The following is a 370,000-nucleotide window of genomic DNA, read 5'->3' on the forward strand; positions in this document are numbered from 1 at the left end:
GAACCAGTACCGTGAGGGAAAGGTGAAAAGCACCCCGGGAGGGGAGTGAAACAGTACCTGAAACCGTGTGCTTACAAATAGTCGGAGCCCGTTAAAAGGGTGACGGCGTGCCTTTTGTAGAATGAACCGGCGAGTTACGGTAGCGTGCGAGGTTAAGTCGAAGAGACGGAGCCGCAGCGAAAGCGAGTCTGAAAAGGGCGCAAGTACGTTGCCGTAGACCCGAAACCGTGTGATCTAGCCATGTCCAGGGTGAAGGTAGGGTAACACCTACTGGAGGCCCGAACCCACGCACGTTGAAAAGTGCGGGGATGAGGTGTGGCTAGCGGTGAAATTCCAATCGAACTCGGAGATAGCTGGTTCTCCCCGAAATAGCTTTAGGGCTAGCCTCGGAATGGGACCCCGCCGGACGCGAGCGTAAGCTTGTGTTCGGTGGGACCCTTGAGAGTCTTGGAGGTAGAGCACTGATTGGGCTAGGGGCCCTCATCGGGTTACCGAACTCAGTCAAACTCCGAATGCCAATGACTTATGTCCGGGAGTCAGACGGTGAGTGCTAAGATCCATCGTCAAAAGGGAAACAGCCCAGACCATCAGCTAAGGTCCCCAAGTATACGTTAAGTGGGAAACGATGTGGAGTTGCCCAGACAACCAGGATGTTGGCTTAGAAGCAGCCACCATTTAAAGAGTGCGTAATAGCTCACTGGTCGAGTGACTCTGCGCGGAAAATGTAACGGGGCTAAACGTATCACCGAAGCTATGGCAGTCCTTATGGACTGGGTAGGGGAGCGTTCCAAGCAGCGGTGAAGCCGTACTGGAAAGAGCGGTGGAGCGCTTGGAAGTGAGAATGCCGGTGTAAGTAGCGAAAAGACAAGTGAGAATCTTGTCCACCGAAAGCCTAAGGGTTCCTGGGGAAGGCTCGTCCTCCCAGGGTTAGTCGGGACCTAAGCTGAGGCCGAAAGGCGTAGGCGATGGACAACAGGTTGATATTCCTGTACCACCTCTGTTCCGATTGAGTGAGTGGCGTGACGCAGGAGGATAGGGTGAGCGGCCTACTGGATGGCCGTCCAAGCAGTAAGCCTGGTGTGTAGGCAAATCCGCACACCGCTAAGGGCAAGCTGTGATGGCGAGGGAAATTTTAGTACCGAAGTCCCTGATTTCACACTGCCAAGAAAAGCGTCTAGCGAGGAACAAGGTGCCCGTACCGCAAACCGACACAGGTAGGCGAGGAGAGAATCCTAAGGTGCGCGGGATAACTCTTGCTAAGGAACTCGGCAAAATGGCCCCGTAACTTCGGGAGAAGGGGCGCCCCGGTAGGGTGAGGGTCCCCGCCCAACATGAGCGTAAGCTTGCGTTGGGTGGGCTGAGCCCGAGGGGGCCGCAGTGAAAAGGCCCAAGCGACTGTTTAGCAAAAACACAGGTCTCTGCGAAGCCGCAAGGCGAAGTATAGGGGCTGACGCCTGCCCGGTGCTGGAAGGTTAAGGGGATGAGTTAGCGCAAGCGAAGCTTTGAACCGAAGCCCCAGTAAACGGCGGCCGTAACTATAACGGTCCTAAGGTAGCGAAATTCCTTGTCGGGTAAGTTCCGACCCGCACGAAAGGCGTAACGACTTGGGCGCTGTCTCGGCAAGAGACCCGGTGAAATCATAATACCTGTGAAGATGCAGGTTACCCGCGACAAGACGGAAAGACCCCATGGAGCTTTACTGTAGCATGGTATTGGAACTTTGTGCATCATGTACAGGATAGGTGGGAAGCTGAGAAGCAGGGGCGCCAGCCTCTGTGGAGCTGTCGGTGGGATACCACCCTTGATGTACGGAGTTTCTAACTCGTCGCCCTCATCGGGCGAGAGGACCATGCCAGGTGGGCAGTTTGACTGGGGCGGTCGCCTCCTAAAAGGTAACGGAGGCGCCCAAAGGTTCCCTCAGAATGGTCGGAAATCATTCGTAGAGTGTAAAGGCAGAAGGGAGCTTGACTGCGAGACCTACAAGTCGAGCAGGGACGAAAGTCGGGCTTAGTGATCCGGTGGTTCCGCATGGAAGGGCCATCGCTCAACGGATAAAAGCTACCCTGGGGATAACAGGCTTATCTCCCCCAAGAGTCCACATCGACGGGGAGGTTTGGCACCTCGATGTCGGCTCATCGCATCCTGGGGCTGAAGTAGGTCCCAAGGGTTGGGCTGTTCGCCCATTAAAGCGGTACGCGAGCTGGGTTCAGAACGTCGTGAGACAGTTCGGTCCCTATCTGTCGCGGGCGTAGGAAATTTGAAAGGAGCTGCCCTTAGTACGAGAGGACCGGGGTGGACATACCGCTGGTGCACCAGTTGTTTCGCCAGAAGCACGGCTGGGAAGCTATGTATGGAAGGGATAAGCGCTGAAAGCATCTAAGCGTGAAGCCCCCCTTAAGATGAGATTTCCCACAGCGTTAAGCTGGTAAGACCCCTCATAGACGATGAGGTTGATAGGTTCGGTGTGGAAGCGCGGCAACGCGTGGAGCTGACGAATACTAATCGGTCGAGGACTTATCCACACATCTCTTAGCAAGCATGCAGATCCAGTTTTCAGGGAATGAACGAAATAATTGCGTAAAAAGCCGTGCAGATACTATTGCGTGGCTTTTTTTGCATATAGCCGCCCAAACTCGTCTGGATTTATAGCTATGCTAGATGAAGAACAAAACAGTCGCGAAAAAGGAGAAGCCCATGAAGCAAAAGCCGGTCAAACGATATGAAGCAGACATGTACGCGCCCATTCGCGACTATTTTGTCGGGCAGGGTTATGAGGTCTTTGGAGAGGTCAATCATTGCGATTTGACAGCGATCAAGGAAGACGAGCTGATTATCGTCGAGTTCAAGCGCAACTTGAGTGTAGAGCTGCTCATCCAGGCCGCCAAGCGGCAGCGCTTTACCGACCATGTGTACGTCGCCATTCCGAAGCCCAAATACAAATTGTTTTCGAAAAAGTGGCAAGACGTCGTTTATCTCATCAGAAGACTGGAGCTTGGCTTGATCCTCGTCTCTTTTCCCAAAAAAGGCGCTGTCATGGAGCTGAGCATTGCTCCTGCGCCGTTTGATCGGGAAAGAAGCAAGCAGTTCAACAAAAGAAAACGGGCACGCATTATTCAGGAGATGCGGGGGAGATACGGCGATTACAATGTGGGGGGCAGCAACCAGACAAAGATCATGACGGCGTACAAACAAGGCTGCATTCAGATCGCCGCGCTGCTTCAGCACTATGGCCCACTTGCGCCCAAGGCGTTGAAAGAAAAAGGAGCGACAGACAAAGCGTCATCCATCCTCAGCAAAAATTATTACGGCTGGTTCACGCGGATCAAGCGAGGCGTGTACGCTCTCACCCCTACAGGAGAGAAGGAGCTGGCAGCTTATCCAGAGCTTGTCGACCATTACATAAGCATGGCAGAAGACACCATTTCCCCTTCCGATGGGGAAATGGGCCAGTCCAACCCTGCTGCAGCACAATGAGCAGCAAAAAAGAGCAGACCCATCCGCAACGGTAAGCGAATGGGCTGCTCTTTTCGTTTCGGCACCGAGGCATGATGCCAAAACCCTTACCGCCCAGCCCACGCAGCGGCCATTTTCCCGACCTGCGCGCGTCCAGCCGCAATATCCGGGTGGAACTGGATCGTGGCGTTTTTGCGCACATGGTTGACATGGTGGAGCGCCTGGGTGAGCAAAGAATCGTCGGCGAGCAGCCCGGCCGCTTTCGCCATCGCCAGGCCTGCGACGGTTCCCTGGCTCATGGCGACTTTGGCGCTCTCGATTCCGGTAATATTGCCTGCGACGTACAGTCCGGGCAAAGGCGATTGCATGCATTCGTTGTGCAACGGAACGTGCCCGCCCAATGCCGGGATGTAAGCGAACGGGCACCCGGCAATCGCGGCCAGCTCCGCCAGCGGGCTTAACCCGCCTGCGATGCAGACGAAATCGGCAGAAAGGAATCGCTCGCTGCCAGGAACGGGCGTGCCGTCTGGCGAGATGCGCGCAGCCCGGACCCCTTCGACCTGTGAGGTGCCCACGATCTCCAAGGCAGCCGTCCGCAGATGAATCGGTATATCCCACATGGGCACGCCCTGTGCAGGATAGAGCGAAACGGCCAGCCGCTGCATCCACGCGCTGCCCATCAGCTTGCTGCCCCAGCGAATCAACGGCGAGGGGGCGAGATGGGCAACGCGCAGCAAAGACCGCATGATTTCGTGCGGGTGACCGGCATTGCCGCTTACAGCAGACTGGAGAGGCAGAATCATTTGCTCGACGTGTACGCCAGCGAGCTGCAGCTCTCGCGCGATGGCGACGGACAAAATGTTGACGCCGATCACGACGCCTTTTTTGCCTACGCGAACGCGCTGCACGTTCGTCATCACCTGGGCCGCTCCGATCGACATCACGCCGGGCAGCGTCCAGCCGGGGACGGGAACGGCAGTCTCTGACGCCCCGGTAGCGATCAGAAGCAGGGGAGCTTCCCATTCGCCTTCTGTCGTAGAAATACGCCAGCGATCTTCACAGCGGGCAATGTCGTAGACGGAGACCCCACAGCACATTTGGACGCCAAGCTCTTTTGCCTCCTGATCGAGACGTGCGGCTTCGGCCAGCCCGTTCCACCACACTCCGTCCGGTTCCTCGTGCAACTGTCCCAGCAGCCTGCCGCCAGGCCGATAAAATTCGTCTACGACTCGAACAGAAAGTCCTTGCCGGGCGCTGGCGATTGCAGCGGCCAAGCCAGCGGGACCTGCGCCGATGATGAGAGCGTCGATCAATTCGCATGCCCTCCTTTTTTCAACGGGGTCGGCAAAACGGAACCTGCTGTCACCCGCATGCCTTCCTGCACGAGCGTCATGCACGCCCGCACCGTGGGAACTCCGTCCACGTGCACGCGACATTCGTAGCAGTGGCCGATGTTGCAGTAAATTCCGCGCGGGCTGCCCGTTTCTTCATGCACTCGAAGCGTGCGCACGCCAGCGGCCAAAAGCGCTCCGGCAATCGTTTCCCCTTCGTAAGCCGTGTAGACAGAACCGTTAAATTCAAACTGGACGGAATGCCTCTCTTCCAAGGAACCAAGCACAGGGTGATGGAGGATGCGCTGGCTCATGAGCTTCTCCCTCCAAGCGCTTGAAACGAGATCGGCCGCACAGGCGGCTGGTAGCCAAGCGGGATTGTATGAGTAGGCACTTGGCCTGTGGCTTGCGCGACAATTTGGTCGACGAGAATCCGGCACGTTCTTCCGCCGCAGCAGCCCATGCCGGCTCTGGTCCGCAATTTCAACTCGCGCGCCGTGCATTGGTACTCACGGGCAGTCGTGAGCAGTTCTTCCAGAGATACTTCCTCGCAGCGGCAAACGATCAACTGCTGTGTGTCCATGCTGAAAGCCTCCTTTTCGTTGGTACGGTTAGCAAAATGCAAGTGTCGTGCCATATTTGCCCGCAGAATGCTAAAATAAAGACGAGGCACAGAAGCAAACAGAGGGTGGCCTGCGCGCTTGGCACGAGGATTGCTTGCATAAAAGAACGAAAATGACACAGAGGCTGAAAGGGATGACCAGAATGGACAAATTGACGCGACTGCGCGCACAATTCGATGCATGGGGAATAGACGGAATACTCATAACAAACGGGCAAAATCGCCGCTATTTGACCAACTTTACCGGAACGTACGGCGTCGTACTCATTTCCCGGGATGAGGCCAAGCTGTTTACGGATTTTCGCTATACCGAGCAGGCAAAAGCCCAGGCAACGGACTTCGAGATCGTGTTTTTGCCGACGAAAGACGCTGTTTACGGAGAAATCGCCCGCCAGGCCCAGGAGCTGGGCATCCACACATTGGGCTTTGAAGAGGAGAACATGACGTTTGCCCTGCACCGCAAATACGCCGACGTCGTCAAGGCACGCCTGCTGCCTACCGCGGGGGTGATCGAGGGCATTCGCATGAGAAAGACCCCGGACGAGCTGGGAAAAATCAAGACGGCGGCGCAGATTGCGGACGCCGCTTTCGCACATATTTTAACTGTTTTGCGTCCAGGCATCACCGAGCTCGATGTGTCTAATGAGCTGGAAATGTTCATGCGCAAGGAAGGAGCGACAGGCTCTGCTTTTGACATCATTATCGCCTCCGGTCATCGTTCCGCTCTGCCTCACGGGGTAGCAAGCGACAAAAAGATCGAAGCTGGCGACATGGTAACGATGGATTTCGGCGCGCTGTATCAAGGGTATCGTTCGGACATTACCCGTACAGTGGCGGTCGGAGAGCCGAATGAACAGCTCAAAGAAATTTACGCCATCGTCCTGGAGGCGCGCAACCGCGCAGTGGCGGGCATTCGCCCCGGAATCTCGGGAAAAGCAGCAGACGCCCTCGCCCGGGACTATATTGCGCAGCACGGATATGGCGAGCGTTTCGGCCACGGGATGGGGCATGGCGTCGGACTGGACATTCATGAGGAGCCATTCATGTCTGTACGCTGCGAGGCAATTCTCGCACCAGGCATGGTCCTGACCGTCGAGCCGGGCATTTACATCCCGGGGCTGGGCGGCGTCCGCATCGAGGACGATCTCGTTGTGACCGAAACAGGCAACGATGTGCTGACCCATTCGCCGCGCGAACTCATCATTTTGTAGAAAAGAACCAGGACCCTTGACTGCGGCAAAAAGTCGAGGGTCTTTTTGTATGCGCGAACGCTGCCAGTTCCAGCGTGTGTGTCTAATAGCTGAAACAGTCTTTTTATCAGGTGTATAAAAATATGTACAGTCAGTTGGCGCGTGTCGAAGTTTTCCGCTTTTTCCTGTTGGCACACATTTTGCAAATTCAGTATTTTGTGAAATGTTAATCATTTTCGAGACAAGGGGTTGATCGCGTGAAAAAAAGTATGTTCGCATTAATCAGCAGTATCGCGGTACTAGGGACGGCGCTGGCAGGATGTGGAGGGGGACAGCAGGCAGCACAGACAACGAGCGAGCCAGCGGCTTCTGGACAAGCACAAGGAAACGCTCAGCCAGCCCCGGCGGAAAAATCTTCAGGGTCACAAGTGTTGCGCTGGAACCTGCACTCTGAGCCGCCGACAGGCGATCCGGGACTGGCGGAGGACACGACTTCTGCGGCAATCGTGAAGGCTCTTTTTGACGGGCTGACACGGATTGGGCCTTCCGGGAAGCCGGAGGAGGCAGTTGCGGAAAAAATCGAGGTGTCTCCCGATCTGAAAACGTACACCTTCAAGCTGCGCGACTCGCACTGGAGCAACGGCGATCCGGTCACCGCCCACGATTTTGAATACGCCTGGAAGCGTGCCCTGGACCCTAAGACCGCTTCCAACTACGCCTACCAGCTCTACTACATCAAAAACGCCGAGAAAGCGAACAAAGGAAACGGCAGCCTGGACGAAGTCGGAGTCAAAGCGCTTGACGACAAAACTTTGCAAGTAGAGCTGGCCAATCCGACTCCGTTCTTTTTGGAGCTGACAGCTTTCCAGACTTATTTCCCGGTAAATAAAAAAGTGGTCGAGTCAGCGGACAACTGGGCTGGCGACGCCAAGACGCATATCGGAAACGGTCCGTTCAAAATGGAGAGCTGGGAGCACAAGAACAAGATGGTATTGGTCAAAAACGACCACTACTGGGACAAAGACAGCGTCAAGCTGGACAAAATCGAATTTTCCATGGTAGAGGACGAAAATACAGAGCTGTCGATGTTTGAAAATGGCGAGATCGACTGGGCTGGTGCGCCGCTCAGTTCGCTGCCGATTGATGCCATGCCTGTTTTGAAAGACAGCGGGAAACTGCAAGTAAAGCCAGTCGGTGCGACCTACTGGTACAAGTTCAACACAGAAAAACCCCCGTTTAACAATGTAAAAATCCGCAAAGCTTTTGCCTACTCGATCAACCGCCAAACGCTGATTGACAACGTTCTCCAAGCCAATCAGCAGCCTGCCATGGGCGCTGTTCCTCCCACGATGGCATTGAACCCGGATGGTTACTTCAAGGACAACGATCAGGAAGCCGCCAAAAAGCTGCTGGAAGAAGGCATGAAAGAGCTCGGCCTCTCCAAGCTGCCGCCGATTACGCTCGTGTACAACACGTCGGAAGGACATAAAAAAATTGCCGAGGCGATTCAGGACCAGTGGCGCAAATATCTCGGCGTCGAAGTGAAGCTGGAAAATCAGGAGTGGAAAGTTTACCTGGAAACGATGCACGAAGGGAATTACCAGGTGGGACGTCTCGGCTGGTCCGGCGACTTCAACGACCCGATCAACTTCCTGGAGCTGTTCAAGGAAAAGGACGGCGGAAACAACGACACGCGCTGGGAAAATCCGAAGTTCAAGGAGCTTTTGAACCAGTCCGCGACAGAGAAAGATCCGGAAAAGCGCAAGGCGATCTTGCGGGAAGCCGAGCAAATCCTGATGGATGAAATGCCGATCGTGCCGATTTACTTTTACACGCATACGTGGGTGAAAAACGACAAAGTAAAAGGCGTCTTCCAGGACGGCTTGGGCGCCATCGACTGGAAATGGACGTCTGTCGAGTAACGGGCGAACGGGGCGAGATCGTGCAGATCGGGGGGAAGATCGGGAAGATTGTCGTAGCCGCACAGGTGTGATGGATGCTTTTTGCGGATAGAGGGAGGCAGCGTGGTCGGGGGCTTTTTTTGCGAGTAGCGGCAATCGTATGCAGTCGCGGCGACGGGTACGGGTAGCAAGCGCGCGCCTGTGATCTGCCGCACGCAGGCGCTGGCGCGTCCCGAAGCTGCGGACAAAGCTGTGCCACAACGACAAAGGAGGAATCAACTATGGAATTGATTCGCATTTTGCCTGAGGTGTTGCCGCCCAAAAAGGGGCGAAGCTGCCGGGAGCTGCGCCTGCGCTTTTGCAGCTTTTTTCTCCGGAAAAACACGAGCAGGCGCCGCCGTTAGGGGACAGCAGCTTCGAGTGAACAGAGGCGAGGCTGGCATGACGGCGCTGCTGCCGAGCCAAAACGTCCCGTTTCGCGGTCCGAGGGTGAGACGGGATATTTCATGCTTGCACAGCGTTGGTGTATAAGGAGGCTGGAGAGGCCGAGCTGCTTGGCAGTTGATACGTGCTTGTTCCCTGCTTGGTGCCGCTTCAGCAGAGTCAGCATACAGACTGCGTTCAGCTTCGTGAGCGTAATCGAGTGAAAGAGGCCCCCTGGCTCCCCTTGCGCGTTGCTTTTGTATCCAAGCCAGGCTCAAGACTGCTTATTCAACTTGTTATACAAAGTCGCCCTTGAGATCCCGAGCCGTTTGGCTGCCGCCTGCTTGTTGCCGTTTTCCAGCTCGATGGCCCGCTGGATGACGCGGCGTTCGTGGGCTTCCAGCTCCTCCTGCAAAGAGAAGAGATCGTCCGGGAGTTGGACGGGCGACTGTTTGGCCTTCGTTTGCAGCGAGTACGGCAAATCCTCTTCCTTGATGATCCCGTCCGTCGCGAAGACCACCAGCCGTTCGATGGCGTTGCGCAGCTCGCGAATGTTGCCCGGCCAGTCGTATTGCAAAAGGTTTTGCATGACGTTTTGCGAGATCGCGTGGATGGGCCGATTGTAGCGCAAGGAAAACTCGTAGAGGAAAAAATGGGCAAGCTCGACCGTGTCCTCGATCCGGTGGCGGAGAGGCGGGATGGCGAGAGTGACGACGTTGAGCCGATAATACAAGTCCTCGCGAAACTTCCCTTCGCGGATCATTTCTTCCAGGTTTTTGTTCGTGGCCGCGACCACGCGAAAATCGGCTTCGATCTGCTTCGTGCCGCCGACCGGATAATACTTTTTCTCTTGCAGCACGCGCAGCAGCTTCACCTGCATCTCGAGCGGCATTTCGCCTACTTCGTCGAGAAACAGCGTCCCACCCCGGGCCAGCTCGATCATTCCTTTTTTCCCTTTTTGATCGGCGCCGGAAAAGGCTCCTTTTTCGTAGCCGAACAGCTCGCTCTCAAACAGAGTGGGAGAGATCGCGCCGCAGTTGATGGCGATAAACGGGGCGTTTGCGCCTTCCCGCACGTCGTGCACCGCCTTGGCGAACAGCTCCTTGCCGACGCCGCTTTCCCCGATAATCAGGACGGTCGCCTGGGTGGCGCCGAGCTTTTGAATCATTGCTTTGATCTGGCGAATGGCGAGGCTCGTGCCTTTGATTTGCCGGAACGGATCGGGCGCGGAGCTGAGCTTGGCCACTTCCTGCTGCAAATGGTTCACTTTTTTGTTCGCGTTCAACAGCTCCTGGTTCAGCCGAACCTGGCTGGTGATATCGGTTTCGGCTGCGACGGCGCCGATGATTTTCTCATGCAGGTAGATCGGCTTGGTGTTGATGAGCACGACGAGGTCCTCGCGCGGCTGGTGCTGGTGACGGTACAGCGACTGGCCGTTTTGCAGCGACCGGAGCGTCTCCAGCATGTCGCGCGGGAAAAAGTCGGTGATCGGGCGGCCGAGGATGTCTTTTGCCTTCAACGAAAAAATGCGCTCGGCCCCCTCGGTCCAGACCATGACCCGCGCCTGTTCGTCGATGACGGATATCGAGGCGTCCATCGTCTGGATCATCGTATCGAAGTACGCCTCCAGCACTTCGTAAGCGGTGAAAACCGCTTGCAGGACAGAAGCGCGTTCAAGATAGCCGACAGGCTCGCCCGCTGCATCGGCAACGAGAAGGTAGCTGTATGTGTCGAGCAGGCGGATGGCTTGGGGGAGCGTGCTGTCGCAGGCGACCACGACCGTCTTTGCCCAATGGAGCGGCGTGCTGTCGCCGGGTGAGCCGGCAGCATCATCCGCGTTTGCGTGCGCGGGACAGGCGACGTGCCAGCCTGCAGGCAACAGAGCAAACACGGGAATGTCTTTTGCTGCTTGCCGAAAACGAAAGGCTTGGTTGTGCTCGCGGCAAATCTGCATATTCGTCTGCATCAGCTCTGTCAAGGCTGGCAGCTTGTGGTTCATTCCGATCAGTCCTTTGCAGGGAGTGTATAAAAATGTAAACACATTCTCAGTAATTATACAGTTGCTCATCAGGTTGTAAAACAATTTAGACAGAAATTTTGCGAATCTTCGCTATACGGGTTTGGCACGGCATTTGCAAAAAGGAACAGGTGAAACGATTTGATGAGAAGCTGTTGAGCAAAAAGCTGTTGAGGAGAATCAGCCATGACACGACAAACCCATGCGCAGATTGCGGTAATCGGCGGCGGCATCATCGGCGCGGCGATTGCCTACTACACGGCCAAGGCCGGACTGGATGTGGTCGTTCTCGAAAAAGGCGAGCTGGCGTCAGGTACGTCCTCGCGTTGTGACGGGAACATTTTGGCGATTGACAAGGACCCCGGCTTTGACAGCCAGATGTCCCTGCAAAGCCAGATGCTCGTCGCCCAACTGACCCGGGAGCTGGAGCATTCGTTTGAATACCGGGCTTTGGGCAGTATTCTCGTGTGCGAGTCGGAGGCGGAGATGGAGGCGGCGAACGAATGGGTGCGGCGGCAAAAGGAAGCGGGCCTGCCGTTTCGGATGCTCGACCGCGCAGACATCAGGCAGGAGTCGCCCTACTTCGCCGACGATTTGCTCGGCGGATTGGAGTGCGCCACAGACTCTACGGTTAATCCGTACATGCTGACCTTTGCCCTGTTTGATGGGGCGAAAAAGCACGGGGCCAAAATTATGCGGCGCACCGAGGTCAAAGCGCTTCGCCGCGACGAGGCGACGGGAGCGTTTCAGCTTGAACTGAGCACTGGCAGCATGACGGCGCGGCAGGTGGTAAATGCGGCGGGCGTGTGGGCGCCTGTCATCGGGCAGATGGTCGGCGTCGATATTCCGATCGTGCCGCGAAAAGGACATCTGCTCGTCGCCTCCCGCCAGCTTCCGGTCGGGCTTCGCAAGGTGATGGAGTTTGGCTATTTGATTTCCAAGTTCGGCGGGGTGCGGCAGGTCGACGCCGAGACGGAAAAGTACGGGGTGGCGCTGGTGTTTGAACCGACGGAAAGCCAAAACTTTTTGATTGGCTCCAGCCGCCAGTTCGTCGGCTTCGACACGCGCATTGATCTGAATGTCGTGCGGTGCATGGCGAGAAGGGCGCTCCGCTTTTATCCGAAGATCGCCGACTTTGCGCTGATTCGCACCTATTGCGGCTTGCGTCCGTGGACAGAGGACCATTTGCCGATCATCTCCCGCGTCGAGGAAGTTCCCGGCTTTTTCATTGCGGCGGGGCATGAAGGGGACGGCATCAGCCTGGCGGCGGTCACGGGCAAGCTGATGTCCGAGCTGCTTCAGGAGCAGACGGACACGATTATCCCCACCGAGCCGCTGCGCTACGACCGATTCACGAGAAAAGAGGTGCTGCAGCGATGAAAGCAGCGAGAGTGTTTACGACGGTGGACACGCACACCGGGGGCAACCCGACCCGCACCGTCATCAGCGGCCTGCCGAAGCTCCAAGGGGAGACGATGGCAGAGAAGATGCTGCACATGCAAAAGGAATACGACTGGATTCGCACCCTGCTGATGTACGAGCCGCGCGGCCATGACGTCATGTCAGGCGCTCTCGTGGTGGAGCCGTGCCATCCCGAGGCCGACGTAGGCGTGATCTACATCGAAACCGGCGGCTATTTGCCGATGTGCGGCCACGACACGATCGGGCTGTGCACAGCCTTGGTGGAGACCGGGATGATCCCCGTGAGCGAGCCGCTGACGAGGCTCAAGCTCGATACCCCGGCAGGGTTGGTCGAGGTGGATATCGAGGTCGAGCAGGGCAAGGCGAAAGAAGTTTCGTTTACGAACATCCCCGCTTTTCTGTACAAGCAGGACGTGACCGTCACAGTGGAGGGCATCGGTCCGGTTACGTGCGATCTCGCCTACGGTGGAAATTTTTACGCCATCACGGACGCGCGGGCGCTCGGGCTTGAGCTGGTGCCAGCCAATGCCGCTACGATTGTCGACACGGCTGTACGCATCCGCAAAGCGATCAATCAGGCGGTAGAAGTCGTCCATCCGGCGAAGCCGTTTATCCGCGGGCTGACCCATGTGGAGTTTTACACAGACCCGAGCACGCCAGGGGCGGATGTGAAAAATACGGTCGTCGTGCCGCCGGGCGGAATCGACCGTTCGCCGTGCGGCACAGGCACGTCCGCCAAGCTGGCGACGCTGTTTGCCAAGGGGCAGATCGGCATAGGCGAGCCGTTTGTCCACGAGAGCATTGTCGGCTCGCTGTTTATCGGGACTGTACTCGCGACTGCCGAGGAAGGCTGCCTGCAAGCTGTCGTGACGCGGATTGCGGGCAGCGCCTGGCTGACGGGCAAGCACACGATTTTTTACCATCCTGAAGACGAGCTGGCACACGGCTTTTTGCTGATTCCGGCCGCGACGGACCATTGAAACCGAGAGTTGAGAGGAGAATGAACGATGGGCAGATTTGAAGGGGTATATGTAGCGATCGTCACGCCGTTTACGCACGATTACGAGGTAGATTACAAGCGACTGACAGAGCTGTGCGACTGGTTGATCCAGGAAGGCGTAAACGGCCTCGTGCCATCCGGTTCCTTGGGCGAATACGCCACGATGACAGGCGAAGAGCGGGCGAAAGTCATCCATACAGTCATCGCCGCCGCAAAAGGCCGCGTCCCGGTCGTAGTCGGCTCGGCGGCGCCTTCGACCCGCCAGGCGGTGGAGTGGGTGCAATTTTCCAAAGATGCGGGAGCAGAGGGCGTCATGGCGCTGCCGCCGATCAACTACAAGCCGCTGGAAAACGAAGTGTTTGCCCACTACGAGGCGCTGAACACCGTCGGCTTGCCGATCATCGCCTACAACAACCCGCACGACTACAAGATCGACCTGACCCCGGATATATTGGCCCGGCTCGCGAAGCTGGAAAACATCGTGGCCGTCAAAGAGTTTTCCGGGGACGTGCGCCGCATGCAGGACATTCTCGCCCAGACGGACCTGGAAGTGATGGTCGGCGTGGACGATCTGGTCATGGAAGGCGGGCTGATCGGGGCGACAGGCTGGATCGCGGGCGTGCCGAATGCCTTGCCAAAAGAAGGCGTGGAGCTGTTCCGCCTGGCGCGGGCAGGCAAGCTCGCGGAGGCGCAAGCGCTGTACCGCAGGCTGCTGCCGCTGTTCCACTACGATGCGAGCCCGCAGCTCGTCCAGTCGATCAAGTACATGATGGAGCTGGCCGGATTCCCTGTCGGACCGACTCGTCCGCCGCGCCTCCCGCTCGCAGACGACTACTATGCGGGCATCAAAAAGGCGTTTGACTACGCAGTCGGCGCAGCCAGCGGACGATAAGGAGGCAGGTCAGGCATGCATAGCAAAAACTGGATCGGCGGCGAATGGATGACGCCGAAAGGAGCAGAGGCGACGGTGAAAAACCCGTCGCGTTTCGCAGAAGAAGTGGGAGTCTTGCACTTGTCCGACCGCTCGCATGCGTTCGCGGCGGCTGACGCAGCCCGCGCGGCGCAAGGCAAGTGGGCACGGCAAACAGGCGCTTTTCGCGGGGAAGTGCTGTATCAGATGGCTAGCGCCCTGGAGGCTCACGCAGACAGCCTGGCGCGACTCGCCAGCCGGGAGATGGGCAAGCAGCTTGGCGAAATGCGCGGAGAGGTGGCGCGCGGCATCAGTCTGCTGCGCTACTACGCCGGGGAAGGCATGCGCGCTCATGGCAGCCTGATTCCGTCTGCGGATACGGATGTTTTGCAGTACAGCCGCCGCGTACCGCTCGGTGTCGTGGCTGTCATTACGCCATGGAATTTTCCCGTCGCGATCCCGCTCTGGAAAATCGCTCCGGCGCTGATCTGCGGCAACGCCGTGATCTGGAAGCCGGCTGAAAACGGCTCTTTGACCGCGACGCGGCTGGCGGAGATTTTTGCCGAGACGAAGCTGCCAGCAGGGGTGCTCAATCTGGTGATCGGCAAAGGCAGGGAAATCGGGGCGGCTCTGACGGAGGAAGCGGCGGTGGACGCTGTCAGCTTCACAGGCTCGTCTGCGACAGGCAGACAGATCGCCATCGCCTGCGCGGGCCGCAACATCAAATACCAGACCGAGATGGGCGGAAAAAATGCGGCGGTCGTGCTGGCCGACGCCGATCTGGACAAAACCGTGCCGATTCTGCTCAGCGGCGCCTTTCGCTCGGCCGGGCAAAAATGCACGGCGACGAGCCGGATCATTGTAGAAAAAGCAATCTACGAGCCGCTGGTCGAGCGCTTGCAGGCTGCGATCTCGCTTTGCAAGGTCGGGGATGCCTCCGATCTGGACGCCTACCTGGGACCTGTATCTTCCGCGGCCCAGTACGAGACAGTCGGGCGGTACGTGTCTCTCGCGGCAGCCGAAGCGAGGCTGGTGGCAGAAAGTCCGGCCTATGCAGAGGCGGAGCGGGGCTACTACATTCGCCCGCAGATCGTCGAGGGAGTGGCCGCCGATCATCCGCTGGTTCAGGAGGAAGTGTTCGGGCCTTTGGCCGTGCTTTTGACCGCAGATGGCTTTGACGAGGCCATCGAGCTGTGCAACCAGTCGGTGTACGGGCTGAGCGCATCGCTGTTCACCCGCGATCTGGCGAGTGCCCACCGCTTTTTGGACGTGGCGCAGGCAGGCATGGTTCGCGTCAATCAGGAGACGGCTGGCGTGGAATACCAGGCCCCGTTTGGCGGGATGAAGCAGTCCAGTTCGCATACGCGCGAGCAGGGGCAGGCGGCGCTCGACTTCTACAGCGCGACGAAAACGTGCGCGATCAAATACGCGTGGTAAACAGCGAAAACGAGCAGACAAAGGGGGGAGGACGATGAACATCCAGCAGTTGTTTACGACCATCGACGCCCACACCGGAGGGGAGCCGCTGCGGATCATCACGGGCGGCATCCCGCCGCTCAAGGGCGAGACGATTTTGGAGCAGCGTCGTTATTTTCGCGAGGAGCTGGATCACATCCGCCGCGTGCTGATGTACGAGCCGCGCGGCCACCACGGCATGTACGGCTGCGTCATGACGGCCCCGGTCAGCCCGGATGCGGCCTTTGGCGTGCTGTTCATGCACAACGAAGGCTACAGCACGATGTGCGGCCACGGAATTATCGCGGTGGTGACGGCGGCGATCGAGACCGGGCTGCTGCGGCTGGCTGACCCGGCGGAGCGCATCGTGATCGACAGCCCCGCAGGCCAGATCGTCGCACGCGCCCAGACAGAAGGGACGCGCGTCAAGTCAGTCGCATTTGAAAACGTCCCGTCCTTCGTCTTCGCAAAGGACGTGCCGATCGAGTGGGAGGGGCGTACGTTCCACGTCGATATCGCCTTTGGCGGCGCTTTTTACGCGGTCGTGCAGGCAAAAGACATCGGCGTCCAGGTCGAAATCGAGCAACTGGCGGCGCTGCAAGAGTGGGGCAGCCGGATCAAGGAGCAGATCGAGGCGCAGCTTGCGGTCGTTCATCCGCTTGAACCTGAGCTGGCGGGCATATACGGGGTAATTATTTCCGACGATCCGCGCGTGGAAGGCTCCGAACTGCGCAACGTGACCGTTTTCGCCGACAAGCAGATCGACCGCTCTCCGTGCGGCACAGGTACGGCGGCGCGGGTAGCGACGCTCTATGCCAGAGGGAAGCTCGTGGTCGGGGAACGGTTTGTGCACGAAGGGATCGTCGGCAGCCAGTTCGTCGGCACTGTGCTGGAAACGACGCAGGTTGGCGACTACCCGGCGGTCATTCCGTCCATCGCAGGCCGGGCTTTCATTACCGGCTTGCACCAGTTTGTCGTGGACCCGAGCGATCCGCTGAAAGACGGCTTCCTGCTGCGGTGACGAGAGGCGAAGATAGATAAAGATAGGCAGAGGCAAAGAGGCTGCACGCTGTGGCGGCCTCTTTTGCACGCGGTTTGTTTATGTGGGGGCTACACTACACGTGTTCCAGCGGCGCGACGGTTTCCAGTCAGCCCGGCATATAACCGTGTCACAATACTGCCACGCATCGGGGCATCTGCTTTTTACCGACACTTCTGTTATAATGGCTGGGACAAGTATAAATGAGGGAAAAAGGGGTTGAATGCTGTGCCGTATAAAGCGTTGCTCGAGTCCCACGTAGGTGGCTGGGAAGTCGCGATTGTGCTGTTGATCGTAGCCTACTTCCTGTACCGCGCGGGCAAGGAAAAGGCCGGAAAAATCGTACATATGCTGCTCAGACTCATGATGGTCATCATTCTCGTATCCGGCGCGTGGATGCTGTTCACCGTCCATGCCAGCGAAGTTTATTTTTACGTGAAAGGCTTGCTCGCGATCATCGCCTTCGGCTTGATCGAAATGTCGCTCGGCCGGGCGAAGAGACAGGAAGGCAGCATTGGCTTTTTCATCGGCTGTTTGGTCGTGCTGGTAGTCGTCATCATGCTTGGCTACCGCGTGTTCTCGTAAAAAACGGATGTTCGACAAAGCTTTCTCTTGCAGGCGGCGCTTGCGGGGGAAAGCTTTTTTGTTGGCAATGGAAGCTTTAGCAATATCGCAGCTTCAGGAGGCGAACGGCGTTTTTTGTGGAGAACAGTATGTTTTCAGGGGGAGCGAACTGCTGTCTGTTGACAAAAACATTACAACATTATTGCAACTTTACTTTAACGCCCGGTTTATGGCAACAACTTAAGAAAATATACTCTTGTTGTTTAATACTGGATTAGATAAGACCAAGGGTATAGATTTTACCTGTCCTCACAATTATTTGGGATCCCAAAGTCCTATCTGTAAGTGCACAGGTAATTTCATTCAATTCAAATGAACTTCAGCTCATGAAATGTTGTTTTCATGAACTGAAGTTTATAGGATTAATACGAAACCTTCGCGCATATCCGACTAAGGATCTCCTCAGACTTCAATTCTTACAGAAACGATACCTGTCGAAAAGCCAAGATATCTGTTAATTTTGAATCCGATCTCGGAGACATCCCTGTTCTCTTTCTGATCGATTCTCCATTGACGTGCGATTCTATTCAAGGAGTTATTGTAGGATATATTTCTATCACTTGCTGAAAGTTGGTCGATACATTTTTAAATTTACTATTAACGGCTAAATAATCTGATAACATTTCTTCATTTCTATTGTTCAGCACTAAAACGAAATGCCTAGAGTTTTTCTTTAAGAGCTTTTTAATCTTATCATTTTTGAATTCGATAATTTTCTTTGTATTTGGTTGTAAAGTTATGTTTTCAGCTAATAATTCTGTTTCTCCTTGATCATTAATGTACATTAGGTCAATTTTTGTTTCATAAGAAATTGCGCTTATTTCTAACTTTTGATAATCATCGGTAGTATATGCCATTCCATCTTCAGTCATATTGATTTTGATTTTTGAATTATTAGAGTTCAACCATTCTAATACAGGCACATATTTTGTATTTTTGTTTTCAACTATTTTGTGTTTCATTATATCTGCGGTTGTAAAGTTATATTCTTTATCTTGTGCAATAAATAGCCGAACAATTCCGGCACTTACCCCTGAGTAGTAAGTTCCAATTTTATCTATTATAGGGAATAAAATCAGTTCTTCTTCTCCATTTCTATCCCAATTAACATAAAATTCTAATACACCCTTTGATTTGTTTGGTATTGGTAATACTGCTGCTGAATACCAAGTATCTCCATCAACACTTACATTTAATCGTTTATTTCCTTGTAAAGCTATAATGCTTACATTCGTATCAGTAATATCATTTGCCAAAAAAAGTTGTACCTTAATTTTTGTCTTGTTGCCGTTAAGCTTGTAATAAGGATATTTAATCTCGTTCAGTTTAATTACATCGTTATCATCTAATTCAAATCTAAACATAAAGTTGTAATTCTCAGTGAGTTTATTAGGTATATTTTGTATTTCCTTTAATGCACTTTTTTCTAAATGCAATACTTGATCTGTTTTTTGGTTACAGGAAATACACAAAACACACATAAGAACAATCAACATGGCTAGTCTAGTTTTTACATTAGTAATCATTATTCTCTCCCTTGTTTATTGAATGTTTTCTTAAACACTTATAAGTCGATCGTAGTATGTAAAATAATGCCCATCCAGTGTTAAAAAATAAAACGTCAGATTTCAACCGCAATTTGCGTTGAGTTGACGCACTATCGACATTCAATAAATATATCAGAGAGAGGAATTTCTCTCTGATATATTTTTCCTAGCTATTAGTTATGTTATAGTTGGTCATCCATGGTGTATACAAGAAAAACTTCACCTGCATATGCAACAGAGTGCTGAGAAACGCCACGATATGTTTGAGCTAATCCATCAAAGGCATCTGCGTTAGATTTAGCAGTTTGCCCAATTCTAAAATCTTTCTTTCCAGCATCCTTTTCTACCCATTTCCCCCCTTCGTATTTGAAAATTGATGTAAGTGCTGTCACTGAATACAGTACACTGTCTGGATCTGTAGTTCCCTCCGAGTAATAGTTGTAAATTAAATTGTCAACCTTTACAGATCCATAGTTAGTTGCTGCAGTGGCCATTGTATCGAAGCTTAGCGTAGAAACTGCCCCATCATTCTCAGAAGGTGCTCGTCCAAACTCAACTTGACTAGGAAGTTCATCAACATTGATTGTTTCAACAGCTTCAGCAATACTGATGTCGACAATGTCCTTGTTTGATTCCGTCGCAAACGAAACCGGGACTCCTAGGGATGCTACTAATGCGAGGCAGGGGATAAATCCAAGAATTTGCTTTTTCATTTGTTTCTCTCCCTTTTCTTGTAATAACTTACATATGTAAAATATATCAACCTAAATTGGATGTAAACGGAAAATTTCGGTTTAAATTGGAAATAAGTATATAGACCCACATATTTATGGATTAACTAAAACTTCTAAATCGATAGTTCAATTATTATTTTCCTATTTCCATAAATGGTATATTATGCCATGATTCGACCTCCGATACTAAATTATTCTTGGCGCACAGGCAACTGATAATTCTACTGATCACACTTTTAACCTATAACAATCTGAGAAATATTTTAACCGTGTAGATAACTCTCGATAATAAAAACCAGCCCCAAAACACTGAAAGTGTTAGGACTGGTCTATGATTATTTTGACAATATTGAGCGAGTAGAAATAGTTTATAGGTTGTGTCTTAAGCAAGATTATTCTTGTTTATTAATTTGGGTTTCTAATTCTAATAACTTTTCTTTTATATGCCTGTCATAGCTGTTTAAAACATTTATGAAAGCACTTAAACTAGCATTTATTGCAGCAACGGCTATTATCATATCGTTATCCGCGATTGGAAATTCAGGGTTTTTTTCATTTTTTGCTCTTTTAATAAGTTCCGGTAATGATGAAATGACTTTCTGATGCTGAACAGATAATTCCTTTTCGAATGCAAAAGTTTTCATTTGTTAATACCTCCTAACGATTCTTCTATTTTTCTGTATACGTTCCCTTATGGTGAGAGTTTCATTTGTAAGTACGTTATTCACTTCCTCCCCCCTGACCATCTTCGGTGAGACATCGTTTTACCAGCCGCCAGATCTGCGTTCTTTCTATACCAGTTAAAGCCTCAATCTGTTGCATATCTTTTCATTACTCATTCATGTATAGTTCGACGGCTGTCTTCCTCTTTAGAAGCAGTTCTTTTGCTTCACCTTGTAATGCATCTGGGTTTACGGTGGGCCAATTACACAGATTTTTGTTGGAAGAAGCGATGAGGTCACTTTCAGTGATTTTCCTTCTGGACATACGGCCACACTTCCGTATCCAAATCAAAAGGAGTAGAACTTAGATCAGCGTGTATTTGGTTTTCATAAATCAACCGAAACAAGGTCTCATTGATTCTTGATTTTCCTAAATGCTGAAGACAACGATAGATATCCTGAACTGAGATACGGTTCGCTCCAATAATACTAAACAAGTAGAGATCATCGATTTCTGTCAGGTTTCTCTTTGGTTGTAGATAGGAAACCATTTGTTTCATATTGGAGAGAAACACAGCATTACCACGGACAGTACGATCTGTTATCACTTTGTGATGATATCCATTCAATTCGCACCACAATTTTTGTGCCTCGATCTGACGTTTCGTTCGAAGGTACTTGGAGCTTGTCCCATAGAGTTACTTCTCATACTTAACCTCAAAAAATGACTCGTTTGTAAATTGCATAGTAAAAGTGCTTAATTTTGCAGCAATTACTTATGCATGTTAAAGTAACTGGGTTTGACATGGAGAGGTGGGTATGATAGGCTTGTCAGCCGTTACGAATCCTTTGGTAGCGCCCTTCGTAACAAATCATACCCATAGAGGCTCCATGTCAAACCCATGCATAAAAGCTACTTATTGCTGCATATTGATAAAAATTATCGCAGCAAAATTCGGCACTTTTCGATTGCCGAACACACTCGTTGCCATTCTTGTAGCGAACCCACATATCCGGAACAGATTTGACATGTGAACCATCTACCAGTACAGAAGTTTCTAGTGGTTGCTCACAAAAGTCCACAATATCGGAGTTTGTTTCTACAAGAATCCAGTGGTCGTGTTCAAGATCACTAAAAAGCCGGACGTTTCGTCCTATTTTCGGGCCGAATTGCTCCCAATAATTACTTCCATACTTCATGCTCCTCTTCATTAGAACAGGAGTATACAATACGATCACTTTTTTCTTACCAAATTGTTCCTATCGTCATTTAATTACAAATGTTTTCCTATTTCAAGTAATTCTGTTACAAAAGCACTTTCACTGACTAAGAATTCAAGATAGATGGTTATGTAGGAATGTTTTTGTCAACAGGCAACTGCTCTTTTTGGTCAGAATAGCCGGTGTTAGAAAAGAGGACTGTTTTGGTTTTGGAGAAATACTCCACTTTTAGAAAATACAATGGCGGATAACTCCATTTTTGATATAATGGCGGTAGAAAGCAAGCTTCGATCCGAAAAATTCGGCAATCATACGAACGAGACCGGGCTTATGACCCAAGGGGGGAGCGACATGGCAGGACACACCGAGGAGCTGTCCAATCCGGGGCTGAAAAACAATACGCTTTTGCATATCCAAAGTCTTCTGCCTTCCTTTACGAAATCGGAGCAAAAAGTCGCGAGCATCGTCTTGCAGCAGACAGACAGCGTCATCTACTCATCCGTGATCGACCTCGCGGAAAAGGCGGGCGTGGGCGAGACGACCGTGCTGCGCTTTTGCCGGAAGATCGGTTTTCGCGGCTATCAGGAGTTCAAGCTGGCGCTGGCGCAGGAGCTGGTTGCGCCGGTGAAAAACTTGCACGGCGAAGTAGGCGAGGACGATTCGCTGGAGACGATGGCGCAAAAAGTAACGGCGACGAATCAGCAGGCGATTGCCGATACGGCGGCCTTGTTTGATCCGGAGCAGGTGGAGCGCTGCGTGGAGCTGTTGCAACAGGCGGGCACGATTCACTTTTACGGAGTGGGAACATCCGCTGTGACGGCACAGGACGCCAAGTACGCGTTTTTGCGGATCGGACTGCGGGTCGATGCGATGAGCGAGTCGCACCTGCAGGCGATGGCGGCGGCGACATTGGGACCGGGAGACGTGGCGGTCGGGCTGTCCGTGTCAGGCAGCACCAAGGACACGATCGACTCGCTGAAAGTCGCCAAGGAAGCCGGCGCGACGATCATTTGCATCACGCATTACCGCCGCTCGCCGATTACGAACGTGGCCGATATTACGCTTTTGACCGCCGCACAGGAAGGCCCGCTGCAAGGCGGCTCGCTGGCGGCGAAAATCGCCCAGTTGCACGTGCTGGACGTCATCTGCACGACGATTGCCTTGCGCAACAAGGAAAAAGCGCTCACGTACAAGGAACGGACGGCCAAGGCCGTGCTGGAGAGAAAATATTGACTGAGGTGAGATGAGTTGAAGCTCGTAATTGTCAAAGACTATCAGGAGATGAGCCGCAAAGCGGCGGAACTGCTCGCTCGGGAAGTGAAAAACCACCCGCAGACCGTCCTGGGGCTGGCGACGGGCGGCACTCCCGTAGGCATGTACCGGGAGCTGGTGAAGCTGCATCAGGAGGAGGGGATTGATTTTTCCCAGGCGAGCAGCTTTAACCTGGATGAATACGTCGGCCTGTCCTCTGCCCATCCGCAAAGCTATCGCGCCTACATGCAGGAAAACTTGTTCCGCCATATCAATCTGCCGCAGGAAAAAACGCACGTTCCGGCAGGCGATGCGAAAGATTTGGCGAAAGAATGCGCGCGCTACGAGGAAGCGATTCGCGAAGCGGGCGGAATCGACATTCAGGTGCTCGGGATCGGCAACAACGGGCACATCGGCTTTAATGAGCCAGGCTCATCCGCCGAGTCGACGACGCGCGTGGTCCAACTGACGCAGAGCACGATCGAAGCGAATGCCCGTTATTTTGCAAGCGTCGAGGAAGTGCCTACGCAAGCTGTCTCAATGGGGATCAAGACGATTCTCGGCGCGAAAAAAGTCGTGCTTTTGGCGAGCGGCGAGGCGAAGGCAGAAGCTGTGCGGCTGATGCTGGAAGGCGAGCCGACAGCGGATGTGCCCGCTTCCTTGCTCCAGCTTCACCCGGATGTGACAGTGATCGTAGACGAGGCTGCGGCGAGCCAGCTTGGCGTGGCCGCAGCGAGCAGCGAAGACAAGCGGTAGCCGCCGGGCGCCGCTTGTTTCTTTGTTGTTCACCAATCTGTTCCGAATATATGCTCGTCCCTTATGCTATACTGGGAGTGTTGCCATGAGGTTGACCAGATTTTTCTAGAGGAGCTGATTTTCGATGAGCGCAAACGAAGCGTTGCTTACATTAGAAGGTTGGTACACGTATCATAATTTCCGCACCATCAATTGGGAAAAGTGGAGAGCGGCTTCGGCTGAAGAGCGTCAAGCAGCGCTGGACGAGCTGAACGGCCTGATCCGCACATGGGAAGCCAACGAAGCCGAGAACCAGGGCAGCACCGCTTTTTACTCCATCCTCGGACACAAGGCAGACCTCGTGTTCATGTTCCTGCGTCCGACCATGCAAGAACTCGACGAGATCAAGACTGCTTTCAATAAAACCCGCTTTGCTTCCTATACAGAAGCTCCTTACTCGTATGTATCTGTCGTCGAGCTGAGCAACTACGTACATAACCCGGGAGAAGATCCAAAAGCGAACCCGCATGTCCGCGACCGCCTGTATCCGATCCTGCCAAAATGGGAGCACATCTGCTTCTATCCGATGAACAAAAAGCGCGACCTGCAAGACAACTGGTACATGCTGAGCATGCAGGAGCGCCAGGAAATGATGCGCTCCCACGGCATGATCGGCCGCTCCTACGCTGGCCGCGTGAAGCAAATTATCGGCGGCTCCATCGGCTTCGACGATTGGGAGTGGGGCGTCACCTTGTTCGCCAACGATCCGCTGGAGTTCAAGCATATCGTCTACGAAATGCGCTTTGACGAAGTGAGTGCGCGCTTTGGCGAATTCGGCAACTTCCTGGTTGGAAACGTGCTGAACAAAGAGACGCTCGCGAAAAAACTGGAAGTCTAGCAATCCATCCAAAAGACCTGCTGTGCGGCCTGTCGCATCGGCGGGTCTTTTTTTACTGCATTTTCCAGATAGGATGGTAGAATAAGGAGGGACGTCCAAAGAAAGAGAGGAGAGGGTAGTTTTGCTACGAGGCACAAAATCGTGGGGGCTGGCAATGGCCATGTCGTCGTCTTTGCTGCTGACCACGCTGTTTGCAAATGCGGGGACAATCGGGGGAGCGCCGTTGGTTTACGCGGCCGAGCAGCCGACAGCGAAGACGTTGACGCAGGAAGAAGCGCTCAAGCAGGCGCAAAAATGGGTGGCGGTTCCGGCGGACTACAGGCTTTTGCGGGTGCGCTATGTCGGCGCAAACGAAGCGTATTCAACCGAGCCGATCTGGCGGGTGGTCTGGGAAAAAGCAAACGAAGCAAGTCTTTCCGTAACAATTGATGCGGTATCGGGAAAATTGTTGGACTATTCCAAGTATGGAGAAAACGAGAGCGGCGGAGGCTCAGCGCAAATTTCCAGAGAGCAAGCGGAAAAAGCGGCCACCGCATTTCTCGAGCGGGTAACGACAGCAGACGAGCGGGCACGCCTGTCCAAAGCAAATGAGTATGTGCCCCCTAATCAGCCTATGTTCCGCGGCGAACAGCGGGAATTTGTCACCTTTACCCGCGTGGAAAACGAGATTCCTTTTTTGGAAAACGGTTTTCGGTTCATCGTGGACCACAACGGGGAAGTGATGAGCTTCAGCCGGGAGTGGTACGAAGGCAAGCTGCCTGATGCCGCAAAGGTGATCGACAGCGCCGAAGCCGCGAAAAAGTGGGACGAGCAGGCTGCTCCTACTTTGCTGTTCAGCGACATGTCCATGTTCGGACGATCGCAGCGTCTGGCTCCCTTCCAGCTTGCGTACAAATACGAAGCGGACGATCCGCAATTCGTGGATGCAGCAACCGGACAACTGCTCAATGCGCTTGGCAAAGAGGCAAGCGCGAAAAACATCGAGCCGTTGGGAAATACGCATGCCAAAGCAGAGGAAAAACCGCTGATTTCAAAAGAAGAGGCGCAGCGAATTGCCGAGCAATACATCAAAAAGCTGCCAGGGTCATACCGCTCTGAGGGCAGCAACGGGGGCGGCACCAGCTCCGGCGTGGATGGGGTCGAGGTGCGCAGGTGGAGTTTCAGCTTCACGCCGCTTCAAGGAAACGGTTCGGGTGAGGAGCAGACAGAACTCAGTATCAACGACCGCGGCGAGCTGGTGGAATACAGTGTCAACGAGAATGCGCGATTCCAGAGATCAGGACAAAAATGGGAAAAGGCAGTCACCTGGGAGCAAGCAGAGGCATCCGCGCTCAAGCTGGTGCGTACCTTGTATGCGGACAGGCTCGGCGACATTTACCTGGTCAAACAATCCCCGTCAAAGGAGACGCTCCAGAGCATGCAGGAGAAGGGTCTGCCGTACGAGATTACGTTTGGCTGGCTGCAAGACGGCATCCCGATTGAATATGCGCAGTTCGCGGTAGAGGTCAATCCCGAGACCGGGGTAGCCGAGACACTGGACAACCGCAGCCGTTGGGACGGGACGCCGTTTGTCGGGGCAGTGGGCAAGGACATCGTGGACCGCGCTGCTGCGAAAAAGGCCGAGCAGAAGCAAAAAACGCTACAGTTGACCTATTATTTGCCGCAGGAAGAACCATTTCCGGTGCCGCCGCAGCCGCGCGAGCCGATTCTCGTGTATCGCTACGTAGGCGATGCGGGAGTTGTCCTGGCAGAGACGGGCGAATGGCTCAGCTTTGCCGAGGCGAAAAAACAGCAGAAGCCGAGCGACATCGAAGGCCATCCGCAGCAGGCGGCACTGGAACTGGCGCTGCGCATGAATTGGCTGAGCGCTGAAGACGGAAAATTGGAGCCGGATAAAGCCGTGACGCGCGGCGAGCTGATCCAGATGATCGGCCGTTTGACGAACCGGATCGAGTTCAACTACCTCCGGCCGCGTTTCTCCAGCGACGAACAACAGAAGCCTTACCCGTTTGCCGACGTGGATGTCAAACACCCGAATTACGCCGCGATCCAGAAAGGGCTGCAATACGGACTGATTCCGAAAACGGGCCAGACGTTTGCGCCAGACCGGACGGCGACGCGCGCCGATGCAGCAGATATCGTCGCCCGCCTGCTCGGCTACGGGGATGTGCTGGACAAGCCGGAGTTTTTTACAGTGCCGTATCAGGACGTGCCGAAAAAGCAGGTGCCGGCAGTGGCGTTGGCGACGGCTCACGGCCTGTTGAAAGGAAAGTCGGCAGCCTCGTTCGCGCCTGAGGGAACCGTATCGCGGGGAGACGTTGCGGAGGTAATGCAAGCCCTTTACGAGCTGAAAAAGACAAAGCAGTAGCCGCCCGAGCAATCGCCCGGTAGGCAGGACAAGCGGACACCATCATGGAGACGATGGTGTCTTTTTTCTTGGAAACCGATTTGTCATCAAAACGTACTTGTAATAGGATGGGAGAAATGCGTGGAACAAGAGAAACGCTTCCGGCAAAAACGTCCGGGAGGCGAGGGAGAGGGTGCGGATGAAAAGTATCAAGCCAGGAAGAGGGCCGTCGGCAATGGGGGCGGCCGGAAGCATCGCAGCCGTTGTTTTCGGCATTTTTTGGACGATCATGGCGTTTGTGATTACACAAGATTCGCCGTTTCCTGTGGTCGGGACCATTTTTCCGCTGTTTGGCGTCGTGTTCGTCATTATAGGCATTGCGCAAGGTGTCTATCACTATAAAAACGCCACCGGAAAAGAACGGATGTCGCTCTACGATATTACCGATGCGAGCGAAGAAGGCGATCCGCTGAACCGCAAGTACGGCGGCGAGCGCGCAGCAGGGAAGCCGACAAGGACAGAAGCAGCGGGCGAAAAAGCGTTTTGCCCGTACTGCGGACAGCGCGTGCAGGCCGACTACCAATACTGTCCAGGCTGCGGGAAAAAAGTGTGACGGCGACAGCCTTTTGCCGACTGTGCACTACGCTTGCAAGCCGCTTCGCTTCATGCAACGTTTACTTTTTTTAACAAAGTCTTGTCTTTGGTTCGCGGGCGCTTTTTGGTACAGTAAAGGAAAAGGGAAGCGACATCAGAGCGGAGGGGAACAAGACTGAGCTTTCTCAAACTGAAAATCGGCTATCGTACATTAAAAACGGCGATTGGGACGGCGATCTCGATCTTTTTGGCCCAGCAGCTTGATCTGATGTATCCGGCATCGGCGGGAATCATTACGATTCTTTGCATCCAGGTGACGGTCAAGCAGTCGTTTCGCACGGCGTGGAACCGGATCATGGCCAGCTTTCTCGGGCTGGGGATCGGGATGGCGCTGTTTTATTTTTTGGGCTACTCGCCGCTGGCTATCTTGCTTGCGATTCTTTTGTTTTTGCCGCTGGCCGTGCGCTTCGGGATTCAGGAAGGCTTCGTCAGCAGCATGGTCGTGCTCATGCATCTGTACTCGTCCGAGCGAATGGATCTCCCGCTGCTTTTGAACGAAGCGGGGCTGTTGGTGATCGGCGTGGGCGTCGCGCTGCTCGTGAACTTGTACATGCCGAGCCTGGACAAAGATTTGCGCGCGATGCAAAAGCAGGTGGAGCAGTTGTTCCGGCAAATTTTGCGGGAGTTCAGCTACTATTTGCGACACGGCGAGAGCGAGTGGGACGGAAAAGAGATGATCGAGGCGCCCGGTCTGCTGGAAAAAGCGATTCGGCTGGCGTCGCGCGACATCGACAACCGGCTGGGACGCCGGGATGATTCGTACTACCAGTATTTTGTCATGCGCGAAAAGCAGTTTGAGCTGCTGGAGCGGATGATGCCGATCGTGTCGTCGCTGGACACGCAGGTGCCGCAGAGCCACCGCATCGCGGACTTTCTCGAACAAATCAGCGCATCGGTGCATCCGGGCAATACGGCGTACCGCTTTATCGACCAACTTCGCCAGATGCGCGAGGAGATCAAAGAGTCGGAGCTGCCGCGCACGCGCGAGGAGTTCGAGACGCGGGCGTCGCTGTTTTACTTGTTGCGCGAGATCGAAAACTATTTATTCATCAAGCATGAGCTGGGCAAGAACAGTGACGACAAGAAGACAGCAGCCGTAAACAAGGAGAAGCCAGGCGCGTAAAGCCTGGCACAGCGACAGTGGCTTCCTCTGGTTGAAGAGCCGGAGGAAGCCGCTTTTTTTTGGCGTTCATGCATATTTATTCAGCAAATTAAATTTTTCTTGAATGTCTGAAAATATACAATTATAATTTAAATCAGAAATCATTTCCGATATTCGGAAAAAGTATAAGAGGCAATCCATCCGGCAGCAGATAGATAGGGGGATAGCAGGATGATTGAGGTTAAGCAGCTTGTCAAATCTTTCGGCTCGCTCACGGTACTGAAAGGGGTAACGCTCAAGGTCGAGGAGAAAGAAGTCGTCGTCTTGCTCGGGGCCAGCGGTTCAGGCAAAAGTACGTTGCTGCGTTGCCTGAATTTTCTGGAGTTTCACGATGGCGGCGAAATCTGGATCAGCGGGCAGAAGATTGACCCGCACAAGACCAACCTGAACCATTTTCGCGAGAATGTGGGCATGGTCTTCCAGCACTTCAACCTGTTCCCGCACAAGACGGTACTGGAAAACGTGATCGAAGCGCCGGTGCACGTCAAAGGAATGAAGGCGGCGGAAGCGAAAGAGCTGGCGTACGAACTGCTGAAAAAAGTAAACATGCAGGATAAGGCGGATGTCTACCCGGACATGCTCTCGGGCGGACAGAAGCAGCGCGTGGCGATTGCGCGGGCGCTTGCGATGAAGCCGAAAATCATGCTTTTCGATGAACCTACCTCCGCACTTGACCCTGAGCTGGTCGGCGAAGTGTTGCAGGTAATGAAGCAGTTGGCAAAAGAAGGAATGACCATGATCGTCGTGACCCATGAGATGGGCTTCGCCCGCGAGGTTGCCGACCGGGCGGTGTTCATGCACGATGGTCAAATTTTGGAGCAAGGGCCGCCTAGTGCGTTCTTTGAAAACCCGCAGCATGAGAGAACAAAACAGTTTTTGGGCAGTATCCGCTAAAAAAGAGAAACAGGGGGAATTTCAGATGAAAAAACGTGCAAAATGGTCAGGAGTTTTGTTGTCGACCGTACTGTTGGGCTCGCTTTTGCTCGCGGCATGCGGCTCGCAGGAGAGCAGCGCGCCAGCAGGCGGCGGACAGGCAGCGGGCGGCGAAGGCAAAAAAGATTTTACGTACGCGATGAGCGGAGTGTACAAGCCGTTCAGCTTTAAAGAAAACGGAGAACTGACAGGCTTTGACGTGGAAATCGGCAAGGCTTTGGCGGAAAAAATGGGCATGAATCCGGTGCCGATCACAAACCCGTTTGAGACGATCATCCCTGGTCTGGAAGCGAAAAAATACGATACGATCATCGGCAGCTTGACGGTGACGCCAGAGCGGCAAAAGGTAGTTTCCTTCACGAACCCGTACTATCGCTCCGGCTCGCAAATTTTCGTCCAGGAGGGCAATACGACGATCAAGAGCAAGGAAGACCTGAAAGGCAAAAAGATCGGCGTCGTGAAGGCTTCCAACTACCTCGACTGGGCGAGAAAGCTGACGGATGAAGACAAGATCACGCAGTACGACAGCGATATTACGGCGTTGCTCGACTTGCCGACAGGACGCCTCGATGCGGTCATTACCGACCAGGTAGTAGGCTTGCGCTTTATTAAAGAGGGCGGCGGCAAAGTGATCGACGTCGGCGAACCGCTCAGCTACGATGAACAGGCGATTGCCGTGCGACTGGGCGACCAGGAGGCAGTCGACCGGATCAACAAGGCACTGGACGAAATCATTAAAGACGGCACCTATGAAACAATCAGCCAAAAATGGTTTGGCCGCAATATCCTGCAAAAACAATAAAGTGGGCAACGGGGTGTCCGGTCTGGGCGCCCCCCTTTTTCCGCTTCATGTGAGGAGGATCTCCAATGATTATTGATATTTTCCTATCCAGTTATCCCCTTTTCCTTAAAGCGACATGGCTGACCGTGCAGCTTACGGCAGTCGCCCTCTTGCTCGGGTGCATCGTCGGTCTGGTCATTGCCTTTTTCCGCATATCCGATTCCAAGCCGCTCAACTACTTCGCGCACGTGTACATTACCGTCATTCGCGGCACGCCGCTGATCGTGCAAATTTGTATTTTGTACTTCGGGCTGGCGAACATGGTGACGCTCTCCCAGTTCTGGGCGGGGGCTATCGCGCTTGCGGTCCACAACGGCGCGTACATCGCCGAAATTTTCCGCGGCTCGATCCAGTCGATTGACCGCGGACAGATGGAAGCGTCGCGCTCGCTCGGGATGTCGTATCCGCTGGCGATGCGCCGGATTATTTTGCCGCAGGCGTTCCGCAGGGCGATTCCGGCGCTAGGCAACCAGTTCATCATCGGGCTGAAAGACTCGTCGCTGGTCGCGTACGTAGGAATGCAAGATTTGTGGGGGACCGGTCTCGGCGAGGCGGCTTCCAACTACAAGCAGTTGGAAACGTACATGGTTGTCGGCTTGTACTATCTCGTGCTGATTATGCTGTTCACTTATTTTGTCAACCGATTGGAAGCCAGGCTGGCCCGGGGAAGGGCGCCGAAAAAGCAAGACAAAGGGACGAGTGTTGCAGCGTAACGCACTTTTACGGAGGACGAAGCAATTATGGTTCAATCTATCGAGCGGACGATGAAAATTATCAGAGTGCTGATATCTGACGAAAAACCTGCCTGGCCGATTTCGGAGCTAGCTGACGCAACTGGCCTGCCCATCAGCACGCTCCATCGTTTTCTCGACTCGATGATCCAGTTCGGCCTGGTTGAGCAGGAGCCTGCGACCAAGCATTACAAGCCGGGATATACCTGGATGGAAATCGGCTTTATCCTGCATGAAAAGCTGAATTTGCGTGCCGTGGCGCGGCCGTTCATGGAGGAACTGGCAAACGAGGTCGAGGAGAGCATTTTCCTCAACGTGCCGGCGGGGACAGATTCGATGCCGATCGAAAAGGTCGAAAGCCCGCTGAAAATCCGCATCGACGAGAATTTGGGGGAGCGCATTCCTCTCACGATTGGCGCTCCCAGCAAAATGATTCTCGCTCATGCCAAGGCGGCTGAAATCGCCAAGGTCGTCTCCGCGCAACTGCCCGAGCAGCGGCAGCAGGCATTTGTGGAGCAACTGGCAGCAGCGAAGCAGAGCGGCTATGCCATCAGCTACGGGGAGAAAACGGAAGGGACGATGGCAGTCGCAGCCCCGGTCTTCGGCTACGGCAACCAGCTCGTGGCAGCCTTGTCGATCAATGCGCCGATCTTCCGGGTCCCGGAGGAAAGGCTGCCGCAGCTCATTGAAAAAGTAAAAGAGAAGGCCACCGCGATTTCGGCAAGAATCGGCGGAGCCTAGATCAAACCTCCATTTCCGGATGAACGGATGGAGGTTTTATTTCTTCTAATGCTTACTATTGGAACTTTCAATTTTTTTGCCTCAAAAAGTTGTGGTAGTGTGAAGGGAATCGAGAGGAGGCACACAAGACATGTTTCCATTTCGCGTCATCAATCAGGAAACCACGGAAGACTTACTGGATATGGCCAGCGTGATCGAAGTGGTCGAGCAAGCCTACCAGATGAAGTCGGCGCAGCAAGCGACGCTGTTTCCGATGATCTTTCACGAATTTGTACCGGGGAAAGCAGACATGGACATCAAATCCGGTCATTTGCCCCAGGCGGACGTGTTTGGACTGAAGCTCGTCTCCTGGTTTGGGGACAACGATCAGAAAGGCTTGCCGCAACTGCTCGGGACTGTGATGGTGCTGGACAGCCGCACAGGCGTCCCGCAGGGGATTTTGAGCGGCGAACACATCACCTGCATGCGGACAGGCGCGGCAGGGGGGATCGGAGCGAAGTATTTGGCCCGCCCGGAATCGGAGCATTTGCTGATGATCGGGACGGGGCACCAGGCGCCTTTTCAGATCATGGCAACATTGATGGCGATGCCAAACATCAAGCGCGTCTCCATCAGCAACCCGCGTTCCCAGGCAAAAGCAGAGAAGTTCGCAGCAGAGATCAAAGACAAGCTGCTCGCCAAGTTCGTCTCGAAGTACAAGGGCGACGAATACGAGCGGTACGCACAAAAATGCGAAGTAGAATTTGTGGCGGTAGACGACCTCGAAGCGGCAACAGGACAAGCGGACGTCATCATTACCGCGACACCAGCGCGGGAGCCGCTCATCCGCCGCGAATGGGTCCGGCCTGGCACGCACATTACGTGCATCGGCGCCGACATGGAAGGCAAGCAGGAAATTGACGAGCGCCTTTTCGCTGTCGGACGCGTCTTTACCGACGATATCGGGCAGGCTGTACGCGTGGGCGAAACCGAGATTCCGCTGAAAAAAGGACTGATAACAGAAGCAGACATCGCGGCGGAGATCGGGAGTGTTATTTCCGGGCATGCCGCCGGGCGACAGTCTGCGGAAGAAATCACGATTTTTGACAGCACAGGGATTGCCATTCAAGATTTGCTGACGGCGCAACATATTTTGCGGATGGCCGAAAGCCGCGGCGCAGGAGCCATCGTCGACCTGTAGAGAGGCAGAAGCGGTACTGGACTTGGACTGGATGAACAAAGGAGAGGAACAGCCATGAGAATTGCCCCTTTTAAAGTGGAAGAATGGATGAACGCCTACGAGCTGGAGGCCGTGTACAATATCGCGGAAACGTGCGTCGATTCGCTCACCGTGGAAGAACTGATCCGGCTCTCTGCGGAACCGGAAGACTTTTTTCGCGAGATGGCGCAAAAGAAGCTGACGTACGGCCACATCGAAGGCTCGCCGGAGTTCCGCAGCCTTGTTGCGGGGATGTACGAGACGATGAAGCCGGAAAACATTTTGGCGATGAACGGAGCGATCGGCGCCAACTTTTTGACCTTGTTTTCGCTCGTAAACCCCGGCGATGAGGTCGTTGCCGTCCACCCGACCTACCAGCAAATTTACGAGGTGCCTGCGGCTTTCGGAGCAGAGGTGAAGCATTTGCGCCTGGTGCCGGAAAAGCAGTTTTTGCCTGACCTGGACGAGCTGCGCGCGCTGGTCACCGACAAGACCAAGCTGATCTGCATCAACAACCCGAACAATCCGTCCGGGGCCTTGATGGACGAAGCTTTGCTGCGGGAGATTGTGGAGATTGCCCGTTCGGTTGACGCCTATTTGCTGTGTGACGAGGTGTACCGCCACTTGCACCAGGACCCGGAGATCGTCGTGCCGTCCATTGTGGATTTGTATGAAAAAGGGATCGCGACGAGCAGCATGTCCAAAGTGTTTTCGCTCGCCGGGCTGCGTCTGGGCTGGATCGCAGCGCCGCTCGACGTCATCAAAAACTGCATCTCGCACCGCGACTACACGACGATCAGTTGCGGGATGCTCGACGACATGCTGGCTGTGCACGCGTTGAAAAACCGGGACAAGATCATGGAGCGCAACCTGAAAATCGTGCGGGACAACCTGCAAATTCTCGACGACTGGGTGGCGAGCGAGCCGCTCATCTCCTACGTCAAGCCGCAGGCAGGCACGACTGCGATGCTGAAATACGAGCTGGATATGCCATCGGAAACGTTTTGCATCGACTTGTTCAAATCGACGGGAGCCTTTTTGACGCCAGGAAGCTGCTTCGACATGGAAGGCTGGGTGCGGATCGGGTACGCTTGCGATACAGAGGTGCTCAAGGCTGGTCTGGCGCAGGTTTCGAAGTTTTTGCAGGCGCAAAAGTAAGCGGCGGGAAAAAGCGGGGAGAGTCTCTTTTGCCAGCGGAGCGAGGGAGACTCGCCTGCCTCGCGCTTGCGCTTCTGGGGTTACAGGACTTGGATTTGATATCGAACAGGGGGGATATCATGAGTCAGCCACATGCAGAAGCGCAGCCGAAAAAACCGAAAAAGCTGCGGGAAATCAACGTGTTTGCCCTGCTTTTTGCCGTCATTGCCGTGGCGGTCGTTTTGACGTATGTGTAGCCTGCCGGAGAGTACGGGCGGGTGGAAGTGAACGGGCGGAGCGTCATTGATCCTCAGTCGTTTCAATGGCTGGAATCCGCGCCAGTCAAGCCGCTTGGGCTTGTGAACAGCGTGCATACAGGCTTGGTGGAAGCTTCGGGGGATTATCTTTTTTGTACTGATAATTAGCGGAACATTCGGTATTTTGACGGCGACAGGGGCGATTGAAGCGCTGATCGTCACGCTTTCCAGGCTGCTTCGGAACCAGGAAAAATGGCTGATTCCGATCATGATGCTGTTTTTTGCCGCGGGAGGCTCCCTCATGGGGATGGCGGAGGAGACGATCCCTATATTGCAGTTCGGGGACGGCATCTCCAACATTTTTATTCCGACCTCGGGGTATTTCATGGCAGGGCTTGCTCTTGCAGGCATTCCGTGGATTCGCTGGATGAAGTGGATTTTGCCGCTGATTTTGCTGCAGTATGCAATCGCGGCGGTAGCGGTCATCGGCGCTCATCTGATCGGGTACGGACCGTTTTGATCGAGGGGAGGAAACGACATGACAGCAGACACAAAAACGCTCGCCGAGTGGGCCGTCCATGAACGCCGCTATTTGCACCAGTACCCGGAATTGTCGGGGCAGGAATACCAGACGGCTGCCCATATCCGAAGCCGGTTGCAGGAGTGGCAGCTCGAGCTGCTTACTTGTCCGGCTCCCAGCGTCGTCGGACTGCTGCGCGGGACCGACGGGAAAAAGACGATTGCCTTGCGCGCAGACATAGACGCGTTGCCCGTCAACGAAGAGGGGGACAAGCCGTATTTGTCGAAGCATCCCGGCATCGCGCACGTCTGCGGTCCGGCATGGCGTGCTGGAACAGGTGGACGCGGTATTCGGCCTGCACCTCTGGCAACCTTTGGAAAAGGGCAAAATCGGGATCAGCAACGGGGCGATGATGGCTTCATCCGACGATGTGCGAATCGTCATCACGGGCCGGGGCCGGCACGGCTCGATGCCGCACGAGACGATTGATCCGATCTATGTCGCGGGCCAGGTGATCGCGGCTGTGCAAGGGATCGTCTCCCGGCGGATCAATCCGGTCGAGCCTGCCGTCATCTCCATTTGTCGGCTGGAGGCGGGCACGACCTACAACATCATTCCGAACCAGGCTGTGCTCTACGGGACGCTGCGTGCCCAGTCCGAGCAGACCAGACAGTTGCTGGCCCGTGAGCTGAAGCAGACGGTCGAGGCATTGTGCGCGGCGTGGGGAGCGAACGGAGAAGTCGTCGTGGACTGGGGGACGCCGCCCGTGGTCAACGATGAGCGGATGAGCCGCTACGCCGCAGAAGTCGCCGTCCGGCAGTTTGGCAGGGAAAGCGTTGCCTATGTCCAACCTGTCATGGGGGGCGAAGATTTTTCCTATTACTTGCAGGAAAAGCCCGGTGCCTTCCTGTTCGTAGGGATGGGAGGCGAAAACAGCAAGTATCCGCACCATCACCCCCGCTTTGATCTCGACGAAGAGGCCATTCCGGTGGGCATCGAGCTGTTTGTTCAATTGGTGAAGCATTTTTCCTGAGGAGGGAATGAAGTTGTTAACTGTATCGTTTCTGGATATTGTCAAAGCACACAAAAAGTTGCAGGGGCAGGTGCTCCACACGCCGTTGATTTCATCCGCGGCCCTGTCCGCCCTGGCTGGGGCTGACGTTTGGCTGAAGCTGGAGTGCCAGCAAAAGACAGGTTCGTTCAAGGTGCGCGGCGCCTTGAACAAGATCGCTTCGCTTACAGCGGAGGAGCTGGCGCGAGGCGTCATTACGGCGTCTGCGGGCAATCACGCGCAAGGGGTGGCCTATGCGGCGGCACTGCGGGGAGTGTCCGCCCTGATTGTTGTACCAAGCACAGCGCCGGAGACGAAAAAAGCGGGAATCAGACGCTACGGCGCAGAGCTGGTCGAGCATGGCAACAGCTATGACGAGGCGGAGAGCTACGCCTACGAGCTGGCAAAAGCAACGGGCCGTACATTCGTGCACGCTTTTGAAGACGACCACATCATTGCGGGACAAGGAACCGCAGGGTTGGAGGCCATGCTTGCGGAGCCGGACTTTGACGCGATTCTCGTGCCTGCGGGCGGAGGCGGGCTGATTTGCGGAGTGGCACTGGCGGCAAAGGCGATCAACCCGCAGGTGCAGGTGATCGGAGTCCAGACGCACGCTTCGCCGCCGTGGTACTACTCGTTTCGGGAAAAGCGGCTGGCAGACGTCGTGTACAGCGACTCGCTGGCAGACGGTCTGCACGGCGGCATTTCCCAGGGCAATCTCGACCTGGCGCTTGAGATCGTCGACGACTTCGTGCTCGTCGAGGAGGAGCATGTCGCCCAGGCGATGTACTGGCTGGCAAAAGAGCACCATCTGATGGTCGAAGGCTCAGGAGCTGTCGGAGTCGCTGCGCTGATGCAAGGCGTCGTGGGCGAGCTGGCCGGAAAAAAGGTGCTGACCATCGTGAGCGGCAGCAATGTGGACGCCGCCAAGCTGGCGGGGATCGTGGCCCGCTACTCCTAGCACGCAGCGTGCAGCCCGCAGGTTGAACTTCATGTCCACTCTCGGCTACACTTTTCCCTAGAGAGGCAGAAACGGCGGGAGGGTGATAGCGAACATGGAGTTGCGCAATTTGAAAACGTTTCAGGTCGTAGCCGAGCATCTGAACTTGACGAAGGCGGCCGAGTTGCTCGGCTACAGCCAGCCGACGATTACGCTGCAGATTCAGGCGCTGGAGCGGGAGCTGGGCCATCCGCTGTTGAACCGGGTGGGCAAGCGCACGTTTTTGACCCCGGCAGGGAAAACGGTGAAGCAGCATACCGACCAGCTTTTCTCTGTGCTGCAGCATATGGAGGAAGGGCTGAACCACCTGGATTTGCCTGTGGGGCCGCTCGTCGTGGCCGCTCCCGAATTTTACTGTACCCAGTACATGCCGCAAATGCTCAAGGCGTACGTCGAGACACATCCGCAGGTGAATTTGCAGGTCATCTCGTGCACGAGCCAGGAAGCGCTGAAAAAAATTCAGGCGCACGAGGCGGATATCGGGATCATTGCCGGAGTCAGTTCGCAGCCGGGGATTTATTCGATGGTGGTCGATTTGGAGGAATTCGCCCTGGTTGCCGCGCCGGAAATGGTAAAAGGACGCTCGATGGCAGAAGCGCTGGCCGTATTTCCGTTTTTGTCCTACCAGGAGGGCTGCAATCTGGACGGGTTTATTACCCAATGCTTGCTGGAGATCGGCTACGTTCCGCCCTCCGTCATCAAGTGCAGCAGCGAGGAAACGATCAAGCGCTCCGTGCTCAATCAGACGGGGATCGCCCTGCTCAGCACGGCATTGGTGGAAAAAGAGCTGCGCACGGGCGAGCTGGTCCAGTTGTACCGTTTTTCCAAAAAGGCGGAAACATCGCTCGTCTGCCTGGAGCGCCGCCGGGACGAGCCGGCGATTGAAACTTTCATGGAACTGGTGAAGGACGTGTGGCTGTCGGTGCGAGAAGAGTAGCGGGAGCGCGTTTTGATACGGGAAAGGAAAGCGAAATGGGAATAAGCCGTGCGCAACGAGACACTTCATGAGGCAGAAGTGTCTTTTTTTAATGGGCATCATTTTGGATGGACAGTTTTACCCGTGGAGCGGGGAAGCGGCAGGCGAGATTGGCAGCATGATGATCGGCCCGGTACATAACTGCCCGAATGGCGTGTCAGAGTTTGGCAGCAGGGCCAGGTCAAGTCAAGGGATTTCTCTCTGACCTTCAGGAAGGGGCGAGTGTCATAGAAGAGCTCATTTTAGTAGCTTTATTTTTTACTTTAATTGAAAATACATACACAAAAGTAAAAGTAATAAGCAAACATCCAGAAAATATCTGAAAGACAAGAGCAAATTATTTGACTATTCCGAAGGGTGTAGGTATAATTTGCTTATCTTTGTTAGTAAACTTAACTAACTGCTGTGGTGGTGATTGTATAGGCGTGCGAGCTCCGAGAAAAACAGGCAACAGTAAACTCGTCAAGAAACTGAACAAGGAAGAAGTTTTACAGCAGGTCATTCAGCACGGTCAGATTTCCCGCGCCGATATTGCCAAGCAGACCATGCTCAGCCGCCCGTGTGTCTCTGCCTTGGTCGATGAAATGATCCAGGAAGGACTGCTGCAGGAAGTGGGCATGGGCGATTCCAAAGGCGGCCGCAAGCCGATTTTGCTGGAGTACAACTACCAGGCTTACGCCATTGCCGGAGCGATCTTCGAAGGCTCGACGCTGGACATGGCGATTGCGGACATGAAGGGGGAGTTTCTCGCCCGGCATCGCAAGCGGCTGGCGCAGCCGGCGAATGGCGAGACCGTCATTGAGGATTTGGCAGCGGGTCTGGAGCGGCTGCTCGCCGAGAGCGGGATCCCGCGAGAGCGACTGCTCGGGATGGGTGTCGGCTTGCAGGGGGTTACACAGCGGGGAAGCGGTACGGTCAGCTTTTCGCCGAGCACCGGATGGATGGGGTCGCCGATTTTGCAAACCATCGAGGCGCGTCTGGGCGTGCCTGTCATTATCGACAACGATGTCAACATGATGACGCTGGGCGAATACGTTCGCGGGGCAGGCGTCGGCCACTCCAACGTCGTCTACATGTACGTCGGTACAGGCATCGGTGCGGGCATCATTTTGGATGGACAGTTTTACCGGGGGAGCCGGGAAGCGGCAGGCGAGATCGGCTTCATGATAATCGGCCCGGTACATAACCGCCCGAATGGCGCGTCAGGGGTGTTCGAGACGCATTATTCCATACCGGGCATTTGGCAGCAGGGCCAGGCCAAGGGATTTCTCTCTGACCTTCAGGAAGGGTCGAGTGTCATAGAAGAGCTCATTTTCCACGCCAAACAAAACAGCGAAGCCAGGCAGCTTCTTCTGGATGTGTACCGGCATTGGGCGTACGGGATGGCGAATATCATCAGCATCTTGAACCCGGAAATTTTGATCCTGAGCGGAGAGATGGTCCACGTCGATGATGAAGGGGTGAAGCAGATTCACGAGTGGCTGACCGAGTGGGTGCCGGAAGTGCCTTGCCTCGAAAAAGCCAGTCTGGGGGAGAGAGCAGGTCTGATTGGCGCCGTCCACAGTGTCTTGGAAGCGTTTCCGTTCACACGACTGCTTGACAAAGAGTGAGAAAACAAAAGGGGGAGTCAGTTTTGAAAAAGGTCAATCACAAGCTGAAAACTTGGATGAAAGGTGTATTCGTCAGCTCCTTGGCGCTGACGGTGGCCGCGTGCTCAGGTGGAGGACAGGAAGCAAAGCCTGCCGACAACGGCGCAGGCGGCCAAGCGGGCACACAGCCAGCGGCCGAAACGCCGGCTCCATCCGGCGAGCCGCAAAAGCTGGTCATTTACACCGGACGGGATAAAAACATTTTCGAAATCGTGTTGCCGAAGTTCAAGGAAAAGTACCCGAACATCGAAGTGGAGACGCTGGAGATGGGCGCGCAGCAAATTTTGGAGCGCGTTCGCGCCGAAAAAGCCAATCCGCAAGCAGACTTCTGGTGGGGCGGCACGCAATCCGCTCTGAGCACGGCCGCTGACGAAGGATTGCTTGCGCCGTACAAGCCGACGTTTGCCGACAAGATTCCGGACTTGTACAAAGACCCGCAAGATCGCTGGTACGGCGAGATGCTGCTGCCAGAGGTCATCATGTACAACTCGCAGGCGCTCAAGCCAGAGGAAGCGCCCCAAGATTGGGATGAGCTGCTCGATCCGAAGTTCAAGGACAAAATCGTCATCCGCAACGTCCTGCCGTCCGGCACGATGCGCACGATCTACTCCGCGATGATCTACCGCCAAGGCCCAGACACGCCGGAAAAAGGCTACGACTGGCTACTGAAGCTGGACGCCAACACAAAAGAGTACACGCAAGACCCGACAAACCTCTACCTGAAGCTTGACCGTCAAGAGGGCGTCATCTCCTTGTGGAACTTGCAAGACGTCCTGATTCAGAGCAAAAAGAACAACCATCCGTACGACTTCATCTATCCGAAGAGCGGAGCACCGATTCTCGTAGACGGAATCGCGCTTGTCAAAGGCGCGAAAAACCTGGATGCAGCGAAAAACTTTATGGAATTTTTGATGAGTCCTGAGATTGCTTCCCAGTTGGCGAAGGAGCGCTTCCAGTTCCCTGCCCGCACTGATATCAGCAAGGACGATCTGCCAGACTTCATGAAAAACCTGGAGCTGAAGCCGCTGGAGCTCGATTGGGGCGTCATGGCCGCCAAAGAGAAAGAGTGGATGCAGCACTGGGACGAAAACATCAAGGGCAAAGGCAAGAAGTAAGCGGCAGTCGGCTAGACGGGAAGGAGCGTTCCTTTCCGTCTAGCTGCTTATGCCAAGCAAGAATGATTTGCCACGAAGGAGGAAACAAAACCTGATGAGCAGCGTAACACTCGATCACGTCCACAAAAGGTTTGGCAATGCAAAAGGAGTAGAAGACGTCCACATTCACATCGAGTCAGGTGAATTTTTTACGTTCCTCGGTCCGAGTGGTTGCGGCAAAACGACGACCTTGCGGATGATTGCCGGCTTTTACTACCCGACAGAAGGACAAATTCGCTTCGGGTCCCAGGAGGTTACGTCCGTTCCTCCGCACAAGCGCAACACAGGCATGGTTTTTCAAAACTATGCGCTGTTCCCGCACATGACCGTGTTCGAAAATATCGCGTTCGGCTTGCAGGTGAGATCCGTCAGCAAGACAGAGACAAAAGAGCGCGTAGAGCGAATCATGAAGCTCGTTCGACTGGAGGGCTATGGCGAGCGGCGTATCGACCAGCTTTCCGGCGGACAGCAGCAACGGGTGGCACTGGCGCGGGCGCTGGTCATCGAGCCGCAGATTCTGCTGTTGGATGAGCCGCTGTCCAATCTGGATGCCAAGCTGAGGGAAGAGACGCGCTTTGAGATCAAACGGCTTCAGTTGGAGCTGGGAATTACGACGATCTACGTCACGCACGACCAGGCCGAAGCGATGTCGATGTCCGACCGGATCATGGTCATGCAAGGCGGGGAAGTGCAGCAAGTCGGCACTCCGCACGAAATCTACCACCGCCCTGTGAACCGCTTTGTCGCTTCGTTTATCGGGGAGACGAATCTGTGGGAAGGAACCGTGGTCGGCCTCGACCAGGAGGAAGTGCACGTGCGAATTTCCTCGGGCCAAGTGCTCAGCGGGCTTGTAAAAAATGCTTCGCCGCGCGCCAAGCTGGCTGTCGGGGAGCAGGTCACGCTATCCATCCGCCCCGAATCGGTTCAGGAGAGCAGCGAGCGGGAAGGGACGAACATCGTCGCAGGCACTGTCGTCCTGTCTGAGTTTACCGGGGCGTGCGTCAATTACGTCACGGCAGTCGGGCAGGAGCAGTTGCGCAGCATGTCCATCAACCTGGGACGCCCCATCAAGCAGCGCGGCGATACCATCGGACTGCACATACCGAAGGAGAGCATCTACTTCGCGGGATAAGGGGGAAAAAGCTTTTGAGAGCACAATTGCAGCAAGCGCCGGCATCGGTCAGACGAAAGTCGATCACCGCTTCACCCGCCTTCGTCTATGTGCTGGTCTCGCCACTCTTTTTGATTTTGCTGGCTTATGTCATCTATCCGTTGTTTGAAACGTTCGTCGCCAGCATCCATGTCGACGAGCAGATTACGTGGAAAAACTACACGCGCTTCTTCAGCCTGGAGCATACCGCCAATCTGGAGGCGCTGTGGACGAGTGTGTACATCTCCGTGCTCAGCGTCATCACTTGCGGAATCGTCGGCGTGACGATGGCGTTTTTGCTGGAGCGCTACGAGTTTCCGGGACGAAAAATTCTTTCGGTGCTGGCGCTCGTCCCGATGGCTTTGCCTCCGTTGATCGGCGTTCTGTCTTTTACTTTTTTGTACGGCGAGAGCGGCATCTTCCCGCGCGCGATCAAGGAGCTGTTCGGGCTGGCCCAGGTGCCGTTTTCGCTCAAAGGCATCTGGGGCGTCGTCGTCGTTCATACGTTCACGATGTACACGTACTTTTTCATGACCGCGACCGCCGCGATCAAAGGGCTTGACCCGTCTTTGGAGGAAGCGGCCGCGAGTCTGGGCGCCAACCGCTTTACCGTATGGCGCCGCATCATTTTGCCGATGCTCACGCCGGCGATGGTTGCCTCTTCGCTACTCGTGTTCATGATTTCCATGGCTTCGTACACCGCACCGCTCATCTTCGGCATCGACCGGACGATGACGATGCAAATCTATTTGTCCCGCACCAATGGCGACCTCGACATGGCTGCGGCGCAGTCGACGATTTTGTCGATCGTCTCGATCGCGTTTCTGTTAATCATGCGCTGGTATCAGGGCGCGCGCAACTATCAAAACTTGAGCAAAGGCGTCAGCGTGCACCGGACGGAAATCAAGAGCAAAGCCGGGCGTTACGCCACGATTGTGCTGTCCTTCATCGGCACGGTCATTTTGATGCTGCCGATTCTCGTGCTGGTGCTCATCTCCTTTTCGGTGGATGGAACCTGGACGGTGCAAATATTGCCTCCGCAGTACACGCTGGAGCATTACGTAGACTTGTTTACCGACAGCAAGACGTGGCGTCCGATTGTCAACAGCTTGCAGTTGTCGGCGATTGCGTCGATCGGGATTGTCCTGTTCGGCGTGGCGGCGGCTTACGCCATGGTGCGCCTGAAGTTCCGCGGAAAGACGCTGCTGGATGTGCTGATTATGCTGCCGTGGGCTTTGCCGGGCACAGTTGTCGCGGTGAACCTGATCGCGGCGTTCAGCGAGCCGACCGTGTTCAGCTTTGGGCAAGTCTTGATCGGAACATTCTGGATTATTCCGCTCGCCTATTTTGTCCGCCACCTGCCGCTCGTCTTCCGGTCCACCTCGGCGACCTTGATGCAGATGGACCCGTCCGTCGAGGAAGCGGCGCGCAACCTGGGCGCATCGTGGTGGTACAGCTTCAGGCGGGTCGTGTTTCCGATGGCGTTGGGCGGAATCCTCGCCGGAACGCTGCTGGCGTTCGTGCAGTGTATCGGGGAATTTGTCGCCTCGATCCTGATCTTTACCCCGCGGACGACGCCGCTATCCGTCGCCATTTTCCAGCGCATGTACAGCTTCGAATTCGGCACTGCCTGCGCCTATGGCGTTTTGCAAATCGTCGTCATCATCCTCGTGCTGTTCATCTCTAGCAAGCTGACCAAAGACAAGGCCGGTACAGCGATCTAGCGAAAAGCGCTGTGCGCAAACGGCTTTTGTGGCAAGTCTCGTGGCATCACACGCTACCTGGCGAAAAAGGAGGCGCTTCACGTGGAGTGCAGCGAATCAAGGCCCGACCTACAATTACCGTGCTCCCGCCTATTCCTTGACGCTGACTCCTTCAGCCGTCGTGCGCAACACGCTGCATACGGAGCAGCCTATTCCGGTAAAAGTAACATTGAAGCAGTATCGGCCAGGTAGCACGACGGCAAAAGTCTCGCTTGTCGTACCGGAAGGCTGGATGGCAGAACCGGAGTGTATCGACGTGCCGTTTGCTTTTCGCGGCGAAACGAGGACGATTGCGTTTACGGTGCAGACGGGACCACAGGTCGAAAACGGCAAGTACGAAGTTTTCGCGCAAGTAACCCGGCCGGACGGCGCGGCAGAGAGTGCCCGGGACGTCCAGGTGATCGAGTATCCGCATGTCGGCCGGACGTATTTTATCCGCCCGACGAAGCTTACCGTCCAGGCTTTCAACTTGGCGATCCCCGAAAATCGGCGGATTGGCTACGTCGCAAGCGGCTTTGACAGCATGGACAAATATTTGCGCGCAGTCGGCGTGCATTGTCTCAACCTCGACGCAGACGAGATCCAGTCGGGCGATTTGTCCCGCTACGACACGATTGTGCTCGGCATTCGCGCTTACGGCTTCCGCAGGGAGCTGATCGAGAACAATCATCGTCTCTTGCAATATGTAGAAAACGGCGGCAATCTCGTCGTGCAGTACCACAAGCCCGAGGACAAGTGGAAGCCCAGCCTCGCGCCGTACCCGATCTTCATCGGCGAATCGCTGATCGACTGGCGGGTCACCAATGAACAGTCAGACGTCCGCATGCTCGCGCCCGAACACCCGATGTTTTGCGAGCCGAATCGGATCACCCAGGCAGACTGGGACGGCTGGGTGCATACAATCCTTCGCGCTGGGGCAGCGAATACACGGAGCTGATCGCCACCAGCGATCCGGGCGAGCCGGAGTTTCGCGGCATTTTTTTGACCGCCCGCTATGGTAAAGGCATCTACACCTACAGCTCTCTCGCCTGGTTCCGCGAGATTCTGCAGCTTGTGCCAGGGGCGTTCCGCCTGTTCGCAACATGATTAGCCAGAAGCAGTAAGCCCAAAAGGCCATTCGTCTGAACAGCTCCAATCTATCGGGGGTCGATCCATGGCAGCAGCAACGAAGCACTCGCGTACAGACCGCCATGATTGATATAGACATCAATCGTAAAAGGGAATGGAGGAGAGTTCATTGAGGAAGGGGAAACTTGCCAAGCTTTACACGATTGCGGCCGCGGCCGCGCTTGCCACCAGTCTGGTCATCCCGCTGGCGCCGCAGACTGCGCACGCCGATCGGGGAGTCGTCGACCTGTGGAAAGCGATCAAGCCGCTCACCACGATTGCCAGCGCGATGAATACCGGAGCCCATCCGGACGACGAGCACAGTGCCATGCTCGCCTATTTGTCGCTCGGCAAAGGGGTAGACACATCCAGTGTCATCGCCAACCGTGGTGAAGGAGGACAAAACGAGATTGGCAGCGAGCTGGGCAACGCGCTGGGGATCATTCGTACCCGCGAATTGCAGGAAGCTTCCAAAATCACGAACATCCATCTGGAGAACCTCAGCGAGAAGATTGACGACCCCATTTTCGACTTCGGCTTTTCCAAAAGCCCTGACGAAACGTTGGAAAAGTGGGGCGAGGATGTCGCTTACGAAAGGCTGATCCGCAAAATCCGCACCCTGAGACCCGATGTCGTGATTCCCGCATTTTTGAACGAACCTTCGACTCACGGCCATCATCGCGCGATTAACGTCATGACCGTTCGGGCATTCAAGGATGCCGCAGATCCAAACGTTTTCCCCGAGCAGTTGAAAGAAGGTCTGTCCCCGTGGCAGGTGAAAAAGCTGTATGTGCCCGCCCAGGAAAAAGACTACTCCGTGAGTGTCCCTGTCGGAGCCTACGACGAGATTTACGGCGCTTCCTACGTACAACTGGGCGAAGAGTCCCGCTTCATGCACAAGAGCCAGGGCATGGGCCGCCACTATGACGAAGGGCCGAGCTTCAGCTACTACAAGCTGGATCAGTCCATCGTCGAGACGAAGGCCAAGGAAGCCGACTTTTTCGCAGGCATCGCCTACACCTTCGACGATTTGGCCAAAGAAACGGCCAGTCAGTCCGGCGGCGAAAAAGTCGCCAATGAATTGAAAAAGCTGCAAAAAGACGCAGAAGAAGTCATTGCCGCCTACCCGAGCTTTGCCGCGGTAGCCAAGGAAGCGCACGAAATGCTCGCTGACGTGCAAAAAGCGCTGCGCGATGTCGAGTCGTCCTCGCTTCCCGCCGCTGCCAAAACGGATTTGCTCCACCGTCTGGGCGTAAAGCAGGCGCAACTGAACAAGGCGAGTGCAGAAGCGCTCTCGCTCGTGACAAAAGTGAAGCCGGAGACGAATGAGCTGGTCGCAGGCCAAACGACAAAAGTCACAGTGAGCGCGTACAACGGCGGCCAGGCCAAGGTGAACAACGTGAAGTTGGCGCTGAACGTACCGAAAGGCTGGCAGGCGAGGGCGCTTTCCGCCACCAGCTTCCCGTCGCTCGGCTACAACCAGACGGTGAAAACGACCTATGAAGTAACGGTGCCTGGCCATGCGGAGTTGTTCCAGCCGTACGCAGCTCCGGCCATCACGGCGGATGTCAGCTACAGCTTTGCAGGCTCGACAGCAAACAGCCATGTGCTGCCAGCCGATGCGGTCGCGGTGCTCCCGGCATTCGCCATGACGCTCGATCCGAACGCAACCGTGCTGAACACGCTGAAGCCGCAAGATCCGATTCCGGTGAAAGTGACAGTGAAAAACTACAATCCGGGTGCGGCCCAGACGAGCATTTCGCTGGAAGCGCCGGAAGGGTGGAGCGTTGAGCCGAAAGCGGCGCCGCTCGCCTTTGACGCCAAAGGAGAAACGAAGTCGGTAGCCTTTACAATCAAAGCGTCCGCTTCCGTCAAGCCGGCTCCTTACACGATTACGGCGGTGGCAGCAGGCGGCGGAAAAGAAAGCCGTCACGGGGCGCAAGTCATCCGTTACCCGCACATCGGCACGACGTATTTCGTACAGCCAGCGACACTCAACGTTCAGGCGTTTGACCTGAAAGTTCCAGCGGGACTCAAGGTCGGGTATGTTTCCAGCGGCTTTGACAACATCGATCAGTATTTGTCCCAGTTGGGCGTCGATGTGACGAACCTGACGGCCAAAGACATCGAATCCGGCGACCTCGGCCAGTACGACACGATTGTGCTGGGCATCCGCGCCTACGGCTTCCGGCCAGAGCTGATTCCGAGCAACGCCCGTTTGCTGAAATACGTAGAAAACGGCGGCAACCTCGTCGTGCAATACCACAAGCCGGAAGACAAGTGGAAGCCGGAGCTGGCGCCGTATCCGATCAAGATCGGCACGCCGCTGATCCAGTGGCGCGTCACGGACGAAAATTCGCCGGTGACGATGCTCGCACCGGATCACGCCTTGTTCAACACGCCGAATAAAATAACCGAAGAAGACTGGAACAACTGGATTCAGGACCGCTCGGCCTACAACCCGTCCGAGTGGGGCAAGGAATACACCGAGCTGATCGCAAACGGCGATCCGGGAGAAAAAGAGTTTACGGGCACATTCCTCACCGCCAAGTACGGAAAAGGAACGTACACGTACAGCTCGCTGGTCTGGTACCGCGAAATTCCTTCGCTCGTGCCGGGAGCGATCCGCATGTTCGTCAACATGGTCAGCTTGCAGCAGTAGCTGCGCGCCGCTTTGCCAAAATAATAGCGCTTTGCCTGGGAAGAGCGAGACGACCGGGAGCGGTCGTCTCCTAGGCCCGAGGTGAAAAATGGGCTCTGCCGAGGGCGAGAGGCACACGAAATCAAGCAGAGAGACACGAATCCGTCGCAGAAAAATGAGTAGCTGAACAATCGGCAGGGAAGGAGATGCGAGTAGGATGGATTACAGAGAACGCATATTTTTGCAGGAGGGAGCCAGTTTCCCCGGGAAGACGTACGTAGAGGCGGTTTTGGAGCCGGCATTCAACGAGGCCAAACACCACCTGTTGCAGCCGATGATGGCGATCAACAAGGCGCATCTAATCATGCTGCGCGAGACGGAATTGATTACAGACGACGAGGCCAAGCAGATTGCCCGCGCGCTCTGCGGGATTGAGCCGGAAGAGTTGCGTCGCTCGGCCTATACCGGGCAGTTTGAAGATTTGTTCTTTCAGGTAGAGAGCCGTTTGCTGGAGCTGGCCCCTGATGTGGCTGGCAACCTGCACCTGGCCCGCAGCCGCAATGACATGGGGATCACGATCTACCGCATGGTGCTGCGCGAAAAATTGCTGGTGACGATCGCATCTGCCCTCTATCTGAAAGAGCATTTGCTCCTCTTTGCGCAAGAACACGCCGAGACGGTCATGATCGGTTATACGCATACCCAGCAGGCGCAGCCAACGACCATGGCGCATTACATCATGGCGGCGACAGACCTGCTTGGCCGCGATATCAAGCGGCTGATCCAGGCGTATCAGACAGTCAACCGTTCCCCGATGGGGGCCGCCGCCCTGACGACCTCCGGCTTTGCCATCAGCCGCGAGCGGATGCGCGAACTGCTCGGCTTTGACGAACTGGTGGAAAATTCGTATGACGCCGTCTGCGGCGCGGATTACTTGGGCGAGGTGGCGACGGCGGTACAACTGGCTGCGATCAACCTGGGGCGCACAGTCCAGGATATGCTGCTCTGGTGCACGCAGGAGTTTGGCGCGCTGAAAGTCGCAAGCCCGTACGTGCAGATCAGCTCGATCATGCCGCAAAAACGCAATCCGGTTTCGTTTGAACATATGCGCTCGCTGTTGTCCAGCAGCGCCGGAAATGCAACGACTGTGTTGACGATGATGCACAACACGCCGTTTGGCGACATCGTCGACACCGAAGACGACATGCAGCCGTACGCCTGGAAAAGCATGGCCGTGCTGGAGCAGATGTACCGCCTGATGGCGTGCGTCGTCGGGACGATGGAAGTCAACAAGGACGTTTTGCTGGAACGAGCCAAAGGCAGCTTCGCAACCGTGACGGAGCTTGCGGATACACTGGTGCGCACAGATCGCCTCTCGTTCCGCAAGGCGCATCACATCGTGAGCCGCGTGGTCAAGGAAGCGACCAGCGCCAACCTTTTGGCCAACCAGATCAGCCTTGCGCTGGTCAACCGTGCGGCGGTGGACGTGATTGGACGAGAGCTGTCGATTACGGCAGAAGAGTTGCGACTGGCACTCGATCCGGTGCACTTTGTCATGATCCGCAAGCTGCCGGGCGGCCCGAATCCGGAAGAAATCAAGCGGCAAATCGCTGAGCGCAGAGCCGTTCTCCAGCAGGAAAACGCATGGCTTGTCGCGAAAAAACAAGCCTGCACAGATGTAATGAACAGGCTCGACCAGATGACAGCCGAATGGAGTGTGGGGTAATGGCAGTGGTGCGAATACCTCTTCTGGCAGTGGACGGAGGGGGCACCAAATGCTTGGCGGTGCTCGCGGACCGAGCGGCAAGAGAAGTCGGCCAAGGCCGTTCTGGCTCTTGCAATTATCAAGGAATCGGAGAAGAAGCGGCTGCTCGCGAGCTGGTCGCAGCGATTCGCCAGGCGATGGAGGATGCGGCAGGGCGCGGCACCTTGCCCCCGTTTGTCTCGGAACAGGGCGCAGGCGAGCTGGAATGGGAAGTGGACTGCGCCGTTTTCGGGATCGCAGGTCTGGACACGGAGCACGATCGGCGGGTGATCTCGCAAATGGTGAGTAAAGTGCTCGATCAGCTCGGCATTCGCGTCCACCAACTCATCGTGGAAAACGACGGGTTTGCCGCCTTGCTCGGCGCAACTGGCGGCAAGCCGGGCATCCTCGTCATCGCCGGGACAGGTTCCATCGCCTTTGGCGTCAACGAGGCGCAGGAAACGGCACGCGCCGGAGGCTGGGGCCATCGGGTCGGCGACGAGGGAAGCGGCTACTGGATCGGCAAGCAGGCGATCATGGCTGTGCTGCGGGCAGCAGACGGCCGCGGCGAGCCGACGCTTTTGAAGGAGCTGCTACTCCCGCACGTAGGGCTTGCGCGCGTCGACGAGCTGTTCAATTGGACCTACAGCGAGCACTATTCCGTAGAAAAAGTAGGCGAGCTGTCTCCTTTGGTCAGCCAGGCGGCGCTCGCGGGAGATCAGGTGGCAGCGCACATTTTGCAGGTGGCGGGCGAAGAGTTGTTTGCTGCGGCTCGCGCTGTCATTGAGGCGCTGGACATGAAGACGAAGCCGTTTCAGATGATTATGCAGGGCGGCGTCCTGCAAAACGACGATCGCGTCCGCAAAATCGTCGTGGAGCACGTCCAGCGCTACGCTGCCCAGGTCGTCATCGAAAACGCGCAAAACGAACCGATCTACGGTGTCATAGCAAAAGGATTGGCGTATTTGGAGCGTCAATCCGGCAGCAAGTGAGGTGCCTGAAATGAAAAAAGTGATGGTCGTTTTTCCCCACCCGGATGACGAATCGTTCGCCTGCGGGGGAACACTGGCCAAATGCAAGGCAAAAGGCCAGGAGACGCGCCTATTGTGCATTACGTCCGGCTGCAAGGGGCGCTCCGGACCGTTTGCGATTGAATGCAGGGAAAAGCTGGCCCGTCACCGGGAGCAGGAGCTGGCAAAGGCGGCGGAAGTGCTCGGCATCAAGCGCCTTGATTTGCTCCGCTATGCAGACGGCTCCCTGCAACATGCCGATCTGCACGAGCTGACCGCCAAAATTCGCGACGCAATCGTGGAGTGGAAGCCTAACGTCGTCATCACGTTTCCGCCAGACGGCGTGACAGGCCACCCCGATCACATTGTCACCTGCAAAGCGACGACGCTGGCTGTCGCGCAGGCAGAGGAGCAGCTTGCTTGCGGGGAATATCCGGATTTGTACTACGTCTCGATCCCGCATTACTACGACCATTGCCCGGATCGCGGCCCCGAGCCTGCTGTTCCCATCACCGGCAAAGTAGACATCACCGACTACCGGACGCAAAAAGGGGAAGCGCTGCGCGCCCACCAAAGCCAGGTCTATTCCGTCAACCGCGCCTATCCGGGCGTCATCGACGGCGATTTTTCGGTCATCGGCTGCTACGAGTATTACACGCTCGTCCGCTCGGCGGGCCAGCGAATCGAGCCAGTCCGGGGGACGAATGGCATTCCGGTAATGGAGCTGTAGAGCGGCTTTGCCCGCTCGTCCCGCAATCCGCAAGAACATGTCTGTTTATCCAGCGGCTGTTTTCCGTCATTGGGCGGAAGCAGCCGCTTTTTTCAACCGTACATGTGACGGCGAATCTAGCTCAGCCATTTGATAGACTGCTTTCATCGGGCATATAATGAGGAGAGAAAAGGTTATTTTGCTTGAGCGCCTGATGAAGAGAAGAGGTGGCTTCTTATCGCGAATCCGACAAAAGGGCAAAAAGACAAAAAAGTTCTGAGATATATCAAGGCGTACAGGGAAATTTTGAACATGATCGAAAACGGCCTTTATCCTGAAAACAGCAAACTTCCGTCCGAATCAGAATTGTCCCACATGCGTGGCATCAGCCGGATGACTTTGCGGCAGGCGCTTTTGCTGCTTCAGGAAGACAGGTATATCGTCATGCGTCTCGGCTCCGGCAGCTATGTCAGCAAGGTGCCCAGCGAAAAACGTGCAGGACTGGAAAAAAAAGACAAACCCGGTCTATACAAGCTCGCAGTATGGCAGCAACGGGCTTGAAAGCAGGGAACTTGCATGCAAAGGGCTTGACCCAAGAAAGGAGCGGCAGCGATGAATTTTTTCCTCACTCTCTTTTCCAAATACAAATGCCTGATCTATACGGCGTTTGGCCACGAGCAATATTTGCAAATCGTGCACAAGCTGTCTGCCCACGGAGTGCGGTTTCGGACCCGTTCGCATTCATATGGAAGCAATTATTTCGGTGACAGTGCGGGCATGCTTCCCCGCGACAATCGGACGCAGTACGATATTTACGTCAAAAAAGAAGACGTGGCCAAGGCTCATCAGGCGATTCATGCAAGGTGAGGCGTCCGTTCTGATGGCTCCCCAGCCGCGCTCGCTAGACGAGTTCGAAGCTAAGGCCGAGCGGGCAATCCATGCAAGGTGAGGCGCCCAGGTCTTCCGGCGCAACTCGCCCCGCTTTCTATACGAATCGGCGAGCCATTATATATAATGAAATGGGAAATTTGTGCAAGCGAAAGAGAGCGAGGAGGAAACAGACGTGTCCGTAGTAGAAGCACTCAAAGAGAGAAGAGCCGTCCGCAACTATATTCCAAAAGAAGTCGAGACTGAAAAAATCAAGGCCTTGCTGGATTGCGCCGTATTGGCGCCGAATGACCGCTTGCGTCAGCCGTGGCATTTTTACGTCATCCGCGGAGAGGCGAAGCAACGGTTTGAGGCGATCGCCAAGGAGTTTTTGCTGGAGCGCTTTCCAACCAAGCCGAATCTCGTTCAGGATTCTTTGGCCGTTTTGGAAAAAACGCCGCTCGTTATCGTCGTGACAGCCGATGTGATTCCGGGCGACGAAGCTTCGTCGGAAGACAACGAGTACGCGGTGTGCTGCGCGATTCATTCCATGTGGCTCGCTGCCCGGGAGCTCGGGCTGGGCATGGTGTGGCGCACGCGAGGCGTAGGACTGGTGCGTGACGAGCGCCTGATGCAATTCCTCGGCTCGCCAGAAAACAAAAAGGTCGTAGGCACGCTGTTCATCGGCTATCCGGAAGCGGATGCGCCTGTGACAAGCCGCGTCGCTGCGGAAGACAAGACGACCTGGCTGTAAAAGATGTAAAATACACCGGAAAACATGCGGCAACAGAAACGATCCATGCATAAGGCCACAGGCAGCTACAGGCTTCCTTTTGCTTGCGACAGGCACTGTGCTCGCCTGGGCATTCGGCCTGCAAGATCGGGCCGCGATTGCTGCTTCCATGCAGTCGTTTGGCTTCAATCCGCCGACGGTGCACATTGACAGCCTGATTCAAGGGATTCCGCACGCGCTGCCGTACTTGGCTTCTGCTGTACCGCTCGGGCTGGCCAACTATATTTTTGACCTGGAAAACATCGAGAGTGCGCATGCCGCAGGGGACGAGTACAAGACGAGACAGATCATGCTCGCCAACGGCATTTCCTCGATCATCGGCTGCTTCTGCGGCAACCCGTACCCGGTCACGGTCTACGTCGGACATGCCGGCTGGAAGTCGCTCGGCGCAGGAATCGGCTACACGGTCGCGACAGGCTTGTCGATGTTCCTTATTTCCCTGTTCGGGATCGGCGCCTTTTTGCTCGCGGTCATCCCGGTGGCGGCGATCGTGCCGATTCTCGTCTACATCGGAATCGTCACGGCGAATCAGGTCGTGCGCGAGACGCCGAAGCTGGAAGTTCCGGTCATTTTCACTTGCATGTTCCCGTGGATCGCAAACTGGGCGCTGACCTTGACCAACAACGTGCTGTCTGCCGCCGGAACGACAGGCGCACAGGTCGGGGCTGCCGTCATGGCGAACAAAGGCGTGTACTACAACGGCCTGGTTCACCTCGGCAACGGCGCGCCGATCAGCAGCATGGTCTGGGGTTGCATCGCGATTTTTGCGATTACGGACAAGCCGTTGCGCGGCGCTGTCGCTGGTGCTGCGGGGGCGATTTTGTCCGTGTTCGGCATCATCCACTCCCCGACTGTCGGCTTCGCGCTGGAGCCGTCCATGCAGTTCGTCTACTCGTACCTGATGGTCGCCGCTATTTTCGTCGGCAAGTACATGATGGACAAAAACGCGCCGCACGCCCAACTGCAACAAACAGACGCAAAAGCTTGACCGTCCCGTCCGAAAAGCGAAGAAAGCCATGATCTGAAACAACTAGATCATGGCTTTCTTTTTTGCAGTGGATCAGTCGTCGCGGCCGCCGCGAACCGTTACAATCAGTCGGTCGCCGGGACGAAGCGTGAGCCGGAAAGTCCGCCTGCGGCGTTGTCTGGCGTTGTGCCGTCTTTTGCTGCTCATTGGAAATCCCCCCTTGCTCTTTCGTTACCATACTTTATGCGAGCGACAGCGAGGTGCTTGGACAAGTGGCGTAGGGAGCTTGACCATTTTTGCGGACGAGGGGGCGATTTGGCGTGTGCTATGGTACGCAACGCGGCTGGCTTTTTTTGTTCACGCGGCCAGCAAAAGTATAGTAGACTTGGATCATACTGGAAAAGGAAGAGAGGGGCGCTGGCATGAACAAGCACCGCGTCTTGCTGCTGGGGGCAAGCGGTTATTTGGGGGCGCAGATTTGGCAGGAGCTGCGGCGGATTGGCACGTACGAGATCGTCGGGACGTACTGTTCCTCGCCAGCTTCAGATGCTGGCCTGGTGCAGATGGATGTGACCGATTCCGCGGCGTTTGCGGCATTGCTCGATGAGTTTGCGCCGGATGTCGCCATCTGGGCGCTGATGAGTACCGCCGATGAGCAGGCCATGATCGCAGCAGGCATGGAGACCTTGCTCGGCCGTTTGCCGGCAAAGAGCAGGCTGATTTACCTATCCACAGACGGCGTTTTCGGGCAAGGGACAGGCTCTTTTGCGGAGGACGATCAGCCTGTGCTATTGGACGAGCGAAATCCGCTGGCAGGCTATTCGCATGCAAAATGGTTCGGAGAGACGCTCATCCGCGAGCGGCACGATCAGCACGTCATCGCCCGCATTGGGCCGATCTACGGCTGCAATTCCCGTGGCAGGTGGGACAAAAGAATCGCGGCGATTCGCCAGGAGCTGGAGGCTGGCCGTGAAGTCGTGCGCACGGGCAATTTGTACAAGACGTTTCTCCACGTGCAGGACGCGGGCCGAGCGATTGCGGAATTGGCGGGCAACCCGTACGTCGGGACATTGCATCTCGGCCCTGCGCAAAAAGAAAGCTATTATTCGTTTGCGCGTAAAATGGCTGCCGCGCTGGGGCTTGATGCCGCTGCCGTAAAAGAAGATCGCCTGGACGATACAGAAGCAAGGGCAAAAGGCATTCCGCTGGACACTTCGCTGGATACGAGCAGGGCGCGGGAGATTTTGCACACGCGTTTTCGGCAGGTGGGCGCAGAAGGGACGGCGAGCGGGATGCCGCTGCGGGGAGAAGGGGCTGTTCGTTGAACCTCGGTTTTCTTATGGGCAGTCGTCCGGAAAAATAACTCGCTACGGAATTTCCTCAAAATGAACGCCGCCAAACCGATGCTCGCTATTCGTCAATTCCTTTTGCAACATAACCAGATGATAGCAGTAGTCGGTTTTGCTCGAGCGCAACCAATCGGTATGCGTAGCTGTTTCCGTAATTCGCGAAACCAGTATAAACCAAGCCCACAAGGAGGTAGCGCTATGAAAACTATCGGACTGATCGGCGGCATGAGTTGGGAGTCGTCGCTCGTTTACTACCGTCTGCTGAACGAAACGGTCAAGGAAAAGCTGGGCGGGCTGCACTCCGCCAAAACGATCCTCTACTCCGTCGATTTTGCCGAGATCGAGGAAATGCAGCGCGAAGGACGCTGGGCAGAAGCGGGCGAGCGCATGGCGCAGGCGGCGCAGGGTCTGGAGGCGGCGGGGGCTGAACGGCCTGCTCAGCGCAGAGGTCTACTTTTTGGGCGGCAGGGTGAACGCCAAACATTACCGCGTTGGCGGTCCGTTTGCCGAGAAGATGATGAAGTCGTTTTACGTCGACAAAGCGTTTCTTTCCATGGATGGCGTGCTGCTGCACAAGGGCCTGACCTGCTATGACCCGGAGCGGGCTGAGCTGGCCAAGCATTTTATCGAAAATGCCAATGAGAGCATCGTGCTGGCCGACCATTCCAAAGTCGGGATCAGCACTTTGTGCAAAGTGGCGGACCTCAAGGAAATTGACATGGTCATTAGCGATGCGGCCGCCCCGGAGGAATGGAACGAAGAGTTGCAGGCGAAGGGTGTCACTTGGCTGGTGGCAAAAGAGCTGTAGGCGGGCACCAGCGAAAAAACGAATGAAACACGAACAGGCCGGATTGCTCCGTGGGGGAATCCGGCTTTTTGCGTTTTGTCCAAAAAGAGGCGCGAAAGCCGGGGCGCTGTCGCGAGTTTGGACAAAAAATAGTGGAGAACGTGCATTGTTTGTCCTCATGGAAGCACATAAGATGATGAAAAAGCTTGTGAGAATGATAATCATCATAAGCTCATCAGCAGCAAAAGAAGAGAGGGTAAAACATGGGGAGAAATCGTCGGAAAATCGTATTCGCGTGGCTGGCAGTTTTGCTGATCGCAATGGCAGGACTCGCCGCGTGCGGGGAAAAAGCGCCGGAACAGCAGGCTGCAGGCACAGACAGCGGGCAGCAGCCAGCCGAGCAACAGCCAGCGGCCAGCAAGGAAGCATCGGCAGAAACGAGAGTCGTCCAAGATGCGTACGGTGACGTCACGATTCCGGCTCATCCGCAGCGAGTGGCGGCCATTTATCAGGAAGACTTTTTGCTGGCCCTGGGCGTGACGCCGATCGTCCAATGGTACCACCCGGCATGGGGCAAACAAGATTACCTTGGCCTGGATGTGCCGCCGTTTGACATTACAGGCAGCATGGAGGCGCTGATTGCCGCCAACCCTGACCTGATTATCGTCGACGGAGGAGCGGATAAAGAGAAATACGAGCAGTACAGCAAGGGAGCGCCTACCTATAAACTGCGGACGAGCTGCGCAACGACACGATTGGCCGCCTGAAAAAGATCGCCGACCTGTTGGGCATCCCGGAAAAAGGATTCCCCGGAAAACAAAGAGGCGCTGAAAATTCTCCAGGACCCGCTCTGGCAATCCGTCCCGGCGGTGAAAAAAGGGCATGTGTACCAGATGAACCGGACGCACTGGCAATCTGGCGCGATCATTGCCAATATGATGAAAGCAGACGATCTTATCAACACGTTCGTCAAGTAAAGCCAGCCGTTGTCTAGGCGAGCTGGGAGCCAGGCAGAAAGAGGGTGGCCCGGGGCAGATGAAACTGCGTCTCGGGCCGCCTTCTTCGCTTTTTTCCATTTTCCACAAGCGGCATTCGCCGTAGCCGAACCTGCTCTTTTGCTTGGCAAATCCCGTTTGTCCCCGTATAATATATAATGATAATCATTCTCATGTTATGGGTGAGGATATGCACACTAACGGGACGAAGAAACAACTGTACCCATCAGCGATTTGCGTGCTGACGGGCATGGAACGAGGGGTTCTTGCATCGCATTCTTGCCAGGACAGCACGGAATCGAATGATTTTACCATGATCGTGACCACGGATGGACTAGGCGTCCTGCAAGTCGACCAATCCCGCTTTCGTCTTGGAAAAGAAAGCTGCTGGATCGCCGCGCCGGGCCAGCGTGTGCAAATTTGCGCCGCTGAGCGGGAACTCGAATACTATCGTTTGCCGCCCAAAACAAGCTGTCCCGCAGTCTGAAAGGACAGACGGTGGCGTTTTTGCGCATTTTGCCAGACAAGATCATCGTGGAGAAGACGTACACGGCTCCCGTGATGTTTGAGGATTTGCGCATGCAGCCGCACCCGCTGGTCAAAGCGCTTTCAATCGCCGAAGCAAGGGCAGGGGTGTCGCGGGAGTGGCTCGCCTCGCTTGACGCCGACCACATTTTTTACTCGTTCGACAAGTGGCACGAAGCGGACGAAGGCGCGGAAAAGCGGCTGATCGACCAACCTGTCTGGCAGTCTCTGCGAGCCGTACGCAACAACTGTGCGTACGAGGTCGATTTCATCACCTGGATGAATCACGGAATCATTGCCAACGGGAAAAAAATTGACGAGATTCTCAGCGTGTTGGCCTAGAGAGTTGGGAAATGTTTCAATCGTACAAAAAAGACCTCTCTTTTGTCCATTGACACCTTTTTCGTCAATCGCCTAAAATCCTACTATGATAATAAGAATCAATTTCAGATTTTTGCCGGAAGGGAAGGAGAAAGCGTCGTTCAGTGCATTTACATAATGAATGGAAAAGGTGGCTAGCATGGGTCAACAGGTACAATCTCTGAAACAAGGAGCCCAATCGAAAGCGGAACAGTTTCGTTCGCGTCCGTGGGCAGCAACGCTGATCCTGACGGGCGGGGTCTTTGCATTGATATTCGGCATGTTTCTGTCCGTATCATTCGGGGCAGCAGACATCCGGTTTTCTGTCGTTTGGGATGCCATTTTTCATTTTAATCCAGATATTACTCAGCACCAGATTATTCAGGAGATACGTCTTCCCCGCTTACTCGGGGGCGCGATGGTCGGAGCCAGCTTCGCTGTTGCTGGCGCGATCATGCAAGGGATGACGCGCAACCCGCTGGCAGACTCCGGCTTGCTCGGGCTAAATGCCGGGGCGGGCTTCGTGATTGCGCTCTGCTTCGCGTTTTTTCCGGGATTGCCGTTCATGTACTTGATTTTGTACGGCTTTTTGGGCGCAGGCGTCGGCGCAGGATTGGTTTACGGGATCGGCTCGATGGCCAAAGGCGGGCTGACCCCTGTGCGGCTCGTGCTTGCCGGGGCGGCGCTCAGCGCGCTTTTGTCCGCGCTCAGCGAAGGGATTGCGCTGTACTTTAAAATCGGCCAAGACCTGGCTTTCTGGTACGCAGGCGGGGTAGCCGGAACGAAATGGTTCCAGTTGAAAGTGATGTTCCCCTGGATTGCGGCTGCCATCCTGGGGGCGATTGTTTTGTCCCGTTCGATTACGATGCTCAGTCTCGGCGAGGAGATCGCCAAAGGGCTGGGGCAGCGAACGGCGCTTGTCAAGCTGGCGGGTACCGTCATCGTTTTGATTTTGGCAGGCTCGGCCGTTGCGGTTGTAGGCGCGGTTGGCTTTGTCGGCCTGATTATTCCTCACTTGACCCGCTATCTCGTCGGGGTCGACTATCGCTGGATTATTCCATGCTCGGCCGTTTTGGGCGCCTTGCTCGTCGTCTTTGCCGACCTGGCCGCGCGAATGGTGAATCCGCCGTACGAAACACCTCTGGGAGCACTTATTGCGCTGATTGGCGTTCCGTTCTTCCTTTACCTCGCACGTAAAGAAAGAAGGGAGATGTAGATATGCAACCAGCTACGGCTCATTTCGATGCCCGCAAGCGCAGCAGGGGCATCCTCGTCATGACCATTTTGTCCGTGCTCATCCTGATCGCTTTCATCATCAGTATGAACACGGGATACATCCGTCTGTCGCCTATGGATCTGCTCATGACCTTGTTCGGGGCGGGTACAGAGAAGCAAAACCTGATTTTGTTTGATTTCCGTTTGCCGCGCATCGTCATTTCGATTTTGATCGGCGCTGGTCTGGCGGTTTCCGGCTGCATCATTCAAGGGATTTCCCGCAACGCTTTGGCCGACCCGGGGATTTTGGGGATCAACTCCGGCGCGGGCTTGATGGTCATGCTGTTCATTTCGTTCTATCCGTCGACGGCTGCCGCGCCTGTATTTTTGCTGCCGGTATTGGCTTTGGTGGGCGCGAGCCTGACGGCGGCACTGATTTTCGTTCTTTCCTATCAGCGGCACAAAGGCTTGTCGCCGATTCGCATCTTGCTGACCGGGATCGCGGTCGCTGCGGGCATGAGCGCGGCGATGATCGTGCTGACGCTCAAGCTGAGCCCGGACAAATACCAGTTCGTAGCCACCTGGCTTGCCGGAAGCATCTGGGGGACCAACTGGAAGTTCGTCCTGTCGCTCTTGCCGTGGATCGTCGTCCTGCTGCCTTTCGTCTTTTACAAGGCGCGGGTGATGAACGTCCTCAATCTGGGAGAGGAGCTGTCGATCGGCCTTGGCGCTCCGGTGGCGAGAGAGCAGCTCAAGCTGTTGGCCGCTTCGGTCGGACTTGCCGCATCGTGCGTAGCGGTCAGCGGCGGTATCGGCTTCGTCGGCCTGATTGGCCCGCACCTCGCCCGCAGGCTTGTCGGGCCGAAGCACGAGATGCTGCTGCCTACTTCTGCGTTGACAGGGGCGCTTCTGGTCATCGTCGCCGACACGATCGGACGCTGGATTTTGCAGCCGTCCGAGATTCCGACCGGGATCGTGGTCGCTGTCATCGGGGCTCCGTACTTCTTGTACTTGCTTGCCCGTTCGAAGGCGTAGAGAAAAGAGAGAGTCTGTCACTGCGGGGGGAGAGATATGAGGAACTGTGGGAGGTGGCCAGACGAGCGCAGTTGGAAGAGATGATCCGTTCCATGCCGGACGGGCTGGACACGCTGATCGGGGAGCGGGGAGTCAAGCTGTCCGGCGGTCAAAAGCAGCGTCTGTCCATCGCGCGGATGTTTTTGAAAAACCCTCCGATACTCATTCTCGATGAAGCGACCTCCGCTCTCGACACCGAGACGGAAGCGGCGATTCAGCAGGCTTTGGCGGAGCTTTCCCAAGGGCGTACAACGCTCGTGATCGCTCACCGCCTGGCGACGATCAAAAACGCAGACCGGATCATTGTCGTCGCCGACCAGGGAATTGTCGAGCAAGGGCATCACGACGAGCTTTTGCAGACGAAAGGCGTGTACAGCAGGCTGCACCAGGCGCAGTTCGGCTCGTAAGCGGGCAACTGCGTACACCTGGGCGCGGCAGCTTCGCTCTCCAGCGAAAACGAGCGAAAACGAATAAGGCCAAAAAAAGTGGCGAGCGTATCTTTCGAACCAGTGGTTTCGGGAGGTGCGCTCGCTTTTTTGATGGGCGACTGCGCTGTGTCCAGTCGGTCGGCCCCGCCTGGTAGGACAAGCGTTTCGGCCAGTTACGCCGGGCTGTTCTGTGCAAAAGAAACCGCCAGTCTCTCCTTTCGCGGTTGGTAATGCGCAGTTTGGTTGTATAATGGTGGTAGCAGAAAGGGTTTTCAGACAGCTTGGCTAACGGCAAGAAGAGGGGAGCCAGCAATCGTTCAGGGACGGGACAGGAAGGAGTGATGAGCGTGATCGACCGACTGGACCATCTGGTTTTGACTGTCCGTGATCTGGAAGCAACCTGCCAGTTTTACGAGCGCGTGCTTGGTATGCAGGTTGTAACTTTTGACAATGGCAGGCGGGCATTGCACTTTGGACAGCAAAAAATCAACCTTCATCTGGCAGGACGCGAATTTGAGCCGAAAGCGCGGCACCCGCAACCTGGCTCTGCCGACATATGCCTGATCGCAGCAGTGCCACTGGAACAAGTCATCGAGAAAATAACCGCATGTGGAGTCGAGATCGAGGCGGGGCCTGTACAGCGGACGGGGGCTACCGGACCGATTCGCTCTGTCTACGTGCGCGACCCGGATCAAAACCTCATTGAAGTGGCGGAGTATGCGCAAGCTGCTGATCTGTTGGCGAAGGAAGCGGCCGTCCAGGCAATTTCCGACGTGCTCAAGCAGCGCGAGCCGGGGATCATGGGCGCACAGCAAGCAGGGGTGTTTGGCATTTTGCTCCCGTTGGTGAAAATGGACGACGGCAAGCTCGGGGTCTTGTTTGAAAAGCGGGCCAGCACGATGCGCAGACAGGCGAACGAAATTTGTTTTCCCGGCGGCCGCGCAGAGGAAGGCGACGCGTCGAGGTGGGCGACGGCGCGCCGGGAGACGAGCGAGGAGCTGGGCGTGCCGTTAGAGAAGATTCACTACGTCGGCGAGCTGGATCGGCTGATCGGGCCGGGACATGCCGCTATTTACCCGTTTGTAGGCTACGTGGAGGGGATCGCGGACATGAAGCCGAATCCCGACGAGGTCGGCGAGGTGTTCGTCATCGCGCTTGAGCGGCTGGCTGCCGCCGAGCCTTCCACGTACACCTCAGCGCTTGTCACCGAGCCGGAGGAAGACTTTCCTTACCATCTGATTCCCGGCGGCAAACGGTATCCGTGGCGCACAGGCACGGTCGAGCATCTGTTTTACGAGCTGGACGGACGAGTCATCTGGGGACTGACTGCCCGTGTGCTGGCGCATTTTCTCGAACGGCTGCAAAGCGAGGGCTGGTCTCGCAAGTAAAAAAGCAACAGACAAAGGGAGTGGATGAAGCATGTGGAAAGGAAATCCGGTTACGTCACGTCTGCAAATCAAATGGCCGATCATCCAGGCGCCGATGGCGGGGGGAGCAACTACGCCGGCACTGGTCGCAGCCGTCTCGGAAGCAGGCGGACTGGGCACGCTCGGAGCGGCCTACATGAGTCCGCAGCAAATCCGCGAAGCGATACACGCCATTCGCGAGCGGACAGACAAGCCTTTTGGCGTCAATCTGTTCATCCCGGAAGACTTCGACCAGGAGCAGCCGATCGCGGCGAATGTGGCTGCGGCGCTCAACGAGGTGCGGCGCGAGCTGGACATCCCGGAAAATCCTGAGGTCACGAGCTTCGCCGAAAATTTTGCCGAGCAGTTGGCCGTCGTGCTGGAAGAAGTGCCTGCGGTCTTCAGCTTTACGTTTGGCATGCTCGATGCGCGCTCGCTCCAGGCGTTGAAGCAAAAAGGGGTGACGGTCATCGGGACGGCTACGACGGTGCGCGAGGCAGTAGCTCTCGAAGCTTGCGGAGTGGACATGATTGCAGCGCAGGGCAGTGAAGCGGGCGGGCATCGCGGCTCGTTTTTGCCGGACGCTCCCAACAATCTGATCGGCACGATGGCATTGGTGCCGCAGATTGTGGATCGGGTGAAAATTCCTGTCATCGCGGCAGGCGGGATCATGGACGGACGGGGCATCGCCGCCGCTTTCGCGCTGGGAGCGCAGGCGGCACAGCTCGGAACGGCGTTTTTGACGTGTGCGGAAAGCGGAGCGCATCCTTTGCACAAGCAAGCCATCCGGGAGACGAGCGACGAGAGCCTCGTGTTGACGCGTGCCTTTTCCGGAAAATGGGCGAGAGGCATCCAGAACGACTTCATGCGAAAAATGGCGCCGCTGGAGCACGAACTGCCGACCTATCCGGTGCAAAATGCGCTGACCAAGGACATTCGCGCCGCTTCCGGCAAACAGCAGCAAACAGCGTACATGTCGATGTGGGCCGGGCAGGCAGCGCCACTTGGTAGAGAGCTGGGAGCGGGCGAGCTCGTCTTGCAGTTGGTGGAGGAAACGAAGCGGGTATGCGGCAGCCTCGTGTAGAGCAGCCCGATCAACAGACTACGGCAGTGCCGTGACGGAGGAAAGCAACATGAAACAGGAGTACGCTCTCAAAGGGAAAATCATCGCAGAGGGGCAAGCAATCGCAGACGGCTTGGTCGTAGTGGCGGACGGAACGATTGTGTATGCCGGGGACGCAGCGGGCTACGCCAAGCCGTTGCCGACAGAGGTGGTGGCAACAGGGACAGGCTGGATTTGCCCTGGCTTCGTAGATATGCACATGCACGGCATTGACGGACACGATACGATGGACGGCACGCCTGAATCTTTGCAGGCAATTTCCACGACGCTGGCGCGGTATGGCGTGACCTCGTTTTTGGCGACGACGATGACAGCGCCTTACGAGGAACTGGAGCCTGTGCTGGAAAACATCGCGCAGGTCAGCAGGCAGGGGCTTTTGGGGGCGCAGGTGATCGGCATTCATCTGGAAGGGCCGTGGATCAACCCGCGCTACAAAGGGGCACAAAAGGAAGAAAACATCGCGCTGCCCAAGCTGGAAGCCGTACAGCGGCTGTACGAACTGGCGCAAGGTCTGATGAAGGTCGTGACGATCGCGCCGGAGCAGCCGGAGGCGCTCGAAGCGATTGCCTGGCTGAAGGAACAGGGCGTGATCGTCTCGGCAGGGCATACCGGAGCGACGTTTGCCCAGGCGGCTGAAGCGGTCGACGCAGGCGTGCGCCATTTCACGCACTGCTTCAACGCCATGACCGGACTGCATCACCGGGAGCCGGGCGTCGTCGGAGCGGCGATGTATCACGAGCATCTGAGCACCGAGCTGATTGCAGACGGCATTCACGTTCATCCGGCGGTGATGCGCATTTTGTACCGGGTGAAAACGGCAAAGCGGCTCGCGCTGGTCAGCGACTCCATGCGGGCGGCGGCGCTGGGCGAAGGAACGTACGATCTCGGCGGGCAAGAGGTGCGCGTCCGTGAAAATCAGGCCAAGCTGGCCGACGGGACGCTCGCTGGAAGCATCCTGACGTTGAACAGGGCAGTCGGCAACATGGTGACGCTCAGCGGCGTGCCGCTGCCGGAAGCGGTAGAGATGGCCTCCCATACGCCTGCCTCGATTCTCGGCTACGGCGAGCGAAAAGGCCGCCTGGCAGCCGGCTACGATGCGGACATTGCGGTGCTGGATGAAAATTTTGACGTGGCGATGACATTCGTTGCCGGAAAGAACGTGTACGCGCGCTCCAATTGAAAAGGCAAGGGTGAAAAAAAGCAGTTCGAGCTGTCAGCTTCACAGCTCGGACTGCTTTTTGCTTGGGGGACGACGCTTACGCTTTTGTTGGCTGCAAGGCATTGGGGCCAAACCAGATTTTTTGAAAGTCGAGCCAGCCGGACGGATGGATGGAGACGCCGCGAACCGATTTGTGATAGGAGGTTTGCGTTTTTTTCTGCACGAGATACAGCACGGCATGGTGTTCCTTGATGAGCGCTTCCACTCGTGCGAGCTGTTGCCGCCGCACAGACTCGTCAGCCTCCCGGAAGAGGGCAGACAGCTCTTTGTCGATCGTCTCGGCCAGGGCGGCATCGAAGGCGGGCAGGAAGTAGTTTTTTTGCATGTACATTTCTAGTTCACTGATTTCATCCTGGCTTAAAGCATTTCCGAAAAGCAGGCAGTCATGCGCGGGCAGAGTCCCGTGGTCCGCAAATCGAACGGTTCGCGGATGGCGACTTCGACCGGGATGCCGCAGGACTGGCAGCGCGCCTGAATCCAGCGGGCGTCCGGCTCATGGTAGGATGTCGTCACGAGCCGCAAAGTCTCTCCCTGATAACCGCTTTCTGCCAGCAATGCGGCAATGTCCGCGCGATTTTGACGGGGAGCGCTGTCCGCAGCCAAAGTCGCCAGAGCGGGGGAGTACGGGCGAAAGCCTTTGGCCGGATAGATGCGATCTCCGCCCAATTCCGCCACTATCAGCTCGCGATCGATCAACAGATCGAGCGCCTGGCGAAACTTCGGGTGGTTTTGCGGGCCTGTCTGCCACTGGTTGAAGATGAGCAGGTTGCAGCAGGAAAACAGCGTCTCCAGATCACACCAGTCGCTGCTGGCGCGAACGGCTGCCTCCCGCAATGCCTCCGCCTTCGCCGCCGCTTCGTGCGACATCATGACAGCGGTCCAGTCCGGCTCCCGCAGGCTGCCTGTTTCCAGGTCGGGGAACAGCAGAATTTCCACGCGGTCGAGCTGCGGTCTGCCCTGAAAATGAGCCGGGAACGCCTCCAAAATACAAATCCCTTCGTCGAGGCGGACCAGTTGGAACGGGCCGGTGCCAACCGGATTTTTCCCAAACGTCTCCGCCGCCTCCTGGACGATCTCCTCTGGAACGATGCTGGCAGGAGGGGCCGCAAGCAGGCGCAAAAACAAGTAATTCGGCTCCTGCAGCACGATCCGCACCGTTCTGGCATCGACCGCCCCGATCTGTTCGATTCCCCGGAACATCCAGCTCGCTTCGTACAAGTCCGGGTTTGCGCGCAGCCGTTCCAGGGAAAACACGACATCGCGCGCGGACAGCTCCCGGCCGTGATGAAAAAGGATGTTTTTCTTCAAGTGAAACGTCCATTCCCGGTGGTCGGCGCTGTGCTCCCAGGAATGGGCGAGTGCTCGGATGAATCGCACGGCTGTCCGCGTCGTACTGAACGAGCGTATTGAACAACTGTCCGACCAAATGCGCGTCGAAGTGGTAATACAGCTTTCCGGGGTCCAGCGTGACAATCGTGCGGTAGACGGGGAAGCGCAACACGTCCTGATAGCGGTTCGCCTCGTTCAACGTGCAATACCCGAGTCCTGCTGACAGCCATTCCATGAACTGTTCTTTGACGGCAGGCTTGCCGAAGCGGTTCAATAGTTCCATCGCTTCCTTGACGTCGCCTTGCTCCATGCGCTGCTTCCCTTCCTGCAGCAAAATCGCATCGGCATCGGCGACAAACGTCAGGACGGAGGCATGGCCACGGCCGCGGCCGGACTGCCACTCGATCCAGTTTAATTCAGCCAGCTTGCGCACGATCAGCTTGGCGTTGCGAGGCGTGCAGTGCCAAAGCCCGCTCAGCTTTTCAATCGTGACGGGGAACGGCTTTGCCGTTGCTTCTTGTTGAAAAAACTGGCGCAGCTTTAAAAAATAAAGAACGGTAACGTACAAAGCCCCCCTTCCTGTGCAAAAAGGTGACAGAACTCACGCAAAGCTTACCCTTTTTACCCTCTGTCGGATCAATATACTGAAGATAACACGACAGACCAAAAACAGGAATGGGGAAGCGGTGTACGCGGCCGTCCTGGTCGTGTTCATGCTCCTGTTCAAGCAAGAGCTGCGCGAGCGTTCGACCTCTGTAACGATGCGCGAAATGGCGCGGATCGTCTTCACCGACAAAGTGTTCCTCAACTTGCTGCTCGGCAACCTGTTTGTAGCCGGAGCCTACTCGCACCTGGATACGACGCTTGCGCAGTACATCGGCCACGACCGGATCGAGGAGATGCTCGTCACCTATTTGGACGGCATCCCGGAAGTGTGCCTGTCCAGCTTGCGTCTGGCGCTGCTCTCCGGCGACTGGATTCCGCTGACGCTGCCCGATCAGATGGCAAAACGTCTGCCGTTTGCCCAGACGGTCAGCATGGGCGGTGCCACGGAAGCGGCGATCTGGTCTATTTACCATCTGTACAAAGGACTTTTGCCAAACTGGCGCAGCATCCCGTACGGACGTCCTCTCGCCAACCAGGGCTTCCGGGTGCTCGACTCGCAACTGCGCGATTGCCCCGTGTGGGTAACGGGCGAGCTGTACATTACCGGACACGGCCTGGCCCAAGGGTACGTGGGCGACGAGAAGCTGTCGGCAGAGCGCTTTTTCCTGCATCCGGCAGATGGACAGCGGCTCTATCGCACAGGAGATTTGGGCCGCTATACGCCGGGCGGCGAAATCGAGTTTTTGGGCCGCGAAGACAACCAGGTCAAAATTCGCGGCCACCGCATCGAGCTGGGGGAAATCGAATCAGCGCTACTCAAGCATCCGGCAGTAGCCGCAGCAGGCGTCGTGCTGGATGAGGCGAGCGACGAGCCGGCTTTGCTCGGAATCGTGGAGACGGCCCGCAAAAAGGACCGTGACCGCACAGCCGAAGCGGCCGAATTTGCGCAACTGACGAGCGGTATCGGCGAGGCGGCAGGGGAGATCGCGGCGCACATCAGCGCCCGGCAAATCGAAGAAGCGATGGCCAGCCTGGATCGGGCCGTGCTCCATTCGATGCTGCGCGCGCTGCAAACGCTCGGATTTTTTGCAAAAGGCCAGGCGCAATCGCTGGAAGAAGTGCTGCAAGCGGGGAGCATCCTGCCGAAATACCACTGGCTGGCGCGGCGCTGGGTGGCGAAGCTCGCCGAAGCGGGCATGCTGACCGAGCAGGCGAAAGGGCAGTACCGCAGCGAGCTTGCCGTAGATGACGAGCTTGTCCGCGAGAACTGGACAGAGGCAGAGGCGATCTGGACGAACATGCTGGGGACGGCAGGATTTACCGCCTACGTCCGCAAAAACGCCGAGAAGCTGCCGGAGCTGCTCGGCGGCCAGGAGGACCCGGTAGCGCTCCTGTTCCCGGAGGGCAAATTCGACCACGTCCATACGCTGTATATCGAGCACATCATGGCGAACTACCTGAACAAATGCATGTGCCTGCTTTTACAGCGCATCGCCGAAAAGCAAGGGAGCAAGCCGCTGCGGATTTTGGAGGTCGGAGCCGGAACCGGAGCGACGACAGGACATGTCCTCAAGGCGCTCGAAGGCTACCCGATCGAATACGTCTTTACCGATGTGGCCACGTTTTTCATTCCGGGCGCCAAACAGCGCTTTGCCCAGTATCCGCACGTAAGCTTCGGCGTCTTTGACGTCGACCAGGACTACCGCGCCCAAGGCTTTGCGCCGAACAGCTTCGACGTCGTGCTGGCAGCCGGGGTACTGGAAAATGCCCGCGACATCCCGGCGAGCATGCGCAGGCTGCGGGAGCTGATTCGCCCGGGCGGCTGGTTCGTCTTCACCGAGCCGACTATCGAGCATTTGTGGATTTTGGCCTCGCAGGCGTTCATGATGATGGAGCCGGGAGACGAGCTGCGCCTGGAGACGTCCTACCTCGATCGTCACGACTGGCTGCGCCAGCTTCAGGAAGAGGAAAACGAGCCGCTGCTGCTGCTGCCGCAAGAGGACGACAAGCTGACCGCGCTCGGGTTCCACCTGTTTGCCAAACGGATGAAGCAGGAGCGCCTGGCAGTGGAGGCGACGGAGCTGGAAGCGTTTTTGGCCGGACAGGTGCCTGCCTACATGCTGCCTCAGCACTTGCAAGTAGTCGATGCGCTGCCGTTGACCGGAAACGGCAAGGTAGACCGGCGCACCTTGGCAAAATGGCGTCCTGCTGCCAACGGGACACAGGTGGCGGCGGCTTTCGTCGAGGAAGGACTGGACGCGCTGGAAACAGAGCTTGCCCGGCTGTGGGCGGAAGCGCTCGGCCTGGCTGGCATCGGCAAGTCGCAAAGCTTTTACGAACATGGCGCCGACTCGCTCATCATGGCGCAGGTGGCAGGAAAGTTGCGCGACAAGCTGGCGGAGGACCCGGAGCACGAAGCGATTCCGTTCGACGCCCTGCTGCGGCAAATGCTGAACTACCCGACCGTCGCCGATCTGGCCGAGTTCATCCGCTCGCGCAGACAAGTTACGGAGCGCGAGAGCGTAGCTGTGTGGCCCGGCAAGCAGGACGGCTCCAGCAATGCCGTACTGATTCCGTACGGCAGCGCGCAGGAAGGGCCGCTCCGCGTCGTGTTCCACGCCGTTTTGGGCACGATGGACATTTTCCGGCCTCTGCTTTTGCACCTCCAAGCGCAAAAAACGGGCAGCATCGTAGGGGTGGCAATTGCCGATATGGAAAAATACTGCTCACTGGAGCCGTCCGAGCTGATCGAGACTGTGGCTGACGACTACGCCGAATGCCTGCTGGCAGGCGGCCACAGCGAAATGCAGTTGATCGGCTACTCCCTCGGCGGCCTGATTGCCGTCGAGGTCGCCAGACGACTGATGGAGCGAGGGATTCAGGTCGTCGATCTCGTGCTGATCGACATTCCGCCGATCTTCACCGAAGTGGATGACGATCTGCTCGTCGAAACGCTGTTTGTGCCCAACCTGAACATCACGCTGGCGCAGGCAGGCTTTGGGCAGGTCGATGAAAATGACCTGGCGCGCGGCGTCATGAAGCTGGTTGAACAGCATGGGGACTGCATCCCGCAAGGCGCCGCCGTGACCATCGGCGGAGACGCGGGGCTGGATCGGGTCGGAGAGCTGTTCCGCAACATGGCGGCTGTCAGCAAACGGGAGCGCTTCGCGGCTTACGTCTGCGCGAAAGCCAAGGCAACCGGGGAAGAGATGCCGATCGAGATGGCGGAAGGCTTGTGCCAGGTGTTCCGCCAAAGCTTCAAGGCCGCCCGTTATACGCCGCTGCCGTACATGGGCGACATCCGCTTCCTGTTGGCGAGCGAGCCGTTCTTGTTCCTGCCGCGCACGGATGATACGACTCTCGCATTCTGGCAAGATGTGTGCCTGGGCGAGCTGGAAGTGACGACGATCGCAGGAAACCACTTCAGTTGCATGGTCGAGCCGAATGCAAGCAAGCTGGCGCAACTGCTGGCAGCGCCGTTCACGCAAAAATAAACGCCCGCAACCTCGGGAAATGAAGAGCGACAATGCGTCTTGAGAGGGATGGCTCCGCTGTGCGTGCTAAAAAAAGCAGGACAGCAGGAAGCATCCCTCTTCTTTTTTTCGGAAGGCAGACGCTACCGGGCAGCTTTTTTCCTGCTTTGGTCCCAGGGGGAAAAGGCTGCGCTGCCTGGGCATTCGTGGTACCCTATTGCCAACGAGTCAACCAATTCCGCTCCAGCAACGATTTTGTCGGCCCAAGCGGGCGAATGAGAAAGGATGGTACCGATGAGCCATAGCGACTCCCCGATCAAAGAGCAGTCGCCCCTCTGTCAACGCACCAAACAGATCGGCAACAGAACCTTCGTCGTGACCTGCCGGGAGTTTCTGGCAAAGCAGGCCGATTTTTTGCTCGATCTGTTTGCGGATGTGGAAAACGAGAGCGGGCCGCTGCGAAACGGCGCGAAAATTCAAGTAGGCTGGACAATTTTAATTGTCAATGAACGAGAGGGACACGAAGGACAAATGGAAATTGTCGCACCGGACTACGACACGAATCCGTTTACAGAAACAAACCGCGACTTGTCCGTGTCCCTCTACGTCCAGATGGCGCAAAACCACTGTCTGCAAACGTTGCAGCTCGCAGGAGAAACCGCGCTGTTCCAGGACAAGATCGTGGTGGCAAAAGGGGCGCTAGAAGAGGAGCACGTCTATTTGCAGCGCGCCGAACAAGCAGAAGCAGGCGACTCCGGCTGGTATCTCGGGCCTGTACAGGGCGAGGTGGACAGCGACGGGCTGGAATCGTACTACATTTTCCAACTGCTAAAACGCCGTCCCTCTCTTTTGCAGGCGTTGGCGCTGCCGTGCGGCTACATCGCCGTGCTCAAGGGTGACCAGATTGAGGCGGTGCTGGACGAACATGACGAAAACGTGTGGCCGACGCTGCACTAGAAGCGGCCAGGATACCGACAACGTTTGCAACGACGCACCAGCGCGTAAATGGGCTACTGGCGGTCTTTATTGAAGCCAGCAAATGGTGATGTTATCATGGGTGGGGAAAAAGCGAGCACGAAGAGACAGGGGAGGTAGCACGTTGTGAAAATCGCAGTAGTAGGAAGCATCAATATGGATCTCGTCTCCCACGTCCACCATCTGCCCAAGGCAGGAGAAACGATTTCCAGTCATGACTTCCGGCTGATTCCAGGCGGCAAAGGGGCCAATCAGGCAGTGGCCGCCGCGCGTCTCGGCGCACACGTTTCCATGATCGGGATGGTGGGCGAAGACGAGAACGGGAGCAAGATGCTGAACAGCTTGACAGAGGCGCGCGTTCACGTGGAAGGAATCAAACGCTCGGGGACGACGGGCATGGCTTTTATCAATGTGAGCGATGACGGGGAAAACAACATTGTGCTCGTCCCGGGAGCCAATGCGCAAATGAGCGTGGAGCACATCGAGCAGAACCTGTCCATTCTTGTGGAGAGCGACGTCGTGCTGCTGCAACTGGAAATTCCGCTTCCCGTAGTGGAGTACGTCGTGAAAAAGGGGTCCGGACTCGGCAAGCTGGTTATTTTGAATCCGGCTCCGGCGCAGGCGCTGTCACCTGAGCTGCTGCAGTACGTCCACACGTTGACGCCAAACGAGACAGAGCTTGCGAGCTTGAGCGGCATGCCGACTGCTACGCTTTCAGAAGTCGAGGCGGCGGCGAAAAAGCTCTTGGCAAGCGGGCCCAAGCGGGTTATCGTGACGCTGGGCGAAAAAGGCGCTCTGCTGGTGACCCCAGACGGGGCGACGCACGTCCCTGCTTGCCGGGTAGAGCCTGTGGACACGACGGCGGCTGGCGATTCGTTTACCGCGGCTTTTGCCGTCGGGATCGCCAAAGGGATGCCGGAAGCAGAAGCGGCGGCATTCGCCAGCAGAGTGGCGGCGATCGTCGTGACCAGACGCGGGGCGCAGCCGTCCCTCCCGACGCTTGCGGAAGTAGAGGCGCACGCGTTTTAAGGAAACCACAATTCATGCAGACCAAACGAAAAAGCAAACGGTTTTTGGAGCGAACAGTTCCAAAGGCTCGTTTGCTTTTTGCTTTTCCTTGTTCGTTATCCGCGCTTTTGCAACAGCTCCAGAACCCATTCGCACCAGGCGATGTCTTCTTTCATCCGCCGCGCTCCCCACGAGAGCAAAATGTACTCGCCAAACGCCGGATGGTCCGGGTGGTCGGGCGGGTGGGGATGGTCGACAGCATCAGCCTGGTACTCCTGAATGTAGTGCTCGTACATGTCCAGATGCTCGCGGCATTGCTGGATGCGCTCGACAAACATCGTCGCAGCGGCATTTTCATCAGCGAGCCCGAGGCAGTACGTTTTCAGGACCAGCTCGTCCCGGACGACAGGCTCTGCTGCCGGCTCACTGAGCCAGACTTGCAGCGCGATCTGCCCTTTTTCTGTAATCGAATACACTTTTTTATCAGGACGATCCGTCTGGTGGATGCGAGTGAACTCCAGGTAGCCCTCCTGTTCCAGCTTGGCCAGCAGCGGGTAAATCTGGCTGTGCTTGGCCTGCCAAAATGGTTGAAGCTGGAGCATCAAATCGTAGCCAGAACTGGGCGTGCGGGCGACCAGCCCCAGGAGTCCATACGCGAGTGTGTTCAAGTGAAAAGCCTCCTGACTTTTACGAATCTCAAGATCATTATAGGAAGGGTTTTTCGGCGAGGCAATAGCGAACCTGCGTCCTGCTTAGCTTTTCCCAAGCTTATGTGCAAAATCCAAAGAAACCCTCTTGAAAGTCAAAGAAGGTCAAACTATAATAAAGTCATCGAAGGTCAGAGAAGGTCAAACGACACTGAACCTTCCGGGAATCAAAACGTGCACGTCAACATTCCAAAATAAACATTTTGGGGGTATGAAAACATGCAATGCGAAATCTGCAAACAACGACAAGCAACTGTTTCCGTTCATATACAAGTGCAAAACAACCGGCAAGCCTACCAGCTTTGCAAGGAATGCCACGCCAAGCTGGGCAGCAAAATGGGAATCGGCATGGGCATGGGCTTCACTCCGTTTTCCTCCTTCTCCGCTCTGGACGAGTTCCTGCAAGGCTTCGCCCAGGCGCAAGCGAAGGGCGGCAAGCCTAAAGCGCAAGAGCCGCAAGCACCGGACCGCGGCGGCATTCTCGACGAGCTGGGCCGCAATTTGAACGATGCGGCGCGCGCCGGGCTGATCGATCCGGTGATCGGACGCGACCAGGAAATCGAGCGCGTCATCGAGATTTTGAACCGCCGCAACAAAAACAACCCGGTTCTGATCGGGGAGCCAGGGGTAGGGAAGACGGCGATTGCGGAAGGACTGGCGCTGCGCATTACCGAAGGGCAAGTGCCTGCCAAGCTGAAAAACAAGCAGGTGTACGTGCTGGACGTTGCTTCGCTGGTAGCGGGCACAGGGATTCGCGGGCAGTTCGAGGAAAAGATGAAGCAAGTCATCGCCGAGCTGCAAGCGCGTAAAAACGTCATTTTGTTCGTCGATGAAATTCACCTGCTGGTAGGCGCTGGCTCTGCGGAAGGCTCCATGGACGCAGGCAACATCCTCAAGCCTGCCCTGGCGCGCGGCGAGTTGCAGTTGATCGGGGCTACCACATTGAAAGAGTACCGCATCATCGAAAAAGACGCTGCGCTGGAGCGCCGCCTGCAGCCAGTGATGGTCAAAGAGCCAACAGTGGAAGCCGCCATCGAAATTTTGCAAGGGCTGCGTCCGAAGTACGAGGCGTTCCACCAAGTCTCCTACTCCGACGAAGTGATCCGGGCTTGCGTGGAATACTCGCACCGCTACATTCAGGACCGTTTCCTGCCTGACAAGGCGATTGACCTGATGGATGAAGCGGGCTCGCGCCTGAACCTGCGTTCGTCCGGGGCAGACACCGCCCACCTGCATGAGCGGCTGGCGCAAATCAACCAGGAGAAAAAAGCCGCGACCGAGCAAGAAAACTACGAGCAAGCAGCCCGCCTGCGCGACGAGGAAGCAGAAATTCTCGCCAAGCTCGATCAACTGGATGGAGCGGCCAATCGCGTGCAGGTCGAAGTGGCAGACATTCAGGAGATGATCGAGCAAAAGACAGGCATTCCGGTCCGCAAGCTGCAAAGCGACGAGCAAGAGCGGATGAAAAATTTGGCGGCGCATCTCGAAGCCAAAGTGATCGGCCAGTCCGAAGCCGTCAAACAGGTCGCCAAGGCGATTCGCCGCAGCCGCGCCGGACTGAAGCCGAAAAACAGACCGATTGCCTCCTTCCTGTTCGTCGGGCCGACTGGCGTAGGGAAAACCGAGCTGTCCAAGGCGCTCGCCGAGGAGCTGTTCGGTACGCGCGATTCGATGATCCGTCTCGACATGAGCGAGTACATGGAGAAGCATTCCGTCTCCAAGCTGATCGGTTCGCCACCAGGGTATGTGGGCCACGAGGAAGCAGGGCAGTTGACCGAGCGCGTGCGCCGCAACCCGTACAGCATCATTTTGCTCGATGAGATTGAAAAGGCACACCCTGACGTCATGCACATGTTCCTGCAAATTTTGGAGGACGGCCGCTTGACAGACAGCCAGGGCCGCACCGTGAACTTCAAGGAAACCGTCATTATCGCGACGAGCAACGCGGGTGTGACCGAGCGCAAAATCTCCGTCGGCTTCGGAGCAGAGTCGCCTAAGCCTGGCACCGTGCTCGACTCGCTGGGCGCGTACTTCAAGCCGGAATTTTTGAACCGCTTCGACTCGATCATTTCTTTCGCTCATCTGGAAAAACACGATCTGGTCAAAATCGTCGAGCTGCTGCTGCAAGATGTCATGGCAAATCTGAAAGAGCAAGGCATGGAGCTTGCCGTTACAGACGCCGCCAAGGAAAAGCTGGCAGAGCTGGGCTACAACCCCGCATTCGGGGCGCGTCCGCTGCGCCGTGTCATTTCGCAGTACGTAGAGGACGGCATCGCCGACCTGGTGATGGAGGAAGCGGATGTGCGCTCGATCGTAGTCGATGTTGAGGAAGACCGCATTCGCGTGAAAAAAGCATAAAGACCCGCCAGACGGCAGGTCCCGAAACGAGAAGAACCCCTTTTGCCGAGGCCACTGAAGAACTTAGGTTTTGCCGGTGACTTGAGATTTTTGTAAAAAAATAAGCGACACCTGTTCCGTTTTTCCTGGCAGGTGTCGCTTTTTTGTTACTGCATTTCCCTTTTATTCGTCATATATAAAGGAGAAATCCACAAGTTCATTGATTTGGCGCAACATGTTATCTTTAGGGACAACAAGGTCATAGAGTGCGGTGTAGGGACTAAACGCAAATGAGATCTGTGGCTGGAACATGGGGCTTCAACCCTTTCGCCGTGATGCTTTAAGTATACATAGAAAAAGGTACAGCCGCCTCAAAAATGAGGGGACTGTACCTTCTTTGTAAGTAAAGACTTTTTCAGTGGCCTCTTTTGCCGGGGGGTTCTTTTTTGCTTGCGGACGATTCAGTCATTTCCCGCTTGCTTGTTCACCGTATGCAGCAGTTGTCTTTTTGCCCGAATTTTTCGCACCAGGAGTCCTATCAACAAAATCGGGATCATCAGCAAAAACACGTACAAGGAGACATGACCGACCATGTTTTCCGCCATCCGCCCATAATAATAAAACAGGAAGCCGACGACGTAAAATTTGACAGCCCTTCCGATGGCCGCGTAGCCAATCAGCTTCCAGAGCGGGTAGTTCAGACAGCCGGACAAGATCGTAAACACTTTGAACGGGATCGGCGTAAACGAGCCGACAAAAATGGCGACTTCGCCCCGTTTTTGAAACATCTCCGTCGCCGAGTCAATCCATTCTTTTTTGAGCAGTTTGTACAGGACAGAGTGACCCAAGAGTTTGCCGAGATAGTAACCGACTGGTGTTCCAAGCAGACAGGCGATATATCCTGCCGTAGCAATCCATAAAGCCGAGGATGGATCGATCAGGCTTAATGAAACCTGCAGAAAGAACACGGGAACGGGGAAGATGATGGCGTCTGCAAAAGAATGGATGACGACTCCCCAAATGCCGTATTCCATCAAAAAATCTAAAACGTTCTGAACCATTTCATTCTCCTTTGTCCATCTCTCAAAATCCGCCTGCTGCGGCGGAAAAAATGGGTAGAGTCATGTTGCGAACCGCCAATCAAGCTCGCGCCGGATTTTTACCTTTCTTCATTATAACCGCATCGCATGCAATACCGCCATCAACTGATTGATTCCTTTTTCAACCGCTTCTTCCTTGACGTTGGATACGTCTAGCTTCAATATATTTTCTCTGGGAATCTTGGAATAGCTTTTCAAATAAATCGTGCGGCCGAAGCGGTCGTAGGCGAACAGCGGGTCTGCCTTGCTGTCGTGCTCCAGATCCGCCATATGGTCGTCTTCCACGATGTAGACGTCGTATTGCTGCGCCAGCTCGGCAATCCGCTGTTTTTCTTTGCGGCTGTACGTCGTTCCGAGCGGGCTGTGGAAGCGCGGCATCGTGTAAAAAAATTTGATCTTTTCTGTACGAAACAGTCGTTCCAACTCGTCCAGATCAATCCCTTGCGCCGTTCGCCGGATGCCTTTTACCGGAAGCTTGTGCAACTGCACATATTCGATAAACAGGTGGTAGCTCGGCTGCTCGATCAGCACGGTTTCCCGGCCGTTCGGAAACGGGATCGTACACAAGATGGACAGCGCCTGCTGAACGCCTGCCGTGATGAACATGTTCGCAGGCTTGGCAAACACCTGATGGTTCGCGAGGTGCCTGGCGATCACGGGGATCAGCGTCGGCAAGCCTTTGGGAGTGCCGTACAGAAACAGATCGTTGCGGTACGTCTCAATCGCTTTATTGATACAGTGCTGGAAGTCGAGATAGGGAAACACGTCCGGATCAGGGGCAGAGGTGGCAAAGTCGATGATGTCTGTATCCTTTTGCTCGGCTTCCCGCTCTTTTTTCACGACGTAAAAGCCGCTGCGGTCTACCGAGTAGATGAGGTGACGCTTTTCCAGTTCGTTCAAAGCCGAAATGACAGTGCTTTTGCTGCATTGATACCGGGCAGACAGCTCGCGGATGGAGGGCAGCTTGTCTCCGTCCTGGTAGGCGAGGCTTGCGAGATTGTGTATCGGTACAGATCGGCTTTTTTTGCATTGTAGCACGATTGGCGCCACATTACTATGAAAGCAAGAAGAACAGTTGCATATGCAACGATTGAGGAGAGATTTGTTTGAAAGATCAACCAAAAGCGATACTGGCTGCCCTGCTGAATGCCCTGATCGTCGGCCTGTCTTTTCTATTCGTCAAAATGGCGCTCACGGCAGCAAGTCCGCTTGATACGATGGCGCACCGCTTTACCGTGGCGCTTGTCGCAGCTTCGATTCCGCTTGTGTGCGGCTGGATTCGGCTGTCGATCAAGCCGCGGGATATGTTGTCCATTCTGCCGCTTGCCTTGCTCTATCCGGCGCTCTTTTTCGGGCTGCAGACGTTCGGGCTGGTCTACACGACATCGTCGGAGGCGGGCATTATTACGGCGACAGTGCCGATCTTCACGATGATAATGGCCGCCTTGTTTCTGAAAGAGACGTCGACCTGGCTGCAAAAGCTGTCCACGCTCCTGTCTGTCGCGGGCGTCGTGTTCATTTTCGCGATGAAAGGAGCGGGGGTGGGGATGGGCGACAGCATCGGGACGGTTTTGATCCTGCTGTCGGCTCTTTCGCTGGCCGGGTATAGCGTGCTCGCCAAGAAGATGACAAAAGCCTTCCATTATATAGACGTAACGTATATGGTTTCGGTTATCGGTTTTGTGTCATTTAATGCGCTGGCTTTGATCCGGCACGGCTCGGAAGGAACGCTGTCCGCCTTTTTCGTGCCGTTCAGCCATTCGCCGTTCGTCATCGCAATCTTGTACTTGGGGGTGCTGTCTTCGTTGGTGACGTCGTTCATGACGAATTTTGCCCTCTCGAAAATGGAAGCGTCAAAAATGAGTGTATTCAACAACCTGTCTACGATCGTGACGATTGCGGCTGGCGCGCTTTTCCTGCAAGAACAGCTCGCCTACTACCACCTGCTCGGCGCTCTCATGATTATTTTGGGCGTAGTCGGGACCAATTTCCTAGGGAACAAACAGCGCGCAGCACAGGTTGGGCGCACGCCAAAATCGCCTTCGCTGTAGCGGGCAGCGGGCAATCCGAACAGGCGACGGAGCAGAGAACATTGGTGCTGCTCCGTCTTGTTTTTGTTCGGTTTTGTCTGGAAGACGATCTGCAAAAAAAATCAGGGGCCAATGCGGGTGAAACTGTTTACAAAAACCAGCTAACACGATATAGTTACCTAGATTGCTATGAGTATAATGACATATGGTGAGATGACAGAATGAAAACGATTATTCATCTGGATTCAATTGAAAAAAGCTTTCACGGTTCCATCGTCGTCCCCTCTTTTTCTCTCTCCATTGAAGAAGGGGAGTTTTTGACGTTGCTCGGCCCGAGCGGCTGTGGCAAGACGACGCTTTTGCGGATGATTGCTGGATTTGAGGAGCCGACCTCCGGGGAGATTTTTCTCGACGAGAAGCCGCTCACCCATGTGCCTCCTTACCAACGGGACATGAACATGGTGTTCCAGCAATACGCCTTGTTTCCGCACATGACTGTCGAGCAAAACATTTTGTTCGGATTGAAAATGAAAAAGGTAAGTGCCAGTGAGCAAAAGAAGCGCCTGGAGGAAGTGTTGCAGTACGTGCAACTGACCGAGCTGAGAAAGCGCACGCCGAAGCAGCTCTCTGGCGGACAGCAGCAGCGGGTAGCGATCGCCCGGGCGATTATCAACAATCCGCGCGTCCTGTTGTTGGACGAGCCACTTGGCGCCTTGGACTACCAGTTGCGCAAAAGCTTGCAGTTGGAGCTGAAAAACCTGCAAAAAAACCTCGGGATCACGTTCATCTACGTCACCCATGACCAGGAAGAAGCGATGGCGATGTCAGACCGGATCGCGGTCATGAACAAGGGACGGATCGAGCAGATTGCTTCCCCGGCAGAGATTTACAACCATCCGCAAACGCTGTTTGTCGCTACGTTTATCGGCGAGAACAACATTTTCCGCGAAAACGGCACGAACACAGCGGTCCGTCCGGAAAAGATCAAGCTGTATCAGCCGCATACGGAGCCTGAGAAGCACAAGAAGCAGGGGACGATTACCGACGCGGTATTCCTCGGCAACCTGCGCAAAGTGTTTATCCGCCTGGACAGCCAGGACATGACGGTAATGGCGCATCAGTATGCGGGCGACGGTCTGGACTGGAAGGTGGGAGATCGGGTAGCTCTTGGTTGGGCGCAGACGGACGAGGTGATCCTGACTTGTTGAACAAAAAGCCGGTAAAACTGCTCGCGGCACCCGCCCTTTTGTGGATGGGTGTGCTTTTCGTCCTGCCCATGCTCCTGATTGCGCTGTTATCGTTTTTAAAAAGAGGCACATACGGGCAAGTTGTCTATGAGTTTACGCTGAACAATTACATTCGCATCCTGGACCCTTTGTACGGGCAAATTTTCGCGGACACGCTGGTGGTCGCCATCCTGACGACGTTTTTGTCGATCGTCTGCGGCTATCCGCTCGCGTACTACATCTCCCGGCTGGAAAAGTCTTCGCAGCAAATTTGGCTGCTCTTGGTGATGATTCCGTTCTGGATCAACTTCCTCGTCCGGTCCTACGCCTGGGTCATCATCCTGCGCTCGCAAGGCGTCGTCAATACGATTTTGCAGTCGCTGGGGCTTATCACGGAACCGTTGCCGCTGTTGTACAATTCCGGCTCGGTGCTGCTCGGCATGGTGTACACGCTTTTGCCGTTCATGGTGCTGCCGATTTACGTGTCGCTGGAGCAGATGGACCGCCGCAAGCTGGAAGCCGCTTACGACCTCGGGGCGACTCCGTGGAAAGCGTTCTGGCATGTGACGTTGCCGATGACCAAAACAGGCGTCGTCACCGGATCAATTCTCGTGTTCGTCTCCTCCATCGGGATGTTCGTCGTCCCGGATGTGATGGGCGGAGCGAAGTCAGCCCTGATCGGAAACGTCATCCAGAACCAGTTTCTCTCGGCGCGTGACTGGCCGTTTGGCTCGGCGCTGTCCATCGTGCTGATGCTTCTGTCGATGCTTCTCATTCTTCTCTACTTCCGCGCGGCCAAAGCGGGCGAAGCGAAGGAGGGAGCAGCATGAAAACATGGCGCAGACATACGCTGACCGGCTACTCCTGGCTGATGCTCGTCTTTTTGTACTTGCCGATTGCCATTCTCGTGCTCTACTCGTTCAACGATTCGCGCATCAATGCGACGTGGAACGGATTCACCTGGAAGTGGTATGTATCGTTGTTTGACAACCGGCAGGTGATGCAGGCCTTGACGAACAGCCTGTCGATCGGCGTCATCAGCAGCGTGCTGGCGACTGTTCTCGGCACGGCCGCATCGCTTGCGATCAAGCATTATTCCTTGCGCTGGCGCAACATCGTCAACGGGCTGATTTACTTGCCGATCGTCATTCCCGAGATCATGATGGGACTGGCCCTATTGGTTTTGTTCAGCCAAGCGCACATCGAGCTTGGCAAATGGACCCTGATTATGGCGCACGTGACGTTTTCCATGCCGTACGTGATGGTCATCATCTCCGCCCGCCTCGCCGATATGGGCAAGGAGCTGGAGGAGGCCGCACAAGATTTGGGCGCGACCCCGTGGGAGACGCTGCGCCATGTGACGCTGCCCTTGATTATGCCTGGGATCGTCGCCGGCTTTTTAATGTCGTTTACGCTATCGCTGGATGATTTCATTATTTCGTTCTTCGTGGCTGGTCCGAATTCGACCACCTTGCCGCTATACATTTACGGTTTGGTGAAGCGAGGCGTGTCGCCGGAAGTCAATGCGCTTTCGACGCTGCTGATCGTAAGCACAGTGCTTTTGGTCATCATCGCCGAGCTGTTCCGCCGCAAGGATTCCAAAAACGGTCAGATTCATTTTTAGTCGACCGAAAAAAACATCCCATACCGATTTGGAGGTTGAGAAGAAAAAATGAAACGTTTCAAGTCCATGATGATCGGCGCCCTGACCGCCGTCCTCGCGGTGACAGCAGTCGGCTGCTCATCGTCCGAGCAAGAACAGCAAGTATTGAACATCTACTCCTGGGCCGACAACTTCGACCTCGACGTCATTAAAGATTTTGAGCAGAAGTACAACGTCAAGGTCAACTACGACATCTACGGCAGCAACGAGGAAATGCTGGCGAAAATCCAGGCGGGCGCCTCGGGCTACGACCTGATCCAGCCGTCCGATTACATGGTCGCGACCATGATTCAGCTCGGCCTGTTGGAAGAGCTGAACAAAGAGAACATCCCGAACATGAAAAACATCGTGTCCACGTTCAAGACGCCTCCTTTTGACAAGGAGAACAAGTACTCGCTCGTCTACACGTGGGGCATTACCGGGATTGCCTACAACAAGAAGTACGTCAAAGAAACCCCGACAAGCTGGAGCGATCTGTGGAACGAAGCGTACAAAGGCCGCGTCATCATGCTGAACGACCCGCGTGAAGTCATGGGGATGGCTTTGATTAAAAACGGCTTTTCCAACAGCACAACAAACAAGGACGAGTTGGAAAAATCGTTCGCGGACCTGAAAAAAATGTTGCCGGGCGTCATGGCTTTTGATACGGACAACATCAAGCAAAAAATGATCGCGGAGGAAGCGTGGATCGGTACGGTCTGGTCTGGCGACGCTGCGATCATCAACGGCCAAAACCCGGATGTGGAGTACGTCATTCCAAAAGAGGGCGCAACGATCTGGGCGGACACGCTGGCGATTCCAAAAGGAGCCAAGCACAAAGACTTGGCCGAGAAGTTCATCAACTACCTGATGGACCCTGAGGTCAGCGTGAAAAACTACGAATCCATCGGCTACAGCAACCCGAACGAGCAAGCATACCCGCTGCACAGCGAAGAATACCGTTCCAACAAGATGATCTTCCTGGACAAAGCGGACATCGACCGCGCCGAGTGGCTGGTCGACGTCGGCGATACGCTGCAAGAATACGACCGCTACTGGACAGAGATGAAGAGCGGCAGGTAACAACGAAGACCGAGGCTGGGAGAAATCCCGTCTCGGTTTTTTTGTTTCTACTGTAAAGCAGCAAGCGGTTGCTTGCGAAAGCTCTGCTTGTGCAGCGTTGGTTGGACAAACAAGAAGCAGAGATGAGATAGTATACGGAAGGAGAGGTGAAAAATATGGAAACTGGACAAGCAGTCGATTCAGGCTTTCTGGAAGCGAATGGAACGCGGTTTTACTACGAAATGGCTGGGGAAGGCGAGCCGCTTCTGTTGATTCACGGGTTCAATCTGGACAACAGGATGTGGGATGAGCAGGTAGCGGCTTTGGCGGAATCGTACAAGGTGATTCGTTTTGACCTCCGCGGCTTTGGCAAAACACCTGCGACGAATTTGCCTTTTACGCTATACGATGATGTACGTGCTGTATTGGCGGGATTGGGCATCGAAAAAGCACACGTGGCGGGTCTTTCCTTTGGGGGAATGGTAGCCCAGGAGTTTGCGCTTGTGTACCCGCAAATGGTGAAAAGTCTGGTTTTGATCTCGTCGGGGCTGTTTGGCCATTCGAGAAGCGAGCAGAGATTGCGGGATATGGAACAGTTTCATCAACTGCTGGAAGCCAAAAAGACAGAGGAAGCGCTGGAGCAGAATACCCGGATGTGGTTTGACGGACCTGGCTGTGCGGCGAATACCAAGCGGGCAAAAGCGCGTGAGCTGTTTGCAAGCATGAGTCGAAACGCCTTTTCTTTGCCTGCTTTTGGAGAAGGACTCGTGGGACTCACTCCCCCTCCAAAAGAGCGTCTGGAGGAAATCAAGGCCCCCACGCTGGTCATTGCGGGAGCACGCGATTACATCGACTTTTTGCAAATCGCTGACGAGCTGGCTGAGCGGATCGAGCGGGCTGAAAAGGTCATTTTGACAGATTCGGCCCACATCCCGCCGATGGACCAGCCAGAAGTGGTAAACGAGCTCATTCTGCGCTTCCTCAAGCAGCAAAGCGACGAGTAATGCATAGACGTGCAGCAAAAGAAGACACCACGCGGGAAAAACTACTCGTAGGTGTCTTTTTTTGCTGGTATATTCGGCTGCTTCAAAAAATCGTCACAGCAGATAGCCCGATGTAGCCATACAGATTCACAGACGATTTTGATAGGATTAGTGACGAAAAGGCGAAGGAAGTAGGTGATTGGCTGATGCACAGCATGAAGCGACTATGGACCGTGCTTTCGCTGGCCTTTTTTCTTGTGCTTGCGATTGGAACCAATTCGGCCTATGCCCATGCAGGCATGATGGGCAGCACTCCGAAAGACGGCGAGGTGCTGCAGGCGAATCCGGGACAAATTTCCATGCGCTTTACCGAGACGCTGGAGCCGGATCTCGTCACCGTACGCCTGTTTGACTGGGACGGCAAGGAAATACAAATGCAGCGACCGACCTTGCAGCCGGGAGATGCTTCGCAGGTGAATGCGCAGTTGCCGGCGGATTTGGCGGAAGGGACGTACTCGGTGATCGTGGCGGTCGTATCCGAAGACGGCCATCCGGTTGAGGAGCGCCTGACCTTTTCCATCGGGCAAAAAAGCGCGGTCGTGGTGCCGCCCGGGGCAAAGCAGACGGATACGAATTATTTGATCGTCTATCGTTACCTTGCGCAAGGGATTATTTTGCTCGGCGGCGGTTTGTATCTGATTGCCGATCGAGGACAGCGCTACGGTTTGCCGACGCTTCGGGCGCTGATCGGGATTGGCAGGCAGATCGGCTGGGCGCTTGCGCTCGTGGGACTTGTTTTTCTCTGGTTTTTGTACGACGAATCGTTGACGGCCGTTTCCTTGACGCAAGCCCTGTGGCAGTTTGACAGCCATTTGCTCGCGCAGTCTCCGTTTGCCGTCATGCTGATCGTCTCCTTTCTGCTCCTGCTGCTATTGGCTATTCCGAACATGGTATCTGGCTGGTACGCGGGAATTTGGGTACTGCTGATTGGCGCGCAAGCTTTTGGCGGCCATGCCTGGGGGATTGCTCCTGTCTGGCTGTCGATCGTGCTGCGGCTGTTGCACGTCCTGACAGTGGCGCTATGGCTTGGCGCGCTCGTCTACCTGCTGCTGGTGGCAAAAGAAACAGAGCGGGGCAATGCGCCGTTCAAGGCCTTCTTCTTGCGCCTGGTTGCCGCGGCGGCCGTACTTGCCGTCGTGACGGGAGTGCTCATGCTGATCGTGCAGACCGATGTGGCGCTCATTTGGCAAAGCTCGCTTGCCTGGAGCTATTTGCTCTACGCCAAAATCGTCAGCGTCTGCATCATGCTCGCGCTCGCCTATCGGCAAACGAAGCGCTGGCGGGCGAACGGCAGTCTGCGCATGAAATGGCTGCGCTGGGAAATCATTTTCGGTATCGTCGCTGTGCTGGCAGGGCTTTGGATGAGCCAGACCAACTATCCGACTGACATGAATGATACGACAAACACACAAGCCGCAAAACAAACGGCGACAAACTAGGAGGGTTTTTTTGCATGAAGATGAAAAAATGGCTGAGCAGTGTATTGGTGGCAGGAGCAGTTTTGACGCTCGCGACTGCGGCGCAAGCGCACGTCAACGTCTATCCGAAAGAAACCACTACCGGCTCTTATGAAAAATATACCGTTCGCGTACCTGTGGAAAAGGACGTCAACACAGTAAAAGTGAAGCTGGAATTTCCGGCTGGAGTGAAAGTGAACACCGTACAGCCAGTTCCGGGCTGGAGCTACGAGTTTGAAAAAGACAAGGACGGCGTGAACACAGCACTCGTCTGGACCGCGACAGACGGCGGCATCAAGGCGCATGAGTTCATGGAGTTCGCTTTCGTGGGCGCGAACCCGAAAGAGGAAGGTGCACTCGCATGGAAAGCGTATCAGACTTACGCGGATGGCGAAGTAGTGGAGTGGACCGGAGACAAGGATTCCAAGACGCCTGCGTCCGTGACTACAGTGAAAGCGGGCGTTGGGGAAGCCGGACACGATCACGGGCACGACGCTGCTGCACCGGCGGCAAGCCCAGCCCAAGATCAGGCGGCGGCAAGTGCAGGCGGCAGCAACACATTGCCACTGGTGCTCTCCGGACTGGCGCTTCTGCTCTCCATTGTGAGCCTGTTTAGAAAAAAAGCGTAAAACCAAACGGCGGAAATGCCGTGCAGCTAGTCGATATGCTGCACGGCATTTTTCATTTTTTCTCTACCTATTTTTCCGGAATCACTTTATAATGAAGGCTAATTACTTTCGGAGGTGTTAAATAATGTCAATCACAATCAAATTGGCGCAAGCGAACACAAGAGTAGGAAAACAATACGAGTGGCAGTGTGGCACGTGCGGATTTTCTCCGCGATAACGAGCAGTAATCTAGCGGCATCACGGCTGGAAAGACGGAACGTGTCATCTGCCCAAAGAGGTGGAGACTGTTTCCATGGTTATGAATGCAACGCATGTATATATGACGAAACGATTTGCGACGTCGCTCGCCAACGCGACGATGTTTACGACCTACGCGCTCTACTACATTGCGGCGCTGGGACTGAATCCGTTTGAGCTTTTGCTGGTCGGCATGGTGCTGGAGCTGTCCGTGCTCTTGTTCGAGGGCGTGACGGGCGTGGTGGCGGATACGTACAGCCGCCGTCTGTCTGTCATTATCGGGATGTTTTTGCTGGGGACGGCTTTTGTTCTGCAAGGTATTTTGCCTGCCATTGATGGTGTTTTGCCGTTTGTCTCCGCGTTTATGTGGGTGTTGGTTGCCCAAGTGTTTTTCGGCGTGGGAGACACGTTCGTCAGCGGGGCCGATACGGCCTGGATTGCGGACGAGGTGGGGGAAGAAAAGCTCGGGAGCATCTTCATGCGGGCGAAGCGCTACTCTTTGCTGGCGAATATGCTCGGAATCGGGCTGAGCGTTTGGCTGTCCACGCTGGCTCCAAACTTGCCCTATCTGGTCGGGGGCTTGATCTATTTGGGGCTTGGCGTGTTTTTGATCCTGTTCATGCAGGAGACGGGCTTTACGCCCAGGGAGCGCGAGCGAGGCGCTTCCCACTGGCGGGAAATGGCCCAGACGTGGCTGTCTGGCGCACACGTCATTCGCAGGCAGCCGATCTTGCTGTTGATTTTGCTTGTGACGCTGTTTACGGGCGCAGCTTCCGAGGGATACGACCGCCTGCGGGAAGCGCACTTGATTTCCGAGATTGGCTTCCCGCAGCTTGCGGACATTTCGATGGCGATGTGGTTCGGCATCATTGCCGCCCTGTCGAGCCTGCTCGGGCTGTTCGCGGTCAGCTTTGCCGAGAAGCGGCTGGATGTCAACAACGGGCGTGTCGTCATTGTCGGCATGTTCGTTTTGACCGCGCTGAAAATTGCGGCGTTGATCTCCTTCGCCATGGCTCCTGATTTTGGCTGGGCGCTGGCCACCTTGCTGCTGATCGGAGCCATCGAGTCACTTATCAACCCGCTGTACGACACGTGGCTGAACCTGAACATCGAAAGCAGCGTGCGGGCGACCGTCCTGTCGATGATGAGCCAGTCCAACGCGTTTGGACAGACGGCAGGAGGACCAGCAGTCGGCTGGATCGGAAACCGCCTGTCGATCCGCGCATCCTTGCTGACGGCGGCGCTGCTACTGCTGCCAATCCTGGCGGTGTTCGGGCGGGTGCTGCGCAGGCGTTAACTGGCGCAAAGAGTTTCAGAGTAGTTCGCGCGATGTATATAAGCTTACGGTTCAAGGTTTAATATCCTTGGAGCCAAACGAACTGTGGGTAGATGTATATGTGGCAGAAAGCGCCCTATGGAACATAGGTAGCGCAAAAAAAGAGTTTGTTGGTGTTGGCCCTCATCTTTTTGCCATTGCGTGCAAAAAAAGTTTTGATTTAGGATTCGGTGGCTGGGTAGCATTTTTTGCAAAGACGAATCTCATTGAACATTACAGATTTTCCGAACGAGAAAGCCCGCTACGGTGCGATAGCACCCCCTTTAGGGGCGGGATGAGAGTGAGGTCAAATACGGAGTACCACGAATAAATCGAAGGTTTGTGGTACTTCAAGTATTTGAAAATTCCACTCTTTTTTGTTGTTCATATGTTGTAGTATATAAAGAAAACTGATACAATAGGTGTATGAACGAATACAGAAGAACAAGCACAACCCTTTCATTATTAAACTACCATTTTGTGTTCTGCCCTCGGTACAGAACAAAGATTTTTCTGCAAGCAGATCTAGAACAACGCTTGGCGCTGCTGACGCGGCTTCGGCTGCTGGGCTGCCATACTGCCTATGTGGCTACGCCCATCTGCCACGGATACGGGCTGGCGATCTTGCTCTTGTTCCTTGCGCTGGGCAAAAAAGTCGTGATAACGCCCGGCTTCGACGCCGCCAACGCCTGTGCGCTGATCGAAAAGCACAAGGTCGACGCCGTGACGGTCGTTCCGCTCATGCTGAGAAAAATGCTGCGGCACAACGCGAGCGCCTTGCAGTCTCTCGCTTGCATCGCTTCTGGCGGCGCGCCGCTAACGCCCGCACTTGCCGCCGAAGTGTCCGGCCAATTGGGAGCGGTCTTGTTCAACCTGTACGGAACTTCCGAAGCGGGCCTTTGTGCCGTCGCAACTCCGCAAGACCTGGCGTCCGCACCGCACACCATCGGCAAAAAAATCGGCGGTGTCGGCTTGCACGTCCGGGGAAGGGACAGGCAAAAGCTCGCGGCAGGCGAGATCGGGCAGCTTTGCGTGCGAAGGCGGGGAGCGCTTTTTTCCACCCGGACCGGATGGGTCGAGACAGGGGATCTGGGCTATCGGGATGAGCGCGGGTATTATTTTTTATGCGGAAGGACAGACGACATGGTCGTATCCGGCGGAGAAAATGTGTATCCGATCGAGCTGGAGCGCATTTTGGCCGAGCATCCGGGCGTAGAGGACGCGGCTGTGGTGGGCATTCCCGACGAAGCGTTTGGGCAAAGGCTGAAAGCGTTCGTGCAGCCTGCGAGCTATGCCGGGCTGACCGAGGAAGCTGTGCTGGACTGGCTGCGCCCGCGAGTCGCCAGGTATCAGTTGCCAAAAGAGATTGTGTTCGTTGACAGCATCGCCTACACCGACCTGGGCAAGCCCGACCGGAAGCAGCTTGTATAAAGACAACGACACATCCGCATGCAGAGAGAAATACGGACTTGTCCGCGGCAAAAAGGTCGGCTTTCTATGCCAAAACCACATGGCGCTGGTGAAAGCGATTTTCGCCGCTTCCGGCCATTCACCCCTATCAAAAGATGGCAAGAACAAGCCGTAAAAACGAAAAGAATCTGCATACTTGGTCATTTTATCGCCTGTGTCAGTTCATTGAATATAAAGCGAATTTAGTTGGTATTAGAGTTGAGCATGTGAATCCTGCATACACAAGTCAGACATGCCCTAAATGCTCTGAGAAGAATAAGGCACAAGACCGTAAGTATAAATGCAAATGTGGATTCGAAAAACATCGTGATTTAGTCGGTGCTATGAACATTCGATATGCACCTGTGATTGATGGTAACAGTCAATCAGCCTAAGATGCTATATGCACTGTCTTAGGAGGGGCAATGAGATGTCCTCATCTTGAAGGCTGTTCAAAACAGAAATGGACTGCGAACGTTTAGTCATTCAAGAATCCCACCCGTACACCGCAAGGTGGAAGGCTTGCGGCTTTAGCCGTGGGAGTCTCAAGTTCAATCTTTACGTGCACAGAGTATCGGTCACAGAATTGTAATACCGCCGCCGTCAGCTTTTGAATTGGTTCAGGCTTTGGATAGGAGGATGGCAATATGGGAAACAAGTTTTTAATCGATCTTCGAATGGAGAAGCTTGAAGATGTCGCAAAAGGTATCCTTGCCATACCGTCTGTAACCGAGGCTGAACGTAAAGAAAGCGATGCGTTGTTAAAAAAGTTGATTCTAAATTCGAAGGAAAAAGTGAAATAGCAGCCTGGCCACTAAAGGTGGCCGGGCTTTTTTGTGCAATACCGCACCGTCTCTTTTGAAAAGAGGCTCATCCAATTGTCGCGAGCCGAAGAGGACGCAGCCATAACGATCCCGGTAGCAAGCAGGGAAAAAAACCAATTTGCGAACATGCGTTCTCTTGTGTTAGGATGTTTTCAACAGCAGCTAGGCATGGGGCGACGGCTGCGCGTCCAATCAATCATGTCTTTTCATGAGGCGGTGACAGCTTTGGTGTTGGCGGATTTGAAAAAGTACAGAGACAGACAGCAAGCGGTTGAGATCATTTATTTGAACAAGCGGGGCCAGACGAGCAGGCGAATCATCCGGATTCTTTTGCTGGATGAGGATAAGGGGCAGCTCAAGGCGTATTGCTATACGAGAAAGGCTTGTCGGGTGTTCGCGATTGCCGGCATTTTGGCGCTCGCGCCAGTTGCCGGGCAGTTTGTGGGGTGAGGTGGCAGGTCACGGGAGGTCGCGAGGGTCAGGAAGGGCAGGGAAGTCAGCCAAATGGTTAGATGGCTGGACAGTCAGGAAGTCGGAAAGTCGGGCGGCCGGAAGCGGAAGCCATAACGGCCGGGGAGTCGGAAAGCCGTGCAGTTGGACAGTCGGAAAGTCGTGCAGCCGGACAGTTGGAAAGCCGTGAAGCCGGAAAGCCGGAAAGCCGTGCAACCGAACAGCCAGACAGCCAGAAAACCTGCCCCTCTGACACCCCGACCCCGAGGCAGTCAGCTCCCCTCCCCACCAACGCTATCCTTTTCACCCATCCTGTTCCAAAAGTGTTAGCCAGCTTGTGGTATAATGAAAGTGAACACAGTATTCCCCTTAGGGGCGGAGAGGGCGTGGACGCTGATGGAGTACGTTATTCTCATCGTCGTTTTTCTCGTAATCGCAGTGACTCTCTTTTCGATCAGAGCCGTCGCAAAGAGCGGAAGGAGACGCTCGTATTCGTCGTCCTCAGACAGTGGCGGAGCCTTTTATGTGGACAGCGGCCATCATCACCATCATCGCCACCACGACTCGGATGGATATGGATGCAGCCACGACAGTGGCGGTGGAGACAGCGGAGGCGGAGGCGGCGGTGGAGGTGGAGACTGAGGCTTTTTCCATGCCTCCTGATGTGTTACAATGATTGGGAAAAAGTTGATTCCAAACCATGAATGGTGCGGGCTTGAAAAAGGAGAGATGTATTATGGCAAACATCAAATTCGTACAGAGTGTAGGAACGTCCGTCGCAGGAATCCTCCTTTCAAGCGAACAGTAGCACCGTTCAAAAAAATGAGGATTCGACTGCGACTGGTTTTGGCGTAGGGCCAATCATACAACCATTTGCAGGGGGAATCCGTTTTGAATCACACAACCAATCAATCTGTTTTGCAAACTTTGGGCTGGAATGAGCATTTTGCCAATCTGTTCGCCCCTTATGCCGAGCAAGGCTACAGCGTGGGCAGAATCACGCTGGAACATAAACGCATTTATCGTCTGTTGAGCGAGCACGGCGAGCTTTTGGGCGAAGTCACGGGCAAGTTGCGCTATGAGGCGACTGGCCGCGAGGATTATCCGGCGGTAGGAGACTGGGTCGTCATCACGGCGCGTCCCGAGGAAAAGAAAGCCTCGATTCATGCAGTGCTGCCGCGCAAGAGCAAGTTTTCCCGCAAAGCTGCGGGAGACAGCGTCGAAGAGCAGATCGTGGCTGCCAACGTCGATACCGTATTTTTAGTGAATGCCTTAAACAACGATTTTAATATACGCAGGATGGAGCGCTATCTCATCCTCGCCTGGGAAAGCGGAGCCAATCCGGTGATCGTGCTTTCAAAAGCCGACTTGTGCGACGATCTGGAGCAGCGCATCGCGGACGTAGAAAGCGTCGCGATTGGCGTGCCTGTGCACGTAGTCAGCGCAGAGCGGGGAGAAGGGCTGGAACAGCTTGCCCCGTACCTGGGGTGTGGCCAGACAGTGGCGCTCATGGGGTCCTCTGGTGTCGGCAAGTCTACCTTAATCAACAAGCTGAGCGGAGCAGAGCAGCAAAAAGTAAACAAAGTGCGCGAGGGAGACGATCGCGGCCGCCATACGACTACTCACCGCGAGCTGTTCCAGCTTCCGGACGGCGCTCTCATGATCGACACACCGGGCATGCGCGAGCTGCAGCTATGGGAAGCGGATGAGGGGTTCCGCGGAGCATTTGACGATATCGAGCAACTGGCGGAAACGTGTCGATTCAACGATTGCCAGCACGGGCGGGAGCCAGGGTGCGCCGTTCGGGCGGCGATTGAGGACGGTTCGCTGGAAAAAGCTCGCTTCGACAGCTATTTGAAGCTTCAGCGCGAACTGGCCCATCTGGCTCGCAAGGAAGATGCAAGGCTGGCAGCAGCAGAGAAGGACAAGTGGAAAAAAATCACCATGCAAGCGCGAAGCAAAAAGCCGAAGCGATAAAACGCAAGAGTCCTCGGACAACCGGGGGCTCTTTTCGTTTGGAGACAGGGCAAGCGCGCGGCTCGACTTTCAGAAATTTACGCTTGATTCCAGCAAGCCAGTTGTGATAGATTGGGGCAAGACCCAGCAATCGTGCTGGATAAACCGCATACGAAGTGCTCGTATAATTTTGGGAATAAGGCCCAACAGTTTCTACCGGGTGACCGTAAATCACCTGACTACGAGTGAAATCGCGTTCCATCGACTGCGCTTATCGCTGTTTCCTGTTCCATGTGACAGGAGAAAGTGGGTCGTCTGGTCGAAAGGACGCTGACACGCTTTTTTTGTGGCGTGTTATACCTGAGGGAGAAAAGCCCCGAGGGACAGTTTCACTTGGCGTTGGTTTTATCACCTGAGCCTGCCTGTGACCTGTCCGTTCGGGGCTTTATTTTTTTTCGTCGATGGAATCCAGAAAAATGGATATCGACAAAAAGGACAAGCGCCGTTCGCCCGAACAACTCGGCGAAGCGAAGTGTTCTCATTTGGTTGGACTAGCGTCGTTTGCTGGCACGCTAGAGTTGATGGAGGAGGAAGAAAACATGAAAGAATTGCAAGAACGCATCGTACAAGACGGCAAGGTGCTGTCCGCATCCGTGTTGAAGGTGGATGCGTTTTTGAACCATCAGGTAGACCCCCAATTGACGATGAAGATCGGCGAGCGTTTCGCCCAGCTTTTTGCCGACGAGAAAATTACGAAAGTCTTGACGATCGAGGCGAGCGGCATTCATTTTGCGCTGGCGACGTCGTTCGCTTTGGGTGTGCCTTTTGTGTACGCGAAAAAGAAAAAGGCAGTGACGCTGACAGAAGAGGTGTACTCGGCTCCTGTCCACTCCTTCACCCGCCAGGAAACGTATCAGATCAGCGTGTCCAAGCAGTATTTGTCGCCGGATGACCGCGTGCTGATCGTGGACGATTTTCTCGCGACCGGGGCTGCGCTGATCGGGTTGACCCAGATTATTAAAGACGCCAACGCTCACCTGGTCGGCATCGGAGCCGTGATCGAGAAAAGCTTCCAGGAAGGCCGTGGATTGCTGGAGCAAGCGGGGGTCCGCATTGAGTCTTTGGCGCGCATCGCGTCCATGTCTCCAGAGGGCATTCAGTTCATTCAAGCGGAAACTGTCCGTGTCTAAATCCTATTACTAGAGGAGAGTAGAATACCTCATGCTATCCAAACAGAAGATAGTTACCTTAGGTCTGCAGCACGTACTTGCGATGTATGCGGGTGCTGTCGTCGTACCGCTTATCATTGGCGGGGCCCTGAACCTGACTCCTGCGCAGATTGCTTACTTGATCGCCGCCGATTTGTTCACGTGCGGGATCGCTACGTTGCTGCAAGTCATCGGGACGCGCTACACAGGGATTCGTCTCCCGGTTGTGCTTGGCTGTACGTTTACTGCCGTAGGTCCGATTATCGCGATTGCCTCCACGAGCAATCTGGCCACGGCTTACGGAGCGATAATCGTCTCCGGTCTGTTCGTCGTCTTGGCTGCTCCGTTATTTGGCAAGCTGCTGCGGTTTTTCCCGACCGTGGTGCAAGGCTCTGTCGTGACCATTATCGGTCTGTCGCTCATTCCTGTGGCGATGAACAACGCCGCCGGTGGACAAGGCATGCCGGACTTCGGCTCTCCGCGCAACCTGCTGCTCGCGCTCGGAACATTGGCTATTATTTTGTTTATTAATCGCTTCTTTACCGGATTTATTCGCGCGATTTCCGTCTTGCTCGGCCTTGTCGTCGGGACAGTCGTCGCGTACATGATGGGCATGGTCAGCTTCGCCAGCGTGGCGGAAGCGTCCTGGTTCAGCGTAGTCGAGCCGTTTTACTTCGGCGCGCCGCAATTTTCGATTGTGGCGATTGTGACGATGATCTTGGTCAACATCATTAGTATGGCAGAGTCGACTGGCGTTTATTTTGCGCTCGGAAAAGTAACCGAGACGAAAGTAACGGACAAGGACGTCGTCAAAGGCTTGCGCGGCGAAGGAATCGCGATTGTTCTGGGCGGCATTTTCAACGCGTTCCCATACACTGCCTTCTCGCAAAACGTAGGGCTCGTTTCCTTGACAGGGATCAAAACCCGCGACGTCATGATCGGGGCTGGCGGATTGCTGGTTGTGCTGGGGCTTTTGCCAAAGCTGGCTGCGCTGACGACGGTCGTCCCCAATGCCGTATTGGGCGGCGCGATGATCGCGATGTTCGGGATGGTAGTCGCATCCGGAATCAACATTTTGTCGCACGTAGATCTTCGCCAAAATGAAAATCTGCTGATCGCCGCTTGCAGTATCGCGGTCGGCCTCGGCTCCGCCGCTGTGCCGAGCATGTTTGACCAACTGCCGACCATGGTGAAAATGATGCTGCAAAACGGTATCGTGACAGGCTCGCTGACAGCGGTTGTGTTGAACATTTTGCTGGTGCATACGAATAAAAAAGTCAACCAGGCTGCCGTGCCAAGCACGATCTCGGAAGCGTCCTGATCGGCTTAACCAAAGCTTCACTCATACATGAACCGCCATTCTCTCGCTTGCGTGCAGAGGATGGCGGTTTTTTCGCTTCTACAAAGTGACGATGGCATCCGAAAAATTGCAACCGAACGAGAAGGGGCAGGTCGCATGGGACATGTTTGTCGGGGAAGTGAGGTTTTGTGGAAATGGGAGGCGGGGAAAGCAGGATAGCAAGGCAGCAGCAAGGCAGCAGCAAGGCAGCAGCAAGGCAGCAACGCATCCACTAGCCAGCTCATAAAAAAGGCTCTCGCGAGGTTGGCAAGCGTCCAACGGTCTTGGCCAAGTCGGACATAGGATGGCTATGTACGAAATCACTTGGGAAGGACAGATGAGTGTATGGCTACCTTTCGAGAAGCGTTGAGAGCCAAGAATCACCTGGTGAAGAGGTGGAAGCGGATGCCTGGTGTCATGGGGATCGGCGTCGGATATGTAAACGGCAAGAACAGCAAAAAAGGAGCTTGCGTCGTACTGTACACGCTGGACGCGAGCGCGGCGGTGAAAAAAGGCTGCCCGAGCTGTGTCGCCGTCAAACGGAAAAAGGGCGGGAAAAGTCCGAGAATTACGTCGCACATCGCGGTTCCCGTGCGGACGGTTACCTCCGGCAGATGCACTAGCCATCAAAAGCTGCGCTCGACTGCCAACTATCGCCGGAGAATCCGTCCGGTGATAGCGGGCGCAAGCGTCGGATATCCCGGGGCTTCGGGGACTGCGGGCTTGATCGTGACAGGAGCGATCCGCCGCGCCCAGCGTTTTTTGCTGAGCAACAACCACGTTTTGAACCGGAACAACTCGGGCGGCTATTCCGAGACGATCCAGCCGGGAGGGGCGGATGGCGGGCGTTCCGGGCGCGATCGGATTGGACAACTGTACCGCTTCGTCCGGCTGCGGAAAAATGCAGTGAATGAGATGGATGCGGCACTGAGCATTCCCACTTCGAACGACCTGCTCGCTCCGCGCTATGCGAAAATCGGCACCGTTCCGGGCTACGTCCACTCTTACGCTATCGGGAGCCGCTTGAAAAAGGTCGGCCGCTCGACAGGCTTTGTCAGTGGCATCGTGGAATCCACCCACACGGACATCAACGTCGATTACGGCGACTACGGCGGTCTGGGAACGATCCGCTTCCGCAACCAGACGGTCATCAGAAGCGCGGCGCCGATTTCGTTGCCGGGAGACTCCGGTTCGGTCTGGCTGACGGCAAACAATTACGCGGCCGCGGTCAACTTCGCAGGCTCCGCCGATGGCAGACTGTCGATCACGTTTCCGATCCACAGGGCGATGCGCGCCTTTGGGGTGCGTGTAGCGCAGCCAACGACGGCTCCGTCCAGAAAACGGGGCAAGCGCCGCAGACGGCGAAACGTCAGGAAGTGACCTGCAGCTCGGAAGCGAGATCATCCAGACAGGCGAGCACTTCGTCCGAACGCGCTTCGAGGACGGCAAAGGCCATCTCCGCTTCCTTTTGCTTGCCGGAGGAAGCGAGCGTGTAAATGTGGCGGATAGCTTCGTGAAACCGTTTGTGTGGCTCTGCCAGTCGGCGGAAGGAAGCAAGCGAGCTGATCGCCTGGTTTTGTTTCGCTTCGTCGTACCAGACGCCCAGGCGGCAGCGGTGATGGTCGACGAGATCCTTTTCCTCGATCGTATGATAGCCGAGCAGGAAGTTGTACACCCACCATTTCCACAGGAGATGATCGGTCTTGACGATGCGCAGGCTGTGCTTCGTTTTTAGACGGGCCACCTGGCTGATGCTGCCTTTGTGCAGGCTGTTGATGCCTGCCCCGATTTCGTAGATGTTTTTTCCGGCGTGGGAGACGTGGTTGAAAATCTGCTCCATATTGCTCTCCACCTGGGATATGCGCATGTAAATATCTTCGGTAGAGGCCGACTGTTCTTCTGTCAAAGAAGCGATATGTCCGGTCGCATGCCCCACTTGCTCGACATTTTGCACAATCTCTCCCAACAGCTCGATAGCTTCGCGTGTTTGCGTCGCTTTGTCGGTGAAGTGGACGCCGAGCAGCGCGGCTGTTTCCTTCACCTGATTGGCATCTTGCCGGACGGCTTCCATCGTGCCGGAGATGCTTTGCACGGATTGCTTGGTTTGTTCGGCGAGCTTGCGCACTTCTTCTGCGACGATGGAAAAACCTCGCCCGTGCTCGCCTGCCCGAGCGGCTTCAATCGACGCGTTTAAGGCGAGCAGATTCGTCTGATCGGCGACGCTGCGGATCACCTGCACCACCTGGGAGACGGCTTCGATGGAACTCATCAGGGAGGAGATTTTTGTCTGCATCTCCGCAAATTCCTCCGCCATGGACAGGAAGCTTGTCAGCGACGTCTGAATGATTTGTTGGCCCGCAGTAGCCTGCTCCATGGTCGTAGAGGCATTTTCTGCTACCTGGACAGCGGATTGGGCCACTTTTTGCACCGATTCTGACAATTGCTCGGCCGCCTGTCTGACATTACCCGCCTCCATCGTGGTTGTGTCGAGAGTATCCAGCACATGCTTGATTTTGTCGATTTGCATGACCAGCTCCAGGACATTCCCCAGCCGGTCAATGACTTTATAATCGTTATCCTCCTGGTACGCTTCCAGAACGATCTGGGAATCGAGAGTGAGCAGCTTGATTAAAGCCAGCAAAGTCGAGGACAACTCGTCCGGCTTTCTGGCATACGTGTCTACGATGGCGGGAATCAAAAATTCGTACAGCCGCATGTAAGAGCCGGTGTACCATTCCGGGGCAAGTCCGATTTTGCTGTGGACTTCCCCGATTTTTTCCCGTCCTGCTACATAGGCTTCGTTCAGTTGGGCGTCGGGAAGCGATTGCAGGTAATGGCGAAAAGAACCTGCAAGACGGCCCACTGTCGTATTCGCTTCAATGATTTTCATCAAATTCGCATAGTGGCCGAGCATCTGGTAATGACGCTCAGTAATGGCATCGAGATGCTCGGTAATGAGCGGTTCGATTTGTGCGAGTCGTTTGAGATCCTCGCTGTTCATTTGCAAAAAGTTCACCTTTGCTCGCAACTGCTCGGTCATCTGAATATCGCTTTCCTGAACCTGTGGAACTACTGGGAATTTGTGAAATGTTTATGTAAGTCATGAAAAAGATCGAAAGCGTTATCAATCGAAAAACGTCATATGCGGCTTTGCTTTCCGGTAATAGGCGAGACGATCCTGCAAGCTGCCTGTGTGCAGCTCGAACTTGTGCCCGTCGGGGTCTGTGAAATAGAGGGAGCGCTTGTCCCGCTCATCGCGCTCTCTGCCGGGGAGAATGTGGACACCGTGCTGCTCCAGATGGCGCTTCCAGTCTGCAAAGGCTTCTTCGGCAACGGAGAAGGCGATATGGGTGTAGGACAGGGCAATTTCGTTGCGGGGGATGTCGCGCTCTTCGTTCAACGCCAGCCAATAGCCGTTCCAGTCGAAGTAGGCCAGCTTTCTGCCTCGAACGAGCGGCTTGGCGCCGAGTACATCGCGGTAAAAACAAAAAGAACGCTCCAGGTCGGAAACAGAAAACAGGAAATGGTTGATTCCGGTCAATGGCTGCATGACATCGCCTCTTTCGCTTTTTTGAATGTACCTTCTTGATCGTGATGAGATCATTGTACGTCAGCGAGACGACTGTTTGCCATGGCAGAACAGCAGGGCCGACGAGCAATAGGCAGCCCTTGATTGGCAGCAAAACAGGCAGCCCGATAGCATCCGGTCTGCCTGTTTTGCCTTTTTGCGAAGCAGTATGCTTACGACTGGGATTGGCCTTGCTGCGCTTGCCCCTGTGTTTGCAGCGTGGACTGAACCTGCGACACCATTGTTTGCGCCTGGGCAATTTCCTGCGAAGCCTGTTTCAGCGCTTCCTCGGCGAGCTGCGGATTGGCAGCGGATTGCTCGATGGCTTGCGTAATCATATTTTTCGCGAGAGTGGTCGCCACTTCGGCTTTTTTCAGCGAATCAGTGTTGATTTGCGTTGGCATGTCAGTTCCTCCTTGGGCAGAAGATTGGTTTGGCACACCGTCATAATTTCTCCCGTTTGGCCGCGATTATGTATGAAAAGGCACGTGCCCAACCGTTTGCAGCGCAGGCTGCATACCTTTGTAGGAGGGGAGGAATGGGTGATGAAGAAAAAGTGGGTAGGGGTTGTCCGGCAGGCGGAGCAGGCTTTTTGGACCATTGTGTTTTCGGCACAGCGGCGAGTCGGGGAACGGGGCAGAATTTTGCCCAAGCGGTTTAATTCGAAAAACAAAATTCGCCGGTTTTTGACCCGGTTCATGACGCCTTGCCTCGCGAATCGCGTGATCGGCAACCTCGATCTGAGACGGATCAAGGGACGGCTGGCCGTTCCGGTAGGAGATGGAATCGGTGCGGCGCCGATTGTCAAATCACAAATTTTGAAGAAAAGCGAGAGGTGCGTGACGCTCGCTGTCTGGTTTCAATTTGACCCGAGCGACCGCTTTTTTCTTGTCTACCAGTTGAAAAAGCAGCCGGATGGGCGCTGGATCGTGGTAGGCCGCCATCCGCTGGACTATCCGTTCAATCGGCCTGGACAGCTTTTCCGGATAGTGCCTGGCTGTTGCAAGCCTTGTGTGCGGGGATGCAAGCGGGTGAGAAGGAGGGTTCGGCGAAGGTGAGCGTGGGGGAGGGAAAACAAATTTTTGGAGAGAAGTGGTAACATTTTGCGCCTGACTTCGTTTGTATGAAAGGGAGGTGGGAGATGAAGGCACAACTATGGAGCGAATGGTTCGCCGAATACCAGCAGCCGCTGTACCGCTATTTGTACCGGATGTGCGGTTCGCGCGAGGTGGCCGAGGAGCTGTTGCAGGAGACGTTTTACCGTGCCATGCTCTCCCTCTCGATTCAGGATGCCCGACAGGCGCGGGCGTGGCTCTACAAAGTGGCGCGGCATTTGTACATCGACTGGCTGCGCAAACAAACGTCGGAAAAAAGCATGCTGGAAAACATCCGCCGTCTGTTCAGCGCGTCCTCGCGCACGTATGAGCCGGAAACGATGTATCGCCAAAAAGAGGACAAGCAGCGGGCAGAGTGGATTTTGCAGCAACTGCCCGAGCGGATGAGGACGATCCTCTACCTGCGCGAGATCGAGGAATTTTCCTATCAGGAGCTGGCGGATACGCTTGCGATGAGCCTCGATCAGGTAAAAGTCACGCTGCACCGGGCGCGAAAAAAATTTCGCGAGTGGGAGAAGCGAGTGGAAGGAGGAATGGACGATGGAGGATGACAAGCTGCGCGAAAGGCTTGATGTGTCCGAGATAGTCTGGGACGAAAAAAGGGCGCGACGCCTGATCTGGCGGTCGCGGTTTGCGCTGTGGAGAAATATGGCGCAAGTATTGCTCGCCATATGGTTTTTGTACATGCTCTACATGCTGGTGATTCAGATCGGCTATGCGAAGCTGGGCAAGGAGGACGACCTGGTCCGCTACGCCGCGACCTTGGTCGAGACGCATTACCCGGGCTTGAAGGTGAACAAGTCGGGGCACACGCCGGTGTCGCTGTCTCCCTGGCTGACGCAAGAGACGACGCTTCTCCTGTACAAGCAGCTTGGCAAGTGGGAGGAGGTCGTCGGCACGGTGACGGTCAAAAAGCCGCTCTGGGGCAAGCTTGCGTACGACATCCACTATCAGCAAAAGCAGCTCGACGACCGGGACGGAACGTTTCGTTTTGCCCTGCCGCTGTCGCTGCTCGGCAAAAAGCCTCTGGAAGTGCGCGAGGAGCAGAACGAGCTGTGGGAGCAGCTCGCCCATATGGAGGACGGCTACGTAGCGGAGATGGCGTTTTCCACGCTGCAGCCGTACGAGCCGCTGCAACTCTTCAAGCTGCTGGAAAAGTACGATCTGTCTGTGCTGCAGATGGCCGTGTACGGAGGCGAGCTGAAAACCTTTCAGCCGACGCATACGCGAAGCGGCAGTACCATCCGCGTCCCGCACCTGGTGCTGAGGCCGGCAGTTCACTACAGCGAGGGAGGAAGCATGAGCTACGAGACGACGATGGATTTGCCCGAATCGGTGGAGGAGGCGACCAATCAGCTCATTCCTGATTTGGAATGGATGCAGTCCTATGCGCCTGATGAGTTCGATGTGTATGACGACAAGCGTCTCGCCTATTTGCGCGAAAACGGAATCGCCGTCTATGGCGCCGTCGTCACAGGACCGATTCGCGAGTTGGAGAAGCTGCGTGCCGAGCCTGAGCTGCACCGCTTTCAGTTGGGCAGGATTGCCGTATGGAACTGGTAGCCACATTTTTTTAAAATCCGGTCTTGATTTTGGGACGACTTGCCTGTAAAATACGTAAGTGTTGCGGCACTTTGCAGATTTTGTCGAACAAAGTGGAGCAACGTCGTGTGAGCAAATCGGGAAGTAGCTCAGCTTGGTAGAGTACTTGGCTTGGGACCAAGGGGTCGCAGGTTCGAATCCTGTCTTCCCGACCATGATGCACACGAACGGGCCGGTATGGCGGAATTGGCAGACGCGCGCGACTCAAAATCGTGAGGGAAACCGTGGGGGTTCAAGTCCCTCTACCGGCACCAGCAATCCATACATATGGTTTTTGTTATAAGGTGGGGAACAGCGAGCAAATCCTGTTTCTCACTTTTTTCATTTTCGGGCGCCGCTTTGAGATACAAATTAGTGAAAATGGACAAAGAAAAAGTCAACGATGAGAGTTGACTTTAGGAACCATATATCTTCTACTGAAGTGTCATATAGATAAAAGCTATTGTAACCAGCAGGAAGAGGACAAACAAAACCCCAAACACTATAGAGGTGTTTGCTGCTTTATTAAATCGAGCAATATTAGAGTTCTTTAATGACTCAATAGAACTAAAAAAACTTTTCATTGCCCCCACAAAAAACAACAGTGTAAAAAAAGCAAAAAATATAGCAAGATCATCCCTCCCTCAATACATTAATGTTTTCTTCGTTTTTCTCGCTCTTTCGCATGTTTTCATCTTTGACGCACGAAGCGCTTGAGGATAATATTTGACGGAGAGTGAATATATGGAATGGACCTGTTGGCGGGAATGTAATAGACATTCTTTTGCAGGAAAAAGGGGATTGCGACTGACTAAGTACGACTTTGCGCACTTGAAATAGTCTTTGCTTAACCATGTCACTGCTGTTCTTTATTATGAATTTGAGACAAGCTTCTTCTATGCAAAGAGAAAAAGGAGGCGGATATCGTGAGACTTGCGGGAAAACGTGTAGTCTGCTTTGTAGAAAGCGAATTTGAAGATTTGGAGCTGTGGTACCCGGTGCTGAGGCTGCGCGAGGAAGGGGCGACTGTCCATTTTGCGGGGCCGCAGGCGGGACACGCCTACATCGGAAAATACGGCGTGCCGTGCGAGGTGGACAAGGCATTGAGCGAGCTTGATCCGGCGCAGTACGACGGCGTGCTCGTGCCGGGTGGCTGGGCGCCGGACAAGCTTCGCCGCTATCCGGAGGTGCTTTCGTTTGTCCGTGCCATGCACGAGGCGAAAAAGCCGATCGGCCACATTTGCCACGCGGGCTGGGTGCTCGCCTCGGCAAAAATTTTGGCCGGAGTGAAGACGACCTCTACGCCTGGCATCAAGGATGACATGGAGAACGCAGGGGCAGTGTGGGTCGACGAAGAGGTGGTCGTCGATGGGCACATCGTCGGTTCCCGCCGTCCGCCTGATTTGCCGGCGTACGCGAAGGCTTTCGCGGATTTGTTGGCTGAAAACTAAGGACAAGCAGCGCAGTTGCAACAAAAAAAGGCACGCTCGTTGACAAAACGCCAGGCGTGCCTTTTTTTTATGAGCTTGGCCTCTTGGTGTTCTTCCAGGGCGGGTCCCCCCACTCGTGGATTTTGTTGCTGGCCGTGTAAAACAAAAACGGGATCAAAAAAGCGAGCAGCGCGCCGCCAAAGGTGAGAAACGGGGGCAGCGAGCCCAAATATTTCATCATGCTGGTCACCTTCCTTCTACTTTTTCCGAACGGTTGATGGAGCCGACATTTCGCAAGTACACCTTGGCTTCAACGTGGATTTCGCTCTTTTCGTACAGGCGCTGCCCTTTTTCCCAATCGTGCTGGATCTGCTTCCAGAGCGAGTAGTCTTTTTGGCGGATATTGCTGCCCAGCTTGATGACATCGGCTTTCATTTCCTTGTGCACTTTCTGGATCGTATCCCGGCACATCCGCTCGATTTCTTTTGCGAACGCTTGCTCCAGCTTCTTCGTCTCTTCCTTGCTGAGAAAATCCATCAGCGCGTAGGCTTCTGCCAAAATGCCCTCGCACTCGATTTGGATCGTGAAAATAAAGTGCTGCTTGTCGCGCAAATCTTGTACGATAGAATGCCTCGTCCCCTGGATGTTCAGGGCGACCAAATCGTTTTTGACCTTGGCTTTTAACAGTCCCCCGTTAATATTCCCCGTCAAGAAATTCAAGCCCTCGGTTTCTTCTTCGCCAAGAAAGCCGACCATTTGGTTGCGATTGGAAAACACAGCGCTGCCCGCCATTTTGATTTCGTTTTTTTCCGCCCGCACTCTCGGAATGACGAAGCTGAACGGGTTGAGCAGCTCCTCGTGAACATCTCCCACTCTGACCTCGGGAAGCATGCGCGCATTACGATCGATGTTTTCACCAATCGAGTTGATGTAGAGCGCGGGCAGCTTTTCCGTTTTCGGCTTGACCTCGATAATGCTTTTGGCCGGGCCATTGGAGATAAAGACTTTGCTGCTTCGCCTGGAATCGGGATCGCGCAGCAAAAAATCCATGGCGTTGGCAAAGCCGTTTTCGGAGCGGGCCACTTCTTCCGAGATGACGAGAATCTTGAGGTGCTGGTAAAACGGAGCGCGACTGGTTCGGGTAGCCAGCTCGCGGGAAACCTCGAAAAGCGAATCCCCCTCCGAGGAGAGGTTGAGAAACGCTTCGTTCGTCGTGTTTTGTCCGCCACCGCCGCCCTGGTTGCCTGCGATCAGTCCGCCAGGGATGACGAGCTGGTGGGTGACGAGGAAGCGCTGCTTGACCCGTGGTTTTCCCGGCGATTCTTTCGCAGCCCGTTTTTCGGCCTCGTTGGAGCGGGGGGCATCAATGGCGACACCGACGACAAAGCCGCGTTCCTCGATCTGCACCTGGTCCCAGCAGCCCGTGACCAGCGTGCACAGGAGAACGACCATGCAGGCCAGAGTAAGACGCCTATTCATGGCCCCTCACCCCGCGGATGATGGCGAGCAGCAGTAGCAGGATGGGGCACACGTAGACGATAATCATTCCGAAATACGTCACATAGTCGGCAAACGTAAAGAAGTCGACCAGATTTTGCGGGAGCATCGCGACGAAGTAAATAATCGGCGACAAGAGCAGGATCCAGACCATTTTTTTTACGTTGCGGAACATCGACGCTAAATTGAGGATCGTGATATCGAGCCACATCATGCACGTATCGAAAATCGTCATGATCCAGATCGCAAAAAAGATCGATTCGACCCGCTCGAAAAAACCGCCGGGAATTTCCACTTCTTTCGCAAGATCAATCGTCGGGTACGTCAAGTTTTTGGCGACCTCGGCCGAAAAGACGCCGATGACGAAAATGTAGATCGTCAAGTAGAGGGCCACCGGGATGAACAGCCCGAGCGCCATGGCCTTTGTTCCGTCTTTTGGCCGTTTCATCAGCATCGTATAGAAGAGAATGATTTCGAACCCGGAGTAGGAAAGCCCCACCGCTTGCGAGCCGTCCAGCAAGGAGCGCCAGTCGGATGAGAAAAAGGGGCGAACGTTTTCGACTTCGATCAATTGCGAGGTGAACAGCAAGACGAAAAACATCACGACCAGGACGACTGGCAAAAACAACAGGTTGAGCCGCAGCATGGAGATGCGCGATCCCGCCACGGCATACTGGACGATCAACAGAAAGCTCAACGTAATCATTTCGACTGGGGTGTTGTAAAACAAATACTGCTTGGCGATGTTGCCGATCGCGCGAATCTCGAAGGACACGAACAGCATCGTGTACAGACAGACGAGCAAGGTCAGGACGTAGCCGACCGGCTTGCTTGCGATCATCGAGGTGTACTCGAAAAAAGTTTGCCTGGGGAAGCGGGCGGCGAGCTTGGCGAGCAGCCAGCCGATCAGAAAGGCGATCAGGCCGCTGATGACGACGGAAATCCAGCCGTCGAATCCGCTGGTCGCTTTGGCGAGCCCGCGCGGGAAGGTCAGGATGCCGACACCGATCGTAACCGCGGCGATGTTGATACCCATATGATTTTTGGTGAGCATTTTATCTGACAAGGTTTGTGCACTCATTTGGAGTCCCCTGTTCTCATTCGGATTTCATCTTCTGGGTGCAGGACTTCGGGACGGTCTTTTAAAAAGGTGACAGGCGCGCGCAAAATCAAGTCTTTCCAGTCTCTGGGCATTTGCGGGGCAAACGGAGCCAGGTACGGATGGCCGATGCTCGTCAGATTGGACAGGTGGATGATGATCGTAATCAGGCTTAGCACGACGCCGTACACCCCGAAGATGGCGGCGGCAAACATGGCGAAAAACCGGATCATGCGAAACGCGATCGCCAGGTGGTACGACGGAATGGCAAAGGACGAAATCGCTGTCAGCGCTACGACGATGACCATGACCGGGCTGACGATCCCGGCTGATACCGCGGCGTCGCCGATGACGAGACCGCCGACGATGCCGACCGTCTGGCCAATCGGTTTGGGCAGACGCAGCCCCGCCTCCTGCAACAGCTCCATCGTCGTAATCATCATGATCGACTCCACGAAAGCCGGAAATGGAACGCCGTCCCGTGTGGCGGCAATGGAGAAGGCGAGATCGGACGGAATCAGGCCAGGGTGAAACGTGACCAGGGCGATGTAGAGCGACGGCGAAAATACAGCGAAAAAAGCGGCTAAATAACGCAAGAGCCGGGTCAGTGTGCCAACGATCCAACGCTCGTAGTAGTCCTCGGGAGAGTGCATGAGCAGACCGAGCGTGACGGGGAGAATCAGTACCATCGGCGTGCCGTCCAGCATGATCGCGACCCGCCCTTGAAACAGGGCGGCACTCACCTTGTCCGGGCGCTCCGTATTGTGCACCTGGGGGAAGGGCGAGAGAAAATCGTCCTCGATCCACTGCTCGATAAACCCTGACTCTTCTACTTCATCAATGTCGATGGTGGCGATTCTGCGGTGAACTTCCTTGACCAAATTGTGATCCACAATATTGTCGATGTAGGCGACGATCAGCTCGGTTTTGCTGCGCGTTCCTACCAGGGTGCTATCAAAGCGCAGGCTCGGGTCCTTTACTCTTCTGCGGATCAGCACCGTGTTGTCCCGGATGCTTTCAGTGAAGCCGTCGCGTGGACCGCGCACAAGCCCTTCGGAGACGGGCTCCTCGATGGCCCGGGACTTCCAGCCTTTGCTGTCAATGAGGATGATCTCGCTCGTGCCGTCGACAAAAATGGCGGTATCTCCGGACAAAATACAGTCGATGGTGGCTGCGAGAGACGTTTCTTTTTTTATTTCGACAACGGACAAGACCTCATCAAAAAGCAGGTTGAGGATCGCATCTGGTTCAGTAGGAACGGTTTTTTCCGCGGTAGAGATCATCAACTGGATATGGCCCAGCACTTGCGCATGGAGCATATCCGCATTGGCCAGACCATCAATCGCAATGACGGCGCACGGATGGTTGCTGTTGCCGATGAGAAAGCTGCGGATCAGCAGATCGTGAGGGTTGCCAAGCAAGGAGCGAAACAGGTCCATGTTTTCCTGCAGGCTGCTGGACAGCTTTTTGCCGGCAAGCTGTGGCTGTGACTGCTGCATGTGCTGCATGAGGGGAGAGGTTTTCTTTTTGCGTCGCTGGGCGAAAAATTTTCGCATCATGGAAGTCCCTCCCGTTCAAAATGCGAATAGCATGTTAGTGCGATTTTTTCCAGAACAAAGGGAATTTATGCGGATGAAAGTTCCACGACAAACTTTCGCACAAAGAATTGAACAACCCTATGAGGTATGATACATTCGGCATGGTAGAATAGAGAGTAGTAGAGAGAGTAGGAAAGACGGAGAAGGGTGGAATCGTAGTGCTTGACAGTCAAGTTTTGGTTCGGGAGACAGACTTTGCGAAACTCGCGCATACATGGGAAGAGCTGGCGCAAGCGATGGCCGGGCAGGGAGATCAAGCGACTCCTGCCAAGCTGAAGCAGCTTGCAAAAAAAACGCGGAAAGCCGAGCTGAACATCGCTTTCTGTGGACACTTTTCCGCAGGGAAGTCCACGATGATTAATACGCTGCTGGGGGTCAGCCTGCTGCCCTCCAATCCGATTCCGACCAGCGCCAATGTCGTGAAGATCCGCGGTGGCGAAAAAGCTGCTCGCGTCTATACAATGAACGGCGACGTCGTGACGTTTGATCCGGATACGGAGATGGAGAAGCTCAAGCAGTTTGCCGTTGATGGAGATACCGTGGAGTCTGTAGAAGTCTCCTATCCGGGAACGCTTCTCGACGAGCATTCCAGCCTGCTCGACACGCCAGGGATCGACTCGACCGACGCCGCGCACAAAATCGCGACGGAATCCGCGCTGCACCTGGCTGACGTCGTCATTTACATGATGGATTACAACCACGTCCAGGCAGAGGAAAACTTCAACTTTACGAAAACCTTGAAAGATCGCGGCAAGCCAGTCTATCTGGTTGTGAACATGATTGACAAGCACATTGACTTTGAGCTTGATTTTGAGAGCTACAAGGAAAGTGTGGAGGAAGCGTTCGCGACCTGGAACATTCATCCCGATGGCATTTTTTACACCTCGCTCGCGGAGCCGGACCATCCGGAAAACCAGTACGCGGAGTTTCGGCAAAAGCTGCTGGCGCTGATCGCTGGACGCGAGGAGCTGGTAGGCAAAAGCGTTCGCAGCGCTGCCGAGCATTTGATCGAGGAACACGTCCAGGCGGTAAAGGCCAGCCATGCCTCCAAGCGTCAGGAGCTGGAAAGCAAGCTGGACAGCCTGGAGCTGGCAGACGTAGATAGCCGCGATGCCCAAGGGGTGTCCGCCGCGCTTGCCCAGGCAGAGGCGCTCATGGCGTCGCTGAAAAACCGCACAGCAGAAGCGCGCGCCCAGATGGAAAAAGACTTGGGCTCGCTGCTCGACAACGCCCGGTTGACGTACTACAGCACGAACGAAGCGGCGCAAAGCTACCTGGAGAGCCGCAAGCCTGGCTTCAAGGTGGGCTTTTTGTTTGCGGGGAAAAAGACCGAGGAAGAGCGCCAGCGCCGCGAGGAAGCGCTGTTGGCCGAGTTCCGCGAAAAAGTGGCGGGCAATCTCGACTTCCATTTCAAGGAACTGATGAGCAAGCAGCTTCAAGCGCATGACATCCGCGACGAGGAGTACCACGCGCGTGTCCATGCGACCGAGATCGCAATTACGGGCGAGTTCCTGGCCAAGCACATCAAGGATGGGGCGGCTTCCCGCGAGTATGTGATGAACTACTGTACAGACGTCGCGAACGCGATCAAGCTGGAGTACAGACGCGCGGGTCTTCTGTTCATCGAGGAAGTCGTCGGACGCCTGGAGAGCCAAAGCGAGCAGGAGAGCGCGGCACAGCTCGAACGCCTTGGCGTCCTGCGCGAGATGGCTTCGCTGCATGAACAGCTTGCAAGCCTCACCGCGAGCGAAGAAAACACGAGAGAAAGATTGCAGGCAATCATGCGTGAAGGAGAATAGGAATCATGAATCAGCTTCGAGACAAACTTGTGGCGGCCGCAGAACGGCTGCGCCGCGCAAGCCATGAAATCGTTTCCGTACCAGGGATGCAACAACAGGCGCAGGCGATGCAGGAGCGGGCAGAGCGCCTGACCGCCAACCGCTTCACGGTCGCCTTGTTCGGCGCATTCAGCGCCGGAAAATCTTCTTTTGCCAATGCGTTGATGGGCGATCTCGTCCTGCCTGTATCGCCGAACCCGACGACGGCGGCGATCAACAAAATCATGCCGCCAAGCGCGGAGCACCCGCACGGCACGGTGCGCGTGGTGCTGAAACAAAGAGACGCGGTGGAGCAGGACGTGCTGCGCTCGCTCGCCGTTTTTGGACTGCATGCCGCAAGCCTGGAAGGCGCGCTGTCCGAACTGAACAAAATTGACGTGGCGCAAATTCCGCCGACAGCGAAGCCGCACTACACGTTTTTGAAAGCCGTCACGAAAGGTCTTCCCGAGATGGACACGCATCTGGGCGGAGAGCTGATCGTGGACATGCAAGCATTTAAAAGCTTCGTCGCCAAAGAAGAAAAGGCTTGCTTTGCCGAATACATCGAGCTTTTCTACTCTTGCCCGCTCACCGATCAGGGCATCGTGCTGGTCGACACGCCAGGGGCGGATTCCATCAATGCCCGCCATACGGGTGTGGCGTTTGAATACATGAAAAACGCGGACGCTGTCCTGTTCGTCACGTATTACAATCACGCGTTTTCCCAGGCTGACCGCGAGTTTTTGCTGCAAATGGGCCGGGTCAAGGACACGTTCGAGATGGACAAGATGTTTTTCATCGTCAATGCGGCTGACCTCGCCGCTTCGGAAGAGGAGCTGCAGGGTGTCATTGCGCACGTAGAGAAAAACTTGCTCACCTGCGGCATCCGCCTGCCGCGCATTTATCCGGTATCCAGCCAGACGGCGCTTTTGGCGCGCATGCATGAAAAAGGCAAGCTGGCGGCTTCGGCGGAAAAAGTGTACCGTCAGCGCACGCAAACGGCAGAAGGCGCTCCGCTCATGCCGGCAGAGGAAGCGTTCAAGCTGTCAGGCATGGCCGCTTTTGAAACAGCGTTTCTCCGGTTCACGATCGACGAGCTGACACAGATTGCCGTGAACGCAGCGATGGGCGAAATTCGCCGCGCTTACGACACGTTGACCGAGTTCATGCGCATGGCCCAGTCCGGTGAAGACGAGCGGCTCGCCCGCAAGGAAGCGGCGAGCAAGGCCCAGTCGGATGCGTTGGCTGCCGTAGCGGCTCTGTCTACCGCTTCGTACGAGCGCGACCTGACAAAAGAGCGCGAGGAACTGCTCTACTACGTCAAGCAGCGGCTGTTTTTCCGCTTCAACGAGCTGTTCAACTTCGCCTTTAACCCGGCGGTTCTCAAGGAAGACGGGCGCAGCATGAAGCAGGCGCTCCAGGGCTGCCTGACCGATCTGCTGCGCTCGATCAGCTACGATCTGGCACAGGAGCTGCGCGCCACCACACTGCGCCTGGAAAAGTTCCTGAGCAAGCAGGGAGCCGCGCTCGTTTCCGCGTGGCAAAAAGACGTGCACGCCTACGCAGCAGGTTTGACGCTGGCGCCGTACCAGCAGCGCCAGGTCGAGACGCTCGCCTTTGCCGAGGAGCTGCCGGTGTCTGTTGAGGCATTCCAGCCAGCGCTTGGGCTGTTCAAAAACACGAAAGACTTTTTTGAGCAGGACGGCAAGCTGAAGCTGCGCGAAGAGCTGGAAAAGCGCATGCAAGAGCCGGTAGCGGCTTACGTCGCGACCGGAAGCGAGCAGCTTGGCGAGCAGTTCAGCGCGCTGTTCAGCGAGATGGTCGCGACAGAGCGGAACCGGGTTGTCGAGCAGATTAACGAATACTTCACAGGGCTGTTTGCCGCGCTGGATATGACCGTGGATCTCGAAGAGCTGGGAGCGAAGGTAAACCGCGTGGCCGCGGAACTGGAGTAACCGCTTGTGAAGCGATAGAAAAAAGAAGGCAGCGCACGCTTTTCGTCAGGCAAGGGACGGGCGTGGCTGCCTTTTTTTACGTGCAGCTAAGACGGCGCCAGCGGCTTGGCGCAGCCAAATTTTGTCATGCGGTCCGAATCTGTCGGAACAAGAACCGCTGCGGGCGGGTAAGCAAGCTTGGCGCACAGCAACGGTTGCTCGTGCGAGGGCCTGACAAATAGCGGCCAAAGCTTTAACCGCAACGAAAAAAACGCCCAAGCATTTGCACGGGAGGCAAAGCGTGGGCGTTTTTTGCTTGGGCCAGTTTTATTCGCTTGCTTTTTTGTACTGGTCAAACTGGGCAGCCACTTCCTTGGACGGTTCGCTGGTCAGCTTGCTGACGATAAGGATGGCGAGCAAGCTTGCGGCGAAGCCCGGAACCATTTCGTACAGGAAGTCTTTCAGCACATCGAAGCGCGTCCAGACGATGACGGTGACGGCTCCGGCGATCATGCCAGCGAGCGCGCCCCATTTGTTCATCCGCTTCCAGTAGAGGGACAGCAGGATGACAGGACCGAACGAAGCGCCGAATCCGGCCCAGGCGTAGCCGACGAGGTCGAGGATCGTATCGTTTTTGTTCAGCGCCAGCAAAAAGGCGATGACGGCGACGATCAGGACGGAGAGGCGGCCGACGGCGACCAGCTCTTTATCCGAAGCCGAGCGCTTGAGAAACGTTTTGAAAATGTCTTCCGTCAGCGAGCTGGAGGTTACGAGCAACTGGGAAGAAATCGTGCTCATGATCGCAGCCAAAATCGCAGCGAGCAAAAAGCCGGTGATGAGCGGATGGAACAACACAGTACCGAGCTGGATAAAGATCGTTTCCGGGTCGGCAATCGTCCAGCCTTGCTTCGCGAACAGCGCAATCCCGATCAGTCCGGTAAACATGGCGCCAGCTACGGAGAAAATCATCCAGCCCATTCCGATTGAACGCGCTTTCTTAATTTCTTTTGTAGAAGTAATCGCCATAAAGCGGACGATGATGTGCGGCTGTCCGAAGTAGCCGAGCCCCCAGGCGAACAAGGAAATAATTCCGAGCAGACTTGTATCTTTGAAAATATCGAGCAGGGACGGATCGACCGAGCGAATGGTCGTAAACGTTTCGCCCACGCCGCCAACGGTCAAGATCGTGACGAGCGGCACCATGATGAGGGCAATGACCATAATCAGCCCTTGCACGGCATCGGTCCAGCTTACGGCGAGGAAGCCGCCAAACAGCGTGTACGCGATGGTAACCAGGCCAACTACCCACAAGCCTGTACGGTAGTCCATGTCAAACGTGTTTTCAAACAGGACACCGCCGGATACAAGGCCAGACGAGACGTAAAACGTGAAGAAGATCATGATAACGAGTGCCGAGACAAGGCGCAGCATCCGGGAGCCATCACCGAAGCGGTTTTCCAGGTAAGCCGGGATCGTAATGGAGTTGTTGGCTACCTCCGTGTACGTGCGCAGACGCGGAGCCACGTACAGCCAGTTGGCATACGCACCGAGTGTCAGACCGATGGCGATCCAGGAGGCGCTAAGGCCTGTGGCGTACATCGCACCGGGCAATCCCATCATCAGCCAGCCGCTCATGTCGGATGCGCCAGCGCTGAGAGCGGTTACAGTTGGTCCGAGTGACCTGCCGCCGAGCATGTAGTCACTCAAGTTGGAGGTACGCTTGTAGGCATAATAGCCGATGAGCAGCATGCCTACCATGTACACAATGATGGACGTGAGCAGCATATTCATGGATAGCACCTCTTGTTCAGTTCAATATTGCTAAAAGTAATAGTGACGTCTTACACAATATCATGCCCAGATATGAAAATCTACAAAAAAACACAGAAAATTTAGTAGAAAAACAATAAAAAGTTTTTAATCGAATTAAAAAAACCCGCGATTTTACCATCGCAGGTTCAATTTTCTATTTTATCCTTTTTTTACTGCACTTGAATCTGTCCATTGCCGTCAAGAGTCACCTTGAACTCCTTCACGACAGTAGGCTCTGCACCCGGGTTGTTCAAATCGTGTTTCAGCACTTGAAAAGACCCGTCGCCAGCGAGCTTGCCTGTGTATTCCACTCCGAACAGTTCGGACTTGTAAAAACTGAAGTTGGCCAGCTCAGTCTGCTGCAACTGGTCGACGAGCAACTGTCCGTCACCGCTGAACATGGCGTTGCGCAGAGGCTCAGAGGATTCGTATTTTTGCTGGAGATAAGTCTTCAATTGCTGGGCGATTTCCGATTCTGCGAGCTGCTTGCCCGCTTCCACCGCCTGCTTGCCTACCTCGATGGCCTGTTTGCCCGTTTCTACTGCCTGTTGCGCTGTCTGTACGCCTTCGGAAATTTCCGAGCAGGCTGTCAAGAGCAGCGCGCAGCCGAGAATCCATGCTTTTTTCATGTTCGTGCTCCACCCCTTCCTTGCACTCTTGAATCGTACTTTATTTATTTTACTGTATATCCACTTTCGGCGCATCCGCATATGATGAGGTAAGCGTAAGAGCTGCACTGATTACAGGGAGGAAGCGCAATGATTCAAGGGAAAGTAAAATGGTTCAGCAAGGAAAAAGGATATGGATTCATCGAGCGGGATGGAGGCCCTGACGTGTTCGTGCACTATTCGGCGATCACGGGCACAGGCTACCGGAATTTGGAGGAAGGCGAGCAGGTCGTGTTTGAGATTGTGAATGGACAGCGGGGATTGCAAGCGGCAAATGTCGCGCGCAAAATCGTCTAGGCAAGAACAGAGCTTATACTGTAGCCTGTAAAAACAGCAGATGACCGATCCGTCATCTTTTGATTCCAGACGCCGTCACACCCGTAAGGGCAGACGGCGTCTTATTGTTGGCAGACCGTTCTTCCAGGGGGGGTTTCCCCCGCAGGGAGTGCAAGTCCTACAGGTTGTAGAGAAAGACGGCCAAGGCGATGACGAGCATCGACGTAATACACCCGTATATGAGCAGCAGGTTGCGCGAACGCTGCTTGAAGCTGCGCTGCTTGGCTTCCACAGGCTTCAGACCGATGAGAAACGTCCCGACGAACGCAAAGACAACGAGGATGATGACGGCAACAATAAAGGGAAAAATAGTCATGACGGACCAATCGTCCTTTCTGTATCACACAGTCATCCTGTGAGGCACACACAAGGATGCAGATGGTTGGTAAGGTATCTGCTTCGATCATATACCGTCCTATGCAAAAAGTGGCCATCCACTTTGCGGTTTTTTTGCTCATCCACTTGCGGTAAATGCTTCTGCAAAACGCTCGACTGCGGCAGGAATTTGTCCGAGAGAGGCTCTTCCGAACGTAAAGCGCACATGCCCCGGCGCTGCTCCGAACAGATGGCCGGGCACGAAGACGACGCCCCGCTTGACGGCTTCGGTCAGGAGCTGCTGCTCGCTCCATGTTCCGGCAAAGCGGCACCAGAGATGGATGCCGCCTTGTGCTCCCGCCATGTCGACCTGTTCGCCGAATGTTTCTTGCAGCGAAAAAAATAGCTGGTCGTGACGGAGGGCAAGCTGCGTGCGCAGCCGATCGACGTGCCGGGCAAACTCGGCGGAAGCCAAAAAGCGGTCGGCCAGCCATTGCGGGAAAATGCTGTGCCCGAAGTCAAACTGCTGCTTCGCGTCCGCCAGCCGCTCGATGACGGTCTGCGGGCCGACAATCCAGCCGATGCGCAGGCCGGACGCGACGATTTTGGTCAGCGAGCTGATGTACAGGACTGTGCCGTGCTTGTCCAATGATTTGAGCGTAGGGATCGGTTCTTTGGAAAAAGCGGTCAGGCTGTAAGGATCGTCCTCGATGATCGGAATGCCGTTTTCAGCGGAAAAAGCGAGCAGTTGCTTCCGGCGGGCAAGCGACAGGAGCGTCCCGGTCGGATTTTGGAAGTTCGGGTTGAGAAACACCATTTTGATCCGATGCTTGCGGTGCAGTTCGGCGAGTTGGTTCGGGTCGATGCCATGCCGCTCGACGGGAAGCGAAAAGGTGCGCAAGCCAGCCGAGTGAAACAGCGGCAAGGAATGGCAGTACGAAGGCGTCTCGATCGCTACGGCGTCGCCTGGTTTGAGCAGGCATTGCACGACGAGGTGCAAGGCTTGCTGCGCCCCGGAAGTAATCATGATCGAGGTGGCGGGCGCTTCGATGCTGCGCCATTCTTGCATATGGCGGCCCAGCGTCTCGCGCAGCGACCAGTTGCCTTGCGGATGCTCGTAGCCGAGGTGAGCGGGAAAGTCATCCGGGCTTATCAACTGTCGCAGCGTATCGCGGGGAACGAGATCAGGCGAAAGCTCGCCGCTCGCCAGGTCGATCAGTTCGTTTTCCTGCGTTTCTCTGCGGATTTTCCGGATGAGCGGCAGATTGGGGCGAAACGATCCGGTCTCGGTCAAATGCCGCCAGTTCGGGACCCGCGTGCGAGCCAAGCCCCAAATGTCCTGGCTGACGAGCGTTCCGCTCCCTTGCCTGCGCTCCACGATCCCGGCCGCCTGCAGCTCGTCGTAGGCGGCGACAATCGTCGAACGGTTGACGCCCAGCTCTTTTGCCAGCGAGCGCTCCGAGGGCAGGCTGCTGCCCGGGCCGAACTCGCCGCTGCTGATGCGCTGCTCGATCTGCTCGGCAATTTGCTTGTATAACGGCTTTGTTTTTGTCCCTGTCGTCTTGTCGTCCATGTCCATCCTGCTTTCTGTGCGTGTTCAAATTCCGTGGCAGAAGTTAAAATCATCCAGCTCATTATACCATTGATCGAATCTTGGCTTTCAATTTTGACACGGTTTGTTTAGTATAGAGGACGAAGGAGTTGATGGGGTTGAAACAATATTTAGACTTGTGCCGACGCATTTTGGCTGAAGGCGTCACGAAAGAAGACCGGACAGGCACAGGTACGATGAGCGTTTTCGGGCATCAGATGCGTTTTGATTTGAGCGAGGGCTTTCCGTTGGTCACGACGAAAAAGCTGCATATGAAATCAATCATTCACGAGCTGTTGTGGTTTTTGTCTGGAGACACCAACATTCGCTACCTCCAGGAAAACGGGGTGCGAATCTGGAATGAGTGGGCAGACGAGAACGGCGATTTAGGCCCGGTGTACGGCAAGCAGTGGCGTTCCTTTACCGGGCGCGACGGCAAGACCGTGGACCAAATTCAATGGGTGGTGGAGGAAATCAAAAAAAATCCGGACTCCCGCCGTCTGGTCGTGAGCGCGTGGAATCCGGCGGACTTGGACGAGATGGCGCTGCCGCCGTGCCATTTGCTGTTCCAGTTTTACGTGGCGGACGGCAAGCTGTCGTGCCAACTGTATCAGCGCAGTGCCGACACGTTTTTGGGCGTGCCGTTCAACATTGCTTCCTACGCGCTGTTGACGCACATGGTGGCACACGTCACCGGGCTCAAGGTCGGCGATTTTGTCCACACGCTGGGCGACGCGCACCTGTATGTGAACCATATCGAGCAGGTGAAGCTCCAGCTCACGCGCGAGCCGAAGCCGCTGCCCAAGCTGAAGCTCAATCCGGCGGTCACGTCCATTTTTGACTTCACGTATGACGATATCGAAATTGTCGATTACGAGGCGCATCCGCACATCAAGGGCGAGGTGGCGGTATGATTAGCCTGATTGTGGCCTACGCGAAAAATCAGGTGATCGGCAAAGACGGCGACATGCCGTGGAGCCTGCCAGCCGACTTGAAAAACGTCAAGGAGATCACGACCGGCAAAACGATTGTCATGGGCAGGAAGACGTTCGAGTCGATCGGCAAGCCGCTTCCGAACAGGCGAAACGTCGTGTTGACCCGCAGCCGGGCCTTTCACCCGGAGGGCGTCGACGTCGTGCACACAAAAGAAGAGGTGCTCGCGCTGGGCGACGTCATCATTTTTGGCGGTGCCGAGATTTACCGCCAGTTTCTGGATGTCGTGGATCGGCTGTACATTACGGAAATTGATCTGGAGACGGAAGGCGACACGTTTTTTCCGGCCTGGGACCGCGACGCGTTTGTGCTGGTGGACAAGCGCGAGGGCGTAGTGGACGAGAAAAACGCGCATCCGCATACATTTTACGTGTACGAGCGCAAAAAATAGATGATCGGCGATCATATAGAAAAAATGCCTCCTGTCAGTCAGGAGGCATTTTTGGTTTGGCGGCGCGTTCAGATAGCTCCAGATAGGCGTCACGCAGCCACGGATGCACGACGCGGAGCTTGTCGCGCCGCTCCCACAAATACGCCAGATAGACGAGCGCGGCGCACTCCAGCGAATCGTCCAGCGCCGCGAGCAACGGCTGGAGATAGGGGGGGGTGCCCGGCTGATCCCACTTGATTTTGTCGGCCACAAAAAGGACGAGGTCCAACGGCTTTGCGCCGGCCTTCAATGTCGTGTGGCAGCCGATAGCAGATAAAATGTCTGCATCCGAAACCGCAAAAAGCTCGCGGGCTATGACGACGGACAGCTTTTGGTGCACGATCATCGGAAATTGTTCTTCCTCTGGCAGCACGTCCACCCCTGCCAGCCTCGCTACCTCGATCCTCTGGCTGTTCGGAAAAATCGCGCTGCTGTCGTGCAAAAGCCCTGCCGTGACGGCGGCTTGCCGATCCACGCCGAAGCGGATCGCCAGCCGTTCTGCCTCCTGGGCAACCAGTACGGAGTGCCGCGCTGTTTCGGTGCATCCGTGCAAGCGAAAGAGGCTGCAAATATCGCGAGCCAGGCTATCTGTACGTTCCCATTCTTTTGTCCACGCTGCCAAAAGCGTCATGGGCATTCTCCTTTTGCCGAACAGGCTGGACTCCCAAAAGGGGCAAGACTTTTCGCGCGAAAAATCAGTATATTCCTATTGTACAAACAAAAGACGGCGCGTGTCGAGCTTTCCCTCTCCCCAAGACATATCGCAGCCGCCTTTCGCATACAAACAGTAGAAAACGGGTGGACAAACCGCGGGAGGAATAGGATGAAGGTCGACTTTCACGTGCATCTGGAAGAAGGGCCATACTCGCTGGACTGGCTGGTCGGGCAGGCTTGCGCGCTCCGGCCGTTTTTGGACGAAAAGGAGGAGAGCGAAAGCCGAGGCTGGGCCAACGAACTGGTCAAAGGGCTTGCCCAAAGGCTCCAAAACGGCCCGTACTCCAGAGAGTGGCTGGACTTGTATCGGGCGCGGGCCAAGCAGGCAGGAATCGTGCAAGTGTGTGTAGCGGAGCATCTGTACCGTTTTGCGGAGTACCGCCCCTACTACGAGCGGTATGTTCGCGTAGGCGACGACCGCCTGGGCAGGGCGCAGCGGCGCTGGCTTGCGCAGATGGCCAACGATTCGCTTCCGGCCTACGTCGCGTTTCTGGCGGAAGAGCGCGAGCGATGGGCGGAGGACGGCCTTGCGCTGCGCATCGGGATTGAGCTAGATTATTTTCCGGGCGGGGAAGACGTGCTGCGTGAAGTGAGCGGGCAGTATCCGTGGGACGTGTGCATGGGAGCGGTCCATTTTCCCGGGGGATGGGGCTTTCCGGTTCGGGACGTCCAGGAGCATTGGGAAAGGGTGGCGCCAGCGGGCTTGTACAGCAGCTATTTCGATGTGCTGGAACAGGCGATCGAAAGCGGCCTGTTCGATGTCATGGTGCACCTCGACGGGATCAAAGCATTCGGGCCGAAGCCGGACGAGACGGCGCTCTTGCCTTATTACCAGCGGATCGCCCGGGCGCTGCGGCGCAAAGACATGGCCGCCGAGCTGAACGCCGGGTACGTGCGCGGCCAGTCGCTGCGCGAGTTTTCCCCGAGCTTTCGCTTTTTGCAAATTCTCGCGCAGCACGAGGTGCCGATCACGCTGTCTTCGCATGCGACCGCTCCCGATCAGGTGGGGCAGCATCTGGCCGAGGCGCGGGCGCAGTTGAAGCGGGCAGGCTTTGCCGCTGTCGCCGTTTTTGCCGACAGAAAAAGGAGCGAGCTTGCGATTAGCTGAGGGAGCTTCCCCATTGTGGGCGCATTTTTGCTATGATAAAGACAGGCATAAAAAAAGTGCACCCAGTGGGAGGAGAAAAACAGATGTCCTTGCAGGAACAACTGAAATCGTTACTCAAAGAGGTGGAGCCGCAAATCATTTCGTGGCGCCGCCATCTTCACCAATATCCGGAGCTTTCCTTTCAGGAGGAAAAGACGCCGGCGATGATTGCGGAAATCTTGAGAAATCTGAATTTTGACGAAGTGCGGACAGGAGTAGGCGGCCGCGGAGTGATCGGAGTGCTCAAGGGCAGCCGTCCGGGCAAGGTCGTCGCGTTGCGCGCCGATTTTGACGCGTTGCCGATTCAGGATCAAAAAGACGTTCCGTACAAGTCAACTGTTCCTGGGGTCATGCACGCATGCGGCCACGACGCCCATACCTCCCAGTTGCTGGGGCTGGCAAGCGTACTCGCTTCGCACCGCGACCAGTTCGCCGGAGAGATTCGCTTTTTGTTCCAGCATGCGGAGGAAGAATCTCCGGGCGGCGCGATTCAAATGACGGAGGACGGGGCAGTCGACGGCGTCGATGCAGTGTTTGGCGTCCATCTCTGGTCCATGCTGCCAGTAGGCAAAGTGTTCATCAGCGGCGGCCCGATCATGGCGAACACGGATGACTTCGTGATCGAGATCAAAGGGCGGGGCGGCCACGGCGCTGTTCCGGAGGAAACGGTCGACTCCATCGTGATCGGCTCGCAAATCGTCGGGAATTTGCAGACGATCGCCAGCCGCAACGTCAGCCCGCTGGAGAGCGTCGTCGTGACGGTCGGTACGTTCAATGGCGGCGACAACAACAACATTATTGCAGATGGCTGTCGCCTGACGGGAACCGTGCGTACGTTTTTGCCGGACGTGCGGGATCGCGCGGAGCAGCGCCTCGGCGAAATCGCCATCGGCACGGCGAAGATGATGGGCGGCGAGGCGAAAGTATCGTACGAGCGCGGCTACCCGGCTGTCATCAATCACGAAGAGGAAGCGCAGCTCGCCCGCGAGGCGGCAGTGGCGGCGTTTGGCCCTGAGCGCGTGGAGCCGATGAAGCCGCTGATGGGCGGAGAAGATTTCTCATACTACCTGGAAAAGGTTCCTGGCGCCTACCTGTTTGTCGGGGCGGGCAATCCGGAAAAGCTGGCGAACTACCCGCACCACCATCCGCGCTTTGACATCGACGAGGATTCGATGCTCATTGCCGGAGAGCTGTTGGGACGAACAGCCCTGCTCTACTTGGAAAAGCATCAGGCGTAAACAAGAAGACTTGCAAAGATGCGCTTTTGCCTAGCGGTGGCAAAGGCGCTTTTTTTTGCCTGCTACCATAAACTGATGAAATGAGGCGTCACACACCGCACACGGCATACGGGTGAACAAAGGAGGGACGGCCTCAGTGAGAAAACGGATCGGCATACTGACCTACCGGGGAGAAGCCGGATTTGTCGAACCAGGATTTTTGCGCCGTCTGGTCAAAGAAGGCAACGGCATGGGGGCGGATGTTTTTGTATTCGGGCCGCAGGATGTCCAGTTTTCCAAGCGCAGGATCAAAGGCTTCATCCCCGCCGAAAAAGGCTGGAAGAGTGAATGGTTCGACTGGCCGGACATTGTCATCGACCGCTATCGGTATTACCCGTTGGCGAAGCACAGCCGCTACCTGCCGTTTCGCAAGCAAAACTGGTTCCGCTATGCCAACAGCCGTTTCACGAATAAATTTAATCTGCATCAAATTTTGCAGGTAGATCCGCTTTTGACGAGGTGGCTGCCGGAAACGTTCGCCTACTCCAGAAGCACGCTCGTTTCCATGCTGGCACGCCATCGCCTGGTCTATCTCAAGCCGACAAACGGCTCAGGCGGGCGGAGCATCCTGCGCGTGGAAAAAACCGAAGAGGGCTACTTGCTGCACGGCCGAACCAAGCAACAGGCGAAAAGCAGCGAAAAGCTCCCGTCCATCGCCAAAGTATGCGAGCGGCTGGAGGCGTGGATGGAGCGCGAGAAAAACGGCAGAGAAGACTTTTTTCTGCAACAAGGGCTACAGTTGTCGCTGGTGCCGGGGCGAACCGTCGATGCGCGAGTGCTGGTGCAAAAAGACGGAAAAGGCATCTGGGGGCTGACGGGCATGGGAATCCGCATCGGCTCGACGCGATCCTCGACCTCGAATTTGCACGGCGGAGGCACGGCGATGGCGGCGATCCCTTTTTTGGTCAATCGCTTCGGGCAAGAAGAAGCGAGGCGCATCGTGCTGGAATGCAAAGAGCTCGTCGTGCAAACGGTGGCGCGCATCGAGCAGCACTTCGGGCAGATGATGGAGTTTGGCTTTGATCTCGGCATTGATGTGCACGGCAGGGTGTGGATTATCGAAATCAATCCGAAGCCGGGCCGGGAAATATTCAGGCAGTTGGGAGAGCTTCGCCGCTACCTTCAGGCGGTGCGCCGCCCTTTGGAATACGCTTTGTACCTGATCGAACAGGACGCGCAGCGAAAAGACCAGTCATTCGGTTGAAAAGGCCCTTCTGCAGCTGGAAGGGTCTTTTTTAAACCCTGAGACGCTGTTTGACCGTCGTAAGCCACTTTCGAACATATTTCAAAAAGAAGAAACTGTAAAAAAGGTCTGGAGGAAGGAATGCATTTCAGTGCTATTGCTATATTAACGTGATGGCGGGAGCAGATATGTCGAACAATCGTGAATCTCTCATTTACTAGATTGTCTATTCATGATGATTTGAAATTGCACAATATATTCGTCCAGACATTGGCTTAACACTATAACTTCGCTGTCGGAAATCCCCTTTTCTTGGACCAGTTTCACTAATTGTTCTCGCATTTCCTCTATGATTTCTGATATGTTCTCTTTTTTTCGATTATTCTCTGTCAGATCAGTAGAGGGAACGCTTATTTTTTTCCCCGTATCTACAATCATCAGCTCCCTATTTTTTCAATATAAGGGTACATATAACTATATGTTATTCTGCCAAAAACAAGCAGTTGGGGAATATTGCATAGATATGAAGATTAACATAACCAACGATAGGGGGGAGGGGAAAATATGGATTTTTTTGTCGCGACAAGATATAATTTGTAATAAAATGTAAAAACATGGTCCGAAAGCAGAAATGCAGTCTCTGATTACCTGGAATATATGCTTGTTGTAATAGAAGATGGGGTGCCGTTTCCTGTGGATGATGTCGGAAGAATGAAACCGAGAAGATATTATTTTGAAATCGGTCTCTGGTATTTGACAGGAAAAATTGTATAGGAGTTTGGAAATGGACAATTTAATCATCGAATCTGGGGAGGGCATCGGTTTAATAAAATTTGGCATGAGCAAAGATGAAGTTGAAAAATGCATTCAAAGTTATACTGAAAAGTATCAGAAAGAATATCATATTCAGGACTATTTCAAGGGCTCTTCATGTTGGAATATGATTCTGAAGGTAAGGTTGATTTTATAGAAATTCCTGAGGTTTTAAAGGAAACATTTAACTGCTTATTGATGGGCATTGATGTATTCAACACGAAAGCTGAAGATCTTGTAGAGAAAATTGATGAAATTGCAGAATATGATCGAAATCAATCTGATGGCTATACGTATTTTTTTCCGTCATTAGGGCTCTCTTTATGGAGATCAAAGAGGAATGCTAGAAGATTCGTTTAAAAAGCTAAGTTCAGAAAATCAAGAGGATAAAATAAGACACTTATATTTTGAATCCGTCAGGGAATGTAAATTTTTTGGGGGTAAATGGGTTTTTAACAGATGGAGGGTTCCGTCAACGGCTTTACATGGAGGGGCGGGCATGATAGGCTCGTTTGCCAACGGATAGTGAAGGTCAACTCGACTGCTTGAGTAGCACCTACCTCTCCATCTCACTATGTTGTTTGACTCTGCTATAATGGAACAAAGATCAGTAAGGATTGGCTAATTGAATTTGGAGAGTCGAAAAGTTACCCAGAGACTGACAGGTTCGTGAACATCATACGGCGTTTTCTGGAGTTTATACACGCTACGATTCTTGATGTAGACTCGGTGATCTTTCAAACGGAGGATTCACAAAACGTTTTGCATATCTACCCCAAACCTAATTTTAAGCAACTAAGCGTTCCTCATCGGGAAGAAATTTTTCGTTTACTGGCTCCACATCTTCAGGGAGAGGCTGAGAACGATTTGAAAATTCGTACAGCTTTGGGGGTCTGGACGAGTTTCTTTCTAAAGAATCCACAACATGCTTTTCTTGAAAGTATGGAAAAAGTAATGCGACCATATGAACATAAGGCGAAGAATGATATCATATCGGATCGAGTGGACTTCTTAGCTGGAATGAAAAAGATTGTACACCCTGACCAGGCAAAATTCCCCAATGGAGACGAGAAAAATACTGGCAGATTGCTAAGGGATCAACTTAAGGCTCTACTTAAAGGACCGAGGAAAGCTACTGAACTTAAGTATAATTATATGAGTGATAAAATTGAGAGATGTAAAAATGTCAGGAACTTAGTGATCCATAAGTTACAAGACAGCGATAAAAAGATCGATGTTAATCAAGTCGATTATGATATTTTTAGCACGTTTTTCTTCGAGAGTTTTGCTCACTTAATGTTACTGTCTCTGGAGTCATCTGTTGCGGATAGAACATCAAACCAAGCTTAGTGTGAGAAGCGGTCAATTGGGGTCTCATTGATTAATGTTATATGATTGTGACTAACAGCGGCAACCTAAATTATTCAGGTTGCCGCTGTTAGTTTTCTGATGAAGTTCGCATGGTTATTTCAGATAAAATTGATGGAAAGCTATCAACTCGAAGTAAGGTGAACTATGAACCCGTACACATTAGATGATTCATTACTACAGCAATTCAAACAAGCTGTCTTCGACCATGATGATTTTTTGATTAACGCCTACTGTGACTTCAACGGAGAAAACCGCTGGAACCTGATCTGTTCTGCAAAAGATTGGCTTAGCGTCAGCGTTAATGGTTTACCGTACATCGACTTGAACCATGAAATTGATGACGTTCGTTCACTAAATGTCGCACAGTTAATAATGACTTACGACATAGTTGTCGAGTCAGTAAAGAAGCTGCTTCAGGTATTCGATCTTGAGCATCTGTTAAAAGGTGACAACTCCATCTTTAACAAGCCTGTACCAGATGACAGGTATTTTAAGCAGATACGAGCTTGTTTCGCAGCACATCCGGTAGATTTTGATAGCACTGATGGGGTAAAAGTCAAGGTAAAGGGCAGTAACCAAAAGCCAGAGAGGTATCTCGCTTCTTGGTCTAGCGATGTTGGGGGTAATGCCGATTATTCGGTTTATCTCTACAGCAATAAGCCAGGGTCAGATCCTATCCCCTTCTTGATGAACTTTGCTCAGATCCACGCTTATACAGCTTACAGCACCACAAGAGTTCAATGAACAAGAGCAGGAAGCCATAGCACCGTACCTGCGATTATTGAAACCTCTGGTCGAAGAAATATACCAACGTTGCAAACCATGCGGTATGTGTCAACGCCGACTTTATTTTGACCCACCATCGCTGGTTTAGAACTGACCCACCCGGCGATTTTTTGTTGGTTAGGTAGTAGATTCGGAGAATTTATCAGCCGCCCACACCATGATCGTATTGAATGATTGGAGGTTTTATTGTGATTACTTTTCCATCTGCAATATGGACGTTAATACCGAATCCTAAACCCAATACCAAGCATAATGATAATACAAACCCTTTTACAAATTTCTTCATGTTTTCTCGCTCCTTTCGTCTACAACACTTTGAAAGATCTTTTTCTGTTCATCCGATGCATGTTGAAGATGTGACCAAAACATACCAATACAGCTTTTGAAATAATCAAAGTCCTTGGATGCAGTAGTTAAAATAAGGCACCGTAAAGTTTCATCCAAGCCCTCTGAATACTTCCCTTTTTTAAACAAGTATACCGCTAAATGGTATCTGAAGTGAAGATGATGAATTTTATCAATAACCCCCTTAGCATTTCTAAATCCTTCTATATCTTCTGAAAATCGCTCTAATACTGATTCAACTGGAAAACCAAACTCATTGGCAGACTTGATTATCGTTACCAGACCGGGAAGTATCTCCTTTGGATTTTCGGAAAGGAACTCAAGGTAATCTGACAGAACCTCCGTGTTTCCCATAGACATAGACAAAGTGTATGAGTTAGCTAAAGCCCATAATCGAAGCTTATCAACTTCTGCTTCGCTTTCTTGATCGCGAATTTCAAACCAGCTTAAATCAGCATAGCCATTCGTGTAAATCTTTGATTCTTCATACTTGCCCATATTTTTCAGTGCTACAGCTTTTAAAAGATAACCCTGTCCATAGTACAGAATCAAAGGACGCTCTGTTTTTGGTAATTCACTAGGCTTGTTGTTTTTTCGTCTACGAAGCTCATCTTCATAGACAATTGTTGCTAATTCCCTTAATTCATCAGCGTATTTCCCGACGTCTTCCCACCTGCGCAGGGTGTAACAAATCTTTGCCAGGTGCAATAGCGCATCAAGCTGATGGTTTTCAGGCAACCGCCTTCTATATGGTTCAAAGCGGATAACAGCCTTAAACTTTTCTTCAGAGTTCATCCCTTCGACAGCTCGGAACAGTCGATACTGGCTCATCACAAAGTGATTAGCATAGCTATCCTTTTCGTTATCGATTACGAGCAGATAAAAAGGGATTGACTCCTTCAGTTTCCCTTTTTCAGAAAGCTGCTCGGCTACTGAAAAAAGGATTCTGATATTTTTAGGATTCTCCAGCAGCTTTGAGGCAGTCTCGCTAATACAATCCTGTCGGCCGAGTTCAGCACAGCGAGCCAGATACGGGATAACACGTGGACGGGAAAATTTGTCCTCTGTTATACATTCTTCCGGATACAGTTCGTATAACCATCCTGGCTCGTGCCCAAACGCAATGGCCAGTTGATCCAGTTGGCATATCGTCATGGGACGAGGAGGATTACCATTGAGAATCGTGCTGAGCGTCCCTGAATTAATGCCGGTTAATTCGCTGAGCTTACTAATTGTAAACCCTGTCAGTTTCAAATTCCTTTCGATCTCTGATCGCAATGACGGCTGGACCATTACCCCCATAAGTAACACTCCTCAAATACATGAATTACTGATTTCCTTCTGCCAATTTCTTTGCTCGATAGAAAACGTTATGTACTTAAACTATATATTATATTACTGCGATATCCAGTAAAAGTAAATAAAAGGTTATTTATGGTAAATAAGAAGAGAAGTTATGATGCAGGAAATAAAGGAACCTCTGAAAGTTTCGGAGATCCTGGGCACTACTCGAGCCACGATTGTATACATGTATTGCAAAAAACCCCCCATTTGCCCAAGGGATGCGGCATAATAAAAGTAGCTGTCGCCGCGGGCGGGCAGCGAGCACCATTTCAGCCCCGAGAGCGGCGATCATCACGTAACGAGGAAGGAGAACGAGCATGAGACAGGAAGCGTTTTCCATTGATCTGGGAGAAGGATTGACACTGCGAGGAAACATACATACGGAGGAAGCAGCCGGGTCTGCGCAGCCGCTGCTTTTATTTTGCCACGGCTTCAAAGGCTTCAAGGACTGGGGCAGCTTTCCGTACGTAGCGGATGAGCTGGCGAAACGAGGCATTGCGACGATTCGCTTCAATTTCAGTTGCAACGGCGTCGGGGAGAGCCTGACCGAGTTTGATGAGCTGGAAAAATTCGGGCGCAACACGTATGCCCGCGAGCTTGCCGACCTGCACGCACTGGTCGAGCGGATCGTGTCTGGCGAGCTTTCTTTGCCCGCCTGCGTGGACAAAACGAAGCTGTACGTGCTTGGACACAGCAAAGGCGGCGGAGATGCCATCCTGTTTGGCGCGAACAATCCGCATGTGACAGGCATCGTGACGTGGAACGGCATCGGCGACGTCAACCTGTTCGACGCAGCGCTGCGCAAACAAATCGAGGAAAATGGCGTCGGGTACATAGCGAATGCGCGCACCGGACAAAACATGCCGATTACGCGCGTCGTCATTGACGATGTCGACCAGAACCGGGACGAGTATGACATTTTGGCCAAAGTAGCGACTATGGAAAAGCCGCTGTGCATCATTAGCGGAGAAAAAGATTTTGTCCGTCTGGTAGAGGCTGCCAAAAGAATCCACCAGGCTGCGAAAAACAGCGAGCTGCACTGGATCGAAGGCGGCGACCATACATTTAACGCGCGTCATCCATTTGCGGGCACTTCGGCTCCGTTAGAGGAAGCGATCAAGCAGACGGCAGCTTTTGTCCTCGCCCCGCGGACATAGAAAAAGCCGCGATTTTCCTGCGTTTTCAATCCATTTAGGCTATGATATACTGGGTAAAGTCTAAAGATTAAAATGATGTGATTATTCAGAAAAATATCAGGAATAGGTGGAGAAGAAACATGAACAGCAAGGTGTATCTGTATGATACAACCCTGCGAGATGGGACGCAGGGAGAGGGGATCAGCCTGTCGGTGGAAGACAAGATAAAGATCGCACTGCGGCTGGATCAGTTCGGCATTGATTTTATCGAAGGCGGCTGGCCGGGGAGCAATCCAAAGGACATGGCGTTTTTTGAACGCATCCGCGAGGTTCCGCTCCAGCATGCCAAGGTGACCGCTTTCGGCAGCACCTGTAGACCGAATGTGGCGGCATCCGCGGACGACAACCTGCAAGCCCTGATCGCAAGCGGCGTGCAGGCGGCGGCGATCTTCGGGAAGTCCTGGGACTTGCACGTCACAGACGCTTTGAAAACGACACTGGAAGAAAACTTGCGCATGGTCGCCGATTCGGTGGCTTTTCTGAAACATAAAGGCTTGACGACGCTGTTTTTGGCGGAGCATTTTTTCGACGGCTACAAAGCAAACCCGCGCTATGCCCTGCGCGTGCTGGAAGCCGCCGAGGAAGCCGGAGCGGACTGGATCGTCCTCTGCGATACAAATGGCGGAAGCCTGCCGCATGAAGTGTACGAGATCGTCAAGGCGGCTGTCGGTCATCTGCACACGCCGCTCGGCATCCACCCGCACAACGACAGCGGCGTAGCGGTAGCGAACGCGCTGGCGGCGGTGCAAGCCGGAGCCAAGCAAGTACAAGGGACGATCAACGGCATCGGGGAACGCTGTGGAAACGTCAACCTGATTTCTGTCGTGCCCAATCTGCAGCTCAAGCTCGGGTACGAATGCGTGAGCAGCGAGCAGCTTCAGGAGCTGACGCAACTGTCGCGCTACGTGGCGGAGATCGCCAACATGACGCTGCCTAACAATCAGCCGTTTGTCGGGCACAGCGCCTTTGCGCACAAGGGCGGCATCCACGTCAGCGCGGTTCTGCGCGATCCGAAGACGTATGAGCACATCGAGCCGGAAAACATCGGCAACAAGCGCCGCGTGCTCGTCTCCGAGCTGGCCGGCCAAAGCAATCTGCTCGCCAAAATGGAAGAGCTGGAGATTGATTTGTCGCTGGATCGGGAAAAGACCCGCGAGATCATCACGCGCATCAAAGAGCGCGAGTTCCAGGGCTACCAGTACGAGGGCGCGGAGGCTTCGCTCACGCTCATGCTGCTTGCGGCGGCGGGCAAGCTGAAAAATTTGTTCACGCTCGATTCTTTCAAAATTTTGATGGAAAAGGCAGCCGTCCAGTCGATCACGTCCGAGGCGACCGTCAAGCTGCGCGTAAATGGCGAGAGCGTCCATACGGCAGCGGACGGAAACGGCCCTGTCAATGCGCTGGACAACGCCATGCGCAAAGCGCTGGAGAGCTACTACCCCTGTATCGCCAACATGCACCTCGCCGATTACAAGGTGCGTGTCCTGGATGAAAACGGGGCGACGGCAGCCAAGGTCCGCGTCCTGATCGAATCGGCGAGCAACGGCGAAAAGTGGAGCACGGTCGGCGTCTCGACCAACGTGATCGAAGCGAGCTGGGAGGCACTTGCGGACAGTATTCGCTACTTCTTGTGGAAGGAAGGCTGCGAGGAAGCGGGCCATCTGGCTTCTGCGGAAGCGCGGGTTGGGATCGTCAATCATTGACCGTCCTACGGGATGGAAAGCCTTGTTGACCGCGCGCGAGCGGTAGCACGTTAAGCGCGTTTAACGCGTTCCCCCCGTTTACTCGTTAAAAAAAGACCAGCAAAGCTCCGGGGAGCTGCTCTCTTTTTGTCAGCTACATCTGACAGGGGGAGAGCGGCTCGGGTGAGAGCGAGCTGGTCTTTTTGTTTGGCGTTTGCCTGCTCAGTCGGCTGTCTCCGAAGCAGGCCGATCAATCAGTTGGCGCAGCTTCGTTTCCGTCGAGGACTGGGGATCTGGCGTGTAGATGCTGCAACGCAGGTCAGCGCTGCCCTGCACTTGCAGGGAGGTCAGATGGAACTGCATTTTTCCGGCCTTGGCGTGGCGAAATTCAAGCAACACCTCGGGGGCGGAGCTGACGTGGCTCTGCTCCCAGAGCGTTTGGAAATCGGGGTGAACTTTTTTCATTTCAGTCAAAAAATGCGCGTACCATTCGTCCTCGACGTACTGCCCGTAGTACGCCCGGAAAATCGCGAGAAAACCGCTGACGAAATGCTCCCAGTTGACGGCGAGCCGCCGCAGCTCTTTTCGCGTGAACAGCAGCCGGATCAGGTTGCGCTCTTCAAAAGGAATTTGCTCGAAGTCGAGAAAGACGTGCGCCGCGGCGTTGTTCCAGCCGACGATGTGCAGTCGCCTGTCGGAGATGATCGTCGGACAGGAGCGCAGCTCGTGCAAAATTCTTTCCAGCGCGGGGCTGATCTGCGGCGGTTCTTCTTTTTGCAGGCTCGTGCCAATGCCCGTCCCGCTTTCCAGCGCCAGCGCGTACAAATATTTGCGCTCGTCGACCGTCAGTTGCAGCGCTTTGGATACGGCGTCCAGCACAGAAGGAGAGACTTTGATGTCCCTGCCTTGCTCCAGCCACGTGTACCAGGTGGAGCTGACGCCCGCCAACTGCGCCACTTCCTCGCGGCGCAACCCGGGTGTCCGGCGGCGGGTGCCAGGGGCGAGGCCGACTGATTGCGGGAGAATTTTGGCGCGCTGCGCTTTTAAAAACGACGAGAGAGCCTGCAGGCGTGTCTGATTGTTCATAGCCGCCTCCTATCCTGGTCTTTTAGCCCAAGCTGTTACTTGTTATACTAGGATAAACAAAAACTTGTAATAGGATAACACGTGCGACAAGATGGTTTCCATAAGGACTTGCAAAGGAGGATAACCATGGAAAAAGTAGTGGTTACAGGGATGGGCGTCATTTCGCCTGTCGGCAGCGACGTACAGCAGTTTTGGAGCAGCTTGACGCAAGGAAAATCAGGCATTTCGCAAATTGATAGATTCGATACATCGCGGTTCAAAACGAAAATCGCCGGACTCGTCCGCGACTTCGATCCGGAGGCTCGCTTCGGGCGCAAAGAGGCGCGGCGCATGGACCGCTTTTGCCAGTTCGCCATCGCGGCTACGGATGAAGCGCTGGAAGACGCGGGGCTTAGGCTGGAAGAGTGCGACCGCGAGCGGGTGGGCGTCTACGTCGGCTCCGGCATCGGCGGCGTGCAGACGCTTCTGGAGCAGCACGACATGCTGCGCAACCGAGGACCGGAGCGGATCAGCCCGACGCTCGTGCCGATGCTGATTTCCAACATTGCGCCAGCCATGATTAGCATCAAGTACGGCATCTACGGCCCGACCATGTCGCCTGTCACAGCCTGCTCGATCGGCAACACGGCGATTGGCGAAGCGTTTCGCCTCATTCGCTCCGGCCGGGCAGATGTCGTCATTGCCGGAGGAACCGAGGCCGCGATCAACGAGGTGTCGCTGGCAAGCTTCAGCAACGCCACGGCCTTGTCCACGCGAAACGACGATCCGACAGCCGCGAGCCGGCCGTTCGACGCGAAGCGGGATGGCTTCGTCATGGCAGAAGGCGCAGGCATCCTCATTCTGGAATCGCTTTCGCATGCGCTGAGACGCGACGCTCGCATTTACGCAGAGGTCATCGGCTACGGCGCCAGCTCGGACGCCTACCACATGGTCGCGACCCATCCGGAAGGCATCGGGCCGTACCGGGCGATGAAGTGGGCGCTGGAAGAAGCAGGCATCCAGCCGGGCGAGGTAGACGTCATCAGCGCCCACGCCACCAGCACCGAAATCGGGGACCGCTCGGAGACGTTGGCGATCAAGCGTTTGTTCGGCGAGCACGCAAAGCGCATCCCGATCACGGCAAACAAGTCGATGACGGGGCATATGTTTGGCGCAGCCGGAGGCGCAGAAGCCATCGCCCTGGTCAAAAGCCTCCAGGAGGGAATCGTGCCGCCGACGATCAACCAAGAGGAGCGCGACCCGGTCTGCGATCTCGACTACGTACCGAACACAGCCCGCCAGATGCCGCTGAACATCGGGATGTCCAACTCCTTTGGCTTTGGCGGCCATAATGCGGTGATTGTTTTGCGGAAGTACGAGGGGTAAGATGGAGTTTTTCGGAACCTTTCCAATTTGTTTGGGGAGGTTCTTTTTTGTGTCGTGGCAAATTTAAACAAAGAAATCATAATCCGGTTTCAAAATAGCAAGGAACCGATTGCCCCGTTTTTTGAACTTCAAGGAGTGATTCGTATCGACTTGCGAATTGGTTTAGTGATTGGCAGGAATCTTGATGTGCGGAAAATGAGAGAAAGATTATACGCTCACGAAAATGAGGCGGAAGCGACAAGCAAGGTCGTATTAAACTTTATGGAGCTTGACCCAGCTATCTTCTTAGATCAGCAAATTTCTTCTACAGAAGAAGTGTTGATAAAAGACGTAACGCTACTAGAAGAAGACCTCTTGCAAATCACGGACTTTGTATGGTGCGAAGTTTTAGGCGGGATAGAAAAGCACGGCCACCCTACTGTTGTAATTGACGACATAGAATACGAGGGAATGCTCATCCATGCTTTAGACAATCACATGTATTTATTTTTAAGAGAAATTAGCGGAGGAACAGAGGCGGCGCAGCTTCTTGCGAAAATAAAAAATGTGCCAAAAGAATTACAGTGGCTGAAAATCGCTAAAGAAGACGGGAAGACTCCGCCCGCCCCATTTATTCTGGAGCAGATACGGAACTGGATAGCGGCATTAAAAGCATACAGCATAGAATGACTTGATTTGGGCTTGATAGCCAAAAGCTGGGGCAATGACAAGCATTGCTTTGCCTGGCTACTCAAAAAAACATCCCCGTATGCGACAAGTCGACTGTTGGGGAGTAAAACTGTATGGAGCATGTTTTGCCAAGATTTTTGAGTAGCCACCGCATTTGGGAAGGCTAGCTTTTAAAGTTTTTCTTTCACCCCCGATAAACTCGCCAAGCCGCTGCCGAGGAAAGAGGAGAAATCCGCGAAAGCTCTTTGGGATCCCAACCGAGGTGGAGGGGAAAAAGCGAAACACGCCTTTAAGCGTCCACTCTGAGAAACCTCTTTTGAACCCGCCACTTTGGACGCGGTTTCGCTTTTTCCCCGGAGCCGGGCAGTAGAGCTTCCCCGCAGGGAGCCCAAGAAGCGACAGCGATTTCTCCTCTTTCCTCGCTCCGCAAAAGCGACGACTAAGCGGCTTTTCAAAACAAAAAAGTCGCGGTACCCCAAAGTCGCTGACTGACGCAACCGCAACGACAGAACCGATCGCACTTGCAAAAAAGCGAACAGAACCGAGCCAGCCTGCTAATCGGGAAAGCCCCAAAACCGAGCACACACCCGAAAGCTGCCGATGTACATGCCGATGCACAAAGAGTGACTGCTTCCATCCCCTCACCCGGAATGCCATCTGGAAAAAGTCTGCAGATTAACGAAGAAACCCAATCAACGAAAACGTAGACGATCAAACCAGAACCGAAAAAGGGGAATCATGCATGGCAAGCGAGCAGCGAGTCAAAGAAACAAACATCCACCGGGCACCGATTCTCGGTGTCATCATTGCTGGCGCGATTGCGGCCCTGCTCAACCAGACGCTTCTCAACGTCGCTCTGCCCAAGCTGATGGAGCAGTTCCACATCACCACCTCGACCGCGCAATGGGTCATCACCATCTACATGCTGGTCAACGGCGTCCTGATCCCTACCACCGCTTTTTTGATGGAAAAATACACGACCAGGCAGTTGTTCATTTCCGCGATGAGCCTCTTTGCCGCCGGAACCCTCGTCTGCGGCATCGCGCCCAGCTTCGCCATCATGCTGCTCGGACGAGTCGTGCAGGCAGCGGGGGCAGGCATCCTCATGCCGCTCATGACCAACGTCATTTTCAACCTGTTCCCCGCAGAGCGCCGCGGCTCGGCTATGGGGATCGTCGGCATTGCCATGGTATTTGCCCCGGCGATTGGCCCGACCTTATCCGGCTGGATCGTCGAGCATTACTTCTGGCGCCTGCTGTTTTTCGTCGTGTTGCCGATCGCCCTGATCGTTTTGCTCGTTTCGTTTTTCATCCTGAAAAACGTGACCGCGACAGCCAATCCGAAGCTGGACTTCTGGGGAGTCGTGCTGTCGACAGTCGGCTTCGGCGGGCTGCTGTACGGCTTCAGCACGGCTGGCGGAGCGGGGTGGAGAAGTACCGAGGTCATCCTCATGCTGCTCATCGGCTGTATCAGCCTGGCCGCCTTTGTCTGGCGGCAGTTGTCCATCGACCATGCCATGCTCGAGTTTCGCATTTTCCAGACCCCGGCCTATACGCTGGCCGTGCTCATCAGCCTATTGGTCAACATGTCGCTCTACTCGGGCATGATCTTGCTTCCGGTCTACGTGCAAAACATCCTGCACTTTACTCCTGTGCAGTCAGGTCTGCTGCTTTTGCCGGGGAGCATTCTTATGGGCATCATGTCGCCGATTACGGGCAAGCTGTTTGACAAGTATGGCGCCAAATGGCTCGCCTGGATCGGGCTTTTCATCACCATCGTCACGACCTACGGCTTTACGAAGCTGAGCCTGTCTACGAGCTACAGCTACCTGGTCACGTTGTACACGGTGCGCATGTTCGGGCTGTCCATGCTGATGATGCCGGTAATGACGTCCGGACTGAATGCGCTGCCGCTGCGGCTGAACCCGCACGGGACCGCCATGTCCAACACGGTCAACGCCATCGGGGGAGCGCTTGGCACGGCGCTGTTTGTCACGATCATGACGACGAAAAGCGCCGCCCACACGGCAGACATTGTACGAAGCCAGCACCTCAATCCGGCCGATCTGGCACAGATGGAGCTGGCGACGAAGCAAGGAATCGCCATGGGGACGAACGACGCCTTCTGGATCGCCACGCTGTTTACCGTCATCGCCCTGATTTTGGCGCTGTTTTTGCGCAACAACACGCCACGTCCGGAAAAGGTAACCGCGAAAAAGCGAGTGCCCCAGCTCTCGTAACTACGCGATTCTCCCGTTGAAAGGCTGCGACGACAGTTTTGGCTAGAGGGGAAGGGGCGAGAGTGAGCGAGTGAGCGAGTGAGTGAGCCAGTGAGCACGAGTAAGATTAAGCGCGAGTGCCCAAGAGCAAACGAATACAACAGTACAATCCCCCCAAAACAATCAACTACGAAGTCGCGAACCGGACACCCCCAGCAAAAAAAGCGCCGCTTCCCAAACGGGAGGCGACGCTTCAACCTACTTCATCCGATATGTTCGCTAGGACTGCTTTCGCATTGCACCCAATTCTTCCACGATCGCCGTCATCTCATTGATGCCGAACGCCGTTTTTTTCTGCACCATGTTGTACAAGTACAACAGGTCCTCGTAATGAACAAGGTCAAAATCTTCCGCGCGCATGACGGCCGTGTTCGCCATGTTCAGCTTCGCTTTGATGCCTTCGATCAGCACCGCCAAATTTTCCTGGGTCGCCTCTTTCAAATCTGCCATGGTTGGTCTCCTCTCCAAAAACGCTGCTAGTTATTTGGTAAGCTGCCCACGCGTGACGCCAAGCTGGTTGGTTGCCTTCAGCGTGCGCCATACGTGTGTGCCGCTAACTTCTCCGCGCAGAGCCTGACGGTACAGGCTGATGACTTCGCGCACACGCTCCGGTTCTTCCTCCAAAAACTCGATGCGGTAGCTGCCGACGTGCAGGGAGCGAAACTCGTTCAAATACTCTGCGCCCGACTGGTCGATGGCGTTGTACACCGTGTTGCGGCAGCCGGTGTCCACCCGCACCGGGTGCGAGAAGCCGACGCGATCCTTGAGCGAGATGCGAGAGGTTTCGCACGGGGTTCCGCAGTTGGTGTGGTCGGTTCCCTCACTCATGAACGTGCAGTACACGCAATGCTCGGTATGGAACATCGGCATGTGCTGATGGATGACCAGCTCCATTTTGGCGGCGTTGGAGCGACCGAGCAGGTCCACCATCTGCTGGATGTTCAAATCGTACGAAGGCGTGACCCGTGTCAGGCCCGCTTCGAGAAACAGCTCGACAGCTTTATGGTTGGCCACGTTCAGGGAGAAATCGCCGATCAGCGGGATGTCGATTTCGTCCTTGCGGGACAGGTAGTAGTAGAGTGCCCCGGTGTTGCGCACGAGAATCGCGTCCGGCTTGCTTTTGGCGATCAGGGCGAGCACGCCGTTTTCGTCCGGCATGTGAATGCGCATCGTCGCGATCCCGATTTTTTTCCCGTACTTGTGCGCCAGCTTGACGCCTTCCGGGTACTGCTTGACGAATTCGAAGTCCGCGTAAAGGAAATCGACGTCCGTCTGCGCCGCCGCCTCCAGTTGCTCAAGCGAGCGGCACAGCGCTGTCAGCATCGGCTTTTCCACTGGCTGTGTGCGAGGCACGTCCGCGTACACGTCTACGTCGCGATGGCGGTAGACAGGCGGCTTGGAGCGCAAATAGACGAGCTGCTCCACGGCCTCCCGGCGCATCCGGTTCAGCTCGCTGACAGGCACGATCAAGTCTCCGTCCAGATCGACAGTCAGGTCGCGAGCGTCCAGATGGAAAATCGTTCCGCCCAGACGGCTTAACTGGTCGTGCAGCAGCTCATGCGTCAACGGGCGCTTCACGGCAGCCTCAAGCGGCTTTTCCGACGGTACGGTCACAGCGTGATTCGCCTGTTTGTCCACCCAGGTGATGCTGAGCATCTCGCCCAGTTTGCCGCTGACGTGCACGGCGAGCGGGAAAGTGCGGTACGGTTTTTCCGTTTCAAACGTTTTGCGCAGGCGGCGATCCAGCTCAGGGTCGCTCGTTTTCCATACGCGGTCGCCCACGTGGAGCCGCTTCAGGTTGACGTCGTTGCGGCCCATGACGATCTCGTACAAGCCTTTTTCGACTTCGCCCTCGACCTTTTTGCCGCGGGAGAGAATATCGTAGACGCGTCCGCCTTCTTCCTTTTGCGTCGGATCGCCCGCGTCGAACACGATGCCGTCACCGCGCTTGACGGGAGCGGCAATTTCAACGAGCACGCTTGTGCCGAGCAGCTTTTTCACTGTGCCCAAAAACACGCCGCGGCTTTTCGGGAACGAGCCGTCCACGAGTTGCTTGTTGTTCGTTCCTTCCAAAAATCCATGGGTAAAGCCGCGGGAAAAGCTTTGCTGCAGCTCGCGAACCTCGACCTCGGTCGGACCCGTATCCTCTCCGGCAAAGTAGCGCTCGATGGCCGCGTTGTACTTGCTGACCACGTTGGCGACGTACTCCGGCGATTTCAGGCGGCCTTCGATTTTGAACGAAGTCACGCCCGCCTCGATCAGCTCAGGAACGAGGTCAATGGCAGCCAGGTCTTTTGGCGAGAGGACGTACGCGATGTTGCCCATGTCCTTTTGCACGCCGTCGACCATCAGATCGTACGGCAGGCGGCAAGCCTGGGCGCATTCGCCGCGGTTGGCCGAGCGTCCGCCCCACATTTCCGAAGTCAGGCATTGGCCGGAGTAGGACACGCACAGCGCGCCGTGGACGAATACTTCCATCGGCAGCTTCGCTTTTTCCCCGATCTTCTTGATTTCCTTGAGCGAGTTTTCCCGTCCCAGTACGACGCGCTCGATGTTGAATGGCTTCGTAAATTCGACCGCTTCCGGCGAAGTGATCGTCATCTGCGTGGAGCCGTGAATCGGGAAGTCAGGGGAGATTTCGCGAATCAGCTTCACCAGACCGAGGTCCTGGACGATGACCGCGTCCACCCCGGCGTGAATACAGGCGTCAATCAGCTCGCGCGCATCCTCCAGCTCGTTCTCGAACACAAGAATATTAAAGGTAAGAAACCCTTTTACACCGTACATATGCAAATAAGCCATAATCTCAGGCAGTTCAGCCATGTGGAAGTTCTCCGCGCGTGCGCGGGCGTTGAACTTTTCCACCCCGAAAAAGACGGCGTTGGCACCATTCGCGACAGCGGCCTTCAAACAGTCCCAGTTGCCGGCAGGAGCCAACAGCTCAATATCTTCTCGCTTTATTCCATTTCGCATGTGAATGTCATTACCTCCAAGGTCTATAAAACAAGCTCTTCTTCATCATAGGGAAATGTCTTTGCTCCCGCAACAAAAACCTCCACTTCTCCAAATGTTGAAAATTGTCGCTTCCAGAAAGTGTGAATATGATGGTGTTATGTAAGAACTTCAGCGGCAAAGCGAAGCCGGAGGAGATCGGCGTGAAGGCGACGGATGACAAGACGCTGGTTGTCCAATTGGAAAATCCGACTCCCTTTTTCCTGGAGTTGACGGCTTTCTACAGCTATTTCCCGGTCAACGCGAAGGTCGCGGCCGCGCACCCCGACTGGGCCAAGGATGCGGGGCCGAACTACACCTCGAACGGGCCGTTCAAGCTCGCTGCCTGGGAGCATAAAAACAAGCTCGTGCTGGAAAAAAACGAGCATTACTGGGATGCGGACACAGTCAAGCTGACGAAAATCGAAATGAACATCATCAACGACGCCAACACGGAGCTGTCGATGCTGGAAAACGGCGATCTGGACTGGGCGGGCGCCCCGACCGGAAATTTGCCGCTCGACGCGATGCAGACGCTGAAAGAAAAGGGCCTGCTGGAAATTACCCCGAAAGCCGGAACGTACTGGTACGAATTTAACACAGAGCAAAAACCGTTCAATAATAAGCAAATTCGCCAAGCGTTCGCGTATGCGATCAGCCGCCAGGACATCGTGGACAACGTGACACAGGGCGGAGAGCTGGTGGCGACGGCGGTCGTGCCGCCGACCATGTTTGGGGAGAACGGACAAGGCTTGTTCAAGGACAACGATGTGGAAAAAGCGAAGCAGCTTCTGGCAGAAGGCATGAAGGAAGAAGGCTATGCCAGCGTCGACAAGCTGCCGCCGATCACGCTTTCCTGCAATACAGAGGAAGCGCAGGCGAAGATCGCGCAAGCCGTGCAGGACATGTGGCAAAAAAATCTCGGGGTACAGGTGAAGCTGGAAAACCAGGAGTGGAACGTGTACTACGAAAACGTGAAAAACGGCAAGTTCCAGGTAGCGCGCATGGGCTGGACGGGCGACTTCAACGACCCGATCAACTTCCTGGAAATTTTCCGCACGAAAGAAGGCAACAACCATACGAGATGGGAGAGCAAGGCATACGCCGACCTGCTCGCCCAGTCCTCCAAGGAAAAGGACGCCGCCAAGCGCAAGGCGATCTTGCAAGAGGCTGAAAAGCTGTTGGTCGACGAAATGCCGGTGATCCCGTTCTACTTCAAATCGACGGTGTACGCCAAAAATCCGCGCCTGAAGGACGTCGTCATTTCCGGCCTGGGCCATGCCCAATACAAATGGGCGTACTTTGAATAGGCGGGAAAACAAACTCGAAGGGCTGGTCGCTTGGATTAATCCACGACCAGCCCTTCGAATACGATCGAAACCTTCTCTTCCATAATCTCTTCCAACGCCCATGCGCCTTCGCTGCGCACCCAGTCGTACAGAGCGTTGTAGTAAATGTTTTCCAGCATGTTCGCCGCTACGAGCGGATTGAACTTGGTCTTGAGCTGCTGTTTTTCCTGCGCTTCCTCGATCAGATCGGCGAACAGTTGCCGCAGCTCGAAGTACATGTTCTTTTCGTTTTCCAGCACTTTGCGATGCTTCATTGACGATTCCACGACGACCTTGATGAAGTCGAAGTTCGTGATCGTCACCTCGTTCATGATCTTGTAAATTCGCAAGACCTTGGACTTGCAATCGTCCCCGTAATCCCATTCCTGGCGGCGCTCTTCGATTTCATGAAGCCGCTCGTATCCCCAGTTCGCGAGGATCGCTTCCTTTGACGTGAAATGCAGAAAAATGGTGCCGCGCGCGACGTCTGCTTCTTCCGAGATCATGTCGATGGTCGTGGCTTCAAAGCCGTGCAGCTTGAACAGCTTGATCGCGGCATTGAATATTTTTTCGCGAGTTTCCCGCTTTTTTCGCTCCCGTCTCGTCGTCAAAAAGGTAGTACCTCCTCTGCTTCGTTTGCTTGATTATAACATAACAGTTACTTACAAAAGAATTTTCCGTACATTTCCCGTGAAAAAGGGCAAAAAAAGGGATAGACTTCTCGGGACGTCGAATGTATATTTATATACTATAATGAATAAATATTTAATCATACCGAGCCGTAAGAGCATGGGGTGGAGGAGTGTAAAATGAGCGTTGTAAAAGCGCTGACAGTACGTCAGGCAATGATGAAGGACGTCGATGCCATGTTGGAGATCATTAATGAATATGCACAACAGGGATTGATGCTGCCGCGTACGAAACTTTCTGTCTGTGAAAATTTGCAGTCATTTATCGTCGCTCATGATGGAGATACAGTGGTGGGAGTTGCCGGACTGCATATTTTGTGGGAGGATTTGGCCGAAATTCGCTCGCTGGCGATTGCGGAAAAAGCAAAGGGCATGGGCGTGGGCAAGCATCTCGTTCTCCATCTGGTAGAGCAGTGCCGCAACCTGGGAATCAAGCGGGTGCTTGCGTTGACTTATCAAAAAGCTTTTTTTGAAAAATGCGGATTCTGGATCGTCGCGAAGGAAACGTTGCCGCAAAAGGTGTGGAAAGACTGCATCAACTGTTCCAAACTGCCGATGTGCGACGAGATCGCGATGATTTTTGAGACAGCCTGATATTTTGATACATTTGGTATAGCCTTCCTTTTTTCATTTCTGGTACTATATTCGTAACAATAATAAAAATATAGAGAATATTGAATCAGAAATGAACGTTCAAAATTGGGGGGCTTTCCATGAAGCTGGGCGCGCGCGTATTGATTGTGCTCTTAGTCGCGAGTATTGTACCGTTAACGGCGGCAGGTGTGTTTGCTTATCAGGAGACTAAACAGGAATTGCTGGACGGCAGTGCGGCCAAGCTGGAGGCATTGCGGCTCAGCAACAAGGAGCAGGTGGAGAATTACTTTCGCGAGCGCACCAGAAACGTCGATACGCTGGCCGCCTCGGGAACAGTGATCTCTGCCCTTTCTGTCTTTCAGGAACTGTGGCAGGAGGGAAGGGAATCCGCTGCCTACAAAGAGGCAGAGATGACCTACGCCAAGGAACTGAAGATGGAGGCCGCGCGCTACGGCTTTTCCAACGCCTACTTGCTCAATGAAACAGGCGAAATCGTCTACGAGACGAAGCCGCAGTCTGACTTCGGCACCAATTTGCTGACGGGGCCGCACGCCAACTCTGTGCTGGGGCAAACCGTCCAGCAGGTCGTGAAGGGCCAGAGTGCGGAAGTGTCTGACCTCGGCAGGTACGAGCCGTCAGGAAATGTGCCGGGTGTGTACATTGCGGCTCCGATTTATGAAAAAGGCTTCATGATGGGGCAACTCGCCGTCGAAGTGCCGCTCGATTACATTTCCCGCCTGCTGAATCAGCGCGAGGGGCTGGGCGAGACGGGAAAAATATATCTCGTCGGGCCGGACAAGCTGATGCGTTCGCAACTGGGCAGCGGCCAGGAGACGATTTTGCAGCAAGCAGTCGACACGCCGATCATCGAGCGAGTTTTCCAGGCCGAAGGGTTTGCAGGGACAGAGCAGAGCGTCGATTTTCGCGGGCAGCCTGTGCTCGTCTCGTTTGACCAGATAAAAGTCGCGAAGCATACGTGGGCGATCCTGGCCGAGATCGACATGACGGAAATTTTGGCCGGGCCCAACCGGATTCAAACCGCGATGATCGTCTTTAACGGCGTCGTCCTGCTTCTGATCGTTGCGATCTCGCTCTACACCGCGGGGTGGCTGCGGCGCTCCTTTAGCGGGATGCTGCACGTGGCGGAACGGATCGGACATGGCGACTTCACCACCGCCGTTCCCGACAAGCTGCTGAAGCGCAAGGACGAGCTGGGCGAGCTGGCCCGCTCGCTGTCCACGATGCAAAAGCAACTGCACGGCATTCTCGTGCAGGTCGGGCAAGCCGCCGCTTCCGTGGCGCATGCGGTGCGGGAAATTCACGGCAACACGAATGAAATCGCCGCGTCCAGCCAGCAAATTGTCCAGGTCGTCGATCAGGTGGCGGCGTCGAGCGAAAGCCAGATGGAAAAAATGGGCCAGACGCTCAATCTGGCGGTAGATCTGACGAACGATGTCGCTGGCGTCACCGAAAATGTGCGGCAGGTCAGCCTGTCCTCAACCGAGATGAAGCAGCACGCAGAGGAAGGCAGGGAGGCCGTGACGGCGGTCATAATCAGCATGGAGGAAATCAATCGCTCCGTAGCGGCTGCCACTGAGGTGATTCACGTGCTGGAGCAGCGGTCGCAAGATATTTCGCGGATTATTTCCGTCATTACCGAGATTGCCAGACAGACCAATCTGCTCGCGCTGAATGCGGCGATCGAGGCGGCGCGCGCCGGGGAGCATGGAAAAGGCTTCGCGGTCGTGGCCGGGGAGGTGCGCAAGCTGTCAGAAGGCACGAATGAAGCGGCGCAGCAAATTGTGCGGATGATTAACGACGTGCAAAACGACACGATGATCGTCGTAGCGAAAATGGCAGAGGGGGCCGAGACGACCGCTCACGGGATGAAAACGGCCCGCCAATCGGGGGAAATGTTCCAGCGGATCGAGCAAAATATTTTGCGCGTCTCGGCCGAGATCAACCGGGTCAGCGAAGCTTTTGCACGGATGGCGCCAGATGCCCAGCAGGTCGTAGTCGTGGCCAAGGAAGTTTCGGCAGCGTCTGTTCAGGCGACGGCTGGCGTGCAGAGCATTTCCGCAGCGGTAGAAGAGCAGAGCGCAGCCATGGAGCTGATCGCCCAATCCGCCGATCAACTGGCGAAGCTGGCTGACGAGTTGCGCGGGTCGCTCGCCGCCTTTGTGCTCAAGTAAGAGGGTCAGACATAGCGAGTGGGAGGGGCCGGGAAATGTTCGTTTTCCCGGCTCTTTTTGCATTTTGGAAGGATATCTCACACAAAATGTTGAATGATAAGGACGATGGAGAGTTTCGGGCCGGAGGGACGTAAGCGTGCACAAACTAGATTGGGAACTTTATTTGCTGCCGTTCGAGCAAGCTGTAGAAGAGATCAAAGTCAAAATCAAAAATATCCGCAACGAGCTGCGCAAGCGCAAGGAGCATTCTCCCATTGAGTTTGCCGTCGGACGGGTGAAATCAATACCGAGCATCTACAACAAGGCGAACCGCCTGCAATTTCCGATTGATGAAAATATATGCTGGGAGATCAGAGACATCGCGGGTGTTCGCGTCATCTGCCAGTTTATTGACGATATACCCGCCGTAGTGGAGATGATCCGTAAGCGCGGCGACATGCGCGTCTATTTGGAAAAAGACTACGTTTCCACGCCAAAAGAGAGCGGCTACCGCGGCTATCACCTGGCTGTCGAATACCCGATCATGATGGCGGGCGGTCAGGTGACGATTCCGGTGGAAATCCAGATTCGTACACTCGGCATGAACTTTTGGGCGACGATTGAACACTCGCTGAATTACAAATACGAAGGAATCATTCCGTCGAACATTCGCCAGCGCCTGTTCGAAGCCGCCAAGGCATCGTACAAGCTGGACAGCGAAATGAACAACATCCGCGACGAGATCAAGGAAGCACAGGCCGAGTTCACGAAAAAAGAAGTGCCGATGGAATCGCTGCTTTCCCTGGTAGAGCTGGATTTGGACGTCGACGCAGGACTGATGGACGGCAGCCATAACGAAAGGAACGAAAACGAAGATGACGACCATTAATTGGCTAGAGGAAACAAACAAGCTCAAGGACGAGCTGATTGCCACCACCCAGGAGTTTTTGCGGATCAAAAGCGTGCTCGATCCGGCTACCGCTCGCGAGGGAGCGCCGTTTGGCGAAGGCATCCGCGCCGCGCTGGATTTTGCCTTGAACGTCTGCGAAAAGGCCGGGATGACGACAAAAGATGTGCGCGGCTATGCCGCTCATGCCGAGTTCGGGCAAGGAAAAGAGCTGGTCGGCATTTTGAGCCACGTCGACGTCGTGCCGGAGGGAGACGGCTGGAGCACGCCGCCGTACGCGGCCGAGATCGTGGACGGCAAGCTGGTGGCGCGCGGAGCGATTGACGACAAAGGGCCGACGATGGCGGCGATTTTTGCAGCCAAAGTGGTCATGAACCTGGGACTGCCGCTCTCCAAGCGCGTGCGCTTTATTTTCGGAACGGACGAAGAGTCGAGCTGGCAATGCGTCAAGACGTACTTTGAAACCGAGGAAATGCCGACGATGGGCTTTACGCCTGACGCCGATTTTCCGCTGATTTATGCGGAAAAAGGTCTGACCGACCTGACCTTGCGCCAGACGTACGCCGCGTTCCAACAGCTCGGCAAGCCTGTAGCGGAGCAGGCGGAAGCCAAGCTTGTGTCATTGCAGGCGGGCTTGCGGATGAACATGGTGCCGGACAAAGCGGTGGCGATACTCGCGCCGCTTTCCGTGGACAGCCAGACGATCATCGACCGCTACCGCAAGCACCTGGAGCAGACAGGCTTGAAGGGACAGGCAGAAGCAAAGGACGGTTCGGTCGTCTTGCACATGGAGGGCGTCTCCGTACACGGAATGGACCCGAAAAAAGGCGTCAACGCGGGCACGGAGCTGATTCACTTCCTGCGGACGCTCGCTCTCGACGCGCGCGCAGCCGTGTACGCAGAGGCGGCAGACCGCTACCTGCACAAGCAGCACGGCGGGGAAGCGCTCGGAATCGCGCATGACGACGAGGAGATGGGCGCGCTTACGCTGAACACGGGCGTACTGGAATACGCAGCGGAAGGGGACGCGCTGTTCCGCCTGAACATTCGCTACCCGCACTCCATTTCGTTTGCAAAATGGTCGGCGATCCTCGCTGAGCGCTTTGGCGAGGCCGCGTTCGAACTGGAAGTCGTGGAGCATCTGACGCCGCATCGCGTCGATCCGAACCATCCGCTGGTGACTACGCTGCAACGGGTGTACACCGAGCAGACAGGCGAAGAGGCAGGCATCATCGCCATCGGCGGCGCCACCTACGGCCGTTCGCTGGATGTGGGCGTGGCGTTCGGGCCGCTGTTCCCGGGGCGTCCGGACAGTGCCCATCAGCGGGACGAGTACATTTTGGTCGACGATCTCGTCAAGGCGACCGCGATTTACGCGCAGGCGATTTACGAGTTGGCCAAATAAACAGCACAGGTAGGCAGAGGATGCGGCGTAAGGCTTGTGTCCTCTGCTTTTTTTGTGCGGATCGGAATGGACAAGGTTCTGCTCAGTATGACGGCAGCGAAGGCTTCGCCAATGGCTTGGCGCAGCCTGTTTTTCTCATTTTGCAAAACAAAACGCTTTACAATTTGTGGGAGCAGACGCTATAATCCGAATAACGATTGATCGGTTAATCATTCATGGAAAAAGGAGCTTTGCTACATGCCGCTTTCTGATGCACAGGTGCAAAAAATGAAGCAAAAGCGGGAAACGATTCTGGAACAAGCGATCCAGATGTTTGCCGAGCACGGCTACAATGACACGACGATCGCCAAAGTCGCAAAGGCGTCCGGTGTCAGCTTTGGCAGCGTGTTTACGTATTTTGAAAACAAAGACCAGCTTTTTTACGCGGCGGTCGTGGAGCCGCTCCGAGTGTATGCAAAAGAGCTGCTCGACTTTGACTCGAATGCGGAGGACCCTGTCGCGGAGCTGCGAAAGATGGTGACGGCGCACATCAAAATCTTTTCCAGCTTCGAGACGTATTTGCGGCTCGTCGTGCAAGTCATCGGCTACCATAACCGCTTTGCCGAGCCGTTTGCGGAGCTGGATGCGTTTCACAACACGTTTCGGGGAAAAATCGGCGAGCTGGTGAAAAAGGGCCAGGAGCAGGGCCAACTGCAAGTCCGGGACGCCAATTACGCGGCGACTGCCTACACCAGCTTGCTGATCGGTTTGCGGGTCAATCTCACCGATTCGCCGGACAGCCAGATGTGGGAAAAGTTCGTGCCGTTTGCGATGCAGCTTTTTGGACCGAAAGGCGAGTAAAGCTGCGTTCTTTTTGTTCAAAAAACGATTGATTAATCAATCATAAATGCAAAGGGGAGCTTTCCGTGAAGATATTGGCGTTTGATCGAACGATCCAAATCCGGATGGTCTTGCAGTTTTTGACGAATCTGGCGGTCATGTCTGTTACGCCGTACTTGATTATCTTTTTTTCCGGCCAACTGGGAACGGTCGTAACCGGACTGATGTTCGTCGCAGTCATGACAGCGAGCATCATCGGCTCGTTTGTCGGCGGGTACGTGGCGGACAGGATCGGGCGAAAAAAGGTGATTGTCGTCTGCGAAGCGCTCATTATGGTCGGCTTCAGCGCAGTCGCGCTCGTGAACTCGCCGTGGCTCCAGCTTCCGTATGCGACGTTTGCCCTGTTTGTGCTCATTCAGCTTTGTACGGGTGCGGCAGGGCCGGTTTATCAGGCGCTTATTATCGACGTCAGCGAGCCTGCGAGCCGGCGCTCGATTTTTACCGCGATGTACTGGATCAATAACTTGGCCGGGGCTGCTGGCGGCATGATCGGAGCCTTTTTGTTCAAGGAGCATCATTTTTGGCTATTCGTCGGTGTGGCGGGCAGCACGGCCATCGCGTTGGCGATCACGATGTTGTTCATCCAGGAAACGTACATCCCGGCAACGCACGGAGGCAAAGAGCAAGCGGCAGCCCCGTCAGGCAAAAAGCAACGGTTCGGCCAGATGCTCGGGGCGTACCGAAGCGTTTTCCGGCAAAAGTGGTTTATGCGCTTCGCCCTCGCCAGCCTGCTCATTTTGTCCATCGAGGAACAATTGACGAATGTCATCGGCATTCGCCTGGTGGCGGAAATACCAAAGCCGGTTCCGCTCCTGCCGTTTCTGTCGCTGCAAGTAGACGGCCTGAACATTCTCGGAATGCTGCGGTCGGAAAATACTTTGCTTGTTGTTTGCCTGACCGGGCTTGTCGCCAGCGTGATGAAAAAATACAGCGATCGCTTTGCCCTGCTGTGGGGCCTGGCGCTTTTTTTCGCGGGCTATCTCGTCATCAGCTACAGCGCTTCTCCGGGCCTGCTGCTCTTCGCGATGCTTGTCGCAACGGTCGGGGAGCTGGTGCACATGCCAGCCAAGCAGACGATGCTCGCGAACATGGTGCCAGATCACGCTCGCAGCACGTACATGGCGGTGTACTCGCTGCTCAACATCGTTGGAATCGGCAGCGCCGGCGTGTTTATTTTCGCAAGCTCCTGGGTGCCGTTCGCGTTCTTCCCAGTCGCATTTGCCTGCATGGGCGCGGTCAGCCTTTACCTGTTTGCGGGGGTTACGAAGCAACTCGCGAAGGAAACGGGTTCTCCGGCGGCTCCGATTCAGACCGGAGCTTAGAGCGAGCTGGTGGCGGTCAGGAAAGGGCCGCCGCCCGCTTTTTCCCCGGATGGCTCACCGTGTCAGTTGCCTGATCCCGGGAAAAATAGAAACAGGATCAAACGGTTTGGTTGTATTTTTGATTCGACTCCTTTAGTATAGGTAGGATAGGATTTCGCAAGGGCTGCAACCTGACCGGGTTGATACCGCAAGTGACGGTGCCCGATTTTTTCCACCCGCTGTCCATGCAGGCCAGGGTGCGCGAAAACGGAAGACCGCGTGTGAAAGGAAGTGGATATGATGGCAAAATCGTTTGCGTCTTTTGGCTTTCGACCGGAGCTGATGCAAGGGATTCAAGACCTGTACTATAAAGAACCGACCCCGATCCAGGAGGAAGCGATTCCGCTGATTCTGGAAGGGAAAGACGTGATTGGACAAGCGCAGACCGGAACGGGGAAAACAGCGGCGTTCATGCTGCCGATCCTGAACCGTCTGGATGCGGGCAAACGCGACATTCAAGCGCTGATTCTCACCCCGACGCGCGAGCTGTCCATTCAGATCGCCAAAGAAGTGGAAAAGCTGGGCAAGCACCTCGATGTGAACGTGCTGTCTCTGCACGGCGGAACGGATATCGACAGACAGTTGAGCAAGCTGAAATCGACTGTACACATCGTCGTGGGAACACCGGGACGCGTGCTGGATCACATGAAGCGCGGCTCGCTGCACTTCGGGCGGATTTCCACGCTCGTGCTGGACGAGGCGGACAAGATGATGGAGATGGGCTTTTTGGAGGACGTGGAGCAAGTGATCGTCCATACGCCTTCCCAGCGTCAAGTGCTGCTGTTTTCTGCGACCATGCCGGATTTGGTAAAGCGGCTGGCGCATCGCTTCATGAAGCAGCCGCCGCACATCAAGATCGAGGGCAAGCAAAAGACTGTGGAGAAAATCGAGCAGTTTTACTACGTGGTCAACCAAAGCGACAAGACGGATGCGCTCGTGGACGTATTGGAGCAGGAGCAGCCGTTTTTGACCATCGTTTTCGCCAATACGCAAGTGCGCGTGCAGCAGCTCACGGCTCGCCTGCAGGAAAACGGACTTACGGCGCAAGCGCTGTACGGGGACTTGTCGCAGAGCAAGCGCGAGCAACTGATGCGACAGTTCCGCGAAATGCGCTTCCAGTACCTGGTGGCGACGGATATCGCGGCGCGCGGGCTGGACGTCGAGGGCGTCACGCACGTCATCAACTACGATTTGCCGAATGACGTGGAGAGCTACATTCACCGCGTGGGCCGGACAGGGCGCGCCGGACAGAGCGGAAAAGCGATCTCGCTCATTTCCCCGCGCCAGAAAAACTTGATGGGCCGCTTCGCCAAAGCGACGAAGGCGTCGATTGAAGAGCGGATTCTGGAGCCTGGCCGCCACCTGGATGCAGGCCGTCGCCAGCGCGCCCAGGAGCGCGAGGCGCACTTCATCGAGCTGCGCGCCCAACAGGCAAAAGAGCAGCAAAAAGAAAAAGACAAAGAGTTCGCTCCTGTTCGCGAAGCATTGAAGAAAAAAGCCAAGGTGAAGCCGGGCTACAAAAAGAAGCTGGCGCGCGAGCTGGATGAGCTTCAGGCGCGATACGAGAAAAACCGCAAAAAGGCGGAAGCGATCGCGGCCCGCAAAGCAGGCAAAACCGTGAAGCCCGCCGACGCCAAAAAAGCGGGCAGAGGCGGAGCAAGCCGCTCTGCCAAAGGGGCAAGGCCGTTCCGCCAAGATTCGGGCAAGTCGCGCGGATAATCAACAGAAGAGAAAACGAAAAAGAGGTCCAGATTCGCTTCGTGCGGTCTGGACCTTTTTGCGTTTAGGGGAAGGTGGGTGTTATGAGAATTATTTGAATCATAAAGGAAAGTGAAGAAAAATTAATTCTGATAAAACATATCGGAATTATGTTGATTATATATTTCTCATCCAGTAGACTCAAACCTAAGTTTGGAATAAATCATAGTATTCTCATCTGATTAGTATGTAACAAGGAGGAAGCGATGATGGGGAAATACTTGCTCAAGCGGTCGCTGTCGATGGTGATTACGCTCTGGCTCATCGCCACGTTGACGTTCGTCATCATGCATTTGATCCCGGGCGATCCGTTTGCGACAGAGGCCCGCATGCTGCCGGAAGAGGTGGTGCAAAACATGCGGGAGCGGTACCACCTCGATAAACCGTTGATGGAGCAGTATGTCCGGTATATGAACGGCCTGATCCACCTCGACCTGGGGCCTTCGATCCAGCAAAAGTCGCAGGATGTGGCGACGCTGATCCAACAGGGCTTTCCCGCCTCGGCCGTGCTCGGCTTGCAGTCGCTGGTCATGGCTTTGGTCGGAGGCATTGCGCTCGGAGTGGTCGCCGCCCTGTTTCACAACCGTTTGCCGGACTACGCCGCGATGTTTTTTGCGATTCTCGGCATTTCGGTTCCGAGTTTCATTTTGGCTCCTTTGCTCATCAAGTATTTTGCCGTGAAGTGGGAGCTGCTCCCGGTCGCTTCCTGGGACGGCTGGGAGTATTCGCTGCTTCCGTCCGTGGCGCTGGCGATCGGGCCGCTGGCGATTATTGCCCGCTTCGTCCGCACCAGCATGATCGAGGTGTTCGACCAGGACTACATGAGCACGGCGGAGGCGAAGGGGCTGTCCACTTTTCACATCGCGGTCCGGCACGGCATCCGCAACGCGATTTTGCCGGTGATTACGTTTATCGGCCCGCTCTTTGCCAACCTGATTACGGGCACGTTTGTGATCGAAAAAATTTTCGCCATACCGGGCATCGGCAAGTATTTCGTGGAGAGCATCTTCAATCGGGACTATCCGGTCATTCTCGGCACTTCCGTATTTTACAGTGCCGTCCTCATTTTGACACTGTTTTTCACCGACATTTTATACCGATTCGTCGATCCGCGAATCAAGTTAGCCAACGGGGGGGAATGAGGCGATGGCAGAAGTGTCACAAGTGCGTGACGAGCTGTTCCGGCCGCTTGATCGCAGCCGCTTCGACCAGCACAGCGCGATGCGGCCGAGTGCGAGCTACGGATGGGAGAGCGTGCGGAAAATGTTTCGCAACAAGCTGGCGGTATTCGGCTTTTGCTTGCTGGGAGCGATCGTCTTCCTGTCGGCTTTTGGCCCGAGCATGGTCCCGTATTCAGCCAGCGAGCAATCTCTCGTCTCGGGAAATTTGCCGCTGTCGTCGGAGCACTGGTTTGGAACGGACGATCTGGGCCGCGACATGTGGGTGCGCACCTGGGAAGGCGGACGCATCTCCTTGTTTATCGGAGTGGTCGCTGCGCTGATTGACCTCGTGCTGGGCGTGGTGGTCGGCGGGCTGGCGGGCTATATGGCCGGGCGCGGCAAGTGGGGCGACCGCATCGACAATGTGCTGATGAGGCTGGTGGAGATTTTGTACGGGATTCCGTACTTGCTCGTCGTGATTTTGTTGATGGTCATTATGGAGCCGGGGCTGACCACGATCATTACGGCTTTGTCGATTACCGGCTGGGTAGGAATGGCTAGGCTCGTGCGCGGGCAAATTTTGCAGGTAAAAGGCCAGGAGTACGTGCTCGCGGCCGAAAAGCTGGGGACACCGCACGCGAAAATCATTTGGCGGCACTTGCTTCCGAACGTGGCGGGAATCATCATCGTCAACCTGACTTTTACCATCCCCCAGGCGATCTTTGCCGAGTCGTTTCTGAGCTTTCTCGGGCTGGGCGTACAGGCTCCGACGGCGAGCTGGGGCACGATGGCGAACGATGCGCTGGCCGTCATTTTGAGCGGGCAATGGTGGAGGCTGTTTTTCCCGGGCGTGATGATCTCGCTTGTCATGTTTGCCTTTAACGCGATCGGAGACGGCTTGCAGGACGCTTTCCATCCGCGAAGCAGCAAAGCTTGAAGGAGGAATGACAAATGACCAATGTGCTGGAAGTGGAAGATTTGCACGTCTCCTTCCGGGCCTATGGCGGGGAAGTCCAGGCGGTGCGCGGCGTGAGCTTTTCCGTGCGGCCAGGGGAGACGCTGGCGATTGTCGGCGAGAGCGGCTGCGGAAAAAGCGTGACGGCCCGGGCGATCATGGGCATGGTGAAAGCGCCGCGGGGCCGCGTGAAAAAGGGGAGCGTCCGCTTGCACGGCAGAGAGCTTTCCTGTCTCGGAAAAAAAGAGTGGCAGCAAATTCGCGGCGCGCAGATCGGGATGATTTTTCAAGACCCGATGACGTCGCTCAATCCGACGATGAAGCTCGGGACGCAAATCGCCGAGGTGCTCGTCAAACATCAGAAGCTGTCCGCCAAAAAAGCGCGGGAAAAGGCGATTGAGCTGTTGGCGGCAGTCGGCATACCAGAGCCGGAAAGAAGGTGCGACCAGTATCCGCACGAATGCAGCGGCGGGATGAGGCAGCGGATCGTCATCGCCATTGCGCTCGCCTGCGACCCGCAGTTGATTATCGCCGACGAGCCGACGACGGCGCTCGATGTGACGATTCAGGCGCAAATTTTGGCGTTGCTCCAAGATTTGCAGCAGGCAAAAGGGACGTCGATCATCATGATTACCCACGATTTGGGCGTCGTGGCGGAGGTGGCCGATCAGATGGCGGTGATGTACGCAGGCGTCATCGTCGAGCAAGGTCCGGTGGCAGAAGTTTTCGACAACCCGCAGCATCCGTACACGCGCGGACTGCTGCAATCCGTTCCCCGTCTGGATCAGCCGAGCGAGGAGCGGCTCATCCCGATTCAGGGCGCTCCGCCGGATTTGTTTGCGCCGCCCGCAGGCTGCCCTTTTGCCGCGAGGTGCGACTACGCCATGGAGGTGTGCGCGGAACACATGCCGCAGAGCACGGCCTTTTCCTTGCAGCATCAGGCGAAATGCTGGCTGCACGATTCGCGCGCGCGGCGTGTGGAGGAACTGGTGAGTGCAGGGAGGGAGCGGCATGTCTGACATTTTGCTAGAAGTAAAAGAGTTGCGCAAATATTACCCGATCGGCAACGGCAAACAGGTCAAATCAGTCGATGACATCTCCTTTTCAATCCGCAAAGGGGAGACGCTCGGACTGGTCGGCGAGAGCGGCAGCGGCAAATCGACGCTCGGCAGAACGATTGTCGGGCTGTATCCTCCGACGAGCGGCTCGGTCGTTTTTGATGGAACCGATCTGGCCGAGGCAAAAGGCGGGAAAAGGCGCGAGATCAATCGGCGGATGCAGCTCATTTTCCAAGACCCGCAATCTTCGCTCAACCCGCGCATGAGAGTAGGGGACATTATCGCGGAAGGAATCGAGGCGCACGGCTTGGCAAAAGGGCGCGAGAAAACAGAGCAGGTGCGGCAGCTTTTGGAAAAAGTCGGTCTGCACCCCGATCATGCACGGCGTTATCCGCATGAATTTAGCGGCGGACAGCGGCAGCGGATCGGGATTGCCCGGGCGTTGGCGGTACAGCCAAGCTTTATCGTGGCCGATGAGCCGATTTCGGCGCTGGACGTGTCGATTCAGGCGCAGGTGGTCAATCTGCTGGCTGACTTGCAGCAGGAAAGCCAGTTGACGTATTTGTTCATCGCGCACGATCTGGCTATGGTCAAATACATCAGCGACCGCATCGGCGTCATGTACCTCGGCCGGATGATGGAGCTGGCCGACAGCGACGCGCTGTTTGCCAGTCCGCTGCATCCGTACACGCAGGTGCTGCTGTCGACCATGCCCGTGTCCCACCCGAAGCACCGCGCCGCTCGCGAGCGAATTGTCATCGGCGAGCCGCCGAGCCCGATCCATCCGCCGCCAGGCTGCCCGTTCCAGACGAGATGCCCGAAAGCGATGAGCATTTGCAGGCAAATGGCCCCGTCCTGGAAGGAGGTGGAAGCTAAGCACTGGGTAGCCTGCTTTTTATACGAATAAATCGGGGAGAAACATACGGAGGAAAGAGACATGAAGAAAAAACTGATTACGGCTGCTGCCCTGCTGCTGCTGGTTGTTCCGGGATTGGCCGCGTGCAGCAAGGATACGCCGGCAGCTTCGGATACGAATCAAGGACAGGCTGCTTCTGCAGCCGCCATCAAGCAAGAGGTGACGGCGAACCTGAAGGGCGAGCCGTACACGCTCGATCCGGCATTCGCCTCGGACTCGACTTCGTACTGGGTCATCGACCACCTGTACGAAGGGCTGTACCGCTATGACCAAAACGGCGAGCTGGTCGAGGGCGCAGCGGAAAAAATCGAGATTTCCCCGGACGGGAAGACGTACACTTATCACATCCGCAAAGGGCTGAAATGGTCTAACGGCGATGCGTTGACCGCCAAAGACTTCGAATTTGCCTGGAAGCGGGTGCTGGACCCGAAAACGGCCGCCTATGAACCGTCTGCCCTGTACTACATCGAGGGAGCGGAGGAGTACAACACAGGCAAAGGCCCGCTGGAAAACGTGAAAATCGCCACGCCAGACGACTACACGCTCGTCGTCGGGCTGAAAAACCCGACCAGCTTCTTCCCGAAAGTCGCGATCGGCCGTCCGTACTTGCCTGTGAATCCGAAAGTGGTGCAGGCGGACAAAAACTGGGCAGCGGAAGCGAAAAGCATCGTGACGAACGGCGCTTACAAAGTCAGCGGCTGGGAGCACAACAACGAGCTGACGCTGACCAAAAACGACCAGTACTGGGACAAAGACGCCGTGACGATGGAAACGGTTCATTTCAAAATGGTCAACGACGCCACTACCTCCTACCAGATGTACAAGACAGGCAAGCTCGACCTGATCGACTCGTTGCCGACCGATGTTATCGAGCAGGAAAAAGGCAAGGAAGAGTACAAGACAACGGCTGACTTCGGCGTGTACACCTACACGTTCAACACAGAGGCAGAGCCGTTCAACAACGCGAAAATCCGGCGAGCTTTTGCGCTGGCGATCGACCGGGAAGCGATCACGCAAAACATTACGAAGGGCGATCAAAAAGCGGCCTACGGCTACGTCGCCTACGGCGTGACCACACCGTCCGGCAAAGACTTCCGCGACGAGGCGGCACCGTACTACAGCTACGATCCGGCCGCAGCGAAAAAGCTGCTGGAAGAAGGCATGCAGGAACAAGGCTGGTCGACGCTGCCTGCCGTCACCTTGAAGTACAGCACAGGCGAGTCGCATAAAAAAGTAGCGGAAGCGCTGCAAGAGATGTTCCGCAAAAACTTGGGCGTAGAAATCAAGCTGGAGCATCAGGAGTGGAAAACGTACATCGACACGTACAAGCAAATGAACTTCCAGATCGCGCGCATGGGCTGGACCGGAGCGTACCTGGACCCGCTGGCCGTCCTGGAGCTGTACACGAGCAAGTCGTCGAGCAACTTCACCAAGTGGGAAAATGCGAAGTTCGACGAGCTGATCGAGCAAGCGCGGGTGGAGCAAGATCAGGAAAAACGGACCAAGCTCTTGCATGAAGCGGAGGATGTGTTGATGGCGGAAATGCCGATTATTCCGGTCTACTTTTACACACAAAACTACTTGAACAACAAAAAGATCGAAGGCATTCGCTACAGCGTGACGACAGAGCCGGACTTCCGCTGGGCGAAAAAGGTGGCGGAATAAGCGCGCCCGCCGCGCCTGCAAGACAAGATTGATTAAAGGAGCCTCCTGCTTGCTTGCGGGAGGCTCCTTGCTGTCTGGGCGATTTTGCGGCGAAAAACGACGATGTTGTGAAATAGTGTTTTCCTCCTGGAAAAATGCGGGTAATATATAGGTAGATAGAACCCTATGCGAGAACGTTGCATGAGAGTACAGGGTGTGAGGAGAACGAATGATGATGGATACGTGTTTCAAATGCGGAAGCAAAATGAAGCCGAATGAATACAGTTGCCACGTCTGCGGCGAAAACGAAATGGAAGACTACCGGATGATTCGCAACTACGTGCGAAGCTACCCGAATTCGAATGCGATGCAAATTGCCAATGCGACAGGTATCTCCGTGTCCAAAATATTGCGCTACATCAAAAACGGCTCCTTGACCGTGGTCGACAACCAATCCCGCAGAGGACGGCGTTTTGAATGACGAGGAAATGGACGAACAGCCCGCAAGCTGCAACATGCGCCAAGCATGTGAGCGTGCGGGCTTTGTTGCGATTGAAAAAGTGGAGCTTCATCTAAAATTGTAAGAACATGCTACAAGTAGTGAGCAGCTTAAAATATGTCACCGTGTTTGACCTAAATGTGCCCCCGAAAATGGGCTGTTTTTATTTTACAAGCATATTCAGGAAATGTACCAAAAGCCCGTACATCGCAAAGGGACATTAGCGAAGGCAGATCGACAGAAAATTGTTCTCGGGAATGAGTATGATGTGCAGCGCATGCTTTATTCGTTAATCCGTCCTATTTTCCCTGAAGCAAGAGTTGAAATTTATGAGGACGGGGGATATAAAAGCTATCGCTATGATATTTTTTTTGATGATTATGAAACGGTTATCGAAGTCAAATGCTCCCGTCCATCCATGCAGGAACGTGAACTCCACCGAGCAAATCGGATCTGATGCTTTTCACTATCAAGAAAAGTACATTTACTTCTTTATCTACGATAAGCATAGAGTAATAGCAAACGTCGATGCTTTCTCCAAAGCATATAGTAAATCGCTGGATACACACGAAAAGCAGATCGAAACAATTATTATCCAGCCCATTTCTTTTTAGAACACGATCCAAGTTCGTAAAAAATAGCAAAGCTCCATATTATGAATAAAGGCACCCAGGATTTTATTTTCAGATTTAAGGGTAACGTTTGCCCAACGTCAAGTAGACAGTGGAAGAAGAAAAGATCTGACACCAATCATTTGGTTATGATTGGTGTCATTTTTATGCGCAGATTGTTGAAGAGAGTGCCGGTATGAGCAAGCCCCCATTTCGTTGAACACTAAAAAGCTTTGGACTGCAAGCTGACGTCCGGTACTCATTGGCTTCAGCTATTGGCCTAACGGACGGATGAGTTTTTCCAGTTGATTAGTAGGATTGGGGCCTGACCGCATACATGTGAGCGAGCTTTTTTATGCTTTTTACACCCAGCGCAACCCTTTCGGATAGTGATTTTTCAACAGGCCCTCCGATTGCTTTCCCCAGCCGATGGAAAAGCCGTCTACGGCGACGAGTGTCCAGCCGTTCGCTCCGTCCCGGGCGAGCGCTTCGCCTTTCAAATAGCGCAGCAGGTCGGGATCGTCCGCGCTGTAAGCGGCGACGCGGGCAGCCTCAGCGGGCGTGATGGCGAGCGCGAGCGCATGGGCAGGCTCCAGCCGATTTTTTTTCACCGTACCGAGATGCAGGCCGACGCGCGCGACCTTGAGCTTGTCCCAGTCCATTTCCGGGATGGGCGAGTAGTACAGTTGCTCGCCAAACAGGACAAAGGCGGATTCGTCGGCAAATGCGTCTGCGAGCTGCGGCATCGCTTCCTTGGCAAAAGCGCGCCAGGCAGCCAGCGCTTCCTTGCGTCCGGCGGGAGCGGCGGTTTTGGCGGCCCGCTTGTCCTTGCGCTTGCCAGACGCTGCGATTGGGGCTGCGTTTGCATCGGCGCTTTTTTGCAGCTTGGCGAGGTAGTGGCCTTCGCCTTGCAAGCGATGCGGCCACAGGCGCGCAGTATCGCTGAGCGCTTCGCAGGCGGGATTGGCCCAGCTTGGCTGACCGGGAGCGAACCATTCCGGCTGCGGCAGCGGGACGATTGTAAATTCCGGATGGCGGGCGAGAAAATCGACGAGAGACTGCTCGTTTTCCAGCGGAGCGAACGTGCAAGTGGAGTAGACGAGCGTTCCGCCCGGCTTGAGCATGGCGCTGGCGGCGTCGAGAATGTCTTGCTGCATAAGGTGGCATTCCGTCACTTTGTCCGGCGACCAGTCTTCCACCGCTTCCGGCAGCTTGCGGAACATCCCTTCGCCGGAGCACGGGGCATCGACGAGAATTTTGTCAAAAAACTGCGGAAAACGCTCCTGCAGCCGCTCCGGCGTCTCGTTGGTCACGACGGCGTTTTTGACGCCGCAGCGCTCCAGGTTTTCCGCCAACGCTTTCACGCGAACCGGGTGAATTTCGTTGGCAACGAGCAAGCCTTCGCCGTTCAGTCCCGCAGCGAGCTGAGTAGACTTGCCGCCGGGAGCCGCGCACAGGTCGAGGATGCGCTCGCCCGGCTGTGCGTCGAGCGCCTCGGCGGCGGACATGGCGCTTGGCTCTTGCAGGTAGTACAAGCCCGCCGCGTGAAACGGATGCTTGCCGGGGCGGGCTTGCTCGCGGTAGCGAAACCCGTTTGCGCACCAGGCAACCGGCTCCAGCGCAAACGGGGAGAGCGAGAGAAAACGCTCGCGCGCGACCTTGAGCGGATTGACTCGCAAGCCGTGCGTGACGGGCTGGTCGTAGGAAGCGATGAACGCTTCGTATTCCTGTTCGAGCAGGTTTTTCATTCGTTCGGTGAAAAGTCCGGGTAGATTTTGTGTCATAAACGCCTCCGTTGTCAGATTTTGGCCGCATGTAAAAGGAAAAGCTAGAATCATGGCGAATCATAGAAAATGAGGTGAGAGCTTGTTATGAAGGGATCCCGTGCAGAACGCTACCGTTCCCGGCGGAGGAACGACTCGGAAGTCAGCCGATTTTGGATCATGGGGTTGCTTTTCTCACTGCTGGTGCTCGCTTTTGAATTCTTCATCGAAATTCCCGCCGATGCAGAGTGGCTTGTCGATATGGAGATGGCCTTGTTCTCGGCCAGCTTTACGTTGCTCGCTTTTTACCTGCTCGGGCTTACCTTTGCCTTTTCCCGCCACCAACAGGCAGGGAAGATCAATCACCAGATCATCATCTATGTATGGTTGGGAGCGATCTTGTTTCACCTTTTCCTGCTCATCAGCAATTTGTCCAATCAACATGTGTACAAAGCAGGGATCATTTTATTTTTAGGGCCTTTGTTTTTAACTGTCTACCATTTTATCACGTACTTGTCCGCTTTGCGCGAGGAGCGTGAGGAGCAGGAAGCGGCCACGGCTGCTTCGCTGGAGCGCACGGCTTACCAGATGATTCTGGAGGGCGGCAAGGTGTACAGCGAAATCAACCGGTTAAAAACAGAGTATCCGGAAGTGGACCAGATGCTTCGCGCCAACGACTTTCACGATAGATTGGAGCGCTACGCCCTGGAGATGCAGCAGTATTTGCAGGTGAAAAACTTCGAGCGCAAGGACGTGGAGCTGTTGGAGGGGCACTACTATTTCTTGGAAAATTTGCTGAGTCTCGCGAAGCAGCACCCGGGGATCATCGAATCTCGCGCGTATTCGCACCGCGCAGACAAGTAAAGCAAAAAGGAGAGGGAAGCAAATGTTTTGGAAAAAGGACAAAGGACTTGCGGAAAAAGAGACAGCAGCGGCAGCAGTGACACCCTTGGCAACAGAGAGCGAAGCACAGCAGCAAGACGCGTGGAAAAAGGAACTGCGCGGACTGTACGAACAGATAGGGGCGATCATTTCCCAGCACAATGAGGTAAATGCTCAACACGACGGGCTTGCCCGTCTGGCCACCCAAATGAAAAACGTCGTGGAGAAAATCCAGGCCATCAACGAAAAAGACGACGAGTCTGCCAACCAGCTCTCCGTGCGCGGAGAGCGGCTGACCGTCATCTGCAAAGATTCGGTCGAGCGCTCGGAGGCGGGCAAAAAGGCGATGACCGAAGTGGTCGATGTGATGAGCCAGCTAGAAAAAGAATCGACGAACACGTCCCGCTCGATGAGCCGGCTGGAAGAACGCTCCTCGGAGATCACGAGCATCGTCAAGGTCATTAGCGATATCGCCAACCAGACGAATTTGCTCGCGCTGAATGCCGCGATTGAGGCGGCGCGCGCAGGCGAGCAGGGACGAGGCTTCGCAGTCGTGGCGGACGAGGTGCGCAAGCTGGCAGAAATGACGGCGAACTCGACGAAAACGATTGCCGAGCTGATCGGCAAAATCCAGGAGGAAACAAAAGAAGCGCTCGCCAACAGCGAGAAGAGCGGCAACGCGATCAAAAACGGACTGGCGATCAGCAAGGAAGCGTCCGAAAAAATGGACGGAATCGTGCGCGCTTTCCACGAAGTCAACGAAGAAGTGGCAGGCGTCATGCAGATTATCCAGCAGCAAAAGCGCTTTGCCGACGAGGTGTCCAGCCAGGTCAATGCAGCGCGCGGCCTGTTGGACGACCTGAACGAAGATTTGATCGGCCACGTAAAAGAAGCGGGCGTCGTCGACCAGCTTTTGCAGAGCAGCCTGAAAGAAGTCAAAAAAGTATTGTCCTAATAAAATTATTCCTCGACAAAGTGAAACGGAAAGTCCCTCCCCGCAGTCTTAATGGGTGAGGGACTTTTTTGTGCAGCTAAGGCTAGGTTAATCGCTTGGCACAGCCGAGTTTTTTAGCCGAGGCGAGAGCTTCGCCGGGAGAGAGCGGCTAGCCCACCCGTTCTAGTACGGGTCTACTACAGGCAATGGCTGCTCCAGCATGTAGCGATACACAGGCACCTCATCTCCGGCTTCGACCGGAATGAAGTTGAAGGTGACATAGCTGTCGACCGATTCCGGTTCCAGGGCGAGTGCAATGAAGTTGGCGTTTGGCTGGGCCATGCTGAATACATAGCTGCCGGCCGGGAAAGTCTTGGTCGTCTTGGTCACATTGGTCGTGACTTCGTTTGTAAAATGCCCGTTTTCGTACGTCGTGTTTACTTTGTTTTCGCTGACGGTGTAGCGCTCGACAGGCACGGTTGTCTCTTCGGACAGCTTGCTTACCTCCACGCCGAGCTTTTTCAGCTTGGCTGCCACGTCGTGATAGGCAGCAGGCATGATGTAGGCGGTAGGGCGTTCGCGCTCCAGCACGGGGTAGGCGTCAGTCGAGCTGACCCAGTCGATGGGGACCGACACTTTTTTGGCCTGTGCCACGTCGACGACGACCAGCGACTGATTCGGGATGAGTTTGTTTTCGCTCGTGATGACGAGTTTGTCGTCGTCGTTTGCTTTTCTGCCTTTTTCGGTGACTTCCTCGCGGGCGCGGGCGACGGCTGCCTTGATCGCATCGGCATGGGCGGCGGTGGACTGGATGATGGCGGCGTGCGTGACGGCCTGGCTGTAGACGCGACGCTCAAAATCGGCCCGTCCGATGCCGATGCCGCGCGTTTCCACGAGGAAGGTCAACGTATTTTTCAAACCGAGCGCATTGCGCCCGATGCGCGTCTCCGTGCTGCCTTCCGTGGCGGTCACCTTGCCGTCCTTGCCTTTGGCGAGCGTGAAGTAGGCGTGGTGGAAAAGCTGCTCCTTGTCCAGCGCTTTTTGCGCATCGGCCAACAGGAGCGAGTCGGACAGCTTGCGCAGCGACTCGGGAATATTCAAGTTTTTGGCGGACGAGATCAGGACGTCATAGGAGGAGATTGCGCCCTTTTCCCCGACGTGGGCAAACTGGCTGTAGTTGACGCCGTATTCGTGCGCGTCGAGGATCACGTCTGGCTGAAACTCATTGATCGCCTGATGTACGGCTTGCACCTCGGGATACTCGACCTTCATGTAGTCGCGGTTGGCATCCAGATCGGTAGCGATGTAGCGCTTGAACTGGTAGGAGCCGTCCGGGTTGAGCCGGGGGACGATGGCGACGTTGACCTTGTCGAGCAAATCGGCGCCGAGCGCGTCTTCAGCCAGCCATTTGGCGATGACGAGGGCGGATTCTCCGGCGGCAGGCTCGTTTCCGTGAATTTGCGCTTGCAGCCAGACGAGCGGCTTTGTCTGGTTTTGCTTGACGGTCGTCATGTCTTTGCTGAACAAAAGGAGCGGGATGTCCCGTCCCTCCAGCGAGGTTCCGATCGAAACCAGCTTGGCGTGCTTGCTGGTTTCTGCCAACTTGCTTATGTATGCCAGCATTTCTTCCTGGGTAGTGAAGGCGACCTTTCCTTTGGCAAAGCCAGGGGTGCCGAAATCGAGCTGCGGGTCGGGGAACAGACTTTTGACCTCTGCAGGCTGTACATAGCTTGGGCCGAGGCCATAGTACGGAACAGGAGCGTCCGTCTGGGCAGCGTGGGCGGTCGGCGGCGCCCAGGGGAGTGCAAAACCGCTTGACAAAAGCGACACGGCAAGGGCAGCAGATGTGATGCAACGTACCTTCTTGGTCATAGGTTCCCTCCACGGATCAACAGAGAATGGTTGTACATTCTTAAAATATCAGATAATTTAAAAAATAATAATCGCCCTCTTTATTCATTTTCACAGGAGAGAAAGCGGGACTTCCGTGTGATTCGCCATGAATAATATGGTATCATTTTCATATTGATACAAAAGTTTACTGTATTCAAACAAGTGAAATGGAGGAATTTTTCTTCAGGACAGGGGGATGACATGGTCAGAAAAATCAGCGTTTTGCTCCTTTTGATGACGGCCATCGCCGTATGCACCTTTATTCCCGGCCCGGCTTCTGTCTCAGCTTCCGCTACTGTGCCGCTCTGGCAAAAGCCCGCCGAAAAAGAAACGACCAGCAAGCCAAACGGCGCCACGCACAAAAAGCGAGAGTTTGTGTTTGGCGACGGAGATGTGTACTGGAGCCAGCAAATTAGCGGCAAGAAAAATGCGAAGCCATACGTTATCACCGTACCGATTCAGGGCAACAGCCAAAACATGATGTTCCGCTACCGGGCGTACAACGAATCGAAGCAGCCATTTTGGCAAGCCGTGACGCTGGATCAGGTCAAGACGCTCCCGCTTGCTGCCGGGTTCGTCGAAACAGAGGGACGATACATTTGGCTCGGCATGCCGATCGTCTACGTCGACAAGGGCCGAGGCACGATTGAAGAGCATCCCGAGCTGGCGCTGCCGATCCAGGTCAAACAAAGCGCAAACGGCGTCGTGCTGGAAATCAGGCTGCCGATCAAGGCGGGCTATATGAGCGAGATGTGGGCGCTGGAATCGAGGGAACCGCTCGTGCCGTGGGGCGAGCAAGCGATTGACCAAATCTGGCTTGCGCTCGATGTCACGCAAAACGCAAAGTGGCTGTATGACGGCTACTACTACAAAAGTCCTTCGACCTACGAGCCTACTTCCGCGAACGCCTATTGGCGGATTCCCGAAAATTACGTCTTGCGCTCCTTTTTGTACACGGGAGGCAGCAGGGCAGCGCGCAACATGGGATATGTGATGTTGAAAACAAGCTTGCTCCAGCAGGAGCCGGAGGGGTACTGGAAGACGCTTCCCCGTTCGCTGTGGCTGAGCGAGGACTACGGGATTCCGGACGGCTTTTACGATACGCGCTTTAACACGGGAGCAGCGGACTTGATGCTGCGCGGATGCGTCCAGTACGCGGAAGAGTCGTTTTGCCAGGCGGCGCAAAAATACGGGGCGTATTTTCAAAGGCATGCGGCGAGCAACCATTATGTCGTGAATGGGATTCAGTCGGGCTGGCTCGTTGCCGATTACGCTTCTGCGAAAAATCCCGCCGCCCAGACGCATGTCTCGCTCAACCACCAGTTGGCTGAAATCAATTTTCTGTACAGCAGCTACCTGCAATTTGGCGATCCGACCGACAAAGACCTGGCAGACCTGATGCTCGCGGGAGTTGTCAATCTGGGCACCCGCTGGCTGTTGGCAAACGGCGATTTGCACTACGCCTATTTTCCCGACGGCACATTCGGGAGAGCGGACTACCCGTACCTGACCTACAACGATCTGGTCGAAACCCAGCGGCTGTACCGTCTGCTCCACGGAACAGAGGAGCAGACGATTGCCCGGCTTACAGCGAGCAAGCTGGCCTGGATGCAAAAAAACAACGTCGCTTACAGATAAAAAGAAAAGGCTGCTGGATCGCTCGGTCTGATATTATCCCCTTTGAGTAGACAGTGAAAAAAGCCCAAGCATATTGGCTTGGATGGTACACTGATACGTGGAGGGGATCAGTCGCTTTGCTTTGACTTTTGCAGGGCGAACAAGGTCAAAAAGCTGACCGCCTCCCGCAGCTCCACGCTCAAGCGCCCCGCGATATCCGGTGTGATGCCTTCCTTGTACACCGGCTCCTCCGCGAGCAGCGCGAAGCCGTTTTCTGCGGCAAGCTGCTTCGCCTCCCAAGGCATCATCGTGTTTTGAATCGTGTTTTCCTCGTACAGCCGCCGATAGCTGTGGGCGCGAGGTCCTGCTGTCGGACCCAAAATGCCGATGACGAGAATGCCTCCCGGCGCGAGTACGCGGCGCAGCTCCAGCAAAGCTTTCAAGGGGGCGGGCGTAAATTCCACCACGTTAATGGACATCACACCTGCAAACGTACCATCTGCAAACGGCAGCTTGCTGATATCTGCTGTCTGAAACTGAACATTTTCCGGGAAATGCTTTTTCCGTTCCTCGGCGAGACGAATCATTTCCCCGGCAATGTCGACCCCCTCCACTGTATAGCCGTGCCCGGCCAGCTTGCAGCTTGCATAGCCATCCCCGCAGCCAGCGTCCAGAATCGGTCCCCGTCCGGGGGCGACGTGCCGCATGAAAAACGGGAGGATCGTGCTGCGGCTGCCTTTTTCCCACATCTGCTCACTGCGTTTGTGCCAGTCGGCGGCAAACGAATCCCACTGCCTGGCTGCTTCTTGACTCCATTGACTTGACAACCTTCCCACCTCCTGCTCGGATTTGCGCTGCCTTTATTGTACCAAGCGGGCGCTCGAATGCGTACTTTAATCGGTGAAAGCGTTTGAGCGTTTTCGCGTTATTCCGTGTTCTTGCGCGAGGAAGCGCTTCCAATGTAATCTCAAAATAACGACAAAATAATCCCAATAAACCAAAAAGTAATAATAATTGAAAAAGAAGGAAAGCGGAGGGGTAGGCAAATGAGCAACACCGATTTTTTTCCGATTCAGGACTGGGACTATCTGGAGTTTTACGTAGGAAACGCCAAGCAGGCGATGCATTACTTCACCAAGGCGTTCGGCTTTGAGCCAGTCGCGTATGCCGGGCTGGAAACAGGCTCGCGCGAAAAAGTGTCCTACGTGTTGAAGCAAAAGCACATGACTTTTGTCATCAGCGGCGCTCTGACGCCTGACCACCCTATCGCCGAATTTGTGAAAAAGCACGGCGATGGAGTGAAAGACGTCGCCCTGCGCGTGGACGACTGTGAGCAAGCGTACCGCGAGGCTGTATCCCGCGGCGCGATTCCGATCATGGAGCCGACCGAATACACGGACGAATTTGGTACCGTGAAAAAAGCGGTGATCGGCACATACGGCGAAAACATTCATTCCTTCATCGAACGGAAAAACTACAACGGCCCGTTCCTGCCCGGCTATACCGCCTTCGAGTCTTCGGTAAAAGCCGAGAGCACCGGACTGATCGGAATCGACCACGTCGTCGGAAACGTGGAAGTCATGGACGAATGGGTAGGTTATTACCAGCGGGTCATGGGCTTCACGGCGGTGCAAAACTTCAGCGAGGACGACATTTCCACCGAGTATTCGGCGCTCATGTCCAAAGTGATGCAAAACTGTACAGGCCGCATCAAGTTCCCGATCAACGAGCCGGCGGAAGGCCGCCGCAAGTCGCAAATCCAGGAGTTTCTGGAGTTTTACAAAGGTCCAGGCGTGCAGCACATCGCGATCTTGACCAACGACATCATCGAAACCGTCTCGAAGCTGCGTGAAAACGGCGTAGACTTCCTCACCGTGCCGGACACGTACTACGAAGACTTGAAGGAGCGCGTAGGCGAAATCGACGAGGATATCGAAGCGCTGAAAAAGTTGGGCGTGCTGGTCGACCGCGACGATGAAGGCTACCTGCTGCAACTGTTCAGCAAGCCGATTGTGGACCGTCCGACGCTGTTTATCGAAATCATCCAGCGCAAAGGGGCACGCGGCTTCGGCAACGGCAACTTCAAGGCGCTGTTCGAGGCGCTGGAGCGCGAGCAGGAGCGCCGCGGCAACCTGTAACGCTTCGTTTACACGCATCATCTGGAAACTGGAAAAGCCGTCTGTTGTGCGCCGAACGTGCAACAGGCGGCTTTTTTGCGTGCGGGAGGGCGAACAAGCAGAAGCAAGCGTGCATGCCGCCGGAAAATCTGTGCGTTTGCGCCCGCGATGCTCGGCTTTTGGGACGGTTGCTTTTCGCTACAGGGGGGCTTGAGTGTACCCTCAGACAAATTTTCCTGTTCTGCTTACTCTGACAATTCGCTTGACCGCTTCTTCGCCCGCTGGAGATAATGGAGCAAAGGGCAGCCGCTTGCCGGATTTTCGAGCGGGCCTGGAAGTGTGCGAAGAGGGTGAGCCGATGAACATGTCTTTGATGATACCACTGGCGGAGCGGACGGCTGTTTTGATCGTAGCCGCTTTGCTGTTTACGCGGGTGCGGGCTTTCCGCAGCATCTTGAACCAGCAGGCGACCTGGCGGGAAAAGGCCGTGATGGTGTTCATCTTTTCCGCGATTTCGATTCTCGGGACGTACAACGGCATCTGGTACCAGGACGCGATCGCCAATTCCCGCGTCATCGGCACGGTAGTAGCCGGATTGCTCGCAGGCCCATGGGTCGGGCTGATGACGGGCCTTGTCGCTGGCATACACCGCTATTCGCTTGGCGGCTTCACCGACCTGGCCTGCACGATCTCCACGATCAGCGAAGGGGTCATGGCCGGACTGATTTACCAGTTTCGCCGCAACCGCAATCAGGAGATCGGCTGGACTACCGCGCTGGTCGTAGGCTTTTTGGCGGAATGGATGCAGATGGGGATTATTTTGCTCGTGGCCCGGCCGTACGAGGACGCGCTTGCACTCGTGCAATCGATCAGCATCCCGATGTCTGTCGTCAACTCGCTCGGCATCGCCATCCTGATTATCATTATTGACCTGGTGAAAAAAGAAGAAGACCGGATCGGCGCACTCCAGGCGCAGCGGACTATGCAGGTCGCGGATAAAACGCTGTCCTATTTGCGCGAAGGCTTGACCTATGAATCGGCGAAAAAGGTGGCGGAGGAAATTTTGCGCACGACGCGGGTAGCCGCCGTCGCGATTACCGATACGCGCTGCGTGCTTGCCCATGTCGGCGCAGGCTCGTCGCACCACGTGGTGGGAGAAGGCATCTCTACCAAGGCGACCAAGGAAGTGCTGGAAAGCAAAAAGCTGATGATCGCCCGGACAAAAGAGGAGATCGGTTGCATGGAGACGAGTTGCTCCTTGCGCTATGCGATTATCGTCCCGCTGATGCGCAGGCGGGAGGTCGCGGGCGTGCTCAAACTGTACCAGGATCGCTCGCGCATGCTCTCGGCCGTCGATCTGGAGCTGGTGCGCGGCTTGGGCAACCTGATTTCTACCCAACTGGAGCTGGCCGAGCTGGAAAAGCAGTCGCGGCTGCTCGCGGACGCGGAGATCAAAGCGCTGCACGCGCAGATCAACCCGCATTTTTTGTTCAATGCGCTCAATACGATTGTGTCTTTCATCCGCTTCCGGCCGGAGCAGGCGCGCGAGCTGCTGATTCATCTCGGCGAGTATTTTCGCCGCAACTTACACGACTCCAGCGGCTATGTCAGCCTGGCCGGAGAGCTGGAGCACATCGAGGCGTATTTGGCGATCGAACGGGCGCGCTTTGGCGAAAAGCTGCACGTGGAATACGACATTGAGGCCGGGGTGGAACGGTACACGGTACCTGGTCTGATTCTTCAGCCGCTTGTGGAAAACGCGGTCAAGCACGGGCTGCTCCCTAAGCGCGCGGGAGGCACGGTCAAGATTCGGGCGAGAAGAGTCCAGCACGATACGCTCGAACTGACCGTGGCGGACGACGGGGTCGGGATGGACACAGACCCGTTTTTGCTCGCCCAGACGCAAAAAAGCGATCGGCGCCGTCTGTCGGGAATCGGCCTGTCCAACGTGAAAAACAGGCTCGCCTCGATCTACGGCGAGCCTTATGGAATCGTCATCGAAAGCAGCGCGGGGAAAGGGACGACGTGTACGATACAATTGCCAATAGGAGTGAGTAGCAGTGCTAAAAGTGTTCATCGTGGATGACGAGGCACCGGCGCGGGAGGAACTGCGCTATTTGCTTGCGCAGTTTCCCGATGTGTCGGTAATCGGGGAAGCGGCCAGCGGGGAAGAGGCGATCGAAGCCGTCATGCAGTTGGAGCCGGATGCGGTCTTCTTGGACATCCACCTGCAAGATCGGGATGGCGTCGACGTGGGTCAGGAGCTTCTGGAGTCGATGGTGCGTCCGCCGGTCATCATTTTCGCGAGCGCCTATGAAATCCACGCGGTTCGCGCTTTTGAAACAGAAGCGGTCGATTACATCGTCAAGCCGTTTAGCGAGACGCGGCTGGAAAAGACGATGAATCGCGTCCGTAAGATGCTGCACGCGCAAAAAACGCGGGCCGAGCCAGCGCGCTTTTCCGAGGAACAACTGCAAAGCCTGCTGCAAACCGTCCTGGCCGATCAGCAGCCGCGGCGTGTACCTGTGGAAAAAAACGGAAAAATCATACTGATCGACCCGAACGAAATCGTCTTCGCCACCTTGGAAGGACGTTACGCAAGCATTTACACCGACTGCGAGCAGTACGCCACCAGCTTTACGCTGCAGGAGCTGGAGAGCCGCCTGTCGCGCCAGCAGTTTTTCCGGACGCACCGGGCGTTTATCGTCAATTTGGCAAAAACGGCTGAGCTGGTTCCGTGGTTCAAAGGCTCGATTCACCTGGTCATGCAGGACAGCCGCAAGACAGAGGTGCCCGTCAGCCGCAACGTGGTGAAGGAGTTGAAAAAGCGGCTGGGCTTTTAGCCGGGGCGGATATTTTCCCGTTTGCGCCGAGCATGCGTTGCCACAGTCCCAGCCGGAAGCTTTTTGCCGATGCCAAAAACCCGTCTCCCGCACTAGGATACGTGCTGGTTGACGGGCTTTTGGCTTTGGGAGCGGTTACAGGAGTGGTGGTCCGCAACTGCCTCTCTTCGCAAAAATGGAAGAGAGGCAGTTGAAAAGCAATCACGCTACCCGATAAAGTATTTCAAGGCGAACAGACCAATCACCACGAACACAGTGCAGATGGAAAAAACTTTGATGCTTTTGACCGTTCTCTCGATCATTTCGATTTCTTTTTGGCTGTATTTCATAGCGTCGCGAATCTCCCTTCAGGTTCATCATTCTTGTGGAAACTTTGGTTTAATACTGTAGTCTATTGAGGAGGCCGTAAAGATCGAAGATTATACACTTTGCCAAAGAATCCTTAAGGCTGCTATTGCTGATCTGGACAGAGCATTCCTTGACTAGAGTTTTCTCGTTTTCTCAACGAAAACAATTGAACCCCAGGACGAGGATGACACAGAATGGTCCGATAACGATGCAAATAATTATCTGAACAGCGTTGATTGTGAACCGCATGAATTTTTCTCGCTTATTGAAAAATACAATGAGTTAGCCGCAATTCTTCAACAGAACAAAAACATCTGGACAATAACAAAGCCCCGATTGACTCGGGGCTTTATTATATCTATATTGTTACATAATGCACATTATCGGGACCTATTTAGATGTTGTATCCGCTTCAAATTCCTTAAGACTCTTATACTGTACTTTTTCAGCTTTCTTGCCCTTTTGGTTGTCCTCTTTTACCAGTGTCCATTGATCCTTATCTCGTTTATACACGTAAAGGTGGTTAGTTCCACTGTCTAGTGATTTATAAAGAACAATAGCCTCAGACAAGTCTTTTTTCAGGAATAGCCCCGGCTCAAAGTCTCCCTGTTTTTGTTTCTTTAAGACGTCATTAAATATTATCATAAAAAGTGTAGTGGATTCATCTTTTCCTAATCCATAGTCTGTTTCATGAAGGCTGTAGTATGTGTAGTCGGATTGGTTGATTTTAAATGTTTTAATTGCATCATCATATGTTTCTGATAATTTTTTTTGTACTTCATTTTTGGCATAAATTTCATATTCCTGCTCTATTTTTAACGAGTCTTTTGCGTAAATGTTTGTGTATCCATAAAAGAGTGAAGCGGCACACATTGTTACAGCAAGGGTAACCATTACTTTTTTCATTTCAAGATTCCTCCTTAAATTTACATTCCAGGATGGGTTTTAGAGTGGCTGTCTCTATCTTTGATGCCACTAGGAGCCCCACCTATGAATATTTCACCAGCATTGCTTACTCCCCAAGTAGCTGGATCTCCTTCTTTACCACTTGTCCATTTTAGTTCAGAAGGACTTTTTGCTTCATATGCATCATCAGTGAGGTAACTTCCTCCATCTAACGTTACCCACATTTGATGATAAATGGCTTCATCACTGGCTCTTGAACCAGAAGCGGTTATCTTTGAGGTTATATTAACTTTGTAGTAATTGGCACTAGCGTTGCATAAAAAATGCGTTCGTAATTTGTCGAAGTATTCTGAATGACATTTTCAGCTACACAACCAAAAACGGCAGCAACCAAGCAAAAGGTAGCCACTGTCCATTTGGTAGTTTTATACATTTATTACAATCGTGATAACAGCAACCAATACCTAATTCCTTTTCTGTCGCCCTCTGGATGTTCGTTTGGACTGGTAATTCATTCTACCTATCCATTGTTCGAACGTTTGCCAAAGAAACACTTTTAGCCATCTCCTGATCTGCAACAAGCTGTGCTGACTGTTTTGTTCCAGTTTGACAAGGAGCAACAGGCAGTAGGCAATGAGTGCGAGTAATACTTGGTTTCGTACCGCATTTTCACTCGTTCCATAGAAGTTCTTGATCTTTACATGCTGCTTTATCCACTTGAAAAACAGCTCAATTTGCCAACGCCAACGATAGATGTCGCTGAGTTCTTCTGCTTCCAGGTCGAACCGATTCGTAATGATTCGAATGAGATTTCCCTTCGAATCAAGCGTTTCAATGAGTCGCAGCACGTTATCTACCCGCTTTTGAGGCGTTCCAAGAAGGATCATGGAATCCGATAAAACGGAGCTTTCCAAGGGGATTTTGAATTCATAAAGATGACGGATTTCGGCGTTATCTTTTAGACGAGAAGCGAAAAAGATGCCTTTGTCCGTGTATTCATCAAATTTTTCATAATCCACATACCCTCGATCAAAGACGTACATCATACCGATCTCATCAATCAACGATTCCATTTGAGTGCGGTCATTGGACTTGGCACCCGTGATGGTTATTTTTTCAGGATACACATCCCCCTGGTCGGCAAAGACGAGACGAAGATGAAGTTTGATGCCAGCCTTGGTTTTACGGAAAGTTGCCCATTTGTACTTCTGCAAACACAGCCCAATCGTTGTAGAATCAATGATTTTCATGTCTTTTCGAAGGGAATACGTGTTGCCCGAGTGTCTCTGAATTTGCCCTACAAGGTCAACAAATATTTCTTCAAGCAAAGCTGGATCTACTCGATTGTTTTTGCGACTAAGCTGAGCGGGACTAATCGACGACAGTCCTAACTCTCGCTGGAATTTCTTTGATAAAACATCATCTGCAATGGCTCGGAGTCCTTCTCGTTGCTGAAGTTGAGCATGCAAAAACAGGAGTAGATATGCTTTGGTCGTTAACTTTTTCACGTACTTGTCCTGATCCGTTTCGTCTATCCGTTGTTGAAATTTCACAATATTAATGGGTGAAATGTATTTACCAAATGAAGAAAATAGGGTATTCTTGTCCATGGTCTATCCTTTGCGTTGGATTTGGACAGGAACTACCTGACCTTTCCAGTGTAAAGGATTTTTTTATGCCTGAGAACACTTGAACGCTGAAAGTTATGATGATTTTGAATGGTATGAAAAGATTAATGCAACGCTAGTGAGTAATTGGAGAAGTTTGAAAAGCTAACTAGTGCATCTGCAGTGACACTTGACCAAGCTGCATAAACTGGAACTGCAAGTATTGTGACAGTTGTAAATGCAGTAGCCAAAATAGTTATCGTTTTTTTGTTAATAACCATTTTACTACCTCTATTGCAATATATTTACTGTTGATTTTAGCAAAAATTGTAAAAAATTCAACAAAATTCCGCGATAAATTGGATAATTGTTCTTTTTAAACAAGGATTTTGTAGAAAATTAGTCCCGATATAGCCAACGCGAATAGCCCGATCAACGTCTCGATCCGGCTAAATCTCTTTCCTACCTTTATTACGAATCAGAGGGAGAAAGGTTTCCGTAATTGTATGCGTTTTCACTCAAGCAGTTATGTTGCATCTCGTGCTTGTTTTTGTACCGTTCAGCCATTTTTTGTTTAGGCCATGCCCTCCTTCGTGATACCTTGTGGTAAGATGAATTGCCTGAATTTTTAATTATTAAAAGAAAGAGAAAAGGAGGCGGATCGAATGAAAAAATGGCTTCTCTCCCTCCTGATTTGGGGCGGGATTGCCGCTTTGGGTGCGGTTGGCTTTGGGATCATCGCGCTCAGTCGCGGAGAGTCAGTCAACTCGTTCTGGTTGCTGACTGCTGCATTTTGCACTTATGCCGTTGCTTACCGTTTTTACAGCCGTTTTATTGCCAGAAAAATTATGGGGCTTGATGACAATCGGGCCACACCTGCAGAAGTAAACAACGACGGAAAAGACTTTGTACCGACGAACAAATGGATTTTGTTCGGGCATCACTTCGCCGCGATTGCCGGAGCGGGGCCGCTGGTAGGCCCGACCTTGGCGGCCCAGATGGGGTATTTGCCGGGGACGATCTGGATTATCGTCGGGGTCGTGATCGGCGGAGCGGTGCAGGATTTCGTCATTTTGTTCGGCTCCATGCGCCGCAACGGGAAAACGCTGGGACAGATCGCCAAAGAAGAGATCGGTCCGGTTGGCGGCGTGCTCGCCTTGGTCGGAATCATTGCGATTATGGTCATTTTGATTGCTGTTTTGGCGATGGTCGTTGTAAACGCTCTCGCGGAGTCTCCGTGGGCTACCTTTACGATTTTCATGACGCTGCCGATCGCTGTGTTGATGGGGCTGTACATGCGCTACATTCGCCCAGGCCGGGTAATGGAAGGCTCGCTGATCGGTCTGGCGCTCTTGTTCTTCTCCCTCTGGCTGGGACAGCTTGTCGCGGCTTCGCCAACGTGGGGCCCTGCTTTTACGTTCAGCAAGGTGCAACTCGCGTGGATGATTATCATTTACGGCTTTATCGCTTCGGTTTTGCCTGTCTGGCTGCTTTTGGCGCCGCGCGATTACCTCAGTTCGTTTTTGAAGGTCGGAACGATTGCCGTGCTGGCCGTAGGAATCGTGCTGACGCTGCCACCGCTGCACATGCCTGCTCTGACCAAGTTCATTGATGGGACGGGTCCTGTGTTTGCGGGCAACTTGTTCCCGTTCTTGTTCATTACGATTGCCTGCGGGGCGGTATCCGGTTTCCACGCGCTCGTCTCGTCCGGTACGACGCCGAAGATGATCGCCAAAGAATCGCATGCGCCGCTGATCGGCTACGGCGGGATGCTGATGGAGTCCGGCGTGGCGATCATGGCGATGATTGCAGCGTGTGTTCTGACGCCTGGCGTTTACTTTGCGATCAACTCTCCGGCGGCCGTTATCGGCGTGGACGCTGCGGCAGCCGCTTCGACCATTACCGGCTGGGGCTTTACCGTCACGCCTGACCAGTTGACGACGCTCGCCAACGACATCCAGGAAAAGACCGTTCTCTCCCGGACAGGCGGCGCTCCGTCGCTGGCGATCGGGATGGCGACGATCTTCTCCGGCATTTTGGGCGGAAAAGCGCTGATGGCGTTCTGGTACCACTTCGCGATTTTGTTTGAAGCTGTTTTCATCTTGACCACGATTGATGCGGGAACCCGCGTAGGGCGCTTCATGGTGCAAGACATGCTCGGCAACGTCATCCCGAAAATGAAGCAGGTCAACTGGCTGCCAGGGAACCTGATCGGCTCGGCGATCATCACGTTCGGGTGGGGCTACTTCCTGCTGCAAGGCGTGATGGACCCGCTCGGCGGCATCTACACCTTGTGGCCGCTGTTCGGAATCGCCAACCAGATGCTTGCTGCGATTGCCTTTACGGTCGGCACGACCTTGATTTTCAAAATGGGCAAGGCGGCCTATTCGTGGGTCACGCTCGTTCCGATGGCTTGGCTGACAACGGCTACGCTGACAGCAGGCTGGCAAAAGCTGTTCCATGCTGATCCGAAAATCGGCTTCCTCGCCCATGCGGAAGCATTCCAAAAGGCACTGGATGCCGGAACGCTGCCGAACGGCGTAAAAACGATTGAGGCCGCGCAAAAAATGATTCTGAACGACCAGATTGACGCAGCGGTGTGCGCGATCTTCATGGTCATCACGATCGGCATTATCCTCGACGGGGCGCGCGTGTGGATCAACATCCTGCGCGGCAAGCAGTATCCGCTGTACGAGTCGCCGTACATCCAGTCCAAAGGGCCTGTGATTGACGGAAAAGGACACCATGTCGCATGAAACGAAAGCTGAGAGAGATGCGTAAGGCGCTGCGGCGGGTCAGCTCGGCGATCAAAACGGTTTTCGGCATGCCGGACTACGATCGCTACCTCCAGCATTGGTACGAAACGCACGGCGCTCCAGGCATTTTTCCGATGACCGAGCGCGAGTATTACATGTACGCCCTGCGCGAACGGTTTGAAAAAGGCGGAGTGACGCGCTGCTGCTAGTTCGCTCAACAACAAAGGGTGCCTCGACTGTCATTAGCTGACGGGCGGGCACCCTTTTTCACGGGGGAGCAAGGCGCAGAGGGCGCGTTCGGGCAGCCAGGCTATTGCGCCGCATCGGCTGTTCCATATCGCTGTAGGCGGTAGCAAGCTGCACAGTTTCTGCCTGGACAGGTGTTTTTTCCAGAAAAAGCAAAACGAGAAAAGGCACGGGCAGCCGGAGCATGACTCGTTTCCTCGGAAAATCCCTCTTGACGGTGTTATTTCTGGGACGAATTTTCGGCAAAAACGTTACAGTATTTTCCAGATGGCAATTCAGGCAATCCGCTTGCTTTGCGTGTGGTGTAACCGCAGGTAAAGTATGGTACACTAAAAAGAAAGTCAAGTTTTAGGTGGCGATATGCGTGCAAGCATCAACTCTGGCGGCGCTAAAAGAGCTGGCTCTGCAATGCGCCCGTTCAGCGGGTGAGCTGAGTCTGAAACGAATGAAGGAGCCTTTTACCGTCGAATATAAGACGTCTGCCTCCGATCTTGTCACGGCCGTAGATAAAGAAGTGGAGAAGCATGTCGTCAACATGATTTTGCAGCGGTTTCCGGATCACGGGATTTTGGGGGAAGAGCGCACCTTTGCGGAAGACCCTGCCAAGTACGAGACGCTGTGGGTCATTGACCCGATTGATGGTACGACCAACTTTGTGCATCAGCAGATCAATTTTTCCGTTTCCATTGCCGTTTATCATAAGGGAGAGGGCCTTGTCGGCGTGGTTTACGATCCTTCGCGCGACGAGCTGTTTTACGCCGTAAAAGGCGAGGGAGCGTATTTGAACGACCGCCCGCTTCGTCTGGACCGCGCAGTCAGCCTGGAAGAAGCGCTGTTGTGCACGAGCGTTTTTTGGAACAAGCGCGCCGAGCAGATGGGCATTGATTTGATCGTGAAAAAGCTCGCCGGAAAAGTGCGCGGAATGCGTCTTCTGGGCAGTGCCGCGCTGGAGATGGCGTACGTTGCGGCCGGAAGACTGGATGGGTACGTGAGCCTTTCGCTCAACGCGTGGGATTTCGGGGCCGGGCGAATCATCGTGGAAGAAGCAGGCGGCCGGGTGACGACAATGACGGGCACACCGTTGCCCTACGACCAAAAAAGCAGCGTGATGGCCTGCAACCCGACCTTTTATGAGGAACTGCAACATTACCTGAAATCCGAAAATACGGATGTACCGTCATAAAACGAACAGGCACACAGACAAAAACCTGCTGGATATGGGCATCCGGCGGGTTTTCCTTTTAGGCAGGGCAAAATGGGGCAGGATGGTTGCCAGGCGCATATGCTATCACAGCATAGCCAGACGACGAAGAGCAACTGCGTTTGGCACGAAGTCGGCTTGTCCCAGAAGGAGGGATAAACATGACGCTGATCGGGGAAAGTGTCCAGTTGATCTTGCAGCACCAGGCGAGCACCGGAGCGTATCTCGCTTCGCCCGGTTTTGCTCACTATCAATATGCGTGGTTGCGGGATGGAACGTTTACGGCATACGCGATGAATCGGATCGGCGAGCATGAGAGCGCCCGCAAGTTTTACCGATGGTGCGATTTTGTGATCCGAAAGCATGAGGCAAAGGCAAGAGCGGCCATTGCAGCAGCGAAAACAGGAGCAGATGCGGGCAAGGACCGCTTTTTGCATACGCGCTTTACAGCAGACGGAGAAGAAGTGGCAGGCGAATGGGGCAACTTTCAGCTCGATGGCTACGGGACATGGCTGTGGGGGCTGGCGGAGCATGTACGGATGAGCGGGGAGCATGATTTGATCCAACAACTGAAGCCTTCGATTGAGCTGACCATTGATTATGTCACAGCGTGCTGGCAGCTCCCTAACTTTGATTGCTGGGAAGAGGGCGGAGAGCGAATCCACCCGGTAACGCTGGGCGCGATTTATGCCGGAATCAAAGCGATGGAGCCTTATTTGCCCAACCGTGCTTCCGAGCTGGCGCGGCTAGGCGAGACGATTCGCCAGTTCATACGGGAGCATGGCACAGCCCACGGGCGATTTATCAAATCAGTGGGCGATCAGGCGGTGGATGCCAGTCTGCTCTGGCTGGCTTTGCCGTACGGGGTGGTCGCGGCGAATGATCCGCTCATGCAAAAAACGGTGCAAGCTATCGAAAAAGAGCTGCGCGCAGGCTATGGCGTGCATCGGTACCCGACTGATACGTATTACGGCGGGGGACAGTGGCTGCTGTTAACGGCCTGGTTGGGCTGGTATTACGTGCAGACGGGTAGGCGCGAGGAAGCAGAGAAGATGCTCGGATGGATCGCTTCCCAACGCCAGCCGGGCGGCTTTCCGGAGCAAGTGCAGGAGCATTTGCTGTCGCCTGGGCATTACGAGTCGTGGGTCGAAAAAGAAGGCAAACCAGCCGTGCCGCTTCTCTGGTCGCATGCGATGTTTCTGGTTTTGGCAGCGGAGCTTGGTGTGCAGCAGTAGCCACTTTGTCATGAAGCAGCCAGTTGCCGATATGGAAACGGTGACTGGTTGTGTTGTTTCCTTTCCTATAAAAAAATGCCCAATGAGTTATAGTCATGAATGTAGTCTTGGACAATCTGTGCAACGATGGCCGACTTCGTAACAGGAATATCTTTGAGATAAAATGTTTCAGACTTTAGCGTGGAATGAGACGATTCGATCAAGGCATTATCAGCAGGTGTACCTTTACGGGAAATGCTCATGGTAATGCCCTTTTACTTTACGGCTTGTTGATACGCATTAGATGTATAAACGAAGCCTTAATTTCTGTGCAAAATGCAGTTCGTCATTACAGGCAATGATTCAACGTATCTAAAACCAAAGTTGTATTTTGTTAGACTCTAATACTGTATGCGATGACTTCGCCATACAAGAACAGGCAGGAGCTTGCTGGTCATTCGGTTAACATTAATGACGGGCTCGGAAACGAATGACGCCAGGATGCTAATCTACAGAGGGCTGAAAAGTCTGTTAATAACCAAATTGATGAAAGGGAATCGATGACTTGGGGGCAGTATATATGGCTCGGACAAGCAGGTATAAGCGGAAGCTCATGTCGCGGCCAACTCACTGCAGGATTTCTTTGAATTGAGGTAAAGTCTGCCTTTACTGGGGGGCTTAGTTTTAATTGAATAATATTTCTCATTTGTAAAATAAAAGGAAAATGTTGACAAGTAATTATTTTAGGTATATTATACCTCATGTAAATGAAGTTATTTACATGAAAGGTGGATATTTACAAATGAAAAAAAGAATCTTAACAACAGCTCTAGCCACTCTGCTATCTTTAGGAGTGATTTCACTTCCAAATAACAATGTGATAGCAGCTTCTGCCGCAACAAATAATCACACTTTTTCTCAGAAAATTTATGACATTGATACAGGGTTTCCTGTTGGGGAGATAAAAACTAGTGTTTCTAGCAATACTAAAGAACTTTCTGATGGAACTAAAATAGTTACTCTAAGTAAAACTGTTACTATCAGTGGTAATAATCAAAATAACAAAACAAAGAAGAGTGTCGATACTATTAAAATAACTCCTAATGGTGAATATTTTATTAATGGAAAAAAATTATCTAAAGAAGAATTGAGTAAACCGCTCATAAATAAAGTAAGCTCAAAGGCGCAATCTGGCGGGCTATCTTGGCTTACATCTTATAATGAAATAAATAAAGACTATTATGTTTTACGATCGTATCCCGATGCTGATTTCTGGCTTGACAAAGGAATTGGTAAACAACTTACATGGTACACAAAAGGAAATTATAAGGTTTCCGACTTTAAGGCATATGCAAACACTGTTAGCAGTTGTAGATCATCTCTAATTACACTTGGTTCAACATTACTTGCTGAACTAGGTGTAGCTGTTCTTACTGTAGAAACAGTAATCGGAACAATTTCTGCTGGTGGTGCTGCTGCAATTACTGCTCGCGAAATATACAGTCAAAGTACTACTGCTCATGAAGCAATGGCTAATGCGTACTCGATCTTGGAAAATGCTTACTAATATTAACTTTGGAGTAACTAGAGAAGGAGTTATCCTTCTCTAGTTACGCTTGTAAACTATCGGCACTTTCTCAAGAGACTTTATGGTTTCTACGGCTGTAATTAAGTTAAAACTCGTCATTATCGAGGAGGGATTTAATTTGAATGTATCCGTGGTATTAAGTATTTTAGTTCTGTTATTATTTGTATATATTTTCATTAAGAAAAAATACAAAAGTAAAAATGAAAAGATTGGATTAATTGTTATTTTTATGTTATTACTATTTGTTTTCATAAAAACAATTATTTCATAAATTTTAATCAAAGCTTGTAATGCTTTTTTAATCACCTCTCTAAAGGTTTAATGGATACTCTATTTTAGAAGTACTGTGAGTCATAAAAATTGCCACAGACATACTTCATCGTACAATCAGTTATTTTGTATGGACTAGAGGATAAAGTAATTTGGCTAAACGTGAAAGGTGAAAATGCTGAACCTTTTAATGGGTAATAAATTCATTTAAATTAAAGCCCCGGTTCCGTAGGGTTTTTGTTGTTTCTTCCTTAAAAGCAAAAGTAGTAATATTTTAGAGAAGGTGTATGGATAGGAAAATTTGGCTGTTAGTGCAAAGGGCAGGTGCGGCCATCTTTTTCTTGCTTTTCCGCCAAGCAAGCGCTAACATATGATACTGATAACCATTATCACGAAATGCTGATGTCCATCCAAAGAAGGTGAACCATATGTCCATTGCCAAAGTCATTCGCGAGCGCCGCTCGATTAAAAAGGGCTATAAACCGGATGCCGTGCCGGAAGAACTCGTACTGGAACTGCTGAATGATGCGGTGTACGCACCGAACCACGGTTTGCGTGAGCCATGGCGCTTTTTGTTTGTGCCGTCCGAGAAAAAGGAAGCGTTTGTAGAGAAGCTGATTACTGTCTATCCGGCGGAAACGCACCCGGCGCGCCGCGAGATGTACAACCAGCCAGCCGCTTACCTGATCGTCATCATGCCGGAAGACCCGCGGCAAAAGCAGTGGGAAGAAGACTTCAGCGCCGTTTGCGCGCTGATTCAAAACTTCCAGCTCCTGGCCTGGGAGCGCAATCTCGGCGTCGTCTGGAAGACCAACCAGCACAACTGGGACCCAAAAGCGCATCAGCTTCTGGGCGTGGCGCCAGGCGAGAAGATCGTCGGCTTTTTGCACCTCGGCTTTTTCGACCAGGAAGACGTGCCGGAAGCTCGCCCACGGACGCGGGCGGAAGAGAAGTTTACGCGGTTTGAATAAGGGCTGTTCTAGCAAAGACATCGGCTAGGCAGATTAGAAAACTTGGCTGCGCCAAGCCACTGGCGAAGCCTTCGTTGCCCTTATACTGGACAAGAATCTTATCCATTCTTATCTGTACGTGAAAAGCGAGGCCCACAGGGTCTCGCTTTTTTATCAACAAATGTTTGCCAATCACGCTTTTGGACCTGCTACTCCCCTTTACCTCGGCCCACTGCTCAAATGCTCATGAATCAGCTTCCACTCGCCAGCCTCCGTTTTGACAAACACATTCGTGGCCCGTCCGCTCCCGGAGACGAACTCGCCGTTGTAATAGCCTTCGTACCGGTACGTGTACAGACAGGTCGCGGAGTGCTGGTCGGCGCTGATCCACTGCACGTCAGTCGCGGCGTACACTTCTTCCTTGATGACGTTCCAGGCGTTTTCGAAGTAGCTGCGGATTTCAGGCAGCGAGGTGCAGGTCTTGTCTGAAAACCAGTAGACGGCCTGCGGGTGCAGCACCTTTTCCACGTTTGAAAAGTCGTGCGTGTTCGTAGCGGCGATGTATTGCTCCAATGCTTGCTGATAACCCATGGCGAACATGACCTCCCCGACAAAATTCAGAAAATACGGCTTCTTTTTTGTATTGTAAAGGATTTCCTGATCGCGTACCAGACCATGAAAAAAAGCCCGCCCGATCTAGAAGGGGGCTATTCGGGCGGCAATGGAGGACGTAATGTCCATCGTAGGGTCTGACAATTTCATCATAGTGCGGACATGTTAAGGGAGAGTAGAGGCAGCATGAAGCATTTGTTAATTTTGGGCGTAGTGCAAGCGAGGAGGGCAAGCACCTGTTTTTTTTATTTTGCCGATCAACTAGACAGGCATCCATACGGACAGCAGTCGGCTATCATAAGCTGAAAAGAAGTGCTGGTCCTTCGCACAAGGTCAGCTCTGCTCTACGACGTGAGAAGAGAGGAGAGGAAAGCCATGGGATGCAGGCGCGGCGGCGGTTTTGGCTTCGGAGGTGGCGGGTTTTTCTGGATCATCCTCATCATTCTTCTGGTCACTTCTTTCTGGGATGATTAAGCTCTGATTGGCAGCACAAGCAAAAAAGACTCTGCACGCGGCTTGCGAGCCGAGCCGGCAGAGTCTTTTTTGTACAGAGAAAAGATTCTTATCCGTAAAAGCGGAACTAAGGCAGCGCCAATGGTTTGGCGCGACCAAGTTTTCGAACTGTTGGAACAAACTGTTGGAACAAAGCCAGAAGCTTTACGCCTTCAAATGCTGCAAAAACTGGCGGGTGCGCTCCTCGCGCGGCGACGAGAACAGCTTGGCCGGGGTATCGCGCTCGACGATGACGCCCTGGTCCATAAAAATGACCTCGTCGGCCACTTCGCGGGCAAAGCCCATTTCGTGCGTGACGACGACCATCGTCATCCCTTCCTGGGCCAGCTCCTTCATGACTTTCAGCACTTCGCCGACCAACTCGGGGTCGAGCGCAGAGGTCGGCTCGTCGAACAGCATGACTTGCGGGTCCATCGCCAGCGCGCGGGCAATCCCGACACGCTGCTGCTGGCCGCCGGAGAGCTGTGCCGGGTAATGGTCGAGCTTGTCGCCTAGCCCTACTTTGGACAACAGCTTGGCCGCTTTGGCCCGCGCGCTCTCTTTGCTTTCCTTTTTGACGGTCACAGGGCCTTCCATGACGTTTTCCACGGCGGTCATGTGCGGAAACAGGTTGTAGCTTTGAAACACCATCCCTGTCTGTTTGCGCAGCCGCGGGATGCTTGCGCGTTCAACCTTTTGCGAAAAGTCCAGCTTGACCTCGCCGATCTGCACGCTGCCGCTGGTCGGCACTTCCAGCGCGTTCAGGCAGCGCAACAGCGTCGTTTTCCCGGAGCCGGAAGGGCCGATGATGACGACGACCTTTCCTTTTTCCACGGTCAGGGAGATGCCTTTTAACACGTGCAAGTTGTGAAACTGTTTATGCAAATCCGTGATGGTAATCATCTGGGTTCACCTGCTTTTTAGACGTAGCGGTCCAGCTTGTTTTCAATCCGGTCCTGGATGAAAGAGAGGACGAAGCAAATCATCCAGTAAATGAGCGCCGCCTCCGAATAGACGAGCAGCGGCTCATAGGTCGCGGCGACGATCTCCTGTGCCTTGCGAAACATCTCGGGAACGAGAATCGCCGCCGCCAGCGACGTATCTTTGACCAGGCTGATGAACGAGTTGGACAGGGGCGGAACAGAGACGCGTGCTGCCTGGGGAAGCACGACCCGGCGCAGCGCCTGCCAGTAGGTCATCCCGAGCGAGTACGCCGCTTCCCACTGTCCTTTGTGAATGGACAGGATGGCAGCCCGCACGACTTCGGAAGAATAGGCGCCGACGCTGAGCGAAAAGCCGATGATCGCAGAAGGGAACGGGTCGATCATGATGCCGACGCTCGGCAAGCCGAAGAAAATGATGAACAGTTGCACCAAGAGCGGCGTCCCGCGAATGAGCGATACATAAAAACGGGCGATGCCCACCAGTGGCTTGATGCCGGACAGGCGGGCCAAAGCGGTTAAAACAGCGATAATCAGGCCGAAGAAAAAAGAAACGATGGCAAGCGTCAAAGAATAGAGCAAGGCTCCTTTCAAAAGAGGCAGAAAGGAGCTTTGCGCAATATCCATCCATCGGTTCAGGCGTTCCGGGTTGTCAAAGAAGTTACTTAGAAACATCTGCACCAAACCATTTCTCGGAAATTTTTGCGAGGGTACCGTCTTTCGTCATATCATCCAGCGCTTTGTTGAACGCGTCAACCAGCTCTGTGCTGCCTTTGCGGAAGAGGAACCCGTTTTTCGCGACGTTCGGATCTTTGGCGACAATTTTGATCGGCGTATCCGGCTTTTGCTTGAGGAAGTCCAACAGCGACAGGCCGTCGTTGATCGTGATGTCGACACGCTTGGAAGTGAGCAGGTCGATCGCCTGGTTGAAGCCTTCTACCCCGACGATTTCTGCGCCGTTTTTCTTCGCGATGTCCGTGAGGTTGCTCGTCAGCGTCTGTGCCGCTTTCAAGCCTTTGATATCTTCAAAGCCTTTGACGGTCGTGTTGTCCTTGTGGGTCACAAGAACGGCCGTCGAAACGGTGTACGCATTGGAGAAATCGTATTTTTCCTGACGGTCCGGGCGGATTCCCACCTGGTTCGCCACGACGTCAAAGCGCTTGGAATCGAGTCCGGCGAACATGGCGTCCCACTGAGTTTCCTGGAACACAGGCTCGACGCCGATGCGCTTGGCGACTTCCGTTACGACTTCTACGTCATAGCCGGTCAGCTTGCCAGATTGGTCGTGGAAGGTGAACGGAGCGTAAGTGCCCTCGGTTCCGATCAAGATTTTTCCGTCCGCTTTTACTTTTTCCAGCAAGTTTTGCTCTTTTTTCTCTTCGCTCGCTGCTGGTGCTGCGTTGTTTTGTGGCGCTTGGGAAGAAGAAGAGCCGCAGCCTGCCAAAGCGACCAGTAAGGTAGATGCGAGAACGGAAAACAATAGCTTTTTCATAAAGGAACCCCCACTAAACCGATATGTTTTTTTGATAGGAACATACTAAAAGGGACGGACAATTTTGTCAACGAACGTTTACTTGGTGATGTCTTCGCCGAACCATTTTTCGGAGATGGATTTCAGCGTGCCGTCCTGGTGCATGTCATCGAGCACCTTGTTGATCGCGTCCACCAGCTCTGTGCTGCCCTTGCGGAACATGAACGCGGTCGGCTGGCCTTCTTCGTTTTTGGTCACGATCTGAATTGGCGTGTCCGGCTTTTGCTTCAGGAAGTCGAGCACGGACAGGTTGTCGTTGATGACGACGTCGACGCGTTTTTGTGCGATCAGGTCAATCGCCTGGTTGAAGTTGTCGACGGCGACGATCTCCGCTCCGTGCGAACGGGCGAGGTCGGCGTAGTTGCTGGTCATGGACTGGCCTGCCTTCAAGCCTTTGATGTCAGCGAAGCCTTTTACAGCCGTATTGTCCTTATGGGTGACGAGAACGGCGCGGGAGATCGTGTACGGCTTGGAAAAATCGTATTTTTCCTGGCGGTCTGGGCGAATCCCTACCTGGTTGGCAATCACGTCAAAGCGTTTGGAATCCAGTCCGGCGAACATGGCATCCCACTGGGTTTCCTGAAACACCGGCTCGACGCCAAGGCGCTTGGCGACTTCGGTCACGACCTCGACATCGTATCCGGTCAGTTTGCCGGACTGGTCATGGTACGTAAACGGCGAGTATGTCCCTTCCGTTCCGATGACGAGCTTTTTCTCCGCTTTGACTTTTTCCAGCAGGTTTTGCGACGCTGCTGGCGGCGTTGCATTATCGGATTGGGAAGGCGCGCCGGAGCTGCTGCAGCCAACGAGTCCCAACAACAGGCAAGAGAGCAGAGTAGAGAAAATGACTTTTTTCATGATGATAATCCCCTTTATGTTGATCGAATTTCATGGATTCATAGTAGTAGGCTCATCGGGCTTTGTCAATCATAAAAATGCTAAATCCGATTCGGTTACTATGAATTGGTTTTTGCGCAAACGGTTCCTTTTCAGGATTCTCCAATTGCCCCGGGGCTATGTGCGAACGAGAGCCGCTTATTGTGCAAGTAGTGGTTGAGGTTGTGGGCGCACATAGCGTACAATGAGTACGACCTTGGGAGTTTGCCTGCTTTTTTATGGAGAAAAAGCGGTGAAATAGATGGGACAACAACGAACCGATAAAAGGAGTCAATCAGCATGTTAAACGACTGGCGTATGTACACGGATGCAAGCGGAACGGAGCAAAAACACGTAGCCTGGCATGAAGTATTGCGGGAAATTGCGCAGTTGGACGGCGTGAACCGGACGCTCGTGCATGCGGCTTACGGCGACCATGTGGATCTGGTGGTGGCTGGCGGAAACAAAGGCAAGGTGCTGGTTCAATGGAAGGAACACGAGCCGGGCGAGCAGCATTTTGTGTTGACCACGGGCGAGCAGAGCGCGGTGATGGCGTCGCTCGTCATTGAAGGCGGCGAGGCGGTGTTTCCGCTCTCCTGGTGCATCCCGCTGGAGAAGGCTGTCCCGCTGTGCGGCGATGTGCTCCGAACTTGCGACAAAGGCGAGCCACAAGAACTGCAATGGCTGCCAGTAGAAATGTAGGCGGGGGAAGCGGGCGATGGAATTTCAAACGTTGCAGCAATCCGTTCTCATCATGGCCGTCATTATCGGCATCGGTAGCCTGATCGGTTACCGCCAGCCGCTGACGGCCGATTCCCGTCAGCTTGTCATTACGATCATTATCAACGTGGCGATGCCGTGTATCATTTTGGACGGAATTTTTCAGACGCAAATCGACCATCAGCTTTTGATTCAAATTTTTGCAATATTCGTCATTTCGATCGTCCTGAACTGTCTGGGCATTTTTCTCGGTTGGGCGGGGGCCAGGACGCTGCCGTTGCCTGCGAAAAAGCGGCGGGAAATCGCGATTTTGTCCGGGCTTGGCAACACCGGCTTCATCGGGCTTCCGCTGTGCGCCGCCTTGTTCGGGCCAAAAGGCGCCTTGCTGGCGGCGATCTTTGACGCTGGCGTAGACGTCGTGCTCTGGACGGTTGGCGTCATGATGCTGCAGGAAAAAGGCTCGTTTTCGCTGAAAGGGCTGAAGACGCTTGTCAACATTCCGATGATTGCGATTGTATTCGGACTTGGCTCCGCCCTGGTCGGCTTTGCCCCGCCAGAGCCGGTCAAGCATCTGTTCGGCACGCTCGCGAAGCTGGCTTCGCCGCTCGCCATGATGTACATCGGGATGCTGCTTCCGCTGTTTTTGCGCAACAAGCCGCAAGTGTCCCTCCCGCTGCTCGGGATGCCGCTGGCCTTCAAGCTGTTCGTCTTTCCGCTGCTGACGGCCTTGCTGCTGTCGACCTTTTCGCTGGACAGCGATATCGTCAGCGTCACGCTCGTGCAGGTGGCGATGCCTACGTTGACGCTCGCCTCGATTCTGTTCGGGCGGTACAAGGCCGACGAGGAAATGGGCGCGATGACGACGGTGTTTTCCACACTGCTGGCGCTATTGACGATTCCAGCCGTCGTGCTGATGGGAAACTGGCTGTTGCACTAAAGCGTGCTTGCGCCAGGAAAAGCTCCGGTCCTGCCGCAGATGGCAGGCCGCTTTTTTTTAGGCGCAAGCACTGAAACGAATAAGAACAACCGAAAGTCTAACAAGATAGAAACAATCCGACAGCAATGGAATGGAGGAACAAAGATGAGAGGAAAGACATGGATGGCCGTTGCGCTGAGCCTCCAGCTTTTTGCCGTGGCCCCGGCGCTCGCGGCAACGGGCGGTACGCAAACGGCGACGGTTTTGGTAGATGGAAAAGCTGCGGCTCTGCAAAAGCAGGCGATTCTCCAGCAGCAGAAAACATACGTGTCTGCCGCGGACGCAGCCAGCTTACTGCAAGCGGCCTGGACGCTCGACGGACAAAAAGGGCAGTTGAAGCTGGGCGAGCGGACGATTGTGTTCCAGTTGGACGCGGAAACAGTGACGGTGGACGGCAAGCCGGTAGCAGGCGGCGAGGCTGCGCTCGTCCGCGGCAAAGAGGTGTACGTGCCGCTGCGCTGGCTCGTGGAGCAGGCAGGGCATGAGATTGCCTGGAATGAGGAGAAAAAGGCGGTGGAAATCGTGTCGAAAGCGCAAAACGATGCATTTGTCCTCGTGGACGAAAAACAGTTGAGCAAAGAAGAGCAGGACTTCATCGAGTCGGTCAAAGGAAAGCGGGGCGTCCATCAGCGGGGAGACTTGTACGTCATTGCCCGCGGCCAGGCTCCCCATCCCGGCTATGGCTTGCAAGTTACAAAGGTCGAGCAAAAATGGGAGCAGCTTTTTGTGTACGTCAAGCAGACAGAGCCTGCGCCGGGGATGATGTATCCGCAAGTGATCGCCTACCCGTATTTGACGGCAAAAGTGAAGCTCCCACCGTACACGACGATCTCGTTTATAGACGCGGATACGAACAAGCCGCTGTTCGAGGGTCAGGCGCAAGGGCAGTAGGCGTTTTCCCAAGCAGCGTTTTGGCGCTTGTTTTTCGCGTGAAGCTGGTATATGATGGTGGATAAGATTTACCTAATCCTTGGGAATGGAGGTGTATGTACGTGTTCGGAACTGTTCAGGCATGGTTTGTGGTAGAAACTTCCAGTATGACGCATGATTTTTCTTTCAACGGGACCAGTCTGCCCATTTTTGCGCATACAACTGAACGGAGTTTCCACAGGCGTACCATGCATCGACCAGGGACGGTTTGTTCTTGTTCATAATGGGTGACTGACTCGCGCGGCGTTTTGCGCTGGCGAGTGGCTCCCCTTACGATGCCGCAGGTAATGGCCTGCGGCTTTTTTGCGTCCATTTTTGCCTGTTCGCGGGCAAGCGCGGGGGCAAAAGTCGGCCGGGGCCAGCCAAGGAAGTCCATTATTTTAAACCGTTATCACTAACCAGGGAGGAAATGAACTCATGATTATCGTCGCGACTACACAATTGGAAAAATCGTACGGAGCCGATCCGGTTCTGCAAGGCGTTACACTGGAAATAAAGGCGGGCGAGCGGGTAGGGATCGTCGGGCCGAACGGAGCGGGGAAAACGACCTTGTTCAAGCTGCTGGCCGGAATCGAAAGCCCGGATGCGGGCGAGTTGTACCGCGCCAAAGGAACGGTATGGGCATACTTGCCGCAGTCTCCGCACTACCCGGCAGACTGGACGGGCGAGGATGTGGTGGCAAGCGCGTTTGCCGATGTGCGTCACATTCAAGAGCAGATGCGCGAGCTGGAAGGGCAGATGGCCCTGCTCTACGAAAACGAGGCCGAGTTGAATCGGCTGATGCAGCGCTACCAGAAGCTGCAGGACGAGTTTGAGCAGTTGGAAGGCTACCAGTGGGAGACGCGCATGGCGCAGGTGACGCAAGGCTTAGGCGTCAGCGCGGAGCTTTTGGCGACGCCTTTTGCCCAGCTTAGCGGGGGCGAAAAGACGAAGGCGGGGCTGGCCAAGCTTTTGTGCCAAAAAAGCGACGTCCTGCTGCTCGACGAGCCGACCAACCACCTCGATGTGGAAGCGATGGAGTGGCTGGAGCAATTTTTGCAGAGCTATCCGGGAACGGTGTTGATTATTTCCCACGACCGCTACTTCCTGGATGCCGTCGTGACGTCGATCTACCATGTCGACGGCGGGGAAGCGGAGTACTACATCGGCAACTACAGCGCTTTTGCCGCCGAACGGGAGGAGCGCTTGCTGCGGCAGTTTGCCGCCTATCAGGAGCAGCAGAAAAAAATCAAAAAGATGAAGGAGACGATCAAGCGGCTCAAAGAGTGGGGTAACCGCTCCAACCCGCCGAACGAAGCGTTTCACCGCCGGGCGAAGAGCATGGAAAAGGCGCTGGCGCGGATCGAGCGGATCGAGCGGCCGAAAATGGAAGCCGACCGGATGGGCTTGCAGTTCAATAAGACCGACCGGAGCGGCCAGGATGTGCTGATCGTAAAAGGCGTGCACAAAGCGTACGGGGGCAAGCCGTTGTTTTCCGACGCCAGCCTGCTTTTGCGCTTCGGGGAGCGAAAGGCGTTGCTCGGGCCGAACGGCTGCGGAAAATCGACGCTGATCCGCATGCTGTTGGGCGAGATCGAGCCGGATGCGGGCACGCTCAAACTGGGCAGCAGCGTCAAGGTCGGTTATCTTTCGCAGCAAGCGCTGGAAGGGGACCAAAACCAGCGGCTGATCGACGCGTTCCGCGACGTGGCGAAGGTGACGGAGGCAGAAGCGAGGCATTTGCTGGCGCGGTTTCTGTTTTACGGCGAGCATGTCTTCAAGCGGATCAGCCAGTTGAGCGGCGGCGAGCGCATGCGGCTGCGCCTGGCCCAGCTCATGCACCAGGACATCAACCTGCTCATCCTGGACGAACCGACCAACCATCTCGATATCGAAGCGCGGGAAACGCTTGAGGAAGCGCTCGCTGATTTTCACGGCTCCTTGTTCATCGTCTCCCACGACCGCTATTTTTTGCAAAAAATGGTCGACGGCGTCTTTTGGGTGGAGGACCGACAGCTTGTGCACGACGTCGGCAACTATGAGGAAGCGCGCGAAAAGCAGAAGCGGCGCAGCGCAGCGCGGGCTGACAGGCTCGCGGAGGAATCGCGCGGCAAAGGGACCAAGCCAGAGCGGCCAGCGGCAGAAAGCAAACCGTCTTCGGCAGGCGCGCCCGCTTGCGCACAGACAAAACGCCCCAATGCCTACAAGCTGTCCGAGCTGGAAGCGCGCATTGCCAGACTGGAGGAGCAAAAAGAGCGCTTGAACAGGCTGCTTCTGGAGGCAGGGGCGGACTACCAGCAACTGGCGGAGTGGCAAAAGCAAATCGAGCAGGTGCAAGCCGAACTGGATGAGTCGTACTTCGCCTGGATGCAAATGCAGGAAGCATAGGCGCAACTCGCTTTTGCCTGGAGCTTGAGCAAACCAAAAGGCAGCGGAGGCCGCGGACGAGAAAACAGTCCGGGACTTCCGCTGCCTTTGGCGTTTGCCGCGCATACGGGCTTTTGCTTAATTCGAGGTTTGCATGGTCGGCTCCGGGTCGGGCAGCCGCCGATAGCTGCCGAAAAACCAGAGCAGAATCAGCACCATCAGGACGCCGCCGAGAAAAAACGGTCCGCTGTGGGAAAATTGGTAGACCGCGCCGCCTGCCAGTGGACCCAAAATCCGTCCGAGGCTGTCCATCGAGCTGATCGCCCCGCTGGTCACGCCTTGCCCTTGCGTAGTGCGCTGCGTAATCATCGCGGTAGCGGTTGCCCGGATCATGCCTTGTCCAGCCCCGAACAAGGACAAAATCAAGGCCAGCGCCCAAAAGTTGCCGGACAGCGGAATCGCGAAAAAGCCGATGCCGTAAAAGATCATCCCCAGCGCAAGCACAGAGGCTTCCCCGAACTGCTTGACCAGCCTGCCGATCAGGCCGCCCTGCACCAAGGCCGCGATAATGCCCATGACGAGGAACATGTAGCCGAGGTCTTTGGACGTAAAGCCGTACAGATCGCTGATGAACAGTGCAAAGGTCGTCTCCAGTCCGGAAAAGGCGAACGAGACGACAAACAGGATCGCATAGAGCAAAGACAGGGAACCGAACAGAGAAGTGAACGGGTTTTCCCTTGCTTCTTTTTGCAGGCTCGTCCGCTTTTCCTTGGGCAAGCTCTCCGGCAAGGCGACAAGAATGAAGAGGAACGTAACGAACGCGACGATTCCCGAAGCGTAAAACGGAATCGCAAACCCGTACCCGCTGAGCAGGCCGCCAATGACGGGGCCGAACACAAAGCTGAGGCCGATTCCGGCACCGACTACGCCCATTCCTTTTGCCCGCTCTTCAGACGGAAACAGGTCTGCGACCATGGCTGTTACCGTAGGCAGAGCCGCTGCGGAGACGATGCCGCCCAGGATGCGGTACATGAGCATTTCCGCATAGCTGTCCGCCATCCCAAACAGGATAAACGTGACGGCAAAGCCGAGAAGGCCAAAAGAGACGAGCGGCTTTCGCCCGATCCGGTCGGAGAGGCTTCCCCATACAGGTGCGAACAATAGCTGCATGATGTTGTAGCTGGCGAACAAAACGCCGATTTGAAAGGAAGACGCACCCAGTTTTTCTGCAAAGAAAGGGAGAATGGGAATGATGATGCCAAACCCGAGCATGGTCAAAAAGGCGATGAAGAACAAGAGGGCCAGGTACTTCTTATTCACAACATTTACCTCGTTTCACACAAATATCAGCTACTATTTGCTTGCATTTTCCACCTTACGTGAACGAAGTGTCGAAGTCAAGCGAGCGGCGTGGGCAGCATTGCCGATAGCGTGCTATAATGGAAAAGAAACAAGAATCGTTTTGCAAGTTGTCCAGTATATATCCATGAGGTGTTTGTCACATGTCTACTGCAATGCTGTACTACCTGGCCTGGCATGAAGATGACTGGCTGGATGAAGTTCTCGACCGCTTTCCTGAGGTGAATGCGATCGTGCCTACAGCGAAAACGTTTGAGCTGATCGCCGGGCAACGGGAGTCGAATGAGGTGACGCGCGCGGTCCTCGTCTTGAATGCGGCACAGGAGCAGGACAGATGCCGCGAATTTTTGCGTCTGTGCCAGGGACATCCCCAGCTTTCCAAAGATCCGCTGTACATTGTCGGATTGAAGCCTGAAGAGGAGGAGGCGTGGCAGGAAGCGTATCCGCATGCGAAGATCATCGTCATTACCGGCTTTGCTGTCGAGTTTGACTACGATGCCGTCCTCGCGAGGATGGAAATCGATCTGGAGGGAGCCCATTGAAAGCGAACCCCAATGAGTTCGATTTAAAGGCGTTTCTGCACCGCTTCGGTTTGTTCATCTACACGGGAGACCCGGAGGGGGATCTGCTCTTGATAGAGGACGAGATTCGCGAGCTGTACGAATTGAATGTCATTGAAAAAGAAGAGTTTATGGAGGCCATGTCAGCCGTGCGCAGCAAGCGCAAGGCGCTGGACGGCCGCTAACCGAAAAAAAGAAAAACCGGAACGAGGCGTGTTTATCTGCCGCTCTTAGGATGCGGCGGTGATAAGCGCGTTTTTTTGTGCAGATCAGGCTTCGCCAATGGCTGGACGCAGCCGCGACCGCTTTCTTAAGAAATTCTTCATAAATCCTTTCCAAAAACGTAAGGCATTCTCTCCATTTTAGAAAGGTTTACCCTGTAGCATAGAGAGCAGGATGGAGAGAAGGAGCGGCGGTGGCGATGACAGACTACGCAACGTTTTTGCGGGAATTATGGAAAGAACTTTTACGGCAGCTCGTTCCCGATGAAGTTTCGGTGATGAGCCTGGGCGCAAAGATCGCGCATGAGGATGCGGCTTTTTCCGTTGTGTACGCAGCCGTTTTTTTGGCGGCGCTCATCGGAGTGGCGGCGAGCTACATCGCCGGAGCATGGATGGGCGCACCTGCTCTGGCCCGGCTGTTCGGCCGCCGCTGGGCTGCCCGCCTGCGCCCGGGATGGGGACTTGGGCAAAGGGAGCGGGAATATGTAGGCTGGGTACTGGCGATCAGCGTTTTTATCCCGGTGGTTCGCTACCTCGTTCCTTTTGCTGCGGGCTTGTATCGGTTGCCGCTGCGCCAGCTTTTGCTGTTTTTTTTGTCCAGCACGTTCGTCTGGACCCTTCATTATTTTCTCATGGGCTACTGGTTCCCGGACGAGTTGGACGCGCTGTTGGCAGGAGTGTACCAGTACAGGAAAATTACGTTGGTGACGGCAGTTGTGGCCGCCGTCTCCTACATCACGATTCGCCAGTACATGCGAATGAAGCTTTGGATGGGAGCCACAAGCGCGAAGCACAGGGGAGAATTGCAAAAGGAGCCGACTGCCTGAGAGGGAAAACGCCCAGGACAGCCGGCTCTTTTTCATGTTGGGGAAGGCGCCGCGGGCAGCTCCCAGCCGAAGCTGTCAAACCACTTGTTCCGCCTGTAATTGGCAATCGCCTGTCTGACATACGGAATGACGTTGTCCGGCAACTGGTCGAGGTCCGCCCAGACCAGCTCGTCGCATTTGTCCGGTTCGGCGTTCACGATCTCGCCCTGCCAGCTTGTGGCGGCGACAAAAAAGTCGATTCGCTCGTCGGTGGAGCGCCTGTGCATGACGCCGACGAGCGAGAGGGCAGAGGGAGCAATCTCGATGCCGCACTCTTCCCGGGCTTCGCGGATGGCCGCTGTCTTGACTTCCTCGTTTCCATCCAGATGTCCGGCCGGGACGCTGTAATTTCCGTCCTCATAGCCTGTATTGTAGCGGCGCAGCAGCAAAATCTCGTTGCCTCTCACGAGAAAAAGATGCACGGCAACCGGCATGGTAAAATGGGTTCGCATAGCGCAGCTCCTTTTCTCAGCCTTCTTCTGGACGATGATTTTCCGCAGCTTGTCTGCGCCGTTTTTCCCTGTTCTTTTTCAGGACGGGCGAGCTGCTCATGGCGGCAAACAGCATGCCGAACCCGGCGATTGCCAGCACGATGCCAATGATGAGGTAGATGGTAGAAGACATTCGAAAAAGACCTCCTTATTCTATGAAAGCAAGCATGAATCTGACTTTGAACTGTGCTATAATGGCACAGTGTGTTTTACCCGATACTACGTATTGACTTATAGAAAAGCACAGGGAGGATTTCGCGAGATGACTCAGCATACGTCTGTCGATCAGCTATCCATTAACACCATCCGCACGTTGGCTATTGATGCCATCGAAAAGGCCAATTCCGGCCACCCGGGAATGCCGATGGGCGCTGCCCCTATGGCTCATGTTCTGTGGAGCCGTTTCATGAAGGTCAACCCTAGCAATCCGCAGTGGATGGACCGCGACCGTTTTGTCCTGTCTGCAGGACATGGCTCTATGCTATTATACTCGATGTTGCATTTGATGAAATACGATGTTTCGCTGGAAGACCTACATAACTTCCGCCAGTGGGGCAGCAAGACGCCAGGCCACCCGGAGTTTGGGCATACGGCTGGTGTTGATGCGACGACCGGACCGCTGGGACAAGGAATCGCGATGGCTGTCGGGATGGCCATGGCGGAAAAACATATGGCGGCTGTTTACAACCGCGACAACTTTGACATCGTCAACCACTACACCTACGTCATTTGCGGCGACGGCGACCTGATGGAAGGCGTGTCCAGCGAGGCTTCCTCCCTGGCGGCTCACCTGAAGCTCGGCAAAATGATCGTGCTCTACGATTCGAACGATATCTCCCTGGACGGCGAGCTGTCCCGTTCCTTCTCGGAAAACGTGGCGGCACGCTACCAGGCATACGGCTGGCAATACTTGCGCGTAGAAGACGGAAACGATCTGGCAGCGATCGAAGCTGCAATTGCAGAAGCGAAAACAGATCTCGACCGTCCTACCTTGATCGAAGTCAAAACCGTCATCGGCTACGGCAGCCCGAACAAAGGCGGCTCCAGCGCTTCCCACGGCGCACCGCTCGGCAAGGACGAAGTGAAGCTGACAAAAGCGAACTACGCGTGGACGCATGAAAACGAATTCCACGTGCCGCAGGAAGTAGCCGACTTCTACGCAAGCCTGGCAGAAGCGGGCGAAAAAGCGGAAGCCGCGTGGCGCGACAAGTTTGCGGCTTACGCCAAGGCGTACCCAGAGCTGGCTGCGCAATTCACGACAGCACAGGAAGGCCACCTGCCGGCAGGCTGGGATGCGAACATGCCTGTGTACGAAGCAGGAGCCAAACTGGCGACTCGCGTAGCTTCCGGCAACGCGATCAACGCGCTGGCGAAAACCGTTCCGTTCTTCCTCGGCGGTTCCGCTGACCTGGCTCATTCCAACAACACCGTCATCAAAGAAGCGGGCAACTTCCTGCCAGGCTCCTACGAGGGCCGCAACATCTGGTTCGGCGTTCGCGAGTTCGCCATGGGGGCAGCCCTCAACGGGATGGCTTTGCACGGCGGCGTGAAAGTGTACGGCGGTACGTTCTTCGTCTTCTCCGACTACCTGCGTCCGGCGATCCGTCTCTCTGCACTGATGAAGCAGCCAGTGGTGTACGTGTTCACGCACGACTCCATCGCGGTCGGCGAAGACGGTCCGACGCACGAGCCGATCGAACAGCTCGCTTCCTTGCGCGCGATGCCGGGACTGACCATTTTGCGTCCGGCAGATGCGGTGGAGACGAACGAAGCGTGGAAATACGCGGTATCCCGCACAGACGAGCCAGTCGTTCTGGTGCTGACTCGCCAAAACTTGCCAGTCCTGCCTGAGACGATCGAAAAAGCGGCAGAAGGCGTGACCAAAGGCGCTTACGTACTGGCGGATGCGCCAAGCGGCAACCCGCAGCTCATCCTGCTGGCTACCGGCTCCGAGGTGTCTCTGGTGATGCAAGCCCGCGAAGAGCTGCTCTCCCGCGGAATCGAAGCGCGCGTCGTGTCCATGCCGAGCTGGAACCTGTTCGAGCGCCAGCCGAAAGAATACCGCGATGCGGTCATTCCGCCAACGGTAAAAGCACGGGTAGCCGTGGAAATGGGCTCTCCGATGGGCTGGGAGCGTTACGCCGGGGATGGCGGCAAAGTCATCGCGATCAACCAGTTCGGCGCATCCGCACCAGGCGAGCGCATTATGCGCGAGTACGGCTTTACGGTGGAAAATGTGGTCGCAACAGCAGAAGAGCTGCTCAAATAAATGGTTTTTGCTCCGTAAAAAAAGCCTATCTCTCTCGGGAGATAGGCTTTTCCAGTGACAAATGGGAATCAGTATGGAATGATAGACACGTGCCAAAACCAAAAGGAAGAAACTTTTTTCAAAAGCATCCGTCTATATAAGATGCGGGGGAGAGAGAAAACCAGGAGGTAAGAAATGGCAACAAAGGCCAAGAAGAAAGTCAGGAAGAAGAAAAACAACTTGCTGATGATTGCCGTAGGATTCGCAGTCTTTCTCATCTTGAGCGTCATTGGGGGATACTTCTCCCTGTTGTATGCGGGAGACCGGATGATTGCGGAAAACGAACAGAAGCTGAAAGATTTGAAAACAGAACCAACCGTCATATACGACAAAAACGGCGAAGAGATGACGAGCCTGATTCGTCAAAAAAACCGTGAATACAAGCCGATCAACGAGATGCCGAAAATTTTGATTAACGCGTTCCTCGCCGTCGAGGACAAACGCTTTTTCGAGCACAAGGGCGTCGACATGATCCGGATCGGCGGAGCCATTATCAATGACATTAAAAAAGGTTCACTGGCTGAAGGGGGAAGCACGATTACCCAACAGCTAGCCCGCAACGTATTTCTCACCCTGGACCAAACGTTTTGGCGCAAGACGAAAGAGATGAGTATCGCGATCGGACTGGAGCGCCGATATTCGAAGGATCAGATTTTGGAAATGTACTTAAACCGCGTCTATTTGGGCGAAGGGGAGTTCGGCGTCGAGGATGCGTCCAACTACTACTTCGGACACTCTGTCAGCGATGACGAATTCACCATTGCCAAAGCAGCGATGCTGGCGGCGATTCCGAAAGCGCCGACGACTTATTCGCCGTTCAACGACCCGGAAAAGGCGAAGCTGCGCCGGGATACCGTCATTCGCCTGATGTATGAGCAGGGCATCATTACCGAAGCGCAAAAAAACGAAGCGCAGGCAGAGCCGCTGCCAACCGAACCGACGGAAGTAGCCGGAGCCAGCCTGAAAAAAGGCTACCGCGCCTTTTTCGACCATATGGTAGAGGAAGCGGACGCCAAGTACGGCGTGACAGAGGAAGAGCTGTACCGCGGCGGCTGGCAAGTGTACACGACGTTTGATCCGAAAGTGCAGGATGCCATGATCGCCGAGTATGCCAACGCGAAAAACTTCCCGAAAGACGGGGCGAAGCGCGGCGTCGAATCGGCCATGATCGTCGTGGATGCGAAAAACGGCGGCATCGCCGGGATGATGGGCGGCCGCAACTACGCGGCAAAAGGCTTCAACTACGCGACAGACATGAAGCGTCAGCCGGGCTCCAGCTTCAAGCCGCTGGCTGTGTACGCGCCAGCGATTGACTCAGACAGCAAGTGGGGGCCAAATTCTTCGCTCAGCAACAAAAAGCAGAGCTTTAACGGCTACGAGCCTCGCAACTACAACAACAAATACAGCGATTCCGTAAGCATGAACCGCGCGTTGATCGATTCCCTCAACGTGCCGGCGGTTTGGCTGTTGAATGAGATCGGCGTCCAAACAGGCATCGATTACTTGCAAAAATTCGGCATCGAGCTGGCGCCGGAGGACCGTAACCTGGCGATTGCGCTCGGAGGTCTCAGCAAAGGGACGTCTCCGCTGAAAATGGCGCAAGCCTATACCGCTTTTGTCAACGGCGGGGTCATGTCCGAGGCGCACACGATCACGAAAATCGAAAACAAGAGCGAAGGTGTCGTCCGGGAGTACGAAGGCAAACAGACCGAAGTACTGAAGCCGAAAGCGGCTTGGGCTGTTCACACCATGTTGGAAAGAGCGGTTCAGGAAGGGACGGGGAAAGCGGCCCGCATCTCCGGTCGCCACGTTGCCGGAAAAACGGGTACGACCCAGTCGATCGCCGGGGACAGCAGCGTGAACAAGGATGCCTGGTTCGTCGGCTATACGCCGGAATACGTCGGCGCCGTCTGGATGGGCTTCGACCCCGAGGACAAACAGCACTTGATGCGCCAGGGCAGCAGCTTGACCGCGCAAATGTTCTCCAAGGTGCTCGCAGCAGGCTTGAAGGGCGTGAAGGCGACAGACTTCGTGCGGCCGGATGGCGCAGTGGAGGAACAGCCGGAGGAAGAAGCAGCCCAACCGCTGCAACTGGCGGCAGACCTGACACTCGACAACAACCAGTTGAAAGTCGTCTTGAGCTGGATTGGCGGAGCGCCTGATTACACATACGATGTGTACCGCGTCAAGCAAAATGGCGAGCGCGAGCTGATCGCGGCGGGATTGAAGGACACGACGTTCGTCGATGCGCTGGATAATCCGAACGAGTACCGCTATGTCGTCGTTCCGCGCAACGCCCAGGGCGAGGAGCAGACGCCTTCGCCGATTACGAGCATTAACTCGCAAAACCTGGAAAACTTGATTAATGCAGGAGATGGCCATCACGAGGACGGCAACAGCCAGGAGCAAAACCCGGACGGAACAGGAACCGACAACGGCGACGGCACGATCCAGTTCCCGCCGAACTTTGGCGGCAACAACAATCCGGGCAACGGCGGCCAACCAGGCGGCCAAGATCCGAACGGAGGCCAGGGAAATCAAGGCAATCCAGGAAACCCGGGAAATGCTGGCGAAATCCCGCCAGACATCGCCAATCCGGGCAACGGGCAATCAGGCGGTTTCACAGGCGGCAATCAGCAGCCGGCACAGCCTGTAGATGGCGCTCAGCAACAGACTGATCCCAATGGAACGAATGGCGGTTGAGTAGCATAGGATAGACAACTCGACAGATTCAACTATTTGCACATCTTCTTTCGCGTGGTACAATACCAGTAAATCGGGAGACAGGGGGGACAGTCCATGTCTGACTTCGCACAAAGAGATTTGCCCACTTTTTTCAAGGACCAATTACGCCGAGCCAAAGTGAATTTTGAGCGAGCTCTCGACTGTAAACATACCGATTTTGACGACCTTTACCCATATATGAACGAGCAGCCGCAGTTTTTCTGGTACAAACGTTACGTCGCCTGGTCAGAGCTGCTGACTGTCGTGCGGCTGGCTGAGGAATTGGGCGTCGATTGGACAGAGGATTTTAGCGAGCAGCAGGTGGAATTTGTCAAAGGCAAAGTTCTGCAAGGAAAAGTGCTCGATTACTGGAATCCGGAAGAAGAACAGGAAGAAACGATCAGTCAGTTGGAAGAAGAAAAATAAGGCCATAAAAAATAAGGCGCGTTCCCGATGGCGGGGGCGCGCTTTTTTCAGTGGAAAACGAGGTTTGCCGCCGGGCAAAAACATGGCGATGACCGCTTGCCGCGAGCAAAGCGGTCATCGCGTTTTTTTGGATGGAATCGCCACGTAACCAGCGATGATACTGGTTCGTCTTTTCATAGGGAGATTAATGCAGCCAGGTGTATATGACGTTGGGCGTCTCTTCCTCGGGTCCCGCCGGAAGGATGAAGAGAGCCGGGTTGCTCCACGGCTGGGCGGGTACGGGGGCATTCGAGATGATAAATTCCGTGCCCAGCGAGACAAAGGTGTACAGCTCCTCCACGGCGGCATTGAACAGCCGGACACAGCCGAGCGAGACGGACGTTCCGATGCTCTCGGGGTGGTTGGTTCCGTGGATGGCGTAGCCGTTGCCTTGAAACACCAGACCGCGTGTTCCGTAAATGTTGTCGTGGCCGCGCGGTTGGTTGATCTTTTGCAAAATCGTGTAGTAGCCCTCGGGTGTCGAGTCGTTTTTGCCGATCGCTGCCGGATAGCTGCGGACGAGATGCGTACCGCTGACCAGTTGCAGCGTATGCGACTTTTGCGAAAGCCGGACCTGGAGAGGGGCGAGCGGCGACAGCGGCTCCGGATAGCCTGGCAGCGGCAGGACGTCGCGCAGGCTCGCCCATGCCGATCCGCTCTGAAAAGCGTGCGGATGGTACGGGTAGCTTTTCAGCAGCAGCCGCTTTGGCGGGAGCGGAACCTGCGGCAAATAGTTGCCGGGATAGCTGCCCGCCAAATCCGCCAGACTGGCAGGGAGAGTCCCTTTTTGCTGGTAGTAGCGATAGAGGGCGTTGCGCAATGTCAGCACATGCTGCAACGTTTGCTGCTCGACTGCCAGATCGCCTCTCGCGGCTGCCAGCGTCGCCCCCGCATCAAAGCTGGCAGGAGAACCGAACCAGCGCTGGCTGATGACCGTCCGGCTGACTGGATTGTACTGCAGAACGCCCAGCACCTGTTTGGGCTGATAAAACAACAACGGCGTAAACAGCGGCGAGCCGGGAACCTCTGGAACAACGAGTACGGTGTAAGGCTGTGCGAGCGCCGGGCGCCGCGCCTCTACATAGCGACGCACCTGGCTTTGCAACTCCTTGGGGCTGAGCGTCGCGGGAACGGCAATCACCTCGACGTGCGGCTGCACAGGAGCAGGCGCGCTGGCGGGGACTGCCTGTGGCTGCGCGCTGGCAGCAGGCGCCCCATCCTGCAAAGGTCCGGGTGAAAACACAAATTGGGCGTACAAAAAAGCGAGCGAAGCGAGAAGCAGGCGTGCCCGGTTGCGCCAGCCTTGGCGGCTTTGCTCGCGCAGCAATTTTTGATAGGCGTCTCGCGCCTCGTCGTAATAGGGGCCTTGTTTGGCAAAAAGACTTTGTCTGTAAGCGGCCAGCGCCTGTCGCGTGTCTCCTTGTGCCTCGCGGGCCTGGCCGAGATGATACCAGCCGATCGCTTCATCCGGGTGTTGCTGTGTGAACCACCGGTAAAAGGAGAGATCGCTCTGTTCTGGATATTTCATAGGAAAGGCGCTTTTTTCCTGAAGAAAGGAAACCTTGTCCACCGATACTCCCCCCTATATGGTTGTATCGGCGTGGCTCGGCAAAAAAGTGAGGGTGGAGGGGAAAATATTGGTTTATTTACGGACGATCAAGCTGCTGCGCGAGCAGTTTCCCGATGCCAGGCGGTACCCGTTTGACCTGCCGTCGTTGCGCGCGCTCGAAGCGATCGAGCTTGCGGCCAGCGTGACGTTTTTTGTCGGGGAAAACGGCTCCGGCAAGTCGACCTTGCTCGAGGCGATCGCCTATCAGTGCGGCTTTCACACGGCAGGCGGTTCCCGCCACAACTACTACAGCGTAGACAAGGCGGAAGCGAGCCTCGGCGACTACATCCGGCTGTCGTGGATGCCCAAGCAGACCAACGGATTTTTTCTGCGGGCGGAAAGCTTCTACCAGTTTGCCAGCCATATCGACGAGATTGGCGGCACAGCCAGCTATGGCGGGAGATCGTTGCATTCGCAATCGCACGGGGAAGCGTTTATGGCTTTGTTCACCAACCGCTTTAACGGAAAAGGAATCTACCTGCTGGACGAGCCGGAGGCGGCTTTGTCGCCGAAGCGGCAACTGGCGTTTTTGTACCTCATGCGCGAACTCGTCGAGGAAGGGGCGCAGTTTCTGATCGCCACGCACTCCCCGATTCTGCTGGGCTACCCCGGCGCGGACATCTATACGTTTGACGAATCTCCCGCGCAACCGATCCGCTATCAGGATACGGAGCATTACCAGTTGACCCGGAGGTTTCTGGAGAAGCCGGATGCTTTTTTTCGCGATTAATTTTTTTCCTGCTGTCACAAAAAAGGCGTCGGCGGTTTCTATAAGGTGTAGAACGCAAGAGGGAGCGTCAAGACAGTGGCTGTGCAGGAAGGAGGAGGATTGATGGAGATGCAGGCAAAGCTGGCGGTGAACCAGATGCGGGCCAGAGCGGAAACGGACTCGTTTCAGGAGCTGTTTACGGCCTACTACCCGTTCGTTGTCCGACAGATCATGCGGATTGTGCGTGAACAGCAAACAGCGGAGGATATCGCCCAGGAAGTGTTTCTCTCCTTTTACCATACAGATCGCTCCGCCATCGAAAATATTCCGGCATGGCTGGCCAAAGCGGCTCTCTATGCGGCCTACAACCATCTGCGCTCCGAAAAGCGCAGGCAGGACAGGCAAGAGCGCGGGATAGCGGATCAGGCTTGTGTCATGCCTTCGTCCGAAGAAGTATGGCTGGAGCAGGAAGCGCTCAGCCACGTCCGCGAGGTGCTCGATGAGCTGGATGAGCGGGAACGTACCTTGCTGCTTATGAAATACTCCGGCTTTCCTTATGCCGAGCTGGCAAAAGCGACGGGAATGCAGGCCAGCTCCGTCGGGACGGTTCTGGCGCGAGCGAAGAGCAAGTTTCGCAGGCTATATGAGCGGGTCAGGGGGGAAGAAGGATGAAATGTGCCGACACAGGCTTGATTCAGACGTTTTTGGACGGGGAATGCGACGCGCAGCAAAGCGAAACGTTTCGCGCTCACCTGGCTGAGTGCGAACAGTGTCAGGCTCGCCTGGAAGAGCTGACGGCTCTCGATGTCTGGACGCGCGAAAAAATGGAAGCGCACGTTTTTGCCCAGGCGGACCAGGCGAAGATCGATACCGACGCCGCGTGGCAGCGTTTCTCGCAAACCGCAGGAACAACGAAAAAGAGCGATCTGCGCGAGTGGGACAGCCACGAGCAGCGCAGCGCGAAAAGGAGCTGGAAACAGATGAACAAAACGACAAAACGCTGGATGACGGCAGCGTCAGCAGCAGCCGTAGTGGCGGTATCGCTTTCTTTTCCGCAAGTGCAGGCGGCCGCCAATGATTTTCTGTCCATTTTCCGCATGAGCAAGGTCGAATTTGTCAAAGTGACGCCGAAGGACTTGCAGCAAGTGGAAAGCTGGATTGCAAACGGCAATGTCGGCGAGATGGATTTGCAAGGAATCGGGAAAATCTGGATCGACGGCGTGGATAAAGACAAGCAGGAAAACCGAAACCAATACTACAACAGCAGAGAGGCCGCCGAGAAAGCGGGCGTCAAGCTGCCGAAGCTGCCGGATGGGCTGATCGTGGACGGCGTAGAGGTGACTTCCCCGTATCGCGTGCACCTGGAAATCAACACCGAGCGGGCGAACAAGCTGCTGGCCCAACTGCAGGTAGAGGCGAAATTCGATGAGAAGCTGGACGGCCAGCGCATCTCGTTGGAAATTCCGAAGATGCAAAAGACGTGGATCGCCACTGGCAAAGACAGCTATTCCTACTCCGTGGTGGACGCGCCTGAGCTGAAAGCGCCAGAGGGCGTAGATTTGCTCCAGTTGCGCGAGACAGTGCTGGCGCTGCCGTTCATTCCGGATCAGGTGAAAAAGCAAATGCTCGACATCAAAGACTGGAAGCATACGATTCCGGTGCCGTACATGGCTGACGGCAAGAGCGACATGAAGGAAGTCAAGGTAAACGGCGAGGACGGCATGCTGGTCACCGGCAGGTACGATACGCATCTCGTCTGGCAGCAGGACGGAAAAATTCACATGCTCGAAGGCAGTGACAAGAGTGGAGAAGCGCTGCTGGCTTTGGCGAAGCAGTTGAAATAGGGCAGGCAAATCGCGCGAGCGGATTGGCAGAGTTTTCCTGAAAGGGGAGGCTCTGCTTTGTCCCGTTTATCGTCAGAAAGAGGAGGCAACAGATGTCTGATTACGTCATCGAGACCTGGGAGCTGTCCAAGCAGTACAACGGCAAGGCAGGGTGCAAAAACATCACCTTGCAGGTGCCGCGCGGTTCCGTGTTTGGATTTCTCGGGCAAAATGGGGCTGGAAAGAGCACCTTTGTCAGAACGATGCTCGGGCTTTTGCACCCGACGAAGGGCAGGGCGGTCATGCTCGGCCACCCGATCGGCAGAGTCGCGTCGCGCCAAAAAGTCGGGTATTTGCCCGAGCTGTTTCGTTATCCGGATTGGCTGACCGGACAGCAGCTCCTGGAACATCATGCCGAGCTGTGCGGCCTGTCCCGGACGGAGAGCAAGGCCGTCATCCGCCATGTGCTGGAGCTGGTGGGCATGGCTGGCCGCGAGCGCGAGCGGATTCGCGGCTACTCCAAAGGCATGCAGCAGCGCATCGGGATCGCCTGCGCTTTACTGTCCGATCCCGAGCTGATTTTTTTGGACGAGCCGACTTCAGCGCTTGATCCGATTGGGCGAAAAGAAGTGCGCGAGCTGATTGCCAGGCTGCGCGATCAAGGCAAAACGATTTTTCTCAACAGCCATCTGCTCAGCGAGATGGAGAGCGTCTGCAACTACGTCGGCATCATCCATCGCAGCGAGCTGGTCGTGCATGGGGAATGGCGCAAGCTGAGCAGCGTCGCTCCTCAGATTGAGCTGACCGTAGAGGCGGCGAGCTTTGCCGCGAGCGAAGAACTGCCGGCCTTCGTCACTGACCGGCGGCTGCACAGACAAGACGCTGACCGCTCTACGTGGCTGCTGACGCTGGATCGGGACAATCGGGTGCCGGAGCTTTTGCAGGCGTTGATCGCCAGAGGCGTCGCGGTGCATGGGGTTGTGCAAAAGCAGCAGTCGCTGGAGGAAGTATTTTTGTACTGGGTGCAAAAGAAGGAGGGGGAAGCGCATGTGGCCGATCATGAAAATCACGTATAGGGAGATGCTCTCCAAGCGGATTTTTACGATTACGATGATGATGTCGCTTGCCTTCCTGCTGCTGTTTGGCGTGGCGACCTGGTTTGCGGCGCGGGAGCTGGGCCGTGAGCTGGGAGGCAGCGCGACCGACGTGCTGATGCAAAAAAACTTTTTCTCCACCCAACTGCTCGGCATGGGCTTGTACTTCGGCTCCTTCATTACCGCGCTGCTCGCGATTTTAAGCAGCGTCGGCAGCATTGCGTCTGAAGTGGAGAGCCACCAGATTGATACGTGGCTCGCCCGGGCGCTGCCGCGGCACAAATACGTGCTCGGCAAATTCGGCGGGCTTTCGAGCATGCTCATCCTCTACGCCATCCTGATGTTTTTGGGCATCCTCGGGATCAATCAGTGGGTGGGCGGAGGCGTACTGGCCGCAGACGTGAGCGCCCAGCAAGTGTTGTCCTCCCTGGGCTATTTTGTCCTGATGCCCGTCATTCTGGTCTGCGTGTCTCTTTTGCTCAGCAGTGTGACGACGACGGTGACAGGCGGAATCGTCCTGATTATTTTGTACGGGATCAGCTTTATCGGCGGGTTTGTCGAGCAGATCGGGTCGATCATCGGACAAGACGCGCTCATCAACATCGGCATTATTTCCAGTCTGCTGTTTCCGACCGACTCGCTGTTCAGGCAAGCGACTGTTGTGCTGTTTGACACGGCAGACGATCCGCTGTCCTTTGCGACCCAAGGCATATTCGGCACCATGTCTCCGCCGAGCGACGCGATGCTTTTTTACACTGTTATTTACGGAGCGGTGATGTTGGCGCTGGCTGTCCGCCTGTTCGGAAAGCGCGATGTGTAACGGGAACAGCCCGAGCCGGACAGCTCGGGCAAAGGCAGCCTGGCGCTGGAGTTAGTTGCGGTCTGTCTCCGAGCGGGCCTGGGCCGTTTTTTGTTCTTGTTGTTGCAGAAGCTGGATCAATTGGTCCAGCTTTTCATTTCGTTCGCGGTCCAGCGAGGTCTTGTTTTTCATGAAGCGGATCAGGCTGAAAATCAAATAAATGATTAGACCGTAAAACAGCAACATTATCAAGAGCGGGATGGCAGAAACACCGACGTTAAGCATGAAAACCTCCAGTTTAGGAAAATATAGGTTGTCTTATTGTAACATGCAACGGGACGAGTGGACACGATGTTCGTGAATTTTATGACGTTAATGAAAACAATGCGGGTAAAACTGTTTATGCGCAAATTCTATTCGGACTTTTACGAAGATTGCTATAATGGCAGCGCAAAATGAAAGCGCATTCTTCCAAGGAGGAAATCGGGAAGCAGATGGTGGGCGGCGATAACGAGGCGGTGTTCGCGGGAAACTCGATCATCTCCGAGACAGTCGGTTCGCTCGGACCGGGGCTGCGGGGACAGACGCCGATCTATAATGACGCAGGGCAAGTGATGGGAGTCGTGTCTGTCGGCTTTTTGCTGGCAGATATTGACGAGACGATCGAATCGTACCGCGACCGGATTGTCGTGGTGGGGATCGTTACGCTGCTGTTGGGCGTTGCTTGCACAATGCTGCTTGCTTGCTCGGCAAGCTGAACCAGGCCAACGAACGCAAAATCGAGCTGAAAATCGACCCGGACAGCAACTTCCGCGACATTCCCGCCGCGATTGACCGGGCGCAACTGATTGTCATTTTGGGCAATTTGCTCGATAATGCGATGGACGCCGTTTTGTCGCCGGGGGCGTTTGCGCAGGAGGTTACGATTTTTTTGTTGGACATGGATGAAGTGCTGCTGATCGAGGTGGAAGATCGCGGGCCAGGCATCTCGCGCGAAAACGCCGAACGGGTATTCGAGCTGGGGTTTTCGACCAAAGCGAAACCGAATCACGGCTACGGCCTGCATCTGGTGCAACAGGCGGTCGCGGAGCTGCACGGCAATATTACGCATACAGGCAATCCGTCGGGCGGAACGATTTTTACCGTGACGCTTCCGAAAAGAAGCTCGCACGTCGCAGACATGAAGGAGAGAGAGCAGCGTTGAAAAGCATGGCGGGGAGCAACATACGGGTACTGATTGTCGAGGACGACCTCAGAATCGCCGAGGTGAACCGACGATTTGTGGAAAAAGTGGAGGGCTACGAGGTTGTAGGCATTGCCACCAATGGACAGGAGGCGCGGGACCAGTTGGAGCTATTGCAGCCGGACCTGGTGCTTTTGGACATTTATTTTCCGGACATGGACGGGCTTGATTTTTTGTCGGTGATGAAGGAAGAGTTTCCCGTGTGCGACTGCATCATGGCTGTTCAGGGAAGACAGGGCACCCCCGCCGATATAACAAGCGACGTACACAAGGACAAGAAAGTCGGCCAAAAGGAGCGCATAAACGTTTCCTGCTGCCGAACCCTTTTGTAAATCAACAGGAAGACGATTGATAGAAGAAAGCCGGCGGTGTGTATGCCCGTCAACGTATAGCAAAAGAGAGGATCGCCGACGTCTTTGAGCAAGACCAGATCGGCATACAGAAAAAAAGGATAGCACATGAGCAGAAACAGCGAGGTCATGCGCAACCGGGTGAATAACAAGTTGGTGTTCCATTCATGAAAGGCTTCATCATGCTATTCATCTGTTGATCTCAATCCTTTGCTGGAAGGTCGAAAAAACTCCACGTAAGCACGAACGATTCCGATAGCGTGTTCACGTGGAGGCATGTGCCTTGTCCAAAAGGCGCGTTTCTTCTATTTAATGATGCAGCTTGCCTCTACCCGATAAATACGCTGTCCGCGGGAAGAAAAGCGCTCTTCGTACTCCGTCATGACGTTCTCCTCTGCGAGCTTCGACTGATGCAGGTCAAAAGTGATGTTGCGCATCTGGAAGCGCTCGGCAGCGAACTGATTGAGCGAAAACTCAAAGAGCTTTTCATTGTCTGTCTTCAGATGAATCTCTCCGTCCTCGGCAAGCACCTGACGATAGTTGTTCAGGAAGCGAGGATGGGTGAGACGGCGTTTGGCGTGGCGTGTCTTGGGCCACGGATCGCTGAAGTTCAGATAGATGCGGGCAATCTCGTGATCGGCAAACAGCTCGGTCAGCTTGGAAGCGTCAAACTGGACAAAGGCCAGATTCGGAATCGGCTTGTACTCTGTCCGCTGCAAGGCGCGCAACACGACCTCCGCTTTCAGCTCGACAGCAATGAAATTAATATCAGGGTGACGCTGTGCCAATGTGTTAATGAAGCGTCCTTTTCCACAGCCGATCTCCACGTGGATCGGATTGTCATTTCCGAAGCGTTCTTTCCAGCTTCCTTTATAGGAAAGGGGATTGTCCACAAACGTCGGATATTCTCGCAGGGCCGCTTCGGCACCTGGAATGTTACGCAGTCGCATGATGTGCCTCCTTAAAACGAACTCTTTTCTACTTTACGCTGACTCCCTGCAGGTTGCAAGCATAGAGAAGGAAGAGTAGAGAGAATCCAGTTTCTTCCCCAGCGAAAATCGCGAGAACAGGAACTTTTTGCAAGAAGAACTAGGCCATAAGTCGCATGTTATGCGGGAAGTAGACGCTTGGCACTGGATACAATTGGTCAAATTGCGAGGAACATTTTGGCAAGAAAATAAACTGAAAATTTGAGGAATGCCCATGATATCGGGCTTGAGCGCGTCAAGCGGTAATCGTATCCATTTGCCCAAGCGGTTTTTGCCAAGTTTTTGGTAATTTCACTGGGCAACAGCTTTGGTAAAGTAGAGAACAAGTGAGAGGTCAGCCAAACTTTGCATAAAGTAAGCTTCTACCGAAACGATTTCGTAGAAGCGTGTTCTGTCAAAAGGGAGGATGAACAACATGAAACTGCGAAAAACCCTCATCGGAATTGTAATGGGCTTGACACTTGGCGTAACGGCGATTGCCATGCCGATGCCTGGAGAAAATGTAGCTCATGCTGCTTGGTCGCAAGCAAAAGCGGACAAGGTTATTGCCACTGGGAAAAAATATTTGGGTACACCTTATAAATTCGGGGCAAGCAAAAATACGACAGCCGTCTTTGACTGCTCTTCTTTCACGCAACGCGTTTTTCGTGTGGCAGTAGGCAAGAGCTTGCCGCGAACGTCGCGCGACCAGGCGAAAAAAGGAATCAGTGTGTCCAAAGCCAACCTGAAAAAAGGGGATCTGGTCTTCTTCAAGGCGAGCACAACGACGAAGTCCAAGCGGATTACCCACGTAGCGATTTACGCTGGCAACAACAAGCTACTACATACCTACGGGCAACCGGGTGTGACTTTTACAGGTTTTAAAGGCACATCCTGGGAGAAGCGCTTTGTCTCGGCGCGTCGCGTCCTGTAGCGTTATTTCGAATCTCTCTACTTATTCATACGTCTCACAGCGCCGTTCGTTGCGAGATAGGAGCAAGAAAATCTTGGAAAAAGCGAAGCAGGCAAACAGGAGGGCGGTCCAGTCGGATCGTCCTTTTTGCTGTCCAAGCGCCGGGGGAACGCCTCTTTTTTAGCATGCCCGATTCGCTTCGCGCAACAGCAGAAGCATGGGCAATTGCCTTGATTTATCAATAGCAGTTTGCGTGTACAAGGAGTAGTATGGATGACGGATAAGCTAGGAGAAAACCTTGATGGAGAACGGAAAAAAGGAGCAATCCGATGCAGACAGGTGGAGGCAAAAAAAGCAAAAACTTCTCGTTTGCCATGATCGCGTTGATGATGGTGCTGATTTTGTTGACCGGATGCGCCGCTTTTTTCGGGGAAGAACGAAAAGCCGACGACGGTACACCAAAATCCAAAGTCGCCCCAACCATCATTCGCTCCACAGGAGAAAAGAGCAAGGCGATTCCGTTTGTGTACACCACCAGGCGGGAGCTATCGCTCACCTTCAATGGAATGACAGACAGCGACACGATGAAGAAGCTTTTGGATGAACTGGACAAGCATCATCTGAAGGCTACTTTCTTTTTGCCTGGCATGCGGGTCGCAGAAGAGCCGGAGCTGGCAAAAGAAATCGTCGCGCGCGGACATGATAATGCACGCCAACGCGCTCTACCAGGGGATGAACCGGCTCGTGTCCGATGTGAATGACGCCAACATCCGGCAACTGTTTGTGATGCATTTCAACAGGGAGGGCAACGCCTGCAATACCGCCGAGGACAGCCTGTACAACCTGACGCGCGTCCAGGCTGCTCTTTACTGGTACACGAACCATTTGCTGATAAAAATTCAGAAGGATACGCAGCAAAAGGTCAAATTCGTGCAGGGCGACGAACAGCAGGCGGCAAAGTGGGAGCGAATGGGCGGTGCGGAGGAATTTGGGGACAACAGCATCGTGCTGACTTCGCCGCCCGATGAAAGCGGCATGCTGTATTTGCGCGACAGCGAGAAGTACCGGGATGTGCGCGTGTCAGCCAAGCTGGAGGGCAATGTCGTCGGCAGACAAACCATTTACTTGCGCTACTATCGCCAAAAAGAGTCGTTTGTCCGCTTGCTTTTGGAAAACAATGAGCTCAAGCTGGAAGAGAAGCAGGCAGGCCGTCCGCTGGTCGAGCTGTCCAAGGCAACATTGAGCGAGATCCACTGGAAGCCGGAAGACCTCGCCTACGACAAGGCGACAGTGTACAGCAAAGCCCAGACAGAGGCAGGGGCGGTAAAAGAAGACCCGGGCTATCCGGTCAATATTTCGCATATGCGGCTGCGGGAGATCGCGCTCAGCGGGAAGCGACTGACGGTGTCTGTGGACAAGCAGGTCGTGATCGACAGCCAGGAGACGGCGCAAGACAGCGGCGGTATCGCCCTGGAATCGCGGTATAGCGAGCAAAACAAAAAAGACGACATATACGATGCCGTTTTTACGGATGTGAGCGTGGTTGCGCCGGCCGCTGGCGAGCCGGGCAAGGAGACAATCCTGTTCAGGAATGCGTATTCCGGCTGGCGGGTTTGACTGGGCGGAGACAGGCGAGGTGACCGCGCTCACGGAGCAGCAGGCGCTGGAGCTGACAAAAGCGAGCGCTTCATGGATCAGTAACAAGCGGCTTTTGCTTTTGCATAGGAAAAACCCCCTGCCTGAGCGGACAGCTTGTCCAAAGGCAGGGGGTTGTCTTTTATAAAGAAACGCGACTAGATTTTCATAACGCCGCCCATGCTCGCATTCGTCACCAGCTTGGAGTAGCGGGCCAGGTAGCCTGTTTTGACTTTCGGCTGGAATTCCTGCCAGCCTTCGCGGCGGCGGGCCAGCTCAGCCTCGTCCACGTGCAGGTGGATCGAGCGCTCTTCGAGGTCGATGGAGATGATGTCTCCGTCCTGGACGAAAGCGATCGGGCCGCCTTCCGCCGCTTCCGGCGAGACGTGGCCGATACTGATTCCGCGGGAAGCGCCGGAGAAGCGTCCGTCTGTGACGAGCGCGACTTCCTTGCCGAGTCCCATCCCGACGATTTGCGAGGTAGGAGCGAGCATTTCCGGCATGCCGGGGCCGCCTTTTGGTCCTTCGTAGCGAATGATGACGACGTGCCCGGATTTGATCTTGCCGGCGGCGATGCCCGCCAGTGCTTCCTCCTGCGAGTCAAAGCAGATCGCCGGACCTTCGTGTCTTTTAATAGAAGGATCGACACCGCCGGTTTTGATGATCGAGCCTTGCTCGGCCAGGTTGCCGAACAGGACGGCCAGACCGCCGGAGGCACTGTACGGATTTTCCAGACGACGAATCACCTGGTCGTTTTTGATTTCGGCGTTGGCGATGTTTTCTGCCAGCGTCTTGCCTGTCACGGTAATCCGGTTCGGATGAATCGCGCCTTCTTTGCGCGCGATCTCCTTGAGCACAGCGGACACGCCGCCCGCTTCGTGGCAGTCCTCGATGTGGTAGTCAGAGGATGGCGCCAGCTTGCAAATGTGCGGGATGCGCTTCGCCACTTCGTTGATGCGCTCGATCGGGTATTCGATTCCCGCTTCCTGGGCGATTGCCAGCGTGTGCAAAACGGTATTCGTAGAGCCGCCCATCGCCATGTCGAGCGCGAAGGCGTCGTCGATCGCTTCCAGCGTAACGATGTCGCGCGGCTTGATGTCTTGCTCGATCAGGTGCTTGAGCTTTTCTGCGGAGGATTTTACCAGCTCGCGGCGCTCCGGAGAGACGGCGAGAACAGTGCCGTTGCCTGGCAGCGCCAGACCGATCGCTTCGAGCAGACAGTTCATCGAGTTGGCGGTAAACATACCGGAACAGGAACCGCAGGTTGGGCATCCGTATTGTTCCAGTTCTTCCAGTTGCTTGTTGTCGATCAGGCCAGCCTGGTAAGCCCCGACGCCTTCGAATACAGAAGAAAGCGAGATGGAACGGCCGTCGCTCGTTTTGCCTGCTTTCATCGGGCCGCCTGTCACGAATACAGTCGGGATGTTGACGCGCAGGGCGCCCATAATCATGCCCGGGGTGATCTTGTCACAGTTCGGAATGCAGATCATGCCGTCGAACCAGTGCGCGGCTACGACCGTTTCCAGGCTGTCTGCGATGATCTCGCGGCTCGGGAGCGAGTAGCGCATGCCGATGTGGCCCATGGCGATGCCGTCGTCAACCCCGATCGTATTGAACTCAAAAGGAACCATGCCAGCGGCACGAACAGCTTCCTTGACCAGCTTGCCAAATTCCTGCAAGTGCACGTGGCCCGGGATAATGTCGATGTAAGAGTTGCAAATGGCGATAAACGGTTTGTCGAAATCCTCGTCCTTTACTCCTGCCGCACGAAGCAAGCTGCGGTGCGGAGCGCGGTCAAAACCTTTTTTAATCATGTCACTTCGTTGTCTAGCCAATGTGAAACTCTCCCTTCCTACACGTGAAAGTTACCTGTCTTATGTTTTGCACTATCTTATCAATTTTTATTAATAGAAACAACCGTAAAAGTCTGAACATTTGCTCAGTCTGCTGCCTGTGAGCGGCTGTGACCGGCTTTTGGAGACATGGCGGAAACCAGCTTTATGGGCTACAATAAAAGGATTGAGTCTATTTTTGTTGGAGTGAACAAAATGATAGAAGAGCTAAAAAATGTCTGGGCGGAAGGAAATGACGAGGAACGGAAAATACTGGAGCTGGCTTTGCAGGCAATCCGCCAGAAGCGCGAGCGCAAAAGCGCCTATTTATCCGGCTTTCTTGGCCTGAAGGGAGAGTTTATCGACGAAACGAAGCAGTCGTATCGCTTCGAGCTGCCTCTCACCGTGTTCATGCACAACTCCGGGGGAGCGGTGCACGGGGGGATTCTCGCCACCTTGATCGACTCGGCCATGGGTTCGCTAATCAACCGCTCGCTGCCGCCGGAGCAGTACGCGGTCACGACCGAATTGAAAATCAACTACTTGCGGCCGGGAGTAGGGAAGCGGCTTCGCGCCGAAGCGACGTTTTTGCACCGGGGGCACACGCTGGTCGTCATGGAGGGCACGGTGTACGACGAGCGCAACAAGCGGGTCGCCCACGGCACCGGGACGTTTATCGTCCTGAGCAGAAAATAGCAAAAAGGCGTGCGAAATACGCACACCCCAGAGCTGTTTTTTTACCCAGGCTTTACCGGATCACAACAAGCCCGCTGTATTGTGTAATGTAAGTGAGCATTTTGGCGGAGAGAGGGACGATAAACTCCATGTTTTCCTTCTCCACGATGCCGGAGCGGGAGACGATTCTGGCCCACTTGACGCCGATCTTGTAGTATTGGGAGCCAAACGTGGTGTGGACGGTTTCGCGGTTCAGGCGAAAGGACACGGGCGCGTTGTCGAGCTTATGCGGCACCATGCTGACGATGTCGTGCAAAAACAGGTGGTAGGTCAGGTGCGGCTTGAAAAAGACAAGCTCCTTCGTCGTGACCGAGAAGCCGTAGCTATTGTTCATTTGGGTGAATTTAAGCTCACCCTCCATATTTTTCAGGCGAATGAAATCGCTGTTCATGTTTTCCCCTCCTAAAAGCGTCGGGCACCGATGGGAAAAGGCTGGCTTGTGGCTCGGGACCGCGCTGCGTATCTGTCTTTCGCGAGATGGGTGTCACTCTATCATAGTGAAGTCAGGAGCCGGAATGCAAGGGAAAACAATGACAGACCATTAGGAAGGGACGAAAAGCCGATGCTGGAAATAGCCAAAGAAGCAGCAAGTGCAGCAGGAGCATTTTTAAAGGAGCGTTTTCTCGAACAGCTTACGCCGGATGAGGAACTGCATAACGACGTGAAGCTGCCGGAGGACAAAGGCAGCGAGCAGCGCATTATCGAGGTACTGCACCGCCATTTCCCGACGCATACGATTTTTTCCGAGGAAGTCGGAATGGTCAGCCGCGACGAAGAATATTTGTGGATTGTCGATCCGCTGGACGGCACGAACAACTACTTTATCGGCCATCCGTACTTCAGTATTTCGATTGCCTTGCAGCACAAGGGCGATCTCGTCCTCGGCGTCGTCTACAACCCGGTGGCAGGGCAAATGTTCTGGGCGGAAAAAGGGAAGGGCGCGTTTTTGAACGGCAGGCGCATGTCGATCAACAACCGGACAGACTTGACGCGCGCAGTCGGGACCTACATCCGCGGGCGCAATACGGTGACCAAGCAGGAGGAGCTGGCCTTTACGGAGCCGTTTGTGCTGAACACGAAGCGGATTTTGCGCAACGTCGCTCCGGCGCTCGACTGGTGTCTGCTCGCCAACGGCTGGCTGGACTATATCGTCATGCAGCGCTCGGGCATCATGGACGTCGCTGCGGGGATCGTCATCGCGAGCGAGGCGGGAGCGACCATCACCGACTGGCAAGGGAAACCGTACCGGCACGAGCCGTTTGCCCAAGATCAGGTGCGCTCGCTTTTGGCGACGAACGGGCATTTGCACGAGCCGATTCGCGGCCTGCTGCTGGAGCAGAGCATGGCGGATTGTCTGCGCTAAGGCTTTGCCGGACTGCCGGTAGCGCGACCTTTTTCACAGGAAACATCGCGGCTGGGGCTTGGGTCGGGACTCTCGCACCAGCTTTTTCCTGTTCATCCGATTTTTTTAATTTTTTGGCAACCAAATGTTTCGTAGCGCGTATAAAATGTTGCGTGTCGTGAAAGAAGCAGCATTTTCGTACAAACGGGGTGAAAAAATGGCCAGATTGGAATATCGGCTGCTGGATGAGGCGAACGGTTACCCGGTCTTGTTTTACTACGACCGGATCGACAAGGACGAAGTGTCCTTGCGCTTTGCCTGCGACTACCTGGTGAAAGGGCATGTCGTCTACGAGAAGACTTCCTGCGCGATTGAGCAGGGGACGTACGTGATCTACGTCCGGCATTCGACGGAGGAGACGGCTGTGGACTACGCGGAGAGGCCGTCCGTGCGCTGGGGGAGCATCCAGATCGAGATGCGGGAGTACCGCGAGAACACACGGCTTTACCCGCTCGTGCACACGTTTTCGTTCAAGGACGACGACGATGCTCTCTTGCACTTGCAAAGCGACTATTTGTACCTGAATGGACGCGAGTGGGAAAAAACATCGGCGGAAGTGGACGAAGATCGCCAGGTGTACATTTTCTACGCGCGGCCGGCAGGGTAGGAGGGAAGAGGATGGCACTGACAAAATCGGCCAAGGTCGTCGGCCTGTTCGTGGCTGCTACGATGGCCATCAGCGGCTGTTCGTCAGACTATGATGACGATTGCTACGACAGAGACAATGACGGCTATTGCGACGACGGAGGAAGCAGCTCGCGCGGCGGGTCGTCCACCTACTACGGAGGCGGCTCGTCGAAAAGCAAGTCGCAAGGCGTATCAAGCGGCATTAGCCCGAGCAGCTCAAAGGGCGGTATCGGCAGCTCCGGCGTGTCCAGCTCGGGGTGAGGCCAGTGGACGTGCGGAACCGAAGAGAAGCGCTGTACGCCCCTTTGCGTGAAGAAGGCATTTTTACATGGGATTGGATGTACGGCGAAGAGTACGCGCTGGCCGATCTGCACCTCATCCCGGCATCGTTTCGAGACGAGCTTGCGACGGCAACGGCTGCGCTGGGCCGGATTTTCACCAAAGTGACGCCTGTACTGCAGCAGGCAGACGACGCGCTCCTGCTCGAACTGGGAGTCCCGCAGCAAGCGCTGCAAACGGTCAGAACCGCCGTTTTGCCCAAGCTGCCTACGGCGATCGGGCGCTTTGATTTTGCCGAGACGCAAGCGGGGCTGAAAATGCTGGAGTGCAACAGCGACACGCCGACCGGGATCGTCGAAGCTTTTTACGTCAACGAGCACGCCTGCCGCTTTTTCGGAGTGAACAATCCGAATGCCGGCATGGACGTCCAGTTGCGCCACGCTTTTGCCAAGCTGCTGCAAGCTTACAGGGACATGGGCTATCCGGTAGAGCACGTCTGGTTCAGCTCGCTGGACTGGCACGAGGAAGACAAGGGCACCACGCTTTATTTAATGGAAAAGACGGAGATCGCTGCCCGGTTTGCGCCGCTGGAAAAGCTGCGCGTCTGGGAGGACGGACTGTACGTGCAGGACGGCGACAGCCTGCTTCCCGTCGATGTGCTGTACCGTTTGCATGCGCTGGAAAAGCTCGCAGACGAGCGGGACGAAGACGGCTACCCGACAGGCGAGCACGTCCTGGCGCTGATTGCGGACAGAAAGCTTGCGATCATCAATCCGCCGTCCGCGTTTTTGATCCAGACAAAGGCGCTGCAGGCGCTCATCTGGAACTTGCACGAGGCGGGCGAGTTTTTTACCGCAGAAGAGCATGCGACCATCGACGCCTACATGCTTCCGACCTATTTTGAAAACCGTTTTGCAGGGACAGAAGACTATGTAACCAAGCCCATTTTCGGCAGAGAAGGGGGCGGAGTGGCCCTGTTTGCGGCAGACGGCACTTTGGTGGAGAAAGACCAGGAGGAATTTTACTGGGAGCAGCCGATGATCTACCAAAAGCGGGTGGAGCTGCCCGAAATCACGGTGCAGACCGTGGCGGGTCCCTACGCCGGACGGCTGTTGTGGGGCTCCTTCTGGATTGGCGGGGAAGCATCCGCAATCGTGGCCCGGGTCGGAGGTCCGATTACAAACAACCTGTCGTATTACTTGCCAGTCGGCATGAAAGGATAGCGAAAAGGAGAGGGGCGCGGCATGATTACGCAATGGAGCTACATACTCAATTTTTTGGCCTATATGGCCGTGACAATTCCGATATTGGCAGTAGGTATTTTCGTGTTTACGTTTACGACTCCGTATAAGGAGTTCGCTCTCATCAAGGACGGGGCGCAGACAGACGACCCGAAAAAAATGGCGGCGGCCAAGGCGGCAGCACACGACCTGGGCGGAAAAATTATCGGGCTGGCAATCGTGCTCGCATCTGCTGTCTACCATTCGGTCAACCTGTGGGATTTGGTTGTATGGGGCCTGGTCGGCATGGTGTTTCAAGTCATCATTTTTTATTTGTTCGAGTGGGTGACGCCGTTCAAGGTCGTGTCTGAAATCCCGAACGGCAACGTGTCTGTAGGCATTTTCGCCTCCAGATTGAGCATTGCGGCAGGCTTGCTGATGGCTGCGCTCATCAGCTACTAGGAAAAAATGGGAATAACGAAGAAACAAGCTGTCGGTGCTGCCGGCAGCTTGTTTGACTGAATCGGATAGCGTAAACTTGCAAGAGCAAACAACCGATTCGGCAAGAACAACCTTTCGCTAAGACGTGGTCGCTCATCATTGAGCAGGATTCGATAGAGGTTTTCTTATCCAGCAAAACGAAAAGATGTGCAAATATATTTTCATCAAGATTTTTTTCAAGAAATAGGAATTGATTATTGACGGCGAAAAACATCCCCTTTATAATTCCGAGTAAACATATATGATTTACAAATTAGGTTTGGATAAGGGGTTTATCCGATGGCAAAAACAGCGGCTTTGGTAATCGCTCACGGTTCACCCGATCCCGACTGGCTGAGTCTCGTAGAGTCAGCCGTCAGGCAGTGCCAGAGCGAGCTGCCGACCCGGGTAGCGTATCTGGGGGGAGTAGAGGGGCGAAGCATCAGTGACGAATGGAAGCGTCTGGAGGCGTCCGGCGCGAAGCGGATCGTCGTAGTTCCCCTGTTTGCTTCGGCGGGGAGCAACCACGTGACAGAAATACGCGCGATGCTCGGACTGGAGCCGTGGCCCGCCTGGGAGACGGAGCAGGTGCGCATTCCGGTTCGCGCGCGGCTGCTCTGGTGTCCGCCGCTGGAAGATCATCCGCTGGTGGAGCAAATCGTAAGCCAGCGCATTCAGGAGCTGTCGAGCGATCCGCGCAAGGAAGCGCTGTTGCTCGTCGGCCACGGCAGCGATTTGCCGGGAGGCCAGGAGCGGTGGGAAAAGCTGTTGCGCCGGATGACGTTTCGCCTGCAAAACCGCTACGCCTTCCCCGCAGCCGGATATGCGACACTGCGGCCGGACACGTTGCGGGAACAAGCCCTGCTGCTTGCAGAAAAAGGAGATGTCCTCGTGCTGCCTCTGTTCGTCAGCCAGGGGTACTTCACCCGCAAGGCGATTCCGGCACGGCTGGCGGAGCTGCCGTACCGCTACAACGGCAGCGCGTACTTGCCTCACCCGCTGATTGCAGACTGGATTGGCCAATCCATTCGCACGGCACTTGTAACAGACCTCTTCACAAAAAGGAGCGTGTATGAGCATGGCAGAGAGAAAACAGTGGAAATGGGCAGATGATCCGTCCCTGAACAAAATGGAGCTGACCAAGCTGGAAAAAGACGGCCTGGACGTCATCGAAACAATCATCAATACCTACTCCAAAGAGGGCTTTGAATCGATTGAATCTTCTGATATGGACCGCTTCAAGTGGGCGGGAGTCTACCAGCAGCGTCCGAAAGACGGCCACTTCATGATGCGGGTGCGCATCCCCGGCGGAATCATGACCAGCGAGCAGGCGAGAGTGCTGGCGAAAATCGCCCAGGACTACGGCCGCGATCTCGTGGACGTGACGACGCGCCAGGCTGTCCAGTTTCACTGGCTGACGGTGGAGACGCTGGCCGATATTTTTGATCGGCTCGCTGCGGCCGGGCTTTCTTCGTTCGAAGCGTGCGGCGACTGTCCGCGGCAGATCATGGGCAATCCGCTGGCCGGAATCGATCCGCATGAAGTGCTGGATACACGTCCGATTGTGGCCGAGCTGGAAAAGTTTTTCCTGCTCAACCGCGACTTTTCCAACCTGCCGCGCAAATACAAGATGTCCATCTCCGCCAACGTCTACAACGCAGCCCACGCGCAAATCAACGACCTCGCCTTTACGCCCGCCAAAAAGCGCATCGCGGGCGAGGACGTAATCGGGTTCCACGTCTGGGTAGGCGGCGGCCTGTCGGCGAAGCCGTACTTGGCGAAGCAGCTTGACGTGTTCGTCCGGCCGGAAGAGGTCGTCAAGGTGGCAGCAGGCGTCACGACCTTGTTCCGCGACTTCGGCTATCGGCAGAAGCGGACGCATGCCCGCCTGAAATTTTTGGTGGCGGACTGGGGACCGGAAAAGTTCAAGGAAGAACTGGTCAAGCTGATCGGCGAACTGGAAACGAGCGGAGAGGATTTGACGAAAGGCTGGAACGGCGGCTATTTTTACGGCTTGCACGAGCAGCGCCAGCCCGGCTACTACTATGCGGGACTGTCCGTTCCCGTCGGCCGGATGAACGCTGCCGAGCTGATCGAGCTGGCGCGCCTGGCCGATGAATACGGGGACGGCACGATCGGAGCCTGCAACACGCAAAACGTCCTCATTCGCAACATCGCCAAGGAAAAGGTGGCGGCATTCCGCGAAGAGCCGCTGATTGTGAACCGCTTCAAGCTAAAACCGAATACGTTTGTCGGCTATGCCGTCTCCTGCACAGGGACTGAGTATTGCAACCTGGCGATCGTGGAGACGAAAGAACGGATGCGCTCGCTCGCCCAATATTTGGACGACACCGTTGAACTGGATACGCCGCTGCGCATTCACATGATCGGCTGCCCGAACTCGTGCGGACAGCGGCAGATTGCCGATATCGGCCTGCAAGGGGCAAAAGTCAAGACGCCGGCCGGGATGGTCGAAGCGTTTGACATCCACGTTGGCGGCACGCTCGAAGAACCGCAATTCAACCGCAAGCTGAACGCGCGAGTGACCGTCGACAGGCTGGGAGCCTTCCTGGCGCAGTTGATTACGTTCTACAAGGAAGAGCGGCTGGAGGGCGAAGAGTACTGGCGCTACGTCGAGCGGGTCGGACTGGCACGCATCCAGGAGCAGGTCGACAGCATTTTGCAAACGGCGTAAAGAAGCCAAAGCCGGACAATAACCGATCACACCCGATCCAAGGAAATGAGGGACTACCATGGCAGAGGAACAAACCGAGAGCTACTTGTACAAACTGGAGGCCGTGCTCGAAGAAGGCCGACTCTTGACCGTGGTCGTGATTGCCAAAACGGACGAGCGCGCTTTTTCGTCCGCGGAAAACAATCTACTGCGGCACACCATCGCTCCGCCGAAAATCAAGGAGCTGAGCCTGGTGGAAAAGAAACCGCTCGGTCGGCAGGGAGTCGGCTACGTCGTCGAAACCTCCCGCTTCAGCCAGTAAGACGAAACAGCTTTTCGCGTTAGGGAAGGCAGCAAGGAGGACTGATCGAAAATGAACGCTGGCAGAGTCTTATTTGTAGGGGCTGGCCCTGGCGATCCGAAACTGCTCACCATTCGCGGGATGGAGGCGCTGCAAAAAGCCGACGTCGTCGTGTACGACCGACTGGCTAGCCCGCTGCTTCTCTCCCACGTCAAAAGGGACGCCCGGCTTGTTTACTGCGGCAAGGAAAGGGACCGCCACACACTGCCACAGGAAGAGATCAACCTCCTGTTGATTCGGGAAGCCAAGCGAGGAAAAACCGTGGTTCGCTTAAAAGGCGGGGACCCGAGCATGTTCGGGCGGGTAGGCGAGGAAGCGCAAATGTGCGTACAGCATGGCGTGCCGTACGAGATCGTGCCGGGGATCACCTCCGGCATGGCGGCCCCGCTGTATGCAGGGATTCCTTTAACCCACCGCGACTACAATTCCTCCGTTGCCTTTGTCACCGGGCATCTGTGCGACAAAAATGCCGGCAAGGAGCCGGACTGGGCAGCACTGGAGCGGATGGAGACGCTCGTCATTTACATGGGCGTGAAAAACTTGCCGCACATCCAGGCGCAGCTTTTGGCCTGCGGAAAAAGCGGGGATACCCCTGTCGCGCTCGTCAGATGGGGCACGGTAGGAGAGCAGCAGACATTGGTCGGGTCGCTTGCGACGATTGACCGCGATGTCGCCAAAGCGGGCTTTTCCGCGCCGGCCATCATCGTCGTGGGCGAGGTCGTCCGGCTGCGCGAGCAACTCAACTGGTACGAATCGCGGCCGCTGTTCGGACAACGGGTGGCGCTTGCGGCCATTCCCGGAGCAGGCGGCAGCGACGCACTGGCGGGCAGGCTGGAGCAGCTCGGTGCAGAAGTCATCGCGATTCCGCTCGTGAAGCGCCCTTTGCTCGCTGTGGATGCTGCTGAATTTCCCGAGGACCTCACGGCATATGGCTGGATCGTGCTCGACGATGCGCAGCAGGCGGAGGCTTTTTTGGCAGAGTTGGGCAGACGGCGGTTTGACCTGCGGCGGCTGACGAGCAAGCTCGCTGTGCGCGGGAAGCAGGCGGCTTTGTTTCTGGAGAGCAGAGGACTGTACCCGGAGCGCGTTTTCGATCACGCGGCCACTCCTGCGGCTATGAGCAGGGAGCTTGCGCGAAACGGCGGGGAGCGGATTTTGCATGTGCGCGCCAAATGCGGGAGTACTCCTGCCCAGTCAGCAGCAGAGTTCCTCCATCTGCCAGCGGGAGGCGTCCTGGAGTGGGAGGAGACACACCCGGTCGTTCCTTGGATGAAAAAGCTGGCGTTTGACTGGTTTGCTGCCGCTGACGGGGAAGTTTTGCCTGCCCTGGCGGATTTTGCAGGAGCGGGTTGGGAGAGTGTGCCGCTTTTTTGCGCCGATGCGAAGACGCAGGAGGTGGCGAGACAAATGGGGTGGCGCGTCGTCATCGCCGAAGACGTGGAGAGCTTGGCCCGAGGAATCCATTCGCGAGAGCAGGTCGCCAGCGCAGCATGCAAGCTGTACGGCACCCCTTCTTTTCTTACGTAACAACAGATTGGCATGAAAGGAGGTAGTGCTCTTCGTGGATTGGAGTTACGTCGCCATCGCCATCGCCTTGTTTTTCGCCATGAATATTGGAGCCAGCGGGACCGCAGCCTCGATGGGGGCCGCGTACGGCAGCGGGGCAGTCAAAAACAAGCTGCTCGCCATGCTGCTCGTAGCCGTAGCGGCCTTGCTCGGGGCAGTGCTGGGCGGCGGCGAGGTCGTCAAGACGATCAGCGGGGGGATTATCCCTGCGAATCTGCTGACGATCGAAGCCGTTGTGATCGTTCTCGCTTCGGCCACGCTGACGCTTTTTGGGGCGAATCTGCTCGGGATTCCGCTCTCGACCAGCGAGGTGACAGTGGGGGCGATCGTGGGCGTGGGCCTAGCCTATCAGTCTTTGTTTGTCGGGCACATCCTCGTCATCCTGTTTTTTTGGGTCGTGGTCCCGGTGGCGGCCTTTATCGGGGCCTACGGGGCAGGCAAGCTGATTCGCCGCGTGGAGCGGCGCTGGCCGTCCTTGCAAAAGCCAGGCTCCAAAGGAGAGCGCTGGCTGACCTTTTTGCTCGTCGCCTGCGGTGTGTATGAAGCTTTTTCAGCGGGGATGAACAACGTAGCCAACGCTGTCGGCCCGCTCGTGGGAGCCGGACTGATGTCGACCGAAAACGGCGTGTGGCTCGGCGGACTGGCCGTCGCTGTCGGCTGTCTGCTCTTGGGAGGAAGAGTGCTGGAAACGAACGGCAAGAAAATTACCACCCTGTCGCTTTTGCAAGGAAGCGCGGTATCGGCTGCAGGCGGTACGCTCGTCATCATCGCTTCGCTGTTCGGGATTCCCGTGCCGCTGACTCAAGCCACGACTTGCGCCATTTTAGGCGTAGGCACGTCGGAGCGAGGCTTCGTCTTGTGGCAAAAAGGAATTATCAAGCAGATCATCATGGTCTGGATCGTCTCGCCAGTTTCTTCGCTGGTCGTTTCGTTCGCCTTTGTCCATCTGTTCCTGCGTTCGGATTTGTACACGCTGGTCGTGCTCGCCAGTGTTTTCGTGGCGACGCTCGGCTTCGTGGGGCTGATCCGGCTGATTCGCAGGGAAAGCAGTTCCATCAACGATCAAGGAGGGGGCATATGAGCCGTCTACACTACGACACGGCGACAGCCGAGCAGCTCGCTGCGATCAACAAAAGTCTCGCCAAGGGAGATACCGTGGATGTCATCAAGTGGGCCTACGAGACGTTTGCCGACGATTTGGTCTATTCGTGCAGCTTTGGGGCAGAAGCGATGGTGCTCATCGACATGATAAGCGATGTAAAAAAAGACGCTCGCGTCACTTTTCTGGACACCCATCTGCATTTTCCCGAGACGTACGAATTGATCGAGAAAGTGCGTGCGCGCTACCCCGACTTGCAATTGACGATCAAGGAGCCACAGCTTTCGCTCGCCGAGCAGGCAGCGGAATACGGCGACGAGCTGTGGACAACCCAGCCCGATCTGTGTTGCCATCTGCGCAAAGTACAGCCGATGGAAAGCGTGCTGAAAGGGACGGTAGCCTGGATGTCAGGGCTGCGCAGGGAGCAGTCCGCGACGAGGGCGGACGTCCAGTTTGTCAATCGCGACGAGAAGTTTCAGTCGCTGAAAATTTGTCCGCTGATCCACTGGAAGGCTGATGAGGTGTGGCAGTACATCCGCGTGTTTGAATTGCCGTACAATGCCTTGCACGATCAAAGCTATCCGAGCATCGGCTGCGCGCCGTGCACGCGTCCGGTCAAAGCGGGCGAGGACGAGCGGGCGGGCCGCTGGGCGCATTTGGGCAAGACCGAGTGCGGGCTGCATCTCGCCAAGTAAGCGTGGGAAAAGAGAACAACGGATATGGATGAGGAGGGCTTGAATGTGAGTGGTAGCATCCCGCATGGAAACGTACTGGTAAACCGTTTTGATCCGACTGCCGACCTGTCGCGCGCGACGGGCGATGTCGAGCTGGACGCTTTTGCGCTGTCAGACCTGGAGCTGATCGCCATTGGAGGGTACAGCCCGATTCGCGGCTTTTTGGATCGCCATGACTACACATCCGTCGTCGAGCGGATGAGACTCGCGGACGGCACCGTCTGGAGCATTCCGATTACGCTCCCTGTTCCGGCGACCGTGGCAGGCGCGCTTCAGCCAGGAGATACCGTGCGTCTGGTCTATCAGAAAGAGGTGTACGGCTTGCTGGAGATTTCCGACATTTACTCGCCGGACAAACGGCAGGAAGCCCGGCTCGTGTATGGCACGGATGACGAAAATCACCCTGGGGTGAAAAAGCTGCTGAGCCGCCCCGATATTTACCTCGGCGGGCCGATTACTTTGGTCAAACGGGCTGACAAAGGGCCGTTTGCCGACTACCACTTCGACCCTGCCGAGACGAGAGCCGCATTCGCCGAAAAAGGCTGGAAGACGATCGTCGGCTTCCAGACGCGCAATCCTGTGCATCGCGCCCATGAATACATCCAGAAATCGGCGCTGGAGATCGTCGACGGCCTGTTTTTGAATCCGCTCGTCGGTGAGACGAAGGCAGATGACATCCCGGCCGATGTGCGGATGAACAGCTATCAGGTGCTTCTGGAAAAATACTACCCGGCTGATCGGGTCAAGCTGGCCGTCTTCCCTGCCGCCATGCGCTACGCCGGGCCGCGCGAAGCGATTTTCCACGCCTTGGTGCGCAAAAACTACGGCTGCACCCACTTTATCGTCGGCAGAGATCACGCGGGCGTCGGCAACTATTACGGTACATACGACGCCCAGCACATTTTCCGCCAGTTCCAGCCCGAAGAACTGGGGATTACGCCGCTGTTTTTTGAGAACAGCTTTTACTGCTCGACCTGCGGCAATATGGCCTCAGCGAAAACGTGCCCGCACGGTTCAGAACATCATGTGGCGCTGTCGGGTACGAAGGTGCGGGAAATGCTGGCGCGCGGCGAAGCGCCGCCTCCTGAGTTCAGCCGTCCGGAAGTGGCGCGCGTGCTGATCGAAGGACTGCGGCCGATCTCGGTGTAACCGAGAAGGATGGAGTTTTTTTCAGAAAAAGAGAAAGGGGGACGCTCATGGCAAAGGAAGGAGTTGCCCACATCGTTTGGCATCCGACGACGGTGACGAAAGCAGATCGGCAGAGGCGGGCAGGGCACAAAAGCTGCGTCCTGTGGTTCACGGGGCTGTCTGGCGCCGGAAAATCGACGTTGGCCAATGCGGTTGAGCAGGAGCTGCATCAGCGGGGCCTGGCCAGCTACGTGCTCGACGGCGACAACATCCGCCACGGCTTGAACAAAGGGCTTGGCTTCGGAGAAGAAGACCGCAAAGAGAACATTCGCCGCATCGGCGAGGTAGCCAAACTGTTCGTGGATGCAGGCGTGATTGTGTTGACGGCATTCATTTCGCCCTATCGTTCGGATCGCGAACTGGCGCGCAGTCTGGTAGAGGCGGGAGAGTTTATCGAGGTGTACGTCAAATGCCCGCTGGAAGAGTGCGAGCGCCGGGACGTGAAGGGACTGTACGAAAAGGCGCGGCGCGGGGAAATCGGGCAGTTTACGGGAATCTCCGCTCCGTATGAGGAGCCGCTGCAGCCGGAGATTGTGGTGGAGAGCAGTGAACAGACGATTGAAGAGTCGGTTGCTGCCGTTCTGGCCTATCTGGAACAGGCGGGAATCCTCACCTATGAGAAAAAGCACGACGCGTAAATGCGCCGTGCTTTTTGTTTTGGCTGTGGATGGAATTAAGGGGTGGTTGTTTCCAATTCTTCCGCCCACTCGGCTTCCAGTTCTTTTTGCCATTTGAGATCGTCCAGCATGCTTTGCGCGAAGAGGCGCATGAAGCCTTTGTCGCTGAAGTTGTTGATCGCTTTTTCGTCTTTGTACAAGTCTTCTGCTGTCAGGCCAGCGTCTTTTGCCGGAACGTCGTACTTGGTCGCTTTTCCGAAGTTGTATGCGTATTGATCGGCGAACAGACCGATTGTCAGCGGTTGTTTCATTTCAGGCGCCTGGAAGGTTACGCTCAGGTCGCTCTTTTGGTGCACAGGCATTTTGTTTTTGTCTACGTAGAAGTCGAGGTTCCAAGCGAGGTTGTGGAAGCCTTCTTTTTTCATTTCTTCTACGATTTTTTCAGGCGTGTACACTTTGCCTGTTTCGTCCAGCCATGCTTTTGCTTCTTTCAAGCCTTCGGTGACGGTTGCTTCGGCGTTGGCGCGTTTTTCTGCCTCGGTCGTTTTGCCCATTTCCGGATACATTTCTTCGGTCAGGGAGTTGGTCAGAACCATCATGTCGATTGCGAACGCTTTTACGTCCTGGCTCGCTACCGCGTCGTTGGCTGTGAAGAAGAACATTTTCACCAGTTCTTTGGCGTCGATCTTCACCGTTACGTGAGTCGCTTCTACTTTTTCGCCGTTAGGCAGCGTGACGGTTTCGATGCCGAGGTTTTTCGCGTCAGCCAGCTTGTAGCCGTACTTGCCCACGTATTTTTTGATGAAGTCCAGCGTCAACTGGTTCATTTTGTCCTGGTATTCTTTCAGCTTGGCAGGGTTCACCTTGTCGTTTCCGTTCACGCCAGTGAGAGCGCCGGAAGCGTTCGCGTCGATCAGCAAGTATTTGCTGTCGAGCGGAGATTTTACGAATACTTTGTCATCGCTGACTACCAGCTCGACGGACGCTTTTTTGTCGCCAGTCCAGAGCTTGTTGTCGCGCAGTACCTTGTCGTCGTTCACTTCAAACTGAACCTTCGCATTTTTCAGATCGAGCTGGGATCCTTTTACAGTCACGCCCGCTTTCATGGCAGACAAGATCGCTTGTCCCTGTTTGTCCGGTGTCGCTTCCCCGAAAGCTTCCGGCAATTTGTCTACGTCGCCTGTCAGCTTCAAGGTTCCTTGGAAATCGTAGTTTGGTTTATCAATGGATGCCACGATAGAATCGCGCACCAGTGAAGCTTCACCAGCACATCCTGTCAGTACCAGCATCCCCGCGAGCAGCAGGGCGCTCCCCTTTTTCCACATGTGTGTTCCTCCCCTATGTATTTGTTTTTGTTCCCTCTATCTATTACGTCCAAAGAAAGAAAAGGTTTCGCAAATACGGAAAAAAATCACAATCGGCCTAAATCGCCGCTTGTTTCATGGTAAGATGAGAGGGAATAGATGGTTAGCAAAGAAAGGACGTTGCAGCATGTGGTTGTGGCTTCAAAAGCTGATGAAATTTTTTCAGGGCGAAGAAGAGCATGAAGAGACAGTGGAAGGGCGTCCAGCGGCAAGTCCCCCTGCAAGCCCCGCACCCCGTCAGCCCCAGGCGAAGACAAAAAGCATTTACCCGAAAGAACGGGTGAATAATCGCAATATAGACGATGTGCGTCCGCGCAGGGAGCGCCAGTTTCGCTTTCCTGTCGTGCCGGACGACTATTTGGAGAACAGGCGAAAAGAAAGAAGGAACCAGCAGGCAGCAGACGACGCCGTGCGCGCCCAGTCGGCTGCGCGCGAGCGGGGAGCGAGTGCGCGGGACACGCTTCGTCCGCGCGATGAACAGGTGCCGGAAAAGCAGGCGGAGACATTCGCAGACAGAAAGCCGGCTGTCTCTGCCGAGCACAAGCGCGACAGCCATCGTTGGCAGCCAGCCAGACAGACGGAAAGCGCGCAGCGCACTTCGCTGACGCCGCAGGAAAAGAAGGCGTACCGCCCGTCGGAGATCGTCTCGCCTGTTTACGGCAAGATCACCCCGTCTACACGCGAGGCGGAGCACCGCATCCACACAACAGGGGGAGTGGTGTATCCGCGACTGGAGCAGGAAGAGCATCTGCAGCAGATCAAGCAGTGGGAACAGGAAATTAGCGAGCGGTATTTTCCTGAGCAGAAAACGGTGGCGCAGGATAGGGAGACTGACGGAAATGCCAGCGGCGGCAAATCCGTCATTGAGATGGATGGAAAAGCGGAGAGCGGCAACGGGCAGGCGGATCGTACCGCCCGGTCGTTTGAGCGGCAAGCGGACGTGGTGGCGGAAGCCGAAGCGCAAGCGGCCGCTGCGGCAGTTGTGGAATCAGAGCAAGATGCGTTGGACAAGCCTGCGGTGCAGTTCCGGGAGTTGGGGGGCGCAGAGCAGGAGCGTGTCCGCCTGCGGCAAGAAGCGGAGTCGCTTGCGGTTGGGGAGACAGGAGTTGTGGAAGGAGAAAGTCGTGTCTTCGTGCAGGATAGGGCTGTTACGGAAAAGCTGTATGGGCGCGCAGAGCGCGTAGAGGTAGAAGAAGTGAAAACGGGTGAAGCCGTGTCAGCCAAGGGTGAGGAACCAGCGCTTCAAGGTGGCAGTGTGGCAGGCGCAACAAGTGGAGCGAGGGCCGCGGCTGATTTTGGCAGCGCGAGTCAGCAGTGTGGCGAAGTAGTGGGTGGTTTGGAAAATGGGGCCGAGTTGCTGGAAGGAGAAGCAATGGCAGCGGCCGGAGTGATAGGTGTGACGGGAGCCGCGGCAACTGGTGGAGCGATGGAGGCAGTGGGAGCAGTGGAAACTGCTGGAGCTGCGGAGACTGCTGGAGCAGTCGGGACAGTTGGCGCAGCGGAAACTGCTGGAGCTGCCGGAACAGTTGGCGCAACGGGAACTGCTGGTGCAACAGAAACAGTTGGCGCAGCGGACGACGTTGGCGAACCGGAAACAACCGGGGCAGCGCAAATAGCCAGATCGACCGAAACGGTTGGAGCATCCGAAATAACGGAAGCAGTTGAAGCAGCGGCAGAAACAGCGAAAGAACCCGAAGCAACTGTGGAAATGGTCCCTGAGCTGCACGAAGCGGAAGCAAGTGGGGAGACTTCCCCTCTCATAGCACCCGAGTCCCCGCTGGGGGCACGCCGAGAAGCGGCACTCCCATCGCGGCCAGAGCAGCAAGCAGAGCAACCAAACGATTCGGAGCGACCAACCTATCCGGAGCAACCGAGCCAAACCGCAACACAGCAAATGCTGGTCGCAGCGCTTGGCGACGTTGTGCGCACTGGGATCGAGGAAGGCATAACGGCTGCCTACAAGCGCATTCAGGAAGGCGAAGCCGCCCAACCTGCTGTTCCGTCCGGCGGCAGCGACACGGTCCGGCCAATCAACAGCGACAATGTGCCCGTTTCCGCTGAAGAAGAAAAGCAGGCGCCAGCCTACACATACGACGTCAATCGCCTGCTGGCGCGGGCCATGCCGGATGCCGAGGTGGAAGCTTCTGCTGCGGCGCAGGCGGCGAGTTCGGTTTCCGAGGCTGCTGCCCCAGACGCTTTGCAGGCACAGATCGCAAGGCCGTTACCGCCAGTGACCGAACTGCCAAGCGCCGGGCAAAAAGATGAGGGCACAGCGCAGCCAGCGCCTGGATTGGTGACGCCAAGTGCGCCAGGTACAGCAAGTACTCCAAGCGCCCCAGGTGCGGCAACCACCCCATCCCCCGGCCCTCACTCTCAGCCGCAGCCACCAGCCGCAGCGGATAGCCAGGAGCCGCCGTATTGCCTGCCGACGCTTGCGCTGCTCAATCCGAGCCCGCCGATAAGCGATGACGACGATGAGCATACGCAACTGCAAAAGCTGCTTTTGGAAGAGACTTTATCCAACTTCAACGTCAGCGCGAGCGTCGTCGGCATCGTCAAAGGCCCGTCTGTCACGCGCTTCGAGCTGCAGCCGGCCCCAGGGGTGAAGGTGAACAAAATTACCAGTCTGATCGACGACATCAAGCTGAATCTGGCAGCCAAGGACATTCGCATCGAGGCGCCGATTCCAGGCCGCAACGCCATCGGGATCGAGGTGCCGAACTTGGCGAGCCGGCCCGTGCTGATCGAGAAAATCATCGGCTCGGAAAAATTTCAGCAGCATCCATCGCCATTGGCCGTGGCGCTTGGCATGGACATCGGCGGCGAGCCGATTATTGCCGATATCAAAAAAATGCCGCACGGCCTGATCGCAGGCTCGACCGGATCGGGGAAAAGCGTCTGCATCAACTCGATCATTGTCAGCCTGCTGTACAAGGCGACGCCGGAGCAAGTCAGACTGCTGTTGATCGACCCGAAAATGGTCGAGCTGGCACCGTACAACCATTTGCCGCATCTCGTGACGCCTGTGGTGACGGAGGCCAAGCAGGCGACAGCGGCGCTGAAATGGGCCGTCGAGGAAATGGAAAAGCGCTACGCTTTGTTCGTCGACGCAGGTGTGCGGGATATTGACCGCTACAACCAGACGACAGACGACCAGTTGCCGTATATCGTCATCATCATCGACGAGTTGGCAGACCTGATGATGGTTTCTCCGCAAGACGTGGAGGACTGCATCATCCGGATCGCGCAAAAGGCACGCGCCTGCGGCATTCACTTGTTGCTCGCGACCCAGCGCCCGTCCGTGGACGTCATCACGGGCAATATCAAGGCAAACGTGCCGACGCGCCTGGCGTTTGCCGTATTCTCCCAGGTCGACTCGCGCACGATTCTCGACCAGTCCGGGGCAGAACGATTGCTGGGCAGAGGGGACATGCTGTTTCTGGAGAGCGGCACGACGCCTGTGCGCTTGCAGGGCAACTTTGTTTCCGACGACGAGATCGAAAGAATTACGCAGACGATCAAGAAGCAGCGAAAGCCGGCGTACCTTTTCAGCAAGGAAGACCTGGAGCAGCAGGTGCAATCCTACGATGTGGGCGACGATCCGCTGTACATGGAGGCGCTCCTGTTTGTGGCGGAACAAGGCCAGGCTTCGGCATCGGGACTGCAGCGCCGCTTCCGGGTCGGCTACAACCGCGCAGCGCGCCTGATCGAAATGATGGAGGCAGACGGCTACGTCGCCGGACAGAGCGGAGGCAAGGCGCGGGCGGTGCTCATCACGCGCGAGGACGCGCAAGCAGTGGTGGACGGCTCGACTTTGCTGTAAAGAAGAAAGGTCAAGGAAGCAAAAAAGCTTGCCCAGGGCGGCAAGCTTTTTTGTCCATAAGTTTAAGAATGGATAAGATTCTGATCCAGCTCATCCAGTATAAGGCCAACTTGGCTGGACCCACGGCTTGGGGCAGCCAAGTTTTCCAATAGCCGGATCGTATTTTACCGTTAGGATGGAACTTCGTACTTTTCTTCTTTCGTTTGTACGAATGAAGGGATTGTAAAAAGATATAGCATCCCTAAAAGCAGCATTGCTCCGCCAACGACGCCAAAGAGCATTTCAATGCGAAGCATAGACGGGAAAGTCCAAGCAATAAAGGCCAGAGACAGTGACTGAAACAAACTCGATACGGGGTCAAGAATCCCCCGAAATCTTCCCATCATGTTCGGATTCACCATTTGCGGTATCCATCCATAAAAAGAAATGTTAATAAACGCCACAGCAACGGAAAAGAAAAAGTGAAAAATCAAGAATAGAACAATCGTAGGGGACAAGCCTGCGAGGATGACGAAGATTCCCGAGAAAATCAGGCTGAAAGTCAATACCATGTACAGTTTGATTCTCTTCGTAACTTTGGGGCTTAGCGCACTTCCCAGCAAGATGCCGATTCCGAAAACGATCGTTTCGATTACGGACATTTCCTCGTAGAAATGGGGAGACAGTTTGTATTTTATGATAAAAATAGGAATGATTCCTATTCCTCCATTGACTACTCCCAGTATGGCAGAACCAAGCGTTAGCAGCAGCAACACCCGATCGTAAACAATGTATTTTACCCCCTCAATAAAATCCGTGAACAGTGCTTTAATTGTATGTAGTCCTTTCCAATCGGTGCTCCCGTTCGGTTTCCGAACAGATAGCTCGATTTTGCACGAATAAATGAGCATGGCTGAAATCAACAAGCAGATGAAGTCCAGCAAAAATGCACCTTGGACTCCCAAATTCCAATAGACTACCGCGCCGATCCCACTCCCGAAAAGCAAAAATACACTTCCGAGCATAGAGTTTAATCCAGCGGCAAGGGGATATTCTTCTTTTGATAGTACGCCTTGAATGATTGCACTTTGGGCGGGAGGAAAAAATTTCCCTACAGCACTTCGGAGAAAAATGGCTAAAAAAATGAAGGCAAGCGAATCGTACCAAATGCAAATCATTAGACATACAGTGAGAAATGCGCGAATCAGATCGCAATGGACCGCTATTTTCTGACGGTCAAAGCGATCCGCAAAAACGCCGATAAACAGAAAAACGACCAATGCGGGTGCGGCATGCATCATGTCTTTCATGGTAGTGTAGTACGGTTGTTGGCTAAATTTATCAAGCAAATAAAATGTGATCGCCATAATCCCGATGACATTTCCCAGTTGCGAAGTAAATTCTGCGAGAAAAAGTTTCAAATAGTTTGCGTTTCTGAAAAGGTGGAAGACGTTATTTGGACCCATCCATATCGAATCCCTTCAGCATTGTCCGTTTGTATCCCGACACCTATTGATTTTATTTTCGTTATTTTCGAAAAAACGTTTTCAATCGTGTGGTATAGTTATCGGATTCTATTAAGAAAATATTTACAATTATGTTTATTGTTAGCTCTTCACCATTAAACGTGCTTGATCTTCCTCTAGCGTAGTTTTTCACTTTTTTATATGGCTGGTTTACACTCCAGCCGAATTCGAATCTTGAACCGCTCGATGTTGCGATACCCATAGGCTCGTCGCTTGATGACTTTCACTTTGTTGTGTGTCCCTTCAATCGGAGCATTTGTAACTCGAAACGAAAAATAATTCTGAACCGACTGTCGCCATTGAACGATTGTTTTTGCAATCGAACGGACGGCAGAGGTGGGAGATGTGAGGTGCTCGGTTATCCATTGTTGGAGTGCTTCTTTTCCCGACTCTTCTGTCTGAGCTGCATATACCGTTCTCATGTGCTGAAGAGCGTTGTAAGGCGTTCCAAATGGGGATCTTGAGCGAACCAGGCTTTCAATTCCTCCTGTTCCTCAGGTTTCAGTTTATCAGGAGATGTGTGGAGCAGACGTTGTTCATGTCTACCCCGGCGATGAGTTCCCCGCGAACGGGTACGTTTACGAGCAGCTTCTAACGATTTGGAGAAGAGCTGAATGACGTGGAACTTGTCCGCTACTACCGTGGCATCCTTCCAAACACCGCGAACCGTCTCAGCCATTCCAGGAGCCAAGTCTGTCACAACAACCTGTGGAGGCGTAGCAAAGGGCCAGTTCATGAGAGCCTGACGAACCTGCTCACGTGAACGCCCTTCTGTAACCTGCCAGATATGCCCGCTTTGTGCATCCATGAGGTTGACACCGTACTTGTGTCCTTTTTGGAGAGCAAACTCGTCCAGACAGACCATAGTAGGCGTAAGATGATCTTGGGGCTTAGCGAGAAGCTGAGGAGCCAGTTGGTAATACCACCGTTCCAATGTCGTATAGCAGATTCCGAGTTGTTTGGAAACGCTAAGCAAATCCCTCTTCTGACACAACTCAACGGCCATTTGACGAAACGCAAAAGTAGCCGTTCCTCGATAGGGAATTCCATCCCATTCGAGAGTCCAGGTGATCTGGCAATCGTGGCAACGTTGTCGATATACAGGAACACGTACCCAGACAGTACCCCATGAAGAAATAAAGCGGTGACGAAGAAGACGGTACCCTGGGCGAGCATGATTGGTGCTCTCTTTCAGGCAGAGAGGACACAGATGAGAGGCTGGATTGGGAGTGAGAGTCACTACCCAATCGGTTTCAGTCGTTTTGTCCCAATGGGAAAGTTGAAATGATGGAAGGCCGATTAAGTCTGTGGTAAACTGGTTAGACAACGTAGATTTCCTCCTATCTTGTGATGGTCAGGACAACTTTCACGATAGAGGAACATCTACGTTTTTTCAATGTCTAGCACGGGTTATGGTGATGAATCTTATTGTTTACTAAAACTATCAAAAAAACAACACTTTCCAGCAATTCGAACGTAGAAAATTGCCTCCGTCCGGGAACGATGGCAGTTCATCATAACCAACGGCTGCCGTGTTCATGAAAATACGGTGTCTCTATTGTGGATCAGCTTCATCCCAAAACATAGGAGGGAGCGCGTCGCTTTGGACAGTTCAACGCAGTCCGCGACATGAAGGGGCACGCGTGCCATCCCGCTGTCACGCGGATATCGTGCGGGGGAGCAGGAGGAATATTCAACATTTTCTGTCAAATTCGTTGCCGAAATATTCGGCAGCATATATGCTATAGGATAGATTGTGGCGATAGCTGGAAGGGGACCAAGACAATGAATCCGCTTGCAAAAAAGTATCAGCAAATCGATGACCAGATCGTGTTGTTCAACGAGGAGTATTACTTGAGCGTGGAGAAACTCGACATTTCCTCCCTGACACAAGAAACGAGGGAAGCGTTGTTCAACCACCTCTACGATTTCGACAGCAGCGATATGGAGCTGGAAATCGACGTGTCCGAGGAAGATAAAGGAGTTTGGTACCTGCAATTGCTCGTGCCGCACGTGTTGACGTTGCCCGAAGCGGCGAAAAGGCGCATCGGGCAAGGCGCGGAGCAGCTTGCCCAGCATCTGGCGGGACGGGTGGGAGCACTCGGTCAGGTACGTCTGCAAAACGACGAAATCTACGAATACGTGAAGCGGTACAATCCGGATTTGGAGCGGATCGCCTAGTAAAAAACATCTCTTCTGCCCTGTGCGCAAGCAGGGAGGAGGGATGTTTTTTTGTGCAGATAAGCATGCAACAGCTTCTTAACCAGTAGGCGTACAACGAAGGCTCCGCCAAATGGCTTGGCGCCGGCACGTTTTGCAAGGGAAAGTCAGAAAGTCGGGGTTAGCTTTTCGCGGTCTTGGTCGCCAGCCACGTGCAGGCGGTCTTGTTTGTCGTGGTCGCGATCCACTCGCACGGCTGCCCGTTGACAGGCGTTATCAGCCGGAGTGTGTCGCCTTTGATCCCGCCGTATTTCACCGATGAGCTGGGAGGCGTGCTGGCGTAGACGATTCGCTCGTTCATCGCCACGCTGGGGAGATAGGAAGAGTTGTCAGAGCTGTAGCCGCTCGTCAGACTGATGGGGACAGGCACGTTTTTCATAGAGAGCGTAATTTTGTCTGCGGTTTTGTGGTAGAACATCTTTCCGCTGACCTGGCTGAAGTCTCCGCCGTCTACGGTGAGAAAAAGCGGATAGGAGCCGGAGCCATACAGGGAGATGACATGATTGGAGCCGGAGTAGCGGTTGTTTTCCAAATAAACATGCCCGCAGCGGTTCAAAAACAGGTTTTGCCTGAGCCGCGTATCGAACGAACAGTTGCGGACGGTAATAACTCTCTCGGACGGGACATCCCACGGATCGACGCTGAGCGCGTAGCCGTCAATGACAGCGGCGGTATCGGCTGCCTCAAAGCTGCAACCGTCGAACACGAGGCCGACGTTGTCGTAGTCGACGGAAAGGCCGCTGCCAACCGTCCTGGCCGCTCCTTGCGCGGTCGTGTGCAGGACCCATTTGCAGTGGGCGAACGTCATGTTCCGCATGAAATTGACGCGGTTTTTTTGATCGGCAGCGGTGTAAAAGGTGGAGGCGCTGATCGTGCCCGTCAAACAGCTCAGGCTGAAGCTCGCCATGGAAACGAGCTGGCTCGCCTGCACGACAATCGGCGCGGACGTATGTCCCTCCAGATCAAGCTGCTGCCGACAGTGGACATTGCTCAGGTTCACCAGCATCGGACGGCTGCCGTCGTAGGCTTCGTTCAGTTCGACTTCAAAGCGGTCGCATAGTACATTGGCGGCGTTCAGCCGTTCCAGGCCGCCCGTTACGGTAATGTCCGAGCGGGTGCGCGTCCGGCTGTCGCTGTAAAAATCGCTGATGGAAACCGAGCGGACGTAGCAGTTCGCCTCCCCGGCGAAGTAAAAATGGTCGGCGACCCCGTCCGTGCACCAGATGTTTTGCAGCAGCACGTAGTTGAGATAGCTGCCAGGCCCGTCGCCGCGAATGTAAAAGTCGGCGGAGTGCTCGTAGGCGTACGGGTCTTGCGGCACAGGATTTTCGCGCGCATTGGAGTCGATTTTCAGATTGGACACGACGAACGAATCAGCGTCCCCGCCCGCAGAGGTGATCGAAAACAGCCACCGCCAGTCTGCCGCAGTAGAATTGGCCTTTCGCTTCAAAACGGAAAAAGGACCGGCGCCCTGCATCACCAGGCTTTTGCCTTTTCCTAGTGTGACGGCCAGTTTCGTAGGTTCAATGACGTAGGTCCCGGGCGGTAAATACAACGGAAGTTGCTGCTGGACCGCGGCTGCCAGAGCGGCCGAAAGCGCTTGCGTATCATCGCTCACCCCGTCTCCCCTTGCGCCATACGTCTTCACATCAAGCATCATGCACCCATTCCCTCCATCTCGTCAATTCGACAACACAAGATTGTCTTTCTTTCATTTCATTCAAAAACGAAAAAATGTTGACAACCATTTTGCAAAAAAGGTGACCGTTTGCCCAAGGCGTGTGCAAGTCGTCCTGCGACCTCTTTCATCCTGCTGGCATATTTGTCCTAGAACCTCCGTATGAATAAGCAAAGAGGTGGAAAGTATGTCGATTTTAGTGACAGGCACTGCTGGCTTCATTGGATTTCACGTAGCGAAAAGACTTTTGGAAGGAGGGGAAGTCGTATGGGGGGTGGATAATTGCAACGACTACTACGATCCCCGCTTGAAGGCGAAAAGGCTGGAAATGCTCCACGCGTTCGAACAGTTCCACTTCTATAAAGCAGATATTGCCGATCAGACGACAATGGACGGGTTGTTTCGCAAAATACGACCGGAACGGGTCATCCATCTGGCGGCGCAGGCTGGCGTCCGCTACAGCCTGGAAAATCCGCATGCCTACACAACCTCCAACATCGCGGGCTTCCTGCACATATTGGAAGGCTGCCGACAGACGGGAGTCAAGCATTTGCTCTACGCCTCGTCAAGCTCTGTGTACGGAGGCAACAAAAAGCTGCCTTTCTGCGAGACAGACCCGGTCGATGAGCCGAACAGCCTGTACGCCGCGACGAAAAAAGCGAACGAGCTGATGGCGTACACGTACAGCCACCTGTACGGCATTCCTGCGACAGGACTGCGTTTTTTCACCGTGTACGGACCGTGGGGACGCCCCGATATGGCGCTGTACACATTCACCAGGGCCATCCTGGCGGGAGAGCCTGTCCGCGTGTTCAACCACGGAAAAATGATAAGAGATTTTACGTACATTGACGATGTAGTGGAGGGAATCCACCGGCTCATGGGACGGCAGCCAGAGCCGCAGGACGGCAAGCCGCCGCACCAGGTTTTGAATATCGGGAACCATCAGCCTGTAGAACTGCTACAGTTCCTGGCGATTTTGGAGCAAAAGCTGAACAAACCCGCAAACCGCCACTATATGCCCATCCAGCCGGGCGACGTTCCGGCTACATTTGCCTCCGTTGATGCCCTTTATGCGGAAACAGGCTTCCGCCCCCAGACGCCAATCGAGGTAGGAATTTCCCGCTTTGTCGATTGGTACCTCCACTATTACGGTGACGCCCATGCGTAAAAAAGTAGGAGTCGTAGGACTCGGGTACGTCGGATTGCCTGTTGCGGTCGCATTTGGGGAAAAGCTGCCTGTGATCGGGTACGATGTGGACGCGAGACGAATCGCTGCGTTGCAGACGGGCCGGGACGAGACGGGGGAACATACGGCGGAGGAGCTGGCGCGCACGAGCGTCACTTACACCGATGATCCCGCCAGGCTTGCGGAGTGCGACTTTATTATCGTCACCGTGCCTACGCCAGTCGATGAGGCCAAACGTCCCGATTTGCGCGCGCTGCTCTTCGCCTCGGAAACGGTCGGGAAGCATATGCAGCCTGGGACGATTGTCGTCTATGAATCGACGGTTTACCCTGGCGCGACAGAGGAAGTGTGCGTGCCAGCGCTGGAGCGCTCGTCCGGGAAGCGCGCAGGCGAAGACTTTTTTGTCGGCTATTCTCCCGAGCGGATCAATCCCGGGGACAGGGAGCGCAGGCTCGCCCGGATCGTCAAGGTCGTCTCCGGCCAGGACAGGGCGACTTGCGACGAGATTGCCGACATGTACGCGCTGGTAGTAGAGGCAGGCATTCATAAAGCGTCCTCCATCCAGGTCGCAGAAGCTGCCAAAGTCATCGAAAACACGCAACGCGATCTGAATATCGCCCTGATTAACGAGCTGGCAATCATTTTTGACCGATTGGGCATCGCGACAGCGGACGTGCTGGAAGCGGCCGGAACGAAGTGGAACTTCCTTCGGTTTACGCCAGGGCTGGTCGGCGGCCATTGCATCGGAGTCGATCCGTACTATTTGACCTATAAGGCCGAGAGCGTCGGCTATCATCCGCAGGTCATCCTGGCGGGACGCCGCATTAACGATGGCATGGGAAAATTCGTCGCCACTTCCCTGGTCAAGCAGATGATCTGGCGCCATATCCCGATTCAAGGCTCGCGGGTGACGATTTTGGGGATGACCTTCAAGGAAAATGTCCCGGATATTCGCAACAGCCGGGTCATTGATATCGTCCACGAGCTGCGGGAGTTCGGGGTCGAGGTGCAGGTGACGGACGATCTGGCGGACTCGGCGAAGACGTGGGCGGAGTACGGCATCAGGCTTCGGGATTGGGACGATTTGCAGCCCGCCGACGCACTGGTTCTGGCCGTTCCGCACGCGAAGTACGCGCATCTTGGCTGGGAGGAACTGTCGTCTTTGCTGCACGGAAGGTGCGGCGTGATCGCGGATGTGAAAAGCGTGCTGAATCAAAAAACATGCCCGTCTGACATCGTTGTCTGGCGTTTGTAGAGCCAGCCACGATGAACGAATGCAGACAGCCTGGAGCGATGAATATGAGCTACCGGAAGAGAAGATTCTGGTTAAGCTTATCGGACGCAGGAATTATCAGTATAGCTGTATGGCTGGCCTGCCTGGTTCGATTTGATTTTTCACTTGCGGAAATAGGCGATTATCAGCCGATGTATCTGATAATCGGACATGTACTGTTCGTTTTGGCGGGGATGCACGTGGCCGAGTTGTACCGTCCCGTCTACCGCTACGTCAGCGCAAACGAGCTTGTTTCGATTGTCAAGGCGACGAGCCTGTCTATCCTTGCGCTCAGCTTCGTTTTGAACAACGTGGGACATTGGCTGTTTTTGTCCGTCCGTTTTCCGCTCTCGCTGTTTTTGCTTACGTGGACGTTCGTGCTGGCGGGAATTACGGGCTTGCGCTTCGTCTGGAAGTGGTGGAACGAGGAGCGGGAAAAAAGAAGCCAGGACCGCAGGCGGACACTGATCGTCGGAGCGGGCAGCGCAGGCGTGCTGGTCGCTCGCGAGATGAGGCGGTCGCCTCTGTCCGAGCAGCGGCCGATCGCGTTCGTTGATGACGAGCCGAGCAAGCAAAACTTGCGCGTGTACGGCTTGCCCGTCGTCGGAAAAAGAGAGGACATCCCCCGCATCGTGCAGCGGCAGGCCATTTCGGATATCGTCATCGCCATGCCGTCCGCTTCCCGGCAGACGATCCGCGAAATTTTTGACATTTGCAAAACGACGAAAGCGAGCGTCAAAATTTTGCCGCACGTCTCCGATATTCTCAGCGGCAAAATCAGCATGAACATGATTCGCAACGTCAGGCTGGAGGATTTGCTGGGACGCGAGCCAGTGGAGATCAACCTGGAGGAAATCACCGGCTATTTGCGGCAGCAGGTCGTGCTCGTCACAGGGGCCGGGGGCTCGATCGGCTCGGAGCTATGCCGCCAGATCGCCCGCTTCGGCCCGGCGAAGCTGCTTTTGCTCGGGAATGAGGAAAACGGCATTTTTGAAATCAGCCTGGAACTGGGGCGGCTGTTTCCCGAGCTGCCTACGATCAGCCTGATTGCGGATATTCGCGACCGGCAGCGAATAGCTGCGATCATGAGCGAGTACCGCCCGTCCGTCATTTTTCATGCGGCCGCCCACAAGCACGTGCCGCTGATGGAGCAAAACCCGAGCGAGGCGTTGAAAAACAATGTGTTGGGAACGAAAAATGTCGCGGAGTGCGCGCTGGAAGCGGGAGCGAAGCATTTTATCCTGATCTCGACCGACAAGGCGGTGAATCCGACTTCTATGATGGGCGCCACCAAGCGCATCGCCGAGATGCTGATCCAGGGCTACAACCGTTTCGGGCATACCCGCTTTGCTGCCGTTCGCTTCGGCAACGTGCTCGGGAGCAGAGGCAGCGTCGTCCCGATTTTCCTCGATCAGATTCAGGCGGGCGGTCCGGTGACGATCACCCATCCGGACATGGAACGGTTTTTCATGACGATTCCCGAAGCGGCCCAGCTAGTGATTCAGGCCGGAGCGCTGGCGCACGGCGGAGAGATTTTCGTGCTCGACATGGGCAAGCCCGTCAAGATTGTCGATATGGCGATGGACCTGATCCGCCTGGCAGGTTTGGAGCCGGAAAAAGATATCCCGGTTGTGTACACGGGAATCCGTTCAGGCGAAAAGCTGTATGAAGAACTGTTGACCGCAGAAGAAGGGCTGACCTCTACTTGCCACGACCGAATTTTCATCGGCAAGCCGCTCGACTTTTCCTGGAGCGAGCTGTTGACGGCCATTTCCCGCCTGGAGCAGCTTGCGAAAAAAGGCGGGATGATCGAGGACGCTTCCACGATCATCGAAATATTGCAAGGAATCATTCCTAATTATCAATCTTCCTCCCAGCCGAAAGAAGAGGCAAAGCCCGTGCCGTATTCGGTAGCGACAGGATGATGGAGATGACGAGGACGAAGAGGGCAGCACGGAAAAAGAAGTGGAGACGTCTGCTGCTGCTCGGAGGAATCGCTTGCCTGCTCGCCGTGGGAGGGTACGGGGCATATGTGTACGTGTCGCTGCAAGAGACGGCGAAGAGCATGTACGTCCCGATCCGGACGCAAAAGTCGCTGGCGTCTTCCGCGCCCCCGGCATCGTCTGGGCAGCAGCCGTTGCACAGGCAGGCGCAGTCCTCGCTTCCGCAGCAGGAGTCAGTGCCAGCGGAAGCGCAGGAGCCGTTCACGGTGCTGCTGCTCGGGATCGACGAGCGGGAAAACGACAAGGGGCGCTCGGATGTCATTCTCGTGCTGACGGTCAATCCGCAGGCAAAGTCGGCGCTTTTGGTCAGCATCCCGCGCGATACGCGCACGCAGATGGCCCAGACGAAGACGATGGATAAAATCAACCACGCCTACGCTTTTGGCGGGCTGCAGCAGGCAGTGGACACGGTGGAGCAATTCATCGCGACTCCCGTTGATTATGTCGTGGCAGCGAATATGGAAGGCTTTGCCGGGATTATTGATACATTGGGCGGCGTCGAGGTAGACAACCAGCTCGCCTTCACCTACGCAGACTACCACTTCCCGCTCGGCCCCATCCAGTTGGACGGCAAGCAGGCGCTCGTCTATGCGCGCATGCGCTACGAGGACCCGCGCGGCGATCTCGGCAGAAACGAGCGGCAGCAGTTGATTTTGAAAGCGCTGATGCAAAAGAAGGCGGCTTTGGCGTCTCCCGCCACGTTGAACGGAGTGCTGGAAACGATGGCCAAATACGTGAAGACGAACATGACGTTTGCCGACATGAAAAGGCTCGTCCAGAACTACAGCACAGCCGTATCGAGCGTGGAGACGATCCGCATGGAAGGAAAGGGCCAGCTCATCAACGGGATCTACTACTATATCGTCAGCCCGGAAGAGCGAAAAAAGCTGATCGAGCGACTGTCCGCTTTTCGCAAGCTGGCGGAGCCGGCCCACAGTCAACTGCCGAATCAAGCTAGTGACAGCCTGGAGGGGCGAAGGGGGGAGCAAAATGAATGAAACCGTGAATCTGCGGGAAATATTGCTGGTCTTGTCCAAACGCTGGGTCGTGATCTTGCTGGTTACTTCTATTTTTACGATCGGGACGGCACTCGTCAGCGTCTTTCTGTTGACGCCGATCTATCAGGCCAAGACAGAAATTTTGGTGAATCGCTCCTTGAACTCGAATCCGGAAGGGGTATTGTCCGTAGCCGAGATTGATTCCAACCTGAAGCTGATCGAGACGTACCGGGTCATCATCGAAAGCCCGCGGGTGATGGAGCGGGTCGTGGAATCGCTCGGACAAGGGGCGAGCATGGAGGCGCTCTTGCTGCACACGAAAGTAGAGCCTGTCAAAGATTCGCAGGTGATTTCCATTACGGTGGAAGACCCCGATCAGGCGCGAGCCGTGCTGATCGCCAATACGATTGCCACGACCTTTCAGGTAGAAGTCGTCAAAATGCTGAGCATGAACAACGTGCACATTCTCGCAGAGGCGCGCCATAACCCGGCGGCCAAACCCGTCAGTCCCAAGCCGCTGCTCAACTCGATCATCGGCTTCGTGCTCGGGCTGGCGTCTTCCATCGGCGTTGTGTTTTTCATGGAGCATCTCGATACCCGGCTGCGCTCGGAAAAGGAAGTGGAGGAGTATTTGGGACTGCCTGTGCTCGCCACGATTGCCGTCATTGACAAGAAGTCGAAAAAGCATTTTCGGAAAAAAAGGGTGGAGGAGGTGAGAGGCGAGTATGAGAAGGCAGAAGCCTGACGATCGCTATCAAAAGCTGATCGCTCACTGGGAGCCGCTCTCCCCGCTGGTGGAAGGCTACCGGACCTTGAAGCTCAACATTTTGTTTTCCACGCAAGGGCAGAAGCTGCAGACGATTTTGGTCAGCAGTCCGGGCGCATCAGAAGGCAAGACGGTCACGGCGGCCAACCTGTCGCTGATGATGGCAAAAGATCGGCGCAAGACGGTCCTGATCGATTTCGACCTGCGCAATCCCCGTATCCACTTCACGTTTGAGATGCCGAATCTGTACGGGGTCAGCTCCTATATGAGCGGCATGTGCCAGTTTTCCGACATCGTCCAGGACTCCGGCGTGCCCCACCTGTCCATCATCACCGCGGGGCCGATTCCGCACAGTCCGGCGGAGCTTCTGGGAACGCCGCGCCTGCTGGAGTTGCTGGAGAGGCTGCGCAGCAATTTTGACGTGGTGATCGTGGACAGTCCTCCGCTGATCGTGAGTGACGCGATGGTGCTGGCCCGGGAAACAGACGGGTGCGTGCTCGTGGTCGATGCCAGCAAGACGAAGCGGGACCCGGCGGTTCGCGCGGTCGAGCAGTTGAAAACGGCTGGCGCCAACCTGCTCGGAGTCGTGCTGAACAACAAAAAACTGGGGAAGCGGGAAGGCTACTACGGTTATGGCTACATGGAATAGTCGAGTCAGAAACGGGAGCGATTAGCGCCGATGAATGCCCTCAAGTTAGTCTGGCACAAGCAACTGGCCAAAGTGCGCGGCAACCGGGATGTACACGAAGTGCTGCACGGTTCTGCGATTACGTTTTTGTTTCGGCTGTTCGGGTTCGTCCTGCTCTATACGCTGCAGTTGTTTATCGCAAGAGAGTACGGGGCGGGCAATCTGGGCGTCTATTCGCTTGCGATCACCCTGCTTAATATCGGGATGGTGCTGGCGCTGTTTGGCACCGACACGGCGATTATCCGCCTGCTGGCCGAGTACCGCGCGCAAGGAGCGCTGGCAAAGATTCGGCAGCTTTTTGGCAAGGTGGCGCTTTGGACGTTTCTGCCTTCGCTGTTGTTGTCCGGGCTGTTCTACTTGTTTGCGGAGCACATCTCCCGCTACGTGTTTGCAGGCGAGCTGCCAGCCGGGACACTGCGGGTCATCGCCTGGATGCTGCCGTTCGTCTCGCTCGGCAGACTGTACGCCTCGGCTTTTCGCGCGCTGCACCGCGTGACCGCGTCCGTGATCGTCGACACCGTCGGCATGCGCTTTTTGCACCTTCTGTTTCTGCTTATCGCCCTGCCTTTGTTCGCTCCGACCTCGCAGCTTCTGATCGGCTTGCTCGCAGCAGCCGTCATGTTGAACACGCTGTACGGCATGGCGAAGTGGCATGTTTTGTCCCGGGACTTTCGGGCGGGCGTACAGCCGCTGGAGCAGGAGGCAGGTCCGGCAATCAGCTTCCGCGCGCTTTGCACGATGGCGCTTCCGATGTATTTGAGCGCCTCCATGGAGCTGGTGATGAGCTGGACAGACACGATCATGCTCGGAATTTTTACGGACGCGGAGACAGTCGGGGTGTACAGTGTCGTCATTCGGCTCTCGATGGTGACGAGCTTCGCGCTCATTTCGATCAACACGATGCTTTCGCCGAAATTTTCGGAGATTTACGCCCGCGGCGATCTGGACGGGCTGAGGAAAATGATTGCGTTTGCCAATCGGCTCATTTTCTTCGCGTCTGCGCCGATCAATTTGCTCGTCGCCATTTTCGCCGCGCCGCTGCTCGGGCTGTTTGGCGAAGAGTTCGCAGCAAGCAGTCTCGTCCTGGTCATCCTCTGTCTGGGACAGTTCATCAACTTTTCCTCGGGCAGCGTGATCCCGCTCTTGACCATGACAGGACATCAGAAGACGGCGCGTAATATTCTCGTTTTTTCCGCCTTGCTGAACATTTGCGGAAACGGCCTGCTGATCCCCTGGCTCGGCATTACGGGAGCAGCCATCGCTACTGCGATCAGTTTAAGCTGCCGGGACATTTGCGCTTCGTATTGGGCTTATCGGTATTTCGGGTTTCGCACGTGGTATATTCCGTTCTTCTCTGAAAAAAATTCCGTCTTGCTACGAAGACGAGGTCATGAAGAAGGTGGCTTACGGTGAAAGAAGACTTGTATCCGAGCATGTTTTGGGACAGCGAGAAGATTCGGAAATACCGGATTCAGGTGCAAAAGCCATGGGTTCGCGAGGAATTTTGGTCGTACTACTTTTCCAGGCGCATTTCCATCTACGTGAGCCTGTTTTTGTCGAAAAAGCAGCGCGTCTCGCCGAATGCCATCACGCTTGCGGGAATCGCTGCCGGCCTGATCGCTGCTGCGGCCTTCATGTACGGATCGGCGGCTGCCTTTTTAATCGGTTGTTTTTTTTATCAGATGTGCTATCTCGCTGACTGTGTGGACGGGGAAGTCGCCCGCATGAACAACCAAAGCAGCAGGGGCGGCGTCTGGCTGGATATCGGGCTGAACTACTCGCTGTATCTCGTTTCGTTCGCGGTGATCTACGGGGTCGCCAAAAGCCAGCCGACGCTCGGGCCTTATTTGATCTACTTGATCCTGTTTACGATTTTTACGGAAATTTTGGCGACGAATGGCTCGGATCTCGCCTTTGGCCAGGGGAAAATCTCGCACGAAACCGTCTCCATGCGCAAGCGCAGCAAGTGGGTCGATGCCGGAGTCTTTTTGTTTCTCACCCAGACAGGCTTCCAGAGCGGGGTGCTGATCGCAGCCGTGATGTGGGCAATTAGCGGCCAGCATCAGTTTCTCGATTTGTGGACGGCCTACCATCTGCTGATCGGACTTCTCCGAGCGCTTTACAAGCTGAAGCTGAACGTCAAATACGTCACGGCATCGAGGCAAGAGGGAGGGGGAAGTAAATGAAGGCTCTGCTCATGGCGGCGGGACTCGGCTCGCGAATCAGCGGGCAAATTGACGGAAGTCCCAAGTGCACGGTTGATATCGGGAACAAGGCGTTGATCGAGAATACGATCTCGGAGCTGAAGCGAAAAGGAATCGACGAGATCGCCATCGTGGTCGGGTATCGCGCCCATGTCATCACCAGTCTGCTCGGCAGCGAGAACATTCGCTTTTTCCACAATCCGTTTTACGACCGCACGAACAGTATCGCCTCGCTCTGGTTCGCCCGCGAGTTTCTCACGGGCAGCGACTGTCTGTTGCTCAACGCGGATGTTTATTTTGAAGAAAAAGTGCTGGACGTCGTGTTGCAGGAGACGAGAAGTCCGGTCATGTTCGCGGACCCTTCGCGCAGGGCAGAGGGCGATTACAAATTCGGCTATGCACACGGCCTGCTGCACAAGCACGGAAAAGAGCTGCCTCTGGAAGAAACGACAGGCGAATACATCGGCATCGCCCGGCTGCATCAGGAGTTTTTGCCGCTGTTCCTGGAGCGTCTGCAACGTTTGATTCTGGAGCGGCAGCACGATTTATGGTGGGAGAACGTGCTTTACTCCTTTTTGGGCGAAAGAGACGTGCATGTGGCGCAAATTCCGCCGGGGCTGTTTTGGGCAGAGGTTGATACATGGGGGGATTACAAGCGCATTCTTCATTTCACGAATCATCTGGCCCATATGTGAGGATGGGCAACGTGAAGCTCTCGCTGGACAAGGTTCTTCTGTTCCTCTACGTACTGCTGAAGCCCTTCTACCTCTTCCCGAGCGGCAACCCGCAAATAGCGGATTTTATCATGCTGGTGCTCATTGCCTACACCTTTTTGTTTCGCGTCAACCAGTTGCAGCGCAAGTATTTGTTTTTCGTCCTGCTGACGCTCGCGTTTTTGTACGATATTTTGCTGGTCAACGGCCTGTGGGCGATTGCGCTGGGCGGCGCCATGGAAGTGTTCGAGTCCACGAAATGGTACTGGTACAACGGGGCCGTCCTGCTGACCGTCGTCGTCTTGGGCCAGCTCGAGCCGCGCGCATATGCGCAGTGGCTGTTCTGGTCCGTCGCTTGCTCGCTCGCGGTCCAGACGCTTGCGCTCTTGCTCGGGCTGGCGCCTGGGGAGCATGACTTCCGCCAGTCGCTGTTTTTCAACAATCCGAACCAGCTCGGGTACTTCGGCCTGCTCTGCCTGGGGATTTGCCTGTTTTGTGCGCGGTTCTTTCCCGTCCGAGCCATCTATTTGTTTATGGTCATCGGCTGCTCGTTGAGCGTGATCGCCGCTTCCTTGTCCAAGGCGGCGATTGTAAGTGCGGTCTTGATGTACGTGGCCTTTCTGTTCGTCTCGTCGAAGGAGCGGACGGGGCTGTTCTGGAAAAACGTCGTCTGCGTGCTCGCCTGCTTTTTTCTGCTTTTTTGCGTCTCTTTGTACACGAATGAAAACGTGCTGCACGAGGCGACGATGTACACGCAAGTCAAGGAGCGGCTGGAAACGTTGGGAGAGGACTCCGACGACAACCTGGCGTCAAGAGGCTACGACCGGATCGCAAACCATCCCGCGTACATGTTTTTCGGGGCAGGCGAAGGGCAGTACGAGCGGTTTGAAAGCAGCATCGCCCTCGAATTGCACTCCACGGTCGCCAATCTGTTTTTCTCGTATGGCCTCGTGGGCACGCTGCTGTTTTTCCTGCTCTTGTACGCCGGGGTGCGCGGTCATCGGCTCTACTCCTGGTATCCGCTGTTTTTTCAAATCGTGTACGGTTTGACGCACAACGGAATCCGGGAGACGCTGTTCTGGATATTGCTGGCGCTCTATTGTGCGACAGCCGGGATAAGCTCTGGCTCCATCAGAAAGGGCGGTGACCTGCATGGGGAAAATTTTGCAAATATGCGCCATTGACCAAACGGTGGAAAGCCTGCTCCTGCCGCTCATCCAGAAGCTGGCGGAAGAAGGCCATGAAGTGCATACGGCTTGCACAGACACCGGGCGTTTTCAGGCGTTGCGGGACAAGGGCCTCACCCTCTGGCCGATCGCGATCAAGCGAAAAATCGAGCCGCTCTCCAACCTGCGTTCCATTTTGGCGCTGTATCGGCTGATGAAACGGGAGCGCTACGACGCGGTACACGTCCACACTCCGGTTGCGGCCGTGCTGGGCCGGGTGGCAGCGAGGCTCGCGGGAGTCAGCCCGGTCGTCTACACGGCTCACGGCTATTATTTTCACGACGGCATGAGCCGAGGCGAATACCGGCTGTACTACGCCCTGGAAAAGTGGTTCGCGAAGCACTTGACAGACTATTTGCTATTGCAGAGCAGGGAGGACTACGAGCTGAGCGTGCAGGACGGCTTTTCGCCGCCGGAGCGAATCATGCATCTCGGCAACGGGGTAGATGTCGAGCGGCGGTTTCATCCGCAGGCGGTGTCGCCGGAGGAAGCGGTGGAGGTGCGTTCGGCGCTTGGAATCGGCGCGGACGATCTCGTCATCGCCTACGTAGGGCGGATGGTTGGCGAAAAAGGGATTTTCGAGCTGCTGGACGCTTTTTCCAGGCTTGCGCGAGAGTCGGGCCGCGTGCGGCTGTTGCTCGTCGGGGACGTGTCGGACAGCGAACGGGACCAGCGCGGCAAGGCGCTACGGGAGCATTGCCGCGAGCATCCGCAAATCGTCCTGACTGGTTTTCGCCAGGACATCCCGCAACTGCTCGCCGCAAGCGACATCTTCGTCCTGCCTTCGCATCGCGAAGGGTTGCCCCGCTCGATTATCGAAGCGATGGCGATGGGCAAGCCGATTGTCGCCACGAACATTCGCGGCTGCCGCGAAGAGGTGACGGACGGCGTGAACGGGATTTTGGTGGAGCCGAAGCAGTCCGAGCATTTGTACAAGGCGCTGAAAAAGCTCGCCTGCGACGCGCGGCTGAGGGAAGCGTACGGACAAAACAGCCGCTATTTGGCGGAGGAGCATTTTAACGAGCAACACGTACTCGCGAGGCAGGCCGAGCTGTTTGCAGCGCTGCTCGCTGCCAAGACAGAGCCGCCGCGCACGGAAAAGGAGGTTGACGAACGGCTTGGGCAAAACAGGAGCATTGGTCATATCCCTTGATTTTGAGCTGTATTGGGGCGTTCGCGACAAGCGGACGCTAGCTGACAGCAAGAAGAACCTGCAGGGGACTCGTCAGGTGATCCCGGCGATTCTGGAGCTGTTTAACAAGTACGAGATTCACGCCACCTGGGCGACGGTAGGCTTCTTGTTCTGCGAGACGCGCGAGGAGCTGATCGGCACGCTGCCAAAAGAGCTGCCGGACTACGCCGATCCGAACCTGTCGCCTTATCGCTACGTGCAGTCGGGAGCGCTTGGCGCGCGCGAGCAGGTGGACCCGTATCATTACGCCCCATCCCTCATCCGGCTGATTTCCTCCTGCCCGCATCAGTACATCGGCAGCCATACCCACTCCCACTACTATTGCCTGGAGCCGGGACAGACCGTCCAAACGTTTGCCGAAGATTTGGCCGCCTTCAAAAGAGTGGCGCGCAAGAAAGGGTACGCCCCGACCAGCATCGTCTTTCCGCGCAATCAGTTCGCGTCCTCCTATCTGGCTGTCTGCAAGCAGCACGGGTTCGCCGCGTATCGCGGGAACGAGCGGTCGTGGATGTACGAGGCGGGCCCGGGAGCGCAAGACACTTTGCTCAAACGGGCTTTGCGCCTTGCCGACGCCTACGTCAATCTGAGCGGGCATCACGCGTACGAGCCGCTTTCCGCAAGCCAGGAAGGGTTAGTCGATGTCCCGGCGAGCCGATTTTTGCGGCCGTATTCGCCGCGGCTGCGCTGGCTGGAAAACGTCCGGCTGGGCAGGCTCCGGCGCGATCTGCTTTTTGCGGCCAAAAATCGCCGACTGTACCATCTGTGGTGGCATCCGGAGAACTTCGGCAGCCACCTCACGGAAAACCTTCGGATGTTGGAGCGGCTGCTGCAGTATTATGCGAAGCTGCGCAGCGAGTACGGGATGCAAAGTTTGAGCATGGAGGAGGCGGCTGCGAGTTGGAGCAGGCAAAGGGAGGGGCGGCATGAAGTGTCTGTTTGATCGTTTGGTAGCTTTGACGCTGTTGCTCGTCTTTTCACCTCTGCTGCTCCTGCTGTCGATTTTGATTCGCTTCAAGCTCGGCGCTCCTGTCTTGTTTGTCCAGGAGCGGCCGGGCCGATACGGAAAGCCTTTTTCCATTTATAAATTTCGCACCATGACCAATCAGTGCGACGCGTCCGGACAATTGCTGCCGGATGCCCAAAGACTGACGCCTTTTGGCATGATGTTGCGAAAGTACAGCCTGGATGAGCTGCCGCAGTTGTGGAATGTGCTGCGGGGCGAACTGAGCTTGGTCGGCCCGAGGCCGCTACTCATGGAATACCTGCCACTCTACACGCCCCGCCAGATGAAGCGGCACGAGGTTTTGCCAGGCATTACGGGTTGGGCGCAGGTCAACGGGAGAAACGCGATCACGTGGGAACAAAAATTCGAGCTGGACGTCTGGTACGTGGAAAATCGCAGCTTTTGGCTCGACTTGAAAATTTTGCTGTTAACGGTCAAACGGGTTTTGCAAAAAACGGGGATCAGTCACGAAGGTTGCGTCACGATGGAAAAATTCACCGGGAGCAAACAGGCGGAGCTGGCTAGGAGGGAAATGCGTGAGTTTGATCGTGCTTACGAATCAGGATGACTGGACAGCTTATTTGCGTCCATGCAAGCATGTGGACATTTCCTATGCAAAAGAATACGTGAGCCTCTACGCCGAAAGGGAAGGGGGCGTGCCGGAGGCGGTGTTTTTTTCCGAAGGGGGCTGCCAGATTTTTTACCCTTACCTGGTCCGCTCCCTCGACGCTCTGCTTCCGGGGTATGCGGATATCGTCTCCATCGGCTACGGCGGTCCGCATGTTTGGCCGAAGACAGCGGGGGCAGAGTCGTTTTCCGCACAGTTTTCCGCCTATTGCCGCAGCCAAAACTACGTGACGGAAACGGTGCGCTTTCATCCGCTGGAGAAAAACGCCGAGCGGTTTCGCGAGCAGATGCGGCTCGATCTGGTGCGGACGACTGTCGCCGTCGATGTCCGGCCGCCGCTCGCGCAAATTCGCGCGCAGTACAGCGAAAACGTCAGGCGCAACATGAAAAAAGCGGTCGCCAACGAGGTGAGCATCGTGGAAGCGAGCGGCGAGGCCGGCTTGCGGGCGTTTATGCAACTGTACCGGGAGACGATGGAGCGCAATTTTGCCGGCCCATCCTATTACTATGAAAATGAATTTTTTGCAGGACTGCTCCAGGAAACCGCGCTCTGCAAGCCGCGCCTCCTGCTCGCCATGCACGAGGACATGGCTGTCGCAGGCGCGATCATGCTCTGTGGAAACCGCTATGCCCACTATCAGCTCGGGGCTTCGCACAAGGCGGACATGCCGCTCGGGATCAACCATCTGTTGTTCGATGCGATGATTCAGCGGGCCAAGGAAGCCGGGCTGGAGTATTTGCTGCTCGGCGGGGGCAACCGCGACGGGGACGGCTTGTTCCGCTTCAAGGCATCGTTTTCCAAAACGAACCATTTTCCGTACTGGATGGGCAAAAGAGTGCACGATGAAGCAGCTTACCGGGTGTTGTGCGAAAAAAGACAGGCAGACCGCGCGGAGGCCGGAGCTTTTTTTCCAGCCTACCGGGCATGGGGAGGGTAACGATGGGGGAACACTCACGCATTTTTTTGTCGCCGCCGCACATGGGGACAGAGGAACTGGAGCTGCTCGCCAGTGCGTTTGCGTCCAACTGGATTGCGCCGCTCGGAGAACACGTCGACGCGTTTGAGCAGGAGCTGGCCCGCTATGTCGGCGTGAAGGGGGCGCTTGCCGTCTCTTCCGGCACGGCGGCGCTCCATCTCGGGCTGAGGCTTGCGGGAGTAGGGCCGGGTGATACCGTTTTTTGCTCCAGCCTGACGTTTGTGGCGAGCGCCAACCCGATTTTGTACCTGGGGGCGACTCCGGTCTTCATCGATTCCGAGGAAGCGACCTGGAACATGTCGCCAGTCGCGTTGGAGCGGGCGTTGCGGGAAGCCGCCCGACAGGAGAAGCTGCCCAAAGCGGTCGTGATCGTCCATTTGTACGGGCAAAGCGCCGACATGGGCCCGCTGCTTGCGCTGTGCGAAGAGTACAAGGTGACGGTCGTGGAGGATGCGGCGGAATCGCTCGGGGCCGATTACAAAGGGCGAATGAGCGGCTCGCTCGGGCATTTTGCTGCGTTTTCGTTCAACGGGAACAAAATCATTACGACCTCCGGCGGGGGGATGCTCGTCTCGGATGATCGTGAAGCGTTGGAGCAGGCGCGTTTTTGGGCGACGCAGGCTCGCGAGCGGGTCCGCCACTACGAGCATGAGCAGATGGGCTACAACTATCGCTTGAGCAATTTGCTCGCGGCAGTCGGCAGAGGGCAACTGCGGGTGCTGGAGGAGCGCATTGCGGCACGGCGGCGCGTCTGCCAGCGCTATGAAGCAAAGCTACGGCAGCTTCCCGGCATCGCGTTCATGCCGGAGGCTCCGACAGGGCGGGCGACGCGCTGGCTGACGGCGCTGACGGTAGATCCGCAGCAGGCAGAGGTTACGGCGGGGCAACTGATCGACGCGTTGGAGCGGGCAAACATCGAGGCGCGCCCGGTCTGGAAGCCGATGCACCGCCAGCCGTTGTTTGCCGGGTGCCGCTATTACCCGCATCTGCCAGAGCAGAGCGTCTCCGATGAGCTGTATGCGCGGGGCGTCTGCCTTCCTTCCGGCTCGAGCCTGAGCGAACAGCAGCAGGAGCGGGTCATCGCGGCTATCAGACAGTGCCTGTCAGGACGAGGACGTGCAAAGGAGCTGGGCCATGTACAGTTATGAGCAGCTTGCGGCGTGGAGAGAGCGTTGTCAGTCGTCGTTCTTTTTGCTCGATACAAACAGACTTCGCGACAATTACGAGCGGTTTTCCCGCGCCTTTTCCAGCCGGTATGAACAGGTGAGCGTCGGCTACTCGTACAAGACGAACTACTTGCCGTATGCGTGCCAATGCCTGCATCGGCTGGGGGCACTGGCGGAGGTCGTCTCCAGGCTGGAGTACGATCTCGCGCTGAAGCTGGGCGTCGAGCCGACCGCGATCATTTTCAACGGGCCGCTGAAGACGGCGGAAGACATCTGGCTCGCCTTGGAGCTGGGCAGCCTGGTCAATCTCGACTCGTTTTCGGAGATTGCCCCTGTGCTCACCTACGCGAGACAGCATCCCGAACAGACGGTTCGCATCGGCTTGCGCGTCAATTTCGATTTGACGCGCGGCGGCGTCAGTCCGCTGCAAAACGGCTACGGTGTGAGCCGCTTCGGCTTTTGCGTGGAAAACGGCCGCTTCGCCCAAGCGCTCACGCTGCTGGCTGCCGTGCCGAATGTGCGGGTCGCGGGTTTGCACGGGCATTTTTCCACGAACCGTAGCGTAGGGGTGTATCGGCAGATTGCCCGCGAGCTGTGCCGACTGGGCAAAGCGCATCTCGGCGAGCAGCTTGAATATATCGACATCGGAGGCGGGTTTTACGGCGAACTGCCTGCCACGTTCGGGATGGTTGGCGTTCCGAGCTTTGACGACTACGCTCTCGCCATCACCGCTGTCCTCAAAGACGAACTGGCAGAAACGACTCGCCTGCCGCAGCTCATCCTGGAGCCGGGCATCTCGCTTGTGGCCGACGCGGTCGAGTTCGTCTGCCAGGTCGTGGATGTCAAGGAGAACCGCGGCGAGCGCTTTGTGCTTGTAGACGGCAGTGTCCACAATATCAAGCCGACCATGCACGCGTACCAGCTTCCCGTAAGCGTCGTGACACAAAGCAGCGAGGCAAGAGAAGGGACGTACCACGTAGTAGGCTATACGTGCATGGAAAAAGACTACTTGCTGCAAGGCTTTCGCGGCAAAGTGCCGGAGCCGGGAGATTTTCTCGTGTTCGGGCACACAGGGGCGTACACGCTCGTGTTCAATCCGCCGTTTATTCGCGAGCGGCCGCCTGTATTGGCCAAGGCAGGCCGCGATGTCGTCGTCGCGAGGCGCAAAGAGACGCTGGCGGAGTTTTTCCCGGAGTCGCTCTATGAATTTCAATTCCAGGCTGGCAAGCAGGAGGATACGCGTAGATGAACGTGCTGCTGACGAGCGTAGGCCGCAGGGTCAAGCTGATCGAGTATTTCGTCCGGGAGTGGGGCAGCGCGGGCAAAATAATCGCGGCGGACTGCGACCCGACCGCTCCTGCGCTGTTCGCCGCCCATCACAGGCAGATCGTCCCGCGCATCGACGACCCGGCGTATGTGCAGACGCTGGAGGAAATTTGCCTGCGCTATGACATCAAGGCGGTGCTCTCCCTGATCGATCCCGAGCTTGGCGTGCTCGCCGCCCATGCCGAGCGGTTTTCGCGGCTGGGCGTGCAGGCCGTCGTCTCCGGGCTGGATGCGGTGAACCTGTGTCTCGACAAAAAGGGGACCTGCGATTTTTTGCGCGCCCACGGGCTTCCATGCGTGCCTACTTATACGCTGGAAGAGGCGCGAGCAGCGCTTGCCTGCGGAGAACTGACCTATCCGTTATTGGCGAAGCCGCGCAAGGGCAGCGCCAGCCTCGGCCTTGTCCGTATGGAAAAAGAGGCGGAGCTTGCCGCGTTCGCTCATAAGAAGGATGAGCTGATTGTCCAGCCGTTTTTGCAGGCGGAGGAATACGGCGTGGACGGCTACGCCGATCTCGTCACGGGCGAGCTGACGACGCTGTTTACGCGCAAAAAAATGCGCATGCGGGCAGGCGAGACAGACCGCTCGCTGGCGATCCGGGACGAGCGGCTGACGTCGTTGGTGACGTCGCTCGTCTCCGTCTTGCCGCTTCGCGGGCCGTTCGACATCGACTGCTTTTTGCTCGGGGACCAGTACGCGATCTCCGAGATCAATCCGCGCTTTGGCGGCGGCTATCCCCATGCGCATGAAAGCGGCGTAAACGCCGTCGCCGCCCTGTTCCGCAATTTGCGAAAAGAGGCGAGCAAGCCGAACATCGGCGACTACGAAGCAGGGACGATCATGCTGAAATACGATCAGGTCATTCTCGTCCACAGCAGTCGGCTGACGGGGGAGGGGATGTAAAAAAGCGCGCCGACCTTGGGCGATCTGTTGTATAATGAAAGATACGGGGGTGACATGCCCCCGTGAAGATTTTGACAGGAGTGTCGTCCACTATGAGTATGAGCCCCCAATTCATGCGTTATCGGTAAGAAAAGGTACAGTCTAGCCTGATCCCGCTCGTTTTTTCCAAAGGAGAGCCGGGGTTTATTTGACTGTGCCTTTTTTCATTCACCGATTACGAATGAATGGGGTGCTTTTTTTTATGCTTCCAACCAGAAAAGAGCGGCAGGCCGAACTGCTGGCCCGGCATAGCGGGATGCTTAGATGCCCGGTTTGCCACGGGGCGCTGACGCTCATCCATACAGCTAATACAGCCAGCCTTGCATGCGCCAATCGCCATTGCTTCGACGTGTCGAGACACGGCTATGTGCACCTGGCGAATGCGGGCTACCGATCGAAGTACGAGCAAGAAATGTTTTTGGCGAGAAGAACCATTTCCGAGAAAGGCTTTTTTTCACCGCTGCACGCCGCCGTCAGTGAAAAGCTCGCCGAGTACGCAGCGACGAGCGGCGAGCCGTTGTCCGTGCTGGATGCCGGGTGCGGCGAAGGCTCGCATCTGGCTCGCATTCGCGAAGAGGTGAAAGCGCGGCAGCCAGTCGCGTTCGTCGGCGCGGGTGTCGATCTGTCCAAAGCGGGAATCGCCCTCGCGGCCAAGGCGCACCCCGAGCTGATCTGGTGCGTCGGCGATCTGGCCAATGCTCCGTTTGCCGACAATCGCTTTGCGGCCATCCTCAACGTGCTGTCGCCGTCCAATACGCGGGAGTTTGCGCGAATGCTGAAAAAAGACGGGCTCGTCATCAAGGTCGTGCCGGGCGAGCGATATTTGCGGGAGCTGCGCGAGTGTCTTTATGTGCAGCCGGGCAACCGGACGTATTCCAATGCAGCGACGATCCAGCGCTTCGCCGCCAGCTTTTCGCTGATCGACTGCGAGCGGGTGGCGTATTCGTTTCGGCTGGATCAGCCGAGCCTGGCGGCGCTGATCCAGATGACGCCGCTGACGTGGGGGGGCCGAGCCAGAGCAACTGGCAAAGGCGCATGAGCTGGAGGGCGGAGAGATTTCTGTCGAGTTTACGGTTCTTGTTGGGAGAAAGTGAACGAGACGGCGTTTTTTTATAGGACGAATTGTCAAGACAAGTGCGACAGAGCTTCCATGAATGATTCGTAAGCGGTCTTCCTGGCGGTGGGCGGCGTACCCAAGCCGTTTTTGTTCGCCATTCGCCCGATCCAACTGGACGACACGATCAAGGAATGGGTCGTCACGCTGGACGATGTGCAGGAGGTCGTCGAGATGGCGAGACGGGTGACGGCTGCTGAAACGGGCGATGCGTTTGCGGCGATTTCCGGCGGCAGCCCGGCGTGTTCGAAGCGGCAGGCAAAGGAACGCTGTTTTTGGACGAGATCGGGGACTTGCCTTTGCATTTGCAGGGCAAGCTGTTGCGGGTGCTGCAGGAAAAAGAGCTGCAGCGGCTCGGGAGCAGCGGCAAAACGGTTCCGGTCGAAGCGCGAATTATCGCGGCGACCCATCTCGATTTGCAGGAGCGGGTCGCGGCCGGGCTGTTTCGCCTCGATTTGTACTACCGTCTGCACGTCATCCCGATCCGCTTGCCCTCCTTGCGCGAGCGCCGGGAGGATATTTTGCCGTTGGCAAACGACTTTTTGGCGACGTACGCGAAAAAGCTGGGCAAAGCGATCTGCGGTTTTTCCCAGGACACACGGTCTTTGCTCTTTTGCCACGACTGGCCGGGCAATGTCCGCGAATTGGCCAACGTGATCGGGTACGCCGTCAATATGGAGGCGACGGCCTGGGTGCAGGTCGGAAGCTTGCCCGCTCAGATGATGCAGTTGCAGGCGGCTGCGGCCACTGAGAAGGCGTGGACGGAAAACGGTGGTGGGGCCGGGCAAAAGCAAATCGTCACGCTCAAAGAGCTGGAGCGCTCCGCGATCGCCCGAGCGATGCAGGAGGTGCGGCAGCGAAACGGCCGCAAAGAGGAGGCGGCGGCGCTGCTTGGCATCAGTCGGGCTACGCTGTTTCGAAAAGTGCGGGAGTACGGGCTGTCCTGATTCGCCCGGCGCTCTTGCTGTCGTCTCGTTTTGCGGCACAGCCGGCCCAGGAGGGGACCGGCTTTTTGGATTGGCCGCATTTTATGGTATGATGGTGGGTAGAGAGCAGGGGGAACGAAGAAGCAAGAGAGGAGTGGCATTGCACAATGAAAGAGATCATGGGATGGATTCGTTCGATTGCTTTTGCAGTCGTTTTCGCCCTGGTCCTTGGAATCTTCGTGTTTCAGCCTTACAAGGTTGACGGTCATTCCATGGACCCGACCTTGCAGGATCAGCAGCGCATATACGTGTCCAAGCTGCCGCATACGTTTTCGTACTTGCCGGACTACGGCGAAATCGTGGTCATCGACAGCCGCGTGGAGCGCGAGCGGTCCTTTTTGGACGATGTCCTCAGCCATCCGTTGGTGGCGCTGTTGACGGGCACGGCAGAAGACCATTCGATGTACGTCAAACGCGTCATCGGCAGACCGGGCGACGTGCTGGAGTTCAAAAACAACCAGGTGTACCGCAACGGCGAAGCGCTCGAGGAGCCGTATATCAAGGAGACGATGCAGTACGTGGCTGACGGCAAATGGAAGGTGCCCGCAGACCACATTTTCGTCATGGGAGACAACCGCAACCACAGCACGGATTCCCGGGACATCGGCTTTATTCCGCTCGACCACATCATGGGCACGATGATCGAAAACCCGTTTAAGACACAAGAATAGAGCAAGGAGCAAAGGTTGTCCGCGAGAGGGCAACCTTTGTTTGCCAAAAGAGCTGTCGCATTTTTTGGACAAAGCGGGGAAAGGAGTGCTGCAAATGCCCAGTTTGCTGATTGCGGACAGGGACCCGACAGAGCGGGCAGGGCTCAGTTGGCTCGTCTCAAGCTGCGCCATCCCGTACGACAAGGTGCACAGCGCAGGGACGACGGCAGAGCTGTTTCAGGCGATGGAATCGCATACTCCCGAGGTCGTCTACATCGAGCTGGACATGATCGACAAGGCGCACTGGGAGCGCCTGAAGCTGCTGGTTGCCCAGTATCGGCCGACGGTGCTCGTCACCACCTCGGAAGCGACGTTCGAGCGGGCGATGCAAGGCATCGAGCTGTCTGCGCGCGACCTGTGGCTGAAGCCGCAAACCCCGGAGTACATCCGCCGCGTGCTGACGCGCTCTTGTCAGGAGCGGGCAGGGGACGCGCGCATCGACCAGGGGGCCGGGAGCATCCAGGGACGGCGCGGGGAGATTTCGTACCGCGACTTGTTTTTGCCGGGGCAGTCGCCGCTCGGCGGACATACGGTCATGCTCGCGCAGTTGGAAGACGCGAAAAGACACCCGGAGCTGTTGCGTTTTTTCGCGGACTATCCGTTTCGCGACGAGCCAGTGCTGCTGCCGACAGGTGACGCGATTGTCGCCGTCTTTCCCGCGGAGACGGCGCTTGCCTGGCCGCAGTGGCACCAGTTTGGCAAGCGGTTGCTGATGGACTGGGAGGCGACGAGCGACGCCCCGCTGTTTCTCGTCATTTACAAGGCGGAAGACGCCGGACAGAGCTTGCAGCAAAAATACGAGCAGGCGAGCCAGGCGTTGCAACTGCGCTTTTTCAAAGGCTATCGGCAGGTGAGCATGGTCGACGGAAAGGTCAACTGGACGATGCTTGATCCGTTCCTGACGCCAGCCGAGCAGCGGGCGTGGATCGACATGCTGCACAGCGGCAATCGCGAGCAGCTCAAGCAGTGGCTGTACGCGCATTTTTTTTACAAGGACGAGCCGTATCCCGAGCCGGGACTGTTGCGCATTCGGTTGACGAGCATTTTGGCCCAGGTGAGGCGCTACATGAAGTCGCACGGGCTGGACAGCGCCTCTCTGGAAGAGGGGTACCACCGCGTATTCGAGACGATTTTGTACGCGCCGATTTTGTATCGCATCGTAACCGAGCTGCTTTTGTTTATCAACCAACTGCTCGATACCGCAAACGACCGCAGCGACGAGGGCAGGGCAGACGTGATCGAGCAGGCTATGCGCTACATGGAAGGGCGCTATACCGACCCGGCTCTGCGGCTGGAGGATGTCGCCCGGCACGTCGACCGCAGTCCGGCTTACTTCAGCACGCTGTTTGCGCAAAAGCAGGGCAGCTCCTTCCGGCAGGTTTTGACGGCGATGCGCGTGAAGGAAGCGCAGCGGCTGCTGCTGGAAACGGCTCTGTCCGTGCAGGAGGTGGCGGAGCGCAGCGGGTTCGTCAACGCCAATTACTTTAGTAAAATTTTTCACTAGCGTTGCATTAATCTTTTCCCATCATTCAAAATACACATAATCTTTGGTATTTGGTTGTCTAGGGAACAAAAAAATCCTTTACACTGGAAAGGTCAGGTAGTTCCTGTCCAAATCCAACGCAAAGGATAGCTCATGGACAAGAATACCCTATTTTCTTCATTTGGTAAATGGGTTGCACCCATCAATATTATGAAACTTCAACAACGAATTGACGAAACGGATCAAGACAAGTACGTGAAGAAGCTGACGACAAAAGCGTATCTTCTCCTATTTTTACATGCCCAACTTCAGCAACGCGAAGGGCTTCGAGCCATTGCTGACGATGTTCTATCAAAGAAATTTCAGCAAGAATTAGGACTGTCATCGATCAGCCCCGCACAGCTTAGTCGAAAAACAATCGGGTAGAACCTGCTTTGCTTGAAGAAGTTTTTGTCGACCTTGTCCAGCAAATTCAACGCGTTTCTGGAAAAGCCTGCTCTCTTCGAAAACACATAAAGATCATTGATTCCACTACAATTGGATTATGTTTGCAAAAGTATAAGTGGGCAACCTTTCGCGAAACAAAGGCAGGAATCAAAATTCATCTTCGTCTCGTTTTCGCAAGCCAGGAGGATGTCTATCCTGAAAAGATTTCCCTAACTTGTGCCAAATCCAATGACCGCACCCAAATGGAGTCGCTGATTGATGAGATCGGAGCCATGTACGTCTTTGATCGAGGGTACGTGGATTATGAAAAGTTCGATGAGTATACCGATCAGGGCATCTTTTTTGCTTCACGTCTCAAGGATAACGCGGAAACTCGTCATTTGTATACTTTCAAAGTACCACCAGAAAGCTCCGTTTTATCTGACTCCATGATCCTTCTTGGAACGCCACAAAAACGGGTGGATAATGTGTTACGACTGATTGAAACGCATGATTCGAAAGGAAATCGTATTCGAATCATCACCAATCGGTTCGACTTAGAAGCAGAAGAATTGAGCGACATCTACCGTTGGCGCTGGCAAATAGAACTGTTTTTCAAATGGATGAAACAACACGCAAAGATCAAGACGTTCTATGGAACAAGTGAAAATGCGGTCTGGAATCAAGTTTTTCTCGCTCTCATTGCTTACTGCTTGTTGCTTCTTGTAAAGCTGGAAAGAAACAGTCAGCACAGTCTGCTGCAAATCAGTAGATGGCTCAAAGTGTTTCTCTGGCAGACCTTTGAACAATGGATAGGCAGAATGGATTACCAATCCAAACGAACATCCAGAGGGCGACAGAAAAGGAAGTAAGTGTTGTTTGTTGTTGTCGATGTTGTAATAAATGTATAAAACTACCAAATGGATAGTGGCTACCTTTTGCTTGGCTGTTCTCGTTTTTGGTTGTGAAGTTGAAAATGTCATTCAGAATAATTTGACAATAGATGGATTCATTTTTTATGCAACGCTAATGAAAATTTTTAAGGAAAAGACGGGTACAACCCCACGTTTGTTACGAAATCAAAAGAAAAGATAGAAATCGAAAGAAAAGAGAGATTTTTCGAAAATTCCATCTGTTTTGCCTGAAGCAATCGAAAGAAGAGGCACCAAATCGAAAGCATGGTGCCTTTTTTGCGTTTCCCGGCGCTTTTACAATAAAGCCAAGAGATACACATTCTACGGAAAGCAGGTGGATTTTCGATGACAACGACACAATCCATTGAACAGATGATAAAGGCATACTCGGGGACCGAGCTGCATACAAAAGGCTGGGTGCAGGAAGCGGCGCTGCGCATGCTGTTGAACAACCTGAACCCTGACGTGGCCGAGCGCACAGAAGATTTGGTCGTGTACGGCGGAATCGGGAAAGCGGCGCGCAACTGGGAATGTTTCGATGCGATTGTCAAAACATTGCAAACATTGGAGAGCGACGAGACGCTGCTGATCCAGTCGGGCAAACCGGTGGCGGTGTTCAAGTCGCACACCGATGCGCCGCGCGTGCTGCTCGCGAACTCCAACCTGGTGCCAGCCTGGGCCAACTGGGAGCACTTCCACGAGCTGGACAAAAAAGGCTTGATGATGTACGGGCAAATGACAGCCGGAAGCTGGATTTACATCGGCAGCCAGGGGATTGTGCAAGGCACGTATGAGACGTTTGCGGAGCTTGCCCGCCAACATTTTGCAGGCACGCTCGCGGGAACGATCACCGTCACGGCCGGGCTCGGCGGCATGGGCGGCGCGCAGCCTTTGGCCGTATCGCTCAACGGCGGCGTGAGCATCAACATCGAGGTCGACCGCACCCGCATCCAGCGCAGACTGGATACGCGCTATCTCGATGTGATGACAGAGAGCCTCGACGAAGCGATCCAGATGGCGGAGACGGCCAAGCGGGAGAAAAAAGGCATTTCGATCGGGCTGCTCGGCAATGCCCCGGAAGTGCTGAACGCGATGCTTGCCAAGGGCTTCATCCCGGGCGTGTTGACCGACCAGACATCTGCGCACGATCCGCTCAACGGCTACATCCCGGAAGGCATGAGTCTCGAAGCGGCGGCAGAGCTGCGCACGCGCGATCCGAAGGAGTATGAGAGACGCTCCAAGGCGAGCATCGCCAATCACGTTCGCGCCATGCTGGCTATGCAGGAAAAAGGAGCCGTCACTTTTGACTACGGCAACAACATCAGACAGGTGGCGAAAAACGAAGGCGTCGAGGAGGCGTTCCGCTTCCCTGGCTTCGTGCCCGCCTATATCCGTCCGCAGTTTTGCGAGGGCAAAGGGCCGTTCCGCTGGGTCGCGCTGTCCGGCGATCCCGAGGACATTTACAAGACCGACGAAGTGATTCTCCGCGAGTTTTCCTACAATACGCATCTGTGCAACTGGATTCGCATGGCGCAGGAACGCATTCAGTTCCAGGGGCTGCCGTCCCGCATTTGCTGGCTGGGCTACGGCGAGCGCGCGCGGTTTGGCCAGATCATCAACGACATGGTAGCGCGCGGCGAGCTGAAAGCGCCGATCGTCATCGGCCGCGACCACCTCGACTCCGGCTCCGTCGCCTCGCCCAACCGCGAGACGGAAGCGATGAAGGACGGCAGCGACGCGGTGTCCGACTGGCCGATCCTGAATGCGATGATTAATGCGGTAGGCGGAGCGAGCTGGGTATCTGTCCATCACGGCGGCGGTGTCGGCATGGGTTACTCCTTGCATGCGGGAATGGTCATCGTGGCAGACGGCACGCCGGAAGCCGCCCGCCGACTGGAGCGCGTCCTGACCACCGATCCGGGGATGGGCATCGTGCGTCATGCGGATGCCGGCTACGAGCTGGCGATTCGCACCGCGAAGGAAAAAGGCGTCAAGATCCCGATGTTGGAGGAGTAAACAGCGATGAAAAAACCAGTATGGATTCGCCATGCCAGCCAGCTCGCCACGTTGGCTGGCGGGTCTTCTGCTCCGGTGACAGGGGCCAGAATGAACGAGCTGGCGATTATTGAGGACGGCAGCGTATGGCTGGAAAACGGCGTGATCGAGCGGGTCGGCACCGACGACGAGTTGGCGAGTGTCTACCGCGAGCGGGCGCACGAAGCGTTCGTCATCGACGCCACGGGCAAGCTGGTCACGCCAGGCTTGATCGACCCGCATACGCACCTCGTGCATGCGGGCACCCGGCAAAACGAGTTCAACATGCGCCTGAACGGCGCGACGTACATGGAAATCATGAACAACGGCGGCGGCATCCACGCGACGACTGCGGCGACGAGACAGGCGACACACGAAGAGCTGTATGCCGAGAGCAAGCGGCGGCTCGACCAGTTTTTGCTGCACGGGGTGACGACCGTCGAGGCCAAGAGCGGCTACGGCCTCACCCTGGAGGACGAACTCAAGCAGCTTGAAGTAGCGAAAAAGCTGCATGAAGAGCATCCGGTCGATCTCGTCAGCACGTTCATGGGCGCACATGCGGTTCCGCGCGAGTACAAGGAAACGCCGGATGCGTTTGTCGATTTGGTCGTCGAGCAAATGATTCCCGAGGTCGCGCGGCGCAAGCTGGCTGTTTTCAACGACGTGTTTTGCGAGCGCGGCGTCTTTACGCCCGAGCAGTCGCGGCGCATTCTCGAAGCCGGGATGCGCCACGGCCTGCTGCCGAAAATCCACGCGGATGAAATCGAGCCGTACGAAGGCGCGGAGCTGGCGGCTTCGCTCGGCGCCGTATCTGCCGATCATTTGCTGCGCGCCTCCGATCGCGGGATCGAGCTGATGGCAGAGGCAGGCGTGATCGCGGTGCTGTTGCCAGGCACAGCTTTTTTCCTGATGGCAGAGTCTGCGAACGGACGCAAAATGATTGACCGCGGTGTGGCAGTCGCGATCTCGACCGACTGCAACCCTGGCTCCTCGCCGACTGTCTCGCTGCCGCTGATGATGAATCTCGGCTGCCTGAAAATGGGGATGACTCCGGCAGAAGTGTTGACGGCCGCGACGATCAACGCCGCACACGCCATCCGCTGCGCGCACGAGGTCGGCAGCATCGAAGTCGGGAAAAAAGCGGACATCGCCATTTTTGACGTGCCTGACTTCATGACCTTGCAATATCGCTACGGCGTCAACCACGTAGACACGGTCATCAAGCAGGGCACGGTCGTCGTCGCGGGAGGGAGACGCGTATGACAGCAGGGTACCCGTATCCGCTCCTGAAGCCGCCCAGCTTTTCCTGGGACCGGAGCGCAGCGCCTGCCGAGCCAAAAGTAAGCGAGTGGATTGCAACGCTCGATCCGGCGACGGCGGGCAGCACCGACTGGAGCGACTACGACGTGGCGCTGCTTGGAGTGCCGCTGTCGCGCTCGTCCATTTCGGCCTCGGCAGCGAGCGAGAATCCGGACGCGATGCGGCGGGCGTGGAAGTATTTTACGACCTATAATCTCGATCACGACGTGGACTTGCAGCCGCTGCGCGTCGTCGACCTCGGCGACGTCAGGCAGCATGTGACAGACATCGCCCAGTGCCACCGCAACATCCGGGAAGCGATGGCGCAAATGCGCACGCACCATCCGCAGCTTTTGCCTGTGATGCTGGGCGGCGATCATTCGATCACGGCGATGCTCATCAAAGGCTACAAGGACATCCATCCCGACGAGCGGGTAGGCATCCTGCAACTGGACACGCATTTTGACCTGCGCGACCTGGCAGACAACGGCCCCTCGAACGGCACGCCGATCCGCAATCTGATCGAGAGCGGCACGATTGGCGCGCGGGATGTGCACAACATCGGGCTGCACGGCTTTTTCAACGCCCGCTCGCTCAAAGCATACGCCGACGAAACAGGCGTGCGCTATACGACGCTTCGCCAGGCGCGGCAAAAAGGGGTGGCCCGCACCGTGCAGGAAGCGCTGGAACAGCTCGCGGGCCAGGTGGACACGATCTATTTGACCGTGGACATGGACGTGCTCGATTGCAGCTACGGCCCCGGGGTTCCTGCTTCCACGCCCGGCGGCATGCACAGCGATGAGCTGTTCGAAGCTGTCTACGCGGCAGGGCTGCATCCGAAGGTCAAGGCGATGGACCTCGTCTGTCTCGACCCGTACAAGGACCGGGCAGAAGCGACGGTCAAGACGGCTGTGCACGTGCTGCTGTCGTTTTTGACCGGGTTTCGCCAGCGCGAACAATAAAAAAGCAAAGCCAAACCGCTGGTGCTCAGGCTCATGCATGCCGGGCGAAACAGCGGTTTTTTCGTGGTGCTCGACACTCGTGCCGTACAGCGAGTGCTTCGCCAAAATAGCAACAAAAGAACTAACTTTAGTAAGGTTTACGCTGGAGCATCTTTTGCTAAAATTGGTTTGCCATTTCCTAGATGCCTGTCCCAAAGTATGCCAGGCGAACAGGCTGAAAAGAAACGAGTAAAAGCGCATCAACGGCGAAGGGAGGAATGAAGAGGACGATATGAAACGATTGCTTGCACGGCTGTTGTCGTTGCTGCTGATTTTTTCGCTGGCACAGCCAATGGTGCCGCCTGCCGGAGCGAATCAGACTTCGGCCAAGGTCCCGGTGGGCGAAGATTTTTTTGTGGATACAGATGCCTATGAGCACGGAACACCCGACGGCGTAGGAAACTTGAATGCGATATTTGTCGGATATGCCGACTCTTTTGGGGCTGCCAATGCAGCTCTCAAGTTTCAGTTGGGGAGCGGTCAGGTTGATTTCAACCGGAAAATCCAGTCGGCCTATTTGCGTCTTTTTCTGACTCAGGTGGATGCCTTCCAAGGAAAACCGTTTCTCGATCTTTACGCCGCCCAGAATGATTCCTGGACAGAGCGGGATGCTGTTCTTCCGCAAACCGCAGAGCTGATCGAGCGGATTACGGAATCCGGTCTGAGGCAGAATGACTGGGTATCGTTTGACGTGACCGATTTTCTGCGGGAGCAGTCGGCGGATAAAGTAGCGAGCTTTGTGCTAAAAGGGCATCAGTTGCCGCCAGCGGGTGGCGCACCACGGATACAGGTCGCTTTTCTCGACAAGTCATCCGGTCAAACGGAAAAGATTCCGTACCTGGAGATCACCTATGCTCCGAACTCCCCGCCGACTGCTATTTCACTGAGCAACGACAGCGTCCCGGAAAATCTTCCGGCGGACACGCCGGTCGGCACGTTCAACGCGACAGACCCGGACAGCGAAGATCAGGGCAAATTGACGTTTGAGTTGACAGGCAACGAGCAAGGCGCCTTCAAGCTTGTCGGCAACGAGCTGTTCACCACGGCATCGTTTGACTATGAGACGAAAAGCAGCTATTCCATCGACGTCAAGGTGAGCGACTCCGCCGGAAACACGCTCACCAAAGCATTTACGATCCGGGTCGAGGATGTGCAGGAGCCGCCGACTTTTGCCGAGCTGACGATTAACGAGGGCATGTTCTACACCAGCTTCAATCAGGTCAGTCTGAAAACGACAGTCACCGATCCTGATCTCGGCAAGCCGTTACAGGTGCGGTTCTCGAATGCCGCCGATCAATGGACGGATGATTGGAAAGCTTACAGCCCGTCGTCTTCCTATCCCTGGACGTTAGCGGCGGGAGACGGAGTAAAGACGGTCTACATGCAGGCGCGGGATGAAGCCGGCCATCAGATTTCCGCCAGCGCTACAATCACGCTGGACACGACCCCGCCACTCGTGACGGGAGTGGTCGACAGAGGCGATTACAAGGAGCCTGTGACGATCACCTTTAACGAAGGGACAGCGGTTCTGAACGGGGCCGCGATTGTCAGCGGCTACAAGGTGACAGCGGATGGCAACTATACGCTGAGAGTGACAGATATGGCTGGAAACACGACGACGCTTTCGTTTTTTCTCGATACAACCGCTCCGACGGGATCCCTGCAGATCGAAAGCGGCCAATCGTTTACGACAAAGCGAAATGTTGTGTTGACGATCACGGGGACGGACGGGGAAGGCATCGGCCAGCTTCAGATGAACTTCTCCAACGATGGGGCCACCTGGTCCGGATGGGAGTGGCTTGCCGCCACGAAAGCATGGGAACTGAGCCCCGGAGACGGAAGCAAAACCGTGAAAATGAAGCTGAAAGACGGGCTGGGGCATGAGCGGGAATACGAGGACAGCATTACGCTGGATACGACTCCGCCAGAAGCCGCCCTGTCGATCAAAGGAACGAACGCTGCGAATACGGCGACTTCGTCTGCGACTGTCAAGCTGCTGATCGAAGCGACAGATGCGCAAGGCCCTGTAGAGATGACGCTCTCCAATACGGACGGCGTGTTTGCAGGCGGATGGCAGCCTGTCCAGCCTGAGCTGCAGTGGAAATTGAGCAGCGGCGACGGAAACAAAACGGTCTACGCCAAATTCCGCGACGCGGCGGGGCATGAAGTCACGCGCTCTGCCAGCATTTTGCTGGATACGGTTCCGCCGGAAGTGACAGGCGTTGCGGCTGGCAACTATTACAACCAGGAGGTCACCGTTCATTTTTCGGAAGGGACGGCTGTACTGAACGGCGAGCCGTTTGCGGATGGCGAGCAGATCAGCGAGGACGGCACGTACACGCTGGTTGTCACGGACGTGGCAGGCAATACCACGACCGTTTCCTTCACGGTTGACCGGACAAAGCCTGCGGGAACCTTCACGATCAACAATGGCGAGGACTGGACGAACACCCCGCAGGTCGTGCTGCAGTTGAATGTGACGGATATGTCCCCGATGACGGCCGCCTTCGCCAATGACGCGGAAGGGTGGCAGCCATCCGAACCGTTTGCGGCTACGAAGTCGTGGACACTCAGTTCCGGCGATGGGCAAAAGCGCGTGGCGGTCAAGCTGAGAGATGCGGCCGGGAACGAGGCGACATGGGAGGCGCACATTACGCTGGATCAAACCGCCCCGACCGGAAGCTTTACGATCAATGACGACCAGAGCGTGACGAACGAGCGGCAGGTTGAACTGAAGCTGCAATACGCGGATGCGGACGATCAACTGCAAATGCGTTTCTCCCCTACAGGGACGAATGACTGGTCGGACTGGGAGCCGGCGCAGCAGACGAAAGCGTGGGAGCTATCCACCGGAGACGGTACGAAAACAGTCTTTTTGCAACTGCGCGATCGCGCGGGCAACGTGCGCGACTTGCAAAAGTCTATCATGCTCGATACGACACCGCCTGTAGTCAGCGGGGTGACCCATGAGGGCGTGTACAACTCCGACCAGCAGATTTCCTTTTCGGACGGGACGGCTACGTTGAACGACGCTCCTTTCCTTAGCGGAACAACCGTTACTGAGCACGGGCAGTACACGCTCGTCGTAACGGATGCGGCCGGAAACAAAACAACCATCTTTTTTACGATCGACAAGACGCCTTTGACAGGGACGCTCGCGATTAATCAGGGCGCGGCGTTCACAACCTCGCGCAATGTGACGCTGGATCTTTACGCAAACAAAGGCGCACCGGACACGCGCATGTCCTTTTCCAACGATGGAAGCACATGGAGCCCAGCCGAGCCGTTTGCCCTGACAAAAGAGTGGACGCTGTCCGAAGCAGATGGCGGCAAAACCGTCTACGTGCGCCTGGAGGACAAAGCGGGGTACACGACGGACGTAAGCGATACGATTGTTCTGGATACGACCATGCCGGCGGGAAGCTTGCTCATTAACGGGGGCAACCTCGTGACAGAGACGCGGACGGTCAACTTGACGGTTACGGCAGCAGATGCCAATGGCCCTGTGCAGGCTCGCTTCGCCAACGAGGATGAAGAGTGGAACGCCTGGAGCGACGTCGTTTCGGCGCTGCCGTGGGAGTTGTCGGCAAACGATGGGAGCAAAATCGTTCGCATGCAACTGCGCGATCAGGCCGGAAATGTCTCGTCCTTTACAAGCAGCATCGAGCTTGATATGAACGCGCCGGTCGTGCATGGTGTCGAGAATGGCAAAAGCTACCGGGAAGACGTGCAGATCACGTTCAACGAGGGCACGGCTACACTCGACGGTCAGTCATTTACAAGCGGCACGACGGTAAGCGATGAGGGCGAGCATGAGCTGGTCGTCACCGACGCCGCAAGCAACTTCACGCAGATTGCCTTTACCATCGACAAAACGCCTCCGCAGGGCACGTTTGCCATTAACAACGGCGCTGCGACGGCAAGCTCGGTCAATGTGACGCTGAACGTTACCGCCACCGACTCGCTGGGAGAGGTAGAAATGCGCTTCGCCAATGAAAACGAGGGCTGGAGCGACTGGGAACAGGCGGCTCCAACGGTTCCGTGGCGGCTTCCTTCCGGCAACGGGATGAAAAAAGTGCTGCTGCAACTGCGCGACGAGGCGCACAACACGATTGAACTGGAGGCGCAAATCAGGCTGTCCGTTTACGTTCCGACTCCGCCAACAACGGTCAAGGTGACAGGCGTACAGCTCGATGCGAGCAGCCTGCAGTTGCAAGCAGGCGATACGCGCACAGTGACCGCTGTGATTCAGCCGGAAAATGCGAGCGACAAACGGGTCAGATGGGCGAGCAGCCATTCCGCTGTGGCGGAGGTAGACAGTCAGGGGAACATCGTGGCACGGGCAGCAGGGACTGCGCGCATTACCGTCACCACTGTCGATGGCGGCTACACGGATACGGTAGAAGTAACGGTCAAGGAAGAGGCCGATTCTTCCTCCCTGCAAGCCTCGAAAAAAGCGTTCCGCCTGAAGCCAAAAGAGCGGGCGCACGTCCAGATTTTCAAGGTCGAAGGGGACGAGAAGACAGAGATCACCACAGACAAAAAGGTAGAGTACCGCACGAAGCGCGGCCTCGTCACGGTAGCAGCGGGCCAGATTACGGCTGGCAGCGACGAAGGCGAGGACGTCATCACGGTAACGTACGAAGGGCAAGAGCTGCAAATCCCGGTTACGATCACAACCCGCACAAGCGATAAAGTCAGCCTGCTTTCCCGGACCGAGGGCGTGCTTGCGGTAGACGAGGAAAGGCAGTTGGAGCTGGTGGCGCTGTACGGCGACGACACGACAGAAGATGTGACGGATCAAGTAGAATGGACTTCCTCCAATCCGGATGTCGTGGAGGTTGACGAGGATGGCAGGATGGTTGCCAAGGCGACAGGTACAGCCGTCATTTCCGGGAGCATAGACAAACGGAAATTCAGGGTCCGCCTGCTGGTTGTCGAGGAAAAACATCCGAGACGCATCGAGGTCGCACCTGCCTACGTCCGCTTGAAGGAAGGGCAGGAAAAAGCGCTCGTCCTGACGGGCACGTATGAAAAAGGGTACCAGGACCTGATTGCAGAGGACGCCGAGTGGACGGTAGAGGATCCGGAGATCGCCGAGGTGATCGACGGAAACATCGTTGCCCGCAAGGCGGGTAAAACGATCGTCACCATCAACTACAAAGGCAAGACCGCCAGCGTGCGGGTGGAGGTCAGAAAGTAGCGCCGTGTTTTTTGAGAGAAGAAGGTGCCAGCTATACGGCTGGCACTTTCTGACTTGCGAAGGACAAGACCGGCAAGCAGAGACCGGAGACTGCTTTTCGGGCAAATACGCAGAAGCAAACAAGGAGGGAGCAACAACGATGGAACCATATGTGGGCGAAATCAGGATGTTTGCGGGAACTTATGCGCCGCGGGGCTGGGCGTTTTGCGAGGGGCAATTGCTTTCGATAGCGGAAAATGAACTGCTGTTCAGTGTGATTGGAACGACCTATGGCGGTGACGGGATGACCACGTTTGGCTTGCCCGATCTGCGCGGCCGAGTGCCTGTACACATGGGCACCAACCCGTCCACGCAAACTGCTTACCCGCTGGGAGCGATGGGCGGAACCGAGACGGTCGTCCTTCAGTCTGGCCAATTGCCGACGCACACCCATACGGTCAACGTATCGTCAACGGACGGGACTGATGTGGAACCAGGCGGGCATGTTTGGGCGAAGCGGATTTCGCAATTTTCGCAAAATCAGGCGGCGATCCAGATGAGCCCTCTCGCCGTGGAAAGCATCGGCGGCAACCAGCCGCACAATAACATGATGCCCTATACCGTTATCAGTTTCATCATTGCGACAATAGGCTATTATCCAGTCCAATCGTAGGCAACACATTTATCCAGGGGAGGTAGATTGCGATGTCAGAACCATTTCTCGGAGAAATTCGCGCCTTTGCTTTTCCGTTCCCGATGAGGGGCTGGGCGCTGTGTGATGGATCCATTTTGCAAATTGCCCAGCACCAGGCGCTGTATTCGATCCTCGGAGCGACTTATGGGGGGAACGGCGTCACGACCTTTGCCTTGCCTGACCTGCGGGGGCGAGTGCCTGTCCACACCGGAAACGGAATCACGCTCGGACAGGCTGGCGGCGAGGAAGCGCATGTGCTGAGCATTGGGGAAATGCCGCCGCACACGCACGTCGCCAAGCCGCTGTCGAACTCGGGATCAATCGGAAAGGCCGAAGCAAACGTATGGGCCATGACGAATGTACAAGCGTTTGCGGCCGCCCCGAATGCGACGATGCGCGGCGATGCCCTGGGCGCAGCCGGAGGGAGCCAGCCGCACAACAACATGCAGCCTTACCAGGTGCTCAATTACTGCATTGCTATACAAGGGATATACCCTTCCCGTAACTAACTGATCGAGGAGGAATGAAAAATGGACGGCTTTGTCGGGGAGATTCGGATTTTTACAGGCCAGTTCGCACCGAAAAACTGGGCTTTTTGCGACGGAAGTTTGCTTTCGATCGGGCAGTTTACGCCGCTGTTTGCCATTTTGGGGACGAGATTTGGCGGGGATGGCAAAATGACGTTTGCTTTGCCCAATTTGCAAGGGACGGCGCCGATGCACCACGGAACAGGCAATGGCTTGACGCCGAAAGCGTTCGGAGATCAGGGAGGCAGCAGCACGGTGACGCTAAATACCTCACAGATGCCTGGGCATACGCACGTTCCAAACGCTGCGGAGAGGCCGACGACAAACAACCCGGACGGGATGATCTGGTCGAACACGGAGGGCAGAGGCGGGCTTTTGGCTTACGGACCAGCCGATGCGTCGGCACAGACAACGCTTAGCCAGTTCGCCGTTTCGCCCGCAGGAGAAGGGATGCCGCACAACAACAGACAACCCTATTTAGGCGTAAACTATATCATTTGCGTGCTTGGCGAATTTCCGCCGCGTGGAGATTGAGAAAAGAATGTGCCGGATGCGAATTGGCTCTCGTATCTGGCACTTGCTTTGTCCAATTATCCTATTGTAATATGACAGAATATTACTGCGATACCTTTTTCACGGGGTGATTTGATGCAGAAGTCTGTCAATGGTCCATCCTCCATTCCCGTCTCTAGTCAATTGAAGGAACAGTTGAAAAACTTGATGGAGCAACGAATTTATCAGCCGCAGGACAAACTGCCGACGATCCGCGAGCTGTCCGGCTTTTTGCGGCTGAAGCAACAAACGGTCGAAGCCGCGTATGCAGCGCTGGAAGCGGAAGGCTACGTGACGCTGGACGATGCCGGAGCGGCGTTTGTCGCGGACAAGCTCCCGAAAAAGAGCGCCCAGGGAATCGCGGCAAAGCAGCGGGAAGAGGCGATCTTGTCCCGCGTTCTGGAAAAGGCGAAGCAGCCGGCCTTCCAGATGGCACAGGGCCGGACGAAGCCAGCCATCCTGTTTGCCGAGTGTAATGTCGTACAGGTGCAGGAATACGCGGTCGAGCTGGAAAAGGCGACCGGCTACACCGTCAAGCCGTGCCTGATTAAAGACCTGGAGCAGTTTGCAAGCAGCATTCTCAACGGCTACTACGATCTCGTCGTCACGACGTTTTTACACATAGAAGAGGTGCAAAAATGGCTGGACAGCTTGGGGGACAGTGACGTTCCGAAGGTCATCGGCTGCTTGCTGGAATCGAATCTCCAGTCGATCCGGGAGTTGCAGCAGCTCCCTCCTGGCAGCCTCGTGGGAATCGGCGGCACGACATGGGAGGGCGCCTACAATTTCCGCCAATCCATCCTCAACGCGGGGATGACGCACCTGGAGCTGCAAATCGGCTCGATGGAATACCCGTCGTCCTTGGATGAGTTTTTGTCCGCGAAGCCGAGCCTGATTGTGTGCACCAGCATCGTCGGCGACTATTTGAAGCGGCAGTCGCGCTTTTTGCCGCTATTGATCGAGGACCGTTATCTGAACGCCCAGTCCGTGCAGTACATTCAGCAGTGCGTCGAAGGCAGGCGCTGAGCGCGGGAAGGCAAATCGGTGCCGTGAACAGCCGCTGGTTATGGTATGATGGAGGTAATGCTTTTCCATAACAGGAAAAAGAGGTGCAGTCATGTCAGGATTCGGAATATTTCGCGAAGTAGTCACGTCCGAGGAGCAACTGCGAGAAACGTTCGGAGTACCGAGCCCCCTGGTGCAAAACAAGTCGATCTCCCAGCTCGATGAGCATTGCCGGAATTATATCGCTCAATCGCCTTTTCTGATTATTTCTACCGCAGATGAAAAAGGAAACTGCGATGCCTCGCCGCGCGGAGATGCGCCGGGCTTCGTGCACATCATCGACGACCGCCATCTGGTCATCCCGGAGCGGCCGGGGAACAAGCGGATGGATTCCATCACCAACATCCTGGTCAATCCGCACATCGGCCTGATTTTTTTGATTCCGACGCTGGAAGAAACATTGCGGATCAACGGACGGGCATGTGTGATCCAGGACCAGGATATTTTGGAGAAAATGGCTGTAAAGGGCAAGGTTCCCGCGCTCGGAATCGGCGTGCAGGTGGAAGAGTGCTACGTGCATTGCGCCAAGGCGTTTATGCGCTCCGGGCTGTGGAAGCCGGACAAGTGGCCGGAGGCTGGCACGACGCCTAATATTGCCAAAATGCTGGCAGACCACGTGAAGCTCCCTGGCATCTCTGCAAAAGAGGTGGCAGAGGGCTTGCAAGACAGCTACACCAATCGTCTGTACTAGAGCAAGAGAAGCGAGCCTCCCTGATGTTTGAGGGGGATTGTTTTTTTCCAAAAGATAGCAGTCGAGTTTTCCGATCGCTCAACCTGTGATATACTTTCTTAATGTAAGTACATAAACAGCGCGAGTCGGGAGGAGATCGGATGGCAACACAAATCACAGATCGTTCCGTTTTGAACAACGGAGTGGAAATGCCTTGGCTGGGTCTGGGCGTCTGGAAAGCAAAAGATGGCAATGAAACAGTGGCAGTCCGCTCGGCTATTGAGGCGGGCTACCGCAGTGTGGACACCGCTGCTGTCTATGGCAACGAGGAAGGCGTGGGCGAAGGAATCCGCCAGGCGGGAATCGACCGCGACCAGTTGTTCATCACGACAAAGGTGTGGAACGCCGACCAAGGCTACGAGTCGACGCTCAAAGCTTTCGACGCGAGCATGAAAAAGCTGGGGCTGGATACGCTCGACCTGTACCTGATCCACTGGCCGGTAAAAGACAAGTTTGTGGAGACGTGGAAAGCGCTGGAGAAGCTGTACCGCGATGGATACGTGCGAGCGATCGGCGTGAGCAATTTTCACATTCACCATCTGGAAGAACTGAAAAAGCACAGCGAGATCACGCCTGTCGTCAACCAGGTCGAGTACCATCCGCTGCTCACGCAAAAAGAGCTGCACGCGTATTGCAAAGAGCGCAGCATCCAGTTGGAGGCGTGGAGCCCGCTGATGCAGGGGAATCTCGATCATCCGCTGTTGGTGGAACTGGGACAAAAATACGGCAAGTCGCCTGCGCAAATCGTCATTCGCTGGGATTTGCAAAACGAGGTTGTCACCATTCCGAAATCCATTACGCCTGAGCGCATCGTGCAAAACGCACAAGTGTTTGACTTCGCGCTGAGTGCCGAAGACGTGGAAAAAATCAGTGCGCTGAACGAGAACAAGCGCTTTGGACCCGATCCGGACAACTTCGATTTTTAATAAACAAGGCCAAATAAACAGGGGGCTGTCCCGCATGTCTGACGCAGACGACGGGATGCGCCCCTTTCCCATTGCAGGCGGACCAGCCCCGAAAAAGAAAGCAGGGTATCCCCGCGAGGCAGCCTTGCCTGCCAGGGGGACACCCGCTTGTTCATCCGTGGCGGCGATAGGCCAGGATGGTGCGGTACATGCTTTTGTCGGCGAGCTTCTGGAACAAGGAAATGTCTGGCCGCAAGTTTGCTTCGATGATCCAGACGCGCCCGTTTGCGTCGATGCCCATATCGAAGCCGAAGACGCGCTGGCGGGTGTAGTAGCGGGCCAGCCGTTTCGCTGCGAGCAGTGCGACCTGCTGCAAACGGGAGACGATCGCCGAGGACGAGGCTCCGCGAATGTTCGAGCGTCAAATCGCGGGGGAGAGCGGGAGCACTTTGCCGCCGCTGCGCTTTATGTTGGTGATGATGTAGCCTTTGCCCGCCACTACCCAAGGCTGTCCGCTTTTTCGCCGCACCATGACTCTGACGTCAAACAGCGAGCTGTTGACGCGAGCAAGCGATATGCCCTGCTGCACGAGATAGCGCGTTTTGATTTTGCGGCCAAATGCTTGTACGCCGCTTTTTTGCCGTGCTTCGTCTTGCGCTTGGCCCCGCGCTGGCCCCGATAGCGGCCGCCGCCTAGCCCGGTCACGAGGATGACTCCCGCGCCTCCGCTGCCTGAGGCTGGCTTGGCGATCACTTTGCGGTAACGGTCGAGAAACTTGTACAGAGCGCGCCTGGAAAACTTGCGCGTCTTTGGCAGCGCGCCGGACAGAGCGGAGCTTGCCCCCAGCACGTAGTACTTGGTCAGTTTTGACTCGCTTTTATTGCCGAAAGAGGTCATTCCCCCAATCGTGATGTGAAACGCATGATTCTTTCCTAATGTATGTCCGGCTTGTTTCAGCGCTTGTGGGAATGTCCTTGCCGCAAAAAAAATAGGTAGGATTTGGCTCGGCGGGGGAAGATTCGCTCTTTACTATGCTATTAATTTTTGTATACTGAAAAGTAGCATATTTGTTTCATCAGATGAAACGAACGGAACCAAGTAGGAAGCAGGTGTAAGAACAAATGGATGAACAAAAAGCAAACGTTCGTTCCGTCGAGCGTGCTTTGGATATCCTGCTCTGTTTTACGGACGCCACAGACCTTGGGCTAAGTGAGATATCGAGTCGGCTTTCCTTGCATAAAAGCACGGTGCATCGTTTGCTGGCGACGTTGGAAAACAAGGGCTTTCTCATCCGTGATGTCCAGACGGAAAAATATCGGTTAGGCTTTCGCATCTGGGAGCTTTCCGCCAACCTGACGCATAACGACGATCCCGCCACACTGCTTTTGCCCGAGATGGAGAGGCTGCGGGATTTGGTAGAGGAAACGATCAGCCTGTACGTGCGCGATGGAAACGAGCGAATACGCATTCAGGCTGTGCAGAGTCGGCAGCCGATTCGCAGGGTCGCGCCGATCGGGGCGCGCATGCCGCTGGCCGTCGGGGCGTCCAGCAAGGTGTTGGTCGCCTATGACGAGCCGCATGTGCTGGAACAAGTTCTGAACGATCCGGACTGGCCGGAATACGTCAATCGGGAGGCGTATGTCGAGCAGCTCGACCAGATCAAAAGACTTGGCTTTGCAACCAGCGTGGAGGAGCGCGAGCTGGGGACAGCGGCCGTAGCGGTGCCGATCTTCAACCGCAACGGACAACTGGTGGCGTCAATCGCCGCATCTGGCCCATCCAACCGGCTCACCCCGGAAAAAATGAGCGAGTACGCTCCCTACATCATGGAAGCAGCTTATCGCATGGGAAAAATGATGAAATAACCAAAAAGCCAACACGCTTGCTTGCGGGCGTGTTGGCTTTTTTTGCTATTTGCGCTGCCTGTACTCGCTTTGCAGCACGCGCCAAAACGGCTGGACGGCGTTGTCGGCGAGAAAGCGCTCCCCGCGCGCCCGGACGTACTGGCTCATGTCCTGGTAGTAGGCGGGATCGCGCAGCTTTTCGTAATGGAAGGCGATGTCGTGGGCATCCTGCACAAACAGCGGGTAATGTTCGCCCAGCAACGCGAGATTGCCGATCGTTTTGGTCGTCAGGACGGGGACGCCGAGCGCCATGCATTCGATGATCCGGGACAAGTACGAGTGAGACGGGTTCTGGTCCGGGGTATCGTCGTAGAGCAGCGCAATGCCGATGCCGCTTTGCACGATCATCTTTTGGGTCGTCCACATCGACTTTTGCCCGTGGTCGGCGACGCCAGACGTGCGCAGCAGAATCCGCGCCTTTTTTTGATAGCTGCCAACGATGGACGGATAGAGGACGCGCAGCTTCGCTTTCGGATATCTTTTGCGAATCAGGCGAATCGCTTTGGTGGCGACAGCAAGTCCATAGCGCGGTCGGATGACGCCTGCCCAGATCAGATGCAAAGGCTCGCCAGGCAGACGGGTGAGCGGCTCGCCGTCGTGGGGTTCGACGAACTGGGGCAGCACCTGGATTTTGCGCTGTAGCTCCTGCGCCGAGTATTTCGCTTTGCTGAGCTGGTAGCGGCGATATCTGTCGGCATTCGGCTCCGTCTGGAAAAAGACGACGCGGGAATGCTGGAAAATGTGATCCAGTCTGCCCATGATGTACGGGTCCCGCAAATTGTACTGGACGGCCAAATAGAGCAGCTTTTTGCCGAGCGCAGGCTTTTTTTCCACCAGGTGAAAAGCCTCGTTGCGGCCACGGATAAACAAAAAGTCGTATTTGTGCTTTTGGTCGCGGGCGATGATGTCATTCACGAGATCGTCCGACTTGTGAAACCGGACGTGTTCAAACGTAAAGCCGCCCGTTCCGTTGCGGAACTGAAAAGGCAAGACGCAATCGAGCACGTACCGCTTGCGCTCGCTCGCGCCAAGCTTCGTCACGATACGGTCGACGGAACGCAGCAAAATAAAAAATTGCAGGACGTTTCCCTTTGGCTTGAATTCGATGAGATTACAGGAAAAGCAAATTCTCACGGGATTCTCTCCTTCGCAGGGCTCTTTACCTATGGTATGGCTTTTGGGGCCATTGGCTACTGGAAGAGGAGAAAACGCCGTTGTACAATTCATTTACTTAAATAAAAAACTTTACTCGAGTTAATATAAATGCTATTGTATTTCTTGGATGTAACTGGAAAACGAAAGAGAGGGAACTATGACGGAAACGATTTCGCTGCGAGAAAAGAAAAAAGCAAAAACGAAGCTCGCCTTACTGGAGGCAGCACTGGCCCTGATCGACGAAGGAACATTTCGCAGCGTGCTCGTCGACGATATTTGCGAGCGTGCAGAAGTATCCAAGGTGACGTTTTTCAAGTTTTTTCCGCAAAAAGAGGAGCTGCTCATCTATTTCATGAGCATCTGGCAGGCGCGCTGCTTCTGCGAGCTGTCAGCCAACGGGAAGCGGGGCTTTGCTGCTGTGCGCCACATCTTTTCCATGGTGGCGGAGGAAAGCGAGAAGTATCCGGGGATTATGCTCAGCCTGATTAGCTTTCTCGCCGAGCAAAAAATGCATCCGTGCGTCCCGACGCTGTCAGCGGCGGAGCTGGCCTTGCTGTTCCCCGATGTCAGCGACAGGGCGGCCTTCAGCGATGCGGACTTGCACCAGATTTTTGTGCGCTGTGTGCGGGAAGCGCGCGAAGACGGGGAACTCGCCGACGATGTCAGCGAGGAGGAGGCTGTCGTGCTGCTGTTCTCCATGTTTTACGGGGCGTATTTGACGGCGCACTTGTTCCGGTCGGACGATTTTATGGCTTGCTATGAGCTTCATCTCAAATCTTTGACAAGGTAGGAGAGCGCAATGGCGAAAATTGTGCCTGGACGGTACACGGCAAAAATGGAAGGGTCATACGTAGTGTTCATCATCGGCATGCGGATCAACCAACTGCTGGCGGTTCACAAATGGCTTCCGGTTGCGCGGGCGATGGGCGGAATGGTGGAGGAGCTGTATCAAAATCCCGAGCTTGGCTTTTTGGGCAGTCGCTCCAGCATGAGCCTGCGCACGATCACCCAGATTCAATATTGGCGTTCGTTTGAGCATTTGGAAAAATATGCGCGGCACGCCCCACTGCACCTGATGGCGTGGAAAAAGTTCAATCAGGCAGTGGGCGCAGACGGCTCGGTCGGAATTTACCATGAGACGTACTTGGTAGAAGCGGGCCATTACGAATGTGTGTATGTCAATATGCCTGTTTTCGGCCTGGGAGAAGTGGGCGAGCTCGTTCCCGCCACAGGCAAACGCGAATCGGCCAGACAGCGGATCAACAAAGGCTAGAGCAGCATCCGCCTAGTCGGTTTCGTTGACCAGGCGCAGCAGCCATTCCTTGAGGTCGACGATGCGCAACGATTTCGGACGCGAATCGGTTCCGGTGACGAGCAGCGGGACGAGCGAGTCGGCTGCATGCAGCGAGCCGTGGGCAGCGCCGCCGATATGGGTCGGGGAGCTTTCCGTAATCAGCTCGTAGCCGGGCTGCACGGTGGCGATGACGTATCTTCCGGGGTGGGAGTTCATGGCTCCGTGCAGCCGGGCCAACGCATCGGGATACTTCCCGTACGTGAGCCGCTTTTTGCTCACGGTCATGTCCAATACGCTTGTGTCTCCGCTGATCGTCCACGTCTGCCCGTACTCGTCCTTGACGGGACCGCCCGGCTTGTACGTCATCTGCTTGCTGCTGCCTCCTGCCGTGACGACGATTGACTGTCCTTCTTTTCGCGCGATCACGTCCATCCGCGGTTCGCGCTGCAACTGTGCCGCGACGGCAGAGAGCGAAAGCTGCGGATCGAGCGCGTAGACGTACGCCATCCGCTCGTTGGCGGCGATCACGATCTGGTCGGTTGCTTGCGGCGGCCGGCTGATCGAGGAAATCCGGTACGAGGCGAGCAAGCTGCGCAAATCAATCGTCGCCGCTTGCCGATCATCCTGCACCGCGCTTTGGGCACTGTCTCCCATGACGATCCAGCGCACCTCCTCGACGGCCTTGTCCCACGAGCCAAAGGCGTCGAGCACGGTTTGCAGCGCCTTGTCGGCATTTTCAATCCCTTCCAGCGTCAGCGGGCCTTTGCGGTGGACCTCCATGTCATTTTCCGGCAAGTACGTGATCGTGAGCGGCGGCAGCCTGTCATGCGCGATCAAAAAAGCAGTTTCCTGGGCGGAAAACTCGTCGTTCATGCCGTATTTGCGCCAGATGCGCGTATGGCGCTTCTGGTTCGGATCGAGCTGGGCAAAGGCGGCGTAAGACAGCAGCTTCGGCCCGGTTACGTTCAGCTCTTCCGGCAGTTGCGCGGCAATCTCGATCAGATGCGGGATTTTTAAGGCATGTTCGGTCTTGCCCCGCCACACAATCGCATTGATGGAAGCCGAATCTTTGCCTTGGTCGGCCAGCACATCGTGGATCGTGTTTGTCTGCGGATTCAACTGACTCTGGTTCAACTGCCAAATCGCGTCCAGCAGCACCTGCGGCTGGTCAATCTTCATCGCTTCCTTTGGGCCGTAACCGTAGTAAACCATCCGCTTTTCTTGTTCGTTGTACCAGGACAGACCCGGCACGTGATGCTGATCGGCGTAGGTCCCGGTCAGCAACGTGCTGTCGATCGTCACGGACATCGTCGGAAACGAGCTGACGACATGGGGGAAGTAGTGCCCTTTTTCCCGCAAAAAGGCCAAGGCAGGAGCGCGCCCCTGGCGAATCGCCTCCTGCAGCGGCTTGTCCATCAACGAATCAATGAGGATGAGCACAACGGGTTTTGGCCCTTGCGTTTGTTCTTGTTCGGAAGACAGCGGAGCGGGGATCTTCTCCTGGATTTGCAATCTTTCGCCAGCCTTGCAGCCAATGAGTGGCAAGCTGAGCACAAGCAACCAAAGGATGGCGGATGTCCATCTCGACTTCATGCTTCCATTCCTTTCCATGAGTATCGTGGTTTTATTTTTTGCCGTCGCCGCTAAATTATTCCACATACAGCCGCATAAAAAATCTCCCCCTCGCGAGCCGGCAGACGCTGTGCATGAGGGGGAGATTTTAATGCGGTTATCCTTCCGGCAGCAAATGGCTCACCTCCACGACCTCGCCTTTCTCCAAAAACAGGCGCGGAATGCGGTTGCTCAAAGTAGCGACGACTTCATAGTTGATCGTCCCGAGCATTTCCGCCACTTCATCGACCGTAATCTCCGCGTTCCCCTGCTTGCCGTACAGCTTCGGAATATGGCGGCGAATCGCGCGGATGTTTCTTTTGACGGCATCGAGATTGACCTCGATCCACGTTTCGCGAAACGGTTTTTTCATTACGGGTACCTTTCCAAAACAAGATGGAAAGCCTTGTTTTCCCTTTGGAAAAGAATGTCATGCATACTTTTTTCTCATAAGTATTCGTCTTCCGGGCTACTTAGGCGTGGCCGATTCCAAAGCACCAATAAAAAAAGCAGGCCGCTTAGCCAACAGCCTGCACCTGCAACGCCAAGCGGCGCTCACCAGCCTGAGCGCTTTTTTCCTGTGGTCAAAAAATGGGCAACTGGTCCAGATTGTTTTCTTTGATGCCGTCCGGCTCGCTGCGCAAAATATCCCGTCCGTATTTGTGAAACACGTCTACGTGCGCAAGTTGTCCCGCTTTTGCTTCCTGCAAGGCGGTGACGTAGTCCAGCTCACGTCCGCTGCTTGTTTTGAATGCGATCAAGTCTCCGTCATCGTTTTTGCGCACGGCGACGATCCGCTCTTTGTCTGAATCAGGCGATAGGACTCTTTTCGCTCCTGCGCTTTCCTGCAACGCTTGCTGCTCGCCTGCCGCTTTGTAGTCGGCGTAAATTTGCTCAAAGCTTTTCTCGCTCATCACGGAATCCCTCCTTATGCATAAGGTGGCTCAAGGCGGGAGAGAACATGCATTCGTTTTAAACCAAGGCCCGACATTCGCCTCTTGACACTTGCTGGCAGGAGGATTATATTTTGACTGACACGAAAGTCAATGAAAAAGGAGGGAGCAGCTCGTGCCTCGCTCAAAGGAGCAGAATGAAGAAATTCGCGCCCAGCGCAAAGAAGCGATCATGCAGGGCGCTCTTGCTGTTTACGTGGAAAAAGGATACGCAGCCGCAGATATCAAGGATGTGGCGGAGCGTGCCGGCGTGGCCAGGGGATTGGTGTATTACTACTACAAAGACAAGCGCTCGTTGTTTCGCGATTTGTTTGTGCATATGTTCCAGCTCTCCAACAAGCACACCCGCCATCATTTTTCCCAGGAGGGGACGGCCACAGAGCTGTGCCGGCAATTCGCGCACGTCATGTTCCACAATTTGTTTGAAAGCTCCGTGCACGTCATGTTCTTTTTCCGCATGCGCCACGACCTGCGCGAGCTGTTCACAGGGGACGAGTTGAAGACGCTGTTGTGGCGCGACAACAATTTGCAGGTACTGGTGGAGACGTTGCGCCGCGGAATGGAGACAGGCGATATTCGCCGGATGGAGCCGGAGCTGCTCGCAGAACAATATTGGGGAGCCATGATGCACGCCATGGGTTTTTTGCAGCGGAAAAAGAGAAGCTTGCTCGCAGAAGGACACGACATGGAGCAGGTCAAGCAGTTGCTCTCGCCGGACATCGAAGCGGCGACGGAATCGTGCGTCGCGATGGTGCGGGCGTGAGGGCATCCGCCGCCGCAGCCTATCAAGCAAGAGGAGGATTTGTTTGCTGAAATTATTGCGTTTTTTGCGGCCATACCGTTATATGGTCGCCATGACGATGTTTTTTATGTTGCTGCAATCGCTGGCGAATTTATATTTGCCAAACCTGATGTCCCATATCGTCAACGAAGGGATCGTCAAGGAAGACACGGCCTATATCTGGAGAACCGGAGGCTGGATGCTGCTAGTATCCGCCGTCGCGGCTGCTTTGTCCGTCGCGGCGAGCTATTTGGCTTCCCGCTCTGCTTCCGGCTTTGGCATGCGGCTGCGCAGCAGCGTGTTTAGCCACGTCGAACGTTTTTCGTTGCAGGAGTTCGACAAGCACGGGACGGCCTCGCTGATTACCCGGACGACCAATGACATTACGCAAGTCCAGCAAGTGCTGAACATGATGCTGCGGATGCTGGTGATGGCACCAATGATGTGTTTTGGCGGAATCATCATGGCGCTGTCGAAGGACGCGGAGCTGTCTCTCGTCATCATCGTGGCGATTCCGATTTTGGCATTGGCGATTTTTTTGATCGGTTCAAAAGGGATTCCGTACTTCAAAGCAATGCAGGGCAAAATCGACAGGCTGAATCTCGTGCTGCGCGAGTCGTTGACCGGAATCCGCGTCGTGCGGGCGTTCAACCGGATGGAGCACGAGCGGGAGCGGTTCGACCGTGCCAATGAAGATTTGACGGCGACGGCGATCAAAGCCAACCAGATCATGGCGGGGATGATGCCTGTCATGATGCTGATGATGAACGTCACGTCGATTGCCATCATCTGGTTCGGCGGCTTGCGGATCAGCGCCGGGCACATGCAGGTAGGCGACCTGATGGCGTTTTTGCAGTATGCGATGCAAATTTTGTTTTCGCTGATGATGGCGTCGATGATGTTTAGCATGGTGCCGAGAGCTTCGGCTTCGGCGGTGCGCATTCACGAGGTGCTCGCGACAGAGCCGATCATTGTCGACAGGGAAAAGCCAGACCCATCTGGCGCGGGAAAAGGCGGGCAAGTCGCTTTCGAGCAGGTGACGTTCCGCTATCCTGGCGCAGAGAAGCCTGCACTGTCTGAGCTTTCTTTTACCGCCAGGCCCGGCCAGGTGACGGCGATCATCGGGGGAACAGGCGCAGGAAAAACAACGCTGGTCAGCCTGATCCCGCGCTTCTATGACGTCGAGAGCGGCAGCGTCCGCGTCGGTGGCGTCGATGTGCGCGAGTGGTCGCAAAGCGAGCTGCGCTCCCGCATTGGCTTTATCCCGCAAAAAGCGCTGCTGTTTACGGGGACGATCGCAGACAACATCCGCTACGGAAAAGAGGAGGCGACAGACGAGGAAGTCCGCCATGCCGTAAGCGTGGCGCAGGCAGCCGAGTTTATCGCGAGCATGCCGGACGGGCTGGATACCGTCCTCGCCCAAGGCGGGCAGAACCTGTCAGGCGGGCAAAAGCAGCGCCTCTCCATCGCCCGTGCGCTCGTCCGCAAGCCGGAGGTGTACATTTTTGACGACAGCTTTTCCGCCCTCGACTTCAAGACAGATGCGAAGCTGCGGGCTGCCTTGAAGCAGGAGACAGGGGATGCGACGGTTATCATCGTCGCGCAGCGGGTCAATACCGTGATGGACGCCGACCAGATTATCGTGTTGGAGGAAGGCAAAGTGGCGGGAATCGGTACACACCGCGAGTTGCTCGCCACCTGTAGCGTGTACCAGGAGATCGTCAAATCCCAGCTAACGGAGGAGGAAATCGCATGAGTGATGGACAACAACGTCCTCCCCAGGGACGACCGGGAGCCGGACCAGGGCCGGGAGGGCAGCGTCCGATGGGCTTTGGCGGGCCTGGATTGCTGACGATGCCTGGGCAAAAGGCCAAAGATTTCAAAGGCACGCTGCGCCGTCTGCTCGGCTATTTGAAGCCGCACCGCTTCCGGCTGTTCATCGTCTTTTTGACGGCAGCGGCAAGCACCGTCTTCGCCATTCTCAGTCCAAAGCTTTTAGGGGATGCGACGACGACGATTTTTGCCGGGTTCATGGGCAAGCTGAAGGGAGTGCCGGGCGCAACGTTTGACTTTGCCGCTATTTGGCAAATCATTTTGACTTTGATCGGGCTGTATTTGTTTTCCGCGCTGTTTGCCTATATCCAGCAGTATTTGATGGCGAAAGTCGCGCAAAAGACCGTCTATGCGCTGCGCAAGGAAGTCAACGAAAAGCTGGCGAGACTGCCGCTGAAATACTTTGACGAGCGCACGCACGGCGAAATCATGAGCCGGGTCGTCAATGACGTGGATACGATCAGCGGCACGCTGCAACAAAGTCTGACGCAGATGATAACCTCGATCATTACGCTGGTCGGCGTCATTGCGATGATGCTTTCGATCAGTCCGCTGATGACGGTCATTTTGCTTTTGACTTTGCCGCTCAGCGCAGTGGCAATCAAACAGGTGGCTTCTCGTTCCATGCCGCACTTCAAAGGACAGCAGCAGGCGCTCGGCGAGCTGAACGGACACGTCGAAGAGATGTACACGGGCCACAAGCTCGTCAAGGCATTCGGCCGGGAAAAGAGCGCGATCGAAAAGTTCGACGCGATCAACGAAAAGCTGTACCAGTCTGGCTGGAAGGCGCAGTTTATCGCCGGAATCATGATGCCGCTGATGATGCTCGTCGGCAATATCGGCTTTGTGCTCGTCTGTGTGGTGGGGGGCGTGCTCGTTACGCGCGGCAGCATCGCCATCGGGGACGTGCAGGCGTTCATCCAGTACGCCCAGCAGTTTTCCCAGCCGATCACGCAGACGGCGAACATTGCCAACATCATCCAGTCTACGCTCGTCTCGGCGGAGCGCATTTTTGAAGTGCTCGATGCGCCGGAGGAAGAAACCGATGCCGTTTCCGCTGCTGGCCCGGCCCGCATGCAAGGGCATGTGAGGTTTGAACACGTCTCGTTCGGCTACAAGGAAAACGAGCCGCTCATCACCGACATGAACATCGACGTGAAGCCGGGCATGACGGTCGCCATCGTCGGTCCGACTGGCGCTGGCAAGACGACCTTGGTCAATCTGCTGATGTGCTTTTACGAGATCGGCGGCGGCCGGATTACGGTAGACGGCCGCGATATTCGCGACCTGCCGCGCGGCGAGCTGCGCAGCCAGTTCGGAATGGTGCTGCAGGATACGTGGCTGTTCAACGGCACGATCAAGGAAAACATCGCCTACGGCAGAGCAGGGGCGACTGAAGCGGAAATCGTGCAGGCGGCGAAGGCAGCGCACGCGGACCATTTTGTGCGGACGTTGCCGGAAGGGTATGAGACGGTGCTGAATGAAGAGGCTTCGAACATTTCCCAGGGGCAAAAGCAGTTGCTGACGATCGCGCGCGCGTTCCTCGCCGATCCGGCGATTTTGATTCTCGATGAGGCGACGAGCAGCGTCGACACCCGGACAGAGCTGTTGATTCAACAAGCGATGGCGGGGCTGATGAAGGGGCGCACGAGCTTTGTCATTGCGCATCGCCTCTCGACGATTCGCGACGCCGACCTGATTCTCGTCATGAACAACGGAACGGTGATCGAACAGGGCACGCACGAGGAACTGCTGGCGCAGGACGGCTTCTACGCGGATTTGTACAACAGCCAGTTTGCGCAAGGCAGTGAGACGCAGGTTAGCTAGCGAGGGTAAAAATGTACGGGCGGCCCAAGGAAAGCAAGAAGCCGGAGAGGGGGCGGGGCGTCCGGACGGTTAGCGTCGCGTACGCAGAAATAGCGAAGCGAAGGAAACGGTCTCCCGTACATGGTTTTGTCATCTACGCTAACCCCACGGAAAATACGCTACTCTGTGGTGGGTGTCTTTTTGCAATAATGCCATGGAAAAGTGCCACGGGCAGGTAGTTCTGTGGTGCTTTTTCTTTTCCCGACAGCACCACGGGCATGCAACTCCCTGGATGTTCTTTTTGTGCTAATGCAGCGCGCAGGGACGGCATGCAAAAAAGAGCAGACTGCCGAGACGCTCTCGGAGTCTGCCCTTTGTGGGTGGGTGCTGTTACGAACTTATTTTGTGTCGCGCAGTTTACGCGTTTACTGGTTTGCCTTCGTCCAGCAGTTGGCGAAGAACGGTTTGCAGAATACCACCGTTGCGGTAGTAGTCTACGTCTACCATGGAGTCGAGACGAACGATGACGTCGAACTCGAACTTGCTGCCGTCTTGGCGAGTTGCTTCTACTTTTACGCGTTGGCCTGGTTGAACATCATTGGAGAGACCCACAATGTTGAAGGACTCAGTTCCGTCGATACCCAGCGACTTCCAGCTTTGGCCGTCAGCGAATTGCAGAGGCAGCACGCCCATACCAACGAGGTTGGCACGGTGGATACGCTCGAAGCTTTCTGCGATAACCGCTTTGATGCCGAGCAGGAAAGTACCTTTTGCTGCCCAGTCGCGGGAAGAACCAGTACCGTACTCTTTACCAGCCAGGACAACGAGTGGAGTGCCGTCTGCCTGATACTTCATGGAAGCATCGTAGATGGACATTACTTCGCCGGTTGGCAAGTATTTGGTTACGCCGCCCTCTGTGCCAGGAGCCACTTGGTTGCGAATACGGATGTTGGCAAACGTACCGCGCATCATAACGTCATGGCTACCACGGCGAGCACCGTAAGAGTTGAAGTCTTTGCGCTCTACGCCGTTTGCTTGCAGATACAGACCTGCAGGGCTTGTAGGCGAGATGTTACCCGCTGGGGAGATATGGTCGGTTGTGACGGAGTCGCCGAACAGAGCGATTGCTTTCGCTGCTTTGATGTCAGCGATCTCTGCGATTTCACCAGCAAGGTCTTTAAAGAATGGCGGTTCTTGGATGTAGGTGGATTTTTCATCCCACTCGTACAGGTCGCCAGTTGGAACGTCGATTTTGTTCCAGGCTTCGTTTTGCGTGAACACTTGACCGTACTCGGCGCGGAACAGGTCTGGGTTCATGGCTTTGTTCATTGCTTCCGAGATTTCTTGCGGAGTTGGCCAGATGTCTTTCAGGTAGACAGGCTCTCCGTCTTTGCCCGTACCGATTGGCTCGGTAGTCAGGTCAATATCGACAGTACCAGCCAGTGCGTAGGCGATAACCAATGGAGGAGAAGCGAGGTAGTTCGCTTTTACCTGCGCATGGATACGGCCTTCGAAGTTGCGGTTACCGGACAGTACGGCTGCTACAGTCAGGTCTTCATCTGCGATTGCCTTGCTGGTTTCCTCTGGCAATGGACCGGAGTTACCGATGCAAGTGGTGCAACCGTAGCCGACTACGTTGAATCCGATCGCATTCAAGGAATCAATCAGACCAGCGTCAGTCAGGTATTGCGTAACGACGCGGGAACCTGGAGCCAGGGAGCTTTTCACGAATGGAGGCTTTTTCAAACCTTTTTCCACTGCTTTTTTCGCCAGGATACCTGCACCCAGCATTACGCTAGGATTTGATGTATTGGTACAGGAAGTAATCGCTGCGATGACGACAGAGCCTGTTTTCAGTGTAGCGGTTTCCCCGTTTGCATAAGTAACAGGTGCGCTTGCTGCGATTTTCTCTTCGGACAGGCCAAAGCCGCCTTTGTCGATCGGTGTGCGCAGGCTGTTGTTGAAGGATTCCTTCATGGCAGTCAGTTCTACGCGGTCTTGCGGACGTTTTGGACCAGCCAGGCTCGGTACGACTGTGGACAGATCCAGTTCCAATGTTTCGGAGAAGATTGGGTCTGGAGTGTCGTCGGTACGGAACAGACCTTGTGCTTTGGTGTAAGCTTCTACCAGAGCGATCAAGTCTTCGCTGCGGCCAGTTTGGCGCAGGTAGTTGAGTGTTTCAGCGTCTACCGGGAAGAAGCCCATGGTAGCACCGTACTCAGGAGCCATGTTCGCTACAGTAGCGCGGTCAGCCAGCGAGATGTTGGACAGGCCAGGGCCGTAGAACTCCACGAATTTCCCTACTACGCCTTTTTTGCGCAGCATTTGGGTAACAGTCAGCGCGAGGTCGGTTGCAGTTGCGCCGGCATTCAGCGTGCCAGTCAGTTTGAAACCAACGACTTCTGGCGTTACGAAATACAGCGGTTGGCCGAGCATTCCTGCTTCTGCCTCGATACCGCCAACACCCCAGCCGAGAACGCCAAGACCGTTAATCATGGTAGTGTGGGAGTCAGTACCTACGAGAGAGTCAGGGAAAGCAACGAGTTCGCCGTCTACTTCGCGAGTAGCGATCACAGTTGCCAGGTACTCCAGGTTTACTTGGTGAACGATACCAGTTGCCGGAGGAACCGCACGGAAGTTGTCAAACGCTGTTTGCGCCCAGCGCAGGAAGCGGTAGCGCTCTTGGTTGCGTTCGAATTCGAGCTTCATGTTGTTTTCCAGAGCAGCAGGGTTGCCGAAGTCGTCAACCATTACGGAGTGGTCGATTACGAGGTCAACCGGTACGAGCGGGTTGATTCGCTTTGGATCTCCACCAGCGCGCTTCATGGCGATACGCATCGCTGCCAGGTCAACTACAGCCGGTACGCCGGTGAAGTCTTGCAGAACGATACGAGCTGGCATGAGCGGTACTTCTTGGTTTTCGTCGCGGCCTTTTGTCCAGGTCGCCAGTTGTTGTACGTGTTCTTTGGTGATCGCACGGCCATCGAACTGACGTACAGCAGCCTCGAGCAGAACTTTAATCGAGAACGGCAGCTTGGAAACGTCGCCGAGTCCTTGTTCTTCCAATCCTTGCAGGCGATAGTACGCGAAAGACTTGTCGCCTACTTGCAGGGAAGATTTCACATTGTAAGCATCTTGTTTAGCCAATTTATACAACCTCCCTATTGTAACTTGGGGTTTCGTCTGGTGAAACGTAGTTTCGTTTCTCTCATTACGAACTTATTATACTCGATTTGTTTCCCGGCTTCTACCCCAAATTCATCATTTATATACAAAAATCATGGGAGAAAAAACAGACGCGCTTGTTTCGCGTTGTATTTAATGAAGGAAAAATATCCAGACTTCATGTATTATCCCGTTTATATTTCGTTTACATTCATCCGTTATTGTTTCTCTTGCGGGCAAAAAGGGCGCAGGGGACGCCGACGTCAACCTCTGCGGCCGTTTGCAGAAAGGAGAGGCTGCCTGTGACACCTTTTACCTCCCATCCGCTCTTCAGGAGCAGCTTGGAATCACCCCTGGGAGATGCGCTTTGCCAAAGCACCGGAAAGCGAAGGAGGCAAGCGCAACGAAGGGAAGCGTCAGACGTAAACAATAAGAAATACGCACACATAAAAATGGGCAAGGAGTTAAGCAAATGAGAGAACAAACCAACGACAATCGTACCAAACTGGGAGACTGGCGCCCGTTTTTTCAATTAATCATGCAGACGAAGCCGTCCAAGCTGAAAATCGGTGTCGCGCTGTTCATGAGTGTGGCGACGACACTGGTCAGCCTGGTCATTCCGCTGTTTACCAAAGACCTGGTGGACAGCTTTACGCTCTCGTCCATCAGCCGAGGCCAAATCGTGCTGTTAATGGTCGCCTTCATCGCGCAGGCCATCGCCAGCGGGCTGTCCATCTATTTGCTCAACCACGTCGGCCAGAGCATCGTCGCGGCTCTGCGCGACCGACTGTGGAAAAAGCTGCTCGTCCTGCCCGTCTCCTATTACGACAACCACCGGACAGGGGAGACGATCAGCCGGATGACGAATGACACAGGAGTCGTCAAAGGACTTATCAGCGAGCACCTCGCCAGCTTTTTCACCGGAATCATCGCGATTATCGGCTCCGTGGCCACGCTTTTGTACCTGGACTGGCAAATGACGCTGACCATGCTGATCGCCGTTCCGCTGTCTGTGGCGATTCTCGTGCCGCTGGGCAGACAGATGTACAAAATTTCCAAAGGGCTGCAGGACGAGACGGCGAGCTTCACGACGATCATGAATCAAGTGTTGTCAGAGGTGCGGCTTGTCAAGGCGTCGAATGCCGAGCCACATGAGTACGAGGCAGGGAAAAAGGGAATTGCCAACCTGTTTCGCTTCGGCCTGAAGGAAGGCCAGGTACAGGCGATGATCGCGCCGTTGATTTCGTTTGTGCTGATGGTTTTGCTCGTCGTCATTATGGGCTACGGCGGAATGCGCGTCGCTTCGGGAGCGCTCTCCGCCGGCGAACTGGTCGCGTTTATTTTGTACCTGGTGCAAATCATCATGCCGATGGGGCAGTTCACGCAATTTTTCACCCAGTTGCAAAAGGCAATGGGCGCGACGGAGCGAATCATTGCTACACTAGAGGAGCCGGAAGAGGATCACCAGAGCGGACGGACCGTGGAAAATGCCGCCTTGCCGATTGTAGTGGAGAACGTGAGCTTTTCCTATGAAAACGGGGAAAACATTCTCGATAACGTCAGCTTCACGATTCCGGCCGGGAAGGTGAGTGCGATTGTCGGGCCGAGCGGCAGCGGCAAGACGACCTTGTTTTCCTTGGTCGAGCGCTTTTACAAGCCGGATAGCGGCGTAATCAGGCTGGGCAGCGATCCGATCGACGCGTTTTCCCTGGCGTCCTGGCGCAGCAAAATCGGCTACGTCTCGCAAGAAAGCCCGCTGATCGCCGGCACGATCCGGGGAAACATCTGCTACGGCATTTCCCGCGAGGTGACGGAAGCAGAGCTGAAACAGGCCGCCGCCATGGCCTACGCGGATCAGTTCATCGACGAACTGCCGGACGGCTACGAGACGCAAGTAGGCGAGCGGGGCGTCAAACTCTCCGGCGGACAGCGCCAGCGCATCGGCATCGCCCGCGCCCTGCTGCGCGATCCGCAAATTTTGATGCTCGACGAGGCGACGTCCAGCCTCGACAGCAAATCGGAAATCATCGTGCAAAAAGCGCTGCAAAATCTGATGAAGGGACGCACCACGCTCGTGATCGCGCATCGGCTGTCGACGGTGGTGGACGCGGACCAGATCATCTTTTTGGAAAAAGGAAAAATTACGGGCATGGGGACGCACGAGCAACTGTTTGATTCGCACGACATGTACCGGGAGCTGGCCAGCCAGCAATTGCTGATGAAAGAAAGGATGCTGACGACATGACCAGAATCATGGTAGTGGACGACGACCCGCACATTCGCGAACTGGTGCGCATCTTTTTGCGCAACGACGGGTTCGAGATCGTGGAGGCGGAAAACGGCGTCGAGGCGCTGGAAAAAATGGAGTCGCCCGGCGCGGACCTGGTCGTGCTCGACATCATGATGCCGCAGATGGACGGCTGGGAGCTGTGCCGGCAGTTGCGCGAGCACTACGACATTCCGCTGCTCATGCTGACGGCAAAAGGCGAGACGGCGCAAAAAATCAAAGGCTTCGAGCTGGGGACGGACGACTACCTCGTCAAGCCGTTTGAGCCGGCGGAGCTTTTGGTGCGGGTAAAAGCGTTGCTCAAACGATACAAGATCGCCGCGTCGCACAAGGTGCAGGCAGGGCTGTTGCAGCTCGACCGCAAAACGTTTGAAATCGTGCAGGACAGCCGCTCGTGGACGATTCCGTTAAAAGAATTCGAGCTGTTGTTCAAGCTCGCGAGCTATCCAGGGCAAACGATTCCGCGCGAGCAGTTGATCGAGCAAATCTGGGGCTACGACTTTGAAGGCAACGAGCGGACGGTAGACGTGCATATCAATCGGTTGCGGGAACGTTTTCCGGAAGGGGAGTACGGCTTTCGGATTCGCACCGTGCGCGGCCTTGGCTATCGGCTGGAGGCAGACAAATGAGCAGAGAGCCAAGTGAAAAGCCAAGGCACAAATCCGGGCGAACGATGCCTTTGCACAAACACATCGGGCTGAAGCTGCTTGCGACTGTTGGAATCTTTGCCTTGCTGATGCTCTGCGGGGCAGTAGCTTACTGGAGCACGGGCCTCTTTTACCGCTATACAGGGCTTGCCCCGAGCGACTTTGTGCAAGCGGTGGTCCACGCAGTCGTCAGCTTTTGCTTTTTTATCCTCGCAGGGTTCACGATTTCCCACTTCATCCGCCCCCGGCATGTCGAGCTGTTTCAACTGCTGATCGACGCCTTGAGACGAATTGCCAAAGGAGACTTCAACGTCAATCTCGACGTCAAAATGGAGCGCCAATGGGGGCAGTTGGTGGAGGGCATCAACCATATGGCCGAGCAATTGCAGGCGATGGAGCAGATGCGCCAGGAGTTCATTTCCAACGTTTCCCACGAAATCCAGTCGCCGCTGACCTCGATCAGCGGATTTGCCCGCGCGCTGCAAAACGAGAGCCTGAGCCTGGCGGAGCGTCGGCACTACCTGGAGATCATCGAAACGGAGAGCAAGCGTTTGTCCAAAATTAGCGACAACCTGCTCAAGCTCACGTCGCTGGAGGGCAAGCACCATCCGGTCGAGCGCAAGCGCTATCGGCTGGACCAGCAGTTGCGCAGCATCATTTTGGCCTGTGAGCCGCTCTGGCTGGAAAAGGAGATCGAGCTGGAGATTGAGCTGGAAAAGGCGGAAATCGTCGCGGACGAAGACATGATGAGCCAGGTGTGGAACAACCTGCTCAGCAACAGCATCAAGTTCACCGAGCCTGGCGGCAAAATCAGCGTCAAGCTGCAATCGCTTCCCGGAGGCGCACAGGTGCAAATTTCCGATACGGGCATCGGGATCGCCAAAGAAAATTTGGAACGGATTTTCGAACGCTTTTTCAAGGAAGACAAGTCGCGCAACCGCGCCAAGGGCGGCAGCGGTTTGGGGCTGTCGATCGTGAAAAAAATTCTCGATCTGCACCAGGCGACGATCTCCGTGCAAAGCGAGCAGGGGCGCGGGACGACGTTTACGGTGACGTGGCAGGGGGAGTAGGGTCCTGTCCTCAAAGTGAGCAGAGCGCATTTAAAAGGCTGGGGACCTTTCTTGGCAAGCGACCTGGGATGAGACTTGCACGGCCGGGTGAGCAAGCGGCCGATTTTGGCTAGGCACTTCCTGCAAGGCGAACCGGGAGGCGATTGGATCATGAGCGGGTAGAGGAATTCATATAGCACCCCGCCACCGATGCAAACAGCGATCACCCTCTGCCTCTATATAATGAAACAAGACCTTGAGGACCGACACCTCTCAAGGTCTTGTTCGCATAGGCAAGAAGTCAGTTTTCGCCGTTTTCCGTTTACGCCCCAATGTACTTCGCATGCAGCGAACGGGCCACGCTGATCTCATCCGTTCCCTGGACGAGCACGCGTCCGTCCGGGAAGGCGACGAGCGTGTACGAGTCGACGTGGAAGCGGAGCAAAAATTTGTTTTGCTCAATTTTCCCGAGCGGAGCAAGCCGCTTGGCGAGGGCGTCGAGGTCGAGGGAGGCAGAAGCTCCGGGCGAGATTTGCACCGTATCCCGTCCGCAGAGCGAAACCGCTTGTCCATCCTGCGTCTCCGGCTGCAAAAATGCATACTCGTGCTTGCCGCACGTCGGGCAGTCGCTGCGGCGAGCATTGGCCACCTTGATTTGCGTGTGGCGATTTTGCCAGATTTCAAAATGCTCCAGGTTCAAATTGAGCGCATCCGTGGCTCCGACCAGCAGCTTGAACGCTTCGGTCGCCTGGTAGGAGGCGACGATGTGGATGATCGGACCGATGACCCCGGCGGTATCGCAAGTCGGCATTTCCCCCGGATTCGGAGCTTCCGGGAACAGACAGCGTAAACACGGCGTAATGCCGGGGCGGATGGTCGTAAACGTGCCCGTCGCGCTCACCGCACCGCCGTACACCCAAGGAATCCCGTGCTTCACGCAAACGTCGTTGACCAGATAGCGCACTTGAAAATTGTCTGTCGCATCGAGCACGAGATCGACGTCACGCAAAAGCTCCTCGGCGTTGTAAGCAGACAGGTCGGCGACGATCGGCTCAATCGTGACTTCCGAGTTGATTTTCGTCAGCTTGGCATGGGCCGCCATCGCTTTTGGCAAATGCTCGGCGGCGTCTGACTCGTCGTAGAGCATTTGTCGCTGCAGGTTGCTCGGTTCGACGAAATCGCGGTCAATGAGGCGCACAAAGCCGACTCCGGCGCGGACCATATGATTGGACAGCACCGTTCCGAGCGCGCCCATCCCGACGATGGCGACGCGGCTTTGCAACAGTTTTTCCTGGCCGCTGCGCCCGATCGGGTGAAACAGGAGCTGGCGGGAATAACGTGTATCCAAAGCGGTTACTCCTCCTTTCCTTCCGACATCGCCAGCGGATTCCACGGGCCTTGCTGATGGCCCTTCCATTCGCTGCCGTCCTCCCACATTTCTTTTTTCCAGATAGGGACGATTTGCTTCAGTCTTTCGATGGCGTAGCGCCCGGCTTCAAAAGACTCGTTGCGGTGCGGCGTTGCCACCGCGACGACGACGGCGATTTCTTCCACGGCCAAATCGCCGATGCGGTGGTGCATGGCGACTTGTGCTCCGGGCCAGCGTTCCTCGATCTCGGCTGCGACCTGCTTCATTTTTTCCACAGCCATTGGCTCGTACGCTTCATAGGACAGGTAGACCGTGCGCTGACCGTGCGTAAATTCGCGTACCGTTCCGACAAACGTCAAGATGGCGCCCGCGTGCGGGTTGCTCACCAGCCGCACGAGCTGGTCGGCAGACAGCGGCTCGCGGGTAATGGCAAAGCGCGGCACTTCCTCTCCGCCGCTGACAGGTGGCAAGAGCGCGATTTCGTCATCCGGGCTGATGACGCGATCAAAAGCAGCGTACTCGTGATTCATGGAAACAAAACAGCTACCGAGCAACGGCGCAAGCGCCGGATACTGCTCTCCGACTGCTTGCAGCAGGTCGCGCACGGTTGCCTGTTCTGGCAAAGTCAGTTCGATTTCGCGGACGTTGGCCCGCTCGGCCAGTCCGGCAAACAACAAGATGGTGATCGTCAAAGAAATTCCTCACTTCCGATTGGGATGACAGTTGTCTATGGGTTGACGATATCACAATCCGGCACGGATGCCAATGCGCGAAGGGGCTTGGGGACTTACGGAGCGAAGCCTTTTTGGCTTACGTACAGCTCGTCTTCCGCAAACACGCGCCGCAGCCGATCGTACACGAGTCGATAGGCGTCCGGCTCCGCCCATGCTTCTAGCCCCAACTCGGCAAAAAGCGAGGGAACCCCGTTTTTCTTCGTACGCTTGCCGCCGCTGCCGTCGCCCATGTAAAAATCGTCAATGCAAACCCGTCCGACCAGCGGCCGCAGCAGGTCGGGAAAAGCTTCGCTGCTCGGCAAGACGGGTGCGATCGTCGCCTGTGTCGGGACGCCAGCCGCAGCCAATTCCCGAAGCGCCCGCAGCCGTGCGGCAATCGGAGGCGCTTGCGGCGAGAAATGTTTGCGGATTTCCTCCAGGTCCGTTTCCACCGTCATGCTGACGCGTACTCGCTCGCCCAGGCGGAGCAGCAGGTCCAGATCGCGCGTGACGAGCGGGCTGCGGGTCTGGACGAGCAAAAAGTCGGGCGGATGCTCCACCATCACTTCGAGTAGCGAACGCGTTACCTGCTCCCGATATTCAACGGGCTGGTAAGGGTCAGTGCTCGACGACATGAAAATGGAGACGGGCCCCTTCGCTTTTGCCCGCTGTAGCTCTTTGGCGAGCAGCGCGGCGGCTCCCGTCTTGATATCGACCCACGTCCCCCATTCGTGCCCGCGAAACAGCGAGACGGGCATCTGCCGCACATAGCAGTAAGAGCAGGCGAAGGAGCAGCCCGTGTACGGATTGAGCGAGTGCGTGTAATCGGTCAAAAATCCGGTTCCTTTATTGAGCAGCGTTTTTGGTTGCTTGTAAAAGAAAGTGCTGTTCACTTTTGTCCCTTCTTATTTTGCGTCGTGAAAAATGATCCCCAGACTGTACCGCGTTCCCTGGGTGATCGTGCTGACGCCGTGGCGCAGCGTCGTTTTATAATAGCCGCGCGCTCCGGCTACAGGGCGATAGGCAGTCGGAAAAATCAAGCCTGCCCCCTGTTCCAAGGTTATCACATGTCCTCTGCTTTGCGCTCGCGGCCGTTGTTCGATCAGCAAAAATTGTCCGCCGCAAAAGTCGCTTTCCTGTTGGCTCAGGACTAAGACGACCTGAAAAGGAAAAAACACGTCGCCGTACATGTCCTGGTGCAGACAGTTGTAGCTGCCGGCCTCGTATTTCAGGAGCAAAGGCGTCGGGCGGGCCTGCCCGTGCTCGTGGCAACGGGCGAGAAAGGCGGACAGCGACGGAGGGTAGGCAGGCTGCTGTCCGAGCAGTGTGTTCCAGCGATTCGCCGTTTTGGCCAGCTCGGGATAAAAGCCCTCGCGCAACTGCTCCACTATGGGCGGCAGGGGAGCTTGATAATAACGGTACTCTCCGCTGCCGAAGCGGTATCGCGCCATGTTGATCGTCGCTCGGAAAAAGCGGTCTTCGCGATAGGTGGCGATCAGCTCCTGGCATTCTTCCGGTTGCAAGACAGGAGGGAGGACGGCAAAGCCTTGCTCGTCCAGACTGTGTTGCAACTGCTCCCAGGGGAGTAGGGCGATGCGTTTTGTCAGCGGCTCAGCCATGCTGCATCCCCCTTGCAAGACTTCCTTTTTCGAGCGCGATCAGCGCTGTTTTCATGTCCAGGCCGCCGCGATAGCCGGTGAGGCTGCCGTCTTTGCTGACGACCCGATGGCAAGGGACGGTCAAAAGCAGCGGATTGGCTCCGATCGCGGCTCCTACGGCCCTGACGGCGGCAGGCTTTTTGATGTGAACGGCAATCTCGGAGTAAGTCGTCGTCTGCCCGTATGGAATGCGGCACAAAGCGTCCCAGACAGATAGCTGAAACGGCGTGCCCTCCAGATCGAGCGCAAGCGAGAATTGCTGCCGCGCCCCTTGCAAATATTCGCTGATTTCCGCCACATAGGGGGCGAGCTGCTCGTGATCCTGGACCAAAACATGGCCGGGTCTGCGACGAGCGAACCAATTGCTCAGCTCTGCGAACGGGCCGTTTTGGGAGCCGACGAAGCATAGCCCTTTGGCTGTGGCCGCGAGATGCAGGCTCCACTCTTGCAAAATGACTTTTGACCAGTAAACATGTTGTTTTTCCTTCATTGTGACAAACGCCTCCAGACCTTATCGTTTCCAGCACGCTTGCTGGTTGTTGTACGCACAGTATAGCTTCACCGCGGCGTTTTTGTACGAATTTGCGAGTAGAACAGCAAGATAATGAAGGAGAAGACGCATGCTACAAGTAGCTGGAGCAGTTGGCAGCGATGTTTCCATTGCTTTTCGCAAGCCGCGGGAGTAAGGTAGGAGTAGACAGATGACCGGTTTCAGCCAGGCTTTTCGGCTGTTTAACGGGATCGCATAGATGGAGGACGGATAGTTGCATGAACGATCAACTGACGCATTTTAATGAACAAAACCGTGCGCGGATGGTAGATGTCTCGGAAAAAGACATCACAAAACGGGAGGCTGTGGCAGAGAGCAAAATCGTCATGAAGCCGGAAACGCTCGCCCGCATTCGCGAAGGACGGGTAGAGAAAGGGGATGTGCTGGCAGTCGCACAGGTAGCGGGCGTCATGGCAGCGAAAAAGACGTGGGAAATCATCCCGATGTGCCATCCGCTTCCTTTGACCGGGATCGACATTCGCTTCGCTTTTGAAAACGAGACGACGCTTGCCCTGGAAGCATGTGTGCGGACGACGGGAAAAACGGGCGTGGAAATGGAAGCTTTGACGGCTGTCAGTGTCGCAGCTCTTACGGTGTACGATATGTGCAAGGCGATGGACAAAGGCATGGTAATCGGTCCGACTTGCTTGGTGAGCAAAACAGGCGGGAAAAGCGGCGATTTTCGTCGGGGAGAGAACTAAACCATGAAACAGAAATGGCAATCCTATCCGAGCAGCATTCGTCTTCTGGCGATTGCTGCGATCATTTTTTCTACCGGAATGGCTTGTATTTGGCCGCTTGTCACCATCTATATCCACGATTATTTAGGGAAGCCGCTGACCGTAGCGGGCTTTTTGCTGTTATTGAACCAGGGGGCTTTTTTGATCGGCAGCATCGCAGGTGGCATGCTGTTCGACCGTTGGGGGAAAATGCGCACGATCGTTTTTGCCTCAATCGGCGTCATTCTGATTTCCGTCGGGCTTGGCGTCACGCATGACTTTACGCTGTACACGATCTTGCTGTTGCTGAACGGGCTGTTTTACGGCACGCTCTCTCCGGTGATGAATGCACTCGCTGTCGTGCTGTGGCCGGAAGGCGGGCGCAAAGGGATCAACATGATCTACGTCGCGCTCAACGCCGGGGTGGCGGCTGGCTCTGCCCTCGGCGGCTTGCTGGCGAGCATTTCGTTTGCCTGGACGTTTTTTGGCAACGCGATCTCGCAAGTCATCGTGCTCGTCATGTTCGTGCTCATTTTGCCTCGGCAGCTCAAGGCAGTCGCAGAGCGGGGCCATCGGGCGGAGCAAGCCAATACCGCAGGCACTCCCGCCGCTGCTGTCCAAAGCGCTGCCAAGCCGAAGCCAGTTGAGGCGCTTTCGCCGCTACAGCAACTGCCGACGAAAAAAGTGGCGTGGGGCGCCCTACTGCTCTTGTGCAGCGGGCTGTTAATCAGTTGGATTGTCTACGTCCAGTGGACGACGGTGTTGTCGACCTACATGCAATCGTTGGGCATTTCCTTGCGTCAGTACAGCTTGCTCTGGACGATCAACGGCGGCCTGATTTTGTTCGGCCAGCCGCTGATCGCCTGGGTCATTGGCCGCTTCGCCCGCACGCTGCGAGCGCAGATGCTGCTCGGCTCCTACGTGTTCGTGCTGTCGATGCTGATTTTGTCGCAGACGACCTCCTACGCCGGCTTTGTCGCCGGGATGTTCATCATGACGCTTGGAGAAATGCTCGTCTGGCCGGCCGTGCCTGCCGTGGCAGCAGAGTTTACGCCACAGGGGCGAGAAGGCTTCATCCAAGGGCTGATCTCCGGCACAGGCTCTGCGGGACGCATGCTCGGCCCATTGCTCGGAGCGGTCATTTTCCAGCATTTTCAGGCACAAGGACTTTTGTACATCATGGCGGGGCTGGCGCTAATGTCTGTCGCGTTTTTCGCCCTGCACAGCTCGTTTCAAGGCCGCACCCGAAAAGTGCCAGCCGCGACCGTAGAAAAGATGTAGCCAGGAAAAATTCGCGGGCCTCGCGAAGCGTCTTGACACGTTCGGAGCCCGCAATGTAGTATGAAGAAGATTAAAAACAGTATATTCCGTGTGATTTACTTATGAAGAGAGGCGGAGGGACTGGCCCTATGAAGCCCGGCAGCGGATCTGCGCGCTTGCGCGTTGCAGATGCTGTGCCAATTCCAGCAGGATAATTCCTGACAGATAAGGACGTGACCAAGCTGATCTCCCCCTTTTTCTGTACGGAAAGAGGGGGTTTTTGCTGTACATTGGCCTAAAAAGAAAGGAACTGAAGACAGATGCGCATCCAACCTTCCGACATGATTGATCGGCTCCCGACCCAGTTTTTTGCGACATTGGTGGCAAAAGTAAACAAAGTCATCGCTTGTGGGCATGACGTCATTAATCTGGGCCAAGGAAACCCGGACCTGCCTACGCCGCCGCACATTGTGGAAGAGCTGAAGGCACAGGCAGAAAATCCGCTGCATCACAAATACCCGCCGTTTTCCGGCCGACTGGAGCTGAAGCAGGCAGTCGCGCACTGGTACAAGCAACAATTTGACGTGGACCTCGTCCCGGAGGAAGAGGTGGCGATCCTGTTCGGAAGCAAAACCGGCCTCGTGGAAATTTGCCAGGTGCTGATGAACGCAGGCGATGTGGCACTCGTACCGGACCCTGGCTACCCGGATTACTGGTCCGGCGTAGCGGTCGTAAACGGCCGGATGTCGATGATGCCGCTGACGGCCGAAAATCAGTTTTTGCCTGACTACAGCAAAATCCCGCAAGCCGATTTGGACCGCGCCAAGCTGATGTTTTTGAACTATCCGAATAACCCGACAGCGGTGAACGCCCCGTTTGAATTTTACGAGGAAACCGTCCAGTTTGCGCGCAAGCACGAGATCGTCGTCTGCCACGACTTCGCGTACGGCGCGATCAGCTACGACGGCAAAAAGCCTGTCAGCTTCATGCAGGTGCCGGGGGCAAAAGAGGTGGGCGTGGAGTTTTACACGTTGTCCAAAACGTACAATATGGCCGGCTGGCGCGTAGGCGCGATGGTCGGCAACCGCGAGCTGGTAAGGCTCATCAATCTGATTCAGGACCATTACTTCGTCAGCCTGTTTGGAGCGGTCCAAATGGCCGCAGCCAAAGCGATGACAGACTCGCAGCAGTGCGTCCGCGATCTGGTAGCCGTCTACGAAGGCCGCCGCAATGCGCTGTTCTCCAATCTGCACCGCATCGGCTGGCAGGCCCCGCCATCGCAAGGCTCGTTTTTCGCCTGGCTCCCCGTCCCGGCTGGCTTTACTTCGGTGGAGTTCTCGGATTTGCTGCTGGAAAAAGCACATGTAGTCGTCGCACCAGGCGTCGGCTTCGGCCCAAGCGGCGAAGGCTACGTTCGCGCCGCCCTGCTGTCGGACGAACAACGCCTGGCCGAAGCGGTTCAGCGGATCGAACAGTTGGGGCTTTTTGCGAAAACGAAGTAAGTAGGAGAGCGGGTGACCACACTTCCTGGGGGTGGGGAGTGTGGTTTTGTTTTTGGGGGCTGCGTTGCGTGAGACTGCCGGGGGTGCGTTGGTCGGTTGCTCGCGTATCTCAGGATCATCCATGTTTCCCCATGTTGACCTGCGCTTGTCTGCGTTGCCCCCTTGCCCGCGCCGTCCACTGCCCACGCTTTATCACCTGCTTGTCAATCCATTACCAGTCGAACCCCCCTCCCGCACCATAAGACGTGCAGTAGTAATAAAAATCATTCTCATCGTTGACAGATAATGATTTTCATTATACGATGTTAATGATAATTGATCTCATCAGGAGCGGGAGGGTACTATGCGCTATCAGATTAACGGTTACACTGACATGTACACGGTGATCGCCAACGAGCGGAAGATCGGTGGAGCCATTGAAGCAGCTCAAGTTCGACTGCGCACAGGAGAGGTTTTCACCAATGTGGTTCTCACTCGTTTGGAAATGTCAGGTGCGCATTTTTGCTCGATCGGCTTCGTGACAGAAGAAGGCAAGCGGCTGATTGTGCATGTGGACGACATCAGCATGATCGCAGACGCGCGCCACGTCAATGTATGTGAGCTTGCCAATGAATGCATGCGGGCTGAAAAGTGCGCAGAGCGCCTGAAACGCCTGAAGCGTCTCTGTGAACTGAACGAAGGAAGCTGTACGCCTACCTTCCAGGAAGAAGCGCTGCTTTTGGCAGAAGACATCGGGCTGGAGGAAGCGCGTTCTTATGTGGATTTGTCCTTCCTGCCGCAAGTGGAAAAAAAGCAGGTTGTCCGCATCGCGTAGAGTGTTCCCATCGAATTACATATTCGCCCCTTTCCCTTTTACAGCGGAGAGGGGCTTTTTGCGTCTGGTAGGCGGCGGTGCTGCAAAAAACGGATGAAGCTGGTCACCGGATAAGGCAAGAGGTCATCCTGACGATAGACGAGGCAAATATGTCTGCGGTTGACGTAGCCAGGCAGCTCGCGAATGACCAGCTCGCCCGTTTCGCCTTCGCGCACGACGCTGCGATAGGGGAGGATGCTGACGCCCATATTGTGCTTCGTCGCTTCCTTGATCGTCTCGATCGCCCCAAGCTCCATGCGCACTTGCCAGCGCAACTGGTTTTCCTGGGCCCAGCGTTCGGCCAGCTCGCGGGAGGTGGAGCCGGCTTCGTGGATGAGGAACGGCTCGGATTGCAAATCGGCCAGTTCGATTGTCTTTTTTTTGCGCCAGCGGATTTTGCGGAGAGAGAACCAGACGCAGCTCGTCCGCCAGCAGCGGAATGACGTGCAAGCCTTCCTGGGGCTGCATGGACAGCGAAACAATAGCCAGATCAATTTCGAAGTCGCGCAGCAGCTCCATGAGCGGCCGCGCTTTTTTTACGGTCAAAATCGGCAGGACATGCGGGTACTCCGCCTGGAATGCGGCGAGATAAGGGGGGGAGAAAGTAGGTGGCAGGCGTGTAGCTCGCCCCGATTTTCAGCGTGCCTCTGCCGCCGTGACGAAACTCCTCCATGATCTGCCCGGCTTCTGTCAGCAAGGTGGACACTCTTCTGGCATACGGCAACAAAGCATTCCCCGCTTCGGTCAGCCGAAAATGCCGCGGCTGCTTGTTGAACAGCTCCACACCGAGGGCGGTTTCCAGCTTTTTAAGGTGAAAGCTGACGGTTGGCTGCTTGATCCCCAGCGCCTCGGCAGCTTCCGTCAACGACTTGCACTGGGCGGCTACAGCGAACACACGCAATTGCTGAATATTCACCGGATCGCTCCCTTCCGCCCTCAGTATAGATATTCTCTATGGATCTATCAATAAACATAGACTCTATTTAACACAAGCTTAGCATCCGGTTTACTTTCCCCTCACACAAATCGCGTACAGTTGTCGGTAGGAAATGAAATGGGAGGGAAATCGGAATGACCAGGAAAAATCGGCAACAAAAATGGACAGTAGCATCGCTGCTCGTCTCCACTACCTTGCTTTTTGCGGGATGCGGACAAGGCACTTCCCCATCGACGGCGACTTACGCAGCGGCTTCGACCTTGGTGGGCGGCGGTTTCGTTGTGCTGCTCATCGTCATCGTCGAGCTGTTGTTTCAGCCGAAAAAATGGAAAGCAGGGAGAGAACAAGCTTGAAGCCGATTTTGGAAGTGCGAGGCGTACAAAAATCGTTTGGCAGCTATGCCGCTTTGCGCGGAATCAACCTGTCCGTGCGCAGCGGAGAAATCATCAGCGTCCTGGGACCATCCGGCTGCGGGAAATCTACGCTCTTGCAAGTAATCGCCGGACTGACCCGGCCAGATGTCGGAGAGGTGCTGCTGAGAGGGGAACAGGTGGCGTCGCCCTCGCGGCTGGTCCCCCCGGAAAAGCGCAATCTCAACATGGTGTTTCAGGATTACGCCCTGTGGCCGCACATGAGCGTCTACGCCAATATCGCGTACGGACTCCAGCGCAAAAAAATGAAAGCAGATTTGATTCAGGCCAAAATCGCCGAACTGGTCAAGCTGTTGCGCCTGGAAGGGCTGGAGCAACGCTTGCCGCCGCAGCTTTCAGGCGGTCAGCAGCAGCAGCGCTGCGCGGAAATCTGGAGCAATGGCTGCTCGATCAGCATGAAAAGAAAGAGCAAACGGCTGGCGAAAAATCATGGCTGAAGTTTGCCGCCGGATTGCCGCACTACATCGAGCACGGGCCGTACTTGTTCGTACACGCGGGTATCCGCCCGGGAATTGCGCTCGCTTCCCAGCAGCCTTACGATCTGCTCGCGATCAGGGAAGAGTTTTGGCACAGTGCGGCGCAGTTCGAGCGAGTGATTGTATTCGGGCACACGCCCACACATCGGATGGGAGCCGCACCGGGGGAAATCTGGATACGGCCAGACCGAATCGGCATTGATACCGGAGCGAAGCACGGACTTCGTTTGACGCTGGTGGATTTGACCTGTCGCAAGAGCTATTCTTGCTCGACCAAAGAAAAAGGGACGTACACGGATTTTCGCATGGCGGCATGGGGTAAAAATGAAGGTTGCGAAAACTAGGGAGCAGCGCTGATGCAAGCAGCAGCTTCGATCGAACAATCGCTCGACATAGTCAAAACCTATCTGCTCATAGCTAGCGGGGATTGGACTTTGCCTGGCGTCAGTGATAAAACAAGAATAAGCAAAATCAAGGGGGAACGGAACATGGAGTACTCATTTTCAAAATCAGTTGACGCATTATCCTCCTCGGCTGTCCGGGAAATCTTGAAGCTGACCCAAGGCAATCAAGTGCTCTCGCTCGCAGGTGGACTGCCAGCCGAGGATTCTTTTCCTATCGCAGCTATGCGCGAAGCTTTCAATCGGGCATTCGATTTGGGGGCCAAATCTTTGCAGTACGGTTTGACTGACGGATACATTCCGCTTCGCGAGTGGGTTGCGTCACGGATGAAGCAAAAACATATGAACGTAGGCCTGGACAATATGCTGCTGACCACCGGCTCCCAGCAGGCCGTCGACTTACTGTGTCGAGTCTATTTGGACGAAGGCGACGTCGTGCTGGTAGAAAATCCAACGTATCTGGCTGCGGTCCAATTGTTCCAATTTCGGGGGATTCGCACCATTCCGGTGCAAGGGGACGCAGAAGGGATGGATCTGGACGATCTCGCGCAAAAAATCGCCCAGTATCGCCCGAAAATGGTCTATGTCATTCCGACTTTTGCGAATCCGACCGGGAAAGTATGGAGCCTGGAACGTCGCCAAGGCTTGCTCGCCCAGTGCAAAGCGAACGACATTCTCATTCTGGAGGACGATCCGTATGGCGAAATCCAGTTTGACGGAGAAGCTCCGTACCGTTCCATTTTCTCGCTCAATGAGCACCCGACAGATTCCTGTGTCGTGTACACGAGCACGTTTTCCAAAATCGTCGCGCCTGGTCTGCGGACCGGCTGGGCTATCGGCGACAAGCGCGTCATCCAGATGATGGTCAAGGCGAAGCAAGCCGTCGACTTGCAATCCAGCACGATCGACCAGATCGCGCTCCATGAACTGCTCTCCCAATTCGATCTGGAAGGCCACATCGAAAAAATCCGCGCTTCCTACAAGGAGCGGATGGAGTGGATGAACGAGCTGCTGCTCGCCCAAAACTGGGAAGGCGTCCGCTGGGAGAAGCCAAGGGGAGGCATGTTCCTCTGGGTGAATTTGCCCGAGCATGTGGACGCGGAAAAACTGCTGGCCCGCTCTGTGCAAGAAGGCGTGGCATTCGTCCCGGGCAAGCCGTTTTACGCAGATGAGCCGCAACACAACACGATGCGCCTGAACTACACGCTGCTCAACCGGGAAGACACTCAACTGGCAATTTCCAGACTTGGCAAAGCATTTACAGCATACAGTCAAAGCCTGGTGACACAGTAGCAGCGTCTTTCGCCCGCGAAACCGTTTCGCGAACGACAAGAAAGCTCTGCCCAAAAAGACAATCATGCCAAAAAAACTGGCTGGTTGTCTTTTTTTGTTTCTGATGTTCCGCAAATGAAAGGGCCAGCCCCGCAGCCCCCGGCTTCGCCAAACGCAATGCCATGGCGAAGCCAAAGCTTCCGGGAACGGCTAGACAGCCAGCTCCCTCTCCACCCCCGATCCAGCCACTCGTGCACCAGCTCGGTAAACAGCGCTGGCTGCTCGATTTGCAGGTTGTGTCCCGCGCAGTCGAGAACGGCAAAGGAGCTGCGCGGATAGTGAGGCAGCAAGCTCCAAGCGTCCTGGTAGCCGACGATGTGGTCTTGCTTGCCCACGACAAACAGGCTCGGATGGGAAAAAGGCTGCGTGTCGAGCGGGAAGGAGAAGCCGTACGACGTTTTCAGTCTTTCCAAAAAGGGGAAGTTCGCGATGTGGTATCCGCTCATAATCTCTGTTTTGTAACGCTCCCATGTTTCATTCGTCGCCACGACGGCCATGGACGCAAACTCGGTGCGCTCCGTCTCGGTCAGCTTGTCCCACAGCAGTTTGTCTTCCACGAGAAGCGCTTTTTCCGGCAAGGTGCGCAATTTCATTTGCGGAATGACGCTCGGGCAGATGAAAAGAGCGCCTTTTACTTGTTCTCTGCGCTTTTCGATCACGCCCCTGGCCAAAAAACCTCCGTAAGACTCTCCTGCAAGAAGAAAGGGCTTGCCGGACAACTCCCGATCTATCCAGTGCAGGACGGCCTCCAGCATGTCATCCGTGTTTTGCACGCTGTCGTAATTTTGCGTCTTTCCCATGCCTGGCAAGTCAATATACAGGCGGCGGAAGCCTTCGCGCTCCGCGAAAACAGGCTCCATGCAGCCTTGCATAATGCGGTGGTCGAGGGAAAAGCCGTGAAGCATCACAATCGGAAAGCCGGAACCGAGTTGTTCCTGATAAAACTGGACATCGTGAAGCGAATGACTCATAAAAACACCTCTTCCGAATAAGTTCAAGTCGAAGTATTTTGAAAGGGAACATTTGTTCTTATTATAATCTCATTTCTGGAAAAAACAAGAGGAAGATTTGCAATATTTTTCCTGAAAAGACTGCCCCAGCTCCCCCAAAAAAACGTGCCCATCGACGGTAAAGTCAAATGGACACGTTTTTTGCAGATGAAATGGCACTGTGAGCGATGAACTTCACAGGCGGCTGTCTGACTGAGCCACAAGCCGACTCAAGCCAGGCCGTTTTTTATTCTTCGGTTTCTTCCAGCGTGCAAATCGCGCTAGGGCGCTTGATGCGCAGCACGACGCACTCGTAAACGCGGAACAGGCTGTTCATTTGCTCGTCTCCGAGGAAAGCGGAGTCGAAGTCTTCCGCAATCGCCAGGTCCAGGTTGTGACGGCCCGTTGCCACCAGCACGCCGGAGCGGCCTTTGATGGTTGGCGATTGGTACACGCCGTCTGTGACGAGGTTGCGCACATGCTCGATCTCCAGCACGTTGGTGCCTTTGTGCACACGGTGCAGCAAGGAGTACAGCTCTGGAGACACAACGAGGGCATAAGGGCCGCTGTGGCCCATTTTCAAGAGCTTGTTGCGCGCTTCCACGATATCCGCGAACGCGTTGCCGGACTCCATCCAGTCGCTTTTCAGGTGAGTGAGGCGGCCTTTTACATTCATCAGGCCCGGCAGATCGAATTCAGCCGCTCCGTTGAAAATCAGGTCGTCTTCCATCAGGGCGCAGCCGGCAGCCGCGTTTGCAGCAGCACTCATGTCGAGCGGCATGCCGAGTGTGCGCGCTTGCGCCACGTCGCGCCAGTAGAGCATGAAGTCTTTGTACAAAATCGGAATCGTCATGCTCACACGGCGGCTAGGCTGTGTCATTTCCAGCGATTCGCCGCGCAGGGAGAGACCGCCAAAGCGGGACTCGTCGTACACGTCGTTCGTAATCGTCTGGATGCCTTCCCCGAGCGGACCGTAAATATCAATGAAACGACGTCCCACGAGTTGACGGCGCGCCATCTCGATTACAGTGGCATCCAACTGGCTCCATTCATCTTTCGTCAAAGGAGAGTCAGGGTATTTGCGAAGCTTGTCCATAGCGTAACCTCCAGGTCATATAAGATGGTTGTTTCCTTACAGTCCTTTCAGACTTCCTACTGTAAGCCCCTTTTTGCCGGAAATGTTGCCGGAAACGGCATGGGCAGGAGCGGAATGCTTGATGACGGAAGCAACACCGTGAGCAGCGGAAGCCGAAGCTTTCAGGTGATCCACCTGATGGATGTCGTGTCCCTCGTCGTGGTCAGTCAGATCGGGATGGGACCCGTCCGAAAAACGCTCGCTCAACGCGGCCATGATTTCTTTCACCTGCAAGTAGTCGGCGTGGGTTTTTTCGCGCATGCCGTCCAGAGTCTGGCGAGTTTCGTCATCTTGAAACTCGTACAGGGAAAGCTCCAGGTGCTCGCGGAAGTTATGCAGGCCAAAACGCTCCAGGTTCACATCCGACAGCATTTGCGAAAGCTCGCGGTCGCTCAGCTCGGCAAGCGTTTCTTTTTCGGACACTTTTTCCAGGTAAGGAACCAGTTCCTGGAGTCGTCCCATGCGCTGTTCTTCTTCTTCCAAAATGTGATGGTAGTACAAGCGTGTATGCTCGTCCTGGGCAGCGTCGATAATCGGCTGGATGATTCCCATAAAACGATTGATGTACCCTCTGGTTCGATCAAAAATGGCGTGCAGTTGTGTAATTTCTTGCACCCTCCGCCACCTCCTCATTCACGATCTATTTGTTCATTATACAGTTGGAAAAATGAACCGGGCAATACATATGTAGATATTCGGCGTTTTCTGTTCATATCTGGCGTTTTTTACGGGCAATGGCGAGTGAGACCTGTGGAGCAGCAAGGAGCTGTTAACAGTAGTTTTATATTTTTACAAAAAAGTTATCATGGAGAGTATTGTCAAAGCTAAATGGGAATGATAATATTTATCAATAAGAGTGATATTCATTATCAATTAGAAAAACAGAGAAACAGAACATACATTTTACACTCACTCAATTTAAGGAGGAAAACAGTTATGTCATCCATTTTAGTTATCGGCGGAGATCGCCTCGGTAATATCGTCGACTTGTTGCACGGGCAAGGATTCAAGGACATCCATCACGTGACAGGTCGCAAAAGCTCCCAAACAGGCGTGAAAATCCCTGCAGGCATCCACATGATTCTGGTGCTGACTGACTTCGTGAACCACAACCTGGCGAAGACAGTGAAAAACCAGGCGAAGGACCGCGAGCTGCCGATCGTATTCTGCAAGCGTTCGTGTTCCGCGATTGCCAAAGCTTTCGATCTGACCGCGTAAATACATACCCGTTCAGGTGGACAGACTACTTCGTGAGTCTGATACCAACGGAGGAATGGCGTATGGAACAAAACCGTTTGAACGAACTGCCTATTGCGCAACTGACGGCCGTGCAGTTGCAACAATTGAAAGAGGCAGAGGAACAAATCAATTCCGAAGGTCAAAACGTATATTTGATCGCATTTGAAAAACAATCCCCGTCATCCTAGACGGGGTTTTTTCTTTTCCCATACTTTTTTGCTGGGCAGTTGCTTCTTTATTTAAAGACGTACTGCTCCAGTTGCGCTTTCAGGGCGTCAATGCCGATGGCAAAGCCCAAACATTGGCTGGATTGAATGATAAAGGCATTGAGCCCCACAACCTCGCCGTTCAGGTTGATGAGTGGCCCACCACTGTTGCCGGGGTTGATGGCGGCATCGGTCTGGAAAATTTCTTCGTACATTCGCTTGGCAACCTGAAGGCGGCGGTTTTTGGCGCTGATGATTCCGGCAGTTACAGAGTTTTCCAATCCAAGTGGAGAACCGCCTGTGTGCAAAGAGGCAGACTATTTAATGAAAGACAAGGTGCTGAAGGCAGATGGCGCGCTCTTGGCGCTGCCCCGCCGCGGTGGAAGATACGGTTGCCTCCACGCGCCGGATGAGAATGGAGACGAGCAGGCGGCGTTCTTCCTCGCTGGCATGGGACCAGATGAGGGGCCACTCCGTCAGCAGGCTGGGGTCGGGGAGAGGAGCAGCAGGGAGGAAGGCAGCTCGCGGAGGATTCGATTCGTCCGCTTCCGATTGCAATGCCGCCATTTTTTCGCGAAACGCTTCGAGGGAGAGCAGCCCTTCCTCGTAGGCTGCCTCCCAGCGCCGCCGTTTGCGCTCCCGCTTCCGCTCCAGCTCCTCTGCGCTCGCGCCAGCGACTGGGCGAAGCGATTCCCGTGCTTCCGCATAAGCGGCGAGCGCTTCTTTTGCATAGCGCATCAGCTCGGTGAGAATCGCCTGTTCCAGCCGATCTTCGCGGATGGCAGGGGCGTCGCAGCGACCAGCCTGCTTGTTCTTACATAAATAGTAGCGATGCACATACAGCCTCCCGCCGCTTTTGCTCTTCGCCGTTTTTCCGCGCATCGGCGCGTTGCAGCGCGAGCAGTAGAGCAGACCGGAAAAAGAAAACGACGAGCCGAGGACGCGCGGATGGAGCGAACCGCGTGCCGCCATTTTTTTTTGCACGCGGGCAAAGCACGCTTTGTCGATGATCGCAGGATGCGTCGCTTCCTCGATAATCCACTCCTCGGGCGCGTTTTGGCGCTGGAGCGAATCGGTGTAGTTCCAGCGCAAAGCCCCGTGGTACACCGGGTTTTTCAACAGGCGCAGGACGGCGCTTGCACTCCAGCGTGCGCCATTTTTTCCGCGCAGACCTTCGCGGTTCGCCCACTCGGCGATCTGGCGGGGAGACTCGCCTTTTTCGTAGCGGGCAAACATCTCGCGCACGCCAGCGGCCTCCGCGGGCTGGACAGTCAATTCCCCGGCCAGAAGCTCGTAACCAAAAGGCGGCGGGCCGCCTGGCCGTTTGCGTTCCCGCGCCATTTGCTCCATGCCGAGCTTGACCCGCTCCGCCAAATTTTCCCGCTCCCACTGCGCGAGCGCCGCCACCAGCGTAATAAACAGCCGGCCGATCGCCGTCGTCGTATCGTACACCTCCGTGCAGCTTTTGAAGCGCACGTCGTACTTTTCAAACTCCTGCAGCAGCCGATACAAATCCAGCACGGAGCGGGTGAGGCGATCGAGCCGATAGACGAGCACGACGTCGATGTTCCCTTCCCGGATATCGCGCAGGAGCCGCTTGAGCGCGGGGCGGTTTGTGTCCTTGGCGCTGATCCCTTCGTCGGCGTAGATCGCCGCAACCTCCCACCCTTGAGAGTGAACGTAAGCCAACAGCTTTTCCCGCTGGGCCGGGATCGAAAAGCCTTCCCGCGCCTGGTCTTCGGTGCTGACGCGCATGTAGACAGCCGTTCGCATCGGATTCCCTCCCGTCGACTGAGGTTGCTAGAGTCTACAGCAAAATGCCGGTTTGTATGCCTGGCCCGCAAAAGAAAACTCGGCGTTTCCAAGCACAAAAAAACCCCGCTCATCCTTTTTTGGACAAGTGGGGCGACGCTACATCCATTTTTGTCCCCATTCGTGAATGGATTCAATGACCGGACGCAGATCCCTTCCTTTTTCTGTCAATTCATACTCGATGCGAACAGGGATTTCCGGATATACCTTGCGCTCCAAAATTCCCAGCTCCTCCAGCTCTTTCAGCCGTTCCGAGAGCATTTTGTCGCTCATGTGCGGAACCATCTCGCGAATATCCTTGAAGCGAACAGCGCCGCGCAGCAACACGTGAATGATTAGACCTGTCCAGCGTTTGCCCAGGACATTAATGGCGCATTCGTACTTGGGACACATGTGTTCGCCAGCAAACTCTTGACTCATGTCGGCGTCACCTCTATATTGCATGGTTGTGTTATCGCTTATTGTACCAGATAAGCTTGAAAAAAGTAAGTAACGAAGTGTTTGGGGACCGCCCCTCTATGTTGTTGCCTATTGGGCCCGTATGTATGCGGACGAATTTGGCCGACCGCCTGCGGATGGGCCTGGAGGCGATCAAGCCCGATTCGCCAACGAAGCGTTTCGCATGCAGGCAAACGCACATAAACTGTGGCGAACGATTCGAGAAGAAGAGGGTGTTAAGATGCTTCCCAAACGGGTGATCGGGATTTTGACCTGGCGCCAGGGACAGCGCTTTGGCGAGCCGGACTATTTGCGCAAGCTCGTGCTGGCCGGGCAGAAGCTGGGGGCAGAAATCTACCTGTTTTCGCATCAGGACGTACACGGAAAAGAAAAAAAGATCAGAGGCTTTGTGCCGAAAGCAGGGGGCGGCTGGACCAGCCGATGGTTTCCCTGGCCGGAGGTGGTTATTGACCGTTATCGGCGGCGCGTGCCAGAGTACATCCGCATGCGCAACAGCGACCTGTTTTTCTTTGCGAACAGCCCGTTTTCCAAAAAGTGGCGCGTGACGCAACTGCTGGCCAAAGACGAACGGGTCAAACGCTGGATTCCCGAGACGCATTTGTACGAAAAAAAGAAAATGACAAGCATGCTGGCGCGTTACCCGCTGGTGTATGTCAAGCCGGGGAACGGTTCCGGCGGCAAAAGCATTTTGCGGGTAGCGGCTGTCGGCAAGGAATATGCCCTTTCCGGGCGCGACAAGCAGTATCAGGTGCATACGGCCAGGCTGGACAGCAAGGCGGCCGTGGAGAACTGGGTCGGCCGCTGGGTTGCGGAGCAGCGAATTGCCGATGGCAACTTTTTGGTGCAGCAAGGGCTTGATCTCGGGCTGATCCCCAATCATGTGGTGGATGTGCGGGTGTTAATCCAAAAAGACGCGGAAGGCGAATGGAGTGTGACAGGCAGCGGGGTTCGCATCGGGGAGCCAGGCAGCTCCACTTCCAATCTGCACGGCGGAGGACGGGCAGTTCCATTTGTGCCGTTGATCGAAAGCTGTTTCGGGAGAAGGCAGGCGCCGCACACCATCCGGGAATGCCACTTGCTTGCCCATGAGGTGGCGAGCACCTTGGAGGACTATTTCGGCCGGATGATGGAGTTTGGTCTGGACATCGGAGTGGATGTGAACGGGCAGGTGTGGCTGATCGAGGTCAATCCGAAGCCGGGACGCGAAGTTTTTCGCCAGATCGGGGAGCTGGACACGTATGCCAAAGCCATCGAGCGTCCGGTGCAGTTCGCGCTCTACCTTGCCCGCAGCAGGCAAAACCGGATGGCTCCGGAGAAGGTGCGCCGCGCCGGAGTCTGAGCGATAGCCTGGTTTTTGTCGCTATGGCAGCAAGCGGGGAACCGACACTGATGACCCATTCACCAACCTTGGTATGAGAAGAGTTGCCGAGCGGCAAAGGGTAAAGCTTGCAGTCCGCGTCAATTTTAATGACAGCATAATCTCTGACTCGATCAGCGATGATGCGCTTGGCTTCGAATACCTTGCCGTTGAACAGCTTGACAAAAATATTTTTCGATTTGCCGATGACATGCTGGCTGGTCAAGATATAACCTCTAGGATGGAAGATAAATCCGGAGCCGAAGCTGCGCTCGGTAGGCGTCGTCGATTTATCTTCGTGGTCGATGAGGCTGCGGATCAGGGTATCGACGTCTTTAGCAAGGGGGGCGTCTTCTGTCACGATGGAGACGACTCCCTCCTGAACTCGCTCTACAATCGGAACAAAAAAATTGAACGGGTGCAGACTGCTGCTGCTCACAGGGTACTTTACTCGCGTATATTGGGACCATCTTTTACTTTTCACAAATCTCTCCCCCTACAGCAGTAGTTAGGTATATATCATCTTATGGAGGGGCGAAAGGGAAGGGACGCCCAATTTGGTTCGGCCAGTGTGTTATATCATTATTTTTGATTGATATAATAAAGAAATAGCATTGGTATAATTATTAGAATCGAATTATAATACATGTAGTTAGAGAATATTTTGAACATAAAGGCTAAGCAGATGAATACCTGTACTTGTCTGAAAAGAGGGAATAATCTGCCTTGTCTGTAGAGAGAGAAAAAGAAAGATAATGGAGGATGCGAAGAGATGGATGTAAAAACGATCATACTTGGCTTTTTGAGCTACGGAGAGATGAGTGGGTACGATATCAAGCAGGCGTTTTCCAATAGCATTGGATTTTTCTACGACGCCAGCTTTGGAGCGATATACCCTGCGCTGCGCAAGCTGGAGGAAGAAGGACTGGTCACCAAGCAAGAAGTGATCCAGTCTGGAAAGCCCAATAAAATTTTGTACCAGATCACGGCACAAGGAAAAGAAGTGTTCCGTCAGGAAATCCAGACGCCGATTTTGCCTCCGGTGCTGCGCTCCGACATGCTGGTGAAAATTTTCTTCGGCAAGAGCCGCACGCCAGAGGAGCAAAGAGACATGCTGGAAAGCTGTCTGAATCTGCAACGGCAAATGCTTCAGCAAAGCCGGGCGTCTTTTAAAAAGCTGGAACTGCAATTTGACGAATATCAGCGCTTTTGCTGGGAATACACGATTCACCACCTGGAGTCGACGATTGCCTTTTTGGAGCAAAAGATGCCGACTCTCGTGAAGCAGCCAGCATTGTCCGCTGCCTCCGGCTAAGCATAAGGCCGGCAGATGAGCTTTTCCACCGATAACCGCATAAGCAAAAGAGGCTTCGCCAGAAACAGTCGGCGAAGCCTTTGTTTTTTGCGCTGCAGCAAGCTGGACACGCTTGGTCCTTCGCCTTTTGTGCAAGCAAAAGGCTTCGCCGGCCGAAAAAAGCATGGCGAAGCCAGGTCCAGACAGCTTACTTCAAGTTTTCCGGGTTGAGGCATTCGAGCTCAGGCACGACGAAGCGGCCGTCTTTGCGGATCAGGCGGTCGTCAAACCAGATTTCGCCGCCGCCCCACTCTGGGCGCTGGATCATCACCAGATCCCAGTGGATCGAGGACTTGTTGCCGTTGAAAGCGTCGTCGTAAGCTTGCCCTGGTGTAAAGTGGAAGCTGCCGTCGATTTTTTCATCGAACAAGATGTCTTTCATCGGGTTTTGGATGTAAGGGTTGACCCCGATCGCAAATTCGCCGACGTAGCGCGCGCCTTCATCGGTGTCGAACACTTCGTTGATTTTTTTCGTGTCGTTCGCGGTCGCTTCAATGATTTTTCCGTCCTTGAACGTCAGCTTGATGTTGTCGTATGTAAAGCCTTGGTACGGGGATGGCGTGTTGTAGGCGATCGTGCCGTTGACGGAATCGCGCACAGGTGCCGTAAAGACTTCCCCGTCCGGAATGTTGGCTTCGCCCGCGCATTTGATCGCAGGGATGCCTTTGATCGAGAAGGTCAGGTCTGTGCCTGGTCCTACGATGCGCACCTTGTCGGTTTTTTCCATCAGCTCGACGAGGTTGTCCATCGCTTTGTCCATTTTGCCGTAGTCGAGCGTGCACACCTTGAAGTAAAAATCTTCGAAGGCAGCAGTGCTCATGTTGGCAAGCTGGGCCATGGAAGCGTTCGGGTAGCGGAGCACGACCCATCTCGTTTCCGGCACGCGCACGTCGAGCACAGGGCGCATCAGCAGCTTGGAGTACAGTTGCATTTTGTCGCCAGGCACGTCAGCCAGCTCGCTAATGTTGTCGCCGCCGCGAATGCCGATGTAGCAATCCATCTGCTTCATGAAGGAGACGTCTGCCTCGCGCATGATGCCAAGCTGGGTTTCGTTTACGCCGAGCAGCAGCTCGCGCTGGATGCTCTGGTCGATCAGTTGAACGTAAGGATTGCCTCCAGCTTCGTACACTTTGGCAATGACTGCTTTCGTCAAGTCCGTCACATTGCCGACGGCGTAGATTAAAACGTTTTCACCCTTTTGCACGCGGGTGGAGTAGTTGACCAGTACGTCTGCCAATTTTTCAATACGCGGATCATTCATAGGAAGGGGATCCCTCGCTTTCCATATCATATCAGTATGTATTGTACACAAATCGCATAGAAAAAAGCTACCCATGCAAGGGTAGCGTGCGGAGGAAACGCGTTTACAGGATTCGGTTCTTCATGTATATGCAGCGTCCTGCGCCAATATGGCTATGTCAATCGCAGCCGCAGCCGATGATGACCAGCAGGATAAAAAGAATCAACACTAAGGTGAAATCATCGAGGTCTCCATTGAAAATGCTGCTCATAGGATGAACATCCTCCTTGTTGTGTGTTAAGCCTCTTGTGCTTACATCCATAACATATGGGTTTTTGCACAGTCCCGATACGGGCATTCGCCCATTTTTGGGAAGATTCTTTCAGTTTGGCCCACATCACTTTGCATGTTTATTATTCTGAAAAGCAGGAAAAGCTAGAGGATACGAAAAGACTTTGCAAAAAACGAAAGGATGTTATGGCGATGCAAAGATCATTATCGAGTCTTGCGCACGATCTTGTCCCAATTACCATCAATGTAGGCGAGGATTTCAAATCCATTGTGTGGAAAGCCCAGTACGATATGGATTTCAATACGGAATGCTTGTTTTGCTTTTCAGAGCGCATTACAGGATACCGGGTGGAAGACGAGGCAGGGCATTCCGGCAAGGTAGCTGTCTGCCCGCACTGTGAAAAGGTCAACGCGATTTACGCATAAGCACGGCAAAAGCCGGCAGCCAAAAACGATGCTCTCAAGCTGGAGGGCATCGTTTTTTCGTTTTTTCACGTGCGGGCGCTGGGCTTATATGCGGAGAAAAACGTTTGTTCCAGTGCCAAAAGGACCAGTCTGTGCCGTACTATATCTGCCACTGTATCCACCATGTACCACCTGGCGTTTAGCAGGATTGAAGAAGGCGGTCACGAATAGTATGAGAGGTATACATATGTAGATAGTTAGGGGTGAACTTTGTGCAAAAGAAATGCAGCCGCTGCGGGAATGACATGGAGATCGTCCTGCGCAATGTCGTGTATAAAAAACGGGTGAAAATCATGAATGTGCCCGTACACGTTTGCGTTGACGATTGCTGCGCTCATTCCCAGGTGGTAGATGTGATTAAGGATGATTTGAAATCACTCATGGAGGAACTGGGCCAACATCCGCAGCGCCAGGCGATCGAGTTTGAAGAGTTGTCAGAGTTATCCAACCTATTGGTACTTATTGCTAATGAGAAGGCAGACTCTTCGGTGCGAGAAGTGCTGGGCGAGAGGGTCAACGAGCTTCTGGATCTGTTTTTGTTGGCGCAGTCCCTAGGCGATCAAAAATGGATGCTGGAATTGCGTGAGCGATTGACAAAAATCATGGTATAAGAAAAAGGAGGCGCTGTTGCAGGCGGCTCCTTTTTGGTATGTCCGCGCGGCCGCTTTTTGCTCCCTGCACCGCAAACGTAGACTTCGCTATCCAGATTTCGCTATACTGAAAACCAATAGCGACTCAAAAGGAGAGGTACATGGTGGCACAAAAACAGCTTCATTCGCTCGAGGAACTGGACCAGTTCGTGGCCCAAAAAGGCAAAAAGCTTTTGTTCAAGCATAGCACCATCTGCCCGATCAGCACGTCTGCTTACGAGGAGTTCCAGGCGTACTTGCTGGAGCATTCGCTGGAAGCGGCTGTCATCCTGGTGCGGGAAGATCGCCCGGTGTCCAACGCGGTCGCCGAGCGTTTTGCGATCAAGCACGAATCCCCGCAAATTTTCCTGCTGGAAGACGGCGAAGTGAAATGGCACACGTCGCACTGGAAAATTACCAAGGATGCGATCAGCCAGGCGGTAGGGGCTTAAAAGACATCATCACGCAAAAAAGAGCTGTCGGTTCAATTCCGCAGCTCTTTTTTTGTGCAGATAAATCTTCCTCACGGCTTGGTGAGTCAAGCTTTTCAGATGGCTACTCCCAATACAGCTCCAGCTTGTCTCCGCTTTTCAGCTCGGTCTGGAAGCTGGCTTGCTCGCCGTTCACCAGCATGACAAAACCGGAGATGCTTTCGCTTTCCGGCTTCTCCAGCGAGAAGTTGACAAAGCGGAAGACGTCGCTGAATACAGGCGGAGCGGCTGGCGTAGATTTTACGGTAATCACCGCGCCGTCCGGCACCAGCTCGTCTGCCGCGGCCGCTTTTCCGTCCACGGTGATCGACACTTGCGCCACTGGCAGCACTACGCGTTCGCCGTTAAAGTACACAGTCATCGTCTCCTGGACCCACTCTTCCAGCGGAATCACATCGCGAATGGCCGGCGGCGGAACTTCCTCCAGGCGATAGTGCAGCTCATCGCCTTGCCGCACAGAATCGCTGTAAGCGGCGGGCTTGCCGTTTAACAAGAGGACCGGATTGTGGGAAGGCAGCGTATAAGACTGGCCGTTCACGCTGAAATGCAGCCCGGTTTGCGCAGGCTGTTTTTCTGACGGGAACAGCCCGGCTGACTCCAGCACCTCGGACACGGTGCGGGGGAGGCGAATCTCGACTTCTGCGCGATCGCTCAACTGGTCGTCAAGCTCGGCAGGGGTGCCGTTTACCCGGATCACTGGCCCGAGCGAGAGCGGACGGTCGTTGCAGAGGATGTCCAATGTGTCCAACTGGTCGAGCAGGTCGCGCACCATGACGCTGGCGTCCACGCCGTTAGTTCCGGCGACCACTGTAATGCTGTCCCCGTCGGCAATCGGCGAGTCGAGACTCGCCGCTTCGCCGTTTTTCAAGATGACCGGAGGCGTGCCGTGACCGCCGGGAATCATTTTCATCCTGCCGTTGACGGTGACGCTCATCGCCAGGCCCGGTCTGCCGTAGAGACGGCGAATGTCCAGCCCGGCGGCAATCAAGGAATCGCCCAAGGACATTTTCCGCAGGTCGAAAATACGCAGCGGCGTGTCGTTGACCGTGACGGTGACGTAGCGCAGAGGATGGCGGCGTGCGGCAACCGCGATTCCGACTGGCGTCACAAACTCCGGGCCGCTGAGCGCCGGATTGTCTCCCACGAACTGCTTGATGGCATCGCCGCCTCTGACCGCGACGCGCGCGGCAGGCATGTTCAAAAACTGGGCGACTTTTCCCGTCAAGCCAGGAGTGAGGCTGCCGCCGCCGATCAGCATGACAGCTTGCGGCGCTTTGCCGTTCAGCTCGATGATTTTCGTCGCGATCTTCTCTGCGAGCTGCGAGATGTCAGCCTCAATCGCGCTGGTTATTTCGGCTGCGCTCATCGTATGCTCCATGCCGAGAATGTCCGTGAAGGTGACGGACTCACGGGTGGAGAGCAGGCGCTTGACCTCTTCTGCCATCGGAAAATCGAGCAAAAAGGCATTCATCAGCGCGTCTGTGATCTCGTCTCCGGCTACCGGGACCATGCCGTAAGCCGTAATCGCGCCTTCCTCGGTCAAGGCGACGTCAGAGGTGCCCGCGCCGATGTCGACGAGGGCAATGTTGAGCCTGCGCATGGTCACAGGGATGAGCACGTTGATGGCGGCAATCGGCTCCAGCGTGAGCGCCTGCATCTCCAGATCGCACCGCTTCAGGGCGGCGATCAGCGAGTCGACGACGACCCGCGGGAGGAACGTCGCGATCACGTCTGCGCTGGCCGTATCGCCGCGCTGGTCGATCAGGCTGCCGATCAGCTCTTCGTCCAGATAGTAGTTGACGACGCTGTAGCCGACACAGTAATAGCGCGTGACATCTTGCTCGCGCAGCTCCTTCGCCAGATCAGCCTGTGCTTCCTGCACCGCGGCAAACTCCAGCGCCACGACATCCTCGCGCGTAATAAACGCGTGTCTGGACAACGGCATGTCCACGCGCACGCGCCGGGTGCGTAGCGAGCGGCCGGCTGCCGCCACGGCTACTTGGTGCAGCGGGCCGTGTTTTTCTTCCAGTTCTTCTTTTATTTGCTTGATGACCTTCGCGACAGCGACGACGTCGTGAATCTGACCGTCCAGCATGGAGCGCTCGTCGTGCTCGCGAATCGCGCAATCCAGCACGCGAAACTGGTCTTTTGTCGATTCCACAATCAGTCCGACGACGCTGCGCGTTCCGATATCTAAGGAAAAAATCAGCTCAGGGGAGCCTGGTTCTGTATAGGCTGACAAAGGCAAGTCACTCCCTCGTTTTCGTGTAAATCTGCAGGAATAGATGAAGAAAGCAGTTAGAACATATATCCATTTGATTCGACCCAAGCGACAAAGAATCCTGTCGAAACAAGGAATCTTCCCTTTTTTGGCGAAGAATTTGCAAAGGTAAAAAAACATAAATAATTTACTTTCGCGCTTTTTGGCGCTAAACTGCTGACAAGGGAGTATGAATCGATTATAATAACCCTAATTTATCGCCAACCACCTAGTTGACCCATATAAAAAGAGGAGAGTGGAGAGACACATGGCACACGACCAAATTGAAACCATGCGCAAGCAGATAGACGAAATCAATCTGCAAATCTTGGATTTAATCAACCAGCGGGCGACATTGGTGCAAGAGCTGGGCAAAGAAAAGGAAAAGCAGGGCAGCAGCCGCTTCGATCCTGAGCGCGAGCGCCAAATGCTCAACCTGATCGTGGAAAACAACAAAGGTCCGTTCAACGACAGCACAGTCCGCCACCTGTTCAAGCAAATTTTCCAAGTATCTTTGGAACTGCAAAACGAAGACAAGAAAAAAGTACTGCTGGTCAGCCGCAAGAAAAAAGCGGAAGACACCGTGATTACGGTAAAAGGCGTCGAGTTCGGCGGAAAGAGTCCGATCCTGATCGCTGGCCCTTGCTCCGTAGAAAGCTACGAGCAAGTGAGAGCTGTCGCGGAGAACCACGCGAAGCGCGGTCTGAGAACATTGCGCGGCGGCGCATACAAGCCTCGTACGTCTCCATACGACTTCCAAGGTCTTGGCGTAGAAGGTTTGAAAATCTTGAAGCGCATCGGGGACGAGTTCAACCTCGTAACCATCAGCGAAATCGTGACGCCTGCCGATCTGGAAATGGCAGCCGAGTACATCGACGTCATCCAAATCGGTGCGCGCAACATGCAAAACTTCGAATTGCTGAAAGCAGCGGGCCGCGTGAACAAGCCTATCCTGCTCAAGCGCGGCTTGGCGGCAACGATCGAGGAATTCATCTACGCAGCCGAGTACATCGTCTCCGAAGGCAATGCGCAAGTGATGTTGTGTGAGCGCGGTATCCGCACTTACGAAAAAGCGACGCGCAACACGCTCGACATCTCGGCTGTGCCGCTGCTCAAGCAGGAAACGCACTTGCCAGTATTCGTCGATGTGACACACTCCACTGGCCGCCGCGACCTGTTGCTGCCTTGCGCCAAAGCAGGATTTGCAATCGGCTCCGACGGCGTCATGGTCGAGGTTCACCCGGACCCTGACGTAGCGCTGTCCGATGCGAAGCAACAGCTCAACATTCCTCAATTCAACGAGTTCGTGGACGAATTGCTCGCTTCCGGCCTGTACAAAGGCGAAGTCGTAGCTGCAAGAGGATAACGAAACAGTTTGAAGTGAGTTTGCTGGCCCTTCCTGCGCGCGGGAAGGGCCTTTCTTATTTGACGAACCTTGGGCCGACCAAGTAAGCTAGGATTTAAGTGCTGATATCGGCAAAGGAGGCAATGCCAGATGAATGATCGTGACCACTGCTGCTCGTCTGATCGCGCCACCGTGCGGCCTGATAAAATCAAATCGAATCTCGTCTCCCGGCTCAACCGGGTCGAGGGGCAAATTCGCGGGATACGCGGGATGGTGGAAAAGGACGTCTACTGCGACGACATTCTCAACCAGATCGCGGCTGTGCAGTCCGCCTTGAATGCCGTGGGCAAAATGCTGCTGGAAGGACACATGAAAAGCTGTGTCATCGAGCGCATCCAGCAAGGCGATAGCGAAGTAATTGACGAGCTTTTGAAAACGATGAACAAACTAATGAAATAACAGCGGAAAAGGCCGCAAAAACGATTGCATCGATATACGGCTTGTCGTATCATAGGTGCATATATTTATGAAAATAACTATGAAAACCAATATATAGGGAAAGTGAGGGTGTGTGATGCCGGTTACAATCTACGACGTGGCAAGAGAAGCGGGGGTTTCGATGGCGACCGTCTCCCGTGTCGTCAACGGAAATCCGAACGTAAAGCCGTTGACCCGAAAAAAGGTACTGGCTGCAATTGAACGTCTGGGGTATCGACCCAATGCCGTTGCCCGCGGTCTCGCCAGCAAAAAAACAACAACCGTCGGTGTCATCATCCCGGATATCTCCAGTTTGTTTTTTTCCGAATTGGCGCGAGGGATTGAAGACATTGCTACCATGTACAAGTACAACATTATCCTCTGCAACTCTGACCAGCGGATGGAAAAGGAGCTGCAGCTCATCAATACGCTGCTCGAAAAGCAGGTGGACGGGCTGTTGTTCCTGGGAGCGGAGATCAAGGAGGACCATTTGCAGGCATTGACCAGCACGTCGGTGCCGACGGTTCTGGCTGCGACCCGCGATGCGGACAACGTGCTGCCGTCGGTGAGCATCGACCACTTCCAGGCTGCCTACGACGCGACAGAAGCGCTTGTTTCTCGCGGCCACAAGCGGATCGCGATGATCGCGGGTCCGCCTAACGACCCGCTCAACGGCCTGATGCGCTACGAAGGGTACAAAAAGGCGCTGAAGGACGGCGGCATCGAGCTGGACGAGGAACTGGTGGCGACAGGCAACTACTTCTACGAGTCAGGCTTGTCGACGACGAAGGCATTTCTTGCTCTGTCCGAGCCGCCAACGGCGATTTTCGCCGCCAACGACGAAATGGCGATTGGCGCAATCCACGCCATCCAGGACTCCGGCCTGAACGTGCCGGGCGATATTGAAGTCATCGGCCACGACAACATCCGCCTCGTGGAAATGGTGCGTCCGCGCCTGACTTCCGTGGTGCAGCCAATGTACGATATCGGGGCCGTGGCGATGCGCCTGTTGACGAAGTACATGAACAACGAAAACGTGGAAGAGCACGTGGTGCTGCTGCCGCACCGGATCGAGTATCGGGAGAGCACGAAGCCACAGCAGGCGTAATCGTTCTGCGGATGGACAGCATAGGAGGATGGATGATGCGGTACGGAATTATCGGCGCCATGGATGAAGAAATTGCGCTGTACCTGGAAGCGATGGAACAGACGGCTACGACCGTCAAAGCCGGAGTGACCTACTATACGGGCAAGATGGAAGGAAAAGAAGTCGTGCTGTGCAAATCGGGCGTCGGCAAGGTCAACGCTGCGGTCACGACGCAAATCTTGATCGACCAGTTTCAGGTGGAACGAGTCATTTTTACAGGGGTGGCCGGAGCGGTTCACCCGGAATTGAACATTGGTGATATCGTCGTCTCGACAGATTGCCTCCAGCACGATATCGACGTGACGCCGCTCGGCTTTGCCCCAGGGCAAATTCCTTTTACCGAGCAGTGGACGTGGCAAGCCGACCAGGAGCTGATGCAGCAGGCGATCGAAGCGGGCAAGGAGCTGGAAGCAGGCGTCCAGGTCGTGAGCGGCCGTATTTTGTCCGGCGACCAGTTCGTGGCGAGCCGGGAAAAAGTGCAATGGCTGTATGAGCAGTTCGGCGCTCACTGCACAGAGATGGAAGGGGCCGCGGTCGGACAAGTATGTGCGATGAACGGCGTGCCGTTTGTCGTGGTGCGCTCCATGTCCGACAAGGCAGACGGCTCTGCGCACGTCAATTTTGTCGAGTTTACGAAGCTCGCCTCGCAGCGCTCGTACGCGATTGTCCGCAACATGCTGACCGCCTCCACAGGCGCGGCGCAACCGGGAGTGATCGTCTACTCGACGAAAAACTGCGTCGATTGCGACATGGTCAAGCAATGGCTGACGGCAAAAGGCATTTCCTTCGAAGTGCGCGACGTCATGACCAGCCGCGCTTACCAGGAGGAAGTCGAGCGCTTTGGCTTCATGGGCGTTCCGGTGACAGTCGTCGGCGACAAAGCGGTCAAAGGCTTTGCACCGGCTGAGTTGGAAGCACTTGTGCAAAAATAGCGAAAAACGAAGAAGCGGGAAGAACGGCATCGCAAGGGGATGCGCGGTCTGCCCGCTTTTTTTGTTCCCTCTTGCCTCTTGCCACGCACAGGAGAGCAAAAAAAGAGCAAGCAAACTCATTTGCCTGCTCCAGTCGGCGCGTACAGAATTGCCCGCTCCAGAGTAATCCGGTTTTTTTCGGTAATCTCCGCCCGGCGGGGAATCGCCGGAAACGGTTCGTCAAACAGGCGCAGCGGCAACTGCAAATCAGTCTGCGGCTGCCAGCGCTGAAGCCAGCCGGGCGGCAGGTCGCCGTCTTCCAGCGGCTGATCGCTCATTTCGCTCCAAAGCAGCGTCCACGCTCGCGGCACGACCCGCCAAATGTCGTAGCCCCCGCCGCCTACCGCGATCCAGCGGCCGTCGCAATACTCATGGGCGAGCCGATGGGCAAGCCGGGGAATCGACTGGTAAATTTTCATCGAGCAGGAGAGGTGCGTCAGCGGATCAAACGTATGCGCATCGCAGCCGTTTTGCGTCAAGATCACGTCCGGCTTGAAGCCGTGCGCCAGCTTGGCTACCAGCTCCTCGTATACCTCCAAAAACGAATCGTCTTCCGTGAAGGCGTCGAGCGGGACATTGACGGAAAATCCGTAACCGCTTCCATCCCCGCGTTCCGACAGATTGCCCGTTCCTGGAAACAGGTATTTTCCCGTCTCATGGATGGAAACGGTCAGGACATTAGGATCATCGTAAAACGCCCATTGGACGCCGTCGCCATGATGCGCATCCGTGTCGATGTACATGACGCGGGCATTCCAATGCTTGCGCAAATAGGCGATGGCGACGGAGCAGTCGTTGTAGATGCAAAAGCCGGAAGCGCGTCCGCGAAAAGCGTGGTGCAGCCCGCCCGCCGGATTGAAGGCGTGCGCTGCCTCTCCTTGCATGACAGCATCGACGGCATTCAGCGTCCCTCCGACAATGAGGGCAGCCGATTCGTGCATATTCCGAAAACAGGGGACGTCCTCGGTGCCAAGGCCGTAGCTCATCGCCTGCGGCAGCTCTGCTTCGCTGTGCCCCTGCTCGCGGACGAACTCGATGTAGCGCCTGTCGTGGACGAGGGCGAGCTCGTCGTCCGTTGCCATGCGCGGCGCCAGCAAGTCTGACTCTGTGAGCAGGCCGTAGCTGCTCATCAGATCGTGCATGAGCAGCAGACGGCGCTGATTAAACGGGTGGTCATCGTGAAAGTAATACTTCGTGTAGTCGGGGGAGTAGATCAGACGAGCGTTCCGGCTCACAGGAGTACCCCCCCGTCTGTCGGTCCGATGACGTCAAAGCCTCTTTGCAGCAGCAATTGGGTCACGACGCGCGGATCAATCGTCTGGACGCGGAAGACCAGGTTCTTTTTCCCGGGGTTTTTGCCTGGAAACACAATGACGCTGGTGACGTTGACCTGGGCTTCGCGAAACACCTGGCTGACCTCTGCCAGCATGCCGACGCGATCTTCTACTTCTACCTCGATATGGGAGCTGGGCTTGTTGACGCCGAACAGCTCAATCAGGCTGGAAAACATGTCGGATTCTGTCACAATCCCGACCAGGCGGCTTCCTTCCACGATCGGCAGCGAACCGATTTTATGCTCGTAAATTTGCAGGGCGGCGTCTTCGATGAAGTCAAGCGGGTGGGCGGTGATGACCTGTTTTTGCATGATGTCAGCCACAGGCTTGTGCAGGACGGTGTCGTCGTCATCATGGGTAAGCAGGCGGGAGGGAAGGGCATCGCGCAGATCGCGGTCTGAGACGATGCCGACCAGCATGTCATTTTCAATGACGGGCAAATGCCTGATGCGATTGGCTCTGAGCAGCAGTAGGGATTCTCCGATGGTAGTCGCAGGCTGAATGGAAACGACGTTTTTTCGCATGATATCTTCTACGCGCATGAATGAGGGCCTCCTTGCATCCTATGGAAAAGATGTCCAGACTAATAAAGAAAGCGATTCTGAAAGCGCATGGCATCAAAAGCGACGATTGTTTCAGCAGGAACTCGTTTTCCGATTTTGGCCATCAGACAGTTGGCGGGGTGCGAGCATATTTCCGGATCGTCTGTCGCCATCCAGGTCAGTCCGACGCTGCCCATTACTTTTTCCATGACCTTTCTGTACTGCCACACATCGAGTCCCGTTCCTTTCAAATCCCAATGCCAGTAATACTCGGTCGTAATAATGACGTAGTCTTCCATGGCGTCATCCATAAAGGCGACTTCAAGCAGTTTCTTGGCTACGCCGCCAGCCCGTACCTTGTGGCTGATTTCGATGGCGCCAAGCTCCAGCAGATCGGGCAGTTTGGCCATGGACCAGCGTTCCAGCGGATCGGGGTGGAGGAAGGTGACGTAACCGAGCACAAGGTCCCCTTCCCGGGCGATGATGATGCGGCCTTCCGGGAGATCCGCTATTTCAATCAGGGCCTCATGCTGTTGCTCGGGGATGCGAAATGCCTTGAGTCCTTCATCGAAGCGCAAGTCAGCCAAATATCTCCCCGTAATCGGTCCTTCGATAAGCAGTTCTTTTCCGTTCACGACCATGCTCGCAGAGTGATAGCGTTTGACGTGTTCCATCGGTTCCCCCCCTAATGCTTGTAGAAAAAGAGAGATGGCGATTGTAACCATCTCTGCTGATTCTTCCTTACCTTAGTCTATTCTGTGGTGGTTGCTGTTACGTTGTTCGAATGTGGCGATTCTCCGTAACTGTTGACGGCGGTGATGTAGTAGCTGCCGTTCGGCACAGATGCCGTGTGTGTATAGCTCGTGGCGGATACCGTGTCGAGCAGCAAATAGCCGCTTGCCGCATCGGGGCTGAAATACACGTTATAGGCGATGACCTGCTCCGCTTGGCTGTTGCCTTTCCAGGACAGCTTCACGCTGTTTCCGCTCGTCTTGATCGACAGCGATTTCGGAGCGGAAGGCGGCGCGGCAGACGGGCTGTTCGTATTCGAGCCCGCATTGGAGTTCGAATTGCCGTTTCCGCCGTCTCCCGACCCTGATGGGCCAGGAGTGGTTTGGCCGTTTCCGCTGTTGTCAGTCGGCGTCGTGCCCGGATTTGCGCCTGGAATCTCCCACGTCTGGGCGCCGACAGAAGCGATGGCAGACGGCGAAGATTCGTTTCCGGCGATGTCGACCGCTGTGACATAGTAGCCTACGTCGCTTTGGCTTGCGGTCGTATCGGTGAAAGTCAGCTCAGCCGGATCTTTGACCGTGGAGATTTTGACGAAGCCGTTTTGCGCATCGGCGCGGTAGATGCGGTATCCTACCAGGTCAGGCTCTTTTGCCGACTGCCAGGAAAGCGCGATCTGCTTGCCGGAGCCGCTTGCGACGACGCCGCTTGGAGCGGCTGGCGTTCCGCCGACCTCTGTGCGCGGGTCTTCCTTGTCCGGCAGACGTTGTTCCCAATCTGGCGGCTGGACGGCAACGCTTTTGTTTTTGGCCTGAATCTGCTCCTTGAAAGGGAGCGGATCAGGGGAGCGGTAGAAGATGCCTTCGGTTACGAAATCGTCCGGAGTGCCTTCCTTCGCCAGATAGCGCTCGCCGTTGTAGGTAATCAGGCGCGCTTTTTGGTGCGAGTCGTCCACCTTCGTCGGAACGAAGCGGCGGTTGAACAGATCGGTAATCAAATGTCCCGCCTGCTTGGACAGCTCGCTTGGCAGCAGCCCGGATTTGGAGTCGACTGTCGCTGTGACGATCCCCGACGGCTTCTGGAACGTAGCGTCAGGAGGAGACAGGTGTGGGTGCTTTTCGATAATTTCCTTCATGACCTTGCCCCAGACGACCATCGGCACGTATTTGTCTGCGTCCGGCATCGGGTACGGTTCGTCAAAGCCGACCCAGACACCCATGGACAGCTCCGGCGTGTAGCCGACGAACCACAAATCGTTGCTGTTGTTCGTAGTCCCGGTTTTACCTGCCACGTCGACCTTGCGCGGAACGAATTTGCGGATGTGCGTACCTGTTCCGGCATTGACGACGGAACGCATCATGTCCGTAATCAAATAAGCGGTTTGTTCGCTGTACACTTGCACGGGTTGGGCTTCGTGACGGTAGATCACTTTGCCCTGGCTGTCCTCGATCCGGTCGATGAGGTAGGCGTCCACGAACGAGCCGTGGTTGGCAAACGTGGCGTAGGCATTGGTCATTTCCTCTGCCGTCGTTCCGTATGTAAGTCCGCCGATTACGCCTGTCGCAGCGTAGTTGTCTGCGTCGACCAGCGTGGTGATGCCCATTTTCTTGACGTACTCCAGCGCGGTAGGGATTCCGACCTTCAAATACGTCTTGATCGCCGGGATGTTCCAGGACATCCGCAGCGCTTCCCGCGCGCTCATGATCCCTTGCCATTTGTTGTTCCAGTTTTTCGGCAGGTGAGAGCCGTTCTGGCCGTCGGCGAGCAGCACAGGTGCGTCGTCGATTGGCGAGGCTGGCTGCAAAAGTCCCAGCTCAAAGGCCGGAGCGTACGCCGCCAGCGGCTTCATGGCCGAACCAGGCTGGCGAGGAACCGTTGCGTGGTTCGTCTGCTCGACCGAGAAGTCGCGTCCGCCAATCATCCCCAGGATCGCTCCCGTTTTGTTGTGGATCAGCATGGCGCCGACTTCTTCCAGCGCGTTCTCGATTTTTTCCGTCTTGCCGTTCGAGCGGCGGATCGTGTAGGTGCGGTTTTTCCCGAAGTTTTTCGGGTCGGCCGCGACGGCCTGCATGATGCTGTAGACGTTTTTGTCAATCGTCGTGTGCACTTTGTAGCCTTTGCGCAAAATGTCGCGGCGCTTGTCCTCGACCAGTTGGCGGTATTCGTTGCGCCCGATAGTCGACTTGTCGCGCCCTTTTTCCGCGAGATCGGCATCGACGAGCTGACGGGCGGCCCGCTCCTCGATCTCCATCATCAAAAACGGAACTTCGCGATACGCCTGCTGGGTAGGCTTGGCCAACTGCGCCTTCAGATCGGCTTTGAGCGCGTCGTCGTATTGCGCCTGCGTGATGTAGCCGTTTTCCAGCATGCGGTCGAGCACCATTTTCTGGCGTTCCTTGCCGCGCTGGTAGCTCTCGGCGCGGAATGGCGAGTAGGCGCCAGGGTTTTGAATCATGCCCGCGAGATAAGAGCCTTCGCTCAGGTTCAATTCCTTTACATCCTTGCCAAAAATCCCTTTGGCGGCCGCCTGAACGCCGTAAACGTTCGAGCCGTTGGCGTTTTTTCCGAAGTAGATTTCGTTCATATAGGCTTCCAAAATCTGGTCCTTGGAAAACATGCGCTCGATCCGGATGGCGCTGAAAATTTCCCGCGCTTTGCGGGTGTGGCTCACTTCAGCGGAGAGGATCGTATTTTTTACAAGCTGCTGCGTAATCGTACTACCGCCTGTCACGACAGGTTGGTTGGTAAATTCCTGAATCGCCCCGCGTAGCGTGGACTGGAAGGAAACGCCTGAATGGTGGTAGTAGTTTTTGTCTTCTGTTGCAATAATGGCGTTAATTAAATAAGGAGAAACGTCTGCTTTTTTCACCAAGCGCCGGTCGCCTTCCTCAGCCCGCAGTTGGCCGATGAGAGAGCCGTCGTTGTAGTAGGCGAATCCAGTCAGATAATTGGTGAAAATTTTGTCCTCCAGTTCCTCCTTGCTGCGCACTGGCTCGTCCTTCACGAGTGCGGCAACATAACCTGTCACGATTCCTCCGGCGACAGCAGCTCCCATGAGTCCAAGCAGAAACACCATCTGAACGATGACCCATATCAGTCTGCCACGGCTACGGCGTCGCTTTTTTTTCGACGGTTCAGAGGAAGAGGTGTGGTTATTCGACATAGTCTACGACCCCCTAGCATACCTCCTGATTATACCATACGAGGAACCTTGAGGGTAGAAGCGATGAAAGGGACAATCGAGAAGTTCCGCGCCGCGTCACAATGTGTCAATAACTGTTGAAGCGTAGGGGGCTACACGAGCAGCAAAACCGAGCTGAGCACCAGCAGCAGGGCCATCGCGACGTGAAAGGCGCGCTTGTGCCTGGACAAAACATTTTGAAAAAGGGAGCCAAACAAGCTCCAGCAAAACGAGCTGGCAAAGCCTGCGGCGCCGAGCAGCAGGGAGAAGCCGAGCAGGCTGGTCGCCGTGGAAAAGTAGGGCAGGATGAACGTGCCGACGACGCTCAGCCCGTACAGCACCCCTTTCGGATTGACGAACTGTAGCAGGACGCCTGTCGCAAACATGTTTTTGGCGTCCGCTTCGCTGTTTTCCTCCCCGCGGATGCTGGTGAGCATTTTGAACGCCAAATACCACATGTACAAGACGCCGAAAAAGGTCAAATAAGGCGTAACCGTAGGGATGTAGCTCGTGAGCAGCAGGTGAAAAAAGCTGCACAGCAAGATGAGGGCAAAAAATCCGCTGCTCACGCCGAGGCAAAAGCGGACAGTCTTTTTCAGGCCGTACTTGTTGGCGAACACCATTGCCATGATGTTGTTGGGACCAGGCGTGAAGTGGGACACAAATACAAAAAGCAAAAAGGACAAGACAGGCATCGTGAATCTCCCTCCTCTATCGTGTGCTATAATGACCGTGTAGGTCGTTATATTGTATGCGTTTTATTTTACAATCCGGTCGTTATATTGTACACGGGAGGTTTTGGCGCCATGGAAGACATTCAGCGCGTGCTGGCCAAAAATGTAAGAGAGATACGGGAAAAGCAGAAGCTGAGTCTGGAAAAGGTGGCGGAGCTGAGCGGCGTGAGCAAGACGATGATCGGCCAGATCGAAAGGGGCGAATCGAGTCCGACGATCACGACGCTGTGGAAAATTGCCAACGGCTTGAAAATCTCCTTTACCTCGCTCATCCAAAAGCCGCAGCCGGACACGACGGTAGTGCGCAAGGCAGAGGTGCAGGCTTTGACGGACGAGCAGGCCGGGGCATACCGGATTTATCCCGCTTTTCCTTTTGAGGCGGACAAGCGCTTTGAGCTGTACACGGTCGAGATCGAGGAGGGTGGATTGTTAAGCTCCGGGGCGCACAGAGAGGGGACGGAAGAATTTTTGACTGTTTTTTCCGGGGAGTTGACGGTTGCGATCCAGGAAGAAACACATACGTTGCACGCTGGCGATTCGATCCGCTTCAAGGCCGACAGACCGCACAGCTATCGCAATCAGGGGAAGGGGCTGGCCCAGGTCAGCATGCTGATTTACTACCCGGTGTCATGAGGCGACCCGGGAGAGGGGAGCTAGAGTAGGCAAAATGTCCGAAAAGGAAAAGCTGCCCGCTTTCAGCGGCAAAGGAATCCGGACAAATAAAAAAGAGCAGGCCGACGGGCGGCACTGCTCTTTTTGTTTTCAGACGATTAACGGCTGTAGAACTCAACGATCAGAACTTCGTTGATTTCGGAAGGCATTTCTTCACGGTCTGGCAGACGAGTGTAAGTACCTTCAGCAGCAGCATCATTGAAAGAGATGTAGTTTGGCAGGAAGTTACGGCTTTCCAGAGAGTCCTTAATCAGTTGCAGACCACGGGACTTTTCACGGATGGAAATCACATCGCCCGGTTGTACGCGGTAGGATGGGATGTTCACTTTTTTGCCGTTTACCAGGAAGTGACCATGGTTTACCAACTGACGAGCAGCAGGGCGAGTTGGAGCAAAGCCCATGCGGTACACCAGGTTGTCCAGGCGGGATTCCAGCAATTTCATGAAGTTTTCACCGACTACGCCAGCCATTTTGCTAGCTTGGTCGAAAGTGCGGCGGAATTGTTTTTCGTTAAGGCCGAACATGTGGCGCAGTTTTTGCTTTTCTTGCAGTTGGATTCCGTACTCGGACAGTTTACGACGGTTGTTGTGACCGTGTTGGCCCGGAGGGAAGTTGCGCTTGATGTCTTTTCCTGTACCGTCGAGGGAGATGCCCAGACGACGAGCCAGTTTGTGGCGAGGTCCTGTGTAACGTGACATGTATTCAGTCTCCTTTAAATTGGATTCGTAGGTGTTTACTTCCGGCAGGTTAGTTCCTACTTTATCTACACGAACTTCGGACGGTAGCGTTTCCGCATCGTGCTCCTCACAGATATTCAGCCGCAGTCTGTAAAGGGAGGGAACTAAGAGGGTACATCCTTCCGTTTTTACCTACAATCAATGCTACCCTGTACACATACAATCAATCATACTAGGCGAGGTATGGATAAGTCAAGAGAAAAGAAACGCGCCATTCATGGAAGAAATGGCGCTGTTCCTCGTTGCTCCCGTTTAATCCCGGATGAAGACCGACTCCGTATCTGCGTTGCCGCGTTTTTCCAGGAAGCGGGTAAACGTAACGGCTGCATCCGCCCGCGACACCGCGCCCTGCGGCTGGAACTTCGTCTTGTCGGTCGGCACGATGCCCAGTGTCGTAGCGATAATAATCGAAGCGCGATGCTTGGCGTTGCCGATGTCGGTGAGCGGCGACTGGAACATGCCAGGGTAGTCCGCCAGCTTGTTGTAGCCGAGCGCGCGCACGATCATGTCGGCCAGTTCTTCGCGGGTGATCGGCTCATCCGGGTTCAGCTTGGAAGCGTTTTTGTCCAAAAGGCCGCGGTCCACGGCGCCTTCGACGGCAGAGAAGAAGCGCGAGCCGTTTGCCACGTCGCTGTAGGTCGCCTTGCGCTCCAGGGAGTACATCGGGTAGTGGCGTCCCTGGTTCAGACTAATCATCAGCATTTCGATCATTTCGCCGCGTGTGATCGGCTTTTGCGGCAAGATTTTGCCATCCTCCAGCGAGAGCGCATCGTATTCGTACATCAAAAGCAGTTCCTTCTCGGCCGGATGGCCCTTGAGGTCGAGCGGTGCCTGGCGGTGCAGGTTGAGCACTTTTCCGGATGCAGTAGAGCGCCACTCGCCTGTAGCCGCATCGAGGTAGTAAGGCTGCTCAAACGGCGTGGACGTTACGCGGTAAACGAGCTTCGCCGTCCTTTTCGGAATGTAGGATGGCTGCTCCTGTACCTTTTTGTTGTCTTCCTCGCTGAGCGGCTCCAGGGCGTACACCGCTTCTGCCTCCGACTCCTTCCACCACGCCTGGACGGCTTCGTCGCCAGACAGATGTTTAGGTACTTTGGCAGGGTACGTTTCGCTGCCAAAGTCAGCGCTGTAGGACAAAAGTTCGCCTGTCTGCGCGTCGTAATTGAGGTAGGCCGAGCCGCTGGCAGCCGCGATTCCGTCGATGTACCGTTCCAGCGTGATCCGGTAACGGCTGGATTTTAACAGTTCTACGCCTTCCTCGTCGCGTTCGACCAGGTACAACTGGTGGGCCGAGGTCGGCGTCCATTTGCGGATCGTTTCCATTGCCGCTGCTTGCAGCTTTTTCGGGTCGACCGTCTTGGCGGGCTTTTCTTCCTCTTTGCGCAGCGGCCGGTCTTTGCTGTACGAGTAAACGTCGCCGGTGACAGCGTCAAAGGCGACAAAGACGTAGCCATCCTTTTCCTTGCCTTTTTCCGTGTATTCGAGATTCCAGACGGAACGGTTGCCCTGGTAGTCTCGCTCGCTGTAGTTGGCGGAGCGCAGCTCGTAGTTGCCAAGGTCAAACGTCTTGGCCGCCCAGGCGATGGCTTCCTCCTGGCTGAGCGTTCCTCCCGAGCGGCGCGGGGAAAGCGGCTTGCTGCTGACCGCGACAGGCTCGTTGCTTTCGCTGCGGGGCGAGAGCGATTGGTTCAACGCTTTTCCGCTCTGGGCGTCGAGGTAGAACGTAAACGGATTGGTATAGCCGAGCGTGACGGTGTTTTTCTCAGCGCCGGTTCGCTTCCACGGAAGCAGGTACGAAAGCTTCGGGTCTGCCTGCTCCTGGAACAGCTTCTCCGCTTCCTCCAACGAAATTTGCTTGTCTGGCTTCTCGAATTTCACGTCGTTCCACGACAAGGAAAAATCGCTGACGACGCCTGCGCCATTGACGGTGATGTCCGCCCCGTTGTCCGGGAATAGCACGTCGTCTACGACCCGGACGAAGCGGAACGTGTAGGAGACGTCGGCAGAAAGCGGCGTTTTCGGCTCGGGCAGCTCGCGCAGGTAGAGACGGGTTTCTGCGGCTTTGCCCGGGTTGTGCTTTTGCAAAAACTGCTCTGCCGCTGTGCGGGCGTCGGCATAGGACACCCGTTTGGCGTAAGGCAGGTTGTTCCGGCTTTGGTCGTAGTGGGAATAGGAGGTCAGCTCCCCGGTGTTGGCGTTGATGCTGACGCTGTAGGACAGGAGTACTTTTTCGTTGTTCGGGTCCTTTTTGTTCCAGCCGAACGACCATTCCGGGAACGAGCGCCAGCCGTCAGCCGAACGGAACGACACGTTTGTCAGCGTAAGCCCGCTGGTGGGTACAAGCTTGGCTGCAAGGGTCAGCGCCGCTTCTTTCGACAGCTTTACCTTGCTCGTGGCAGCCAAGGTCGCCTTGTCCATTTGCGTGCTGTTGACCATTTTGCTCGTGGCAGCTTCCGGCGACTGGGCGTGTGCTTGTGCAAGCGGAAGCAGCAGGCTTGCTGTCAATACGAATGAGCTGGATCGGATCATCCAAGGCTTCATGAAAGATTCCCCCCGAGGTGTAGTAGCATTTGCTTACAACCTCTGACGAGGGGAAAAGCGAAATCGTTTCATTTCACCCTGAGAAAAAATAGCGAGCGATTTTGCGAACAGGCAAGAAAGATAGGAATTTTGTACCAAATGTTAACGGATCAAACTAGAATTGTGAACAACCATCTTATATAATTAAGTAGTACTTATCCATCTCAACTTGAAAAAGACAGCCTTGACTGTTTGATTGACCGCAAGCGGTCATCTCTATTCTTCGAATAAATCTCCGCTCGGCGTCAGACCTGCAGGCTGCGAAGGGCGGTTTTCACAGAAAAGGAGCTATTGCGTTTTGGAAACCATCATGTACCTCGTTCGCCACGGAGAGACACAGTGGAATCAGATTCGGCGCATTCAGGGACACAGCGATATCGCTTTGAACGAGCTCGGCATGCGACAGGCAGAGCTGGTAGCCGGACGCTTCCGGCGCGAGAAGATTCACGCTGTTTATTCCAGTGATTTAAGTCGCGCGCGTGAGACCGCTGCGAAAATTGCGGAAAATTTCTCCATTTCCGTAGGCACGCATCCTACCTTGCGCGAGCGTTGCTACGGGCAGTGGGAGGGGCTTACCTACGAGGAGATTCGCGCGCGCTTTGAAAATCAGGACGAGGCTTCCTGCGGCATCGAGACATTCGAGGACATGCAGCGGCGTGCGGTGGCCGCTCTGACCGAACTGGCAGCGAAGCATCAGAATGAGGCAATTGTGGTGGTATCGCACGGCGGTCTCATCAACAGCTTTTTGCACTACGTAACAGCGGGGGAGCAGGGAACTGGCATTACGCGCATCGACAACACGGGAATTTCCGTTTTCCGCTATGCCGATCGCAGGTGGGAAGTGCTCCAGGTAAATGATACTGACCATTTGGAAGCTTGAGAAAATGCTGAGAGAGGGAGTTTCTCGTGTCAAGTAAAATGTTGGGGAAGTTAGAGACGGTCTTTTCCTACACGGCCCATTTTATCATACAATCTTGGCCGGAAAAGCGCCCAGGCATCCTTTTCTTGACAGATTCCGGGGGCCGTGTAATCAACTTCATGGACATGCATGATAGTCAATCTGGAAACTCTCTGTCTATGGCGGCGCGCCAGTATGTCCAGACCGGGGAAGTCTGCGATTATGTTTTGGAAGCGCTCGGCACGAAGGAGATTGTCGTCAAGGCCAAAAACGAAAGCGAGCTCGTCTGCGGAGCGTTTCCGCTGAAGGAGCATGACGGCAGTGTCCGCGCCGTCATTGGCATGCTCATCCCGCAAAAAGAGATTGATTTCGATTTGCGGGGCTACATGCGGGGATTAGAGCCGCTCATCCGCATGGGCTACGATGCGTACATCCAGCACGCGACCAGCCAGATCGTCACCGATTTGACCCTGCACGACACCGCGCGGGATTTGCTGACCAGCCTGACGAGACAAATCAGCAACATCATTTCAAAAGGCTATTGCTCGGCGGTGAAGCTCTCCGAGGAGGGCGTGCTGATCCCCCAGGATTGCGTCACGACGCAAGAAGCGGAGCCAGGTCAGGCTCATATCGCCCAATTGGTTATGCGCATGGGGAATAAGCCAGTCACGCCGATGGCGCTGGACAACCACCGGGTCATCGTCGTTCCGGTAAGCCTGAACGCGGTTCCGCTGTACGCCCTGTTTTTGCACCTGCCGCCCGAGGAGCAGGACTGCTTCTACGATATCCGGGACGTCGCTTTCCTGCAGGAGATTGCGGAAAAGGCGAGCTGTGCGCTCTGGCGCGCGATTATGTCTGACGATTTGCGCCGCGAAGCGAGCAAAAAAGATTTGCTCTACCAGCTCATGTCAAAGATTCAGGCATCGATTGACGTCAATGACGTTCTCCACGAGATCGTCACCAGCATCCCGAGCCTGTATCCGTATTTCTCGGTCGAGCTGTTCCTGACGGTGGAGCCGAATGCTACTACGCCTGTCAAGCAGTTGTCGTTCCAGGAGGTGGAGCCGTCCACCAGCACGAAAGCGTACCTGGAAGGCCGCTTGATCGCGGAAGAAGTAGGGGAAGGCGAGCAGCGGGCGACCGTGATTGCCGCGCCGCTGTTGGGCAAGCAAGGCATCTACGGCGTTTTGCAGGTGACTTCGGAGCAGCCGATTTCGTTGAGCCAACACGAGAAGGACTACATTTCCATCTTGGCCGACACGGCAGGCACCGCTTTTGAAAATGCGCAACTGTACCAGCAATCGCGCAATCTGATCCGCGAGTTGCGCCTCATCAACGAAATGGCTAGACAGCTTAACAAAAGTCTTGATTTGAAGGAAATTCTCGATTTTGTGACGGAAATGATGCAGGCGACATTCGACGCGGAGTTTTGCGCCATTTTGCGAAAGCAGCCGGGAGAAGACAAGTTCGATATACTCTCGTCGTCGCTTTCCGACTTTAACGGCACCGTCGTCAATGCGCTCGAAAAGCCGTTCCAGCAGATCATGCAAAGCAAGCAGACGCTGCTTCTGGCTCAGCCTGGCGCGGGTCCGCTGCCGTTTTCACTCTATTCCTGCTGCTCGCTCATGGGGGTACCGCTTGTTGTCGAGGGCGAAATTAGCGGAGTGCTTCTAGTCGCAGATTCCCGCTATCATTTTTTTAGTTTTGACGACTACAAGCTGCTCGAAATTTTCGGCCAGCACGCAAGCCTCGCCATGACGAATGCCGTTTTGCACAACGAAATGGAGCGAATGGTCATTACGGACAACTTGACCGGACTGTTCACGAGACGCTACTTGAACGAACAGGTCAGGGCCTCGCTTGCCAAGGACAGCTACGGCTCGCTGATTTTGATCGACATCGACTTCTTCAAGACGGTAAACGATACATTCGGCCACCAGGTAGGAGACGAAGTGCTGATTCAGGTGGCCAACCTCATCCGCCGCAGTATCAGAGACAGCGATATTGCGGCGCGCTGGGGCGGGGAGGAGCTCGCCGTCTACCTGCCGAGCGTAGACAAGGCAACGGCTCGCGCTGTCGCCGAGCGAATCAGGGAGTGCGTGGAGCAGGAGACGTCCCCGCGGGTGACGATCTCGTGCGGTCTTGCGAAATGGAACAGGGAGATGGACGTCAATCTGAGCGTCGAAGCCTTGTTCCACCAGGCGGACATCGCGTTGTACGAAGCAAAAAATTCTGGCAGAAACCAGGTTGTACTCGCCTAGAGCCAAACCAATGGCTCTTTTCTCTTTTCGGTATGCCTTTTTGCAGCGTGATTTGCTTCTGTATAAGATATATCGGTAAAAGAGGGAACAAACTTGAAGGCAGATGGAGGAGTTGACCCATGGACACACGCGAACTGCGCACCAAGGCGACACAAATCACACCGGATATATACTGTCTGGAAATCCCCACCCCGTTCAGTGTCGGAGCGGTCAACGTCTATTTGGTAAAAGGCGACAAGCTGACGCTGGTGGATGTGGGGCCGAAGACAGACGAGGCCTGGCAGGCGCTGACGGAAGGATTGCAGTCTGCCGGAGTCCGCGTGGAGGAGATCGAGCAGATCGTGCTGACGCACCACCACGTTGACCATTGTGGTCAACTGGAAAAGGTGCGGCAGCTCTCCGGCGCCGTGACGCTGGCCCATCCGCAAGCAGCGCCGTACGTGGAGCTGGATGAGGACTTCATGCATTTTCACGACCAGTTTTTTCTGGAGCTGTACCAAAAAAGCGGCGTGCCGAGCGACATGCTGGTCATCATCGCCAAGTTTCACAAGCTGATGAAGACCTTCTCCGAGCCAAGCCGCATTGACGTGTTGCTCAAGCACAAGCAGCGGGTGCCGAACTTGGAGGAATGGCAGGTGCTCTACACGCCGGGGCACAGCCAAAGCCACTTGTCCCTGTACCGGGAGCGGGATCGAACGATGATCGGCGGCGACCACATCATCGGACATATTTCGTCCAATGCCTTTATCGAACCACCGCGGGATCGTTCGGGCGCACGGCCGCTCACGCTCGTCCAATACCGGACGGCGCTGCAGATGTGTGCAGACATGGAGGTGGAGCGGGTGCTGGCCGGCCATGGCGAGATCGTCACCGACCATCGGGAGCTGATTTTGGCCCGGCTGCAAAAAAACTGGAGCCGCACAGACACGCTGCGCAGCCTGCTTGCCGACGGCGAAAAAACCGCCTACGAGTTGACCACGCTGCTGTTCCCTACGCTGTACGAAAAAGAGCTGCCGTTGACGCTTTCCGAGACGATCGGGCACATTGATCTGCTGACGATTTTGCACCAGGTCGAAGTCAAGGAGAAAGACGGCGTTTTGTACTACCACCTGTAGCCAGACGAATCCCTGTCATTGGCTGTCCAAGCAGAATAAGCCTATTCCTCCCCGGAAACGATAAAAGGGACAATTACCCTGAACCACCTGGAAGTGGCCAAAGGGTAACCGAGGGAGGAAGCCTATGCGCAAGTATTGGACGATATGCCTTTTGTCTGTAGCCTGCACGGCTTTGGCCGGCTGCAATCAGATGGGCGTCAAGCAAAACCCCAGCTCCGCCTTTGAACAGGTGCGCGACCAGTTTGCGGCCCAAAGCTCGTATGCGTTTTACGGCAGGACCAAGCTGTTGACAGCAAACAGCGCCAATGCCAACATGGTGAACTTTTCCGGGCGAAAAGACGGCGAAGCGGAGTATATGAATGTGAAAATTTCCGTCCCGGAGGAAAAGCGGGTGGAGACTTTGTCCCTTTTGCGCGAGGGCAGCGAGCTGTACGCCAAGCAAGGGCAAGGGGAAAAATGGAAGCCCGTACCGGGAGAAGGCGTTGCGCTGCGGCAGGAGATGGACAACTGGAGTCCTGGTTTTTGTTTCCAGCAAATGGATGAGATGAAAAAAGGCATCCGTCAACTGCCGGACGAAAACCCCGAGGACGATCTGGAAGCGATCGGCGTCACGCTGGATTCAGCCAAGCTGAAGGCGTGGCTGGCCGCGCAACTGCAGGAGCAGAGTGCCACCGGCTCGCGGATTCAGTCCGCCGCAGGGCCGTTTCCCGGGCACAAGCCGAGACTGAAGCTGGCGATGCAGCTTTCTGATGGGGACTGGGCAGGTGCGAGCGTGCGGCAGGGAGGCACCTCGATTCAGGCGAAACCGTCCCAGGACGTGAAGGCGTTGGTCGATCAGATGGACGTCGAAGCGGAGTACACGATTTACTACAACAAAACGACGATGCTTCCGACCAACATGAAGATGTCGATTCGCTCCGCATACGACTTGAACGACCAGCGGGTAAAAGAGCATTCCCAGGTGGAGACCTACCTGCAAAACTACGGGCGGGCAAAGCCGGTTCCGGCCCCGGCAGAGGGCGGCAAATAAGCAAGCAAAGAAAAAGACGCTTACCTTCCATGTCAGCGGACAGGGAGCGTCTTTTTTCCGTGAGGCGGACGGTTTGCGAAGCGGCGCGGACGATGGCAAAAGCGGCGGGAAGGCGGCTGCTGTGACGGATGGGCCGGAGGTGCGTGCCCGCCTGCTTTGGCTCGCAAGATTTTCAGGCAGGATGAGGTAACGCTTTGCGGACTTTGTCCGTCTTTACTCATTGTGAAGATGTGCACAACGGGCCGCTTTCCTTTGCGCTTTTTTGCGAGGGAGTCTTAATTCCTAGAAGGAATACTGGAAAACTTTGTCGAACTAACAACAGGTCTATCTTTTTGCGTCGAATAATCGGTACAATGGGAAAGATGCCTGATGAAACCAAGCGTCTGCGGCGACCGCATCAGGCATTTTGCAGACGAGACTTCTGCGATTTTCGCGGTCGCTTCTCTTTTGGGCAATCGTCGCTTCCGGTCTTGGTGAAGCCGGAGCGTAAAGGGGATGGGAACCAGCGATGGATCAGACGAAAATGCGCATTTTGTCCGCAGCCGCGAAGCTGTTTGACACGTACGGCTACAAAGGGACTTCCGTTAGACAAATCGCTGCTGAAGCAAAAGTGAACTCCGCGCTGATTTCTTATCACTTCCAGGGCAAGCAGGGAGTGTTGGAGACCTTGATCGCCTCTTATTTTGAGACGCTGTTTCGGCTGCTGGAAGAACAGGAAGCCGAGCAGGAGCATGTCTCTGCCATTCACCGACTTGAACAGGTGATCCAGTTGTATTTGCGCTTCCAGATGGAGCATGCGCCGATCACCCGGCTGGTTCACCGGGAGTTGAGCGTCGAGTCGATGCTTGCCCGTGAAGTGATGACGCTGTACATGAGCCGATGGAAGCACGGCCTTTCGCGCGTATTGGAGGGCGGCGTGGCATCGGGTGATTTTTTGCCTGTCTCTGTTGATCGTATAGTGCTGGCCGTAAGCAGCCAGATGATATATCCGTTTTTACAACCGCAAATGGTTCGCCAGGTTTACGACCTGGAGCTGTTTTCCGAGGAGTTCGCCAGATGGCTGCACGATTCCATCATGCGCTTTTTGCGCGGGATTTTGCTGCCCGGATAGGATGTGCCCTCTCCTGTGACTTTATTTTGCACAAGTGCAGCGAAGGCTCCGCCAATGGCTTTGGCGCAGCCAAGTTTTCTAAAGGGGATGTTTGACAAGTGAAACGAAGACTATTCCTGCTCTGTCTGGCAGGCATGTTGCTATACACGAATCCGGCGTACGCTACGCCTTTTCCGGACAAAACCGATGAGGTCGTGCAGGACGCCGACAACTATTTGAAAAAAGACGAAAAGGCGAAGTTTGAAAAATCGATGCAAAACTTGCCTGGCAGCTACAAGGTTGTCGTGGTGGAAAGCACGGCTCCGGAAGCAGAATCCCCTGACATGTACGCGCAGAAGCTGTTTGACAATTACAATTTGGCTGATGACGCGATGATGGTCGTGCTCGACTACAACACGGAGCAGATCGGGATGTACGCAGGGCCTGCGTTGCAGAACAAAGGCGTGACGATGGAGTTGTTGCACGACAAAATCGCGTCGTACTACGATCCTTTTCGCAACCAGAAGCAGTATTTGACCGGCATTCAGACTGTGATCGGGGAAGTGAACCGGGAGCTGAGCAGCCTTTCCGACAAGCAGGGTGCAACGACTGCGGGCGCGGCTGATGCGGCAGCGCAGGAGCAGCCGGAAGAAAAAGACGCGCTCGGCGGCATTCCGTGGTGGATATACGCGCTCGGAGCTGTGTTCGCGGTGCTGTCCGTCATGCTGATCTACGCCATGATTCGCCGCCGCGGGATCTTCAAGCAAGTCGATGATGTAGAGGATTGGAAGGACGAGCTGGTCGAAAAAATCAACGTCATCGAGGTGGAAAAGCCGTTGCGCCGCTCCAGCGGAATGACAGAGGTGCGCTACCACCACCTGGCTGACAAAAAAGAAAACTTGCTGCGCATCCGCATTCCAGACGTGGAGATGATGATTCTGGATGCGGAGGAAGCGTGCGACCGTTTCCGGTTTTCCCTGGCTTTGGGCATGCTCGATGAAGCGCGGCAGACGCTGACGCAGATCGAGGATGAGCTGAACGACCTGAAGGAAGACACGACAAAGGTAGCGATTGCCAAACAGGAAAACAAGGTCGTCATCCCGGAGATCGGTAAGCAGGTGGAGCAGATGGAGCGCCGCCTGTCCGATTTGCGGCTGGAATACGGACTGGCTTTTCACGAACTGAAAGCGTCGCTGGACGAAGTAGAGACGATGCGCAACCTCGTGAAAACGTCGCGGGCGGCGGGCGACGATATTGGCGCCTACGATACGACGCTCAAGGCCCAACAGATTCTGGAGCGGGTCGGCCAAGCGATGGAGCAGATTCCGGCGCTGGTGCAGCGCGTGAAAAAGGAAATGCCGGAAGAGTTCAAGCAACTGGAGGACGGAATCAGCCAGGCGACGCGCGACGGCTTCGACTTGAAGCAGGATTCGCTGGACAAGGCGCTGCTGCAGGCCAAACAGTTGCTTTCCTCCGCAAAAACCGCGCTGGAAGAGGGCAATCTGGAGATGGTCATGACTCATTCCAAGGCGTTTGACGTGCTGCTTGACACGACGTACCAGAGCATTGAAGAAGGCGTGCTCGCTCAGCACGAGGCAGCAGCCGCTGCGGCGCCAGCCCTGGAAAAGCCGCCTGTGCTTGCAGAGGAGCCGCTCGCAGACGAGGCAGAGCCGGAAAGAACGAACAGTGCATTGGCAGAAAAAGAACGGGAAGTCAGCGAAGCGGAGGTCGCAGCGATCATCGAGCAGGCTGCGGAGGCGTGGAACCTGGCTGGCAAGGAGACAGCGCAGCCACTTGTCATCGACAGAGAGCCGCAAGCGTTCGGGCGCGAGGCGCAAGGATTGTCCGCGCCCAAGCAGGAGGAAGCGGTGGATCTGTCCGCACACGCAGAGACTGAGGCAGGGACGAGCGACCAGTTGAGCGAGGCAGAACGGGCTGTGCTGTTGCAGGCAGTCAAGCGGCCTGCGAAGCCGGAGAAAACCTCGGTGCCCCATGCGCCCGCCCAGCAGGCAAGCCGTGAGCACGAAGAGGAAACCGAATACGAGCTGGTCATTCCGAAGAGTCAGGCGGAGCCGGAGTTGGAGGAGCCTCATCTGGAGGAAGAGCCGGATTATTTGCTGATCGAAACCGAGGACGATGCCCTCGACGAGCTGGAGCGCATCTCCAGCACGCTCGTTCGCGTGCGCCAGCAGATCAAGCGAAGCTATTTGCCGGGCATTCCGGATCAGCTCAAATATATGTTTGAAGAAGTCGTCCAGACTTTGGGGCGGATCAAGATGGTGATGGAGCAATACCGCTACGATCTGGAGGAAGTGGCGATTTTGATTCAGGATGCGCGCGAGCTGGTCGTAGAAACCGAGCGGATGGCCGAGCAGACGATTTCCTCCTGCCAGTTGGCGGAGGGAGCCATCCAGTACACCAACCGCTACCGCCGGCAAAACCGGCACGTCAATGAGCTGTTGACCAAAGCGGAGCAGGCGTTCAGGCAGTTGGCCTTCACGGAAGCTTACCAGTTGGCGGAGGAGGCGCGTCTCGTCGTGGAAGGTGCGCCAGCCGAGGCGGATAACCGCTGGCTTTTGCGCAGAAAGAAAAAGGGGTGAGCATCCATGCAACTCCTTCCCGTTTTTCTGATCGCGGCGGGCGTTCTCGTCATGCTCCAGCCGCGCACCAAAAGATGGCAGGCGCGGATGAACGCGTATTTCCGGGGCAATGAACAGCGGGTCAAGCAGCGGGCCAACACGTTTTTTTTGCTCGGCCTGGCCTTTATGCTGGCTGGCTTCGCTTATTTGTTCCGGTTGGCCGGATAGGGATAAGAGCACAAGCAAAAACACCTGTCGCACGAGCAACGAGGACGCGATTCTCGCGGGCGGCAGGTGTTTTTTGCGCAACAAAAAAAGAAGCACCGCTCACGAGGCGATGCTCCATATAGGGAAGATAAAGGGAGTAAAGGTCTGATAACCAGCACCTTACAACTAGGGGGGAGTAAGGTGCTGATTACTCTTTCGCAAAAAAGAGTACCTGCCTCCTAGTTTCCCCGATTCGTGTTTTCCTAAACGTTATTCTCGCAAAAAAATTCCAAAGCTTCTTCGGCGCTGTGCGTGCCCGCCGCATGTCCCGAGGAAAAGGCGATAGTAATGTTGTAGCCTCCGGTATGGGCGTGCACGTCCATGACTTCGCCGGCAAAATACAGGCCGTCCATCAGCTTCGAGCGCATCGTGCGCGGGTCGATTTCCTTGACGCTGACGCCGCCGCCTGTAATAAAAGCTTCCTCCAGGGACAGCGTTCCCGTGATCGTCAGCGGAAATGCTTTGATGATGCCCGCAAGACTTGCCCACTCCTGCTTTTTCATATGGCTCAACGTCGTGTCCTCGGCAATCTGGGCGAGCGACAGGATGAGCGGAATCATTCGCTCCGGCAAGTAGCCTTTGAGCACGTTTTTGACCGCTTTTTTTGGCTGTTCCTCCAGTAGTTTCCAGCTTTCTGCGCTGACTTCCTCCTTGCTTTTGGCAGGCATCAGATCAAGCGTGAGCGCCAGCGGGACGGCGCCGTATTTGCGCTGGCTGATGGAGACGTAGTGCCCCATTCGCAGCGAGGCTGGCCCGGACAGACCGAAATGGGTGAAAATCATATCGCCTTCCTGGGTGTTAATCTTTTTCCCGTTCGGCGCGTACAAGGTCATTGTAATGTCGCGCAGGGACAGTCCTTGCAGCGTTTTGTCGCGGATGAAGGAGTCGTTTGCGGTGAGCGGCACTTCTGTCGGATACAGGTCCGTGATCGTATGGCCTGCCGCCTTGGCCCAGGCGTAGCCGTCTCCCGTCGAGCCTGTCTGCGGCACCGAGCAGCCGCCGACGGCGATAATGACGCAGCAGGCTGTCAGCTTTTCGCCGGATTGCAGCAAAATGCCTGCGGCTCGACCGTTTTCGTAGACAACTTCCTTCACGGGAGCGTTCAGCCGGATGTCGACATGCTGCTGCTTCAACCGGTCGATCAACGCTTGGGCGACCGTCACTGCTTTATCGGTGACGGGAAACATCCGCCCGCGGTCCTCTTCCTTCAGGGCGACGCCCAGTTCCTCAAAAAACTGAATGATGTCGCGGTTGCCGAATTGCGCAAGCGCACTATACATAAAACGGCCGTTGCCGGGCATTTGCTTGATAAGCTCGTCCTGCTCCTTGGCGTTGGTCACGTTGCAGCGGCCGCCGCCGGAAATGATGAGCTTGCGTCCCAGCTTGCCGCCTTTTTCCACCAGGCAGACGCGCGCTCCCCGGCTCGACGCCGCCACAGCGGCCATCAGCCCGGACGGCCCGCCGCCGATAATGATAACGTCATAGTCGTACTGTGATCGATTCATGTATTCTCGTCCTTTTATGTTGTAGGGTAGGGCATCCTTCATTTTACCACAAGAGGCTATGTTAGCGCTCAGATAGAGGGGGAGGGTGGGAACACAAGCGTGTATGTCGCGCTAAAAAAGGGGGCAGGTGGGGAACACAGGCCGCATGTCGCGCCAAAAAAGGTGGGAACGTTGGAAGCACAAGCCAGCATACCGCGCCAAAAAGGCAGGGAGCCTTAACCGCCACCCCGCCTGCCACGCGCCAAAAAGACAGGGTGCTTTTACCCAAAAAGAGCGAGACTGTTTGAACCCCACCCCAACGCCAACTCACCCAAGTACCGCAGACAGCGGCTTTTTCTCCAGCACGTATCTGACAACCGCTTCATCGCGGACGATGTCTGTGACGATGTAGCCTTTGGCGAAGTAGCTGGTGAACAGCTCGCCGGTTTGCTCGCGCCAGGCCGAGGCGATGTTCATGTCCGCCTGCTTCACCTGCTGGAAAAAGGCCGGGACTGGAAGCAGCAAGACAGGCTCTTCATGCGCGGTGTCGAAAGCGACCGGAGCCGGAAGGCCGTCGACTATTTCATAGCGCAAAATGTCAGGGGCAGCGTCGTAGGCACGGCGCGGTGCGCCTTCTGCCTGGCGGGCTTCCACGCGTCCGCTGTCGATGAACCACTCGACGAGAAAACGATCAGTCGGCAGGCCGCGGTTGAAGTCGTCGTCGAGGTCGCCGTAGCAGTTGGGCAAATACGTGCGGACGATTCCGCCAAGCTTGACGATATTCAGGACGCCGTTCACCGTTTCCAGGGGGTCGTACGTCCAGGTAATTTTGGAATGGCCCAGCGCTTTGGCTTCTTCCTTTTGCAGCCACTTCATCTTCACTCCGAGTCCTTGCTTGCGATACGCGGGCAAAAAGCCGAGCATGTGGGAACAGAGATGCGTCTCGCCGTTGGTATAGCCGGGAAAGCTGTACAAAAAGCCGATCATCTCGTCCCCGTCAAACGCCCCGAGGAACAGTCCGCCAAATTTGTGCATCGTCAGCGTCATGTGGTACGGAATGGCCGACGAAGGGTCCCATATTTTTCCTTCCATCGTTTCCAGTTGCTCGATTTCGCTCGCCTCGGTCAGTTTTCGCAAGGTGATTGCCATTTGCTTTTTCCTCCTATCCAGTTTTTCGTTTTTACTTCATTCGAACAAAGGGAGGCACATTCCTGCTTGGGAACGGTTGCATCCCCCGGCAGCCTTGCGGATAATAGGAGAGACAGACAAACATCTGCTAGGGATGACAGGAGGCTTGACCACGATGGAAAACGACTTTCAATGGGAGCTGTGGAATCGGCTGACACAAGCGCCGGGAGCGCCAGGCTTCGAAGGTTCGGTCCGCGCTATCATGCGGGAATACATAGGTGCCTATACAAACGAATTTGTCTACGACAACCTTGGCAGCATGCTCGGGGTAATGCGCGGCGATGAAAACGGTCCGAAAATCATGGTGGCCGGACATATGGATGAAGTCGGCTTCATGGTGACGCGCATTTCCGACCAAGGCTTTATTTCGTTTCAGACGCTCGGAGGCTGGTGGGGACAAGTTTTGCTTGCCCAGCGCGTCCAGATCATCACGGAAAAAGGCGCGATCGAGGGCGTCATCAGCTCGATTCCGCCGCATGTGCTGAGTGAAGACCAGCGGAATCGCCCGATGGACATTCGCAACATGTTTATCGACATCGGCGTCGACTCGCGCGCGGAAGCCGAGCAGGCAGGCGTGCGTCCGGGACAGCAGATCGTTCCGGTATGCCCGCTGCAGGTCATGGCCAATCCGAACCGCCTCATGGCAAAAGCGTGGGACAACCGCTACGGCTGCAGCCTGGCAGTCGAACTGGCAAAAGAGCTGCACGAGCGCCCGGGCCATCCGAACGTCGTCTACGTCGGGGCTACGGTCCAGGAAGAGCTGTCTGGCATGCGCGGGGCGAAAACAGCCGCGGCTGCGATCGAGCCTGATTTGTTCCTCGCTTTGGACGCCAGCCCGGCCACGGACATTCCCGGCGTGAGAGACGAAGGCGGCAAACTGGGCGGCGGCCTTTTGATGCGCATATACGATCCGCTGTACATGATGCCGCTGGGACTGCGCGAACTGCTTATTTCGACCTGCGAGCAGGAGAACATCCCGTACCAGTACTACGTGGCCAAAGGATCTACGGACGCCAATGTCGTGCAAAACCACGGAAAAGGCGTGCCGTCGGCTGTCATCGGCATCCCTTCCCGCTACATTCACAGCCATGCGTCCATCATTGACCGCAACGATTACGAAGCGGCCAAGCGGCTGTTGTTCTCCATCGTGCGCAAGCTGGATCGGGCGACCTTTGCGTCGATTTTGCCGAGATAATGAGGGGAGGTGGCGCTTTTGAACGCGATTGTTTTGTACACGAAGCGCCAGGGCCAGGCGACGTCTTACGAATTTAACGTCTTCGACAACCAGTTCGCCACGGAAAATCTGGCTGTCCGCAAAGTGCTGATGTCCATGCTGGAGTCTGTACGCGAGCGGCTGACCGATGTGGAAGTGGAGTACAACGACAGCATGCTGGCGGAAAAATTGGGGGCGAGACGCGCTGCGGAGACGCTGCGTTTTCTCGGGGCGACGAAAGACAACAGCAAGGAAAACCGCAGCAACGGCATCGTCGTCAGCCGCTCGTTTCAGGCGCCGCTCACCCCTGAGCGCTATGCGTTTTTTTACGGGCTCACAGACATTGCCACGCTCTCGCACTACCGCTTGAAGGAGGGCAGCGAGGACCGGATTGTGTTTTACTTCACGCGCTATTTGCAGTTGATAGCTCCTGACGAGAGCGCAAGCCAGGCCTTTTTGCAAAAGCTCGACGAGTTTTCGCTACCGTACAGGCTCGTGTCGATCAACTGAACAGGCCAAAACAGGCGAGCAAGAAAAAAAGCCATTTCCACCGATCCAGGGGAAATGGCTTTTTCGTCTGCGCATCGGCTTGCGGCGATGCAGCACAGGCAATCCGTCAAGTAGCAGGGCGATCCGGCCCTTCCAGCTTTTTGTCCCCGTAGCCGGGGGCGTCGTTTTGCACGGATTTCGGCTGGGGGCTGCGGTCTGCCTCCCGCATTTTCCCCGCTTGATCCTGGTTGTTTTGCTTGCTCATTTACGTGGCACCTTCCTTTCTTCCCGATTTCGGTTCGGGAGCCTGCTCCGGGTTTTTGTGGCGCGGCATCGCATAAATCGCGAATAAGCCGAGCAGCGCCGCGAGCAAAAGCGTGATGATCCCGTAGCCGATCCATGGGCTTCGGCTGCCGACTCCCCCGAGCTTTTCCACCATCGTGCCGCCGATGCTCGTCCCGAGAGCCGTGCCGACGCCGGATACGAAGTTGGAGAAGCCGAAGTACGCTCCGAGCCATTCTTCCTTGGCAAAATGAGTGACGAGCGAATCCTGGACAGGCATGAACAGCATTTCGCCGACAATAAATACGACGGCTGCGGCGCTGAGCGTGACGAATTGATTGGCCCAGCCCATCAAGGTCAGGCCCGCGCCGAGCAAGGTCGTTCCGGCGGCAAGCGCCACATACGGGTTGATTCGCGAAAGGACAAAGCGCGAGACGAAGCCTTGCAGCAGGACGACAGCGAGCGAGTTGATCGTCCAGACGAGGCCGATGAGCGTCGCGGAATGCAGGACGTGCTCGCCGCGCAAAGGCAAGATCATCGTAAATTGCGCATACAACGCCCAAATCAGCAAAGTAATCGCGGAAAACAACAGGAAGCTGCGGTGCTTCAAAATATGCCGGTATTCCGAGATCGGCGTGTGGCGGCAGGCAGGCCCGACACAGCGATCATCTGGCAAGGAAAAAAACGTCAGCACGGCGAGCAGGCCAAATACCGCGGCTGCGATCATAAACGGTTGCTGGCCGACGGACGTCATCCAGGTAATGACCAGACCCGCTACGATAATGCCGCTGTGGGCGAGAATCCCCCGCCACGAAAAAGCGGCTGTACGCTGTGCTTCCGCCACCTCATCGGCAATCATCGCCTTGATCGTGGGGGCCAACAGGCCAAGCCCCAGACCGTTCACGGAGGAAAACAGCAGAAAAAGCCCGTACGACGCGCTGTAGTGATAGCCGAGCATGGCCCCTCCTTGAAGCAGTGCGCCAAGCGTGATGATCGCGCGGCGGCCCCAGCGATCCGACATCGGCCCGCCGATCAGGCTGCCAATCTGGTACGCAATGCTGCCCGCGCCCAAAATGAAGCCGACCTGGGCGAGATGCAACTGCCGCACCTTCTGCAAAAAGATCGGAAAGACCGGAATGACCAGATACGAGGCCAGGTGCATGAAAAAAACGAGCAATAGCAGGATCAAATAAGGCTTGTTGCGCCAGAGAGCTCCACTCGAGGCTGTCATAATCGCCTCCTTTTGTTGGTATCGTCTCTTCTAGTATGAGTGAAAGAGGTTTGTCTCTATGCAACAAAATTGGGCGAGCGTACAAATGTGCGCGACAGGCAGGCATATGTCCAATCCAAACTTTTCCCCGATACATATACCTATAGAGAAAGGTACCATGGGCGGTATGCCAGGTGCGACGGTTCGAGCCAGCGTGAAGGGGGGATCTGTCATGAAAGGTTTCGGCTTTTTCAACCAGGATGGCTTTGAAACGGTGATCTGGATTATCGTTATCATCTTTCTCCTCTCCATATTCTTTGACGAAGGGATAGATTGAGATGAGCGCATATCGGCCGGTTCGCCGCTTGAACAATCACTATCGCTCGAATCAGGGCTTCAAAGCCTGGATCAAGGCCAACGAGCAATGGTTTAAGGAAAATCCGGAAGTGTTCAAACAGGTGCTGAGCAACCCGAATATGGTCAACCTGTTTATGGATCTCATGGTGATGAACTCGCCGCGCATTCAGAGGCGTCTGCGCAGGTGGGGCAAGAACAAGCCGTGAGCGCATGTGGCATGCTGCCGACAAAAGCATGCCATCTTTTTTTCCTGTCCAAGCAGCCGATCCTTTCGCGCGGGCCTGGCAGCGGCTTTTCAATCATAAAAGCCAGACAAGCTGCGTAGGGATAAGCATAGGCAGCGCAGTCGAGAGGGTGGGAAAACAGCATGGCACAAGTCATTTTGACCTTTTTTGTGGCCTATGGCATCGTCGTGGGCGGATCTTTGTGCGGCGGCTTGGGCGCCTTTTTGACGGAAAAGCCTCCGCTTTTTTCGATGGTCCAGCTTGCGGACCAGTTGAAAATCTGGGGCTTGGTCGGTGCTCTGGGCGGCACCTTTGACTCGTTTTTGCAGATTGAGAAAATATTGATGGGCAACTTTTCGCCTGTGTTCAAACAGCTCGTCATGATCGTCGTCGCGTTTTTGGGCGCGCACATCGGGACGATTTGCGTGCAGTGGCTCGTGCAGGTGCGCTCATGATGATCGTCCTGTGGAAACGCTATCTCGCTCTCCTGCTCATCGGCTGCCTGTTGGGCGGAACGGCGGTTTTGTTTGTGTACGGACGCGAGATGGAGCAGATGATGCTTGTCCGCAAAAGCCTGGAGCTGCAAAATAAAAAGCTGTACGAGGAAAATCAGGAGCTGAAGCAAAACCAGCGGGTCTATCGCAAAAAGCAGGATCAGGTCATCGAGGAAGTCCGCGCCTTTGTCTTGACGGCGGACCAGAAGCAGCCGCTGCACGGGACGATCGTCGTGCAGGTGGTCGATTTGATCGAAAAAGACTTCGCCTCGCTCAAAGGCAAAAAAGCAGAGCAGGTCGCGGAGGTTCACCAGGTGCTGCACGAGATGCTGCGCCGCCGGGAGTATGTCTTGTCCGACCAGACGATGGTGGAGGTGCGGATCAAGACCGTGTTTATCGCGCGGACGCTGCAAGTGTTTGTGACGGCAGAGGTCATATCCGACGATGTCTGGCAAAAGATAGCGCGAAACTTTCTTTTTCTTCCCCCGTATATTTCTACATAGAAACCTGAAGGCAGATCTGTCGCAAGATCTGGGGTGAACGCAAAGGAGAGGCGAGTACATGTCCATGTTCAAAAAGTTGCTGGCCAGTGTCGGAATCGGAGCGGCCAAAGTCGATGCCCGTTTGGAGCAGGAGTCCCTCGTTCCTGGAGACCTCGTAAAAGGCGAAGTGCACATCTCCGGTGGAGACGTAGCGCAGGAAATCGACGAAATCTACATGTACGTTATCACACACTACGAACGCGAAGTGAATGACAACAAGGTGAAGGAAGAGTGCACGCTGGTCAAGTACCGTCTGACTGAGCGCGTCTATTTGCAGCCGAAGGAGGACAAGGTACTGCCTTTTGCGTTCCAGCTTCCTTATGAGACACCGCTGACTATGGGACGTCAACCCGTTTATTTGCGGACGGGATTGGATATTAAAAACGCGATTGATCCGGGCGACTCCGACTTTATCGAAGTGCGTCCGCATCCTTTGATGGCAAAAGTACTGGAGGCGGTCCAGTCGATTGGCTTCCAGTTGTACAAGGTCGACTGCGAGTACAACCGCCACCTGGGCCGCACGTATCCGTTTGTGCAGGAATTTGAGTTCCGTCCGACAGGGGCATACCGTAGCCGTCTGGAGGAGCTGGAAGTCGTCTTTTACTTGCGCGAAGGCGAGCTGGAAGTGCTGCTGGAGCTCGACAAGCGCGCGCGTGGCTTCCTGGGCGCCTGGGAAGAAGCGTTTAACCTCGACGAACGCTATGTCCGCTTCCGGCTTTACGAGGCCGATCTGCAAAAGCCGACTCGCGTGATTGCCGATGCCATCGAGCAGAAGATCAAGCAACAACTGCGTTAAACAAGGGAAAGCAAAAAAGAAGGCTGTCTGGGATGCGAACCAGACAGCCATTTTTTCGTGGATTGACAAGGCGGACGATTAGTCGTCTACGCCAACGATGGTCAACAGGACGAACAAGACGAGAATCAGTGCAAATCCGTTAAAGCCTCCGTTAAACAGCCCCATTTGAAATCCTCCCATAATTCGTGACGTGATGTTTGTTCCCTCTATAACATAGTCGAAGGCCAGGGCAAACGTGTGCAGGCATACACCTATTTTTGGGGCAAAAGCCGGTTCCATGAGGTGTCTTTCTAATTTTTTGATTTGGATGTATAGGGCTGGATTTTTCTGACAATACTGTGAGCATGAAGAAATCCAAGGAGGATATTATTATGAATTTGTTGGAAAAAACCAGGAAAATTAATGTGATGCTGCAAAAAACAATGGGAGGCAGCGGCGTAGGCTTCCAGGATCTCGCCAAGTTGCTGTCAGAGGTCATCTCGGCAAATGTGTACATCATTACGGCGGACGGCACGATTCTCGGCAGCGGCTTGAACCAGGAAATTTCGCTGAATGAAGAAGGCCAGTCTTCCACTCAACTGCGAAGCGGCATACATCAAAAACTGCTGGAAGTGACACAGACGCTCGCAAACGAGTCGATCGAAAGTCCGTACAGCTTCGTGCCAAAAGAACTGGCAGGGCTGTTCCCGCAAATGATGACGACCATCGTGCCGATCAATGCAGGCGGCAGCCGCCTGGGTACACTCGTGCTGCTGCGGGCGTATGGCGAGTTTGAAACCGAGGATTTGATTTTGGGCGAAATCGGCGCGACCGTCATCGGGATGAAGATCGTTCGCCAGCGCACAGAGCAGATTGAAAATGAAGTGCGCGACAAAACGTTCGCCAAAATTGCCCTGTCTTCGCTGTCCTACAGCGAACAGATCGCCATTGAAAAAATTATGGAGCAGCTCGACGCGCGCGAAGGCTTGCTCGTCGCCAGTCAACTGGCAGACCAGGCGGGTCTGACTCGTTCCGTCATCGTCAACGCGCTGCGCAAGCTGGCCAGCGCAGGCGTGCTGGAGTCCCGCTCGCTCGGCATGAAAGGTACATATATCAAAGTGCTCAACGACAAGTTCCCATCCGAACTGGCGAAGTGGAAAACATCGTAATTCGCAGCGCTTAGACAGAAGGCTCTCCCGGAAAACGGGAGGGCCTTTGTTTGCGTGCGCGGGCAGAGGCGCGAACAGGCGGGAACACGTTTTGCCAAAAGGAAGGGGCAAGTCCTTTGCCGCTCAACGAGTACATTCCAACTGGAAAAAAGTTCATGAATTAATCATTGATTCGTGATTTTTTTGCCGATATAATTTGCCAAAAGGAAGAACTTCAAAAAATTCAAAATTTAAAGTCTAAACTTCAAAATGCAAAGCGATTGAGGAGGAGATCGGATTGAAAGTGGCAATCGGCGGCGTCGTGCACGAAACGAACACGTTTTCCAACGTTCCTTCCACGTTAGACCTGTTCCAGAGCTGGGAGTGGGATCATCAGCAAGTCATCCTGGATCGCAACCGCAAAGTGAGAAACTTTTTAGGGGGAATGATCGACCGGGCGGAGGAACTGGGCATTGAGCTTTTGCCGACCTTTTCCACGTTTGCCTATCCGGCAGGCACGATCACGCGCGACACGTACGAGCGGATGAAGGCCGAACTGCTGGAAGGGCTGCGTCTGGCACAGGGCGCCGACGCCATCTGTCTTGCCCTGCACGGGGCTGGCGTCGCCGAAGGAATTGACGATATGGAAGACGACCTGCTTGCGGCCGTGCGCGGCGTAGTCGGCTACGAGATTCCGCTGGTCGGCACGCTCGACCTGCATGCGAACATGACGCCGCAGATGGTGGAAGAAGCAGACGCGCTGCTCGGCGTCCATCTGTACCCGCACGTCGACTGCTATGAGCGTGGACAGGAGGCGATTGATGTCGCGCGCAAAATGGTCGCCGGCGAGTGGAAGCCGACGATGCATTTGACCAGATTGCCCTTGTTGATCCCGACCTCTGCTACCCACCACTTTCCGGCAAGCGAAATCAACGAAGCGTGCTGGGCTTGGGAGAAGGAAGAAAACGTCATCGACTGCGCGTTTTTTCACGGCTTTCCGTACACGGACATTCCCGAGCTGGGAGTGGCGGTTTTGGCGGTCACGAACAACGACAGCGAGCTGGCGCGAAAAGTGAGCGAGGATGTGGCGCGGCTCGTGTGGGAACGGCGGGACGACTTCGAGCTTATCATGCCGACGCCTGCCGAGGGAATCGCGCAAGCGCTGGCGACAGAAGGCAGGCCGATCGTCATCAACGAGACATCGGACAACCCGGGCGGCGGAACCCCCGGCGACGGAACTCATCTGCTGCGGGCCATGCTCGAAGCGCAGTTGACCGATGCCTGCTTCGGCTACATGTACGATCCCGAGGTGGTGCAGCAAGCGTTCGCGGCGGGAGTCGGAGCCACGCTCGAGCTGAGCCTGGGCGGGAAAACAGACGACCTGCACGGCGAGCCGCTTGAAGTCACGGCGTATGTCAAAGCGCTGACCGACGGCAAGTTCGTGGCGACGACGCCGATGGGGCGGGGCACCCGGGCCGACTACGGCAAGTCGGTTCGCCTGCAAATCGGGGGCGTGGACGTGATCGTCTGCTCCGTCAAGTCGCAGGTGCTCGATGAGCAAATTTTTCAACTGCACGGGATTGATGTCACGCGCTACAAGATCGTTGCGCTCAAATCGAGCACGCACTTCCGCGCCGCCTTCGAGCCGATCAGCGCCAAAGTCATCACGGTCGATTCGCCTGGCCTGACGACATTGAACTTCCGCTTTTTCGAGTACAAACGGGCGAACCGGCCGCTTTACCCGCTCGATCCGATTACCGATCCGAACCTACCACAACTGACAAGGAAGTAGAAAACGATGGAACACGTACAGGAGCGCATTCGCAAGCACTATCCGGAATTGACCAACCAGCAGAAGCTGGCCGCCAAATACATTCTCGCCGAACCACAAATCGTAGCCCAAAAGCCCGCCAAAGTGGTCGGAGCGCTGAGTGGGACGAGCGAAACGACAGTCATTCGCCTCTCCTACGCGCTCGGTTACTCCGGGTACAGCGAATTGCAAAATGAAATTCGCAGCTCCTTGCTCGAACGAGTGCAAAAAGAAGACGCCATCAGCAGCCTGCGGGCGGCGGCGGAAAATTTGCGCGGACAGGACGATCTGCTCTCCTTCAACCTGGAACAAGATGTCGCCTACATCCGGCAAACGCTGGGCGGGCTGCAAAAGGAGCAGCTTCAGCATGCGATCACGCGCATTATGTCCGCCAAGCACATTCTCGTCGTCGGCTTCCGCAGCTCTTACGCTCCGGCTCACTGGCTCGCTTTTGCGCTCAATGTCGTAAAAGGAAACGCGCACCTGTACAACGGCCCTGTCGATGATGCGAACTATTTGCTGACCCAGATCAATGCAGACTGGCTGGTGATTGCGCTCTCTTTTCCCCGCTACGTCAACGAAACGATTTTGTTCACCAAGGCGGCGAAGGAGCGGGGCGCTGTCGTGCTCGGGATTACCGACGACGAGCTGTCCCCGGTCGGTCCGATTGCCGATCAAGTCTTGAAGGTGTACGCCCCTGCGCCAACCGCCCTGAAAGGGATGACCGCGATTTTTTCCATGCTGAACATTCTCGTCAGCGGCGTGGTCCAGGCCGACGGCGAGCAGGTGCAGGAGCGGCTGCGCCATTACGAGAACACGAGTCGCCAAATTTATCCCTTCGTGGGAGAAACCGATATGTGACGGTGAGAGAAAAAAGGGGATGAAGGCATGAAAAAAAGCTGGTGGAAAAACGGGCCGCTTGGCGTCTTGCTGGCAACAGCAATGATCGCAGGCTGCTCCGCGCAGACGGCAACCCAGACGACTCAGCCGGATAGCGACGGGACGAGCAAGAGCAATAACACGCTCGTCATCTCCTCGCTGATTGAACCGGATACGCTCGATCTGCACAAGACAAGCTGGTTGGGCAATGAGAACGGCCTTTTGTACGAACCGCTTCTGACCCGCGATACAACAGGGAAAATCGTCCCGCGCCTCGCGGAAAAGTACGAAATCTCGCAGGACGGCAAGACGTGGACGTTTACTTTGCGCAAAAATACGCGCTTTCACTCCGGCGAGCCTGTGACAGCGGCGGCTGTGAAGGAATCGTTCGACCGGATGCTGGAAATCTCCCCGGTCAAAGGAATTGCGGGACCGATCGAAAAAGTGGAGGCAGCGGACGAGCAGACGCTGAAAATTCATTTCTCCAAGCCGTTCGCCCCGTTTATCAACGTCGTCATTAGCGGGCTGGTGTCTCCGATCGACGCCAAGACGGCAAAAGAGCTTGGCGACGGCTTTGGCGACAAACCATCGGGCACAGGAGCGATCCAGTTCGAAAAGCGCGAACGCGGCGCCTCGCTTTTGTACAAGAAAAATCCGGATTTCAACTGGGGGCCGGAGTACGCGACAAACAAAGGGCCGTTGCACGTAGACAACGTATTGTTCCGCTTTTTGAAAGACGACGATACCCGCCTGATGGAATTTAAAAAAGGGACGATCCACGTGCTGCACGACGTTCCAGCAAACGCTGTCGCCGAGCTGCAAGCACTGCCTGACGTCGAGATTCAGAAAATGATGGACATCGGCATCAAGTACATCGCGTTCAACAACCAGCATCCGCTGTTTGGCGACGTGCGCCTGCGCAAAGCCGTAGCGCTCTCCGTCGACCGCGACCCGCTCGTTGCCGTGGCGTTGAACGGCTTCGGCAAGCCGATTTACGGCCCGTTGGCACCGACGATTTTCGGCTACAGCGAGGCGATTGAGAACAAGGCCAAGCAAATGTACACCCGCGATCTCGGACAGTCCAAGCAACTGCTTGCCGACGCCGGATGGACGGACAGCAACAACGACGGCATCGTCGACAAGGATGGCAAGCCGTTGTCTGTGGAGCTGCTCGTGTCGCAGGAGCCAGCGTTTTCGCGCGCCGCGCAAATTCTCCAGAGCCAGTTGCGGGAAGCGGGCATCGACCTGAAAATTACCGTGCAGGAAATGACGACGATCAAAGACCGCATCAGCAAAAAGTCGTACGACATGGCTTTGATGTACTACGGCTGGTTCGATGCCGACATCTTCTACCTCATCTTTGAAAAGAGCAATGCCACAAGCCGCATGCACTTCACGAAGCCGGAGCTGGACGAGTTGCTCAACAAAGGCCGGGAAGCGGCAAGCGAAGAGGAGCGAATCCGCATTTACGAACAAGCGCAGGAAATTTTGCTGAACGAGTCGCCATGGGTGCCGCTCTGGGTGAACGAGCTGGTGACGGCGACACGGGGCATTAAAGGCTTTTCGCTTAATCCGTACACGCAATATTTCATTTTGAATGATGTCACGCTCGACAAATAGGCAAAAAGCAGGGGTGAAGACATGCGCCGCTATGTCGCAAAAAGGCTGCTTTCTCTATTGGGCACGCTGCTTGGCGTCTCTGTCCTGATTTTTCTCATGGTCCATCTGATCCCCGGCGACCCCGCAACGCAAATATTGGGACAGTTTGCCACGCCGGAAGCGATCAGCCAGATGCGCGCTTCGCTCGGGCTGGATCAGCCGCTTTGGCAGCAGTACGCGAGCTTTTTGGGGAGACTGTTGACGGGCGATCTCGGAACCTCGCTCTTTACCGGGGAGAGCGTGTGGGAGCAAATTGTCGCGCGCTTCCCGATCACGATGCAGCTCGCTGTGCTCAGTGTCGTCATTGCCGCGATCTTCGGCATTTTGCTCGGGACGATTGCCGCCGTCAAACAAAACACGTTTGTCGACAGGTTGGTCGTCCTGACCTCCTTGGTCGGCATTTCCGCGCCGGGCTTTTGGATCGCGCTGTTTTTGATCTGGATTTTCGCTTACAAGCTCGCCTTGTTCCCGATCTCCGGCTACGAGGGCATTCATTCCTTGCTCTTGCCCGCGATCACGCTGGGGATGGCCGAAGCGGGCATGATCGCCCGGATGACGCGCGCCAGCATGCTCGAAGTCATCAAGCAAGACTACATGCGGACGGCGGAGGCAAAAGGAGCGTCTCTCGTTTCTCTCGTGTTCAGCCACGGCTTGCCCAACGCGATCATCCCGGTTGTGACGATGATCGGCCTGCAATTCGGCTCGCTCATGGCTGGAGCGGTAGTGGTCGAAACGGTGTTTTCTTTGCAAGGCATCGGCAGTCTGGCCATCGAGGCGATCAGCAAGCGGGACATGCCGACGGTGCAGGGGATGGTGTTTTTCATGGCGCTGATTTTTGCCCTGACCAACTTGATTGTGGACCTTATCTACAGCCGGATTGATCCGCGCATCCACTTCGACTAAGGAAAGGAGCAGGATAACCGTGAACAACAGCCATCACACATCCTCTTACTGGTCGGTGATCGGAAAACGATTGCGGCGCAACAAAACCGCCATGGCCGGAGCGATCATCCTGCTCATTTTTACGCTGGCCTCTTTGTTTGCGCCGGTCATTGCGCCGCACTCCGTCGAGCAGATGAACTTTGAGCAACGCCTGGCTGCGCCCAGCCTTACGCATTTGTTGGGGACGGATGATTTTGGCCGCGATATTTTTTCCCGGCTCTTGCACGGCGGGCGGATCTCGCTTTTGATGGGGCTGATTACGGTCGTGCTCTCTACGGCAATTGGCGTCACGCTCGGCATTATCGCCGGTTACTACCGCAAGCTCGACCTGTTCATCATGCAAGGGATGGACATTCTCATGTCGCTTCCCGCCCTGCTGTTGGCGATCGCGGTAATTGCCGTGCTCGGGCCGGGGTTAACCAATGCGATGATTGCCGTCGTGATTGCGGTCATTCCGTCGTACGTGCGGGTCGTGCGCTCTGCCGTCCTGTCCATCCGGGAAAAGGAGTACATCGAGGCCGTCCGCGCCCTGGGGATTCGCGACTGGCAAATTCTTTTGAAGCACATTTTGCCGAACATCCTGTCGCCGATCATCGTGCTGTCGACGATTCAGTTTGGCGTCAGCATTTTGGCCGCTGCCGCCCTGAGCTTTCTCGGGCTCGGTGCCCAACCGCCGATGCCGGAATGGGGGGCGATGGTTTTTGTCGGCAAGTCGTTTTTGAGTCAGGCCTGGTGGATGTCCATTTTCCCTGGCATGGCGATCATGCTGGTGGTCCTTGGCTTCAACTTGCTTGGCGATGGCTTGCGTGACGCCCTGGACCCGAAAACGAGGTAAGGGAGGATGGAAAATGAAAGACGCGTTGCTTGCGGTCAATGACCTGCGGGTGAAGTTCAGGACGGAAAATGGCGTGCTGCCCGCGTTGCAAGGCATTTCTTTTCAGCTCAAAAAAGGCGAGACGGTCGCCTTGGTAGGAGAGTCCGGTTGCGGCAAAAGCGTGACCTCGCTTGCGATCATGGGGTTGTTGTCCCGTTCCTCCACGCAGATGGAGGGCAGCATCCGCTTTCAAGGCAGGGAGCTTGGCAAGCTGGGGCCAAAGGAGATGCGCGAGATACGCGGCAAAGAGATCGCGATGATTTTTCAGGAGCCGATGACCTCCTTAAATCCGGTGCACACCATCGGCAAGCAACTAGAGGAGGTTTACCGCCTGCATACCGATTTGTCCAAAAAAGAACGGCGGGAACAGGCCATTGCCATGCTGAAAAAGGTCGGGGTTCCGCGCGCCGAGGAAATCATGCGCGAATATCCGCACCAGTTGTCGGGAGGGATGAAGCAGCGGGTCATGATCGCGATGGCGATGGCCTGCAACCCGCATTTGCTGATCGCCGACGAGCCGACGACGGCGCTGGACGTGACGATTCAGGCGCAAATACTGGAGCTGATGAACGATTTGAAGGAAAAGGCCAACACCTCGCTCTTGCTGATTACGCACGACCTTGGAGTCGTCGCGGAAATGGCGAATCGGGTGCTGGTCATGTACTACGGGGAGATCGTGGAGGAGGCAGATGTCGCCAGCCTGTTTACGCAGCCGTTGCACCCGTACACGGCCGGGCTGCTGCGCTGCATCCCCGACCTGGATGAGGAAGAGAAAAAACGACTGGACCCGATCGAAGGCAGCGTCCCGTTGCTCGGCGAAGTGACAGAGGGCTGTGCCTTTCGCTTTCGCTGTCCGCTGGCGATGGAACGCTGCTACCTGGAAAAGCCGCCGCTCTCCGGCCAAGGCACACAAGCCGTACGCTGCTGGCTGTACGCGAAAGAGGAGATGGCGGTATGAGCGAGATTTTGTTATCCGTAAACGATCTGAAGACGTATTTTCCCGTGAAGAAAGGACTGCTCGGCAAGAGTGGCGAAGTCATCAAGGCAGTCGATGGAGTTTCCTTTCAGCTTAAAAAAGGGGAGACGCTGGGGCTTGTCGGAGAAAGCGGCTGCGGCAAATCGACCACGGGGCGAAGCATCATGCGCCTGATCGAGCCGACAGGCGGGACGATTCACTTTGAAGGCCAAGAAATAACGGCGATGCCGGAGCGTCGTTTTCGCTCTTTTCGCAAAAAAATGCAAATTGTCTTTCAGGACCCGTACGCCTCGCTCAATCCACGGATGACGGTGCAGGGAGCTTTGGAGGAAGCGCTGAGCGTGAGAGAGCCGAAGCTGTCGTCCGCCAATCGGCGGGAGCAGGTGCAGGAGCTGTTGCAACTGGTCGGGCTGAATCCGCAGTTCGCGGCCCGGTATCCCCACGAGTTCAGCGGCGGTCAGCGACAGCGGATCGGGATTGCGCGCGCTTTGGCGGTTCAGCCAGCGCTGGTTGTGGCAGACGAGCCGGTTTCTGCCCTGGATGTCTCCATTCAGGCGCAGATTGTCAACCTGCTGCAAGATTTGCAGGAGCAACTCGGACTGAGCTACCTGTTTATTTCCCACGATCTAGGCGTCGTTCGCCATATTAGCGACAGAATCGCCGTCATGTACCTCGGGCGCATCGTGGAAATCGCGGACAAAAAAGATTTGTTTACGGGGCCGCTGCATCCATATACACAGGCGCTGATGTCTGCCGTGCCAAAAGCCAATCCTTTTCGCCGAAAGGAAAGGATCGTGCTTGGCGGCGACGTTCCCAGTCCTTCGCGGGTGCCAGCAGGCTGCTCCTTTCATACGCGCTGTCCGCACAGCACGGAGATTTGCCGCACGGTTCGTCCCGTTCCCAGCCAGATCCAGCCCCGCCATTTTGTCGCATGCCATCTATATGAAACAGAAGGGATGAAGATCATTGAAAATCGAGCGCATTGAGCTGCAGCAACTGCACATACCACTTCGCTTCCGTTTTGAAACAAGCTTTGGCTACACGGTGGTCAAGGAGCTGATTCTGGTTAGCGTCTACGGAGAAGGGGAAGTCGGCTACGCCGAGAGCGTGGCGATGCCGGACCCTTATTATAATGAAGAAACGACCGAAACTGTTTGGCACATGATGGAGCGTTTTCTCATTCCGAAGCTGTTTGCCAGTCCAATCGAGACGCCGGAGGACGTGGATCGGCTGTTTGCTCCCGTCCGCCGCAACAACATGGCGAAGGCGGCGTTGGAAGGGGCCATTTGGGATTTGTACAGCAAGCAAAAAGGGGTGTCGCTTGCCAGGGCGCTTGGGGGAAACAAATCGGTAATCGACGTTGGCATCAGCATCGGGATTGAACCGACAGTCGATCAGGTGCTGGCAAAAGTGGAGCGTCACCTCGCGGAAGGCTACAAAAAAATCAAGGTGAAGATCAAACCGGGGTTTGACGTGGAGCTGATTCGCGCAATCCGCAAGCAGTTTGGCGACGATGTGCCACTGATGGCCGACGCGAACTCCGCCTACACGATGGAGCATATCGACGTGATGAAAGAGCTGGATCAATACGGGCTGATGATGATCGAACAGCCGTTGGCCCATGACGACATCATCGACCATGCGAAGCTGCAGCGCGAGCTTTCCACGCCGATTTGCCTCGACGAGAGCATTCACAGCGTGGAGGACGCCAGAAAAGCGATCGAGCTGGGCAGTTGCGGCATCATCAATATCAAAGTCGGTCGCGTCGGCGGTTTGACTGAGTCCAAGCGGATTCACGATTTTTGCCAGGCGCATGACATTCCGGTCTGGTGCGGGGGCATGATCGAATCAGGGGTCGGCCGCGCGCACAATATCGCCATTACCAGCCTGCCAAACTTCACGATTCCGGGCGATACAGCGGCCTCCAGCCGTTATTGGGAGGAAGACATCGTGGAGGGCGGTGTCGAGCTGATCGCTCCAGGGCAGTTGGCCGTGCCGGATGGTCCGGGAATCGGCTACGCGCTGAATGCGCGGGCGATTGGCAACTACGTGCTCCGCTCGGCGAATTTCCGGCCGTAACAGCCGCGCTTCACGATTTTTCTAAAAGAAAGGGAAAAAGGGGAGAAGAACGATGGCGGTGTGGGTTGAATCGTTTGAAGAGTATGCGCAAAACCTGCTTTCCAAGGCGAAAATCACAGGGGCGGCAGTCGGACTGGCGGAACAGGGACAGCTCGAATATTTCCACGGCTTCGGGCTTGCCGACGATACGGCGGACGCGCAGGAGCTGACCGCAGATACGGTGTTCGGCATTGGCTCGGTGACCAAATCGTTTACGTGCGTGGCGATCATGCAGCTCCAGGAAGCAGGCAAGCTGAATGTCCACGACCCGGTGCGCACCTATATTCCCGAGTTGCGCACGCCGAATGAAGCTTTTACCCGCGAGATGACCATCCATCATCTGATGACCCACACCGCAGGTTTCCCTCCGTTGGATACACTCGTCGGCGCGATGAAAAACAGCATGGCGGAAGAAGCAGCCGACCGCAGCTTCAGCTCCGGCTTGCAATGGGATGTAGAAAAAGCCGAAGCTATCGAGACAAAAGAAGAGATGCTCGCTTATTTGGCAAAGCTCGACTACGAACTGCTCGGCGCGCCGGGCGAGCAGTTCAGCTACTCAAACGACAGCTACGCCTTGCTCGGGGTCATTATCGAGCGGGTGAGCGGCAGCACGTACGAGCAGTTTGTCCACGAGAACATCCTGGCGCCTGCTGGCATGACGCACAGCGCCTTTTTGATCGAGGAGCTGCCAGCCGATGCGCAGGTCGCGACGCTGTTCACCCGCAAAAGCCCGGAAGACGGCGGCGACGTGTATCGCTCGCCTTCGTGGTGGGACGCTCCGGCGATGCGCTCGGCAGGCTTTTTGAAGTCGACGATACGCGATTTGCTGCGCTATACGGAGCTGTTCCGCACAGGGGGACTGGTGGGCGACAAGCGGCTGCTTTCCGAGGCCAGTGTCAAGGCGATGACGACGCCCCACGCCCCGCTCAGCCCCTTCCAAGGCTACGGCTACGGGCTGATGATCGGCACGGATTGCCACGGAGGGACGCTCGTCGAGCACGGCGGAGCGATCAAAGGGGTCAGCGCGCAAATTTTCGCCATTCCCGAACGCAACCTGACCGGGGCGATTCTCATGAATGTCGATGGTGCCCCCGTGACCGATCTGATGCACGGCTTGTTGAATGCAAACAATGGAAAGCCTGCGGCGACCCCTCCGTTCCCGTATGCGGACTACGAGCTGCCGCCTGAGCGATTTGCGGCTTACGCCGGAGAATACCGTTCCTCGGAAGGCGCCAATGTCACCGTTGCCATCGAAGAAAACGCGCTCGTGCTGAAGGCGATGGGCGCTACAGTCCCGCTGCGTCCTGTAGGGGAAGACGGCTTCGTCTGGAAGCGGGGAGAGACAGATTCGTACATCCACTTCTACCGCGACGAGGCAGGGACGATCAGCCGGATGGGCTTCGGCTTCCGGCAGTTGCCGAAGATACTGGTAGGAACAGAGCAAAAAGTATAATGGAAGAAACGCGCACCTGCAAGCATGGCACTCGCTTGTGAGGGGCGCGTTTTTTTGAATCGGGGACGCAGCCGCGTGGGTTATGGAGCTGCCTATATGGAAGACACGGAGCTGTTGAGGGGCGTCTCGCCAGCCGCAGAGCGCCGCCAGTCCGGATGCTGCTCGATGTTGCGGAAGGTGCGGAACAAGAGCAGGCTCAGCCCGGAGCAGGTGAAAATGATGCCGCCTGCGAGCAAGAGGACGCCGGATGTGGCCGCCTTCGTAGCCAAAAGAAACGAGCAAAGGGCGTAGCTGACAGGGCCAAAGCCGATCGACATCAGCGCGAGCAGCGACATGACCCGGCCGAGCATCGTCGAAGGAACGATGGTCTGGATGTACGTAATCAGCGGAATGTTCGTCATGCTGAGCATCATTCCGATGAGAAACATGCCGATCAGGCCAAACAGCAACTGCTGCATGAAAAAGAGCGAGCTCATCCCGATGCCCATGACGCCGAGAAACAGCGGGAGCAGCATGAATTTTCCCCGGAAACCTTTGCACAGCCCGGTCAAAATTCCCCCGGCAATCGTGCCGACTCCAAGCGCGGTGCTAAGGGAGCTGTAGGCGCTTCCGTCCCAGCCCAGGTCTTTGACGTGGAGCGGAATGGCCATGTTGATCGGCCCGGAAAACATCATGTTGATGACGAGCGAGGTCGTCAAAATCATCGTCAAGATCGGGATGCTGTACGTAAAGCGGATGCCGCTCCAAATGTCCTGGAAGTAAGAGCTTTTGCCGGAAGCCGGAGCGTCCTGCTGCGGGGCAGGCGATGCGTTTTGCGCTGGAGACAGGCGCAAAGCGGACAAAAAGATCGCCCCAACGAAAAAGGCCACCGCCAAAATGAGAAACATGAGCGGGTAATCGCCCGTGCGAATCAGCACAGCGGAGACGACAGGCCCGCCGACCATGCTGATCTGCTGGGAAATTTCCATCAGGCTGTTGGCGAAAGTGAGCTGCTCGCGCGACACCAGCGAGGGCAAAATCGAACTGCGCGCCGGCCAGAAAAAAGCGTCGACCGTCCCGAACAAGGCGGCGATCCCGTAGATGAACACGTACAGCCACGTACCGGGCTCGTTTTGCAAAGCAAGGCTGAAGCCGAGCAAAATGAGACTGCGCGCGAGAATAGAGCCGAGCATGATCCATTTCCGATTCCAGCGGTCGGCGGCGACACCTCCGGCGAGCATGAACAGCAGGCGGGGAATCGACATGCAGATGAGGGCGGTTCCGAGCATCGCTTCCGACCCGGTCCGGTCGACGATAAACCACGACAGCAGCAAAAAGAACGCGCCGTCGGCCACGGCGGACAGAATCGTGCCGCTCCAGAGCGATAGAAACGAGCGATTTTTCCACAAGGCGCTAGTTGTTGTCGAGGTCGCCATTGCCATCGCTGGTCGCCTCCTTTTTCTTTTTGACGACAATTTTGTTGGTCACATGTTTGTGATCGCTAGGCAGATGTTCGTAATTTTCCGGCAAAGATTCATCGTCGGCCACGTAATAGCGTTCGTTGGTCATGAAGCCGACGGATACGAGGTAGAAGTTTTCTTCGCTGTCTTCTACTTCTCCGGCAGCGATCCGCGCGAGATGGCGTTCTTCCATTTCCCCCAGCTCGTTGATGAGGGCGTGGTATTTTTTCAGCCAGGCGTGGAGTTCCTCCCGCGGAGCTTTTACCTCGGCATTGAAGGCAACCGCCGGGGCGCGCTTGCTTTCGTCCACGAATTGCATGAACGATTCGTCAGGGGCGTTGTACAGGCGGGTAATGCTCGTGCGTAGATGGTTGACCATCGCTTCCTGCAGCAGCATGCTGTTTTCGCGAAGCGACGGGAGCAGCTCCTCGCTCACTTTGAAGTCGTAGGCGACCGCGCGGAAAAATTTTTGCACAATCCCGTTTTTTTCTTCTGTGCGGACGACTTTGATAAAGCCGTGGTTCTCCAACTCCTTGAGATGGTAATGGACTTTGGAGGCAGAGAGGGAGAGCAGGGTAGCGAGCTGCTTTCCCGTGTACGCTTCCTTGACGAGCAACATGATGATGTCCATTCGCAACGAGTCGCTAATCGCCTTCAGTTGATCCAATGTTTCGATGACCAGAAACCGTTTCATATCGTGTCAGCTCCATTTCGGGAAAAGTGAACGTGTTGTTATTTTGAAACGTTCAATTTTATTTGAACGTATGATAGCTTACAACGGAGGGCGCTGACAAGAACAATTTGCCGATATTTTCAGGCAAGTGCTACAATGTGAGAAAGTTGACTGGGTAAGCTTTTGAAAGTCTCGACTTACCTTAACGGGGAAAGGATGCGCGATCATGACCTTGCTTCAACACCCGGTCTTTCGCCGTCTGTATGCGGCTCATATTGTTCATATCATCGGGAACGAGTTTACCTTTATTGCCGTCGTCGGCCTGCTTGACATTCCGCTCGGGCTTGGAGGCGTGCTGGCGGGTTTGGCAGCGGGCAGGCTGGCGGAGCGCCTGAGCGAACGGGGAATTGCACGGTTCCAGGGATGGGCGCTGATTGCCATGGGGCTGTCGATTGTAGCGGTATTTCATATCAAGCCGCTGCTCGGTCTTGCGGTAGCGATTCTGTTTTGTTCCTTCGCGTCGTTTGGTTCTTCGATTTTGTCCGTAACCAAGCTGCAAAAACTGGCGGACCCGGCCTATTTGGCGCGAGTCTTTTCGATCCGGGAGATGGCGACGATGGGGAGCTTTTCCGCAAGCTGTCTCGTGCTCGGCTTTGCCGCAGAGCAAGCGGGCAGCGCGTCTGTCTCGGTCTGGCTCGGCATGTTCGGCGTAGCAGCAGGCGGTGTCTGGCTGTGGAGCCGCAGGCAGTTGCAGAAGCTGGGACAGGAAGAATAGTCGTCTCGTAAAATGCCCGTACCTTTGCTGCGATGGCAAAGGTCTTTTTGTGTTACTTCCGTTCACTTTTTTATTTAATAAATATAATTGTTGAAAAAGTATAAAATCGTCTGTACAATGATGGAAAAAGACGAAAAAAGGAAGATGCAGGGATGAAAGAGCTATGGAGGCAGCATGCGTTTCGCTGGTATTGGCTCGGCATGTTCTTGTCGGGATTGGGCGATCAGTTTGGCTGGATGGGACTTACCTGGTTTGTCATGAAAAAAACGGGCTCGCCCGCCGCGATGGGGGGCGTCGTGCTCGCGTACATGTTGCCTGCTGTGTTTGCGGGACTGGTGGCGGGAGTGCTCTTGGACCGGTTCGATCGCCGAAAGCTGATTATGGTGGACAATGTAGCGCGCGGCCTGATTTTTATCGCGCTGGTAGCTTTGCTTCTGGTCGACCATGTTCCGCTTTTTGTGATTTACGTGTTGATTGTCATTGCGGGTACGCTCTCTCCGCTCAGTACGGCAGGCGCCCAGACGCTTTTGCCGAGGCTTTTGGCCGACAAAAGACATCTGGTCAAGGCGAACGGCGTCATGGAAAGCCAGTGGCAGATCATTTACATGTTCGGTCCGGCGCTGGCCGGGGTATTGATCGGGCTGATTGGCGAAGCGTACGTGCTGTTGATTGATGCGGCCAGCTTCTTTGTCTGCGCACTCTGTTTTTCCCGCTTGCCAAAAGAAATGACGAAAAGCGCCAATCCGGAATCGGCGGCGCAACGCGCGCAGATCGGCTTGTTTTTGCGCTCGCTTTTCGCGGACATGAAGACGGGATACCGCTATTTGTTCGGGAAAAAGCAAATGGTGGCGCTCGTGCTGTTCACCTTTTTGTTCAATATGTCTTACGGGCCGATTGAGGTCGCGCTGCCGCTGTATGCCAACCAGAATTTGGCGGGCGGCTCGGTGGCGCTGGGGATGCTCTGGTCGTCGCTTGCGATCGGGGCGCTGCTCGGGTCTTTGTTTTTCTCGACGATTTCCTGGCGGATACCGTTGGGCGTGACGTTGGCGGGCATTATCGTTTTGTGGGGAATTACAACCATGCCGCTCGCGTTCTTTTCGCGGCTGGAGGTGGCGATGATCGCGATGGCTTTGGCGGGCTTCAGCTATTCGCCGTATAACATCATGTACCGAAGCTACCTGCAAAGACAAGTACCGGATGCTTTGCTGGGCAGGGTTATGACGAGCATCCGGACGATTACAGGCACAGGCATGCCGGCTGGCGCGGCAGTCTCGGGGGTGCTGATCCCTACACTTGGCGTGCAGGGACTGTTCGGAGCCGGGGCCGCTGTCTGTATCGCCTGCGGGCTTTTGGCCTTCGGAGTATTGAGGGACCTGGAGAGTCCGTCACTTGCGGTTGAGGAGCGGGGCGACTAGCTGTTTGATGCGCTGCGGCAAAAGCGCATAGAGCACCGACAGCATTTTCAGGCGATAGGGCATTGCCACTTCGGAGCGGTTGGCTTGTACGGCTTTGTAAATGTGGCGGGCCGTTTCGTCTGCGGAGAGCAAATAACGGGCGACCTTGCTGCGATACGCCCCGGTCCTGTCTGCCTTTTCCAAAAAAGGAGTGTCGATCGGCCCGGGCATGGCGCAGGTGACGCGAACGCCGCTTCCGGCAAGCTCGTGCTGCAAGCCTTCGCTGAAGCGGATCACCGCCGCTTTGCTCGCGGCGTAGACGGATGCCTTGGCGGTCGCGACTTGTCCGGCGAGCGAGGCGACGTTCACGATGTGTCCCGAGCCACAGTCGAGCATCAGCGGCAAAAAGGCGCGCGTGGTGTACATCACGCCGGCAATGTTTGTGCGCAACGTTTCCTCCAGCTCGTCAATGTCCATGCCGATGAGTGGCTCGAACACGGCAATGCCCGCATTGTTGTACAGGATGTCGCACCTGCCGAAGCGGACGTGCACCCAGGCGGCAAAGCGGCGGACGTCCTCGTTGTTTCCGACATTGACAGTATAGGAAAAAAAGCGGTTGGAATCAGGGACCGGAGTGGTCAGGGACTCGTGGTTGACGGGCTTGCGCGTTGCGGCGATGACGAGGTCGCCTTTTTCCAGATGCAGTCGCGTCAATGCCTGCCCGAGACCGCCGGAAGCCCCGGTAATGACGACCACACGGGGAGAGCTCATGGGACCATCCTCTTTTCTGTAGCTGTTATGTTTCACAAGTATAACCTCTAGACGAATGGTGAAGGATAGCGTCTAGGAGGTGAAAGCATATGCCAGAAGTAAGATGCAGCGTAGCAAACTGTGAGTACTGGGCGCAAGGCAATCTTTGCAGCGCCGACGAAATCATGGTGGAAATCGACGCACATGCCAACGCAAACACGAAGGAAGAGTTTGCTGGCGAGTACGGGCAAAACACAGGCCATAAGGATCATGCGACGAAGTCGTCCGAGACCTGTTGTCTGACGTTCAAGCCGAAAAAGTCTGAGAAGAAGTAAAGGAAAGCCTTCGAATGAGGCTAACCGACCCGAAGCGTGACTGCGCGCGGACATTTGCCGCAGACACTTGCAGAGCTTCTTCGTGCGTCTTGGCGCTCAAAAAGACGTATCCCGCCATGGAGATACGTCTTTTTGCGTGGGCGCAATCAGGGCAGAGGTTACACGCGGGCTTGTCCAAACGCAAGCTCTTTGACCTTCCTGTCGACTTCTTCCCAGGAGGTCACGCGGTGCACCAGCTCGGGGAGCCGGGCTTGATTGTACGGCGTATCGAATAAAAAGACGGGAATCTGCAAAGCTTCGGACAACTGCAAGGCATTTTCCAGCCGATCCTCCAAAAACAGGTCCACGCCCCATCTTTGTGCGGCCGCCAGCTTGTCGTGGGAGCCGATCAAATCGACTTCATGGTAAGGGATTTGGTAACGGGCAAACCAGTTCAGCGTCACGTCGTGATGACGCGCTTCCCTGGCGCTGATGTAGATCAGCTTGTGCGCAGGATACCACTTGCGCAACACCTGATCGGCAATCCCGTGCACAGGTGCCTCGTCGTACAGTCGCTCGCCGTTCTGGTCGAGCCACTCTTCAAATTCCGCGTCTGTAATCTGATATACGTTGGCCAAATTGTACTCGTAACAGTCTTCATATCGTAAATCTCTTCCAAAGCTCTCGTTCATCAATGGCACAATGCTGCTGGGTGACGTCACCGTACCGTCAATATCAATGCCAATGGTTAGGATTTTCTCTGGTTTCATCCTCTCGCCTCCAGTTTAAATTGTACACCGCGGGCAGACAATAAGGCTACTTCCTTCACTAACAAATCCTTTACCAAAAAAGGGGCTGAGCATGGTATGTTGGATCGACGTGAACGCATGAATGCGAAGCGGAAGGAAGATACCGGCTTTTCCGAGACAGTAGATCAGCACGACAGGGAGTTTGCGGTGGAGACCTGGACCCAGGCTGCCTTCGACGAACACGAAGGACGCTCCAGGCGAAGGATTCACTACGACCCACACTCTTTGACAGAGCGCTATTCAGGCGAGCTGGACGACCGAGTGGACAACGACAGGGTGGAAAACGATTTTTCGGAGCGCCTGGATGGAGTCGTTCTGACACGGGAGGACCGCGCGCCGGTCGCTTCTGTACGAGACGACGATATCGAGGCCGCAGCGGAAATCGCCGAACCGATCCCTGCGCGCCGTTCTGTGCGTGAGGTCAACGATGACGAGGACAGTCGGGAAAGCGGAGCCAGCGGGATCGGCATGACAGGACTGGGGCTATCGATCCTGTCCCTGTTCCTCATGCCGTACCTCGTGGCCCCAATCGGGATGGTGCTTGGCTATTTGGCGTATCGCCGGGACTCGCGAACGCTGGGAGCTTGGGCGATGATCGTGGGGGCGATCTCCATTTTGGGAGCGCTCGTCATTTACCCGTACTACACGGCCCGCTAAGCCGCATCAGACCGCAAAAAACCTCTCTGGGCACAAAACGGCCCGGGGAGGTTTTTGCATTTGCTCGCTCAGTTCGTGTACAGACGGGACAAAAACGGAGTTGTCGCCGCAATGACTGCCTCACAGAAAACGTCCGCCCGGTTGACGCGGCCGCCAGTCAAAAGGGCATACGCCCCGCCGCGGTGATTGCTCCCGGTAGTCTGGCCCCATTCGTCGATGATGACATTCAGTTCAATTCCTTCTGCCAAAATGCGTTCGGCTGCCTGCTTAGGGATCGGAAAAGCCAGTCCTTTTCCCAAATACAGCTCGCTTCCGTTCCAGGCCGCGCAGACAGAAATCAAATACCATTGCTGGGTAAATTCCTGATCGTACATCAGGCCGCCCTCCAGCCCAAGCCCGATGTGCGCCTCGCAAGCGGAGGCCAAGGCCGCTTTTGCCCGGTTGATGGCTCCGGCAATCGTCTCTTTCTCGCTCATCGGCTGGGCAGACACACCGGAAGGGACGGACAGGCAGATCGGGTCTGCTCCCGTCGCCTTTTGTACCGCCAGACGCTTTGCTTCGTTTTGAGTGCCCAGCGCATAGCGTAATGGTGCGTTCTTCATCTGGATCGTTGTCACCTCTTCTGTCGGGATTGCTCAATCGCTACTGGTAAGTATACCACTTCCCCAAATATGGAGGTGTTGTGTTAAGATAAGTCCATATAGAGAGCGAGTCAGAAATTACAGAGAAAACGGGGAGTGGCAGATGAAATTTACCAAATTGCATGGCTTGGGCAACGACTATGTGTACGTCAACTGTTTTGAAGAAACGTTGGCGGGGGTGGATCTTCCCGAACTGGCAAGACGGGTCAGCGACCGCAACTTCGGCATCGGCGGGGATGGGCTGATTCTGATTCTGCCGTCGGAGCGGGCTGATTTTCGCATGCGTGTCTTCAACAACGACGGAAGCGAGGCGAAAAACTGTGGTAACGGCTTGCGCTGCGTGAGCAAGTACGTCTACGACCACGGCTTGACGCAGCAGAAGACGTTTACCGTCGAGACGCTCGGCGGGATCATGAAGCCGGTTGTCTCGCTTGGTGAAGACGGAAAAGTCGAGCAGGTGACGATCGACATGGGCGAACCGCGCTTTGAGCGGGCGGCGATTCCGATGACAGGCATCCCGGAGGAGCAGGCGCGCGAGGAAGTGCTGGAAGTGGACGGCACCGTGTTTACGATGACGGCTGTTTCCATGGGCAACCCGCACGCGATCATTTTCGTCGACGAAGTCCGGGACGAGGACGTGCGCAAATACGGGCCGCAGATCGAGTTTCACGAATGGTTCCCGGAGCGCACTAACGTCGAATTTATCCAAATATTGAATCGGGAAGAAATTTTGTTCCGCGTCTGGGAGCGTGGATCGGGTGTGACGCTCGCATGCGGCACGGGCGCTTGTGCAGCGGCAGTCGCGGCAACGCTCGCGGGCAAAGTCGACAGAAAGGTCACGGTGCATCTGGCCGGAGGCGACCTTTTTATCGATTGGCGGGAAGAAGACAACCGCGTCTACATGACCGGGCCCGCTACCGAAGTGTTCGAAGGAAAGTATGTAGGGCCGATCCCGTATAAATAAACGTCTGTCCCTTGGGCAAAAGTTTGCGATGAGACAAATTTTATTGCTTTATCTGAAGCTGTACGATGCCAAACGCAGGGAAAGCAAGCGGGCGCGACTGCTGTTTCTAACCTTTTGACTTTGGCACGTAAAAAAGCCGTTCCGGTCGTTTCAGCCGGAACGGCTTTTCTGATGGCAGTTGCTATTTTCCTGCCGCAATGCGGATGGCGGCCTGATGGTCTGGGTCGATCAGGTTGTCTTTGTGGCGCAAGCTGCCAGGGAAGTGAATATCGAAATGCCCGTCAAAATCGTTGTCGGCAATGTACTCGATGCTGTGCGGCATGGACGACATCGAAGCGGCGAGGCGTCTGCCATCTACTTCGACGATGACGGGACGGATGCTCCAGGAAAAGCTTCCTCGCCAAATGCTTTTGATCGCAGCGCTGTCAGCAGCGGTCAGCGGCTCCGTATCCGAGTGGGAAGCGCCGATTGTCCGTTTGACCATGAAGCTTTTTCCGGTGGCAAAATCGGTCACTTTTGCGGTCGCGTTGATCGGGAACAAGTACTGGGCTGCTTCGAACCAGTCGAGATACTCACCGTATTTGGCGCCAGCCGTCGCTGTTTTCGGGATGTGGTGCACCGGAATGGTGACGACCTGGCCGATTTGCAAATAGTCCGACTCAGACAGTTTGTTTACTTGCAAAAACTCGGTAAAAGGGATGCCGTGGGCAATGGAGATCGTCCAGGGCGTATCTCCCTTGACGACCTGATAGCGAGTATTCTCGACCCAAGGCTTGTCCTGCTCAGCCTTTGGCTTTGGCTGGGGCGTTTCCGCTGCCGGCTCCTGCGTCGGGATCAGCAGCTTTTGCCCGATGAGAATTTCGGTTGTTTGGAGGTTGTTTGTATTCACAATTGTTTGAATGCTTACGCCGTGATTGGCAGCGATCTTCCACAGGACGTCGCCGCGTTTCACCGTATAGACGGTAGAGCGGGGAGGTATGTACAACTTTTGTCCAACCAGAATCATGTCTGACGTCAATTGATTCGCCAGCTTGAGCTGCTCGACGGTAATCTGGTTTTTGTAGGCAATATTGCCGAGCGTATCTCCGGGCGCAACCTGAATCGTTTGGGCAAAGGCCGATGTGACAGGGAGCAAGCCAGCAACCAGTGCAGTCTGCAGGGCGAGACGTTTCCAGCGTGTTGTTTTGAACATGAAAGCCTCCTCGATGCCGTAGCGTGATGTGTGAAGTTGTTCATCTTGATTGTACGCAGCCGGCAGGTCCGCTTTCATCCGGTAAATCTATCCTCCATTGGTCGGCACTTCCACCAGACGCGAAAATTGCATCCTTTTGCCTCGAACGCAAAGCCGCAACAGTGCTTTTGGACATAAAAATAGCGCGGTTGCGGCAACAAAGTCGTGCCAGCACCCACGCTATTGAAAACAAATTAAGCGAAAAGTCACCCGTTGTACACCTCATTTAGGTATGCGACGTCATTGCGGTCGAATTGAGGAGTTGTCTTGTTGATTTTGGCCAGTTCCGCCTGCAATCTTTTCAATTCTGCTTCCATCTTACTGATTTTTTCCTGCATAGCCTGTGTTGTCATCGCTGCTCTCTCCTTGTTCCTTGTGGTTTTCTTTTTTTCTAAATTTATTGACAATTCTAACGAAAGCCTGTGGTATTGTAAATAGCTTAATTTTGGATGTAAGCGCTTTAGTTGTGAAAAGTGTGTGAACGCTCGCTCGGATTCGCGCGAGATGGCTGTTTGCAAGGCAAAATGGGGGAAAATAACAGGAGAAGTACACTCGACAGTATGTTCTTCGGGGACAGTCGTGTTATGATGAAGGGTAGACTTAGGGCAGCTCGCCCTCAGGGAAGGTGTGGACTGGTGATTTACTTAGACAACAGTGCGACAACCCGGCCTCATCCAGAGGTGATTGAGACCGTGAGACGGGCCATGGAGAGCTATTACGGAAATCCGTCCTCGTTGCATCAAAAAGGGGTAGAGGCGGAAAACGTGCTCAAGCAGGCACGAAAGGTTGCCGCGCAGTACCTCGGCTGCAAAGAGGGAGAGGTCTTTTTTACCTCCGGAGGCACGGAAAGCAACAATACGGCAATCAAAGGCATTGCCTTTCAATATCAGAACAGAGGGAAGCATATCATTACGACCCAGGTGGAGCATCCGGCTGTCTATGATGTATGCAAACAGCTCGAAAGCTTCGGGTTCACCGTGACCTACCTGCCTGTGGACCGGGAAGGGCGCGTGTCGCTGGAAGACGTGAAGCGTGCCCTCCGGCCTGATACGATTCTCGTTTCCGTCATGCACGTCAACAACGAGCTGGGGACGATTCAGCCTGTTGCGGAAATCGGACAGTGGCTGAAGCAGTTTCCGAAGGTGCTGTTTCACGTCGATGCGGTGCAAGGGATCGGCAAAGTGCCGCTGCGGCTGCAAGATTCCGGGATTGATCTGTTGAGCGTCTCGGCGCACAAGTTTTACGGTCCGCGGGGAGTAGGCATTTTGTACAAGCGCGAAGGACTGATTATACATCCGCTGATAATGGGCGGCGGTCAGGAGGGCGGGATTCGCTCGGGAACGGAAAATCTTCCGGCGATTGCTGGCCTGGCCAAAGCGATTCGGATATTGGAAGAGCTCGGCCATGGCGAGGTCAACAGGCTGCAAGGCTTGCACCAGCAGCTTCGTGAAGGCATCCAGCGAATCGAGGGCTGCATCGTCAATACGCCGGAAGCGGGCGCAGCGCCGCATATCATGAACCTGTCTGTGCCAGGCGTGAAGGCGGAAGTGCTGCTGCACGCGTTGGAAGAGCGAGGCTTCCTCGTCTCCACCAAGTCGGCTTGCTCCTCCAAGGCGAACGAGCCGAGCCGGGTACTTACGGCAGCAGGGATTGATCGCGATTGTGCGCTGTCCTCGCTGCGCATCAGCCTGGGCCGGGAAAATACGAGCGAGGAAATCGCCCAGTTTTTGACGGCGCTGCAAACGTGTGTAGGTAGCTTGCGCTCGCTGCTCAAGCCGCAAGCTGCGCCAGATCGCAGAAAATAGTGGAAAACGAAACGACCAAAGGAGATAACTATGAACTACGATGTCATTTTGATTCGATATGGCGAGCTTGCCCTCAAAGGCAAAAATCGCGATCAGTTTGAAGATGCGCTGGTCAGAAGCGTGAAAAGCGTGCTGCGCTCCTTTTTCAAGGTGAAAGTGAGACGCAACTACGGACGGATGTACGTCGAGCTGCACGGCGAAGATGCCTACGCCGTCATGGAGCGCCTGAAGCGCGTTTTTGGCATTTCCTCGTTCAGTCCGACCATTCAGGTGGACCCGGATATCGAGACGATCAAGGAAAAAGCGCTGGAGCTGATCCGTCAGTTGAAGCCTGAGCCACGCACGTTTCGCGTCGTTACGCGCCGCGCCGACAAACGCTATCCGATTCCTTCGATGGAAGTCAACCGCATCGTCGGCACGCACATTTTGCGCGCGCTTCCTGCGATCAAGGTCGACGTGCACGAGCCGGAGACGATCGTCAATCTGGAAATTCGCGCGGAAGGCACGTACATTAGCTGTGAAACGATTCCCGGCCCAGGCGGCTTGCCTGTAGGCGTGAGCGGAAAAGTGCTGTTGCTTTTGTCAGGCGGTATCGACAGCCCTGTCGCTGGCTGGATGATGCTCAAGCGGGGGGTTACGCTCGAAGCGATCCATTTCCATAGCTATCCGTTCACCAGTGAGCGCGCCTTGCAAAAAGTGCGGGACCTCGCGCAAAAGCTGACCAAATG

Annotated in this window: 338 protein-coding genes, 2 tRNA genes, 1 rRNA gene, 17 pseudogenes and 2 riboswitches (2 of these 360 only partly in view); of the genes and pseudogenes, 255 read left to right on the forward strand and 103 right to left on the reverse strand. The window is 55.3% G+C overall.

The window, feature by feature from the left end:
- Together M655_RS06755 and M655_RS06760 are read left to right on the forward strand one after the other, a co-directional pair.
- Positions 1-2,522, forward strand: a 23S ribosomal RNA gene (locus M655_RS06755); it begins 497 nt to the left of the window's first position.
- Positions 2,523-2,694: 172 nt separating this feature from the next.
- Positions 2,695-3,474, forward strand: coding sequence for a DUF2161 domain-containing phosphodiesterase (locus M655_RS06760; protein ID WP_007787529.1), 780 nt, complete (start codon positions 2,695-2,697; stop codon positions 3,472-3,474).
- Between the two features lie 86 nt (positions 3,475-3,560).
- On the opposite strand, the gene M655_RS06765 is transcribed toward M655_RS06760, so the two are convergent.
- From M655_RS06765 to M655_RS06775, 3 genes are read right to left on the reverse strand one after another with little or no spacing between them, the layout of a single operon-like run.
- Positions 3,561-4,766 (reverse strand): NAD(P)/FAD-dependent oxidoreductase, encoded by a 1,206-nt coding sequence (locus M655_RS06765; RefSeq protein WP_026557792.1) that lies wholly within the window; start codon positions 4,764-4,766, stop codon positions 3,561-3,563.
- Complete coding sequence (locus M655_RS06770) at positions 4,763-5,098, reverse strand: (2Fe-2S)-binding protein (RefSeq protein ID WP_005834664.1); 336 nt, start codon at positions 5,096-5,098, stop codon at positions 4,763-4,765. Before M655_RS06770 ends, M655_RS06765 begins: the two co-directional genes overlap by 4 nt.
- A complete protein-coding gene (locus M655_RS06775; protein WP_005834662.1) occupies positions 5,095-5,367 on the reverse strand; it encodes a (2Fe-2S)-binding protein in 273 nt (90 codons plus the stop codon). Before M655_RS06775 ends, M655_RS06770 begins: the two co-directional genes overlap by 4 nt.
- Positions 5,368-5,549: 182 nt before the next feature.
- Here M655_RS06775 and M655_RS06780 point away from each other — a divergent pair, with 182 nt between their 5' ends.
- From M655_RS06780 to M655_RS06790, 3 genes are all read left to right on the forward strand, one after another.
- Positions 5,550-6,617: a M24 family metallopeptidase gene (locus M655_RS06780; protein ID WP_005834660.1), complete on the forward strand. Its 1,068-nt coding sequence runs from the start codon at positions 5,550-5,552 to the stop codon at positions 6,615-6,617.
- Between the two features lie 236 nt (positions 6,618-6,853).
- Positions 6,854-8,518: a peptide ABC transporter substrate-binding protein gene (locus M655_RS06785; protein WP_005834659.1), complete on the forward strand. Its 1,665-nt coding sequence runs from the start codon at positions 6,854-6,856 to the stop codon at positions 8,516-8,518.
- Between the two features lie 260 nt (positions 8,519-8,778).
- Positions 8,779-8,901 (forward strand): hypothetical protein, encoded by a 123-nt coding sequence (locus tag M655_RS06790; protein ID WP_286085980.1) that lies wholly within the window; start codon positions 8,779-8,781, stop codon positions 8,899-8,901.
- Positions 8,902-9,194: 293 nt separating this feature from the next.
- Here the strand turns inward: M655_RS06790 and M655_RS06795 are convergent, their stop codons facing one another.
- The gene (locus M655_RS06795) at positions 9,195-10,919 is read right to left on the reverse strand and encodes a sigma-54 interaction domain-containing protein (protein ID WP_026557793.1); all 1,725 of its coding nucleotides are present in this window, start codon (positions 10,917-10,919) and stop codon (positions 9,195-9,197) included.
- Positions 10,920-11,123: 204 nt separating this feature from the next.
- Between M655_RS06795 and M655_RS06800 the strand changes: the two genes are divergently transcribed.
- From M655_RS06800 to M655_RS06825, 6 genes are all read left to right on the forward strand, one after another.
- Positions 11,124-12,317: an NAD(P)/FAD-dependent oxidoreductase gene (locus M655_RS06800; RefSeq protein ID WP_005834652.1), complete on the forward strand. Its 1,194-nt coding sequence runs from the start codon at positions 11,124-11,126 to the stop codon at positions 12,315-12,317.
- Positions 12,314-13,339: a proline racemase family protein gene (locus tag M655_RS06805; protein WP_005834650.1), complete on the forward strand. Its 1,026-nt coding sequence runs from the start codon at positions 12,314-12,316 to the stop codon at positions 13,337-13,339. The genes M655_RS06800 and M655_RS06805 overlap by 4 nt, the downstream gene beginning before the upstream one ends.
- A gap of 27 nt (positions 13,340-13,366) precedes the next feature.
- On the forward strand, positions 13,367-14,251 hold the full coding sequence (locus M655_RS06810) for a dihydrodipicolinate synthase family protein (protein ID WP_025844063.1): 885 nt from the start codon (positions 13,367-13,369) through the stop codon (positions 14,249-14,251).
- Between the two features lie 15 nt (positions 14,252-14,266).
- Positions 14,267-15,706, forward strand: coding sequence for an aldehyde dehydrogenase family protein (locus M655_RS06815; protein ID WP_005834646.1), 1,440 nt, complete (start codon positions 14,267-14,269; stop codon positions 15,704-15,706).
- 34 nt (positions 15,707-15,740) lie between these two features.
- Positions 15,741-16,745 carry a proline racemase family protein gene (locus tag M655_RS06820; protein WP_007787510.1) on the forward strand — a complete coding sequence of 335 codons (1,005 nt, stop codon included), beginning with the start codon at positions 15,741-15,743 and terminating at the stop codon, positions 16,743-16,745.
- Between the two features lie 237 nt (positions 16,746-16,982).
- Positions 16,983-17,348, forward strand: coding sequence for a YisL family protein (locus M655_RS06825; protein ID WP_005834642.1), 366 nt, complete (start codon positions 16,983-16,985; stop codon positions 17,346-17,348).
- 566 nt (positions 17,349-17,914) lie between these two features.
- Here M655_RS06825 and M655_RS06830 read toward each other — a convergent pair.
- The 3 genes from M655_RS06830 to M655_RS06840 form a co-directional block, all read right to left on the reverse strand.
- Complete coding sequence (locus M655_RS06830) at positions 17,915-18,913, reverse strand: hypothetical protein (protein ID WP_007787507.1); 999 nt, start codon at positions 18,911-18,913, stop codon at positions 17,915-17,917.
- A 203-nt stretch (positions 18,914-19,116) separates the two neighbouring features.
- Positions 19,117-19,647 carry a hypothetical protein gene (locus M655_RS06835; RefSeq protein WP_007787505.1) on the reverse strand — a complete coding sequence of 177 codons (531 nt, stop codon included), beginning with the start codon at positions 19,645-19,647 and terminating at the stop codon, positions 19,117-19,119.
- A 413-nt stretch (positions 19,648-20,060) separates the two neighbouring features.
- A complete protein-coding gene (locus M655_RS06840) occupies positions 20,061-20,312 on the reverse strand; it encodes a hypothetical protein (protein WP_007787503.1) in 252 nt (83 codons plus the stop codon).
- 1,590 nt (positions 20,313-21,902) lie between these two features.
- Between M655_RS06840 and M655_RS06845 the strand changes: the two genes are divergently transcribed.
- The 42 genes and pseudogenes from M655_RS06845 to nagA all read left to right on the forward strand — a co-directional run bounded on the left by M655_RS06845 (position 21,903) and on the right by nagA (position 63,979).
- Positions 21,903-22,784 carry a MurR/RpiR family transcriptional regulator gene (locus M655_RS06845; RefSeq protein WP_007785845.1) on the forward strand — a complete coding sequence of 294 codons (882 nt, stop codon included), beginning with the start codon at positions 21,903-21,905 and terminating at the stop codon, positions 22,782-22,784.
- A gap of 15 nt (positions 22,785-22,799) precedes the next feature.
- Positions 22,800-23,558, forward strand: a complete 759-nt coding sequence (nagB, locus tag M655_RS06850) for a glucosamine-6-phosphate deaminase (protein WP_005834639.1) — start codon at positions 22,800-22,802, stop codon at positions 23,556-23,558.
- A 124-nt stretch (positions 23,559-23,682) separates the two neighbouring features.
- Positions 23,683-24,435 carry a hydrogen peroxide-dependent heme synthase gene (gene hemQ, locus M655_RS06855; protein ID WP_005834637.1) on the forward strand — a complete coding sequence of 251 codons (753 nt, stop codon included), beginning with the start codon at positions 23,683-23,685 and terminating at the stop codon, positions 24,433-24,435.
- 121 nt (positions 24,436-24,556) lie between these two features.
- Entirely contained in the window at positions 24,557-26,803 is a 2,247-nt protein-coding gene (locus M655_RS06860; RefSeq protein WP_026557794.1) for an S-layer homology domain-containing protein, read from the forward strand.
- Positions 26,804-26,981: 178 nt separating this feature from the next.
- Positions 26,982-27,395 (forward strand): zinc-ribbon domain-containing protein, encoded by a 414-nt coding sequence (locus tag M655_RS06865; protein ID WP_026557795.1) that lies wholly within the window; start codon positions 26,982-26,984, stop codon positions 27,393-27,395.
- Positions 27,396-27,617: 222 nt separating this feature from the next.
- Positions 27,618-28,559 (forward strand): aromatic acid exporter family protein, encoded by a 942-nt coding sequence (locus M655_RS06870; RefSeq protein WP_286086029.1) that lies wholly within the window; start codon positions 27,618-27,620, stop codon positions 28,557-28,559.
- Between the two features lie 210 nt (positions 28,560-28,769).
- A complete protein-coding gene (locus tag M655_RS06875) occupies positions 28,770-29,492 on the forward strand; it encodes an amino acid ABC transporter ATP-binding protein (protein WP_005834628.1) in 723 nt (240 codons plus the stop codon).
- Positions 29,493-29,517: 25 nt separating this feature from the next.
- On the forward strand, positions 29,518-30,333 hold the full coding sequence (locus tag M655_RS06880; RefSeq protein WP_005834626.1) for an ABC transporter substrate-binding protein: 816 nt from the start codon (positions 29,518-29,520) through the stop codon (positions 30,331-30,333).
- A gap of 65 nt (positions 30,334-30,398) precedes the next feature.
- Positions 30,399-31,085, forward strand: a complete 687-nt coding sequence (locus tag M655_RS06885; RefSeq protein ID WP_005828582.1) for an amino acid ABC transporter permease — start codon at positions 30,399-30,401, stop codon at positions 31,083-31,085.
- Positions 31,086-31,112: 27 nt separating this feature from the next.
- The gene (locus M655_RS06890) at positions 31,113-31,844 is read left to right on the forward strand and encodes an IclR family transcriptional regulator (RefSeq protein ID WP_005828580.1); all 732 of its coding nucleotides are present in this window, start codon (positions 31,113-31,115) and stop codon (positions 31,842-31,844) included.
- A gap of 130 nt (positions 31,845-31,974) precedes the next feature.
- On the forward strand, positions 31,975-33,024 hold the full coding sequence (locus tag M655_RS06895; RefSeq protein WP_005828577.1) for an ornithine cyclodeaminase family protein: 1,050 nt from the start codon (positions 31,975-31,977) through the stop codon (positions 33,022-33,024).
- Positions 33,025-33,078: 54 nt separating this feature from the next.
- Complete coding sequence (locus M655_RS06900; protein ID WP_005828575.1) at positions 33,079-34,200, forward strand: aminotransferase; 1,122 nt, start codon at positions 33,079-33,081, stop codon at positions 34,198-34,200.
- A 420-nt stretch (positions 34,201-34,620) separates the two neighbouring features.
- The gene (locus tag M655_RS06905) at positions 34,621-34,956 is read left to right on the forward strand and encodes a hypothetical protein (protein WP_026557798.1); all 336 of its coding nucleotides are present in this window, start codon (positions 34,621-34,623) and stop codon (positions 34,954-34,956) included.
- Between the two features lie 337 nt (positions 34,957-35,293).
- The gene (locus M655_RS06910) at positions 35,294-35,989 is read left to right on the forward strand and encodes a M20 metallopeptidase family protein (protein ID WP_237716683.1); all 696 of its coding nucleotides are present in this window, start codon (positions 35,294-35,296) and stop codon (positions 35,987-35,989) included.
- A gap of 7 nt (positions 35,990-35,996) precedes the next feature.
- A complete protein-coding gene (locus M655_RS06915) occupies positions 35,997-36,968 on the forward strand; it encodes a threonine ammonia-lyase (RefSeq protein ID WP_026557799.1) in 972 nt (323 codons plus the stop codon).
- Between the two features lie 94 nt (positions 36,969-37,062).
- Positions 37,063-37,944, forward strand: coding sequence for a LysR family transcriptional regulator (locus M655_RS06920; RefSeq protein WP_005828568.1), 882 nt, complete (start codon positions 37,063-37,065; stop codon positions 37,942-37,944).
- A gap of 67 nt (positions 37,945-38,011) precedes the next feature.
- Positions 38,012-38,188, forward strand: coding sequence for a hypothetical protein (locus M655_RS06925; RefSeq protein WP_005828566.1), 177 nt, complete (start codon positions 38,012-38,014; stop codon positions 38,186-38,188).
- 220 nt (positions 38,189-38,408) lie between these two features.
- Complete coding sequence (locus M655_RS06930; protein ID WP_005828564.1) at positions 38,409-39,593, forward strand: ROK family transcriptional regulator; 1,185 nt, start codon at positions 38,409-38,411, stop codon at positions 39,591-39,593.
- 23 nt (positions 39,594-39,616) lie between these two features.
- Positions 39,617-40,747, forward strand: coding sequence for an extracellular solute-binding protein (locus tag M655_RS06935; protein ID WP_007785871.1), 1,131 nt, complete (start codon positions 39,617-39,619; stop codon positions 40,745-40,747).
- A gap of 94 nt (positions 40,748-40,841) precedes the next feature.
- On the forward strand, positions 40,842-41,918 hold the full coding sequence (locus tag M655_RS06940) for an ABC transporter ATP-binding protein (protein ID WP_005828562.1): 1,077 nt from the start codon (positions 40,842-40,844) through the stop codon (positions 41,916-41,918).
- Between the two features lie 14 nt (positions 41,919-41,932).
- Positions 41,933-43,660 carry an ABC transporter permease gene (locus M655_RS06945; RefSeq protein ID WP_005828560.1) on the forward strand — a complete coding sequence of 576 codons (1,728 nt, stop codon included), beginning with the start codon at positions 41,933-41,935 and terminating at the stop codon, positions 43,658-43,660.
- Between the two features lie 124 nt (positions 43,661-43,784).
- Positions 43,785-44,802 (forward strand): annotated as a pseudogene (locus M655_RS06950) (hypothetical protein); the annotation flags it as partial.
- Between the two features lie 134 nt (positions 44,803-44,936).
- Positions 44,937-47,468 (forward strand): NEW3 domain-containing protein, encoded by a 2,532-nt coding sequence (locus M655_RS06955; RefSeq protein ID WP_026557801.1) that lies wholly within the window; start codon positions 44,937-44,939, stop codon positions 47,466-47,468.
- 196 nt (positions 47,469-47,664) lie between these two features.
- Positions 47,665-49,173 carry an argininosuccinate lyase gene (gene argH / locus M655_RS06960; protein ID WP_005828556.1) on the forward strand — a complete coding sequence of 503 codons (1,509 nt, stop codon included), beginning with the start codon at positions 47,665-47,667 and terminating at the stop codon, positions 49,171-49,173.
- Positions 49,173-50,183 (forward strand): N-acetylglucosamine kinase, encoded by a 1,011-nt coding sequence (locus M655_RS06965; RefSeq protein ID WP_005828553.1) that lies wholly within the window; start codon positions 49,173-49,175, stop codon positions 50,181-50,183. Before argH ends, M655_RS06965 begins: the two co-directional genes overlap by 1 nt.
- Before the next feature lie 10 nt (positions 50,184-50,193).
- On the forward strand, positions 50,194-50,931 hold the full coding sequence (locus tag M655_RS06970; protein WP_005828552.1) for a PIG-L deacetylase family protein: 738 nt from the start codon (positions 50,194-50,196) through the stop codon (positions 50,929-50,931).
- Between the two features lie 291 nt (positions 50,932-51,222).
- Entirely contained in the window at positions 51,223-51,471 is a 249-nt protein-coding gene (locus M655_RS06975; protein WP_005828549.1) for a GntR family transcriptional regulator, read from the forward strand.
- A 51-nt stretch (positions 51,472-51,522) separates the two neighbouring features.
- On the forward strand, positions 51,523-51,777 hold the full coding sequence (locus M655_RS06980; protein ID WP_005828547.1) for a hypothetical protein: 255 nt from the start codon (positions 51,523-51,525) through the stop codon (positions 51,775-51,777).
- 196 nt (positions 51,778-51,973) lie between these two features.
- Complete coding sequence (locus M655_RS06985) at positions 51,974-52,531, forward strand: nitroreductase family protein (RefSeq protein WP_005828545.1); 558 nt, start codon at positions 51,974-51,976, stop codon at positions 52,529-52,531.
- A 79-nt stretch (positions 52,532-52,610) separates the two neighbouring features.
- Positions 52,611-53,558: a hypothetical protein gene (locus M655_RS06990; protein ID WP_005828543.1), complete on the forward strand. Its 948-nt coding sequence runs from the start codon at positions 52,611-52,613 to the stop codon at positions 53,556-53,558.
- A 401-nt stretch (positions 53,559-53,959) separates the two neighbouring features.
- Positions 53,960-54,862 (forward strand): sugar nucleotide-binding protein, encoded by a 903-nt coding sequence (locus tag M655_RS06995; protein ID WP_005828541.1) that lies wholly within the window; start codon positions 53,960-53,962, stop codon positions 54,860-54,862.
- A 222-nt stretch (positions 54,863-55,084) separates the two neighbouring features.
- Positions 55,085-55,315: pseudogene (locus tag M655_RS07000) on the forward strand (aspartate/glutamate racemase family protein); the annotation flags it as partial.
- A 40-nt stretch (positions 55,316-55,355) separates the two neighbouring features.
- Complete coding sequence (locus M655_RS07005; protein WP_237716684.1) at positions 55,356-55,694, forward strand: DeoR/GlpR family DNA-binding transcription regulator; 339 nt, start codon at positions 55,356-55,358, stop codon at positions 55,692-55,694.
- A 242-nt stretch (positions 55,695-55,936) separates the two neighbouring features.
- Positions 55,937-56,650, forward strand: a pseudogene (locus M655_RS07010) (ABC transporter substrate-binding protein).
- Positions 56,651-56,858: 208 nt separating this feature from the next.
- Positions 56,859-57,155 (forward strand): hypothetical protein, encoded by a 297-nt coding sequence (locus M655_RS07015; RefSeq protein ID WP_005831508.1) that lies wholly within the window; start codon positions 56,859-56,861, stop codon positions 57,153-57,155.
- A gap of 11 nt (positions 57,156-57,166) precedes the next feature.
- Positions 57,167-57,535, forward strand: a complete 369-nt coding sequence (locus M655_RS07020; RefSeq protein WP_007785880.1) for an ABC transporter substrate-binding protein — start codon at positions 57,167-57,169, stop codon at positions 57,533-57,535.
- 178 nt (positions 57,536-57,713) lie between these two features.
- Complete coding sequence (locus M655_RS07025) at positions 57,714-58,769, forward strand: FecCD family ABC transporter permease (RefSeq protein ID WP_007785882.1); 1,056 nt, start codon at positions 57,714-57,716, stop codon at positions 58,767-58,769.
- Between the two features lie 2 nt (positions 58,770-58,771).
- The gene (locus M655_RS07030; protein ID WP_005831516.1) at positions 58,772-59,803 is read left to right on the forward strand and encodes a FecCD family ABC transporter permease; all 1,032 of its coding nucleotides are present in this window, start codon (positions 58,772-58,774) and stop codon (positions 59,801-59,803) included.
- A 38-nt stretch (positions 59,804-59,841) separates the two neighbouring features.
- A pseudogene (locus M655_RS07035) lies at positions 59,842-60,249 on the forward strand (ATP-binding cassette domain-containing protein); the annotation flags it as partial.
- Between the two features lie 368 nt (positions 60,250-60,617).
- Positions 60,618-61,658 (forward strand): VOC family protein, encoded by a 1,041-nt coding sequence (locus M655_RS07040; RefSeq protein WP_025844532.1) that lies wholly within the window; start codon positions 60,618-60,620, stop codon positions 61,656-61,658.
- A gap of 31 nt (positions 61,659-61,689) precedes the next feature.
- Positions 61,690-62,760, forward strand: a complete 1,071-nt coding sequence (locus M655_RS07045; protein ID WP_005831521.1) for an NAD(P)H-dependent flavin oxidoreductase — start codon at positions 61,690-61,692, stop codon at positions 62,758-62,760.
- 49 nt (positions 62,761-62,809) lie between these two features.
- A complete protein-coding gene (gene nagA / locus M655_RS07050; RefSeq protein ID WP_026557804.1) occupies positions 62,810-63,979 on the forward strand; it encodes an N-acetylglucosamine-6-phosphate deacetylase in 1,170 nt (389 codons plus the stop codon).
- Between the two features lie 76 nt (positions 63,980-64,055).
- On the opposite strand, the gene M655_RS28000 is transcribed toward nagA, so the two are convergent.
- Together M655_RS28000 and M655_RS28005 are read right to left on the reverse strand one after the other, a co-directional pair.
- Complete coding sequence (locus M655_RS28000) at positions 64,056-64,349, reverse strand: hypothetical protein (RefSeq protein ID WP_007785899.1); 294 nt, start codon at positions 64,347-64,349, stop codon at positions 64,056-64,058.
- Between the two features lie 26 nt (positions 64,350-64,375).
- Positions 64,376-65,395, reverse strand: a complete 1,020-nt coding sequence (locus M655_RS28005; protein WP_353505623.1) for an ABC transporter substrate-binding protein — start codon at positions 65,393-65,395, stop codon at positions 64,376-64,378.
- On the opposite strand from M655_RS28005, the gene M655_RS28010 reads away from it, so the two are divergent.
- A complete protein-coding gene (locus M655_RS28010) occupies positions 65,385-65,570 on the forward strand; it encodes a hypothetical protein (RefSeq protein WP_307723513.1) in 186 nt (61 codons plus the stop codon). The two genes, M655_RS28005 and M655_RS28010, sit on opposite strands and share 11 nt — an antisense overlap.
- Before the next feature lie 81 nt (positions 65,571-65,651).
- Here the strand turns inward: M655_RS28010 and M655_RS28015 are convergent.
- Positions 65,652-65,915, reverse strand: a pseudogene (locus tag M655_RS28015) (SgrR family transcriptional regulator); the annotation flags it as partial.
- Between the two features lie 118 nt (positions 65,916-66,033).
- Between M655_RS28015 and M655_RS07060 the strand changes: the two are divergent.
- The 3 genes from M655_RS07060 (at position 66,034) to rbsK (ending at position 71,430) form a co-directional block, all read left to right on the forward strand.
- A complete protein-coding gene (locus tag M655_RS07060; protein WP_286085982.1) occupies positions 66,034-69,447 on the forward strand; it encodes a non-ribosomal peptide synthetase in 3,414 nt (1,137 codons plus the stop codon).
- 273 nt (positions 69,448-69,720) lie between these two features.
- Complete coding sequence (locus tag M655_RS07065) at positions 69,721-70,383, forward strand: immunity protein Imm33 domain-containing protein (protein ID WP_007785902.1); 663 nt, start codon at positions 69,721-69,723, stop codon at positions 70,381-70,383.
- A gap of 144 nt (positions 70,384-70,527) precedes the next feature.
- Positions 70,528-71,430, forward strand: coding sequence for a ribokinase (rbsK, locus tag M655_RS07070; RefSeq protein ID WP_026557806.1), 903 nt, complete (start codon positions 70,528-70,530; stop codon positions 71,428-71,430).
- 95 nt (positions 71,431-71,525) lie between these two features.
- On the opposite strand, the gene M655_RS07075 is transcribed toward rbsK, so the two are convergent.
- Positions 71,526-72,077, reverse strand: coding sequence for a PadR family transcriptional regulator (locus M655_RS07075; protein ID WP_005831534.1), 552 nt, complete (start codon positions 72,075-72,077; stop codon positions 71,526-71,528).
- Positions 72,078-72,335: 258 nt separating this feature from the next.
- Between M655_RS07075 and M655_RS07080 the strand changes: the two genes are divergently transcribed.
- Positions 72,336-74,474 (forward strand): ATP-dependent Clp protease ATP-binding subunit, encoded by a 2,139-nt coding sequence (locus M655_RS07080; protein ID WP_026557807.1) that lies wholly within the window; start codon positions 72,336-72,338, stop codon positions 74,472-74,474.
- A 440-nt stretch (positions 74,475-74,914) separates the two neighbouring features.
- On the opposite strand, the gene M655_RS07085 is transcribed toward M655_RS07080, so the two are convergent.
- Positions 74,915-75,514 (reverse strand): YqaA family protein, encoded by a 600-nt coding sequence (locus M655_RS07085; RefSeq protein ID WP_007785911.1) that lies wholly within the window; start codon positions 75,512-75,514, stop codon positions 74,915-74,917.
- 216 nt (positions 75,515-75,730) lie between these two features.
- A pseudogene (locus tag M655_RS07090) lies at positions 75,731-76,591 on the reverse strand (aminotransferase-like domain-containing protein); the annotation flags it as partial.
- Between the two features lie 68 nt (positions 76,592-76,659).
- On the opposite strand from M655_RS07090, the gene M655_RS07095 reads away from it, so the two are divergent.
- From M655_RS07095 to M655_RS07160, 13 genes and pseudogenes are all read left to right on the forward strand, one after another.
- A complete protein-coding gene (locus tag M655_RS07095) occupies positions 76,660-77,604 on the forward strand; it encodes a DMT family transporter (protein ID WP_026557808.1) in 945 nt (314 codons plus the stop codon).
- 200 nt (positions 77,605-77,804) lie between these two features.
- Positions 77,805-78,791: an ABC transporter ATP-binding protein gene (locus M655_RS07100; protein WP_005831545.1), complete on the forward strand. Its 987-nt coding sequence runs from the start codon at positions 77,805-77,807 to the stop codon at positions 78,789-78,791.
- Between the two features lie 44 nt (positions 78,792-78,835).
- Complete coding sequence (locus tag M655_RS07105) at positions 78,836-79,639, forward strand: ABC transporter permease (protein WP_051353939.1); 804 nt, start codon at positions 78,836-78,838, stop codon at positions 79,637-79,639.
- A complete protein-coding gene (locus M655_RS07110; RefSeq protein ID WP_005831548.1) occupies positions 79,636-80,433 on the forward strand; it encodes an ABC transporter permease in 798 nt (265 codons plus the stop codon). Before M655_RS07105 ends, M655_RS07110 begins: the two co-directional genes overlap by 4 nt.
- 48 nt (positions 80,434-80,481) lie before the next feature.
- Complete coding sequence (locus tag M655_RS07115; protein WP_005831550.1) at positions 80,482-81,534, forward strand: ABC transporter substrate-binding protein; 1,053 nt, start codon at positions 80,482-80,484, stop codon at positions 81,532-81,534.
- Positions 81,535-81,689: 155 nt separating this feature from the next.
- Complete coding sequence (locus tag M655_RS07120) at positions 81,690-82,517, forward strand: alpha/beta fold hydrolase (protein WP_007785927.1); 828 nt, start codon at positions 81,690-81,692, stop codon at positions 82,515-82,517.
- Positions 82,518-82,711: 194 nt separating this feature from the next.
- Complete coding sequence (locus tag M655_RS07125) at positions 82,712-83,995, forward strand: copper resistance CopC/CopD family protein (RefSeq protein WP_241752718.1); 1,284 nt, start codon at positions 82,712-82,714, stop codon at positions 83,993-83,995.
- 14 nt (positions 83,996-84,009) lie between these two features.
- Complete coding sequence (locus M655_RS07130) at positions 84,010-84,642, forward strand: YcnI family copper-binding membrane protein (RefSeq protein WP_025844452.1); 633 nt, start codon at positions 84,010-84,012, stop codon at positions 84,640-84,642.
- A 292-nt stretch (positions 84,643-84,934) separates the two neighbouring features.
- Entirely contained in the window at positions 84,935-86,176 is a 1,242-nt protein-coding gene (locus M655_RS07135) for an MFS transporter (protein ID WP_026557811.1), read from the forward strand.
- 555 nt (positions 86,177-86,731) lie between these two features.
- A complete protein-coding gene (locus M655_RS07145) occupies positions 86,732-87,625 on the forward strand; it encodes a class I adenylate-forming enzyme family protein (protein ID WP_286086030.1) in 894 nt (297 codons plus the stop codon).
- Between the two features lie 128 nt (positions 87,626-87,753).
- Positions 87,754-88,038 (forward strand): annotated as a pseudogene (locus M655_RS07150) (zinc ribbon domain-containing protein); the annotation flags it as partial.
- 252 nt (positions 88,039-88,290) lie between these two features.
- Positions 88,291-88,446, forward strand: coding sequence for a hypothetical protein (locus tag M655_RS07155; RefSeq protein WP_007786033.1), 156 nt, complete (start codon positions 88,291-88,293; stop codon positions 88,444-88,446).
- Between the two features lie 189 nt (positions 88,447-88,635).
- The gene (locus tag M655_RS07160) at positions 88,636-88,917 is read left to right on the forward strand and encodes a WYL domain-containing protein (RefSeq protein WP_235694640.1); all 282 of its coding nucleotides are present in this window, start codon (positions 88,636-88,638) and stop codon (positions 88,915-88,917) included.
- Between the two features lie 501 nt (positions 88,918-89,418).
- On the opposite strand, the gene M655_RS07165 is transcribed toward M655_RS07160, so the two are convergent.
- A complete protein-coding gene (locus tag M655_RS07165; protein ID WP_155808555.1) occupies positions 89,419-89,571 on the reverse strand; it encodes a hypothetical protein in 153 nt (50 codons plus the stop codon).
- A gap of 237 nt (positions 89,572-89,808) precedes the next feature.
- On the opposite strand from M655_RS07165, the gene rsgA reads away from it, so the two are divergent.
- The 4 genes from rsgA (at position 89,809) to M655_RS07185 (ending at position 94,800) form a co-directional block, all read left to right on the forward strand.
- Positions 89,809-90,894: a ribosome small subunit-dependent GTPase A gene (gene rsgA, locus M655_RS07170; RefSeq protein ID WP_007786029.1), complete on the forward strand. Its 1,086-nt coding sequence runs from the start codon at positions 89,809-89,811 to the stop codon at positions 90,892-90,894.
- 139 nt (positions 90,895-91,033) lie between these two features.
- Positions 91,034-91,135: riboswitch (purine riboswitch) on the forward strand.
- Between the two features lie 337 nt (positions 91,136-91,472).
- A complete protein-coding gene (locus tag M655_RS07175; protein ID WP_025844447.1) occupies positions 91,473-92,063 on the forward strand; it encodes a xanthine phosphoribosyltransferase in 591 nt (196 codons plus the stop codon).
- Positions 92,064-92,094: 31 nt separating this feature from the next.
- On the forward strand, positions 92,095-93,402 hold the full coding sequence (locus M655_RS07180; protein WP_005835584.1) for a nucleobase:cation symporter-2 family protein: 1,308 nt from the start codon (positions 92,095-92,097) through the stop codon (positions 93,400-93,402).
- A 363-nt stretch (positions 93,403-93,765) separates the two neighbouring features.
- Positions 93,766-94,800, forward strand: a complete 1,035-nt coding sequence (locus M655_RS07185) for a chymotrypsin family serine protease (protein WP_051353931.1) — start codon at positions 93,766-93,768, stop codon at positions 94,798-94,800.
- Here the strand turns inward: M655_RS07185 and M655_RS07190 are convergent.
- The 3 genes from M655_RS07190 to M655_RS07200 all read right to left on the reverse strand — a co-directional run bounded on the left by M655_RS07190 (position 94,790) and on the right by M655_RS07200 (position 97,392).
- Positions 94,790-96,460, reverse strand: a complete 1,671-nt coding sequence (locus M655_RS07190; RefSeq protein ID WP_051353932.1) for a protoglobin domain-containing protein — start codon at positions 96,458-96,460, stop codon at positions 94,790-94,792. The genes M655_RS07185 and M655_RS07190 overlap by 11 nt on opposite strands.
- Before the next feature lie 84 nt (positions 96,461-96,544).
- Positions 96,545-96,970, reverse strand: a complete 426-nt coding sequence (gene fosB / locus M655_RS07195; RefSeq protein ID WP_005836627.1) for a metallothiol transferase FosB — start codon at positions 96,968-96,970, stop codon at positions 96,545-96,547.
- A 191-nt stretch (positions 96,971-97,161) separates the two neighbouring features.
- A complete protein-coding gene (locus M655_RS07200; RefSeq protein ID WP_007786017.1) occupies positions 97,162-97,392 on the reverse strand; it encodes a hypothetical protein in 231 nt (76 codons plus the stop codon).
- A 141-nt stretch (positions 97,393-97,533) separates the two neighbouring features.
- Here M655_RS07200 and M655_RS07205 point away from each other — a divergent pair, with 141 nt between their 5' ends.
- The 6 genes from M655_RS07205 (at position 97,534) to M655_RS07230 (ending at position 101,135) form a co-directional block, all read left to right on the forward strand.
- A complete protein-coding gene (locus M655_RS07205) occupies positions 97,534-98,046 on the forward strand; it encodes a DL-endopeptidase inhibitor IseA family protein (RefSeq protein ID WP_005836623.1) in 513 nt (170 codons plus the stop codon).
- Between the two features lie 83 nt (positions 98,047-98,129).
- Positions 98,130-98,654 carry an RNA polymerase sigma factor gene (locus M655_RS07210; protein ID WP_026557812.1) on the forward strand — a complete coding sequence of 175 codons (525 nt, stop codon included), beginning with the start codon at positions 98,130-98,132 and terminating at the stop codon, positions 98,652-98,654.
- Positions 98,644-99,666, forward strand: coding sequence for an anti sigma factor C-terminal domain-containing protein (locus tag M655_RS07215; RefSeq protein WP_007786014.1), 1,023 nt, complete (start codon positions 98,644-98,646; stop codon positions 99,664-99,666). Before M655_RS07210 ends, M655_RS07215 begins: the two co-directional genes overlap by 11 nt.
- 117 nt (positions 99,667-99,783) lie before the next feature.
- Positions 99,784-99,860: transfer RNA gene (locus tag M655_RS07220), tRNA-Pro, on the forward strand.
- 16 nt (positions 99,861-99,876) lie between these two features.
- Positions 99,877-99,959: transfer RNA gene (locus M655_RS07225), tRNA-Leu, on the forward strand.
- Positions 99,960-100,610: 651 nt separating this feature from the next.
- A complete protein-coding gene (locus tag M655_RS07230; protein WP_026557813.1) occupies positions 100,611-101,135 on the forward strand; it encodes a type 1 glutamine amidotransferase domain-containing protein in 525 nt (174 codons plus the stop codon).
- A gap of 67 nt (positions 101,136-101,202) precedes the next feature.
- On the opposite strand, the gene M655_RS07235 is transcribed toward M655_RS07230, so the two are convergent.
- The 4 genes from M655_RS07235 to M655_RS07250 are packed head-to-tail and all read right to left on the reverse strand — an operon-like array spanning position 101,203 to position 105,269.
- Positions 101,203-101,355 (reverse strand): hypothetical protein, encoded by a 153-nt coding sequence (locus M655_RS07235; RefSeq protein ID WP_005831649.1) that lies wholly within the window; start codon positions 101,353-101,355, stop codon positions 101,203-101,205.
- A gap of 5 nt (positions 101,356-101,360) precedes the next feature.
- Positions 101,361-102,593: a Ger(x)C family spore germination protein gene (locus tag M655_RS07240; RefSeq protein ID WP_026557814.1), complete on the reverse strand. Its 1,233-nt coding sequence runs from the start codon at positions 102,591-102,593 to the stop codon at positions 101,361-101,363.
- Complete coding sequence (locus M655_RS07245; protein ID WP_026557815.1) at positions 102,586-103,692, reverse strand: GerAB/ArcD/ProY family transporter; 1,107 nt, start codon at positions 103,690-103,692, stop codon at positions 102,586-102,588. Before M655_RS07245 ends, M655_RS07240 begins: the two co-directional genes overlap by 8 nt.
- Positions 103,689-105,269 carry a spore germination protein gene (locus tag M655_RS07250; protein WP_025844430.1) on the reverse strand — a complete coding sequence of 527 codons (1,581 nt, stop codon included), beginning with the start codon at positions 105,267-105,269 and terminating at the stop codon, positions 103,689-103,691. Before M655_RS07250 ends, M655_RS07245 begins: the two co-directional genes overlap by 4 nt.
- Before the next feature lie 197 nt (positions 105,270-105,466).
- Between M655_RS07250 and M655_RS07255 the strand changes: the two genes are divergently transcribed.
- Both M655_RS07255 and M655_RS07260 read left to right on the forward strand, forming a co-directional pair.
- Positions 105,467-107,107, forward strand: coding sequence for a dynamin family protein (locus M655_RS07255; protein WP_026557816.1), 1,641 nt, complete (start codon positions 105,467-105,469; stop codon positions 107,105-107,107).
- Between the two features lie 5 nt (positions 107,108-107,112).
- On the forward strand, positions 107,113-109,080 hold the full coding sequence (locus M655_RS07260) for a dynamin family protein (protein ID WP_026557817.1): 1,968 nt from the start codon (positions 107,113-107,115) through the stop codon (positions 109,078-109,080).
- 306 nt (positions 109,081-109,386) lie between these two features.
- Here the strand turns inward: M655_RS07260 and putP are convergent, their stop codons facing one another.
- Complete coding sequence (gene putP, locus M655_RS07265) at positions 109,387-110,850, reverse strand: sodium/proline symporter PutP (RefSeq protein ID WP_025844423.1); 1,464 nt, start codon at positions 110,848-110,850, stop codon at positions 109,387-109,389.
- 191 nt (positions 110,851-111,041) lie between these two features.
- On the reverse strand, positions 111,042-111,500 hold the full coding sequence (locus tag M655_RS07270; RefSeq protein ID WP_005831639.1) for a hypothetical protein: 459 nt from the start codon (positions 111,498-111,500) through the stop codon (positions 111,042-111,044).
- A gap of 129 nt (positions 111,501-111,629) precedes the next feature.
- On the opposite strand from M655_RS07270, the gene M655_RS07275 reads away from it, so the two are divergent.
- On the forward strand, positions 111,630-111,836 hold the full coding sequence (locus M655_RS07275) for a cold-shock protein (RefSeq protein ID WP_005831638.1): 207 nt from the start codon (positions 111,630-111,632) through the stop codon (positions 111,834-111,836).
- Between the two features lie 157 nt (positions 111,837-111,993).
- Here the strand turns inward: M655_RS07275 and M655_RS07280 are convergent, their stop codons facing one another.
- A complete protein-coding gene (locus M655_RS07280) occupies positions 111,994-112,191 on the reverse strand; it encodes a hypothetical protein (RefSeq protein ID WP_005831636.1) in 198 nt (65 codons plus the stop codon).
- A 138-nt stretch (positions 112,192-112,329) separates the two neighbouring features.
- Positions 112,330-113,763 carry a MocR-like pyridoxine biosynthesis transcription factor PdxR gene (gene pdxR, locus M655_RS07285; RefSeq protein WP_005831633.1) on the reverse strand — a complete coding sequence of 478 codons (1,434 nt, stop codon included), beginning with the start codon at positions 113,761-113,763 and terminating at the stop codon, positions 112,330-112,332.
- 137 nt (positions 113,764-113,900) lie between these two features.
- Between pdxR and M655_RS07290 the strand changes: the two genes are divergently transcribed.
- Both M655_RS07290 and M655_RS07295 read left to right on the forward strand, forming a co-directional pair.
- On the forward strand, positions 113,901-114,695 hold the full coding sequence (locus M655_RS07290) for a thymidylate synthase (RefSeq protein WP_005831631.1): 795 nt from the start codon (positions 113,901-113,903) through the stop codon (positions 114,693-114,695).
- Positions 114,692-115,165, forward strand: coding sequence for a dihydrofolate reductase (locus M655_RS07295; protein WP_025844420.1), 474 nt, complete (start codon positions 114,692-114,694; stop codon positions 115,163-115,165). The genes M655_RS07290 and M655_RS07295 overlap by 4 nt, the downstream gene beginning before the upstream one ends.
- Positions 115,166-115,199: 34 nt before the next feature.
- Here the strand turns inward: M655_RS07295 and yqeK are convergent, their stop codons facing one another.
- Positions 115,200-115,835, reverse strand: a complete 636-nt coding sequence (gene yqeK / locus M655_RS07300; protein WP_005831627.1) for a bis(5'-nucleosyl)-tetraphosphatase (symmetrical) YqeK — start codon at positions 115,833-115,835, stop codon at positions 115,200-115,202.
- Between the two features lie 192 nt (positions 115,836-116,027).
- Between yqeK and M655_RS07305 the strand changes: the two genes are divergently transcribed.
- From M655_RS07305 to M655_RS07315, 3 genes are all read left to right on the forward strand, one after another.
- The gene (locus M655_RS07305; protein WP_026557818.1) at positions 116,028-117,026 is read left to right on the forward strand and encodes a PHP domain-containing protein; all 999 of its coding nucleotides are present in this window, start codon (positions 116,028-116,030) and stop codon (positions 117,024-117,026) included.
- 83 nt (positions 117,027-117,109) lie between these two features.
- Entirely contained in the window at positions 117,110-118,303 is a 1,194-nt protein-coding gene (locus tag M655_RS07310; protein ID WP_025844417.1) for a M20 metallopeptidase family protein, read from the forward strand.
- Between the two features lie 136 nt (positions 118,304-118,439).
- On the forward strand, positions 118,440-119,546 hold the full coding sequence (locus tag M655_RS07315; RefSeq protein WP_005831622.1) for a YheC/YheD family endospore coat-associated protein: 1,107 nt from the start codon (positions 118,440-118,442) through the stop codon (positions 119,544-119,546).
- A 189-nt stretch (positions 119,547-119,735) separates the two neighbouring features.
- Here the strand turns inward: M655_RS07315 and M655_RS28020 are convergent, their stop codons facing one another.
- Complete coding sequence (locus M655_RS28020) at positions 119,736-119,963, reverse strand: aspartyl-phosphate phosphatase Spo0E family protein (RefSeq protein WP_025847378.1); 228 nt, start codon at positions 119,961-119,963, stop codon at positions 119,736-119,738.
- A 492-nt stretch (positions 119,964-120,455) separates the two neighbouring features.
- Here M655_RS28020 and M655_RS07325 point away from each other — a divergent pair, with 492 nt between their 5' ends.
- The 3 genes from M655_RS07325 to M655_RS07335 all read left to right on the forward strand — a co-directional run bounded on the left by M655_RS07325 (position 120,456) and on the right by M655_RS07335 (position 122,453).
- A complete protein-coding gene (locus M655_RS07325; protein ID WP_174768813.1) occupies positions 120,456-120,698 on the forward strand; it encodes a hypothetical protein in 243 nt (80 codons plus the stop codon).
- Between the two features lie 309 nt (positions 120,699-121,007).
- Positions 121,008-121,688: a hypothetical protein gene (locus tag M655_RS07330; RefSeq protein ID WP_026557820.1), complete on the forward strand. Its 681-nt coding sequence runs from the start codon at positions 121,008-121,010 to the stop codon at positions 121,686-121,688.
- A gap of 165 nt (positions 121,689-121,853) precedes the next feature.
- On the forward strand, positions 121,854-122,453 hold the full coding sequence (locus tag M655_RS07335; RefSeq protein ID WP_025847384.1) for a hypothetical protein: 600 nt from the start codon (positions 121,854-121,856) through the stop codon (positions 122,451-122,453).
- 184 nt (positions 122,454-122,637) lie between these two features.
- Here M655_RS07335 and M655_RS07340 read toward each other — a convergent pair whose 3' ends face one another.
- Together M655_RS07340 and M655_RS07345 are read right to left on the reverse strand one after the other, a co-directional pair.
- The gene (locus M655_RS07340) at positions 122,638-122,781 is read right to left on the reverse strand and encodes a hypothetical protein (protein WP_155808637.1); all 144 of its coding nucleotides are present in this window, start codon (positions 122,779-122,781) and stop codon (positions 122,638-122,640) included.
- Positions 122,778-124,142 carry a helix-turn-helix domain-containing protein gene (locus M655_RS07345; RefSeq protein WP_026557821.1) on the reverse strand — a complete coding sequence of 455 codons (1,365 nt, stop codon included), beginning with the start codon at positions 124,140-124,142 and terminating at the stop codon, positions 122,778-122,780. The genes M655_RS07340 and M655_RS07345 overlap by 4 nt, the downstream gene beginning before the upstream one ends.
- 359 nt (positions 124,143-124,501) lie before the next feature.
- Here M655_RS07345 and M655_RS07350 point away from each other — a divergent pair, with 359 nt between their 5' ends.
- Positions 124,502-125,341 (forward strand): alpha/beta hydrolase, encoded by an 840-nt coding sequence (locus M655_RS07350; protein WP_005831614.1) that lies wholly within the window; start codon positions 124,502-124,504, stop codon positions 125,339-125,341.
- Between the two features lie 119 nt (positions 125,342-125,460).
- Positions 125,461-127,083 (forward strand): citramalate synthase, encoded by a 1,623-nt coding sequence (gene cimA, locus M655_RS07355; RefSeq protein ID WP_005831611.1) that lies wholly within the window; start codon positions 125,461-125,463, stop codon positions 127,081-127,083.
- A 201-nt stretch (positions 127,084-127,284) separates the two neighbouring features.
- Here the strand turns inward: cimA and M655_RS07360 are convergent, their stop codons facing one another.
- Complete coding sequence (locus M655_RS07360) at positions 127,285-128,148, reverse strand: helix-turn-helix transcriptional regulator (protein WP_005831609.1); 864 nt, start codon at positions 128,146-128,148, stop codon at positions 127,285-127,287.
- A gap of 126 nt (positions 128,149-128,274) precedes the next feature.
- On the opposite strand from M655_RS07360, the gene fabF reads away from it, so the two are divergent.
- The 3 genes from fabF (at position 128,275) to M655_RS07375 (ending at position 132,421) form a co-directional block, all read left to right on the forward strand.
- A complete protein-coding gene (gene fabF / locus M655_RS07365; protein WP_007780944.1) occupies positions 128,275-129,513 on the forward strand; it encodes a beta-ketoacyl-ACP synthase II in 1,239 nt (412 codons plus the stop codon).
- Positions 129,514-129,567: 54 nt separating this feature from the next.
- Positions 129,568-130,182, forward strand: a complete 615-nt coding sequence (locus tag M655_RS07370) for a hypothetical protein (RefSeq protein ID WP_005831607.1) — start codon at positions 129,568-129,570, stop codon at positions 130,180-130,182.
- A 742-nt stretch (positions 130,183-130,924) separates the two neighbouring features.
- Positions 130,925-132,421, forward strand: coding sequence for a DHA2 family efflux MFS transporter permease subunit (locus tag M655_RS07375; protein ID WP_026557822.1), 1,497 nt, complete (start codon positions 130,925-130,927; stop codon positions 132,419-132,421).
- A 258-nt stretch (positions 132,422-132,679) separates the two neighbouring features.
- Here M655_RS07375 and M655_RS07380 read toward each other — a convergent pair whose 3' ends face one another.
- Positions 132,680-132,910 (reverse strand): DUF1128 domain-containing protein, encoded by a 231-nt coding sequence (locus M655_RS07380; RefSeq protein ID WP_005831605.1) that lies wholly within the window; start codon positions 132,908-132,910, stop codon positions 132,680-132,682.
- A gap of 30 nt (positions 132,911-132,940) precedes the next feature.
- The gene (locus M655_RS07385) at positions 132,941-135,433 is read right to left on the reverse strand and encodes a U32 family peptidase (protein WP_005831603.1); all 2,493 of its coding nucleotides are present in this window, start codon (positions 135,431-135,433) and stop codon (positions 132,941-132,943) included.
- Positions 135,434-135,582: 149 nt separating this feature from the next.
- Here M655_RS07385 and M655_RS07390 point away from each other — a divergent pair.
- Positions 135,583-136,761: pseudogene (locus M655_RS07390) on the forward strand (peptide ABC transporter substrate-binding protein); the annotation flags it as partial.
- Between the two features lie 35 nt (positions 136,762-136,796).
- Here M655_RS07390 and M655_RS07395 read toward each other — a convergent pair.
- The gene (locus M655_RS07395) at positions 136,797-137,390 is read right to left on the reverse strand and encodes a TetR/AcrR family transcriptional regulator (protein ID WP_005831599.1); all 594 of its coding nucleotides are present in this window, start codon (positions 137,388-137,390) and stop codon (positions 136,797-136,799) included.
- A gap of 198 nt (positions 137,391-137,588) precedes the next feature.
- Between M655_RS07395 and M655_RS07400 the strand changes: the two genes are divergently transcribed.
- The 15 genes from M655_RS07400 to M655_RS28030 all read left to right on the forward strand — a co-directional run bounded on the left by M655_RS07400 (position 137,589) and on the right by M655_RS28030 (position 153,389).
- Entirely contained in the window at positions 137,589-138,062 is a 474-nt protein-coding gene (locus tag M655_RS07400; RefSeq protein WP_005831597.1) for an N-acetyltransferase, read from the forward strand.
- Positions 138,063-138,181: 119 nt separating this feature from the next.
- Complete coding sequence (locus M655_RS07405; protein ID WP_005831595.1) at positions 138,182-140,254, forward strand: methyl-accepting chemotaxis protein; 2,073 nt, start codon at positions 138,182-138,184, stop codon at positions 140,252-140,254.
- 136 nt (positions 140,255-140,390) lie between these two features.
- Positions 140,391-141,122: a GTP pyrophosphokinase gene (locus M655_RS07410; protein ID WP_005831593.1), complete on the forward strand. Its 732-nt coding sequence runs from the start codon at positions 140,391-140,393 to the stop codon at positions 141,120-141,122.
- Positions 141,109-142,545 carry a dipeptidase PepV gene (gene pepV, locus M655_RS07415; protein WP_026557824.1) on the forward strand — a complete coding sequence of 479 codons (1,437 nt, stop codon included), beginning with the start codon at positions 141,109-141,111 and terminating at the stop codon, positions 142,543-142,545. Before M655_RS07410 ends, pepV begins: the two co-directional genes overlap by 14 nt.
- 237 nt (positions 142,546-142,782) lie before the next feature.
- A complete protein-coding gene (locus tag M655_RS07420; protein WP_005831589.1) occupies positions 142,783-143,385 on the forward strand; it encodes a TetR/AcrR family transcriptional regulator in 603 nt (200 codons plus the stop codon).
- A gap of 65 nt (positions 143,386-143,450) precedes the next feature.
- Positions 143,451-144,746 carry an MFS transporter gene (locus M655_RS07425; RefSeq protein WP_025847402.1) on the forward strand — a complete coding sequence of 432 codons (1,296 nt, stop codon included), beginning with the start codon at positions 143,451-143,453 and terminating at the stop codon, positions 144,744-144,746.
- 279 nt (positions 144,747-145,025) lie between these two features.
- Positions 145,026-146,504, forward strand: coding sequence for a DEAD/DEAH box helicase (locus M655_RS07430; protein ID WP_007776751.1), 1,479 nt, complete (start codon positions 145,026-145,028; stop codon positions 146,502-146,504).
- A 248-nt stretch (positions 146,505-146,752) separates the two neighbouring features.
- Positions 146,753-147,685, forward strand: a complete 933-nt coding sequence (locus M655_RS07435; protein ID WP_005831581.1) for an ABC transporter permease — start codon at positions 146,753-146,755, stop codon at positions 147,683-147,685.
- 4 nt (positions 147,686-147,689) lie between these two features.
- Positions 147,690-148,640, forward strand: coding sequence for an ABC transporter permease (locus M655_RS07440; RefSeq protein ID WP_005831579.1), 951 nt, complete (start codon positions 147,690-147,692; stop codon positions 148,638-148,640).
- Between the two features lie 14 nt (positions 148,641-148,654).
- A complete protein-coding gene (locus M655_RS07445; RefSeq protein WP_026557825.1) occupies positions 148,655-149,677 on the forward strand; it encodes an ABC transporter ATP-binding protein in 1,023 nt (340 codons plus the stop codon).
- Positions 149,670-150,623, forward strand: coding sequence for an ABC transporter ATP-binding protein (locus tag M655_RS07450; RefSeq protein ID WP_026557826.1), 954 nt, complete (start codon positions 149,670-149,672; stop codon positions 150,621-150,623). The genes M655_RS07445 and M655_RS07450 overlap by 8 nt, the downstream gene beginning before the upstream one ends.
- A 30-nt stretch (positions 150,624-150,653) precedes the next feature.
- On the forward strand, positions 150,654-152,297 hold the full coding sequence (locus M655_RS07455) for a peptide ABC transporter substrate-binding protein (protein WP_005831573.1): 1,644 nt from the start codon (positions 150,654-150,656) through the stop codon (positions 152,295-152,297).
- Positions 152,298-152,508: 211 nt separating this feature from the next.
- Positions 152,509-152,757 (forward strand): hypothetical protein, encoded by a 249-nt coding sequence (locus M655_RS07460; RefSeq protein ID WP_005831571.1) that lies wholly within the window; start codon positions 152,509-152,511, stop codon positions 152,755-152,757.
- A gap of 205 nt (positions 152,758-152,962) precedes the next feature.
- Positions 152,963-153,232, forward strand: coding sequence for a PD-(D/E)XK nuclease domain-containing protein (locus M655_RS28025; RefSeq protein WP_353505624.1), 270 nt, complete (start codon positions 152,963-152,965; stop codon positions 153,230-153,232).
- A complete protein-coding gene (locus M655_RS28030; RefSeq protein WP_353505637.1) occupies positions 153,156-153,389 on the forward strand; it encodes a PD-(D/E)XK nuclease domain-containing protein in 234 nt (77 codons plus the stop codon). Before M655_RS28025 ends, M655_RS28030 begins: the two co-directional genes overlap by 77 nt.
- A 359-nt stretch (positions 153,390-153,748) precedes the next feature.
- On the opposite strand, the gene M655_RS07465 is transcribed toward M655_RS28030, so the two are convergent.
- Entirely contained in the window at positions 153,749-155,170 is a 1,422-nt protein-coding gene (locus tag M655_RS07465; RefSeq protein ID WP_026557829.1) for an RsmB/NOP family class I SAM-dependent RNA methyltransferase, read from the reverse strand.
- A gap of 87 nt (positions 155,171-155,257) precedes the next feature.
- Between M655_RS07465 and M655_RS07470 the strand changes: the two genes are divergently transcribed.
- A complete protein-coding gene (locus M655_RS07470; protein WP_005831565.1) occupies positions 155,258-156,013 on the forward strand; it encodes a hypothetical protein in 756 nt (251 codons plus the stop codon).
- Between the two features lie 22 nt (positions 156,014-156,035).
- Positions 156,036-156,986 carry a methyl-accepting chemotaxis protein gene (locus M655_RS07475; RefSeq protein ID WP_026557830.1) on the forward strand — a complete coding sequence of 317 codons (951 nt, stop codon included), beginning with the start codon at positions 156,036-156,038 and terminating at the stop codon, positions 156,984-156,986.
- A gap of 162 nt (positions 156,987-157,148) precedes the next feature.
- Here the strand turns inward: M655_RS07475 and M655_RS07480 are convergent, their stop codons facing one another.
- Positions 157,149-158,837: a M14 family metallopeptidase gene (locus M655_RS07480; protein WP_026557831.1), complete on the reverse strand. Its 1,689-nt coding sequence runs from the start codon at positions 158,835-158,837 to the stop codon at positions 157,149-157,151.
- A 222-nt stretch (positions 158,838-159,059) separates the two neighbouring features.
- On the opposite strand from M655_RS07480, the gene M655_RS07485 reads away from it, so the two are divergent.
- A complete protein-coding gene (locus M655_RS07485) occupies positions 159,060-160,496 on the forward strand; it encodes a hypothetical protein (RefSeq protein ID WP_026557832.1) in 1,437 nt (478 codons plus the stop codon).
- Positions 160,497-160,603: 107 nt separating this feature from the next.
- On the opposite strand, the gene M655_RS07490 is transcribed toward M655_RS07485, so the two are convergent.
- Positions 160,604-161,302, reverse strand: a complete 699-nt coding sequence (locus tag M655_RS07490) for a class I SAM-dependent methyltransferase (RefSeq protein WP_025843846.1) — start codon at positions 161,300-161,302, stop codon at positions 160,604-160,606.
- Positions 161,303-161,521: 219 nt separating this feature from the next.
- Here M655_RS07490 and hppD point away from each other — a divergent pair, with 219 nt between their 5' ends.
- The 3 genes from hppD (at position 161,522) to M655_RS07505 (ending at position 165,435) form a co-directional block, all read left to right on the forward strand.
- On the forward strand, positions 161,522-162,613 hold the full coding sequence (gene hppD / locus M655_RS07495) for a 4-hydroxyphenylpyruvate dioxygenase (protein WP_035423065.1): 1,092 nt from the start codon (positions 161,522-161,524) through the stop codon (positions 162,611-162,613).
- A 337-nt stretch (positions 162,614-162,950) separates the two neighbouring features.
- Positions 162,951-164,678 carry a sensor histidine kinase gene (locus M655_RS07500; RefSeq protein ID WP_025843847.1) on the forward strand — a complete coding sequence of 576 codons (1,728 nt, stop codon included), beginning with the start codon at positions 162,951-162,953 and terminating at the stop codon, positions 164,676-164,678.
- Entirely contained in the window at positions 164,653-165,435 is a 783-nt protein-coding gene (locus M655_RS07505; protein WP_005830346.1) for a LytR/AlgR family response regulator transcription factor, read from the forward strand. Before M655_RS07500 ends, M655_RS07505 begins: the two co-directional genes overlap by 26 nt.
- Positions 165,436-165,641: 206 nt before the next feature.
- Here the strand turns inward: M655_RS07505 and M655_RS07510 are convergent, their stop codons facing one another.
- From M655_RS07510 to M655_RS07520, 3 genes are all read right to left on the reverse strand, one after another.
- The gene (locus tag M655_RS07510) at positions 165,642-165,764 is read right to left on the reverse strand and encodes a hypothetical protein (RefSeq protein WP_007778933.1); all 123 of its coding nucleotides are present in this window, start codon (positions 165,762-165,764) and stop codon (positions 165,642-165,644) included.
- Between the two features lie 409 nt (positions 165,765-166,173).
- Positions 166,174-166,689 carry a hypothetical protein gene (locus tag M655_RS07515; protein WP_005830345.1) on the reverse strand — a complete coding sequence of 172 codons (516 nt, stop codon included), beginning with the start codon at positions 166,687-166,689 and terminating at the stop codon, positions 166,174-166,176.
- A 464-nt stretch (positions 166,690-167,153) separates the two neighbouring features.
- Positions 167,154-168,299: an IS4 family transposase gene (locus M655_RS07520; protein ID WP_005837477.1), complete on the reverse strand. Its 1,146-nt coding sequence runs from the start codon at positions 168,297-168,299 to the stop codon at positions 167,154-167,156.
- A gap of 662 nt (positions 168,300-168,961) precedes the next feature.
- Between M655_RS07520 and M655_RS07525 the strand changes: the two genes are divergently transcribed.
- Entirely contained in the window at positions 168,962-171,052 is a 2,091-nt protein-coding gene (locus M655_RS07525) for a carbon starvation CstA family protein (RefSeq protein WP_026557834.1), read from the forward strand.
- Positions 171,049-171,261, forward strand: coding sequence for a CstA-like transporter-associated (seleno)protein (locus M655_RS07530; RefSeq protein WP_005830341.1), 213 nt, complete (start codon positions 171,049-171,051; stop codon positions 171,259-171,261). The genes M655_RS07525 and M655_RS07530 overlap by 4 nt, the downstream gene beginning before the upstream one ends.
- Before the next feature lie 58 nt (positions 171,262-171,319).
- Here M655_RS07530 and M655_RS07535 read toward each other — a convergent pair whose 3' ends face one another.
- The gene (locus tag M655_RS07535) at positions 171,320-171,484 is read right to left on the reverse strand and encodes a hypothetical protein (RefSeq protein ID WP_007778940.1); all 165 of its coding nucleotides are present in this window, start codon (positions 171,482-171,484) and stop codon (positions 171,320-171,322) included.
- A 178-nt stretch (positions 171,485-171,662) separates the two neighbouring features.
- On the opposite strand from M655_RS07535, the gene M655_RS07540 reads away from it, so the two are divergent.
- Positions 171,663-172,481, forward strand: a complete 819-nt coding sequence (locus M655_RS07540) for an inositol monophosphatase family protein (protein WP_007778946.1) — start codon at positions 171,663-171,665, stop codon at positions 172,479-172,481.
- Positions 172,482-172,660: 179 nt separating this feature from the next.
- Positions 172,661-173,734 (forward strand): glycoside hydrolase family 15 protein, encoded by a 1,074-nt coding sequence (locus M655_RS07545; RefSeq protein WP_026557835.1) that lies wholly within the window; start codon positions 172,661-172,663, stop codon positions 173,732-173,734.
- 65 nt (positions 173,735-173,799) lie between these two features.
- Here M655_RS07545 and M655_RS07550 read toward each other — a convergent pair.
- Positions 173,800-174,161, reverse strand: a pseudogene (locus tag M655_RS07550) (integrase core domain-containing protein); the annotation flags it as partial.
- Between the two features lie 354 nt (positions 174,162-174,515).
- On the opposite strand from M655_RS07550, the gene M655_RS07555 reads away from it, so the two are divergent.
- Positions 174,516-175,280, forward strand: coding sequence for a hypothetical protein (locus tag M655_RS07555; RefSeq protein WP_005830335.1), 765 nt, complete (start codon positions 174,516-174,518; stop codon positions 175,278-175,280).
- A 719-nt stretch (positions 175,281-175,999) separates the two neighbouring features.
- Positions 176,000-176,542: a nitroreductase family protein gene (locus M655_RS07560; protein ID WP_005836576.1), complete on the forward strand. Its 543-nt coding sequence runs from the start codon at positions 176,000-176,002 to the stop codon at positions 176,540-176,542.
- 198 nt (positions 176,543-176,740) lie between these two features.
- Here M655_RS07560 and M655_RS07565 read toward each other — a convergent pair whose 3' ends face one another.
- The 5 genes from M655_RS07565 to M655_RS07585 form a co-directional block, all read right to left on the reverse strand.
- The gene (locus M655_RS07565; protein ID WP_026557837.1) at positions 176,741-177,112 is read right to left on the reverse strand and encodes a YybH family protein; all 372 of its coding nucleotides are present in this window, start codon (positions 177,110-177,112) and stop codon (positions 176,741-176,743) included.
- Between the two features lie 678 nt (positions 177,113-177,790).
- Positions 177,791-178,528, reverse strand: coding sequence for an amino acid ABC transporter ATP-binding protein (locus M655_RS07570; protein WP_026557838.1), 738 nt, complete (start codon positions 178,526-178,528; stop codon positions 177,791-177,793).
- 17 nt (positions 178,529-178,545) lie between these two features.
- Positions 178,546-179,241: an amino acid ABC transporter permease gene (locus M655_RS07575; protein ID WP_025843858.1), complete on the reverse strand. Its 696-nt coding sequence runs from the start codon at positions 179,239-179,241 to the stop codon at positions 178,546-178,548.
- Positions 179,228-180,058, reverse strand: coding sequence for an amino acid ABC transporter substrate-binding protein (locus M655_RS07580; RefSeq protein ID WP_025843859.1), 831 nt, complete (start codon positions 180,056-180,058; stop codon positions 179,228-179,230). Before M655_RS07580 ends, M655_RS07575 begins: the two co-directional genes overlap by 14 nt.
- 78 nt (positions 180,059-180,136) lie before the next feature.
- A complete protein-coding gene (locus tag M655_RS07585; RefSeq protein ID WP_025843860.1) occupies positions 180,137-180,955 on the reverse strand; it encodes an amino acid ABC transporter substrate-binding protein in 819 nt (272 codons plus the stop codon).
- A 318-nt stretch (positions 180,956-181,273) separates the two neighbouring features.
- On the opposite strand from M655_RS07585, the gene M655_RS07590 reads away from it, so the two are divergent.
- From M655_RS07590 to abc-f, 4 genes are all read left to right on the forward strand, one after another.
- Positions 181,274-181,675, forward strand: coding sequence for a hypothetical protein (locus M655_RS07590; protein WP_005836559.1), 402 nt, complete (start codon positions 181,274-181,276; stop codon positions 181,673-181,675).
- A 16-nt stretch (positions 181,676-181,691) separates the two neighbouring features.
- Positions 181,692-182,630: an AEC family transporter gene (locus tag M655_RS07595; protein WP_005836557.1), complete on the forward strand. Its 939-nt coding sequence runs from the start codon at positions 181,692-181,694 to the stop codon at positions 182,628-182,630.
- A gap of 144 nt (positions 182,631-182,774) precedes the next feature.
- Positions 182,775-183,560, forward strand: coding sequence for a stalk domain-containing protein (locus M655_RS07600; RefSeq protein ID WP_026557839.1), 786 nt, complete (start codon positions 182,775-182,777; stop codon positions 183,558-183,560).
- 456 nt (positions 183,561-184,016) lie between these two features.
- The gene (gene abc-f, locus M655_RS07605) at positions 184,017-185,966 is read left to right on the forward strand and encodes a ribosomal protection-like ABC-F family protein (RefSeq protein ID WP_007778966.1); all 1,950 of its coding nucleotides are present in this window, start codon (positions 184,017-184,019) and stop codon (positions 185,964-185,966) included.
- Positions 185,967-186,083: 117 nt separating this feature from the next.
- Here the strand turns inward: abc-f and M655_RS07610 are convergent, their stop codons facing one another.
- Complete coding sequence (locus M655_RS07610; RefSeq protein WP_005836552.1) at positions 186,084-187,265, reverse strand: MFS transporter; 1,182 nt, start codon at positions 187,263-187,265, stop codon at positions 186,084-186,086.
- A 182-nt stretch (positions 187,266-187,447) separates the two neighbouring features.
- Here M655_RS07610 and M655_RS07615 point away from each other — a divergent pair, with 182 nt between their 5' ends.
- From M655_RS07615 to M655_RS07625, 3 genes are all read left to right on the forward strand, one after another.
- The gene (locus M655_RS07615; protein ID WP_005836550.1) at positions 187,448-187,846 is read left to right on the forward strand and encodes a hypothetical protein; all 399 of its coding nucleotides are present in this window, start codon (positions 187,448-187,450) and stop codon (positions 187,844-187,846) included.
- Positions 187,843-188,049, forward strand: a complete 207-nt coding sequence (locus M655_RS07620) for a YqgQ family protein (protein ID WP_005836548.1) — start codon at positions 187,843-187,845, stop codon at positions 188,047-188,049. Before M655_RS07615 ends, M655_RS07620 begins: the two co-directional genes overlap by 4 nt.
- Positions 188,050-188,285: 236 nt before the next feature.
- The gene (locus M655_RS07625; protein ID WP_026557840.1) at positions 188,286-188,912 is read left to right on the forward strand and encodes a DedA family protein; all 627 of its coding nucleotides are present in this window, start codon (positions 188,286-188,288) and stop codon (positions 188,910-188,912) included.
- Between the two features lie 32 nt (positions 188,913-188,944).
- On the opposite strand, the gene M655_RS07630 is transcribed toward M655_RS07625, so the two are convergent.
- Together M655_RS07630 and M655_RS07635 are read right to left on the reverse strand one after the other, a co-directional pair.
- On the reverse strand, positions 188,945-189,403 hold the full coding sequence (locus tag M655_RS07630; protein WP_005836543.1) for an NUDIX hydrolase: 459 nt from the start codon (positions 189,401-189,403) through the stop codon (positions 188,945-188,947).
- 16 nt (positions 189,404-189,419) lie between these two features.
- Positions 189,420-189,575 carry a hypothetical protein gene (locus tag M655_RS07635; protein WP_005836541.1) on the reverse strand — a complete coding sequence of 52 codons (156 nt, stop codon included), beginning with the start codon at positions 189,573-189,575 and terminating at the stop codon, positions 189,420-189,422.
- A 129-nt stretch (positions 189,576-189,704) separates the two neighbouring features.
- Between M655_RS07635 and tkt the strand changes: the two genes are divergently transcribed.
- The 3 genes from tkt to M655_RS07650 all read left to right on the forward strand — a co-directional run bounded on the left by tkt (position 189,705) and on the right by M655_RS07650 (position 194,900).
- Positions 189,705-191,711 (forward strand): transketolase, encoded by a 2,007-nt coding sequence (gene tkt / locus M655_RS07640; RefSeq protein WP_005836539.1) that lies wholly within the window; start codon positions 189,705-189,707, stop codon positions 191,709-191,711.
- A gap of 174 nt (positions 191,712-191,885) precedes the next feature.
- Positions 191,886-194,453: a transglycosylase domain-containing protein gene (locus M655_RS07645; protein ID WP_026557841.1), complete on the forward strand. Its 2,568-nt coding sequence runs from the start codon at positions 191,886-191,888 to the stop codon at positions 194,451-194,453.
- Between the two features lie 96 nt (positions 194,454-194,549).
- Positions 194,550-194,900, forward strand: coding sequence for a hypothetical protein (locus M655_RS07650; RefSeq protein WP_005836536.1), 351 nt, complete (start codon positions 194,550-194,552; stop codon positions 194,898-194,900).
- Between the two features lie 184 nt (positions 194,901-195,084).
- On the opposite strand, the gene M655_RS07655 is transcribed toward M655_RS07650, so the two are convergent.
- Complete coding sequence (locus M655_RS07655) at positions 195,085-196,509, reverse strand: L,D-transpeptidase (protein WP_026557842.1); 1,425 nt, start codon at positions 196,507-196,509, stop codon at positions 195,085-195,087.
- 67 nt (positions 196,510-196,576) lie between these two features.
- On the opposite strand from M655_RS07655, the gene M655_RS07660 reads away from it, so the two are divergent.
- The 5 genes from M655_RS07660 to M655_RS07680 all read left to right on the forward strand — a co-directional run bounded on the left by M655_RS07660 (position 196,577) and on the right by M655_RS07680 (position 200,994).
- Positions 196,577-197,278, forward strand: a complete 702-nt coding sequence (locus M655_RS07660) for an AAA family ATPase (RefSeq protein ID WP_007778994.1) — start codon at positions 196,577-196,579, stop codon at positions 197,276-197,278.
- A gap of 102 nt (positions 197,279-197,380) precedes the next feature.
- Positions 197,381-197,929, forward strand: a complete 549-nt coding sequence (locus M655_RS07665; protein ID WP_051353934.1) for an RNA polymerase sigma factor SigX — start codon at positions 197,381-197,383, stop codon at positions 197,927-197,929.
- Positions 197,926-199,101: an anti-sigma factor family protein gene (locus M655_RS07670; protein WP_026557844.1), complete on the forward strand. Its 1,176-nt coding sequence runs from the start codon at positions 197,926-197,928 to the stop codon at positions 199,099-199,101. Before M655_RS07665 ends, M655_RS07670 begins: the two co-directional genes overlap by 4 nt.
- A gap of 92 nt (positions 199,102-199,193) precedes the next feature.
- Positions 199,194-200,156: an ABC transporter ATP-binding protein gene (locus tag M655_RS07675; protein ID WP_026557845.1), complete on the forward strand. Its 963-nt coding sequence runs from the start codon at positions 199,194-199,196 to the stop codon at positions 200,154-200,156.
- Positions 200,128-200,994, forward strand: a complete 867-nt coding sequence (locus tag M655_RS07680) for an ABC transporter permease (protein WP_007787288.1) — start codon at positions 200,128-200,130, stop codon at positions 200,992-200,994. Before M655_RS07675 ends, M655_RS07680 begins: the two co-directional genes overlap by 29 nt.
- A gap of 51 nt (positions 200,995-201,045) precedes the next feature.
- Here the strand turns inward: M655_RS07680 and M655_RS07685 are convergent, their stop codons facing one another.
- On the reverse strand, positions 201,046-201,258 hold the full coding sequence (locus tag M655_RS07685) for a hypothetical protein (RefSeq protein ID WP_007787286.1): 213 nt from the start codon (positions 201,256-201,258) through the stop codon (positions 201,046-201,048).
- 170 nt (positions 201,259-201,428) lie between these two features.
- Here M655_RS07685 and M655_RS07690 point away from each other — a divergent pair, with 170 nt between their 5' ends.
- The 3 genes and pseudogenes from M655_RS07690 to M655_RS07700 form a co-directional block, all read left to right on the forward strand.
- Complete coding sequence (locus tag M655_RS07690) at positions 201,429-201,731, forward strand: hypothetical protein (protein ID WP_026557846.1); 303 nt, start codon at positions 201,429-201,431, stop codon at positions 201,729-201,731.
- Positions 201,698-202,177 carry a sensor histidine kinase gene (locus M655_RS07695; protein WP_286085984.1) on the forward strand — a complete coding sequence of 160 codons (480 nt, stop codon included), beginning with the start codon at positions 201,698-201,700 and terminating at the stop codon, positions 202,175-202,177. Before M655_RS07690 ends, M655_RS07695 begins: the two co-directional genes overlap by 34 nt.
- Before the next feature lie 5 nt (positions 202,178-202,182).
- Positions 202,183-202,452, forward strand: a pseudogene (locus M655_RS07700) (response regulator); the annotation flags it as partial.
- A 419-nt stretch (positions 202,453-202,871) separates the two neighbouring features.
- On the opposite strand, the gene trmB reads toward M655_RS07700, so the two are convergent.
- The gene (gene trmB, locus M655_RS07705; protein ID WP_005828387.1) at positions 202,872-203,516 is read right to left on the reverse strand and encodes a tRNA (guanosine(46)-N7)-methyltransferase TrmB; all 645 of its coding nucleotides are present in this window, start codon (positions 203,514-203,516) and stop codon (positions 202,872-202,874) included.
- A 454-nt stretch (positions 203,517-203,970) separates the two neighbouring features.
- On the opposite strand from trmB, the gene M655_RS07710 reads away from it, so the two are divergent.
- The 3 genes from M655_RS07710 (at position 203,971) to M655_RS07720 (ending at position 206,064) form a co-directional block, all read left to right on the forward strand.
- Positions 203,971-204,468, forward strand: a complete 498-nt coding sequence (locus M655_RS07710) for a C40 family peptidase (protein WP_005828388.1) — start codon at positions 203,971-203,973, stop codon at positions 204,466-204,468.
- 308 nt (positions 204,469-204,776) lie between these two features.
- On the forward strand, positions 204,777-205,208 hold the full coding sequence (locus tag M655_RS07715) for a polysaccharide deacetylase family protein (protein WP_007787277.1): 432 nt from the start codon (positions 204,777-204,779) through the stop codon (positions 205,206-205,208).
- The gene (locus M655_RS07720; RefSeq protein WP_051353936.1) at positions 205,192-206,064 is read left to right on the forward strand and encodes a hypothetical protein; all 873 of its coding nucleotides are present in this window, start codon (positions 205,192-205,194) and stop codon (positions 206,062-206,064) included. Before M655_RS07715 ends, M655_RS07720 begins: the two co-directional genes overlap by 17 nt.
- 176 nt (positions 206,065-206,240) lie before the next feature.
- On the opposite strand, the gene ilvD is transcribed toward M655_RS07720, so the two are convergent.
- The gene (gene ilvD, locus M655_RS07725; protein WP_005828390.1) at positions 206,241-207,917 is read right to left on the reverse strand and encodes a dihydroxy-acid dehydratase; all 1,677 of its coding nucleotides are present in this window, start codon (positions 207,915-207,917) and stop codon (positions 206,241-206,243) included.
- Between the two features lie 213 nt (positions 207,918-208,130).
- Here ilvD and M655_RS07730 point away from each other — a divergent pair, with 213 nt between their 5' ends.
- Positions 208,131-208,610, forward strand: coding sequence for a PaaI family thioesterase (locus M655_RS07730; protein WP_026557848.1), 480 nt, complete (start codon positions 208,131-208,133; stop codon positions 208,608-208,610).
- A 52-nt stretch (positions 208,611-208,662) separates the two neighbouring features.
- Here the strand turns inward: M655_RS07730 and M655_RS07735 are convergent, their stop codons facing one another.
- On the reverse strand, positions 208,663-209,040 hold the full coding sequence (locus M655_RS07735) for a hypothetical protein (RefSeq protein ID WP_005828392.1): 378 nt from the start codon (positions 209,038-209,040) through the stop codon (positions 208,663-208,665).
- Between the two features lie 171 nt (positions 209,041-209,211).
- Here M655_RS07735 and M655_RS07740 point away from each other — a divergent pair, with 171 nt between their 5' ends.
- The 13 genes from M655_RS07740 (at position 209,212) to cysC (ending at position 220,917) form a co-directional block, all read left to right on the forward strand.
- A complete protein-coding gene (locus tag M655_RS07740; protein WP_005828393.1) occupies positions 209,212-210,012 on the forward strand; it encodes an inositol monophosphatase family protein in 801 nt (266 codons plus the stop codon).
- Between the two features lie 196 nt (positions 210,013-210,208).
- A complete protein-coding gene (locus tag M655_RS07745) occupies positions 210,209-210,658 on the forward strand; it encodes a hypothetical protein (RefSeq protein WP_025843876.1) in 450 nt (149 codons plus the stop codon).
- 11 nt (positions 210,659-210,669) lie between these two features.
- Positions 210,670-210,939 (forward strand): hypothetical protein, encoded by a 270-nt coding sequence (locus M655_RS07750; protein ID WP_005828395.1) that lies wholly within the window; start codon positions 210,670-210,672, stop codon positions 210,937-210,939.
- An 11-nt stretch (positions 210,940-210,950) separates the two neighbouring features.
- Positions 210,951-212,180, forward strand: coding sequence for a glutathionylspermidine synthase family protein (locus M655_RS07755; RefSeq protein WP_005828396.1), 1,230 nt, complete (start codon positions 210,951-210,953; stop codon positions 212,178-212,180).
- A 21-nt stretch (positions 212,181-212,201) separates the two neighbouring features.
- On the forward strand, positions 212,202-212,639 hold the full coding sequence (locus M655_RS07760; RefSeq protein ID WP_005828397.1) for a DUF350 domain-containing protein: 438 nt from the start codon (positions 212,202-212,204) through the stop codon (positions 212,637-212,639).
- A gap of 318 nt (positions 212,640-212,957) precedes the next feature.
- Positions 212,958-213,770 (forward strand): sirohydrochlorin chelatase, encoded by an 813-nt coding sequence (locus M655_RS07765; protein WP_005828398.1) that lies wholly within the window; start codon positions 212,958-212,960, stop codon positions 213,768-213,770.
- Complete coding sequence (locus M655_RS07770) at positions 213,736-215,352, forward strand: nitrite/sulfite reductase (protein WP_005828399.1); 1,617 nt, start codon at positions 213,736-213,738, stop codon at positions 215,350-215,352. The genes M655_RS07765 and M655_RS07770 overlap by 35 nt, the downstream gene beginning before the upstream one ends.
- Positions 215,353-215,410: 58 nt before the next feature.
- On the forward strand, positions 215,411-215,653 hold the full coding sequence (locus M655_RS07775) for a DUF3906 family protein (RefSeq protein WP_005828400.1): 243 nt from the start codon (positions 215,411-215,413) through the stop codon (positions 215,651-215,653).
- A 51-nt stretch (positions 215,654-215,704) separates the two neighbouring features.
- Positions 215,705-217,219, forward strand: a complete 1,515-nt coding sequence (gene cobA / locus M655_RS07780) for a uroporphyrinogen-III C-methyltransferase (protein ID WP_026557850.1) — start codon at positions 215,705-215,707, stop codon at positions 217,217-217,219.
- Between the two features lie 34 nt (positions 217,220-217,253).
- Positions 217,254-218,339 carry a sulfate permease gene (cysP, locus tag M655_RS07785; RefSeq protein WP_026557851.1) on the forward strand — a complete coding sequence of 362 codons (1,086 nt, stop codon included), beginning with the start codon at positions 217,254-217,256 and terminating at the stop codon, positions 218,337-218,339.
- Complete coding sequence (locus M655_RS07790; protein WP_005828403.1) at positions 218,336-219,052, forward strand: phosphoadenylyl-sulfate reductase; 717 nt, start codon at positions 218,336-218,338, stop codon at positions 219,050-219,052. The genes cysP and M655_RS07790 overlap by 4 nt, the downstream gene beginning before the upstream one ends.
- Positions 219,053-219,097: 45 nt before the next feature.
- On the forward strand, positions 219,098-220,240 hold the full coding sequence (gene sat / locus M655_RS07795; RefSeq protein ID WP_026557852.1) for a sulfate adenylyltransferase: 1,143 nt from the start codon (positions 219,098-219,100) through the stop codon (positions 220,238-220,240).
- A gap of 47 nt (positions 220,241-220,287) precedes the next feature.
- On the forward strand, positions 220,288-220,917 hold the full coding sequence (gene cysC / locus M655_RS07800) for an adenylyl-sulfate kinase (RefSeq protein WP_005828405.1): 630 nt from the start codon (positions 220,288-220,290) through the stop codon (positions 220,915-220,917).
- Between the two features lie 35 nt (positions 220,918-220,952).
- On the opposite strand, the gene M655_RS07805 is transcribed toward cysC, so the two are convergent.
- Positions 220,953-222,221: a hypothetical protein gene (locus tag M655_RS07805; protein WP_005828406.1), complete on the reverse strand. Its 1,269-nt coding sequence runs from the start codon at positions 222,219-222,221 to the stop codon at positions 220,953-220,955.
- 166 nt (positions 222,222-222,387) lie between these two features.
- On the opposite strand from M655_RS07805, the gene M655_RS07810 reads away from it, so the two are divergent.
- Positions 222,388-226,083 (forward strand): DNA translocase FtsK, encoded by a 3,696-nt coding sequence (locus M655_RS07810; RefSeq protein WP_026557853.1) that lies wholly within the window; start codon positions 222,388-222,390, stop codon positions 226,081-226,083.
- A 170-nt stretch (positions 226,084-226,253) separates the two neighbouring features.
- Here the strand turns inward: M655_RS07810 and M655_RS07815 are convergent, their stop codons facing one another.
- A complete protein-coding gene (locus M655_RS07815; RefSeq protein ID WP_026557854.1) occupies positions 226,254-227,528 on the reverse strand; it encodes an MFS transporter in 1,275 nt (424 codons plus the stop codon).
- A 197-nt stretch (positions 227,529-227,725) separates the two neighbouring features.
- Positions 227,726-228,915: pseudogene (locus M655_RS28035) on the reverse strand (ISL3 family transposase).
- 458 nt (positions 228,916-229,373) lie between these two features.
- Between M655_RS28035 and M655_RS07825 the strand changes: the two are divergent.
- The gene (locus M655_RS07825) at positions 229,374-229,769 is read left to right on the forward strand and encodes a hypothetical protein (protein ID WP_005828411.1); all 396 of its coding nucleotides are present in this window, start codon (positions 229,374-229,376) and stop codon (positions 229,767-229,769) included.
- A 160-nt stretch (positions 229,770-229,929) separates the two neighbouring features.
- On the opposite strand, the gene M655_RS07830 is transcribed toward M655_RS07825, so the two are convergent.
- On the reverse strand, positions 229,930-231,468 hold the full coding sequence (locus tag M655_RS07830) for a glycosyl hydrolase family 28-related protein (RefSeq protein WP_026557855.1): 1,539 nt from the start codon (positions 231,466-231,468) through the stop codon (positions 229,930-229,932).
- Between the two features lie 205 nt (positions 231,469-231,673).
- Here M655_RS07830 and M655_RS07835 point away from each other — a divergent pair, with 205 nt between their 5' ends.
- From M655_RS07835 to M655_RS07920, 18 genes are all read left to right on the forward strand, one after another.
- Entirely contained in the window at positions 231,674-232,657 is a 984-nt protein-coding gene (locus M655_RS07835; RefSeq protein ID WP_005828415.1) for an NAD-dependent epimerase, read from the forward strand.
- Positions 232,650-233,930 carry a nucleotide sugar dehydrogenase gene (locus M655_RS07840; RefSeq protein ID WP_005828416.1) on the forward strand — a complete coding sequence of 427 codons (1,281 nt, stop codon included), beginning with the start codon at positions 232,650-232,652 and terminating at the stop codon, positions 233,928-233,930. The genes M655_RS07835 and M655_RS07840 overlap by 8 nt, the downstream gene beginning before the upstream one ends.
- Before the next feature lie 44 nt (positions 233,931-233,974).
- Complete coding sequence (locus M655_RS07845) at positions 233,975-235,873, forward strand: polysaccharide biosynthesis protein (protein ID WP_026557856.1); 1,899 nt, start codon at positions 233,975-233,977, stop codon at positions 235,871-235,873.
- Between the two features lie 5 nt (positions 235,874-235,878).
- A complete protein-coding gene (locus M655_RS07850; RefSeq protein WP_026557857.1) occupies positions 235,879-236,949 on the forward strand; it encodes an LCP family glycopolymer transferase in 1,071 nt (356 codons plus the stop codon).
- Complete coding sequence (locus M655_RS07855) at positions 236,942-237,694, forward strand: YveK family protein (protein WP_005828422.1); 753 nt, start codon at positions 236,942-236,944, stop codon at positions 237,692-237,694. Before M655_RS07850 ends, M655_RS07855 begins: the two co-directional genes overlap by 8 nt.
- On the forward strand, positions 237,675-238,364 hold the full coding sequence (locus M655_RS07860) for a CpsD/CapB family tyrosine-protein kinase (protein ID WP_005828424.1): 690 nt from the start codon (positions 237,675-237,677) through the stop codon (positions 238,362-238,364). Before M655_RS07855 ends, M655_RS07860 begins: the two co-directional genes overlap by 20 nt.
- A 30-nt stretch (positions 238,365-238,394) precedes the next feature.
- Entirely contained in the window at positions 238,395-239,816 is a 1,422-nt protein-coding gene (locus tag M655_RS07865; RefSeq protein WP_005828426.1) for a flippase, read from the forward strand.
- Positions 239,813-240,589, forward strand: coding sequence for a CDP-alcohol phosphatidyltransferase family protein (locus M655_RS07870; protein ID WP_035423069.1), 777 nt, complete (start codon positions 239,813-239,815; stop codon positions 240,587-240,589). The genes M655_RS07865 and M655_RS07870 overlap by 4 nt, the downstream gene beginning before the upstream one ends.
- Positions 240,586-241,302 carry a phosphocholine cytidylyltransferase family protein gene (locus M655_RS07875; RefSeq protein WP_007783087.1) on the forward strand — a complete coding sequence of 239 codons (717 nt, stop codon included), beginning with the start codon at positions 240,586-240,588 and terminating at the stop codon, positions 241,300-241,302. Before M655_RS07870 ends, M655_RS07875 begins: the two co-directional genes overlap by 4 nt.
- Positions 241,303-241,304: 2 nt before the next feature.
- Positions 241,305-242,504, forward strand: coding sequence for an O-antigen ligase family protein (locus M655_RS07880; RefSeq protein ID WP_035423072.1), 1,200 nt, complete (start codon positions 241,305-241,307; stop codon positions 242,502-242,504).
- Positions 242,473-243,699 (forward strand): glycosyltransferase family 4 protein, encoded by a 1,227-nt coding sequence (locus M655_RS07885; RefSeq protein ID WP_026557859.1) that lies wholly within the window; start codon positions 242,473-242,475, stop codon positions 243,697-243,699. The genes M655_RS07880 and M655_RS07885 overlap by 32 nt, the downstream gene beginning before the upstream one ends.
- Entirely contained in the window at positions 243,665-244,678 is a 1,014-nt protein-coding gene (locus M655_RS07890; RefSeq protein ID WP_026557860.1) for a polysaccharide deacetylase family protein, read from the forward strand. Before M655_RS07885 ends, M655_RS07890 begins: the two co-directional genes overlap by 35 nt.
- Complete coding sequence (locus tag M655_RS07895; protein WP_005828437.1) at positions 244,662-245,309, forward strand: sugar transferase; 648 nt, start codon at positions 244,662-244,664, stop codon at positions 245,307-245,309. Before M655_RS07890 ends, M655_RS07895 begins: the two co-directional genes overlap by 17 nt.
- Positions 245,278-246,306 (forward strand): GNAT family N-acetyltransferase, encoded by a 1,029-nt coding sequence (locus M655_RS07900; protein WP_007783095.1) that lies wholly within the window; start codon positions 245,278-245,280, stop codon positions 246,304-246,306. The genes M655_RS07895 and M655_RS07900 overlap by 32 nt, the downstream gene beginning before the upstream one ends.
- 2 nt (positions 246,307-246,308) lie before the next feature.
- Positions 246,309-247,493, forward strand: coding sequence for a DegT/DnrJ/EryC1/StrS family aminotransferase (locus M655_RS07905; RefSeq protein ID WP_026557861.1), 1,185 nt, complete (start codon positions 246,309-246,311; stop codon positions 247,491-247,493).
- Positions 247,480-248,760 carry a type III PLP-dependent enzyme domain-containing protein gene (locus tag M655_RS07910; RefSeq protein WP_026557862.1) on the forward strand — a complete coding sequence of 427 codons (1,281 nt, stop codon included), beginning with the start codon at positions 247,480-247,482 and terminating at the stop codon, positions 248,758-248,760. The genes M655_RS07905 and M655_RS07910 overlap by 14 nt, the downstream gene beginning before the upstream one ends.
- The gene (locus M655_RS07915) at positions 248,757-249,740 is read left to right on the forward strand and encodes an ATP-grasp domain-containing protein (RefSeq protein ID WP_026557863.1); all 984 of its coding nucleotides are present in this window, start codon (positions 248,757-248,759) and stop codon (positions 249,738-249,740) included. Before M655_RS07910 ends, M655_RS07915 begins: the two co-directional genes overlap by 4 nt.
- A gap of 241 nt (positions 249,741-249,981) precedes the next feature.
- Positions 249,982-250,818, forward strand: coding sequence for a putative RNA methyltransferase (locus M655_RS07920; RefSeq protein WP_286085986.1), 837 nt, complete (start codon positions 249,982-249,984; stop codon positions 250,816-250,818).
- An 86-nt stretch (positions 250,819-250,904) separates the two neighbouring features.
- On the opposite strand, the gene M655_RS07925 is transcribed toward M655_RS07920, so the two are convergent.
- Positions 250,905-251,198: a hypothetical protein gene (locus M655_RS07925; RefSeq protein WP_286086042.1), complete on the reverse strand. Its 294-nt coding sequence runs from the start codon at positions 251,196-251,198 to the stop codon at positions 250,905-250,907.
- Here M655_RS07925 and M655_RS07930 point away from each other — a divergent pair.
- The 15 genes from M655_RS07930 (at position 251,136) to M655_RS07995 (ending at position 269,422) form a co-directional block, all read left to right on the forward strand.
- Positions 251,136-251,840 carry a sigma 54-interacting transcriptional regulator gene (locus tag M655_RS07930; protein ID WP_007783101.1) on the forward strand — a complete coding sequence of 235 codons (705 nt, stop codon included), beginning with the start codon at positions 251,136-251,138 and terminating at the stop codon, positions 251,838-251,840. The two genes, M655_RS07925 and M655_RS07930, sit on opposite strands and share 63 nt — an antisense overlap.
- 146 nt (positions 251,841-251,986) lie before the next feature.
- A complete protein-coding gene (lepB, locus tag M655_RS07935; RefSeq protein ID WP_005828450.1) occupies positions 251,987-252,550 on the forward strand; it encodes a signal peptidase I in 564 nt (187 codons plus the stop codon).
- 94 nt (positions 252,551-252,644) lie between these two features.
- Complete coding sequence (locus M655_RS07940; protein ID WP_286085987.1) at positions 252,645-254,093, forward strand: helix-turn-helix domain-containing protein; 1,449 nt, start codon at positions 252,645-252,647, stop codon at positions 254,091-254,093.
- A gap of 132 nt (positions 254,094-254,225) precedes the next feature.
- On the forward strand, positions 254,226-254,498 hold the full coding sequence (locus tag M655_RS28040) for a DUF4372 domain-containing protein (protein WP_353505625.1): 273 nt from the start codon (positions 254,226-254,228) through the stop codon (positions 254,496-254,498).
- Between the two features lie 8 nt (positions 254,499-254,506).
- A complete protein-coding gene (locus tag M655_RS07945; RefSeq protein WP_129552221.1) occupies positions 254,507-255,370 on the forward strand; it encodes an IS4 family transposase in 864 nt (287 codons plus the stop codon).
- A gap of 387 nt (positions 255,371-255,757) precedes the next feature.
- Positions 255,758-257,428 carry a urocanate hydratase gene (gene hutU / locus M655_RS07950; protein WP_026557865.1) on the forward strand — a complete coding sequence of 557 codons (1,671 nt, stop codon included), beginning with the start codon at positions 255,758-255,760 and terminating at the stop codon, positions 257,426-257,428.
- 6 nt (positions 257,429-257,434) lie between these two features.
- A complete protein-coding gene (gene hutI / locus M655_RS07955; RefSeq protein WP_026557866.1) occupies positions 257,435-258,709 on the forward strand; it encodes an imidazolonepropionase in 1,275 nt (424 codons plus the stop codon).
- Entirely contained in the window at positions 258,706-259,707 is a 1,002-nt protein-coding gene (locus tag M655_RS07960; protein WP_005828458.1) for an agmatinase family protein, read from the forward strand. Before hutI ends, M655_RS07960 begins: the two co-directional genes overlap by 4 nt.
- Before the next feature lie 271 nt (positions 259,708-259,978).
- Positions 259,979-264,949 carry an Ig-like domain-containing protein gene (locus M655_RS07965; protein ID WP_026557867.1) on the forward strand — a complete coding sequence of 1,657 codons (4,971 nt, stop codon included), beginning with the start codon at positions 259,979-259,981 and terminating at the stop codon, positions 264,947-264,949.
- A 139-nt stretch (positions 264,950-265,088) separates the two neighbouring features.
- Positions 265,089-265,601, forward strand: a complete 513-nt coding sequence (locus M655_RS07970; protein WP_005828462.1) for a phage tail protein — start codon at positions 265,089-265,091, stop codon at positions 265,599-265,601.
- A gap of 32 nt (positions 265,602-265,633) precedes the next feature.
- Positions 265,634-266,131, forward strand: coding sequence for a phage tail protein (locus M655_RS07975; protein WP_026557868.1), 498 nt, complete (start codon positions 265,634-265,636; stop codon positions 266,129-266,131).
- Between the two features lie 21 nt (positions 266,132-266,152).
- The gene (locus M655_RS07980; RefSeq protein WP_005828466.1) at positions 266,153-266,683 is read left to right on the forward strand and encodes a phage tail protein; all 531 of its coding nucleotides are present in this window, start codon (positions 266,153-266,155) and stop codon (positions 266,681-266,683) included.
- A 114-nt stretch (positions 266,684-266,797) separates the two neighbouring features.
- Positions 266,798-267,727 (forward strand): GntR family transcriptional regulator, encoded by a 930-nt coding sequence (locus tag M655_RS07985; RefSeq protein WP_051353937.1) that lies wholly within the window; start codon positions 266,798-266,800, stop codon positions 267,725-267,727.
- A 91-nt stretch (positions 267,728-267,818) separates the two neighbouring features.
- Complete coding sequence (locus M655_RS07990) at positions 267,819-268,457, forward strand: pyridoxamine 5'-phosphate oxidase family protein (protein ID WP_005828469.1); 639 nt, start codon at positions 267,819-267,821, stop codon at positions 268,455-268,457.
- Positions 268,458-268,597: 140 nt separating this feature from the next.
- On the forward strand, positions 268,598-269,422 hold the full coding sequence (locus M655_RS07995) for an aldo/keto reductase (RefSeq protein ID WP_007783121.1): 825 nt from the start codon (positions 268,598-268,600) through the stop codon (positions 269,420-269,422).
- Between the two features lie 151 nt (positions 269,423-269,573).
- Here the strand turns inward: M655_RS07995 and M655_RS28045 are convergent.
- Positions 269,574-270,298 (reverse strand): annotated as a pseudogene (locus M655_RS28045) (YheC/YheD family protein).
- Positions 270,299-270,522: 224 nt separating this feature from the next.
- On the opposite strand from M655_RS28045, the gene M655_RS08010 reads away from it, so the two are divergent.
- Positions 270,523-271,266, forward strand: coding sequence for an IclR family transcriptional regulator (locus tag M655_RS08010; RefSeq protein WP_005828478.1), 744 nt, complete (start codon positions 270,523-270,525; stop codon positions 271,264-271,266).
- Positions 271,267-271,311: 45 nt separating this feature from the next.
- Here the strand turns inward: M655_RS08010 and M655_RS08015 are convergent, their stop codons facing one another.
- Entirely contained in the window at positions 271,312-272,439 is a 1,128-nt protein-coding gene (locus M655_RS08015; RefSeq protein ID WP_005828480.1) for a glycosyltransferase family protein, read from the reverse strand.
- A 178-nt stretch (positions 272,440-272,617) separates the two neighbouring features.
- Here M655_RS08015 and M655_RS08020 point away from each other — a divergent pair, with 178 nt between their 5' ends.
- Together M655_RS08020 and M655_RS08025 are read left to right on the forward strand one after the other, a co-directional pair.
- Positions 272,618-273,250 carry a TetR/AcrR family transcriptional regulator gene (locus M655_RS08020; RefSeq protein ID WP_025843905.1) on the forward strand — a complete coding sequence of 211 codons (633 nt, stop codon included), beginning with the start codon at positions 272,618-272,620 and terminating at the stop codon, positions 273,248-273,250.
- Positions 273,251-273,259: 9 nt separating this feature from the next.
- Positions 273,260-273,733, forward strand: coding sequence for a DUF4188 domain-containing protein (locus M655_RS08025; RefSeq protein ID WP_007783131.1), 474 nt, complete (start codon positions 273,260-273,262; stop codon positions 273,731-273,733).
- Positions 273,734-273,745: 12 nt separating this feature from the next.
- Here the strand turns inward: M655_RS08025 and M655_RS08030 are convergent, their stop codons facing one another.
- The 4 genes and pseudogenes from M655_RS08030 to M655_RS08040 form a co-directional block, all read right to left on the reverse strand.
- Complete coding sequence (locus M655_RS08030; protein ID WP_005828486.1) at positions 273,746-275,347, reverse strand: alkaline phosphatase family protein; 1,602 nt, start codon at positions 275,345-275,347, stop codon at positions 273,746-273,748.
- A gap of 136 nt (positions 275,348-275,483) precedes the next feature.
- Positions 275,484-275,648, reverse strand: a pseudogene (locus tag M655_RS08035) (alanine racemase C-terminal domain-containing protein); the annotation flags it as partial.
- Between the two features lie 3 nt (positions 275,649-275,651).
- Positions 275,652-275,738, reverse strand: a pseudogene (locus M655_RS28300) (alanine racemase C-terminal domain-containing protein); the annotation flags it as partial.
- A 211-nt stretch (positions 275,739-275,949) separates the two neighbouring features.
- The gene (locus M655_RS08040) at positions 275,950-276,279 is read right to left on the reverse strand and encodes a DUF3892 domain-containing protein (RefSeq protein WP_005828490.1); all 330 of its coding nucleotides are present in this window, start codon (positions 276,277-276,279) and stop codon (positions 275,950-275,952) included.
- 154 nt (positions 276,280-276,433) lie between these two features.
- On the opposite strand from M655_RS08040, the gene M655_RS08045 reads away from it, so the two are divergent.
- From M655_RS08045 to M655_RS08055, 3 genes are all read left to right on the forward strand, one after another.
- On the forward strand, positions 276,434-277,081 hold the full coding sequence (locus M655_RS08045; RefSeq protein ID WP_005828492.1) for a TetR/AcrR family transcriptional regulator: 648 nt from the start codon (positions 276,434-276,436) through the stop codon (positions 277,079-277,081).
- A 43-nt stretch (positions 277,082-277,124) separates the two neighbouring features.
- On the forward strand, positions 277,125-278,855 hold the full coding sequence (locus M655_RS08050) for an ABC transporter ATP-binding protein (protein WP_026557871.1): 1,731 nt from the start codon (positions 277,125-277,127) through the stop codon (positions 278,853-278,855).
- 68 nt (positions 278,856-278,923) lie between these two features.
- Positions 278,924-280,759, forward strand: coding sequence for an ABC transporter ATP-binding protein (locus M655_RS08055; RefSeq protein ID WP_007783140.1), 1,836 nt, complete (start codon positions 278,924-278,926; stop codon positions 280,757-280,759).
- A 396-nt stretch (positions 280,760-281,155) separates the two neighbouring features.
- On the opposite strand, the gene acnA is transcribed toward M655_RS08055, so the two are convergent.
- Positions 281,156-283,885: an aconitate hydratase AcnA gene (gene acnA, locus M655_RS08060; RefSeq protein ID WP_026557872.1), complete on the reverse strand. Its 2,730-nt coding sequence runs from the start codon at positions 283,883-283,885 to the stop codon at positions 281,156-281,158.
- Positions 283,886-284,375: 490 nt separating this feature from the next.
- Between acnA and M655_RS08065 the strand changes: the two genes are divergently transcribed.
- The 3 genes from M655_RS08065 to M655_RS08075 are packed head-to-tail and all read left to right on the forward strand — an operon-like array spanning position 284,376 to position 287,907.
- Positions 284,376-286,148 carry an ABC transporter ATP-binding protein gene (locus tag M655_RS08065; protein ID WP_026557873.1) on the forward strand — a complete coding sequence of 591 codons (1,773 nt, stop codon included), beginning with the start codon at positions 284,376-284,378 and terminating at the stop codon, positions 286,146-286,148.
- Positions 286,145-286,819 carry a response regulator transcription factor gene (locus M655_RS08070; protein ID WP_005828501.1) on the forward strand — a complete coding sequence of 225 codons (675 nt, stop codon included), beginning with the start codon at positions 286,145-286,147 and terminating at the stop codon, positions 286,817-286,819. The genes M655_RS08065 and M655_RS08070 overlap by 4 nt, the downstream gene beginning before the upstream one ends.
- A complete protein-coding gene (locus M655_RS08075; RefSeq protein ID WP_005828503.1) occupies positions 286,816-287,907 on the forward strand; it encodes a sensor histidine kinase in 1,092 nt (363 codons plus the stop codon). The genes M655_RS08070 and M655_RS08075 overlap by 4 nt, the downstream gene beginning before the upstream one ends.
- 301 nt (positions 287,908-288,208) lie before the next feature.
- Here the strand turns inward: M655_RS08075 and M655_RS08080 are convergent, their stop codons facing one another.
- The 5 genes from M655_RS08080 to M655_RS08100 form a co-directional block, all read right to left on the reverse strand.
- Positions 288,209-289,234 carry a ThiF family adenylyltransferase gene (locus M655_RS08080; RefSeq protein ID WP_005828505.1) on the reverse strand — a complete coding sequence of 342 codons (1,026 nt, stop codon included), beginning with the start codon at positions 289,232-289,234 and terminating at the stop codon, positions 288,209-288,211.
- Between the two features lie 5 nt (positions 289,235-289,239).
- Entirely contained in the window at positions 289,240-289,947 is a 708-nt protein-coding gene (locus tag M655_RS08085; protein ID WP_005828506.1) for a molybdenum cofactor biosynthesis protein, read from the reverse strand.
- 95 nt (positions 289,948-290,042) lie between these two features.
- A complete protein-coding gene (locus tag M655_RS08090; protein WP_005828508.1) occupies positions 290,043-290,861 on the reverse strand; it encodes an SPL family radical SAM protein in 819 nt (272 codons plus the stop codon).
- Between the two features lie 12 nt (positions 290,862-290,873).
- On the reverse strand, positions 290,874-291,587 hold the full coding sequence (locus M655_RS08095; protein WP_026557874.1) for a 2OG-Fe(II) oxygenase: 714 nt from the start codon (positions 291,585-291,587) through the stop codon (positions 290,874-290,876).
- Entirely contained in the window at positions 291,580-292,116 is a 537-nt protein-coding gene (locus M655_RS08100) for a methylated-DNA--[protein]-cysteine S-methyltransferase (RefSeq protein ID WP_026557875.1), read from the reverse strand. Before M655_RS08100 ends, M655_RS08095 begins: the two co-directional genes overlap by 8 nt.
- A 278-nt stretch (positions 292,117-292,394) precedes the next feature.
- On the opposite strand from M655_RS08100, the gene moaC reads away from it, so the two are divergent.
- From moaC to M655_RS08120, 4 genes are all read left to right on the forward strand, one after another.
- On the forward strand, positions 292,395-292,877 hold the full coding sequence (gene moaC, locus M655_RS08105) for a cyclic pyranopterin monophosphate synthase MoaC (RefSeq protein WP_005828514.1): 483 nt from the start codon (positions 292,395-292,397) through the stop codon (positions 292,875-292,877).
- Positions 292,878-292,880: 3 nt separating this feature from the next.
- A complete protein-coding gene (locus tag M655_RS08110; protein WP_026557876.1) occupies positions 292,881-294,176 on the forward strand; it encodes an MFS transporter in 1,296 nt (431 codons plus the stop codon).
- A gap of 96 nt (positions 294,177-294,272) precedes the next feature.
- A riboswitch (SAM riboswitch) is annotated at positions 294,273-294,387 on the forward strand.
- A gap of 88 nt (positions 294,388-294,475) precedes the next feature.
- Entirely contained in the window at positions 294,476-295,657 is a 1,182-nt protein-coding gene (locus tag M655_RS08115; RefSeq protein ID WP_026557877.1) for a pyridoxal phosphate-dependent aminotransferase, read from the forward strand.
- A gap of 343 nt (positions 295,658-296,000) precedes the next feature.
- The gene (locus M655_RS08120; protein WP_007783157.1) at positions 296,001-296,471 is read left to right on the forward strand and encodes a hypothetical protein; all 471 of its coding nucleotides are present in this window, start codon (positions 296,001-296,003) and stop codon (positions 296,469-296,471) included.
- A 38-nt stretch (positions 296,472-296,509) separates the two neighbouring features.
- Here the strand turns inward: M655_RS08120 and M655_RS08125 are convergent, their stop codons facing one another.
- From M655_RS08125 to M655_RS28055, 3 genes and pseudogenes are all read right to left on the reverse strand, one after another.
- Positions 296,510-297,004 (reverse strand): LysR family transcriptional regulator substrate-binding protein, encoded by a 495-nt coding sequence (locus M655_RS08125; protein ID WP_005828522.1) that lies wholly within the window; start codon positions 297,002-297,004, stop codon positions 296,510-296,512.
- Positions 296,946-297,125, reverse strand: a pseudogene (locus M655_RS28050) (LysR substrate-binding domain-containing protein); the annotation flags it as partial. The pseudogene M655_RS28050 and the gene M655_RS08125, both read right to left, overlap by 59 nt.
- 178 nt (positions 297,126-297,303) lie before the next feature.
- Positions 297,304-297,426: pseudogene (locus M655_RS28055) on the reverse strand (LysR family transcriptional regulator); the annotation flags it as partial.
- 155 nt (positions 297,427-297,581) lie between these two features.
- Between M655_RS28055 and M655_RS08135 the strand changes: the two are divergent.
- From M655_RS08135 to M655_RS08150, 4 genes are all read left to right on the forward strand, one after another.
- Positions 297,582-297,800 (forward strand): hypothetical protein, encoded by a 219-nt coding sequence (locus tag M655_RS08135; protein WP_007783161.1) that lies wholly within the window; start codon positions 297,582-297,584, stop codon positions 297,798-297,800.
- Entirely contained in the window at positions 297,797-298,315 is a 519-nt protein-coding gene (locus M655_RS08140) for an ABC transporter ATP-binding protein (protein ID WP_235694611.1), read from the forward strand. Before M655_RS08135 ends, M655_RS08140 begins: the two co-directional genes overlap by 4 nt.
- Positions 298,316-298,329: 14 nt before the next feature.
- Entirely contained in the window at positions 298,330-298,698 is a 369-nt protein-coding gene (locus tag M655_RS08145; protein ID WP_007783166.1) for a hypothetical protein, read from the forward strand.
- Positions 298,699-298,842: 144 nt separating this feature from the next.
- Entirely contained in the window at positions 298,843-300,048 is a 1,206-nt protein-coding gene (locus tag M655_RS08150) for an aminotransferase-like domain-containing protein (RefSeq protein WP_026557879.1), read from the forward strand.
- A gap of 62 nt (positions 300,049-300,110) precedes the next feature.
- Here M655_RS08150 and M655_RS08155 read toward each other — a convergent pair whose 3' ends face one another.
- From M655_RS08155 to M655_RS08165, 3 genes are all read right to left on the reverse strand, one after another.
- Positions 300,111-301,058, reverse strand: a complete 948-nt coding sequence (locus M655_RS08155; RefSeq protein ID WP_286085988.1) for an alpha/beta fold hydrolase — start codon at positions 301,056-301,058, stop codon at positions 300,111-300,113.
- 265 nt (positions 301,059-301,323) lie between these two features.
- On the reverse strand, positions 301,324-302,172 hold the full coding sequence (locus tag M655_RS08160; protein ID WP_005828110.1) for a family 1 encapsulin nanocompartment shell protein: 849 nt from the start codon (positions 302,170-302,172) through the stop codon (positions 301,324-301,326).
- Positions 302,173-302,208: 36 nt separating this feature from the next.
- A complete protein-coding gene (locus M655_RS08165; protein WP_007783174.1) occupies positions 302,209-302,826 on the reverse strand; it encodes an IMEF encapsulin system ferritin-like cargo protein in 618 nt (205 codons plus the stop codon).
- A 321-nt stretch (positions 302,827-303,147) separates the two neighbouring features.
- Between M655_RS08165 and M655_RS08170 the strand changes: the two genes are divergently transcribed.
- Together M655_RS08170 and M655_RS08175 are read left to right on the forward strand one after the other, a co-directional pair.
- Positions 303,148-303,429, forward strand: a complete 282-nt coding sequence (locus tag M655_RS08170) for a DUF2325 domain-containing protein (protein WP_005828113.1) — start codon at positions 303,148-303,150, stop codon at positions 303,427-303,429.
- A gap of 62 nt (positions 303,430-303,491) precedes the next feature.
- A complete protein-coding gene (locus tag M655_RS08175; protein ID WP_005828114.1) occupies positions 303,492-303,638 on the forward strand; it encodes a hypothetical protein in 147 nt (48 codons plus the stop codon).
- A gap of 47 nt (positions 303,639-303,685) precedes the next feature.
- Here the strand turns inward: M655_RS08175 and M655_RS08180 are convergent, their stop codons facing one another.
- The 3 genes from M655_RS08180 to M655_RS08190 form a co-directional block, all read right to left on the reverse strand.
- A complete protein-coding gene (locus tag M655_RS08180) occupies positions 303,686-303,964 on the reverse strand; it encodes a S1C family serine protease (RefSeq protein WP_025843917.1) in 279 nt (92 codons plus the stop codon).
- Between the two features lie 13 nt (positions 303,965-303,977).
- Positions 303,978-305,429, reverse strand: coding sequence for a recombinase family protein (locus M655_RS08185; protein WP_005828118.1), 1,452 nt, complete (start codon positions 305,427-305,429; stop codon positions 303,978-303,980).
- Between the two features lie 138 nt (positions 305,430-305,567).
- A complete protein-coding gene (locus tag M655_RS08190) occupies positions 305,568-305,888 on the reverse strand; it encodes a winged helix-turn-helix transcriptional regulator (protein ID WP_005828119.1) in 321 nt (106 codons plus the stop codon).
- A 259-nt stretch (positions 305,889-306,147) separates the two neighbouring features.
- On the opposite strand from M655_RS08190, the gene M655_RS08195 reads away from it, so the two are divergent.
- Entirely contained in the window at positions 306,148-307,266 is a 1,119-nt protein-coding gene (locus M655_RS08195; protein ID WP_026557880.1) for a YheC/YheD family endospore coat-associated protein, read from the forward strand.
- An 88-nt stretch (positions 307,267-307,354) separates the two neighbouring features.
- On the opposite strand, the pseudogene M655_RS08200 reads toward M655_RS08195, so the two are convergent.
- Positions 307,355-307,768: pseudogene (locus M655_RS08200) on the reverse strand (trypsin-like peptidase domain-containing protein); the annotation flags it as partial.
- A 288-nt stretch (positions 307,769-308,056) separates the two neighbouring features.
- Between M655_RS08200 and M655_RS08205 the strand changes: the two are divergent.
- Positions 308,057-308,599, forward strand: a complete 543-nt coding sequence (locus M655_RS08205) for a PadR family transcriptional regulator (RefSeq protein WP_005828125.1) — start codon at positions 308,057-308,059, stop codon at positions 308,597-308,599.
- 187 nt (positions 308,600-308,786) lie between these two features.
- Here the strand turns inward: M655_RS08205 and M655_RS08210 are convergent, their stop codons facing one another.
- The gene (locus M655_RS08210; RefSeq protein ID WP_026557882.1) at positions 308,787-309,899 is read right to left on the reverse strand and encodes an aminopeptidase; all 1,113 of its coding nucleotides are present in this window, start codon (positions 309,897-309,899) and stop codon (positions 308,787-308,789) included.
- 157 nt (positions 309,900-310,056) lie between these two features.
- Positions 310,057-310,149, reverse strand: a complete 93-nt coding sequence (locus M655_RS08215) for a YjcZ family sporulation protein (protein ID WP_007783189.1) — start codon at positions 310,147-310,149, stop codon at positions 310,057-310,059.
- A 212-nt stretch (positions 310,150-310,361) separates the two neighbouring features.
- On the opposite strand from M655_RS08215, the gene M655_RS08220 reads away from it, so the two are divergent.
- The 3 genes from M655_RS08220 to ytxJ all read left to right on the forward strand — a co-directional run bounded on the left by M655_RS08220 (position 310,362) and on the right by ytxJ (position 311,715).
- Positions 310,362-310,595 carry a hypothetical protein gene (locus M655_RS08220; RefSeq protein ID WP_007783191.1) on the forward strand — a complete coding sequence of 78 codons (234 nt, stop codon included), beginning with the start codon at positions 310,362-310,364 and terminating at the stop codon, positions 310,593-310,595.
- A gap of 251 nt (positions 310,596-310,846) precedes the next feature.
- On the forward strand, positions 310,847-311,245 hold the full coding sequence (locus tag M655_RS08225; protein ID WP_005828130.1) for a hypothetical protein: 399 nt from the start codon (positions 310,847-310,849) through the stop codon (positions 311,243-311,245).
- Positions 311,246-311,388: 143 nt separating this feature from the next.
- Positions 311,389-311,715, forward strand: a complete 327-nt coding sequence (ytxJ, locus tag M655_RS08230; protein ID WP_025843920.1) for a bacillithiol system redox-active protein YtxJ — start codon at positions 311,389-311,391, stop codon at positions 311,713-311,715.
- Positions 311,716-311,818: 103 nt separating this feature from the next.
- On the opposite strand, the gene M655_RS08235 is transcribed toward ytxJ, so the two are convergent.
- On the reverse strand, positions 311,819-313,996 hold the full coding sequence (locus M655_RS08235) for a cell division protein FtsA (RefSeq protein WP_051353942.1): 2,178 nt from the start codon (positions 313,994-313,996) through the stop codon (positions 311,819-311,821).
- Positions 313,997-314,282: 286 nt separating this feature from the next.
- On the opposite strand from M655_RS08235, the gene M655_RS08240 reads away from it, so the two are divergent.
- The 4 genes from M655_RS08240 to M655_RS08255 all read left to right on the forward strand — a co-directional run bounded on the left by M655_RS08240 (position 314,283) and on the right by M655_RS08255 (position 317,915).
- A complete protein-coding gene (locus M655_RS08240) occupies positions 314,283-315,380 on the forward strand; it encodes a bifunctional 3-deoxy-7-phosphoheptulonate synthase/chorismate mutase (protein ID WP_005828135.1) in 1,098 nt (365 codons plus the stop codon).
- Positions 315,381-315,509: 129 nt separating this feature from the next.
- Positions 315,510-315,818, forward strand: a complete 309-nt coding sequence (locus M655_RS08245) for a metal-sensitive transcriptional regulator (protein WP_005828137.1) — start codon at positions 315,510-315,512, stop codon at positions 315,816-315,818.
- Positions 315,819-315,933: 115 nt separating this feature from the next.
- On the forward strand, positions 315,934-316,944 hold the full coding sequence (gene ccpA / locus M655_RS08250) for a catabolite control protein A (RefSeq protein WP_007783203.1): 1,011 nt from the start codon (positions 315,934-315,936) through the stop codon (positions 316,942-316,944).
- 35 nt (positions 316,945-316,979) lie between these two features.
- Positions 316,980-317,915: a 5'-methylthioadenosine/adenosylhomocysteine nucleosidase gene (locus tag M655_RS08255; protein ID WP_005828140.1), complete on the forward strand. Its 936-nt coding sequence runs from the start codon at positions 316,980-316,982 to the stop codon at positions 317,913-317,915.
- A gap of 116 nt (positions 317,916-318,031) precedes the next feature.
- On the opposite strand, the gene M655_RS08260 is transcribed toward M655_RS08255, so the two are convergent.
- The 5 genes from M655_RS08260 to M655_RS08280 all read right to left on the reverse strand — a co-directional run bounded on the left by M655_RS08260 (position 318,032) and on the right by M655_RS08280 (position 324,435).
- Entirely contained in the window at positions 318,032-319,189 is a 1,158-nt protein-coding gene (locus M655_RS08260) for an acetoin utilization protein AcuC (RefSeq protein ID WP_005828143.1), read from the reverse strand.
- Positions 319,186-319,830: a CBS and ACT domain-containing protein gene (locus tag M655_RS08265; RefSeq protein ID WP_007783205.1), complete on the reverse strand. Its 645-nt coding sequence runs from the start codon at positions 319,828-319,830 to the stop codon at positions 319,186-319,188. The genes M655_RS08260 and M655_RS08265 overlap by 4 nt, the downstream gene beginning before the upstream one ends.
- Before the next feature lie 41 nt (positions 319,831-319,871).
- Positions 319,872-320,504 carry a hypothetical protein gene (locus M655_RS08270; RefSeq protein ID WP_005828146.1) on the reverse strand — a complete coding sequence of 211 codons (633 nt, stop codon included), beginning with the start codon at positions 320,502-320,504 and terminating at the stop codon, positions 319,872-319,874.
- 77 nt (positions 320,505-320,581) lie between these two features.
- A complete protein-coding gene (locus M655_RS08275) occupies positions 320,582-323,722 on the reverse strand; it encodes a penicillin-binding protein 1A (protein ID WP_026557884.1) in 3,141 nt (1,046 codons plus the stop codon).
- A 131-nt stretch (positions 323,723-323,853) separates the two neighbouring features.
- Positions 323,854-324,435 carry a LysE family transporter gene (locus tag M655_RS08280; RefSeq protein WP_005828150.1) on the reverse strand — a complete coding sequence of 194 codons (582 nt, stop codon included), beginning with the start codon at positions 324,433-324,435 and terminating at the stop codon, positions 323,854-323,856.
- Positions 324,436-324,546: 111 nt separating this feature from the next.
- On the opposite strand from M655_RS08280, the gene M655_RS08285 reads away from it, so the two are divergent.
- Positions 324,547-325,107 carry a helix-turn-helix domain-containing protein gene (locus M655_RS08285; RefSeq protein WP_005828152.1) on the forward strand — a complete coding sequence of 187 codons (561 nt, stop codon included), beginning with the start codon at positions 324,547-324,549 and terminating at the stop codon, positions 325,105-325,107.
- Positions 325,108-325,244: 137 nt separating this feature from the next.
- Here the strand turns inward: M655_RS08285 and rpsD are convergent, their stop codons facing one another.
- A complete protein-coding gene (gene rpsD, locus M655_RS08290; RefSeq protein ID WP_005828154.1) occupies positions 325,245-325,844 on the reverse strand; it encodes a 30S ribosomal protein S4 in 600 nt (199 codons plus the stop codon).
- Positions 325,845-326,135: 291 nt separating this feature from the next.
- Positions 326,136-328,424: an S-layer homology domain-containing protein gene (locus M655_RS08295; protein ID WP_025843926.1), complete on the reverse strand. Its 2,289-nt coding sequence runs from the start codon at positions 328,422-328,424 to the stop codon at positions 326,136-326,138.
- Positions 328,425-328,761: 337 nt separating this feature from the next.
- On the opposite strand from M655_RS08295, the gene M655_RS08300 reads away from it, so the two are divergent.
- From M655_RS08300 to M655_RS08330, 7 genes are all read left to right on the forward strand, one after another.
- Positions 328,762-329,343: a histidine phosphatase family protein gene (locus tag M655_RS08300; protein WP_005828158.1), complete on the forward strand. Its 582-nt coding sequence runs from the start codon at positions 328,762-328,764 to the stop codon at positions 329,341-329,343.
- Between the two features lie 38 nt (positions 329,344-329,381).
- Positions 329,382-331,622, forward strand: coding sequence for a sensor domain-containing diguanylate cyclase (locus tag M655_RS08305; RefSeq protein ID WP_026557885.1), 2,241 nt, complete (start codon positions 329,382-329,384; stop codon positions 331,620-331,622).
- 119 nt (positions 331,623-331,741) lie between these two features.
- Entirely contained in the window at positions 331,742-332,737 is a 996-nt protein-coding gene (locus tag M655_RS08310; protein ID WP_005828162.1) for an MBL fold metallo-hydrolase, read from the forward strand.
- A 124-nt stretch (positions 332,738-332,861) separates the two neighbouring features.
- Positions 332,862-333,767 carry a hypothetical protein gene (locus tag M655_RS08315; protein ID WP_026557886.1) on the forward strand — a complete coding sequence of 302 codons (906 nt, stop codon included), beginning with the start codon at positions 332,862-332,864 and terminating at the stop codon, positions 333,765-333,767.
- 508 nt (positions 333,768-334,275) lie between these two features.
- Complete coding sequence (refZ, locus tag M655_RS08320; protein ID WP_005828166.1) at positions 334,276-334,878, forward strand: forespore capture DNA-binding protein RefZ; 603 nt, start codon at positions 334,276-334,278, stop codon at positions 334,876-334,878.
- A gap of 98 nt (positions 334,879-334,976) precedes the next feature.
- Positions 334,977-337,457, forward strand: coding sequence for a septation ring formation regulator EzrA (locus tag M655_RS08325; RefSeq protein WP_026557887.1), 2,481 nt, complete (start codon positions 334,977-334,979; stop codon positions 337,455-337,457).
- Between the two features lie 6 nt (positions 337,458-337,463).
- On the forward strand, positions 337,464-337,664 hold the full coding sequence (locus M655_RS08330) for a hypothetical protein (RefSeq protein ID WP_005828171.1): 201 nt from the start codon (positions 337,464-337,466) through the stop codon (positions 337,662-337,664).
- 242 nt (positions 337,665-337,906) lie between these two features.
- On the opposite strand, the gene M655_RS08335 is transcribed toward M655_RS08330, so the two are convergent.
- Positions 337,907-339,208: a BaiN/RdsA family NAD(P)/FAD-dependent oxidoreductase gene (locus tag M655_RS08335; protein ID WP_005828173.1), complete on the reverse strand. Its 1,302-nt coding sequence runs from the start codon at positions 339,206-339,208 to the stop codon at positions 337,907-337,909.
- Between the two features lie 306 nt (positions 339,209-339,514).
- Positions 339,515-340,336: a GNAT family N-acetyltransferase gene (locus M655_RS08340; RefSeq protein WP_005828175.1), complete on the reverse strand. Its 822-nt coding sequence runs from the start codon at positions 340,334-340,336 to the stop codon at positions 339,515-339,517.
- Positions 340,337-340,490: 154 nt separating this feature from the next.
- Here M655_RS08340 and M655_RS08345 point away from each other — a divergent pair, with 154 nt between their 5' ends.
- Both M655_RS08345 and M655_RS08350 read left to right on the forward strand, forming a co-directional pair.
- The gene (locus M655_RS08345; RefSeq protein ID WP_005828177.1) at positions 340,491-341,570 is read left to right on the forward strand and encodes a M42 family metallopeptidase; all 1,080 of its coding nucleotides are present in this window, start codon (positions 340,491-340,493) and stop codon (positions 341,568-341,570) included.
- Between the two features lie 18 nt (positions 341,571-341,588).
- Complete coding sequence (locus M655_RS08350) at positions 341,589-342,098, forward strand: hypothetical protein (protein WP_005828179.1); 510 nt, start codon at positions 341,589-341,591, stop codon at positions 342,096-342,098.
- A gap of 106 nt (positions 342,099-342,204) precedes the next feature.
- On the opposite strand, the gene M655_RS08355 is transcribed toward M655_RS08350, so the two are convergent.
- Both M655_RS08355 and M655_RS08360 read right to left on the reverse strand, forming a co-directional pair.
- On the reverse strand, positions 342,205-342,342 hold the full coding sequence (locus M655_RS08355) for a hypothetical protein (RefSeq protein WP_005828182.1): 138 nt from the start codon (positions 342,340-342,342) through the stop codon (positions 342,205-342,207).
- Positions 342,343-343,590 (reverse strand): MFS transporter, encoded by a 1,248-nt coding sequence (locus tag M655_RS08360; protein WP_025843932.1) that lies wholly within the window; start codon positions 343,588-343,590, stop codon positions 342,343-342,345. It abuts the gene before it with no gap.
- A gap of 58 nt (positions 343,591-343,648) precedes the next feature.
- Between M655_RS08360 and M655_RS08365 the strand changes: the two genes are divergently transcribed.
- From M655_RS08365 to M655_RS08385, 5 genes are all read left to right on the forward strand, one after another.
- Positions 343,649-343,906: a hypothetical protein gene (locus M655_RS08365; RefSeq protein WP_005828186.1), complete on the forward strand. Its 258-nt coding sequence runs from the start codon at positions 343,649-343,651 to the stop codon at positions 343,904-343,906.
- 1 nt (position 343,907) lies between these two features.
- Positions 343,908-344,132: a hypothetical protein gene (locus M655_RS08370; RefSeq protein WP_005828188.1), complete on the forward strand. Its 225-nt coding sequence runs from the start codon at positions 343,908-343,910 to the stop codon at positions 344,130-344,132.
- A 161-nt stretch (positions 344,133-344,293) separates the two neighbouring features.
- Positions 344,294-344,605 carry a YtrH family sporulation protein gene (locus tag M655_RS08375; protein WP_007783237.1) on the forward strand — a complete coding sequence of 104 codons (312 nt, stop codon included), beginning with the start codon at positions 344,294-344,296 and terminating at the stop codon, positions 344,603-344,605.
- Positions 344,602-345,147: a sporulation membrane protein YtrI gene (locus M655_RS08380; RefSeq protein ID WP_005828194.1), complete on the forward strand. Its 546-nt coding sequence runs from the start codon at positions 344,602-344,604 to the stop codon at positions 345,145-345,147. Before M655_RS08375 ends, M655_RS08380 begins: the two co-directional genes overlap by 4 nt.
- A 58-nt stretch (positions 345,148-345,205) precedes the next feature.
- Entirely contained in the window at positions 345,206-345,982 is a 777-nt protein-coding gene (locus tag M655_RS08385) for a sporulation protein (RefSeq protein ID WP_005828196.1), read from the forward strand.
- Positions 345,983-346,060: 78 nt separating this feature from the next.
- Here M655_RS08385 and M655_RS08390 read toward each other — a convergent pair whose 3' ends face one another.
- Positions 346,061-346,162, reverse strand: coding sequence for a YjcZ family sporulation protein (locus M655_RS08390; protein ID WP_035317240.1), 102 nt, complete (start codon positions 346,160-346,162; stop codon positions 346,061-346,063).
- Between the two features lie 191 nt (positions 346,163-346,353).
- Between M655_RS08390 and codY the strand changes: the two genes are divergently transcribed.
- The 10 genes from codY (at position 346,354) to M655_RS08440 (ending at position 357,820) form a co-directional block, all read left to right on the forward strand.
- Entirely contained in the window at positions 346,354-347,130 is a 777-nt protein-coding gene (gene codY, locus M655_RS08395) for a GTP-sensing pleiotropic transcriptional regulator CodY (RefSeq protein ID WP_005828198.1), read from the forward strand.
- A 277-nt stretch (positions 347,131-347,407) separates the two neighbouring features.
- Complete coding sequence (locus tag M655_RS08400) at positions 347,408-348,901, forward strand: M81 family metallopeptidase (protein WP_026557888.1); 1,494 nt, start codon at positions 347,408-347,410, stop codon at positions 348,899-348,901.
- Between the two features lie 6 nt (positions 348,902-348,907).
- The gene (locus tag M655_RS08405; RefSeq protein WP_005828200.1) at positions 348,908-349,780 is read left to right on the forward strand and encodes a MurR/RpiR family transcriptional regulator; all 873 of its coding nucleotides are present in this window, start codon (positions 348,908-348,910) and stop codon (positions 349,778-349,780) included.
- A gap of 27 nt (positions 349,781-349,807) precedes the next feature.
- A complete protein-coding gene (locus tag M655_RS08410; RefSeq protein ID WP_026557889.1) occupies positions 349,808-351,418 on the forward strand; it encodes an ABC transporter substrate-binding protein in 1,611 nt (536 codons plus the stop codon).
- 21 nt (positions 351,419-351,439) lie between these two features.
- Positions 351,440-352,360 (forward strand): ABC transporter permease, encoded by a 921-nt coding sequence (locus M655_RS08415; RefSeq protein WP_007783249.1) that lies wholly within the window; start codon positions 351,440-351,442, stop codon positions 352,358-352,360.
- A gap of 19 nt (positions 352,361-352,379) precedes the next feature.
- Positions 352,380-353,234 carry an ABC transporter permease gene (locus M655_RS08420; protein ID WP_005833611.1) on the forward strand — a complete coding sequence of 285 codons (855 nt, stop codon included), beginning with the start codon at positions 352,380-352,382 and terminating at the stop codon, positions 353,232-353,234.
- A 13-nt stretch (positions 353,235-353,247) separates the two neighbouring features.
- Positions 353,248-354,231: an ABC transporter ATP-binding protein gene (locus M655_RS08425; protein WP_026557890.1), complete on the forward strand. Its 984-nt coding sequence runs from the start codon at positions 353,248-353,250 to the stop codon at positions 354,229-354,231.
- Positions 354,228-355,235 carry an ABC transporter ATP-binding protein gene (locus tag M655_RS08430; protein WP_005833607.1) on the forward strand — a complete coding sequence of 336 codons (1,008 nt, stop codon included), beginning with the start codon at positions 354,228-354,230 and terminating at the stop codon, positions 355,233-355,235. Before M655_RS08425 ends, M655_RS08430 begins: the two co-directional genes overlap by 4 nt.
- Positions 355,216-356,328, forward strand: coding sequence for an o-succinylbenzoate synthase (menC, locus tag M655_RS08435; RefSeq protein WP_026557891.1), 1,113 nt, complete (start codon positions 355,216-355,218; stop codon positions 356,326-356,328). Before M655_RS08430 ends, menC begins: the two co-directional genes overlap by 20 nt.
- Before the next feature lie 52 nt (positions 356,329-356,380).
- Positions 356,381-357,820 carry a serine hydrolase gene (locus M655_RS08440; RefSeq protein WP_007783256.1) on the forward strand — a complete coding sequence of 480 codons (1,440 nt, stop codon included), beginning with the start codon at positions 356,381-356,383 and terminating at the stop codon, positions 357,818-357,820.
- Between the two features lie 92 nt (positions 357,821-357,912).
- Here the strand turns inward: M655_RS08440 and M655_RS08445 are convergent, their stop codons facing one another.
- The gene (locus M655_RS08445; protein WP_026557892.1) at positions 357,913-359,241 is read right to left on the reverse strand and encodes an MFS transporter; all 1,329 of its coding nucleotides are present in this window, start codon (positions 359,239-359,241) and stop codon (positions 357,913-357,915) included.
- Positions 359,213-359,953: an ArsR/SmtB family transcription factor gene (locus M655_RS08450; protein ID WP_005833602.1), complete on the reverse strand. Its 741-nt coding sequence runs from the start codon at positions 359,951-359,953 to the stop codon at positions 359,213-359,215. The genes M655_RS08445 and M655_RS08450 overlap by 29 nt, the downstream gene beginning before the upstream one ends.
- A 205-nt stretch (positions 359,954-360,158) precedes the next feature.
- Between M655_RS08450 and M655_RS08455 the strand changes: the two genes are divergently transcribed.
- Positions 360,159-360,707, forward strand: coding sequence for an MFS transporter (locus M655_RS08455; RefSeq protein ID WP_005833600.1), 549 nt, complete (start codon positions 360,159-360,161; stop codon positions 360,705-360,707).
- Positions 360,708-360,859: 152 nt separating this feature from the next.
- On the forward strand, positions 360,860-362,122 hold the full coding sequence (locus M655_RS08460; protein ID WP_026557893.1) for an MFS transporter: 1,263 nt from the start codon (positions 360,860-360,862) through the stop codon (positions 362,120-362,122).
- Here the strand turns inward: M655_RS08460 and M655_RS08465 are convergent.
- On the reverse strand, positions 362,093-362,872 hold the full coding sequence (locus M655_RS08465; RefSeq protein ID WP_007783267.1) for an SDR family NAD(P)-dependent oxidoreductase: 780 nt from the start codon (positions 362,870-362,872) through the stop codon (positions 362,093-362,095). The two genes, M655_RS08460 and M655_RS08465, sit on opposite strands and share 30 nt — an antisense overlap.
- Positions 362,873-362,961: 89 nt before the next feature.
- Here M655_RS08465 and M655_RS08470 point away from each other — a divergent pair, with 89 nt between their 5' ends.
- Positions 362,962-363,186: a DUF1540 domain-containing protein gene (locus M655_RS08470; protein ID WP_005833595.1), complete on the forward strand. Its 225-nt coding sequence runs from the start codon at positions 362,962-362,964 to the stop codon at positions 363,184-363,186.
- Between the two features lie 158 nt (positions 363,187-363,344).
- On the opposite strand, the gene M655_RS08475 is transcribed toward M655_RS08470, so the two are convergent.
- Positions 363,345-363,935 carry a hypothetical protein gene (locus tag M655_RS08475; protein ID WP_005833594.1) on the reverse strand — a complete coding sequence of 197 codons (591 nt, stop codon included), beginning with the start codon at positions 363,933-363,935 and terminating at the stop codon, positions 363,345-363,347.
- Between the two features lie 96 nt (positions 363,936-364,031).
- Here M655_RS08475 and M655_RS08480 point away from each other — a divergent pair, with 96 nt between their 5' ends.
- Complete coding sequence (locus tag M655_RS08480; RefSeq protein ID WP_005833592.1) at positions 364,032-364,631, forward strand: DUF1700 domain-containing protein; 600 nt, start codon at positions 364,032-364,034, stop codon at positions 364,629-364,631.
- Between the two features lie 68 nt (positions 364,632-364,699).
- Here M655_RS08480 and M655_RS08485 read toward each other — a convergent pair whose 3' ends face one another.
- The gene (locus M655_RS08485; RefSeq protein WP_005833591.1) at positions 364,700-365,233 is read right to left on the reverse strand and encodes a DUF84 family protein; all 534 of its coding nucleotides are present in this window, start codon (positions 365,231-365,233) and stop codon (positions 364,700-364,702) included.
- A 142-nt stretch (positions 365,234-365,375) separates the two neighbouring features.
- Between M655_RS08485 and dapF the strand changes: the two genes are divergently transcribed.
- Positions 365,376-366,236, forward strand: a complete 861-nt coding sequence (dapF, locus tag M655_RS08490) for a diaminopimelate epimerase (RefSeq protein ID WP_005833589.1) — start codon at positions 365,376-365,378, stop codon at positions 366,234-366,236.
- A gap of 181 nt (positions 366,237-366,417) precedes the next feature.
- Here the strand turns inward: dapF and M655_RS08495 are convergent, their stop codons facing one another.
- A complete protein-coding gene (locus M655_RS08495) occupies positions 366,418-367,428 on the reverse strand; it encodes a LysM peptidoglycan-binding domain-containing protein (protein WP_026557894.1) in 1,011 nt (336 codons plus the stop codon).
- Between the two features lie 245 nt (positions 367,429-367,673).
- On the reverse strand, positions 367,674-367,820 hold the full coding sequence (locus M655_RS08500; RefSeq protein ID WP_005833584.1) for a hypothetical protein: 147 nt from the start codon (positions 367,818-367,820) through the stop codon (positions 367,674-367,676).
- A gap of 282 nt (positions 367,821-368,102) precedes the next feature.
- On the opposite strand from M655_RS08500, the gene M655_RS08505 reads away from it, so the two are divergent.
- Both M655_RS08505 and thiI read left to right on the forward strand, forming a co-directional pair.
- The gene (locus tag M655_RS08505; RefSeq protein WP_025843945.1) at positions 368,103-369,272 is read left to right on the forward strand and encodes a cysteine desulfurase family protein; all 1,170 of its coding nucleotides are present in this window, start codon (positions 368,103-368,105) and stop codon (positions 369,270-369,272) included.
- A gap of 30 nt (positions 369,273-369,302) precedes the next feature.
- Positions 369,303-370,000 carry the 5' portion of a tRNA uracil 4-sulfurtransferase ThiI gene (gene thiI, locus M655_RS08510; RefSeq protein WP_005833580.1) on the forward strand. It continues 502 nt past the right edge of the window, so 698 of the gene's 1,200 nt are visible here — the first part of the coding sequence; its start codon is at positions 369,303-369,305; the stop codon falls past the right edge of the window.

Source organism: Brevibacillus sp. NSP2.1, from assembly GCF_000470975.2.
GTDB classification, from domain to species: Bacteria; Bacillota; Bacilli; order Brevibacillales; family Brevibacillaceae; genus Brevibacillus; species Brevibacillus agri.

Coding starts and splice junctions, on each gene's coding strand:
- M655_RS06760 (WP_007787529.1), top strand. CDS start 2,695: ATGAAGCAAAAGCCGGTCAAACGATATGAAGCAGACATGTACGCGCCC.
- M655_RS06770 (WP_005834664.1), bottom strand. CDS start 5,098: ATGAGCCAGCGCATCCTCCATCACCCTGTGCTTGGTTCCTTGGAAGAG.
- M655_RS06775 (WP_005834662.1), bottom strand. CDS start 5,367: ATGGACACACAGCAGTTGATCGTTTGCCGCTGCGAGGAAGTATCTCTG.
- M655_RS06780 (WP_005834660.1), top strand. CDS start 5,550: ATGGACAAATTGACGCGACTGCGCGCACAATTCGATGCATGGGGAATA.
- M655_RS06790 (WP_286085980.1), top strand. CDS start 8,779: ATGGAATTGATTCGCATTTTGCCTGAGGTGTTGCCGCCCAAAAAGGGG.
- M655_RS06795 (WP_026557793.1), bottom strand. CDS start 10,919: ATGAACCACAAGCTGCCAGCCTTGACAGAGCTGATGCAGACGAATATG.
- M655_RS06800 (WP_005834652.1), top strand. CDS start 11,124: ATGACACGACAAACCCATGCGCAGATTGCGGTAATCGGCGGCGGCATC.
- M655_RS06805 (WP_005834650.1), top strand. CDS start 12,314: ATGAAAGCAGCGAGAGTGTTTACGACGGTGGACACGCACACCGGGGGC.
- M655_RS06810 (WP_025844063.1), top strand. CDS start 13,367: ATGGGCAGATTTGAAGGGGTATATGTAGCGATCGTCACGCCGTTTACG.
- M655_RS06815 (WP_005834646.1), top strand. CDS start 14,267: ATGCATAGCAAAAACTGGATCGGCGGCGAATGGATGACGCCGAAAGGA.
- M655_RS06820 (WP_007787510.1), top strand. CDS start 15,741: ATGAACATCCAGCAGTTGTTTACGACCATCGACGCCCACACCGGAGGG.
- M655_RS06830 (WP_007787507.1), bottom strand. CDS start 18,913: ATGATTACTAATGTAAAAACTAGACTAGCCATGTTGATTGTTCTTATG.
- M655_RS06835 (WP_007787505.1), bottom strand. CDS start 19,647: ATGAAAAAGCAAATTCTTGGATTTATCCCCTGCCTCGCATTAGTAGCA.
- M655_RS06840 (WP_007787503.1), bottom strand. CDS start 20,312: ATGAAAACTTTTGCATTCGAAAAGGAATTATCTGTTCAGCATCAGAAA.
- M655_RS06845 (WP_007785845.1), top strand. CDS start 21,903: ATGGCAGGACACACCGAGGAGCTGTCCAATCCGGGGCTGAAAAACAAT.
- hemQ (WP_005834637.1), top strand. CDS start 23,683: ATGAGCGCAAACGAAGCGTTGCTTACATTAGAAGGTTGGTACACGTAT.
- M655_RS06865 (WP_026557795.1), top strand. CDS start 26,982: ATGAAAAGTATCAAGCCAGGAAGAGGGCCGTCGGCAATGGGGGCGGCC.
- M655_RS06875 (WP_005834628.1), top strand. CDS start 28,770: ATGATTGAGGTTAAGCAGCTTGTCAAATCTTTCGGCTCGCTCACGGTA.
- M655_RS06880 (WP_005834626.1), top strand. CDS start 29,518: ATGAAAAAACGTGCAAAATGGTCAGGAGTTTTGTTGTCGACCGTACTG.
- M655_RS06885 (WP_005828582.1), top strand. CDS start 30,399: ATGATTATTGATATTTTCCTATCCAGTTATCCCCTTTTCCTTAAAGCG.
- M655_RS06890 (WP_005828580.1), top strand. CDS start 31,113: ATGGTTCAATCTATCGAGCGGACGATGAAAATTATCAGAGTGCTGATA.
- M655_RS06895 (WP_005828577.1), top strand. CDS start 31,975: ATGTTTCCATTTCGCGTCATCAATCAGGAAACCACGGAAGACTTACTG.
- M655_RS06900 (WP_005828575.1), top strand. CDS start 33,079: ATGAGAATTGCCCCTTTTAAAGTGGAAGAATGGATGAACGCCTACGAG.
- M655_RS06915 (WP_026557799.1), top strand. CDS start 35,997: ATGAAGTTGTTAACTGTATCGTTTCTGGATATTGTCAAAGCACACAAA.
- M655_RS06920 (WP_005828568.1), top strand. CDS start 37,063: ATGGAGTTGCGCAATTTGAAAACGTTTCAGGTCGTAGCCGAGCATCTG.
- M655_RS06925 (WP_005828566.1), top strand. CDS start 38,012: ATGAGGCAGAAGTGTCTTTTTTTAATGGGCATCATTTTGGATGGACAG.
- M655_RS06940 (WP_005828562.1), top strand. CDS start 40,842: ATGAGCAGCGTAACACTCGATCACGTCCACAAAAGGTTTGGCAATGCA.
- argH (WP_005828556.1), top strand. CDS start 47,665: ATGGATTACAGAGAACGCATATTTTTGCAGGAGGGAGCCAGTTTCCCC.
- M655_RS06965 (WP_005828553.1), top strand. CDS start 49,173: ATGGCAGTGGTGCGAATACCTCTTCTGGCAGTGGACGGAGGGGGCACC.
- M655_RS06970 (WP_005828552.1), top strand. CDS start 50,194: ATGAAAAAAGTGATGGTCGTTTTTCCCCACCCGGATGACGAATCGTTC.
- M655_RS06975 (WP_005828549.1), top strand. CDS start 51,223: ATGATCGAAAACGGCCTTTATCCTGAAAACAGCAAACTTCCGTCCGAA.
- M655_RS06980 (WP_005828547.1), top strand. CDS start 51,523: ATGAATTTTTTCCTCACTCTCTTTTCCAAATACAAATGCCTGATCTAT.
- M655_RS06995 (WP_005828541.1), top strand. CDS start 53,960: ATGAACAAGCACCGCGTCTTGCTGCTGGGGGCAAGCGGTTATTTGGGG.
- M655_RS07015 (WP_005831508.1), top strand. CDS start 56,859: ATGCACACTAACGGGACGAAGAAACAACTGTACCCATCAGCGATTTGC.
- M655_RS07025 (WP_007785882.1), top strand. CDS start 57,714: ATGGGTCAACAGGTACAATCTCTGAAACAAGGAGCCCAATCGAAAGCG.
- M655_RS07030 (WP_005831516.1), top strand. CDS start 58,772: ATGCAACCAGCTACGGCTCATTTCGATGCCCGCAAGCGCAGCAGGGGC.
- M655_RS07045 (WP_005831521.1), top strand. CDS start 61,690: ATGTGGAAAGGAAATCCGGTTACGTCACGTCTGCAAATCAAATGGCCG.
- nagA (WP_026557804.1), top strand. CDS start 62,810: ATGAAACAGGAGTACGCTCTCAAAGGGAAAATCATCGCAGAGGGGCAA.
- M655_RS28000 (WP_007785899.1), bottom strand. CDS start 64,349: ATGTACATGCAAAAAAACTACTTCCTGCCCGCCTTCGATGCCGCCCTG.
- M655_RS28010 (WP_307723513.1), top strand. CDS start 65,385: ATGAATCGCACGGCTGTCCGCGTCGTACTGAACGAGCGTATTGAACAA.
- M655_RS07065 (WP_007785902.1), top strand. CDS start 69,721: ATGAGCCATAGCGACTCCCCGATCAAAGAGCAGTCGCCCCTCTGTCAA.
- M655_RS07080 (WP_026557807.1), top strand. CDS start 72,336: ATGCAATGCGAAATCTGCAAACAACGACAAGCAACTGTTTCCGTTCAT.
- M655_RS07085 (WP_007785911.1), bottom strand. CDS start 75,514: ATGGTTCAGAACGTTTTAGATTTTTTGATGGAATACGGCATTTGGGGA.
- M655_RS07100 (WP_005831545.1), top strand. CDS start 77,805: ATGAAAACGATTATTCATCTGGATTCAATTGAAAAAAGCTTTCACGGT.
- M655_RS07105 (WP_051353939.1), top strand. CDS start 78,836: ATGGGTGTGCTTTTCGTCCTGCCCATGCTCCTGATTGCGCTGTTATCG.
- M655_RS07110 (WP_005831548.1), top strand. CDS start 79,636: ATGAAAACATGGCGCAGACATACGCTGACCGGCTACTCCTGGCTGATG.
- M655_RS07115 (WP_005831550.1), top strand. CDS start 80,482: ATGAAACGTTTCAAGTCCATGATGATCGGCGCCCTGACCGCCGTCCTC.
- M655_RS07120 (WP_007785927.1), top strand. CDS start 81,690: ATGGAAACTGGACAAGCAGTCGATTCAGGCTTTCTGGAAGCGAATGGA.
- M655_RS07125 (WP_241752718.1), top strand. CDS start 82,712: ATGAAGCGACTATGGACCGTGCTTTCGCTGGCCTTTTTTCTTGTGCTT.
- M655_RS07130 (WP_025844452.1), top strand. CDS start 84,010: ATGAAGATGAAAAAATGGCTGAGCAGTGTATTGGTGGCAGGAGCAGTT.
- M655_RS07135 (WP_026557811.1), top strand. CDS start 84,935: ATGGTTATGAATGCAACGCATGTATATATGACGAAACGATTTGCGACG.
- M655_RS07155 (WP_007786033.1), top strand. CDS start 88,291: ATGGGAAACAAGTTTTTAATCGATCTTCGAATGGAGAAGCTTGAAGAT.
- M655_RS07160 (WP_235694640.1), top strand. CDS start 88,636: ATGGGGCGACGGCTGCGCGTCCAATCAATCATGTCTTTTCATGAGGCG.
- M655_RS07165 (WP_155808555.1), bottom strand. CDS start 89,571: ATGGAAAAAGCCTCAGTCTCCACCTCCACCGCCGCCTCCGCCTCCGCT.
- M655_RS07175 (WP_025844447.1), top strand. CDS start 91,473: ATGAAAGAATTGCAAGAACGCATCGTACAAGACGGCAAGGTGCTGTCC.
- M655_RS07180 (WP_005835584.1), top strand. CDS start 92,095: ATGCTATCCAAACAGAAGATAGTTACCTTAGGTCTGCAGCACGTACTT.
- M655_RS07185 (WP_051353931.1), top strand. CDS start 93,766: ATGGCTACCTTTCGAGAAGCGTTGAGAGCCAAGAATCACCTGGTGAAG.
- M655_RS07190 (WP_051353932.1), bottom strand. CDS start 96,460: ATGACCGAGCAGTTGCGAGCAAAGGTGAACTTTTTGCAAATGAACAGC.
- fosB (WP_005836627.1), bottom strand. CDS start 96,970: ATGCAGCCATTGACCGGAATCAACCATTTCCTGTTTTCTGTTTCCGAC.
- M655_RS07200 (WP_007786017.1), bottom strand. CDS start 97,392: ATGCCAACGCAAATCAACACTGATTCGCTGAAAAAAGCCGAAGTGGCG.
- M655_RS07205 (WP_005836623.1), top strand. CDS start 97,534: ATGAAGAAAAAGTGGGTAGGGGTTGTCCGGCAGGCGGAGCAGGCTTTT.
- M655_RS07210 (WP_026557812.1), top strand. CDS start 98,130: ATGAAGGCACAACTATGGAGCGAATGGTTCGCCGAATACCAGCAGCCG.
- M655_RS07215 (WP_007786014.1), top strand. CDS start 98,644: ATGGAGGATGACAAGCTGCGCGAAAGGCTTGATGTGTCCGAGATAGTC.
- M655_RS07235 (WP_005831649.1), bottom strand. CDS start 101,355: ATGATGAAATATTTGGGCTCGCTGCCCCCGTTTCTCACCTTTGGCGGC.
- M655_RS07240 (WP_026557814.1), bottom strand. CDS start 102,593: ATGAATAGGCGTCTTACTCTGGCCTGCATGGTCGTTCTCCTGTGCACG.
- M655_RS07245 (WP_026557815.1), bottom strand. CDS start 103,692: ATGAGTGCACAAACCTTGTCAGATAAAATGCTCACCAAAAATCATATG.
- M655_RS07250 (WP_025844430.1), bottom strand. CDS start 105,269: ATGATGCGAAAATTTTTCGCCCAGCGACGCAAAAAGAAAACCTCTCCC.
- M655_RS07260 (WP_026557817.1), top strand. CDS start 107,113: ATGAATCAGCTTCGAGACAAACTTGTGGCGGCCGCAGAACGGCTGCGC.
- putP (WP_025844423.1), bottom strand. CDS start 110,850: ATGAATATGCTGCTCACGTCCATCATTGTGTACATGGTAGGCATGCTG.
- M655_RS07270 (WP_005831639.1), bottom strand. CDS start 111,500: ATGAAAAAAGCATGGATTCTCGGCTGCGCGCTGCTCTTGACAGCCTGC.
- M655_RS07275 (WP_005831638.1), top strand. CDS start 111,630: ATGATTCAAGGGAAAGTAAAATGGTTCAGCAAGGAAAAAGGATATGGA.
- M655_RS07280 (WP_005831636.1), bottom strand. CDS start 112,191: ATGACTATTTTTCCCTTTATTGTTGCCGTCATCATCCTCGTTGTCTTT.
- pdxR (WP_005831633.1), bottom strand. CDS start 113,763: ATGGACGACAAGACGACAGGGACAAAAACAAAGCCGTTATACAAGCAA.
- M655_RS07295 (WP_025844420.1), top strand. CDS start 114,692: ATGATTAGCCTGATTGTGGCCTACGCGAAAAATCAGGTGATCGGCAAA.
- yqeK (WP_005831627.1), bottom strand. CDS start 115,835: ATGACGCTTTTGGCAGCGTGGACAAAAGAATGGGAACGTACAGATAGC.
- M655_RS07305 (WP_026557818.1), top strand. CDS start 116,028: ATGAAGGTCGACTTTCACGTGCATCTGGAAGAAGGGCCATACTCGCTG.
- M655_RS07310 (WP_025844417.1), top strand. CDS start 117,110: ATGTCCTTGCAGGAACAACTGAAATCGTTACTCAAAGAGGTGGAGCCG.
- M655_RS28020 (WP_025847378.1), bottom strand. CDS start 119,963: ATGATTGTAGATACGGGGAAAAAAATAAGCGTTCCCTCTACTGATCTG.
- M655_RS07325 (WP_174768813.1), top strand. CDS start 120,456: ATGTTGGAATATGATTCTGAAGGTAAGGTTGATTTTATAGAAATTCCT.
- M655_RS07335 (WP_025847384.1), top strand. CDS start 121,854: ATGAACCCGTACACATTAGATGATTCATTACTACAGCAATTCAAACAA.
- M655_RS07340 (WP_155808637.1), bottom strand. CDS start 122,781: ATGAAGAAATTTGTAAAAGGGTTTGTATTATCATTATGCTTGGTATTG.
- M655_RS07345 (WP_026557821.1), bottom strand. CDS start 124,142: ATGGGGGTAATGGTCCAGCCGTCATTGCGATCAGAGATCGAAAGGAAT.
- M655_RS07350 (WP_005831614.1), top strand. CDS start 124,502: ATGAGACAGGAAGCGTTTTCCATTGATCTGGGAGAAGGATTGACACTG.
- cimA (WP_005831611.1), top strand. CDS start 125,461: ATGAACAGCAAGGTGTATCTGTATGATACAACCCTGCGAGATGGGACG.
- M655_RS07360 (WP_005831609.1), bottom strand. CDS start 128,148: ATGAACAATCAGACACGCCTGCAGGCTCTCTCGTCGTTTTTAAAAGCG.
- fabF (WP_007780944.1), top strand. CDS start 128,275: ATGGAAAAAGTAGTGGTTACAGGGATGGGCGTCATTTCGCCTGTCGGC.
- M655_RS07375 (WP_026557822.1), top strand. CDS start 130,925: ATGGCAAGCGAGCAGCGAGTCAAAGAAACAAACATCCACCGGGCACCG.
- M655_RS07380 (WP_005831605.1), bottom strand. CDS start 132,910: ATGGCAGATTTGAAAGAGGCGACCCAGGAAAATTTGGCGGTGCTGATC.
- M655_RS07385 (WP_005831603.1), bottom strand. CDS start 135,433: ATGCGAAATGGAATAAAGCGAGAAGATATTGAGCTGTTGGCTCCTGCC.
- M655_RS07400 (WP_005831597.1), top strand. CDS start 137,589: ATGAGCGTTGTAAAAGCGCTGACAGTACGTCAGGCAATGATGAAGGAC.
- M655_RS07405 (WP_005831595.1), top strand. CDS start 138,182: ATGAAGCTGGGCGCGCGCGTATTGATTGTGCTCTTAGTCGCGAGTATT.
- pepV (WP_026557824.1), top strand. CDS start 141,109: ATGACGACCATTAATTGGCTAGAGGAAACAAACAAGCTCAAGGACGAG.
- M655_RS07420 (WP_005831589.1), top strand. CDS start 142,783: ATGCCGCTTTCTGATGCACAGGTGCAAAAAATGAAGCAAAAGCGGGAA.
- M655_RS07430 (WP_007776751.1), top strand. CDS start 145,026: ATGGCAAAATCGTTTGCGTCTTTTGGCTTTCGACCGGAGCTGATGCAA.
- M655_RS07435 (WP_005831581.1), top strand. CDS start 146,753: ATGGGGAAATACTTGCTCAAGCGGTCGCTGTCGATGGTGATTACGCTC.
- M655_RS07440 (WP_005831579.1), top strand. CDS start 147,690: ATGGCAGAAGTGTCACAAGTGCGTGACGAGCTGTTCCGGCCGCTTGAT.
- M655_RS07445 (WP_026557825.1), top strand. CDS start 148,655: ATGACCAATGTGCTGGAAGTGGAAGATTTGCACGTCTCCTTCCGGGCC.
- M655_RS07450 (WP_026557826.1), top strand. CDS start 149,670: ATGTCTGACATTTTGCTAGAAGTAAAAGAGTTGCGCAAATATTACCCG.
- M655_RS07455 (WP_005831573.1), top strand. CDS start 150,654: ATGAAGAAAAAACTGATTACGGCTGCTGCCCTGCTGCTGCTGGTTGTT.
- M655_RS07460 (WP_005831571.1), top strand. CDS start 152,509: ATGATGGATACGTGTTTCAAATGCGGAAGCAAAATGAAGCCGAATGAA.
- M655_RS28025 (WP_353505624.1), top strand. CDS start 152,963: ATGTACCAAAAGCCCGTACATCGCAAAGGGACATTAGCGAAGGCAGAT.
- M655_RS28030 (WP_353505637.1), top strand. CDS start 153,156: ATGAAACGGTTATCGAAGTCAAATGCTCCCGTCCATCCATGCAGGAAC.
- M655_RS07465 (WP_026557829.1), bottom strand. CDS start 155,170: ATGACACAAAATCTACCCGGACTTTTCACCGAACGAATGAAAAACCTG.
- M655_RS07470 (WP_005831565.1), top strand. CDS start 155,258: ATGAAGGGATCCCGTGCAGAACGCTACCGTTCCCGGCGGAGGAACGAC.
- M655_RS07475 (WP_026557830.1), top strand. CDS start 156,036: ATGTTTTGGAAAAAGGACAAAGGACTTGCGGAAAAAGAGACAGCAGCG.
- M655_RS07480 (WP_026557831.1), bottom strand. CDS start 158,837: ATGACCAAGAAGGTACGTTGCATCACATCTGCTGCCCTTGCCGTGTCG.
- M655_RS07485 (WP_026557832.1), top strand. CDS start 159,060: ATGGTCAGAAAAATCAGCGTTTTGCTCCTTTTGATGACGGCCATCGCC.
- hppD (WP_035423065.1), top strand. CDS start 161,522: ATGAGCAACACCGATTTTTTTCCGATTCAGGACTGGGACTATCTGGAG.
- M655_RS07500 (WP_025843847.1), top strand. CDS start 162,951: ATGAACATGTCTTTGATGATACCACTGGCGGAGCGGACGGCTGTTTTG.
- M655_RS07510 (WP_007778933.1), bottom strand. CDS start 165,764: ATGAAATACAGCCAAAAAGAAATCGAAATGATCGAGAGAACGGTCAAA.
- M655_RS07515 (WP_005830345.1), bottom strand. CDS start 166,689: ATGAAAAAAGTAATGGTTACCCTTGCTGTAACAATGTGTGCCGCTTCA.
- M655_RS07520 (WP_005837477.1), bottom strand. CDS start 168,299: ATGGACAAGAATACCCTATTTTCTTCATTTGGTAAATACATTTCACCC.
- M655_RS07525 (WP_026557834.1), top strand. CDS start 168,962: ATGAAAAAATGGCTTCTCTCCCTCCTGATTTGGGGCGGGATTGCCGCT.
- M655_RS07530 (WP_005830341.1), top strand. CDS start 171,049: ATGAAACGAAAGCTGAGAGAGATGCGTAAGGCGCTGCGGCGGGTCAGC.
- M655_RS07535 (WP_007778940.1), bottom strand. CDS start 171,484: ATGCTCCGGCTGCCCGTGCCTTTTCTCGTTTTGCTTTTTCTGGAAAAA.
- M655_RS07545 (WP_026557835.1), top strand. CDS start 172,661: ATGACGCTGATCGGGGAAAGTGTCCAGTTGATCTTGCAGCACCAGGCG.
- M655_RS07555 (WP_005830335.1), top strand. CDS start 174,516: ATGAAAAAAAGAATCTTAACAACAGCTCTAGCCACTCTGCTATCTTTA.
- M655_RS07560 (WP_005836576.1), top strand. CDS start 176,000: ATGTCCATTGCCAAAGTCATTCGCGAGCGCCGCTCGATTAAAAAGGGC.
- M655_RS07565 (WP_026557837.1), bottom strand. CDS start 177,112: ATGGGTTATCAGCAAGCATTGGAGCAATACATCGCCGCTACGAACACG.
- M655_RS07570 (WP_026557838.1), bottom strand. CDS start 178,528: ATGATTACCATCACGGATTTGCATAAACAGTTTCACAACTTGCACGTG.
- M655_RS07575 (WP_025843858.1), bottom strand. CDS start 179,241: ATGTTTCTAAGTAACTTCTTTGACAACCCGGAACGCCTGAACCGATGG.
- M655_RS07580 (WP_025843859.1), bottom strand. CDS start 180,058: ATGAAAAAGCTATTGTTTTCCGTTCTCGCATCTACCTTACTGGTCGCT.
- M655_RS07585 (WP_025843860.1), bottom strand. CDS start 180,955: ATGAAAAAAGTCATTTTCTCTACTCTGCTCTCTTGCCTGTTGTTGGGA.
- M655_RS07590 (WP_005836559.1), top strand. CDS start 181,274: ATGTTAAACGACTGGCGTATGTACACGGATGCAAGCGGAACGGAGCAA.
- M655_RS07595 (WP_005836557.1), top strand. CDS start 181,692: ATGGAATTTCAAACGTTGCAGCAATCCGTTCTCATCATGGCCGTCATT.
- M655_RS07600 (WP_026557839.1), top strand. CDS start 182,775: ATGAGAGGAAAGACATGGATGGCCGTTGCGCTGAGCCTCCAGCTTTTT.
- abc-f (WP_007778966.1), top strand. CDS start 184,017: ATGATTATCGTCGCGACTACACAATTGGAAAAATCGTACGGAGCCGAT.
- M655_RS07615 (WP_005836550.1), top strand. CDS start 187,448: ATGTCTACTGCAATGCTGTACTACCTGGCCTGGCATGAAGATGACTGG.
- M655_RS07625 (WP_026557840.1), top strand. CDS start 188,286: ATGACAGACTACGCAACGTTTTTGCGGGAATTATGGAAAGAACTTTTA.
- M655_RS07630 (WP_005836543.1), bottom strand. CDS start 189,403: ATGCGAACCCATTTTACCATGCCGGTTGCCGTGCATCTTTTTCTCGTG.
- M655_RS07635 (WP_005836541.1), bottom strand. CDS start 189,575: ATGTCTTCTACCATCTACCTCATCATTGGCATCGTGCTGGCAATCGCC.
- tkt (WP_005836539.1), top strand. CDS start 189,705: ATGACTCAGCATACGTCTGTCGATCAGCTATCCATTAACACCATCCGC.
- M655_RS07645 (WP_026557841.1), top strand. CDS start 191,886: ATGGCAACAAAGGCCAAGAAGAAAGTCAGGAAGAAGAAAAACAACTTG.
- M655_RS07650 (WP_005836536.1), top strand. CDS start 194,550: ATGTCTGACTTCGCACAAAGAGATTTGCCCACTTTTTTCAAGGACCAA.
- M655_RS07665 (WP_051353934.1), top strand. CDS start 197,381: ATGGAGATGCAGGCAAAGCTGGCGGTGAACCAGATGCGGGCCAGAGCG.
- M655_RS07670 (WP_026557844.1), top strand. CDS start 197,926: ATGAAATGTGCCGACACAGGCTTGATTCAGACGTTTTTGGACGGGGAA.
- M655_RS07675 (WP_026557845.1), top strand. CDS start 199,194: ATGTCTGATTACGTCATCGAGACCTGGGAGCTGTCCAAGCAGTACAAC.
- M655_RS07680 (WP_007787288.1), top strand. CDS start 200,128: ATGTGGCCGATCATGAAAATCACGTATAGGGAGATGCTCTCCAAGCGG.
- M655_RS07685 (WP_007787286.1), bottom strand. CDS start 201,258: ATGCTTAACGTCGGTGTTTCTGCCATCCCGCTCTTGATAATGTTGCTG.
- M655_RS07690 (WP_026557846.1), top strand. CDS start 201,429: ATGAAAGCGCATTCTTCCAAGGAGGAAATCGGGAAGCAGATGGTGGGC.
- trmB (WP_005828387.1), bottom strand. CDS start 203,516: ATGCGACTGCGTAACATTCCAGGTGCCGAAGCGGCCCTGCGAGAATAT.
- M655_RS07710 (WP_005828388.1), top strand. CDS start 203,971: ATGAAACTGCGAAAAACCCTCATCGGAATTGTAATGGGCTTGACACTT.
- M655_RS07715 (WP_007787277.1), top strand. CDS start 204,777: ATGCAGACAGGTGGAGGCAAAAAAAGCAAAAACTTCTCGTTTGCCATG.
- M655_RS07730 (WP_026557848.1), top strand. CDS start 208,131: ATGATAGAAGAGCTAAAAAATGTCTGGGCGGAAGGAAATGACGAGGAA.
- M655_RS07735 (WP_005828392.1), bottom strand. CDS start 209,040: ATGAACAGCGATTTCATTCGCCTGAAAAATATGGAGGGTGAGCTTAAA.
- M655_RS07740 (WP_005828393.1), top strand. CDS start 209,212: ATGCTGGAAATAGCCAAAGAAGCAGCAAGTGCAGCAGGAGCATTTTTA.
- M655_RS07745 (WP_025843876.1), top strand. CDS start 210,209: ATGGCCAGATTGGAATATCGGCTGCTGGATGAGGCGAACGGTTACCCG.
- M655_RS07750 (WP_005828395.1), top strand. CDS start 210,670: ATGGCACTGACAAAATCGGCCAAGGTCGTCGGCCTGTTCGTGGCTGCT.
- M655_RS07760 (WP_005828397.1), top strand. CDS start 212,202: ATGATTACGCAATGGAGCTACATACTCAATTTTTTGGCCTATATGGCC.
- M655_RS07765 (WP_005828398.1), top strand. CDS start 212,958: ATGGCAAAAACAGCGGCTTTGGTAATCGCTCACGGTTCACCCGATCCC.
- M655_RS07770 (WP_005828399.1), top strand. CDS start 213,736: ATGGCAGAGAGAAAACAGTGGAAATGGGCAGATGATCCGTCCCTGAAC.
- M655_RS07775 (WP_005828400.1), top strand. CDS start 215,411: ATGGCAGAGGAACAAACCGAGAGCTACTTGTACAAACTGGAGGCCGTG.
- cobA (WP_026557850.1), top strand. CDS start 215,705: ATGAACGCTGGCAGAGTCTTATTTGTAGGGGCTGGCCCTGGCGATCCG.
- M655_RS07790 (WP_005828403.1), top strand. CDS start 218,336: ATGAGCCGTCTACACTACGACACGGCGACAGCCGAGCAGCTCGCTGCG.
- cysC (WP_005828405.1), top strand. CDS start 220,288: ATGGCAAAGGAAGGAGTTGCCCACATCGTTTGGCATCCGACGACGGTG.
- M655_RS07805 (WP_005828406.1), bottom strand. CDS start 222,221: ATGTGGAAAAAGGGGAGCGCCCTGCTGCTCGCGGGGATGCTGGTACTG.
- M655_RS07810 (WP_026557853.1), top strand. CDS start 222,388: ATGTGGTTGTGGCTTCAAAAGCTGATGAAATTTTTTCAGGGCGAAGAA.
- M655_RS07815 (WP_026557854.1), bottom strand. CDS start 227,528: ATGGGTCCAAATAACGTCTTCCACCTTTTCAGAAACGCAAACTATTTG.
- M655_RS07825 (WP_005828411.1), top strand. CDS start 229,374: ATGAATCCGCTTGCAAAAAAGTATCAGCAAATCGATGACCAGATCGTG.
- M655_RS07830 (WP_026557855.1), bottom strand. CDS start 231,468: ATGATGCTTGATGTGAAGACGTATGGCGCAAGGGGAGACGGGGTGAGC.
- M655_RS07835 (WP_005828415.1), top strand. CDS start 231,674: ATGTCGATTTTAGTGACAGGCACTGCTGGCTTCATTGGATTTCACGTA.
- M655_RS07840 (WP_005828416.1), top strand. CDS start 232,650: ATGCGTAAAAAAGTAGGAGTCGTAGGACTCGGGTACGTCGGATTGCCT.
- M655_RS07845 (WP_026557856.1), top strand. CDS start 233,975: ATGAGCTACCGGAAGAGAAGATTCTGGTTAAGCTTATCGGACGCAGGA.
- M655_RS07850 (WP_026557857.1), top strand. CDS start 235,879: ATGACGAGGACGAAGAGGGCAGCACGGAAAAAGAAGTGGAGACGTCTG.
- M655_RS07855 (WP_005828422.1), top strand. CDS start 236,942: ATGAATGAAACCGTGAATCTGCGGGAAATATTGCTGGTCTTGTCCAAA.
- M655_RS07860 (WP_005828424.1), top strand. CDS start 237,675: ATGAGAAGGCAGAAGCCTGACGATCGCTATCAAAAGCTGATCGCTCAC.
- M655_RS07865 (WP_005828426.1), top strand. CDS start 238,395: ATGAATGCCCTCAAGTTAGTCTGGCACAAGCAACTGGCCAAAGTGCGC.
- M655_RS07875 (WP_007783087.1), top strand. CDS start 240,586: ATGAAGGCTCTGCTCATGGCGGCGGGACTCGGCTCGCGAATCAGCGGG.
- M655_RS07880 (WP_035423072.1), top strand. CDS start 241,305: ATGGGCAACGTGAAGCTCTCGCTGGACAAGGTTCTTCTGTTCCTCTAC.
- M655_RS07885 (WP_026557859.1), top strand. CDS start 242,473: ATGGGGAAAATTTTGCAAATATGCGCCATTGACCAAACGGTGGAAAGC.
- M655_RS07895 (WP_005828437.1), top strand. CDS start 244,662: ATGAAGTGTCTGTTTGATCGTTTGGTAGCTTTGACGCTGTTGCTCGTC.
- M655_RS07905 (WP_026557861.1), top strand. CDS start 246,309: ATGGGGGAACACTCACGCATTTTTTTGTCGCCGCCGCACATGGGGACA.
- M655_RS07910 (WP_026557862.1), top strand. CDS start 247,480: ATGTACAGTTATGAGCAGCTTGCGGCGTGGAGAGAGCGTTGTCAGTCG.
- M655_RS07915 (WP_026557863.1), top strand. CDS start 248,757: ATGAACGTGCTGCTGACGAGCGTAGGCCGCAGGGTCAAGCTGATCGAG.
- M655_RS07920 (WP_286085986.1), top strand. CDS start 249,982: ATGCTTCCAACCAGAAAAGAGCGGCAGGCCGAACTGCTGGCCCGGCAT.
- M655_RS07925 (WP_286086042.1), bottom strand. CDS start 251,198: ATGCAAAGGCAAGTCCCCGATCTCGTCCAAAAACAGCGTTCCTTTGCC.
- lepB (WP_005828450.1), top strand. CDS start 251,987: ATGAAAGAGATCATGGGATGGATTCGTTCGATTGCTTTTGCAGTCGTT.
- M655_RS07940 (WP_286085987.1), top strand. CDS start 252,645: ATGCCCAGTTTGCTGATTGCGGACAGGGACCCGACAGAGCGGGCAGGG.
- M655_RS28040 (WP_353505625.1), top strand. CDS start 254,226: ATGGACAAGAATACCCTATTTTCTTCATTTGGTAAATGGGTTGCACCC.
- hutU (WP_026557865.1), top strand. CDS start 255,758: ATGACAACGACACAATCCATTGAACAGATGATAAAGGCATACTCGGGG.
- hutI (WP_026557866.1), top strand. CDS start 257,435: ATGAAAAAACCAGTATGGATTCGCCATGCCAGCCAGCTCGCCACGTTG.
- M655_RS07960 (WP_005828458.1), top strand. CDS start 258,706: ATGACAGCAGGGTACCCGTATCCGCTCCTGAAGCCGCCCAGCTTTTCC.
- M655_RS07965 (WP_026557867.1), top strand. CDS start 259,979: ATGAAACGATTGCTTGCACGGCTGTTGTCGTTGCTGCTGATTTTTTCG.
- M655_RS07970 (WP_005828462.1), top strand. CDS start 265,089: ATGGAACCATATGTGGGCGAAATCAGGATGTTTGCGGGAACTTATGCG.
- M655_RS07975 (WP_026557868.1), top strand. CDS start 265,634: ATGTCAGAACCATTTCTCGGAGAAATTCGCGCCTTTGCTTTTCCGTTC.
- M655_RS07980 (WP_005828466.1), top strand. CDS start 266,153: ATGGACGGCTTTGTCGGGGAGATTCGGATTTTTACAGGCCAGTTCGCA.
- M655_RS07985 (WP_051353937.1), top strand. CDS start 266,798: ATGCAGAAGTCTGTCAATGGTCCATCCTCCATTCCCGTCTCTAGTCAA.
- M655_RS07990 (WP_005828469.1), top strand. CDS start 267,819: ATGTCAGGATTCGGAATATTTCGCGAAGTAGTCACGTCCGAGGAGCAA.
- M655_RS07995 (WP_007783121.1), top strand. CDS start 268,598: ATGGCAACACAAATCACAGATCGTTCCGTTTTGAACAACGGAGTGGAA.
- M655_RS08010 (WP_005828478.1), top strand. CDS start 270,523: ATGGATGAACAAAAAGCAAACGTTCGTTCCGTCGAGCGTGCTTTGGAT.
- M655_RS08020 (WP_025843905.1), top strand. CDS start 272,618: ATGACGGAAACGATTTCGCTGCGAGAAAAGAAAAAAGCAAAAACGAAG.
- M655_RS08025 (WP_007783131.1), top strand. CDS start 273,260: ATGGCGAAAATTGTGCCTGGACGGTACACGGCAAAAATGGAAGGGTCA.
- M655_RS08030 (WP_005828486.1), bottom strand. CDS start 275,347: ATGAAGTCGAGATGGACATCCGCCATCCTTTGGTTGCTTGTGCTCAGC.
- M655_RS08040 (WP_005828490.1), bottom strand. CDS start 276,279: ATGAGCGAGAAAAGCTTTGAGCAAATTTACGCCGACTACAAAGCGGCA.
- M655_RS08055 (WP_007783140.1), top strand. CDS start 278,924: ATGGGCTTTGGCGGGCCTGGATTGCTGACGATGCCTGGGCAAAAGGCC.
- M655_RS08065 (WP_026557873.1), top strand. CDS start 284,376: ATGAGAGAACAAACCAACGACAATCGTACCAAACTGGGAGACTGGCGC.
- M655_RS08070 (WP_005828501.1), top strand. CDS start 286,145: ATGACCAGAATCATGGTAGTGGACGACGACCCGCACATTCGCGAACTG.
- M655_RS08075 (WP_005828503.1), top strand. CDS start 286,816: ATGAGCAGAGAGCCAAGTGAAAAGCCAAGGCACAAATCCGGGCGAACG.
- M655_RS08095 (WP_026557874.1), bottom strand. CDS start 291,587: ATGGCTGAGCCGCTGACAAAACGCATCGCCCTACTCCCCTGGGAGCAG.
- M655_RS08100 (WP_026557875.1), bottom strand. CDS start 292,116: ATGAAGGAAAAACAACATGTTTACTGGTCAAAAGTCATTTTGCAAGAG.
- moaC (WP_005828514.1), top strand. CDS start 292,395: ATGAACGATCAACTGACGCATTTTAATGAACAAAACCGTGCGCGGATG.
- M655_RS08110 (WP_026557876.1), top strand. CDS start 292,881: ATGAAACAGAAATGGCAATCCTATCCGAGCAGCATTCGTCTTCTGGCG.
- M655_RS08115 (WP_026557877.1), top strand. CDS start 294,476: ATGCGCATCCAACCTTCCGACATGATTGATCGGCTCCCGACCCAGTTT.
- M655_RS08120 (WP_007783157.1), top strand. CDS start 296,001: ATGCGCTATCAGATTAACGGTTACACTGACATGTACACGGTGATCGCC.
- M655_RS08135 (WP_007783161.1), top strand. CDS start 297,582: ATGACCAGGAAAAATCGGCAACAAAAATGGACAGTAGCATCGCTGCTC.
- M655_RS08150 (WP_026557879.1), top strand. CDS start 298,843: ATGGAGTACTCATTTTCAAAATCAGTTGACGCATTATCCTCCTCGGCT.
- M655_RS08155 (WP_286085988.1), bottom strand. CDS start 301,058: ATGAGTCATTCGCTTCACGATGTCCAGTTTTATCAGGAACAACTCGGT.
- M655_RS08160 (WP_005828110.1), bottom strand. CDS start 302,172: ATGGACAAGCTTCGCAAATACCCTGACTCTCCTTTGACGAAAGATGAA.
- M655_RS08170 (WP_005828113.1), top strand. CDS start 303,148: ATGTCATCCATTTTAGTTATCGGCGGAGATCGCCTCGGTAATATCGTC.
- M655_RS08175 (WP_005828114.1), top strand. CDS start 303,492: ATGGAACAAAACCGTTTGAACGAACTGCCTATTGCGCAACTGACGGCC.
- M655_RS08185 (WP_005828118.1), bottom strand. CDS start 305,429: ATGCGAACGGCTGTCTACATGCGCGTCAGCACCGAAGACCAGGCGCGG.
- M655_RS08190 (WP_005828119.1), bottom strand. CDS start 305,888: ATGAGTCAAGAGTTTGCTGGCGAACACATGTGTCCCAAGTACGAATGC.
- M655_RS08195 (WP_026557880.1), top strand. CDS start 306,148: ATGCTTCCCAAACGGGTGATCGGGATTTTGACCTGGCGCCAGGGACAG.
- M655_RS08205 (WP_005828125.1), top strand. CDS start 308,057: ATGGATGTAAAAACGATCATACTTGGCTTTTTGAGCTACGGAGAGATG.
- M655_RS08210 (WP_026557882.1), bottom strand. CDS start 309,899: ATGAATGATCCGCGTATTGAAAAATTGGCAGACGTACTGGTCAACTAC.
- M655_RS08215 (WP_007783189.1), bottom strand. CDS start 310,149: ATGAGCAGCATTTTCAATGGAGACCTCGATGATTTCACCTTAGTGTTG.
- M655_RS08220 (WP_007783191.1), top strand. CDS start 310,362: ATGCAAAGATCATTATCGAGTCTTGCGCACGATCTTGTCCCAATTACC.
- M655_RS08240 (WP_005828135.1), top strand. CDS start 314,283: ATGGCACACGACCAAATTGAAACCATGCGCAAGCAGATAGACGAAATC.
- M655_RS08245 (WP_005828137.1), top strand. CDS start 315,510: ATGAATGATCGTGACCACTGCTGCTCGTCTGATCGCGCCACCGTGCGG.
- ccpA (WP_007783203.1), top strand. CDS start 315,934: ATGCCGGTTACAATCTACGACGTGGCAAGAGAAGCGGGGGTTTCGATG.
- M655_RS08255 (WP_005828140.1), top strand. CDS start 316,980: ATGCGGTACGGAATTATCGGCGCCATGGATGAAGAAATTGCGCTGTAC.
- M655_RS08265 (WP_007783205.1), bottom strand. CDS start 319,830: ATGCGCGTAGAAGATATCATGCGAAAAAACGTCGTTTCCATTCAGCCT.
- M655_RS08270 (WP_005828146.1), bottom strand. CDS start 320,504: ATGGAACACGTCAAACGCTATCACTCTGCGAGCATGGTCGTGAACGGA.
- M655_RS08275 (WP_026557884.1), bottom strand. CDS start 323,722: ATGTCGAATAACCACACCTCTTCCTCTGAACCGTCGAAAAAAAAGCGA.
- M655_RS08280 (WP_005828150.1), bottom strand. CDS start 324,435: ATGCCTGTCTTGTCCTTTTTGCTTTTTGTATTTGTGTCCCACTTCACG.
- M655_RS08285 (WP_005828152.1), top strand. CDS start 324,547: ATGGAAGACATTCAGCGCGTGCTGGCCAAAAATGTAAGAGAGATACGG.
- rpsD (WP_005828154.1), bottom strand. CDS start 325,844: ATGTCACGTTACACAGGACCTCGCCACAAACTGGCTCGTCGTCTGGGC.
- M655_RS08295 (WP_025843926.1), bottom strand. CDS start 328,424: ATGAAGCCTTGGATGATCCGATCCAGCTCATTCGTATTGACAGCAAGC.
- M655_RS08305 (WP_026557885.1), top strand. CDS start 329,382: ATGTTGGGGAAGTTAGAGACGGTCTTTTCCTACACGGCCCATTTTATC.
- M655_RS08310 (WP_005828162.1), top strand. CDS start 331,742: ATGGACACACGCGAACTGCGCACCAAGGCGACACAAATCACACCGGAT.
- M655_RS08315 (WP_026557886.1), top strand. CDS start 332,862: ATGCGCAAGTATTGGACGATATGCCTTTTGTCTGTAGCCTGCACGGCT.
- refZ (WP_005828166.1), top strand. CDS start 334,276: ATGGATCAGACGAAAATGCGCATTTTGTCCGCAGCCGCGAAGCTGTTT.
- M655_RS08330 (WP_005828171.1), top strand. CDS start 337,464: ATGCAACTCCTTCCCGTTTTTCTGATCGCGGCGGGCGTTCTCGTCATG.
- M655_RS08335 (WP_005828173.1), bottom strand. CDS start 339,208: ATGAATCGATCACAGTACGACTATGACGTTATCATTATCGGCGGCGGG.
- M655_RS08340 (WP_005828175.1), bottom strand. CDS start 340,336: ATGGCAATCACCTTGCGAAAACTGACCGAGGCGAGCGAAATCGAGCAA.
- M655_RS08345 (WP_005828177.1), top strand. CDS start 340,491: ATGGAAAACGACTTTCAATGGGAGCTGTGGAATCGGCTGACACAAGCG.
- M655_RS08355 (WP_005828182.1), bottom strand. CDS start 342,342: ATGAGCAAGCAAAACAACCAGGATCAAGCGGGGAAAATGCGGGAGGCA.
- M655_RS08360 (WP_025843932.1), bottom strand. CDS start 343,590: ATGACAGCCTCGAGTGGAGCTCTCTGGCGCAACAAGCCTTATTTGATC.
- M655_RS08365 (WP_005828186.1), top strand. CDS start 343,649: ATGCAACAAAATTGGGCGAGCGTACAAATGTGCGCGACAGGCAGGCAT.
- M655_RS08370 (WP_005828188.1), top strand. CDS start 343,908: ATGAGCGCATATCGGCCGGTTCGCCGCTTGAACAATCACTATCGCTCG.
- M655_RS08375 (WP_007783237.1), top strand. CDS start 344,294: ATGGCACAAGTCATTTTGACCTTTTTTGTGGCCTATGGCATCGTCGTG.
- M655_RS08380 (WP_005828194.1), top strand. CDS start 344,602: ATGATGATCGTCCTGTGGAAACGCTATCTCGCTCTCCTGCTCATCGGC.
- M655_RS08385 (WP_005828196.1), top strand. CDS start 345,206: ATGTCCATGTTCAAAAAGTTGCTGGCCAGTGTCGGAATCGGAGCGGCC.
- M655_RS08390 (WP_035317240.1), bottom strand. CDS start 346,162: ATGGGAGGATTTCAAATGGGGCTGTTTAACGGAGGCTTTAACGGATTT.
- codY (WP_005828198.1), top strand. CDS start 346,354: ATGAATTTGTTGGAAAAAACCAGGAAAATTAATGTGATGCTGCAAAAA.
- M655_RS08405 (WP_005828200.1), top strand. CDS start 348,908: ATGGAACACGTACAGGAGCGCATTCGCAAGCACTATCCGGAATTGACC.
- M655_RS08410 (WP_026557889.1), top strand. CDS start 349,808: ATGAAAAAAAGCTGGTGGAAAAACGGGCCGCTTGGCGTCTTGCTGGCA.
- M655_RS08415 (WP_007783249.1), top strand. CDS start 351,440: ATGCGCCGCTATGTCGCAAAAAGGCTGCTTTCTCTATTGGGCACGCTG.
- M655_RS08425 (WP_026557890.1), top strand. CDS start 353,248: ATGAAAGACGCGTTGCTTGCGGTCAATGACCTGCGGGTGAAGTTCAGG.
- M655_RS08430 (WP_005833607.1), top strand. CDS start 354,228: ATGAGCGAGATTTTGTTATCCGTAAACGATCTGAAGACGTATTTTCCC.
- M655_RS08440 (WP_007783256.1), top strand. CDS start 356,381: ATGGCGGTGTGGGTTGAATCGTTTGAAGAGTATGCGCAAAACCTGCTT.
- M655_RS08445 (WP_026557892.1), bottom strand. CDS start 359,241: ATGGCAATGGCGACCTCGACAACAACTAGCGCCTTGTGGAAAAATCGC.
- M655_RS08450 (WP_005833602.1), bottom strand. CDS start 359,953: ATGAAACGGTTTCTGGTCATCGAAACATTGGATCAACTGAAGGCGATT.
- M655_RS08455 (WP_005833600.1), top strand. CDS start 360,159: ATGACCTTGCTTCAACACCCGGTCTTTCGCCGTCTGTATGCGGCTCAT.
- M655_RS08460 (WP_026557893.1), top strand. CDS start 360,860: ATGAAAGAGCTATGGAGGCAGCATGCGTTTCGCTGGTATTGGCTCGGC.
- M655_RS08465 (WP_007783267.1), bottom strand. CDS start 362,872: ATGAGCTCTCCCCGTGTGGTCGTCATTACCGGGGCTTCCGGCGGTCTC.
- M655_RS08470 (WP_005833595.1), top strand. CDS start 362,962: ATGCCAGAAGTAAGATGCAGCGTAGCAAACTGTGAGTACTGGGCGCAA.
- M655_RS08475 (WP_005833594.1), bottom strand. CDS start 363,935: ATGAAACCAGAGAAAATCCTAACCATTGGCATTGATATTGACGGTACG.
- M655_RS08480 (WP_005833592.1), top strand. CDS start 364,032: ATGTTGGATCGACGTGAACGCATGAATGCGAAGCGGAAGGAAGATACC.
- M655_RS08485 (WP_005833591.1), bottom strand. CDS start 365,233: ATGAAGAACGCACCATTACGCTATGCGCTGGGCACTCAAAACGAAGCA.
- dapF (WP_005833589.1), top strand. CDS start 365,376: ATGAAATTTACCAAATTGCATGGCTTGGGCAACGACTATGTGTACGTC.
- M655_RS08495 (WP_026557894.1), bottom strand. CDS start 367,428: ATGTTCAAAACAACACGCTGGAAACGTCTCGCCCTGCAGACTGCACTG.
- M655_RS08500 (WP_005833584.1), bottom strand. CDS start 367,820: ATGACAACACAGGCTATGCAGGAAAAAATCAGTAAGATGGAAGCAGAA.